This is a genomic window from Neobacillus sp. SRL179 (assembly GCF_984799095.1).
This window is the reverse complement of the sequence record NZ_OZ481792.1, coordinates 2,656,563-3,117,935: the sequence shown is the minus strand read 5'-3', so window position 1 is coordinate 3,117,935 and position 461,373 is coordinate 2,656,563. Positions and strand designations below refer to the sequence as shown.

Sequence of the window (461,373 nt, the reverse complement as noted above, 5' to 3'; positions counted from 1 at the left end):
AAGTAGAAGTATTACTTTCACAAGATGAAAACCTTCAGGAAGATGTGTTTCGGCTATTTACTCAGGATGAGGAAGAATATGAAGTGGTGAATTCCAAAGGGGAAACCAGCAAGAAGACCATAGAAAACCCCGAAAGGCGAGTTGAATCGCCAATCGTGATGGAGCATGCTAAAAATTTAAATCAACAAGCAGGTACTCACCTAAAAATGATTACGGAAAAACTAAAATCAGCTTCGTGGCAAATTAAAGACTTACCTGGTTTTCAAAAATTGTCGATCGAGTTAATGGAGAAAGCTGATCGATTAAACAATAAAGGCTTTACAGTTGCATTATTTGGAGCATTTAGTGCCGGTAAATCCTCATTTGCAAATGCACTAATGGGCGAAAAGGTCTTACCCGTCTCACCAAACCCAACGACTGCAGCGATTAATAAAATCAAGCCAGTAACCGCCCAACACCCCCATGGAACGGTCTTAGTAAAGTTTAAAGAGGGAACCACCATGCTGGAGGATGTAAATCGCTCTTTAAAGTTTTTCGATTTACATGCTCATGATTTTGAAGAGGCTGCAAAATTAATTAATCAGATTTTGCTTGAAAAAGGGCAGGATGGTGTATTAGAGAAAACACATTATGCCTTTTTACAAGCATTTAAAAAGGGCTATACCTCTTTGCTCCCATTACTAAGCACTGTTCTAGAAACCGATATAACAGACTTTCATGAATTTGTCGCAAAGGAAGAAAAATCCTGCTATGTCGAATGGATTGAGCTTTACTATGATTGTGATTTAACTCGGAAGGGCATTACGCTTGTGGATACACCTGGAGCAGATTCCATTAATGCCCGCCATACCGGTGTAGCCTTTGATTACATTAAAAATTCAGATGCGATACTGTTTGTCACCTATTACAATCATGCCTTTTCAAAGGCGGACCGTGAATTTTTAATCCAGCTGGGGCGTGTGAAGGAATCGTTCCAAATGGATAAAATGTTCTTCATTATTAATGCCATCGATCTAGCAGAAGATGAAGAAGAAAAAAATTCAGTTGCTCAATATGTGGGGGAGCAGCTAATAAAGTATGGAATCAGAAAACCACATCTTTATTCCTTATCAAGCCTCCTTGCTTTAAAAGAAAAAACAAATCATGAAGGGGAACTTGCTTCTGGGATGGGCAGGTTTGAACAGGCATTTTATCAGTTTATTGACAATGATTTAACAGAGATGGCCATTTCTTCAGCTGAAAAGGAATTGTCTCGTGTTCATGAATTGTTGAAAACCCTGATAGACAATTCAAGAGCGGACAGCAATGTAAAAGAGCAAAAACGACTTGCACTTGAAAAGCAAAAGGCATTAATCAATACCTTATTTGATAAGCAAACAGCAGATCCCTTGAATAACCGTTTGTTCCAAGAAGCGGAAGAATTAGTTTATTACATTAAACAAAGGGTCTTCTTGCGCTTTAATGATTTCTTTAAAGAAGCATTTAACCCATCAGCCTTAAGGGATGACGGCCGAAACTTGAAAAAGGCACTTCAAACGGCGCTTGATGAATTACTAGACAGTATTGGCTATGATTTTGCACAGGAAATGCGGGCTACCACGATAAGATTAGACCGATTTATTGAAAAACTGTTGACTGATTATCAATCAGCACTTACACGAAATTTGCTCGATATCAATCGGGAGCTGTCTTTTTCAGCATTTGAAAAAGTAGAAAGTCCAGAAATTGACTTTCCAATCGCGTTTCGTGATGTGAATCAGAAAGTCTTTACTAAGGCTATGTCCTTTTTTAAGAATCCGAAGTCCTTTTTTGAAAAAAATGAAAAGAAATTTATGAGTGATGAACTGTATCAAAATTTACATTCCCTTGCAGATTCCTATTTAAAGCATGAAACAGCACGTTTAAATGATCATTATACAATGTTATTAACAGATGAATTCAAGCGGTTAAACATGCAAATGAAGGAACAGGCAGAGGATCTTTATGTAAGCCTGCTAACGGCCTTAGATGGAGGAGTGTCGATTGAGCGTTTAGTCGAGATAGAATTAGCACTAAAAGAAGCGAGGTCTAAATAAGAGAGGTTTGCCTGAAGCATACACTTTCTTTGGTACTATCGTATTCATACTTTATTGGGAAAATAAAGTGACTAATTTTAAAGGTCAGCTTATGTTATAATGGAAGACGTGCTGTTTTTTATAAAACGACAATAGGGGGACCTTAGAAATTGGAAAATCAAAAACCTTCACTTATGCTTGTTGATGGAATGGCACTGTTATTCCGTGCTTTTTATGCCACGGCTGTATCAGGCCAATTTATGATAAATTCAAAAGGGATTCCGACTAATGGAATCCATGGTTTCATTAAACATTTATTCACTGCTGTATCTTCTTTTAAACCAACCCACCTTGCAGTTTGTTGGGATATGGGCAGTAAGACATTTCGAACGGAGTTATTTGCCGATTATAAAGGAAATCGTGGGGAAGCCCCGATTGAGTTGATTCCCCAATTTGATTTAGTAAAAGAAGTAGTAGAATCCTTTGATATTCCTAATATAGGATTACTTGGTTATGAAGCGGATGATTGTATTGGGACAATTGCTCAGCAAATGAAGGATTCTGCCCATGTGTCCATCTTAACAGGTGACCAAGATATCCTGCAGCTGCTGGATGAAAGTATTTCTGTTATTTTATTGAAAAAAGGCTATGGAAATTACCTTGTTCATACCCCACAAACATTTTTTGCGGAAAAAGGGATTACGCCGCGTCAGATGATTGATCTAAAAGCATTAATGGGTGACCCTAGTGATAATTACCCAGGTGTTAAGGGAATCGGTGAAAAAACAGCCTTAAAGCTGTTACAGGAATTTGAACATGTTGAAGGCATTATTTCAAATCTTGATCGCTTATCAAAATCCAATAAAACGAAAATCGAGCAGGACTTGGAGATGCTTCATTTGTCAAGACTGCTTGCCGAGATCAAATGTGATGTTCCCGTTAGCTGTGACCTTGAACTAGCAGGGCTTCGTATTCCAAAAGAAAAAGCCTTAAATAAATTACAGGAAATAGAGCTTCGCGGTATTCAGAGGCTGCTTCCTTTTGATGAAGCGGTTATTTCCTAACAATGCACAAGGGTGTTCCAAACATTTTGGGACACCCTTTTCATATTTAGATTTTAGTATTACTTTTCTTGGCTCTGTTTTCCAATTTGCTTTTTGGTTCTTCCGCCAACTCAGCATCTTGTCCATATCCCTGTGGATTAACGCCGGGAGCTTTTACCCCACGACTTGCATTTCCTTTTTTAGTCATTCAAGACTCACCTCCCACTTTTTGTAGTATTTCCACTAGGAATAATAAAACACCACTTTCTTAACAATAATGGTAGAGGTGATAGGATGAACAAAGGTGTTTATTTAGCGCTTTTTAGTATTGGGTTAGCCCAAGGTGTGAAAATTCCCATTCATTATTTAAAAAAGAAAGAATGGAGACCGGAATTGTTTTTTGGTACAGGAGGCATGCCAAGTTCCCATTCAGCTGGTGTGTCGACCCTCACTACTTATATTGCCTTACAAAGGGGATTACCGACTTTTGACTTTGCTCTTTCCCTCGTTTATGGGTTAATTGTCATGTACGATGCTCAAGGGGTTCGCCGCCAAACAGGTGAACTTACTCTAAAAGTAAACTCAATGAATGATTTAATTGAAAAAATCCATAAAGATGAAAGTGTTGAATTTAAACAAGAAGCACCTAAACTTAAGGAAATGTTAGGCCATCAGCCAGAGGAAGTGGTAGGTGGGGCTGTGTTAGGTGTATTGGTTGGTGTGATTGGTCATCTCTGTACAAAAAAAGATAGAAAATTGTCGAAATTTAAGTTAAGATTTTAAAGGAATGGTAAGACTTTGGGAGAGGGTTGGACAAGAAGTGGGGACAATTGAGGATTATATAAACTTCTTAGAAGCAAAAGGTTTTCAATTTCAAGATGATGCAGTAGGCTTTATTTATTTCGGAAAACACTCGACGAATGCTGCGGATGAATTAATTAATACGGCAATCGAACTGACATTAAAAGCACAAAAGAAATTCGATGGCAGTTTTTATGTATCATTACTAGAAACTTTCATGGAAAATAAAATTCAGACAAGAAAAGATGCCATAAAACTTGCAAAAGATAAAGAGTTACTTGTGATTTAGATGTTAATAAAAGCTCCCTTCTCGACGAAGGGAGCTTTTTAAACCTTCATTATTATCGTCTCAGAATGTTGTATTAGGTTCCTCATTTTTGATTTTTTTGAATCGCCAATCTTGCCAGTTCATCTGCCACTTTGTTTTCAGCACTAGGAATCCATTTCATAAAAAATAACTCAATTTCTTTCGCTAGTATTAAGGCCTCTTCAAGAAGTGGAGCATAGAGCTTATTTTTTACGAACTCCTTTTCCATCGCCTTATTCACTAATTCTGAATCTGTTCGAAAAGAAACAATTGAAAGCTGATATCCATTATCTATACATATTTTCAATGCTTGAATAAATGCATGGAATTCCGCTTCGTGGTTTGACATGTTTCCTAATGGTATTGAATATTTTTCGGTAGATCCGTTAGCTTTAATAAAGATTCCAGCGCCGCTTGGTCCAGGGTTTCCAGCACTCGCCCCATCAATATACACTTCAATCAAGCTAATTCCTCCATGTATTTAATAAAGAAAGTTTAGCATATTTTAGTGCGGGAATGCAGGAAATATATTTACCACTGTCCAAATAGGTATAATAAAATATAGATTAATTTTTTCCTAAATGAATAAGCTAGTTGGTAAGACGAGAAAATCATTATTGAGAGGCTGAAAATAATGAAATATAGGCTTGAATGGATGTATAAGATAAAAAGTAATGAAAAGGTTCAGTGCACATCTGAATGGGTTTCTGGTGAATTTGCCGTTCAATTCGCCGAAGAGCTTGAAAATACAGGGAAAGTAACTGATTTGTATTTTTATGACGAACAAGGGACATCATGGATTTTAAAGGAAATGAAAAAGCTGTTAGCGGAAGTTGAGGAAGACCCTCACGAAATTACGGTCTTTTTTGATGGAGGATTTCAGAAGGAAACCAATCAGGCTGGCCTTGGAGCAGTGATTTTTTTTAAGCAAGGTAAAAAGAAATACCGCATACGTGCCAATGAACGTTTTGATGAAATGGAATCCAACAATGAAGCAGAATATGCTGCATTTTATTTTGCTCTCAATATTTTAGAGGATTTGGGAGTCCATCATTTGACCTGTGAATTTAAGGGCGATTCCCAGGGGGTCTTAAAACAGCTCGAAGGTGAATGGCCATGCTATGAAGAAACACTTAACAGATGGCTGGATCGAATTGAAGAAAAAATGAAAACTCTAGGAATGCAGCCTAAATTTACGGTAATTCCTAGGAAGGAAAACAAAGAAGCAGATAAATTAGCTACCCAAGCGCTAGAAGGTAAAGATATTTTCGCCAAAACATTAATTCTTTAGGAAGAGGGGGTTAAAAAGGATGAAGCCTCCGGTCAGAAAAGAATTGTTAAGCCAAGTAGAGGGCTTGATGAACCAGTATTGTGATGGATGCTTTTTACATGATCATTTGAAAAAAGAAGGCGGCAGGAGAGCTGCACACCGTTTTTGTATTTCACAGTGTACTGTGGGAGAAAAGCTGCAGGAATATGGAAAAAAACTAATATAATAATCTAAAGTAAGCGCACTGGAGCAGGACATTTCTAAAAGAAAAAATTTATCCTATTTATTCACATAAAAAAGGCTGACAATAAATGTCAGCCTTTGATTGGTTATAATGTTTAAGGATTATAGCTTTACTACGTTAGCTGCTTGTGGTCCGCGGTTTCCTTCAACGATTTCGAAAGAAACTTCTTGGCCTTCTTCTAATGATTTGAAACCTTCTCCTTGAATTGCGCTGAAATGAACGAATACATCGTCTCCGCCTTCAACTTCAATAAAACCAAAACCTTTTTCGTTGTTAAACCATTTTACTTTACCGTTTTGCATGTACTTCTTCCTCCTAAACCTTTCATGACACCAACTCTTGGTACCAAAAATATAAATATTATCATGTAGCAAAATGTATGTTATTCGGTTACATGATGTCTTAAATATACAATAATGAAAAAAGACAGTCAAGGAATGGGAAGCGTTTTTTTTACTGATTATATACGATTTTAATATAGTTATGAAAATTATAATTTGATATTTTTCATAAACATAAATATAGCTTTTTTTCATATGTTAACTAATAAAATACCTTTTAAAGGTGGGACTGCTGTATGTACCGTTTTTCAATTAAAGGAGAAGAATGGATTTTAAGATTCTCACCAAAAGTATTCATTGAGGCAGATGAAAAACAGGCCATTCTGATGTCCCTTCTTCATATCGGGGAGGACTTAGCTGACTTTTCACATGGAACTGCCTTTATAATGTTTGCGAAAAATATTGGAGCAATTGTTTTTGATGTCGAGCGAATCCCATCATTGATTTTAACTGTATCAAATATTGTTCCTAAGGAAAATTGGTATATCCAGGAGTCAGACAGTATTAAGAAAAAGGGATAGCAGTTTACAGCATTTATTAAAGATTTATATTTTTATATTTTTGTCATCATAGAGGGTCGCTTTATTCAACTATAAGACTTTGGGGAGACTCATTATTCAAATGGGTCTTTTTGTCATTTTTGTGAAATGATGAGTGGAACTATTGATTGCTGGCTAATATTGAGGCTTTACGAATTGGATTTGAAGTGGGAAAATGAATCCGGGATGCATTAAAAAGGAGTAAAAAATATGAAATTAATTATTGCTGAAAAACCCGATCAAGGTTCAACTTTAGCTTCTGTTTTTAAACATAAAAAACAAAATGGTTTTATTGAAATTTTTCCAAACGAAACCTTTCCAAGCGGTGCTTACGTTACTTGGGCAATTGGGCATCTATGCCAGCTCGTGGCGCCAGAAAAGTATGAATCAAGTTGGAAAAAATGGTCATTGGACAATTTACCTATTATACCTGATCAATTTAAATATGAAGTAACCAAGGATAAAGCAAAGCAGTTTACCATTATACAAAAACTTGCCTCCAATCCGGCTGTTACCGAAATTATCCATGCAGGTGACGCCGGACGTGAAGGTGAATTAATTATCCGAAATATCTTAAGATTATCCAATTGTAAAAAACCGATGAAACGATTGTGGATCTCCTCATTAACGCCAAATTCGATTCGTGAAGGATTTAATAAACTATTAGATGAGAAAGAAACCAAAAGTTTATACTTTGAGGCCTATACTCGTGCTTGTGCCGATTGGATAGTGGGTATGAATGGTTCAAGACTCTATAGTTTACTGCTGCAAAAAAAAGGATTCTCTGATGTGTTTTCGGTTGGAAGGGTCCAAACACCAACGTTAGCCCTTATTGTTAAGAGAGAAAAAGAAATTGAGAGTTTTAAGTCCGAGCCATTTTGGGAGGTTATCGGCCATTTTAATATCAATGGAAAAAAATATAGCGGAAAGTGGCAGAACGATGGGGAAACTCGCGTTAAGACGAAGGAGCTGGCAGATAAAGTGGCGGCCTTCTGTCGAGAAAAGCCTGCTGATGTAGCGGAGGTAATCTCTGAAAGGAAAGAATTTTTACCGCCGCTTCTTTATAACCTTTCGGCATTACAAGCAGAGGCGAATAAGCGTTTTAAATTATCACCGAAAAGCACACTAGATATTATGCAAAAGCTCTATCAAAAAGGCTATGTATCTTATCCCCGCTCCGATTCGCGCTATGTGACAAAAGAAGAAGCCAATTCTTTTCCTGATATTCTTACAAAATTAAGCAAGGTGAACAACTATGCCAGTTATTTCCCCTTACCAATAGACTCAATAGCTGATAACAAACGATATGTAAATGAAAAAAAGGTTACCGATCACTATGCGATCATTCCAACTGAACAAATCCCCAATGTGGATCGGCTAAGTGCTGACGAGCGGAAAATCTATGATTTAATTGTGACTAGTTTAATTGCAGCGCATTATAATAAATCTGTTGCCGAATATACGACTGTTACAACTTTAGTGGAGGGACGGGCTTCCTTTATTTCAAAAGGAAAGGTCCAACTTGAAGAAGGCTGGCGAAAAGTTCTCAACCATAAGGAACGTGAGGATGAACCTGAACTCCCATCACTGACAAAAGGAGAGCAGGGAAAGACAGTCAAAGTGGATGTAAAGGAAAGTCAGACACAGCCGCCTAAGCGTTATACCGAAGGACAACTTATAACATTAATGAAAACGGCTGGTAAACATATAGATGATAAAGAGCTTGAGAAAATATTAAGCAGAACCGAAGGGCTGGGAACAGAAGCAACCAGAGCGGGAATCATCACCATGTTAAAAGACCGCTTATATATTGAAGTGAAAAAGAACTTAGTATATGCCACAGCAAAGGCAAAAATTTTAATTGAGGCAATTGGTCATGATATTCTCGCCTCACCGGAAATGACAGCAAAATGGGAGCAAAGGTTAAAAGAAATATCAGAAGGAACGGCAGTCCCCAGTCACTTTATGGAACAAACTAAAAAGATGGTAGTCCATTTAATTTCCTCGAGTATAGATCAATCGGCAAATTGGACATTTTCAGATGACCTAACCAATAACTTCACACCTGGGAAACAAAAGTCTTACCGAAGATCGGCTGCAAAACTAGGACCCTGTAAAAAGTGCGATGGAAATATAATTGATAAAGGCAGCTTCTATGGCTGCAGTAATTATAAAAATAATCAATGCAACTTTACAATTTCGAAAAAAATTCTTGGTAAAAATATTACCCAAAAAAATATTAAGTTGCTTCTTACTGAAGGAAAAACTGACCTGATTGAAGGATTTACGAATAAGGATAAGTCCTTTAACGCAAGGCTTTTTCTTGATGAAAAAGAAAAGAAAGTGAAATTTTTATTTGAAGAAACGGTCTCAAAATAAATCATTTCATGATAATGAACCTTGTCACTCTTTTTTTTCTATAGTAAACTTTTAATGGAGTAATTTTTTGGAGGTCAAGGGATGCCAACACCTAGTATGGAAGATTATATCGAACAAATATATATATTGATTCATGATAAAGGATACGCTCGGGTTTCGGATATTGCTGAAGCGTTGTCTGTACATCCCTCCTCAGTTACGAAAATGGTGCAAAAACTTGATAAAGATGAATATTTGGTTTATGAAAAATATCGTGGCCTCAGTTTAACCCCGAAAGGGAATAAAATTGGCAAACGACTTGTATTCAGGCATGAATTACTAGAGCAATTCCTCAAAATCATCGGGGTTAAAGATGAAAATATTTATCACGATGTGGAGGGCATTGAGCATCATTTAAGTTGGGATTCAATCGACCGAATCGGTGATCTGGTTCAGTTTTTTGAAGATGACCCGAACAGAGTCGATACATTAAAAGAAATTCAAAAACAAAATGAACAAGAATAATAAATACCAAAAAGCACCTAGCGAGTATATGCTAGGTGCTTTAAAATTAAAAGCTGATGTATTTTTATGCCCATGTATAAGGAGTTTCCTGATATACACAGTAATTCAGCCAATTTGAAAAGAATAAATGCCCATGTGAACGCCAGCGATTGATGGGTGGCTGGGTTGGATCATTGTTTGGAAAATAATTCTCAGGCATATGAATTTCTAATCCCTTTTTTAAGTCCCTTTCGTATTCTTGGGCTAAAGAATCCGACTCATATTCCAAATGCCCCGTAATCATAACGTGTTTACGATTTTTGGAAGCAATCAGTAATGGTCCGGCGTCTTCGGAAGCAGCAAGTAAATTCAATTCTGAATGACGTAAAATGGCCTCAAGGGAAACATCTGTGTAACGGGAATGGGGCGCATAAAAAAGATCGTCGAACCCTCGTAATAAAATATCATTTTGTTCAATTATACGGTGAGCATATATTCCTGAACATTTTCGCTGCAATTCAAATTTACCTATTCCATAATGATAATAAAGCGCAGCCTGTGCACCCCAACAAATATGTAAGGTTGAAGTGACATTTTGATCGGCCCAATCCATAATCTCTGTTAATTCGTCCCAATATTTAACTTGGTCAAAATCTAACAATTCTACAGGGGCACCGGTGATAATCATCCCGTCAAATTTCAGGTTTTTGATCTGCGAGAATGTAGTGTAAAACTGTTCCAAATGCTGCTTACTCGTATGAGTGGATTCATAGGAATTAGTTTTTAAAAAATTTACATTGATTTGCAAGGGTGTGTTTCCTAATAATCGTAAAATCTGTGTTTCGGCTTTTTCCTTCTCAGGCATCAGGTTTAATATCAAAATATTTAATGGCCTAATATCCTGGCTGACAGCCCGTTCTGTCTCCATAATAAAAATATTTTCCTGCTCAAGCACCTCACGTGCAGGTAAAAGTTTTGGTATGTTAATTGGCAAGAGACCATCCCCCTATCTAGTCTTAAATATACATAGCTTAAATTAAAATCCTACACCGGCTCACCCTAAATGTTCATGAATATTAAAAAAATTCGATAGTTTCATTATAAACATTAAAATATAATCAGAAAAGAAAATATTAATAGATAATAATTTATCGGAATGAAATTAATTGGTACAATGATGGAGTAGGTTAACTTAAAATGCTGAATGTGGGGGATTAATGTGACTATGAAAACATCTGTGAAGTCAGACATCGAAATTGCACAAGCATCTACAATGAAGCCAATTGTCGAAATTGCCGAAAAGATTGGACTAGGTGAGGAGGATCTAGAACTTTACGGTAAATTTAAGGCAAAAATATCAAATGAAGCATTACATAAGTTAAAGACTAAAAAGAGCGGAAAGATTATTCTTGTTACATCGATTAATCCAACCCCTGCTGGTGAAGGGAAATCAACGGTAACAGTAGGACTAGGTGATGCCTTCAATCGGATCGGGAAACAAGCTATGATTGCCATGCGTGAACCTTCGTTAGGTCCAACAATGGGAATTAAAGGAGGAGCTACTGGCGGCGGTTATTCCCAAGTTTTACCGATGGAGGATATCAATCTCCATTTTACTGGTGACATTCACGCGATTACAACGGCAAATAATGCACTTGCAGCATTACTTGATAATCACCTCCAGCAAGGGAATGAATTAAATATTGATTCTCGCAGGATTGTCTGGAAACGAACTGTAGATTTAAATGACCGCGCCTTACGTAAGGTAATCATTGGTCTTGGCGGACCACTTCAAGGTGTTCCAAGGGAAGACGGTTTCGATATTACGGTGGCATCAGAAATTATGGCGGTTTTATGTTTAGCATCAGACTTAAAGGATTTAAAATTACGTCTATCCCGAATGGTAGTTGCCTATAATGTAAATAAAGAACCTGTCACGGTTGGTGATTTAGGTGTGGAAGGGGCCTTAACGTTATTGTTAAAAGAGGCGGTAAAGCCCAACCTTGTTCAAACGATTGAACATACCCCTGCACTCATTCACGGCGGGCCGTTTGCTAATATTGCCCATGGCTGCAATAGTGTCATTGCAACGAATGCAGCATTAAAGCTAGCTGATTACGTCATCACTGAAGGCGGTTTTGGAGCTGATTTGGGAGCAGAAAAGTTTTTACATATTAAAGCGAGAAGTGCAGGGATTAAACCGGAGGCTGTCGTTGTCGTAGCAACAATTCGGGCATTGAAGATGCATGGTGGCGTGGACAAACAGGAGCTGGCAAAAGAAAACATCTCAGCACTAACCCTTGGTTTTGAAAATCTACAAAAACATATCGAAACCATCAAAAGCTTTGGTTTACCTGTGGTGGTTGCACTTAATAAATTTATCACTGATACAGATCTAGAAGTTCAAACACTTCTAGAGTGGTGTGAAAGAGAAAATGTACCTGTTGCCTTAACGGAAGTGTGGGAAAAAGGCGGGGCTGGCGGCGTTAAACTTGCCGAAAAACTGTTAGAGGTAATCGAAAAGGAAGAAAATAACTTCCATCCATTATATGAACTATCTGATTCAATTGAAAAAAAGATATCCACTATTGTTCAAAAGGTTTATGGCGGTAAAAATGTTGAATTTTCACCTAAAGCGAAAAAGCAATTGGCAGATTATGAGAAGTTTGGCTGGTCAGATTTACCTGTCTGTATGGCAAAGTCTCAATATTCTTTGTCAGATGATCCTACAAAACTGGGGAGACCAACAAATTTCACTGTCACAATTAGAGAATTCAAACCATCGATTGGGGCAGGATTTATTGTAGCCCTTACTGGTGAAGTTATGACCATGCCAGGTCTTCCTAAAAAACCAGCTGCTTTAAACATGGATGTAGATGATTTTGGCAATGCGATAGGTCTTTTTTAATCATCAGGCAGTGGTTTTAGTAAAAGGAGTCGAAAATTAATGTTTGATCCGACAGCCTTTGATAATATGAAGGTGGTAATGGAAGGGGCCTTATATGATAAAGATATCGGTGGAGAAATTATCATAAAAGATCGAAATGATCGGATTAATTTAGCCAAGATGTCCCGTCAATTTGATATATCCTTCCATTTACCTGCAAGCGTTGTTATCGCAAAATTTGAAATGGAATCAAGGTTAATGAATTTAGCGGCAGAACTTTTACCCAGTCTATCTACCGATCATTTTGCGGGGTGCCATGTAAGATTGCAATTTCTTCTAGAACATGATGGGGTAATTGATTATGAAGCGTTTAAGCAGCGGCTCACCAATATATGGGGGGCAGACAGAAAGGTTGCGCTATCGACCAGTTTTAATCCGCTTGAAAAAGAAACGAAGTGGTCTACGATTTTCACAGTGGATTTTGATCGTTTAGTTACGGAAGATCAAATGGATGATTTGGTTTATATGGCCGATTATTTGATGACAACGTTAGAGAAGCTAACTGAATAAGATTGTATTACAATAAAACCAGCTGTAGTTGAAAGCTGGTTTTATTTATTTGTTACATATTTACATAAATCAAAATAAGGGGTACGATAATAGTAACTAGATATTATGACCTCGTACCAAAAAATAAAGGGGAGATGACGTTGGTTAAGACGGCTTGGGTTACCGATAGTACTGCCTTTTTAGATGATGAATTAAAAAACAATCCAGATTTATATACCATTCCCTTAACTGTCCTATTAGATGGTGAGGAATTTTCTGATGGAGTGGAATTAACAGCTATGGAGCTGTTCACGAGATTAAAGCAATTAAAAAATCCTCCTATGACCTCACAACCATCTGTTGGAGCTTTTCAATCTTTATACGAGCAGCTTTCGAAGGAATATGATCAAATAGTAACAATTCTTATTTCTGAAAAACTAAGTGGAACAGTATCCTCAAGTAAGCAAGCTGCTACACTAGTCAATATTCCTGTAACAACGATTGATTCAAAAATTCTCACTGCTCCCATGTCGGCCTTGTTAAAAAGAGGAATGGAATTAATAACAGCTGGTCACAGCGTTGAATCCATGATCGAACAATTAGAGCGAATAAGGGATACGAATGAAACGTATGTGTTGGTTGGCAGCTTAGAGCAGCTGCATCGTAGTGGAAGAATGTCCGGAGTGCAATTTTTCCTGGGAAGCATGCTCAGTGTCAAGCCTATTATATCAATCGAAAATGGGGCACTTAACGTAAAAGAAAAAGTAAGAGGAGAGAAAAAGGCTAAAGAGAAAATACTTGATTACTTCCGTCTTGCTTATGAAAAACATCAATTTAAAGAAGTGTATATATTATATGGATTACATGAAGAACAAACCGATGAATGGGTCCATCAATTGAAAGAGAATTACCCGTTCGTTCGGATCATTTGTTGCCCACTAGGGGCTGTAATTGGGGTCCATGCAGGAGAAAATACACTTGGTATTAGTTGGTTTAATGATTTGAAATAACATGCGCTCATTCCGTGCATACTAAAGTGGCTATCCATTTTAGATGAAAGAGGTTAACAACATGAGCAAACAAGGAAGACAAAATTCTAATCAAACCAGAGAACGAATTGAAAAGCAGGATCACCGTAATGATGTGGAATTAGGTAATGACTTTCAAATTGGTAATAGTCAATCGCAAAGCCAGAAAAAAAGCGGCCGCCAAGCAAACAAAAAATAACCTCGAGCATCGGGGTTATTTTTTGTTTGCTATTCATGTTAAAATAGCAAGGGTGAAGGCAGGTGCTTTTTATAATGAATGACAAATTAATTAAAGAAGCGGAAATATTTGTTCGTAATGAATTAGGTGAAGATGCCACGGGCCATGATTGGTTCCATGTGGACCGTGTCCGGCGCAATGCCTTACATATTTGCAATGTAGAAATGACTGGAAACCCATTTATCATTGAAATGGCCGCACTTTTACATGATATTCCAGATGAGAAGCTAAATGAATCTGCTGCAAAAGGCAGTGAAAAACTTAATTCCTTCTATAACAAAATTGAACTGTCTGAAAAAGACAGAGATCACATTACACAAATCATTGAATCGATTTCATATAAAGGTGGAAAAGGGACAAAGCTCGAAACAATTGAGGCAAAAATTGTCCAAGACGCTGACCGATTGGATGCAATTGGAGCTATTGGGATTGCAAGGGCCTTTGCCTATGGCGGCAAAAAGGGTCAACTTATCTATGACCCCGCCATATCGGTAAGGGAAGATATGAGCGTAGAAGAATACAGAAAAGGAAAATCAACAAGCATTCATCATTTTTATGAAAAACTATTAAAACTTAAAGATTTACTCAATACTGATGCTGCCAGAAAATTGGCTGAGAGCAGGCAGCAAATGATTGTCGAGTTTTTAGAACAATTTTATCGGGAATGGGATGGACAAGATTTATGAAAATGCTCACAGTAGAAAATGTTTCCAAAACATACGGAGAGAAACAACTCTTTAAAAATATATCGATCACGATCAGTGAGAAAGAGCGGGTCGGTCTAATCGGGATAAACGGGACAGGGAAATCGTCACTATTAAAAGTTATTGCTGGACTTGATTCACCTGATGAGGGTAAAATCATCACCGCAAAAGACTATACGATTTCGTTTCTAGATCAACAGCCCGAATTAGATGCTGATAAAACGGTTTTGGAACAAGTTTTTCATGGCGAAGCGCCCATTTTAAAACTGATGCGTGAATATGAAAAAACACTATTGAATTTGAATATCTCACCAAATGATATGAAAGTTCAAGAAGACCTGTTTCAATTACAAAAGCAAATGGATGCATTAAATGCTTGGGATGCCAGCACCAATGCCAAGTCAATCTTAATGAAATTGGGAATAGAAGACTTTACTAAGAGAATTGGTGAATTATCTGGCGGCCAGAAAAAACGGGTTGCCTTAGCACAGGTATTAATTGCTGAGCCAGATTTATTAATCCTTGATGAACCAACCAACCACCTTGATTTTGATTCGGTAAAATGGTTAGAGGACTATTTAAGCAGATATTCCGGATCCATTTTACTAGTTACACATGATCGTTACTTTTTAGACCGTGTGGCAAATCGTATGTTTGAATTGGACGGCGGTAATCTTTACGCTTATAAAGGGAATTATGCAGCCTTTTTGGAAGCAAAGGCGATTCGTGAGGAAAATGAAGCAGCCACCTATGAAAAAAATAAAAACCTTTTTCGAAGAGAGCTAGAGTGGATTAGACGTGGGGCAAAGGCCAGATCCACCAAGCAAAAGGCCAGAATCGACCGCTTTGAAGAGTTGGATAATAAGCTCACCAGCGGAAAGCAGTCAGGTGAAAAACTGGATATTTCTTTAAATGGCAGCCGGCTAGGTAAACAGGTTTTTGAATTGAAGGATGCCACTAAACGCTACGAAGAAAAAGTCATTATGAATCATTTTGATTTATTGGTCAAGCCAGGAGACAGAATTGGGGTCATCGGCAAGAACGGTGCAGGGAAATCCACATTATTAAATATTTTAGCCAAAAAGATTCCGCTTGATGAAGGGGAATTCATCATGGGGCAAACGGTTAAGTTCGCCTATTACACGCAAGAAAGCGAAGATATGGATGAAAATAAGCGGATGATTGAATATATAAAAGAGACAGCAGAGATAGTCGAAACCTCAGATGGAAAAACGATTTCAGCTGCGCAAATGTTAGAGCGTTTCTTATTTCCGCCATTTTCCCATGGAACACCAATACGCAAACTATCTGGCGGTGAAAAGCGTCGACTGTATCTCTTAAAACTGTTAATGACGGCACCAAACGTGTTATTACTGGATGAACCCACCAATGATCTGGATACACAAACACTAACGGTGCTGGAAGATTATTTGGAAGAGTTTCCGGGCGTTGTCATTACCGTTTCCCATGATCGTTATTTCCTTGATAAAGTAGCAGAACAGCTGTTAGTGGTTCGCGGTAATGGGAAAGTTGATTCCTTCTATGGGAATTATAGCGAATACCTTGAGAAAGAAACCGCCATTGAGGTCCAAAAGACGGCCATGACAAAGTCAAATTCATCTTTTAAAGCTCCAGAAAAGGAAAAGAAGAAAAAGCTGACCTTTAAAGAGCAAAAGGAATGGGAAGAAATTGACGAGGTGATTGCCAAGACTGAAGCTAGTCTTGAAGAAGTAGCTGAAGAACTGGCTAAGGTGGGCAGTGACTTTACTAAAGCACAGGAATTAATGAATCAAGAAAATGCTTTAAACGAAAAACTCGAATATTTAATTGAGCGCTGGAGTTATCTGGCGGAAATTGCCGATAATTAAACAAAAGAAAAAAATAGAATAAGGTGATTGTGTTGAAAATAAAAGCGATTGAACCAACGCCAAGTCCAAATACAATGAAAATCAATTTAGATCAAGAACTCCCAATGGGAAAGAGTCATAATTATAAAAGAGACACAGCAGCGGATGCCCCTCCTATCATTCAAGCCATTTTACAAATTGATGGCATCAAAGGGGTGTACCATGTTGCCGATTTTCTGGCAGTGGAACGGAATGCGAAATATGATTGGAAAAATTTATTACCCCAAGTCCGCCTGGCATTCGGAGAAAAAGCAGATGAAACGGTTAAGGTGGAAAACGTAAATGAACATTTTGGTGAAATAAAAGTAGAAGTCCAAATGTTTAAGGACATCCCACTCCAAGTGAAATTGACCGATAGTGAAACTGAACGCAGGTTTGGGATGCCAGATTATTTTTTAAAAGCAAGAGAGCGGGCACAACTTCCTGAAGATAATTACATCCTCTTACGTAAATGGCACAATCAAGGTGTTCGTTATGGTGAGTTTGATCAAATCGGTCAGGAGGTTATTTCTGAATTAATCGCCGCCTACCCAGAAGATCGCCTCGAGGAACTAGTTAAAAAAGCGCAAACACCCGAATCACCATCGGTATCAAAATCAAAGCAGACTCGTAAAAAAATAACTATCCAGGATTTAGCAAACCCTGAATGGCAGGTTCGCTACCAGCTTCTTGAGCAAATGGATGATCCCGAATTAGAAGATTTACCAGTACTTGAAAAAGCCTTAGCAGATGAGAAGCCTTCCATCCGCCGACTTGCAACCGTTTATCTGGGTATGATTAAGGATAAAAAGGTTTTACCGCTATTATATCGTGCCTTAAAGGATAAAACAGTAACAGTGAGAAGGACGGCCGGCGATTGCTTATCGGATTTAGGGTTTCCAGAGGCAGCTGATGAAATGGCAAGCGCCTTACAAGATTCAAGTAAGTTAGTGCGCTGGCGGGCCGCCATGTTCCTCTATGAAGTAGGAGATGAAAAGTCGCTGAAAGCCTTAAAGGCGGCAGAAAACGATCCGGAATTTGAAGTAAGCATGCAAATCAAAATGGCCATAGAAAGAATTGAAGGCGGTGAGGAAGCCAAAGGTTCTGTATGGAAACAAATGACAGAAGCTAGAAAAATGGAACAGTAGTTTTGTAAAAGAGTGGACTATATAGTATCCTAGTAAGGAAGAAATGGAGTGATTAATGATGTCAAATGCTTATGAAGAATATATGAAACAAATGGTCTTGCCAATGCGTGAAGAACTTACGAGAGCAGGTTTCGAAGAATTAAAGACACCTGAAGAAGTGAAGGACTTTATGGAAAAAACAGCGGGAACCTCACTTGTAGTGGTAAATTCCGTATGTGGTTGTGCTGCTGGGTTAGCACGTCCTGCTGCCACTCAAGCAGTCTTAAATAGTGAGAAAAAGCCAGAACACCTTGTAACTGTTTTTGCCGGTCAAGATAAAGAAGCCACTGCAAAAATGCGCGAGTATTTTGAGGGAATAGAACCATCCTCACCATCTATGGCATTAATAAAAGATAAAAAAGTTGTTCATTTTATTCCAAGACATGATATTGAAGGCATGCCAATGGAATCCGTAATGGAAAATTTAATGAATGCATTGGAAACTCATTGCTAAATGGACGTCATTAGACGTCTATTTTTTTTATATAAAACATTTAGTTGAAAAAGTATAATCTCATTTTTCCATTTTTTCAAAAAAAGAAGTATAATAAGATCATACAAATTCAGAAATCTCTACGTATAAAGGTGTGAAAAGAATGAATAAGTGGCTCCGTAAATCTCTTTTTGTGATGGTTTCTATACTAACATTCGGGCTGGTTACGCCAACACAATTAATCAATCATGTTAATGCTGAAACGATCTCTGACCGTGATGTATTCGAAACATCTGCTGCTGAAAACAGTATTAATCAGCCCAATAGTATTAAAGAAGAATCAGAGTTTAATAGAGAAGCCTTTATGGAAGAACTAATAAAGCAGGCAGAAGTCCAATCCTACCAAAAATTCGGAACGAAAATTAAACCAGTGATTGAAAATGAATTTCGTGAGGTCATACTACCAAACATTGAAAAAGCAGTAGAAGAAACAGCTCTTCAATTTCCCGAAGAGGATTTAAAAAACCTTACAATTACCGAACAGCCTGGTCCAGGAGTCTCTGAGAAAATTTTTAATATAAAAAATAGTGTTTCTGGGAAAGATATTTTACGTTTTCATGTGAGAAGGGATAATCCGCCACAATCCGGTTATTGGTTTAATTTTCATTACCACACCTATCATGATCAATTTCAAAACCACCATGAATTGGGATCTATTTTTTGGGATAAAAATACGCCGCCGAAATGGATGAGTTAACAATTTTACAACAAAAGAAGGAAATGAAAAATTTTTTTATAATAATTGAAACCTTTTTAAGAGAAACTCGTAAATAGACTATTACCTTAATTGGAGGAATGAAAAAATGGCAGTAAGCTTATCAAAAGGTCAAAAAGTTGATTTAACAAAAACAAATCCAGGTCTAACAAATGTTGTAGTTGGCCTTGGCTGGGACACGAATAAATATGATGGCGGGAAAGATTTTGACCTTGATTCATCTGTCTTTCTTTTGGGCGAAAATGGAAAAGTAACCAATGAAACTGACTTTGTTTTTTACAATAATCCACAAGGTGCAGGTGGTGCTGTTGTACATACGGGCGATAATCGTACAGGTGCTGGTGATGGTGATGATGAGCAAGTAAAAATCAATCTCACTACAGTCCCTGCAAATGTTCAGCGGATTGCTTTTACAATTACCATTCATGAGGCCGATAGTAGAAATCAGAATTTCGGTCAAGTATCTAATTCCTATGCACGAATCTTTAATGAAGCTACTGGTGAAGAGTTAATTCGTTATGATTTAGGTGAAGATTTTTCCATAGAGACAGCTATTGTTGTTGGCGAATTGTATCGTCACAATGGTGAATGGAAATTTAGTGCCATTGGCAGTGGGTACCAAGGTGGTTTAGCAGCATTAGCAACAGATTTTGGTTTATCAATAGGCTAAGAAAATAGAAACTAAAGGGACCTAGCAATAGGTCTTTTTATAAAATATGGTCGGGTTTTAGGAGGAATTTTTTTAATGACGGTTTTACAACATATTTTGGATACTTATTCTCAGTTCTTTAATTGGGAAATGTGGGGGGAAGTTTTAACAAACCCAGTCAGCTGGGGATTAATTGGTACACTAGTTATTCTAGAAGGATTACTTTCGGCTGATAATGCGTTAGTATTGGCAGTAATGGTAAAACATTTGCCACCTGAAAAACGAAAAAAGGCCCTTTTTTATGGCTTATTAGGAGCGTATGCGTTCCGCTTTATCGCCATTGGAATTGGTGTGTTCCTAATCAAACTGTGGTGGGTCAAAATATTAGGTGCAGGCTATCTGGCTTGGTTGTCGATTAAGTACTTCCTTGATAAACGAAAAGAATCTGGAGAGGAGGAACATGAAGAAGGAGGATTAAATCAATCTGGTCTGTTAATTCGTTTATTTGGAAACTTCTGGGGAACAGTAGCAGCAGTTGAATTAATGGATATTGCTTTTTCAGTTGATAGCGTCCTAGCGGCATTTGGTGTTAGTGAAGAGGTTTGGGTTTTATTAATTGGTGGTATGCTGGGTGTGTTAATGATGCGCGGGGTCGCAGGTGTGTTCTTAACCTTAATCGACCGTGTGCCCGAGCTGGAAACAACAGCTTATATTTTAATTCTTATTATTGCAGCTAAAATGCTCCTTGCCGTCGGTGGAATTGACATGGGCCACGTAACGTTCTTCATCATTTTACTAGTTACTTTTGGAGCCACTTTCATTGTTCACAATATTAATAAGAAAAAAGAAACCAGCAAGGAAAACAATCTATAAGCTAAGCTTTAAAAAAATGTGGGGAGCTGACGAGAGTCCGTCTCCTCTATTTTTTATTTTTAAAAAGGGAGAAAGAGTTTATGGAGTTTTTTACATATTTTTACGAGGATGAAATTAGACGGTATTTCTTTCGTAAGCCAGAGAAGTTTACTAAATACACAAACCGTGAACTTCTGTCGTATGGGTTAGGTGCCACACTTTATATGCCAGCTACCCGTCCAAATATCCACCAAGAAATTCTTTCAAAGAAGCATGAAGGGTTAACATCATTAGTTATCGATCTAGAAGATGCTGTAGGTGATGCAGAAGTAACAAGAGCAGAAGGGATGCTTGTTGGGGAAGTAGTAAAGTTAAATGAGGAAGTAAAAAAAGGGTTTTTAAGTTTCGAAGATTTACCGCTTATGTTTATTCGGATTCGAAACCTTGAACAATTCAAACGGGTTACAGAACAATTGGGGACGGCAACAAATCTATTAACCGGGGTAGTCCTGCCTAAGTTTAGTGCGGAGAATGGCGAAAAATTATTAGAAGTGGTGCGCCAAATTCATTCAGAATCGCATCCTTTTTATGCAATGCCTATTTTAGAATCAGCCAGGGTCATCCAAAAAGAAACTAGAATAGAAGAATTGATGAACATTAAGCATCTTCTCGATCGCTATAGCGATTATGTTTTGAATGTTCGGATAGGAGCAACGGACTTTAGTGGATTGTATGGGATTCGCCGGAGCGTGGACACTACCGTATATGATATTGCCGTACTAAGGGATTGTATCGCTGATATTATCAATGTCTTTCAACGGTTTGATCGCCCATATGTGGTATCGGGTCCAGTCTGGGAATATTTTTCTTCTCATAATAGGATGCTGAAACCTCAACTCCGCCAAACCCCATTTCGTGAACGATATGGGGATGAAGGGCTAAAGTGGAGAGCCAAATTAATAGATGAAAATATGGATGGTTTAATTCGTGAGGTTCTTATGGATATTAGTAATGGTATTACAGGAAAGACCATTATACATCCCTCACATATAAAAGTCGTACAGGCGCTTAATGTGGTTTCCTACGAAGAATATTGTGATGCTAGAAATATTATCAAAGCAGGCAATGGGAATATAGGGGTTATGAAAAGTGACTTCGCAAATAAAATGAACGAAATTAAACCACATTTTTATTGGGCTAGTAAAATACTTTTAAAATCACAGCTTTACGGGGTGTTACATGAAGAATATACAAACATTGACCTTATCAAAAAAGAAGTATACGTTTAGCATCTTAGACTCTATTGATGTGGAGCTAGAGGTAAATGAAAGTCCCTATCAGATTCCGATGGATGAATTATTTACGATGGCGGCCCGAATTAATAAGAAGCGCTCCTTTTTGTTTGTTAGTAAAGTACTAGGGAAGCATTTGCCGATCGACCCTAATAAGGGCTTATTGATTGGTGCTCTTCTAGCGGCTAGATATGTTGAAATGGTTAAGGGATTAGAATGTTCGGAAAAAGATAAAATATTATCGTTATTTCTTGCGGGTGATTCTTTTACAAGTCAAGCGTTTATTCCAACAAGCATTAATCCTGTTGTCATTGGTTTTGCCGAAACAGCCACTGCTCTGGGACATGCCTTTTTTGAAAACTTCAAAGCGGCTGATTTCTTTCATACCACTAGAGAAGACATTAGGGGACTGCATCCCGAAATAACCTTTGAAGAGGAGCATTCACATGCGACCTCCCATCGCTGTTATATCCCTTTAGACATGATTGATCATCATCGAGAAATTATCCTGGTTGATGATGAAATCACTACTGGTAAAACAGCAATAAATATTATTCAATCCATTCAAGCGAAATACCCAAGACAAGAATACACCGTTGTCAGTATTTTAGATTGGCGCTCTAAGGAAAATAAGCAGAAGTTTTCTTTACTTGAAAAGAAACTAGGTATCAAAATTAATGTAGTCAGCCTTTTATCTGGTCATGTACAAGTGAACCAACGCCGTGAAATAGAGGAACGGACTATTCATGAAAGGATGAACGAACCTGGAGATTCCCAAATAGACATACTTAAGCTTGGCGCCTTTTTTACAGCTACCAATTATACTTCTAGGCAGGTAAAGGCACCATTTATATCAGAGACTGGCCGCTTTGGTATGTCGAGCCTTGAAAACAGTTCTATTCAGGGAAGTATTTCTGCTGCTGCCAAGTACTTAAGACAACAAAGGACAGGTCAAAAGACCCTTTGCCTTGGTACTGGTGAATTTATGTATTTGCCGATGAAATTAGCGGCTGAAATGGGTAATGGCATCTATTTTCAATCTACTACACGAAGCCCAATCTTCATTGAAAATAAGGAAGGGTATGGGGCAAGATATGGGCTGGATTTTTTCAACCCTGAGGACCAAGACGTTCCTTATTTTGTTTACAATATTCCACCGGGACATTATGATGAATTATTTATCTTTTTCGAACGGGAAATAGATCACGAGCAGCTGATGCCAATGCTAAGCGAACTAGGAAAGACTGCGATTAAAACTATTAAAATCGTCTTTTTTTCGATAGACAGAGGTGAAGTATATGCAAAAAATCAACAAACCAGCTAAAATAGGAACCTATCATGAGGATGATGTTCTATTCTTATTAAAGGATTTAAGTGAAATTAAGCTGGAAGACTCAGCTGTTAATCGGGAGTCGAGAATCCAATCTGGAGGGCATTATAGTGAATCCTTGCCGATTGAATATCAGCCGCCAAAGGAGTATGTGGATTTATTTTGGGAAACTCTGCATGTCTATAAACAAAAAATGGCCTTGTGTGTAGGGATAGTGGCAGAACAAATCTATCGGATCAAGGGGAAGCAAACTGTTCTCGTTTCACTTGCAAGGGCAGGTACTCCCGTTGGAATTTTAATTAAAAGATATATTAAAATGCGTTACGGCGTTTCCCTTCCCCATTATAGTATATCGATTATACGCGATCGAGGAATCGATGAAAATGCGCTCCAATATATTATTAATGAACATCCGGAAGGTAGGATTCAATTTGTAGATGGCTGGACCGGCAAAGGAGCCATATCGATTGAATTAACGAAGGCTTGTCAACAATACGAACAGAAATGGGGAATTAGACTTGACGATACACTCGCCGTCCTTGCCGATCCCGGCTACTGCACTACCCTTTTTGGAACAAGGGAGGATTTTTTAATCCCGAGTGCTTGTCTAAACTCGACCGTCTCAGGGCTTGTAAGCAGGACTGTCCTAAATAAGCAGTACATCAGTAAGAATGATTTCCACGGCGCTAAGTTTTACCAGGAGTTACGTGATGCGGATGTTTCAAATGATTTTATCGACTTGATTACCTATCAATTTTCAGTTATTTCGAAGGAAGCCTTTGCCATTGCCTCTGAACAGGGCAAGGAGAAGATCGAAGCAGAGTTTTTAGGGATGGAGGATGTGAAAAATATTCAAGGTGAATTTGCCATAGAAAACACTCATTTTATAAAGCCGGGTGTAGGGGAAACAACCCGAGTCCTTCTTCGCCGTGTACCTTGGAGAATATTATTACGTGATCCCTCTAGTCCATATGTTCAACACATCTTGATGCTTGCAAAAGAAAGAGGAGTCGAAGTAGTGGCATATCCCAATATGAAATACTTATGCTGTGGGTTAATTAAATCCGTTAAGGGGATGCAAGCATGATTTTTGCTTCTGACCTTGACCGGACATTAATGTATTCGAGACGGGCCCTGGAGGATCTTGGAGGATTTGAGGGGATCAACCTCAAACACGTTGAACAAAAAGACGGCAAATGGATTGGATACATGACAGAAAGCTCCTTTACTTTATTAAAAGAGCTCTCCTGTCTTAGCTTATTTATTCCAGTAACCACAAGGACAACAGAACAATTTAACCGATTCGTTATTTTTTCAAGAGAGATTCCCATTAAATATGCCATAACATCTAATGGTGCAACCATCCTTGTACAGGGAAAACCCCTGGTCGAATGGTCTAAACATATAGAGAAAAGTTTACATTCAGAGTCTGTTTCACAACCAGAATTGCTTTCTATTATCAATAGGGAAGAAATACACCTGGATGGGGAAAAGAAGCAGGCCGAAAGCTTATTTTTCTATTACATATTAAATTGTCTCCCAACTGCAGCTGAGCTTCAGGTGATTCAAGAGGTTGCAGCCATCCATGGCTGGAGGATTTCCTTGCAAGGGAGAAAGCTCTACTTCATTCCTAAGGCTATCAGTAAAGGAAGTGCGCTAGATTATATTTGCCAGCTTGAAGGGATGGGAGCGTTTGCAGGTGCAGGTGATTCAATCCTTGATTGGGACTTTCTGCAGAACTGCCAATACCGTTTTGTGCCAAACCACGGAGAGCTCGCCAGCTTGCTAACAAAGGTGTCAGGCACCAATAACTATTTTCTTACTGAGAATATAGGAGTAAAATCGGGGGAAGAAATTCTCCAGCAGTTTCATAATTTATTAATTCATGCTTAACCTTTTTTTACTTTTCGATTAACGATAAAATGGTAAAAACAGGAAAATAAACTGTAGCTTGCTAAAAAGAATAGGATGGACATGGATAGTGAATGGAAGACTGGAGTTAAAAGCAGGGTAAAGACCATGCTGAACACGAATAAATCTAAATAGATAAATACGTCTGAAACCATCACTTCCATCAGTAAATTTAATTCTTCTTGAACATCTTCGATTCTTGGACGTTTATATAAAAATCTCATTCAGGTCACCTACTTAACTGTCGTATTCAAATAGTATGTAAGGACAGGGTAAAGGGTGAAAAAAGCAAGGTGAATAGAAAATAATGAAACATTTTTTTAGGACATACGTATAAACAAATGAACCAATTAATTAACTGTGATATGATGATAAGGAAACCTTACATAATTTGCTAGTAGAAAAGGAGAGCTTCCATTAGCGCGACAATGCATACCGTTATTCGTGCGAAGGAGTGAACAAATCTTCGGTTTGATTCTTTTTTTCTAAATAAAGCTTTCGCTTATAGAGGGAAGGGATTATGAATGTATCCAACATTAAATCAGTTAAACGTCCGTCCTGTATCCCTTTCATTTGAAAATTGGCAGGGCATGCTGAAGAAATCACTGCCTGAACGGCCAAATTATTCAGTGGAAAATGGAACTATACAAATTGGGCAAGTGGTAGGAAAGTTTTTAGGAACTCCGATTGATACGGATGACTATTATAACCAGCTGTTTGATTATGTTCACAATAAGGAATGGAACTTGAATCTACTCAGCGAAGAGTCGCTTGATAAAACAATTAATAATATTCACTTTCAGGCCATTCAAAAAGTCATCAATATTAATAATGAACAAAAGCTGTCCATTAATCGCTTTACGGCCTTTCTGGATGGGGAGCAGCTAATATTAAAATCAAAGGTGCCAGTCATTCATCGGAAACTTAGAGAAGCGATGATTGCTACACTCGAACTATATGCAATGGAGGAACCGACAGGGCTAAAGAATCATGAGCTAAGACGTGTTCTAGTGGACATAGTCAAGTGGTCAATCAACCATTTACAATCACAATTAGAGCAGGCTGATCCGCAAAAAGTAATGCCGAAGTTTTTGTGGTACGGGGACTTCAAAAAGAGTCATCAATATTTTTTATACTATTTAATCAAGCTTGGCTGTGACATTGTTATTTTTCATCCAGAAGGTAAAGATATTTTATCAGGAGTAATGGATGAGCAAATTTTCACCCATCAATATCCCAATCAACAGCCTGCTGAACCGTTCCCAAGGCAAAAACGCAGTCGGAAAACGACAGTTGCCTACCGAGCCTCAAAAGAGATTGAGACGATTCTAAATCAAGAGGGATCGGGTCTTTACAAGCCTTGGCAGCTAAGGGACTACACTCCATCGTCGATTACGTTGAAAACGACCTATGATGAGTTATTTATTTTGAGTAAAGAAATTGCGATGGTTCGCCCCGATTTCTTTGTAGGGAATGGACAAGTTAAAATACCGTCTGTTTTTGCAAAAGTACAAGGAGTTAGTAAAAACCGTAAAGAATATTGGGACAGACTTCAATCGCTCAGTCAATTGGAACATAGTTTATTAATCAGGAGATTGCCCTATACCATTCCAAACACGAGTGATTTCCGGTTCCATTATCGGAATGCACTTGGAAAGGATGGACTAGTGGTCCCAGAAAAAATGATGCAAGCACATTACTGGCCCTATTCCTTCTTAGCAAACGGTTTACAAAAAGGCATTGCCAGTGCTGTCAGGAGAATTTGTGAAAAACCTGGTTTAAAGCCTTTACCGACGGAAAGTCCTGAGGAAGTGAAAATGTACTTATTCACTCAGGCCATGTTTATGCCAAAAAATATTATTCAATTGATGGAAAGATTTGATTATTCCCAGCATGTTCCGAAATTAATTATTTACAACAACGAAGCAACCGGACCTTTATCAAGGTCGGATGCGGCACTGCTGCTGCTTCTTAATCAATTTGGAATAGATATCATCTTGTACAATCCACCAGGGCATAACGATATCGAAAATTATCTTGATGACCGTTTGTTTGATAAACACTGGCTTGATGATGTTGTATTTGATTTAGAATTTAAAGAGCCTTCACTCTTCAAAAAAGGGCTTTTACAAGGAATCTTAAAAAATTTAAGGGGAGATTAAACAGTGAATTTATCACCTAATCCATCCAACGGTTTAACGCCTGCAGGCACAGGGGATGTCCTGACAGAAGCAAAAGTATCAGATATTAAACTGGCGCTTCGTAAAGAACCAGAAATTCAAAATTTAGCCCGCAGTATTGATGAGCGCGACCAAATTCAAATATTGGAATTTGGAAAAGAGCCAGCGGTACAAATCTCTCGTTTTTCAGATCAAATCTTAAGTAATATGCGGACAACCAAGGTAGAAGATTCAGGTGAACTCTTGAAACAGCTTGGCCGCATTATGGATAAATTTGATGCTAAGGATTTCCAAAAGACATCAGGAGGGATTTTCGGCAAGCTTTTTAAAAAGGGCGAAAAAATGGTTGAAAAGCTTTTTGGAAAATATCAGACTATGGGTTCCGAAATTGATAAGGTATATATTGAAATTTCGAAATATCAGCATGAGATGGTTGATTCTACCACCATGCTGGAGCAAATGTACGAGCAAAACTACCAATATTATTTAACATTAGAAAAATATATTGTTGCTGGTGAATTAAAGGTGGAGGATTTGAAAAATAATCAACTTCCCCAGCTGGAAGCACGTGTTGCTTCAGGAGATCAGCTGGCTTCTATGCAGTTGGATTCCATGAAGAATGCGATTGAACTATTAGAACAGCGGATTTACGATTTAGAAATGGCGAAAATGGTTTCGTTACAGACAGCACCGCAAATTCGTTTATTACAAAGAGGAAATACGAAGCTGATTGGAAAAATTAATTCGGCTTTTGTAACAACGATACCTATCTTTAAAAATGGGTTAATTCAAGCGGTAGCGGCTAAAAGACAAAAGCTAGTGGCCGAATCCATGAGTGAACTCGATCGCCGGACGAATGAAATGCTCCTTAAAAATGCCCAGAACATCTCCCAGCAAAGTACCGATATTGCAAGACTTGCCGGTGGTCCAAGTATTAAAATTGAGACGATTGAAGAATCTTGGAATGTTATCATCAAAGGAATGCAGGAAACACGAGCGATAGAAGAAGAGAACAAACGCGCTCGAATTGAAGGGACAAAACGTCTAGAACAATTGCAGGAAAACTTCAAGAAAATAAAACAATCATAATAACTAGTTTGTTGATGATCTACTAAAAATCATATGAGGTGAATGAAAATGGCGATTAATTTACAAAAAGGTCAACGTGTTGATTTAACAAAAGGGAACCCAGGACTTTCAAAAATTTTGGTAGGATTAGGCTGGGATCCCGTTCAAAGTGGAAAGGGCGGCGGTTTGTTAGGCGGGTTATTCGGCGGCGGCGGAGGTGCCAATGTGGACTGTGATGCTTCCGTGATTATGCTTGGTGCTAATGACAGACTTCAAAACAATAAAGATGTGATTTATTTTGGGAACTTAAAAAGCAATGATGGCAGCGTCCAGCACTCAGGCGATAACCTGACGGGTGATGGAGATGGCGATGACGAGCAAATCGTGGTCGATTTGAGCAGAGTACCGTCACATATTCAAAAGCTTGTATTTGTGGTCAATATTTATGATTGTGTTAAAAGAAAACAGCATTTTGGGATGATTCAAAATGCGTTTATTAGAATTGTGAATCCTAGCAATAATCAAGAATTAATCCATTATAATCTTTCGGATAATTATAGCGGGCTGACATGCCTGGTAACTGGGGAAATTTATCGCCACGGAAATGACTGGAAATTTGCAGCAATTGGCAGCGGTACAAATGCTGCCAGCCTAAGTGAAGTCGTTCGTTCGTATAGTTAAATAAGAAAAGCGTAAGCGCCCTGGTCAGCGGCGTATGGCCTGGAGCGCTCCAACTGAGATAAGGTGAAACTTCAATCAGCGAATGTTTTTCTCGCTGATTGTTAGTTGAACCGATCGGGTTCTTACGGGCAGTTGAGAATCTACTGCCCGTTAAACGCGATAAAGGAAACACGAAGAGCCGGAGGCGCATTCGTGCTTGACTTATCGTAGGGCGGAGAGCGAAGGACACTAGCCGCTAGGGCGCTGGAGCTGGACAATCCTCAAAGTTGAAAATTTCGCATAATTAGCTCAGTACGAGGTGATCTAAATGGGTATTAACTTAGCAAAAGGGCAAAGAATTGACTTAACAAAAACGAATCCTGGTTTAACAAAGGTCATTGTTGGTCTAGGCTGGGATACTAATCGTTACCATGGCGGGCATGACTTTGACTTGGATGCTTCTGCATTTTTAACAGATGCCAATAGTAGAGCGCTTCAGGACTCTGACTTTATTTTTTATAATAATCTAGTCCATCCGTCAGGAGCAGTCGAACATACAGGTGATAACCGGACAGGTGAAGGGGACGGGGACGATGAGCAAATTATAATTGACTTTAGTAAAGTTCCTTCCCATGTCCACCGAATTGCGATTACCGTGACCATTCATGATGCCGATGTAAGGAATCAAAATTTTGGTCAAGTTTCTAATGCCTTTGCACGGGTGGTTGATGAAGAAACCGGACGAGAGATTTTACGGTTCGACCTTGGTGAAGATTTCTCAGTAGAGACAGCAGTCGTGATTTGTGAACTGTACCGTCACAATGGTGATTGGAAATTTAACGCTGTTGGCAGTGGCTTTGCCGGCGGATTGGCCGCACTTTGCCGAAACTTTGGTTTAGAGGTTTAACGTTTATTGGGAGAAGCTGCAAACTTAGCAGCTTCTTTTTCAATATAATCCCCCCGCATTCCTGTTCTTTGTATCAATTTAATTAAATGCAAATCTAGGTTTGTGATAAAATAAAAAGAACGTAAAGATAGGAGTGTCGAACTTGAAACAATATTTAGAGCTATGTGAGCATGTATTAAAAAATGGTAACGTAAAGGGTGACCGGACAGGTACGGGAACGATTAGCACTTTTGGTTATCAAATGAGATTTAACTTAGAGGAAGGTTTCCCGCTTTTAACAACGAAAAAGTTACACTTAAAATCGATCATTCACGAATTATTGTGGTTTTTAAAAGGAGATACGAATGTTCAGTACCTTCAGGAAAATGGGGTGCGGATCTGGAATGAATGGGCTGATGAGAATGGTGAGTTGGGGCCAGTTTATGGACACCAATGGCGTTCTTGGACAGGGGCTACTGGAAAAACCGTTGATCAAATCAGCGAATTAATAGAGCAAATTAAGACAAATCCAAATTCACGCCGGTTGCTTGTTAATGCTTGGAATGTGGCGGAAATCGATGATATGGCCCTGCCGCCATGCCACTGCTTGTTTCAATTTTATGTAGCAGATGGGAAACTGTCATGTCAGTTATATCAACGATCTGCAGACGTTTTCCTTGGCGTCCCGTTTAATATTGCATCCTATGCGCTGTTAACGTTAATGATCGCACAAGTATGTGATTTAAAACCAGGTGAATTTATTCATACATTTGGAGATGTCCATATTTACCAAAATCATCTTGAGCAGATAAAACTTCAAATGGGACGGGAACCACGAAAATTACCAATTTTAAGAATTAATCCAAACGTACAAGATATCTATTCTTTTGAGTATGAAGATTTTACATTAGAAGGATATGACCCACATCCACACATTAAAGGAGTAGTGAGTGTATGATCTCCTTTATCGTAGCTATGGATAAAAATCGGGTAATAGGGAAAGAAAATCAACTTCCATGGCATTTGCCCGAGGATTTGAAGTTCTTTAAAAGAGTAACCATGGGCCACCCTATCGCCATGGGGAGAAAAACCCATGAATCGATTGGGCGTGTTCTGCCCGGAAGGGAAAATATTGTGATAACCCGCCAGTCTGACTATAGATGTGAAGATTGTACCATTTTTAATTCAGTTGACGAGTTTGTAAAGGAAAGTCGGGAGCGAAATGATGAAATCTTTGTGATTGGCGGCGCAGAAATTTTTCGAGAGACTTTTCCATATGTAGATCGATTATACATTACATACATAAATGAAACCTTTGACGGGGATACCTTTTTTCCAGAATTTAATTCTAATCAGTGGGCCTGTATCTCTACTGAAAAAGGGATAAAAAATGAAAAAAACCCTTATGATTATGAGTTTAGGATTTATGAACGGAAGACTCAGTAAGGGAGTCAAGGGATGGTAAACCTAAAATGAGCACCAGTAGATGTCCAACTGGTGCTCATTTACTATTCCCAAATTAGTTTCACAAATATGTTCCGTTACTTTCATACTCTGCCATTTTTTTTAGCATACCTCTGAATTCTTGTGGATGGCAAAACTCTTCCTCATGGAAATGAGATTTCACCCAAGCAATTAATTCATTGGGACTATTGAAGTATTCTCCACTTCGGTCACTTTTACGAATGGTATATCTTCCATTGTCATCATCAATTGTTACCTCAACTGGCATGGCACTATCATAACTGCTTAGTGAAAATTCCATCATCATCACATCCAATTCATTGGTTTTAATTTTCATTAGTATATGTCTCTATTGTTCAAATTATATGCAATAAAAATTCTGTTGTCAAAATATTTTAAAAATTTAATTAACAATTCAAACATTGACTTAATCCATTGTAATTGATAAATTGTCTATAGTACTAGTGGGAATGAAAATGCTAAAAGTCACATATAAGTAATTTTTATGTGATTATGTGAAATTACTATGAATTATTGCTAAAAATTAACGCAAAAGGATTTATCAATACTATAATCATAGTAGTAATATACAACAATTGAAGGGGATGTAAATCCATGTTCTCAAATATTGGAATACCCGGATTAATCTTAATATTAACACTTGCTCTAATTATTTTTGGACCAAAGAAACTTCCGGAAATCGGTAAAGCTTTCGGTCAGACGTTAAAAGAATTCAAGAAATCAACCCGTGAACTTACGGATGATGTGATGGAAGATATTAACGAAGAAAAGAAAAAATTGACTAAATAAGGTGTAAGATTTTATGTCTTGCACCTTTTTCTCTCGAAGTTTATAACTATAATGATGCGTGAAACATGGTAATCTCACTTTGTTAGTAGCTTACATTTCCATTACTGACTGTGAGTATGATTCGCGTTCTTTTTTTCAACCTTTGAAATTGGCAGGGGAAGTACATGGAAGATAAAGAATTAAATTTAGTTGATCATTTAGAGGAATTACGAAAACGAATCATTATTTCTGCTCTGGCATTTGTGGTCTTTTTTATCGTGGGTTTTATTTATGTTGACGATATTTATAAATGGTTTGTCGGCGATACGAAGCTGCTCGTTCTCGGACCTAGTGATATTATGTGGATTTATTTCATGCTTGCTGGTATTGTAGCTATTGCAGGCACCATTCCTGTCTTAGCATTGCAAATATGGATATTCGTTAAGCCAGCATTAAGGCCTGTTGAAAGAAAAGTCACTCTTTCCTATGTTCCTGCTTTATTCCTCTTATTTATTTGCGGTCTAGCATTTGGGTATTTTGCAATATTTCCAATGGTACTAGACTTTTTGGTGAATATGGGACAGGATATGTTTGTCACCAATTTCACAGCAGAACGATATTTTAGTTTTATCTTAAATATGACCCTTCCATTCGGGGTATTGTTCGAACTTCCAGTAGTTGTCATGTTTTTAACTTCACTGGGTATTATAAATCCGTTTGTCTTGGCAAAAATCCGTAAGTACGCTTATTTTGTTCTCATCATCATTGCGGTTGTCATTACACCACCGGACTTTATGTCTGACTTTGTCGTAACTTTGCCACTCTTGCTTCTATATGAAGTAAGTATTAATTTATCGAAGTTCGTTTATCGAAAACGATTAAAGAAGCAGCAAGCAGAAGAACAAGAAGAAGAAAAAGAAGAAGTAGTCGAAGCATAAATGAAGTCCCAAAAGACCTTAAGAAACTTAGTTTCTTAAGGTCTTTTTTATGGGAACAAATCCGTCGTAAAAAGCATTATACTTTAGCAGCATCTGGCTACCAAAATGAAGCTACCATGAAATAAGTATTAAAATACTATAAAGGGGAATACGTGATGGCTGATGAAGAAAGTATCCCTGAAGCTGATGCATTTCTAACTGTTGGAGGGAATTCCCTGAGGGCAAGGATGCAGTCGAGATCGGAAGCATTATTGGCAAAGGAAAAGGACAATTGCTTTTAGAAACTCCGCTAGGTTCCAAACGGCTATTAACGAGATTATCTGGAACGATGTTTCCAAGGATTTGTTAAGAAAAGGCCCTCATTCGGCAGAAATGGAATGGGGGCTATGCTGTTTTATTTATTTTGGTCATTCATCCATGCTTGGAATTTTAAGAAATTTATATATTCCATAAAATCTTCTTTTCCAATTCCCTCCTCCATCGCTTTCTTGATTAATCCCCTCCACTCATCATCCAAATCACAAACACTCTCCCCTTTTAACAAGTACTCAATGCTAGTGTTTAAAGGGATGGCAATTTTACTTAAAAAGTTTAGCGAAGGGTTCTTCTGTAATCCCCGTTCAATCTGGCTTAAATACGATTTTGATACATGAGCTAGCTTAGCCAGTTCTGATATTGTAAAGCCTTTTTTCTTCCTCAACTCCTTAATTTTTTGGTCAATCATAGCCTCTTCTCCTTTGGCTTCGAATCACAATCTTTCTCGATGCACAATTACATTATAGGGCACTATTTTTTCTTAATAAAGAACAAAATATTATGTAATATTTTTGAAATAAAATTTTTAGTGTGAGCGGTAAGGGAAGATATTAGTTAGCGATATTAACACTATTATTATATTGATAAATAAAATGTTACTGAAATCCTGACAAACTAGGTTGTCTGCTTTAATTAGCTTTAACATCTAATAAATGTTGATATTATAAGGAAAATTAAGAATTAAGAATAAAGTTTCTCCTATATCGATGTTATTTTTTTATAAAAAAAAAGCTATCGTGAGGAAACTCAAGAGAATATTAGTATAATACCTAAAAACAATACTTTTTGACCAAAAATGGCTAAAATTGGAATTATATTATTCGAAATAAATCGAATATACTATTGCCATAAAGTTCGTTAAATAGAACAAAATGAATTGGAATATAGAAAGTTATTGGTCCCTACCAGTAAATTTCATTCAAATTTACTGGAGGTTTTGAATGTCAATTCCCTTAATAAAAAGGATGGTAATAAAATGACAAAAACTAAAAAGTGGGTAAGTGGATTTGTTACTTTTCTTATTTATGGAGTGCTGGTTTGTGTTGTATTTATGGTGTTTTCTTCCAAGCTTTCAGGAGGAAGTCCAAAGATTTTGCGACATGAAATTTTGACGGTCTTATCTGGGTCAATGGAGCCCGGAATTAAAACGGGTTCGATTATCTCTGTAACACCCGTTAAGAATCCCACAAAGCTTAAGAAAGGGGACATTATTACCTTTAAGACTAAGGATGACCCTAATCAACTGATTACTCACAGAATTATCGAGGTCCAAATCGTGAATTCTTCAATCCAGTATATGACAAAAGGCGATCATAACGATGGAAATGATCCTTCCCCTGTTCCTATTTCAAATGTTGTTGCAAAATACGATCACTTTACCATTCCTTTTGTTGGGTACGTACTATCTCTTGTGAAATCTAATCTAGGCGCTATTTTGTTACTGATTGTTCCAGGGGTTTTAATGATTATTCGGTCGATTCTCTCGATTTGGAAATCTATTAAATCAATGGATTCTAAGAATGAAAGTCCTCAACCATAAGGATGGTTGGAATTGATTGATGTCACTAAGTTCTTCGGGACTTATGCGATTCAATATAGAGGATTTGAAACCTAAAAAAGAAAAAAGGGAAAAGGAGGAATTTTGTGTGAGTATTAAAAAGAAATTTGGCGGAGCAATTTTTACAACAGTCTTGGGGGCGGCCTTAATCAGCGGAGGAACATTTGCATTGTTCAACTCGACGACTACTAATTTAGGAAACACCTTTACGGCAGGAACGGTTGTTGTAACTGACATTACTGAGGGATCACTAGCATCACAAGAAGTTAACTTTGACAATCTCGCACCAGGGGATTCAAACACATTAACGATGAAGGTGAAAAATGATGGGACACTGGATGAATGGGTAAAGATTGATACGGCGGCATCAGATGCTTCTAAAAATGGCAGTATTTTTGAAGGTACTACACCGCTTACTTTAACATACTCTCCTGATGTAATTAAATTAGCACCTGGAGAAACGTATGATTTTTCAATAGACTATGAATTTCCAATTAATGCAGATAACAGCTACCAAGAAACAACTGGAAAATTCAATGTGGTAGTGGCTGCCGTTCAAGCTCGAAATAATACGGAATACAACGGAAGTAATGAGGAAGTTGGACCAATTACCTGGGATTAAATCCAAGTTCTAAAGAAGGCGTAGAGATTGGCGACCTTTTATGACCTACTAAAGGAGGATCACGGAATGAATAAAAGAAGAAAACTGATGGCATTGTCGTTAACAGGTTTGTTGGGAATAGGGTTGGCTGTCGGCGGGGCAACATTTGCCTTATTTTCAAGCACGGCAACGAATGCTAACAACCAATTTACAGCAGCTAAATTTCATATTTCATCTAATCGAGATGATGTACCTACGAATGGACCGATGTTTTACACCAATAATAATGCAGATACTCCAGGAATTAATCCTACAGGAGTTTGGGCTCCAGGGGATAAACAAACCCGTGGCTTATTCTTGAAAAACGACGGCAACTTAGAAGCAAAATTGAAGTCAATTTCTGTGGCTGATGCAGCTGGAAGCAATCATGCAGATAATCAAAAATTTGCCCAACAGGCAAAGGTAATTATTTGGCAAGTGAAATGGTTTAACTCAGTTGGTTTAAATGGTAATGTATCAAATTTGAATGCCACACAAATGGATAAAATTATGAATTATTTAAATGATGGTTATAAGGCTTGGGCAGCACAAAATCCAGATGGAGACCCAACACATGACCCTAATACCAAAAGACAACTTTTACAAGCAGAAAATGTCTTTTTAATGCAATATATGAATGATATCATGGCGGTTCCTGGTGCGCAAATTAATGATGGTATCGTAAAGGTTACCAACCTTTACAGCACAAATTTGGCGGATTTGAATAATTCCGCCGATGTAAACAGTTTTGGAATTACAACGGCCCCTGGGAAGGCACAATTATTGGCTTTTACAGTAGAACTACCTTTAGAAACAGATAATTCTGCTCAAGGTATATCAACAAAACTAGATTTTAAAACGTATTGGGAGCAAGCCCGTAACAATTAGTGGGTGGCAGTGATGAATCTGACATCTTTACAATCGGGAATAAAGAGCGATGTTTGGTTCATGAAAAGATATAAAAATATATTAGGGAGAGATGCTGATGTGCTATGGTTAGGTTTAAAAAGGCGAAAGTAGCGGGACGGAAACTTAAACTAGGGCTGCTGGCAGGTTTGTTAGCAGTGGGGGTAACTCCATTTGGGGGGAGCTCTTCGATGGTATCTAGAGCTTTAGCGGCAACGGGTGTTCCAGGCGGGACTCCAGATTATTGGACAACGCCAAACTATGCAAATAGCCAGCTACCGGAATTTGATTCAAACGGCAATCACATTGCTGGAACAGGTATTAGGAAATTTGTGGATACATTACCCGGATTAGGTGAAGCAAATAAAAATAATCTTGGACAGTATCTCCCGGTTGCTGTTCCGGATACCACAACCTATCCTGGTTCAGACTATTATGAAATTTCTTTAGTAGAGTATGAAGAACAAATGCATAGTGACTTACAACCCACCAAGCTTAGAGGCTATAGGCAAACAAATACAACAGATGCTTCTATTAAAAAACCAAATTATCTTGGTCCCGTCATTGTTGCGAAAAAGGATCGGCCAGTTCGAATTAAATTTACGAATGATTTACCAACCGGGAGTGGAGGAGATTTATTCTTGCCTGTAGATGAAAGTCTTATGGGGGCAGGGATGGGGCCGGATGGAGTCAATATGTATACCCAAAACCGTGCTACGCTTCATTTACATGGTGGAATAACTCCATGGATTAGTGATGGTACTCCACACCAGTGGATTACACCGGCTGGAGAAGATACCCCATATCCAAAAGGGGTCAGTGTTCGGAATGTACCAGATATGCCCGATCCAGGTGACGGATCGCAGACATTCTTTTATACTAACCAGCAAAGTGCAAGGTTAATGTTTTTTCATGATCATAGTTATGGGCTCACTCGGTTAAATGTCTATGGCGGTGAGGCCGCAGGTTATCTCATTAGAGATCAGGTCGAACAAGATTTAATCGACCGAGGAGTGATCCCTAGTGGAAATAGTGAAATCCCATTAATCATTGAAGACAAAACGTTTGTTCCTTCTGATACCCAGCTGAAAGCAACCGATCCAACTTGGGATACTAATAAATGGGGGGGACAGGGTAATTTATGGTTCCCGCATGTTTACATGCCAAACCAAAATCCTTATACCTTATCCGGTGCAAACCCAATGGGCAGGTGGGATTATGGTCCATGGTTCTGGCCGCCAAATACAGGTTTGAAGAACGGTCCAATCACAAATCCGTTAGATGGCGAAGTTGGGCAAGCACCAATGAATCCAGGGACACCAAATGTATCGACCTCTCCTGAAGCTTTCATGGATACCCCTGTCATAAACGGTACCGCCTATCCAACCTTAACAGTGGATCCAAAAACCTACCGTTTTCGTATCCTGAATGCTGCAAATGATAGAATGTGGAATCTTCAATTCTATAAAGCTAAGTCCAATGGCGAGATGTGGAATGCTGATGGCACATTAAACGACGGTGATGCTGGTGAAGTTAGTATGGTGGATGCAGTTCATAAAACAGGTTACCCATCGACTTGGCCAAGTGATGGCCGCGATGGCGGAGTCCCAGACCCATCGACTGTTGGCCCAGAAATGATTCAAATCGGAAATGACAGCGGCTTCTTACCAAATCCGGCCATACTTAAAAATCAACCTGTCAACTATGAATATGGCAGAAGAAGTATTACGGTTTTAAACGTATCCGAAAAAACCTTATTACTAGGACCTGCTGAAAGAGCTGATGTCGTGGTCGACTTCAGTAAGTATGCCGGTCAGACACTTATTCTTTATAATGATGCACCGGCACCTGTTCCAGCTTTTGATCCACGGTATGATTATTACACAGGGGATCAGGATCAGTCGGCGACGGGTGAAAATACGGGTGGTGCTCCTACAACACAACCTGGGTTCGGACCTAATACTAGGACAGTCATGCAGATTAAGGTGGCGGCAGATCCAAATGCAACAGACACTACTCAAGCAACTATTGATAAATTAAAAGCGGAAATGCCAAAGGCTTTTGCTGGAGGTCAAAAAGAGCTAATTTTTCCTAATTCTCCTGATGATCCAAATCGTAAATGGGTTAATATTCAAGATAACACTTCAACCTTTACACCGCCTGGAACTTCCACTTCGATTACGAAAGAACTAAAGCCGAAGGCGATTGCAGAGGAGTTTGAACAAAATTATGGGCGGATGAATTCAACCCTTGGGGTGGAAATGCCTAATACTAACTTCCAAAATCAAACGACCATTATGCTTGGGTATGTAGACCCAGTAACGGAGGACCTGACAGATTCCATGAATCCAATAGGTTCACCAACCGGTGACGGTACACAACTTTGGAAGATTACTCACAATGGGGTTGATACACATGCCATGCACTTCCACTTGTTTGATGTGCAAGTTGTAAACCGTGTGGGCTGGGATGGTTCGATTCGATTCCCGGATGAAAACGAATTAGGCTGGAAAGATACGGTCAGAATGAATCCGTTGGAGGATGCAATTGTCGCTCTAAGGCCGATTTCACCTAAATTACCATTCGGTGTCCCTGATAGCATCCGGCCATTAGATCCAACCATGCCGCTAGGCTCAACTGGACAATTTATGAATGTCGATCCACTGACTGGAAACCCGGTAACTGTAACCAATAAAATGACAAACTTTGCATGGGAATATATTTGGCACTGTCATTTATTAGGACATGAGGAAAATGACATGATGCGGACCATGAAATTTAACTTTATCAACACAAAGCCAAGCGCATCTACCTTAAGTTTAACAAGGACTAACGGAGGACAAGTCGATTTAACCTGGACCGATCCAACGCCAGTACCTCTTACGAATGACAACTATGATTTGACCAAATTGGGTAATTCCTCTAACGAGATCGGCTTCAATATCATGCGTGCACAGGTTGTAAACGGTAAAGTTGGAACGTATACAAAAATAGGATCGGTATTAACAAATAATACAAAATACACTGATACAACCGCACAAGCAACTACAACTTATTCGTATAGAGTTGATGCTTTTAATGCCGCAACAGCAGCCGATAAGCTTGATCCAATTTCCTACCTTACTGGAGGAACTCCTTCTAATGCAGTTACCACACCAGGTCTCCCGGCAGCACCAAGTAATTTAACGGCTGCACAGTCAGGGGCAAGTGTGAACTTAACCTGGAAAAATAATGCAACAAATGTAACCGGATATATTGTTGAACGTTCAACGGATGGTCAGAACTTTACCGTAATAGGAAAGCCGACAGGTACCCAGTTAACAGACACTAATCTCAAAGCAGGGACGACATACACCTATCGTGTAAAAGCAGTCAATGGAACAGTTGAATCTATTTATTCAAACACATCAAGTGTGACCATTTCGGATATCTCACCTACAGCTCCTAGCAATCTAACAGCTAGTGTGGTATTTGGGCCGGGTGTTAAGCTGACGTGGATAGACCAATCGTTGAATGAGACGGCATTTACAATTGAACGTTCAACAGATGGGATAAATTTCACTGCAATCGCTTCACGGGGCTTGAAAACTGGCAGTGCAACAACGGTTTCGTACACAGACACTACTGTAGAAGCTGGAACTAGCTACTTTTATCGAGTGAATGCAGTAAATGGTAGTGTAGCTTCGGATTATACCAATGTAGTTCAAGCGGCGATAACGATTGTGCCTGCTGCGCCAACGGGAGCGGGCGCAACTGTAACCAGCGGTACTACAAGTGATACCATTAGGGTCACTTGGACAGCTCCTGAAGGTACAGTTAGCAGCTATGATGTTCAATTTTCGACTGATTCAACATTTGCTACAAATGTATCAACCTATAATACTGGCAGTACTGGGACGCTATACTCGAGGTCAGGGTTTACTAAGAAGAAAACATACTATATTAGAGTGCGTGCTGTAAATCAAATTGGAAACTCCACATGGTCAAATGTAATAAGTGTCCTAACACCTTAAGGAAGAATTGAGTTAGGTGACAGAGGCTTGGCTGCGAATATACAAAAGTAGTCGATTCGCAGCTGACCACTAAGGATGAACCTGCCATTAAGGTAAGAGATCTGTTTTAAGGAGGTTTATGAATGAAAAACAAAAAATTGATTGTCTCAGTTTTTATAGCCTTACTGCTAATTCTGGGGACAGTTGCAACAGCTTGGCATAATAATAATACTGCCTTTGCTAAGGGTAAAAACAAGCCACCTTCAGTCAATGCAAAAGCCATAATGAGCCAATATTCCCCACCCAAGTCAAAGAATAAGACAGGATCAACCGGAAATACCATTCGCAGGAGCCGCCTATCGCAAATGAATGTGGTAAGTGAAGCAGCACAAGTATTTAATGTTTTACCTATTAAAATAATAGAAGAAATGAACAAAGGGAAAACATTAGTGCAAATTGCGAAGGATAAGGGAATGACGAAAGCCGAATTCTTACAAAAGCTAAAGGATGTTGAAAATAAACTCGTTGATGACGCAGTCAAAGCCGGAACCATTACCCAAGAGCATGCAGATGCTATAAAAGCAGGCCAAAAGGATCGTTTAACAAAGAGTCTTACCCTTAAGTCTGTAGATGTTAAGGACCATCAGTCAATGGATATGGGAAACTAAAAAAGAATTAAGCAAATAACCCGACGAAGGAAGTCTTATCATATCCTTTTTCGGGTTTTTACATAATCGATTTGTACCTATTTTACTTGTAGTTTTGTTTCTTCATCCAGGCTTGAAACTTTATGTAATTTAAGTATTCCTGGAAATCTTCTTTTTTTAGGCCATCTTTTAAGGCTTGCTGAATCAATGTCTTCCACTCATCATCCAGACTTTTCTCAAACTGGTTTTGTGACTTTAGATCCTCTAACAGATCGTCAATACTAGTATCTAAGGGAATAGCAACCTTTTGTAAAAACTGAAGAGAAGGATTGGTTTGCAATCCCCTTTCAAGCTGACTTATATACGACTTTGACACATCTGCCAGCTTTGCCAGCTCACTGATTGAAAAACCTTTTTCCTGCCTCATCTCCTTAATCTTTTTCCCAATCATATGGACCATACCCCTTTAAATTTAATTCACTTTATGTCTAGTTGGATAAATACATTATAAAGAACAATTAATTCTTTATAAAATACAAAATAGTAAGAAAATGGGAGGAAACAGAAAGAATTATGGTCAAAATGTTCTTTATTAAGAAAATTTGAAGGAATTTGAGGTTTTCCAAGTTCGTTATTTTGTCATATACTCAATTTGTAAGTTCGTTAATAAGAACGAATCTTATATCTAAATAAAGGGATTAAGAGGAGGAAAAGAAAATGAGTATTAAAAAGAAATTAGGTTTGGGCGTAGCATCAGCAGCACTAGGATTGTCACTCATCGGTGGAGGTACATATGCGTACTTTAATGATGTTGAAACAAATGTTAGTAACTTTGCTAATGGTACGTTAGATATTAACGTACAAGGAAATGATAAAGCTAATGCAATAATTGACGTTTCCAATTTAAAACCTGGAGATACAATGCTCCGAACATTTAAATTAAATAACACTGGATCATTAGATGTATCCAAGGTTTTATTAACTTCTGGATATGTTGTAACAGACAACGGATTACCTAATGCTGGTAAGGATTTAGGTAAGGACATCAAAGTGAAATTCCTAGTTAATAAAGATAAGAGAACTGAAGTTGTTCATGAAACTACATTATATGCCTTAAGTCAAACAGACGTTGTGGAAAGAGATTTGCTCGGTTGGATTTTAGGTGGAGAGCCTGATGGTCTTAAATCAAAAACAAGTGATGAATTCTCCGTTTTGTTCGAATTTGTTAATAATGGTGATCAAAATGTTTTCCAAGGAGATTCTCTAAAACTTACTTGGAATTTCGATGCTAAACAAACAGCCGGTACATCTAGATAATTAAAAGAAAAAAGAAGGGTGGGGTAAACCCATCCTTCTTTTAAAAAATATACTACTTTATTCTTTACGATTTAAATAAAATTTACCCTTATTTTTATTCAAATCGTAAAGAATAAATAAATATCTATACATAATAAATATATTTTTAAAGCAAATTGAGGAGATGAGGGGTGTGATTAAGATTAGAAATACTCGATTAAAAAAGTTTAGTAAAAAAAATAAAAAGATTAGTCTTTTATCCCAAGTCATCGCAATTTGGTATGTACTGATGTTTACAATGGGATATTTATCCTCTGATACCAGTGCATATTTCAATTCTACTTCGGAAATTAGTGGGACCATTACTGCAGGAACCTGGCAAGAACAATGGGATAAGAGTTCGCTAGAATTTACGAATAAAAAAGATCAACTTATTACTGCTTGTGATGCAGTTGAAATTTCAGTAGCAATTAAAAATAGTGGCAGTGATATGGAAGGTCAGTCTCAATTTGAAGTATTTTACGAAGAAAGTCAAAATCCAAAGGATGGTCAAAAGATAGGGGATGGGATTGTTGAACCACTTAAATCTGGTGAGACAAGTGCACTAAAATTTACGATCAACAAACCTGGAAACTATAAATTTAAGGCACTTCAACGCCCAGGGCACGCGAATAAGTATGACACAAGACAGGAACTATGGAGTGAAACCATTACGGTGAACTGCCAAACTCCAACTCCCAAGAAAAATGAAGAAATACAGAATACTCAATCTTCAAAAGGGGAAGTAACTATTCCTGAAAATAATCAAAATCAATCAGCCGAAGGATTAAAGGGAAATGTTCAACCACCATCAATTGAGGGGTCAATAGAAAATACACAACCACCAGCAGATGAACAAAGTCAATCAAACCAAAATGGGGCTTCAGAAAACCAAAGCAACAGTGATTCTTTGTACAGAATCAACTAGAGAAACTATTAGACCATAAAATCGTTCCAAAAAGTAATTTGCAGATTGATAACGGAATAGAAAGGTAGTGCAAAATGAAAGTAAAAACTGTGAAAAAAATTCTTAATAACTTAATAACTGTAATCTTGCTAATCGTCTTTGTATTTATGTTATTTGTTGTTATTTCTTCAAAGGCCGCAGGAGGAGAACCTCAAGCTTTGGGTTACCAATTAAAGACGGTCCTGTCAGGATCAATGGAACCGGGTATCAAGACAGGATCAATAATAGCGGTAAAACCAGTCGACGATACGAAAAAATTCAAAAAGAATGATGTCATCACCTTTAAGGCGGACGAAAACAAATTAGTTACACACAGGGTAATAGAAGTAGTAAAGAACGGTGATACCGTAATGTATCGAACCAAAGGTGACAATAATAAAACTGAAGATATGAACCCCGTTCTCTCTGAAAATGTTGTGGCAGAATATACTGGTCTGAAGATTCCATACTTGGGCTATTTTGTTGAATTTTCCAAGTCAAAACAGGGTAGCGCCCTGTTATTAATTCTCCCTGGTTTACTGCTATTACTTTATTCGGGATTTACTATCTGGCAAACCATTTCCAAGCTAGAAAAGGATACAAAACAAAGTTCCGAAAAATCTATTAGCTAGCCATTTATAAGTAGGATTTAAATTTATTGAGAAAAAAGCCTTAAAGGAGGATACCATGAATGAAAAAAAAATAATCACTTTCTTGGTTTGTTATTTCTTAATGCTAGCAATGTGTATCCTAGCTCCATTTAGTCAAATTACCTATGCAGCTGAAGTTCAAGAAATAGACATTGCAACTTCACCAGAGAAGGTGTTATTCGATTTAACTAATCTCAAGCCAGGTGATTGGTCGGAGCGGACGTTAAATATTCAGAACAAGGGCAAGCAGGATTTTAAGTATCTATTCTCTAGTAAACTTAAAGAGGGCTCGGAAAAATTTTATAATGAACTGCTACTAAAGGTATCCGACAAGAAAAGTGTATTATTTGAAGGGAAAATGCAAGATTTCGCTAAACTAGATTCTAGATTTATAGCTAAAAATGGCTCAGAACAACTATATTTTAAGGTCGAGGTTCCAGAAGAATTAGATAATGAATTTCAAGGTCTAGCATGTAAGGTTGAGTTTAAGTTTTACGTTGAAGGTACATTGGGTGGAGTTTTACCGGTCGATGGACCTAAATTACCTGAAACAGGAACAAATATGTTCAATATCTTGGTAGCTGGAGCTGTATTAATATTATCAGGGTCAATTTTACAGCTTGTGTTCACATGGCGAAAAAAAATGGCAAAACAAGTTTAATAAAGCTTTTTCTAGAGAATTACTCTCAAGGCTATTGATTCTATTAGATGGAATGATTCATATAATGTATAGACTGTATTAAAAATTGGAGTGGAAACTGTGTATAAAAAAACCTGCCCCAACTGCCACAAACCTTCTTACAATAGCTGCGACTTCGGAACGTGGATTTGCCCTAATTGTCATCATAATCTATTTAATATTAAAATGTATGATGCCGAAACAGGAAAACATTATAAACCGCAATTATTTCTAATCAAAAAAAGTGATCTTCAGCAAAACAAAAAAGTGAAGGCCCAGATAAAGCCTTACATATTCAAATTATTCGATTAGTCGAACAGGCCATAATAATGTCCTGTTTTTTTGTATAAAAAAACATCACTGCCTATTTTTCATGAATTGGTCCGTAAATATGCAATTGATTAGATAGGGGATTAGAAATTACACATAATTCAATCCGCAAATGTACTTCTTAAATTTAAAATAATCCAATCAAGATGTATTTTGTTTTCTTCAAATCCTAAAACCTGTATAATACAAAGCATTAATGTATTTGTTGGGAAGTGAATTTATGATGAGCAAAATTAAAATTGTAACCGATTCAACTTTGGATATATCCAATGAAATGATTGAAGAACTTGGGGTTGTTATGGTTCCTTTGACTGTATCAATCAATGGAGAAACCTATTTGGATCGGATTGAAATTGATAATGTTGAATTTATTAAAAATATGAGTCACTCAAAAGAGTTGCCGAAAAGCTCCCAGCCGGCTGCGGGTGCCTTTCTTGAAGTGTACGATCGTCTTGGACAAGAAGGCTATGAAGTATTATCCATACATATGACCGGAAAAATGAGCGGGACCGTGCGCTCGGCAGAAAGTGCTGCTCAGATGACCGAGACAAAAGTAACGGTGGTCGATTCAGAATTTATTTCGAAAGCTCTAGGTTTCCAAGTGAAAGAAGCGGCCGTAATGGCGAAGCAGGGGAAGAGCATGGAGGAAATTCTCAAGCGTTTAGAATCAGTCCGGGAACATACGAAATTGTATATTATGGTCGACACATTAGAGAACCTTGTAAAGGGTGGGCGAATCGGCAAAGGAAAGGCTTTTATTGGTTCATTGTTAAATATTAAACCAATTGCCTCATTAGAAGGAGCCGAATATAATCCTGTCACAAAGGTTCGCAGCTATTCACAGGTCGTTAAATTTATGGCCAATCAATTCGCAGAAGATGTAAAAGGCAAAACCATTCGGGGTGTTGGCATTGCCCACGCTGAGGCCTACGAACTATCAACAAAAATAAAGGAAAAGATTATAGAATTAACCGGATACCAGGATATCGCCATTGATTATACAGGTCCGATTGTTAGTACACATACAGGACCAGGTGCACTTGCCTTAATGTATTATACAGATGAAGAATAACAAAAATGGATGGGTGAAATATCTCCATCCATTTTTATTTTGCCTTCACTAGTTCTCCATCTTTTTCCTTCACGGTCAGACCTAGGCGGGTTAAATGCTTACGGATCCCGCTCCGTTCCCATGTTTTGAGAATCGTATTTTCCAAGCTCTTCTTCGGATAAAAGATGCCCACACTAGTGAGTTCCTCAAAGTTCATCCCTTGCTGAACGTATTGAGTGATTCTTTCATCTCTGCGGTCAATGATGGCAAGAAATTTAGCCATGGCTTCTGTAAATTCCTGTTTGGAGAAAATCCCTTTTTGATGCCCGGTAATATAGGTGTCAGCATCAAGTGTCAGCAGGCGATTCCCCGAAGCAATAAAGTCCTCAATATTTCCGTCAGTCCCGTTATACCAGGGTCCAAACGAGGTCATATCATAATCACCGCTAAACACCACACCTAAGTCTGGAAAATAGGGACAGGCGAGACCACCCGTGTGGCCTGGGGTGTGTAAAAACTGGACTTTTACTTCACCGAATTTGTATTCTGTTTCATATTCATATGCCCCCGAAATTTCTCCAAGGTTCATAACCCACTCCTGCGGGACAGTTTCTTTCCACTTTTCAACACCTTTAGCTCCCCATTCCTGATAAACTCCATTTACACTTGCCACCCCTTCAATCGTAAGAGAGGTTTCAAATTCAATCGGATTGATCAGTTTGGTTGTCTTTGGAAATAGATGGTTATGAAGGGTATGATCAGGGTGGTAATGTGTATTTATGATTAGCTGAACCCCATAATCTTGATCAATTTCTTTTAGTGCCTTTGGTTCTGCCCCCGTATCAATCAGCACCTTTTCAGAACAATCAATAAACAGACTCCGAGAATAGGGAACTTTACTTGATTTTGCTCCTTCTACAATGATAATTGGGCCGATTCGATCCATTTGTCTTCACCTCTTATGGTCAATTAATTTATAAAAATATGATATGTTGACTGAATGCTCATTCATAATATCATAATTTTCAAATATATAAAAGAGTGTTTGACCCAGTCCAAATTATCATTACCCTGCTCGATACATGAGTAATCATGTAAGTTTTTTGGCTATAAATAGATTTATTGGTAAAAATAAAAAAAATGTCTGAACAAAGGTGAAACACATGTTCAAATGGATCACAGGGAAAAAACCTTCAGAGGAAAAAAAAACGCACAGCCAGCAAATTGATGAATTGAAGGAACAAATCAAAGGTCAGCTCCATGTAGGTGAAAATCTAATTTTCAGGTCCCTAAAACGAGATGGACAGAAAATGCTATTTTGTTATATGGACAGCCAAATCGATAATATGAGTCTTGATCAATTAATTATTTTTCCGATTCAAAAACATACCCAAACGGAGTGGACTTGTGAAGCTATTGCACAAATCCTGCCTATTGCTAACTTAACTGCTCAAAATCAACTGCAAGAAGTGGTTGAGGGAATAAATGATGGATACGTCTACATTTATGTGGAGGGCCAGCCCTATGGAATACTCGCGGATATCAGTAAAACGGTAGAACGCAGTATCGAAAAGGCGGAAACGGAATCACTTGTTTATGGTCCTAAAATTGCCTTTACGGAGTCACTGGACAGTAATATCAATATATTAAGGCAAAACATTAGAGACTTAAATCTATGTATGGAAGACCTAACACTTGGAACCAGGGCGAAGACAAAACTAAAACTTGTTTATATTAAAGACATTGCTGATGAAGCACATGTCAACACTTTTCGAAAAAAAATCACTGAGTTAAAGGCTGATTTTGTAGCTGGGAGTACCGTTCTTGGCCAATTAGTTGAAAATAACACCTGGACTGTTTTCCCACAATTGGTCACAACTGAACTCCCCGATCGTGTCTCAATTGCCTTAATGCGAGGCAAGGTGGTGATCTTAATGGATAGAAGTCCAGATGCCCTATATGGACCGGCACCGTTCTTTTCCTTTTTTGAATCAACGGAAGATGTCTATATGCGTTGGAACATGGGACTTTCGCTGCGGATATTGCGATTGCTGGCAGCGTTTTTATCAGTTTTGCTTACGCCTGCATATGTAGCCGTTTTAACTTATCATTATGAAGTAATTCCATCCCCCTTACTCGTTTCTTTAGGGCAATCAAGGTCAAATGTTCCATTTCCCCCGGTATTTGAAGCACTCTTACTTGAATTCTTTATTGAACTCCTACGGGAGGCGGGGGCGAGACTGCCAACAAAAGTAGGTCAGACGATGGGTATTGTTGGCGGTATTGTTATTGGGCAAGCAGCTGTGGACGCCGGATTTACAAGCAATATTTTAATTATCATCATTGCTTTAAGTGCCTTGGGCTCGTTTACGACCCCTAGTTACTTGATGGGCACTTCGATTCGAATGATTCGTTTTCCGATTATATTAATGGCCGGTCTTTGGGGTGGGATTGGAATCATGGTGTCATTTTGTTTTCTTCTCATTCATCTGATTAAATTGGATACAATGGGCGGGCCCTATCTCTCCCCAATCTATCCCTTTAGATGGAAAGATTTACGATATAGTTTTTTAAAATTACCTTCTCAATATCTAGTTAAAAGACCATTAACTAACCATGTAGATAACGAAATTCGATTTTCTGGAAAAAAGGCAAAGAAAAAGGATGTAGATGAATAGGAGCGGACAATATGAAGGTGAATTTACATCCGAAAGAAGGGTTACTATTTAATGCAGTTTTACTTATTTTTGTCATTCACGGTTTCCAAACAGGGGTTGGATTAATTGGCTTACCTAGAGTGGTCTTTTTAGAAGCCAAACATGACGCCTGGATGGCTGTTTTCTTAGGCGGAATTACAGCCGCGATTGTTTTAGCTGCTATGGTTTTGATGCTTAGACAATATGATAGTGCTGATTTATATGGAATACATGTCGATCTATTTGGTAAATGGATCGGAAACACCATGAATATCATCTACATGATCTATTTAATCCTTTGTTTCTTCATCATTATCATGAATTATATTGAAATCATTCAAGTTTGGATTTTTCCTGATTTACGGACGTGGCAAATTTCTTTAATTTTGATTCTGTTATCAGCTTATGCCGTGAATGGTGGAGTTCGAGTGATTGTTGGAGTTACTTTTCTCTCGGTCATAGGAACTGGCTGGTTAATCTTTATTCTATTTGTCCCGGTACATTATTCAGATCCTAAACATCTTTTACCCATATTAAATGTAGAATTGATTCAAATGATGAAAGGAATTTTTAAGACCTCCCTGTCAATAATAGGCTTTGAATTATTGTTTTTCTTTTATCCATATATAAAAGACAAACAGCGGGTATTTCTGTTTTCGCAGCTTGGTAATTTGTATACAACCATTACTTTTTCACTTGTAACGTTGGTATCAATTACTTTCTTTGCGGAAAATAGTTTAGCACGGACAATTTGGCCTGTATTATCGATGTTCAAAATTGTTAGGCTGCCTAATTTAGAAAGGTTTGAATTTATTGCCGTCTCATTTTGGATGTTAATTATCCTACCCAATTTGTGTGGCTATTTATGGGCTGCATCTAAGGGGTTTAGCAGGGTCATCCCTTGGAAACAAAGAAAGGGAATATGGGTTATTGCTCTTTTAGTTTGGGGTGGCTCCTTTTTTATCAAAGCAAGATATCAAATGAATGAAGTAACAGATTTAGTTGCAAAACTTGGTTTTGCTTTAGCTTTTTGTTACCCCGTACTCCTTTCGATGATAGTCATGATTAAAAAGAAGTTCTTAAGGAGGAAGAAAACTAGTGCGGAAGCTTCCTAATTATAAAATGATCTTCATTCCTATGCTTTGTATCATAATAGTTATGAGTACAAGCTGTGTGCAGCAAAAACCTCTCGAAAAACAAGGGTTGATTACCATCTCTGGGTATGACTTGGTTGGAAAAAACAACATTAAGGGAACGGTAGTTGTTCAAAAATTTGATCCTATGAGCAAAACGGAATCAAGAGTAATCACGGTTACGGCAAAAACGAGCAAAGGATTAAGGCAGCAAGAAAATTTGCAATCCAATCAAAGGTTAGTTTCGGGGCAGCTGCGTACAGTTATATACAGCAGAGAACTTGCCAAAAGAGGGATTACCCAACTGGTCGACACCTTGAATCGAGACGCAGCAATCGGAAATATGGTCTATATAACAATCGCAGATAAGACAGCAGCTGAGGTATTAATTAAAGGTCAAAATAAACCAAATATTAATCTTGGCACCTACGTGTATAATTTAATTAAACAAAATGTTGAGGGAGAGCAAATTATTTCGCCAACCTTACACGAATTTAACCATAATTTATATGAAGTTGGAAAAGATCCAATACTCCCAATTCTAAAAGTTAAGAATAAAAATGTGGTGATATCAAGTGTTGGATTGTTTAAAAATGATCGCTTAGTTGATGAAATAAAGGGTGGAAAACTGTTCTATTTAAAAATACTGATTCAATCCTACCGAGCCGGATCACACGAAATGGGAATTGAAAAAAAACAATTAAAAAACTTGCTCTTAAAAAATCAAACTTTTTCGGATACATCAATTTATAATAAGATTTACTTAACGATTGATAACATCCGCAGTAAAACAAAAGTAAAGTTAGTGGATAAAAAAAAGCTTCGTTTTAAAGTGACGGTTAAGTTAAATTCAAGATTATTGGAAATGACAGAAGCTTTAGATTTGTCCTCACCAAAAGCCATAAAGGAACTTGAAAAAACCCTTGATAAATTAATGAAAAAGCAAGTGAGTGATTTAATCCTTTATTTCCAGGATTCAGGAATTGATCCCATTGGCTTTGGAAACGAATATGAAGCCCATGTACGTGGGAAGCCGGAAAAAATGAGTCAGTGGAGAGAAAAATATAAACATGCTACTTTTGATATTGAAGTGAAAAATACGATTGAACGTACAGGGGTCATTGATTAGAGTAAGCTATTTCCTTTCATCTGCCGGCTAACTTTGTTAAACTATTCCCGAATAGAAATAGTAAAGGTTGTAGGTGAGAGAATGAAGGTTCGCTTTCTGTTATTATTCTTAGTCATTTGTTCCCTGATGTTGTCAGCCTGTGGAAAAAATGAAATTAAAAATGCCGTCAATTGGCCCGTTCAAGATTTTACGGCGACAACGCAAGACAACCAGTCAATCGGTTTAAAAGACTTAAAGGGAAAGATTTGGATTTCCGATTTTATTTTTACTAGTTGTGCTGATGTTTGCCCGCCCATGACAGCCAATATGACCAAATTACAGAAAAAGGTCAACGAAGAAGGCTTGAAAAATGTGGAATTTGTTTCCTTTAGTGTCGATCCCACTGTCGATAAACCTGAAATATTAAGCAAGTATGCTAGTCAATTTGGGGTCGATTTTAAAAATTGGACCTTCCTAACTGGTTATTCACAAGAGTTCATTGAAAGTTACGCAGCGAAGACCTTCAAGACGATTGTCAAGAAGCCGGCAGAAGGGAGCCAGGTCATCCATCAAACGTTCCTTTATTTAGTGGATAAGGATGGGAATATAAAAAAATCATACAGTGGCTATGAAAATGTTCCATATGATGAAATAATTAATGACATTAAGACATTACAATAGACCATTTCATGGGTCTATTTTTTTTCCATGAATAGGATAAAGTACAAACTGTTTTGAATGATTCTAGCCATGGTATAATAGAAATAGTTTAGAAGGCAGGTGAATAAAACGATGAAAAGGATTTTCCCCCTTCTACTTTCAGCATTGTTATTAAGTTCGTGCAGTCCATCCAATCCTCTCGAACTACATCAAGAAAAGAAAGTCTCTGCCCAAGTGTTTGAACCAATCCCCGCTGATTTTTTTCCACGGAAATTGAACGTATTATCAGCTGGTGATTCCTTGACACAGGGCGTCGGTGATAGTACCAACCAAGGCGGCTACCTACCCTATTTAAAAACGATGCTCGAAAAAGAAAAAGGTATACAAGAAGTGGATTTTATTAATTATGGAGTCAAAGGGAATCGGACGACCCAATTATTAAAAAGACTCAAATCACCAGAAATGGAACCCGTACTACAAAAGGCAGATTTGGTCATTTTAACGATTGGCGGCAATGATATTATGAAAATTGTTCGGGATAATATTTCAGATCTGCAGGTATCTGATTTCATACAGGAAAAAGAATCTTACCGAAAACATTTGACTCAAATTATGGAAGCTATTGTCCAAGAAAATCCCCATGCGAAGATTGTGTTGGTGGGCTTGTATAATCCGTTTTCGAAATGGTTTTCGAATATTAAGGAAATGGACCAAATTGTTGCCGATTGGAATCAGGCAGGCCAAAGTGTAATCGCTCAATACCCTAATGCCTATTTTGTACAGATAGAGGACGTATTCTTGGATGCGGATGAGAATCTATTGTATACTGATAATTTCCATCCCAATGACAAGGGGTATAAACTAATTGCCCAAAGGCTGAATGAAACAATGGAGGAACGGGTATTACCTGATATAGAGAAAGAACCTTATATAGTAAATGCTGAGGAGAATTAGATGAAAAACAAATGGAAAATAGGCTTTTTAGTCTTATTAGGAATCAATCTTTTAATTGCTATTATTCTTTTTTCACTGGTACTTGCACCAACCACAGATAAGGAATTAAGTAAGGTAAAAAATTTGGACAATAGTGACGATGTATCCTTTCATGTTCAATCCAACAAGTATGATTTAAATAGGTTGATCAATCATTATTTGAAAGAAGAAGCAGCTGATTCACCGATTGATTACCGGGTCCTATTAGGTGAGGAAGTAGAACTATACGGAACCTTACCGATTTTTAGTCAAGAACTAAATTTAAAATTAACCTTTGAACCAGAAGCGCAGGAAAATGGGGATTTGGTTTTAAAACAAAAATCTATGTCGGTGGGAAAGTTGCATCTTCCCATTTCCTTCGTATTAAATTTAATTAGTGAAAACTATAAGCTGCCAAAAGGAGTAGAGATTAGACCGAATGACCAACTTGTCTATGTCCATATGCAGCAATTAAAATTAAAAAGTGATCTGAAAATCAAAGCTGAAAAATTTGATTTAAAAAAGGATGACATTGCGTTTACTATTTTAGTACCAGTAAAATAGGTGCCACTCAATTGGGCACCTATTTTTTTAATCTTTTATGCTGATGAATTGGAATTCTGGATTCCCTTTGGATAAACCGAGAAAGACAATCGTGTAGCTTTCATTCGGCATAAATTGTGACTGTGGCATTGGTAAAAGAACCTCTCTACTTCCTGCCCCTCTTGCCTCTAAGTCTACCGTCATTGGTGTTAAACCCAGATAATCCGTTGCTTGCTTATAGGAAACACTCGGAAAAATGACATCTCGATCCTTTACGGCAATATCGAGAGGCGGAGAATCTTGTGATAAATGGATAAAGCGGACTTTGGCTTCATTTACTGGAACCTTGGGCTGATTCAGAAACACAAGCAAACGCATTTTTTGGACTGGATCAATGGTCGTGAGGGTGTACGTTTTTCCAGCTTCTACTGTTATTTTTTTATTTAAGACACTATCCACCATGTTTCCAGCTGGATAAATATCAATATGGTATTTTCCTGCCTTGAGGGTAAGATCCTTACTTACTTGTTTAAAGGAGAGGTCTCTTATCATTCTATTTCCATTAATATAAACATCAACATTGGGAGAATCATGTGAAGTATGAAGGAGGCGGACTTTGGCTTCCCCCTGGAATGATTGGGCAGTTGTGCGCATGAGGTTCATCGCTTTATTCATATATTTAAAATGTTTTAAATAAAAATGCATGTGTAAGTTTGGGTTTGTGTATTTATAGGATTGAGCTAACAAATCATACATCGCTGCTTTTTGGAGATAATCAGCTTGGTTTCTTTTCTCGGACATGTTATCAACTCCTTACAGTAGGTTACACCATAATTTATTCAACTGGATATGGGTAGGTGTCTACCTTTCTATAGTAAAAATGGAATTTTCTGTTTACATTTAACTCGATTTTGCATATAATAACTTTAACTATTAGGAAAGCGGGTGACGTGCAATGGCAATGTTAATTGAATTGATCCGTAAGTTGAATATTGTTTGCACAGCCCCAACTTGGTCCCTTTAAGGGAAAGTATTCTTTTTTATTCCATAAAGCGAATAAAACCATGGGCTGTGTGTGCCTATGGTTTTTTAATTTTATCCATAAACTTTCGTTGGAGGAATACGAATGAATTTAGGTACTTTAGGTTTAACAGTAGATGTAAATGATTATTTTAATATAGTGAAAACAAGTGATGATCAAATTATTGGCAGAGTGGCCCTCGAGCATAAGCATCTGTATCGAGTTTGGACGGAACAGGGAGAATTATTAGCTGAGGTTTCGGGTAAGTTCAACTATCAGGCCCATTCAAGAGAGGATTTCCCCGCTGTAGGTGATTGGGTATGCGTTACACCTCGGTTTGATGAAGGAAAAGGAACCATCACTTCTGTTTTGCCGCGGAAAAGTAAGTTTTCTAGAAAATCGGCTGGTACTACAGCCGAGGAACAAATTGTGGCGGTCAACGTTGATACCGTTTTCCTCGTTAATTCTTTAAATGAAGATTTAAATTTACGAAGAATAGAGCGCTATCTGTTGTTAGCTTGGGAAAGTGGAGCAAACCCTGTGATTGTGTTAAGCAAAGCTGACTTATGTCAAAATATCACGGAAAAGTTGGCTGCCGTTGAAACAGTAACAATGGGGGGTGTCCCGGTAATTCCAATTAGTTCGGAAACGAGGAGCGGACTAGAAGAGTTAGCCCCATTTCTGCAGCCAGGCAAAACGGTTGCCCTGCTTGGTTCCTCGGGGGTCGGAAAGTCGACCTTAACAAATCGTTTATTAGGAGAAGAAAAACAAGCCGTTCAAGAAATTCGTCTGGACGATGACAAAGGCAGACATACTACGACCCATAGAGAGCTCATCTTATTGCCAAATGGCAGCATCTTAATTGACACGCCTGGAATGAGGGAACTGCAACTTTGGGAAAGTTCAGAAGGTTTAACCGAAACGTTTTCTGATATTGAGGAACTTGCTTCAATGTGCCGTTTTAGGGATTGCCAGCACGATGATGAGCCAGGCTGTGCAGTGGTAAAAGCAATTGAAGAAGGATTGCTAGCTGTAGAACGGCTTGCGAGCTTCAACAAGCTGCAAAAAGAGTTAGCGTATATTGAAAGAAAAGCTGATAAACGTGCCCAAGCAGAAGTTAGAAAGCAATGGAAATCAATTAATAAACAAATAAAACAGCGAAAAAGCCGTTAAGATCGTTTGCCGAACCTCATAGATGGTTCGGCATTTTCTTTTTAGTTCAGAGATTTTATTTTTCATAAAATCTTCGGTATACTTTATTTAAACAAAAGAAGGGGTGGGAATGTGGAAAATAATCAACAGTTAGCGACATTTGCCGGCGGCTGTTTTTGGTGTATGGTGAAGCCGTTCGATGAACAGCCGGGTATTATCAGCGTTTTATCAGGGTACACCGGTGGTACAGTAGAAAACCCTACATATCAGCAGGTGTGCTCAGATACAACAGGTCATTATGAAGCGGTACAAATAACCTTTGATCCTAACGTGTTCCCTTATGAGAAATTGTTGGAATTATTCTGGCAGCAAATTGATCCAACCGACGCCGGAGGACAGTTCTATGACCGCGGACAATCATATCAAACAGCGATATTTTATCATAATGACACACAAAAAAGACTAGCAGAAGAATCAAGGCAAGCCTTGCAAGAGAGCGGCCGGTTTTCGAAGCCCATAGTGACACCAATCCTGCCTGCGCAAACCTTTTATCCTGCTGAAGACTACCATCAGCACTATTATAAGAAAAATCGTGCTCATTACGAGTCCTATCATGTGGGGTCTGGCAGGGCTGGATTTATTGAAAGACATTGGGGGAATGAACATGGAAAATAAAGATTTAAAAAAGGAACTAACACCTATTCAATATGAAGTAACACAAAATAACGGGACAGAGCCGCCTTTTCGAAATGAATATTGGAATGAAACACGGGACGGCATCTATGTGGATATTATCTCTGGAAAGCCGTTATTCAGTTCGCTTGATAAATTCGATGCTGGCTGCGGCTGGCCAAGCTTTACAAAACCACTGGAAGAAGAAGAAGTGATGGAGAAAGTGGATACAAGTCATTTTATGGTGCGGACAGAAGTAAGAAGTAAATCGGCCAATTCCCATTTGGGTCATGTCTTTGATGATGGTCCGAACCCTACTGGACTGCGCTATTGCATTAACTCCGCTGCTCTTCGATTTATTCCGAAAGATCAACTTGAAAAAGAGGGCTACGGAGAATTTGCCCATTTGTTTGAAGCAAAATAAACAAGGCGTCCATTTTTGGACGCCTGTTTTTGTTTTATCAGCGAATTTTGGTGAGATATCAGCGGATCGAGTCTGTTTATCGGCGAATTTCAGCTTTTATCAGCGAATTGAAAATCCCCTAGGTCTTGAAGAACAAAAACAACTTATGACTCTTTCACAGTCTTCTTAGGGGAAGAGGTCATCCCGCCAGATAATACAAATTTCATTGCATCTTCCACTTTAACGTCAATAATCTCGACTTGTTCCTTTGGAATAAGGAAGGTAAAGCCGGCGACTTGAAAGGTTTGGGGGATATAAACGGCAACATGATCCTTTAAAGGACTATAAAAATCCTCTAATTGCTCTGATGTGATAAAGCCAATGCTTCTCATTTCAGTTCCAGGAATGACCACTAATGCCACCTTCGAAAAAGATTTCTTATCGCCAAGGAAGGATTGAACCGTATCCTTAATGACCGAATAAATCGTCTTAACCACCGGGATTTTTTCTAATAGATAATCGATTAATTTTATGATTTTTCCGGTGAAATACTTTGTCGACATCCATCCTAAGAGGGTAATTAATATAATCGTCGTCAACAGACCAAAACCGGGAATGTAATCGTCTTTGAGAAAGGGTCTTAAGGAGTTGCCTAACAAACCGTCTAAAAATAAAAAGGTTTTATAGATCACATAAACCACAAGGATGATGGGAACGATTGTTAAAATACCGTTAATAAAATTCTTTAATACAGATTTCATCTAATCACCTACAAATTTATCATTGTCTTTCATAATATAGGCGAATGCACATACAGGTCAAGCACCTAGTTCATAAAGTATCCATGAATAGATATAAAAATTCGAGGAGTGAATGTTATGTATCATGGATACGGATTTGATGGTGGATGCGGCTATCCTATGGGAGGCTGTGGGTATCCTGCCTATCCAGTAGGCGGATGCGGTTTTGGAATTGGTGGATTTGCGTTAATTGTTGTGCTGTTTATTTTGTTAATTATTATCGGCGCTAGCTGGAACTACTGCTAATAAGAAAAAGGCTGACCCAAACCCGGTCGGCCTTTTTTGTTGAATTTTTTTCCTTTACCCAATCGTCACTTTTTCTTTCGGATAATTGAAAGTCTCTTTGCTCTTTTTGCCTCGTAAGATGAGTAAACACGTGACAATCCCCAATCTCCCGATGATCATTAAAATAATGATTAAGATTTCGCCAAATGTCGATAACCTCGGTGTTAACCCCAACGATAAACCGTTCGTTCCAAACGCGGAAGTGACCTCAAAAATAACTTCCATAAGTGTACCTTGTTCCGTTATCGATAAAATCAAGATCGAATTTAAACACAAAAAAGCCGCAGTCGTGAGCACAATAAACGATTTAATAATATCTTCGTTATGTAATTCTCGTCTGAATATTTTTATTGTACCTTTTCCTTGTGCATAGAAGACAATCGTTAAAATAACGATGGCAAAGGTGGTTGTTCGAATTCCGCCGCTGGCACTGCTCGGGGAGCCGCCGATGAACATTAAAAGGGACAGGAAAAGCTGATTGCTGGGGGTGAAATCATTGATATCCATGGTGGCAAGTCCAGCACTTTTGGTCGTAGCCGAATTAAAAAAGGAGTAAAAAAAAGATTCATGCCATGGCTTGTCAGCAAAAAAATTCTGACTATCCAGGAGATAAATGAACAATGTCCCAATAACAGTAAGTAATAGAAAGGTAATCGTAGTTAATTTTGTAAACAGGGTAAAATGAAATTTCTTCTTAACACGCAGGCTTAAAAAGTACTCATAAATTTCAACCATTACTGGAAATCCTATTGCCCCAACAATCATTAAGAAAATAATCACGGATTGTACTAAGTAATCGTGGCTAAAAGGATAGAGCGACTCTCCTGTAATATCAAACCCCGCATTAGTCGTTGCACTTATGGAAGCAAAAAATCCATGTTTAAAAGCGGAAATCGGACTATCGAAATAATTCAAAAAACAAAACCCTAAGATTATCCCGCCAATCAATTCAAAGGATATAAAAATAATCAAAATCCGTTTAGCAAGCTGCACTAATCCTGCCAGTTTCGATTGATTTTGGTCAATCATAATAAGCTGTCGTTCTCTCAGCCCCACTTTTTTACCCAACATAATCCAAAGAAAAGTACTTAAGGACATAACTCCGAGTCCGCCAATTTGTAATATAAGGCATAACAGGAAGATTCCAAAATCACTGAAAGTATCTTTTATCGAGATCACACTTAGGCCTGTCACACTGATGGCACTGGCAGAAGTGAACAATGCATCGATAAAACTTAAGGAAACCCCTTTACGATGGGCAACTGGAATTTTTAATAAGAGCGTTGAAATAATTAATGCGGATAAATAAAAAATGACAATTAATTGGATGGTGGATAGTTCTTTCTTTTTAAATGGAACGCTTTTTAGTGTATTCATAGAGCCCTTTCCTTTAATAATCTAAATGTAATTTTATAATAACGGCCGAAAAAAGTAAAAGACAGGGATTTGGATTATGCAGATATTTCCTTTACAAACCCCTTTAAATGAGATGATAGAATCGAAAATTCACTCATACAATGGAATATAACTACCTAATTTGATAAGAAAAGTGGTGTGTTTGTGGGTGAGTCCTTTTTAATAAAACCAATGCTGGATGAAATATACCCGGTCATCAATTATGGCAAAGGGGTTTATTTATTTGATATGGAAGGAAACAAATACCTTGATGCGGCATCTGGTGCGGTAACAGCAAATATTGGCCATGGTGTACCTGAAATTATTGAAGCTATGCAGGAACAGGCAAAGAAAGTCTCCTTTGTCTATCGTTCGCAGTTTACAAGTGAACCAGCCGAAAAGTTAGCAGCGAAAATTGCTGAATTGATACCTGGAGAGCTTAATTGGAGTTTTTTTGTTAATAGTGGTTCAGAAGCAACGGAAACGGCAATGAAGATGGCGATTCAATATTGGCAGGAACGAGGGATTTACACAAAGACGAAGATTGTTTCAAGATGGGTTAGTTATCATGGGATTACCATGGGGGCGCTTTCAATGTCCGGTCATCCTGGCAGACGAGAAAGGTTTGTTCCCATTTTAGAGGATTTTCCGGTGATTAACCCTCCATATTGCTATCGCTGCCCTTATAAACTTGAGGCACCTTCCTGCGGCTATATGTGTGCGAATGAATTGGAAACGGCCATTAAACGGATTGGTGCAAACCAAATTGCAGCCTTTATTGCAGAACCTGTCATTGGGGCGGCCGGTGGAGCCATTGCACCACCAAAGGATTACTTTAAAGTGATTAAAAAAATATGCAACGAGAATGACATCCTCTTTATCGCCGACGAAGTGATGACTGGTTTTGGCCGGACCGGCACCATGCTTGCCTGTGAACAATGGGATGTAGAACCGGATATTGTGGCGTTTGGAAAAGGCATGGGTGCAGGTTATGCGCCCATTGCAGCCGCGGTTGCAAGTGAAAAGGTAATGGCACCGATTTTAGCGGGGACGAAATCGGTCATGAGCGGCCATACCTTAAGTGCTAATCCGCAATCATGCGCTGTCTCCTTAGCTGTTCTAGAATACTTAGAAAAAAATGAGATTTTAAAAGAAGTAGACTGCAAAGCTGTTTATTTACGAAACTTGCTTGAAAAACTGAAGGGACTATTTTCTTTTATCGGGGATGTCCGCGGTAAAGGATTGTTAGTCGGAATTGAATTTGTAGAAGAGGGCAGCACGAAAACCCCATTTGCAAGAAAGGAATCCATAACACAAAAAATAGTGACGCTTGCCAAGGAAAAAGGACTTTTGGTTTATCCAGCGGGGGCTGGGATAGATGGAGTGAATGGAGATGCCATTATTATTGCCCCGCCATTAACGATATCTAAACGGGAGATAGAAGAGCTTGTCTCTCTCTTAAAAGATACCTTAACAGAGTTTGCAACCCAAATGAAAGCAGGAACGGATGGTGAGGACTAAATGGAAAATCCATTCGGAAAAATTACAACGATAGATGATGTCATGAAATTCTTTCATGATGGAATGACTTTAATGTTTGGAGGGTTTGGCGGAGTAGGTTCCCCGCCGACCTTAATTGATGGCATTCTTCAAAAAGACGTACATGGCCTAACGCTAATCGGCAACGACACAGGTTTTCCGCATATTGGAATTGGAAAATTAGTCAGTCAAGGAAAAGCTAGTAAAGTGATTGCCTCGCATATTGGTTCCAATCCTGTTGCAGGGGCGCTTATGCATGAAGGAAAGCTGGAGGTAGAATTTTCTCCGCAAGGGATTCTAGCGGAAAGAATTCGTGCCGGTGGTGTAGGCATTAAAGCATTTTTATCCGATATTGGTATGGATAATGACATGGTCTCAAGAAATAAACCGCTGTTTATGATAGAAGGAAAGAATTATCTCGTGGAAACGGCTTTAACAGCAGAGGTTTCCATCGTCTATGCTAAAAAAGCTGATGCATATGGCAATTTAATTTATGACAAAAGTGCTCGCAACACCAATCCACTTGTAGCCATGGCGGGTGATATTACCATTGCGGAAGTAGAGGAAATTGTCCCAATCGGCCATCTTGATCCAGATGAAATTATGACGCCGGGAGTTTTTGTTGATTATGTAGTTGCTTCCGAGGGGGTGAATTGGAAATGGGCATGGGAGTAAATATTCGCACCCAAATGGCGAAAAGGGCGGCAGAGGAAATCAAAACAGGAATGGTAGTGAACCTTGGGATTGGAATCCCTTCACTTGTTCCTAACCACATATCAAGAGAGACCAAGGTGATGTTTCATGCGGAAAATGGGATTACCGGGATGGGACCAAGTCCCGTCAAAGGGGAAGAGGATGAGAATTTATGCAATGCAGGAGGATTTCCAGTTACTCTAAACAGTGGCGGGTCATATTGTGACAGTGCTGTTGCTTTTGGCATGATTCGCAAAGGCAGGGTGGATATGACTATTTTAGGTTCACTGCAGGTAAGTCAATATGGAGACCTTGCCAATTGGATTGTCCCTGGAAAAAAGGTTCCTGGTATGGGGGGAGCGATGGAACTTGCTCAAAAAGCCAAAAAGGTGATTGTTGTCATGAATCATAATGATAAACATGGCAGCCCTAAGATTGTTCCCTCTTGCTCATTACCATTAACATCTTCCCGTTGTGTTAACCTCATTATCACTGAACTTGCAGTCTTTAAGGTAACCAATCAAGGATTGTTGTTAACAGAACTATTTACACCATATAATGTCGAAAGTGTTGTCAATCGAACGGGCTGTGACTTTAATATTAGTGAAACGATCCGCAAGATTCCATATTAAGTTTGCTTGAAAGGGTGAACCAATTGACAAATTACGAGGAACGAATTAAGCAATGGCTAAAAGATAATCGAGCTCGTGGCGCTAGGCTTTTACAATTACTTGTTCGTGAAAATAGCACGAGGGGTAATGAAAGTAGTACACAAGCAATCGTCATTGAAAAATGCCGCCAATTAGGTCTTATACTGGATATTTGGGAAATTGGCGGTGACGGTCTAAGAAACCATCCAGCCTATTGTTGTGACAGGATAAGTTTTGATGGAAATCCCAACTTGGTTGCAGTCTTAAAAGGAGAGGGAGGGGGAAAATCCGTTATTTTAAACGGGCATATCGATGTTGTACCTGTTGGTGATGAGTCCAATTGGAACCATGATCCATTTAGCGGGAAGATTGAGTGCGGTAAGTTATTTGGAAGAGGGGCAACTGATATGAAGGGCGGAAACGTCGCTCTTTTAATGGCGATGGAGTCGATTATCGCCAGTGGAATCAAGTTAAAAGGTGATGTTATTTTTCAAAGTGTGATTGAAGAAGAAAGCGGTGGTGCAGGGACATTGGCCGCTGTGTTAAGAGGGTATCAAGCAGATGGGGCCATTATTCCAGAGCCGACCAATATGAAAATATTCCCTAAGCAGCAAGGTTCCATGTGGTTTAGGATTACCGTGACCGGCAAAGCAGCACATGGTGGAACGAGGTACGAAGGTGTCAGTGCGATTGAAAAGTCACTGCTTGTCATTCAAAGATTACAACAATTAGAGAAAGATAGAAATGCCAAAATTACCGACCCTCTCTTTCAAAATATTCCTATTCCTATTCCCATTAATGTTGGAAAAGTTACAAGCGGAGAGTGGCCATCATCGGTGCCTGACACTGCTGTTATTGAGGGAAGAATGGGTGTATCCCCTGAAGAAACCATCCAATCAGCACAGCTAGAAATGGAAAATAGTTTACGCGAATTGCAGCAGCAAGATGCTTGGCTGCAGGAACATCCCTTAAAGCTTGAATGGTTCGGCGGCAGATGGCAGCCGGGAAGTCTTGAAAGTGATCATCCATTAATTAGTGAACTTAGCAGAAGTTTTGTTGACGTAATGGGCGAACCTCCTGTTATTGAAGCAAGTCCATGGGGGACGGATGGAGGGATTCTTTCAACAGTTGGAAATACTCCAGTGGTTGTATTCGGCCCAGGAATTACGGCAACCGCTCATGACGCTAATGAGCACATCATTCTTGAGGATCTTTTTGCTGCAAGTGAAATCATTGCTTTAACATTATTGAAATGGTGTGGGATAGCTGAAAAGTAATAGATTGCTATAATAAAGGTATACGAACATTAGGGAGGATAGAAACTTGAAACAGGCACTCTGGATCGGTGGTGAACACCGCACAGCCAAAACATATAAGGAACTAAAAAACCCCTATAATTTGGAGATTATCGCCCATGTCGCGATTGCTGAACAAGATGATGTTTTATCTGCTATTACTGCGGCACAGCAGGCCGCCTCAGTAATGAAAGAAATGGCTGCCTACCAAAGAGCTGAAATTTTAGAAAAAGTAGCAGGATATCTTAGGGAAGAAAGAGAAGAATGTGCTAATCTGATTTCAAGAGAAGCGGCAAAGCCCTTGAAAGCTGCCCGAGCGGAAGTGGACAGAACCATTATGACTTACACCTTTGCGGCTCAGGAGGCACGGAAAATTCATGGGGAAACGGTGCCAATGGATGCAGCACCCGGTGGTGAGGGCAGACTTGCTTTTACCGTTAGAGAACCGTTAGGGGTAATCGCAGCGATCACCCCATTTAATTTTCCTATGAATCTTGTTGCTCATAAAGTAGGCCCCGCTATTGCTGCAGGAAATTCAGTGGTTCTAAAACCAGCTAGTCAAACTCCATTGTCTGCATACAAAATTGCTGAATTCTTTAGAAAAGCAGGCTTACCTGCAGGTGCTTTAAATGTTATCACGGGCAGTGGCAGTGTTGTTGGGGACGTGTTAATGAAAGATGAAAGGATAAAAATGATTACGTTTACCGGCAGCCCTGAGGTGGGTCAATACATCCGCGAAAATTCCGGTTTAAAGCGAGTGACACTGGAATTGGGTTCTAATTCCGCCGTGATCGTGGACCAAGGTGTGAACCTAGAAAAAGTGATTCCCAGAATGGTGACAGGAGCCTATTCCTATCAAGGTCAAGTCTGCATAAGTATCCAACGCGTATTTGTCCACGAAACCATCATGGAAACTTTTGTAGAACAGTTTGTCGCGGAGGCAAAAAAGTTAAAAGCAGGTAATCCCTTAGATGAGGAAACGGATATTTCGGCATTAATTACAAGAGATGATGTAAATCGAACACAAGCGTGGGTAGATGATGCTGTTAAGGCAGGAGCGCTGCTGCCGTTAGGTGGAAGCTTTTCAGATGGTGTTTTTCAGCCAACGGTCTTAGTGAATGTCCCAATCTCTGAAAAAGTTTCCTGTGAGGAGATATTTGCCCCAGTTGTTCATATTAATAGTTTCACAACGTTTGAGGAGGCAATTCATCTCGTCAATGATTCAAAATACGGTCTCCAGGCAGGTATTTTTACGAATGATATCAATCGTGGACTTTTGGCAGCGAAAAAACTGGAGGTTGGCGGCGTCATGATTAATGATATTCCGACCTTCCGCGTGGATCAAATGCCTTATGGCGGTGTAAAAAAGAGCGGCATGGGCCGTGAAGGAATTATGTACGCTGTTGAGGAAATGACGGAATTGAAGTTAATCAGCTTTAAGATGGACTAAAAAAGTCTGGCTTATTCTTAGCCAGACTTTTTCAAAAGAGTTATTTGGTTAAATTAAAGGATTCTTCGTGAAAGATTGAGTATAACATGGGAATAAACGATAAAGATACCTTAAATTCAATGGATTTAATCCGCGTAGAAAGAGTATAAACAACCGAAAAACTCAAAAAGGAAAGGCCACAGTCGGATAGAGGGGGGTCTAATCGACCGAAGAGATCAAAAAGGAAAAGTTTCAGTCGGATAGAGGTGGTCTAAGCGACCGGAGCATCAAAAAAAGAAAGCTCACAGTCGGATAGAAGGGGTCTAAGCGACCGAAAAGCTCAAAAAGGAAAGGTTTTAGTCGGATAGAGGTGGTCTAAGCGACCGAAGAGATCAAAAAGGAAAGGTTTCAGTCGGATAGAGGTGGTCTAAGCGACCGAAGAGATCAAAAAGGAAAGATTTCAGTCGGATAGAGGTGGTCTAAGCGACCGAGAAATTCAAAAAAGAATGGTTTCAGTCGGATAGAGGGGGTCTAAGCGACCGAAAAGCTCAAAAAGGAAAGGTTTCAGTCGGATAGAGGGAGTCTAAGCGACCGAAAAACTCAAAAGGAAAAGGTCCCGGTCGGATAAAAGGGGTCTAATCGACCGAAGCAACCAATTCTCATCCCAAACTCTAGGATACATACTTAATAAAAAGGAAGTGACCAATATGAACCAAACTGCATCTACACTTTATTTTAATGAAAGCAATTATTACCTCGAAGTATATGTAGATCCATATAATAAAAGAATTCGAGTGGATGATTATCGCGGCAATTCGGACTTGATGTTAGATAAAGCAGAGGAGCTTGTGAAACAGCATGGAGCGGAAAAATTAATTATTAAGGGACGCAGCGAAGATTTTTTAAGATTTATGGAAGGCGGTCTTCAGCCTGAAGCAATGGTTGATCATTACTTTCTTGGCTCTACAGCCCATTTTTTTTCTAAATTTTACACACCTGACCGCAAGAAGAATGACCATTGGATTACTGAAGATGATATCATTCATAGTATTTATCAATTGGATGCTTCCATGGATAAAATATTGCCGCCGAATGAATATGAATTAAAAAAGGCGGACGAGAGTTGTGCTGCTGCCCTTTCTGCTTTGTACAAACAAGTCTTTCCAATTTATCCTACTCCCTTGCATGATTCGGAATATGTAAAAAAGACAATGAGGGAAGGGACAATCTATTATGTCTTTTTCTATCAAGGGAAAATTGTCAGTGCGGCCTCAGCTGAAATTAATTCTTTTTATAAAAATGCGGAATTAACCGATTGTGCTACATTACCGGAACATCGAAAATATGGGCTGATGAAAATTCTCCTGCTGGAGCTGGAAAAGAACCTAAGACAAAACGGGATCTTTTGTGCGTATTCTATTGCAAGGGCGTTATCTTTTGGCATGAATGCTGTGTTATTTCAGTTAGGCTATTCTTACCGGGGCAGGTTGATGAATAATTGCTATATTTATGACAAGCTGGAAAATATGAATATGTGGGTAAAAAATTTGGCAAACTGCTAAAGTTTCGGCGCAGCACTGCCAATTTTCCGGCACTTTAACTATTGAAGAAGGGAGGTGATGTTGTGGTTCAATTAACAGCTTTAACAAAAGAGGTACTGACAGCAATTCTAAAGAGCATCGATGAAGGAATCCATGTGGTCAATATGGAAGGGAAAACAATCTTTTATAATGAAGTAGCAGCCAAGCATGATGCCATGGATGTAAGGGAAGTCCTAGGAAAGCATTTACTTGACGCCTTTCCTTCCCTGACAGAAGAATCGAGTACCTTGTTAAAGGTGATTAAAACGGGTAAACCCATATACAATCAAACTCAGGTGTATGTTAATATGCATGGAGCAAGAATTGATACCATCAATACAACCTTACCCATATATTTAGGGGAAATAATTATTGGTGCGGTTGAAATTGCCAAAGATTATTCTCGAATGAAGCTGCTCGCCGAAAGGCTATTAGATTTACAAAAAGGCTTTCATAAAAGTACTAACAAAAAAGTTTCTAAACAAGTAAACTATACACTAAGTGATTTAAGGACGGTAAATCCCTCTTTTCAGAGTACAAAGGAGGAGGCAAGGAAACTAGCAAAATCGGACTCACCGATTCTCGTCTATGGGGAATCAGGTACAGGGAAAGAATTATTCGTCCAAGGAATTCATCATGAGTCACACCGGTCATCGCGTGCTTTTATTGCTCAAAACTGTGCTGCGATTCCTGAAACCTTGCTCGAAAGTATCTTGTTTGGAACAGCCAAAGGAAGTTATACCGGGGCAGTGGACCGGAAAGGACTTTTTGAATTAGCTGATGGCGGCACCCTTTTTCTGGATGAATTACATACGATGCCCATTGAACTGCAGGCAAAGCTGTTAAGAGTGTTAGAGGACGGAATGGTACGCAGGGTCGGCAGCTCACAAAATATTTCCGTTAATGTCCGTGTCATCGCAGCGATGAATGTGAACCCAACTATAGCCCTTCAAGAACAAAAGCTTCGGAATGATTTATATTATCGGTTAAATGTTTTTACCTTTTCCCTTCTGCCATTAAGGGAACGGAAAGAAGACATATTATTTTTATCCGATTATTTTATGAAAGAGTTTAATATCGAACTAAAGAAGGGCATCCGTGGTTTGGAAACAACACTCCAACGTTTCTTTATGGACTATCAGTGGCCCGGAAATGTTAGGGAACTTAAACATACGATTGAATATATGATGAATGTTTGTGAGGAAGAGCGGCTAAAAATCAATGATTTACCGATTATGTTGAGGCAGCATATTTCCCATTCCCAAGATAAGCAGTCTCCTATTGAAAGTTTATCATTAAGAAAAAATCTTGATACACTTGAAAAACAACTTATCTTGACTGCCCTTGAACAATGTAAGGGGAATATAAATCAAGCAGCAAAGCTTCTAGAGATTCCTAGGCAGACCTTGCAATATAAGCTTAAAAAGGTCACCGATTAAAGCGCCGATTTTTCGGCGCTTTTAGTATGTATTTTGCCTTTAAAATAAGAATATTTTAATTAACCAATTGTCTCCAAGCCGTTTTGTGGAGTCGGCACGATTCTTGCATATGATTTAGTAAAGCAAGATAGGGGGAACATACAATGAAATCATTTTTATATAAACCGAAACGCCATTGGAAGGAAATAGAGCTTTGGAAAGATGTGACCGATGAGCAGTGGAATGATTGGATCTGGCAATTAACGAATACCATTCGTACCTTAGAAGATTTAAAAAAGGTCATCCATTTAACACCAGATGAAGAAGAGGGGGTAAGAATTTCTACAAAAACCATTCCGTTAAATATTACTCCATATTATGCTTCTTTAATGAACTCTGATGATCCACGCTGTCCAATCCGAATGCAATCCGTACCGATCTCTAAAGAAATTTATAAAACAAAATATGATCTTGAAGATCCATTGTACGAGGATGAAGATTCCCCAGTCCCAGGCTTAACCCACCGTTATCCTGATCGGGTTCTCTTCCTAGTAACTAATCAATGCTCCATGTACTGCCGTTATTGTACACGAAGACGATTCTCAGGGCAGATTGGCATGGGTGTCCCAAAAAAACAACTTGATGCCGCCATTTCATACATTCGGCAAACGCCTGAGGTGCGGGATGTATTAATTTCCGGCGGGGATGGTCTGTTAATTAATGACACAATTTTGGAGTATATCTTGAAAAACCTTCGTGAAATTGATCATGTGGAAATTATTCGGATTGGAACACGGGCTCCGGTGGTATTTCCGCAGCGGATTACCGAAAATCTCTGTAACATATTAAAAAAATATCATCCAATTTGGCTAAATACTCATTTTAATACATCAATTGAAATTACGGAGGATTCCAAAAGAGCGTGTGAAATGCTTGCCAATGCCGGAGTGCCGGTAGGCAATCAATCTGTTATTCTAGCAGGTATTAACGATAGTGTTCCAATCATGAAGCGACTCATGCACGACCTCGTCAAAATTCGCGTCCGTCCGTATTATATTTATCAATGTGATCTTTCTGAGGGGATCGGCCATTTTCGGGCACCAGTTTCCAAAGGGCTTGAGATTATTGAAGGGCTGCGCGGACATACGAGCGGTTACGCGGTACCAACTTTCGTCGTCGATGCTCCCGGCGGGGGAGGAAAGATAGCCTTACAGCCGAACTATTTAATTTCTCAAAGTGCTGAGAAGGTGGTGCTCCGTAACTTTGAAGGGGTTATTACGTCCTATCCAGAACCAGAAAATTATGTTCCAGGCCGAGCAGAGGGATATTTTCAAGAAGTTTATCCTGATATGGATACGAAAAAGTCGCTTGCAGGTATTGCAGGAATTATGAATGACCAACATTTTAACCTGGTCCCAGAGGGGTTAACAAGGCTCCATCGGCGAAAGGAATACAACCAAGATCCTGCACATACCTCTTTAAAAGATAAGCGGGGCAAACGTGATGAACTGAAGGAAAAGAAATTTAAAGCCTTGACAGAGAAAGATACGGGAAAGCAGGATACAAAAAATATTGACCAACCACTAGAAAAGACCAAGGAATAGGGGGAAATCATAGTGACGTTAGCATGTGAATGGTGCAATAATACCCATGTAGAGTTAACTTCTGCCTCCGTTTTTTGGGAATTACCAGACGGGACACGAGCCATCGAAATTACAGAAACCCCCACCCACCACTGCTTGGATTGTAACATGACCTATCAGCGTGAAGAAATTGTTAAAGAAATAGAAAATCAGTTGTTTTTAGTTGATTGTAAACAAATTGGGAAGGTCATTACTTTCGAGGAATTAATGAAACTACCTAGACTTTTAAAAAAGAATTATTTTGATTTTTCGTCCTAACAAAAGGCAGCCGATTTAATTTGGCTGCTTTTCTATTGGCAATGATTATACTGGACGATAAGAAGACAATCCGTTATAGTGTTTCTAAGAAAAAGACAGAAAAGAATATCGATCAGAAAGATAGGCGTATAGTCATGAGAAAAACATTTTATCATTTTTTAATGAAATATAGACACCCTGCCCCAAAAGATGCGATTAGTTCCTTCGCGAATAATGCTTTTTTAGATCATGGGTTTCCGAAGACCTCTTACGATTACCATGAAATTAGTTCATATTTGGAACTAAATGGACAGTATTTAGAGTCGATGTCAATATTCGATGATGCCTGGCAGGAGTATATCATTTCTGAAAGTTAACAATTATCCAGAGAAATCGCCTTAGAAGTAGAGGCGATTTTTTTCAATTATAAAAGACGTGCCCGTTCCCTGTTCTCCTGCATATACTATTGTAATCAAAATTCAGAACTAATCCAATTGAGGGGATGGGAGGACATGGTAAAAAGAAAAAAACCAAAATATAAGATCGATGATACGGTCGTCATTACAATGTATGGAACAGTAGGAAAAATAACAGATGTGAAATGGCTCGACGGTAACTATGTATACGAAGTCAATAAAAGTGACGGTCTTTTTATTGAAGAAGCCTTACAATTACTCTCAGAATATGAGGGCACTGTTATGGAGCAAGAACAAATTGATATTGAATATAAATTTTTCTTCGGCGATTTAGTGCAAGTGAGTGGATATGGTGCTGATTTATTTAAAGTTGTCGGTTTCCGGACAGAAATTTGGCGCTATAAAGAAGACGCCTGGGAAGATGTGATTTATGAACTATCACGTGTTAGCGATGGTGAGTGGCTTGAAGCGGGGGAAGAGGAATTGACCCTCGTTGCCGATGCAGAAAATGCAGATACCTTCATACAAAAACTAGGTCTTCTCTATTTAGTCAATAAACAAGAAAAGATAAAAAAACTTCCTAAACTACAAAATACAGGTAGAAAGGCAGAAGTAGAGGAAATAGAACGTAAGAAAGAGAAAAAAGAACTCATTGATCATTTATTAGATATCTTTAATGATTACCGGATTCTTTATGACATGTTTCATGACCCAGAATACTACAAGGTAATGCGAGTCATTCTTAGAAAATTAGAAAGCCTAGTAAATAATGATGGCAAGAGTCATGTCTAGCTTACCAACTGGAGATAAGCACAAATAAATATAAAACAAACGGAAGGCCGGCCCATTTAATCAGAAAGAATAATGTGTTTAAGATCTTTTCAAAAGCTTGGATGGTGAGACTATCTTCACGGTTTACATCTTCTATAAATGCCTCAAACTTCAATTGGAAATTTTCCATACAATCACCTCATAAAGACTTTTTTTACATCCTATGCTTGTCCTGCCTAAATAAGACATAAATTTCTTCATGGATTAAAGGAAATCGATCTAAATTCAGGAGTATTTTAAGTAATTTGCATGAAAAAGCCATGTACATCATACATTCACTAAAAAGGGGGCGATGCTATGAGAGAAATTGAAGTCTTTATTGATACAGAAGAAATTGCTGAATTTTTCTTTCATGAGCTTGTGAAAAGGGGATACGTTCCTAGTGAGGAAGAATTAGAAGAACTAGCTGACATAACCTTCGAATATCTAATTGAAAAAAGTATTATTGATGAAGAAGTACAGGATGAATAACGTAGTAAATGAGGAAGAGAGCCAATCTCTTCTGTTTAATAGAGTATCATGAAAGACGAGCATACCTTCAATGCTCGCTTTTTGTTTTGTCGCAGCTTTGACTTGCAGTTGAGATGTTGTGTCGAATGTTTCATATTTTTGAAACTTTTCATTATTTAATCCGTATTAGAATTTACGAACCTAAGGAGGGATAGTAGATGTTTAAAAAAATTCTTAAATCTATTATCAAAGGTAAACTTACTCAGCATCATAAGTATGGATCTTCAAGCGATGCATGGAAGAAAATGAATCACCATAAGCACAGCCATTACGGTCATCATCATTATAAAAAGAAGCATAAAAGCGGAAGTTTTATGTCTAGTTTCTTTAGCAGCTAAGTTGGGTAAAACATGCTGAAAAAAGGTATTTTATTTTTTGCTAATTTATTTGAAAAACCTTTTTCACCAGTTGAGGTAATAGATGACCGTTACCAGATAATCAATCATTTGGGCATGGGGAGCTATGGACATAGTTATATCGTCCGGGACCTTTTAGATCACAAGGTAAAGGTGTTAAAAGCATTAAGGATTCATAAGCGAATTACCCGCCAAGGCAGACGTGGGTTTGAACTTGAGAAAAAACTATTAGCTGCAATCAATCATCCAGGATTTCCAAAATATTTTGAAGAGGGCACCCATAAAAACATCCCTTATTATACGATGGAACTAATAGATGGGAGGAACTTTGAACAGCTTATTTTTACTGAAGGGTGGAAGATATCAGAACGCGACGCTTTTCAGATAGTCGTGGAGTTACTAGGCAACATTGAATATTTACATGATCATAACATCGTTCATAGAGATATTCGAATTCCAAATGTTATTTTTGATGGTACTAGGATTAAGCTAATTGACTTAGGTTTAGGAACATATGTTAACAAAGAAGAGGCAAGTAGAAAGGTCTTTAAGAAATAAACTATCAAGCAGATTTTTATGGTCTCGGCCATTTTCTATTGTTTTTACTCTATTCTAACTTTACATTTGATAAAAATGACAAGGAAAAAAGCTGGGAAGAAGAATTAAATATCTCAAAGGAAGCTAAACAAATTATTAGAAGACTTTTGCAAATTGAACAGCGATATGAACATTGTTCCGAAATAAAATCAGATATAAAAAATCTGCAAGGAATCTAGGAGGAAAACACATGTCACTTTTTAATAAAATATTTGCTAGTGTAGGTATTGGAGCAGCGGCAGTTGATACGAAACTTGAAAAGGATACGTATATGCCGGGTGAAACCGTCAAGGGGGTCGTGGATATTAAAGGTGGTTCGGTGGAACAGCAGATTGACGATATCTATCTTGCCTTAAATACAACTTATTTAAGGGAGTCTGATGATCGAAAATATACGATGACAGCTGTCATTGACCGGTTTCGCTTAACGTCACCTTTTACCATTCGTCCGAATGAAAAAAAGGAAATTCCTTTTACATTCCAACTTCCTTTTGATACACCGCTGTCAATTGGAAGATCGAAAGTTTGGGTAACCACTGGCCTCGATATTAAGGGTGGTGTGGACCCAACAGATAAGGACTTTTTAAAAGTGGTTCCCAATTCATTAATGAATGCTGTTTTTTTCGCTGTGGAAAACCTGGGTTTTAGAATTCGTGAAGCGGATTGTGAAGAGGCACCAAGGAGATTACGCGGTCGATTACCATTTGTTCAAGAATTTGAATTTGTGCCAGCATCCGGTCCATTTAGAGGCAGATTAGATGAGTTAGAAATTGTCTTCTTCCCATCTGCAAATGGAACACTTGAAATGATGTTTCAGGTAGATCGACGTGCAAGAGGATTATCAGGCCTATTTTCGGAGGCTTTAGGGACGGATGAAACAAATGTAAGATTATCCGTAACAACCAGTGATATCCCTTATTTACAACAAAAAATCCAAAGTACAATTCAAAGATTTTCTTAATTTGACAGGCAGTAGGGCACATCAGTCCTATTGCTTTTTTTTCGCTAAATTCCCACAAGAATCTGCCTATCATACTAAAAATATGATAATCGACAAAATTAGTGAGGTTTTTATGAAGGATTCGACAAGGACTATCGCTAATTATTAGAATAGATTAAAAATTCTTATCATTGGGGGGATATGATGATCAAAATGTTAACAAAAAAAGCCTGTATTCAATTTGATGTGACGATCTTTCAAACTCCAAAGTACCGAGAACATAAGGGCTATAAAGAGGTGTACCGAACCACAATTCCAGCCACTAATCGTGATCATTGTTTGCAAGAAACGTTTAGTCGCTTTAATGTGACAGACAGAATACCGGCTAACTATAAAGGAAGATTTCTATCAACGGGGGATATTATTTTAATTGATGAAGGCCGAGGTGGCCAGTTTTATTTTCAATTAAAGCCAGGCGGTTGGCTTCCGATTAATCGAATTGTTATTCGCTGAATCGAATTGTTATTCGCTGAATTTAACTAAAAAAACCTAAGGATAAATGAACCTTAGGTTTATTTTTGTCATTTCTATTTTGGTTGTTTATTTAGTTTTTTCTTCCACCCGCAGCGCTGTTTTCCTTTGCATGTGCTTCGTGTTCAGCTACAATCGCTTCAGCAGGGATGTGATTGTTCTTCTTTTTACCATGGATTCGAGCTCTGTGCTTTTTTCCCATCAATACCCCTCCTTTTACATCTACAAATAGCTTCCCACAAATTTAAAAAATCATGTTCAATTGGAGAAAGGTTTTTCAATAAAAAATCGTTTATGTTATAGTGACTATGGTACAACATAATACTGTACTGACTTTTGATGGGAGGCTTAACAATGAGTGTACATATTGGTGCAAAAGAAAATGAAATTGAGGAGACAGTATTGCTTCCAGGAGATCCACTTCGAGCAAAATATATTGCAGAAACATTCCTAGAGGATGCAAAATGTTACAATGAAGTTCGAAATATGTTTGGATTCACCGGAACATACAAAGGGAAAAGAATTTCTGTACAAGGGACAGGAATGGGTGTTCCTTCTATTTCAATATATGTAAATGAGTTAATGCAAAGCTATAATGTCCAAAACCTTATTCGTGTTGGAACTTGTGGTGCAATCCAGAAAGATGTAAAGGTCCGTGATGTTATTTTAGCCATGACAAGTTCAACCGACTCCAATATCAACAGACTTACATTTGGACACGTTGATTTCGCCCCTGCAGCAAACTTCGATTTACTGAGAAAAGCTTATGATGCAGGAGTAGCCAAAGGTCTTAATCTAAAAGTAGGGAATATTTTTACGGCGGATTCATTTTATAATGATAATGCCGACCTCGAAAAGTGGGCTAAATATCAAATACTTGCAATCGAAATGGAAACAACCGCTCTTTATACCCTAGCTGCTAAATTTAATCGGAATGCTCTTTCAGTTTTAACCGTCAGTGATCATATCTTAACTGGTGAGGAAACTACAGCAGAAGAACGGCAATTAACTTTTAACGATATGATTGAAGTAGCGTTAGAAGCTGCCATTAAAGAATAAAATCGTTACAATTTCATTAAGAATGAGCGGCACCTACTGAATGTGTAGGTGCCATTGTTAATTATTAGTGTATTTGGTGCATTTCATAATATTTTCACTACATTTCTTTGTTAATTTTAATAAAAAAATGTTATTCTAATCACTAAGGGTTTACTTTTTAAAGAATGGATAAATTGTTTCCCAGGATGTGAAAGTTCTGGCGTTTTTTACAGCTTGGACATTTCATAATTTTTATGGTGAATGAAAGTGGTGAAGGCTTTGGATGAAAAGAATGATGAACAAAAGGTTGAAGAAATAAAGGCCGAACAACAAGAGCAAATAACTGAGAATAAATCAGGATATATCCGCTTGAAAAAGTTCCACTTTATTATGCTGTTATTTCTTCTTGTTTTCTTATCTGCTGGAATAACTACCTTTGCGTTAGCATTTGGTAAAGAAAAAGTAGTAACCGTTACCCCAGAACGGACAGAATTCGATAAGCTTTATGAAGCCTTTGATACATTGAAGGATGGGTATTACAAAGAAGTAAATGAGAAAAAACTCGTAAATGGTGCGATTGACGGAATGGTCAAATCGCTTGACGATCCATACTCAGATTATATGAGTAATGAGGAAGCAGCTAGCTTTCACAGCAGTATTTCTTCTTCTTTCGAAGGAATTGGGGCTGAAATACAGGAAAAAGATGGGCACATTATTATAGTCTCCCCCATTAAAGGATCCCCGGCAGAAAAAGCTGGTTTAAAACCAAATGATATGGTGGTCTCAGTGGATGGGAAAAGTTTGCAGGGAATGAATTCAACTGAAGCTGTAACCCTAATTAGAGGGAAAAAGGGGACAAAGGTCGAATTAACCATTCAACGGCCTGGTATGGATGCACCAATGACAGTACCAATCGTTCGAGATACCATCCCAATTGAAACGGTTTATGGTGAAATGGTGGATGATTCAATTGCCAAAGTTCAAATCACAAGTTTTTCAACTAATACCTCCAAAGAATTAGTTGAAACCTTGAACGATTTACAGAAAAAAGGCATGAAAGGTCTCGTTTTAGACCTTCGTCAAAATCCAGGCGGGTTACTAGATCAAGCTGTAAGTATTACGAGCATGTTTGTACCTAAAGGCAAGATCATTGTAAAAGAAGAAGATAGAAATGGAAAAATAAAAGAAATTGCTTCGCAAAATGAGGGAAATCCAAACCTTCCTTTAGTAGTTTTGATTGATAAGGGCAGTGCAAGTGCATCCGAAATTTTTGCTGCTGCGGTAAAAGAATCCGCGGGTATACCACTTATTGGTGAAAAGTCTTTTGGTAAAGGTACAGTTCAAACTGCCGAGGATTTCAAGGACGGTTCAAACCTTAAATATACGATTGCTAAATGGTTAACACCTAACGGGAATTGGATTCATAAAAAAGGAATTGTTCCTGATGTAGAGGTAGCACTTCCTGAATATGCAACATTACCGATTATTGATCCTGATAAAGAATTATCTTTATCTACTTCTTCGACAGAAGTTCAAACAGCGCAGAAGATGTTGAAAGCAGTAGGATTTGATCCAGGGCGTGTTGATGGCTTTTTCGATGAAAAGACTAAACAAGCTGTTATCAGTTTCCAAACGGCACAAAGTCTGCCGGCTGATGGTGTATTAAAAGGTGATACGACCTTAAAACTAATGGACACATTACGTGAAAAAATAAAAACAAGTGATACTCAATTACAAAAAGCAGTTGAGGTTTTAAAAGGCAGAATGAAATAGTCAATCAACCCGATTCCAACTGGAGTCGGGTTCAACTTTTTGTATATGCTTTATACAAAAGGCTGTGTTAAAGACTAATGATGATTTTTTTGCACGTTGATTGGAGAGCGGAAGGTGCGAAGACTCCTGCGGGAGTACGGGGCTGGGGAGACCCCACAGGCGCTTTAGCGCCGAGGAGGCTCCCCGGCACGCCCGCGGAAAGCGAAGCACCTGGAGCGTAAATCAACAATTAAGATTAACAGAGCCATACAAAAAAGAAAATAAATGGACCAAGAAGGGAAAAATCATGAAAAAAACAGAAGTTTTCATTTTATCGGGTTTTTTAGGTAGTGGAAAAACAACATTATTAAAACGATTATTAGAGGATGAACACCGTCTGGGGAGAAAAGTTGCCGTAATGATGAATGAACTTGGTCAGGTTTCGATAGATTCTGATGCCGTTGACGAAGATGTTTCATTAAGAGAGCTTCTAGGAGGATGCATTTGCTGTTCCATTCAGGATGAGCTTGAAGCACAGCTTCAAGGTTTATTAATGGAAGTCAAACCAGATGTCATCTATATTGAGTCAACTGGAGCAGCCCATCCGGTTGAAGTATTGGACACCGTGCTTTCACCGCTATTTGCCGATCAACTATTAATTAAAGGAATTATCACGACCGTAGATGGGACGAGATGGAAGGATCGGAAATTATTAAGCCCGCAGCTGCAACAGTTAGTATTAGAACAAGTTAGGCATGCGGACTTTATCATTATTAATAAATTGGATGAAATTCTAGAAATGGATCAAGCCATGATCAGTTATGAGATTCAATCCTTAAATCCAAAAGCACAGTGTTTGTTTACAAATTTTTCTCAAGTGTCCATTTCTCAATTGAAAAATTTATCCGTCTCTTTTGAAAAAGAATCCAAGCACATTCATCTAAATTTAACTACATTTGTGTATCAGTTTAAGAATGTTATTAGCCAAACAAGGTTTGAAGATTTTTTGAAAGAATTGCCAGATACCATTTACCGGATTAAAGGATATATTAAGTTTGATTATTCTAAACAGCCCTTTTTATTTCAATACTCTTATGGGATGCCTCTATATATGAAGGAAGAGATGAATATGCCGTTAAACCTCGTTTTTATTGGTGAAAATATTGATTGGACTGTCATACAGAACCAACTGTCCCTTTTAGAAAAATAACAGGTAAAATGAATGATAACGACCCCTTCAGGTAACTCTTTTAATGTAGCAAAAATTCCATTAAAGGGGGAAGGGGGACTATAATGAAGAAGGTAGTTTGTCTTTTCGTTTTGATGCACATCCTCCTAAATGGGCAAGAGACATTCGCCGAGACTCAGCTTAGTTATAAAATTGAAATGCTGGATTGGAAAGAGGTCAACCAGATCCTACCCAAGTATACGAAATTCACCGTCTTAGATGTAGAGACTGGGAAAAAGTTCAGAGTTCAACGAAGAGCGGGCAGTCGCCATGCAGATGTTCAGCCACTGACCTCAAAAGATACAAAAATAATGAAAAAGATTTATGGGGGTAAGTGGAGCTGGAAACGGAGAGCAATCCTAGTGATTCACAAGAAACAAACGATTGCCGCCTCTATGCACGGGATGCCGCATGGTGCAGGAGCACTGCAGAATAATTTTCCTGGGCATTTTTGTATCCACTTTTATGGAAGTACAACCCATCGAACCAATTCTATGGATTTATCTCATATGCTGATGATTATGAAAGCATCAGGAAAATTAGATGAATATGTAGGAAAAGCAGATCCATATCAGGTCATCAACGCCTATATAGCGGGAATTAAGCAGCAGGATGCTCGGATCACTGCTAAGGTCTCTTTGCAAAAACTTAAATGGTCGTCTTTTTTAACAAAGGTTGAAAATGTGAGGATTTCTCGGATAGAGCAGTTGCCGCCTGAGGATTTAACAGATGAAATCAGTTTGGACGTCCCAATTGTGATTGATTGGTACATAGTGGACAAGGGGAGGCAAACGTTTAGAGGAGACATCCATTTAGTTAGGTTTTCTCCTATGGATGCATGGAAGGTAGATTCAAAGAAATTTATTAAAGAAAATCAATTTCACTAATAAAAAAACACCTTTATGATTGAGCCTTCTGAATCGGCTCACATAAAGGTGTTTTTATTAGCACTATGGTTGTTCGCCAAACTTGATAAAAGTTCGTTCATCCTCAATTAAACCGCATGAACCACATTGTATCCGATAGTCCGGTCCATTATAGGGAAAATGAAACGGTTCTAAATCATTTTCGGCATACTCTCTGATGACTTCTCCAGTTTGTGGGTCAAGTTTTACAGATTGTGAAACTTGTTGAATGATATTAAACCGGCTCCGATTCGTTTTACAATTCGGGCATTTGTATGGGGTAGACATAGATATCTCCTTTCTATATGTTGTTAAAATTTATTTTTTGCAATAGTATTGGTAAATATGTAACAATGCTAGTGAAGGATAAGGGAGGGATTTGTTTGAAGAAAAATGAAATAATTAATGATGTTGATAAAATAAATAAAGGAGAAAAGTTATGAAAAAGGTATTATTAATGATCGTTACCGTTCTCCTCCTTGGCATTGCGGTATCTTGTAGTAAACAAAAAGAAGATGCAGGGGAATTGCCTAAAATGGTTGAAGTGAATTTATCGATTAAACCGGAAACCGGGGAAGTTGGTAAACCGATTTTATTTGAAGCAAAGGTAACGCAAGGAACTGAAGAGATAAATGATGCGAAAGTAGTGTTTGAGGTGTGGCGGGCAAAGGATACAACACATGAGAAGATCACTATTAAAAAACCAAAAAATGGCGTTTATCGGCTTGAAAAGGCCTTTCAACAAGAAGGAACTTATTATATTATTTCACATGTAACGGCGAGAGATATGCATAATATGCCCAAGAAGGAATTTATTGTGGGTACCGCAAGCGAACCAGAAGATTCAAAAGCATCGGAATCAATGGAAGATATGAATATGGATGATGCAACTGATAAGTAAATATTCCCCCTTGAAAAGGACAGCCGCTGCGGCTGTCCTTTTCATAGTAAAATAAGGATAGTACTACTTTGAGAATGTCCAGTTCCAGCACCTGCTGACAAGGGCCCTTGGGAATTTCTTGTTAAGGCTCCTTTTTAGCTCTAAAATTAACCTTTGCTTCATGATTAATTTTATCTTTAATAATCTGATTTATTTTTTCCGAGTCACCCTCAAAGGTAGAACCGATATTTAATTTTCCCGATAATTCTTTAATCCCTAATTGGCCAAAATTATTAGCGTAATCTAAGTGTTCAATCACAATTTTATCAACCTGCAAGTGGTCAATTTGAATAGTTGTAGAAGTGCTATTCTCCTTTTTATCCGAAGAAACTGGAAGTGCTTTAATGGCGGTCTTAACGGCCGTATTAACCTCAGCCTTAACGGCAGCATTGATCGCCGTAATTACCTCATCCTTAACTCCTTCTTTGACCTCGTCCATTTTGGTATCTAATAAAGTAAGCTTGCTTTCCAATTCCGATATTTTCATCTTAACTATCTTATGAGAAGTAAACAAGCGTAAGAAGAAATGCATAATTACCCTCTATTCAGAATTGGTTTGACCATTCATTTGATCTTGTAACTTCTTATTTTTATCTTATTTATGATAATGAAAAACATGCAAAAAAAAAGACCTTTATAAAATTTCGGTCACATCAATTTGTGAAAACTGCATATCTACATTTTTCGGTATTTTTACTTCTAGCATGCTATCTTTAAAGTTTGCCGTTGCCCCTTTCTTTTTTACAATAGCCGGAAGGGTAATCGTGTGTTTATCTTCATCGGTGGGGATCCCTTCTACAAGGAGTTGATTCGTTGTATGATAAATACGAATCTGTTTAATCCATTCTTCTTTTTTAATCGGTATTCGTACATAAACATAATCATGTGTTTCAAATGCGTTAGAATTCAAAGGGCCTGTTACAGGCGGCTGCTGGGAAACTGACGTTTGGAACCCGCCAAACATATCTTGTGGGTTCATTCCTCTCATGTTTGGCATGACTTTACCCATTAAATCTTGAACATATTTATCTATTTCTTCTGGCTTCATCTTTTTCAACGAATCTTTTATATCTTTATTAAAAGGGAATATATTCCAGGGAAACATTACAGTTCATCCTTTCGATCGACTAAAATTGATTCGAAATCGGTATAGCTGGGTTGGCAATTTGATCTTGATCACTAATATCAGTATCAGCAAAACCATTAATAGAACCTGAAGTGGTGGGGGACAAATCTCCAAACGCCATATTGGTTCCTATCCATTTTGTATTAGCTGTATGACTGTTTTGTATATTTGTTCCAAAATCAATATTGGCATTATTATTTAAGGCGTTCGTTTTTATATTAAAAACATTTATTTGAAAAGGCATCTATCCATTCATTCCTTTATGATGGGATTGGTTAAGACATTGGATGGGTTTGCAATATCACCCATATCATTAAGATCTGGATCAATAAAAACATTTTCCATAGCTGCCGTTGGAGGGGCAAAATCACCATATGAGGAATTTTGACCTTGTGATTTAGAATTCGCCGTATGGGCGTTATGAAGGGCTTCACCGATGTTGACAGACCCGTTGTTTGATACACTGTTAATTTTAAGGCTAAAGATATTAATTACAGTCTGCATCCTGTCACATCCTTTTCGCATTCTTATTACACACATACTATGCAAATGAATGCCCATCCGTTATTAAAACCTATTTTTTGTCTAATTTCCTACTAGCAAAGGTATTCTACAGAATGCTGGACAAAGAAATAATTTTTTATTTTATTTAATTTTTTGAACAATTTGATTTTCCTGGATGAAATGTGTTTTTCTTGCAGATAATAGAAAAAACTTTATCTAAGGAAGGAGCAATGAAGTTGAGTTTTAATATGAATAGAATTAATCCAAATCAAACCCAAGTTTTTTTTCATGATGGCCGTTATGAAACATTAACGAACGAGGAATTAGAAGAATTATTGCTCCATATGGGTCAAAGTGAAAATAATATGGAGCAAACTTTAACGGAGTAATGATTCATTTTTATTTGAAAAAAATAAAAGCAAACGGCAGGGTGCCGATTGCTTTTTATGCTTCCAACAAATGGGAAGAATCTGGTGAAAGTGATTCATTCCGTAAAAGATGGAAGGTATATAAGTCTTTTGGAATTTCATATAAATCATATACTTCTTCAATAGCGTTTAGCTGCTGATAAAGTGAACTTCTACTTTGATTGGCCTTTACAACATAGGGAAGCTTTTCGGCCGCCTTGATGGAACGAATGTTTACTTTTCGAATCCGCATAAAGATTGTTTCAATACCTGCTTCGAAAAAAAGTTCTTGAAAGAAGGCATCCTTGGCGGGACTATTATATCCCTTACCATGATAAGGCTTTCCAAGCCATGTCCCTAAAAAGCCAGCATTATCTTGAATATCAAACAAATTAATTGTACCGATGGGCGCTCCCCATTCATCTAGAATAGTTCGGGAAATTAACTCACCGCGCTCTTCGGCTTCAAGGGTTTGTTTTGTGATAAATAGAAATTCTTCATAGGAAGCCGCTTTTTGACGTACAAAAGGGAAGACATCTGGGTGTGTCATTAATTCGTACAACGTGTGGCTGTCATGAAGATCACGTTTCTTAAGCATGATAATCCCTCCAATAGGGCATTCCGATCCCATGTCAAAAGAAGCGGTCCACCCTCGAAATTTTTTAGCCGGTAGGAAATCGTAACTCCCTATCAGGCAAAAGTGCAACTACACTACTGTAATACCCCGATTAGATTCCAGTCAGCGAGTTTGCTTTATAAAATTGCTAAAAAATTTCGGGGTGGGAATCGAACCCACTAGAACCAGTAAACTGGTGGCGCACCATTTGCCTTCCCTATTTCATTTTTTGTAACCGTTTATGCTGGTAAACCCCCAATGGTTTCAGTTCCAAAACTGTTTCACTTAGAGTATGATACAAGAAAAAAGGAAAAAAAGAAATAGGTTTTTTGTGTATAATTCGATAATATTTTTTACCAATTTTCAACAAAATTCTATCCTTCTTGATAAACAATTTCTCCGCTTATCATCGTCCACTTTGGTTTAGCTAAATAATGAAAGGGATGATGACTCCATAGGACTAAATCAGCTTCTTTTCCTTCTTCTATACTTCCGACGCGATGGTTAATTTTTAAATTTTTAGCAGGAAGAATGGTAATCCCCTCAATTGCCTTTTGTTCAGATAATCCTTCACGGGCTGCAAGACTTGCACAAATATTTAAATATTGTATTGGAGTATAAGGGTGATCCGTCGTAATCGACACTTCCACGCCATGATTGGTCAATTCCTGATATGTTTTCCATGTCTTATTTTTTAGTTCGACCTTGGATCTTCTAGTTAAAGTAGGACCAACGGAGACCTTTAAATCCTGATCAGCTAGTTCACTGGCAATTAAATGTCCTTCCGTACAGTGCTCAATTCGTAAATCCAAATTAAACTCCTCTGCAAATCTTAGAGCAGTAATAATATCATCAGCACGGTGGGCGTGAATTCTAACGGGAATTTCCCTCTTTAATGCCTTTACGATTGGTGCAATTCTAAGTTGATCAGGATTATCGGCATGAATCGCACTGTAAAATGCTTCTCTGAGCATACCCATAATCCCCATTCTAGTAATCGCATTACTATTCCCGCTGCTGTGAATTCTCTTTGGGTTTTCACCTAAGGCAATTTTTAATCCGGCTACTTCCTGGACGAGCATCTTTTTTATATTTTTTCCAGTGGTTTTTATCACGGAGGTGGTACCACCGATGACATTTGCACTTCCTGGCATAATATGAGCTGTCGTAATTCCGCATTTTACAGCATCAGTGAAGGCGGGGTCCAATGGGTAAACACCATCAATCGCGCGTATATGGGGGGTAAGTGCTTCAGCCGTTTCATTTGCGTCATTACCTGCCCAGCCAGTACCTTCATCATATAATCCTAAATGGGTATGAACATCGATAAAACCTGGTAATAAATACGACTCAGCACAATCAATAATAGTAACGTTTAAATCCGCTATAATATTTCTGCCTATTTTACTAATTTTCCTATCTTTTATTAGAATGTCCATGTGCTTCATTGGTGTGGAGGTAACTGGAAAAACATAAGCGTTTTTTAAAAGTATTTTAGTCATAATAAAACCTTTCTTTGTGTGATTTATATATTTTATCTATGTTAAATACAACATATGCCCCTTAAGAAAAGGTGATATTCTGCATGTATTAAATATTTAGCGGAATTTTTAATGATCAATGAAACCTTTGAAGGTAAGCAGCGTAAATAGTAAAGTAAGGAAAAAATTTTCCATTGGGGGAAAAGAATATGAAAAGTGATGAAAGGTTATTGTCTGCAGGTATTTATGTGCTGAGTTTATTTTTTCCAGTGATTGCTCCTCTAATCATTTGGTTATTAAAGAAGGATGAGTCTCCATTCATTGATTATCATGGAAGAGAATATTTTAACTTTTTAATTTCTTATACGGTTTACTTCTTTATTAGTGGACTCTTAACTATTATACTTATTGGCTTTGTAGCATTGGCGGTATTAGGAGTTATGCTGTTTGTATTCACCATTATCGCAGCTGTGAAGGCATATGAAGGTGAAGAATATCAATTTCCATTAATTTTTAGACTGATTAAATAAATCGCTTATGACTAAACCCGGCATAAAAATTTTGTCGGGTTTTTGAAGGTTTTAAAATATCAAATAGAGAATATTGTAGAATGTGTGGAAAAAATTTCAAGGAGGTATAACAATGGAAACACTTACTGAATATTTACCTATTTTAGCACCAATCCTCATTATCCAATTAATTTTACTTATTGTGGCCATCATTGACCTTGTCAAAATAGAGAAAACCAATGGACCCAAGTGGTTATGGGCAATAATCATTTTATTTATCAATATCATTGGACCTATACTTTACTTTGTCATTGGAAGGAGAAATAACTGATGTCCCTGGTACAAATAAAGAATTTAAAAAAGAGTTTCCAAGGGATTGTAGTCATTAAGGGGATTAATTTTACATTGGAGAAAGGGAAGTGTGTCGGTTTATTAGGGCCAAATGGTGCAGGGAAGACAACAACCTTAAGAATGCTATCAGGTCTAATGAATCCCACGGAAGGAGAAATCATCTTTACAGAAGCCAAAAAAGGGGAAGATATTCGCAATTTTATTGGTTATCTGCCGCAATTTCCTGTTTTTTACGAGTGGATGTCCGGGATGGAGTTTTTAGTTTATGTTGGTAAATTAGCTGGCTTAACAGGCCAGCAGGCAAAAGAGAGATCACTAGAATTGCTGGAACTAGTGGGGATCCTAGAAGCAAAAAATAGAAGGGTTGCAAAATATTCTGGTGGAATGAAACAAAGGTTAGGAATTGCCCAAGCCCTCATTCATCGTCCACAACTGATTATGCTTGATGAACCAGTTTCAGCCTTAGATCCAATTGGCAGAAGGGAAGTGCTGGATTTACTTGAAGGTTTAAAGAAGGAAACAACGATTCTTTTTTCTACACATATATTAAGTGACGCGGAAGAAGTTTGTGACGAAATTCTGTTCTTACATAATGGAGAAATAGTTGAATCAGGGACGATGGCAGAGCTTCGTGACCGGTACCAACAAACGAAAATTGACTTGTACTTTAGAGGGAAAGCGGATAATTATGTTGGCCTTTTTAGGGACCACGAATTAACGAATTCTATCGTGAAGGAAGAAAATCAGGTTAGTATTTTTGTTAAGGATATTGATTTGGCTAGGCAGAACTTCCTTCAGTTAATTTCAGACCAAAACTTGCCATTAGAGAAATTTGAAATTAGTAGTATGACACTTGAAGATGTGTTTATGAAAGTGGTGGGAAAATGAATCAGTGGTGGACATTGCTGCAAAAAGAGCTGTTAGAAATGTGGAGAAATTTCAAATGGATTTGGGTGCCCATTACCTTTATTTTAATTGGTGTTAAAGAGCCTATCTCAAGTTATTATTTGCCGCAAATTATTGATTCACTCGGCGGATTACCTGAAGGGGCTGTTATTGAAATTCCCAAGCCAACAGCTGGTGAGGTATTAATTTCAGGTCTTGGTCAGTATACAACGCTTGGTGTCTTGATTATCGTCCTAACAACAATGGGAATTATTGCTGGAGAACGAAAGAGTGGAGTCGCCGCTATTGTTTTAGTTAAGCCAGTCTCTTATTTCTCCTATGTAACGGCTAAATGGGCAGGCGGCCTCTTATTACTTTGGAGTTCCTTCTTAATCGGCTATTTGGCCACTTGGTATTACACGGGAATATTATTCGAATGGATTCCAATAGAGGACTTTTTTCAATCCTACTTTTTTTACGGTTTATGGCTTACTGTTATTTTAACGATTACGTTGTTTTTTAGTGCTGCCCTATTATCAGCAGGGGTGGCGGGCTTTTGTTCATTAGCAGTTGTCATACTAATAAGTCTGGTTAGCAGTGCGCTGTCCAATAGATTAGAGTGGAGTCCATCTCAATTAACTAATTATGCAAACGAAATGCTAGTTGGCAATGGAATACCAGATGCTCTCTTACCATCTAGTATTTTAGCATTGGTAATATTGGCTGTTTTGTTAGGTTTAAGTATATTTATTTTTAGAAAAAAAGAGCTGGCTTCATAGATACAGTGGACCAGTTGTGAGAGTTTGTAAATTCACAGATTTATTTTTTACAGAGTCCTTTGTTTTTGCAAATAATTACAGAAACTTTTATAATGGCAAGTGGAAAAATTTTTAAATGGTTAAGGAAGTGGCAGTATGTTAAGTCAAGTCGGTTTAGTATTAGAAGGCGGCGGGATGCGCGGTGTTTATACTGCTGGAATCCTTGAATATTTCTTAGAACAAGAATTATTTTTCCCCTATGTGATTGGTGTTTCAGCTGGGGCATGCAATGCTGCATCTTATTTATCGAAGCAAAAGGGAAGAAATAAAACAGTCACAATTGAATATGCTTCAGATCCAAGATATATCTCATGGAGAAATTATTTTAAGAATCGGCAATTTTTTGGTATGGATTTCATTTTTGACGAAATCCCGAACCAACATGTTCCCTATCATTATGAAACGTTTTATAATAGCCCTTCAGAATTTGTTGTCGGGACAACAGATTGTGTGACTGGTAAATCTGTTTATTTTAATAAGAAGGATTATGGTAATGATCTTTTAACAGTATTACGTGCGTCGAGTTCTCTGCCATTTATTGCACCAGAAATACGCTTTCAGGATAAAATTTTACTTGATGGCGGGATTAGTGATCCGATTCCAATTAAAAAAGCACAAAAGGATGGTTTTAAGAAAAATATTGTTATTTTAACTAGGAATCAAGGATATATGAAAAAACCGTCAAAATTTCATTTCCTAGTTGATCGCAAATATCCTAATTACAAGGGCTTGCAGCAGTCTTTAAGAAAAAGATATGAGATATACAATGAAACGGTTGCCTATCTCGAGGATCAAGAAAAGGAAGGTAAGGTTCTTATTATCCGTCCAACCCAGCCGTTGAAGGTTGGCAGGATGGAAAGAAATCCACAAAGGTTGGAAGAGCTTTATAATCAAGGCTATCAAGATGCGAAAATTTCGATGTCGGGCATTCAAAATTATATTCAAAATTAAGAGAAGAGTCTTTTTGGCTCTTCTTTTTTCTTGTCAGAAGAAATTCTATCATTTTTTTGGAAGCTATTAAATAAACTGATAGTAGAGGAATTGATAAGGAGTTTTCTACATGAAAATAAACGAATATTACCGGGATACAGCTAATTTGAACTTAAATGGTAGTATCGCAGCACTCGTTCCAACTATCATGATTGTTTTTGGAAATCTTTCTTTTATTAAGCAAAGGGAAATCATGTTATTAGTGATACCATTTTTGCTTTATAGCCTTATCTGTTTTCATGCCTATCTATATAGGATGCGCCAATCCATTGCCATCAAAAAAAATATTAGAGCTGCTAGAGGCAGCTGGCGATCACTCTTTGATGCCAGGCAACTATTAGTATTTTATATGAATGCCCCGTCCCCTCATTTACTTTTCTACTATCCAAACGGTTATTTGGCAGGGAAGATAAAAAGATACCGTGGAAAAGGATTGAAACGGTATAGACCTTCTAAGATCTATGTGCTGTCAAATGAAGAGGATTTAGTACTTGGTTACTTCAAGATAAGAGGCAGAGGAATAATAAGGCTGGATGTATTTGATCGGCATAAACATTTTTTAGGAAGCTTTGAAAAAAAGCAATTGGGCTGGAAAAGAAGCAAAAAGGAATTAACGGACAGCATGGGAAGAAATATTGGCACAATAACGGGGTCAAAGGCTTTTATGGATGAACAAGTGTTAGATCAAGGTGATCAACAGATTGGCAGACTCCGCAGGGGATGGATGCCAATGGAATGGAGTCAGATATTTCCTGAACCCAATACACCTGTCCTAACATTTTGGCAGGATCTATCTGAAGCGGACAAGCTCCTAAGGATGTCATTTTTAATTAACGAATACTTTATTGAAAGATAAAATCCAGACAGTTTCCCTCAAAGATAATGTTTGATATGATATATAATAACGATTTTACTCATTTCTGGGGGTTTTATAGTGCAAATCGAATTAATTAAAGGCCATGGTTCGGGGAATGATTTTCTTCTCATTGATGAAATTTCTAATGACTATTCATTTTCGGAAAAAGAAAGGGCCGAGCTTGCAAAAATTTTATGTAAACGGGAGACCGAGCTAGGAGCTGACGGGATCCTTTTTGTAATGAAAAGTGATAAAGCAGATGGCAGAATGCGAGTTTTTAATGCAGACGGGTCTGAAGCTTCGATGTGTGGGAATGGTCTTCGCCTTGTAGCTAGATATATATGTGAGCAAAAAGGGGTAAGGAATGCCGTTATTGAAACGATGAAAGCAAATTTGCAGGTTAGCAAACAAGCAGATTTACTACCTGATATTCATACTTATCAAGTAGAAATCTCCCCAGTTTTATTTGAATTAAACTCACTTCCATTAAATTTGAACAAGCCAACACTATTTAATGAGAAAATTGTAGAACTATCCGAGGAGTTAAGGTTTACAGCAGTTGCTGTGCCAAACCCACACTTAATTGCAATTGTCGAAACAAACCAGCTGGAAATTGACATTCAAAAGCAACTGAGTGAAAAAGTAAATGGACCGAATCAGTTATTTCCTGATGGGGTGAATGTTAGTTTTGTAAAATCACTCGAGCCAGGCTCTATATACGTGAGAACCTTTGAGCGGGGTGTAGGGTTTACAAATGCCTGTGGTACAGCAATGTCAGCATCGTCACTTGTGACTTGTTTAACGGGATTAAATGATTATGAAAAAGTGATCAATGTCTATAATAATGGCGGCAAAGTACAATGCGTCGTTCATAAATCGGAAGGAACATACAAGATTGATTTAATTGGAAATGCAACATACCTTTATCATGCGTCTGTCAACCTAGACCTTGAAAACCCTACCGTTGCCCTTTCCACTAAAAGAGATTTTTCAGAACAAGCTATATACGAGAATCTGCAAATAGCTGCCCAACAATTTATTAAAGAAGCACTGTAAGGATAAGGTAGTCCCTTATCCTTTTTTTCCTGCACTTTTTAAAAATTCAAGGACGGGGGCAAACGGTTGAATCTGCTTGGTTTGAAAGAATTCTTTAAAGGGATCCCCCTGATTACGAATTCGCTTGAGTGCATTTTCCATATTAAATGTATCCAGTTCAAGGTTTTCATTCACTTCCTCCCAGATAAGCGGAGTGGCAACACCGGCGTGCTCAGTTCCCCTCAGTGAATAAGGTGCAATAATCGTTTTTCCTTCTCCGTGCTGTACATAATCCACATATAATCGATTTCCGCGCTTTTTTTTCATTCGCTCAATGGTAAATAAATCAGGATCCTTAGAAATCAAATATTCGGCAATAAAACATGTAAAAAGTCTTGTATCTTCATATGTGTACGTATTTTCGGGTAATGGAAGATAAATTTGCAGGCCTTTTCTTCCTGAAGTTTTTATGAATCCAATTAAATTTAATTGGTCAAGAACTTCTTTTATATAAAGGGCTGCTTTAATGGCTAACTGAAATGCATCCTTGGAAGGCGGGTCTAAATCAAACACTATTTCACTAGGACCCTTACTGTGAATGGTGTGAAAGGGTACATGAAACTCAATCGAAAGCTGATTACCAAGCCATACGAGTGTTTTTAAATTATTGCATAGTATATAGTTAATTCCATCCGCTTCCTGTGTTTGAACAAAGTCTGGTGCGTAATCCGGACAATTCTTCTGATAGAAGGCTTCGCCGAACATTCCATGTGGATATCGAATGACTGTTAATAAACGGTTTTTTAAAAAAGGCAGCATATAGGGAGAAATTTCCCTCAAATACTGGATATAGTCTGCTTTCTGAATGGTGAGTTTTTCCCACAAGGGTTTATCTGGATGGGTGATTTCTAGGTCCGCTGGAAGGTTGTTTTTTGCAAAAACAAACCGGTCATACGTACAGTCTGCAGGCTTTAAATCGAAACGAAACCGGTCAAAATGAGGCTCACGTAATTGATTTTCATAGAGCTCTAAATATTTCACCTCTAGACAGATGGCGGGGTGGACATAGATAAACTGTTTATCCTCACTCACCATATTTTGTTTAATGGTTTGTTTTAGAGCATCTTTTTCTTCTGGCTTAAAGCCAAATAAAACTTGACCAATCGGGATGATCGTCTCTGCTTTATAGACACCCAGATAAAAATAGCCATTTGTTTTCTCAAAGGCTGTGACAAAGGAGCTGACATATTTCCAATTTTTATATTTCAACCACTGTAATGTTCGCTTACCTTCTTCCCAAAGGCCATTAATAGCTTTTGCAATAATTCCTTCCCCATCATATAAAACCACTTTATCCCATAGAATCTGAAAATCTTCATAGGCCGTTACATGCTGAATCAATTGGCCACTATAGGGATCGGCATCTAATTCAAAACAAAGAGCCATAAATAACTTCTTGAGTTCTGCTTTTCGTTTTTGATAAGCAAGCGAATAGAGAGGGTTCCCATTTAACATTAGTAAATCAAATACCATTAAACGGCAGGGTGAGTGAGCAGCCTGTTCTTTTATTTTCTTTTCTGATTTTAGTCGGCCGCGGACTTGAATGGCAGAGAAATTAGCTTTGTAGGTATTTTCAAGATAAACAAGTTCTCCGTCCAATTGGAGTGGTAAAAAGGGTTGAAATAGGTTTTTATTATCGAGTAAAAACTTTTTAATTTCAGGAAATTGTGGGAAAAGATCTTTTCCGTTTCTACTCGTCAATTTGATTCCTTGCGAATCCCAATCTAGCATGGCTCTAAAGCCATCATACTTTACCTCGTACTTCCAATTAGGTCGTACTGGAGAATCGAAGGTTAAACTTGGCAGCATCGGTTTCATTTGCAGTGATGGTCCTTCCTTTTTTCTTTATTTTGCTTAATTACTTGCAACTTCATCCTTTTCCAATTGTTTTTAGGAATGGAATGGTGTTTGCGCTGCAAAATAAAAATAAAAAGAATGGAGATATCCTTATGCATACGATGTGGAAAGGAAGTATAAGTTTTGGATTAGTTAATATTCCCATCAAACTTCATACTGCTACAGAAGATAAAGATATTAAGCTTCGCACCTTGCATAACAAATGCCATGCGCCGATCAAGTATGAAAAAATATGTACCGTCTGTGAAGAAGAAGTAAAACCTGAAGAAATTGTAAAGGCATACGAGTATACAAAAGGAAAATTTGTTGTTCTTGATAATGAAGATTTAGAAAAACTACGCAAGGAAAACGAAGAAAAAGCAGTAGAAATTATTGATTTTGTTAAAATAGAGGAAATTGACCCCATTTATTTTGATCGCACTTACTATATGTCACCAAATGAGGGTGGATCTAAGGCGTATTCTCTGCTACGGAAGGCGTTACAGGAGTCACAAAAAGTTGGATTAGCCAAAATTATCATTCGTTCAAAGGAGCAAATGGCTGTTATCCGGGTGTATGAAAATACATTGGTAATGGAAACCATTCATTTTCCTGACGAGGTTCGTAAAGCTGGTGATGTGCCCAATGTTCCAGCAGAAGACAAGGTGACACAGAGAGAATTAGATACGGCAATTTTACTGATTGATCAATTAACAACCGTCTTTGAACCTGAAAAATATACGGATGAATATAGAACAGCTTTACTAGATTTAATTGAATCAAAACGGACTGGAAAAGAAACTGTTACAGCTGCGACAAAAGAAGTTGCTTCAAATGTTACCGATTTAATGGCAGCCTTGCAGGCATCCATTGATCGGACTAAGCCAACGAAAACAACTACAGCTAAAAAAGCAGCATCACCTCGGAAAAAGACAGCAACTAAAGTGAAAAAGGAAGCCTAAGGGAAGTTGAGATTTATCGACCAAAAAATCGATATCTCAAAATATGGAAACAATGGTCATATAGACAGAAGTTCTATATGGCCTGTTTTTTCTGATGTTCTTTCAGTTAAACGTCAAGCATATCTTATTATGTAATAAATAATAAAGGGGCGAAATTATGGCTTATAATGTACTGTTATTTTCAGACCCCGGTATCGATGACTCGTTTGCCATTATGTATGCATTACTTAATCCTCAAATAAACGTTGTGGGAATTGTTAGTGGTTATGGAAATACACCGAAAGAGAAATCGGTAACCAATACAGCTTATTTGGTTACTTTAGCGGGCAGAGAAGATATTCCTATTATAGCTGGAGCTGCAGGTCCCTTGTCAGGTGAAAGAGTTCAATTTTATCCTGAAATTCATGGTAAAGAAGGATTAGGTCCTATCCAACCACCCAATACGATGAAAAAGTTTATGGTTTATGATATCAACAAAATACTTGAAATAGTTACACAATATAAAAATAATATTATTATCGTTTGTGTTGGCAGATTAACTGAGTTAGCCTTAATGTTTATCTTATATGGGGACAATGCCTTAAAAGATGTCACAGCCTTTTACATTATGGGTGGCGCTTTTTTAGTCCCTGGAAATATTTCCGCAGAGGCAGAGGCCAATTTTTATGTAGACTCTATTGCAGCAAATACTGTCATGGAAAAAGCTCATAATATTTATTTATTCCCGCTGAATATAACGAACAAAGCGATTATTACAGAGGATATCATAAATTTCCTTGGAGATCACAGTCCGACCCCATTTAAGCCCTTACTTAAACCAGCTTTTGATTATTACTACAAAGCCTATCAAAAAAATGTTCCAGGGATTCAGGGGGCACCACTTCATGATGTTGTGCCATTAATGGCCTTAACTCAACACGATATAGTTAAATATATTCCAAGACGTGTTCGGGTCCAGGAATTTGGTGATGCTAAAGGGAAAAGCATTGCGGATTTTCGTCCAAAACCTGATAAAGAACCACCAGAGACTCTTGATAACATTGGTATGGAAGCAGATATTCAAAAGTTTATTATCAACTTTATGGAAGTATTTATGCAGGGCAGCACTCGCAAATAGAGTAGAGTAAATCGAAAATACGTTTCATGATTTCCTAGGTTCGAATAGTAGATTGACTAAAGGAATTGATTGTGATAAAATAGAGATACGCTTTAATGTTCGTTAATATTTATTGGTTTAAGTAGTCGTAACTGCACGAAGATGTGGGTGATGTCTGCCCAGCCGTGTTGGGTTACGTCTTTTTTATGATTTTTTAAATGTACGAGAAATTTAAAGTGAACAAAATGTTGGGGGTAATACCATGCAAAACGGTAAAGTAAAATGGTTTAATGCAGAAAAAGGTTTCGGATTTATTGAATCTGAAGGCGGTCAAGATGTATTCGTTCACTTTTCAGCTATCCAATCAGAAGGCTTCAAGACTTTAGAAGAAGGTCAATCAGTATCTTTTGAAATCGTTGAAGGCGCTCGTGGACCACAAGCTGCTAACGTACAAACAGTTTAATTCTTTTAAAATAAAAAGGTGATGCACCAAGTGAAAGCATCACCTTTTTATCTATATTTTTTACTAGAATGGTAGCTTTGTCAGCTATCAGACAAAGTGTTCAAAAACAGTCATAACTAATTTAAAGGAGTGATCGTTTTGGCGTTTGGAAGAAAAAATGAAGAAGAAATTAAATTAGAAGAAACAAAAATTTGGGTTTGCAGCTCAGAAACGTGCAAGTGCTGGGTTCGTGATAACTTTAAAAGTAGTGAAACACCTCTTTGTCCAATTTGCAAAAGTGAAATGAAACAAACTACAAAAGAACTACAAGTGATTCATAACCATAGCAAAAATTTTATGTAATTAAGTGAGTAACAGGGAGAAAATTCTCCCTGTTATTTTTTTACTCTTTACAATGTTGCTTACAATATGTAAGAACTAATTCTTCCTCTTCTTCTTCCAGGGCAAAGTCAAGGACTTGTTCACTGCCTTGTTCATAAAAGTAATAGTTGGTAATCTTGTCTTCACTTGCATCACGAACAAAAATGACTTTTAACCCCACACCTTTTTCAGAGTAAAGTTCGTCCTCTTCCTCAACATCTAGTTTAAGAAAAAATTCGTAACGGTCACCTGTCAGTAATCCAAATGGATCTTCTAATTTTTCAACTTCATGGTCAATAATATTCAAGGGTATCATCCTTTTCTGATTTGTAGACCTTCTTATTATACACATTTTCCTTCAAAACTGAAAAAATGACCAACGTTAGTCAAAGGATTTTGAACTTAATGTGAATTATTGCACAAATCAGTTTCACAAAAAGATGTGTAAGGTATGATAAAACTGTAAATCCATACTTTAGCAGATTGGAAAAGCGGGTGAAATATAGAGGGAATATGTGAGTATATCAAAACGAGGAGCGAGGAAATGAAAACTTCAACAGACTCAATACATACTAAATTACATCTATATTTATTATCGAGAAAAAATTTTTACCAGTTTTTATATACCTTATTTTCAGAACCAATAAATGAGGAGATCTTGTTGGAATTAGCCTCCCAAGGTGATTTTACAGAATTAAAGGAAATAAATGAAGGAGGGGAACTTCTCGCTGCCTTTTTTGAACAATTTACGAAAGAGCAAATTGGTTATGTAAAAGAAGAGTACGATCGTCTGTTTGTGGGGCCCGGTTCTATCATCGCTCCTCCATGGGAGTCTTATTATCGAAGTAAAGAACATTTGTTATTTGAGGAATGGACTTTGCAAATTAGACAGCAATATCATCAATTTGGGCTGAAATATATTAAAGAAAATAACGAACCAGAAGATCACTTATTGTTAGAATTAGAGTTTCTGATTTTTCTAATTGATTTAAGTTTACAAGAAACAAATTTAAAAAAAGTAGGGGCAATAGTTTCTAGCCAAGTTAGATTTCTGGAGGACCATTTAAATGTTTGGGTTCCAGATTTTTGTAAGAGGATTATCAATAACAGTAATAGTCAATTATATCTAGGTGCTGCAATGCTGCTTGAGGATTTTTTAAACTTGGATCTAAGAACTTTATTGGAAGTAAGGGGGGCATTATCGAATGTCTGAAAATAGCCATTTAAAGAATTTATTAACAAATAAAATGCAGAGGCGCACCTTTTTGAAATGGTCTGGTGCCATAGGAGTTCCGGTTATAGCTGGTGGTATTGGAACGAAAATGCTTGTTGACCGCAAGGAAGAAGAAAAGCCAGTAAGTGCAAAGACTGAGGAAAAAATTATCTCAACTTGTAGTATTAACAATTGTGGGGGTCGTTGTGTTATTAAAGCCCATGTACAGGATGGGGTAGTTGTCAGAGTTAGTACTGATACACAACAAGGCGGAGACCTATCTACACCACCACTAAGGGCGTGTGTTCGAGGACGGAACTATCGGCCAATGCTTTACCATCCCGATCGTCTAAAATATCCGATGAAACGAGTAGGCAAACGTGGTGAAGGGAAATTTGAAAGAATTTCATGGGACGAGGCAATAGAAACCATCGCTTCGCAGGTCAAACGGATTGGTGATAAATATGGACCTGAATCCAGATACGTAAACTATGGATCTGGACAAAGTTGGGGTTTGCATGGTGGACCAAGAGCAGCCAAAAAGTTATTAGCCCTTACAGGTGGTTACCTGAATTCCCGTAATGATTATAGTTCAGGCGCTGGAAATGTTGCGACTCCCTATACGTATGGTACGAACGACACAGGAAATAGTTTCGATTCACTTTTACATTCAAAATATATAATCCTATGGGGCCAAAACCCTTCTGAAATGATCTTTTCTACACCATATCGTGAATATTTAATGCAAGCAAAGAAAAATGGCGCCAAAATAATTGTCATAGATCCTAGATATACGGATACTGCAATAGCTTTTGCTGATGAATGGATCCCTATTCGTCCTACAACAGACACTGCCATGATGGACGCTATGGGGTATGTAATCATTACTGAAAAACTACAGGATCAAGCCTTCCTTGATAAGTTCTGTATTGGTTTTGACGGTGATCATATGCCGGAGGGAATAGCCAAGGAAGAGTCATTAAAAAGTTACCTGCTAGGTGAAAAGGATGGTGTACCTAAAACACCTGAATGGGCTGAGAAAATTTGTGGTGTACCTGCAAGTAAAATACGCGAAGTAGCACGTGAATATGCAAAGACGAAGCCGGCTGCACTTATTCAAGGCTGGGCGGCACAACGCCAAGCCTACGGTGAACAATTCATGCGCGGAGGTGCACAGCTCGCATGCCTTACAGGTAATGTAGGAAAATTAGGCGGCTGGGCAGCTGGAACTGGTTATTGGAGTCGTTCTGGAATTGTTTATCCATTTTCATATGAGAATCCGGTTAAGGCATCCATTCCGTGTTTCCTATGGACAACTGCAGTTGAAAAAGGGACTGAAATGACCGAAAAAGATGGATTAGCAGGAACAGATAGATTAACAACAAATATTAAATGTATTTTTAACATGGCTGGTAATATGTTAATCAATCAACATGCAGATATTAATAAAACCCGCAAGCTGCTTGAAGACGAAAGTAAAGTGGAGTTTATTGTTGTCAGTGATCTGTTTATGACTCCAAGTGCAAAGTTTGCTGACATATTATTGCCAGGAACCACGTTCTTTGAACGTTATGATATTGGCACACCTTGGTGCTTTGGTGACTATGTTGTTTTTGGCGATAAAACGATTGATCCTTTATATGAATGTCGGGATGAGTATGATGTCTTTGCGGAAATAGCCGGCAAATTAGGACTGAAGGAAAAATTCACAGAAGGTAAAACAATACTGGACATAGTAAAGGAAAGTGTGGAACGAACCAAAAAAGAGCTCGACCCTACATTCCCGTCTTTTGAGGAATTTAGAAAGCAAGGAGTACATCATTTTAAGTTTAATGAACCACTAATAGCATTTAAAAAGCAAATAGAAGATCTTGAGAAACATCCGTTTGAGACCCCTTCGGGTAAAATTGAATTGTTCTCAAAGGCTTTATGGGACATGAACCAGCATGAGGAAATTCCTGCGATTGCAAAATATATCTCTTCTTGGGAGGGACCTGAGGACCCATTGATTGAAAAATACCCACTCCAGTTAATAAGCTGGCATTATAAGCGTAGATGTCACTCTACCTATGATAATCAGGAATGGCTAGAAGAGGCAGCCAAGCAAGAAATGTGGTTGAATCCAGAGGATGCTGAAAAACGAGGAATTAAGGATGGTGACCGTGTTCAGGTTTTTAATGACCGGGGTTCATTAGTTATTGATGTAAGGGTGACATCTCGTATCACTCCAGGAATTGCTGGAATACCTCAAGGTGCGTGGTATACGCCTGATAAAAATGGGCTTGACCAGCGTGGTGCAGTTAACGTGCTAACATCACAACGACCTACAGCACTTGCAAAGGCAAACCCGCAACTAACAAACCTTGTTGAAGTAAAAAAAGCGTAGGGAGTGAGATCGTTGGCACAATTAGGATTTTATATTAATCAAAGTCTCTGTACAGGCTGTAAGGCTTGTACAGTAGCGTGTAAGGATAAAAATAATCTTAATGTTGGTATCAATTTTCGCAGGGTGTACTCCTTTGAGGAAGGAAACTTTATCCAACAGCCGAATGGTGGGATTATTCAAAACATTAAATCATTTTATTTTTCCATTGCTTGTAATCATTGTAACCAACCCGCCTGTATTCCAAGTTGCCCCGTTGGAGCAATAGAGAAAAATAAAAAAAATGGTGTGGTAACAATTGATCAAGAGGTTTGCGTGGGAAGTCAATTGTGTGTCAAGGCATGTCCTTACGGAGCACCACAATATAATGCCAAAGTATTTAAATCAAATAAATGTGATTTCTGTATCGACTTACAAGAAAAAGGGGAAGAACCTGTTTGCGTGTCCACTTGCCCAATGCGGGCAATTGAATTTGGTCCAGTTGAAGAACTTCGTAAGAAATATGGTAGTGTCAGTCAAATTAAAGGCATGCCAAGTAATACGATTACACATCCCAACATTGTGATAACACCGCATAAGGATGCGAAATTATCGAGCAGCTAACCTAATTTGTAGGTGATTATATGTCTATATTGATGAATTGGCTTGAAAGTTTGCATGTGGATGCAAAAATAACGAACACCTGCTCAAGAAAGAAACACTTACGGTCGACTTGTACAGCTTGTTTAGAGGTGTGTAAAGATGAAGCCATTTCCATTACAAATAATTCGATTGAACTTAACTTAGAACGATGCACTTCCTGTGGTGAATGTATGATTGTCTGCCCACTTTCAGCAATTGCTGGGATTGCTGGTACAAGAGAGTTTGATAAAAGCAGCTTAATTTTTAATGATCATTACACACCTTCCGTTAAGGAATTACTGATTTATAAATCAAGAGGGTTAACCTCGATTATAATGGGGTCTGGAGATTTCAATCAAAGTTGGGAAATGGTCCTTAAAGAAACGAATCAAACCTTACAACTACTTGATCAACAGCCCATTGAATTCGTTCGTATAAGGAATCAAGAGGGAATTTCGAGGAGAGTGTTTTTTGCTTCACTGCAAAAAGAGGGAAAGCAGTTAGTGAAAAACATGGCACCAGCAATCTGGAAACAGGTTGAAAATGAATGGAATTTAGCATCCTACTACCCTGATTATCAATTTCATCAAGTTGAAATTAATCATGAAAAATGTACTTTGTGTCAAATGTGTCAAACCTTCTGTTCACAAAACGTCATAACGAAAAAGGAAGGCTTTTTACTAGTGGAAAATGAAAAGTGCGTAAATTGTTCGGATTGTACAGACATTTGTACAGAGCATGCTATCCAAATTAAACATGGAATCCAAAGGAAAAAACATTCCAAGCATCATTATTATACAAAAAAATGCCAGGAGTGCGGACAACTGTTTAACACTTTTCAACCAGAAAAAATAAAGTGCAGTGTATGTAACAATAGGGATCCCAATTGGTTAAGTCCCTATGATTAAAGAAAAGAATCTTTCAGAAGGGATTAAAAATCCACTGAAAGATTCTTTTAATTTAAGAAGAAAAAATAAAAAACACTATTCAGAGTGTTTTGGAAGAAAAATATGTATGGAGGAGAAGATGAGATTCGAACTCACGCAACGGTTACCCGTCCTAACGCATTTCGAGTGCGCCCCCTTATAACCACTTGGGTACTTCTCCATAATGGAGCGGGTGAGGGGAATCGAACCCCCGCCGTCAGCTTGGGAAGCTGAAATTCTACCATTAAACCACACCCGCGTAGCTGAATCAGAACACTATATATTATAGCATAATAATTCCATTGTGGGTATATAAAATTAATAAAATGAATAAAAGTGTTGAGGATTGATCCTCAACACTTTTATTATGCCTCTGCTTTTGGTTTTATTGCAATCATCGCTACTATTGCAGCAATGACACTGAGACCGCTTAGTGAAATAAAAATCCAATGACTGGCATATTTCATTAATACGGCAATAAGGGGTGGACCTAGTGCAACTCCAATAAACCTCATAGAACTGTAAATGGATGATATCGTTCCGCGTTCTTTTTTCTCAATTCCTTCCGTAATTAACGCATCTAAACATGGCAGGCTTAAGCCAATCCCCACACCGGTAATTAGGAACATGGTAAGCATGTACCAAAGTTTAATGGAGAACCATAGTGCCCCAATAGAAATTGCTGTTGCAATAATACTGATTAAGGTAATCCATTTCATTAAAACTTTGTTTTTCTTAATAATTTTTCCGCTAATAAAGGAGGATAAGCAAAGTGCCCCAAGTGGTAATGCTAAAAAGAAGCCCTTTTTGACATCTTTTATCCCATATTCCTTTTCAAAAATTTCTGAGAGGTAAAATAAAATTCCAAATAATACAAGCATGAGAATACCGCCAATAAAAAAGATGGCATAGAGCCAACGTCCCTTTTCAGTAAAAGTCTTTTTAACATTTGTAAAAAATTGTTTGAAGGGTATTGGTTTTTCCTGAGTTTTTGGACACTTGACAAGAAAAATCATTAAAAGAACGGAAAGAGCACAAAAAACTGGAAATGAAAAAAAAGGTAAAAACCAGAAAAAACCAGCTAAAAAAGAGCCTAATATGGGACTTAGAACTTTTCCAAACGTATTAGACGTTTCAATAAGTCCTAAGCAACTACTAACATCATCCTCGCTTTTAAACATGTCCCCCACTAAGGGCAGGACAATCGGCATTGCACCGGCAGCACCAACACCTTGAAGTGCGCGGCCTAGTAATATGAGCCAGTAGGCATCATTTAGCTTCCAAGCAGCCCATCCTGAAATAAATCCGCCAACACCTGCAATGATGAGACTTGGAATAATGACTTTTTTTCTACCGATGTGGTCGGAAATATAGCCTGCCACTGGTATTAAAAAGATGGCAACGATTGAATAAACAGTGATAATCATGCTTGTTTGGAAGGAGGAGATTGATAATTCTTTCTCCATTGATGGTAACACAGGAATCAACATTGAATTTCCTAAAGTCATGACTAAAGGAATCGAAGACAGCGAGATAATTGCCCACTTTTGTTTGGATACCTCACTGGTTTTCTTTTGCCCAGCTGCTGAGTGTTTCTTATTTCCTGCCTTTTGCTTTTGGCCTAATTGTTCAATATGTTCCATGGATCCTCTATCCCGCCTTCATTTATACTCTCGAACGTAGTCTCAAACATGCGTGTCCCTCTTACATTGAGTTCTAATCTTAATATTGGCTATTACCATTAAAAATAACAGTGTTTAAAGTATCCTTTAAATGGAAGTGGATATGTTAATTAAAAAGCGAGAAACCGTAAGTTACACGCCATAAATTTTTATCATTTTGAATTTTTTAATAATAACATCTTGACATAGATGGTGAAGTTAGATAGGATAATAATCAATAAAGAAAATCATAAGGCTTTGACGAAGAGTAGTAACTTTTACGGATTGTTTAGAGAGCTGATGGTTGGTGCAAATCAGTGAAGACGTACAAGTGAATGGACTTCTGAGCTCCAAACCGAACTTCCTTTAGTGATCAGTAGGCTTTGGCGAAAATCTCATCGTTACAAGAGACAGATATTCAAGTAAAACTTCGATATCGGTTGAGTGAGCTAGCTATTAGCTAATGAAGGTGGCACCACGGGTCTTCCGTCCTTTTTGGATGGAGGGCCCTTTTTGTTTTTAAAACTAAATACAATCATAAAACGTTGAGCAAGAGGAGTAAGCCAATTAAATTTCTTTCCAGAGAGTCGGATAAGGTGGAAGCCGATAAGAATGAATGGGTTGAATGGACTTGTGAGTGGTGTCTTGAACTAAAGTAGAGATGCACGGAGTTCCACCGTTAAAAGGATAGGTTATCGAAACTATTATTGTTTCTGTATCCGAAAGAGGAAGCAGCATTACAGCTGCTTCAAACGGAGGTGGCACCACGGTTTAAAATCGTCCTCTATATACGTAAGGTTTATTGCGTATATAGAGGACGATTTTTTTTATTTTTGAAAGGAGTTGTAAAAATGAAAACATCAACCGGATATTTTATAGAAGAACTTAAAGGAGATACATTAACCCCCATTTCGATCCTGCAAAAGATTAGCGGATCCAAGAAATTTTTATTAGAAAGTTCACATAAATACAATGACTCAGGCCGATATTCTTTTATTAGTGCAGACCCGGCTTTTGAACTCATTTCCAGAGGCAATAAAAATGAAATTATTGACCGGGACGGCAAAAAGAGGCTGGTGGAAGGAAACCCATTAGAAATTTTAAAGCAGCTGTTGCCAACAGAAGTAATGGATAAGGAAGCATTTCCTTTTGTAGGAGGAGCAGTTGGTTATGTTGGTTATGACATTATTAGGAAGTTTGAAGAAATTGGTGAGGAATTTCCAAATGAGTTAGATATGCCGGATGTCCATTTAATGTTTTATGAAGAAGTGATTGTATTTGACCACCTGAAAGATAAAGTATTCATTTTCGGGCTCCCACTATCCGCAATGAGCGATCTGGAAGAAATAGCAGATCGAGTCATAAAAAGGAAAGCGGAGCTCAAGCAGCCAGATTATTATCGCGAAGAAGAACCATTTCATTTCACAGGCTTTGAATCAGGAACAACAAAAGAAGCGTTTATTAAAAATATTGAAATTGCAAAAGAACATATTCTTGAGGGTGATATTTTTCAAGTCGTACTGTCAAGAAGAATGAAGTCGGCGTTTCATGGTACACCATTGTCCCTTTATCGGAAGCACAGAAGTAATAATCCGACCCCATATATGTTTTATATCGATTTTGAAGGATATACCGTAATAGGTTCTTCCCCAGAAAGTTTAATAAAAACGAGGGGGAAGACGGTGATTGCTAATCCCATAGCCGGAACAAAGCGAAGAGGAATGACAATGGACGAGGACCAGATGATTGAAAAAGAACTTTTAAATGATGAAAAAGAACTAGCTGAACACCGAATGCTTGTAGACCTTGGAAGGAATGACCTAGGTAAAGTATGTGAGTTTGGATCCGTTCAAGTTGATAAGTATATGACCGTTGAGAAATTCAGTCATGTCATGCATTTAGTCTCTGAAATTAGTGGACAATTAAATCCGGATCAAACAGGATTAGACGCTCTAGCAGCATGCTTACCAGCTGGAACTGTTTCAGGTGCTCCAAAGGTGCGGGCAATGGAAATCATTAATTCTTTGGAGAAGTCAAAACGAGGGCTATACTCAGGAGCGGTTGGTTATGTCTCAGCAAGCGGCAATATGGATTTTGCTCTGGCCATTCGAACTATGATTATTAAAGATAAAACAGCCCATATTCAAGCAGGTGCAGGAATTGTTTTCGATTCAAACCCTGAATCTGAATATGAAGAAACGCTTAACAAGTTAAAATCCTTTTTGGAGGGTGGACAATGATCTTACTAATTGATAATTTTGACTCGTTTACCTTTAATTTGTATCAGTATTTAGGGGAATTAGGCGAGGAGGTTAGGGTCTATCGTAATAATCACCTCAATATGGAGCAAATCAAAGAAATGAACCTGAAAGCTATCATCTTATCTCCCGGACCTGGGAGACCAGAGGATGCAGGTATTTGTATCGAATTAGTCCAAACCTTTTATCGAACCGTCCCAATTTTAGGTATTTGCCTCGGGCACCAGGCTATTGGAGCAGCTTTTGGCAGTGAAATTAAAAGGGCCCATGTAATTAAACATGGTAAGACATCATTGATTAACCACCAAAGCAATGGAATATTTTCTAACTTACAATCACCATTAGAGGTAATGAGATATCATTCATTAGTTGTTGAGAAAAGCACTCTGTCTCCTCAGTTAGAGTGCATTGCCTATTCTACTGATGATCAAGAAATAATGGCCTTCAAACATCAAGGATATCTAGTTTATGGTCTGCAATTTCACCCTGAATCGATTGGAACGCCATTTGGAAAACAAGTATTAAATAACTTTTTAAATGAAATAGAAAGGAAGAGACTAAATGAAAAATTATCTACTCCAGTTAGCTGAAAAACGATCCTTTACTGAAAATCAAATGAAAGACGCATTCGAACTTATACTTGCTGAAGATATATCCGAATCAGAAATAGCTGCTTTTATAATGGGCTTAAAGTCCAAGGGTGAAACCGTCGAAGAAATAGCCGGAATTGTAAGAGCATTGAAGGAAAATACGATGGCTTTCAGACGGAAATTTCCGAATGTTCTGGATAATTGCGGAACTGGAGGTGACGGTTCATCCAGTTTTAATATTAGTTCGACTTCTGCCTTTGTCATTGCAGCTGCAGGTATCCCTGTTGCTAAGCATGGCAATAGAAGCATTTCGAGTAAAACAGGAAGTGCAGATGTGCTTGAGTATTTGGGAGTTAATTTAAATTTATCTGCCGAACGGTTAGAAGAAATTCTTCACGAAATTGGAATAGCCTTTTTATTTGCACCGAACGTGCATCCAAAATTGAAGAAGATCACAGCAGTACGCAAACACTTAAAAATTCCTACTGTTTTTAATTATATTGGTCCTTTAACAAATCCAATCGACTTGGATTTTCAATTACTAGGCGTTAATAGAAGGGATTTATTGAATGTTTTCGCAGAAGTGCTAAAAAGGCTTGGCCGAAAACGTGCCGTGATTATTAATGGTGCGGGGTATATGGATGAAGCGTCCTTACAAGGAGAAAATCATTATACCCTTTTAGAAGAGGGAAAGATTACAAATTATACCTTCCAACCCGAAGAAGTAAACCTCCCGCAATACGATAACAGCAGTATAAAGGGAGGAGATGCAAAAGATAACGGAGAAATACTAATAAAAGTATTAAAAGGGGAAAAAGGTGCGCATCGCGATACCGTGGCTCTCAATGCTGGAATAGGAATCTTTACTGCAGGCAGAGTAAACTCTATGCAACAAGGAGTAGAATTGGCAAAAGAAATAATTGATTCAGGTGCGGCATATGAAAAACTAACGGCACTCATTGAAAAATCTCGTGTCGGACAGAGAGAGGCGATTTAAATGGAAACAATTCTCGATCGAATTATTGAGCAGAAGAAAAAAGAGGTGCAACTTGTTAAACAAGAAAAACAACTTATTAAAGTAAAAAACACTCAAAAGAGATCATTAATAAAAAGACTAAAAGAAGCTAGCGAGCTATTAATTATAGCTGAATTTAAACGTGCTTCTCCGTCAAAGGGTTTAATCAATGATACGCTAACACCAGCACAACAAGCGGTCATTTATGAAGCATCTGGTGCTTCAGCAATTTCTGTTTTAACGGATTCAACCTTCTTTAGGGGATCCTTTTCAGATTTAGAAGCTGTTCGAGAAGCCGTAAATCTACCCATCCTATGTAAGGATTTTATCATTGATGAAGTACAAATTAATTTAGCTGCTTCTCATGGAGCTGATTTAATTTTATTGATTGCCGCAGCATTGGAAGAAAATCGTTTATGTGAACTATTTCAGTATGCCAAAACAAAAGGCTTAGAGGTGTTAGTAGAAGTCCATAATCTATCGGAATTAGAGAAAGCTCTTAAAACCGGTGCAAAGTTGATTGGCGTTAACAATCGTGACTTAAGAACTTTTAATGTTTCACTTGAGGTAACTGAAAAATTAGCATCTACAGTAAAACAAACTGGGGCGTTTCTCATAAGTGAAAGCGGGATTCATAATCAATTGGATGCAAAAAGAGTAAGAAACGCTGGTGCAAATGGAATTTTAGTGGGCGAGGCTTTAATGGTCAGTCAAAATGTAGGCAAATCTTTTTTAGATCTTCGTCTGCCACTTCAAGAGGGTGCAAATAGATGAAAGTGAAAATTTGCGGAATAACAGATGTTACGACCGCTCAAGCAGCAGTCAAGTACGGTGCTGATGCCATTGGTCTTGTGTTTGCACCAAGTAAGCGGAAAATCTCTGTTACAAAGGCATATGAAATCGTTTCATCGTTACCTTTAGATGTCCTGAAAATTGGTGTCTTTGTGAATGAATCAAGAGATGAGATAGAGAGAATAGCTTCAAAAGTTGGTTTAACTCATATTCAATTACATGGTGAGGAATCAGCTGCATTTGTGGCATCCCTTTCGTTACCATCCATAAAAGCAATTAGTGTCCAAGGTCAAGAAGATTTATTAGCAGTAAATCAATTTCCTAGTGACTATATTTTGCTGGATGGGCCAAAAGGAAAATTTCACGGAGGAAATGGTACACCCTTTACTTGGAGTATGGTGGATACATCTTGCGTGAACGAGAAGAAGTTAATCCTTGCAGGTGGATTGCATGTGGAAAATGTGGAAGAGGCTATTGCCATTATGAAGCCAGATATGGTGGATGTCAGTTCTGGAGTTGAAACAAACGGCATTAAAGATGTTGAAAAAATCAAAGCATTTATTAAAAAGGTGAAAACTTTACCTGTTGGAGGGGAACAAAATGAACAGCTATACATTACCGAATGAAACAGGACATTTTGGCATTTTTGGAGGGAGATTTGTACCGGAAACGCTAATGAAGGCAGTTATTGAATTGAATGATGCATATGAAGAAGCAAAGGTCGATCCTGTTTTTCAAGCAGAGATTGCAAGATTATTAGAGGAATATGTTGGTAGAGAGACGCCATTATATTTTGCTGAAAACCTGACAAAACATGCTGGGGGAGCAAACATTTATCTTAAAAGAGAAGATCTAAATCATACAGGTGCTCATAAGATTAACAACGCTATTGGTCAGGCTTTGCTTGCAGTTAGAATGGGAAAGAGAAGGATTGTGGCTGAAACAGGAGCAGGACAGCATGGTGTCGCGACAGCAACAGTATGTGCGCTTTTAAATCTAGACTGCATTATCTTTATGGGGGAAGAAGACATTAAACGGCAAGCATTAAATGTTTTTCGTATGGAATTACTAGGTGCTAAGGTTGTCAGTGTGACTTCCGGAAGTGCAACGTTAAAGGATGCTGTAAATGAAGCATTAAGATACTGGGTAGCCAATGTTGATGATACTCATTATCTATTAGGATCTGTAATGGGACCACATCCCTTCCCGGTAATGGTCAGAGATTTCCAAAGTGTGATTGGAAAAGAAACGAAGGAACAATTTTTCGCAAAAAACAGCAGGCTTCCTGATGCTGTTGTTGCCTGTATCGGCGGTGGTAGTAATTCTATGGGAATGTTCTATCCCTTTATTGAAAATGAGGAAGTTCGTTTATATGGGGTGGAGGCTGCTGGTGCCGGTGTGGAAACAGACTTTCATGCAGCATCACTTACAAAAGGGAGACCAGGAGTATTACATGGTGCTCTCATGTATGTGTTACAAACAGAAGATGGGCAAATCCAAGAAGCTCATTCCATTTCTGCAGGGCTTGATTATCCTGGTGTAGGACCAGAACATAGTTATTTGAAGGATAATGGCCGTGTGAATTATTTCTCAATTACCGATCAAGAGGCCCTAGATGCATTTTTGCTACTATCCAAACTTGAAGGGATTATCCCAGCACTTGAAAGTGCCCATGCAGTCGCATATGCTATTAAACTGGCAAGTAAAATGGACGATACAAAAAATATTGTTGTATGTTTATCTGGCCGCGGTGATAAGGATGTAGATACGGTAAAAGCAAGACTGGAGGGGAGGAATTAACATGAATCGCTTAGAGAGAACCTTTACTTTATTGCAAGAAAATAACAAGAAAGCCTTTGTTCCATACATAATGGCAGGGGATGGGGGATTGGATTGTCTGATTGATCGACTCTTATTACTTCAACAATATGGTGCAACGGCGATTGAGGTGGGGGTTCCTTTTTCAGATCCTGTAGCGGATGGCCCAACAATTCAACGGGCTGGAATTAGGGCTCTAAAAAATGGTACCACTCTACAGGGGATTATCGCGGAAATAAAAAAGGCACGCCAGGTAGTAACGATTCCGATTATCCTAATGACCTATCTAAATCCAATTTATTCTTATGAGATTAATAGATTTGTCGATGATATCCAAAAAGCTGGAGTGGATGGCTGTATCATTCCTGACCTGCCAATTGAAGAAGAAAGTATTATTGCGTCTCAACTCGAGGAGGCAAATGTAGAATTAATCCGTCTCGTTACACTAACAACACCACTTGAACGAGTCAAAACAATTTCAAACAAAGGTAAAGGATTTTTATATACTGTTACCGTTAAAGGGATTACTGGGGTAAGAAATGAATATGATAACGATCTAAGTCAATTTTTACAAGCGGTTAAGGAGGTTAGTTCCATCCCTGTCATGGCTGGTTTTGGTATTTCTACTAAAGACCAGATTACGGAAATAACAAAGTATTGTGATGGTGTTATTGTAGGCAGTAGAATTGTTGATTTATTTGAACAAGAGCAATTAAGTGATATGGAAGAATTAATGTCCATTTTTAAACAAGAATCAAAAATGATTTAATCCTAAAGGTTTACATTACGTATGTGGTGTAGACCTTTACTTCTCAAAAACCCTCATGTCTTGATACCTACGGAAATCTTCTTTATAATAGATATACACACAAATTTCGAGTGAAACTTCCAGTAATGGAAGTTTTGTTGTTTTTTATAGATATTTTTAGTGCGGAATAATTATTTATTTTAGGAGCGTTATTTAAATGAAGGAAATAACTGTTGAAGAACTTTTTAACTTAGAAAAATCAGTCATTATAGATATCCGGTCTCCGATTGAGTTCAATGATGGCTCAATACCGGGAGCGATTAATGTTCCTCTATTTTCTAATGAGGTACGTGAAGTAGTGGGGACTATTTATAAACAAGAAGGACCGGCAGCTGCCAAGTGGAAATCGATGGAATTAATTTCTCCAAAAATTCCTGAGCTTTTGCATACTATAAAATCCTATCAATCAGAGGGTGAGTTAGTCATCCATTGCTGGCGTGGTGGGAGCCGCAGCAAGGCAGTTGTAACCTTTTTGGAGTTTGCAGGTATTTATGCATGGCGTTTACTTGGAGGTTATAAAGCCTACCGTCATTATATCTTGGAGGAAACCTCTTCCTATATTCCTAATAAGGCAGTTGTTCTTCACGGCATGACAGGTGTGGGTAAAACTGTGGTGTTGAAAATTCTAGAGAAAAATGGTTATCCTATTTTGGATCTTGAAGAAATGGCAGGACATCGTGGATCCATTTTTGGAACGATTGGTCTTGGGGATGGACATAACCAAAAAACCTTTGATTCGCTTTTATTCAAAGGACTGCAGAACATTAAAGGCTCCGATTATTTTCTCGTCGAAGCAGAGAGCAAACGAATTGGTAAAGCAGTTCAGCCAGAAAAATTAATGGATGTAAAGTTTAAAGGATTGAATATTTATATTCATACACCAATCGAACAAAGGGTAGATCTTCTTGTTTCCGAATATGTCCTGCCATACCAGCAGGAGCCGTGGTATCACGAAAAGATTTCATTAGGTATTGACAGGGTAATAAAACGTGTAAAAGACGTGGAAATGAGAAAGACGCTTCTTCAATTACTGAATGAAAAGAATTATCGAGAAATGATTCAAATTTTGCTAGTGCACTATTATGACCCTCGGTATGATTATGCAAGGCATGATTATGTAGGAGAATTTATTGACATTTATGCTGATAACCCACAAGATGCAGCGGTGAAAATTACAGCTAAGCTCAATGACTTATCCTTTTCACCAATATTAGCAGCTCAAAACAACAGATAGTCTCCGCAAGCATCTATTATATGAGTGCACATTTTAGGGTATACGTTTTATCAGTAAACAACCGCTGATCCTAAATCAACGGTTGTTTGTTCCTAATTTTCTAGTTTCGTTTCTTAAATGGCTTTAATCCACGGCGTTGAATTTCATCTTTTAATATTTTAATCCATTCTTTTTCTTTTTCCTCTCCGGACTTTAATGCATCCCGATATGAAACAACCAATTGTTCGTTACTCATAATTTTCAATTTGAGAATGACCTCCTTGGAAAATGGATTTAATATTCAGTTTTTATTATTGTAATGGTGGAGTAATGTTTTGAGAACAAATATTTACCAAAAGTTAAAAAAGTTCACAAAAAACATAAATTGCATATAATATAAAATTGATAACTGAGAAGTTGCACATCACTAGCCGTATTGATTATACTAGTACATGGGACAATGATCGAAAGGAACGGTGGCAGCATTGATTCATTTAACATGGAGAGATCGTGAAACAGTAAAAAAAGTGAAATGTGTTCATACGGATGCAAAAAAATTTCTTGTCAATAATGCTTTGACAGTGGGAAATATCTATGATGTGAAAAATGAAACAGAAGAGTTTTATTACATTATTGATAATACCGGTAAAGTGGGCGGATTTTACAAGGAATATTTTCAAGATGCATAGAACCAATTGACTGTGAGGCCAAGCCTCCAGTCTCTTTTTATGGGGAAACGGTAAAAAAGAAGCATTGCGAAAATGCTTCTTTTTTTTACTTTATTTTTGTTTAACGGGAGTACCTGCAGGCTTTGCTGCTTGATACAATTTCCGGCTTATCAGTGTTTGAATAGTTAAAAATAATCCACCAACAACCCAATATAAGGGAAGTGCAGCTGGGGCGCTAAAGGAAAACATGACAATCATTAGCGGTGACATTAATCCCATCATTTTCATTTGTTTTTGTTGCTCGGTTGGCATGCTCGTTTGAGATACTTTAAATTGGAAGTAGTAAACCAGTCCTGCAATAATGGTGATAATGATATCAGGATGTCCTAAGTTAAACCATAAAAATTTATGTGCCGCAATTTCCTTCGAACCACGAATGGCATAATAAAAGGCAGTTAAAATCGGCATCTGGATAAGAATTGGCAAACAGCCCATATTCAATGGATTAACACCATGTTTTTGATAAAGACCCATCATTTCTGCTTGCAGTTCCTGCTTCTTCTTAGGGTCCTTTTCAGCCTTTATTTTTTTTTGAATAACATCCATTTCAGGCTTTAAACCATCCATTTTTTCTTTCATAGCCATTTGATTTTTATATTGCCTTAACATTAAAGGCATCAAAATAAGCCTGATAATCAAAGTGACGATAATAATTGCTAAACCATAGTTTCCATTAAATAGTTCAGCGGTTGCATGGATAAGGGTTGAAAAAGGATGAACAAAATAAGTTTGAAAAAACCCAGTATTATTCCCATTTTGTGTTTGCGATGAACATGCTGATAATAATAATGTTGGTAAAATTAAAAATGCTGCTAGTAATAGTGAAGATCGTTTGGTTTTCATATTTCCTCCTAAAATGTCTTTTAATGTGAGTAGGTAAAAAGGAAGGAAATTGGTTCCTCGGAGTCTTCCTGTGAACATCTTTTTCTACGAATATATTTAACAATTCTTTTTAGAATAAAACTTCCGTTTAAACTGCTTCTTTTTCGGTAAAAAGCTAACGGCTGAATAATTTTTGTATTTGCAGAATCAGAATTAGAGCCAATAAAAGAATATTCTACACCCCATGCCCATAAATACTTTATTGTGATTCCTAAGCAAATACTAACATAAAGGGCATTTAAAGCGTCTATATCTGAAATGTAAATTAGCAATTGAAACAAAAATTATCACCTCACTTAAATATCAATGATATGAGTATAAAGGAGAATTCAAAAAGAATCAATTTTATCTCAATAAAAATGCTATTGTTTGAATATATGTTAAAAATTCAGATACAAATATTTCTATTTCGAGCTTATGAAACGTGCAGTTAGAAAAAACACTGATTCTAACATGAATCAGTGTTTAAAAGGTGCTTTCCGGTGTGCTGTTAACATTTGATAGGCAAATGCTACGCTTGTTTCGGTAGGCGGTTCGACATGATTTAATTGATATTCATGTCCAAGTGCTTCCCACTTATAAACGCCAAGTTTATGATAAGGGAGGATTTCAATTTTGTCGACATTTTCTAGTGTTCCAATGAACTCGCCAAGCTTTTGCAGGTCTTCGGGATCGTCTGTCACAGTTGGGACAAGGACATGGCGTACCCAAATGGGTACCTTTCGATCAGATAAAAATCGAGCAAACTCTAAAATATGATCATTCGCCATCCCTGTTAATTGAATATGTTTTTTGCGATTGATATGTTTTAAATCAAGCAGCACCAGATCAGTATACTGTAATAATTCCTCAAGTTGTTCAATGAAAAGCTTAGAATGAGAGAAACAACCTCCTGATGAATCAATGGTAGTATGAATTCCCCGTTTTTTACACTCTTTAAATACCTCAAGCAGAAAGGGGACTTGTAACAGTGGTTCTCCCCCAGAGACGGTAATTCCTCCTCCAGACGCTTCAATAAAAGGAAGATAAGATACTAAATCATCTATGATTTCGGAAACAGTCATTTCTTTACCGGTACCGATTTCCCAAGTATCTGCGTTATGGCAAAACTGACAGCGCAGGAGGCAGCCTTGGGTAAAAATGACATAACGGATTCCCGGTCCGTCAACAGTACCCAGTGTTTCGATTGAATGAATATTTCCGTTCATAATGATATACCCCTTTCGTTTTAAGCAGGAGCCCTAGTTAGAAATAGGGCTCCCAAACCATTTTTAAAGTGATTCATGGAATGTGCGGTTAATTACATCCAGTTGTTGCTCTTTCGTTAATTTAATGAAGTTTACAGCATATCCAGATACGCGAATAGTTAATTGTGGATATAATTCTGGGTGTTCCATTGCGTCTAATAATGTTTCTCTATTAAATACGTTAACATTTAGATGATGACCTTCTTTGACAGCATAACCGTCTAAGATGGATACTAAGTTACGAATTTGGCTGTCTTCTTCTTTACCTAGTGCTTTTGGAACAATTGAGAAAGTATTCGAAATACCGTCCATTGCAGATGCATATGGAAGCTTCGCAACGGATGAAAGTGATGCTAATGTACCTTTTGTATCACGGCCATGCATTGGGTTTGCACCTGGTGCAAATGGTTCCCCAGCACGACGGCCATCAGGTGTATTTCCTGTCTTCTTACCGTAAACAACATTGGATGTGATTGTAAGTACAGACAATGTGTGTACAGAATCACGATAAGTAACATGTTTACGAAGTTTTTTCATAAAGGTTTCTACCAGTTCAACTGCGATACTATCGACACGATCATCATTGTTGCCGTATTTAGGGAAGTCACCTGTTGTTTCAAAATCTATTGCAAGACCATTTTCATCGCGTATTACTTTTACTTCACCATATTTTATGGCACTTAATGAGTCAGCGGCAACACTCAATCCTGCAATTCCTGTTGCCATAGTTCTTAAGATTTTTGTATCATGTAGTGCCATTTCAATCCGTTCGTAGCTATATTTATCATGCATGTAATGAATAATATTTAAAGTATTAATGTAAAGACCAGCAAGCCAATCCATCATTAAATCATATTTTTCCATTACCTCATCATAATTTAACACATCTGATGTAATGGGACGATATTGTGGTCCGACTTGAATTTTTAATCTCTCATCGACACCGCCATTAATTGCATAAAGTAAGGCTTTAGCAAGGTTAGCACGTGCACCGAAGAATTGCATTTGTTTGCCGATTTCCATTGCAGATACACAGCAGGCGATACCATAATCATCACCGTATTCAGGGCGCATAATATCATCGTTTTCATATTGAATAGCACTCGTTTTGATTGATACCTTTGCACAAAATTGTCTGAAGTTTTCAGGCAACCGAGGAGACCATAATACTGTTAAGTTTGGTTCCGGCGCAGGGCCTAGATTATCCAACGTATGAAGGAAACGGAATGAGTTTTTTGTAACATATGAACGGCCATCGCTGCCCATACCGCCAATAGACTCCGTTACCCAAGTTGGGTCACCACTAAATAAGTCGTTATAATCAGGTGTCCGGGCAAATTTAACAAGACGAAGTTTCATAATAAAATGATCGACAATTTCTTGTACTTCCACTTCTGTTAAAATACCATTCTGTAAGTCTCTTTCAATATAAATATCTAAGAATGTGGAAACACGTCCAAGGCTCATCGCTGCACCGTTTTGTTCTTTAACAGCTGCTAAATAACCGAAGTATACCCATTGGAAAGCTTCTTGAGCATTTTTAGCAGGTTTAGAAAGATCAAACCCATAACTTTTTCCAAGTTCTTTTAATTCTTTTAATGCGCGATATTGCTCAGAAAGTTCTTCGCGTAAACGAATCGTATCTTCTGTCATCACACTGCTTGTATTAGCAAAGTCTTTTTGTTTTTCCTTCATTAAGAAATCTACACCATACAAGGCAACACGGCGATAGTCGCCAATTATTCTGCCACGTCCATAAGCATCAGGTAGTCCAGTGATAATTGCTGCCTTACGAGCTAATTTCATTTCATCTGTATAGGCATCGAAAACACCTTGGTTATGTGTTTTACGGTAATCAGTAAAGATTCTTTCCACTTCAGGACTTAATTCGTAACCATATGATTCACAAGCTTGTTGCGCCATACGAATACCGCCGAAAGGTTGAAGAGAACGATTAAATGGCTTGTCAGTTTGAACACCGACCACCTTTTCAAGATCCTCATTTAAGTATCCAGGACCATGGGATGTAATGGTTGAAATGGTTTCAGTATCCATATCAAGGACGCCGCCTTTTTCACGTTCTTGCGCTGTTAATTCCATTACTTGATCCCATAGTTTTTTTGTTGCGTCAGTTGCACCAGTTAGGAAGGAATCATTTCCTTCATATTCAGCGTAGTTTTTCACAATGAAATTGCGAACATTAACTTCTTGTGTCCATTTACCTTTGTTAAATCCTTGCCATTGTTCCATTATTTTCACCTCTAAATTTTTTAGGAAAGTATATAACAGATTAGTTATTTGATTCATGAGTAAAGTATAACAGGTAAAATAAAATAAAAACGCAGTAATTGTTAACATATTGTGAAGACTTATTAAATGTGGATTTTAGGGGGGCGTTTTTGAATAATTTATGAACGCAGCATAAAACTGTAATATAAAAAAATACGAATAAAGGAAAACTGTTATATAAGAAGAATCCAACAATACCAACGTATCAAAAGTGGAAACTTATGAAACAGGCAAAGGAAACAATTAAAAAAGCAGGAAACAATTCCTGCTTTAATTGACTACTATATAGGCAATCATTGGACCATTATGAGTACGGTCAGAATGGGTCTCACAAATTAATTGATAGGTTCCTTCTTTGTTAAATTGAAGTGGAACAACGGTTTCTTCACCTTTGGTTACGGTTCCTTTTATATCAGTTCCCTCTATATAAAATGGATGCTTTTCGCCGTTTATACCGCTAATATACAATTTTACTTTTTCTCCCTTTTTGACAATGACGGTACCAGGATCCCAACGGTATGATTCGATGTTTTTCCCATTTTTCGTGGTGGTTTTGAATTCTGCTGTCACCATATGGATTTCTCTAACCTCTGTAGCTGACTGCTGATTAAAAACAGTTACGTCGCCTGCCCTTAACATGAACCAAGCTGAAATGCTTGCCAATACAACTCCGACCGCTAAAAAGAAGATCAAGGTTTCTTTTTTTAAGACTAATAATTTCATGGATAAACCTCCTTAATAATCTAACCTTAGGAAGTCTTCCTTCCTTAGGTTGATGTAAGTAACTAGCCTTTGTCAGCACGGATTATGTGTAACCAATCGTCTAGTTAATTAACTTTGTCCTATCCTATATTTATGCTCGGAGGGTATGAAAACTTGTCTCCTTTTTAAAAATAATTTTTTGCCAGCAAAAGCAAGAAAGAATGGAGGTTTTCTCATACTTGATGGTTGAACATATAGAGTTCTGTCAACAATACTATTAGGCTAGACGGAATAATTGGAATATATTTCTTTGTTTTTCGCTGTGAACAGTTTATAGTAAAAACAGGATGAAAAAATTAGGTGGTTATCTTGTTGGGGATTCGAAAAGAAAAAGTATTAAAAGTTGCAAAAGTTATCTTTCCTTTGTTTTTGCTGTTTTTTGTCATTTTAGAAATAAAAAAGTTTACGGGTAAGATAAATGTTCAATTGCTAGTAAATGAAATAAACCAATTGAATATATGGCTCTTATTATTGATTTTTGTGGTTACCTTTTTAGCCGTATTACCAATGATTTTATATGACGTGATTTTAGTTCGAATATTAAAGTTAAAAGTTTCTAAAAGAGATCTTGCAGAACAATCCTTCATAGCTAACTCATTTTCAAATTTAATTGGCTTTGGCGGATTAATAGGGGCAATGCTTAGAACCTATTTTTTTCATAAGTTTGAACAAGATAAACGGAAACTTCTTGGGGTTATTGCCTCTGTTTCTCTTTTTTATTTAACTGGTATTTCTTTGCTATCATGGTTTGTAACCATCTGCTTTCGACACTTTCCACTTTTTGGTGATACTAAATGGCTATATTTTGCTGTTTTAGGGGTTGGGTTGTATTTACCTGCTTTTTTAATAATCCATATCATTAAATCAAAAAAAGATGATAAGTCACTGATTACCACTAATATCAGTTTTAAGCTAGTGATTGTATCTGTAGTTGAATGGCTGGCCGTGTTTGTCGCTATTTATGTTTTATGTAAAATCTTAGGGATTTCTATTTCTCTTGCAAATCTATTTCCAGTGTATATAGTCGCAGCGTGCGCAGGAATTATTAGTTTGATTCCAGGTGGTCTTGGTTCATTTGATTTAGTTTTTATTTGGGGGATGCAAGAATTACATATACCTGAAGAAAAAGTCCTTGTCCTATTATTGTTTTACCGGATTGGCTACTATTTCATACCGTTTTTGTTGAGTTTAGTTTTCTTTGTCAGACTTTATTGGGAAAGATGGAACAAATCTTGGAATTACCTGCCAAAGGCAATTATTCAAGGACTAAGCCATGTTATATTAACCATGCTTGTTTTTTTATCAGGATTAATCCTGCTGCTGTCCGCAAGTGTTCCGGGAATCATGTCAAGGTTGAAGATTGCCCAGGAACTATTATCTCTTCCTATTATTAATGTTTCACATCAACTTTCGGTAGCAGCTGGTTTTTTATTGCTTGGTTTATCGCGAGGGATTGAATATAGTGTAAAAAGAACTTATGAATTAACGATGTTCGCACTAATCCTAGCATCCGTTTTTTCCATATTCAAAGGGATCGATTATGAAGAGGCGATTTTTTTAATTATTGTCGCCTTATTATTAAGAATATCAAAAGGCCAATTTTATCGAGAAAGTTATGTTCTGACATGGGGAAAAACCATTTTCGATGTGACTTTAATTATATTAATTACATCCATGTATATTTTGATTGGTTATATAAATTTACCCACTTCTAAACTAAGTATTCCAGAAAGACTTCTGCCATATGTCATTATCGACTATCGTGATTTATTTTCAAGTGCAGGGATTGGTTTGGTCATTGCTTTAACCATTCTCTTTGTAGGATACGTCATTAGTTTACCGAAAAAATGGAAATTAGAGAAATCGATTGATTATGAACAGGAGATCATTAGGCATCTAACTGACTATCAAGGTAAGGTGTTATCGCATTTAATATTTTTGCATGATAAATATATTTTTTGGAATAGAAAAAAAACTGTTTTAATTTCATTTCAAAAATATGCTGATAAATTAGTCATCTTAGGTGACCCTGTAGGGGAAAAACAGGATTTATCGAATGCAATAGAGGAGTTTCAGGAAATTGCAGATTTATATGGATATACTCCTGTTTTTTACCAAGTAAGTGATGAAATGCTTTCTTATTTACATGGACATGGCTTTGCCTTCTTTAAGCTGGGGGAGGAAGCTTTTGTGGATCTAAGTAACTTTTCATTAGATGGTAACAAAATGAAGGAATTAAAGGGATTAAAAGATAAATTTGAACTTGAAAAATTTAGCTTCGAATTAGTTAAGCCCCCATTTTCAGAAGCTTTCTTGGCAGAATTAAGAGAGATTTCAGATGAGTGGCTCCAAGGAAGAAAAGAAAAAGGTTTTTCACTGGGGTTCTTTGATGAAAAATATTTAAATAAGGCACCAATTGCCATTGTAAGAGATGCAAATAATAAAATCCAAGGCTTCGTCAGTATCATGTATGTATATGATCATCATCAAACGATTTCAGTAGATCTAATGAGAGTATCATCAACGTCAACTACAGGTACTATTGATTTTCTATTTTTGTCCTTATTTGAATGGGCAAGGGGACAAGGTTATCATCGCTTTAATATGGGCATGGCACCTCTCGCCAATGTGGGTCTATCAAGGTTTTCCTTTTTAGGGGAGAAAATTGCAGCGCAAATTTTTCTGCATGGACACTTTTTTTATCACTTTCAAGGCTTAAGAAAGTTTAAAGAAAAGTACACAAATATTTGGGAACCTAAATATTTGGCCTATCGAAGGAAATCTTCATTGGCTATCATCATGGCACAGATTACATTGCTCATTTCAAAAAAAAGAACTTAATTTTATAAAGTCCAAAAGAGTCTTACCTTCTCACAAACTCCAATCTCCGCTGATTTTATCAAAAACCAGCCATTTATTGTGTGTGAGGGTAGGACTCTTTGCTATTGAACAACTGATTCGAGTTTAATGGAAAATATTAATTCATGACGTCTTTAAGAAAACTATTTATTTTTTAAATAAATCTGATAAAATTCGAATAGGGATTAAATGTAAGGGTAAGGGTGTTTTCTATTGAAAAAGTTTATGTTTATCATTATGATCGTGCTTCTCCTATTTTCCAGCCACATCACTGCCTTTGCTGCAGAAACAGGAGAACTGCAATTGAAAAGTGAGAGTGCCGTCCTGTTAGATTCTGACACAGGTGCCATTCTTTATGCAAAAGACGGTAATAAAAAAGAATACCCCGCAAGTCTAACCAAAATTGCAACAGCAATATATGCGATTGATAAGGGCGATTTAGATAGTCTTGCAACCGTAAGTGAGAATGCGGTTCGTCAAGATGGAACCCGTGTTTATTTAACAGCAGGCGAGCAATTACCATTAAAACAGTTGGTACAAGGAATGCTTATTAATTCGGGTAATGATGCAGCAGTTGCCATTGCCGAGCATCTCGATGGCACTGTGGAGAACTTTGCTGAAAATTTAAATGTGTATTTAAAAACAAAAATTGGTGTTTATAATACCCACTTTACCAATCCGAATGGTTTATTCGATGAAAATCATTATACAACAGCTATGGATTTAGCGTTAATAACCAATTATGCTATTAAGAATCCAGTCTTTGCTGAAATCTTCGGAACAAAGGTATTGGATTGGAAGGGTCAGTCATGGGAGTCAAAACTTGTAACACATCATCGCATGTTAAAAGGTGAACTGCCATATCCAGGAGTTACAGGTGGAAAAACAGGCTATACAAGTCAAACTAAACAAACCTTGGCAACAACAGGAGACAATGGAAAAATCAGGTTGACTGCTGTAGTGTTAAAGTCTGACCTAAAAAATGATAAATATAATGATACTGCTGTTTTATTTGATTATGGTTTTAAGACCTATCAGCATGCAACTATTAAACAGGGGGAAATATTTACACAAGACCATAAAGAATTTTATCCGGAATCTGACACCCAGATTACTGAATGTATTACGGGATGTGTAAAAAAGCTCAATAATAATGGAATTCTATCGATAGAAGATCAAAGCGGTCAAGTTTTACAAACTGTCCAGCTAAAATATAAGGAACCGCCTCAACCGAAGGTTGATAAGAAAAAGAAAACACAAAAAACAAATGAAGATGACGACATGCTAATTCAAATTAATGTTGTTATTGGACTGCTAATCATGGCCCTTCTAGGTGCAATTATTGCAGTTCGCAGCAACTCGAGTAGGAATGCCTAAAATATTTTCTGTATCAACAATAAAATGAGGACATCCCGACAGGATCCACTTGGTCCTTTACCGGGATATCCTCTTTATTTTTTTGATATATTAGTTAGCAACAGCATCAGAAATGAAATAATCACCATAGAGAGAACTAATAGCCAGGCTAACTGCATATTACCAGATTCCATCGCAATATAAATGGCAGTAGGAGCTGTTTGGGTTTTGCCAGGTATATTGCCAGCAAACATGAGTGTAGCGCCAAATTCCCCAAGTGCTCGAGCAAAGCTAAGAATTACACCCGTAATAATAGATTTAACTGACAATGGCAGAGTTACGAGCAGGAATACATTTAGTTCATTCGCGCCATCAACCCTTGCTGCTTCTTCAATATCTTTATTGACTGATTCAAAGCCTATTTTCACGGTTTGATACATCAATGGGAAGGCCACTATTGTAGATGCAATCACAGCAGACATGGGTGTAAACATAATGGTTTGGTGAAATAAAATTTCTATAAACACTCCAACAGGACTATTTTTACTAAAAAAGAAAATTAATAAAAATCCAATCACAGTGGGAGGCAGCACAATAGGGAGCAATAGGAATGTTTCAACAAGCATTTTTCCCTTAAAGTTTTTCTTTGCTAAAAGTCTGGCTAAGAAAATACCTGCTAGGAATACTATTATGACCGAAATCGATGCTACTTTTAATGATAATAGTAAAGGGGACCAAAATTCATTTTGTATCAATGTCATCAATCCAATACTTTAAATCCATATTTTTTAAAAATGGCTTTAGCTTTTTTACTTTTTAAATAGTCATAGAAACGTTCTGCCTCTTTTTTGTGAGTGGTTGCCTTAATCATACCTGCTGAATATATAATTGGGTCATGGGAATCCTCGTCTGCCACTACTGCAACTTCAACTTTATCAGAAATATCTACATCTGTAATATAGACCATTCCAGCATCAACGCTTCCTGTTTCCACATAGGTCAAAACTTGCCGAACATCTTTCGTTTGAATAAGTTTGGGCTGTACTTCCTCCCACAGCTTAAAATGCTTCAGTGTTTGTTTTGCGTACATACCAGCTGGAACTGTTTCGGGTACACCAATCGCAACTTTTTCAATTTCTTTCTTTGAGAGATCTTGGATATTCTCTAAATGGGCTGGGTTTGCCTTATTAGTAATTAAAACAAGTTGGTTTCCTAGTAAATTTGACTGATTCTCTTTATCTATTAAACCCTTTTGTTTTAGCTCTTCAAATTGATCCTTAGCCGCAGAAATGAATATGTCTGTTGGGGCCCCTTGAATGATCTGTTGTTTTAACGCTCCAGAACCACCTAGGTTATACAAAATTGTAATGTGATTATTTGTATCCTCAAAGTTAGATTTTATTTCCTCCAATACATTTTTAAGACTAGCTGCTGCGGAAACAGTTACCTCAACATTTTCAGTCGAATTTAATTTTTTATTTGAGTGATCCTGCGAACAGGCCGTAACAACTCCTATTAAGAGAATCATGATCAGGTGTAAAATTTTCATTTTCATTCGTTATTTCCCCTCGGAAATTCTATTCTATTTCATTATTATAACGAAAGGAAACAGTTCAGTAAAAGAATTATTGGATTAAATATCGATAGAGATTCGTAATATGAAATAAGCAGCTCTAATAAATTAATTAGATAATGTGAGGGAAGAGGGGGGAGTACCAATGGACATGGAAAAATTAAAGCAATGGCTGGATTTGACTAAAAATATGCATGGAGGGGACTTTTGGAATAATATTTTTGAACAAGATTTTGCGAAGCAATTTACGAATGAAGAACAGTCTCACCAGGATCAACGTTCCCACAAAGAAAGGACCACCAAGTCTTACCCTGCATTTGAACTGTTAGAGGGTGAACAAGATGTTATGATCATATTAGACCTTTCGGGAGTATTGAAGGAAAATATAGAATTGGGTATAAACGGAAATGTACTAACCATTAAAGGGAGAGTTCTTCCAATTTATCCACAATTAAAAGTAACCTATTCAGAAAGATTCCTTGGCGAGTTCCAGAGGCAAATACCTTTACCTGATACAGTAAACCCGAAACAATTAACGGCAAAATTTTGGCATGGCTTATTGTTAATAAGTTATCAACGTACTATTGAACAAGGAGAAAGAATCCCCATTGATTAAAGTTCATTTCAACTTAATAAAAAAAGACTAAAGTAAAATCTCTTTAGTCTTTTAATCATCATTATTGCAGCCTGCTCTCAACCTGCTGGCATACTTCATCAGCAGACATTCCATTAGCATCAATAACAGAGCCTTTTGTGAAGGTATCCTGCATACCCATCACGTTTGAATCAAGGCCAGTTACAACACAGCAATCGCAATTTTGAGCATCTGATTCCTGCTTAAGTTCTACCACGTCATACCCTTTTTGCCTTAATGCTTGTTGAATATTTGTAAGAGATTGTTCTACTCCAACTTTTGCCATACAAAACACCTCCTCCTGTAGATTATCTTGCCTAAGTTTTAGGTAAATATTCGGTATAAATAGTGATTATTTACCAAAAGATAAGTGTGGGAGGTGTAGCATATGGGAAAACGCAGCAAACGAAAAGCTGACCCGTCCACCATTGGTCTGAACTCACCACAAGTTGAGGGACAAGGAACCACCAACATAGAAACAGGTTCGATCGAGGAGCCTTCTTCTCGAAAAAAACAAAAAAGAAGTTAAGAAAAGAGTCTGTCCAAAGAGGATGTTCCCTCCCAAGACAGACTCTAAATTTTATTTATACATTTCAGCTAATTGTTTTTGGACCTCTTCGTTATCTAAATATTCATCATAAGACATTTGCCTATCAACAAGACCCTTTGGTGTAAATTCAAAAATTCGGTTGGCAATGGTTTGAATAAATTGATGGTCATGTGATGAAAACAGCATTGATCCCTTGAAATTGATTAACCCGTTATTTAGAGCAGTGATAGACTCTAAATCTAAATGGTTAGTTGGTTCATCAAGAAGCAATACGTTAGCGCCGTTTAACATCATTCTTGATAGCATACAGCGAACTTTTTCTCCTCCGGATAGAACACTTGCTTTCTTTAAAACTTCCTCACCAGAAAATAGCATTCTTCCCAGAAACCCTCTCAAGAAACTTTCACTATCATCTTTTGGTGAAAACTGACGGAGCCAATCCACAAGATTTAAATCGCTGTTTTCGAAATACTCCGAGTTATCCTTTGGAAAATACGCCTGTGAAGTAGTGATGCCCCACTTATATGTTCCACTGTCTGCTTCCATTTCACCCATTAGGATCTTAAATAGAGTAGTTTTTGCCACCTCATTTGTACCAACAAGGGCAATTTTATCCCCTTTATTCATAAAAAAGCTTACGTTATCCAGTACCTTTATTCCATCAATGGTTTTTGTAAGACCTTCCACGCGTAATAAGTCGTTGCCTATTTCCCGTTCTGGTGTAAAGCCTACAAATGGGTAACGACGAGATGATGGTCTGATATCGTCAAGAGTAATCTTATCTAACAGTTTTTTACGAGAGGTTGCCTGTTTGGATTTAGAAGCATTTGCACTAAATCGGGCGATAAAGGCTTGCAGTTCCTTTATTTTTTCTTCCTTCTTCTTGTTTGCATCTGAAGTTAATTTAGATGCTAATTGGCTTGATTCGTACCAGAAATCGTAATTTCCAACATAGATTTGAATCTTGCTAAAATCCAAATCAGCAATGTGTGTACAAACTTTATTTAAAAAGTGACGATCATGGGATACAACTATAACGGTATTTTCAAAGTTAATTAAGAAGTCCTCGAGCCATTGAATAGCTTTGATATCCAAGTGGTTAGTCGGCTCGTCCAAAAGTAATACATCAGGTCTGCCAAATAAAGCTTGTGCTAGTAAGACTTTTACTTTTTCTGAACCTGTTAGTTCTGCCATTGTTTTATAATGTAGGTCCTCACCGATTCCAAGACCCTTTAATAGGATGGCTGCTTCTGGCTCAGCTTCCCATCCATTTAATTCAGCAAATTCCCCTTCAAGTTCGGCTGCTTTCATACCGTCTTCATCAGTGAAATTTTCTTTCATATAAATTGCATCTTTTTCTTGCATGACCTCATAAAGTCTTGCGTGACCCATAATAACCGTTTTTAATACTTCAAATTCCTCATACTCAAAATGGTTCTGTTTTAATACAGCCATTCGTTCATTTGGTCCAAGTTGAACTGTTCCTGTTTGTGCTTCAATTTCACCAGATAATATTTTTAAAAATGTAGATTTTCCAGCTCCATTTGCACCGATTAGACCATAGCAATTACCAGGTGTGAACTTAATATTTACATCCTCAAATAACTTGCGGTCACCATATCTTAAACTTACGTTACTAACAGTAATCATATTAAAATCCTCCAGAACACAAAATATCTATTAATTATACCATCAATGAGGCAGAAGAGCGAATCCCATTTACAAAAATGATTATTTTAACAGATAACAAGAAATTTTTTCTAAAAAATTTTTTCCATATTCACACTTTATTCATATTTTTGTTGTAAAATTGGATTAAGATGTATTAAAGAGGGTGAAAAGTATGGCAAAAAAACAGCTTACTGAACTCGTAAACAAATTAAAGAGTGCCGGAATAAAAGCGAGTCTAACTAAACCAAAGTCTAATTACCTTTTATCTTTGCAGCAAATTAAAAAATATCCTTCATCCGTGAATTAAAATTAAGAGTGTACATTAAAAAGCGATTAATCCTTTCGATTAACCGCTTTTTTTATTAGTTTATTTTATCAATAATTTTTTTGTAAACTTCTTGTTTATTAAAATAATTACCCATCGGAAATTTAGCAATAAATTTGTTGTTTTCATCAACCAAATAGGTAAAGGTTGTATGGATAAACTGACCGTCACCCGGGTCTTTGTATTGGAATTGCAGTGCATTTGTAATTTTCCGAAGCTCTTTTTGAGCTGCTTTTACATTTTGTTTTTCTCCTGTTAAGAATAACCAGTTGTTGTCATTAGCTAACCCAAATCCCTGCTTATACTCTTGTAAGATCTCAGGGGTGTCCCGATAGGGGTCAATCGTAATGGTGACAAACTCAATGTCTTTTCCATACACTCCTTTTTTCATTAAGTCCTTTTTCAATCCGACCATCTTTTGTGTTGTGGTTGGACAAATATCAGGACAATGGGTGTAAATAAATTCGATTAACTTTAATTGGGTTTTATCTTTTCCAAAAATATATGTATCACCATTTTGGTTAATCAAAGTGACATCTGCTGGAATGGACGCATTTGCATCGCGGATAAGAAAAAAAGAAATACCTCCGGCAATTCCAAGGAAAACAGCAAGACAGCAGATAAGATAGATTTTTTTCATTACGATCCCTCCTAACAATAAGATAAATAAGTTTTATTAAAAAAGATATGGATATTATGTGAACAAAAGTTGATGTTTCATATTCGTTATTCCTTTATAATGTATAGTATGACGTAAATTGATAGCTGATTTTATTGTTTGGGAAGATAGGTGGTAAGAGTATGGCGAAAAGAGTTTGGAAATTTACTGTGCAATTGTTTATTCTAATCATAATCTATCAGGCTGGAAACATCATTGCCCAATTTCTACGACTGCAAATCCCAGGTAATGTTATTGGAATTGTGCTTCTTTTTGTTTTGCTTTGGGCAGGTGTCATAAAGGTAGAACAAATTGAATTTGCCGCAGGTTGGTTAATAAAGCATCTTGGATTCTTTTTTATTCCCATATCTGTTGGTCTTATGACACTTGGCGATATAATCAGAATAAATGGATTGTCCCTCTTAATCATACTTATTGTCAGTGCTTTTATTGGAATTGTGACTGCAGGTAAAATGACACAAACAGTTATATTATTTAGTAAAAAGGAAAAAGTGGAATACCATGATCACGCTCTATAGTATCTTAATCACAGTTGTCGTCTACCTAGGTGTCCGTTTTTTATCAACTAAATATGCAACGCCATTAACTAGTCCAGTTTTCTTAAGTACAGTTGTGATTATTACATTATTACTTGTTTCAAATATTTCATATGAAGAGTATACGCCTGGGAAAAATATCATGACCTATCTACTTGGTCCGGCTACTGTTGCACTGGCTGTTCCAATCTATAAGAATAGGAACTTATTTGCAAGATATTTAGGAGCGGCTATAATTGGGCTGTTAATTGGCAGTATTACCACTATTACAGTTGCTATTTTACTAGCAAAGGGGATGCAGCTTTCAAAAATGTTCCTTCTGGGTTTAACCGTTAAATCTGTTACTGTTCCAGTGGCTACAGAAATAGGCAGAATCATTCACGGCAATATTTCTTTGATTGCTTTATATGTGATCGTGACAGGTATGATTGGGGCAATGTTTGGGTCAAAGCTTTTGAACTTGTTTCATATAGACCATCCTTTTGCGCGCGGACTTGCCATTGGTACTATAGCCCATGGGATAGGAACGGCTGAGGCCGTAAAAGAAGGAGAGATACAAGGTGCTGTATCAGGGGCTGCGATGGGGATTGCGGCTGTGATAACCTCGTTTATCATTCCATTTATTATTAAATTTATTATTTAAGTTGAATGATAGTTGACAAAAATGGATCATTCACGTATTCTTTAGAAGAATTTAATTTTTCTAATAAAGGGGTATGTTTTATGTTAGGTGTCGTTCTTAACTAATCCAATCAATTGGATAGGTTCTTTCCATATCTCCACATTCAACTTTAGTTAAATGAGGGCTTATTTAGTTATGGAATGAAGTTAAGAACAATGGGCAAACATAAGCATGCATCTTTTTCCAATGTAGCTGTGTACACTCGTGTAGACAGTTTTTATTTTGGGTGAATTTAGCGTGAATAATGGGTGGAGTTCCACTCATTGAGGCCGCAATGACATTGTTCATTGCGGCCTATTTTCATTTTAGGAGGCTAAAAATAGTGAACAAACATACTTTTAAAACACTAGATTTCCAACAAATTACGGACACCATTTCTACTTTTGCTCTTACGAGGGAGGGAAAGGAAAAGATTGACTCCATTGCCCCTTCATCTAATATAAAACAAATTGAAGCGTGGCTGGATGAAGTGTCCGAGGCCGTTGAAATTTTGAAAAAAAGTGCTAGTGTTCCGGTCCATGGCTTAGAAGGAATGTCTTCAATTTTAAATAATTTGAATAAAGGTTCGGCACTAAGAGTTGACCAACTAGCAAAATTATACGATTTTCTTGATTGCTGTGGAAAAATGCGTAGATATATGAGGGACAAAGCATTTTATGCACCAAGGGTTTCTGCCTATGTTGAGGTGATTGATGAATTACCTGAACTTGCAGCAGAAATTAATCGCTGTATTCGAAATGGTCGTGTAGATGACTATGCAAGTAAGGAATTATTAAAAATAAGAAAGCAAATCGCCATTCATGAGGAGCGTTTTAAGGAAAAGACGATGCAGCTAATTCGTTCCAATAAATATAAAAGCTTTTTACAAGAGCATGTGATTAGTCAAAGGAACGGCAGATATGTCATTCCAATAAAAAAAGAATACCGTAATAAAATAAAAGGAACGGTCCTTGATACGTCGTCATCAGGATCCACTCTTTTCATTGAGCCAGAAGAATGGACAGTTTATCAAGATCAATTAACATGGCTTTTAAACGATGAAGAAGCAGAGATGGAGAAGGTTTTGAATTATCTAACAGGACTGGTTGAGGGAAGGGAACAGCAATTACAATTAGCAGTTGAAACCATGGTTCATTATGATTTTTTATTTGCAAAAGCCAAGTATTGCCGTTCAATTAGCGGCGCAAGAGTGGGGATTAATGAAAATGATGAATTAAAGCTAATTCAAGCAAGGCATCCCCTCCTAGGAGAAAAGGCAGTCCCATTATCATTTGGATTAGGTAAAGAGGAACATGCCCTAGTTATTACTGGACCGAATACTGGCGGGAAAACAGTGACAATAAAAACTGTCGGTTTGTTATCCTTAATGGTTCAATGTGGGCTTCTTATCCCTGCAGCCAAAGAGAGTAATCTAAAAATTTTTGATCGGATTTTAGTCGATATTGGCGATGGACAAAGTATTGCAGAAAATTTAAGTACCTTTAGTTCAAGAATTGTCAATATAATCGATATTTTGAAAGAAACCAATGATCGCACATTAACTCTTTTAGATGAATTGGGCTCTGGAACTGATCCTGGAGAAGGTATGGGACTCGCAACAGCTATCTTACAAACATTGTATGACAAGGGAGCAACCATATTAGCAACCACACATTATAGCGAGATAAAAGACTTAGCCGAAACCCATGAGGGATTTATTAATGGCTCAATGGAATTTGATCTCCGTTCACTGGCCCCTACCTATCGCTTAATAATAGGCAGTGGGGGAGAGAGTCAAGCGTTTGCGATCGCTTTAAAACTTGGTATGCATCAAAAATCATTGAGAGAGCACATTCCATTACTTACAAGGAAGAAAAAAAATATGTGTCTGATGAATTGGATTCCAGGAAACTGAAGGAATTAGAAAAACAAGTGATAATAAATAAATATCAACATTTAATCAAGAAATCGAAATCAGATATCAGTGTTCCAGTTTACCATCAAGGTGATAATGTGAAGATTTCACCAAACAATGAATTTGGTATCGTATTTTCGGGACCAGATCAATTTGGTCATTATATCGTCCAAGTAAAGGGAGAAAAGATTTCAGTCAACCATAAAAGAATCCAATTATATATTGCAGCTTCGGAACTTTATCCTGATGATTATGATTTCGATATTATTTTTCAATCAAAAGAAAATCGCAAAAAAAATAAACTTCTTTCAAAAGGACATGATGACTCGATTACAATTCATTATAATGACAACAATCATTTACGGTAACAAAATGAGATGAATTCATATTTACCGAATTCTAAAAAAACAAAGATCACTCATTAGGTTGGAACCCTTTGAGCGATCCTTTTTTTATTCCACCTTAACTGATGGTTTACTTGTTTTTATTAGTTAAATATTGAGTAGCAAGAATAGACTTTACCTCATTATAACTTAATCCAGATTGGCTGTTTAATCGTTTTACTTCATCTATGTCGGTTCCAACCTTTGTAAATTGTTTATGTTTAGAAGTCATGTTTTTCTAATCCTCCGTAACTTAGATGATTTTACAGAAATGAAATGGCACTTTTTTGTGCATACTAGTAAAAAAAGGAGGCGGTTCCCATTTTTTACGGTAAAAGGGCTAAAGAAGAAGAAATTGAAACGATTCTTGTGGACACTGAAATTTACTCCTGCATGGATGATGCCTGTATCGGGTGGATGAGGAAGGATTTTGTGGCGGAAGACTTGCTCTGTCCAATGTGTGGCAATCAAATGTTACAGGAAATAAGAGAGCTTCCAAAGATTTAAATAGAACTAGGGATGTCCCAAACAAAATGTCAGACCCCTCATTCATATGTAATGAGCGGTCAGACGATTTGGGGGTCCCTTTTTTATTCTTCTCCAAAATCAAGAAAATGGTCGTCGTATGCTTTTTGCGCTGCTTCTGAAGTAGAAAACAATGCATCATCGTCTTCAATCACATGAAAGGTTTCATTTAGAAACAATGCAAGAGCATTTGGGTCTTTTGGATGTTCAACTATTTCAGCTGCTTTAATATTTGCTACAGAGGGTACATGCGGATTTCGATAAATGACAAATACTTCATCACCGGGTTGAGCATTAGTGATATCAATTAGGCTCAATTATAAACCCTCCTTTATAAATTTTCATTTTGTTGGCGGATTTCATCACCGCTAATTATGGTGTTAGCTTCTTCAAGAAACTTATGCTCATCTACGGAATCTCCTGGGACACTTTTTTTATTTGGGAAAGTTGCCCCATTATTGATTGTCATTTGCTGATTTTTAGCTGATGGTGTTATATAATCTTCATTAGTTGCTCTAGCCATAAAAAAATCAACTCCTTATTTAAGGTTTTACATAGTGATGTGAGATTATCCCTGCCTAAATATCTCCAAAACGGAAATATAATGCATTTTGCAAGCAAAAAAAGCTCTCCATTTCTGGAGAGCTTTTTAGTTTATTCTTCTCTTTTAGCTAAACAACGATCGCATTCCATTAAGTAACTTTCAGCTTGTTCCTCCATATGATGGCCACACTCTGGACATTCCTTTTTAGGTAACGTACGAAAAAATTCAACTGGACTCATTAACATATTAAATCTCCTCCTTTATTAGTACAATTCACTTTGATATCAATTGTTGTAGTACAGTATGAACAAAAAAGAAAATTTCTGGAGAGCTTTTAGTTTTATTCTTCTCTTTTAGCTAAACAACGATCGCATTCCATTAAGTAACTTTCAGCTTGTTCCTCAATATGCTGGCCACACTCTGGACATTCTTTCTTAGGTAACGTTCGGAAAAATTCAACTGGACTCATTAACATAAATAAAACTCCTCCTTTATTAATACAGTTTATTTTTAATCGACTTGTTATAGTACAGTATAAACAAAAAAAGATAAATTGTGTAGACTTATTTTAAAAAAAATTGCAATTTTTTTAAAATAAGTCTTTTGTCACACGATGCTTTATTACCCTAATTTCATATTAATAATTAATATTGGATGAAAAAGGATTAAATAAAGGGTGGAATAAAAATAATTGCTTCCAAAAGGATCTTATTTACATTACAATCATAGTAGAAAAACATTGTTAAATCGGGGGAATGCTGTTTAATGAATACAATGTTAGGAACTTTTCATCCCTATTTTATAATTGTCGCTATTGGTTTAACCATTATGGCATCCTATACAGCATTAGATATGTTTACCTTAATTAGGTCATCCAACCAAAATAAAAGGATTTTATTTCTCGGTGGAACGTTCTCCATGGGAATTGGAATATGGGTAATGAATTTTATGGCCTTTATTTCTTCTGATGCTAATCGCTTTGCAAATTACCATATTCCACTCACGATTCTGTCTATATTTATTGGTATAGCTTTTACTGGCATGGCTTTTCTGTGGTTTTTTGGAAGGACGATTACATTCTATCACCTGCTATGTGGGAGTTTATTTTTAACATTTGCTGTTATTGCCATCCAAATAATTGGTTTTTATGCATTATATGAAAACATTTCGTACAATTTAGGGATATTAATAGTTTCAGGATTATTAATCTTTGGCTCCTTTTTGTTTTCTTTGTGGATTCTTTTTTCTTCAAGCTATTCACATAGTAACCAAGTGTGGCTTAAACCTATTAGTGCACTGATTATTTCTGCTGCTATAGCAGAAGGGCATTTCTTATTTAAAAGAGCAGTCATAACAACAACGGCTGCTGTAAAAGAGACTAATGCAGATAGTCAATTCTTTATATTCCTGGTCTTATTTGTATCCGTTCTAATCATTGGAGGACTGATTATATCGAGTACACTCATTAGTAAACAATTAGCAACTACTGATACAAATCTTAAGGATATAAAAGCGGCTCTAGATGCTTCTACCATCGTTGCTATTACGGATGCAAATGGAATTATTACTTATGTTAATGATAAATTTGAAGAGATATCAAAATATACGGAAGAAGAAATTTTAGGAAAAAACCATCGAATACTTAATTCTGGTTATCATTCAAAAGAATTCTTTCAAGATTTATGGAGTACAATTAAAGCAGGGAAAATATGGCGGGGAGAAATTAGAAATAAAGCCAAAGATGGCTCGTTTTATTGGGTAGACACAACGATCGTTCCTTTTCTGAATAAAAAGGGAAAACCAATTCAATATATTGCCATTCGATCAGATATTTCCAATAGGAAACATGCGGAAGAGCATCTTAAAGAGATGATTAAAGAGAATATTGATATTAAATTTGCCCTAGATCAATCCACGATTGTGGCATTTACTGATGCTAAGGGCAAAATCACTAGTGTGAACGATAAGTTCTGTGAAATTTCCAAGTATAGTCGGGAGGAAATACTTGGGCAAGATCACAGAATTCTTAATTCAGGCTACCATTCTAAGGAATTCTTCAAGGAACTTTGGAAAACCATCGGAACCGGAGTAGTGTGGAAAGGTGAATTACGGAATAAAGCAAAGGACGGGACCTATTATTGGGTGGACACCACCATTGTCCCTTTTTTAAATGAACAAGGTAAACCCTATCAATACCTTGCCATTCGTAATGACATAACGGAACGGAAGAAGACTGAGGAGGTCCTTCACCGCCAAGATAAACTTGCTGCTGTAGGACAGCTTGCTGCAGGAGTGGCACATGAGATTCGAAATCCACTGACTTCCATGAAAGGATATGCAGAGTTTTTACAGTTGGACGAAAAAGATCCAGAACGCCAAGAATTTTTGAATATTATCCTTGATGAAATAGAACGTGTTAATACAATTGTTGAGGATTTTATGGTATTAGCCAAACCTAAAGCTGTCGAGTTAGAAGAAAAAAATGTCGTTCCAGTAATCAGAAACGTTGTCTCCCTGCTGGAATTTGAAGCAAGGAAAAAGAATGTTCGTTTGACCTTTAATTGTAATCAAGAAATCATTCAAATTGAATGTGATGAGAATCGTTTAAAGCAGGTATTTTTAAACTTCATTAAAAATGGAATAGAAGCTATGCCAAACGGCGGTGATTTACACGTTAATACCATCATTCAGGATCATAATGTACAAATTTCTATTCAAGATTCAGGTGTTGGCATTTCTCAAGAAAAATTAAAAAAGCTTGGGGAACCTTTTTTCACAACAAAGAAGAATGGAAATGGGTTAGGGCTAATGGTTAGTTTCAAAATCATTGAGAGCCATAATGGCAAGGTGTTTGTTGAAAGTGAGCCTAATAAAGGAACAACCTTTAATATATTATTACCGGCAAGGACGGCATAAAAAACGGGAGATTCTCCCGTTTTTTATTTTTTAAATTAATTAAAATATTTTTAAAAAATCACTCTACAATCAATATAAATAGATTAATATAGTTATATAGGTAGAAAAGTTGTAATGGGAGGGAAAGTAGTGGGAGAACCTAATTTTGTAAAGACGATTTGTGGATATTGTGGAACTGGTTGTGGTTTAGTGCTCGAAGTCCAGGATAACAAAATTACGAAAATCCGTGGAGACAAAGAAGCACCAGTAAATAAAGGGCAAACTTGTGTTAAGGGTGCATTTGCTTATGAATATGTACATGCAAAAAACCGATTAACATCGCCGCTCATTCGTAAAGCAGGGCAGCTAGTTGAGTCAACATGGGAAGAAGCCTATCAATTAATTGCCAGTAAGTTATCAGCTATTAAAACAACTTATGGTCCCAATGCGATTAGTATGTTTGCTTGTGCTCGAAGTACAAATGAATCAAATTTCATTACACAAAAGTTTATGAGGACTGTTATTCAAAGTAATAATATTGATGGCTGTAACCGAACGTGACACGCTCCTAGCGTTGCCGGTCTGGCAACTGTTTTTGGAAGCGGTTTCCCTACAAATACACTTGAAGATTTTGATAAGGCGGAAGTTTTACTATTAATGGGTTCAAACACAACAGAGGCACATCCTATTATTGCAAACAGAATGAAAAAGGCAGCAAAATCAGGGCTGAAAATTATTATCATTGACCCGAGAAAAATCGATATGGTGAAAGTTGCACATCGACATTTACAAATCAATGTTGGGTCAGATATTGCCTTAATTAATGCGTTTATCCATATCATTCTAAAGGAAGGTTTATATAATCCTGAATTTATTGAACAATTTACAATTGATTTTGATCGTCTAGCAAAACAAGTTGAACCCTACACTCCTGAGTATGCCTCAATGATAACAGGCGTTAAAGCAGACGATATTATCGCCACTGCAAGAGAGTATGCTGCATCTAGTGGCTCAATGATTGCCTATACCCTTGGGATTACTGAGCATCATTGCGGGGTCAATAATGTCTTTGACATTGCTAATTTAGCTTTATTAACTGGAAATATAGGAAAACCAGGTTCCGGGATTATGCCATTAAGAGGGCAAAATAATGTTCAAGGTGCCGGGGATATGGGCTGCTTACCTAATCAATTAGCAGGTGCAATGAGTTTGGCAAATGATGAGTTTAGAGCACGTTATGAAAAGGAATGGAAGGTCCAATTAAATCCGCAAGCCGGAGATACTCAAACACGTACCTTTGATCGTTTGGAAATGGGAGAATTAAAGGCTCTTTACTGTATCGGAGAAAATCCGCTTCTTGCTGATGTTCATATGAATCATACAAAGACATTATTTGAAAAGCTTGACTTTCTAATTGTCCAAGACATTTTCTTAACGGATACAGCTAAAATAGCAGATGTCGTTTTGCCAGCCCGCTCCTGGGGAGAAGTGGATGGAACCTACACAAATACAGATCGACGAGTTCAACGGGTTAGAAAAGCAGTTGCTGGCCACCTTAATACAAAGGAAGACTGGGAAATTCTTTGTGAACTCTCAACACTTATGGGCTATCCAATGCATTATAATAATAGTCAGGAAATTTGGGATGAGGTTAGAAGACTTGCCTGGGAGATGTATGGGGGTATTTCCTATGAACGACTTGATAAGGAGTACAGTATCCATTATCCTTGTCCAGATGAGAACCATCCGGGAACCTTGATTATGCATGAACGGTTCCATAATCAAGACCCAGTTGTGAAAAAGTCACCATTTGTACCAGTGGACTATACCGAACCATTAGAATTACCTGATGAAGATTTTCCGTTTACGTTAACAACCGGGCGGCGTTACGAGTCCTATAATACACATATGCAAACTCGTCATTATGCAACAGGTGTTAAAATAAAACAAACAGAGGAAACAGTTGATATTCATCCCGAAGATGCACAGGCTCTAGGAATAACCGATGGTGAAATGGTCCAGGTCAGATCCCGAAGAGGGGAGCTGGAAGTGAAGGTAAAAGTTACAGAACAAGTGGTACCTGGACTCGTTTTTATGAGTTTCCATTGGAGTGAAACACCTACGAATGTTTTAACGCTGAATGAGTATGACCCAATATCAGGTACAGCTGAATATAAAGCTTGTGCGGTTGCAATTTCAAAGGTTAATTAATTAAATAGTTATGTTAGAATAGTGCGGAAGTAATCTGCGCTATTCTTTTTTGGTTAAATTTATACTGAAAGTTAAAAATACCCAGTTATATGGATTAGAATAGAATTTCCAATTATTTAGAAATACTATTGTAATATAATTGCCATCCTTGTAAACGAATTAACATACCCCTGTTCTTTGTATCAAAAAAAACCATGTTATGATGAGTACAGTTAGCAGCGAAAGAACATGGGAGGTAAAGAAATGCTCAAAAAACTAAAAACATTATTAGCAGTTGCTGTACTCTCAGGGACTGTAGGCTCTAATGTACAAGCGGCAGAATTAACAGTCCAAAAAGGTGACAATCTTTGGGATCTGTCAAAAATCCATCATACATCTGTTGAGAATATCCAAAAATGGAACCATCTTTCTACGGACCTTATCCATCCAGGAGATGTATTAAAAGTAGCAACAGAAAAACAATACACAGTTCAGCAAGACGATACTTTGTGGGATGTAGCTGTAAACTACCAAGTTTCAGTTAATCAGATAAAGGAATGGAATAAATTAACAACAGATCTTATTCATCCAGGACTAAATCTTATCATTTATGATGCATTACCTGAAAAAGTGAAAAATGTTGATTCGGCAACAGAATCACCAGAGAATGATAAGTTGACAAACAATGACTCAGCTCCTATTGAACCTGTAACACAACCACAGGTAACAAAAAGTGAAACAGTAAATGAAACTTCACAAGCAAATGAAGCTCCTGACACACCCGAAATAACTGAAAAAAGTAATGAAGACAATACGAAAGAAATAACGGTTAAGGCTACTGCCTATACCGCTTCATGTGAAGGATGCTCCGGCACGACAGCTACAGGCGTTGATTTAAATGCTAACCCCGATGCCAAGGTGATTGCTGTTGACCCATCTGTCATACCGCTTGGAAGTAAAGTATATGTAGAGGGATACGGCGAGGCAACAGCCGCTGATACCGGCGGAGCCATTAAAGGAAATCGAATTGATGTCTTTATCCCAACTGAACAAGATGCTCTTAATTGGGGTAATAAACAAGTAAATGTCACAATCATAAACAATTGATAAAAAAACTGCCTAAAGATCTAGGCAGTTTTTTTGTATCTAATTAACTTGCTTGCTTTACTAATACTTCAGATACAACAGCTTTTCTTTGATAGAAGTACCAGTTGAGTACAAAAGAAATGATATAAAAACCAATGAAGAAATAAAAGGCAGTTACATAAGAACCTGTAGATTTAATCGACCAACCGAAAAGTTTTGGGATAAAATATGATCCATATGCTGCAAAGGCAGCTGAAAAGCCGATAACAGGTGCAGCTTCTTTTGGTATAAACAGACTAGGAATCATTTGGAAAGTGGATCCAGAACCTATTCCTGAAGCAAGAAAAAGAATTAAGAAAGACACTAAGAATCCCGTGAATTGTTTACCATTTAAAAAATAGATAACTCCGGCGGCACCAATTCCCATGATGACCAAGACATAAGCAGTAACTTTTGCTCCACCTAGCTTATCAGCCAGCCATCCACCCACTGGTCTTGAAGCAGCAGCCACTAATGCACCAAGGAAGGCTAGTGATATATGTTCTGGAAATTGTGATTTCAGTAACAGCGGGAATGCTGCTGAGTAACCAATAAATGATCCAAAGGTTGCTACATATAAAGCGGTCATAATCCATGTATGCTTCCGTTTTACTATTACAAATTGTTCTGCAACTGATTGCTTAGCACCAGGAACGTTATCCATTTTAAATAAGGCCAGAACGGTCATGATGACGATCGGAATGACCCAAATAAATGCCGCATTTTGCAAATAAACTGCTTGACCGTTTGCTAAAACTTGTTTGTCACCAACTAAAGCGAAGGTTCCTGTGGTAATGATTAAAGGTGTGACAAATTGGACTACAGAAACACCCATGTTTCCTAGACCACCGTTAATACCAAGTGCTGTCCCTTTTTCCTTTTTAGGAAAGAAAAAGCTAATATTGGCTGAAGAAGATGAAAAATTTCCACCTCCAAGGCCACATAGAGCAGCTAATAACAGCATAATGGAAAATGGGGTATCTGGATTTTGAACTGCAAACCCTATACCGATGGCAGGAATTGCTAAGATGGCAGTGGAGATGACAGTCCAATTTTTACCCCCAATCGCACCGACGGCAAAAGTATAAATAAAGCGTAGTGTAGCTCCGACAAGACCTGGAATAGCTGCTAATGTAAATAATTGTTCATCAGTAAAATGAAAGCCAATATCGTTAAGTCTGACTGCAACTACTGACCAAATTTGCCAAACAATAAATGCAAGCATAAGCGATGGTACAGAAATCCATAAATTTCTACGTGCGTGTTTCTTTCCTTCAGCATTCCAGAATTTCTCGTCTTCTGGATTCCAATAGTTAATATGGGCCATGTCTAGTTCCCCCTAAATTAATTTCAAGATTTTATGTTGTTGGTTTGTTTATATTGTTACTATAAATCACTTGATAATATAAAATTTGTGAGGTACGTCACAAAAATCGTGAAGGAACTGTGAACTCAATTGTATCGACATAAAATTGTAAAATTTACACTGATAAGAGGATATTTTACCCGAAAAGAAAAGACCTTCAATTATGAAGATCTTTTGCCTGGATTGCACTTTTATTTGGTTTTTGCTTTTCTTCGTAAAACATTCCTACATAGTTTTTTATTTCAGAAGAGTCGTCCTTAATCGCAGTTATCGTTAACCATTCTTTATAAATTTCATTGTTTTTCCGTTTATTCCATATGTAACCTTCCCAGAAACCATTTGTTATTAAACTATTCCACATCTCTTTATAAAATCCATTGTCATGTTCACCTGATTGGAGGACACTCGGTGTTTTTCCGATTACTTCAGCTTGACTATATCCTGTTATTTTTGTAAAGGCAGGGTTAACACTCAGGATAATCCCATTAACATCCGTTACACAAATACCATCTAAAGCATTGTTTACGATTTTTGCTGAAATATCAAGTTTATCTTGATAGTAAAGCCAAACAACAATGACAAGACTTGCAAGTGAGAATTCGGATAAGGCCATAAAACCAATTGCATAATGTCCTGTCCAATTAAATAGTATGGTTAATATGAGCGGTGGAAAAAAGCCGCCAAGACCACCCATTGCTGCTACTATTCCATTAACAATACCTGCTTGCTTTGAAAAATATAATGGGACTAACTTAAAAATGGCACCGTTCCCGATTCCTGCAAAGGAGGCTACTAACAGACAACCGAAAGAATAAATTGGAAGTGAGGGTGTAAAGGACAATAGAAATCCTGCAAAAGTTAAACTTAAAAAAACAGCCATTAATATCAGAAATGGATTTATTTTATCCCCAACCCAACCACCTAATGGTCTAAAAAGAGTAGCCAAAGCAATAAAACCAGCGGTGCGCAAGCCTGCGTCTACCTTATCCAATTCAAAATGATTCACTAGAAATGAAGGTAGATAAATAGTAAAAGCCACAAAAGAACCAAATGTAATAAAATAAAACAAGCTTAAGAACCAAAGTTTTGGATTTTTATACACATCTTTAATTTGATCTACTAACGGGTTGTTTACTTTTCGTTCCTTCTTGTCTCCAAAGAAGAAATTTAATGCAGCAAAAAGGAGCACCATTACTAGAAAAAGTTTAACTGTGTTTCTCCATCCAAATGCATTTGCTAGTACAGGAGATGCAAAGGAGGTAATCGCTGTTCCAATATTTCCTGCTCCATATATACCATTAATAAATCCATGTTTTCCCTTTTCATAATATTTTGGTAAGGACGTGACACCAATTGAAAAAACAGCTCCCCCAATACCAAGTAAAAGGCCACTCAGAATTAACATAAATAAGGTATTTGCATAACTTAGGACAGCAATCGGTAAAAGCAGAATAATAAAACTAATGAAGAATAAAATTCTTGCTCCATATCGATTAGTCCAATATCCAAGTGGAACTCTAAGAAGTGATCCAAGGATGACAGGTACAGCAGTTGACCAAGCAATTTCTGTCGATGTTAATGGTATATCTGCCTTGATAAAAGGCATAAGCGAAGAAATGAGTACCCAAACCATAAATCCTGCTATGAGACTTCCTGTTTGAATAGTAAGTTGTTTTGGCCCTTGCTTCATTTTCATCCCCCTTAAATCCCTTATCACGTATTATTTCCATGAAGATTAGGTATCAATCGAATCCCAAAAAAGACTATTGTATGTAAAATTTCCTCAATATTATAGAACACTTTCATTAATAGAACAGTGAGTTATGACACATTATCACTATATTCAATTAAGTTTATTTACATATTTTATTTCTAGTAGTATATTTTTCCTTATAGAATCTGCCTATATCATAAACAATTATAAAAAAATATATAATCTGGAAATCTTGATTAGGTGATAGGAGTGAAATATAATTGAATTTTCATGAGATTGCTACTATCGACGAACGGTTGGAGTTTATGAAGAAACTTTCAAAACAGTTTTTATTAAGAGCGCATCAAGTGGATATCGAGGGAAGTTTTCCATACCAAAATATTCAAGATTTAAAAAATACAGGTTACACTTCATTAACCATACCTAAAAAATACGGGGGCCAGCAAATTTCTCTTTATGAATTCGTTCGCCTTCAAGAAAGAATGGCAGAGGGGGATGGTGCAACTGCTCTTTCAATTGGGTGGCATATGGGGATTATCAAGAATCTTCATGAGAAGAACTCATGGAACGAGTCTATTTACGGAATGTTATGTGAGCAAGTTAAAAAAGGCTCATTAATTAATAGTGCACAAACTGAACCTAAAACGGGGAGCCCTACACGTGGAGGGAAGCCGGAAACAAGTGCAAAGAAAAATGGTCAATTCTGGCTAATTAATGGAAGGAAAACATTTACTACAATGGCACCAGTCCTTGATTATTTTATTATAAATGCCACAATAGACGGTCAAAATGAAACAGCCAACTTTTTAATACCCAGGGAAATCGAGGGAGTAAAAATAGCAGAAACTTGGGATAGCATTGCTTTACGAGGAACAGGGAGTCACGATCTAATCCTTGAAAATGTTATGGTGCCTAATGAGTATCTAGTGGAAAGGGCTCAATCAACCCGCAACAAGGCAAACGGTTGGCTGCTGCACATACCGGCGTGCTACCTTGGTATCGCAAAAGCAGCGCAAAGACTGGCCATACAATTTGCAAAGGAATATTCCCCCAATAGTATTGAAGGAACCATTATTGATTTACCAAATGTAAGACAAAAACTTGGGGAGATCGAATTGAAATTAATGCAAGCAGAATACTTTTTGTATGGGGTAGCGAAACAATGGGATAGCGGGGCTGAGGCTGATCAAGAAAAAATGGTTTCTGCGCTTGGTGCCGTTAAGTTAACCGTTACTAATACAGCTATTTCAGTAGTTGACTTAGCAATGAGAATTGTAGGTGCTAGAAGTCTTTCTATTCAAAACCCATTACAACGTTATTATCGAGATGTGAGAGCAGGACTCCATAATCCTCCAATGGATGATATGACAATAGAATTGTTGGCAAAGCAAAGTATTTTGAATCATAGCACGTATTAAAGAAATTAGGCAACCTCTTTAATCTTTACAGTACAAAGTAAGAAAATTTACTTGGTGCAAAGGCCTTATTTTGGGTACCTTAAGGTAAAGGAGTGAGGAAATTATGCCAAGAGGGAAAGAATTAAAACAGCTTCCAATGGCAAATATCGCGCCAGGAGCCGGTAAAGATGCTGGAACTAATAATCGGGAAGTTCTCGGGAGCATAGTTCAACAAGATCAACCACAACCTGCCAATATTCGAAAGCAATAGTGACTCGATGAAAATGCCACCTTATGAGAAATAAGGTGGCATTTTATGATTAGTCTTCACTTAGTTCGTGAATTTCAACAATAGTTCGTTCTTCCAGTGGCCCCCGTAAATGGACAGTTGCGGTCCTTTCATCATCATTTAATTGATCAATCCAAACAGAAGTGCCATTGTATTTAACTTCAATATCTGCTGAGGATGATAATATTTGCTTTATACGCTTGGGATTCATTGAAATAGCTCCTTCAAAATAATTTTTTAATTATTATTATTACTCAAAAGTGTATTGTAACCGTTTTCATCTATTTAATATTAACGGTCTTGATACAAACTAATCTACTCATTAATGTTTCCCCATGATTTTCTATAATATTCCGTCTCTAATCCGAAAAAGATAAGTCTATATGCATATTGCATCCTTATGGGTTGAAGTTTATGATATGTTAAATGACGATGCCCTTTGTGTGAGGCCCCAAATTAAAGGCAGTTTCCTCATTAAAAGGGATTTAATATTGTTCGGTGAAACTAAATGTTACGCTAACACGTCTTATATTACTGAAGATAAAAAACAGTCATGTCCCATAAGTTTAAAACATAATATAAAAGGGTATTTGAGCATGGACAGAATAGAACGGGTGAAATATGGCGAATCCTTATGAAATATGACAAAAATTATTCTTTTGTATTATACATAAAATGGCATATTTTATGTTTTAATTTTTAAAGAAAATGTGATATAGTAGTTGAGGTTCGTTTACCGAAGTAATGGTAAGTGAGAGGAGAAGTTAGAAATGAATAGAATGAAATTTTCTAAAAAATTAACCAGCAGTCATATTACGTTTTTTGTAATAGCTGTGGTATTATTCTGGATTAAAACTTATGCAGCCTATCAAATTGAATTTAATCTTGGTATTGATAATAATCTACAGAAATTCTTGCTTTTAATTAACCCGCTTAGTTCAGCACTTTTCTTTTTTGGATTAGCGTTGCTCTTTAAGAAACGTACAAAGCTTGTAATGATTATTATCAATTTTTTGTTATCATTCCTATTGTACGCCAATATCGCATATTACCGCTTTTTTAATGACTTTATTACGGTACCTGTGTTGATGCAAACAAAAACAAATGCTGGACAGCTCGGAGATAGTGCACTTTCATTAATGTCTCCATTGGATATTTTTTACTTTTTGGATATGTTTATTTTAATTGCACTAGCACGTACTGTTTACAAAAAAGTTACGATTACCAATCGGAAAGCATACAAGATTGTTCTTCTATTTTCAATTACATCTTTTCTTTTCAATCTTGGATTAGCGGAAAAAGATCGTCCCCAATTACTGACACGTTCTTTTGACCGGAATTATTTAGTTAAATATCTTGGTGCATATAACTTTACTATATATGACGTCATTCAAAATATTAAGTCATCCAGTCAGCGTGCATTGGCAGACTCCAGTGATATCACTGACGTAGAAAACTATAGGAAGGCCAACTATGCAGCACCTAATTCAGATTTCTTTGGGAAAGCAAAAGGAATGAATGTTATCTATATTTCAATGGAATCATTCCAAAGCTTTATGATTGATTATAAAATGCCAGACGGTCAAGAAGTAACACCATTTTTAAATTCTTTAGCCCATGACGGTCAAACATTTTACTTTGATAACTTTTTTCATCAAACAGGTCAAGGGAAAACCTCTGATGCTGAATTCTTGATGGAGAACTCATTATATCCAATGGCTCAAGGAGCGGTATTTGTCAACAAAGCACAAAACACTTATCAAGCCATGCCAGCAATATTAAAAGGGCAGGGTTATAGTTCAGCTGTATTACATGGAAACTATAAAACGTTTTGGAATAGAAATGTGATTTACAAAGCGTTTGGTTACGATCAGTTTTTTGATGCTGAATACTATAATATGACAGATGAGAATACGAAAAACTATGGTATGAAGGATAAACCATTCTTCAAAGAATCCATTCCATTACTTGAAGGCTTAAAACAGCCTTTCTATACTAAATTTATTTCATTGTCTAATCATTTTCCATTTGAAATGGATCCGGAAGATACTGATTTTCCTGCTGGTGATTTTGGTGATACTGTGGTTAATCAATACTTCCAATCAGCACATTATATGGACCAGGCTTTTGAACAATTCTTTAATGACTTAAAAGCAAACGGAATGTATGATAACACTGTAATCGTTATGTACGGAGATCACTACGGCATTTCTGAGAACCATAATGATGCGATGGCTAAAGTTATGGGTGTCGATGAAATTACACCTGCCATCAATGCAAAATTACAACGTGTTCCACTATATATTCATGTACCTGGTGTTAAAGGCGGCGTACAACATCAAATTGGCGGAGAAGTAGACGTTCGCCCAACTGTTCTTCACTTATTAGGTGTTGATACGAAGGACTATATGGAATTTGGTTCGGATTTACTTTCTAAGGATCACCGCAACTGGGCTTTATTTAGAAATGGTGATTTTGTTTCATCTGATGCTATTCAAATTAATGAAAAATGTTACTCCTATGAAACAGCAGAATTGCTAGAAGATAATACCGTTTGTAAGAATGTTGATGAGAAAGTAAAAACGGAATTACAAATGTCTGATGAAATTGTTTATAAAGACTTATTACGGTTCTATAAACCTGAGGGCTATACCCCAATAAATCCAAATGATTATGAGTATTTGGGACCCAAAGACAAAGGAACAAAACTAACTGAAAATAATTAACTGAGAGAGAAGATTTTTCTTCTCTCTTTTTTTAGTTGCGGACTGCTTTTCAAAAAATTATTAGATTAGCCATTCGGGACAGGTTAGCATATAATAAGTGAATATATTAATGTGAATAAGATTGGAGAGGGATCGCATGAGAGACGTTACATTATTAAATATATTTGAACATCGTATTGCCCAAAAGTATTTGAACCGTTCTGGACTTGCCCATGCGATTGCGGTTGCGTACCATGCTTTTCATTTAGCTAAAGAACATCAATTGGATGTAGATATTGCTGCAAAAGCAGGGCTGCTTCATGATATGGGTCATTACACATGGTATAAGAATGGTAAATGGGATTATGACTTATATAAAAAAAACGATATCCATGCAATTAAAGGAGCCGAGCGGGCTCACAAACTTTTAATTAGACTAGGGGAAAACCCAATAAAAGCTAAAACAATTGCCCTTGCTATTTTGTTTCATACAGACTCCTTTTTGCCAACGAATGATATTGTTAGAACCCCCTTACAACAAATTGTAAAATGGGCCGATGAAAAAGATGAAGAAGAGGGTGGGATGCACCACTATCGGCGAATTGAGTTTGAACGGGCTAAACGAAGCATTATTCGATTAGATGAGATGATAGAGAATGTAGAAGTTTAAAAAAAGGCTGTCTCAATTTTTGAGACAGCCTTTTCCTTTATTTTCGATGGAAGCCTTCTTCTCTCAAAAAAGCTTCTGCCTCTCCATATGTGTTAAAACTTTCATCTAGATTTAATCCGAAATATATATTCCATGCCTCATTTTCATTCACCAAAATCAGTAAATTTCCTTCGGAATCCTCCCAGCGCTCTTCATCTGAGTCACCGATAATCGCTTCCTCAAAAGGCACTTTCTCTATAGGAGATAATGCTTGAATGGACTCCTGTAACAATTTTCTTAATTGTTCCGCAGAAAAATCCCGGATATTAACCAGTCCTTTTTCGTCCGTTTGATAATTAGATAAGTGACCTGCATAGACAAATCCATTTCCATTAGGATGTAAATGATACACGATATTTTTCTTTTCTGAGATACTATCAGGATATTGAAAATTTATCCTCCCGAGTGAAACATTTTTTCTTTCTAATTCAGGAAACGATTCAATAATTCCTAATTTTTCATTAAAAGTAAGCATAATATTCCTCCGTTGTTTATGTACACATAATAGTTTAGCACGTGAAGAATGATGACTCTTCACCTCATTCATTGTAACTTACATTCCTCGGTGTTGGAAAAAGTAGTTGTTGAGTATTCTTAATCATACAGAACTTTTACAGAAAGGTAAAATTGATTATATATTTGTTCAAAGCAAACTATTGAAAAAACTAATTTTTAGTGTAAAATTACACTAAAGAAGAAATTTTTAAAGACATGACATTGATAAATAAGCTAATACCGAGAAGTGTTTAAATATGGAGGGAAATGATGGAACCGCAAATTAGAGAAGAAAGAAGAAGAATTTTTAGGCAGGAGCTATTCAATTTAAGAGAAAAAGGGTACCTATCCGATGAGATCGTTCAGACTGTTGGGAGGGCACATCATCAATATCAACTGGATTTATTAGAAGAAGAAACACAGCAGACTCAAGTTCTTATTAATAAAATAGAATCAAAACCCACTTCTGTTCCGCCAAAACCAATTAAAGTAAAGAAAATTCGCACACCTGAAGAGATTCGTGAACGCAATATTTCTTGGTTATTAAATATTGGGGTGATTTTTTTATTAATTGGCGGTTTATTCGTTGCCACAAGTAATTGGGAATCGATGACAAGTTTTATGAAAAGCAGCTCCATTGGGATTGTGTCACTGCTATTTTATGGGATAGCCCTGCTAACGAGAAAAGTTCTGCATATTGATAAAACTGCATTTGCTTTTACAGTACTCGGAAGTTTGTTTTTACCCATTTTCATTCTCTCATTAGGCTGGTTTGGTTTATTAGGATCATATTTATCCATATATGGAGATGGCCGCTATCTGCTTGGGATGCTGGGAAGCTTTCTTCCGATTGTCGTTTATATTCTTTTTGCCAGGAAATTGAGTTCTAGACTTTTCGTTTGGTTTACATATGTGTCTTTATCTGCCGGTGTTGCCTTTTTATTGGCAGGAATTAAGTTAAACATTGATTTCTTTTATTTGGGTATGGTGGTTTTTAATGCAAGCTTAATTTTGGTGTATCAACGGGTAAAAAGAAATGACACGTATCAATTGTTTACAAAAGAATTTGTTTCATATATTCAAGTTAATCTGATTTTATCTACACTCTTTATGCTGTTTATTTATGATAATGAGCTTTTGTACGGTGTCAACCTCCTATTGACGGCTGTTGTTTATTTAGCGATGATATATGTCAGCGGTAGAAAAGAGTATCATTTTATCTTTACCTTAATGCTGGTTTATGGTGCCTACCAGCTGATCGAGCATAGCTTCCTCGACTACTTTTCAGAGATTGCATACGCATTACTGGCCTTTGGTTTTGTATTTGTCCCAAAGGCATTGAATAATCGTTTTTCCTTAAATAAAGTATTTCATTATACAAGTGCCGTGATATCAGGGTTTGCGTTCATCTATATAAGTCTAGAGGGTATGTTGTTGCGTGCCGGAGATCCATCTGTGGTGTTAATGATGGCTTATTTTATCATAGCAGGCAATTTTCTTTACTTATCCTATTATAGTCCAAGGTGGTTATTTCCTTATTTAAGCTCACTGTTTGTCGCCTCAGGAGTTTATGAAGCCCTTGCTTTACTAACAAAACCATTTGATGTCTTTAATTTGTCACTTTCTGTTTCAATAACAGGTTTTGTCTTATTAACTGTTTTTGGATTTGCACATCTAGTAATGGTTCTTAAGATCATTCAAATGCCTTCTAGGGATTTAGGTTTAGCAATGATCGGGATTTCTATCTTATCTGCGATGGTGTTTACTCAGTGGTGGGAATTAGGGGTCATGTTGTTACTGCTAGTCGTGGCGACTTACTTAATATACAAGCATGATAAAAGGAATGTATTAAAAGATGCAGCATTATGGATTTTACCTCCTGCACTTGGTCTTTCAATCGTAGCATTTGGTGAAGAACTAAATATTAATTCCCTTTTATATTATAGAGAGTTTGGCGATACGATTAATTTTGCCTCTGGGGCAGTACTTGTATTAGGTTCTAGTTTTGTCTGGAGAAAGGTCAAAGAAAAAGAATTAACCAGAATTTCACTGTACGCCTCACAAGCCCTTTATACCCTTGCCATTGTTTATGCATGGCTAAGCCCGACCAATCAAATATGGGTACAGCCACTGGTATTAGCATTCGGTATTGGAATGTATTATTATTTTTATAAAAAAATCAATTCAAATTGGGTTCCGTTTTTCATCAGTGGCACGACGCTTCTTACCTATTTTTCAATTATGCATTCCGTCTCGTTAGAAGTAACCTTCAACCATTTAGTTAATTCATTCATTATTTCTATGTCTGCAGTGTTTTTGTTAATGATTGGCTTTATCTGCAGAAAAAAGAATAAGACAATTGCAAATGCGTATGCATGGATAGGGCACATTTTTTATCCAATCACGCTCTTATTTACTTTGTTCGTCTACTATAGTGATGCTATTTATAGCTTTATCCCTGCACTGATTGTGTATGCACTAAGCGCTAGAACAGTAGAGAAGGAATGGAAAATTAAAGTATTTCTCTATGGGTCTTTTACTTCACTCTTTTTTCTGGTATTAACAGGCATAGATACAAGCAACTATGATAGCGGATACTATGAATTTCCCATCACTAGTGCATGTATTCTTATTTTCGCACTAATAGCCAAAAGTGAATTTAAAAGACGGACAGCATATTATTTAATGCCATTTTCAATTTTTGGATTGGGCTGCGTGCTGTTAACCTATCCGTATGGTCTGCTTCCATACCTTGTCGCTGGTATCTATTCAATTGGGATTCTGTTTTATTTGCATAAAATCAACTGGGATGTATTTGGTATCATTCCATTATTTTTAGGATTTATCGCAACTATTGAATATTTATATATAAGTGAAATGGAAGAGATTTATAAACTACTTCTTATTGCTGGACTAGGTATGCTCTTGGCATATGTTGGTAAAAGTGTTTACAAGCTCCTGTATACAAGGAGTAAAAAATTTCAAAAAACGAAAATTGATGGGTATACAATCGTTTCTTTTCTGTATTTTGGGTTCATGTACTTTATTGAGAGTGAGTTGTTATGGACACATGCGCTGCCAGGTATACTGATAGCAGTATCCATATGTATGCAAGTAAAGAGGGTACCGGGTAAACTCTCCATCTTTCTGCCAATAGTGGGGGGAGCTTATTTATTACAACCATACTACGCTGTTATCAATGAATTAACTATCAATCCTTTATGGGAACAGGAAGTACGAGTCTTGCCATTTATTCTTTTGATCGTGTTTATTCGAAAAAGTTTAAAAGGCCGGTTTGAAGATATGACAAAAGCTATTCAGTGGGGAACTTTGGTAGTGGTGTCATTAATCTTAATTCAGGATGGTTTAGCAAGCCATACTATTTATGATGCAATTATTCTTGGGTCACTCTCCTTATTATCTATGTTATCGGGCATGTTCTTGCAAATTAAATCTTATTTTTTCGTGGGTGCAGGAGTTTTACTATTAAATGTATTTCTGCAAACGAGACCATATTGGGGAAATATGCCATGGTGGGTTTATTTATTGATCGCGGGGTTAATTCTAATCGCTGTTGCAAGCTTTAATGAATGGAATAAACAAAAAACTCAAAAGGGTGAAAAAACGTTTATTTTTAACTTAAAGGAAAAAGTAATGGAAAAAATGAAAAAATGGGATTGAAGAGATAAATATATTATTATTATTATATAAATAGGTAAAAATCCAGCCAGTTTGAGGTTGGATTTTTTGTTATGCTGAAGATTAAGAGTTTTAAATTTGTTTTGAAACTAACATGTTTTAACCCATTTATAAAAAATTAATTATCACTTTTTTAGTAGATTGAAAAGTGACCCCCAAGATTTGAGAAGTTTGGTCGAATTATTTTGTAACAAATAAATTATTAACTATTTATGGAGGTTAGAGATGGGAAACGTACTAATTGATATTGACAAATTACTAGAAGCCACTACTGATCTAACATCTGAGAAAAACAATTATAAAGTGAAAAAAGTAGAAATTGACAAATTACTAGAGAATACGCGTAATTGGTAAAACATATTGAGGAACTTACTTATAATTTCAAAACATGATTGAATGCCCTTCTATTAGAAATAGAGGGCATTTTTTTCGTTTATTTGAGGATGTGTCACTTTAAAGCAAAAAAATATTTTTAGATTATCTATTGCTTTTAAGCAAAAAAGATACTAGAATAATTTTTAATTATACAAATTATTTGAAAATTTTTATTAAAAGGAAATTAAGGGGGATATTATGAGTATGAAGAGGAAGGTACAAGCTCTATCAATTGCATTAGCAGGGATGTTGCTTCTCGCAGGTTGTGGCAGTAAAGAATCTGCAGGAGGTTCGGAAAAGGGTGAAGCAAATAAGGAATTTAAGGTAGGTATTACCCAGTTTGCGCCGCATCCATCCTTAGATGCAGCTACTGAAGGCTTTAAAAAGGCATTAAAGGACAAAGGGATTAAGGTTTCATATGATGAACAAAATGCACAAGCAGATATGAATAACACGCAAACCATTGCCAAAAATTTTGTCGGTGATAAAGTAGATTTGATTTTTGCTAATGCCACTCCAAGTGCGACTGCTGCATTGAATGCTACAAAGGAAATTCCCATTGTCTTTACATCGGTAACCGATCCAATTGGAGCAGGGTTTGTGGAGGCATTTGATAAACCAGGGAAAAATATCACTGGAACAACCGATAATCATCCTGATGCAACTAAAAAAACAATTAGCTTTATCACGGATGAAGTGAAAGCGAAAAATATTGGCGTCATCTATAATTCTGGTGAACAAAATTCTGTTGTACAAGTTAAAGATGTTAAAAAAATCGCAGAAGAGAAGGGTGCAAAGCTAGTTGAGGTATCAGTATCCACTACAGCGGAAGTTAAACAAGCTGCAGAATCATTGGTGGGTCGTGTTGATGCCATTTACATTCCAACTGACAATACGGTGGTTACAGCTCTTGATTCTGTAATTTCTGTTGCCAACAGCAAAAAAATTCCTCTTTTCGTTGGAGAATTGGATTCAATGAAAAAAGGTGCGGTTGCAGCAAGCGGCTTCAGTTATTATGACTTAGGTTACCAATCTGGTTTAATGGCAGCCGATATTTTAAGCGGAAAGAAGAAAACCTCTGAAATACCGGTTGAACTTCCCAATAGTTTAAAGCTTGTCATTAATAAAAAGGCGGCAGAAGCTCAGGGATTAAAGGTAAATGAGGACTGGAAAAACCTCGGCGAGTTTTATGATGGAAAATAAGTAGTATTCATTTCGAGGAGTAAATCCTGATCAAGGGTTAACTCCTTGAATCTTTACATAAGTTTAATAATGGACTATGGAAATAGTTTAAAAGACATAAAGGAAGGATGATCTTCATGTTTACAGCCATATTTGGGTCATTTGAAGCAGGTATCATCTATGCGATTATGGCACTGGGCGTTTATCTCTCCTTTCGTATTCTGGATTTCCCAGATTTAACCGTGGACGGGTCGTTTGTCACAGGAGCCGCTATTTCGGCGGTTATGATTGCGAACGGAGTAAACCCCTTCTTAGCAACGATTGTAGCGTTATTTGCTGGTTTCGCGGCAGGATGTATGACAGGTCTTCTCCATACATTTGGAAAAATAAATAACTTACTCTCTGGAATTTTAATGATGATTGCGCTCTATTCTATTAACCTGCGAATAATGGGACGATCAAACATTCCCTTATTAAATACAGATACGGCCTTTACAAAAATCAGTGGGATCTTTGAAAAGAGTGGTATCGATTCTTTTTTCAATAACATTCTTTCGATGATTGGGCTAGGCGACAGTCTGCCGGAAACATGGGGAATTCTGATCTTTATGATTTTCGTTACATTCGTGATTAAATTCCTTACCGATTTGTTTCTACAAACCGAAATTGGTCTAGCGGTTAGAGCCACAGGTGACAATAAAAGAATGATTCGCAGCTTATCGGCTAATACCAACCTTCTTGTCGTTCTTGGACTTGGTTTATCAAACGCTTTGGTCGCATTCTCAGGTGCCCTCATTGCTCAACAGGGAGGATTTGCTGATGTGGGGATGGGAATTGGTATGATTGTAATCGGCTTAGCCTCTGTCATAATTGGTGAAGCTCTGTTTGGCACTAAGACAATTGCAAGAACAACACTTGCGGTTATTGGCGGATCAATCATTTATAGGATTGTTGTCACGCTAGCACTTCGAGTAAAATTCTTAGATCCAGGTGACATGAAGTTAATTACAGCTATTATTGTTATTACAGCACTCACAGCACCAAAGATTATAGAGGGAACTAGGGAAAGTAAACGGAAAGCACGCAGAAGAGCCGAGAGAATAAACATGTTACAGGCATCTGCCCAAGGGAAGGGGGATAATCATGCTGCACTTAAATCAGATTCATAAGATATTTAATGAAGGAACACCTGATGAAAAAATTGCTATTGATCATGTTAACCTATCCCTAAAACCTGGAGATTTTGTAACAGTTATTGGCAGTAATGGGGCGGGAAAATCTACATTAATGAATATTATTTCAGGGGTATTAATACCAGATGTAGGAGAAGTTAACATTGGGGGAAAAGAAGTAACAAATATGTCTGAGTTTAACCGTTCAAAAATGATTGGACGTGTTTTTCAAGATCCAATGGCAGGTACAGCCCCAAGTATGACGATAGAGGAAAATCTCGCGATGGCCTATTCAAGGAATAAGACGAGAACGCTGCGAAGGGGTGTAACAAAAAAAAGACGTGAATATTTCCGTGCGGTATTAGAAACATTGCATTTAGGCTTGGAAAATCGGCTTAGTGCAAAGGTCGGATTATTATCGGGCGGGGAGAGACAGGCGCTCTCATTATTAATGGCTACTTTTACAGAGCCATCAATCCTTCTTCTCGATGAACATACAGCAGCCCTGGATCCATCGAGGGCCGAGTTAATTACGGATTTAACGAAGGAAATAGTCCGCAAATATAACTTAACAACCTTAATGGTTACCCATAATATGCAACAAGCTATTGACCTCGGGAATCGCTTAATTATGATGGACAAGGGTCAAGTCATTTTAGAAGTGAATGAGCAAGATAAGCAAAAGCTGACCATTGAAGGATTATTGAGTGAATTTAAAAGAATTCGTGGTGTTCAAATGGCGAATGACAGGGCTATTCTGTCATAATCGAAAAAATTTTTTTACAATTTTAGACATGAATTAGTTAGGTTATAAAGATATAGATTTTTTAAATCTTAGAAACATACCATATCCTAGGTGTGTTTCTATTTTTTTATGGGGAAATATGCGTTTGGAAGCTTGATTCTTTACTACCTAAATGCGGTATTACATTACTCTCTGTTCTTGAGAGAAGCTCAACCCTTCAATTAAAATGGATTCAGAATATTATTACTTTTCTAACTGGAGGTTTTAAAATGGCAGAAAAAAAGGCTAGAGAGGATCAAAACATAGAAGATTTTTTCCCCGTCAGAGATATAGACTATATTGAGATTTATACGGGGAATGCCAGACAAGCCTGTCACTTTTTTTGCACCGCTTTTGGCTTTCAGCCTGTAGCTTATTCTGGTCTAGAAACAGGAAATCGTGAAACCGTTTCCTATTGTGTAAAGCAACGGAATTTACGAATTGTTCTTACGGGTGCATATACTGAGGATAGCAGCGTTACCCAGTTTGTCAAAAGACATGGTGATGGTGTCAAGGATGTAGCATTATTGGTGAATGATGTGGAAAAAGCATATGAGGAAGCAGTAAACAGGGGCGCAATTGCTTATGTTGCACCGTTTGAAATGAAGGATCACTTGGGGGTGGTAAAAAAAGCCGTTCTCGGTACATATGGAGATACAATCCATACGTTAATAGAGCGAAGAAATTATCAAGGGGTGTTTTTACCAGGATATGAACCATACACCGCTGGATTACCGATCATTGATGCTGGCTTAATTGGCATTGACCATGTTGTCGGCAATGTAGTGAGCATGGAGGAATGGGTTGAATATTATTCAAAAGTAATGGGCTTTAAAGAGATGAAACATTTCTCAGATAAGGATATTACAACTGAATACTCTGCCCTTATGTCCAAGGTCATGCATAATGGCGGCCGGATTAAATTTCCAATCAATGAACCAGCGGTTGGAAAGAGGAAATCACAAATTCAAGAATTTCTGGAATTCTATAATGGTCCGGGTGTACAACATTTGGCTATTTTAACAGAAGACATTGTTTCTACTGTAACTACATTGAAACAAAACGGGGTGGAATTCCTAAAGACACCCGTAACATATTATGACTCATTAGCAGAGAGAATCGGTAAGATTGATGAAGAAATGGAAAAGCTACGTGAACTAAATATTTTAGTAGACCGTGACGACGAGGGCTATTTACTGCAAATTTTCACAAAACCGATTGTAGATCGGCCAACATTATTTGTAGAAATCATTCAACGTAAAGGAGCACGGGGGTTTGGCGAGGGTAACTTTAAGGCTCTTTTTGAATCGATTGAACGGGAACAGGAAAGACGCGGCAATCTTTAAATAGAGTTCATTAATAAAGGGTGGGGCATATGAGATTTATAACCTTTGAAAAAAAGGATGGGGCAGTCAGTGCTGGCTTCTTGTTAGATGAAGAACGTGTCTTAGATATGTACGAAGTCTCAGAAGGGAAGCTGCCTAATAATCTATTAGACTTCCTTGATAAAAGTGAGGACAATCTGAAACTAGCGACTAGTCTTTTACACCTTCCATCATATCAAAAAGGAGTTTATCAATTAAGTGAAATTCGATTAAAAGCGCCACTCCCAGTCCCTAGAAGCTTTCGTGATTTTTATGCGTTTGAGCAGCATGTAAAAACAGCAAGAGAAAACCGTGGGCTAGAGATGATACCTGAATGGTATAAAATGCCAGTTTTTTATTTTTCCAATCATCTTTCTATAAAAGGGCCTAATGATGAAATAACCAGGCCGCACGCATGTAAGAGGTTAGATTATGAGCTTGAAATTGCCTGTATTATTGGAAAAGAGGGTAAAGATATCGCCAAGGATGCGGCCGACGACTATATATTTGGTTATTGCATTTTAAACGATTGGAGTGCAAGAGATTTCCAAGTGGAGGAGATGAAAGTTGGGCTGGGACCGGCAAAGGGAAAGGACTTTTCAACAACAATTGGTCCCTGGATTGTCACGAGGGATGAATTAGAACCTTTAAAACAGGATAAGGGCTTTAATCTTCAAATGAAAGCCCGTGTGAATGAGATTCTTCTTTCTGAAGGGAATATGAGGGATATACATTTTTCTTTCGGGGAAATGGTTGAGCGTGCTTCACGAGGTGTCACTCTTTACCCGGGTGAAATAATTGGGTCTGGGACGGTCGGAACAGGCTGTATCCTTGAACTGGGCCAAGAGGTACATCGATTTCTTGAACCTGGTGATAAGGTAGAATTGGAAATTGATTGTCTAGGTGTACTCCAAAATAAGATTATTGATTAAGGAGGGATGCAATGTACTACCGTCAATTGGGGAGGGTTCCACATAAACGCCATACGATATTTAAAAAAGATGATGGAAGTCTTTACCGGGAGCAGGTGGTGGGTACACGTGGTTTTTCAGGAACGCAATCCATCTTGTATCATCATTATATGCCGACAGAAGTGGTTAGCTCAGGGAAGGCTTACCATTACATTCCGGATTATGAAGAGCAGCAATCACTCAAGCACCGCCATTTTTTCACCAGCATGGTGGATTTGAGGGGAGATGCGCTTAAGGCAAGGAATTATCTAGTAGGAAACCAGGACTTATTAATTGGAACAGCTTGCGTGACGGAGCCAATGCCTTATTATTATCGAAATAGCGATGGGGATGAGATGCTTTTTATTCATAACGGATGTGGTAAGCTTGAGACTATGTTCGGAATGTTGTCCTACCAACCTGGTGATTACCTGATCATCCCCATTGGGACTATTTTTCGAGTGATTCCGGATAAAAACGAACCGACGAACATGTTGTTTGTTGAATCATTTAGTCAAATCACTACCCCAAAAAGGTATCGGAATGAATATGGTCAGCTGTTGGAGCATAGTCCTTTTTGCGAGCGAGATCTTCGAGGTCCAGAAGAACTGATAACATTTATTGAAAAAGGGGAGTTTGAGGTATTAACGAAGTCTAGAGGTTTCATCTCTTCACATACACTTGGCCATCACCCGCTTGATGTGGTTGGCTGGGATGGATATTTATATCCTTGGGCATTTAATATTGAGGATTTTGAACCGATTACTGGAAGGGTACATCAACCACCACCAGTTCATCAAACCTTTGAAGGTAATAATTTTGTAGTATGCTCCTTTGTACCACGACTGTACGATTATCATCCCCAATCAATACCAGCACCGTATTATCATAGCAATGTAAATAGTGATGAACTCCTTTATTATGTTAAAGGGAATTTTATGAGTCGTAAAGGGATCAAGGAGGGATCCATCACCCTCCATCCTGGTGGAATTCCGCATGGGCCACATCCGGGGAAAACGGAAGCAAGCATTGGGAAAAAAGAAACTCTTGAAACTGCGGTTATGATTGACACTTTTCACCCTTTGAAAATTGTAAAGTCGGCCCAAAATTTTGAGGATTTACATTATATGTATTCTTGGCAGGAGAATTAAGGAAAAATATCCTACGAACAATCCAATTTGATTAAAATTGGATTGTTTTTTTTATAAGAACTATAAAAAGTGGTATGGTAGTAATAAGCAAATATTAACGAATAGAGTGAGGTGAAATCATGGAAAAAGAAAAAGTTTTAAGAAGATTAAAAAACCATATTCCAAAAATACTTGGGAGTGAAGGCTTTTCAAAATATGCCATCCTTCTTCCGCTCATACAAAAGGATGATGGTGTCCACGTATTATTTGAAGTCCGTTCGTTTGAATTAAGGAGGCAGCCAGGGGAAATTTGCTTTCCAGGAGGCAAGATTGACTCAGAGGATTTAGATGAAAAGGGTGCGGCGGTTCGCGAGACGATTGAAGAATTAGGGATATCTAAAGAACATATTACAGAAGTATATCCTTTAGATTATATGATTTCACCATTTGGCATGATTCTTTATCCTTTTGTGGGCCATATTAATCGTCATGAAATGATTGACCCTAATCCGGCAGAAGTTGGGGAGATTTTTACGGTACCATTATCTTTTTTTCTCGAAAATGAGCCAGAAATCTACCGTGTGAAGTTTAAAGCCGAACCCGAGGTGAACTTTCCAATTAATTTACTACCTGGTGGTGAAAATTACAATTGGCAGACCAGAGAATTAGAAGAGTATTTTTACAGGTTTGAGGGGAAGGTAATTTGGGGACTAACGGCAAGGATTCTTTCACATTTTATTGAGATTATTCGCTGAAGGTTATTGGAAAAGGTTATATGCTTTGATTTTTTATATTTAAAACCAGTGGATTTATCATAAAACTCACTGGTTTTTTTAGTAAATTAATTTTTTGTCCTCTTAATAAAGACAAATGTACATATATGGCGGAAAAAACACTTGAATATTTTTGGAATTATAATAAAATTAGGATTATATTTTTTATAGATTAGGGGATGTATCCATGAAGGTTGTAAAGTTTGGCGGATCCTCATTAGCAACCGGAAAACAGCTTGAGAAGGTTTTCCAAATTGTTGTATCCGATCCGGATCGTAAGGTTGTCGTAGTATCAGCGCCAGGTAAGAGGTATGCCGAAGATACAAAGGTAACAGACTTGTTAATTGAATGTGCAGAACTCTGTTTACAGGATAAAAATCCTCAGGAAAAGCTAGAGGCTGTTATGGAAAGATATTCAGAGATAGTCGGGGAATTAACTATTTCAGAGGGAGTTTTGGAAGAAATTTATCATGATTTAATTAAAAGATTTGCTAGTGACAAAAGTAAACCTGACCGGTTTATTGATTTAATAAAGGCAAGCGGTGAGGATAATAACGCAAAATTAGTTGCAGCATATTTCCGTGAACAAGGAATCGAGGCAAATTATGTCAATCCTAAAGAGGCAGGTCTTTTAGTTAGTGATGAGCCCGGCAATGCTCAAGCGTTACCGGAGGCGTATGATCGGTTATTTTCACTGCGTGAATACCCAGGTATCTTAATTTTCCCTGGATTCTTTGGCTATAGTGTGAAGGGCGAGGTTTATACTTTTTCCCGCAGTGGATCCGATATTACAGGCTCCATTCTTGCTAATGCGCTAAAGGCTGACCTGTATGAGAATTTTACTGATGTGGATGCAGTTTACTCCGTTAATCCGAACATAGTGAAAAGTCCAAAGGAAATAAAGGAGTTAACCTATCGGGAAATGCGAGAGTTATCTTATGCGGGATTCACGGTATTACACGATGAAGCCCTTGTTCCTGCCTTTAAAGCAGGAATTCCTGTCCATATCAAGAACACAAACAACCCTGCTGCAAGAGGGACAAGAATTGTGAATGAACGGGACAACACGAACGGACCTGTAATTGGGATTGCCAGTGATCAAGGGTTCTGTAGTATTTATGTGAGTAAATACCTAATGAATAGGGAAATTGGTTTTGGTCGAAAACTACTAGGAATATTAGAGGATTTTGGCTTTTCCTATGAACATACTCCATCAGGGATTGACGATGTGTCCGTAATCTTAAGAGAAAACCAGTTTGATGAAGAGATAACAGCAAAAGTGGTAGAGCGGATTAAGAATGAATTGCATGCAGATGAAGTAAAAATTGAACACAGCCTTGCACTAATAATGGTTGTGGGGGAAGGCATGCGGCATAATGTAGGGACAATGGCTAGAGCCTCAAAAGCCTTGGCCAGGGCTTGTGTTAATATTGAAATGATTAATCAAGGCTCGTCAGAGGTTAGTATGATGTTTGGAGTAAAAGAGATTGACGAAAAAAGAGCGGTTCAGGCACTCTATGAAGAGTTTTTTGCGGCCGTTCTCGTATAAAAGGAGACTTAAGGTACACCTAGTTGGGTGTACCCTTTTATTGACTTCTAGTTAATTTTTTCTTGGTACGAATTCCAGTCCAGATTGCAATGACCAGTCCCCCCAAAGTATCAGCAATTAAATCGGTCATCGTGTCTTTGTTTCCTCCACCTTGCAAAGTCATATTAATAAATTGATCACAGCTAAATTCATATACCTCCCAGAGAACGCCTCCAAAAGCTGCAAATGAAAGAGTAAACAAGAAAACAAACCATGCTGATATGGAATCTCCTGCTTGTCTGTGGATTAATCTTTCATATAAAGCAATCCCGGAAAATGCAAGGATGGCTCCACTGACAAAATGCATAAAAGTATCCCACCAACCAAGGCCATACCATCCTAAAATCGAGCCAAAATATTGTGAACCAATTAAGAAAATTAAATAAGAAATAACGATGGGCAAATTAAATTGCAGTTTAGTAAATAAGGCTAATAGAAGGGGAATAGCTCCACAAGCTATTCCACCTACTGCTACAATGGATTTAAAGGATTCCCCATTTTGATGGTAGTAAAAGGCTAAAAGGGCCATGAAAATGATATACATTGCACTAAATATGATAACTAGTTTCCGGTTCATAAGTAACACCTCAACTAAACCTTCTTTTTTCTTAACAGGGAATATATAGCAATTAGGAGACCACCTGCAAGACCACACAGTAAATCATACATAGTATCCTTATTTCCTCCCCGTTGCATTGTGTGTGTTAATGTTAAATCACCTACAAATTCATAAATTTCCCATAAAACACTAGCGAAGACAGCCAGTGAGAGAACGAAAAGAAAAACTATCCATGCTGAAACATCGATTCGTACTTTCTTTGGTATCATATATTTATAAAGGCTTATTCCGATAAACCCAATATAAATCCCTTTATAAAAATGAAGGGTAGAGTCCCACCATTTATGATGTAGATAATAACTTGCGATAGAGCCTAAAAATAACGAACAAAATAAAAAAAGATAATACCCTAAAATAATCGGTATATTAAAGGGAATACGTTTCATTCGTAATAAGCCAAGTGGAAGGGCACTAGCAAAAATACCTCCAAGTGCTACCTGCCATCTCGATGAATCGCCTTTAATAATATAAAAAATAAATAATCCAATCATAAAAAGGATAAATAAAATGCTTAATAAAATCATTATTTTCCGTTTCAGTCTTCATCACCTCAAGTACAAATGCTTTCCTATAATTATGTCCAAATGTGGATAATTCTAAAGATGATTGCCAAAGCTCTCGCAAATAGATTGTAAAAACGGTATAGTGAAAGAGATTAGACATCCATTTTATTTGAACCTTGATGGAGGTTTTCGCATGCAGAAAGCACAAATCCCTACCTATGAGCGGATTGCAATCGATCTCGCAAATAGAATATATGACGGAAAGTTTAAAGTTGGAGAAAAGATTCATGGCAGGTCTACTTTGGCAAGTGAATATAAAGTTTCTCCTGAAACTGTTCGCAGAGCCATTAAGATATTAGAAGACGTAGAGATTGTTCATTCCACTAAAGGGAGTGGTATTGTCATCTCGTCTCGGGAAAATGCCTATAAGTATATCCACCGTTTTTCCAATCTAGCGAGTATTAAAGATCTAGAGAAACAAATGAATGCACTCATCTCGGAAAGAGACAAGCTTGATGAAGAACTTTTTACTACACTCAGAAAAATCATGGATTACTCGGGGAAACTTCGTCATACGAATCCACTGGCACCGATTGAAATAGAAATATTTTCTGGTTGTATACATATTGGAAAAACAATATCAGAAGTGAAGTTTTGGCAAAATACGGGGGGAACCGTGATTGGTATGAAGCGGAACGGTGAATTAATTATTTCTCCAGGACCATATGCAGTAATACAAGATGGGGATGTCCTACTTGTTATTGGGGACGATAAAACCTATGACAGGGTAATTCATTTTTTAAACGATTAGTAAAAGAAGCCGGTCAGTTTAAACTGACCGGCTTCCTATTAGTATTATTTTACAATTAATCCAATAATCCTTCTTGTTTCAAAAACTCCTTGGCAACCTTTGCAGGTGATTGTTTAAGGCTGTCAACTTTATAGTTCAATTCACGCATTTTATCATCCGAGAGCTTACCTGCTAAGGAATTAAGTACATTTTTTAATTCGGGATGTTCCTTTAATGTTTCCTCTTTTATTATTGGAACTGCATAATAGGGTGGGAAGAAGTTTTGATCATCTTTTAATACCTTTAGTCCAAACTCCTCAATTAATCCATCAGTTAAAAAGGCATCAATAACATCACTCTTGTGATTGTCTAACGCAGTATAGCGGAGGCCGCCATCGATGGATTTTACAGCTTTAAATTTCATATTATAGGTTTTTTCTAATCCTTCTATTCCATCTTTCCGGTTTGAGAATTCAATCGTTGGACCCATGATTAAATTGCCACTAACCTTAGCTAAATCGGAAATCGTCTCCAATCCATATTCTTGTGCTGTATCAGGTCGAACCGCCAAAGTATAGGTGTTGTTAAATCCTAGTGGTTTTAATAATTCAATGCCATATTTCTGCTTGAACTCTTTTTGAACGTAAGTATAGACTTTATCAGTATCGTTTTCTGGAGATTGTTTTAAAATATTTACTAATCCAGTTCCTGTATACTCTACGTATGCATCAATATCGCCGCTTTTAACGGCATTAAAAGCAACTTGGGTACCACCTAAATTTAGTTTTCTTTCTACTTGGATATCAGTCTTATTTTCGATTAAATCTGCAAGCATATTCCCAAGTATGATAGATTCACTAAAATTCTTTGAACCAATAACAATTTTATCTTCTGCATTTGCTGTTGAATAAACCTTAAAGCAGCCTGCAGCAATGATGACGATTGTGGTGACGGCGACAATCCATCTCTTAGCTGTTTTTCCTTTCTTTGCTCCTCTTTTAGCTCCTGTTTGCTTACTCGTATATGAAAGATTTGATTCAAGTTTTCCTACAACAAAGTCGATGAAGAGGGCTAATATACAAGCTGGGATAGCTCCTGCTAAAATCATATAATTATCAACGGTCTGTACACCTGAGAAGACAAGGTAACCGAGACCGCCGGCACCAACAAAAGCAGCAATTGTCATTAAACCAACAGCAGTTACCGCTGAAATTCTGATCCCTGCCATAATCATCGGGAAGGCCAGTGGTAACTGAACCTTTTTCATTGTTTGACTTTTGGTCAGACCGATGCCTTTGGCTGCTTCCAGAATATCACCATCAATATTTGTCAAACCCGTATAAGTGTTCTTGACAATTGGTAAAAGGGAATAAAGAACAACCATAACAATTGCGGGTGATGAGCCAATACCGATAAACGGAATAAGGAAACCTAGTAACGCTAAACTAGGAATTGCTTGTATGACGTTTGTGGTTCCAATGATTGGTTTTGAAAGTTTTGGTTCATTCGAAATCAATATTCCTAGCGGTATCCCAATAATAATAGCAATAAGTACAGACACGATGCTTAAATAAATATGCTCGCCTAATAAGCTTAAAACTTGTTGGTAATTAACTGATAAATAATTCCAAAATTCTCCCATTAAAATGCCACCTCTAAGTCAATTAATTGGCTGCTTAGTGCAGATAAAATACTACTTCTTGTGATTAAACCAGTTAATTGTTTTGCACTGTTTACAACAGGAAGATAACCAATTTTATGTTCATTCATGATTGCTAGCACGGAGATTAAATTAGCATCCTGTGAAACGGACCGGACATTTTGCTCCATAACCATTTCAATTGGGGTATTTCGATTGAGTAACTGGATGCTTTTTAATGTGACAAGTCCGATGAGGACATTTTGTTTTCCTGTAACCATTAGACTATCAACCTTATTGTCCTTCATGATTTCAATAGCCTGCAGGACATTACGCATAGCTGTTATCTTTACAGGATTTGGAATCATAATATCTTTAGCTAATAGTAATTCAGGATTGTTCCATACTCTTCTTTTACCAATAAAGCCTTCAACAAAGTCATTGGCAGGATTTTTAAGAATATTTTCGGGGGTGTCATATTGAAGAATGTCTCCGCCTTTTAAAATACAAATCTTGTCTGCTATTTTAATAGCTTCGTCCATGTCATGAGTGACAAAGATAATCGTTTTATTTAATTCTTTTTGCATTTGAAATAATTCATCTTGCAGGGAACTTCTTGTAACAGGATCTAATGCACTGAAAGGTTCATCCATTAAAATGATATCTGAGTTAGTAGAAAAGGCTCTGGCCACACCTATTCGTTGCTGTTGTCCACCGCTCAACTCTCTTGGATAACGGTGTAAAAATTCTTTAGAGTCTAAACCAACTAAAGTCAACAAATCTTCGGTCTTTTTCTCAATGGAAGCGGGGTTTTCACCTTTGAGTTTGGGGATCAATTCTAAATTCTCTTTAATAGTCATATGTGGAAAAAGGCCTGTATTTTGTATGACATAACCAATATTTCTCCGTAATTCTATGGGATTCATGGTGGAGATATCTGTCCCATTCACAAAAATTTTACCCGACGATGGTTGAACTAACCTGTTTATCATTTTGAGCAAGGTGGTTTTTCCGCATCCACTTGGTCCGATAAAAACAACTAATTGACCATCATCAATTTTTAATGAAAATGGATTAATAATAGTTTTTGTTCGATATTTTTTAACAATGTTCTTAAATTCTATCAAAGTCATTCCTCCTCAACTAAGTTAATACCCGTTTTAGTAACAACTTAATCATAACATATAAGTTGTTAGTTTGTCGAACCCCCTTTAAATAAGTAGTTATGGTACCTAAAACTTACTAAAAGAAATTTAGATTACAAAATTTCTATTCATGAAACAAAAAATGGTAAAATAAAATAAAAATATATTTAAAAAGAGGAGAATATATGTTTAGTTTTGTACGTGATAAATTCAGTGCGAAGTTTTTCCTTTTCCTCGTTTTAGCATTTATGCTTATTCATGTGCCTTTCTTTGGAAATTACATTAGAATCATTAATACAGTATTCCATGAAACTGGCCACGCCATCATTGCCCTTTTAGGTGGGAATGTAGAAACCATTTCATTATTCATGAATTCAGAAGGAGCAACAATTAGCAGTCAATCAACCTGGGTGGGTAGTTTCTTTACCAGTTTGGCAGGTTATACCTTTGCCTCTTTTATGGCCTTTCTCTCATTTTTACTAATAGGGAGGAAAAGGGAAGCGCTTTTGATTGATATTTTACTTGGTTTTATTTTTTTGAATCTGATTTTTTGGGTACGAAATCCATATGGAATCTTTTGGCTTTGTTCATTTGCAGTTACCTTTCTTTTTCTTCTCATAAAGGGAAGTCAGAACTTAAGAAATCATTTATTATTATTAATTTCCTCGATTTTACTTGTGGACTCTGTCCAAAGTGCCTATGAAATACTCCGTATTAGTGTTATTCAGCCAAATGCTGCAGGGGATGCAGCAAATTTAGCTCAATTAACCGGGGTCATTCCAGCACCATTCTGGGGACTTTTATTCTTCCTTCAAGCACTGGGGTTTTGTTATTATGGGTTAAAAAGAGGTTATTATAAAGTAGGTGGAATAAATTAAGAAGAATCATATTTATGATAATGTTGAATGTTAAGGGGGAGATTCTGTGAATATCATGGATGTACTATATTCGAGACGAACTATAAAGAAATTTAAGTCAGAACCTGTTAAAGAAGAATTAATTATCACATGGTTACAGGCTGCGGCAATGGCACCTAATCATCGCATGACTGAACCGTGGGAGATTTTTTTTATTGGTAAGGAAACAAGAGAGAAGTTAAATCATAAAACTAATTTTGGTAATGCCCCATTCTTAATGGCTATTCTTTCTAGGCGGGGTGCTACTGAAGTTGAAACAGAGGAAAATGCACTAGCCACAGCATGCTTTATTCAAAATTTTAACTTAGCTGCTTGGGCTAATGGTGTAGGGACGTTTTGGTCATCGATTGGCATAACAGGTAAGAACCGGGAAATTATTGGGGTTCCTGAAGGCTATGAAATTATTGGGGTGCTGGGCGTGGGGTATCCAGAAGTAATTCCAGATGCAAAGCCACGTACTTCGATTACCAATAAAATCAAAAGATTACAATAGGGGGAAAGCCAACCATCAGGTTGGCTTTTCTTTTGCTATACATGTGAAAAGGATGAAAGATTGCCCACATTGACTGCGCGAATATATTCAGCCGATAAATTATCGATTATCGTTCTTACTGGAAGAATCTCATTAATCTCAGCCACTCTTGCTCCTGCAAAAACAAGTCCATTCTCGACATCCCCATTTACAGAGGTAATTAAAGAATCAAGTGTGCAGAAACGATAGGAACAATTCTTTAAGCAATCATGACATTTTGCTATTTTTAATTTATTTGATCCGCTTACCGAATTCGTAAAGTTATTCTTGATCGCTCTTCCTTGTAATCCGACAGTTGTTTTAAGTAAAACTAGATCTTCTTGTTTAGCATTAACATATTTTTGTTTAAAGGCAAGGGGAGCATCGCATTCTTCACTGGCTACAAATTTTGTTCCCATTTGTACCCCTGAAGCCCCCATAGCAAGGGCTTTAGCAATATCCGCACCAGTCATTATTCCTCCTGCTGCAATGACTGGAATAGAGACAGTTTCAATAACCTCTGGAAGAATATCGAACATGGGTCGATCCGTTCCCAAATGTCCTCCCGCTTCGAAGCCTTCAACGACAACAGCTGAAGCACCGAGCCGTTCGCAAATCCTTGCTAACTTTGCAGAAGAGACAATGGAGATAACTGGAATTCCTGCTTGTTTGCCCCAACTATACATATCTCTTGAGATACCCGCACCAGAAATAATAAAATCAACCCGTTCTTCTAAGGCAGCTTTCATTTTTTCTGCAAAGTCATTCATAGCAAATAAAACATTTACGCCAATATAACCTGCACCCTGGATTAGTTCTCTTGCATGTCTTATATGTGAACGCATTTCCTCAACCGGAATCCCAGTTCCTGAAATTATTCCAATTCCGCCGGCATTTGCTACTGCTGAGGCAAGTTTGCTAAGTGAAATACCAACTCCCATTCCGCCTTGTAGAATGGGAACCTTTGGTGTCATATGCCCTATTTTAAGTTGTGGAAAGATCAATTTATAACCCCATTTCAGTTGATATTATAATGATATCTTTATAGCATCATACCACCTAAGGATCGTTAGGTATGTGATAATTGTTACCTGATACTAAAAGTAAGTATTGTGTCCTAGTATAATGTAATTGAAATCTTAGATATCGATTTAATCCCTGTTTTAGTATATATTTAGCAAAGAGACCTTAAGAAATGACTAACAGCAGGTTACAGTTAAGTCTGTATAAGAATAGTTTCTCAAAACCAAACTATACGTTATGGAAATAAGATTGGATGGTGTCAAATATGGTAAAAATTTTTACGGATATAGACTTAGATGGTCTAGGATGTGGATTGATTGCAAAAATGGCCTTTGGAGAGAAGGCAAATGTGTTTTATAGCTCATATCGTAACTTAAATCAAAGAGTGGAAGCTTTCATCACGCATCCAGGTAATAATCAAGAAGAAATTTATATTACCGATTTAGCAGTTAATGAATTAGTCGAGAAAAAACTTGAAGAGCGGTATAGACAAGGAAAACATATTCAAATGATTGATCATCACGTGACAGCTCTTCATTTTAATAAATATGACTGGGGAAGGGTAATCCCAGAGTATGAAACAGGTAAAAAGACCTGTGCAACCTCTTTATTTTATGATTATCTAATAGAGCATGGAATGATGGAAAGAAATGCTGCTCTTGAGGAATTTATTGACTTAGTTCGTCAGTACGACACGTGGGAATGGGATGAAACGAATAACGTTACAGCTAAGAGGTTAAATGATCTATTTTATATAATGAATAGGGAAAAGTTTGAAGAGGAAATGCACAAGAGATTAATGGAAAATAAAGAGTCATTTATGTTAACAGACACGGAAAATATGATTCTTGATATTGAAGAACAAAAAATCCACCGGTACATCCATTCAAAAAGCATGCAGATCGTTCAAACCTTTGTGGGTGATTATTGTGTCGGTATTGTTCATGCTGAACAATATTTGTCGGAGCTGGGGAACGCCTTAAATAATATTTATCCCCACTTGGATATGATTATTTTATTAAATGTAAGTGGGAAGAAAATGGGATTCCGAACGATTCATGATGAAGTAAATGTGGCCGAGTTTGCCAAAAAATATGGTGGAGGCGGTCATCCCAAGGCATCCGGCTCTGAATTGACAAGGGAAGCATTTGATACATTTGTGGTGAATGTGTTCGATTTAAACCCGCTAAAACCGGATACAGATCGGAATGAATATAATGTAAAGGGTTCTCCCTTTGGAACAAGTTATCAGAACCAGCTGGGCGAAATTTCTTATATCGTACCAAACGGAGATGGAACTTTTTATATTTTACATAAAGGTGAAAGTGCAGACCCTGTATTTCCGAATTTCGAGGATGCAGAACGATTTATTAAAAGAAATTATTCCTCATGGCTTAGACAGGATCAAGAGTTTCTTAAACGGCTTTCAGCGTTTCTTCATATTCCACTTGAAGAATTAAAGGAAAACTTTGATGAGATTATCAGTAACAACTTTGTTGATATTGTGAATGTATAAAAGTGAGCTTGGGGAAATCCCAAGCTTTTTTTATTTTTCTTAACATCTTAAGGATTCATTAAGAATTGAGTGGTAAATTATTCGTGGGTATATAGTATTGCTATTTTAGAATTGTAATTTTAATGCAACACTAAGTAAATTCAAAAACATATTGCTGTAATGTATGTAGAGTATTATTGAATATAAGGAGTTTTATCTAACTTAAAGAGGGTAAACACTAACTAAATTAAATCTTAATTATCTGTATTAATAATACTAATATACCTTTTTATGAGATTTAAGAGAAAATTTAACGGGGTGATTGAATGGCAGCTACTTCAAAAAGGAGTAAATATTTTGATAATGCCAAATTTATATTGATATTTCTTGTCGTTTTTGGTCATCTCATAAGTCCTTTAAAAGAACAAGATGGATTACTTTATACTTTATATACAGTCATTTTTTTATTTCATATGCCTGCATTTATTTTAATCTCGGGATACTTTGCAAAAGGTTTCAAAAAGAAAGGGTACTTAATAAAATCTGTCAAGAAAATATTAATCCCTTATTTTATCTTTCAAGTTATCTACTCGGTTTATTATTATTTGATTGGGAAAGAAGAGAGTTTTGTGGTTGATTTTTTACATCCACATTGGACATTGTGGTTTTTGTTAAGTTTATTCTTTTGGAATTTACTCTTATATGCGTTTGCAAGGATGAGATGGTTTGGATTTGCCATTGCAATAGTAATGGGAATTGCTATTGGATATGTGGAAGATGTGGGTAGTTTTTTAAGCCTTTCAAGAACATTTGTATTTTTTCCGTATTTTTTATTTGGATTTTTATTAAGTGGGAATCAATTAAGACGACTAATACGGGCAAAATATTCACTTCCTGTTGGGATCGGCATTATTCTAGTTACCTTGTTGTTCTTTGGAACAGGATTCCCAAAAGATGCTGTACCATGGCTATTAGGTGACACCTCATATGCAAATATGGGGGGGATGGAATGGTCGGATGGACTTTTTCGGGCACTGCAATATGGGTTGACGTTAATTGTTGTATTTGGATTTTTAGCGTTAATTCCTTCGACACAATCCAAGTTAACCAAAATTGGTGAAAGAACACTTTATGTCTATTTGTTCCATGGTTTTATCATAAAGTCGCTTCAAGCCATGTTACCTAAGGAGAGTTTATCGCTCTTTTCGGATAACTATCTCTTACTGCTGATCCTATCCTTTGCCATTTGTGTAACTCTTGGAAGCTTTTTCATAAAAAAATATACTCAGCCACTTGTTGAACTTAAAGTGTAGATATGGTATTGGATAGTTATATGAAAACAGCCGAACGTTATCGTTCGGCTGTTTTCATATAACTATATAGTTAAAACCCAAAGATAGAACTTACGAAATTTTTTTTCTTTTTTCTTTTGGCCTTATTTTGATCCAATATAAGCGGTTTTTCCATTTTTGAGGGTAACAGTTGGTTAAGCTGGTCTTGAAGAGTTTTAACTAACTGGGTTAGTTCTTTTACATTATTTTGCAAGTCCTCTATTTCTCGGCGATGTTGCAGGAGTTGATAAGACGCAACTGAATCTGCCTTTGCATCCAAACTGGCTTCTAATTTGTTCACCTTCATCAACAGTTTTTCAATAGCTTGATCATTTTCTACCGCCTTCACCGCTCCCTTCCGCGGATTCTTTTTCTCATTTATCGGTGTTATCTCATGGAGTAAAGTACCATTTTGAAGTTGTTCATGAATCTCTTTTAAGAGTTTTATATCTTCGTTAGAAAAATGATAATGTCCACGATCATTTTTCACCATTGGGAGTCCAAGCTGCTTTACCCAGCGTTGAATTGTACTTTGAGACACTCCTAGTAATTTTGCCACTTCACTTGTATTCATGTCGAATCCTCCTAAGGATAGATTTGCCCAAACTCTGAGTAACGAATAATAAAAGCAACTATCACAACAATCAAAGGAGCTTTTGATTACTTATCATTTCATAAATTAGCTTGTGATTATGTCCATAATTTCCACCATTTCTTATCTTTTGTCGCAGCTACATCACGAAAGCTTGTTAACATTTGCTGGAATGCTAATTCACGTTGGGTGACTTCGTTCCTGTATTGATTACGTTCTTCAAGGAGAAATTCACGATCCTTTGTAATTGTCTCGGATAAACTGGAGAGTTCATTATTTGTAATATCAACATAATGAGACAGCTCTTCCGTTGTCTCTGCTAATTGTTTTGAAAGTGAATAAATCTCTTCGGAGGTCTCTAGTGACACATTAGTTATATTCTTGGCAAGGTACTTTAGAGAGTCTGCTGTAACCTCTGTTGTTTTTTCTAATGTTTCCGAAAATTCTTTTATTTCAGCCTGCGTATTTGCAGATGATTTGTAAATGGAGTCTGAAATGGATTTAACTGTTGTTAATGATCCACTTTTTATTTCTTTCTTTACTTCCTCTAAAACCTCTTTCCGAACAACACTACGTATTTCTTCCTTTACCTCATGTAAAAAGGTTTTCTTATAGGTTTCCATTACTTCAAAAAAAAGCTCTGTATTTTTCATGGCTAAATCTTCAACTGGCAAAGTAGTAATAGCATCTTCTTCTGTGATGATTTCTAAGGCTATTTCTGAAACAGGGTTGGTTTCCATTATAGCCGGCTCCTGTTTGGTGTGAATGGATTGTCTAATCATCTCCTTACTTACCTTTTGGTCCGCTAGTTGTTTTATTTCAAACAATTGATCAATTACTAAGTCAGTGAAAAGCCTAGCACCTTGTTTAGAGCGAGGGATATCAAGAATATCTACAAACTCTTTTTCCCACTGGCGGACAATCCCTGGTGTTACATTTATTTTTTTTGCCACTTCTTTTAATGTATAAGTCTTCAAACATCATCATTCCTTTCTATGTCTCTCGGAAATAATTCTTCTTTTTTACATATTCACCATTAGGTAGGTGAATTTCCTGCTGTCTGACAAAAGCTATCAAAACAAGACTGAAATCACGAAATAACAACATATTTTTTAAAAAACATTATTGTAGGCAAAATGAAAGAGTGCAGAAAATTAAACTCCCGCACTCTTTTAAAATATATATTTAATTACCTTCAACTATTCGACTAATTGCAGCATTTTCAATCCATTATATATGCCGGAATTAGTGACTTCTGTTGTTTTATGCTGTGCATATTGAAAAATGTCTGGATGTCCATTTCCCATAGCAAAACCTTGTCCCACTAATTGCAGCATTTCCTTATCGTTCATACCATCACCAAAGGCAATGGAGCTATCCCTAGGTATACCTAGATGATTCAAAACCATTTGAACCCCATAGCCTTTATTTACTTTATCCCGGATGACATCATAGCAATCCATCATGCCCTCAACATTAACCTGAGATAAATGAATATTACCTTGCTGATTGTAAAGATCCACATCATCAACATTTAAATTAACTAGTGTAATCCCGAGAATCTCCTTATCTAATGCAGGTGTATATGGTTCATTTTTATGTAGGTGGAAAACTTTCCTGAAACTTTGCATTTTGGGGTCATCTATATGCGTAAAGACGTTACTATTATTTGTGTATAGTACGGCTTCATGGTGATGATTTGCCGCAGTTTCCAAGAAATGCTTCACAATGGAACTGTCAATCGGTTCCTGAAATATGTCTTTTCCTTGATACTTTGCATAGGCGCCGTTGTAGCCTATAAATGAGCGAATGTTCAGTTCGCGTGCAAGGTCATCTATTTCATGCAACGGTCTTCCAGTTGCTAAAAATACCTCCACTCCCTTTGCTTGAACCTGGGTAATGGCATCCTTTGTTGATTGTTGAATAGTGGCTTCTGGTGTTAATATGGTTCCGTCAACATCTAGAAATAAAACTTTGTAATGGGTCATTATGTATCTCCTTCTTATTAGATAAGAATAGTGTAACACTTTTACAATCATGATTTCATCTAGCATGCCGTATGAATTAAACATTAATAGTATGTAAAAATCCATTTTAACCTATAATTCAATACAATGCGGAATGAAGACTTTTAATGAACGATGTTATTTAGAGGAATACTAGGGGAACTAGACAATCAAATAAAAAAGTGAGGAATTATATGAGTAAGATTTTATTGTTATTTATTTGTTTATTCCTTTGTGGTATTCCCGAAAAAGCATCAGCAAGGCTAAAAGTACCTATCTTAATTTATCACTCCATCGAAGAATTTAACGGGATTGGATCAAAGGAGTTATATGTTACACCCAATAATTTTGAGAAACAAATGACCTATTTAAGAGATCACGGTTATACGTTGTTAACTTTTGAGCGCTGGCAAGATATTAAAAAAGTTCAACGTCCGATCTTTATCACTTTTGATGATGGCTACAAGAATAACTTGAATGCTGTGGCCATATTTAAAAAAATCAGAACAGAACAATTTGACCCTGTAGGTACCTTTTTTGTTATTTCTGATTTCGTAGGGCGTTCAAACCGCTTATCAACAATGGATATAAAGAAGCTATCAGATTCAGGAATCATCTCCATTCAGTCCCACACTGCAAAGCACCCAGATTTAACCAAAGTTGAAAATATAAGCTATGAACTGAAAAACTCAAAAGAGAAAATAGAAAAACTTACAGGCAAAGCTGTTATTGCACTGGCATATCCATATGGAAACACAAACAACCAAGTTATTGCAGAAGCAAAAAAGTATTATCTATTTGGACTTACCACTACGCCGGGTTCTTACAGTCCAAGTGGAACAAAAAACGAGTTATATTACCTTCCTCGATCATATGTTAAATATTCAACATCTATAGAGGATTTTGCAAAAATAGTGGAGGGGGAATAAAAGCGTCTTGTATAATAATCCATCGTGGGTTAATACAAAAAAACTGTGCAGCCTCAAAGGGCTTTGCACAGTTACATATCATAATATAAAATATACTGCTGCTTAATTGATTAGGGCCTGGAGTGGGGCAGGAATTCTTCCGCCACGATCAATTAACTTTTGGGAACTATAAGGATTAACGCCCATAATCGGTGCTCTACCTAGCAGTCCGCCGAATTCAACTATCTCTCCTTCTTTTTTACCTGGAACCGGAATAACCCGGACAGCAGTTGTTTTTTTATTGATCATTCCGATTGCGGCTTCGTCCGCAATCATCGCGGAAAGGGTAGCAGGAGACACATCACCTGTTATCGCAATCATGTCAAGTCCGACAGAACACACACAAGTCATCGCCTCTAGCTTAGATAACGTAAGGGCACCGTCTATAATTCCCTTAATCATTCCATTGTCTTCACTTACAGGAATAAAAGCTCCACTTAAGCCTCCTACATAAGAGCTGGCCATGGCGCCTCCTTTTTTTACGGCATCATTCATCAAGGCTAGTGCTGCAATGGTTCCGTGTGTACCCACCCGTTCAAGGCCAATTTCCTCAAGGATCTCGGCAACGCTATCGTTTAAAGCATTTGTAGGAGCAAGCGAGAGATCCATAATACCAAAGGGAATGCTGAGGCGTTTTGCCACTACTCGGCCAATCAGCTCTCCTGCACGTGTAATCTTAAAGGCAGTTTTTTTAATAATATCTGATACTTCTCCTAGGTCGGCATGTGGATGACGTTTTAAAGCATTTAAGACAACACCTGGTCCACTAACGCCAACATTAAGGACTACTTCACCTTCACCAGTTCCATGAAAGGCTCCAGCCATAAAAGGATTGTCCTCAACAGGATTACAAAAAACAACTAGTTTAGCACAGGCAATCCCGTTTTGCTCTTTTGTCCTTTCAGCAGCTTCTTTTAAAATATATCCTATCTGACGTACCGCATCCATATTAATTCCACTGCGAGTGGTTGCAACGGAAACAGAAGAACAAACCCGTTCTGTTACGCTAAGTGCCTCAGGCAATGCTTTAAGAAGCACTTCATCGCCTTTTGTCGAACCTTTATGAACAAGAGCAGAGAACCCGCCAATAAAATCAATTCCTAGTTGTTTTGCAGCCTTATCAAGCGTTCTCGCCAGATCTACAGTTTGTTCTACTGTTGCATTTCCGAGGATTTCAGCAATGGGTGTGATGGAAATACGTTTATTGATAATGGGTACTCCAAATTCTTTTTCGGTTTCCTCCGCCACACTTTTTAAGTTCTTTGCATATTTAGTGATTTTCGTAAAGACACATTCCTTCATTTTATCAAAATCTGAATCTGCACAATCTTGCAAGCTTATCCCCATTGTTACCGTACGAATATCCAAATTTTCCATTTGTACCATTCGAATCGTTTGTAGTATTTCATCCATTGCAATTGATATATGTATCGCCCCTAAGATTATATTCTGTGCATGGCTTGAAAAATTTCTTCTAGCTGAAGATTGATTTGGACATCCATTTCATTGCCAACCTTGTCCAAAGCTGTGCGCACTTTATTTAAATTTTCATTTTCAGTCACATCAATTATCATCATCATGGTAAAAAATTCTTGCAAAATCGTCTGACTGATATCGAGAATATTCATGTTGTTCTCTGCTAATACAGTTGTCACTTTAGAAATAATGCCAACCTTGTCTTTTCCAATGACACTTACTACTGCACGTCTACTTTCCATTGTTCCACCTCATTTATAAAATAAAAAAAAGATTGGTTGCTCCAATCTCACGGTTAAGAAAAGTGTGCAGTTTTGCACAACATTCTCCTGTCCTTTTGCCTGAGATTGTGAATCCTTCGGCGCCACTTTTTTAAGCGGTCTCTCCAGAAGCTGCTCCAGTTGTAGTTTACCCACAACCATCATTGCCGGCTATTATGAATTAACCAAATAATATCAATCTTTAATTATTCAGTCAATTATTAAATGAATGAAAAAACATTGTAAACGAGTGGAAACCTTAATGTAATCAAATCTTGATATAATGGTACAAATAGGATAGAGAATAGTAGGGTGGGTGTTTTTATGGAAGAAACCATTGCAAAATCATATTTACAGAAATCACTTGATGAGTGGAAAGACGATATTGCATTAGTATTAGCCGAAATTGCAAATGAATATGATGAAGTGGCACAAGAATTAAAAGTGTATTCTTATAAATATGGTATTACTAAGCAAGTAATCCAATCAACTGTAAACGAGGAAATTATCGAGAAAATTCGAGAGATGTATCATAAGCCATTTGAGGAGAGCTATAACCAACTAAAAGAATACATAAAGGATTTAGAAGAGAAAAGAAGAGTGTTTCAAATGTTTATTCAAAAAATCGATGAAGTGACGAAAAAAGAATCTGCTAAGATTACAACCTATTAATAAAAAATCCGAAGCATAAGATCCCAATCCCTAGTGATTGGGATCTTTCTTTTTGTTTCATATTTTGTTAAAAGGAGACGCGATTACTGATTTTGCATATATTGATTAACAAAAACAATTTTGTGAGGTGTGAAACATGATCACGGCAAAGATTGGATCCAATACCTTTCGTATCCCGGATAACCTTGCGGAATATTTTCAAACGTTTCGCTCACAAGTGATTGGTATAAATCAAGAATTCATCTCTCCCTATGGAAAAAGGAAAATTATTTATGCGGATTGGACGGCAAGCGGGCGTTTATATAGACCTATCGAACAAAAAATTTCCGAGACATTTGGCCCATTTATGGCCAATACACATACCGAATCAAACATTACAAGTTTAATGATGACAGGAATCTATAATCAATCAAAAAAAATTATTAAAGACCATGTGAATGCTGATCCAACTGACGTGCTCATTTTGGATGGATTTGGGATGACGTCAGTTATTAATAAGTTCCAACGTTTGCTGGGGCTCAGAGTCCCCGGGCAGTTTAAAAATAGCATAATCCTATCTGAAGATGAAAGACCAATTGTCTTCATTACACATATGGAGCACCATTCAAATCATACATCATGGCTAGAAACATTGGCAGACGTGGAGATAATTGCTCCTGATCCTTATGGCCGTGTAGATATAAATCAATTAGAGAAATTACTACAAATATATAAGGACCGACCTTTAAAAATAGGTTCATTTACAGCTTGTTCCAATGTAACAGGAATTCAGACACCCTATTACCAACTAGCAAAAAAGATGCATCAACATGGTGGTTTCTGTTTCGTTGATTTTTCTGCAGCAGCTCCCTATATAACAATTAATATGCATCCAGACGATCCGCTCGAAAAATTAGATGCCATTTTTTTTTCGCCTCATAAATTTTTAGGAGGCCCTGGATCTAGTGGTGTTTTAGTGTTTGATTCGCGATTATATAAAAACCAGGTACCTGATCATCCTGGTGGAGGAACCGTTACATGGACTAATCCTTGGGGAGAGCACCAATATTATCAAAACATTGAGTTGCGTGAAGATGGAGGGACGCCAGGAATCTTACAAGCCATTCGTACAGCATTATGTTTGAATTTGAAAGATCAAATGGGTGTTAAAAATATTTTAAACAGAGAAAAAGAACAGTTGAAGTTGTTATATCCGCTTTTGAAAGCAATACCTGGTCTTCATATCTTAGATGGTCAAATCAACACTCGACTTGGAATTGTTTCATTTTTTATTGAGAATATTCATTACAATTTAATTGTCCGCTTATTAAATGATCGATACGGTATTCAAGTGAGAGGTGGGTGTTCATGCGCGGGAACATATGGTCATTATCTATATCAAATAGATAAAAACACCTCTAAACAAATAATGAACAAGATTAATCAAGGCAATCTATCATCAAAACCAGGATGGGTAAGGTTTTCCCTTCATCCAGTGATGAATGATGAGGAAATAATTATATTTGCAAATGCCTTGAAGGAGATCACCGAGAACATTGAGGAATGGAAAAAAGATTATAAATACGATTCCGCAAGTAATGATTATTTTTATATAAATTATAAAAGAGAAGATATGTCATCACTATTTCGTCTTGAATAAACTCTGAAAAAGGTCATTTTTTGAAAGGCGGGATCACATGATTCATATTGTTAAGCCTGGTGAAACACTAAATATACTTTCTGCTAACTATCGCGTAAGTTTGCAGCATCTATACGCGGCAAATCCTGGTGTCGGACAATTACATGTCGGACAACAGATTCATATTCCAGGTCTTCTAGATCCAAGTACTATCCCGTATACCATTCAGGTGTCGGTAGGAAAAAGGCGGCTTTCTTTGTACCATTCTGGAAAATTAGTGAAAATCTTTCCGATAGCAGTTGGGAAAATGCTGACTAATACACCGATGGGAGAATTCGTCATTGTTAATAGACAATATAATCCCGGTGGTCCATTTGGCGTTTTGTGGCTATCTTTATCAAAACAGGGCTATGGGATACACGGGACCAATAATCCAAGTTCAATTGGAAAAGCCGTCTCACATGGCTGCATAAGAATGTACAATCGGGATGTACTCCATCTTGCTGAAATGGTTCCTAATGGAACGAGAGTGAATATAATTCCTTAAACAAAGTAATTCTTTATTATAATTTAATTAGTTGAAATGAAAATTTAGCGATGTGCAGAAAGCTTTCCGAATAAGGAGAGCTTTTCATTATTTATAATCTGCACGGTCATTAATAATTATTTTACGGATTTTTTCTAATACTAATTAAATAAGGAATAATAGAGGAGGGATAACCTTATGAGAATGAAAAAAGTAAAAAGAAATAGTCTTCCTTTTTTAATCTTATTATTCATTCATTTATTTCTTATTATGTTAGCCTTCAAAAAGAGTAAAAATAGAAAAAACTTATTAATCCTGTTAGGCTCCAATATGGGGTTTGCCTACTTATTTGAATATATTGTTCTAAATATATTTAAGGCATATAAATATAAGCCGAATATATTAAAAAACAGATCATTAGACAATATTTTTGGTGCTGCATTATCTCAAGCAGTATTTATTCCTTTTACGGCCGTGTTATTAACGTCATTTAAGTCTGGTTGGCCTGTTAAGATTCTATTCAGTATTTATTTTTCTATAATAGAATTGCTTTTCCTGTGGTTAGGGATATATAAACACAATTGGTGGAAAACGGTATATACCTTATTACTTATACCTTTTTACTTTAAGTGGAGTGATATATGGTATAGTCTCATCGATAAAAAAAATGAAGTAGTGCGAATGATTTCCTTATTTTTGCTAATTATGGTCACAGAAACAAATTTATTTTTAGTTTTAGCCATTTTGCGAAAAGTTCGTTTTGGTTGGGGAAAGTACTTTGCGTGGACGGAACATTTTGTTATATCTCCGTTGTATTCAATTACATCTTCCTTTTTTGCAGTTTATTCCTTAAAAGGAAATTTTAAAGAAGGAAAAAAGGCAGGTTTAATTATATTTCCAATTTGTTTAGCTCAGTTCTTTGTGGGAATAAAACTTTTAAAGAATAATGTTAAGTTTAGTGAATTTTTTTTAATACGAATTGTTATGATGTTTTCTTATGGAAAATTTAATGAGTGGGTGTACGGTATCAAAAGTAAATAATGTTCGAAAAAAGAAAAAACGCCTCCATGGCGTTTATTATTTCGCTTGAAAATATAATAGGAGCATGATAGAATTAGGTTTACTGCTGATACCATGATATTAACAAATTAAAAATATCCTATTTTAACATTAACACAAAATAATTCTATTGTCAAGTTATTGATTCTAAATTTGTCTGGAGTGTGGCCAATGAGCAAGATACAAAGAAATGTGTGGCAATCTGAACAAGAAAGAGTTAACTCAGTTGTAGATCTAATAAATAAAAAGACAGATAACCTTTTGAAAAATGCAGGAAAAGTAAGGACAGATGTTCTTGAGATTCGAAAGTCTTTTTGGGATGATGTAACCGTCAATTTGGATGAACCTGACGATTATATCGAAACAGCAGCGAGTATTAAGCAGCAAGCTGAACTTTTGTCTGAACGAGAACGGTCGCATAAAAACTTGGATAAACAGCTAAAAACATTAGATCGTTTAAGGTATTCCCCTTATTTTGGAAGGATTGATTTTCATGAAGAGGGGGAACCATCCTCAGATCAGGTATATTTGGGCATAGCTTCTTTGATGGATGAGAATGATGAACAATTTTTAGTCTACGACTGGCGTGCCCCAATTTCTAGTCTCTATTATGATTTCGCACCAGGACCTGCACAATATAACACCCCTGAAGGAATTATTCATGGAGAAATGGAGCTTAAACGACAATTTATTATTAGATCATCAGAGATTAAAGGAATGTTTGATACTGGTGTAACGATCGGGGATGAAATGCTTCAAGAGGTGCTTGGTATTAATGCCAGTCCGCAAATGAAAAGTATTGTGGCAACTATTCAGCGGGAACAAAATGAAATTATTCGAAATGAACGTAGTAAAATATTAGTCGTTCAAGGAGCTGCCGGAAGCGGCAAAACATCTGCAGCATTACAGAGGGTTGCCTATTTGCTATACCGGTATAGGGGAACAATAAATGCAGAGAACATCATGCTTTTTTCGCCCAATCCGCTTTTTAACAGCTATGTTTCCACTGTATTACCTGAGTTAGGCGAAGATAATATGCAACAATCCACCTTCCAGGAATACTTAAATCATAGATTAGGAAAAGGGTATTACGTCGAAGATCCTTTTTCACAAATGGAGTTTTTGCTAAGTGTAAAAGGTGAAAGAGATTATCAAACAAGGGTGGATGGAATTCGCTTTAAGGCAACTCTTGAATTTAAAGCAATGATTGATCAGTATACTTCTAAACTATCCAGTCAAGGATTACTGTTTAAAGATATAACGTTTAAAGGGGATGTTATCCTTTCCAAAAAAGAGATACACGATTACTTTTATTCGTTGGACGAAAGCTATTCAATACCCAACAGAGTACAGCTTGTGAAGGAATGGTTGTTAAAAGAATTAAGGAGGGCTATGAAGAGAGAACGTTCTAGGAGCTGGGTTGAAGAAGAAATTCAATTTCTTGAAAAAGAAGACTATATGGAGGCATTTAAGAAGCTTCAGGAAAAAAATCGATTCACAGACAATACATTTGATGATTTTGAGCGTGAACAAAAGCTCCTTGGAGAAATGGTTGTAAAGGAAAAGTTTAAACCCTTATTTACAAGAGTGAAAAATCTAAAGTTTATTGATATGAGGGAAATATATTTGCAACTATTTAAACAATGCGAACACATAGATGAAAGTCTTCCACTATACTGGGGATTGATTTGTAAGCAGACGGTTGAGAATTTTAAAAATAGAATCATCCCTTACGAAGATGCAACACCTTATGTTTATCTGCAAGATTTAATCGAGGGGCGAAAATCAAATACAGCCATTCGCCATATCTTTATTGATGAAGCACAAGATTATTCACCTTTTCAATTTGCATTTATTCAACAGTTGTTTCCCTACAGTAAAATGACGTTGCTTGGAGACTTTAATCAAGCGATATTTTCTGGTGCAACGAGTTCAGAAACAGTCCTTAGTGATAGTAGTATAAAAGATGAAAAAGATGTTGAGCTGTTTGTTTTAACAAAAACTTATCGGTCTACAAAGGAAATTGTTGAATTTACGAGTGGATTAATTGAGGATGGCGAAAAAATAGAACCATTTAATCGTAGGGGAAGTAAGCCTGTAATTGAAGTAGTAGCCAAAACTAATCTACATTTTGCAATACTTGAAAAAATGAAAGAATTTAAGAACACTGGATATCAAACCGTAGCGGTAATATGTAGAACCGCAGCAGAAAGTATAGCCGTATATGAAAAACTTAAAAATGAGATTCCTCTCCACTTAATTGAAAAGGGGACCGTTTCTTATGAAAAAGGCAATATTGTGATTCCCTCTTATCTTGCAAAAGGAATCGAATTTGATGCAGTCATTCTTTACGATAGTTCTCAATATAAAAATGAACGAGAACGAAAATTATTCTATACGGTTTGTACAAGGGCCATGCATGAGTTGCATATGTTTTCGACAGAGGGGATAAGTCCGCTAATGAAGTCCGTTTCCAAGGAAACCTATATTATCGCATAAAAATAGCTGCAGGATTCGTTAGTTGAATCCTGCAGCTTTTAAATGGGTAATGTTAATTATTTTTTCCATTGTTTTTGGACTTGTTCATAAGCCAGACGAAATATTTCATCTTGAGATGTTTCCCGATTAGTAATGACGTTTGTTAAATAACTTTTTCCTTTAAGTCTTATTGTTACTTCTACTTGTACCATAAAAAATCACCTTTCTTTAAAAAATATATATTGAAGTAAATTGCGCCTAGTAAATGACACAACTCTTTAGAATACGTATTAATTATCATAATAATAACAAAAAATTTTCGACAATGGATTCAACAAAAATATGAAGTCGGCGGCGTGCAACTATATGCACTTTTGAATATGGGTATGCGTAGGCGAGGCTTGGACAAAATCGAATCGGTGTGTTGAGATAAAATACAAAGCTCAACAATTTTGGGAAACATTAGGATTAGAATATTATATAATAAAGAATACAAAAAAAGGAAGTGGAAACTTTTGTAATCAAGAATTAATTGGCTAAAGGTATATTTGTGAAGATTAAACCTCGACTGCCAAAAATTCCTCAGCAAACAGCTGTACTTGTTTCTTATCTATTTTATTCTTCTTTAGTAAGGATTCTGCAATTACTAAGTATGCCTGAACCACAGTGTTTCTTTTTAAATCGCGTAGGGATACATCTCCATTCAGTAATTCAATAGCTTTATCTTTGATGTCTTGACTCTTAGAAGAATTGTAAAGTAGATACGCAATACAGGTAATCTTGTCCATTAGGGTTCCTCCAATCAAGAATCTGAATCTATCTACAAATTCGACTTCATTCTAAATACTTCCTGCTAATTTCCAGAATATTTTTACTAAATAATTAACCTGGGCATATCCAAAAATATGGCAAGCATCATTATGTATCCCTTTATCTTTTAAAAATAGGATAATTTGTTGAATATTGCTTAATTGATATGATTTTTATATAATATTGAAGGGATAAAAGAACAAAGATGATCGTCAGAGGATTTTTACCTTTCGTCCCATTGGGAGGAAAGGTTTTTTATTATTAGAATCCAAATGACAATTCGCAAAAACTTATACATATGATTTAGGAGGAAAATTGATGAAACAGACCTTAATTAAGGATCTATACAGAAATACCGGTAGTTATATAGATCAAAAAGTCCAATTGTCTGGTTGGATTCGTACAATACGTGATTCCAAAACTTTTGGATTCATTGAATTAAACGACGGCAGCTTTTTTAAAGGGGTACAAATTGTATTTGATGAGCAGTTGGTTAATTTTAAGGAAATTGCAAAGCTTCCAATTAGTTCATCTATTAGGGTAGTGGGGGATTTTATCCATACGCCAAATGCAAAGCAGCCATTTGAAATTAAAGCAACTGACATTGTCATTGAAGGTACATCAAATGTTGATTATCCATTACAAAAGAAAAAGCACTCCTTTGAATATTTAAGAACGATTTCACATTTACGTCCAAGAACAAATACGTTCTCTGCTGTGTTCCGTGTGAGATCACTAGCATCATATGCAATCCATAAATTTTTCCAAGATAAAGGATTTGTTTATGTCCATTCCCCAATTATTACTGGCAGTGATACGGAAGGGGCAGGAGAGATGTTCCGAGTAACAACTCTCGATATGGACAATCTTCCGAAAAATGAAGAAGGTAAAACAGATGTAACAAAAGACTTCTTTAATAAAGAAACGAATCTAACGGTTAGTGGTCAGCTTTCTGCTGAAGCTTTTGCGCTAGCATTTCGAAATGTTTATACCTTTGGGCCAACATTTAGAGCTGAGAACTCTAATACTGCAAGACATGCTGCAGAATTTTGGATGATTGAACCAGAACTTGCTTTTGCTGAACTTCCAGACATTATGGATTTAGCTGAAGAAATGGTTAAATATGTGATTGGTTATGTTTTGGAACAAGCTCCTGAGGAAATGAATTTCTTTAATAGTTTTATCGAGAAGGGTTTATTAGAGCGATTAAATAATGCACATGATGCAAATTTCGGTCGTGTAACCTATACGGAAGCAATACGATTATTGCAAGAATCAGGTGAAACCTTTGCCTATCCGGTTGAATGGGGGCTTGACTTGCAAACAGAACATGAACGATATTTATGCGAAAAGGTTTTTAAACGTCCAGTTTTTGTTACGGATTATCCAAAAGAAATTAAAGCATTCTATATGCGTTTAAATGAAGACAATAAAACGGTTGCGGCTACTGATTTACTTGTACCTGGAATAGGGGAATTGATTGGTGGAAGTCAGCGTGAAGAGCGAGAAGAAGTACTTGCTGGAAAGATTAAAGACCTTGGCATGAATGAGGAAGACTATTGGTGGTATCTTGAATTAAGAAAATACGGTGGTACGAAACATTCTGGCTACGGTCTAGGTTTTGAACGGTTAATTATGTACTTGACTGGAATGACAAACATTAGAGATGTGATTCCATTTCCAAGAACAACCGGTAATGCCGAATTTTAAAAGCAAAAAAGATCCATTCAAGCGAATGGGTCTTTTTGATGTTTCTACCTTTTAATTTAAGAATCTTGAAGTTCCTCTTCGAAAAAAAATGTACCAGGGTGTTCTTTTACGATATATGAATATCTTTTCATATTTTTTACATATTGCCATTTTAAAATGGTGACAACTTCACCTGTTTCAATGATGTTTACTGTTTGACCACTATTATACCGATTATTTGAGTTTTTCAATTTTAACACCCCTTTTACTATTCCCTTTTAAGTATAACACAAATTTTATTCTTTAATCGTGCGCAAGATTGTAAAGACAGAATACCGCCTTTCGGCTTTCCATTATAATGTACCTATGGTATACTTTACAAAAGCGAGGTGTCATTTTGACAAATTATAAAGCAAAAAGAAGTAACCTCAAAGATCTCTTATTAAAAGAAGGTATGAATTTGGATAGCTTGGAAAGGAATACAAATATTCCAAGGGAACAACTTGATGAATATTTATCCAAAAAGGTGATGAGCCTAAATACGGCGATGACCATTTCCAAGGAATTAAACTGTAAGATTGAAGATTTATATGTGTGGACAACGAAGGAAGCCTAAAGTATACCTGTTAAAAAAAAAAAAATAGACCCAGCAGGGTCTGTTTTTTTTGTTTATATAAAAATCTAAGATTGGTCGAGGAAAATTAAACGGTTAAGTCACATTTATCTAGAGGGATTACCTTTGTCTTTCTCGTGAATTTATACCCAAGCCATAAAATAAGAAATAATGGCAAACCAATATAGGAAACTAATACACTATTCCAATCAATATGGTTACCCATAAAGGCAGAGTAATTTTGTCCTAGAATAACAAACCCACAAACAAGAAAGGCAAAAACTGGTCCAAGGGGGAAGAATTTTGATTTATATGGTAGTAAATTTAAATCCTTACCTTGTGCAACATAAGCTCTTCGGAAACGATAGTGACAAATGGCAATTCCAAGCCATGCGATAAAGCCTGACATACCCGAAGCATTTAAAAGCCATACATAAACGACACCATCTCCAAAGAAAGATGCTAAAAATGCTAGGGTTCCAACTAAGGTTGTCGCGATTAACGCATTGACTGGGACACCATTTTTATTTAGTTTACCAAGAAATTTTGGAGCCTTGCCTTGTCGGGCTAGATCCCAAAGCATTCGTGTAGAAGCATACATCCCTGAGTTTCCTGCCGATAATACAGCTGTTAAAATAACAGCATTCATGACAGATGCAGCGAATGCAATTCCTGCTTTTTGAAAAACGAGTGTGAATGGGCTGACGGAAACATCGCCATTGGCCAAGTTCTCGTTTGTATAAGGAATGAGAAGTCCGATTACTAAAATGGCTAAAACATAAAATAAAAGAATTCGCCAAAATACTGATTTTACTGCACGGGGAATAGATTTTCCTGGGTCGTCTGTTTCGCCGGCCGCAACGCCTAATAGCTCGGTCCCTTGGAATGAGAAACCTGCAGCCATAAAGATTCCTAGCATAGCCATAAAACCACCATGGAACGGAGCGTCACCAACTGTAAAGTTAGAGAATCCGATGGTGTGGTCTCCCATAATTCCAAAAATCATTAAAGTACCGGTAACAATAAAAATAACAACTGTTACTACTTTAATAAGAGAAAACCAATATTCAGCTTCGCCAAATCCTTTTACAGATAGATAATTTAATAAGAACATGATAACCAAAAAGATACTGCTCCATACTAATGAAGGGGTATCAGGAAACCAAAACTTCATAATCATGGTTACAGCTGCTAATTCCGCAGCAATTGTAATTGCCCAGTTATACCAGTAGTTCCAGCCAAGAGCGAAACCCAGGGCAGGATCGACAAACTTTGTAGCATACGTACTAAAGCTACCGGCGACTGGCATGTAGGCTCCCATTTCTGCTAAACTTTGCATTAAAAAGTAAACCATTATCCCAATGACGAGATAAGAAAGAATGGCACCGCCAGGTCCCGCGGAATGAATCGCTCCGCCGCTAGCAAGGAAAAGTCCAGTTCCTATTGTCCCGCCAAGAGAAATCATTGTTAGGTGCCGTGATTTTAGACTACGTTTTAATTCGGTATTTTCTTTATTAGGTGTTTGCCCATCTGTATATTCAAGGGGTCTTGCTGATTGTGATTGCATTAAGATTACTCCTTTTTCTTTTGAAGTGCTGCCCTAGTTGATGACAGAAGAAAGCTAATGTTTTCTAATTCGAGAAGGAGTGTTGGAATAAAAAATACCATCGAAGTAGAATCGATGGCATTGGTAATACCCCGCATCATACCTTCCGAAAGATAGCTCAACACGCTGGACTGGTAAGGTCAAACGTGACAGTTCTGTTCCTATTCGAATACAGACCCAGCGTACTCTTATAGAGAAAAAAGTACGCTTCGGCAGTTTTTCCTTTCATACGGAGTCTGGGATGTCTCTTCATCTCATCCGTATTACTAATAAAAACCGCGACCTCTACCTCATCGGTTTGATGAGGATTTAAACTATAAATTTATTATAGTACTAAAATATAATAATGACCGCTCAGTTGTCAATGGAATATTTACCAAAGGAATTAAAAATAGATTAGTCTGATAATTTATTCTATTGGCAAAAAACTATTAAGTTTACTTTAATTTAATGAATTTAGTATGATTTTAAAATAGTAAAGTGCAGGTAAGGAGGATTTTTACCATGCAATTAATCGGTGTTTTTTTAGGATCTCTAATCGTTGTAGGAGCATTTAATTTTTTCTTGATCCCTCATGAGGTGTTAAGCAGTGGATTAAGTGGTATTTCCATTTTGCTAGGGATGATTACTCCTCTTAATACAGGGTTAGCTAACCTCCTATTGAATTTACCTTTAATTATTCTTGGTTATAAGATGTTGGGGAAAAAGTTCATCATGAATACCATATTTTCTGTGTTGATCATTTCTGTAGGTCTTTATGTGGTGCCAATCATACCATTAGCCAATGATACCATTCTTTCATCAATTTTTGGGGGAGCCCTAACTGGTCTTGGGGTTGGACTTGTCTTTCGTTCATCAGGTTCGACAGGTGGTTTTGATATTATTGGCATGATTGTTTCCAGGAAAAAGGATTTTCCTATCGGAGTATTACTTTCTGGAATGAATGCTTTAGTCATTATTATTAGTGGTTTCCTTTTTAATTGGGATGCGGCACTAAATACTTTAGTTTCGATTTATGTAACCGGTAAGGTAGTGGATACGATCTATACAGACCACGCCAAATTAACGTTAATGATTATTACGGATAAAGGGGAAGAAATGCGGGCCCATTTGCTGAATAATCTGTATCGTGGGCTTACAATTATGGATGGAGTGGGCGGGTATTCCAATGACAAACGCAGCGTATTAGTTACGGTCATCTCACGATACGAATTAAATGAGGTGAAAAACCTTATCGGAGACGTAGATGCTTGTGCTTTTGTTAATATTACAGAAACAATTGAAGTAATGGGGCTGTTTCACAGGCCAAGCCCATAATAATACCAAGAGGCGTTCACTTTTTAAGTGGACGCCATTTATTATTATTTATACGGTCTTTTTATAAAATTTTAACAAATTCAATTTGCTTGACTGTACGAATCTACAATAGTAAGATAATCAAACTAACTTACTTTTTGTAAGTATTTTTAATCAAGGAGGATCATTCATGCATTCAGTGTTAAATAAAAGCTTATCTGATGTAATAAAAGAACGTCACTCTGTTAGAAAATATGATTCAACCTATATTATCTCAAAAGAAGAGATTGAAAATATAATAAAAGAGGCGACATCCGCTCCGTCTTCAAGTAACCTTCAACCATGGCGCTTTATGGTGTTTCAAGACGAACAAACAAAAAAAGAGCTTAGAGCGATTGCTTTCAATCAAGAACAGGTTGAAACAGCATCCGCAGTAATTGCCGTATTAGGCGATAAAGAAATGTATAATAGTATTGAGAAGGTTTACCACAGTGCACACGAAGCTGGTTTTATGGATGAAGCAAATATGGAGCGATTAATCGCTAGTGCACAAAATACGTATCCTAAAGCCCCTGAAGAGATGCGAAAAAACATTGCTGCTTTTGATGCGGGTCTTGTTTCAATGCAGTTAATGCTATTAGCTAAGGATAGAGGTTATGATACAGTCCCAATGGGAGGATTTGATAAAAAACAATTTATTGAAAAATTTAATGTGTCAGAGAGATTTTTCCCAATTGTTTTAATTCCCCTAGGCAAAGCTGCTGCACCTGCATTTGGCTCAACACGGTTGCCAATTGAAGATGTAATAATTGAATATAAATAATAAAACGAACCCAAAGCTTCTAGTAAATCTCTAGCTTTGGGTTCGTTTATTTTTAATTGTTAATGTATTTTTCAAAAACAAAACCAAAATCCTTCACACAATATTGTTTTTTGCTATCTTCTAACCATTGGAACGCAGCTTGATTAAGCATTTTGAATTGAACCACTAAATTACTGTCAGAACTTGTTACACGCCCAAGTGTTGTTGAGGCTAATTCAAGGCTTTGTTTGGAGAACTGAAGACTAATTTCATTTTCATGGGAGATCTCAGAAATTTTTATAAGTGCTTTATATAAATCCTTTATTTCCTCAATATGTTTTTTGTGAACATCGATTGAAAAGGGTTCAGAGCCAATTTTAAATTTTATTTCGACATCAAGATCGACCGTACCCGCAGTTTCCAATTTCACTTCTGAAATTTGATTCGTTGCATAGCTATAACGGTGCAGCATCCTTTTTTTACTTGTTGCACTAGTTCCATCTAAATGAATGAGGGCATTATTGGTAAAACAATATTCATCAGACTTTGATTTTATTAAAAAATATATTTTTTCATTGTCTTCATGCATGACATAATCGTCTGCATCAACCTTATCATAATCTTGCGGCTTAATAACTGCACCTACATCGCTTAATCCTAAAATATCTGCTGCAACTTTTCCAAACATTGTACCAACCTCACTTATCATATTTTTAATCATCCAATGTACGAATAATGGATTATAAAGTTTCAAACTAACCTGCATTTAGAAGAACAAAATATTTTATGCTAACAAAAATTTTGTATTCGCATTTTTAAGATTAACATACAATTCAGAAATCTGATATACTAAAAAGAAAATGAATTAGCAAGTTCAGGAGGATGTCCGATGTAAATAAACCCTTACTTTTATATGAAAATTTAATAAAAAAGTGAGGGTACATGATGTCTATTTTATTCGGAAAACGAGGTTCTTTTCGGTTTCTTTGGTTTGGGCAAATGTTAGCTAATTTAGGTGATATTTTATATATAGTTTGTTTAATAAAAATAATTTTTGATGCAACTGGCTCTGTAACCTATATGTCACTAGTTCCGTTCTTTAATACAACTTCAGCATTGTTCAGTGGGTTATTAGCACCCCTCATAATTAGCAAATACAAACTTAGAGCCGTATTAGTTTATTCACAAAGTGGCAAAACATTGTTGTTATTTGTGTTGTGCCTATACTTAAACGATTTAACAGATAATTTGCTGTATTTTATTTATTTATTAATTAGTGTTATTTCTTTTTTAGATGGGTGGGCATCTCCACCACGAAATGCTTTAATTCCCAGTCTTGTGGACGAAAGAAACCTTATGAAAACTAATAGTTTACTTTCTATTTCAGATCAAATCGTTCAGCTAATTGCCTGGCCAATCGGAGGTATTTTATTAGTCGCACAAGGGGCAGATGAAATCCTTTGGATTACATTTGGTCTTTACCTTTTCTCTACTACTTTTATGAGTTGTATTGTTCATGTCGGGACCCAACCGGATCAGGGTAACATGTCACGTAAAGATACATTAAAAGAGGGTTGGGGGTTGATTTGGAATTCACGGCAGCTTCGAACAATTAGTATGATGAATATCCTTGAAACCTTTGCCAACGGAGTTTGGATTGCGGCGATTCTATTTATTTACGTTTCCGATGCTTTAAACAAAGGGGAGAGCTGGTGGGGGTTTATTAATGGCTCCTTTTTTGCGGGTATGCTTTTTGGCGGGATATTGATTTACCGTTTTTCGCAGGTCTTAGAAAGAAATTTAGGAAAGACCATTCTTTGGTCAACCTGTAGTTTAATGGCTATTACTTTGTTGTTTGGAACCACCTCCATTCCGTGGTTTGCCCTTCTTTGCTCATTTTTATTTGGGCTTCCACAAATGGCAAGGGATGTAGCAGAGACCACCATTATTCAGTATAGTGCTCGTGAACAACTACTCGCTAAGGTTTACTCAGCACGAGGAACAATGATTTTGGGGGCATTTGGAATATCCTCTTTAGTGATGGGATGGATTACTGAAGAATGGGGAGTAAGAGCAACATTTATAATTGCCTCTATTTTGTTCCTTTGTTCGCTTTCACTTGCATTTATGAGCAGAAAGTACTTATTTAAGAGTTTGTATAAAGAAAGCAGCTAATTTCAAAAATAACTTAAAGGAAATCACTTGATGGTTTCCTTTTTTTAATGGAAAATACACTATATACATAAGAAGGATGGTGATTATTTTGATAATTAAATTCACAAAGCAGCAAAAAGATCATATGATTTCAGAGATACAACGTTTTTTTTATGAAGAACGGAATGAAGAAATTGGCTTGATTGCTGCTGAAAATGCCTTTGATTTCATTAAAAATGGGCTTGGTCCATACTTTTACAATGCAGCAGTCAACGACGCCCGTAAATTAGTTGAACAAAAAATGATGACTCTTGAAGAAGATATGTTTTCATTAGAGAAGAAACTGTAAAAAAGGAGAATGGAACATGCGGCCCATCATAATTGGTATATTTGCTGCTTTCTTTTTTGCCTTTACCTTTATTTTAAATAGATCGATGGATTTGGCAGGGGGGAGCTGGATATGGAGTGCCTCCTTAAGGTATTTCTTTATGGTTCCCTTTTTATTTTTGATTGTTATTGGCAGGAAAAATTTAAAACCATTACTCATCGAAATGAAACAGCGGCCTGTTGCATGGTTATCATGGAGTACGATTGGTTTTGGGTTATTTTATGGCCCTATTTGTTTTTCGGCTGCATTTGCTCCAGGCTGGTTAATTGCAGCTACCTGGCAAATTACAATTATTTCAGGCTCTTTACTGGCACCACTTTTTTATGAGAATGTTAATACAGACAAAGGAATCATCCAATTGAAGGGTAAAATTCCTTTCAAAGGATTGGGTATGTCTTTCATTATTTTACTGGGCATTATTTTAATGCAAGTAGAACAAGCTAATCATTTATCCATTTTAGCTATAGCGTTAGGTGTTTTACCAGTGGTAGTAGCTTCGTTTGCCTACCCTTTAGGGAATCGAAAAATGATGGAGGTATGTGGTGGCCGCCTTGATGTTTTCCAACGGGTATTGGGAATGACATTAGCAAGTCTGCCCTTTTGGCTAATTTTATCGATCTATGAATTAGTCAACCATGGAATCCCAAGTTTAGGTCAAACTGTTCAATCGGGTCTTGTTGCCATATCTTCAGGGGTAATAGCTACGGTTCTATTTTTTCATGCAACAGATCTTGTAAGGGGAAACATGCAAAAACTCGCTGCTGTTGAGGCGACACAATCTATGGAAGTTTTATTTGCTGTTGTAGGAGAATTGTTCCTCTTACATTCGGTAATGCCTTCCGTACTTTCATGGGCCGGAATGGCATTGGTAATGGTTGGAATGGTTCTGCATAGCTATTTATCAAACAAAATAGTAAAGTCTAATATCCAAAATGTTGGTGCATAAGATCTTTCAATCCGATAAAATAATGAATCCTTATCAATTGATAAGGATTTTTATACATTTACTATTTGAGATATGGAGATAGTTTTTCAATTGATTTCTCGAGTAGTGCAGCATTTTTCTTATACATCACTTTTGATTTTTCAGAATTTGTTTCAAGAGAAAAAATCTCTAAATCGGCCTGTACTTTTTTTAAAGTAGCTAATAATAAGGGACGCTGAGAATGTACTGGAACCTGAATTTTATCATCATATAAATCAACTGTAAGCTCACCATATGAATCAACTTGACCCAGAAAAACATTATCGAGAGTTACCCCTAGCTTTTCTAATTCGGAGTTTAGCCAGCCTCTGCCTTTTCCAGCACATCGCAAGGGGTCATCAAGGATATTCCCATCCATAATGACTGTTTGTGGTTCTTTCTCATTAGGCACTTTCATTTGTAAATCTTTCGGAGTTAACGGCCGATTTTCCCTTTTTAATAAGGTACTTAAGTTCCCCCTAGGTTCCAATACCGCAAATTCAACATCAGCGATCCTAAAAATATCCTTTTGACGGAGCAATGCTGAAAGTTCATCGATTGTATACTTTTCCTTTTTTAAATTATCTTCTAAAATTTTCCCACTCTGAATCACGACAGTGCCTTTTCCCTCAGCAAAATCACTGAATTTTTTACTTTTAATGGATAAAAAGTTTACCAAAAAGGTAACAAACCCAAATACACAGATAGCGATAGCTCCGTGAGCCATGTTTGCCTCGAGTCCCGTAACCACTTCGCCAGCAATACTTCCGATGGTAATTCCCGCAACGTATTCAAAAAATGAAAGTTCGGAAATTTGTTTCTTGCCGAGTATTTTTGTAGTAATAAATAAGAGCAGCAAGAAAATTATTGAACGACTGATAATAAAAGTCCAACCTGGCATATGTTCCTCACCTCAAAATTTTATGATTCTTTATATTGTGGTTCATCTCGTTCAAGTTCTAAAACCCGATATTGTAGATCTTTTTTTACACCACCCATTATTAAACTGGTTTCATGAAAAACAGCTTTGGCTTCCTCATCAAGTGAATTTAATGCTAATGAAGACAGCTGTGCTTCAATTCCTTTTATTGCAGCAAGACATTGCTTGACATTTGCAGCAATGGTCATCAACAAAACTTCCTCTCATAGGGAATTTGAAAATGAAAAAGGGGCTGGCAGATTTGCCAACCGATCCTTCTTTTTATTGATTGTATTGTGGTTCTTCTGACAATATTTCTTGGAGCCGGGGTTCAAGGCTATCAAGAACAGATTGTGTTTGTTGAGCTGCCTGTTGATAAAGTTGTTTGGCATTTTTGTTTTCTGTTGCTAGTGCGAAAGTTTCAAAACTTGCTTGTGCACTTTTTAAACTGGCTAATGCTTGTTTAACTTGTACTCCTACGGTCATCTATAATCCTTCTTCCAACTAAGTAGTAAATTACAAAGGTAGTATGTGGAGAAATGGATTGCTTATGTAAGGGGATAACGAATTTTAAAATTATTTACCTACTTTCGAGTATGCTTGTATGTTTTAACATAATAATCCTATTGATTGGGTTTTTTTATTGGGAATGAAACTTTTTTTGGAAAATTTCGTCAAACTATACAATAGATAAATATTATTCAGTGAACTAGTAATTAGTAAAGAAAACTTTATAGAGAATGAAGCATTATTACATATTAAGTTGCACTTTCACTGTTTGTTAAGGGGGATGTCATGCTATTAATAAGAAGAAAAGAAGTGGACGAGGAGTATCATGTAAAGCTGGTTGCTTATACGATTATTTTGTTTATTAGCAGTTTTTTTGCCCCATTTGTCATTGTTTCATCTTATCAGAGTATAGTTTATTTTTCACGCTCCTATTGGTTTTTTTCAACACCGTTTTCGGCCTATATCACTTTCATGGCTGCAATGATATATATTGCTGTCATTTTGTCGGTCTATCTCATCTTTAGGCATAGATGGGAGGGAAGGAGATTGAAAGGAAGTATTGCTCTATTACTAATTTTCAGTATACCAATATTTATAGTAAGCTTAACTAATTATTATTATTTGGACGATAAAGGGGTTCATTATAATAGTTTAATATCCATCAATGAAAAAGAATTTAAATGGAATGATATGGCAAAGGTGCATATTATTTATAGGAACCATCAGGGCACAACGGGTTTTTATCAATATAAATTTGAGATGGCAGACGGTAGTACTGTTACGATTCCATTTAATGATAAATTTTCTGAACATAAATACCAGGTTGAGGAGAAAATCAAAGAATATAAAATTCCAGTTAAAGACAATTTTAATAATCCAATTATTAATTAGATAAAAAGGAAGTATTATGAAAATCTCAAAAGTTTACAATTAATCCCAAAAGTTCACGTATTCGTCACAACCTTTTGATTAATTAGAAAAGTTACGTGATATACTATAAATGTAAAAGGAAATAGAAAGTTAACATCTTAGGAGGCTCAACCATACGTGTTCGTTCCGTTAGTGAACGAGTAATAGTAAGGTTATTCCGAATTAACTTTTTGGTAGGTGGAGCGATACAATATCTAATGAAAAGGCATAAATTCAAAATAGAAACTTTTTATAACTGATATCTATGAAAATTATAGAGATCATATCAAAGGTAGAAATTTAGAATTTATAGGTTAGTACATCTTATTAAAGAACTTTATTAAGATGTATCAATAGCTGAAACCTAATCTTAAAGTTGTATTGCCAAGAGAACCATAATCCAAAAAAGGAATAATGAGTCTTAAACCATGTCAATCAGGTAAATTGTTTCTTTTAGGAATTTGAATTCCATTAAATCACATGTGAATTAATTCCTTCTACGGAACAAACACACATCGGCTGTGATTTCAAAGTTTCCGTTTAGCTTGAACCATAACTAAATGGAAATGATACTTGAAATAAACGGTTGATGTCCATGGTTGGGTCCCCTAAGGTGTTAATAATCATTAAGGAGTTACTTCAAAAATGAAGTAGCTTCTTTTTCATTTTAATCAAAGCTAATTGTTACTTTGTTTAAATAGGTATAATAACTAAAAACTTTGGGAAAATAATCCCCTGAAGGAGTTGACTAACATGTTAAAGAAAAAAGAACCAACCATTGCTCCAGGGATGGATGATCAGGAAGAATTAGATCAAAGCGCAACCCAAAATGAGATTAACGAAGGAGAATATACAAGTGTAACAACTGTTTCTCTTGATGAGGTTGACCCCAGTTAGGAAATTAAGCTGCCTGAAAAAGGCAGTTTTTTATATGGAAAAGGTTTTGTTTCTGAAAATCAATGTAAGGAAATTAAGCATATCAATATAAATAGAACAAAAAATTCGTTATACTAAAACAAAGAAGTATACTTCGAAAGGGGCCAGATAATGACAGGAATTCAAGAACTTAGTTTACATGAACAGCAAGAAGCCATTATGACAAAGGTTCAGCACAGGGGTTTGACGAAAGGTAAGATTTTTAAACGAATATTATTAATAACACTTGGTGCTATCCTAATGTCTGTGGGACTTGAAATTTTTCTCGTTCCTAACAATGTCATTGATGGTGGAATCACGGGAATTTCCATCATGTTATCCTATCTAACAGGATGGAAATTAGGGGTTTTTATTTTCCTCCTTAATATGCCTTTTTTCTTTCTAGGTTACAAACAAATTGGAAAAACCTTCGCTTTATCTACTCTTTATGGAATAATAATACTTTCAATTGGAACCACTTTACTCCATCCTGTACCAGCATTTACACAAGACATCCTGTTAGCGACTGTTTTTGGAGGGATTGTACTGGGCATAGGGGTAGGTTTAGTTATTCGGTACGGGGGTTCATTGGATGGTACCGAAATTCTTGCAATACTCTTCAATAACAAACTTCCGTTTTCGGTTGGGGAAATTATTATGTTCTTTAATCTTTTCATACTGGGCAGTGCTGGATTTGTTTTTTCATGGGATCGTGCAATGTATTCGTTAATAGCTTATTTTGTGGCGTACAAAACAATAGATATTACTATTACAGGTCTAGACGAATCAAAATCTGTGTGGATTATAAGTGACCATTCCCGGCAAATTGGCGATGCGATTATGAACCGCTTGGGTCGTGGTGTTACTTACATCAATGGAGAAGGAGCCTATTCAGGTGATGATAAAAAAGTGATTTTTTGTGTTATTAATCGACTTGAAGAGGCAAAGCTAAAAGAAATTGTTACCGAGAATGATGATAGTGCCTTTCTAGCAGTTGCTGATATCGCAGAAGTGCGTGGGGGAAGATTCAAGAAAAAAGATATCCATTAGCCATCCCACTCAGGATAAGGTGTTATGTCGATATTAGTTGGTCTTCCGAATATTCATAATTAATTATTGTAAAATTCACACAATTTTTGTCGTAATGTAGTGAAATATGTCCGCGTCTTAAAGTAAGTTTTGTCGTACTTTGCGCTTACCTAGGAAATAGTTTGCGAAAAATGAAATATTTCCAAAAAAGATGGCAGAATTTCCTGCCATCTTTTTTAGCTTAAAATAGTAGCTCATATACTTCGTTTAGCTGATAGGCTCTTTTTTCATCTTTTTCGGCTTTAGCGTAATTTATTTCCTCGGGTAGTATATTGTTTAAAAAGTTGATTTCTTTTTGGTTTAAATTTCGCACAAAGGATCCTTCTGAAGTAAAGTCACCTTCTGTCAATTTCTTGTAAATATGCTTTCCCTCAGTATGGTCGTCAGTATAATTTGATATTATTTCTTTTAAATATCCCAATGTTTGATCCATTAATACCCCACCTTTCACCCCTTTATTTTTCAACCATTAGAAAAAAATATACGTTTATTATTAGAATAGTGAAAAGGGGGGCGACTAAAAATTCTTTATTTAGTTGCAGTAATGATCCTGTAGCTTAAAATATCTTGATACTTTATCATCATATTTCCATGTTCATTTAAGATATAAAAAAGCTCAGGTTCAAAATCGTTAGAAAAGTTAAATTCAGGTGTTTGGTTACCATGACTAAGGGATTGTTTTGGTTTTTTTAATTTAAGGTTATCAAAACCAGTCCCTTGAATTATGTTGGACCAGTCTTCTTCCAATAATAAACTGTCCACTGAGTAAAAATCCATTATTTCCTTTTCTTCATGAGGGCTAAGCCGCATATTCATCGTCATTTCATTTGCAATTAAACGGCCGCCTTTTTTTAACACTCGGTAAAATTCTTTTAAAGCTTTAGGTTTGTTGACAAAGGCTAAAACCGATTCGGATAGAATAAAATCAAACGTACCATCCTCAAAAGGAATTTCTTCTATTGATCCTTGATGGATTTGAACAGGGAGTTGTAGTGTGTGAAGGCGACTTTTTGCTTTTTCAACCATGATCGGATTGATTTCTAAACCAACCACGTTTGCTTGATATTGTTGATACAAATAGGCAGCGGTTTGTCCCGTACCGCAACCTGCATCTAAAACAGTTGAGTGATTTGAAATATTTTCCTTGGAGAGAATATTTTGTGTTAAAAGGAATCCACCAGGATGAGCTCCTCCCACGCCAAACTTTGCCAAAAAATCGAAATATGTTAAGCCTCCCATAGATACCACCTAATTATCTTTTTTTTGCATTGTATGATAAGGGATGATAAGAGGTTCTTTCCGTGTTCAAATAAATAAAAGAATAGGATTAGTCATTTATTAACAGAGCTTGCACTGTTTTCTAAACATATTCCCAATCAAAATGCACAAATTAAACAAGTGAAGGGGATCTTATCCTTCTATAGCTTTGCAAAAGGAGTGCTGTAGATGAAAAGTATTAAAAGGCAACCGTTCTTTAAAATGTTTGCACCTAAACGAAAAAGCAGAGGGACAATGTGGGCATCCATATTAGGAATTGGGATAAGTGCTGCTTTTTTGGGTGTAACAAGAGGGAAGTCGAGAGATATTACCCGCCCGTTACAAAATGTAATTAAGAACTTTTCATCAAAAACAAATCTTAATTTGATGGACAATGCAGCAATGACAGAGTTTTCCGAGGAATTGTTAGAAAGTGCTTTAAGAAATAAACGAAGTGAATAAAGTTTCGTTACAATAAAAAGGTCCGCATTTGTGCGGACCTTTTTTAATAGGGTGCATTGGGAATTTTTCGAGGTTTATACTCAATCCCCTCTGATGAATATAATTTAATGATGAGCATATTTCCAAATGTTTTAGCTTGGATTAACACTGGTTGATTATAATTGTTTTTAAATTCAAAATCAGGTCCATACCAGCTTACGGTGGCATCTCTACCTGGTGGAATATAGGGAACTTTTCTAGAATGAGAAAAACGCTGAACAATCTTAAGCCCCGCACTATCAACAGCATTAAAAAGGGTAGACGATACTTGACAGATCCCCCCGCCAATGTCCTCGGAAAATTCCCCTCTTATGATTACCGGTGCACGCATATAGCCCTTTGTTGTTGTGCGTTTTCCAACTACTTTATTAAAAGAAAACGTTTCCCCAGGAAAGATTACATGGTTATTGATTGCCTTTGAAGCTAATTCAATATTCTTGGTTCTTGTTTTATTTTGTGCATTAAAAGAGGTAAAATAGCGGCCAATTCGCATACTTCGAATATCTGCAAGTAATTCACTGTCAACTTTAGGATAAACGGACAGCATGGGAATTTCCATTTTTCCTGATTTATGTGAAAACAGAAAAGCATAAAATTGCTCTGTAAAAACTTGACGATGAATTCGTGTTCCAATTTGTTCTTTTAATATGTTTCCACCTGAATCCAAACTTGCATTTTTAGGTTCAGTGGAAAGTTGCTTGTCCAATTGATCTAAAAAATCATTATATTTGGTTGAGTCAATAAGTGGTAAGTCCGTATAAGGATAGGAAAAATCTAATCGATTAATGGTTATGATATTTTGCCCATCTTTAGTAATCGCTATATGATCTGGAGAATTTATTGGTTGAGCTGCCAGTATAATGCCAAGTATCCACGGAAAAATCATTAATTGCACGCCTCCTGATGTTAATATTAGTAAAACAACACTATTTCATGTACCAAGGCCGTCAAAAAATAATCTATAAATTCCCAACTAATTTTTTAATATTTATAAAAAGTCAGTCTATTTAGTGAAGAGGGATAATCAAGGCATCCATCAGTATCATTTTTTATGAAAAAAATGTAGAATTATGGTATAATAGCACTTAATAACAATTAAATAGATAATTGCTAGCAAAATGCTAAAGCTAGTACAGGAGTGTTATATTATGAATGAGAACGAAAGAATTCAATTAAACGTAAGGATCACGAAAGAAACTTCTTCGAAACTTGATGAAATTGTTGAATATTATCAACAGGGAATTAAGCTTGGCAGAATTTATAAAGGTGATGTCTTAACGGATATAATTGAAAAATCATATGAAGTGATGAACAAACAAAAGAAATCGTTTAAGAGATATTAAAACTGTAGTGCCGAGAAAGGATAAATTTCTCGGTCTTTATATTTATAAATAATTATAAATTTAGAACAAGACGACCCTAATTATTATTGGGTATTAATTAGAATATTTAGAAAAGTATTTGAATATTTAAAATTTGTAGGTATAATTATAGGTAACATACTAACTGGTTAGTATAGGCTGATTTACATCAAAATGTAGATAACCAGGAAGAAGGGCTGGGTATTATGAAATTAGATGGTAAAACTGCGATTATTACAGGAGATGGCAGCGGGATTGGTCGAGCCCTTTGCAAAAGAAGTTGCACAAGTGACAGTTGCCGACATTGACTCCAATGCTGGTGAGGAAACAGTCAGCCAGATTGTGGAAACTGGGGGTTCGGCAATTTTTGTTAGGACAGATGTCGCAGAAGCAGAGCAGGTAAAAGAACTCATCTCTGTCACAGTTAGTAAATATAAAAGCTTACACATTATGTTTAACAATGCCGGTATTGGTAATTCCGAAGTGCGAAGTGTGGATTTGTCGGAAGGAGAATGGGATCGAGTAATCGATATTAACTTAAAAGGAGTATTTCTCGGCATTAAATACGCTGTCCCTGAATTAATCCAATCTGGCGGCGGAGCGATTATCAACACATCGAGTTTATTAGGATTAAAGGGGCAAAAATTTGTATCCGCTTACAATGCTTCTAAGGCAGGTGTTATTGTCCTGACCAAAAATGCTGCACTCGAATATGGGAAGTACAATGTTCGAGTGAATGCCATTGCACCAGGAGTAATGGATACAAAAATTATTGATAATTGGAAACAGAATGAGCGTAAATGGCCGATTATATCAAAGGCAAATGCTCTTGGAAGAATTGGGACTTCCGAGGAAGTGGCAAATGCCGTATTATTTTTAGCATCTGATGAAGCTTCCTTTATTACTGGGGTAACTCTTTCAGTGGACGGGGGCGGACTTACTTTTTAATCAAAATAGATTGTTTAGAAGAATAATACCTATTGGAGGGAAACACGTGAGTGAAAATAATACTTGGTTGAATCTATATCCTGAAAGTATTGAAAAACAGATCACCATACCTAATAAAACATTGGGAGACATCCTTCAAAAAACAGCAGCAAAATTCCCTTCCAATAACGCCTTATCTTTTTACGGAAGAAAAATTACTTATGGACAACTATATGATTTGGCACAGAGTTTGACTTCTGCATTGCAACAAAATCAAGTTCAAAAAGGTGACAGAGTGGCTGTCATGCTGCCTAATTGCCCGCAATATGTTATTTCTTATTACGGAATTTTGGCTGCGGGAGCAATAGTTACCCAAGTAAATCCGATGTCGGTTGAAAGGGAGCTTGAATATATCTTAAAGGACTCTGGCGCTGAAACGATTGTTGTCCTTGATGCATTTTATTCAAGGGTAAAAAGCATTCAAGATCAAACGAATGTAAAAAATATTATTGTAGTCAGCTTACAGTCAGCAGGTTCAGATTTTACTCCGGACCGAAGCTTTGAGCAATTCTTAAGTGAAGGAAACGGGAAGGTAAATGCAATTGAATTCGAGCCTGAGCATGATGTTGCTGTACTTCAGTATACAGGTGGTACAACAGGACGTTCCAAGGGCGCCATGCTGACTCATCGGAATGTATTGGCAAATGTTATTCAGTGTTATGAATTTTTTAAACATGAAATGGAATTTGGAAAAGAGAAATGTTTAACCGTTATTCCACTTTTCCATGTTTTCGGTATGAGTTCGTGTATGAATCTTTCTATTTATACTGCAGCCGAATCAATTATGCTTCCTCGTTTTGATTTAGATGAGGTACTAAACACAATAAAAAATGAACAGCCTACCACATTTCCTGGCGTTCCAACCATGTACGTTGCCATTAACAGCCACCCTCGGGCAGAGGAATTTGGAATAAATAGTATTCGAACCTGTAATAGTGGCAGTGCTCCAATGCCGGTCGAACTGCTTCGCAGTTTTGAAGAAAAAACAGGTTCTAAAATTCTTGAGGGTTATGGTTTGTCAGAAGCATCACCTACTACACATTGTAACCCGCCATTTGCAGAACGAAAGCCTGGCAGTGTTGGCATAGGAATGCCTTCAACAGAATATAAGATTGTAGATGTTGCAACAGGGACAAGAGAAGTTCCTGTAGGTGAACTGGGTGAAGTAATTATTAAAGGACCGCAGATAATGAAGGGATACTGGAACATGCCAGAAGAGACGGCTAATACTTTGCGTGATGGCTGGTTATTTACTGGTGACATTGCGAGGGTTGATGAAGAGGGTTATTTATACATTGTTGATCGAAAAAAGGATCTTATTATTGCTAGTGGTTACAATATTTATCCACGTGATATTGAAGAAGTATTATATGAACATCCTGCAGTTCAGGAGGCTGTTTGTATCGGTGTTCCAGACCCTTACAGGGGAGAAGATGTCAAAGCTGTAATTGTGCTTAAGGCTGGAAAAACGGTTACTGAGCAAGAAATTATTCAGTATTGCAAACAAAGTATGGCAGCCTACAAAGTTCCACACATTGTTGAAATTCGTGATTCTTTGCCAAAGACAGGAGTTGGAAAAATCCTTCGACGTGCTTTGAGAGACGAAGTATTAAAAAATTAGAAATCCTTTGCATGAAAGGATAAGAAAATTCATAAAGTTTTTATCGCTAGATATAAAGGAGAGATATAGTGTATGGTATAATTTTTTAATAGACATTTAACAGATTGTGAGGACAGAAAGGTGAAAGAAAAAATAACGGGACAAAGCATCCGCTTATTTGAGAAAAAAGGCTTTAGTGAAACATCGATCCAAGATATTGTTGATTCTCTCGGGGTTACCAAAGGTACATTTTACTATTACTTTTCGAGTAAAGAAGAATTGTTAATGGATATACACCTAGGCTATATCGAAGAATTATTGGTTCAACAAGAGCGAATATTTGGAGATCCATCAAAGTCGTGTAAGGAAAAATTATTTGACATTGTTTTTATGCTCCTTTCGGATATTAAAACGCGTGGATCTGCAGCAAAGATATTCTTTAGAGAATTAAAAAATTTAAGTCCAGAACGGGTAGCCTTCATCATACCTAAACGTGACCAATTCCGTCTAAATATTGAGGCATTGATTAAGCTAGGTATGGAAAATGGTGAATTTCGCCCTGATTTACATGCCTCGATTATTACTTTCGGAATACTGGGAATAACAAATTGGAGCTACAATTGGTTTAATCCAAGTGGGGCATACTCTGATCGTGAAGTAGCAGAGATTTTTGTCGAAATGATCTTAAAGGGAATTGAAGTTGTTTAATAAAAAAATGGAAGAGGGGACGTTTTCGGTAAATTACCCCTTCTTTTTTGAGGGAAGGATACTAACCGGTTAGTATATAGTAATAAACTAAATTATGGGGAGATTTGTTTATGCATGAAATACGAGTAACCGTACGTTTTGGTGAAACAGATGCACTCGGTCATATTAACAATACTAGTTATTTTATATATATGGAGGAAGCACGCATTCGCTTTATTAAAGCTTTAGGGTATGAAATGGACGTTGAAAACTGGAATTTTATCCTTGCCTCAACCAAATGTGATTTTATCAAACAAGGTTATTTTGATCAGGAATTAACTATTAAAACCTATGTTTCAAAAATAGGAACAAAAAGCTTTCAACTTGAGCACGACATTGTTGCGACCTTAACAAATGAACTAATCGCAAAAGGGAATGCAATTATGGTTTCGTTCAATTTTGATAATCAACAAAGTATACCAATATCTGAATTGTTACGAGAAGAATTAAAAAATTATATTGTCCATACTTAAATGCTTATCTCTGCATTGAAGAGTCGGAATATTCAAAAATAGGAGGGGAAATGATGCCACAACAAATGAATAATGACACAATCCCAGTTCGAAAAGGTGAAGAATTAGATTTAGTCGTATTGGAAAAATTTTTACGAGAAAATTTGAATTCAATCCCGGGAGGACAATTGGAAATATTACAATTTTCCGCAGGTCATTCTAATTTAACCTATCAGCTAAGACTGGGGGATTGGGAGGCTGTTTTAAGGCGGCCTCCACTTGGCCCAGTGGCACCTAAAGCACATGATATGAAGCGGGAATTTAAAATCCTTACTGAATTAAATCCTGTTTTTTCTGTCGCTCCAAAACCTCTCCTTTTTTCAGAAGATCCCACCATAGTCGGCAGTCCCTTTTTCCTTATGGAAAGAAAAAATGGTCATGTTGTCGATACATCCTTTCCTAATGGGGTGCAAGTCACCAAGGGTCTCTGTATGCATCTATCAGAGATTATGGTTGAAAAATTGGTGCAATTACACTCAATTGATTATAAACAGACAGGACTAGCTGAAATTAGCAAACCAGAAGGTTTTATGGAAAGGCAGGTTCATGGCTGGATAGGCCGATATGAAAGGGCAAAGACAGATGAAATTGCTGTGGTGGAGTCGCTCAAAAAATGGCTCATTAGCCATATACCTAAACAATCAGATGCCGCTATTATTCATTATGATTATAAATTTAACAATGCAATGTTTAATGAGGGATTAACAGAAATGGTTGGATTATTTGATTGGGAAATGACTACCGTCGGCGACCCGCTTGCGGATTTGGGTGTAGCGATGAGTTATTGGAATCAGAGAGATGATTCTGAACTTTTAATTAAAGGATTAGGCAAGGAACCAGTAACGGCAGTGCATGAAGGATTTTTAACTAGAGAGCAATTTATTGAAAGCTATGCTAAGAAAAGCGGTCGTGATATTACTAATTTTAACTTCTATTTAACCTTTGCCTATTTTAAGCTCGCTGTTATTGGTCAACAAATTTATTATCGTTTTAAAAAAGGCCAAACCAATGATTCTCGGTTTGCGAATTTTAACCATTTTGTTAAGAATTTAATTCTTCATGCGGCTAGTGTTGCTGATGAAAAGCTATAAAGAGGAGCGGGATAGGCATGACTAGGATTCACCTTCTTATGAAGAAAGAAGACATAAAAGAAGAGAAAATCGCAGAGGGAACCAAGGTGGCAGTTGTTTTAGATGTTCTTCTGGCGACAACAACGATTGTGTCAGCCTTGAAGGATGGTGCAAAGGAAGTAATTCCTGTTTTAGATCAATATGAAGCTAAGGAACGTTCAAAAGCATATCAAGCGGGTGAATACTTACTGGCAGGTGAACTTGATGCTAAACCCATTTGCGGTTTTGTTTACCCAAGTCCAACGTTGATTAGGGAGTCTATTACAGGGAAAACGTTAATTTTATCGACAACCAATGGGACTGTCGCTTTACGAAACTCTTCTCTGGCAAAGAATGTCTATATTGCATCTCTGCTCAACAATCCTGCTGTAGCTCATACCCTTCAGACCATTACAGAAGATCATACAATTCTCGTTATTTGTTCAGGAAATTCCGGCGAAACAAGTTTAGAAGATTTTTTTGGTGCAGGGCATCTAATTGATTGCCTGTTAAATCTGAGTGACTATGAATTAACCGATGCGGCTAAAGCAGCATTGTATTTTTACCGTGGTCAGCCTCATTCCTATGAAATCTTACTAGATTCTTATGTTGGTAAGCTTTTAGACAAACATAATCACCATGAAGACTTAAAGGTAGCTGCATCGGTAGGGATTACCTCGATCGTACCGACATTAAAGGATGGGAAGGTGATTGTAGAATTATTAAATAACACGCTCAATTAATATAATCATTTGGATGTATGTTTTATGGTCATTAATTTTAATAAAGAGGTGGAAAATAAATGCGATTTTCGCAATCAATTGCTGTAGTTACCGGTGCTGGAAGCGGAATTGGCAGAGCTTCTGCACTCCGGTTAGCGAGTGAAGGGGCAAAAGTGATACTAGTCGGAAGAACAAGACAGAGACTTGAAGAAACGGCGGATGCTATTAATCAAAAAAGTAAGATTCCATTAGCAGAGATATTTACGGCTGATTGTACTGATGCGGAGGATGTCTTAGAACTAGCAGAATACGTCTTACAGCATTATGGCGACCTACATGTACTTGTAAACAATGCTGGGGGTTCACGTCATTCCAGAATCATGGAGACAACTGAACAAGACTGGGACTATGTTCAAAATGTTAATTTGAAAAGTGTATTTTTAGTATCAAAAGCGCTTGCGAAAATTATGGCTGAGGGGACTGAGAGGGAAGACCGCCACCGCGCGATTGTTAATGTGGCATCATTATCAGGTCATCAGGCTGGAGCAGAAATCCCACATTACAGTGCAGCAAAAGCTGGAGTGATTAATTTCACTCGGTCTCTTGCCTTAGAACTAGCACCCTATGGAATTCGAGTAAACTCTGTATCACCAGGCTTTGTTGAGACCCCTTTAACTGAACCCGGCCTGCAAAACGAACGTTTTGTTAAAGCAATCGAAAGAAACACTGCCTTGAAGCGGATCGGCAGTGCAGATGAGATTGCCAATGTGATTGTCTTTGCTGCCTCACATGAAGCCTCTTATATGACCGGAACAGATTTACTTGTGGATGGAGGCTGGCTGATTAAATAGGTTGATAGTGTTACTTACTAATATTGGTGGTGCCCTGCTAACCTGTTACAAGGCACAAATTTATATAAAATAGTGAACGAGAAAGGGAGTAGCATATGACAAAAACAGATTTAGTGGTTGAAAAATTAGGTCCAATATTGTCGCTTACCTTAAATCGGCCAGAGAGCTTAAATGCCTTTAGCCCAGAGATGATTTTAGGATTAAAAGACGCTGTTCAAAAAGCTCAGATCGAAGAAGATGTTCAAGTCATTGTTTTGTCAGGGTCAGGACGTTCTTTTAGTGCTGGCGGTGATGTTAAAACAATGGGTCAAGCAAATGGGGTCCAAGTATATGATCACATTGGCAAACTAAATGAACTTATTTTATTAATGAAGGATACGGAAAAGCCGATCATTGCTGCCGTTCACGGCTTTGCTGCAGGGGCTGGTTTTAATTTAGCACTTGCATGTGACTTAATCATTGGTGCAGAGAATAGTCAATATGCTCTAAGTTTTTCACAAGTTGGACTAATTTCGGACGGAGGCGGGTCCTATTCACTATCTAGGCTTATTGGACCGCACTTGGCTAAACAATTCTTTTTTACAGCAGAAGCGATACCTGCAGAGCGCCTCCATCAACTGGGAGTAATTAATTATCTGGTACCAGTGGAGAATCTTCAAGAGGAAACGATGAAACTTGCCTTGAAATTAGCGCATGGACCTGGCAGGGCATTTGGAAAACAGAAGAAATTAATTGATCAATCGTTTACATCGACGCTAGAAGAAATCCTTGAGCAAGAACGTTTAATCCAGACATTAATGGTTGAAACCGAGGACCATCAAGAAGGTATTACAGCATTTAGAGAAAAAAGAAAGCCCGTTTTTAAAGGAAAATAGGAGATGAATTTAATGAAAGTTGTACAACTAAAGGAATTTGGCGGACCAGAGGTCTTGCAAGTATTGGATTTGGAAAAACCAGTTCCGACTGGTCATGAAGTGTTAATTGAAATCAAAGCGATTGGTGTCAACTATGCTGATACGGCTCGAAGAGAAGGTCAATATGTTATTAAAACACCACTTCCGTTCATTCCAGGTGCGGAAATTGCCGGAGTGGTTGTAGAAGTGGGTGATCAAGTTACAAAAATAAAGCCTGGGACAAGAATCGTAACGTTAATCCAATCAGGAGGATACGCAGAATTTGCACTTGCGGATGAGCGTTCAGTCATACCTCTTCCTGAACAATTAGATTATCACACCGCTGTGGCCCTGCCCCTTCAGGGCTTAAGTGCCTATCATATTTTAAAAACAATGGGTCGATTGGAAAAAGGTGAAAGTGTACTTGTACACGCTGCGGCTGGGGGTGTAGGAACTATCGCAGTCCAGCTGGCAAAATTGTTTGGTGCTGGTAAAATAATTGCAACCGCTAGTTCGGAGGAAAAATTAGCGCTAGCCCATGAAATGGGAGCGGATGTTTTGATAAATTATTCTGAGTCCGACTGGGAACAGCAGGTATTGGCAGCGACTGGAGGAAAGGGAGTAAACCTTGCATTAGAAATGGTAGGCGGTGATGTTTTCAATAAAACAATAAAGTGTCTAGCCACATTTGGCCGCCTAGTTATATTTGGAGCGGCAAGTGGGGAACAAAGCCGTTTTTATCCATCCTCGTTAATGGCTAGAAATCAATCCGTTATCGGTTTTTTTCTCCCGCAAATCATGAGAAAACCAGAGTTAATGCAGCCTAGTTTAGTAGAATTGTTTACTTATCTGGGGGAAGGAAAACTTAAGTTAACGATTGGCGGTGTATTTCCACTTGAGGAAGCAGCGAAAGTTCATACCTTACTGCAATCACGGAAGACGCAAGGAAAATTGGTTTTAGTGCCATAACTAAATACAACTTGTGTAACATAATGGGGCCGTTACGCTAAGATCTTATATTGGAGAAATGCGAAAGGGTGAATCAATCCATGAAAACAGTTGAAACAGTTACAGGTCCGATTTCCGTAATGGGGCTAGGAAAAACATTAATTCACGAGCACTTTATTTTTGGGTACCCAGGTTTTCAAGGCGATATTACACTTGGAGCATTTAAGGAAGATGAGGCTTTAGAGGCTGCCATTGGTGTGGCCAGACTTATGCAAAGATACGGTGTTCAAACTGTTGTGGATCCTACCCCAAATGAATGTGGCCGAAATCCCCTATTTTTAAAAAAGATTTCGGAAGCAACGGGATTGCAAATTATTTGTGCGACTGGCTATTACTATGAAGGGGAAGGAGCACCACCATACTTCAAGTTTCGGCAAGGGTTAGGAACAGCCGAAGATGATATTTATGAGATGTTTAAAACTGAAATTACTGAAGGGATTGCAGGAACGGGGATTAAGCCAGGAATTATCAAACTAGCTTCAAGTAAAAATGAAATCACCGAATATGAAAAAATGTTCTTCCGTGCCGCAGCCAGGGTTCAAAGAGAAACAGGTATTGTCATATTGACACATACCCAAGAAGGGACAATGGGGCCGGAACAGGCTAGAATGTTAATAGAACTGGGGGCAGAGCCTAGTAAAATCATAATTGGCCATATGTGCGGCAATACGAACCCTGAATATCATAAGGAAGTCATGGATCAAGGGGTGCGGATAGGGTTTGACCGTTTTGGCATTCAATTATTAGTTGGTGCACCGCTTGACCAAGAAAGAGTAGCAACCTTATTGTCCTTATTAAATGACGGCTATGAAGACCAGATTTTATTAGCCCATGACTCAGTGAACATTTGGCTTGGCCGCCCGCCTGTTATGAACGAACAAGTTACAAAAATAATGGAGAATTGGCATCCAAGTCATATTTTTGACAACATCCTGCCAAGTTTACGGGATCATGGGATTACCGAACAACAAATTGATAAGTTGCTGGGCGGAAATGCCCTATCATTATTTGCCGGGACACCTACAAAGGTTTTATAAACGTATCATGAAAAGAGGTCTTGAGTTATTCAAGCCTCTTTTTCTATGGAAGTTGGGCAGGCGAAAATATTAATAAACTATGAACAAAGTATTAATTACCTGGGAAGATTGAGGTTGAAAGTTGATATAAGCAAAATTTCGTTTAAACTAAAGGAAGGTATAGTTTTTGCTAGGAGATGACCGATTTTGAAATTATTAGTGATAGAAGATAATAAAAGTGTTTGTTCTATGATTGAAATGTTTTTTGCAAAAGAAGGTATAGAGGGTGTATTTGTAAACGATGGGTTAGAAGGATATAACCGTTTTAAAAGTGGTACATGGGATGCGTTAATAATTGACTGGATGCTTCCTGGAATGGATGGTGTATCGATTTGCCGGAAGATTAGAGAAGAGAAGTTCACCGTTCCTATTATTATGTTAACTGCAAAAGATAGTGAATCCGATCAGGTGCTTGGACTTGAAATGGGGGCTGATGATTATGTCACCAAACCGTTCAGTCCTCTTACACTAATGGCTAGAATTAAAGCGGTAACCCGAAGAGTACAGTCGCAGGTTCATAAAGAAGATGATAATTTACTAAAAACAGAACATTTTAAAATCAATAAAATTACACGAGAAGTGTTTGTTGATGAAACACAGATTACAAACCTCACACCAAAAGAGTTTGATTTGCTTTTTTACATGGCAGAGCATCCCCGCCAAGTATTTTCTAGAGAACAATTGCTAGAAAGGGTTTGGGGTTATCAGTTTTACGGTGACGAACGGACTGTTGATGTTCATATTAAGCGGCTGAGGAAAAAAGTTGAAACTGAAGGGCATCCATTCTTCCATACTGTGTGGGGAGTAGGTTATAAGTTTGACGACTCAAACAAAACAGATGAAGTTTAAGTACTTTTACCAACAGTTTTTTAGTCACATAAGTATAATTATTGTCGCATTTTTATTGTTAAGCATTCTTTTTACACACTATGTGGAAAATTTGATTTATGAAAATAAAGCAGACGAATTGATCTCCTATGGAAGAGCGATTTTAGCTGATTTAAAAGAGACTCCAATTGCATCAGATGCGATATTAAATCAATATAGCAATGTATTGGCTGCGAGAAATACAAGCTTTAGTTTGTTTGATCAGGACGGTGTTTACCTGATTAATAAACGTGGATTAACTATAAAAAATTTACCTGAAAAACAATGGAATTTAGTCAAAAAAGGGCAAACCATCATTGTCAAAAGTGACTATAAAAGTTTTGGACAAGGGGGAGTTACATTTGTCGTTCTTCCTTATATAGATAGTGGTAAATTTATTGGAGGAGTGCTCTTAACTTCGCCAATAAGCGGCTCTAGTAATATGATTCAACAAATAAATAAATTTTTACTGTATACCATTCTGATAGCTTTTGGTGTTTCGTTTTTACAAAGCTGGTTTTTATCAAGAATTCACGTTCACCGAATTAAACGGCTTCGTAAAGCAGCATCCCTTGTCTCGGAAGGGAATTATCATGTGAAGGTAAATTCTTCTAATTTTGATGAAATCGGTGAATTAGCCAATGATTTTAACCATATGGTTGATAAAATCAATACATCGATGCTTGAAATTGAAAGCCTGGAAAATAGACGGCGGCAATTTATGGCTGATGTGTCTCATGAAATGCGGACACCGTTAACGACCATTAGTGGTGTGATTGAAGGATTGAAAAATGATATGATTCCTGAGGAAGATAAAGAGCGGGGGATCCATTTAGTAAGTCAAGAAGCAAAAAGATTGATTCGACTGGTCAATGAAAATCTAGACTATGAAAAAATCCGTTCGAATCAGATTACCTTATTTAAAGAAGATATTCAGCTTTTAGAGGTACTAGAAATTATTCAAGAGCAATTAAGCATGCAGGCGGAAGAGAAAAATAATCGGATTGTAGTTGAGGCCGCTCCAGAGCTAGTGGTAAATGCTGATTATGACCGATTAGTCCAAATTTTAATTAATATTACCAAAAATAGTATTCAGTTTACAACCAATGGAACGATTTGGCTGCGAGGAAGAAAAGAGAATAACATGGCGGTTATCGAGGTGGAAGACACGGGGATTGGCATAGATGCAAAGGAAATCGAAAATATTTGGCGTCGTTTTTATAAGGCAGATCTTTCTAGAACGACTAACCCTTATGGTGAATTTGGACTAGGTTTGTCGATTGTTAAACAATTAGTGCTTCTTCATAATGGAGAAATTAATGTATATAGTGATAAAGGAAAAGGAACCAAGTTTGTAATTCGACTTAAACATGAATCATGATGAAAAGCTGCAGGGATACCCTGCAGTTTTTTTCAATATCAACATAATTTCTTAAACTCGTTAAGGTTTGTTAATAATTTGTTAAGATTTGTGAGGTAAAGTAAAGACAAGATAAGAAACAAACCTAAAGGAGATCGATTGAAATGGATTTCAAAAATGAAAATGAATTTGAGAACAACCAACCAACTTCACCAGAGATATCTGAACATAAAAGTCCAGAAGAAAATTCTCTTGATAAAATCAATGTTAGTCATTCAGAGGAAAGCGATCATGCAGTTGATGCTACTTATACGGTGGATTCTCACGACGTTGTTGAAACCCAGGATCGCCTGAAAACAGCAGGAATTGAAGAAATAGAAATACCTTCGGAAGAAAAACAAACTCGTACAAACCAACAGCCTAAACCTAAAAACCGGGTGGTTCGAGGATTGGCATCGACCGTTGCAGCGGGTGTAATTGGATCGTTATTAACCCTAACTGTTCTTCCTCATACGGATTACTTAAAAAACTATTATTCCGGCACAGGAAATCAAGTATCTAGTAATACTGCATCTACCGCTAAGCCGGTATCAGCTCAGCCAACTATGGCTTCCACAAATTCTATTGCAGATATGGTGGAGAATATTTCAAAAGCCATTGTTGGGGTTGTCAATTATCAACAGCAGCAAAACAATGATTTTTGGGGAAATTCAAATGGGAATTCAAATTCCTCGCAAAGTGTGGAGAGTGGGTCAGGCTCTGGTGTGATTTTTCAGAAGAATAATGACACAGCCTATATTGTGACCAATAATCACGTTGTTGAAGGTGCTGCAAAATTGGAGATCTCCTTATATGATGGACAAAAGACAACAGCCGAAGTGGTTGGTACGGATGCCTTAACAGACTTGGCTGTATTAAAAATAGATGCTAAATATGTTACGGCAACAGCTAATTTTGGGGATTCTTCAAAACTAAGACCTGGAGACCAGGTGTATGCGATTGGGAATCCACTCGGACTTAATTTATCAAGAACTGTTACACAAGGGATCGTTAGTGCAATTGATCGAAGCATTTCCGTTTCAACTTCTGCAGGAAATTGGGATACCAATGTTATCCAAACCGATGCAGCAATTAATCCAGGAAATAGCGGCGGGGCATTAATCAATCCTCAGGGCCAAGTAATTGGCATCAATAGCTTGAAGATAGCTGAAAGTGGTGTGGAAGGTTTAGGTTTTGCTATTCCAAGTAATGACTTGATACCAATCGTGAACCAATTAATTAAGAGTGGAAAAGTGGACCGTCCGTATCTTGGGGTCGGACTTGCTGATTTAGATGAAGTTCCACAAATGTACTGGCAAAACCTTCCTGAGAACGTCAAAAAAGGTGTCTTGGTTATGAATATTGACCCTAATTCTGCAGCTTCACGGGCTGGATTCCAACCGAAGGACGTAATCGTCTCGATGAATGGAACGGAGATTGCTAATTCATCGGAATTACGAAAGTTTTTATATTCAAAAGTAAAGACAGGTGACTCCATCAAATTCGAGGTTTACCGTGATGGAAAGCAGATTACATTAAATGCGAAGTTAACGGAATAGTTGGGAGAAAATAAAAGAATGGCATTTATATAACAAAATAAAAAAGTAGAATGGGTACCATATTATTAAAATGATGGCTAAAAAAGTAGCCGAAGCAAACTATAATAAGAGTTAGGTCGAAATTAAAGAGACTCTGTTTGATCAAAAAAATCGATTCTGAATATGCGACTTGGCTTGACAAGAAGAAAAAGGATAATGATATCAAATATTCACTAGCAGATGTATAACGAAATTAGATGATTAAGAGGTGGACAAAGAGTGAATCGGGTAGGGAAACATGCAGCCAGTAGTGCAGGTGACGATCTTGAATTAATGAAAATGGTTTTTGAGTTAACTGAAAAGGATAAAATGATTATGTGGTCAGAAGGCTATATTGATTCGGTTATTGATAAACTACCTGTTTTCGCTCGTGAAATTTTGGGAAACCGCAAGAAAAAGTGGGAAGATACTAAAGCTTATTATGAGGGACAGCTGAATGAAATCATCGGTCAGGAAGAATTTAAGAAGAAATTGAAGGGCAAACGCAAGGAGTTTGCTCTTTTTGTTATGGAGAAATATCCGGAGTTCCAGTCATTATTATTTTTAATTTTTGATGGCAATTTAACAGATGATGACCTTAGAAGATTTGTCTACCGAAGAAGGTTGTCATCAAGAAAAAGGTATCTTTTTTCATGAATAGACGTACTGTGAAGAATGTCCAAATGTTTATAAAACTTTTAATTGTAATGGAGCTGCCATTTATTGCGGCTTTTTTTTGCACCTTTTTTGAGGCTTTTCAAAATACAAAAATTTTTTTATAATGGATAAAGTTGTAAAGGTGGGATGTCATGATTGCAGCGTTTTCCTTAATACAAGTCTTTTTTCTTCTTTTTATTACAATAGTAGGGGTAATCTGTTCCGTTATTTTCCAACAGCCACTGGTAATAGGTTTCTTACCTGGCTATATCGTTCTATATGTTCTCTCTTTAAAGAAACATATTTCAGCAAAGCAGATATTAAAAATTAGTTTACAAGGTGTACATAAAGCGAGAATTGTTATTATCATTTTATTCTTGGTTAGTTTTTTACTTCCATCTTGGTATTTATCTGGAACAATTGAACAATTGGTTCGGGTGGCTCTTTATTTTATAGCCCCACATCATTTCTTTGTTCTTTCTTTTCTTATTGCCATGCTATTTTCAATGCTTCTTGGTACCACAATCGGGACATTAAGTTCAATTGGAGTTCCAATCTTAGGCACGGCATTGCTTCTCCATCTGCCAATTGCCATAGTAGCGGGAGCGTTGGTCTCAGGTGCTTTTGTTGGAGACCGGACATCCCCGTTTTCAAGTGCACATCAATTACTATCGCACACTATTGAAGTACCAGTGAAACAGCAGTGGAAAGCGATGCTAATAACAACAATAGCTGCAATCGTGATTTGCATTATTTTTTATGGTGTAATGGATTGGCGTATCTCAAACCAAGTGGCTACAATAAATCCAAGTCATTTAACTTGGCGTGAGATTTCTATGACTAGGTTTATTCCACCGATGGTTTTAATTATCATGGTCATTTGTCGTTTGAGTATCATTTATGCGTTTCTTTCTAGTATTCTATCAGCTGCTGCGATTGCTGTACTAAACGATGTCTCTTTATCGAAGTTGACTGCGGCGTTATGGTACGGTATTGATGGTCTTGGCGGGGGATTCACTCATATGTATGAATTACTGCTATTTTTAGCGATAGCTGGTGCGTATAACGGTTTAATAGAAGAATTGAATGTGATTCAGCCTTATTTGGATAAATGGTTGAAATCATCCAGGTCGTTAAGTGGTGATACATTGAAAGCACTCATAGCAACGCTTCTTATCACGCTGATTGCAGCTAACCAAACATTACCCATCATATTAACGGGGAGGTCTTTTCTTCCACACTGGGCAAATAAATATGGGAAAGAAGAGTTAGCTAGAGTGATGGGGGATACGACACTGCTTTTTCCGGGTGTGGTCCCGTGGAGTGTCCTAGCAATTATGTGTAGTACCATTGTTGGAATTCCCTTACTTGAGTATTTACCCTATGCACTATTCTTATGGATATTACCTTTTTTAACAATGTTTGTTTCCTTGGCAAAACAAATACGACATAAAGAAAACCATGCCGCTACCGTTTGAAAACAGAGTCTTTGATGGCTCTGTTTTTTTGATTGTCATAACCGTTTTTTGAACCCGTTGAATGAAATATCTATTTTAATCATATTAGTAGTATTAAAGAACATGGACAAGGAATGATGGGATGCTGAAAAAATTAGCAATTATCGGATTTGGAAGCACGATGATTAGCATTGGAATTAATGGTTTTATCCTCCCGTTTCACTTAATTAATGGGGGATTTTTTGGCATAAGTCTCTTGTTAAAATATGTATTGGGGATAAAGGCAGGGTTGGCCTTTATTCTACTAAATATACCAGTTTACCTATTTGCCTTTAAATCAGATCGCCACCTTTTTTATAATGGATTAACTGGAGTATGTTTTTCAGGTATAATGGTCGAATTGCTTCTTCCATTAAGTGGTACGGTGCAGTTGCCGTTAATAAGCAGTGTGATTTTGGGTGCGATCATTATTGGGGTTGGCGTAGGTGTCATGCTTAGAAACCATATCAGCCCAGGCGGGATGGACTTGCTTGCCCTTTTAATTGCAAAATGGACAAAGGTAAATGTAGGGGTGATTATGGTAGCAATGGATGCTGTAGTTATTCTGATTGGATTGTTGCTCCTTAAAGATCCTAGGCTATTATTCTCGTTGTTAATTATTTCGATTATTGGCCTCCTTGCAACGTTTATTACTTCATGGAGACAAGTGCAGACGGAATGATTGTTGGTTATCTTGGCAGTAGTTATGTTCACGTTTTTTTCATTTCTTCCTTAGAAAATGTTGCTATTACAAAAAGAATATCATCGTGTCGATTGGGTGATAAACGGAAAGGAAGCATACGAGAGTGCCAGAATCTCTCCATATGATTTTACCATTTTGGATTGAATGCTATACCGGGAGAAAATGGTCTTTCAGGTTATAAAAGACTGCGTGAAAAAGGAAGCCAATGCGGTATTTTATTTGTAACGGCAAAAGATTCTATTGAGGATATCATTACTGGATTAGACTCAGGTGCGGATGACTACATAGTAAAGCCATTCGAATTTAATGAATTATTAGAAGTGATACGGGCGATTAGCCGTAGAAAAGAAAAAACGCTAGAGGATATAATCACGATAGATATTTTATCTTCAACCTCAACACGCATGAGTTAAAACGTGAAGATTTCCTAATTGAATTAATAAAAAAGGAATACCAGTTTCTTGAAATATTAATGCGGAATCATAATCAAGTCGTGACAAGAGATGTGTTATTTGAACGCTTATGGGGGTATGATAGCGATGTTTCTGAAAATGCCTTTGACGCATTAGTAAAATTAGTACGAAAGAAGATTCGTTAATACAAAATGTCTTCGGAATTTAGGCTCTCAGGACCAAATGTTCCAAAATTCTGTAGGTTGACATGGAGCATCCTGATTTTGCTGTGTTTCCCAATTGTTATCACGATCCTCATCGTACTCATCATCGTCATCATGATCATTATTTTCTTGATAATACTCATGTTTTTCTCCATCATCATCGTCGCCATGTTCTTGCCCATCATCAGCAATAACACTTGTTCCAATCGAAAAAAGGGTTATTATAGTTACTAGTAACATCAACAGCTTTTTAAACTTACTTTGCACTTTATTAAACCTCCTCAATTCTTTTGATTGCAGTATAATTCAGGACACTGAAAAAAATCTGAAAACTATATGGTAAAATTAAAATTATGACGGTTTAAATTAGGAGAATAAAAAAATGAATGTGAATCCCATAATTGATCACGTAAAAGCTGATTTAAAGATTTTATTTGTTGGTTTTAATCCAAGTATTCGCTCAGGTGAAGTTGGACACCATTATGCCAATCCAAATAATCGTTTTTGGAGAATTTTATATGAAGCAGGGTTAACAGCGCGGAAATATGAAGCAGTAGAAGATGCTCAGTTACTAGACATAGGATTTGGTTTTACAAATATTGTTGCAAGACCAACGAAGGCAGCGGATGAAATTACAAAGGAAGAGTACATAGAAGGAAGAGAGATTTTAAGGAGAAAAATCGAACAATTTAAGCCCAAAGTAGTTTGTTTTGTAGGGAAGGGTGTCTACCAGCAATACAGTGGTCGGAAATTAGCTCCATGGGGCAAGCAGACCGAATCGATTGTTCCGGGGGTTATTGATTTTGTTGCTCCGTCATCAAGCGGGTTGGTAAGAATGAAAATGATTCACATTGTTGAAATCTATACAAAGCTTCGCGAATACATCTCTACCTAAAAACATCGACGGATGGGTAATCTATCCGCCGATGTTTTTCATTATGAGGGGAACTTTTTTTGATAGTTTGCTAATGTCATTAGCGGAAATATAAAGCGATAGCTATGGTAATGAATATAGAATCCACCAGCCATTCCTTGTCCTTTTGGATAGTCAGTTGTCCAATCTTCTTTTTCAATTGATTCTAGCAAAAAGGCGATTCCTTTTTGAATTGATACTGTCGGTCTTTCTGAAACAGAAATCAGGGCATCAAGTGCCCAGCTAGTATGGGTCAATGTACTTGCTTGTAAGGGAACATACACTTTTTTACTATCACTATGGCAGGATTCTCCCCAACCGCCATCCTTGTTTTGGATTCCAGTTAACCAACTAACTGATGTTTGGATAGAAGAATGGGTGGGCGGTACCCCAACTGCTTTAAGGCCTGTTATGGCGGCCCAGGTTCCATACAAATAACAAATTCCCCACCGGCCATACCAAGAGCCATCCTTTTCTTGATTTCGGAGAAGCCAATGACCCCCTTTTTTAATCGCAGTATGATCCGTTGATAAATTTGTATAGTTTCCTAGGAATTCAAGCGTCCGGCCCGTAAGATCGGCGCAAGAAGGGTCCGCCAAGATAAATTCTCCTTTTTCTATGGGGAGAAACTGTAACAAGTTGGAGTTTGTGTTCTTTTCAAAGGCTGGCCAGCCGCCGTCATCATTTTGCATTGAGAGCAGCCATGTGATTCCGCTTTTCCAGGGTTGCAGCTTGGTAGAAACACCCCGTGAAATAGAGCGTAATACGGCTGTCGTATCATCTACATCGGGAACCATGGTATTTATATGAGAAAACCCCCAGCCTCCAGGTAGGTTGTTTGGGTTATGAATGACCCAATCTCCAAATTTATGATGTTGCCTCTCTAGTAGGTATTGATTTGCTTTTGTAACCATCGGGTCCTCCGGCTGGACTCCGGCTGCTTGTAAGCTAAAACTAATCAAAGACGTGTTCCACACATTGGCGGTAGTATATTGCATGTGTGGAAGGCTGTCGATCTCGCATTTCATTGATTTAATTCCATCCACCGCTTTAGTAATGATAGGGTCAGTTTTTTTGTAGCCAAGTGATAAAAGGGCGAAAATCATTAAAAAAGTACAACTATAGTAACTATAAAAGGTGCCATCCTCCTCAATTCGGTCGAGCATATATTTTTTTGCAATTTCCATTGCTAAATTGTGTAGCCGTTCAGGTAAGCCTAGTAAATTTTCTACCCCCTCTTTTAGATAGGAAAACAAGGAACGATATTCAGGAGAACGAGTCCAGGGATGTTCCTGGTTTCGAGCTAAATGGAGATGAGACAATTCTGGACTTTTCGATGTTTTTATTGTAAATTTCCTATCTGCTACTATCATGAGGGGTGTAAGATTTGCCCGGCCAAAAACAGAAAACGAATAAAAGTTAATGGGAAAATTTAGTGGAAGGAGAATAATCTCGATTGGCAGCGGGGAAGTTTCTGGCCAAGGATATTGCCCAGTTAATGAAAGCATTACTTTTGTAAACATACTTGCTTCTTCTAAGCCGCCATTGGCTAAAATAAATTTTTCAGCTGCTCGTAACCGTTGATTTTCTCTCTTGTAGTAACCTGAATACAACAAGGCATAATACGCTTCAACTGTTGCAGTTAAATTTCCATCGCCTTCATCATAAAAAAGTTTCCAGGCTCCATTTTTCTCCTGTTTATTAATGATCCTTTTTGCTAAACCCTGAATCAATTCTTCATCATTTAATTCTAATGAGCGTAATAAAATAATCATATATGCATCTGTTGAAACACCCGTTTCAAAGGGATAAGCCCATGAGCCATCGGGAGATTGGTCTTTTCGCAGCCTTTCAATTATCCAATCAATGCCTTTTTGTGTATCTGCCATTCTACTTTCACATTCCTCTCCCAAAAAATATTCTCATCTATACATATTCTCATGAGGGCAGGAGAATTCGTAAGGGAGGAGATGTCCCATTATTTTTAGAAAAAATCGTGAGAAAACGCCACTTCAAATTATTTCGGAAGTATTAAAAAATAAAAGTACAAAAGCGGCAGCTAATCACCCGCTAACCCCAAAGGAAAAAAATCTGCTGAACAGAATTAAACGGACAACACAGGAATATAATCTCAACAATGTTACAAGGACAAAGGCCTATCTTGACTTTTATCTTCGCCATCCGGAAATACACTGGGCCTTTTTGGGACACATGGTTTCTAGAAATGGCGGATGGAACATGACGGATTTAAAGGGTGAATTTTTAACTAGGCTGATGACAAAAAAAGATCGGAATTTATTCTTTGATTTTTTAGAGCGAGGCAATTGGTTAATTTTTCAAGACGTATACCCGCAATTTTTACTTTATGAAGAAAGCCTAGTGCAAAAGAAACCGTTGTTTCAGTTATTGAATCAATTGAATATTTCTATATTTATGGAAACAGTTTGGAATCAGTTTTGGAGAACCCGAGACAAATATTTCCTTGCCATCGCTTTGGTTATTAATGAGCAAAGCTATCTCGAAAAAAGGGTGGTTCAAAATCCACAATATCAAAAAGATGTATTAAACAAATTCGAATTTATGCTGCAAGATTGGTTCTCGTTTAACCATATACTCTTTCCGTATGGAAAACAGAATTTAGTCGGACAAACACTTCATCAGTTTGAATCTGTTCATGAACGAATCTTACTTGGAAAAAGGTTATATTCTCTCCTATTTAATAATAAGGAAATTCACAGCCAGATAGTTGATTGGGCCCAAAAACATCCGCATACCGGTTCGAGAAAGGATTTTTGGCCGCATTTGTTTAATAGTGTCAATGAAGGCACGCCGGGATTTCCTTATCAACTTCGCTTAAAAACCTGTCAGCTAAGACCCGGAGCAAGAAAACTTTATAGTCCCACACTAGAAAATGCTTGGAAAAATGTCAACCACAATCGAGCGGAAAGAGGAGATTGGTTCAGTGACATTAGTGTAGTTAATTATTTAATAGAAGATCATGAAATGATTGATGGGGAGATTAAAGATGAATACTGTAAAACACTTGAACGACTCGAACTCGCTACCCTTGCAAAAAAAGCGATTACCTTTTAAAGGTAAATATTATTTTGGAAGTATGATACTTGCCAGCCTATTGGGAACGTATTTAGACCTATATCTTGTAGGAAAACAATTTTATCAGTTTACTATTAGGCCCTTTCCGGAAATATTCTCGATTAATATTGCCTTTACCTTAATCGGTTTGCCAATATTTGTGTTTCTTTTCTTGCATAGCATCATTCCCCTAAACAAATGGGGAAAAGCCGGAGTCATTCTGTTTTTAAGTTTATTAATGCCAGTGTTTGAGAGATTAGCGGAATTATTAGGTTTTTTCAGCCATTCTGATGGATGGATGCATATCTACACTGGCTTTGGTTATTTGGTCTTCTTAACAATTCTTGTAATGTTTCATGATTGGTTAGCAAACCCAAATCGGTAATGCAAAAAGCCGAGACCATGGTCTCGGCTTTCGTGATGCCAACTAATTAGCACCAGCCCCTTCCGTCCGTACAGTGGTTAAGTGTCCCGCAACAAGCGAATGTTCGGAAGGGGTATTACTATAATACCACAAAGTAGTGAAAATATGATGAGGTGTTGAAAATTATTAAGTGGCTAAACTTTCCTTTCTGTTGTGAAAAGTGTATGATAAAAATGATTTTTACATAAAGGAGTGTTTTCAAATGGCTAAAAAAGGATACATAGTAATGGAAAACGGAGAGAAAATTGAATTTGATCTATTTCCAAACGAAGCACCAGGTACAGTAGCTAACTTTGAAAAATTAGCAAATGAAGGCTTTTATGATGGTGTTATTTTCCACCGCGTTATTCCTGGCTTTGTAAGTCAAGGCGGAGATCCAACTGGTACTGGGATGGGTGGACCTGGTTACACAATTAAATGTGAAACAGCAGGGAATCCACATAAACATGTACCTGGATCTTTATCAATGGCACATGCAGGTAAAGACACTGGCGGAAGCCAATTCTTTATTGTTCACGAATCGCAGCCACATTTAAATGGAGTTCATACTGTTTTTGGTCAGGTGACTTCAGGCCTGGAAACAGCAAAATCCATGCGTAATGGTGATAAAATGGTCGAAGTAAAGGTTTTTGATGTAGAATAAATAGTATGAGAGAGCTGAATTAATTTTAGCTCTCTTTTTTTATACTCTCGCTTGCACTGTTATACGTAATAAGGGGTTCTTATTTAATGGATGATGAAAAATTCTTATTACTGCAAAAGATTGCAATGTAGAATGATAAATTATTCATAGGGTAAATTAACAGTAAAAATGCACTTTGGAGGTAACGATGAAAAAGCTGGCTGCTCTAATCCAATTGTTATTTTTAACCATACCCTATTCAGCATTCGCCGAAGATCAACCTTCGAAACAACTGAAGGCAGCTATTATTATTGATGATTTTGGAGGTGGAAACGGAGGTGTTCAAGATTTTTTAGAAGGTGACATTCCAATTACTGCTGCTGTAATGCCTTTTTCAGAAAAATCGAAAGAACACGCAGAATGGGCTCATCAAAATGGTTTTGAAGTCATGATTCATTTGCCTATGGAACCCAAAAAAGGAAAAAGATCGTGGCTTGGTCCGAAGCCGATTACGGTAGACCTCACTCCAGTAGAAGTCAGAAACCGTGTAAAGGAAGCAATTAAAAGTGTCCCTTATGCGGTGGGATTAAATAACCACATGGGTTCATTAGCCGTAGAAAATGAAGAAATTGTTCGAGCTATCGTAGAAGTAGCCAAGGAAAAGAAGCTATATATTATCGACAGTGGAACAAGCAGTGGATCGAAATTCCCGGAAGTTGCAAAAGAATTGGGTGTCCCACTCTTAAAACGAGATGTATTCCTTGACGACATTTCATCTTCAACATATGTTCACAAACAAATGATTAGATTGGCAAAAGTTACTGAAATTAAAGGTTCAGGTATTGCAATTGGTCATGTGGGCATCACAGGAAAGATTTGTTCCATTGGAGTGTTTCAATCCATAGAAGAATTTAAAAAAAGAAATATAAAAATTGTCCCTGCGTCTGAGCTTTTTTCAAAACGACTACTCGATAAGAATTTTCCTCCTTTTTAAAAGGCAAGAAAAAAGTCAGAACAGTCATATTCTGGCTTTTTTTCTTGCCTTTCTTCAACGGTTCAGACAAAATGAAAAAATAAAATGTAAACGCGCAGCAAGGGAGAAGGAATTAAAAATGAAATTAGTATCATGGAATGTTAACGGCCTCAGGGCTTGTGTAAAAAAAGGATTTTTGGATTATTTTCACGAAGTGGATGCTGATATTTTCTGTGTACAGGAAACAAAACTGCAAGAGGGGCAAATAACACTCGAGTTAGACGGTTACTTTCAATATTGGAATTATGCTATTAAAAAAGGCTATTCAGGTACGGCTGTGTTTACTAAATACAAACCCCTTTCCGTTAAATATGGGGTTGGAACCGATGAGAGTGAAGGAGAAGGCCGCATTCTTACCTTGGAGTTTGATAGATTTTTCCTCGTCAATGTTTATACACCTAATTCCCAAAGAGATTTAGCGAGAATCGATTATCGGTTAAATTGGGAAGACCGTATCTTACAGCACTTAAAAGAATTAGATAAAATAAAACCTGTTATTTTCTGTGGAGACTTAAATGTTGCACACCAGGAGATCGATCTTCGTAATCCAAAAACAAATATTGGGAACTCGGGTTTTACAAATGAGGAACGGGGGAAAATGACCTCGCTCCTTGAAGCAGGATTTATTGACAGTTATAGACATTTTTACCCGGATCGAAAAGAAGCTTATACATGGTGGTCGTACATGAACAAAGTACGCGAAAGGAATATTGGCTGGCGTATTGATTACTTTATCGTATCAGAAAGTTTAAGCAGCCGCCTTAAGAATGTTGATATTCATTGTAATGTAATGGGAAGTGACCATTGTCCAGTGGTTCTGGAACTCATGGACTAAATTCTAATATTAATAAGAATATCTTATTGTTCTTGATAAATTACCCGTAATTTTCTTTATGGTATTACCGTTTTATAGTTTATCTATAAAGAAGTATTGGGGGATGGAATAAATGGATATGAAAAAAGATGTTCAACAGCAATTCGGAAAAAGTGCAGATGCCTATGTGAGTAGTACCATTCATAAGGGTGGCAAGGACTTGCAAAAATTAGTTGAAATGGTATTGGTTACCGGTAACGAAAAGTTACTCGATGTTGCGACAGGTGGCGGTCATACGGCAAATGCATTTGCTCCATTGGTTAAAGAAGTAACCGCCCTTGATTTGACAACTGAAATGTTACGAGCTGCTGAAAAGTTCATAAAAGGAAACGGCTTTCAAAATGTTGAATTTAAAACAGGTGATGCTGAAAATTTGCCTCTCTCAGATGAGATATATGATATTGTGACTTGTAGGATTGCGCCACACCACTTTCCAAATGTAAAGAAGTTTCTTCAGGAAGCGTACCGTGTACTTAAACCGGAGGGATATTTTTTACTTGATGATAATGTGGTTCCCGAAGATGATGAGTTTGATCACTTTTATAATAGGATAGAAAAAACGCGGGATTACAGTCATTTTCGAGCATGGAAGAAAAGTGAATGGCTTCATATGATTGAAATGGTTGGTTTTGCCATTCATGAATGGCATCGGTTTGAAAAGACTTTTCATTTTGAATCTTGGTGTAACCGAATGAACTTACCTAAAAACGAAAAGGAGAAGTTGTCCCAAAGTTTCCTAGAGTCATCACAAAGGATAAAGGATAAGTTTAAAGTTATTATTGAAAACGGAAAAGTCATTTCATTTAAAGGAGAAGCCATTGTTTTGAAGGCAGTTAAATAGTAAAAAATCCCCCTTGTTTAATGAGAAAAACCCCTTTTGCAAGGGGTTTTTTATGGCTTGTAGGTATTAAGGACAGTTAATTACATCTTTAAAATGCAAATTACTAGTTGACTTACGATATAAAGGAGAGTATTATAAGAAAGTCGCTTCCACGATATGAGTTAAATTCTGACTCTAAATATAAAAATTATATTGAAGGAAGTTGACACCGTGAAGACATTATGTTAGAATAACAAATGTCGCTAATCGGTAGATTAGTAGATTGTTCTTTGAAAACTAAACAAACAAAAACGTCAACAAACAATAATATTAGTTTCATATGAAACTAAGCCAACGTAACATTTATGAGCTAATCAACTCAACTTCATTGGAGAGTTTGATCCTGGCTCAGGACGAACGCTGGCGGCGTGCCTAATACATGCAAGTCGAGCGAATCTTTAGGAGCTTGCTCCTGAAGATTAGCGGCGGACGGGTGAGTAACACGTGGGCAACCTGCCTGTAAGACTGGGATAACATCGGGAAACCGATGCTAATACCGGATAACCCTTTTCCTCTCATGAGGAAAAGCTGAAAGTCGGTTTACGCTGACACTTACAGATGGGCCCGCGGCGCATTAGCTAGTTGGTGAGGTAACGGCTCACCAAGGCGACGATGCGTAGCCGACCTGAGAGGGTGATCGGCCACACTGGGACTGAGACACGGCCCAGACTCCTACGGGAGGCAGCAGTAGGGAATCTTCCACAATGGACGAAAGTCTGATGGAGCAACGCCGCGTGAGCGATGAAGGCCTTCGGGTCGTAAAGCTCTGTTGTTAGGGAAGAACAAGTACCGGAGTAACTGCCGGTACCTTGACGGTACCTAACCAGAAAGCCACGGCTAACTACGTGCCAGCAGCCGCGGTAATACGTAGGTGGCAAGCGTTGTCCGGAATTATTGGGCGTAAAGCGCGCGCAGGCGGTCCTTTAAGTCTGATGTGAAAGCCCACGGCTCAACCGTGGAGGGTCATTGGAAACTGGGGGACTTGAGTGCAGAAGAGGAAAGCGGAATTCCACGTGTAGCGGTGAAATGCGTAGAGATGTGGAGGAACACCAGTGGCGAAGGCGGCTTTCTGGTCTGTAACTGACGCTGAGGCGCGAAAGCGTGGGGAGCAAACAGGATTAGATACCCTGGTAGTCCACGCCGTAAACGATGAGTGCTAAGTGTTAGGGGGTTTCCGCCCCTTAGTGCTGCAGCTAACGCATTAAGCACTCCGCCTGGGGAGTACGGCCGCAAGGCTGAAACTCAAAGGAATTGACGGGGGCCCGCACAAGCGGTGGAGCATGTGGTTTAATTCGAAGCAACGCGAAGAACCTTACCAGGTCTTGACATCCTCTGACACTCCTAGAGATAGGACGTTCCCCTTCGGGGGACAGAGTGACAGGTGGTGCATGGTTGTCGTCAGCTCGTGTCGTGAGATGTTGGGTTAAGTCCCGCAACGAGCGCAACCCTTGTTCTTAGTTGCCAGCATTCAGTTGGGCACTCTAAGGAGACTGCCGGTGACAAACCGGAGGAAGGTGGGGATGACGTCAAATCATCATGCCCCTTATGACCTGGGCTACACACGTGCTACAATGGATGGTACAAAGGGCAGCAAAGCCGCGAGGCCTAGCCAATCCCATAAAACCATTCTCAGTTCGGATTGTAGGCTGCAACTCGCCTACATGAAGCCGGAATCGCTAGTAATCGCGGATCAGCATGCCGCGGTGAATACGTTCCCGGGCCTTGTACACACCGCCCGTCACACCACGAGAGTTTGTAACACCCGAAGTCGGTGGGGTAACCGCAAGGAGCCAGCCGCCTAAGGTGGGACAGATGATTGGGGTGAAGTCGTAACAAGGTAGCCGTATCGGAAGGTGCGGCTGGATCACCTCCTTTCTAAGGAATATGCAGTCCTTGTGGACTGATAAAGTTGACCGCTTTTTGTTTGTTTAGTTTTGAGGGAGCAATTCTCTCAATGCATAACATTCGTTCTTTGAAAACTAGATAATCGTAAGAAGAAGCAAGAAAACATCGAGTAATCGCCATTTTAGTTTTCTCTCTTAATTTAGTTAAGAGAAATAACCTTTTAGGTTAAGTTAGAAAGGGCGCACGGTGAATGCCTTGGCACTAGGAGCCGATGAAGGACGGGACTAACACCGATATGCTTCGGGGAGCTGTAAGTAAGCTTTGATCCGGAGATTTCCGAATGGGGAAACCCACTGCTCGTAATGGAGCAGTATCTTTACCTGAATACATAGGGTATTGATGGCATACCCGGGGAACTGAAACATCTAAGTACCCGGAGGAAGAGAAAGCAAACGCGATTCCCTGAGTAGCGGCGAGCGAAACGGGACATAGCCCAAACCAAGAGGCTTGCCTCTTGGGGTTGTAGGACACTCAACATGGAGTTACAAAGGAACGGGGTAAATGAAGCGATCTGGAAAGGTCCGTCATAGAAGGTAAAAACCCTGTAGTTGAAACTTCGTTCCCTCCTGAGTGGATCCTGAGTACGGCCGGACACGAGAAATCCGGTCGGAAGCAGGGAGGACCATCTCCCAAGGCTAAATACTCCCTAGTGACCGATAGTGAACCAGTACCGTGAGGGAAAGGTGAAAAGCACCCCGGAAGGGGAGTGAAATAGTTCCTGAAACCGTGTGCCTACAAGTAGTCAGAGCCCGTTCATGGGTGATGGCGTGCCTTTTGTAGAATGAACCGGCGAGTTACGATCCCATGCAAGGTTAAGTTGAAGAGACGGAGCCGCAGCGAAAGCGAGTCTGAATAGGGCGAATTGAGTATGTGGTCGTAGACCCGAAACCAGGTGATCTACCCATGTCCAGGGTGAAGTCCAGGTAACACTGGATGGAGGCCCGAACCCACGCACGTTGAAAAGTGCGGGGATGAGGTGTGGGTAGCGGAGAAATTCCAATCGAACTTGGAGATAGCTGGTTCTCTCCGAAATAGCTTTAGGGCTAGCCTCACGTAGTAAGAGTCTTGGAGGTAGAGCACTGTTTGGACTAGGGGCCCTCATCGGGTTACCGAATTCAGACAAACTCCGAATGCCAAAGACTTATCCGTGGGAGTCAGACTGCGAGTGATAAGATCCGTAGTCAAAAGGGAAACAGCCCAGACCACCAGCTAAGGTCCCAAAGTATACGTTAAGTGGAAAAGGATGTGGAGTTGCTTAGACAACCAGGATGTTGGCTTAGAAGCAGCCACCATTTAAAGAGTGCGTAATAGCTCACTGGTCGAGTGACTCTGCGCCGAAAATGTACCGGGGCTAAACGTATCACCGAAGCTGTGGATTGACACCATCAGGTGTCAGTGGTAGGAGAGCGTTCTAAGGGCGTTGAAGCTAGACCGTAAGGACTGGTGGAGCGCTTAGAAGTGAGAATGCCGGTATGAGTAGCGAAAGATGAGTGAGAATCTCATCCACCGAATGCCTAAGGTTTCCTGAGGAAGGCTCGTCCGCTCAGGGTTAGTCGGGACCTAAGCCGAGGCCGAAAGGCGTAGGCGATGGACAACAGGTTGATATTCCTGTACCACCTCTTTATCGTTTGAGTGATGGGGGGACGCAGGAGGATAGGGTAAGCGCGGCGTTGGAATGCCGCGTCTAAGCAGTTAGGCTGGTGAATAGGAAAATCCGTTCACTGTGAAGGCTGAGCTGTGACAGCGAGGGAAATTTAGTACCGAAGTTCCTGATTCCACACTGCCAAGAAAAGCCTCTAGCGAGATAAAAGGTGCCCGTACCGCAAACCGACACAGGTAGGCGAGGAGAGAATCCTAAGGTGAGCGAGAGAACTCTCGTTAAGGAACTCGGCAAAATGACCCCGTAACTTCGGGAGAAGGGGTGCTCTTTGAGGTTCATAGCCTCGAAGAGCCGCAGTGAATAGGCCCAGGCGACTGTTTAGCAAAAACACAGGTCTCTGCGAAGCCGCAAGGCGAAGTATAGGGGCTGACGCCTGCCCGGTGCTGGAAGGTTAAGAGGAGGGGTTAGCGCAAGCGAAGCTCTGAATCGAAGCCCCAGTAAACGGCGGCCGTAACTATAACGGTCCTAAGGTAGCGAAATTCCTTGTCGGGTAAGTTCCGACCCGCACGAAAGGCGTAACGATCTGGGCACTGTCTCAACGAGAGACTCGGTGAAATTATAGTACCTGTGAAGATGCAGGTTACCCGCGACAGGACGGAAAGACCCCGTGGAGCTTTACTGTAGCCTGATATTGAATTTTGGTACAGCTTGTACAGGATAGGTAGGAGCCTGAGAAGCCGGAGCGCTAGCTTCGGTGGAGGCGTCGGTGGGATACTACCCTGGCTGTATTGAAATTCTAACCCGCACCCCTTATCGGGGTGGGAGACAGTGTCAGGTGGGCAGTTTGACTGGGGCGGTCGCCTCCTAAAGAGTAACGGAGGCGCCCAAAGGTTCCCTCAGAATGGTTGGAAATCATTCGTAGAGTGTAAAGGCACAAGGGAGCTTGACTGCGAGACCTACAAGTCGAGCAGGGACGAAAGTCGGGCTTAGTGATCCGGTGGTTCCGCATGGAAGGGCCATCGCTCAACGGATAAAAGCTACCCCGGGGATAACAGGCTTATCTCCCCCAAGAGTCCACATCGACGGGGAGGTTTGGCACCTCGATGTCGGCTCATCGCATCCTGGGGCTGTAGTCGGTCCCAAGGGTTGGGCTGTTCGCCCATTAAAGCGGTACGCGAGCTGGGTTCAGAACGTCGTGAGACAGTTCGGTCCCTATCCGTCGTGGGCGCAGGAAATTTGAGAGGAGCTGTCCTTAGTACGAGAGGACCGGGATGGACGCACCGCTGGTGTACCAGTTGTCTTGCCAAAGGCATCGCTGGGTAGCTATGTGCGGACGGGATAAGTGCTGAAAGCATCTAAGCATGAAGCCCCCCTCAAGATGAGATTTCCCATAGCGTCAAGCTAGTAAGAACCCTGAAAGATGATCAGGTTGATAGGTCAGAGGTGGAAGCATGGCGACATGTGGAGCTGACTGATACTAATCGTTCGAGGACTTAACCATTTGTATTTAGGTGAACTCATGTTTAAAAACTTCTTCTGTATTATCTAGTTTTGAGGGAATGAACCTCTAATTAAATAGTCTGGTAATTAAGGCGAGAAGGTCACACCCGTTCCCATACCGAACACGGAAGTTAAGCTTCTCAGCGCCGATGGTAGTTGGGACACGCGTCCCTGTGAGAGTAGGACGTTGCCAGGCTGTTTATTTACATGGAGGATTAGCTCAGCTGGGAGAGCATCTGCCTTACAAGCAGAGGGTCGGCGGTTCGATCCCGTCATCCTCCACCATATATTTTCCAAACTATTATTTGCCGGGGTAGCTCAATTGGTAGAGCAACTGACTTGTAATCAGTAGGTTGGGGGTTCAAGTCCTCTCGCCGGCACTTTTTTTATTTTTCTGTCTTAGAAAAATTTCTATGCGGGTGTGGCGGAACTGGCAGACGCGCCAGAATCAGGATCTGGTGCCGAAAGGCGTGGGGGTTCAAGTCCCTTCATCCGTATCAAGTTATATAAATGCGGAAGTAGTTCAGTGGTAGAACATCACCTTGCCAAGGTGGGGGTCGCGGGTTCGAATCCCGTCTTCCGCTCTCTTATTTTCTTAGAGTGGCGGAGATAGCACCGCAAGTATTTTAATTATTATCATGGCGGTGTAGCTCAGCTGGCTAGAGCGTACGGTTCATACCCGTAAGGTCGGGGGTTCGATCCCCTCCGCCGCTACCACTAATTTTATATCTTTAAAATGGAGGAATACCCAAGTCTGGCTGAAGGGATCGGTCTTGAAAACCGACAGGCGGGTAACACCGCGCGGGGGTTCGAATCCCTCTTCCTCCTCCAGTTTTTTACTTTCCTTTATGTGGAGGGGTAGCGAAGTGGCTAAACGCGGCGGACTGTAAATCCGCTCCCTCCGGGTTCGGCGGTTCGAATCCGTCCCCCTCCACCATTTAGGGGCATAGTTTAAAGGTAGAACTAAGGTCTCCAAAACCTTCAGTGTGGGTTCGATTCCTACTGCCCCTGTTATATTCTATTAAATGATGTATTTGCCGATGTGGCGGAATTGGCAGACGCGCACGACTCAAAATCGTGTTCCGTGAGGAGTGTCGGTTCGACCCCGACCATCGGTATAAACTGTAAAGAGTAATATGAAAGCTTCTATCCTATGGGTAGAGGCTTTTTTTTTGTTGGAAAAGGCTTTGCAGAAGGGATTAAGTACAAGTATAGGTGAAATATAAAATTGTTTTAACTTTAATTTAAGGTGGGATAGATATTTAACTTCTTTTTTTTCTGTGCTTTTTGTATTCTTAAGGAAAGTGTTTAGAAAAAAGTAAGCGTTTTTTTATTGTAAAAACTTGAACACTTAAGGAGAGGTATGAAATGACAGCTGTATCCGAGTTTACTTTTCAATCAAGTGATGGAGTTGAAATTTTTGCGAAAAAATGGATCAAGGAAGATGTGAGCAAGCCAAAAGCTATCGTTCAAATCTCCCATGGCATGGCGGAACATATCTCACGTTATGATTCCTTTGCTAAGACACTGGTTTCTGAAAATGTGTTTGTTTTTGGAAATGATCATCGCGGTCATGGGGAGACTGGAAAAAAGACTAATAGTATTGGTTACTTTGCTGAGGATCGTGGCTTTGAAAAAGTGGTTGAAGACATGTGTCAACTGACTGCCATCCTTGAAAAAGATTATCCGGATGTTCCTATCTTTTTGTTTGGCCATAGTATGGGTTCTTTTTTATCAAGACGGTATATCCAATTGTTTGGTGACAGACTGTCTGGCGTAATTCTGTGTGGTACCGGCGGAGATCCTGGTATTATGGGGAGGATTGGCAAAATGGTTGCCGCACGAGAAAGCAAAAAGAAAGGCCGAATGTCCCCAAGTCAATTGCTAAATAATTTAACCTTTGGAAACTACAATAAAGCTTTTCTCCCAAACAGGACTGAGTTTGATTGGCTAACCAGGGATGATAAAGAAGTTGATAAATATATTGCTGATCCTTTATGTGGGGGTATTTTTTCGGCTGGCTTTTTCTATGATTTTCTCGAGGGACTTGGAAACATAAATATTCCAGAGAACATTAGCCTGGTTCCGTTAGAGCTTCCTATTTTGCTTATTTCGGGGGAAAAGGACCCCGTAGGTGGAAAAGGTGGAAAAGGTGTCATAAAAACTACACAGCAATTTAAACAGGCTGGAGTACAGGATGTAAGTATGAAATTATATGAGGATGCCCGCCATGAATTATTGAATGAACTAAATAAACATCAGGTTCAAAAAGACATTATCCACTGGATTAAAACCCGTATTGAATAATGGAAAAGCAGTGTGAATTTTCATGGAGACACACTGCTTAACATGTTTTCGTTTATATGCTTTTACCCCAAAAAAGAGGATATATTAATCGGACCATCTATCGTTAAGAATTCAGCGTCATGGCTGCTTTTTCCCATCTAATCCGATCTTCGCGGGTTGGATCGTTTACAACTGCACTCTCAATATTAAAGACCAAAGTGGATCGATTATTTTTCTCATACTTTGGCCAGTCGGGAAGGGCTTCCGTATTGGGATTACCATTACGTGCAAAGTTGATCCAGGCTTGATGCATTTGACTCGCTAAAAGTTGCCTATCTGGGGAAGTACCAGTGAAGTTTTCAGTATTACCCTTTTCAAGTGTATTCCACACAAAAGGAATCTCTAACGCATGTGTGGCTTTAAGGGCACCGCCAAAAACCGGTGTTTCCCAATCAAATTCATACATCCAAACAGGAGCATCTTGATTATCCTGCAGTTCTGCTAGTTTTTGGGCAGGATATCTAAATATATGAATAGTTAGTAGTTTATTAAATAGTGTTTGATTTAACGCCTCGGAGAACTGTTCTGAAATAGCAGGTAATAGATGTCCAAATGTTTTTTCAAATATCGCTTTGGTCTTTGTTTCATTGGCATCCTTCCACTCAGGTTCAAATACACTAAAAATATTGTATTCATCTTTGTTTGTCCCTATTAAGATTGTGACGTCTTTCGCAGAACCTTCTGCAATAGCCTCTTCTGGATGTTTTGGAAGTGATATTCCATCTATAACCGGTCCTAAGCTCATTGCTGGTACGAGGTCAGATACTTGTATTAATTGTTCAACAGGCAATTCTTCTAGTTTGGAAAGATTCGTTGGCTCTACTTGTAATTCAGCTAATAAACGGCCCGCCACTTTTGTTGCTCTTGCAGTAGAATGGACATTTGCTGCAGCACCACTTTGTAAAATTGCTTTATGAAATAGACCTTGTGCGGAAGGAAATCCAAGCAATACACCAATGCTCATGGCACCTGCAGATTCACCAAATACCGTTATATTGTTCGGATCACCGCCGAACGCAGCTATATTATCTTGCACCCATTGTAATGCGGCGACCTGATCTAGAATACCGCAATTTCCAGAGAACGCATATTCCTCTCCACCAATTTCTGCAAGGTGAAGGAAACCTAATATTCCCAACCGATAATTTATCGTAACGACAACCACATCACCTTGAGTTGCAAACGAAGTCCCGTCATACCAGTTGCTAGAGCCTGAGCCAGAAACGAAAGCCCCACCGTGAATCCAAACCATTACAGGGCGTTTTTTATCATCTGCTCCCTTTGACCATACATTTAAATAAAGACAATCCTCATTCATATTTGAAATATCATTTCCAAAGAAGTTCATTATTTCTCTTTGTGACTGTGGGGCTACAGGTGCAAACGAAGTGGCATCGCGCACACCTTCCCAAGAATCTGGCTGCTCTGGAGCTCGAAATCGAAGAGGGCCGACAGGAGGTTTTGCATAAGGTATTCCTTTCCATACATACAGACCATTAATTTGTTCCCCTTGAAGTGTACCGTAAACGCTTTCAACAATAGTGCTAGACATTGATTTACTCCTCTCAAAAGAAAAACTTTATTTTCTGCAGAACAATGTTTGTACAAATTAATTCTATTCGTTATTAAGGAAACATTTTCCTGTTATTCTTGAAGAAATAATCGAATACTTGTAAATACTTGATGGAATCCATTAGAGTGATAGAAATCTGAAAATGAAAACAACCAATATAATTCTTAAGTTATTAAACTGAGACTTTTGTTGTATTTAATTATCTTGCTAAAAAAGTTATTATATTGCGGTGCAATATTTTGAGAAACAGGTAATGTTGGGTCCGAATTTCATCAATATTTCACTCAAAAATGATTTAATAAAGTATCGATATAGAGGGAAGGTTTAATAGAAATGGTTTTTGATTCATTAGTAATGGCTTTTTCAGCTGCGGAAGTTGATTATAACATGTTAAAAAATTTAGGAATCTCTATAGGGATTTTGCTTTTATTTATTCTTTTTAGAAATATTTTTACGAAATATGTATTTCAGTTGATTTTAAAATTGTCTAGAAAAACACCCACTGACTTTTTTACACAAGTATGTTTAAGTTTTGAACGGCCTTTAGGATGGTTCTTTATAATTTTAGGATTGTATCTTGCTATGGATTATTTTCCTTTTATTGAACAACACAATGCCTTATTTTTAAAATTTTTACGTTCCATGGTCATTGTATTAATTACTTGGGGATTGTTTAATTTGTCATCACCAACCTCGGGGATATTAATGAGTGTTAATCAAAAAATCAACAATAAGATAGATTTAATTTTGATTCCATTTATATCAAGAATCATTCGTGTCATCATAATTGCCATCAGTATTAGTATCATTGGTCAGGAATTTGATTATGACGTAAATGGATTGGTGGCAGGACTGGGGCTAGGGGGTCTGGCATTTGCCTTAGCAGCGAAAGAAGCAGTAGGCAATCTAATTGGAGGAGTTGTGATTGTAACGGAAAAACCTTTTTCCATTGGAGATTGGATCCTAACTCCCAGCGTTGAGGGGACGGTAGAGGACATTAATTTCAGAAGCACTAAAGTTCGAACATTTAGTCAAGCTCTCGTTACAGTTCCAAATGCAACACTTGCAAACGAAGCTATTACTAATTGGAGTCGGATGGGGAAAAGACGAATTACGTTTCACTTAGGACTTAACTATCAAACTACAAAAGACGAAATTCAAAGAGTCGTTAAACGAATTGAACATTTGTTGAAGACACATGACGACATTCATCCGGATACAATTATGGTTGCCTTCGATCATTACAATGAGAGTAGTCTGGATATTCTTATCTATTTTTTTACGAATTCTACTGTCTGGGCAGAACATATTAAAATTAAACATGAAGTCAATTTGGAAATCATGGGAATCCTAGAGGAAGAAGGAGTAGAAGTAGCTTTTCCAAGCCGAACCCTTTATGTATCTCCTCAAACAAATGAATTGCTTCAAACAATGGGTTCTTTGGATTAATATATAATCATGTATTTATTTTTGCTGCATTGATTATTGGCGTTGCTTCTATTTATTTTTATTCCTATAGAATATTTAAACATAATCTTTAATTAGGAACCGAACAAATTTTGTTCGGTTTTTTTGTGTTATTTGGTCGAATTTTTTGAAATAGGGGAATCCTAATGAAAACTTTCTTTAAAGGAAGGGGTTTTTCCATGCCAGAACTGCCAGAAATGGAAAACTATAAAATCCTCCTAAATGAAAAATTAACCGGTCAATTGATATCAGATATTCAAGTAAATCGTGAAAAATCAATTAATATTAATCCTGAACATTTTATACAAACAGTTCTTCACCAGAAAATCATAAACATAAATCGGCGCGGAAAACATTTGCTGTTTCAATTGCAAAATGGACAGGTCCTGTTATTGCATTTAATGTTAGGCGGATGGATATTTTACGGAACAGAAGGAGAAAAACCAAAACGAACTATACAAATCCGGCTTTCATTTGGGCAGCAGCATCTTTATTTTATTGGTCTTCGTTTAGGATATCTCCACCTATATAGTCAAAATGATGTTGAGCAAGAACTTTCAAATTTAGGTCCGGAACCCTTGAATCAGACATTTACTTTAAATGAGTTTTTAAAATTACTCGGCTCCAAACATGGGCGGCTTAAATCAACGTTAATTGATCAGGGATTTATGGCGGGGATTGGGAATTGTTATTCAGTAGAAATTTGTTTTCATGCTGGAATCCTTCCAACTAAGGATATTGATGACATCAGTAATGTGGAGCGGACTCAATTATTCCAATCAATGAAATTTATTTTAGAAAATGCGATAAAGCATGGAGGGTATATGGAGAACCCACTATTCCATGGAGACCATCTAACAGGGGGATACACTGAGAAATTCCAAGTATATGATCGTGAAGGATTAACCTGTAACCGATGTGGTGCGATTATTGTGAAGAAAATGATTTCTTCAAGAAAAACATATTATTGTCCTAATTGCCAAAAGTAAGTCAAAATCTCGTCCTAATAGACGGGATTTTTTTATTTTAATTTTACTTGATTTGTGAAAATATTGTTTCGATTTTTGTTTAAATGTAATATACTATATACAAATAAGTATAGCACATTTATAATAATGTCATAGAATATAACATATTTATTGTAAAAAAGGGGGTGGTAAGAATTAAACTGACAAAACGCCAGGATGAAATCCTGCAGATTGTTAAACAAAATGGACCCATCACTGGAAAAGATATCGCTGAAAGGCTTTCGTTAACAAGGGCTGCTTTAAGACCGGATCTTGCAATCTTAACCATGTCGGGAAATTTAGATGCTAGACCCCGTGTTGGTTATTTTTTCAACGAAAAAGTTCAAGTTAAACGCCTAGCAGAAAGATTTTTGCATCAATATGTAAATGATTATAAGGCCCTCCCAATTGTTGTTGGAAAATCGACTTCCGTTTATGATGCAATCGTCCAATTATTTTTAGAAGACGTTGGGACTCTTTATGCAGTTGATGAAAAAGGAAGTTTAGCGGGTGTTATCTCTAGAAAAGATTTGCTCAGAGCATCACTTGGTAAACAAAACTTAAACGAATTACCAGTCAGCGTTATTATGACAAGAATGCCAAATATTATCACCATCCACCCAGAGGAAACCTTATTAGAAGCAGCAAAAAAAATGATTCACAATCACATTGACTCATTACCAGTTGTAAAGGAAGTGGAGAGTCAACCGCATACATACCTGCTAGTGGGTCGAATTACGAAAACAACGATTACACGCGCATATTTAGAAATTATGGCAGAAAAATCAGACTAAGAGGAGTGGCTGATATTTTGGGAGAGAAAGAAGTTGTCTATGTGGTATCCGATTCAGTTGGAGAAACAGCTGAGTTTGTTGTAAAAGCAGTGGCAACACAATTTAATGGCGGCCAGGTTGATATTCGCCGCAATTCATATGTGGATGACCTTGAAGATATTGAAGATGTCATTCTTTTAGCGAAAAATGACAGATCCATCATCGCGTATACAATTGTCATTCCTACTTTGAAAGAGTATTTAGACAACCGTGCAAGGGAAGAGGGGATTTTGGCAGTGGATTTACTTAGTCCACTAATGGACGCATTTGTTTCAAAATTTAATAAGGAACCCCATCACCAGCCAGGACTGATGAGAAAATTGGATGAAGAATACTTTCGGAAAATTGAAGCGATAGAATTTGCTGTTAAATATGATGATGGACGTGACCCAAGAGGAATAACAAAGGCCGATATTGTGTTAATTGGTGTATCGCGGACATCGAAAACACCACTTTCTATGTATTTAGCCCATAAGCGATTTAAAGTGGCTAATGTTCCATTAGTCCCTGAGGTCCAACCACCTGATGAATTATATCAGATTCCTAGAAAGAATTGCATTGGGCTTATCATTTCTCCAGATAAATTAAATGAAATACGTAAGGAGCGTTTGAAGGCCTTAGGTCTAGCTTCACAGGCCAATTATGCAAGCTATGATCGAATTTTAAGAGAATTAGATCATGCAGAAAAAATTATGAAACGTGTAGGTTGTCCTGTCATTGATGTCTCTAACAAGGCAATAGAAGAGACAGCAGGCTTAATATTAGATGTTTTAAAAAAAGAGAGGAGCTTTTGATAATGGACAAATTTGTTTACTTATTTCATGAGGGGAATGGAGATATGAAAGAGTTGCTAGGGGGAAAAGGGGCAAACTTAGCAGAAATGACTCGAATTGGTCTGCCAGTCCCTTTTGGCTTTACCATTACTACCCAGGCATGTAATGCTTACTATGAAGCTAGTAAAACTATTCCTACATTAGTTGAAAAACAAACATTAGAAGCTCTTACGCAATTAGAAGAGAAAATGGGCAAAAAGCTCGGTGATCCGCTAAATCCCTTACTAGTTTCCGTTCGTTCGGGCTCAGTATTTTCCATGCCTGGGATGATGGATACTATTTTAAATCTGGGAATGAATGATGACACAGTTGTAGGACTAGCTAATTTAACAAAAAATCCTCGTTTTTCATATGATTCCTACCGCCGTTTCATTCAAATGTTTAGTAATGTTGTTCTTGAAATTGATACTTATTATTTCGAACAATTTTTAGAAGAAACCCGTGAACAAAAAGGCTATTCTTCCGATCCAGAAATGACAGCGGAGGATTGGCAGGGAGTAATAGCAGGCTATAAGGCAATTGTTAAAAAACACACCCGAAAAGACTTTCCTCAAGATCCAAAGGAACAACTGTTCCTTGCTATCAATGCCGTCTTTAACTCTTGGAACAATCAACGGGCTATTGTATATCGCCGTTTGAATAAAATCCCAGATCATTTAGGAACCGCTGTTAACATTCAAAGTATGGTGTTTGGAAATATGGGAAATGATTCGGGTACAGGAGTTGCCTTTACCCGAAATCCATCTACTGGTGAGCACGTCCTTTATGGAGAATATTTAATTAATGCCCAAGGGGAAGATGTAGTGGCAGGTATTCGGACGCCACAACCTATTGCAACTTTAAAGGAGGAAATGCCTGGGGTATACAAACAATTCTCTGATACTTGCAAAAGACTAGAAAAGCACTACAAAGAAATGCAGGATATAGAATTTACAGTGGAACGAGGGCAGCTTTTTATCCTGCAAACACGGAATGGGAAACGGACTGCAGCAGCTGCGATTCGCATTGCTGTTGAAATGGTGGAAGAAGGAATTATTGATAAAAGAACAGCCTTATTGCGAGTCGATCCCGATCAATTGAATCAACTGCTGCACCGACGGATTGATGACAAATTTGAAAAGAAAATTTTAGCAAAAGGCTTACCAGCATCACCAGGAGCAGCTACTGGCCAGGTTGTTTTTGATGCAGATGAAGCGGAAAGTCTCAGCAATGATGGTAAAAAAGTAATCCTTGTAAGACCTGAAACAACTCCTGATGATATTCACGGTATCGTCGCTTCACAAGCTATTTTAACCAGCCGAGGAGGTATGACCAGCCACGCAGCTGTGGTTGCCCGAGGCATGGGAAAAGCATGTATTTGTGGCTGTGAGGCTTTAAAAATTGACTTAAAAGCTAAACAATTTACCGTTGGTGACACTCTTGTAAACTATGGTGATATTATTACGATTGATGGGTCGACTGGTGAAATTATGCTTGGGGAGATTCCAATGATTGACCCTGAACTTTCTGATGACTTCCAGTTGTTGCTTGCGTGGGCCGACAAGGAGCGGAAAATTGGTGTTCGTGCTAATGCCGATAACCCTGAAGATGCAAGGAAATCATTTGAGTTTGGGGCAGGTGGAATTGGCTTATGCCGGACAGAACATATGTTTATGGACCAAAAGAGGATTCCCATTGTCCAAAAAATGATTTTAGCTGAAAATTTAGGAGAGAGAATGGAAGCACTTAGTCAGCTATTACCGATGCAACAAGGTGATTTCGAGGGGATTTTTGAAGCAATGCAGGGATTCCCTGTAACAATCCGCTTATTAGACCCTCCCCTTCATGAATTTTTACCTGATAAAGAAGATCTATTAGTAGAAATAACCAAACTTCAATTAACTGATCCTCAATCGAGTGAATTGAAGAAAAAAGAACAATTGCTTAAAAAAGTGCGCCATTTAGATGAGTTTAACCCAATGCTTGGTCATCGTGGCTGCCGTCTAGGGATCATTTATCCAGAAATTTATGAAATGCAAGCGAAAGCCATTTTCTATGCGGCTGCAACACTTGCTGAAAAAGGCATGGTGGTTCAGCCTGAAATCATGATTCCATTGGTGGGGCATGTAAATGAGTTAAAATTAATGCGTCAGTTAGTTATCGATGCGGCTATTAAGATTCAGGAGGAAACAGGAAAGACTATTGATTATACAATTGGTACCATGATTGAAATTCCACGTGCAGCATTGACGGCTGATCAAATTGCTGAAGAAGCTGATTTCTTCTCCTTCGGAACGAATGATTTAACGCAAACAACCTTTGGTTACAGCCGTGATGATGCGGAAGGTAAGTTCCTGCAAGCCTATATTGAAAATAAAGTACTTCCAGAAAATCCATTTGCAGTCCTTGATCAGGAAGGCGTTGGTAAATTAGTTGAAACAGGCGTAAAGCTCGGCCGTGCAACTAAGCCTTTATTAAAAACAGGTATTTGTGGTGAACATGGCGGTGAGAAAAGCTCAATTGATTTCTGCTATAGAACTGGTTTAGATTATGTCAGCTGTTCCCCATACCGGGTCCCGCTTGCACGGTTAGCAGCCGCCCAAGCAACCATTCGTCATGAGTTAAATAAAGAAGAAGTACTTACAACAGCTTAATTTTTTGGAGGATAGCTCTCTTTTTTGGAGCTATCCTCTTTTTCATCCTAAAGGTTTAGCCTGTAAGTTTCTGCTAATACTATAAAAAATTATGAAAAGGGGGACTTATTTTGGGTGCCATTGAACGCAGCGGTTATCGTTTTGTACCTGAATTTAGTGTTATTAAACAAAATGGTGCTATTCATGTATATAATCGAGAGAGTTTTATTGAAGAAATTCAATTTCAATTTTCAGGGAAATTTCCAGAAATGGATCAAATTGAAGAACTGGTCGATCAATATTGTACGAAACACAACATATAAAGAACACTTGTTCGATAATATGTTTAATGCTATAATAAACATGCAATAGAATAAGTTTTCTCAAGGGTGGCCGGCACATCTCCTACCAGAAAGGGGGTGATGCTCTTGACAGTTTTTCAGGCATTGATGTTTAGCTTATCGTTTGCTAGTCTCATTGTCACAGTTCTGTCTTTCCACAAAAAAAAATAATCCACCCTTGAGCCGGCAAGCAGAAGTGGTGGATTATTCTCTATACGCCGATCCCCTTTAAGGGAACCAACTATTGCCTGACCGAGTGGATTGTCGTCAAGCTCGGTCTTTTTTACTATATGATCATCTATATTCATATTATACATAACTTTATTGAAAAAGGAAAATCAAAATTGAAAGAGAGGGGCTATTATGAATAAATTACCAGCCATTTACCCTCAAGCAATCGAGCATACCAAAATGAAAGTATTTGAAGACATTGATCGGTATTTAGAAACCAAAGAATCGCTGCCTTTGTTTAATCAATACTTAGCGGAACGTGTTCATTATCTTGAACAAATTTGGGTGAACGTTTGGTTGAATAAATCAACCAATGATGTTCCTAAAAATGAAAAAAAGCAATTTTTAAGCGAAAAGGGATTTGAGGTTCAGGGGATTGACCGAAAACTCATTAATAAACTATTTCGCGATGAAATGAGATTATATCAGCCCTTTGATGTAATAGGATGGGTACAAGAAATATTCGAAGGTAACAGAGATTTATGGGCCGCACGCTACTTGGAGGCAAAAGAAAATTTTATAAAACGAGAAGAACAAAAAAAACTAGAAGAACAGAAACAATTCATTCGAACTAAATTAGAAGATATGGCAGTCGGAATACTAGAAGAACAATATGAACTATTCTATTTATATGTGCGCCATTTCGTAGCGAAACAGTTATCGGCAGACCTCGAAAATAATGTGAAGTTTCAATCTGTCGATACCTTTGCTCTTGAAGAGAAATTAGTAGATCAAGGTGCATTTAATCCGTCTGCCTATACAACGGTGGCGACATTTTTTAATGAATTGACAGGTGATATTCATAAAACAATCCATTGGGGGAGGAGTTATTATGAATATCAAACCTATTTCTTTGTTTATGAGGGATTAATTTCTGATTTTGTCTCCGAATTTATTCCACAAAGCGTGCTAAAGCAGCTTCCTGAACAAGTTAAAACTGACTTTCAAGAAACCTTTCATGAGCCATTATCAGCTTCATTTGTAAAGGGCAGTATTGCCCAGCCATTATATGATATAGAAAGTTTTTTTATTGAAGATATCGAGGAAGAATACCTAACAGATCTTCTAAAGTTATCCGAAGTTCCTTTTGAACTTAAGGTGCATATGGATATTTTAAAACAGGACATCCAAGCTCGAGAGCAAAAGCAGAAAGAAGAGCAAGAAGAAATTCAGCGAAAAAAAGAAGCGGAAGAACGGATGATGCAGGACATTTTTGGAGCAGAATACGCCCCCTCCTTCAAACGCCAAGTCCGCTATGTGCTGCATATTGGTGATACCAATACAGGGAAAACACACCATGCTCTTGAAAAGATGAAGGAAGCTAGCAGTGGATTGTATTTGGCACCGCTGCGTCTATTAGCCCTTGAGGTCTTTGATAAATTGAATGCTGAAGGAACTCCGTGTTCCTTAAAAACAGGTGAAGAAGAAAAAATAGTCCATGATGCCAACCATATATCTTGTACGGTGGAAATGTTTCATGAGAAAGATTATTACGAGATTGTTGTTATTGATGAGGCACAGATGATTACCGATAAAGACCGTGGTTTTTCCTGGTACAAAGCAATTACAAAAGCCAATGCTGAAGAGGTCCACATTATCGGAAGCAGGAATGCAAAACCAATGTTGCTGCAATTATTAGGAACCTCAAATGTCATAATCCAAGAATACAGTCGTGATACCCCGCTTGAAGTTGAAACAAAAGAGTTTAGCATCAAACATGTTAAAAAAGGTGATGCTCTTATTTGTTTTTCAAGGAGGCGGGTTTTGGAAACCGCTTCACGCTTGCAAAATGATGGGCATTCGGTAAGCATGATTTATGGCAGTATGCCTCCGGAAACAAGAAAAAAGCAGATTGAGCAATTTAATAAAGGGAAAACAAAAGTGATTGTTGCGACAGATGCCATAGGCATGGGCTTAAATTTGCCGATTCGCAGGATTGTATTTTTGGAAAATGAAAAATTTGATGGTACTAGAAGGAGGCTGTTAACTTCTCAAGAGGTAAAGCAAATAGCCGGTCGTGCTGGTCGTAAGGGGATATATGATGTCGGAAAAGTTGCTTTTACAGCCGATATTAAAAAAATGAGGAATTTACTGATGCAGGAGGATGAACCAGTTCATACGTTTGCAATTGCACCAACCAACTCTGTTTTTGAACGCTTCCAACGCTATTACCATGATTTAGACAAGTTTTTTGAACTGTGGGGAAAATTTGAAAGTCCTAACGGAACAAAAAAGGCCTCGCTGGCAGAGGAGAAGTCACTTTATCAATTAATTGCCGGAACAGAAATTGAGGCTCGGCTTCCATTAATGGACTTGTATGGATTTCTGCATCTGCCTTTTTCAAAGAATGAACCTGTGTTGACGAAACAGTGGGAAGAAACCATGTATGCTCTAATCCAAGGCAGGGAGATTCCTGAGCCAATTATAAAGGAGCGTAGCTTAGAAGAATTAGAACTCAGTTATAAATCCATCGGTCTCCACCTGTTGTTTTTGTATCGGTTGGGTGAGCGAACGGAAGCTCTCTATTGGGAGCGGCTGCGAGAAGAAGTTAGTGAGAGAGTCCAAGATCGTTTAAAAACCGACATTAGAAAGTTTGTTAAGAAATGCAAGAAGTGCGGTAAACAGCTGCCATGGGACCATGCTTTTCCAACATGTGACGCTTGTTATGCCACAAGATATCGGAAATACCGATATGGTGAGGACTATCAAAAATAACGGATGATAAGAAGGACCTGAAAAGGTCTTTTTTACTTTTAATTTATGTAAAAAGGCCTCTTAAATAAAAATAACAGGAAATAACACCTACGTTTCGTTACCCTAAATAATAGGTAAATAGATACTTCTTGTATATTGATTATTCTGATAAATTAGAATTCTAATATTTATAAAGGGGTGTTGAACTTGTTAAAGGTTCTATCAAAATCAGCTATTGCACTTGCTTTAGCTGGGGGTGTTGCTTTTACTGGTTTTCAATCCAGTGATTCTTCTACAAAAGCAGCCTCGCCTAAAAGTACATATGATTTAAGTCTTGCGCATTATGTTGGGGCTTCTCCAGAATTAGAGACAAAAGCGAAAGAATTAGGAAAAGATCTCTCTAAAGTGGATCCCGCAGAAAAAGTTGTAAAACAGCTAGGTACAAAATTTCAACAGGCTGGAAATAATCATGTAAACTATCAAACAGCAAATGGTGAGGTACCGGTATTAGTGATTCTTGCTAAGTTTAAAGAGGGGGATGAACCCAAAGGGGATGTACCTGGTCAAGTTCCGCCAAAGTATATCGAGGATTTGATTTTTGGGGATTCCTATAATCCATATGAATTGGATGAATTTAAACAGTATGCAGAATTTAATGGTCAAAAAGCCCCGACTGATAGTACGATGCAAAATATTTATAAAGAATCCAGTTATGGAAAAGTGAAACTTGTAAAAAAGGACAATACGGATCTCGTTTGGGTTGAATTACCTAAGGGTGCTTCCTATTACTTAGATCAGGACGGTAAGTATGCTGAAGGTGGCAAGTATATCAACGGAAATGTAAATGGAGATGCGCATAATGGCGAGTTGGTTACGGATCTATTTAAAGCAGCTGATAGTGTAGTAGATTACTCTAAATATGCAGTTAATGGCCAAGTTCCAAACGTCTTTATCGTTCATGAAGGAACTGGAGCGGAATTTAGTGGTGATCCAGCGCAAATTTGGTCGCATAAATGGAATGCCCTAAGCGCGTTATATTATGGAAAATACTATGAAACAGGAAAGCCTTCAGCAGATTTAGACCAAGACGGTATTGAAACAGATAATGAGTGGAATGCTTGGTATGGCCAATTTATTAAGGATCACACTCTTGATGGAGTTCTAGTAAATAACTACAATATTCAACCTGAAATTGGCGGTAACGTAGCAGGATATAATGAAGCTACAGGTGGATATGATGAAGCTTCGAAAACCGGTCCATTCCCTGGTCAAGCGGGTGTATTTGCCCATGAATTTGGTCATGCTCTGGGTTTACCTGATTTTTATGATACTGTTTATACCTCTGAAGGTGCAGGTAACTATTCAATGATGGCTGGCGGTTCTTGGATGAGATATCCGGATGCAGCCGCGTACTCTGGTAACTCACCAACACATTTTGACCCTTACTCGAAGATCTTTTTGGGATGGGCGACACCGAAAGTAGTTACCCCAGCCGATGGTGTAAAAACGATAACTTTGCCACCTGTAAATGCGGCTGACGCAACAAATGGCATTGTTAAAATGGAAGTACCTGGTTCGAATGGCACTGAATATTTCTTATTTGAAAATGTCCAGCAGAAGGGTTTCAATAAAGGGTTAATTCGTCAGGGTGCAGATGCTCATGGCTTAGTCGCTTGGCATGTAGATGAAAATGTTTTATCACTCTATTCATCTGGCTTCCGTCCGAACAATGTTGAAAACTGGATGAATAAACGCTTCCAATTCAATCAATCTCAAACAGCCAGCAACGGTACAGTAGTTACCCATTATGGCTTATCCGTTTTGCAAGCTGATGGTAAATATGACTTGGAAAAGAATGTAAACCGTGGTGATGCAGCCGATTTCTTTAAAACAGGCAGTAAATTAACACCAGTATCTGGAAATGTTCATACTGGTTCGTATTACTTCTGGAAGGGTTACAGCTCTACGCCAGCTGATTCCGGTATCCATATAACTGATATTACGGAAAATAAAGACGGCTCTATTACAGCAAAATTCTACTATAACTTTAATGAAGCAAAGTAGAAATAATGAACCCGGGTTCTTAGAGAATTCGGGTTTTTTGTATTTCATTGTATTATCCTTCCACGGATGTCAGGGCTAAGCTTTAATAGAAATTGTCCTCGCCATAAGGTTTGTTCTTTTACCTCACTTTCCGAGTTATAATACCCTCCAAAACCCATATGATGGATATAAAGGAGTGTGATAGTATGGCGGTTCATGTTGTAAAGACGGGGGAAAACCTATGGTCTATATCTAATATGTATGGAGTTCCCATCCAAACGATTGTAGAATTAAATGGATTACCCTCCGCGAGTAGTGTCGTCCCGGGGCTTGCGCTTTATCTTCCAGACAACCTCCCTTCAATCCGTTCCTATCAAATAAAAGCCGGTGACCACATTTGGCAATTAGCACAACAATTTAATACTGACATTCCTTCCATATTAACAGCAAATCCTGGAATTGACCCGAAACACCTTACCGTGGGCCAAATCATTCAGATTCCAACCACTATTAAATTATCAATAAACACGCTCGGCTTTTTGGTCCCTTCATCTCAAAGTGCGAACCTTACTACTTTAAATGAACTAGCAGGACAACTAACCTATTTAGCTGTGGTTGCCTATCAGTTTACGGATGAAGGGTTTGCATACAATGTGATTGATGATACCGCTCTCATAGCACGCTGCAAAGAATTGAACGTTACGCCCTTATTAATGATACGAAATTATACCGGAAGTGAATTTAGTGCAGAATTGGCAGGAGTAGTACTTAAAAATCCAACCTATCGTGGGAATTTAATTGCAAGCATTGTGAATCTTGTCCGACAAAGAGGTTTTGGCGGGGTCAGTATCGATCTTGAATTTATCCCTCCAGCACAGCGGAACGAATTTATTACTTTCTTAAGGGATTTGAAAATTGCTTTAGCCGGGCTAACTTTACATGTAAACGTTCACGCAAAAACAGCAGATATACCCACAAATCGAATTATTGGTGCATATGATTATGCAGCAATTGGCAATGCTGCGGACCTGGTCGCGGTAATGACAATCGATTATGGCTATCCTGGTGGGCCGCCCGACCCGATTGCTCCAATTTTTTGGATGAGGCAAGTGATTCAGTACTCGATTACCCAAATCAATCCTCAAAAACTGCAAATTGCTATGCCTCTTTATGGGTATGACAAAGTTGTAAAGACAAATGCTACACATGCGCTGTCCGTTTTAGCAGCCCAAAATCAAGCGATTTCGACGGGCTCGCCTATTGAGTTTGACAAAAATGCTCAATCGCCCTTGTATCGTTATTGGCCAGGTTCAGTAGAGCATATCGTTTGGTTTGAGGATATTCGTAGTTATATGGAAAAGTATCGTTTAATGGATTTATATCAGTTGGCCGGCACGACCTTTTGGCAAATTAGCCTTGCTGCGCCGCAGAATTGGGCATACTTAAAGAACCATCTCGTAGTGGTGAAATAATTATTAGATATTAAACCCATTAATCTAATTAACATACAAATTTAGTCATTTGGACAAACTTTTAGAAAAAAGGGAAGGCTGGATTATATTTGAATAAAAAGCTTTACTATTATCTGTTATTAGTATTCACGGTGCTGACTTTTTGCCTGCCTGAGAAACACATTTATGCAATCAATAGTCAAGGAGACATGGCTCAGCAGATTAATCAATTATTAATGAAAGAGCAGTCTCTTCAGGGGGCCATCGCTGGTATTAGTATAAGGTCTGCCGCGAACGGGACGATTATATACGACTACCAAGGTAATGTACGATTACGTCCTGCTTCAAACATGAAACTTTTAACAGCTGCTGCTGCCCTTAATGTTCTTGGTGAGAATTATACCTTTAAAACCGAAATACTAACTGATGCTCCATTGAAAAATAAAATACTGAAAGGTAATCTCTATCTTAAAGGATATGGCGACCCAACCCTTCTTACGTCTGACTTTGATCAAATGGCAATAGAACTAAAGAAGCAGGGTATTACAAAGATTAAGGGAAACCTAATTGGAGATGATTCCCGCTATGATAATGTACGTTACTCGCTTGATTTACCATGGAGTGATGAAACAACCTATTATGGTGCACAAATCTCTGCCCTAACCGCTTCACCAACGAAAGATTATGATGCTGGGTCTATTAAGATTATGGTGAAACCAGGTACAAAAACTGGTGACAAGGTTGAAGTCATTATGACCCCGAAAACTAGTTATGTAAAAATCATTAATCATGCAGTTACGGTTAAGGGGGAAGGTAATAAGGACATTTCTATTGAACGAGAACATGCAAAGAATATTGTCACAATTAAAGGTACCTTGCCGTTAAACGCACAGGAAACAAAAGAATGGGTTGGAGTGTGGAATCCTACTAGTTATGCAACGACCCTTTTTAAACAGTCTTTATCAAAACATGGTATAACGGTGTCCGGAAAAGTTATTTCCGGCTCGGTGCCTGACACCGCAAGAATTCTTGCGAATCATCAATCGATGCCATTATCGGAGTTACTTATCCCGTTTATGAAGTTGAGTAATAATGTTCATGCGGAAATGTTAATTAAGGAAATGGGCAAGGTAGCGAGAGGGGAAGGAAGTTGGGAAAAAGGTTTAGCGGTGTTAAAGGCCGAAGTGGCTAAGTTTGGAGTTGATCCCCAAACGATGGTGATTAGGGATGGCTCAGGCATTTCCCATGTAGATCTCATTCCAGCTAATCAACTTACACAACTTTTAGTGGCTGTTCAGAGGGAAAAATGGTATCCTGCTTATAATAATTCTCTCCCTGTAGCAGGTGTAAGGGACAAAATGGTCGGCGGTTCATTAAGGAATCGCCTAAAGAATCAAAGTACCCTTGGAAAAGTGAAAGCGAAAACGGGTACTATTTCAACGGTCAGCGCTTTATCGGGCTATGTGACGTCGAAAAGTGGACAAACCTTCATTTTTTCCATCTTGTTGAACAATTTATTGGAAGATACAAAGGGCAAGAAGATTGAGGATGACATAGTGACAATATTAGCAAATCAGTGATGCGTTAGCAGCTTGGTGAATAGTAATGGAGTACATAACAAATGCTATCCGTAAAAAAACGGATGTGGTACAGAATGATATTCGGCAGTCATGTTAGTATTAGAAAAGGATATTTAAGTGCAGCAAAAAAAGCGGTTGCTAATGAGGCATCCGCTTTTCAGTATTTCCCCAAAAACCCTCGTAGTCTTTCCATCAAGGCCTTTAATCAAAACGATGCGAAAAGCTGTAAAGACTTTTGTTTTGAGAATCAATTGTATTCGGTTGCTCATACTCCCTATGCCACTAGTTTAACTCCATCCAAGGACAAACAAGAACTAACAATCGCCTCCTTGCTAAATGACTTAGATATCGCCAATTCCTGTGGCTCGATTGGCGTAGTTGTTCATTATGGCAGTCAAATTAGTAAAACCGATCCACTAGCCAGTTACCAGCTCATGTTAGAAATGTTAAATAAGGTCTTAAGTCAATGGAATGGAGAATGTCAAATCCTCATAGAAAACAATGCAGGAACGAAGGGTGCTTTAGGAACGACATTTGAAGAATTAGTACAAATCAGAAACCTGTGTGAATATCCAGAAAAAATAGGTTTTTGCCTGGATACTTGCCATGCGTTTGGCAGTGGTCTTTGGACAGGGGGAAATGTCAAAGAGCTAATGGAAAAGGGTGAGAGTTTGGGTTATTTTGACCAGTTAAAAGTCATCCATTTAAACAACTCTAAATATCCTGCTGGGTCAAAGAAAGACCGCCATGCCAATATTTTTAGCAGTAATGGGTATATCCTTGAAGATCAGTTTAAAGGCCTGGTAGAATCACGACTATTAAGGGACATTCCTTTAATCTTAGAAACACCGGAGGATGAAGGAATTAGTCATAAAGAGGAAATCAAAATGCTCAAACAAAAATGGGATAAGTAAGTAATTTCTTGAAAAATATAAGTATTGATTTTACTATTAAAATAATGAATAAATAAAAAAGAATCTTGGTAAATGGGAGAGCGTAAAATGAATATGAATAAAAAGCAGGGGCCATTGCTGTCCGAGCGCTTTGAAGTGGCTTTTAACCAAGTTCATGACGCGTTAAGAGACATCGTTCAGATTAATGATGAGAGATTTGTAGTATTAGTGAAAATCGGGGCGAAGAAATATCAAATCATTGAAACTTTTAAGAAAGATTTGGAACAATATGCCAAACTGAGAAATGCGATTGTCCACGAAAAGATGGAGGTTGGCTTCTATATTGCTGAACCCAATGCCAAGGTAGTTAACCATATTGAAAAAATTGCCAATTTGTTAAACCGTCCCAATTTCGCTCTTTCGATTGCCTCCAAAAATGTGGTTTATTTTGATGTTCAGGATAGCATTTTAAAAGTGACTTCTGCTATTAAAGAGTATGGATATTCAAAATTTCCAATCTATAAAAATAAAAAATGTATTGGTCTTTTAACTGCAGGTTCGATTATGAAATGGATGGCACAGCAGATGAATAGTGGTGTGGTTAATCTATCCGAAATACATGTAGAGGATATTATGTTAGTCGAAAAAGAACGCCCCATTGAAATAGTAGCTAAAAATATTAATATTTTCGAAGTAGAAAATATTTTTGAAAAGGCCCATAAAAAGAAACGGAAAATAGAGGGCATTGTCATTACTGAAAATGGAAAAAGTGATGAGGCGCCACTTGGTATGATTACAGCCTGGGACCTGATTGAAATTGATTATACGGTGGAGTGATGTGGAAGTAGACCTCAAGTTGGTTGGGATAAAGGGAAAGACGCATGGACTGCACCATGCGTCTTTCCCTTTTAAGTATATAAACTCAAGGCATGTCGTCAAAATTAAATTCACTTAATTGATCCATATGGCTTGCAATCATAGCGATAATGGTGGACGCTTCCTCTTTACTAAAAATAAAATGGGATTCATCCTTGATTAACTCATCGTCGGTTGTCCTAATCCGGTTAATACGTTTCAAGACACCGTCCCCTGTGGCTTGAACAACCCCAAACTGATAAGTTACTTCCACTTCATCTTCATGCATAAAGGCTGTTACTTCAGGGGTAGACCAGTCCACATCAATTTCCTCAAATATATCGTCACTATTGACTTGGTCTGCTTCAAGATAATCTTCCTTATCGTCCACAGGTTCACAATCATCTTCATCAAATGCATTGTCTGTTTGCAAGTAAACACCATCATCTGTATAGTGGTCTTCGCCATTGATGTAGTCATGAAGGCTCGCGTGTACTTCCTCGACAATTTCCTCAATGTCTGAAAGAATGATTTTCGCTGTGTGTCCGCTATCAACATCGAAAGAATCGATGTAAAATTCTTCATTTTGCGGGTCAAAAAATAGTGAACAGAAATAGTCGCGATCTGTTTCTTCCGTATCCACATCGGCTGTGTCAACGAAAAACTCTATTCTTGGATGTTTGGCAGCTCTTTCAATAGTCATTTGACCCACTTGATCATATTCTTCACAAATAGACTCTAGGTGATCCTGTAGTTCCGCACATACTCTGTCAAACCATTCTAACGACATCAAACATCCCATCCTCTCAAGGTTATCAGGGTTATTATTTCCTGACTTTGAATTTAATATGTTATTCAAAGGGGTTTACTTCCAAAAGTTTGTTAAAAATAATTATTTATAGAAAAAACCGGAAGGTAATAATATCAAATATATAGAAGTAAATGGGTTAAAGGGCCATAAAATGTGTCTGATAATTAATAATAGATTAGTCTGGATAATGATTGGAGTGAAACCATGTACTTTCTTGTAGATGAACTTAGTAAAATCTGTAACAAGTTTCCCCTAAACGAAAAAATCGTAATCGTTGATTCCCATGCTATTGGGGAACAAATCAATCAAACCTTTGTAATGAAAGGCCACCGAGCAATAAATATTAAGTATAAAACTGTCTTTGATCTTGCTCAAAAATTTGTGGAACTACATAGCGGAGAACTATTTCAAATGTTGGACCAAACGGTTGGAGTCCAATTTACCTACACATTGCTTAATGAATTGAAAGAACAGGGAAGACTCGTTTATTTTGCAGGAATGGAGATAACGCCATCATTCAGCCATGCGATTTATACAACGATTCAAACATTGAGATTAGCTGGTTATACAAAAGACAATTTGAATGCAGACGTCTTTATTTCGGTTGAAAAAGCAGCAGACCTGTCCGAAATCTTAACTGAATATGAAATGATACTTAGTCGATATCAATTAATGGACAAGGCTGGCCTTTTTTCTAAAGCAATAAAGCTAGCATACAAAGAGGAAGAGGTTATTTATATATTACAATCAAACCTAAGAATCTCACACTTAGAGGAGCAATTGCTGGAAAGGATCTTGTCCGAATCTGTGGATAAACTGCCATTAGCGCCTGTATATGGAGTAACAATTCCGGAGAGGTCAAGTATTAGTTCTATTCGTATTGGAGAGGAGACACCACTTAGCACCCTTTATCAACATGAAAAAGACAGTGGTGAACTGAATTTAGGTGTATTCACTGCAAAAACAGAGGAATTGGAAATTAAGCAAATTTTTGAAACAATAAAAAGGAATAATACCCGTCTTGATGAAAGTGTAGTCTATTATACGAATGCTGATACATACATAACCCTTATATATCATCTATCACAAAAACTAGAAATCCCTGTGACATTTGGAGAGGGGCTCCAAGTTACTTTTAGTCGTCCAGGAAGGCTGGTGTCAGGCTTATTAAGCTGGATTAAGTCCAACTATAGCGTTCAAACTTTTCTAGATTTATTGAATGAAGGTTTAATGGAGATCGGTAAAAACGTTTCTAAAATTAAAACGGGTTTGGTTGATTCCGATCATAGGATTGTATCCAAGTCTAGAATTTCCAAAGTGCTCCGTGATCTTAAAATAGGATGGTCACAAGAACGCTACTTAACCCTGCTTGAACAAGAATACGAACGTCAAACGATGAAGTTTAGCGAAGAAAACAACACTCTATATGAAACCCGTGCGAAAGAGGCACAATGGATTTTAAAGAGCGTAGAGGAGATTTTCAAAAAGTTACCCCCTTTAACAGAAACTATGAATTACAAACAATGTTTAATTGGAATCGCCCATATCTTAAATAATAATAGTCAAACGAGTTCCGTTTTCGACGAGATTGCGAAATCAACATTATTGGAGGAAATCGATAAAATCCTCCCTTTTGCAGACGAATCGTTACTTAGTTATGATGTGTTTGAAAAAGTGCAAGACCTTCTCCTTACACTAAGGATTAATTCATCACCACCAACCCCCGGTCATCTGCATGTTTCATCATACAAAAATGGGGTGTACAATAGTCGAGCCAATGTTTTTATTGTTGGTTTAGATAACAAAAAATTCCCAGGTAATTCGAGTGAGGATCCACTTTTACTCGATACAGAGCGAGTTCAGTTAGAGAAAAGTCTCCCCTTATTACAAGAAAAAGGAACTGAAAATTTGTATACCCTGTTACAAGTACTTGCAAATTCAACCGGCAAGGTATCCGTTAGTTACTGTAATTTTGACATTAATGATAATCGCGTTGTGAATCCTGCCTTTGTTGTATTGCAGTGCTATCGATTAGTCAGTGGTAATAAGGATGCAGAATTTAAAGATTTAGTCGCGAAGCCTGCTTCAACCACTACTAATTATTTTTTTGAAGATAAGGATTACTGGGTGGAGTCATTCATGAATGGAAATTTGTATCAGCTTAATATGGATTTGCTTAATCAATTCCCCAATATTAAACAAGGTTTGGCTGCTGAAAAAAAACGTAATTCGGAAGGCTTTTCGGAATATGATGGTCTAGTGCAAATTGATGTGGAGCAATATGATCCTCGTTTTAATCCTGACAAGACGATGACGGCGGGTAAACTCGAAACACTTGCTAAGTGTCCCTACTCTTATTTTTTAAAAGAAGTATTAAAAATAAGGCCGATAGAGGACCTTTCGTTTGATGCAAATACATGGCTGGATGCAGCTACTAGAGGAAGCTTGCTTCATAGTATTTTTGAAAACTTTTACAAAAAGTTAATAGAAGCTCATGTAAAGCCATCTTATACCCAACATTTGGATGTAATCCTGTCAGTTGCAACAGACCTGATTGAAAAGGAAAAGGAAATTGTTCCGATTCCAAATGAAAGAGTCTACCACCGTGAAGTAGCCGACATCCTAGAGTGCTGCAAAATCTTCCTAAAAGAAGAAGAACTTTATAGTGAAAATTACGAGCCACTCCATTTTGAATATAGATTCGGGATTGGTGAAAATGATCCAGCTATAATTACTTTACCTTCAGGAGATGTGAAAATATCAGGTATTATTGACCGGGTTGATCAATCCAGCGATGGTAAGTATCATATCATCGATTATAAAACTGGTAGTACATACGGGTACACAAATAATGGCATTTTTAAAGGCGGTAGGCAGCTGCAGCATATGATTTATGCGATGGCGATTGAACAACACCTGCAACTCGGTGAGGGAGCCGTGGAAGAGAGCTCTTATTATTTCCCGACTCCAAAGGGATTAGCACAACGATTTGCGAGGAAACAAGACAATACGCTTAGAACAAATGGTTTAAATATTCTAGAAAAATTAATTGATGTGATTAAAACAGGCCATTTTGAAATGACTGATGATGTGAATGATTGTAAATTCTGTGATCTTAAATTGGTGTGCCGACGCCACTTTTATGATAAAGAAGCCCTACAAATAAAGCAATCGGATCAGAAGTTAAAAGGGGTGAGGGCATATGACTAAAGAAATTCTTGATCAAGCAGCTCGGAACAAAATAAAACTTGAGTTAGGGACCAATTTTCTAGTGGAAGCTGGTGCAGGTTCAGGTAAAACGACAAGTTTAGTTGAGAGAATGGTTCACCTAATCTATACAGAAAAAGCTAAAATTCAAGAAATTGTCGCGATCACTTTCACGAGGAAAGCAGCAGATGAACTGAAGGTTCGCTTTCAGGCTAAGCTGGAGGATGCTTGGAAAAAGGAAGCAGACCTTGATCGCAAATTTCTTCTCAGTGAGGCACTGCAGAATATGGAGCGCTGTTTTCTTGGGACTGTTCATTCTTTCTGTGCGAGGTTGTTGAGAGAGCGGCCAATTGAAGCAAATTTAGATTTAACATTTAAAGAACTAGAAGAAACTCATGATTTGGATATTTTAGAGGAGGCTTGGCAGCAACATTTACATTACTTAATGAATGAAGAACCCGAACACCTCGAAACCATGGAACAAATAGGTATTTCAGTTGACCATCTCTTCCCATGGCTTAAGATGTTAAAGAATTATTCGGATGTCAAGTGGATGACAGATACTGTTCCTAAACCGGAGTTGCTAACAGGATATAACTCATTTATGGTTTTAATTAAGGAAGCGAAGAAATGTGTTCCAGAGAAGGAGCCAGAAAAAGGTTACGATGTGTTACAAAAGGCCATTTTAACAGCATGTCAAATAGAAAAGTTTATCAATTCGGTTAAAGAGAAGGATATTATTAGTATTTTTGAATTATTTGATAAAAATCTAAAGCCTACATTTAACCGTTGGTGTTCAAAAGATGATGCAAAGTTTTATGAGGAAAAAATCACAGCAACGTTTGAGGTATCAATTAGACCGCTGATTCAAGCATGGAAAAATATTGTCATCCTAAAATTGTAAGCTTCATTAAGGACACGGTTAAAGCATACAAGCAATTAAAAAGAGAGAGATCCCTGCTAAATTTTCAAGATTTAATGATGCATACATCAATACTGTTAAAAGATAATCCAGAGGTTCGAAATTACTTTCAAAACAAATATCGCTATTTACTCGTCGATGAGTTCCAAGATACCGATCCAATTCAAGCGGAAATCATGTTCTTTTTAACAAGTGAGGATTGTACAGAAAGGATTTGGACAAGTTGCCGTCCAAAACCAGGTACTCTTTTTGTTGTGGGGGATCCGAAGCAGGCTATTTATCGATTCCGTCGTGCTGATATTGATACATACAATCGTGTCAAACAGTTAATTGAGGAACATGGGGGAGAAGTGTTACAGCTAACAACAAACTTTCGAACTCTCGATTCCGTGACAACTAAATTAAATACAGTTTTTGAAAAACACTTGCCTGAATTTGAATCGAATTATCAAGCTGCCTATCGGCCATTGATCGCTCATCATGAAGATGTGGGAAATGTATTTTCAGGGGTCAAGCGACTAACTATTCCCGCTGATGTGAAAAAGAAAGAAGATGTCATCTTGAAGGATGCCGAAAACATCGCCTTAACTATTCAACATTTGATGAAACAGGGAAGAAGAGCCAAGGATTTTATGGTATTAACCCGCTACACTGAGGGTGTTGCAATTTACGCGAAAATAATTGAGGATATGGGAATTCCGGTAAGTATTAGTGGGGAAGTCATTCTCGGAGAAACAAAGGAATTCCAGGATTTATGGATTTTGTTGAAATTACTCCAAGATCCTACTGATGAAGTTAGTTTTGTGGCTGTTCTGCGAGGCATCTTCTTTGGTATCAGTGATCAAGAATTATATTTATGGAAACAGCTTGGCGGCCGATTTACGATTTATACAGATATACCGGCAAATTTAGTCAATTCGACAAAAGAGAAATTTCGATACGCATTAGAAACATTAAAGCAATGTCAGAAGCTGATTCGAACCCTTGCCCCGACGGCAGCCATTGAAAAAATAATCGAAGTGATTGGCTTCTATCCATTACTTTTAGAAAATGATCGGAACAAACGGACGTACAAAAGCCTGTTACAAATGATGGAAGCACTTCGTAAGCAGGAAGCAGAAGGAAATACAACTTATAAACAAGCGGTTGAAGTCTTAACCGAAATGATTTTTGAAAAAACGGTGGTTGCAAATCTGGAAGAAGAGGCCGACGCAGTTCGAATCATGAATGTTCATAAAGCAAAAGGACTTGAGGCACCGATTGTTTTTTTAGCCCATCCAGCAAAACTGGTTAATCCAGATTCATTCTTATCTCAACATATTAAACGGGAAGACCAAGCATCTAAAGGGTACTTTAGATTTACCGTGAAAAACGGCTTTTCAGATAAGGAAATAGCCATACCACTTGAGTGGCAAACACACAAGACAGAAGAATTAAAGTACCTAACAGAGGAAGAAGTCCGGATTGTTTATGTTGCCGCGACTCGAGCTGAGAAAGCATTAATTATCAGTTCAAACGGCAGTAATAAGAAAAATCCCTGGAACAGTCTATTTGAAATGGAGGATATCGAGGAGCTGGAGGTTCCGGAAATTGTTGCATTTGCCTCCTCAACCAACCCACAGGAAGTCACTTGGACAGATTACAAGGAAAAGACGGTTAGTATAACGTCTTGGCTAGACCTAAGTAAAGAAAAAACGTATGACTCATGGACGCCAACTAAGGATAAGGATTATTCAGAATTGATGGGGATTGAGCGGGAAGCAGGCGGTGGAAAAGACTGGGGAACACTGATTCATGAGGTATTTGAAAAAACCGTTCAGGGGTATGATTTGACACATTATCTTAAAGCAGCTTTAACCAAATATAACTTTTCCTTAGAGAGAGAAGCGGAGGTAAAGACTTACCTTCAAAACTTCCAACGATCTGCGCTTTGGGAAGAATTAATGACAGCAGATGAATTCCATACAGAAGTTCCGTTTACGTTGAAAGTTGAAAAGGGACAATTGCTTTATCCATTGATTACAAAAAATCTTGAAGGTACACATCCTTTTTTTGTTAAGGGAACGATTGATTTGATCTACAAAAAGAATGGGGTATGGACAATCGTTGACTATAAAACGGACCGGGCTAAACAGGATAAGGACTATGAAAAGCTGCGAGCCTTTTATAGCAGCCAACTAACCTTTTATAAACACGCGTGGGAAGAGTTAACGGGAGAAAAGGTGGCAGGAGTATACCTCTATTTCTTAGAAACAAATTGGCTTATTACGTGTTGAAGGTTAAATATTGATGATATAAAGATAGAAAATACCTTCGATAAGCACATTGCATTGGATTCCAAAAGCTTTATGGTACTATGGTTACTAATGATAGAAAACCGAGGTGTTAATATGAAAATTGAAGTTTGGTCAGATTATGTATGTCCGTTTTGTTATATTGGAAAACGCCGGTTGGAAATGGCGTTGAACCAGTTTCCACAAAAGGATCAAGTTGAGGTTGAATTTAAAAGTTTTGAACTTGATCCAAATTCACCGAAAAATACCGGTGAAAATATTCATGAAGTGTTAGCGAAGAAATATGGAATGAGTGTAGAGCAAGCTAAACAAGCGAATCAAGGTGTCGGCCAGCAGGCATCCACAGTTGGGTTGACTTTCAATTTTGATGAAATGAAACCAACCAATACATTTGATGCCCATCGCTTGGCAAAATTTGCAAAAACACAGGGGAAAGAACCTGTGCTTTCTGAGAAAATTCTCCACGCTTATTTCACTGACTCAAAGAATATTGGTGATTTTGATACGTTGGCAGACCTTGCTGAAGCCGCAGGTCTAAATCGGCAGGAAGTATTAAATGTGCTTAATGATAAAACTGCATATGCAAATGAAGTCCGTGCTGACGAAGGAATTGCCCAACAATATCAAATTAGCGGTGTTCCGTTTTTTGTTATCAATTCAAAATATGCAATCTCTGGGGCACAGCCACTAGAAACATTTAAGGGTGCTTTACAAAAAGTGTGGGAGGAAGAATCTCCAGCCCCTGTTTTGCAGGATCTCTCCACTGATGAAGATGTAAGTTGTGCTGATGGAAGCTGTATAATTCCGGAAAAGTAATCTACCTATAGGAAAAAAAGGGAAAGGATTCAGTTGAATCCTTTCCCTTTTTACATTCTGTTTCACTTGCGCCTTCTGATGCAAAATTCCCACATATTCCCATTATCCCAACAAATTTTCGTTTGGGTATTGCCATGTGGTGTGTTACGCCAGCCAGTTTGACCCTCGCACCTTTTTGGATGGTGGACGTGGTTGTTATGTGACGTCACACGGCTACTACTTGAGGTTAATCGTCTTGAGGTGATTCTTCTTGTCGTCATGCGACTTGAACTTGATGTGGTAGTTTGCTGGATTCCAGGGTCTCTAAACATAAAATCACCAAAACCGCCTCGTCTTACTTCATCTGCTGCTCTCTGGATATCTTCCGCTGAAAATTCACTCATGTTTGCACCTCCTAACAATCTAGAAAAGGGAGTATGAAAAAATATTTTGACTTTTATTGCCTACACTCCTCACTCTTCTTTTACTAATTTACGTCTTTTAGGCTGTCCGTGTTTGGGACGAACGCCTAAAATTAGAAAAATACTAACTGTCCGGAACCACGAGCCTAGTCCATTCATACCAATAATGGAGGAGGAATGTAAATGGACAAGGGTAAAGACATACCAGATTATAAACTGTTTATAACACCTAGTAATCTTAAGGAACTTAGACGGGATATTTGGATAGACGCTCCCATTCCTGCCTTGTTAAAAATAGGGGGTAAAAGACTAGAAATTGATTTGAACTATCGTGGATCCCATATTCGAAAGTTGCTTAAAAAATCCTATCAGCTTTCCTTTTATAAGCCTAAAACCTATCAAGGTTCTAAACAAATACACTTAAACGCAGAGTACAATGATCCATCTATGGTCCGAAATAAATGCTCATTTGATTTTTTTTCCGAGATAGGTGTTTTATCGCCCAGATCTCGTCATATCTTTTTAACAAATAATAGCAGGGCTGAAGGAGTATATTTAGAAATAGAATCGGTTGATGAAAACTTTTTATTAAAAAGAAATCTGCCTAAGGGAAATATTTATTATGCGATAGATGGAGATGCAAACTTTTCGCTAATGAGTTATTTGGATAAAGGGGTAAAAAAATCACTTGCATTAGGCTATGAAAAAAAGTGTGGGGTGGAAGATGATGATTATTATTTGAAGGAGTTCATTTTTAACATCAATACCCTTTCACTACAAAATTTTGAGCGGGAAATTCATCAATTTCTTGATGTGGACCAGTATCTGCGCTGGATGGCGGGAATAATCTTCACCTCTAATTATGATGGCTTTGTTCATAATTATGCCCTTTATCGAAATGGAGAAACGGGGCTATTTGAGGTCATTCCCTGGGATTATGATGCCACATGGGGAAGGGACGTGAATGGCAAGATCATGCCGGCAGATTATGTACCGATTGATGGGTTTAACACTTTGACGGCCAGGATTCTAAATGTTAAACATTTTCGAGAGCAGTATCGTAGATTACTGCAACAAATTATGAACCATCAATTTAGCAGAGAACATATGATTCCAAAACTAGAAAAACTACTCCAGCTAATTCGTCCCTATGTATTACTAGATCCATATAAACAAGATAAAATAAACGAATTTGATAACGAACTAGAAGTAATCACCAAGTATATCGAGGAAAGAAAAAACTTCCTTCAAAAGGAATTAAAAACCTTTTAATATAGTAAAAAAGGTGTCAGGCGTAGAAATAGTGCCTGACACCAAACATGATTTAGCTAATATTTCTATGAAAGGTGAAATTAGCAGTAGTTTTTGTTGATGGAGTAACTTCCCCGCTAGTTAGTTCCTTCTTGAATTTCCTTTTTTTGAAGTTAAATTCTAATGAGTTAAGGTCCATGTTTGCTTCAAGTTCTTTCTTGATTATATTTATAATGAGAATTATGACAAAGTAGCAAATAAGCGGGAAAAGGACCAAGTAGGGAGCTCGGAAGAACTCGTAGATGTTTTGTCCGATTAAGCCTGCCCATTCTTTTGAGTTTGAGTAGGGGATATCCAGACCGCGGATCCCAAATTTTGAGGCACCACCAATATATATCTGAAAAGCTCCTAAATACATAATTAGAATAAAAGTGTTTAATAATTGTTGGAAAAACATTAGTAACCCATAAGATTTTAGGAATGGCTTCAATTGTGTTTTAAAGACATGTAAATGATCCCCGCCCATTAAATAAGAACACATAATAAATGACTTACCTTTAAGTTCTTCTATGATATCTGAGGTCATTAAAAGGACTGAAGGAATACCGATGATAACAAGTACAATCATTTGATAAAACATTATCGAGAAAATAGCATCCTCAATATACATAGTAACCCGAGACATGAGGACTAAGGTAATGATAATAGGTGGAACTAAATTAAACACCAATAAAAAGTCCTTTGCGATTGGAAGTAATTTTTTAAACCATAAAGAAAAGAGAACTCCCAAAAAGCCGCCAATCAAGACACGAAGGATGGTCACCCCAAATGCGATTAATAATGTAAATTTAGCTCCATAAAGAATCATATAAAGCATGTCTGCCCCATTTCGGTCAGACCCGAGTGGGTAATAGGAGGAAGGTGGAATGGGTGGTACACCAACTAATTCGCCCTTATTATCATATAAAAAAAACACCGAGTTAAAGTCTTTTGGTCCATATAATGGATATAATAAACTGACTATTAATAACACAAATAATAAGGAGAAACCAAGAATCGTCTTTTTATATCTAAATAATTTCATATACTCATCTGCTCCTTTCTTTGTCTTGTCTTGCTGATTATGTATGCAATTACATTGCTAACGATAATGGGAGCTGCAAACAACAGGAGTCCCAAGGTGAAAATAACAGCTTGCGTTCCATACAGCTTTATTAAAACTGCGCTATATCCATGGATGTTGAACAAATATTCGACTACATATAAATTGGATAACATAAACCAAATAATTGTTTTTAAATGAATCAGCATTAAAGGAATAATATTCCTGATAATATGTTTGAAATATATCATCCTTAATGGAAGACCCTTTGCACGGGCATATAAAACATATTCTTGTTGCTCTTCATTAGTGAACTCTTTTAATAAAAACTGTATTAAGAATATGGTTGGTAAAAATGTGATAATAAAAACGGGCATAAAGTAGGGCTCCGATACATTTCCCCCATAAAGTTGAAAAAGCTTTACATGGAAATTCCGATACAAATAAATGACCAAATACTGAAGCAAAAAGACGACCAACAAATCTGGAGCAGTGGTGGTAAAATCAATCACATTTTTAAATCTTTTCCGAAATTTTTGGGGAAGCATCATCAAGCCAGTAGCAATAATTATGCCGAGTATCATAACAATTAGTAAAGAAATAGATAATATTGACATTGTATAGAAGTACTTGTGAAGGCCATCACCTTGAAAATAACTGAGTATGTATGGATATCTGTCTATATCAGTAAATCCAATAAAGGTATCTTTAATATAACCCCAATAGTCTCCCCATTTAAGCTCAACCGACTTTTTAATAGGATTGAAAGTTAAAAGAATTGGTATATTAATTAAAAAAATAAAGCCTGCTAAAACAATAAGTCCTCTCACAGGAAGAAGTAATATTCTTTTTTGCATAATTTTTTCATCCCTTCTATTTCTATGTAATAGACATGTTAGTCTCTAAAAGCCCAAAGTTACTACATAAGCCCTACAACATTCTGACGTAAAAGCAGTAAAAAGGTTTCTTAATTATGCTTAAGATTGAAAATAATTGAATTAAAATTCCAAGTAATCACCTAAATAATCTGAAACCTTAACGAATAAAGGAACGTCTATTGATTATCGAATGTAGTAACTTAATAGTAAATATGAGTAAAATTATCCTTTTTGTGAGGTGTACTAATGACTTTGCTGCGTTTCATAAAGAAATTGGCATTCTTAATTTTACAATGTGCCGTTGGGGTAGAAATTCTGATTCTAATTGCAGTTTTCCCCGTATTATTTGAAAATTTATCCTTTAATGTAAGTGAATATCTTCATGCCATTTCAGAATTAAATGTCAGATTAGTTACATTAGGACAATTTTTAACAGCAGATGGCAGGAATTCATTATTTCCCATTATTTTATATAAGTATACGGATTCCATGAAGATGCTGGGCTTAGGAGTATTAGTTGCTTGTTTTATTGCTTTTGCTGTTTCCTATACAGCTCTCATTTTTTTCAAAAATAAAATAAACCTTCTTAAAAATATTATAGAGGTGGGGGAGGCTATTCCGGATTTAATGATGATCCTTCTACTACAATTAGTAGTCATCATAATCTATAAGAAAACAGGAATTAAACTTGCACAGGTTGTAAGCGTGAGGAATGAGGCGATATTGCTCCCAGTTATCAGTCTAAGTGTGCCAATTAGTTTATATATTACAAAAGTGCTCATTCTCTACATCGAAGAGGAATTGGAAAAGCCATATGTCATGTTAGCAAAGGCAAAGGGCTTTACGTTTACGTATATCTTAAATATTCATGTGCTCAGAAATATTGCCGATGGTATGTTTGGGACTTCAAAAACGATTTTCTGGACGATGCTCTCTACCCTATTAGTGATAGATTACTTATTTAATATGAATGGATTGCTGCGTATCATGTTAACAGGCAGAGATCCATTTATGATTGGATGTCTCTTAATATTTGTTCCCTTTTTCTTATTATTCAGGCTCTATGAATGGGTAAGCTTTGAGGGCAGAAAGGAAATATAATAATATGGTGGTATTCTTACTAAAAAGGAAAAGATTCATCATTAGCGTAGTCTTTTTAATCACTTTATTTACACTAAGTATTTTAAATACCATATTAAATGATGGGGAAATTAGTCAGGTGAAATTTCATAGTGATAAAAAAGGGAATATCACTGATACCCCGCCATATCGGCCATTTACTGAATTTTTGTTTGGGAGCGACATATACGGATATAATTTAGGGCATACGATGGTGGAAGGGGCAAAGTGGACAATTGGAATTGTTTTAATTGTAGTTATTTTTAGAATGCTATTTTCCATTATTTTGAGTTCACTGATCTTTTCATTAAATCAACGTATGTATAACAGTATTAAGACCATATTTGAGCCGTTTTCTGTTGTTCCTCAAACCATTATTGCTTATTTTATTTTACACAGTGTTTTATGGATGACAATTGATGGATTTAAAAATCCATTTTGGGAGCGGGCTTTATTTGAAACTTTTATTCTAGTTATCATTGCTATACCGAACTTAACCATCCATCTTGCTTCTGAGATGAGGCTTGTTAACAATGAAACTTTCATCGAGTCTTCACGAATTCTTGGTTCGAGTAAACCATATATCTTTTTTAAACATATAATTCCCCATGTTTATGAAAAATGGATCCTATTATTTGGACAGCAATTTATTCAATCATTACAGTTGCTCGCTCATCTTGGTTTTATGGAACTTTTCTTCGGCGGTACATATGTCCCATATGGAGCAGTAATTGATGAACCCCCTCATTCCGTTTCCTATGAATGGTCTGGAGTAATTGGCGGGAATATAAGCTACCTATATGGCTACTCATGGATCATTTTAGTACCAATTGGATTCTTTATTGTTACAGCGATTAGTGTTGCATTAATTAATCAATCCATTAAAGCCTACTACCAAAGCAGGACAATGGTTCAAATCAAGAAGACCAATTAGGGATTAACAATAAAGTGTTATAGAAACCATACAACAGGGCAAAGGAAAACTTTGCCCTGTTGTATGGTAGTGTTTTTGTTTAGTTTGATAGTTTGCCAACCCGTTTTAGGACCTTTGTTTCAAAATCCGGTTGATTAATATCCAACCCCATGATCTCATTTCTAAATGACTTAAACCGTCCGTTTTCCACCTCTAATGTAAAATAGCCCCTTTCACTCAACAGGTTAATGTCTCCGATGATATTTTTTCGCTGAACAGGATCGAACAAATTTATTAGTTTAGGATTACTTGGGTGTGGTTTGAATCGGCAGCCATGTTCCACACAAACTCTAACAATATTTTGCACTTTTGGGTGAGTGATACTGTCTATTTTCTTACTGACTTCCATACCAACCATAAAGATCATTCTCCTTTCCCATCTAAAAACAATATGCAGATGATGAATGAACATTCTAAAAATTATTTTTTAAAAAGTTAAATATTTAAAGGATTATACAAAACAATGGTGAAATTATTATATGAATTTCCAAAAAATGACTAGGAGTTGGTAAGGATGTTTTCCCCATTAACGCCACTTGACTGGAAAAGGAGAGCAGTAAAATATTATCCGCATAAAACAGCAGTAATCGATGGTGAGAAGGAATTTACATATCAAGAGTTCGGGCATCGAGTTGACCAGCTTTCAGCTGCACTGCACCAAGCTGGAATAGGGGAAGGTGACCACGTAGCGGTAATGCTCCCTAATACTCATTATATGCTGGAGTGTTTTTATGGTATTTGTCAGCTTGGGGCGGTCATGGTCCCATTGAATTACCGATTATCGGCAGATGATTTAGCTTACATTATTAAGCATAGTGATGCAAAAATATTAATTGTAGATGAAGAATTTTGCAAACCAATTGAAGAAATCGTCGACCAACTTTCATTAGAGCAAATAATTATTGTTAATGTTCCAGGACAGGACACCTCATTACATGGCGTAAAATATGAAGATTTTCTATTACATGTTCCGAAAGATATTTTTTTACCAAATGTAGATATAGATGAAAATCAACTCCTTACGTTAAATTACACAAGTGGTACCACATCAAAGCCAAAAGGTGTGATGCTTACGCATCGTGGTAACTACCTAAATGCGGCTAATTTCATGTATCATTTGGGTGTAAACCATGACGATGTGTATCTTCATACCTTGCCAATGTTTCATGCCAATGGCTGGGGTGGTGTATGGGCCCTTACAGCTGCAGGAGGCACCCATGTTTGTTTACGAAAGGTGGATCCGCCTTTTATTCTCGAGTTGTTTGAGAGTAAAAATATTACCTTGCTTTGTGGAGCACCAACTGTAGTGAATATGCTGGTAAATGAGCCAAAAGCAAAGGAAATCAAAATCAAGACACACCCACGCATGGCGACGGCTGGTGCACCTCCTGCGGCAGCCTTAATTCAGAAAGCGCAAGATATTCTAGGGCTTAATATGATCCATGTCTATGGCCTGACGGAAACCTCGCCATTCATTTTGTATTGTGAGTGGAAAAAGGAATTTGATTTAAAATCGGCTGATGAACAAGCAATAATTAAGGCACGTCAAGGCATTGAGCTTGCTTTTAATGGGGAAACTAAAGTTGTGCATCAAGACGGAGAAGAAGTGGCCTGGAATGGAAGAGAACTGGGGGAAATTGTCACTCGTGGCAATGTAGTAATGGCGGGGTATTACAAGGATCCCCAAACCACAGCAGCAGCTTTTAGGGACGGTTGGTTCCATACGGGTGATTTGGCGGTTACACACCCAGATGGTTTTATCGAAATACAGGACCGTGCCAAGGATTTGATTATTTCTGGAGGAGAAAACATTTCATCTACCGAAGTGGAAGGTGTTCTCTATAAGCATCCTGCAGTATTAGAAACGGCTGTTATTGCTATTCCTGATGAAAAATGGGGCGAGGTTCCTAAGGCGATTATTGTCCTGCAAAAGGGAGCAGAGGTAACAGAAGAAGAGATTATTCACTTCTGCAGAGAAAATATGGCCCATTTTAAAGCACCGAAAGCAGTAGAGTTTGTAGAGGCATTACCAAAAACCGCTACAGGTAAACTACAAAAATATCGATTACGCGAAATGTACTGGAGTGGGCCAAAAAAGGTAAATTAGCATTTCAACGTTTATACGAAGGGCTAAATGTAAGTATCTTATAACGGTGACTTTAGTTAAGAGAAGTTCTGAAATTCTATTTCATAGAAAAATTTGTTCTTTTTTTTACTATAGTTTAAACATAAAAGAGTAAGCAGTGATCGAAAGCGGTCACTGCTTACTCGTTTTTTTATTTTTCATATACTAACTATATTTTGACAAATTCCTTCGTACTTCCATCGTTGAGGTTCGAACGAATAAATATCTACTTATAATAGTCAATTTTCGAACAAAAAGCTAATGATTAGCACGGTCTTCCAGTAAAGGAAAAGCGATTATGAACATTTTGTGACATCTTTCACATTTACTGTTCATTTTTTAAAATTGGTAATAGAATAGTTTTACCCGAGTGTGATTTACATCACTACATAACCAATTTTTCATTCAATTCGGTTAGGCTAAAAATAGAAAGGGGCACCACAATGAAAATTAAATGGGCATTATTAACACTGGTTTTTACTGTTTTCACAGTGCTTACAGGGTGCGAGCCGTTATTAGTTTTAGATCCTAAAGGGCCTCAAGCAAAAACGCTTGCTACTGACATTAAGTTAACTATGGCAATAATGGCATTTATTGTTATTGCAGTTTTTGCTATTTTAGTTTTTATGTTAGTAAAATATCGTGCTTCAAAACAAAGTAAAGATTATCAGCCACCACACATTGAAGGTAATCCAATTGTGGAAGCGATTTGTGTTGGGATTCCGGTAATCATTGTCGCAGTCCTTTCCTTTATGTCTGTTCAATCAAACTATAAAGTGGAGGCGACACCAAAAGGGTATGAAGACCAAAAGCCACTAGTTATCTATGCTTCATCTTCTAACTGGAAATGGCATTTTAGCTATCCAGAAGAAAATATTGAAACAGTAAACTATCTCTATATACCTACTAATCGTCCAATTGAATTTAAACTATATTCATATGGACCGATTACTAGTTTTTGGATTCCACAACTTGGCGGACAAAAATACGCCATGTCAGACATGGTGAATACTTTACATTTAGTAGCAGATTCTCCAGGAGAACTGATGGGAAGAAATGCAAACTTTAGTGGTAAAGGCACGGCTGAAAATACTTTCCAAGTCGAGGCCATGTCGGAAGATAAATTTGATGATTGGGTGAAAGAAGTAAAAGAAAATGCCAACCCGCTTACTCAAGAAAAATTTGAAGAATTACTAAAACCGGGACACCTTGGCAAGTCCACTTATACCGGAACACATTTGGAATTTTCACCGCCTCCTGAGGGTCATGAAAATATGAAAAATATGGATCACATGGAAATGGAAGACATGAACCACGAGAAATAGTAATCAAGTAAATTAGGGAACTATTTTTCTATTTTGATTGAATGAAAGGAGTCACCAAGCATGGATTTCTTTGATAGATTTGCAATACCTAATCCAAGCCCTGCTATTTATGCCTCAATGGTTGCCATCGGTCTTACTGTTATTGCCATTATAGCTGGGTTGACATATTTTAAAAAATGGGGCTATCTTTGGCGTGAATGGTTAACAACAGTTGACCATAAACGGATCGGTATCATGTATTTGGTTTCGGCACTATTGATGTTATTCCGTGGCGGCGCAGATGCTATTATGTTGCGTGCTCAGCTTGCCGTTCCTGATAATAAGTTGTTAAATGCACAGCATTATAACGAAATTTTTTCGACACATGGAGTCGTAATGATTATGTTTATGGCGATGCCATTTATTATGGCCCTTATGAACTTTGTGGTTCCATTACAAATTGGAGCTCGAGATGTTGCCTTTCCACGACTCAACGCCATTAGCTTTTGGTTATTTTTTGCTGGCGCAATGTTATTTAATATTTCCTTTGTTATAGGAGGATCACCTGATGCGGGTTGGACTTCTTATTTTCCGCTAGCAGGTAATGATTTTAGCGAATCGGTTGGTACCAATTACTATATGATTGCCCTCCAAATTGCAGGTCTTGGGACCTTGATGACTGGGATTAACTTTATTACTACAATTCTTAGAATGAGGGCACCAGGATTAACATTAATGAAGATGCCAATGTTCACTTGGTCTGCACTCGTTTCGAATGTCATAATTGTATTCGCATTCCCAGTGTTAACTGTTGCACTTGCAATGGGTACAATGGACCGGCTTTTTGGAACAAACTTCTTCACAACAACAAATGGCGGGATGGATATGCTTTGGGCTAATCTTTTCTGGGTCTGGGGCCATCCTGAAGTGTATATCCTTATAATGCCTGCATTCGGTATTTATAGTGAGGTTATTTCCACCTTTGCGAAACGTAATTTATATGGCTATAAATCAATGGTTGCATCAATGGTAATGATTTCTCTTCTTTCTTTCTTAGTATGGGTCCACCATTTCTTTACGATGGGGCAGGGAGCATTAACCAATAGTATTTTCTCAATTACAACAATGGCCATTGCTGTTCCAACTGGGGTTAAAATTTTCAACTGGCTATTCACTCTTTGGAGAGGGAAAATTGAAATTACTACTCCGATGTTATACTCCTTACTTTTCATCCCGCTTTTTACGATTGGCGGAGTAACAGGAGTTATGCTAGCAATGTCAGCGGCAGACTATCAATATCATAATACGATGTTCTTAGTTGCCCATTTTCATAATGTTATTATACCTGGCGTAGTTTTCGCCATGCTTGCTGGATTAACTTATTATTGGCCAAAAATGTTTGGCTTTATGTTAAATGAAAAGATTGGTAAATGGACAGCCTGGTTATTGTCAATCGGTTTTGTGTTAGCTTTCTTCCCTATGTATATTACTGGGTTAGATGGCCAGGCGCGTCGTATGTACACCTATTCAGCATCCACAGGTTTTGGACCATTAAATATGGTGTCGTTTGTTGGTGCTGCGATTATGGCAATTGGCTTTGTGTTAATCGTTTATAACATTTATTATAGTGTGCGTTATGCTTCCAGAAATATTAGTGCTGACCCATGGGATGCACGTTCACTTGAATGGGCGACACATAGTCCTGTACCAGAATATAATTTTGCGATTACACCGCAAGTTCAATCTTCTGAAGCGTTTTGGGATTCTAAGAATAATGGACATGAATTATTCAAAGGTAACTATGAAAAAATTCATATGCCAAATAATAGCGGGTTACCAGTTATTCTTGGCGGTATTTTCTTCGTTTGGGGCTTTGCATTTGTATTTGCGATTTGGCCGTTATTAATCCTAGCAACTCTAGGAATCTTTGGATGTATGGCCTATCGTTCATTTGAAAATGATCATGGTCGATATATCTCTGTTGAAGAAATTGAAAAAACTGAAACAATATTGCGAGGTGCGAAATAATGAAAATAGATCACTCGCTGCCACTTGAGTATAGTACGGAACAAAATAAAACAAATATTTTAGGATTCTGGATTTTCCTTGGAGCGGAAATCTTACTTTTTGCCACACTATTTTCATCCTTTTTCACATTGGTGAACCGGACTGGAAATGGTCCTGCAGGAGCAGAACTGTTTGAAATTACTCCAGTTATTATTGAAACCATTTTGCTTTTAACAAGTAGTTTTACAATTGGTCTGGGGATTCATGCCATGCGAATTGGCAACAAAAAAGCAACAATGGCCTTCTTTGCCGTTACACTTTTATTAGGTCTAGGATTCTTAGGGTTTGAGATCTTTGAATTTGTTACCTATGTTCACGAAGGGGCAGGGTTACAAACAAGTGCCTTTACAGCTATTCTTTTAACAACATTAGGAACACACGGTGCCCACGTTACATTTGGATTTTTCTGGGGATTATTCATCCTAATTCAGGTGAAAAAACGGGGATTAACGCCTGAGACAGCTAATAAATCATTTATCTTCTCACTTTATTGGCATTTCTTGGATGTGGTTTGGATATTTATCTTCAGCTTCATCTACCTGAAAGGAATGATGTAAGATGAAAGAATTATTCCCTATGAAACAGGTTTTGGGGTTTGTCGGATCATTGCTGCTTACCGTGGTTGCTTTGGCTGTTTACTTTTTAGATATGTCATTCACAGCAGGAATGACAATTCTGCTGCTAACAGCTTTTATCCAAGCAGCTGTCCAGCTTGTTGTTTTTATGCACGCTGGAGAATCGAAAGATAAGGGAGCAATTTACGCAACCCTATACTATGCAATTATCATTGCACTCGTAACAGTCTTTGGTACTTTGTTAACAATGGTATGGAATATTTAGTTTGAGAAGGAAGGATCTTGTTTAATGCCAACGTTAAAGCAGGTTGGATAGAGGATTCTCCTCGGCGGATAATAAAAAAGGAGCGCTTATAATGGCGCTCCTTTTTTATGCTTTATTTGAGATATGGCAATCCCCTTAAATGATTTTTCCGTCATTTCTTCCGTTATTACAAAAAATACACCCATGATAAAGATAAAAACAGCTCCAATAGCCGCACCAATTCCAATACCAATTAATGGAGTGGAACCGTTTACGAAGCCAATTAAAAAGGAAATGATTCCGATCGTTAAAAATGTTCCCCCAATATACCTGACAGCATTCAGTACTTTTAATTTTGCTTCCATACTATTAAGCCTCCTTTTATATATATTATTCACTTTGTTCACAAAATTGTCAAAAACAATTTTTGAACTATGTTTACATTGTTTACCCTATCTGTCTAGAAAGCGAATCTTAAAAACTGAAATTACGACAATAATGGGCAAATTTAATTCTTTTCAGCTTTTTAGTGTCGATAAAATCCTAAGTTCATTTCACAAAGCTGTAACAGTTGATCTGAAAAAATGGAAAAAATCGGTGATAATAAGATTAAAAGGGAGTCGATGTTTTACAGAGGGATAGCAATAAAATCTAAAAAAATAAGGAGGAGGAAGATGAAAAAAGTAAATTGGATTGCTCTAATGTTGGCAGGCGGTAAAGGGAAAAGATTAAATCTACTAACAAAAACGGTAGTTAAGCCGGCCATGCCATTCGGTGGGAAATATCGAATCATTGATTTTGCTTTAAGTAATTGTAAAAATTCAGGTATAGAAACGGTTGGAATTTTAACGCAATATCGGCCATATTTGTTGCATGACCATCTTGGTCATTGTCATTATTGGAATGATTATCATCGCTATGGTGGACTTACCATTCTCCCCCCTTATCAGCGGAATGACTCTGGTGTAGAGTGGTATGAAGGGACATCTCATGCAGTGTTTCAAAATATTGAGTTTATCGAACAATATAACCCAGAATATGTTTTGATTCTGTCGGCTGACCAAATTTACAAAATGGATTATTCCTTAATGCTTGAGCAGCATATTAACACAATGGCGGATTGTACGATTGCTGTAGTGGAGGTTCCCTGGGAGGATGCCAGCCGTTTTGGTCTTATTAAGATGGATCCTACTTCCAATAAAATCATTGCTTTTGAAGAAAAACCAAAAAGTCCAACAACCAATCTAGCCTCTATGGGAATTTATATTTTCAAGTGGTCCGTTTTAAAAGAGTACTTGTACAAAGAAGAACAAAAGGAATTTACCAGTAGGGATTTTGGACACGATATAATTCCATCGATGATGAAGGATGGGCTACAGTTGTATGCCTATTATTTTGATAAGTATTGGCGAGATGTAGGGACTGTACACAGTTATTGGGAAGCTAATCTAGATTTATTAAACGGCGAGAAAAATATTTTTTTACAAGACCCCGATTGGAAAATTCATACCGCAGAATATAATGAGCCGCCCGTATTTTTTGATGAAGGTGCGAGGATGTCTCAAAGTATCGTAAGTGAAGGCTGTGAAATATACGGAGCCATCGAAAACTCTGTACTATTTAGTGGTGTTAAGATCGGAAAGGGAGCAAGACTTAAAAATGCTGTCATCTTACCGAAGACCATTGTGGAAGAAAATACTTGGATAGAAAATGCAGTAGTGGGGAGCCAATCCGTAATCAAGGATGGGGTGATCATTGTCTCAAAGAATCCAGAAGCACATTTAATGGTAGTCGGAAATAATGTAACGGTTGATCCTGCTTTTCAAGATTATTCTGCAAAAAATAATGTGATATCGGTTCTGTCTTAGTTAGGCAGCTGTATGATACTATATTGGGAAAAGTGTGTGAGTCGTCCATTCACACACTTTTTTGCTTACACGATATTGGGTAAAAATATTTAATTGTGAAAAATTTTGTGTTTTCAAATAATAAAATGGTAAACTATTAAAAATATATGTTGATAGAGGAGATAGGCAAAATGATTAAAGCCATTTTTTTTGACTTAGATGATACACTGCTTTGGGATCAAAAGAGTGTGAAGGAAGCCTTTGCTCTTACTTGTAAAATTGCAGAAAATCGCTATAATATTGACGCTGTTCAACTTGAAGAGGCTGTTCGAGCTGCGGCAGGAAATTTATATAGATCCTATGATTTTTACCCTTTTACACAAATGATAGGAATTAATCCGTTTGAAGGTTTATGGGGGGATTTTTCCGATGAAAATCATGAGGAATTTAAAAAAATGAAAGTAACAGTTCCTTCTTACCGAAAGGAAGCCTGGACAGCCGGTTTGAAGACACTGGGTATTGATGACCCTGATTTTGGCTATGAGCTAGCAGAACGATTTCCACAGGAGCGAAGAAAAGTGCCTTTTGTTTATGATGAAACTTTTAATATACTGAATAGGTTAAAAGACAATTTTCAGCTACTGTTATTGACAAATGGATCAACAGAACTACAAAAAACGAAACTGGAGATTACGCCAGAGCTGGTACCATATTTTGATCAAATAGTGATTTCCGGTGATTTTGGAAGAGGAAAGCCGGATCCTGCCATTTTTGAACATGCCTTGTCATTGCTGTCATTAGAAAAAGAGGAAGTTTTTATGGTTGGCGATAACTTAATGACAGATATACTAGGTGCCAACCGTGCCGGTATTAAAACCGTTTGGATCAACCGTCACAATAAAGAGAAAAATGAGGTTAATCCTACATACGAAATACAACATTTGGACCAATTATTTCAGATTTTATCAACTTTAAATCATTAGGGTTAACATCCATTTACTAGTTAAATTTTTCTTATATAAAAAAAGTAATAAGATACCTTATAAGAAGGTATAAAAAAGCCTATGTCAAAATTATTGACAAGGCCTTTTCTATTTAAATGGATGGTCAATATTCTTAACCTGAAATTAAGTTACCATAATAATATTATGTTAAGTAAATAAAAAATATAGAGGTGTTTGTTTTGGAATTAAGACAATTAAATTTATTTATGGAAGTAGCAAAGCTTAAAAGTATTACACGGGCTGCTGAGCACATGCATTTATCTCAGCCTGCTTTAAGCAAAGCCATTATGGCATTAGAAGAAGAACTAGGTATGACCCTAATTATTCGTACCAATAAGACGAGTGACTTAACAGATGCAGGAAAGGTTGTGCTCGAATATGCTCAAAAGATGAATGGTCTGTTGGATGAGCTGAAGACAACCTTAAATGACATGACAAATTTAACGAGGGGACAGATTAATATTGGACTTCCTCCATTTATTGGAAGTTTATTTTTTCCAAGAGTTATGGCGAAGTTTCATCATACCTTTCCTAACATAGAATTGAACATTACCGAGTATGGAGGTGCAAGGGTTGTCAAAAGTGTGGAGGAGGGTGAATTCGAACTAGGTGTTGCAGTACTGCCTATTGATGAACAGCTGTTTGATATCTACCCCATTGTGGAAGAAGAAATGAAGCTGTTAGTGTATAAACATCATCATTTAGCTGCAAGAAAAGAGGTAGATGTTGTGGAATTAAGAGATGAGGAGTTTATTTTCTACCATGAAGAATTCGCCCTTAATCAAATTATGAGGAATCATTTCATTACTGCTGGTTTTGAGCCCAAAATCTTATTTAAAAGCTCACAATGGGATCTTATGGCTGAAATGGTGGCGGCAAATTTGGGTATTACCATACTGCCTCAATCTATTTGTAATCGACTCTTTAACATGGATATAAGGGTTATTGATCTTAAGCAGGATATTCTGTGGAGGCTGGCTGTCCTAACAAAGAAAAATCGGTACATTTCCAATGCAGGGAGAACCTTTATTGATTTTATTTTAAAAGAACCATTATAACTTTAAGTTATGAAATTCATTCTGAATATGTATTTTACGAATATCAAAAATAAGCGTACGATTACTCTATAGTAAATTAGCGAATCCAAAAGGAGTATAGCAGCTCCTTTTTTGCATAAAGAGAGGATTTTCACAATGAAACTTGGAGTAATTGTGTTACAGGTATTATTTTTACATGTATTTCTATTTCTAGGTGCGGCACTTAAAGAGATTATCCCACTGCCGATTCCTGCCTCTATGTTCGGGTTATTCGTGCTTTTTTTAGCACTTTATTTTAAAATCGTTAAGCTGGATTGGGTGGAAAAAGGAGCGAATTGGCTATTAGCAGAATTGCTGCTTTTCTTTATACCTTCGGCAGTGGGAATTGTGAATTATGATGAAATTCTAAGTGTTCAGGGAGTGGAAATCGTTGTTTTAATTGGGCTTAGCACCATCATAGTAATGGGTATGACAGCATTGATTGCCGATAAAATAACAGGTTTGAAAAGGGGGGAACAACATTGATGATGATTCTTTTTACAATTGCAACGTATCTCATTTACCGTTTTTCCAAAATTGTCTATGTTAAAAAAAGTAATCCGTTATTTCATCCCTTATTACTCGCACCGATCTTATTAATTTTCCTTATTTTAGCCACGAATGTCTCAGCGAATCAATATCTGATTGATACCAAATGGCTAACCCATTTACTTGGACCAGCGACAGTGGCATTTGCAGTACCTATCTATAAAAACTTAGGAATGATTAAAAAATATATAGCTACCATCATGATCAGTATCACCTCTGGGACGCTTGTTGCCATATTTTCAACGTTTGGATTGTCCAAATTGCTTCACTTAAAGTATGATTTTATCATTTCCATCCTGCCTAGATCGATTACCACTCCAATTGCGATTGAAGTTTCGAAGGAAATCGGTGGGCTGCCCACATTAACAACTGTTTTTGTCATTATAACCGGTGTCATTGGGGGAATTGTTGGACCATTTGTGATGAAATGGCTCTCCATCAAAACGCCCATCGCTAAAGGCCTCGCGCTCGGTATGGGAGCCCATGGAGTTGGGACTAATAAAGCACTTGAATATGGAAAGCAGGAGGCTACCTTTTCATCATTGGCAATGATCTTTGCCGCTTTAATTACGTTAATTTGGGGGGCAATTCTAATTCCGTCATTAATGAATATGAACCTCCACCATATCTTTTAGGAGAATGATTATCACATTGATAATCATTTTTTCTTTGTCTATTTAGACGTTTTTTCCAATATAATTTCGTTATGGAAGGAATAGTAGCCGGGAAATGGAGGGACCGTTATAATAAATTTATTGATTATTAAAAAAATAAATGGGGTTTAATAGCAGAGTGAATTTGCCATTGGAACTCCATTTAGGAGGGGGAATACGATGCTCCGGAACGTAATTGTCGTTACTGACGATGAAGCAAGTGTCAAAAAGGCAATTAGAGAAGTGTTGAGATCCAAACATAGGGGGCACGAGGTGGCTCTGGATTTAACAAGAATAATAAATAAGGATCGAAAAAGAGAAATTATGAAGCTATTAACTAAATATTAAATGGAGGATGATTTAAAAAAATTTTTTATAAAAAAAGGAAAACAAGCCCCAAATTTTTCAGGATGCTCATTTTCCATCTGAACCATTTTAAATTAAATGTAAAAGATTTCGTACAGCATAGGCAAAACCATCTTCATCGTTGCTCTTTGTTACGATATCCGCTTTTTGTTGAATGTGGAGCGGGGCGTTGCCCATCGCGATGGAAGTAGTCGCTACTTCAAATTGAGCAAGGTCGTTTCCTCCGTCACCAAAAGCAATAATCTCATCAAAATGAAGATTCATGATGTCCTGATACCGTAGTATAGCCTTCCCTTTATGTGCATCGCTTGAAGTAATCTCCACATTATTTGGAAAGGAAGATGCCGTTGAGATAGCAAAATTACCTGCTAAAGCTGCGTTTACCTCTTCTATTTTTTCTAGTTGGTCAAGATGGACCAATGCGATCAGTTTATAGATTTTTAAATTTTTTTGTTCAAGAATTTCATCATAATTAAAAGTTTGGAAGAGTTCATCTAGTTCTTGTTTGCTTTTTCCGTGTAGTGGGGGCAAAGTGGAAGGAAAGCCTCCTTGATTTGTGTAAACAAGAATACCTACGTCTAATCCTTTTAAAATTGAGAAAATTTCTTTATAGGTCGAAGTGGATAACGTCGCTTCAAATAATAGTTCTTTTAATCCAGAGTATAAAACCGACCCATTAATACAAAAAATAGGAATCTCAAAATTTTGAATAGCTTTTAACTTTATTACATCTGCATACGCTCTGCCAGTATTCAGGATGAGAAAGTAGCCTTGTTCATTTAATTCCTGTAATACTTTAGCATTTTCGTCGGATATTTCATGGTGTGAGTTTAATAGTGTTCCGTCTAAATCTATTGAAATACATTTCATTATTTATTTTAAATCCTTTCCATTTGTTCATATAGAATACGATAGCAAAATTATACGGTTATATGGTTTGTCAAATTTATGAGGAAAAAGGAATCCGAATCCGAAAGAAGAAATAAAAAAAGTTTTTCATCTTCATGATGAAAAACTTACTTCATTTTACACAGTAGACAACGTGTAATCATACTTAATGGTGTCAGGCACCATTTTTAAGGCAAGCATGTTGTTAAACAAGCTTGCCTGTATTTTATGAAGATATATATATCCGCAATTAATTATCCGCGTCTTCCGCCTCGGCCGCCACGTTTTGTTTCGGTGTTGCGCTTAAGGCTAGATAAGTTCTCTTCACTTGACTTTAAGAACTTAGCCATCTTATCTTCAAAACTTTCCTTTGGTTTGAAATTTCCTTTTGAACGGAAGTCTTTGGAACGGTTATCCGTTCTTCCTTGCCTTGGGCGTTGTGAATATGAAGAAGCTTGTCCTTCAGGTTTATCAATTGCTTTTTTGATGGATAGGGCAGTTTTTCCGTCTTTCTCACTAATTACTTTCACTTCAATTACATCACCTATTTTTAGATGATCATTAACATCTTTTACATAGCTATCCGCTACCTCACTAATGTGCACTAGACCAGTTGTGCCACCGGGTAATTCCACGAATGCTCCAAAATTAGTGATTCCTGTTACTTTACCTTGTACTTTACTGCCTACTTCAACTGACATAAAAATATAGTTCCCCCTCAATAATGTTAAAGACACTTTATTATAACAAATATTTATGAAAAATAATATCTCCACATTTTCACCTGTTTTTACCATGGACTTTTGGTCCAATGAAACAAATGATTGGAAAAATATTAAACTTGACGTTTGATAAAGAATTGAAGTCTACCTTTCAAGATAATTGCAGCCATACCTGATTCTTCCTATAATCATAAACATACAAATTAAGTTTTACAGGTAATATCTACGATATAACATTCATATAATTTCCATACTCATTAATATAAGGGGAGTGAATAAATTGATAAGAAGCAAAAGTGAAGCTTCTGACTTTCTTTCCAAATTTGAAACATATGCAAAGTGGAATGGAGAAAAATTTTACCTCACTATACAAACAATTAATCCTGTCGGTACCCTTACGATATTAAAGACGGAAAGTGGAGAATTTTATTATCATAGGAAAAATGAACTTTATTGGGATCTTAAAGAAATTATGGTCGAACTAGGTATATTGACTGATATTGTATGGGTGTTTAGAACAGCAATTAATCATTCAGTAAAAAATGTTTGTGCTATTCCGTAACTCGTCTTATCAGTAAAGTATAAATTCTTTCACCCGTTAAACCTTTCCTCTAAAACTCTATATCCCCTAAAAGTCCAGTATCAAAAAGGCTGCACATAATACTCCAGATTAAATAGAATAGTTTCATTTGCAATATTATATTTCACAAGACTGTAACAAGTAAAGTCCAAAACTTGAAAAAATGTGGAAATAATAAAAATGTAATAAAAAAGCCAATAAACAGGGAGGTGAAATCGAATATTTATCATTCTTTCTCGACTAGAAAGGGGGTCAAGATTGGGCAAACAAATGATCAAAACATTTATTAAGTGAGGCAGTCACAATAGGCTGCTTCATTTTTTTAATAATACAATTTGAGTCTAAGTAAAAAAATTATGTGAGTAATGAGAAATCACATCATTGGTATAAAAATTTATGAGTCAAAGGCTAAAAGTAATCAAAGAATGAACAATTTATTGTAGTCCATAATAATAGCTAAAAGGAGGCATGCTATTTGGAACAAAAATATAATACAAACAAAGATATAAGTGCTGAGTTGAAAAAGGCCCTAAGTAAAAGTCCACCGCTCAATAATCCAAATATGAGCGAAGCAGAATATAAACTGAAATATAAAGGAAAACAGAGTTAGTTAGAAACTGCGGAAAGTCTGTTAAAGTTGGAGGTGAAAAAATGGCAGAGAAAAATCCGATAGAGTATACCGGAAAGGTTCTTGATCAAAGAAACGACTTAACGGGTCCTAATGACGGGAAGGGTACCTATCCAGAGAGGCCAAAACATGTACAGATCCAAGAACCAAACAATAATAAGCTAAAATAGTTTTAATGGTGGACTGCCGAAGAGGCAGTCCGTTTTTATCATTATAATCCTACATTCACTTTATACATATATATTGAATTTAACTGAAATGAAACTCTAAAGAGAGGCATGTCAAGCATATTTTTTTGTTTCTGCTTTACCAATTGTTACTATAGTGATACATCTTCTAACGAAAGGAAATATATTATGCCAACTACACAGATACCTGTTTCTGTCCTAAATCTGGCCCCAATCCGGGAAGGACAAGATTCTAAAGAAGCAATTGAAGCAATGGTCGAACTTGCGCAAGCAGTAGAGAAATTGGGATATCAACGATATTGGATTGCAGAGCATCATAACACACCCACGCTTGTCAGTTCAGCTACCTCCATATTAATTAAACATACATTAGAACATACCAATCATATCCATGTTGGATCTGGTGGGATTATGCTGCCCAACCATTCACCATTAGTGGTTGCTGAACAATTTGGGACTATGGCCGCCATCTATCCAAATCGGGTTGATCTTGGTCTTGGTCGTGCTCCTGGAACTGACATGATGACTGCTAATGCTTTAAGACGGTCGAAAAATGATTCTGTTTATACTTTTCCTAATGATGTTCAAGCCTTATTGACATATTTTGGTACAGAAGAACACCAGGGATATGTGAAGGCATATCCAGGGGTAGGAACAAATGTTCCAATATATATTCTTGGATCTTCAACAGATTCAGCTTATTTAGCAGCAAGTTTGGGTCTGCCTTACGTATTTGCATCCCACTTTGCACCACGGTACATGGAAGAAGCGATTTCAATTTATCGTGATCGCTTTCAACCATCAGCCTACTTGGATAAACCTTATATGATGGTTTGTTTAAATGTAATAGCAGCTGAAACCGATGAGGAAGCAGAATGGTTATCGACAACCATGCAACAATTTTTCCTAAATGTTGTTAGGGGTTCGCAAAATAAATTAAAACCGCCGGTTGAAAACATTAATGAACTTTGGAATGCAATGGAAAAGGAAATGGCATCTTCCATGTCGAGTGTGACATTTATGGGCAGTAAAGAAACCATTCGCAATCAATTTAATGCTTTTCAAGAACGCTACAATGTGGATGAAATTATGGCTGTTTCGTATATTTATGATCCTGAAAAACAAAAACAATCTTATGAAATTTTAAAAGAGGTTGTTGATGGGAAATAATAATAAAGGTCTAATTCTGAAAAGAACAGTCGTTAAAAAACTTACAGGAATTCATGTACAGTAAACGGAAAGCTACTACTATTATATAAAATGAAAATCACCCTCTTAGTTGAGGGTGATTTTCATTTTAGCTATTTTTTGACTGGAATTGTACCATGAAATCACTGAATGCCTGGCATGCCTCAAGCGGGACAGCATTGTATGCTGAAACACGGCACCCGCCAATGGATCGATGCCCATTCACTCCTACAAAACCTTCTTGTTTTGCCTGTTCTAGAAATTTCTTTTCTAATTCTTCCGTTTTTAAATTAAAGGTAATGTTCATAAGCGAACGGCTGTTTTGTTCTGCATGACCAATGTAAAAATCATTACTTGTATCGATGGCTTCATAAATTAAGGCTGCTTTTTGGTCATTCAGTTTTGAAATATTATCTAATCCACCTAGTTCACGAGCCCAGTTCAGAACTTCTCCCAACATATAAATGCCAAAAGTTGGCGGTGTGTTATATAATGAATTATTTTTCACATGGGTGCTGTACTTTAACATAGTTGGAATATTTGTATTCGCTTGATCAAGTAAATCCTTCCGTATGATGACCACTGTTACACCTGATGGACCAAGATTTTTCTGAGCACCAGCATAAATAAGGGCAAATTTGCTGACATCAATTGGCTTTGACAAAATATCACTCGACATGTCTGCAATTAACGGAACTTCTCCAGTGTCTGGATAGTCTTTCCACTGTGTGCCATAAATAGTATTGTTAGAGGTAATATGTAAATAAGTATCCGTTGGATTGTACTGTAATTGTTCAACCCTTGGAATACTGCGATAATTACCTTCTTTTGTAGAAGCAGCATGATATACATCACCGAACAGCTTTGCCTCGGAAAATGCCTTCTCTGACCAAGAGCCAGTCATAACATATCCAGACTTTTTCCCTTTTTGTAAAAAGTTCATCGGAATCATTGAAAATTGAAGACTAGCCCCGCCCTGCAAAAATAGAACTTCATAATTGTCAGGTATCGACAATAATTCCTTTAGACTACAAATAGCTTGATTATGTACCTCTTCATAGGCTTTACTGCGATGGCTTAGCTCCATAATCGACATACCCGTACCTCTAAAGTCAATCAATTCTTGTTGCGCTTTCTCTAAAACTGGATAGGGTAAAGCAGATGGACCAGCATTAAAATTATAGGTACGGTCTACTTGCAGTTTCATAATTTATCACTCCAATTTTTCTTTTCTTGACTATATCATATTTTTTAAATATTGAGATAATAAATTTGATTTTTGATTTATATAAAATTTAAGAGGACATGAAGTTATGTTTAAAATTAAGAAAAAATTACCCTGCTTATTTATAGTTAAAAGTGGAAATTATACAGAAGAAAGATATGAACATTAATATAGTTGGAAGGAGGAAAAGATGGGTATGTTATTGAAAATTGGAGATTTGACTCCCGATTTTACTTTACCATCTACAACAAAGGAAACTCTCACGTTGTCTGAATATCGCGGCAAGAAAAACATAGTCGTTGCCTTTTATGGAATGGATTTTACTTCAGGCTGAATTAAGGAAATCGCCTCTTGGAAAGAGGACTACAAACGCTTTGAACAATTAGATGCAGAAGTAATAGCGATTAGTGTGGATCATATTCACTCGCACAGAGTCTTTGAAGCAAGTATGGGAACACTTCCATACCCTTTAGTGTCTGATTGGCATAAACAAACGACCAAAAATTACGGAGTGTTTAACGAAAAAGGGGAGACAGCGATTCGGTCTGTCTTTGTGATTGATAAAGAGGGCAGCTTAACTTACCTAAACACTGAATTTATAGCTGATAAAAAGGAGGCCTATGAAGCGGTATTTATAGAACTTGAACGGTTAATGAACAATGTTCCTTCATAGCTATATCGGTTGATTAATTGCATTAATAGTCTAAAGGCCATTCTAATCTAAATGGTCTTTTTGGCTGTCAATTTATTTTATGAAAACCTGCCCCTTCATTTATCGTTTAGATTCCATTCAAACAAAGGAAATTATTTTACGAATGTAAAAGTAGTGCGAAAAAACGAAACTATAATTTTATTATGTAAACCCTATAAATTTAACTTTAATAGTTGAACAGGTCTTTTATAATGGGGAAAAGGATATAAGTAAACTAAAATACGAGAGAATTTATATTGGAGAAAATGGATCAAATTCAATGTTGCATAATATAGAAGTAAAAAAACTTGAAATAATTACAGATTGTTTGACGGCAATCCTGATGGTATGATGGTAAAGTTGCTTTTGAAAATTTAACTAGGATTTAAAAGAGTATAAATAGCATTTGACACACTGAATTTATTATGCTAGAATAATATATGTTGCTAAAAGATGATTAGTAGATTGTTCTTTGAAAACTAAACAAACAAAAACGTCAACAAACAATAATATTAGTTTCGTATGAAACTAAGCCAACGTAACAAAATGAGCTAAATCAACTTTCTCGGAGAGTTTGATCCTGGCTCAGGACGAACGCTGGCGGCGTGCCTAATACATGCAAGTCGAGCGGACTTTTAAAGGCTTGCTTTTAAAAGTTAGCGGCGGACGGGTGAGTAACACGTGGGCAACCTGCCTGTAAGACTGGGATAACATCGGGAAACCGATGCTAATACCGGATAATTCTTTTCCTCTCATGAGGAAAAGCTGAAAGTCGGTTTACGCTGACACTTACAGATGGGCCCGCGGCGCATTAGCTAGTTGGTGAGGTAACGGCTCACCAAGGCGACGATGCGTAGCCGACCTGAGAGGGTGATCGGCCACACTGGGACTGAGACACGGCCCAGACTCCTACGGGAGGCAGCAGTAGGGAATCTTCCACAATGGACGAAAGTCTGATGGAGCAACGCCGCGTGAGCGATGAAGGCCTTCGGGTCGTAAAGCTCTGTTGTTAGGGAAGAACAAGTACCGGAGTAACTGCCGGTACCTTGACGGTACCTAACCAGAAAGCCACGGCTAACTACGTGCCAGCAGCCGCGGTAATACGTAGGTGGCAAGCGTTGTCCGGAATTATTGGGCGTAAAGCGCGCGCAGGCGGTCCTTTAAGTCTGATGTGAAAGCCCACGGCTCAACCGTGGAGGGTCATTGGAAACTGGGGGACTTGAGTGCAGAAGAGGAAAGCGGAATTCCACGTGTAGCGGTGAAATGCGTAGAGATGTGGAGGAACACCAGTGGCGAAGGCGGCTTTCTGGTCTGTAACTGACGCTGAGGCGCGAAAGCGTGGGGAGCAAACAGGATTAGATACCCTGGTAGTCCACGCCGTAAACGATGAGTGCTAAGTGTTAGGGGGTTTCCGCCCCTTAGTGCTGCAGCTAACGCATTAAGCACTCCGCCTGGGGAGTACGGCCGCAAGGCTGAAACTCAAAGGAATTGACGGGGGCCCGCACAAGCGGTGGAGCATGTGGTTTAATTCGAAGCAACGCGAAGAACCTTACCAGGTCTTGACATCCTCTGACACTCCTAGAGATAGGACGTTCCCCTTCGGGGGACAGAGTGACAGGTGGTGCATGGTTGTCGTCAGCTCGTGTCGTGAGATGTTGGGTTAAGTCCCGCAACGAGCGCAACCCTTGTTCTTAGTTGCCAGCATTCAGTTGGGCACTCTAAGGAGACTGCCGGTGACAAACCGGAGGAAGGTGGGGATGACGTCAAATCATCATGCCCCTTATGACCTGGGCTACACACGTGCTACAATGGATGGTACAAAGGGCAGCAAAGCCGCGAGGCCTAGCCAATCCCATAAAACCATTCTCAGTTCGGATTGTAGGCTGCAACTCGCCTACATGAAGCCGGAATCGCTAGTAATCGCGGATCAGCATGCCGCGGTGAATACGTTCCCGGGCCTTGTACACACCGCCCGTCACACCACGAGAGTTTGTAACACCCGAAGTCGGTGGGGTAACCGCAAGGAGCCAGCCGCCTAAGGTGGGACAGATGATTGGGGTGAAGTCGTAACAAGGTAGCCGTATCGGAAGGTGCGGCTGGATCACCTCCTTTCTAAGGAATATGCAGTCCTTGTGGACTGATAAAAGTTGACCGCTATTTGTTTGTTTAGTTTTGAGAGTACAATCTCTCAATGCATTTGCTCCTGCGCCGCAGTAGCTCGAGGAAGTAATCCCTCAGCTCGTCGCAAGGCAGCATGAAGTAACGCTCTGAAGTTCATTCACGATGTGATTGAAGTCAGTAGCCTCGTTCCTTGAAAACTAGATAATCGTAAGAAGAAGCAAGAAAACATCGAGTAATCGCCATTTTAGTTTTCTCTCTTAAGTAATTAAGAGAAATAACCTTTTAGGTTAAGTTAGAAAGGGCGCACGGTGAATGCCTTGGCACTAGGAGCCGATGAAGGACGGGACTAACACCGATATGCTTCGGGGAGCTGTAAGTAAGCTTTGATCCGGAGATTTCCGAATGGGGGAACCCACTGCTCGTAATGGAGCAGTATCTTTACCTGAATACATAGGGTATTGATGGCATACCCGGGGAACTGAAACATCTAAGTACCCGGAGGAAGAGAAAGCAAACGCGATTCCCTGAGTAGCGGCGAGCGAAACGGGACATAGCCCAAACCAAGAGGCTTGCCTCTTGGGGTTGTAGGACACTCAACATGGAGTTACAAAGGAACGGGGTAAATGAAGCGATCTGGAAAGGTCCGTCATAGAAGGTAAAAACCCTGTAGTTGAAACTTCGTTCCCTCCTGAGTGGATCCTGAGTACGGCCGGACACGAGAAATCCGGTCGGAAGCAGGGAGGACCATCTCCCAAGGCTAAATACTCCCTAGTGACCGATAGTGAACCAGTACCGTGAGGGAAAGGTGAAAAGCACCCCGGAAGGGGAGTGAAATAGTTCCTGAAACCGTGTGCCTACAAGTAGTCAGAGCCCGTTCATGGGTGATGGCGTGCCTTTTGTAGAATGAACCGGCGAGTTACGATCCCATGCAAGGTTAAGTTGAAAAGACGGAGCCGCAGCGAAAGCGAGTCTGAATAGGGCGAATTGAGTATGTGGTCGTAGACCCGAAACCAGGTGATCTACCCATGTCCAGGGTGAAGTCCAGGTAACACTGGATGGAGGCCCGAACCCACGCACGTTGAAAAGTGCGGGGATGAGGTGTGGGTAGCGGAGAAATTCCAATCGAACTTGGAGATAGCTGGTTCTCTCCGAAATAGCTTTAGGGCTAGCCTCACGTAGTAAGAGTCTTGGAGGTAGAGCACTGTTTGGACTAGGGGCCCTCATCGGGTTACCGAATTCAGACAAACTCCGAATGCCAAAGACTTATCCGTGGGAGTCAGACTGCGAGTGATAAGATCCGTAGTCAAAAGGGAAACAGCCCAGACCACCAGCTAAGGTCCCAAAGTATACGTTAAGTGGAAAAGGATGTGGAGTTGCTTAGACAACCAGGATGTTGGCTTAGAAGCAGCCACCATTTAAAGAGTGCGTAATAGCTCACTGGTCGAGTGACTCTGCGCCGAAAATGTACCGGGGCTAAACGTATCACCGAAGCTGTGGATTGACACCATCAGGTGTCAGTGGTAGGAGAGCGTTCTAAGGGCGTTGAAGCTAGACCGTAAGGACTGGTGGAGCGCTTAGAAGTGAGAATGCCGGTATGAGTAGCGAAAGATGAGTGAGAATCTCATCCACCGAATGCCTAAGGTTTCCTGAGGAAGGCTCGTCCGCTCAGGGTTAGTCGGGACCTAAGCCGAGGCCGAAAGGCGTAGGCGATGGACAACAGGTTGATATTCCTGTACCACCTCTTTATCGTTTGAGTGATGGGGGGACGCAGGAGGATAGGGTAAGCGCGGCGTTGGAATGCCGCGTCTAAGCAGTTAGGCTGGTGAATAGGAAAATCCGTTCACCGTGAAGGCTGAGCTGTGACAGCGAGGGAAATTTAGTACCGAAGTTCCTGATTCCACACTGCCAAGAAAAGCCTCTAGCGAGATAAAAGGTGCCCGTACCGCAAACCGACACAGGTAGGCGAGGAGAGAATCCTAAGGTGAGCGAGAGAACTCTCGTTAAGGAACTCGGCAAAATGACCCCGTAACTTCGGGAGAAGGGGTGCTCTTTGAGGTTCATAGCCTCGAAGAGCCGCAGTGAATAGGCCCAGGCGACTGTTTAGCAAAAACACAGGTCTCTGCGAAGCCGCAAGGCGAAGTATAGGGGCTGACGCCTGCCCGGTGCTGGAAGGTTAAGAGGAGGGGTTAGCGCAAGCGAAGCTCTGAATCGAAGCCCCAGTAAACGGCGGCCGTAACTATAACGGTCCTAAGGTAGCGAAATTCCTTGTCGGGTAAGTTCCGACCCGCACGAAAGGCGTAACGATCTGGGCACTGTCTCAACGAGAGACTCGGTGAAATTATAGTACCTGTGAAGATGCAGGTTACCCGCGACAGGACGGAAAGACCCCGTGGAGCTTTACTGTAGCCTGATATTGAATTTTGGTACAGCTTGTACAGGATAGGTAGGAGCCTGAGAAGCCGGAGCGCTAGCTTCGGTGGAGGCGTCGGTGGGATACTACCCTGGCTGTATTGAAATTCTAACCCGCACCCCTTATCGGGGTGGGAGACAGTGTCAGGTGGGCAGTTTGACTGGGGCGGTCGCCTCCTAAAGAGTAACGGAGGCGCCCAAAGGTTCCCTCAGAATGGTTGGAAATCATTCGTAGAGTGTAAAGGCACAAGGGAGCTTGACTGCGAGACCTACAAGTCGAGCAGGGACGAAAGTCGGGCTTAGTGATCCGGTGGTTCCGCATGGAAGGGCCATCGCTCAACGGATAAAAGCTACCCCGGGGATAACAGGCTTATCTCCCCCAAGAGTCCACATCGACGGGGAGGTTTGGCACCTCGATGTCGGCTCATCGCATCCTGGGGCTGTAGTCGGTCCCAAGGGTTGGGCTGTTCGCCCATTAAAGCGGTACGCGAGCTGGGTTCAGAACGTCGTGAGACAGTTCGGTCCCTATCCGTCGTGGGCGCAGGAAATTTGAGAGGAGCTGTCCTTAGTACGAGAGGACCGGGATGGACGCACCGCTGGTGTACCAGTTGTCTTGCCAAAGGCATCGCTGGGTAGCTATGTGCGGACGGGATAAGTGCTGAAAGCATCTAAGCATGAAGCCCCCCTCAAGATGAGATTTCCCATAGCGTCAAGCTAGTAAGAACCCTGAAAGATGATCAGGTTGATAGGTCAGAGGTGGAAGCGTGGCGACATGTGGAGCTGACTGATACTAATTGTTCGAGGACTTAACCAAGAAAAGCGGAAGCGTCCGCTTAGCAACGTATGGCCTGGAGGGCTTTGACTGAGATAAAGGAAACACGAAGAGCGATAGCGATTCGATGTTGACTTATCGTAGGGAAAAGACCGAAGGACACTAGTTGCTGGACGCTGGAGCTGGACAATGATTACTCGTTTTACAAACTTCTTCTGCATTATCTAGTTTTGAGGGAATGAACCTCTAAATAAATAGTCTGGTAATTAAGGCGAGAAGGTCACACCCGTTCCCATACCGAACACGGAAGTTAAGCTTCTCAGCGCCGATGGTAGTTGGGACACGCGTCCCTGTGAGAGTAGGACGTTGCCAGGCACAAAAAGGACAACCTGTATTAGGTTGTCTTTTTTACATTGAAAAATGAAAAAAATACATCATTAAGTTTTATGGTAATGGGATGCTGGAAAATTAAAACGTTCTTGGAAATATGAATGGAGATTGCGATATAATGATGATTAATGGAAATAAAACTATATTAAATATTAAAAAGTTGAGCGGGCAAGTTTAAAACTCTAAACTCACCCTCTTTTAAATTGGGATAATCGATAGATTCCCACAATAGTTTGGAGTTGATTAGTGTGAGCGGAGTTTTTGCTAAAGGATATGATTTTTTTATGAGTCCTTTAGAAAAAGAGCAGTTTAAAAGGATTCGAAAGGAGCTTTTGACCAAGGCAACAGGACAAGTTCTTGAAATAGGGTCTGGAACAGGGATTAATTTTCCTTTATATAATGATGTTGATAAAGTTGTTGCTACAGAGCCTAGTCTTGATATGATTGAACGTTCCCAATTAAAATATCAACAATCAGTTGTACCAATAGAAATTGTTCAGGCAAGTGCAGAGGCACTTCCATTTGTCGAAGATTCATTTGATTCCGTTGTTGCAACACTTGTTTTTTGTACGATTCCAAATCCTGAAAAGGCAGTTCAAGAATTAATTAGAGTGTGCAAACCGGGAGGAAAGATTCTCCTTTTTGAGCATGTGAAATTGGAAAACCGACTTTTGGGGTGGTTACAGGAATTTCTAACACCAACTTGGAAAAAAATTTGTGACGGCTGCTGTTTAAATAGGGATACATTGACACTTTTAAAAGGAAGTAAACTAACCATTAATGAGGTCAAAAGTTATTATAATGGTTTATTTATATATATCGAGGCATTCAATAATAAATAATTAATCATTAAATCTACCCTTTTAGCTTGGGTAATCATATTCACAAAAAATAAACCAAATCAAATTGATTTGGTTTATTTTAATGTAAACCCTTAATGATAATTTTGAAAAATACCATCTACATCGTTATGATAGAGACATAAAAATGTAAAGGTACTTTTAAAAAGGAGGTAGAGCGATGAGTAAGCAAATTGGTTTTATTGGTCTGGGTAAAATGGGACAACCTATGGTATTAAATTTAATTAAGGCTGGATTTCAGGTAAAGGTGTATAATCGGACGCCAGCAAAAGCAAATGAAGTAGTTGCGGCAGGCGCCCAACTAGTTGATAAACCATGTGATACTGCCGCTCCAGGCAATATTGTAATAACCATGGTGGCAAACGATCAAGCACTTGAAGAAATAGTATTTGGTCCTGAGGGATTTGGTGACCGGTTGGGGAAAGCTGGCATTCACTTATCAATGAGCACTGTGGCCCCGGACACATCACGAAAGTTGGCCAAATACCATCAAGAGAAAGGAAGTCACTATGTCGCCTCTCCGGTATTTGGCAGGCCAGATGCTGCAGCAGCACAAATGCTAAATATCCTTTCTTCAGGACCCAGTGAAGCCAAAGAACGTGTCAAACCAATACAAGAGTCTCTTGGACAACGTGTATTTGATCTTGGGGAAGAACCAGGTAATGCCAATGTAATAAAGCTGGGCGGGAATTTTATGATTTTGGCTGCGATGGAAGCCATGGGAGAAGCCTTTAATTTGGCAGAAAAAAGTGGGATAAACAGGGAGTTAGCAGCGGAAGTGTATGCGTCAACATTATTTAATTGTACAGTATATCAAGGTTACGGTAAGATGATAGCCAACAAGAAATTTGAACCAGCAGGTTTTAAATTATCGCTGGGACTTAAAGATTGCAACTTAGTTTTAGACGAGGCAAACGCTACAAAAACACCGATGCCTTTGGCCAATTTAGTACATAATCGTCTGTTGGCATCAGCAGCAAAAGGTCGCGAGAATCAAGACTGGTCAGCCCTAGCCCTAATTGCATTAGAAGAAGCAGGGCTTGATTATAATTGAATTTTCTAAGAACGTTATCCCTTATGAACAAAATGAGTGAATAACCAAACATAAAAAGTTTACGCTATATATTATAAAGTGTGAGAAAAGGAGTAATAAACTTGAACCAATATGAAATTACAAACATGATAATCGATGATAATTTTGCGGTTGAAGAATACGCTACAGTAGAGATTATTCACGGTTATAAAAATTATAGTGTTACTTTTAGGAAGGCAGATTTAGAAATTATTAATACCTGGTTATTTGAGGATGGAACCTCAATTCCCGCAAAATTACCAAATGAAATTATTGAATCAATTAGAGAAGACGTAAAGAAAAGAGTCTTGCTATAGACAGTTTTTTGAGTAATTAAAAAGACAGGAAATGAGCTAAAAATGACCTACAAATTGTATAGTAATTTGTAGGCTTATTTTTGTTGATATAGAGGGATTTTGATAATTATTATGGGGGAATTTGTAGTCCACATTGTATATTAAAGACTGAAAGGGTTTGCAAACCTCGTAATATGCAATCCTAAGATAGCAATAGGAACCCTTTAGAAAAAAATCGATTTATTGTTAATTAAATGTAAAATATCCCAAAATTTAGTTTACTTTGTATATTTAAACAGTTATAATTCATTTTGGTTTAGGTGATACTTTTGTACTATTTGGAAATAGCACAACCTTTTTACTACTCTTCTTTTATACTCCATTGTACTTCTTCATACTATCTAATCTACCTATCCAGATTTATGTTTACTAAAAAAATTTATGATTTATTAGGGAGGAACAAGTAATGACTTGGTTTACAAAGTGGTCTTTTCGGAATAAGGCTGCCGTATCACTTACGACTGTCCTAATCTTAGTGATGGGGATCGTCAGCTATTTTACCTTGCCAATGGAATTCTTACCAACAGCTGATAATCCTCAGGTTACGGTGGTTGTGCTTGGTCAAGGTACTGATGTTGAAACAATGACTGATACGGTGACTTCACCTATAGAGAAAGCGGTGTCCTCGGTAAAAGGGAAACGGGAAATATTTTCCACCACGGGAGATGGATTTTCCAAAGTAGATATCTTCTTTGAAGCAGAAACAGATATGAAGCAAGCTGCTGATGATGTACAAAAAACGATTGATGGTATAAAACTTCCTGACGGCACAAATAAACCAATCGTGGTACAACTGAATACAGACATGATTCCCATTGCTGACATTTCAGTAACGTTTGAGGAAGGGATCACGAAAGAAAATGTTACTCTAGCAGATGAAAAGATATTTCCTGCCTTAAAAAGTATAAAAGGCGTCGGTAGTGTAGCCATGTACGGGCGGGGAGTAAATGAAGTTTCGATTGAATTAGACCAAGAAAAGCTTCAGCAATTAAATTTACCGGCACAGGCCATACTTGGGGCATTACAAGGGCAAAACATGGCAGCTGCCGTTGGTCAGAAAACTATTGATGGAAAAACAAGTAATATTAAAGTGGTAGGAAATCTGGAAAGCCTTGACGACCTTAGGAAGTTACCAGTTTTACCTGGAGTTAAACTTGGAGACGTTGCCGAAATTCAAAAAGCACATAACGAAGGCAATATAACACATGTCGATGGAAAAGATGCATTACTTGCAATTGTCACAAAAGACAGCAATTCTAGTGCAGTGTCAATCGTGAAAGAAGTAAGAAAGACTGCTGATGAACTTTCTGAAAAATATGATAATGTCAATGTTAGTGTTTTCTATTCTACCGCTGATATGGTTGTCACTTCCGTAACTAGCATGGTAAAAGAAGTATTATTAGGTGCTTTATTTGCAACTATTGTCATTATGCTTTTTTTACGGAATATTCGTTCAACCTTTATAACTATTGTATCAATTCCACTATCATTATGCTTAACACTATTCTTATTGTCACGGTCAGGTATTACGTTAAATATTTTAACTATTGGTGGTGTGGCAGTTGCAGTTGGACGTTTAGTTGATGATAGTATCGTTGTCATTGAAAATATTTTCCGAAAAATGCAAGATGAAAAATTCTCAATTCAACTCGTGATTGATGCAACGAAAGAAGTGGCTTCAGCGATCACATCGTCCACATTGACAACAGTTGCAGTTTTCTTACCGCTGGGATTGGCGGGGGCAGGATTAAAGGATTTCTTAATGCCATTTGCGTTAACTGTTACGTATTCTTTATTATCATCACTCCTTGTAGCTTTAACTGTTGTCCCATTAATGAGTGCTGGTTTACTGAAAAACGCTAAACTACCGAAACATCATACACCAAAACGTTATGTTTCTATGTTGAAATGGTCATTGAATCATAAATGGGTCATTTTACTTACATGTGGACTGCTGTTCTTTGGATCAATTGGAGCCTATTTTGTTATGCCGAAAGGTGCTTTAGATAACTCGGATGCGGAAATGGTAATGGTTACATTGGATTATCCAAATGAAACACCAATGGAAAAAGTTCGTAAAGAGACGATGAAATTAGAAGAATTTTTATTGGCTCAAGATGGACCAAAATCAATTTATACACAATTAGGAAATAGCCCTGATGCCGCTCAATATGGAGATGTAAAATCTCCAACTACGGCTACCTATACGATTATCATGAAAAAAGATGCAAATGCTGACCATTTTATCAATAAAGTAAATGAACAGAAGAATCAGTATCCTGGTGCTGAATTACAAGCTGGTGCCGGATCGTTGACCGGTGGAAGTTCTACTTTGATTACCATTGATGTGGTAGGCGAACAAATTAAAGATATTGAGTCTGCAGCCTCCTCGATTGAAAAGGAAATGAAGGACATTATAGGTGTTGAAAAGGTAGAGACCAATCAAGAAGAGAAGAAACCGGTTTATACTTTTGAAGTAAATTCACTAGTGGCTAAACCAAGTGAAGTAACCCAACAGCTTGGTATGCTCTTAAATCGTATGCCAGTTGGAAGTGTAAAACTAGATGGTACCAATACGCCTGTTTATTTAGAACCTGTCTTGAATCCTAGTTCAACCAAAGATTTGGAAGGAATCATGATCACATCACAGCAAAAATCGGTCCCTATTACATCTGTTGCAAAACTCAATATTGAAAATAAATCAACACAAAATCTCCATAAAAATGGGGTAACTTATTTACGAGTCACTGCAACGGTTAATCCAGAGCAGCTTTCCATTGTCTCAAAAGAAATTAATAACAAAATCCATGGTACCAAGCCTGGCGAAGGATTAGATTTACCGGATAATGTGGATCTGTTTGTTGGTGGTGCATCTGTACAACAAGCAGATGATTTTACAGACCTGTTTATGACAATGGCCGTATCGATTGGAATAGTATATTTAATTATGGTCATTACATTTAAAACATTACGTGCACCGCTAGCCATTTTGTTCTCCTTACCACTTGCTGCCATTGGAGCAATCGCAGGATTATTAGTTAGCCAAATTCCAGTTGAAATAACAGCTCTTCTCGGTGCATTGATGCTAATTGGCATAGTTGTAACCAATGCTATTGTATTAATTGATCGTGTTAAGCAAAATGAAGAAAAGATGATTATGCGTGATGCTATTTTAGATGCAGCGGGTACAAGACTTCGCCCTATCCTTATGACTGCAATTGCTACCATCTGTGCCATGCTTCCATTATTATTTAAGAAAGCGGAAATGGGAAGTCTCGTCTCTCAAAGCTTAGCGATTGTTGTAATTGGTGGTTTAGCCGTGTCAACATTACTAACTTTGGTGGTAGTTCCCGTTATCTATGAATTGTTCCACTTTAAAAAATCTAAAAAACAACGGATAGCTAAAAGTAGGAACTTATTAGGGGGATCTGAAATATCAGGTTGATCATTAATAAAAAATCGTTAATGATTTAGCTAATATGAATATTGGAGAGGGGAGTTCATGTATTCAAAAATATGAGCTTCCTTTTTTTTATAAGTATAAAACCTTAAAGAACAGTTACATACCACTAGGATGGATTGCTATTTTAATATACTTCAAATTAAAGTGTATTTGAATAATCGGAATTATCGGATATAATAAAGCTATTCACACTAATGTCTTTATATAGTTGAGGGTATATGGGCGCCGCCTTGATTTACTTATTGAATTAGTAAACTATTTAACCTTAAAGTAGATAAAATATTGATTTGGAGGGCTTTTTCATGAAATTTAGCTATGTTTCCCATCTTGAGTGTCCAAAATGTCATGAAGCATATTCAGTCGATGTGGTTAATCAATTATGTCGATGCGGGTCACCGCTATTAGTTAGATATAATTTAAATGAGGTCAAAACAAATTTACAAAAAAAGGATCTCATCACTCGTAAAAATAACTTATGGAAATATCATGAGCTTCTTCCTGTGAAAGACAAGGATAATATTGTTTCACTAGACGAAGGAATGACTCCCCTAGTACATATGAAAGAATTAGGCAAGAAAGTAAACCTCCGTCAACTGTATATAAAAGATGAAGGGATCATTCCAACAGGCTCCTTTAAAACTAGGGGGGCAAGTGTTGGTATTTCTAAAGCAAAGGAACTCGGTGTGGAGCAATTGGCAATGCCGACAAATGGGAATGCTGGATCAGCATGGGCTCTATATTCAGCAAAGGCCGGCATTAAAGCCACAATAGTTATGCCTTTGGATGCACCAAACATCACTAGAAAAGAAGTGATTATTTCAGGAGCTAATTTATATTTAGTGAATGGACTAATCAGTGATGCTGGAAAAATTGTTGGAAAGTTAGTTGAGGAACAGGGTTTTTATGATGCTTCCACCTTAAAGGAACCTTATCGTATTGAAGGAAAGAAAACGATGGGCTATGAAATTATGGAGCAATTTAATTGGAAAGTACCTGATGTGATATTATATCCAACTGGCGGTGGTGTCGGGATCATCGGTATTTATAAAGCTTTGCTGGAATTAAAGGAGTTAGGCTGGATCTCTTCTGAAAAGTTTCCTAGACTTGTAGCAGTTCAAGCTGAGGGCTGTGCTCCGATTGTGAAGGCATGGGAGGAAGGTAAAAAGGAATCCGTTTTTTGGGAGAATTCCAAGACAAGCGCATTTGGAATTAATGTACCAAAAGCGCTTGGAGATTTTCTTGTTTTAGAAGCAATCTATGAAACTAATGGATGCGCTATTGCCATTTCAGAATCGGATATTTTACAAGCGCAAAAACAGGTTGCTGAATTGGAAGGGAATTTCATTTGTCCTGAGGGTGCTGCAACATTTGCCGCCGCACGCATTTTGCGTGAAAAAAACTGGATCAAAGGAGAGGAAACGGTAGTTTGCTTAAATACAGGTCAGGGCATAAAATACCCTGAGACAGTTGAGAGTGAAAATGTGCCATTGTTACAACCGAATGATGTTATTTAAATACCGTATATAACCTTATTATGCTGCTGGAAAATGGGGTCTTATGGTCTATCACACCTATCTGAATCGCTACATAGGATGAAAGCGGAGGTGATGGTGTGAAGAAATGGTTAAAAGCAGTAATACTGTCTTACCTTTCATTTTTATTTTTCGGCAGTTTCATAGCCATTGGGATGTTGTGGACGGGTGCCTTAGAGGATTCGCTGCCGTTCTTAGCAGAAATTAAAATGTTTTTGTATTATTTCTTTGCTGGTGCTATCGGCGGTTCACTTAGGCATCTTTATTTGTTTTGTTCTCATTATATGGAAGGTGAATTAAACGATTATCGAAAGTGGATTATGTACATTTTTTATCCGATTTTTGCAACTGGTACCGCTGTTGTAACTGTAACCCTGATTCAAAGTGGATTATTATTGGTTGAGTTTACTGATTATGAGGATACTCCTTATGCACCAATAAGTATTGCTTTTTTTGTAGGGTTTGGTTTTAATCGCTTTGTTAATTTACTTAACTCACTTTCCAAAAACCTATTTCAAACGGACAAAAAAAATAATGACAAGTCTGCTAAAAGCGAGGACAACAATTTTACCGACCAAACCATAATTGGCCCTGGGAGTATCGAACCAATCCACCACGGTCCAGGAAGCAACGGAGCAATTAATAATGATGCAGGGAGTAATGGTCCTGGAAGTATCGAACCAATCCACAATGGCCCAGGAAGCAACAGACCAGTTAATTATGATTTAGTAAGTAATGGTCCTGGAAGTATCGAACCAATCAACAATAATCGCGAAAGTATTGAACCTATGAATCATGATCCCCTAAACATTGAACCCCAAGATACAGGATTAGGAAGAATTGATCCCGAACCAACCAATATTGGTCCAGAACACATGAAACCAACTAGAAATAGTTCGGAATCCGATTCATAAGGCTTATTATGGTACTTGAAATCATTTTTCCTTGGAAAGCCAAGTGGCAGTTCACATATGTGAACTGCCATTTTTCTTTAAAAGGATAGTATTAGTAATAATTTACAAAAAGTGAATTTCGACCCTATGTATTACAACTATTACTATATAATAATCATTATAATTGACTCGTTTTAAAAAAAGGTCTATAACGAAAAGGAAAGGGGAGAGATAACACCATGAATCAATTTATCGAAGTAACCAATCAATTTATTAATGGGGAGTGGAAAAAGGGGTCTGCCAATAAGCAAGCAGAAATTCTAAACCCATACAATAATGAAGTGTTAAAAGAAGTAACAATTGCCTCAAAAGCAGATATTAATGATGCCTACATCGTTGCACAAAATGCCCAAAAAGAATGGGCAAATGTATCAGCAGAGGAAAAATCAAACGTATTATTAAAAGCAGCCAAATATATGCAAGATCATGAAGATGAAATAGTCGAAGTGCTAGTAAAAGAATCAGGAAGTTCCGTTTATAAATCCAAATTTGAAATTTTTGCTAGTATTGAAGCGTTGAAGGAAGCAGCCGGGTATCCAAACCAGTTTGAAACTGTTACTAGTCCTTCCGGAATGCCGGGAAAAGTCAATCATGTTGTGAGAAAACCTATCGGAGTAGTAGGTTCCATCAGCCCATTTAATTTTCCGTTGTTCTTGTCAATCAGAACGATTGCTCCAGCCATCGCAACAGGTAATGCTGTAGTCCATAAACCAGATTTACAAACTGCTATTTCCGGTGGTGTCGTGTTCGCGAAGATGTTCGAGGAAGCAGGCTTAATGGCAGGCGTATTTAATATGATTGTGACAGATATTAAAGAAATAGGTGATTATTTTGTTGAACACCCTATTCCAAAATTAATTTCATTTACTGGTTCAACTGCTGTCGGCAGACATATCGGTGCGGTAGCGGGAGGAAGCTTGAAAAAAGTAGCTCTAGAATTAGGCGGTAACAGCCCATTCCTAGTTCTTGAAGATGCTGATGTAGACCAAGCCGTAGATGCAGCCCTATTTGGTAAGTTCCTTCACCAAGGTCAAATTTGTATGATGATTAATCGAATATTGGTTCATCGTTCCGTGTATGATGAATTCATTGAAAAGTTTGTTGAACGCGCTTCTAAAATTAAATATGGCAATCCAGAAGATCCAACGATTCTGTTTGGACCAATGATAAATGAACGACAAATTGAAAAAGTATTGAACTTCGCAAAAATGGCTGAAGAAGAAGGTGCCAAAGTAGCATTAAGAGGCGAACGTATCGGCAATGTCATTACACCATTTGTTTTCACTGAGGTAAAAAATGACAGCCGGATTGCACAGGCTGAAGTGTTTGGTCCGATTGCTACAATTATTCCATTTGAAACAGAAGAAGAAGGAATCCGTTTAGCCAACGAAACAGATTATGGTTTAAGTGCAGGTATCTTCACAAAAGATTTAAAGAGAGGACTTCAAGTGGCTCAACGAATTGAAAGTGGCATGGCACATGTCAATGATCAATCAGTAAATGTGGAAGCAGGAATGCCATTTGGCGGCGAAAAAGGCTCCGGCTTGGGTCGTTTTGGAGGACAATGGGCATTTGAAGAATTTACCACAGTACAATGGGTTACAGTACAGGAGACACCTAGAGAGTTTCCTTTTTAGAAAAACACTAGGAATCTACTAAACTTATTAAAATAGCATCAGTTTGACTGATGCTATTTTTTAATAAGTTTTTCGGAAGATATTCTTTCTTTATTTATATTTAAAATTTGATAAAGTTCGTCGAGTTTTTGAATTTGATAAGTTGGTATAATGGAAGTATTGTTTTCCTTCAATCCAGGATTAAACCAACATGTGTCCATTCCGACCAATTGTCCGCCTTTGACATCAGAACTTAAAGAGTCTCCAATAATTAAGCTATGATCGACAGAGAAATTTGGAATACGTGTAAAAATATAATCAAAAAATCCCTTCATCGGCTTTTGAAAGCCGGTGTCTTCTGAAACGAAAATGCCCTTAAATAAAGGAAATAGTCCTGAATCACGCAAACGTTTATCTTGCGTTTTTGAAACACCATTTGTAACTATATATAAGTCATAATGATGTTGCAGGTAATATATTAATTCCATTGCCCCGTCTATAAGCTGATGCCCCTCTTCTAAAAAGCTGCGATATTTTCTTTCTAATAATGTCCCGTCCACCAGAAGACCGTATTCTTTAAATAAAAGTGAAAAGCGGGTATTAACCACTTCATCACGATTTAAATTACCTTCTTCAAAGGATTTCCAAAGATGCTCGTTAATATTTTTATAGTTTTCTTCGATTTCTGCTGTGAGAGGATAATTTTGATCATTAAACAACATTTGCAAAGCTAACTTTTCTGCCGCTTTGAAATCTAATAATGTATCATCAACATCAAATAATAAAGTTTGATAGATTTTCAACATGATTCCTCCGATGTCTAGTTGTTTTGTTTATGTATGTACTTTTATTTTACAGGAGAAACTAGTTATCTTCCATTTAAAAAATTGGAATGGGATGGGTCATTAAATCAGGAGAATCAACTATACTATTTTTTAAACACATGATGACCGATTGCAAGTGTAGTTTTCCTTGAATCAAGCCAACGACTAGTAGCAATGGTTGGATTATAAAAAAATAAAGAATCAGCAACCAAATTTCTATTTTCCTTCAATGCTTCGTGAACTGCCTGGATTGAGTCTTCATCTGCCGGTTTATTGATTTGCCCATTTCGAATGGGTTGAAATTGCCCTTTTTGATAGATAACCCCTTTAATTGTGTTAGGAAATTTTGAACTTTCTACTCTATTTAGGACAACACAGGCAACGGCCACTTTCCCTTGATAGGGTTCGCTTTCAGCTTCAGCTCTAACTAATCTGGCTAGAAGGTCTATTTCATATTCTGAATATCCTACTTTTATTTCCATTTCAGCTGACTCAACCTCTGGTTTACTTTGATTCTCCTCAGGAATGGTTATATTCAGCCCTTTCTGATCAGTAATAACTGTTTGTCCTATATATATCAAATCAAGATTTTGAATTTGCGGGTTTAACTTTGATAAATCTTGTAAAGAAAGATTGCTTTCTTTGGCAATCCTTGTCATTGTGTCACCACTTTTTACTGTATAAGCAAAGGCAGGAGATGTAAGTAATAAGGAAACTACTAATGTTATGAATGTAATTAGTTTTTTCATCTTTTTTTCCTCCTAAATGGTTTTAAATGTCTCTCTTATTTATGTCTATTACTATGAATACGAATAAAAGATTAGTATTACAGTTTCATTAAATAGAAAATCAGTTTTGTAATAAATTTTAAATAATTATGAAACAAAAAAAAAAAAGGGAATTCATTCTGAATTGTTACGAATGAATTCCCTTTTTCATATTACTTTTATTCAATGTCTATTGCCGAACTTAACTTATCTAAATATAAATCAATAAAAAAGTAGCCATTCGTAGAAATTACTGCATATTGAACGTCCTTTACTTCAAGACTTCTGCTATTTAATTGATCTAGGAGCCAAGCATTAGAATATTGGTTATTAAAGTTTTTTTCAATAATTTTTCCATTCATGATTAGTTCTTTCGGAACTTTTATTTCTTGATTTGTAATAGTTGGATTTATATCTTGTTTCGTAACATTTTGATATTTTGTTTTCTTTAAAACAGATAACTTTCCACTCACTTCTAACATGGCAAACTCGACTTCAATGAGATTAAAAATTCCCAATTCTCTAAGTTGTTGATTTAAATCATCGAGCGTATACCTAATTTTTTCCATATTAGTATCTAGGATTTTTCCTTTTTCGATGATTACAGTTGGCCGACCTGATACCCATTGGCGAATACCTCGTTTTTTTGAAGAAAGCAAGGAAAAGCTAAAGTAAATCAAAATTAAAGACATAAAAGCAGAGAACATAGGTAAAAAGTTTAATTTGATATCAAATGCCATGTTCGCAATAAAGGAACCAATCATAACGGATATTGCAAAATTGTACAAATTAATATGTGCATTAATTTGTTTTCCAAACCAAAAAGTGCACACCATAAAGATAATAAAAGAAACGAATGTACGGAGTACTGAATAAATAATTTCTTCCATTTTCTCATCCTCAATATTTTAGTCAAAAAGATTTTTCTCAAACATAATGATCAGAAGGTTTTTAATATATAACCTTTCTTACTTTTTAGTTTGTTTATTTCTATAAGAAATCAAGTTTGTTTTCAACGAGGCATATGTACCGATAGCGGCATACCCATAAAACCAGCCCATAAATAAACCTGCTATGATGCTGTGTTTGTGACTAATAAAAAGGGAGATTCCCAAACCAAAAAGGAGTGCGATACTTGGAACGAACCATTTGGGGATTTTGAAATAAACCTTAATAAATTGAGTTAACAAAATAATAATAGGTATGGCGAAAATTGCATCCCAAAAATTCATATGAATGGTAGGGAAATCCATAGATAACACACCTTTTTATTCTATTATGTGCCGATTTCATAAAATTTATTAAATGAAAGCTAAGCGGCATCAACAATTTATTTCATGCTTACTTAGATTTGAAATTTTTAGAACATCCTTTTCGATTAAATATTTACACTTTGATAGAATAGTATGTAGTATTTATAAATGCGACATGAAAAATAATATACTCTCGAAAGGTACATACTGACTCAATAGTTAGAACTAAGTGAAGATTAAATAAGGGGGTAAATTCAATGGAGATTGGTGTAACAACATTTGTGGAAACAACACCTGATGTTTATACTGGCCATGTGGTCAGTCATGCACAGCGTTTGCGTGAAGTTGTGGAGGAGATAGTCCTTGCAGATCAAGTAGGCTTGGATATTTTTGGTGTCGGGGAGCATCATCGTAAAGATTATGCAGCTTCTTCCCCTACAGTTCTACTTGCTGCAACAGCATCACAGACGAAAAGAATACGGCTGACAAGTGCAGTTACCGTATTGTCATCCGCTGATCCTGTTCGGGTATTTGAAGAATTTGCTACACTAGACGGCATTTCAAACGGAAGGGCTGAAATCATGGCAGGCAGAGGTTCATTTATCGAATCCTTTCCATTGTTTGGTTATGATTTAAGCGATTATGATGAGCTGTTTGATGAGAAGCTTGAATTGTTGTTGAAATTACGTGAGTCAGAGAAAGTTACATGGAGCGGTAAGCATCGACCATCAATACATAATTTAGGTGTATATCCAAGACCGGTTCAGAATCCTTTGCCAGTGTGGATTGGCAGTGGGGGTACACCAAAATCTGCTGTTCGTGCCGGTGTGCTCGGATTGCCGCTTGTCCTAGCCATTATTGGAGGACGTCCTTTGCAGTTCGAACCAATAGTACAGCTTTATAAGAGAGCGGCAGCTCAAGCTGGTCATGACATATCCAAGTTAGCAGTTGCATCACATTCTCATGGTTTTGTGGCGGAGGATTCTCAGATCGCTGCGGACAAATTTTTCCCATCAACTCAGCAAGCCATGAACGTGCTCGGAAGGGAACGAGGATGGGGATATTATGATAGATCCAGCTTTGATGCAGCCAGAAGCTTTGAAGGAGCATTATATGTTGGTGATCCTGAAACAGTTGCACAAAAAATTATTCATCTTAGAAAAAACGTTGGTATTACACGCTTTATGTTACACGTACCCGTTGGAAGTATGCCACATGCAGATGTATTGAAGTCAATTGAATTGTTGGGAACAGAAGTAGCACCCCGTGTTCGGGCAGAGGTTTCCAAATGGGAAGCAATGCAGTAATTCTAATATTTATTGGTATTAAATAATAATCAAGAAAATAAGTAAAAAAGCTTGGAGAATCCTCTCCAAGCTTTTTTTTGAAAAATATTCTCCTACTTTCATCCTATTTTGACAAAATTCATGTTTATTGGACAACATATTGGGTATATCATTTTTAGGTTTAAGATGTACTTCTTATTTTATTCTTAATATTTATAAATCATTTTAGGAGGCAGTGCAAGATGAAAAGAATAGTTGGTAGTTTGTCATTAGCTGTAATACTATTTTTAGCTACAGTACTTACTGGATGCTCAAGCAAGAGTGTTGAGGCTGATGCAAAAGGGAAGGTAGTGGTCAATTTTTGGACATTCTGGGGATCCGAAACCAGACGACCAGTAATTGAGAAAATAGTTGATGACTTTAATAAGTCACAGGACAAAATTGTTGTCAAACATACATTTATCCCTTGGGGAGATATTTGGACGAAAAACCTTGCTGCTGTGGCAGCTGGAAATCCAGCTGATGTTGTCATTAATGATATTAATAGTGTTTCACACAGAGCAGAAAACAATCAGGCAGAGGATTTATCTAAATACATAAAAGCAAATTCTTTTAAAAATCAGTTTTACCCAAATTTATGGGATACAGTCTTATATAAGGGTAAACCATACGCTATCCCATTTACAACCGATACTAGATTATTATTCTATAATAAAGACGCATTTAAAGAAGTAGGTCTTGATCCGAACCAACCACCAACCACCTGGAAAGAGCTTGAAGAAACTGCGAAGAAGCTGGACGTTAAGCAAGGTGAAAAATATACGAGAATTGGATATTTTCCACTGTTTGGCGGTTTTGGTGCACCAAGTTGGTTAAAGAACGCTGATAATGGTCAAGGTTATGTGGAAAATGAAAAGCTGAATATTGACACACCTAATAAAGAAAAGGCATTACAATGGCTAGCTGATTGGCAAAAGTATTACGGTGATAAAACAATCCAATCCTACCAAGCAGAATTCAGTAATGGACAAGCAAATCCATTTATTGCAGGGAAAGTAGCCATGTATACTGATGTAGCAACATTTTATACACAAATTCGTGATTCAGGTACAAAGATGAATTTCGGTGTAACCACCATTCCAAAGTTTGATGAAAATAGTAAACCATGGAGCGATGGCGGTGGCTTTGTAGCTGAGGTTCCAAAAGGAGCCGAGCATCCAAAAGAAGCAATGACTTTTATAAAATATTTAACGGGTGAAAAAGCGCAAAAATACTGGGCTGAAAAAAATTACGATAACGTTGCTAATAAAAAAGCAGCAGAAAGCGTCTTAAAGGAGTTGACAGGTGATTCAAAAATGGTTTACGAAGAAGCTGTTAATGCCTTGAAATATACGACATTATCCCCAGTTCCGAATAATTATCCCGACTATCAAAATCGAATCAATCCTTTAGTTGAAGCGGCTATTAAAGGAAAAATGTCTCCAAAAGCAGCCTTAGCTAAGGCCGAAAAAGACGTAGAAAAGGTAAAGAAATAATGGAAGAGGAAGAGAAGCCAATTATGCTTCTCTTCCTCTAGTAGAAAGGAATGAACGATATGGAAAAAGTGACAGTGAATCGAATTGATTCAACGATTTCCCGTCTTCCAGCAAAGAGAACAGAAACGAATGTTTCTGTTCCATCTATGTCACTATTAAAACGGAAAAGAAACATAACGGGATACATATTCATTTTACCTTGGTTGGTCGGTTTTATTGGGTTGACCGCAGGCCCTCTTGTTTTTTCCTTATTTGCCAGTTTCACTGATTATAACATTACATCGAAGATGAATTTTATTGGCCTGGATAACTATAAGAAAATGTTTACCATTGATGATATGTTTTGGACATCACTTTGGAATACACTTTATTATGTGATATTTTCCGTTCCATTAACAACAGTAGGAGCCATTTTTATTGCTGTTTTACTTAATCAAAAAGTAAAAGGAATGAGAATATTTCGGACTATTTTTTACCTTCCAGCTATCCTGTCAGGGGTCGCCGTTTACTTTTTATGGATGCAGTTATTAAGTCCATCTACTGGGTTAGTCAATCAATTTTTACATATCTTCGGAATAGAAGGTCCATCCTGGCTGTTTGATCCAAATTGGACAAAGCCCGCACTCATTTTAATGAAAATGTGGAGTGTCGGTGGTGGTATGCTTTTATACCTCGGCAGAATGCAGGGAATTTCACCATCATTATACGAAGCGGCTTCATTAGATGGCGCTAATAGTGTTCAAAAATTTGTTCATATTACACTTCCGATGATTACACCGATTGTTTTCTTTGATGTAATCACAAGCACCATAGGATCCTTTCAAATTTTCCAAGAAGCCTATGTAATGACCCAAAATGGAGAAGGGGGACCATCGAATTCACTGCTTTTTTATAATCTCCATATGTGGAACAATGCCTTTAAATCATTTGATATGGGATATGCATCGGCAATGGCGTGGTTCTTATTTATTATTATTATGGTGTTAACCTTTATAAATTTAAAGGTAGGAAAGAAATGGGTCTACTATGAAGGCGGGGATGGTAAATGAGAACTGGAGAAGAACTTCAGCAAAAGAAGCCAGTTAAGTTTGAGACCAAGAATTTCGTTGTATTTGTCATTCTTCTAATAGGAAGTATTATATTATTAACACCGCTATGGTGGATGATTTCGACTTCATTAAAATCCCCACAAGAAATTTTGCAATATCCACCGTCGTTTATACCAAAGGAATTTCATTTTTCTAATTACATTGAAGCGTGGAAAACTGGGGCTTTTACAAGATGGAGTCTAAATACTTTATTTATTGCAGTTGTTAGTACGATTGGTAATGTCCTTGTCAACTCATTTATCGCCTATGGATTTGCCAAGGTTCCGTTTAGAGGGCGAAATGCACTGTTTGTATTGGTCCTCTCGACCATGCTATTACCTGGTTTTGTCACGATGGTACCACAGTACGTACTTTTTTCTAAATTAGGATGGGTGAATACGTATTTACCACTCATCGTCCCGGCCTTCTTGGGCAGCGCTTTTAATATTTTTCTCATTAGGCAATTTATGATGAGTATTCCTAATGAAATAATTGAAGCGGCTATTATGGATGGTGCGAGCCATTACCGTATTTGGTGGTCAATCACCTTGCCGCTAATCAAACCAGCCCTTGTAACGGTTGCTATTTTCTCCTTTACTGGAGCGTGGAATGATTTATTAGGACCATTATTATATTTAAGTGATGAAAATCTATACACACTTCAACTGGGCCTTCAAACCTTTAAAGGCAGCGTCCAGACACAATGGAATTATCTGATGGCCATGTCTGTTATGGTTTTAATTCCAACGGTGTTGATTTTCTTCTTGTTTCAACGGTATTTTATCAAAGGTTCCAATATTTCTGCTGGAATGAAAGGTTAAATCTTCAAAGTCAGAAGAATTTCTTCAGTTTTTTTGGGACAATATAAGTCCGAGGTGATGGAATGGCTACTGTAAAAATTGGTGATGTAATAACGTTTAAACGTGAGGGAGAAGAATTTGAAGGTATTGTTTCCGGGATTAGGGAAAATTCCGTTATAGTCCAATATGGTTACTCAAAGACGAAAGATGAACCCCTTACAACAGTTGTTAATCATAAAAATTATAAAATTACTAATTCAAAAAGTTGAACGAATGCCTGTCCACTATTACTTTAATTTTCAATGTAATGGGGGACAGGCATTGTTTATGTAATATAATAATTCGGTGAATAGACTGTCAATGATGACAGTCTATTCTTTCTTTTGTTACACAGTGTAGATTGGGACATTGCTTGTGCATAAAAAAAGCAATGGAACTCAAGTGGGAAAACTGGTAATATTTAAAGGCATGACTTTGCGATATAAATTACATCTATGCAGTGAATAGGGAATGGAGGTTGATGAATGCATGACAAATTCAAGTGTAAAGCAGACTACAATCGTGGCACTACTGCTTGCAGGGGCGTTCATTGCGATATTGAATCAAACACTAATGATTACAGCAATACCTCCAATTATGGATGAAATGAATATCACCGCCAATAGTGCACAATGGTTAACGACTGTGTTTATGTTGGTGAATGGAATCATGATCCCGATAAGTGCCTTTTTATTAGAACGTTTTACAACGAGACAGCTGTTTATTTCGGCTATGAGTATTTTTGCAGCAGGAACCCTACTGGGTGGGCTGTCTCCTAATTTTGAGTTTTTATTAGCAGCAAGGGTCATTCAGTCTTGTGGAGCGGGAGTTATGCTGCCCTTAATGACTACCGTATTTTTGCTGGTTTTTCCAGTTCATAAACGCGGTGCAGCAATGGGGTTGGTCGGTCTCGTCATCTCTTTTGCGCCGGCAATAGGTCCTGCATTGTCGGGGTGGATAACGGCGAATTTTTCTTGGAGAGTTTTGTTTTTTATCATTTTGCCTATCGCGCTAATCGATATTCTTGTTGCGTTCATTGCTCTAAAAAATGTAACAGAGGTTTCCAAGCCCAAGGTGGATGTTATTTCCATCCTTTTTTCTTCGCTAGGTTTTGGAGGCCTCCTTTATGGATTTACAAGTGCCGGGAATTTCGGTTGGACCAATTCTAAGACCTTACTAACCTTAGGAATTGGCGGTATAACACTTGCCTTATTCATTTATAGACAGATACGTTTGAAACATCCAATGCTTGAATTTAGCGTTTTTTCATATTCAATTTTTCCTTTTGCCATTGCAATCGGAATGATTGGCTTTATGGGATTAATTGGTGCAGAAACGATTATCCCTTTGTTTATGCAGAATATGCGAGAATTTACGGCATTTGAGGCTGGTTTAGCTCTTTTACCGGGGGCGCTCATTAGTGGACTGATGGCACCTATCATTGGGAGAGTGTTTGATCAAATTGGAGCAAAATGGCTGGTACTGATTGGCTTAATCATTTTGACTGTCTCCTCCTTCGCATTTACCAATTTAGGCCCGTCTACTTCGATGACCTATCTTACGGTCTTATATAGTATTAGAATGTTTGGCCTTTCAATGGTCATGATGCCAGTTGCAACAGCAGCCTTGAACCAGTTACCAAAAAGATTAATTCCTCATGGTGCGGCCATGGATAATACCATGAAAATGATTGCAGCATCAGTTGGTACAGCAATTCTTGTTACTGTTATGACTACCACGGCGGAGACAGCTAAGCAGCGACCGGACATTCCGTATCCAGATATGTATGGAGCCAATGTTGCTTTCATGGTGATATCGTCTCTTACATTAGTAGGCCTTATCCTTTCTTTCTTTATTAAAAATGAACGAAAGATCGAAACTGAAAGGGATGTAAAACAGCAAAGAAAGGTTAGCATCAAAATGCAGAAATAGAAGCATAACATTATATCTACACCTACCCATCAACAAGAAGTTGATGGTTTTTTCCATTACTTAGGATCATTTTGAAAAAACTTTAATGATATTTAATGGGACTGGCATGGTGAAAATGGTAAAATAATAGAACTAGAGGAAAAAAGGAGTTAACCGGATATGACCAAAATTGAGATCATTGCTCGGAGAATACAGGTTGGAAATTAAATAGATGGGATCGCTGGTACGATTTTGAAAACAGTAATTTTATTTCAGTATCTGATTTTCAACCTGAACAAAACCTTAATCATGCCATGCTTATCGTCGAACGGTTAAAAGTACTAGGATTTAGCTATACAACAAACGGAAACTCGGAGGTATGTTTTAATGACGTATGCGAATCCGGCGATACGTTAGCACAAGCCATCACAAATGCAGCTTATACAGTAGCAGATAATAGTTCCATCGATGAGGGATGGCTGTAAATGAATATTGTTTTAGAAAGGGTTGAATACATAAATGGAACGAATCTATCTGGATTATAATGCCAGCACCCCGATTGCCCCTGAAGTAGTTGAGGCAATGAATCCTCTTCTTCATGATTTTTATGGTAATCCTTCAGCTCTACACTGGTCAGGGAAGCCAGTTAAAGCATTATTACAGAAGGCAAGAGAACAAGTTGCGGAGTTAATTGGCTGCTCTCCAAGAGAACTAATCTTTACAAGTGGAGGAAGTGAAGCGAATAACCTCGCTTTAAAAGGTTATTATTTTAAAAATCGCCATAATGGCAACCACATTATTACGTCTAGAATTGAACACCCTGCAATCATGAATCCTTGTAAATTCTTGGAACAACTTGGTGCAAAGGTAACATACATAGGTGTTGATCGCTTTGGAAGAGTGTCTCCACAAGATATTGAAAGGGCGATTACAAAGGAAACGATTTTGATTTCAGTCATGCACTCAAATAATGAGGTAGGTACTTTACAACCTATCAAAGAAATTGGCAAACTAGCGGAAAGTCATGGTATTGCCTTCCACACTGATGCATCTCAATCTACTGGCAAAGTACCAATCAATGTGTATGATTCAAAAGTAGATATGCTTACGATAGCTGGTCATAAACTATATGCTCCAAAAGGAATCGGGGCACTGTTTGTAAGAGAAGGTATTCAACTAGAACCACTTATTCACGGAGCAGGTCATGAATTGGGTCTTCGAGCAGGGACGGAAAATACATTATTAGCTGTTGGCTTAGGAAAAGCATGTGAAATTGCTCATCTGCAGTTGGAGAATCATGACATAAAGGAGTTGCGTGATTATTTTTGGGAACAATTAAAGAATGAATTTGGAGACCGAGTAGTATTAAATGGACATCCTGAGGAGAGGTTGCCAAACACTTTGAATGTATGTTTTGTAAGGAAAATTGGTCAAGATGTGCTGTCAGCTATTCCTCATTTGGCTGCTTCAACTGGTTCTGCATGTCATGCTGGCAGCATTGAATTATCTCCGGTGCTAAAGGAAATGAACGTTTCTGAAGAGGTTGGAATGGGAGCGATTCGCTTTAGTTTAGGGAGGAATACGTCAAAGAGTGAAATCGATCAAGTGATGATGTGCTTAAATGATATATTACGAGACGAATAATAAATTAGCGGATTACATATTGATGAGATGAAAAAAGAAAGGAATAGAGTACCAAACAAATAAGCTTGGTACTCTATTTTCACTAATTTTTATCTCAAAGTTTTTAATGCTCCACTCCATGCGAGTACTTGATCAAGCATCGCATTTACATTATTAAGATGTAATTCAGCTGGTTTGAAATCGGCTCCGTTGTTTTCAAAATCAGTAAATAAAGATAATGTCGGGTGGATTCTTACATCCGCAATTTGTAATTCTCCGCAAATTCCACGTAAGTGTTCTGCAGCACGAGCACCACCTGTAGAACCATAGCTGACAATACCGGCTGCTTTATTATTCCATTCATCTCGTGCTGTATCCAATGCATTCTTTAATGCACCTGTGATACTGTGATTATATTCTTGCACAATAAAGACAAAACCATCTAAACTAGTGAGCTTTTCTGACCAAGCTTTTATTCCAGGCTCTTCCCCAGCTGTAGTAAAAACAAAGGGTAAATTAAAATTAGCAATATCAACAATTTCGTAATCAGCATCTCCACGTTTATTAGCAATTCCCTTTACCCAATCGCCAACCTGTGGACTAACGCGACCTTGCCTTGTACTTCCTAAAATAATACCTATTTTCAGTTTTTCATTTGTCATTCTGTCTTCCTCCTTAGTTTTTCTTCCGAATAATTTATCGAAAAATCCCATTTTTTTGAACCACCTTTTGCCCTATTAAGATTTAGGTATAGAGCGTCTCCTTCCACTTTCATTTTTTAGTCCTTTAGGTATTAATATCAGTAAGTAGATCGTTTCTCATACCTGATAAAATAAAAATATTCATATGGATAAGTAAATACATTCCAATACCTAGGTTTGTTTAAACAAGCGAATTTTAAATATAAGGATAAAATACTTGAAAATCTATGCGGTTTACCCCAAGATTATATTGTTAGGGATTGATATAAAAACACTGGAAATAGGAGAAATTAAAATGAAAAAATTACTTTTATTATTAATGGGAATCTTTGTGATGCTTCCCACGATTGCAAGTGCACATACCGAACTAACATCATCGAACCCAGGAGCCGGTCAAGTTGTTAAAGAGGACCTTAATGAAATTGTACTTACCTTTGAGGGCAAGATCGAATCATTGAGTACAATGAAATTAATGAAGGATGGGAAAGAAATCTCATTTGTAAGTGTCGAGCCCCAAGATAATCAGTTGGTTGGGACCTTTTCACAGCCTTTAGAAAACGGGGCCTATAAAATTAATTGGAGTATTGCTGGTGAAGATGGGCATCCATTATCAGGTGAAATTCCATTCTCCGTACAGAAAGAGATTAAATTGGACCAACAGACTGAAGATAAAGAGAAAGTGACAAAAGAGCCAAAAGAAAAAGAAGCAGTAACAAAAGAAAAAACAAAAAAACAGAATGCAGAACCAGTTAAAACTGAAAATCAAACCTCGGATTCTTCTTTTAACACTACCATTGTTACTTTGGTAGTATTAATAGTGATTGTTTTCGGTTTATTTATGTTAATTAGAAGGAATCGGAAATAATGAACTATATTATCCCCATCGCAGAATTCGGAAATTATTTTTTGTTTTCTATTTTAGTGGGACATGTTGTCCTTCAATTTGTTCCGGAAGCAAATAAGCCCCAAATTAATATTCCAAAGCCGTTTTTACTGCTATCAACACTGGGGATTCTTATTTTTTCTATAGGACCCTTAATTGAACCCATCCTTTATTTTAAGGAGGGTTTCGGTCTTAGCATGGCAGTAAGCTCCGTGTTATTCGATTTTCAGGTTGGAAAAGCTTGGTTGTTTACTGGATTTATGGCGGCTTTCTTATGGCTGGCAATCATACTAAGGATTTCAAAGTACGTCCAAGCACTGCTGCTAATTTTGATGATTGGTGCAGTTGGATATGCAGGTCATGTGGCATCACTGTCTTTCTGGGCAGGATTTATTTCTCATAGTCTTCATTTCTTAATGGTCACCATATGGGTAGGTGTTTTGCTCCATCTTGCATGGTTTACAAAAGAACTTCCGAATTGGTCAAGAATACTTCGGTGGTTTACTCCAATGGCCTTGGCCTGTTTCATAGTCACTATACTAAGTGGCTTCATTCTTATGTATTATGTAGTAGATATAAAAAGTTACGCAAAGGCATGGGTGCTGCCTTATGGACAAATGCTGCTTATAAAGCATATAAGTATTATTCCTGTTTTAATATTTGCCTTTATAAATGGGATTTTAGTTAGAAAATCGATAGCTCTTTCAAATTTTAATCCTCGACCATGGTTAAGAGGAGAGAGCATTTTCCTGTTCGTTATTTTTTATGTAACAGGTGTATTAGGGACCTTAGCACCTCCACATAGCGATGTAGACTTTACGGTAAACTTTGAGGGTCCATCTAAATGGGTCGAATGGTTGCTGAATAAAAAAATCCTTACAACGGAACAAACTCATTTCTTACCATCCATAACATCTGGATTATTAATTCTCCTTTCCATTATTTTTTTACTAATGATCTTGGTCAGTTTTAAAAGGATCAGACCTATGTTATCCGTGGTATTTGGTATTTGTTTCATTGTTGTACTTTATTTGGGATTGATGTTTTCGTTAATTATTTAAAATGCTGGTATAAATTGAGGGTGCCTTTTTTATGCTAATATGCACAAAAAAGGCACTTTCTTATTTCTTTATGGGTGGATTATTGATGTCAACATGAAAGGGATTTGACTGGTTTTCTGACTGATTTCCATAAAATTGTTCCTGAATTTGGTGATTCGCAGTTTCTGCTTCAGAATCTCCTGATGTACTTCGCGATCCTGGTTCATTAAATACATCATCCATCTTTTGATTTGCCTCAACAGCTTCATTTTTGTTATTTTTCATCTTTTTACACCTCCACATCTACTTTGCTTTTATTTTTCCCAAACTTCAGAAATGACAATAATAAACTTTCATATCTCGGTGTTTTTCTTTAATGAAAGCGCATACATTGATAAAGAGAATTGGAGGTGTTGTTATTGTTTTATCCTTACGGTAACGATTATATCAAGTTTTTAAATGATGAAGGTTCTAATCGGAGAACATTTGAACAATGGAGAAATAAACTCCATAAAAAAGGAACTAATAAGTACATCAATAGTGGTAATGTAAAGGGCTCCACTCAAATTTATCCAAAGTGAAATTTTTATGTATACGCTAGTTAAAATATTTCAAAACAGCAAAAAAGGTTGTAGGATTGAGTGAAATCTAATCTAACAACCTTTTTATTTTAGTTTATTGATCAATTTATTTTAAAAGTGCTTCTGATACTCTTTGCAATAATACTTCTTTCTCTTCTTCTGAAAGCATCCGTTCAGCCATAGGATACAAAACTTGTTCTTCTTTTGAGAAATGATTTAAGAGTGTTTGATATGCATTTTTAATAAGCATTGAATTTTGAATCCATTTATCAGTTGTTAAATTTGTTTCACTTTCAATATTTTTGATGAATGCCTCGATAAAACCTTTTGCTTGCTCATGTTCATATTCCATAACTGCAATAGGACCTCCGCTTTTACCAATGTATACTTCCATCATTTGAAATAATATATTTTCTTCGCGACTAGAATGCCATTCTAATTTTGTGGAAAAATCCTTTACCTCTTGAATTAATTCTTCATAAGAAGCACTATTACCGTCCTCAACCTGATTACATAAAGAAAATAAGGTTTCTAAATTAGTTCGTAAGGGGGTATGTTCACTTACTAATTTGTTTAAGCCTTCTGAAAGCGCTGCGGGTCCATTACCTACTAAATCGCTATGACATCCTTGCATGAAAATTTCTCCTTTCGAATTTAACTATCATTAGTATAAAAGAAGCTAAAAGCTTTTATAGTGATAAATATCACTACCTTACTCCTATAAAAAGACCGCTAATCTCCATAAAAATTAGTCAAAATAAAACTGGTAATTTATCTAATAACTGTTATATAATTACTCTTAATAAAATAAGTTGTTATATAACAACTAAAAGGAGAGATAATTATAATGAAAATCGACTCAATTGCACGGAGAATACTAGGTTGGAAATTAAATAGATGGGATCGCTGGTATGATTTTGAAAAGAGGACTTTTATCCATGATTCTGAATTTCAGCCCGAACAAAATCTAGATCATGCAATGCGTATTGTAAATAGATTAGAAGAGTTAGGGTTTACCTATACCATAAAAGGGGCATCCAGGGTGTGCTTTAATGAAATTTGTGCAACGGGTGATACGTTGGCACAAGCCATAACGAATGCCGCTTATGCAATCATCGAACGAAATTCTATTGCTGATAGTACAAGAATGTGGCAGAAAATGTGTTAAAGTCTTAGTCGTACTGAGATTGCAACAAAAAAATTAACATCAGTTTATCCAGCTTTCTGAGAAAAAGGAAATAATAATAAAGAAACAAACGTGGAGCTTTGTAGACAATTCAGACAAGGCTGCACGTTTGTTGATGTGTTGATGGATATTTCTTTTAGTCTCAAAAAATAAATAAAGCACTAACTAGATACAAAACAATAGCAACAGCTGCACCAATTACAGAAATCTTTAATTTATAGCGTGCATAATCAACAAGTGACATATCTAAAATGGAAGCTGTTGTGATGGTGGTATCCCCCAGCGGCGAAGTTAATGCCCCAAAAGCCCCGCTAGCGAATACTGCTCCTACCGTTAACGGGATAGACGCTCCAGTTGAAACCGCTAATGACATGCCCAGGGGCATAAATAATCCCCAAGTTCCCCAGGAAGAACCTATAAAGTAGCCAATCAAGGAACCAAGCACAAAGATGGTGACCGGAGTTAAAAAAGCGGGTAAGAATGATCCTAATGTCGAGCTTATAAACTTTGAAAAACCAAGCTTTTCTGCCGCAAGTGTCAATGACCAGATGAGGACTAGTAAACTTATCGCCTCCATCATTTGATTTCCGCCATCATAAAAATGGTACATAATTTCATGCAATGCTTGCCGCCTTATAATATAAAAGATGAAGGATAGGATGAGGGTAATGAAAACAGCTAATAGCATGACAAAGGTGGCATCCGCGATGGTAAAAGCTTCAAATATCGATTTCGCTCCTTTAGTTGTACCGTCACGCCATAAGAGAAATAAGGATAGTCCAAGGAGTAAGAAAACCGGGAAAATTAAATGCCAAGGCTGCGCTTTGACTAATGACAATTCCTTTTTAATTCCGATTCGATGAAATTCATTTTCTTCCTCATCTAACTCATTTTGGACAGGTTTTTGGCTGGGGTTGTTTTTTTTAGCAGCAGGATTCCAGAATGTAAGGAAGACTCCAATCATCAACATGACTATTGCAAAAAAATCATACAAAATACTAAGTAAGAATACATGATAGGCAGACATATCTATTTGCAACTTTCGGATGCTGCCCTCTACTAAAGAAACCATGAATCCTACGAACGCAGTTGCAACCGGTAAAAGGACAATGACCGATTCAGTTGATATATCCATCATAAATCCAACCCTTTGCTTTGGTACATTTATTTTTTTTATCAATGATTTCACCACAGGACCTATCATCATGATTCGAAACATTGGCATCATAAAAGTAAAAGGGAGGGTAAACCAGATTAGACCAAACAGCCCTCGTTCTGTCTTAATCTTGGTTCCAATCCATTCCGAAAATCCTTTTATACCTCCGGAAATGTTCATCATCCCAACTAGTCCGCCAAATAAATAAAGAAAACCGATGATTTTAATATTCCCTCCATCCGATAATGTGGTAACTATATACAGGACGGATTGATAAGTTCCTTCTAATAAATCCCTTTTAACAATAATTGAACCCACAAGTAACCCAACCACAAGACCAGGCAGGATGTTTTTAAGCCAGATTGACATAGAGATTACAATAAAAAAGGGTAATAAAGATAACCATGTATGTTGCAAAGTTTTTCCCCCAAACCATCTGAAATCATTACTCTGGTATTAGTTATTTGTTTATTTTGCCAAATAATAGTGACATTATTATCGAAAAGAAGGGAATGGTTTTAACGCATCTACCATAATTTAATTCTCCATTAACAAACTCATAATAGGTTATAATAGAAAAATAAAAAGTAACCATTAGGAAACTTTCCAACTAAATCATCTTAGAATAGTGTAGGAAAATTCAGTGGACCAGAATGTTTATTGGTTTTACTACCCGTGTTGATGTGACAAGGAGAAAATTTATATGAAAGAAAAACAAAGTAAAATACCCTCATTATCGTCCAATTCTGTTTATCTGGGTATATTGCTTGCTGTTGTCGGAGGTTTTTTAGATGCATATACATTCATCAGCAGAGACGGAGTGTTTGCCAATGCTCAAACGGGAAACATGGTATTGTTTGCTGTAAAGGCAGCAAACAGGGAATGGGAAGGTGCTTTGCTTTATATACCGCCGATTATCGCATTTATACTGGGTGTCTTGGTTTCAGAAATTGTTAAGACTCCACAATTAAGAGAAATATTGTATAGCTCGAGAAGATCTATTCTTATAATAGAATGTATTGTATTAATTATGGTTGGCCATATGCCCAAAAGTGTGCCTAACATAATTGTAACCGTATGTATAGCGTTTGTATCATCCTTACAAATCTCTACTTTCAATAAGTTGGACAAGTGGGCATACAACTCCACGATGACAACAGGAAATCTTCGAACAGCTACGCAAGCAGCCTATTTAGCAATTAAAGAACAAAATCAGGAAGCAAAAAAACAATTTAAAGAGTTTTTTGTTATTATTCTTTCTTTCTTATTTGGTGCATTAATAGGGACGTTTTCTACCACTTATATAGGCAATACATCGATATGGATCGCGGCTGGGATATTAGTAATTGCACTTATCTTGTACCATAGAGATAGAGGATATTTGAGAAAAACCGTGAATTCTAAATAATAGGAGTTTTTTGTTAGAAACTAATTTATTCCAATAAAGAATGAAAGGATCTACCACATGTCTTTCTTAGAAAAAATCAAACCCCATTTAATCAGTGATGATGTTTTAATTCAAGAAATGGTTCTGCATTCACTGCATGATTATCCAGAAGTACCGGAAGAATGGACCATAGAGTTACTGAAGGAAGCCTTCCAAAATAATGAAAAACTATCCTCTATTCTTATTTATATTGAAAATCAGACATTCAATGAAGAGGCTGTCAAGCTACTAATTGAGAAGATTCCTATGATGGATAAGACAAAAATTCATTTAGCGCTGAAATTATTAGACCATATTGAACCAGAAATTGCTTTGAAATACCGAGAGCCATTGGATGGATTTATTCGTGATGAGATGTGGTCGTTATATACGTTATTAATGAATGGGACAGAAGAAGAAATCTATACAGAGTATGGCAGCGTATTATATACACTAGATCATTCAGATTCTTTCCAGCATAATTTATTCATAAAAGCGAAAAAATTGGCAAAATGTATCGTTCAAAAAGGTTGGGTTACAGAAAATGAAATAGATCAAGTAATGATAGACCAATTACAAGGAGAATGGTTTTCATTTAATGGAATTTTGTCGGTCTACATGATTGGATTATTAAAACTTAATAAGTATATCCCAATGCTAGCGGGGTTATTGGACCGTGATGATGATATTTTGTTAGAAGAAGTCTCGGTTGCATTAATAGGTTTTCAATCCGATGAAGTGGTAAAAGTGGTAGATCCTTATCTGAGAAGAGAGGATTCTATTATCTATGCAGCTTCAATCGTTGAGAATATAAAAACAGAACTAGCGACCCAAGTTTTGCGTTCGGCATACAGAGCTGCAGATGAATTGTCAGATCAAGATTTATTGATTGAAGCACTTTGTCATCAGTTTTCTATTAAGGCACTTCCTGAGATCTCAGACCACATGAAAAAAGAGTATACTTCAACCTTAGTAGATATTGAACAGGTGGTTTATAGTTATTATTCCATTTTAGGCTTGAATCACCTTGAATTAGAGGATTGGAAATTAACAGCATTGGAAAGAGAAATGGACTTTAGAAAGGAGAATTCACAGCAAAGCGCCCCGCTTGTTAAGGAAATAAAAGTTGGTAGAAATGATCCCTGTCCATGTGGAAGCGGCAAAAAATATAAAAAATGCTGCGGAAAGTAGAATTTTATTCAACTACTATGAAAAAATAGGACTAACCATAACGGTTAGTCCTAATTTTTCATTATCTTAATATACTGTTTGGAACTTGAAGCATGTAATAAGTAGGTCAGTCTGTACTATAGTTCCAGCAAAATTTTTTGCTAGTAAAAAGAGGATGAATACATAAATTGGAATTCTTGAATAACCCTCAAAAAAACTCATTTTCCTTCTTCGTCGTCTCGTACATGCTGATCTAATCGCTGTCTGCCTTCACTTTCAAGTTTATCATTTAGAGCTTGCCATGATCTTCTATTTCTCTCTCATCTTCTATCTTTGAATAAACAAAATCAAATAGAATAGTAACCACCAAACTTCCAAAAAATGCCCAAATGAGTGCCATGTTGTCTTTTTCTCCTTGTAAACAAAAACTAATAGTTTTTTTAATTCAATTAGATAAATATAACACATTATGAAGAAGATGATTACTATTTTAGTAAAATTGTTTGGATTACAATAAATATAAAAAAAAGTGTCAAGCCCTAGGAGGATGCCTGACACCTATTGTGATTAATTAGCTTTTGCTTTTAATGATTTAGGTGAAAATTGGTTAATAGCCTACCTCAACTGATGCGACAACTATGTACATCAAATCATTCTTATCTCCTTTTTCCTCGAGAATAATTCCACTTGTTGTTTTCATTCCACCGTCCATTACCTCGACGGTAACTTTCCCATATGGCAAGGCCTCTTTTACTGCAGCAATATCGAGGTTTTCTTTATCACATGGGACGGCGAGTTTCACATTTACTCTCATATTATCTAAACTGTTTTCAGGCAATACAGTTCGTATACCGGGCATTGAATTAAAGTGAATAGCATTTTTTACAGCTCGAACTGCTGCAGAAGTTATATTTTGACCATGAACATCAATCCCCATCCCAGTTTCAATAAACATTAATTGATCCATAAATACCATCTTCCCTTCCATTTTTAAATACCCATATATTTTACCCCTTTTAATCAAACTATGTTAAACACAAGGTTACTTTAAAAGAAAAAGATAAAAAAAGCCTCTTAATAAGAGACTGTCAAAGTTTATTAAAAATAGAATTTCATATGGGTTTACCTGATTACTTACATAAATGCCAGGCCTTTTTAAATAAACATAACCCAAAGAGTAGAAGAGCAAGGAAGCCAATAATCGCTATGATAGTATTTAAAATGCCGCCAAGCACTCCTAAACCAATTGTTCCGAAAAATGTAAGCAGGTGTCCCGATAAAGATAATAGGAACCATATTACCCCTGTTAAAAATCCGAGAAAAATTCCAAAAATACCCCAGGAAGAATGGTTGTGACTCATAGAAATTCACCTCCTGTCTGTGGCTGTTCATAGATATTGTATGCGCATACACATGGACTTGTTTATAAAAACATAAAACCAGGGCTCAAAATGGGCGTTTATGAAATTATTATGGGTTGAAAAATAAGAAAGGTTTTTTAAGTAAATGAATTGGAGTTTTCTAAAATACGGATATTTAATTATTAACCTAATTTATCGTTCGTGTTTTTAATTGAAAAACGGCTTGAAATGAGAGAAATTATAGGTTAATATAGTCAAATAACAAACAATCCAAAAGGAGGCGAATGTTTACTTATTAAAGAAATGAACTTGATTGCAAAATTTGAAAACTGAATTGGGAGAGATGACAAATGAAAAATCGGTGGCTCATAGCACTTTCAGGGGTGGGCATACATATTTCGATTGGCTCGGTCTATGCTTGGAGTGTTTTTACAAATCCATTACAAAGGGAAATGGGTTGGGGATTAAAGCAAATTTCTTTTACGTTTAGTTTAGCAATTTTGTTTCTTGGATTATCCGCAGCTTTTTTAGGCCAGTTTGTGGAGAAGTATGGACCAAGAGTATCAGGCACGCTTAGTTCTTTCTTTTTTGGAATAGGTGTGGCAGGTGCAGGGCTAGCTGTACATTTAGAATCATTACTATTACTCTATTTATTTTATGGTGTTATTGCGGGTATTGGCTTAGGGGTAGGCTATATTACACCTGTTTCAACATTGGTAAAATGGTTCCCAGATCGAAGAGGTTTGGCAACAGGACTTGCTATTATGGGCTTCGGATTCGCAGCCATGATTAGTAGTCCCATTATGAATCATTTAATCGAATTATATGGAATATCCAACACATTTTATATTCTCGGTGGTACATATTTTATTGTCATCTTTTGTTCAGCTCAATATTTAGCTCCTCCCAAAACGGGTTGGTTACCAAAAGGCTTCGATAAAATGGCTATTGCTTCGGGAAATAAAAAGATAAAACAAGACCTAAGACAATTAACAGCAAACGAGGCCGTCAAAACAAGACAATTTTGGGCACTCTGGATCATGCTCTTTATCAACATTACCTGTGGGATTGCCATTCTCTCTGTTGCTTCCCCAATGGCACAAGAACTTGTAGGAATGTCAGCCGTATCTGCTGCAACGATGGTTGGAATAATGGGTTTATTTAATGGCTCCGGACGGTTAGTATGGGCGACCATATCAGATTATATTGGAAGGCCAAATGTTTATACACTATTTTTTGCTTTCCAAATCGTTGCCTTTTTTGTTTTGCCCAACATGACGGTGGGAATTTTGTTTTCTATTATCGTTTATATGATTATGACCTGTTATGGGGGAGGATTCTCCTCAATACCTGCCTATATTGGCGACCTGTTTGGGACAAAACAGCTAGGGGCCATACATGGCTACATTTTAACAGCTTGGGCAGCTGCAGGTATTGTCGGACCAATCTTTGTATCGTGGATACGGGAAACAACGGGCAGCTACCAAGGTACACTACTAGTCTTTTCCGGGATGTTTATTGTAGCATTAACAATCTCTCTATTAATTCGAGTCGATATTAAAAAATTACGGGCTTTAAATGAAACAAAAAGTGTTTTATAAAAGCAATCATTTAATAAGCAGTTAATAAAGTTAATTAGTTTTATAAAACGGTTCATTTCTATGATGTAGAATTGGATCGTTTTTTTTGTCGTCACTAATAACGATTTACAAAATGAATCATTCTTTCTTGTTTAAATTTACTTCTCCCCCTAACCTCCTACTACTAACCTTTCAACTATTCAAAACAGGAAAACATTCCTATTGTATTAGTACTATGCAAAAGGAAAATTATAATAGAAAATAGGAATACGTGGATAAGACTAACTAACATTTTATTGATTTTTTATTATTAATATAGACTTATATTAAAAAAAGGGCCATTATACGACTTCTCGGGGGAAACTATGAACAAACAACTAACACAAGATTTGATTATAAGTGATCAATTTATTCATCTCTTTGCTAAATTAACAGACTGTATAATGGTGGTTAATACTTTTGGTACCATTATTTATGTAAATCCAGCTGCAGAAAACATGTTTAGGGTTCAAAGTAATTATATGAAAGGCCGTTCCATTCATAAAGTAATACCCAATTTTAAAATAGAGAAGATGAGAGCGCCACTAAAGCCAACGATCGTCATCGGTGTGAGGGATTATCTACACCACTTCCCACTACAAATTCAGTCTCACTCTTTTTCGGTGGAAAACGAGTATTTCGAAGTCATTCTTCTAAAGGATTTACATGAAGATAAGCGGACATTAGAACAATTACAAACTATTGGGAAAGAATTAGCTGATATTAAATTGGCACTCGATGAGTCTACTATCATTGCTATAACCAACGCTAAAGGAATCATCACATTAGTGAATCAGAAGTTTTGTGAGTTATCTAAGTACACAAAAGAAGAACTGATTGGACAAAATCACCGGATTTTGAATTCGGGTTATCATTCAAAAGAATTCTTTCGTAAATTGTGGAGAACCATTAGCTCTGGTCAAATATGGAAGGGTGAGATTCAAAATAAAGCCAAGGATGGAAGTTTGTACTGGGTTGATACAACGATTGTTCCGTTTATCGGCCAAAACGGAAAACCTTATCAATATGTTAGTATTAGGACGGATATTACAAAACGAGTAAACATGGAAAATGATTTACATGAATCAATGAAAGTTGATTTGATTGAAACGATGAGAAACCTTCAGAATGGTATCTATAAAATGAAAAGAGATGAAGATGGACGGTTTATTTATACCATGGCAGAAGGGAAACTTTTAGAAGAAATAGGAGCGAATTCAAAAGCGCTCACTAATTACACACCTTTTGATGTTTTCCCAAAAGAAATTGCTGAACTTAAACAGTTCCATTATGAAAAAGCGTTTCAAGGCCACCGTGTGAATTATGAGATTGAATTGGGCGGAAAGCTTTTATTTGCCGATGTCACCCCCATCAAACATGGTGATAGGGTGACTGAAATTGTTGGGACAGTTCATGATATCTCAGAATTAAGGTTAACCCAGCGCAAGCTTCAAGTAAATCAACAGCATTATCAATCTCTCTTTGAACATAGTCAAGATTATGTTATTACCTATGACACAAATGCGCACATCGTTGATATGAATCCAAGGGCGATGGAGTTTTTTGGATTTGGAACCGAAGTATTACAAAATTTAACTATGAAAGATCTGAATCTAGAAGAGTATGAGGAAATAAGATACAACTACTTCGAAAAAGCTCTTCATGGTCATCCACAGAATTTTGAAATTAACTTTGTTAATCGGCTTGGTCAAAAGATGTTTTTTACTATCATGTTATTCCCAATTATTATAGACAAGCATATTAAAGGCGTGTATTCTATCGGAAAAGATATTTCCGAACAAAAGAAGATTCAAGAGACCAATGCCTATTTAGCCCATCATGATGAATTAACTACTCTTCCAAATAGAAGGTGGATCGAACAGAAGCTTAACGATTCGTTACTTTTTGCAAAAAAGAATAACAAACAGTTAGCTGTATTGTTTATTGATTTAGATCGGTTCAAATATATTAATGACACCCTTGGACATATCATTGGCGACCGACTTCTACAACTTATTTCAGAACGATTGCTTCAAAGTATCGATAAAGATATGCAGTTTGCAGCCCGGATGGGTGGAGACGAATTCATGATTCTCTGTCCAATAATAAATCACGCTGAGGACGCAATTAAAATTGCAAAGAATCTTTTAGAAAATTTAACTATACCATTTTATATAGAAGATTATGAACTGTTTGTCTCAACCAGTATTGGAATCTGTATTTATCCTTCAGGGGGAAATGGTGCAGTCGATTTAATGAAGAAAGCGGATATTGCTTTATACAGGGCAAAAGAGCAAGGACGTAATATGTATCAAATTTATGTGAACAACATGGATGCGCGAAATTATCAATCTTTTCTATTGGAACGAGATCTAAGAAAAGCATTGATAAATAATGAATTTATCGTTCATTTTCAACCTCGTACTGACGCCTTAACAGGGATGACGATTGGCGCGGAGGCATTAATTCGGTGGAGGCATCCAGAGATTGGCCTTATTTCACCAGGAGAATTTATTCCTCTTGCTGAAGAGACAGGTCTGATCATTCTATTAGGTAAGTGGATGAAGAGAAAAGTATGTGAACAACTAGTAAAATGGAGGGAAGCGGGGATTCCACTTATACCGATAAGTGTAAATATAAGTTCTCAACGATTTCTACAAAAGGATTTTGCAAAAGAGGTTAGAGCGTTGCTTAATGAATATCAGTTGGAGGGAAAGTGGCTTGAATTCGAAATCACTGAAAATTCATTAATGAAAAATGAGGAATATATCCTTCAAACCTTACAAGAATTAAAAAATATGGGGATTAAAATCTATATTGATGATTTCGGTACTGGTTATTCATCATTTAATTATTTAAAAACGTTTAAACTAGATGGAATTAAGATTGATCGTTCTTTTATTCAAAATATATCGTGTGAATCAGAGAACGCTGGTATTACTGCAGCTATGATAGAAATGGCTCAGCATCTAAAAATGGATGTCGTCGCTGAAGGTGTTGAAACAGAATCTGAGTTAGCCTTTTTGCTAAAACAAAACTGCCACCATGTGCAAGGGTTTCTTTTCGGTAAGCCTTGTGCTATTCATGAATTCGAGTTGAGTTTTATGAATTTCCGGAACCCATGAATAGAAGGACCAAAAAGTGATAAATTTACTGGGGTCAGTCCCTCGTTGCGTTAAACTCAACGGGGGGCTGACCCTATTTTTGAGGTACAGTTACTCCCACATATCTTCCATTAATTTATTTATTTTTTTCTGCGTGCTTGGGTTTCGGTCTTATCAACTTGGTGAATTTTTACCAGGAAAATGCATTCAAAACCAGTTTTTGTTCTACTAATTTTAACATGAATAAGGTCATTTAGATAAAAGGATAGACTAATAGTTAAAATAACTATTCCCCAACTTGTCCACCCTCTTATGTTAAAATAAACTATCATGGGTATTTAAGCCTTTACCTACTTCATAATTAACATAATGATTTAAGTATGGTTGAAAGTACTTCAATGTTGCCAGAATTAAAAAAGATACTCTCTAAGTAGACATGCAAGGGTTGTGAAAAGAAATGAAAGTATATACAGGTGGATTTACTGCCGAACATTTATATAGAAATGAATTGAAAATAGTGGCTGCCTTACATTTACAGGGATTGTCCAAACAGGAAATAAAGGACAAAATTCTTGAAGAAAATCTTTTTCATTGCAGGAGCGAAGCGGCAATGAAGGATCTTTTTCCTCGTGTATATAAACGAAACGATAAATTGAACAATTCTTTAAGGGCTATCCTGGGGAACGGTTCGCGTTCAGATACTAATGCACTATTATTGTATGCTTTCTTAAAAAGTTTCCGATTTCCTCATGACTTTGTTTTAGAAGTGATCCACTATAATTACAAGAAATATAAAAAAACGATAACGGAAGGGAATATATTCACTTTTTTCGAGGAAAAAGCTCAACAATATGAAGAAGTAAGGAATTGGACAGAACAGACAAAATATAAGTTAAAGCAAGTAACCTTGAAAATATTAGTAGATGCTGAGTTATTAGTGAAAAATAATAAAGAATACCAAATAAAGCAGATCCCGCTGAGTAAAGAACTAAGAACCATTGTAGCAAATAATCCACAATATTATGATTTGATCATGTTAACATTAAACGACTAAGGTGATAATGATGGAAAAGATTCAAAAGAAATTGAATCAATTTTTTGATGAAATTCAAAGAGATGATTTCTTAAAAATGCGAGGGCTTGGAAACGAAGTACCTTATTTTGTTTTTGATTATAATCCCGCGAATGAATTAATCGTAAGGAACTCGATTAAGTACCATAAAGATAAATTACCTATAAAACTAAGCGTGTTAAACCTATTTGAATTGATTATTAATCTATTTGAGGACATTGGTGGTTTAGAGGGGTTAAAGCAATTTGAAGAGGAACAAGGAACGGAGGAATTATTTGATGCGATTCGCCCTTCGATAGAGGAAGAACAGTTGGTTGAACGGATTGCCGAAGAAGCTGCAGAAGCTCAAATATTATTTATTACAGGAGTAGGCAGTGTATTTACGTTAGTCAGTACTCATGAATTGTTAAATCAGTTACATGCACGTATAACGAATACTCCTATTATTATTTTTTATCCAGGGGAGTACTCCGGCCAAGGACTAAGCTTATTCAATCGATTTGAATCAAATGGCTACTATCGGGCATTTTCAATATAGAGGGGGGAATTAGAATGTTACAGGATTCTTTAACGATAAGAGAGTTATTTAAAAAAAATATTGATCGTGAGATTCAAGGGGTGGTCCAAGCTGGGCAACGTGATGAAAGGGTCATAGAAGATGAATTAGAAGAGTATGTCATGACAAAAGAAATAAGTGAAAATATGGCTTATTTCTTTAATAATTATGCCTATAGTTTTGAGCATTCTACCACCAAAATGGGTGTATGGATTTCTGGCTTCTTTGGTTCGGGTAAATCACATTTTTTAAAAATATTGTCCTATCTTTTAAATAACGAAACCGTATATGGGAAAAGAGCGGTTGACTTTTTCAAAGGGAAAACAAATGACCAAGAGCTATTAGATATTCTTTATCGATCCGCATCTTATAATAGCCATGCGATCTTATTTAATGTGGACTCCAAATCTGCTGGCGGCAAAAAAGAAAAAGCCACCATTGTCGAAGTTTTTTTAAAGGTATATAACGAATACCTGGGCTTTTCATCTACTCCATGGATCGCCAATTTGGAAAGACAATTAACGGAAGAAGGCATTTATAGCCAATTTGTTGAACGTTTCGAAGAAATTGATGGTTCGAAATGGGCTGACAGCCGTGCACGTGTCTTATTTAAGAGAAAGTCATTTGTCGAGGCTTTATCTCAATTAGGGTATACAAAGGATACTGCAGAAACAGTATTAGCAGCTTCCAATAAAAACTATCAAATTAGTTCGGATGAATTCGCTCAACTAGTAGCGCAACATGTAAAAAGTCAAGGTGAAGATTACCGTCTTACTTTTTTAGTGGACGAAATTGGACAGTACATTGGTGATGATTCAGATTTAATGTTAAATCTTCAAACCATTACAGAGGATTTAGGAAATCATTGTCAAGGTAAGGTGTGGGTGGTCGTCACCTCTCAAGAACAAATTGATGCGGTAACTAAATTTAAAGGGTCCGAAAACTTTTCAAAAATCCAAGGCAGGTTTGCTACAAAAATTCATCTGACAAGTTCGAATACGGATGAGGTTATTAAACGACGTTTGTTAGAAAAAACCCCTGCAACAGCCGATCGTCTTAAAATTGATTTCGATCAGGTTGGTCAAAGCTTAAATAATACCTTAACGTTTGAAAAGGATAAATCCGTTCTGCAAAATGGATTTAAAAATGGAGCTGATTATGCAGCCATCTATCCTTTTGTTCCGTATCAGGTGGAGCTATTACAACGTGTCTTTAATAAAGTCCGTCTTCAGGGTGAAGCTGGTGCACACCTTTCTCAAGGTGAACGTTCCTTATTAAATGCCTTTCAGGAAGTGGCTATTCAGCTAATGCATGAGGATACCAATCAACTTGCTCGGTTTTCACAATTTTATGAAACCGTCAAACGCTTCTTAAGTACAGCCGTGTCTTCTACTATAAGCGAAGCAAGAAAACGCGAGGGAATCACAGACTTTGATGTAGAAGTACTGAAAGTGTTATTTATGATAAAGGGAATTGATGAAGTAAAAGCGACAGTTGAAAATATAACAACATTATTAGTGGACAGTGTGGATTGCATTAAAAACGAACTTGAAAAGCAAGTGACAAAATCACTGATACATCTTCGTCAGAAATTACTAATTGCGGAAAATGCAGACAGGACGTTTGTTTTTTTAAGCGATGATGAGCAAGAAATTAATCGAGAAATTCAAAATGAACCTGTAAACGAGGCTAATGTGATCGATGCACTTGGAAGGTTGTTCTTTGAAGAAGTCGTCCAAATTCGCACCTATCGCTATCAAAAAACACATGATTTTGAATTTAATAAGGCTTTCGATTCATATAACAGGGGGGGTAAAACACATTCCCTTACCTTGCAAGTTTACACAAGGGATGTGTCGGAGGAACATGCACGAGCCAATGCCAACTCTGGAACAATGATTATGTATATAACAGAAGAGGCAGCGGTTAAATTTTTTGATCCTATGCAATATGCACAGAAAATCCAGTCATATGCAAACAAAAAGATCTCAACAAGTCTAACTGATAAACAAAAGAAAATTTTGGAAGAAAAGCGCCAGCAAATAAGTGAGTTTGAAAAGAAAGCAAGAGAAGCATTAGAAGAGGCAGCGGTTAATGCAATGTATTTTATCCAAGGACAGGATTATGGATTTAAGGGTTCACTAGAAACTCAACTCCAGAGTGCTTTTGAAATCCTAATTCGAAATACTTACAACTATTTAGGATATATTGATGAGCCTGTTCCGGTGAAAAATGCTAATGTTGTCATTCTTGATTGGGCAACAAAAGGGCTTCCAGGCAGACTAGATGGATCATTTGCTAATTATTTAGCATATGACACACTTATTCGTTATTTGGAAGAAAGCCGGAATAGACAGATTGTAACATTGAAAACATTAATAGACAGATATAAAGAAGTACCATATGGTTGGAGCGAAAATGACATAGCTGGCATTGTGGCAGCCGCTATCTATAATAAAAAAGTGAAACTCTCTTATCTAAATGAACATTTTGACACCACTCATCCCCAATTCATTGGACGATTGACAAAGTCATCTGAAAGGGAGAAGGTTGTTCTGGATGTGAAAACCGGACTGCCGCTTCCAGTTCGTAAAGCCGTTATAGAAGTAATGCGTGAACTTTTCAATACCTATGAAATAGGGGAAACTTATGATGAAGTAGTTAAAGTTATACGAGAGCAGCTTCATAAACATTTTGTCACACCAATTGAGGAAATGCAGCGTACCAAGTTACGCGAAGATCAACAGTTTCCATATCCTGGTGGAATTCAGTTAACAAAAATTAAAAACAGTATTTTAGACTTGTTATCCATTACAAAACAAGAAAATTTTGTGGATGAGTGGATTGAACTTGACGAGGATTTGGAGGAATGGTTAGAAGAAGTGCAGCATTTAAATGCTTTCTTCAATGGAAATGCCATTCGTCATTTTGACGAAAGTGTCCGATTGTTGAAAGAACGACAGGATGATTTAGATGTGGCTCAACATGATAGTGAGGTACAAAAGACTAAGAATAGCATAATTTCAATTCTTACTAACGACAACCCATTTAAGCAGATCCCCAATTTACCTGTCCTCAATGATCAACTTAAGACAGGGCTTTCGGAATTCGTAAAACGCGAGATAGGCAGCCAGCTTGAACAAATGGAAATCATTAAACGAGATATGGAAGGACTTCAATTACAATATAGTGCAATTGATGAAATAATAAATCTTGTCCACACCAACTTGGACGAACTGCAGGCACGTGTTGAACAAATGCGAGACCTTGAGAGTATCTCACGAGTGTATACGTATACTCAGATGGCAAGTAATGACTACCGCCGATTAGAGGACAAGGCTCGAGAAATGTATGAAAAATACATTGGGAATACAATTGAAAGAATAGAAGTAACAGCTTCCCAATTAATTTCTGCGGCCTTACCATCAGGACAATTTGAAGTAAAAAATGAATTGGATCTTAAATTATGGCTTAACAAGCTGGAGTCAGAAATAAAAACCAAATTAGGTGCTGGACAAACAGTTGTTATTAAGAAATAAGGGAGACAATATGCGATGAACAAAAAGGCATTAAAAGATTTTGCTATTTATGCTCGTAATGAACTTCGTAGTCAAATCGCATTACGTTCACAAGCCTTTGGAATTACTTCCAAAGGCTCTCCTGCGCTTGTTTCAGGTACTGATTATGTCGAAATAAATCATAAGAAATTTCCTCTTACATATAGAAAAAGTATTCAAAACCTATTAAAAGAAATTGAAACAAAAGGCTACGACAATGTGATTGAAGAGGCAGCCTATACATGGTTTAACCGGCTCATCGCCATCCGTTATATGGAGGTTCATCATTATTTGCCCTCTAAGGTTCGAGTTCTTTCTAGTGAAACAAGAGGGAAAGTCGACCCTGACATCATAACGGAGTACCAATATACAAATTTAGAGGTCAATAAACAAGAAATTACCTCCCTTTTAGAAAATGGTAATCGGGAAGAAGCTTATCGCAAACTTCTAATTGCCCAATGTAATGAATTAAGTGATATTATGCCGTTTTTGTTTGAAAAAATAGAAGATTTTATAGAATTATTGTTGCCAGAAAATTTATTGCATGCAGACTCCGTTCTTAACAAACTGGGAATAGACTTACTTGATGAAAATTTTCTAGAAGTAGAAGTAATTGGATGGTTATATCAATATTATATTTCTGAAAAGAAAGATGAGGTTTTTGAAGGATTACGAAAAAATAAAAAGATTACCAAGGAAAATATCCCAGCTGCAACCCAATTGTTCACACCACATTGGATAGTACGATATATGGTGGAAAATTCAGTTGGACAAATGTGGTTAGAATCTTATCCTAATTCTATATTAAAAAATGAGATGAAATATTATGTTGAGCCAGCTGAACAAGATATTGATGTAAGGACAATTCTTGAGAAATTGCGAAATCCAAACTTATCGCCGGAGGAAATAAAAATTCTTGACCCAGCATGCGGATCAGGACATATTTTAGTTTATGCCTTTGATTTACTATATAAGATTTATGAGGAACGAGGGTATCCAGCAAAAGAAATTCCTACAGTAATACTAGAAAAAAACTTGTACGGAATCGATATAGATGACCGAGCCGTTCAATTAACCCGATTTGCATTAATGATTAAAGCTCGTGAAAAAACGAAGCATATTTTTCGAAACCGCCCTAACATGAATATATTATCTGTTAAAGAAACGAATAGCATTGATATTGCTAAAGCGGTAGATTTACTTTCCGAGAATAGTACAGAAATGGGAGAAATTAAAAATCTGCTTAGTAGCTTTAGTGATGCAAAAAATTATGGTTCCATTATTCAGCCGGGGAACATGGATTATTCTAAATACATTAGAAAATTAAAAGATCTTAAAGAATCAGGGATGTACACTCTTGAAAGCTTCGAGTTATTTGAGCAATTCGATATACTTGAAGAAATTATTGAACAGGCCGAAATCCTTTCTAAGCAATACGACGTAGTCATAACTAACCCTCCATATTTGGGTGGTAAAGGTATGAATATGAAATTAAGTGATTATGTTAAAGAAAATTACCGTGATGCAAAAACTGATCTTTTCGCCGTATTTATGGAAAGATGTAATTCTTTTACTAAACAAAATGGATTTCATGCAGAAATTAATCAACAATCATGGATGTTTTTAAGTAGTTACGAAAACCTACGTAAAAAATTATTACAAAATCAAACGATTACTTCAATGTTGCATTTAGGTCCAAAAACGTTTGAAGAAATAGGTGGGGAAGTTGTACAGAGCACTAGTTTTGTTCTTCGTAAAGTCAATATAAAGGATTACATTGCTAGGTATTGGAGATTAAGCCAATTAACAAAAGCATTAGAGAAGGAGCGGGCATTTCTTGATAAAGAAAATGAGTTTCTATCTGCCCAGAATACTTTCGCTGCCATTACAGGTAATCCAATTGCTTATTGGGTTTCTAACCGTTTAAAGCGGATTTTTATGGAATATCCGGAATTAAACGAAATTTCACAACCTAAACAAGGACTTGCAACAGGTGATGATAAAAGGTTTTTGAGACTTTGGCACGAAGTTAATTATTTACAATTAGGTCGAGGATATAAAGATATAAATAAAGCACTCAATAGTAATAAAAAGTGGTTTCCCTTTATTAAGGGTGGTCCCTACCGAAAATGGTATGGTAACCAGGAGTATGTTATTTGGTTTGATAAACAGGGATTTGAACTATTAAGTAACAGCGGAAATAAATTACCATCTAGAAACTATTATTTTAAACCGGGGATTACATGGGGACTAATTTCAACTGGAAAACCTTCATTTAGGTTTACACCTCCAGGTTTTATACCGGGGCACAAAGGTCCTACCATTTTCTTTGACGGTCAATCCACGAATTCTTATTTTATTCTTGGATTATTAAATTCTAATGTTGTTGTACAGTTTTTAGAAGTTTTAGCCCCTGGAATAGGATTTGAAGTAGGGCATATAAAGAAGCTGCCAGTATGCACAACCATTACTCCTGATATGAATGAAAGGGTCAATAAATTAGTTAGTGATAACATAAACATTGCAAAATTAGAATGGGATTCCTTTGAAACCTCCTGGGAATTCAATAAGCACCCTTTTATAAAGTATAGGAAGAAAACAAAGCTAGTGGAACAATGCTATTCATTGTGGAAGGACTATTCTGAGAGTAGTTTTCGACAATTACAATTAAATGAAGAAGAATTAAATAAAACATTCATCCAGCTATACGGACTCCAAAACGAGACAAAGCCAGAAGTACCAATTAATGAAATTACCCTCAGAACTTCTTTGCCTTCTCGTGATGCTAAGTCATTCTTATCCTATTGCGTTGGTCTCATGATGGGCCGCTATTCTTTAGATGAGGAAGGATTAGTATTTGCAGGGGGAGACTGGGATAATCGTAAGTATTCCACCTTCCAGCCTGATTCAAGTGGGATAATACCCTTAACGGAAACGGACTATTTTGAAAATGATGTTATGACACGTCTTCAAGAGTTATTAAAAAACTTATTTGGACCGGATACACTGCCGGAAAATCTCCGTTGGCTGGCGGAGTCACTGACAATGAAAGCGAATGAAACACCTACTGAGCGTCTTCGTCGCTATTTTTTTGATGAGTTTTATGGAGATCACTGTAAAACTTATCAAAAACGACCTATCTACTGGTTGATTGAATCTGGAGTGAAGAAAGGTTTTCGTGCTTTATTTTACTTACATCGCTATACACCAGAAACGTTAGCCACGATACGTTTTTCTTATGTTCAAAACCTACAGGAAAAACTTCACCAGGAGCAAAAAAGACTAGAACAAGATATCATACATCCAGAGTTGTCTGCTGCAATGAAAAAAAGATATGAGAAACAGCTGGCATTATTGAAAGCTCAGTTGGAGGAACTCATTTCTTTCGATAAGAAATTAGCAGAACTTGTAAATCGGCGAATTGTTCTAGATTTAGATGATGGTGTTGTTGCTAATTATGATAAGTTAAAGAATATCTTGGCCAAAATAAAATAGTAAGATAATGATCATTAGTTTAAGTTGGAATTCTAACTCGAAAAGGTGATGAAATGAACAAAAAGGCATTAAAAGAATTTGCCATCTTTGCTCGAAAGGAACTTCAAAATCAAATCGAATTACGAGCAAAAGCCTTTGGGATTACTCCTAAAGGCTCTCTAATTTTAGTATCAGGTGCAGATTATGTGGAAATAAATCATAACAAATATCCAATTTCATATAAAAAGGGCTTTCAGAAATTAGCATATGAAATAGAAACTAAAGGTCTTGAAAATGTTATAGAAGAAGCTGCATATACTTGGTTTAACCGTTTGGTGGCCATCAGATATATGGAAATACATAATTTTTTGCCTTCTAAAATCCGCATTTTATCTAGTGAAATAAAAGGGAAAGTGGACCCTGATATATTAACGGATTATCAATATTCTAATTTACCAATCAATAAACAAGAAGTGGCTCACCTTTTAGAACAAGGCCACAGAGATGCTGCATTCCGCAAACTGCTCATTGCACAATGCCACGAATTAAGTGATATCATGCCGTTTTTATTTAAGAAGATAGAAGATTACATAGAGTTATTATTACCGGAGTCATTACTCCATGCCGATTCGATCCTAAATAAATTGGGGAAAGAACTTGAAGATGAAAACTTTGAAAATGTTGAAGTGATCGGTTGGCTCTACCAGTATTATATTTCTGAGAAAAAAGATGAAGTATTTGCGGGATTAAAGAAAAACAAAAAAATTACCAAAGAAAATATTCCCGCAGCTACTCAATTATTCACGCCTAGTTGGATCGTTCAGTATATGGTAGATAACTCACTTGGTCACATGTGGCAGGAGTCTCATCCTGAGTCAAAATTAATAGATGATCTGTTGTATTATATGGAACCAGCTGAACAAGAACCAGACGTTCAAGCAAAACTTGAATCGTTACGTAAGCCAAATTTGTTACCTGAAGAGATAACACTGCTTGATCCTGCTTGCGGGTCGGGGCATATTTTAGTATATGCATTCGATTTATTTTATAAGATTTATGAAGAAAGAGGATATCCAAAAAAGGATATACCGGCACTGATTTTAGAAAAAAACTTGTATGGAGTTGATATCGATGATCGTGCAGCCCAATTGGCTTCCTTTTCTTTATTAATGAAAGCTAGAGAAAAGACAAAACGGATCTTCAGTGATGTCCCAAAGCTTAATATTATTTCTATACAGGAAAGTAACCAAATTTTTATCAATGAAGCGGCTGAGCTAATAGGTGAATCAGATAATGAAAAGGCGGACATTAACAGGCTTTTACATACATTTATTGATGCTAAAATCTTTGGTTCCATTTTAAAAATGGAGAAAGTTACTATCAATAAGATAATCAACAAAGCCATGAAACTAAAGGAGACAGGAGAAGCTACATTAGAAAACTATAATGTGTATGAGCAGTTAGATGACATTCTGAATATTTTTATTCAATCCAAAATCCTAATGGAACAATATGATATTGTCATTACCAACCCTCCTTACATGGGCTTAAAAGGAATGAATTCAAAGCTAAGCGATTATGTTAAGAAGCATTACCCTGACTCCAAGTCTGATTTATTTGCTATTTTCATGGACAAGCTAACTACTTTAACAAAAAAGAATGGATTTCACGCTGAAATAAACCAGCATGGTTGGATGTTTTTAAGTAGTTTTGAAAAGCTAAGAAATAAAATCGTCGATAATCAGGTCATATATGGAATGATCCATCTAGGACCGCGAACTTTTGAGGAGTTAGGTGGAGAGGTCGTCCAAAGCACAAGTTTCATTCTAAGGAACTTTTCAGAAGAAAATTATTTGGCTAAGTACAGCCGATTGGTTGAATATCCCTCCTCATCTCTGAAGCAAGAGGCATTTTTAAGGCAGGAACATTTGTATTTAATTAAACAAAAAAGATTTCATAGTATTTCTGGTGTTCCAATCGCGTATTGGGTATCTCAGCAAATCTTTGATATTTTTAATAAATTTATTAACCTAGGAATACTGGCTGAGCCAAGGCAAGGAATGGCAACAGGGAATAATAATAAGCATCTTAAATATTGGTTTGAACCTGAAATAACCAATATTGGGTTCGGATTGGAAAATGCCGTTGCGGCACGTGAAAGCAAGGCAAAATGGTTTCCTTATAATAAAGGCGGAAGCTTTAGAAAATGGTATGGAAATCAAGAATTTGTTGTCGATTGGAAAAATAATGGTGAAAATATAAAAAAAGAAGAAGGATCTGTTATTAGAAATGAAGGCTACTATTTTAAAGAAGGCCTGACTTGGTCATCGATTTCCTCCACAATCGGATTAAGACTTTCACCGAAGGGCTTTTTATTTGACTCTAAAGGTCCAGTTTGCTTTCCAAGGGATTCATCAGAATTATACTATATTCTTGGGGTACTAAATTCAAAACAAACAGCTGAGTTTTTAAAAATATTATCACCTACACTTGATTTTACTCAAGGTCCTTTAAGTAAGGTTCCGTTTATTCCATATATACAACCGGAATTAAAGAAAAAGATTGAGGAATTGACAAAACAAAATATAGACATTTCAAAGCAAGATTGGGACTCATTTGAGACCTCATGGGAGTTTAAGAGGCATCCTTTTTTATATAATAAACATTCCAACAAAATTGAGGATTGTTTTAATCTCTGGAAAGAAAATACCGAAAATCATTTTAGAGAACTTCAATGTAATGAAGAGGAATTAAACAGGATCTTAATTGGGTTGTATGATCTTGAAAATGAATTAACACCAGAAGTCTCAGAGAAAGAAGTAACTGTGCGACGTGCTGATCGAGTTAGAGAAGTTAAATCCTTCCTTTCCTATTGCATTGGACTGATGATGGGACGATATTCGTTGGATGTTGAAGGGATCGCTTTTGCTGGAGGGCAATGGAATTCTGAACTTTATCATACATTTAGTCCAGATGAGGATGGAATTATTCCATTAACCGAAACTGAATACTTTGAAGATGATGTGGTCAGTCGACTTCAAAAGTTGTTCATTATTTTATTTGGACAAGAAACACTTGCTGAAAATCTTCGTTGGCTGGCAGAAACACTTTCGTTGAAAGCAAATGAAACACCTACGGAGCGTCTTCGTCGTTATTTCTTTGATGAATTTTATGTTGATCATTGCAAAATGTATCAAAAAAGGCCTATCTATTGGCTTGCCGAGTCGGGCCCTAAGAAAGGGTTCCGTGCATTGTTTTATTTACATCGTTATACTCCAGAAACTTTAGCCACTTTGCGTTTTTCCTATGTACAAAACTTGCAGGAAAAATTTCGCCAGGAACAAAACCGTCTTGAGCAGGACATTATTAACCACGATTTATCAGTTTCGATGAAAAAACGATATGAAAAACAGCTAACGACTATAATGGCTCAACAGGGTGAACTCATTGATTTCGATAAGAAGATTGCAGAACTTGCGAATCAGCGTATTGACCTCGATTTAGATGAAGGTGTCGTGTTGAATTACGGAAAATTTAAAAATATCTTGGCAAGAATTAAATAATAAAAGGTCAAAGACTACTCCTTGGTATTCTTAACTAGAATAAGGTGATGAATTGGACAGAAGGCTGTTAAAAGAATTTGCTGTATTTGCTCGAAACGAGCTGCGTAGTCAAATAGCACTGCGTGCACAATCATTTGGAATTACTTCTAAAGAGATCCCAACTCTCGTTTTGGGAACTGACTACATTGAAGCTAATAATAAAAAAATGCCAATAACTCTGAAAAAGGGACTAGAAAAGTTATTATTTGAGATCGATATAAAAGGCTATGACCATGTCATCGAAGAGGCAGCCTATACATGGTTTAATCGATTAATGGCTATTCGCTACATGGAAGTGCATAATTACCTGCCATCAAAAATCCGTGTCCTTTCTAGTGAAACCATCGGAAAAGTAGATCCAGACATATTAACGGAATATCAGTATACGAATTTGCCAGTTAATAAAGAAGAGATTGAAATGTTATTAACTAAAGGAAATAGGGAAGAAGCCTATCGAAAACTTCTAGTGGCACAATGTTTTGAATTAAGTGAGATTATGCCGTTCCTATTTGAGAAAATAGAAGATTATACGGAGCTTTTATTACCAGAATCTCTTCTTCATGCAGATTCATTAATAAAAAAGTTAGGTAATGAGTTAGACGATGAAAACTTTCAACCCGTGGAAGTGATTGGGTGGCTGTATCAATACTATATTTCTGAGAAGAAGGATGAAGTATTTGCTGGACTAAAGAAAAACAAAAAAATCAGTAAAGAGAATATACCTGCTGCCACTCAATTATTTACACCACATTGGATCGTCCAATATATGGTGGACAATTCACTCGGACACATGTGGCAAGAATCTCATCCGGAATCCGATTTGAAGAATAGTATGATCTATTATTTGGAACCAGGAGAGCAAGAAAAGGATGTACAAGAAATACTCGATAAAATTCGCAGAACCAATATCTCTCCTGAAGATATTACGATCCTTGATCCAGCTTGTGGGTCAGGACATATTTTAGTGTATGCATTTAGCTTGTTGTATAAGATCTATGAGGAAAGAGGCTATCCTTTAAAAGAAATCCCTAAACTAATTCTCGAAAAAAATTTATACGGTATCGAATTGGATGAACGTGCTGCTCAATTGGCCTCTTTTGCATTATTGATGAAGGCCAGAGAAAAAACAAAACAAATTTTTCGTTCAGTCCCCAAAATAAATATCATATCAATTCAAGAATCAAATGATATTCATATTGATCTAGCGGCAGAGCTGCTAGGGAAGAATGAAAAAGAACAGGAAGAGATTCGAGGGTTATTAGTTCATTTTATTGATGCGAAAAACTTTGGTTCTATCTTAAATCCCGTAAAATTAGACTTTCAGCATTATTTAAATAAGATTACACAACTTCAAGCTACAGGTACTCAAACACTTGAAACATTTGAGGTTTATAATCAGCTGGAAAAAATAGCCGAACTTCTTCAGCAAGCGATTTATTTAACCTCTACCTATGATATCGTGATTACCAACCCCCCATACATGGGATCCAAAGGGATGAACAGCCAGCTTAGTGACTTTTTAAAGGCCAATTATCGAAATACCAAATCTGATCTATTTGCCGTATTTATGGAGCGCATGGAGACATTTACGAAACCCCAAGGGTACCATGTTTCAGTCACGATGCAATCTTGGATGTTTTTATCTTCTTTTGAAAATTATCGGAAGCATCTAATTGAAAACTATTCGATATTAAATATGGTTCATATGGATAATATGGTAATGGGAATAGCTTTTGGAACATGTGCGACCGTTATTAGAAAGGTTTCAAGCAATTTTAAAGGGACTTTCCAATATATTAAGCTAGAGAATATCAAAGAAAATATTCCTGAGTCATTTCCTGTAACCAAAAATCGGTTTAACATAACTAATAGTAAAAAATTCACTATAATCCCTGGTTCTCCATTTCTTTATTGGATTAGTGAGCATGCTCGTAATTTATTCGGGCAATACAAAAATCTATATGAATATACCGTTTCGGCAAGTCAAAATGTAACAGGCAATAACAAAAAATATTTACGTTTTTTTTGGGAAATCAGTGCAAAGGATTATATGTCAGAAGGTGGAAAGTGGCGTTTTTACGCTAAAGGCGGCGGCTTTAGGAAGTGGTTCGGTAATTTATTGGAACTAATTGATTGGTCTCCACAGGCAAGAGATACATATCGTACGGGACACGCATCTCAAATCATTCCCGAAGAATATTGGTATAAAAAAGGAATTACCTGGGGCCTAGTTACAAACGGAAAACCAAGTTTTAGGGTTTTACCTGAATATGCCACCTTTGATAAGGGGGGTTCTTCTATTTTCGTTTATAACGAAGTCCACTATGAATATATACTTGCTATTTTGAATTCAAAAGTGGGTTTATACTTTTTAGAAAATTTAGCTCCAACACTTAATTTTCAAGTTCGGGATATCCGTAATATACCTTTTGTTGAGGTATCAGAAAACAAGTTGAAAATTATTACTGAGAAAGTCAACGATTGCATAAAAAGGACAGAAGAAGACTGGAATTCCTTCGAAACATCATGGGATTTTAGGAAACATCCATTACTCACTTTCAGGCAGGGTTCGAAAATAATCGAAGAATGCTTTAGTAACTGGGAAAGATATTCAGTAAAGCAGTTCCACAAACTTCGGAAAAACGAAGAAGAATTAAATAAAGAATTGATGGAATTGTATGGACTCCAAAATGAGCTGAGTGCAGAAGTTCGTGATGAAGAAGTATCTTATCGTGTTGCAGATCGATATCGAGATGTAAAATCATTTTTATCCTATTGTATTGGCATAATGATGGGAAGGTTTTCATTAGATGAAGAAGGTGTTGTATTTGCAGGTGAAGAATGGGAAACAAGGAATTATAAAACGTTTCAGCCTGATTTAGATGGAATTATTCCACTTACAGATACAGAGTACTTCGAGGACGATGTTGTTACCCGCCTCCAAGAATTATTAATAATTATGTTTGGAAACGAAACACTTGCAAATAATCTTCGTTGGCTGGCAGAATCGCTCACAATGAAGGCTAATGAAACACCAATGGAACGTCTTCGACGCTATTTCTTTGATGAATTTTTTGAAGACCATTGTAAAATTTATCATAAACGCCCAATCTATTGGCTGGCAGAATCAGGTTCAAAGAAAGGCTTCCGTGCTTTATGTTACTTACATCGTTATACACCAGAAACGTTGGCTATCATGCGTTTTTCCTATGTTCAAAACTTACAGGAGAAACTGTTTCAAGAACAAAAACGGATTGAACAAGCTATACTAAACCCAGAACTATTGCCTGCAACGAAAAAACGTTATGATAAACAGCTGCTTACTATTAAAGCTCAGCAAGAAGAACTAATTGATTTTGATAAAAGATTAGCTGAACTTGCGAATCAGCGGATAACTCTTGATTTAGATGATGGGGTGGTCGAAAATTATACAAAACTTCAAAAGGTGTTTGCGAAGATTAAGTAATCTTTGAAGGGGTAGAGTTTTCACTCTATCCTTTTTCAATAACGTAAGGTTTACAATTTAAGTATTCTTTCTTATTCTAGTAGAAGAAAACATTTAGTTTTATGAGAGTTGGTGAACAAAATGAATATCACAGAAGAACTATTGCGGCTTTTCCATCAACAGCAGGGAGAAAATACAGCTGCAAATCGTTCACTGGTGTTTTGGTATGACCCGCAAAGTGAAACACGTAATTTTACTGAAATAAATGAGGTATTAAGGCAAGAAAATATTAAAGTACATTATTTAGATGAAAACAATTCATTTCGAACAAAGGTTTTATTAGAAATCGAAGATACAAATACTTCCTATTTAATTTATGCTCCGTTTGCCAAGCCTGAGGACAGAGAAAACTTCTTATTGGATATTTTATTATATTCTGGCAAGTACGGTGAATTTCAAGCCGATGAGATTGCCATTCGAATGAAAGAATTACGCTTAGATCATCTGGCCATACGTGATTTTTTGGAGAAGCATGCTAAGTTTTTTGAAAACAAGCAGCGTGTGGTGAAATTTCAAAAGTTATTACCAAATAAGCCTACAATGGAGCAAGTGCAGCAAACCATGCTTGCTGTTCTTTCCAATGCTAAAAGTATTCATCCTCAAGATATCCTAAAAAGTGTGTTAACTAGAGGGGATTTTTCAGATAAGAATGAGGAATTGGAGATGTTTGCTAAATATCTGGACAAGGAAGCATTTTATACCTACATAGAAGACTACTTCGGTATAACTAAGACTAATGAAAATCGTTTAGCTAATATCATAGAATCCATTGTTTTTCAGCATTATGCAGCAAATTTGGATGATAAGATTTTATCGATGCAATACGGGTCGATGGTACCGAATATTTGTAAAGTATTTGTAGAAGAATGGTTAAAATCTGAAGAGCGGATTATTTTAGAGAATATCCTTGATTCGCTTGAACAAACATGGAATGTTGGGCAAACGGTAGGAGAATATACCTATCAATCTTTTTTGCGCTGCGATACATTTGCGGTGATTGAGCGGAAAATTCTCGATACGTTACATGAACTTCTATTAAATGAAACAATTGATGTGACTGAGTGGATGAGTATCATCTCAGAGCGCAGAAAGAGCTATTGGTACAAAACAAGATTTAAGAATGAGTATGAATTATTAGAATTAGGCCTGCAATTTTATCATTGGTTTAGGGAATTTGAACAGGATAATGAGCCAGCAACTGGACAAGAGTTATATAGTTTTTACACTGAGAAGTATTTCATTATTGATCAAACTTACCGGCAATTACAATTCCTCTACAATAGTAGACAAGGTTTAGAATTGTATCAAGAATTATTAAATAAGTTAACGTTCATATACGAAAATCGCTACTTATTAGAATTAAGCAGGTTCACAGACCATATCGTTGAAACGGAGCTTAAAGATGAGTGGCCGCTTAAAGATTTTTTACAGCAAAAGAACTTTTATCGAACCATGATTCATCCATTAGTCCAAGGCTCAAGGGAACGAATATATGTCATTATTTCTGATGCCTTAAGATACGAAATAGGGAATGAATTAATGAATCATTTTAGCAAGCGGTTAAATACGGAAGTTAAGCTAATCCCCATGCAGGCAACACTACCAACCTATACCCAAATAGGAATGGCCTCCTTACTTCCAGGAAAGATCTCTGATATTTCAAAGGACGGAACCGTGTTAGTTGATGGAATATCCACGAGAGGACTTTTAAATCGAAATAAAATTCTACAATTACATGAGTCTGATTCTGTTGCCCTAAAGATGGATGATTTTATTCAACTTAGCAAGGAAGATGGATTGGGACAGGTGAAAGGAAAGAGGGTTGTCTATTTATATCATGACAACATTGATGCTATTGGCGATTCCAGTAAGACGGAAAAATTTACATTTGAAGCGGTTGAGAAGGCAATGGACCGTGTGAAAGCGGCTGTTAAAAAACTGACAGGAACGTATGAAGCTGTTCGGATTTTTATCACCAGTGATCATGGCTTTTTATTTCAATCTTCCCAGGTGGAAAAGTATCAAAAGACTGAAAGTATGAAGGGTGATGTAATAGATGGTAATCGTCGCTTCGCAATCGGGAAAAACCTTGGGTCGCCAGAAGGGACGGTAAAGATCTCACTAGATTATATAGGCCTTGATAAGGAAGCAGTTATTGCCAAAGGGTTAAACCGTTTTACTGGTGGGGGCGGCTTGCGATTTGTTCATGGTGCTGCCATGCCACAGGAATGTATGGTTCCTTTAATTGAATATCGGCAGGTGAAAGGAAAAGCACGCAAGTCTGAAGAAGAACGTGTAAATGTCCGAGTCTCATCGATTCAAAAAGTGATTACCAGTTATCAATTTGTGGTTCCATTCTTCCAAGAAGAGAAAGTTTCAAACCTTGTATATCCAAGGACTTTACGTGCAGCATTTTATCGGAATAATGAGCGGATTTCGAATGAGTTAACGATTACCTTTGATTCAACCGGTGAGGCATCAGAGAGGCAAATAGATATTGTTTTTCATCTTTTAGAAGACCGCTATCGAACTGGAGATATTTGCGTGCTCCGTTTAGAGGATGTTTCTGGACGAACTAACGAATTGTATGTTGAAGAAGAATATGAATTAAAATTATATAGTATTTAATTCGTGTATTCCTACCACTGGTTTGTCGAATGTAGTAAAATAAGATGAATGTGCACGGGTATGAGGCTTTACATGTTGAAATTAAATTAGTATGGGGGATATAAGGTGACCTATCAACAAAATAATAGATTTAAAATGTTCGCATTAAATTCAAATCAAAAGTTAGCCAAAGAAATGGCAAATCTTTTGGGTTGTGAATTAGGCAAATGCTCCATTACGGAATTTAGTGATGGAGAGCTTCAGATTCATATCGAAGAAAGTGTACGCGGCAGTGAGGTTTATATCGTTCAATCAACTTCCTTTCCTGTAAATAAAAATATTATGGAGCTCCTTATCATGATCGATGCCTTGAAAAGAGCTTCGGCCAAAACAATTAATGTTGTCATCCCTTATTTAGGGTATGCCAGACAAGACCGAAAAGCACGTTCTAGGGAGCCGATTACAGCTAAGCTTATTGCTAACCTTTTAGAAAAGTCTGGAGCCACCAGAGTTCTTACTATGGACCTTCATACTTCCCAAATACAAGGATTCTTTGATATACCTGTTGAGCATTTATTTGGTGTTCCAATCCTTACAAAGTATTTTGAGGACAAAGGATTAGAAGATATCGTAGTGGTAGCACCACATAATGGCAGCATAGGAAGAGCTAGAAAAATGGCCAACTTATTGCATGTTCCAATTGCACTTATCGACAAAAGAAGATTTGAAGAACATACGGATGAAACCTTCAGTGTTGTGGGGAACGTAGAAGGGAAAAATGCTATTATTATTGATGATTTAATTGATACGGGCACGACCATTACATTAGCAGCAAAGGCTTTAGCTGAGAACGGGGCTAAATCGATCTTTGCAGGCTGCACTCATCCAGTATTTACTGGAAAATCTATTGAAATGATTGAATCTTCACCGATTAAAGAATTAGTGGTTACTAATACCATTGTATTACCAGAAGAGAAAGCAACTAAGAAAATTAAAGTAATATCCGTTGCCCCATTGCTTGTAGAAGCAATTGATCGAATTCATAATGAGAAGGCAGTGAGTCCTTTATTTGAATAGGGAAATGTTAAGAGGCAGAAATAAATAGTTAAGTAATTAACTACTTGTTTCTGCTCTTCTTTTTATTTGTTCATCAACGCATGATTTGGAGGCAAAATGATCCTTTTCGATGAGAAAGGACACCAAAAGACTACCAACAATGGACCAAAGGGGTGCACCAATGTTCAGAAAATTCACACCAGACATACCAATAATTAAGGCGAAAAATGCCCCCATCTGGAATTTAGAATCTGAAAAGGCAATCTTCAGCGAACCTAGGAGAACGCCAATCATTGCAAGACCAGCGATTGAATTAACAATTACACCAGGCATAGCTTTTACAAAAGGAACAACAATTCCAGCAAGTACTCCAAAACACAAAAATAAGAAGCCGTTCAATGCAGACGCTGTATATCTGCTATCTTTTTCTCCTGATTCTTCAGAGGCACATATCGCTGTCATAGGACCAGCGGTATTAATGGCATGACCACCGAAGAACGATGCGATAATACCAGCTAATGCACCATAAATCGACATGGACTTGATTGGCGGGGTGTACTTTTTTGCTATTAAGATTCCTGTGGTTTGGGCATTTTCGGTACAGATGATCAGAATGGTTAAAGGTATTGAAATAGAAACAATTGCATCGAAATTAAAGGATGGAAGTTCAAACTGTGGAAATATAAAAGAACTTTGTACATTCGTAACATGGAATTCCTTTGTAATAAGTGCAAATATTACGGATACGATTAATGCAGATAAGACAGGTGGAAATCTTTTTATATAGCGTGAAGAAAATAGATAAACAAAAACTGCAGAACCTGCAATTATTGGAGAAAGTTTAATAGAAGTGATCATTTCTGTAGCAAAACGAATCATAACTCCCACAATCATCCCCATTACTATCGGAACGGGTATCCAATTCATGACTTTCCCAATTAATCCAGTTGCTCCTAGAATCCCAACTATGACATTAGCAATTAAATAGGCTCCTATGGCATCATTTAATGAAAAATTTGTTAAAGCGCCTGAAACTAACACTGCTCCTGCAATGGAATAGGCACCGGATATAGGCTGACGAAACTTTAAAGAAAGAATAAGCCCCAGTAATCCTCCAAAAAAGTAAACAGCGAAAAGCCAACTAATGGTCTGAGCATGTGTTAAACCGCCACTTGCAGCCCCTCCTATGATAATCAATGCTGGACCAGTACAGCCAAAAATGGTAGCAACTGTTCCTGAACTAATGGCATTTAAATTTAGATCTTGTATAAATCTCCAATTAGCTGTATCTCTCTTGTTTTCTTGCATTTTAACCTCCAAAATTATAAATTTCCGATTAGGGTATTACTAAGGATTCACAAAATCACAACATATTTACTGCTCAATTAATAGTTTTATTAATTATAATGATTATATAAAAGAGAGCGGTTTCAATTATCTTTAAATTAATTTGATGGCTTGGTTGAATATTTCAATTTCTACACAATAGAAAGGGGTTCTTTACAATGAACCACCAGGAACTGAAGAGTGTTTTAGAGAGAATGAAACTTGAATTAGTTAAAAAAATTGAAAATCCGGATTTATCAAAAGAAGAGAAAGAAGTCATTCAAAAATCCATTTGTAACTTTGAGTATATTATTGAATTAGCGGATATTGGTCATTTTGAACGTGGATTATCCGTCCTTTAAAAGAAGCGAATCCATTCGCTTCTTTTTTACTTTGATAGGACTTTTACTTTAGTCGTTTGAAGAAGAAAGATAAGGATGTCTTAATTCTACCACCTTTTTACATTTTATTGTATATCAAATATTCAGATATATGTAAAAATTGCAATCAGAAGCGTGCTTGAAATTTTCCTTAAAGGAAGCAGAGATTTGGCAAAAGACCTTATAATATGTTAGTTTTAAAAAAACAGCAGGAGTTTTTTTCATTCTGTTATATGGAGGTTTTTATATAATGTTGGAATCGTTTGGGAGTCTTCCCGCTGTCAGCCAAGCAGGATTAGGCACATTATTTACTTGGGGAATGACTGCTCTAGGTGCAGCATTAGTTTTTACGACTAAAAAGGTAAATCAAAAATTTCTAGATTGTATGCTTGGATTTGCAGGTGGAGTCATGATTGCAGCAAGCTTTTGGTCATTACTATTACCTGCACTTGAAATGGCGGAGGGCAGTTCCCTGCCAAAATGGCTGCCTGCAGCTATAGGTTTTCTTTTAGGAGGTTCTTTCCTGTTAGTGGTTGATAAGATTCTTCCACATTTACATCCATCTCAATCAATAGAAAAAGCTGAAGGAATTCATCCTAATAATAAGAAGAGAAGCACTCTCCTTGTATTAGCAATAACGATTCATAATATTCCTGAAGGCTTGGCGGTAGGGGTTGCTTTTGGGGCTGTTGCTGCAGGCTTTCAATCTGCTTCCTTAACTGGTGCTGTGGCACTAGCCATCGGAATTGGGATTCAAAACTTTCCAGAGGGTGTAGCAGTGGCAATGCCTTTAAGACGAGACGGAATGTCTCGGACAAGAAGCTTTATGTATGGTCAATTTTCAGGATTAGTGGAACCTATTGCAGCAATAATAGGGGCTTTATCAGTAGTATTTATTGAACCCCTTCTTCCATACGCACTTAGCTTCGCTGCTGGTGCGATGATTTTTGTTGTCGCAGAAGAGGTTATTCCAGGATCACAAGAAAATGGTAACACCGATCTAGCCTCGATAAGTTTGATGATTGGATTTGTGATTATGATGATTCTAGATGTTGCTTTGGGCTAATTCTTTGTAAATTTAGAGGGGTCAGCTATTATCTAGCTGCCCCTTTTTATGTGTGTGCTTTAAATAGGAGTACCTCCTATTTTGCTGGAAAGCCAAGGGATGGTACTTCTATAAGACATCAAACCAAACTGGCGTCTCATCATCCGGTTCACCATTGTAATTTATCCGAATTTCTTCACCGTTTTTTATGTTTGTAAGGGCAAAAAAGTCGATGGTTTTGTTTTTTAAATTGAGTATAAATTCAGCATTAGGTGTGTAAGAGTGGTTAAAAAGTGAACCATACCCCAATGCTAAAGCACATTCATTTAAATCTTTGCCCCACCAAAAGACATATTCCATCAGTATCGTCTTTTTCAGATATTTGTACTCATCTTTAGGTGATACAATAACCGGAGCTTCATGTATAAGTTCTCCCTTCTGAATATCCCGGGTAGCAAATAATCCTCTGCCGAAATTAACGTCCTTTACTTCAAACATTTCACACCACCCATTCCAAAATCTTATATTATGCATGAAAAAAATAAATTCTTTTACCAATCTATGCAATACCGGTTTATTTTGCTTGAGTCGTTTACCAAATTTACAGAACTTAGGTGCTGAGCATTAGTTATGTACTAAATTAAAATGGGTCTTTTACGTTGGTTCCTTATGAAGAACCTCTTTTCATATCACAAACAGTGAAATTGGTGATATTATCATATGTAAAGGAACAACAAATGGGGGAACGGAAGATGGTAGTAGTAAAAGAAGTGAGAATAGATGGTGAAAGTATACATATTTTTAAAAGCGCCATTTATATTTTTGAAACAGGCTCTGGATGTACATTAGAATTGGATGTGATTGTAAGCGAGGTTGTTGTCAATAAATATAAAAAGCTGGAAAACCTGATTATGGAAATAGAATTAGAAGATGGCAGAGTTATTAATTCAATAATGAATGTAAAAATTTTTCAAGGCGGGCTTCCGCAACTTAATTTATTTTGTGAATTGGATGATTTTGAGGACTACGAGGATTTTGACCGGGTCACCGAAAATGATTCTTGTTTTCCGAATATAGAAGAAGGTATTACGCTTGCAGAAATAAGAAAAGTAGAAATGCCAATTGAAGATATTAGGTTGAAATTTAAACTGCCCATTGATCAAGTTGAATGGTTAAAAACCCAAAAAAAGTCGGAAGTAAATGAACTGTTTAAAGAATGGATTTACGATTATTGGAAAAAACAAGAGGAGAAAGACTCTTAAAAAGAAAAGGTCTAGAGGTAACGGTGGCTATTTGCATAGTCATTATGGTTTACTGGACGAATTTATTTTCTCATTAGAATTCCTCAAACCTGTTTGCAAGGGAGTAGTAACATGGACTATCAAACTAAATGGAATAGAAAACATAAAGAACGCATCAACCTGTTAAACGAACCGACCCCAAATCCAAGATTATCTAATCTTTCCTCCTATCTTACCGGAGGCACCGCACTTGATCTTGCCTGCGGACTAGGGGGAAACAGTTTATTCCTTGCTAAAAGGAACTATGAGGTACAAGCTTTGGATATTTCAGATGTGGCTATTCACTTCATCAAAGAAAAGTCAGTCCAAATGCGGCTTACTATCCATCCACAGGTATACGATATCGATCAATCAAATCTACTTAATTATCAAAACCATTCTTTTCATTTAGTCGTGATGACTTATTATCTTAATCGCTCACTTTTTCCGAATGTGAAGAACATGGTACAAAAGGGTGGGTATTTTTTCATGGAGACCTATTTTCAGTCATCAGATAGTAAGAATCAGGGTGTTTCTAACCAATATAAACTGCACCCACAAGAGTTGCTTACAGTATTTAAAGATTGGACTATTCTCTTTTATGAAGAAAATGAACAAGAGGGAAGGCAAACCATTTTTTGTAAGAATAATGGTTAGAAAATAAGATTGTTCACAAAGTAACACCTTAAATAGGTTTGCTATTTTTTATGTGCTAACCAATTAGCTACCAACTTTGCCTCTTCGGCAGAGATAACACCAGCTGGCATTCCATTTTTCCCATGATTAATAATATTTTCTATTTCACTTTGAGAATATTTTGAACCAATTTTAGTCAGATTTGGACCTGCTCCACCTTGTAAGTTTTTCCCGTGGCAGCTTGTACAATTATTTCCGACAATTTTTTCTGGATCACCTGCTGAAGTGGTTTCAGTGGTTTTCTTCCCATCTGCCGCTTTTTCTGTATGCTGAGGTCCATTATAAAAAAATAATAAAAAGACAAGACACCCTGCTAATATTAAATTAATGGCCATCGTACCCCATACTTTTTTCATCAAAAAACCTCCATAAGCTGCAATAAGAAAACTTTTCCTAAATTACTAACAAAACTTAAAACGACTTGAAAAGAGAAGCACCATTAAATATAAGGGACCAAACAATGTCGTTTACTATTAAACCAATGATAAACACGGTCCATTTATATTTCTTTCGTTCCCAGCACGCAACCATAAGGGCAAGTCCAAGCGGGATTCCTAAAAAGGATACCCAAGGAAAACTATCAAAGGATTTAAAAAAGTAAATACCGATTGAAGCAGTTAATAATATGGACAGTAATAGTTCACTTAATAATGATAATTCAGATTTCAGATGATTGGTCATTCAGATCCTCCTAGAGAAGGTTTATAAACAATTTTTATTACATATGCCTTTATTCAGTAAAGCGGGTCAATTACAACTTCTATGGTATTCATAAAAGGTGTCTTCTTTTTTTTATTATGTGCTTTATGCAAAACATTAGTCTTGAAAGACAAATGTAAATTTTGTTAATCCGCCAATTGAATATATCCTAATGAATTAATTTACACACTTTTTTAAACAAAAAATCTTAAAATACGGAATAGCATGCCAAGAGGCATAGTTTAAATGTCCAAGTACATCCTAAAATATGAAATAAGGGATGTTGGAGGTAGTAAAATGGTTACTCTTAATGATGTATTCCTTGCTCATGAAAAAATGAGGGGAACTGTACACACCACACCGCTGGACTTTTCCCAAACATTTAGTACCATCTCCGCTAATAACAAGGTGTTTTTAAAGCTTGAAAACTTGCAGAAAACAGGCTCCTTTAAAGTTAGAGGCTCCTATAATAAGTTGAATTCATTGTCAGAACCAGAGCTTCAGAAAGGCGTTATCGCGGCTTCGGCGGGAAATCACGCCCAAGGGGTAGCATATTCCAGTCAGATGCTTGGAATCCCTTGCACTATTGTGATGCCAAAAGGGGCTCCATTAAGTAAAGTATCTGCAACAAGGCAATATGGAGCAGAAGTGCGAATGCAAGGGGAAACGTTTGATGATGCGCTCGCTTATGCACTAGAACTAAAGGAACAAATGGGAGCAACCTTTGTACATGCTTTTGATGATGAGGCAATCATTGCCGGTCAGGGGACAGTCGGTTTAGAAATTTTAGATCAACTGCCAGATGTTGAGGCTATTTTGTGTCCTATTGGTGGAGGCGGTCTTATTGGTGGTCTTGCCTTAGCCGTAAAGGAAAAAAATCCAAATATTCATGTTTATGGTGTCCAAGCTCTGGCATGTCCAAGTATGAAACAGTCATTACTAGAAAATAAACCAATTATGGTTGATTCTACGCCGACAATGGCAGATGGCATAGCTGTTAAGAAACCAGGAGAGCATACATTTAAGTTGGTTCAAAAATATGTGGATGATATTTTTTGTGTTGATGAAATGGAGATAGCAAGGACGATGTTGTTGCTGTTGGAACGAAATAAACTACTAGTGGAAGGGTCAGGTGCTGTTTCTTTAGCAGCATTACTTTATCAAAAGGTTAATTTTAAAGAAAAGAACGTAGTAGCGATAATAAGCGGTGGAAACGTGGATGTGAGTTTTATTTCACGAATTATTGAACGCGGCATGGTAGAGTCCGGAAGATATGCAAATTTATCAATGATTGTAAAAGACAAGCCAGGAGAATTGGAAAGAGTGCTAAGTTTTATTTCAGAATTAGATGCCAATATTCAATCTGTAAATCTTCAGCATGCAGGTAAAGACATATATCCAGGATTTGCGCAGTTAGAATTATCATTGGAGACAAAAAATCTTGATCATATTGTTGCAATAAAAAAAGTATTAAAGAATAAAGGATATGAAGTTTGTGACAATTGACCCTCTAAGCTAAATATCTAACTAAATTTAAGTGTATGAATTATGTTTGTTTTTTTCAAAAGACCACATTGTGAAATAGAACATTGTGGTCTTTTGGTGATTAATTAAATGTTTAAAAGCTGTTGAACCGCATAAGCAAACCCATTTTCATCATTTGTTTTGGTAGTGATATCGGCCTCTTGCTGAATAATAAAAGGAGCATTTCCCATTGCAACAGAGGTTGTGGCCACTTTAAATTGATCAAGGTCATTTCCTCCATCGCCAAACGCAAAAATTTCATCAAACTGGAGATTCATTATATGTTGGTACCTTATGAGTGCAGCCCCCTTATTAGCTTCAATGGAGGTAAACTCGACATTGTTGGGGTGTGATGAAGCCATTGACAATTCTAATTTACCTTCAATCGCTTGCTTAACTTGATTTATTTTTTCCAGTTGATCTCGGCGTGACACAGCCATGATTTTATAGATTTTGAGACCTTCTATTTCAAGAATATGATCATAATCATAATTTTGAAATATCGGTTCAATCTCATCATCACTTTTATCTTGGATTTCTGGATTTCGGCAAGGGAATCCGCCTTGATTCGTATAGACCATAATCCATACTCCCATTTTCTTAAGAATAGGCTGTAACTCTTTATAGATAGTAACTGGAACTGAGGCTTCAAATAAAACCTCTCTAGCTGGTGAATATATAACCGTCCCATTAATACTTATAATTGGTGTTGACAGCTTGTGAATAGGATCAAATTTAATGACATCTTCAATAGCTCGTCCCGTGTTAAAGATGATATGATGTCCTTGATTATGTAAGTATTGAAGAATCATTAAATTTTCAACGGAAATTTCATGATTTGTATTCAATAATGTGCCGTCTAAATCAATTGAAAAACATTTCATTCTTTTTTAATTCCTTCCTTTTAACTGATCATCATTACTATATCAAAAGAAACTCATGAATAAAAATAAATGCTAATATCTGATAATTTAAACTAATACGTAGAATTAATAATAAGGCTTTCATCAATTTATTTACATTGACTGAATTTTAATACCATATTAAAATTAATATTTGTCAGAAATTACATAAAGTTTAATTAATAATACTAACTTTACTATTGTCAACATAACTAGAAGCAGCAATAATTGCTGCGAAGGGGGATATGTGTGAGTTTTATACCAACTAATCAAATTGTACGCGAATTTACCTATGTGCAATTATTTAAAAAATCAAATTATTTCACAGCCTTACTCTTCGGTCAAATTTTTTCTTTATTAGGAAGTTCAATCACAAATGTTATTCTCCCTATTGTTGTACTCCAAATTACTAATTCTACAGCTATGATGGGAACGGTCATGGCAATCTATATGGCTCCATTCGTCATCCTTCTGCCTTTTTCAGGGGTCTTGGTGGATAAGCTGAACAAAGTCAACATTATGTTTTTTGTGGATTTCGTTCGTTTTGTGTTGATGCTAATCTTATCGATTGTTGCATTTATGGACCATCTTAATATGACATTTTTATTTGTATTTATGTTTTTCATGGGAACAATGGATAGTTTTTTTCAGCCGGCTTATTCAGCGGTTAGGGCAAAAATTTTCACACCAGATATCCGTAATGCCGCTAATTCTATTAGTCAGATTAGTGTCCAAGGAATAAGAATTTTTGGACCGATCATCGGAGGTATAATCGTTTCTACTATTTCAGCTGCATGGGGATTTGGTATCAATGCTGCTACGTATATAATCTCATTAATTTTCATTTTTGGTTTACGAACACTTACTTTTCAAAAATATAAAATAGACCCTAATGGAAAATCATCAATCAGACAAGACTTTATGGAAGGAGTGAATGTACTTAAGGGACAGTCCTGGCTGTGGATAACTATTCTTGTATTTTCATTGATGAATATTTTTTCAAGCGGGATTATACGTATTATTATTCCATGGTTAATTAATAATTATTATGATTATGAACCTGTCGTTTATGGTCTAGTGCTAGGTGCATCCGGCGCAGGCGCTATTGTTTGTGGCATTATCTTTGGTTTGCGGCCGGAGTGGAAAAAGAGAGGCTTACTTGCATACGGGGGAATCACTTTGAGTGGTATTGCACTTCTGCTAATGGCTTTTATCTCGAATGTGCAGTTATTAATGCTTTGTATGTTTATAGAGGGAGCGGGGAGCATGCTATTTGGGCTGATATGGGAAACCAGTTTGCAAGAATTAGTCCCAGAAGAGAAATTCGGCAGGGTTGTCAGTTTAGATATGCTTGGCTCATTTGCCTTGCTTCCGGTTGGCTATTTACTTACAGGCTGGGTGGCTGAAGGGATTGGAGAAATTTTCACCTTAATCCTTTTCAGTATAGTGGTTGTTTTGATTTCTGGATTGGCAATGATGAGCAAGGGAATTAGAAATTTTAATTAAGGTTACATTTAGTGATAAGATAAAAAGGACTACATGATAATAGTAGTCTAATGTAAAAAATAAAAGAAAAGGTGTCCTATGCAGAAAGTTATAGTAATTGGAGCGGGTATTTTGGGAGCTTCCACTGCGTATCACTTAGCTAAATTAGGTGTTGAAGTCACGCTTATTGATCGTTATGATCAAGGCCAAGCGACAGATGCTGCGGCAGGTATTGTCTGTCCATGGCTTTCGAAGCGAAGAAACAAGGCCTGGTATCAGTTAGCTAAAGGAGGGGCGGCGTATTATCCAAGTTTAATTGCTCAATTGGAAGCAGATGGTGAAAAAGAAACAGGATATAAACGAGTGGGAGCAATCAGTCTTCATACAGATCCTGCTAAGCTTGAACAGATGGCAGAACATGCCGAAAAGCGAAGAGAGGATGCACCGGAAATCGGTGAAATTACGATTTTAACCCCATCTGAAACAAAGGCTTTATTCCCACCATTGGCGGAGGAATTTGGATCCGTTCATATTAGTGGAGGAGCCCGGGTAAATGGGAGAGCGATTCGCGACGCGCTAATTAACGGCGCACAAAAATATGGAACAACTTTTATGAGAGGTAATGCTTCGATTGTCCATAAAAATAACCAAATAATCGGAGTTAAATTAGAAGAGACTACTTTATTTGCAGATCAGGTCATTGTAACAGCAGGTGCTTGGTCAAACCAACTCCTGCAGCCATTAGGAATGGAATTCTTAGTAAAACCACAAAAAGCACAAATTGTTCATCTTGAAATTCCCAGCATTGAAACGAATGCATGGCCGGTTGTGATGCCTCTCCATAACCAGTATATCCTCACCTTTGAAAATGGTAGAGTAGTTGTTGGTTCAACGCATGAAAATGAGGCTGGTTTTGATAAAAGAGTAACGGCTGGAGGGATTCATGAAATTTTAGAAAAGGCCTTAGCGGTAGCACCTGGACTAGCAAATAGTAGTTTTGTTGAAACAAGGGTAGGATTTCGACCTTTTACACCAGGATTTTTACCAGTGGTAGGAAAACTGCCAGGCTTTGAAGGAATTTATGTCGCCAATGGACTGGGCGCATCCGGGCTAACCAGCGGGCCGTATATTGGAGCGGAATTAGCAAAGTATATTGCCGGTGTTCAAACAGAAATTGATTTTAGTTTGTATGATGTTGCAGGAAGCTGTTTGTTCTAAGATTGAGGAACAAGTAGTTTTGTTTTTAAAAATCAATCAAGAATCTCCTGCATTGAGTCTTTTTAATTATCTGATTTAGAATAATAGATAAATTTTAATTATTAGTTCCAGTGTTCAAAGTCTGTTATAGTATGATTTGAAATCTCTATAAGCAAAGGATGATATTCATGAAATATAACTTTGATGAAATTGTTAATCGCCGAGGGACTTATTCAATCAAATGGGACGGTGGGAAGTTTATAAAAGCAATGGGTCTTACCGATAGATATGATGAAGACACCATTCCATTATTCACTGCGGATATGGATTTACCAGTGCCCCAGCCCTTAATAGATGCTTTACATAAAACAGTCGATCATCGTATTTTCGGCTATTCTATTTTTCCAGATGAATATTTTGAAGCCATTCAACATTGGTTCAAAAAGAGACATGATTGGGACATTCTCAAGGAGGAAATTATCTACAGTCCAGGAACAGTTCATGCTTTAAATATTGCTGTAAGAGCTTTTACAAATCCCGGTGATGGAATTATCATCCAACGCCCGGTTTACCCTCCTTTTACTGCGTCCATAGAAGCGAATGGCAGAAACCTCCTGAATAATGCGCTTATTTGTGATGATGAGGGGTATTACCATATTGACTTTACGGATTTTGCAGAGAAGGCTAGAGATGAAGAGACCAAAATGTTTATTTTGTGTAATCCACACAATCCAACTGGAAGAATTTTCAACAAAGAGGAACTAAGGAAAATGGCCGATATTTGTGCTGAAAATAATGTATTAATAGTAGCAGATGAAATTCATGGTGACTTAATTCGACGCAACCAAACCTTTATTCCGATTGCAAAAGTTACAAAGCAACCAGACCAATTGATTACATTTACTGCCATCAATAAAACGTTTAATTTAGCAGGCCTGCATTGTACCAATGTGATTATTTCGAATCCAGATCTTCGGAAAGCATTTAGCAGCGTGATGGGTGGCCACTTACCGTCCCCATTTACGGTTTCAGCACTTATTGCGGTTTACAAGGATGGAGAAGACTGGTTAGAACAATTGAAAGAATATATCGATGGCACCATGGATTGGGTAATTCAGTTTTTAGCCGAAAAGATGCCAAGAGTAAAAGTAAAGATTCCTGAAGGAACCTATATCATGTGGATGGATTTCAGTGCCTATGGTTTGTCTCCTGACGAGGTTCATGATCGAATTTATAACAAAGCTAATGTCATTTTAGAAGATGGAAAAATGTTTGGGGAAGAAGGCATTTCATACCAAAGGATTTGTATTCCCTCACCACGACCAATGATTAAAGAAGCATTTGAGAGAATTGCAATGGAATTTGAAAATTTAGGATAAGATAAATCCAACACACGTTACAAAGTACATTAGAAGTCCCTCAGTTTACTCTGTGGGACTGATCCCATTTCTCCAGTAAAAGAATGGTATCATTGTATATAGCAAGGGCATATTGATGTTTTTTAATTTCTTCTGGGATTGTAATCTTTACTACATTTGCAGAATCTCCTAATCCAATTGGCGCTTCTATTGTTTGGTATAATTGAGCTAAAGCTTTGAATTGATCGGCCCATGATACTTTATCCAAAGATGTAATGGTACCGTTTTCAGCCCATGCCAATAACGTTTTTACAGTAGTATGTAAATAAGAGAAGCCTGCAGATAAATCATGAAATCTTTGTTCACATTCATGTAAATTATTTTTGCTTTTCTTGGAAAATGGGTTATATTTTAGACTGTCTCTTACGTCACTAATCATAACTTTCAACTGGTAAAGTTCATCTTCACGTTTCACTAGTTCGGTTTGAATCTGTTCTCCATAAGCTTTTTCTAACCCCTTCTGCAGCCATTCTGAAACATTGTTAAAGGAACTAGCAAGGTGGTTTGAGTATTCAGTGGACTTTTGAATAGCCTGTTTTGTGTAGTTAGGCGGATGGATTACCATTTGAATGAGAACGGCAATTATGGCTCCAATTAAGGTATCTCGAAAACGATCAATAGGATAGTTACCGGATTTATGCCCCATTACAAAGACGAGTAATATCGTTAAGGCAGCTTGATGAATTGCTGATTCATCGCGTTTTAACCATTTTGCAATGAAACTCCCTAAAATGATTAAACCACCCAGTGTCCAGCCTGTTACTGTTAAATATGGCTCCATTAAAACAACCACCACTATTCCAATAACAGTCCCTACCATCCTGTGATAGGAAAAACGAATGGAGCGGTTAATGGTGGTTTGTAAACAGAGAATGACGGAAATAGGGGCCAAATAAGGGTGGTCTGATCCTGCTAATTTTGCAATTTCCCATGATAGAGCTGAAGCAATCCCCATTTTCCAAATTAATACTGTTTTATTTTCCATTTGTTTTTTTAACTGATTCTTTTTTTTCATCCGAATATACCTCCTGAAATGGAGTGACAATACACGGAATAGTGTCACCTAGCATGAAGGAGTTATTCAGTTGAAACTAACTTTCAGCTTCTAGTACTTTGTTTTTTACAAGATTGGCGCTAAGAGCCTGGATATGGCTTCTTTAAATTTAATAAAAATGGACCGGCCATTATACTTTTCCAACGTTAGTTCAGTGCTTACTAGGATATCTTGAAGGAACAAATAGGTAAGCTCTTGAGCAGTGGTTTCATCATACACAATCGCATTCACTTCGAAATTTAAACGAAAGCTCCGTGTATCAATATTAGCGGTTCCCACTGATGCAACTTCCTGATCAACGACAATCGTTTTTGCGTGCAAGAATCCTTTATCGTAGAAGTATATTCTAGCACCATACCTTAATAGTTCTCCGGCGTAAACACCAGAAGCCCATTTTACAAAAGGATGATCACGCTTGTTGGGTAACATAATCCTAACATCCACACCTGATAATAAAGCAATCTTACATGCATCCATAAAACTGGAATCCGGAACAAAATAAGGTGTTTGAATGTAAACGATTTTTTTGGCAGACAGGATAAGTTTGATATACATATTTTTTAGGTGTTCCGTTTCGGAATTAGGTCCGCTCGCAATTATTTGAATAGGATTTTTACCAGTATGTTTTTCGCCCTTTAAATTATAATCTTCTAGATTTAGTTTATGTTTTGCAGCGTAATTCCAATCTAAAATAAATCTCCCTTGAATGTGAGTAACTGCCTCACCTTTTACCCTAAGATGTGTGTCACGCCAATAGCCGAACTTTCTATTGAGCCCCAAGTACTCATTGCCAACATTAAAGCCGCCAATATAAGCTATTTTCTCGTCAATGATACAAAGCTTGCGGTGATTACGGGTATTAATGCGAAAATTGATCATTTTAAAAAAAGAAGGGAAAAATACTTCTACCTCTCCACCATTTGCCACCATTTCCTTAAAGAATGAAGGAGAGATCTGTTTTGATCCAATTTCATCATAAAGTACTCGGACTTTTACTCCTTCCTTTGCTTTTTTGGTAAGTTCATCTCTCAGTTTTTTTCCAAGAGTATCACGTTGAATAATATAATATTGGATATGAATTTCATGTTTAGCCTTTTGAATGTCTTCAAATAAAGACTTAAACTTTTCATGCCCATCAGTAAAAATGACCAATTCATTGCCCATAGTGATCAATGCATTAGAAGATTTTAAGTTCATCTTCACTAAGTCAGAGTGTTTTTTTAGCAATTCGTTGTGGCCCCATTCACTTAACTTAAGTTGCTTTAGCTGTTCATCTACAGCTGACTGTAAATAGCTTCTTTCTGCTGAAGACAAATGGTAAAAATTGGTTTGTTTTAATTGCCGTCCAAAAAATAGATACACGATAAAACCCAGTATCGGAATAAAATAGAGGATTAATAACCATGCCCAAGTTGAACCAATATCTCTTCTCTCAATAAAGATAACAACCCCAGCAAGAATAATATTAATGGTTAAGATGACCCATACGATAAGTGTGGTTATATTACTAACATCCATACAGAAATTCCCTTCCTAAAACTACGATATAGTAGAGTTTACCTTATAATTTGCAAACTATAAAATAAATAGTACTTTCGATAAGGACAACGATTTTATTATGTATGACCAAGCGTCATCTTTTTAATTGACAGATGACACCTTGTCATTTATTATCTAACTATGATGACATGGTGTCATGTTATAAAAGAGGAGGAGTTGCCGGTGCCAAAGATTACCTTTTTTAATCTGCCAGAGGAGAAAAAACAAACATTAGTAAACGCACTCAAAAAAGAGTTTTCACGGGTGCCCCTATATAATGCTTCCATTTCAAATATCGTTAAAACAGCACAAATCCCGCGTGGCAGCTTTTATCAATACTTTGAAGATAAAGAGGACGCATTTTTCTATTTATTAAATGAAATGGTTAGCAGCATCAAGTACAATTTTGGATTTCTTTTAAAAAAACATAACGGTGATTTATTTGATTCACTGATTGAATTTTTTCAATTAATGATTGAGGAAGAAGCTGATGTAAACTTCTTGAAGAATGCATTCTTAAACATGACGTATAAAATAGAAGATACTTTTTCGACAATTTTTCGCGGTCGTGAAAGTAACGACAAATACAAACTAAAAACTATTATTAATAATGAACGATTAAATATCTCAAATGACTTGGAATTCGTTCATCTTTTACAAATCCTGTCTACCATTACCATTCGTAATGTCGTTGAAAAATTTGCAAAAGATTTGTCGAATCAGGAAGCATTGGGGAATTATATTATAGAAATTAACCTTTTAAAAAATGGACTAGCTCGTAATAAACTGGATGCAAGCCATTAATATTACTTGGAGGAACTAAAATGAAACATATAAAGCCACCAAAGAAACCACTTATATTTTATTATGGGGTAACAATTGTCATCATTCTATTGCTAAATTCTTTTATTTTCCCTGCCATTTTTAATCATTCCGTAAAAGAAGTGGATTATGGAACATTTTTATCCATGGTGGAAGAGGGGAAAGTAAAAGAGGTTGAAATTGAAAATAACACCATTATGTTTAAACCAGTTGACACAAGTAAAGTTAAGTTGTATAAGACGGGCACAATTGACGATCCGAAATTAGTGGACCGATTACATGAAGCGAATGTTAAATTTGCAAAAGTAATTCCGAAAGAAACATCACCGCTGTTAAATTTTATCTTAACTTGGATTCTTCCGTTCCTTATTTTTATTGTTATTGGCCAATGGTTAATGAAGAAAATGCAAAATAAGATGATGGGCGGCGGTGGTGCCCTATCTTTTGGGAAAAGTAATGCCAAAGTGTACGTAGAAGCGCAAACAGGCATAACGTTTAAAGACGTAGCCGGTCAGGATGAAGCCAAGGAGGCCTTGCAGGAAATTGTTGATTTCCTTCATAATCCAAAAAAATATAGAGAAATTGGGGCTAATATTCCAAAAGGTGCATTATTAGTTGGCCCTCCAGGAACAGGGAAAACCCTGCTAGCCAAAGCGGTTGCTGGGGAATCCAAGGTACCATTCTTCTCAATGTCAGGGTCAGAATTTGTTGAAATGTTTGTTGGAATGGGTGCAGCAAGGGTAAGAGATTTATTTAAGCAAGCACAAGAAAAGGCACCATGTATTGTGTTTATTGATGAAATCGATGCAATCGGTAAGAGTCGTAATTCCGGTATGGCAGGTGGTAATGATGAACGGGAACAAACTTTAAATCAACTCTTAACTGAAATGGATGGTTTTGATGCTGATAAAGGGGTCGTCATTCTTGCCGCAACGAATAGACCTGAAACTCTTGATAAAGCACTTCTAAGACCGGGTAGATTTGATCGCCGAGTACCGGTGGAATTGCCTGATTTAGCAGGTCGTGAATCCATTTTAAAGGTTCATGCGAAAGATGTAAAACTTGCGGATGATATTGATTTTAATGTTATTGCCAGAGCAACATCCGGAGCATCAGGTGCTGATTTAGCCAATATCATTAATGAAGCTGCACTGAGAGCCGTTAGATTGGGGCGTAACAAAGTAATCCAAAGTGACTTGGAAGAGTCTGTTGAAGTGGTAATTGCCGGGTATCAACGGAAAAATGCAGTGATTTCAATGAAGGATAAGTTAACCATTTCTTATCATGAAATTGGTCACGCATTGGTAGCAGCAAAACAAACACATTCCGCACCAGTTCATAAAATAACCATTATTCCAAGGACTTCTGGTGCTCTAGGGTATACCATGCAAGTGGACGAGCAAGAAATAGTCCTTATGTCAAAGGAACAGGCATTGGATAAAATTACAACCTATATGGGTGGACGTGCAGCAGAAGAAGTTATTTTTAATACCATCACATCAGGTGCGTCTAATGATATTGAACAAGCCACAAAGATTGCCAGAGCAATGGTCACTAGGTATGGGATGAGTGATGAGTTTGATATGATGGCACTCGAAACAGTCAATAATCCGTATTTAGGCGGAGATACTTCTTTAATGGTGTCAGCAGAAACAGCAGCTAAGGTTGATACTGAAATTCTTAAAATTATTAAATCTTGTCACATAAAAGCTAAAGAAATCCTTGAAGAAAATAAAGATAAGTTACATGAATTAACCAAGTATCTGTTGGAGAAGGAAACAATTACTGGTAATGAATTTATGTCTATTTTAACTAAACAGGCATAGGGAAAACTTCCATTACTTCTCACAAACAGCCAGGATGACTCCCTCATCCTGGCTGTTCCCTTAGTTCCAATAAACCGCATCATAGTAATCTTCCAATATACACTTTCGGAGAGGGAAGGTGTTGAGTCAGCTTTGTAAAGTAACTTCTATTAAGGTTATCCCATCTGGGGCTTGTAGGTGTTTTTGCAGTATACGTTCAAATTCAGATAATTGGCTGACCCGAAAACCATTGATTCCAAAACTTTCCGCTAGTTGAACAAAATCAGGGTTCTGGAAGGTTGCACCGAAGTTTTCGCCAAACTTTTTGTTCATTTGCTGTACCTCAAGTTTTAACATCGAATCATTTATCACGATGATGATGAAGGAGAGGCCTAAACGTTTAGCCGTCTCAACTTCAGCAAAATTCATAAGAGCCCCACCGTCGCCCGTAATACAAATAACGGGGTCTTCCGGACAAGCAAGACTGGCACCAATGGCACCTGGAAGCGCAATACCCATTGAGGCAAGCCCGTTAGAAATGATTAACCTGTTTGGCATTTTGGGCTGATAAGTTTTTGCAATTGAGACTTTATGAGAACCGACATCAGAAATCATGATGGTATTCTCTGTAGTAAATTTTTCAATAGAATGGAGAAGATTCTCAATTGTAAAGGGTATGGTACTAGTACTAGTTTGATTATCGTTTATTTGATACGTCTGGGAAATTTGTTCGCGCAGATCCCCTGAAGGTTCCCATGATTTTACAGAAAGCTCAGATTGATTCAACAATTGAAGAGTTTTTTTGATGTTGCCGACGAGTTCACACTCAACAGGGTAATACTCATTTATTTCCGCTGGCAGGGTGTCTATATGTAAAATCGGCAGTTTTTGTTTATTCCAATCCTTTGGAAGCTGTTCAACAAAGTCAAATCCTATCACGATTAATAAGTCAGCTTCTTTAATACCTGCTACTACCTCATCGTTGTCCTTAAATCCAAAAGTAAAATAATTAAAAGGGTGTTCTTTTGGTAACACGCCCTTTGCCATAAAGCTGTGAGTCACAGGAGATTGGAGCTGATTAATAAAAATCTGAAGTTCTGTAACCGCATCCTGTCTGAGAACTCCATTTCCAATAATAATAAATGGTTTTAAATGATTATGGATTAACGATTTTGCTCCTTGTATCGATGCTTGATCAGGGACACCTTGGGGTAATGGTGTAACAGGCAATGGCTTATTTGGGATCATTTGAGTAGAAAAATTAACCGGTAAGGTGATGGCGACAGATCCCGGTTTCTCCAATTTTGCCAATCGAAAAGCTTTTCGTATAATGGCAGGTACAGTCGTGGAATCCTGAATTTGAGTGCACCATTTTGTTACAGGTTCGAATAATTTTACAATATTGATATATTGATGAGACTCTTTATGATGCCGTTCTATGCCAGCTTGTCCAATTAACGCCACCACAGGTGAGTGATCAAGCTGAGAGCTTGCCATTCCCGTAAGAAGATTTGTCGCCCCAGGACCTAATGTTGATAAACAAACGCCTGCCTTTTGGGATAGTCTTCCATATACATCTGCCATAAAAGCAGCTCCTTGTTCATGTCTGACATTTACATATTTAATTTGATTTGATTTTGATAATGATTCTGCGAGGTCGAGTGTTTCAGTGCCCACAATTCCAAAAATATACTCTACACCTTCATTTTCTAAACATTGAACGATTAGATCTGTAACTTTCATATAGGTCCTCCGTTGAAAAAATATATTTCTACAAAAAACTATCATACCCTAATTTTTCCAAACCATTCTTCCCTCTTTAAGTGCAGACGATTATTTTTTATAGTGGTAAAATAGTTTAAATAAATGGAATTTAATAGAAATAGGTGATTTGTAATGATTGAGGAAAAACAATATGTTTGGTATGTAAGCTATGGATCCAATATAAATACTGAACGATTTTTATGTTACATAAAAGGAGGGCAGCCAGAAGGATCCTCCCAGGTTGAGATTGGCTGTAAGGATTCATCTCTTCCAGTTGATGAGTCGACATATACCATAAAGTTTCCCCTTTATTTTGCGAAAGAAGCAAAAAAATGGGATTCCCAGGGTGTAGCCTTTCTAGGTTTACAGCAAGAAATTAACAACGTTACTTTTTGTAGAAAATATTTAATCACCACTGAACAATTCTTGGATGTAGTGAAGCAGGAAAACAATGGGATAGATTTGGACATTGAGATAAATGAGGTAATAAAGGAAGGATCCAAAATAATTCGTCCTAATGCTTGGTATGGAAATATACTGTATTTAGGAGAGGAAAAAGGCTTCCCTATTTTTACTTTTACTGCACCATGGAACATTAATGAAGTAGACTGGAAAAAGCCATCGTACTCATACTTGTCAACTATTATTAATGGTTTAAAAAAGGACTATTCAAATCAAGAAATATACGATTACTTCCATAATAAACCAGGGATAAACGGCACATATTCAAATGAAGAATTAGCTGCTATTATTAGTAAAAATTAATAGTAAACGATGTTCAACTAATAACTGGATAAAACTTTTCCTGTTTCCCCGAAATTTGTAAAATTCCCGCGACTAATTGCGTGTTTTTTAGTAAAAAAGACAAAAATTTATCGATTGGTTGTATAATAAGAACTTGCCAACAATAGAAGGAGGTAATAGTTCTTATGGAATGGACTTTAATCGGATTGTTTGTGATATCCGTTGTATTATTGATTTTTTCTATTTTGAAATCTACTCATGCAGCAAAACTGGAACAAAAACAAGTTGACCAAATTCATATTGGTACGATGAAAGAAATTAATGCTCTTAAAGAGGCAATTCGGAATATTGAACTGGACATAGAAGTTGTGATGAAGGAAGCAGGAATTCAACTCTCCTCTGAGGAAAAACTCCACATTCGTGAAGTACTAGATTTATATAAACGGAATTATTCGCTTGCAAGTATTGCCGAGTTGAAGCAAGTTAAAGAATCGGAGATAGAAAAAATCCTTGCTTCATACCATCTTGTAAAGGACGGAGGGAAAGTTGCAAATGAGAATTAACTTATTAAGCAGCTTTGCAGCCGGAATTCTTATAACAACAACGATTTGTGGGATTGTTTATTTTACTGATAAAACTGATGTCGTAAAGACAACAGAAAAAACCAAAACAGTAAATGTTGAACCATCAGAAAAGACGATGAAAGAACAGCTTGTAACCAGTGGATATATTGTTCAAACGAAAGCCGAGTATGACAATAATATAAAAGCTGCAAAAGCGACAGGGCAAAAACAAACCACAACGGATGATAACAAAACTACTAAACCTGTAACACGAGTAATTATTAATGTATCAGACGGAATGACCAGTATAGATGTTGGAAAGATGCTGCAACAAGCAGCCATCGTTCCGAATGCATTCAACTTCTCTAAAGATATAGAGCAAAAAGGGCTTGAAAACAAACTACGCCCTGGCGTATATGCAGTGGATAGTAGTATGACCTACGACCAGGTCGTCTCCACTATTTTTAAATAATCAACTTAGAATATATAATTTAAGCCGCTTTTTTTAAGAGATAGCGGCTTTTTTTATTTGGTGCTTTGTGATAATGACTATATCACTATATTTTTCAAAAGTAAGGCATAAAGTTTGAAAATTCAAGTTTCTATTTCTATAATCTAAATTGTATTGAAATAGAACTATAGGCAAAGGTGTGAACAGAATAATGAAGTTAGTAGCGATTGTAGGGAGTTTGCGAAAAGGGTCGTATAACAGACAGCTTGCAAACACCATTCAGGAAAGATTTGTTAATACATTTGATTTGGAAATACTGGATCTTGGTCAACTTCCCCATTATGACCAAGATACAGAAAATAATCCTGCCGAAGCAGTAAAGGAATTTAAAAGGAAAGTTAAAGAAGCAGACGGTGTGCTTATCCTTACACCGGAATATAACTGGTCCATTCCAGGTGTCTTGAAAAATGCACTTGATTGGTTATCGCGTGTTGATAAGGTATTAATTGGTAAACCTGTAATGACGGCAGGCGCAGCAACAGGTATAATGGGTACGATTCGTGCTCAGCTCCACTTGCGTCAAATTCTAACAGCATTACAAGTAAAACTTTTACCACCAGCAGGCAATGAAATTCTTATTAGTCAGGCAATGAATAAATTTGATGATGAAACTGGAAGTTTAGTGGACGAAGCCACGCTTAAATTTATTGATGAGGTTATCGAGAGGTTTGTCGATTTTGTAAAAGAATAAAAATGTAATGCCTGTCCCAATCTGTGCAAAAGCTATAGCCAGATTGGGATAGGCTTTTATTTTTTTCCTAAAAGAAATGTTATTAAGTCTTATTTGGTATATTAGCATTTCATTTTAATTAATATTATAATTAGTCATTGTTCATGAAATTTATATTGGAAAGTTGCGATCAGCATGGAAGAGAATAAAACGAACAAATCTAAATCTGTCACATATAATACCCCTACACTATTACAACAAGCCCTATCTGTTAATCAAAAGCCGTTTCCCTGGTTAAAGGCATTTTGTGCAGGATTAGCTGCCGCTCTTCCGGTTATCATCGGATTATTATTTGGCCATCTAGATTATGGATTATTAGCTGGAATGGGTGGCTTTACCTATCTTTACGTATTTGATATTCCCTATGCACTACTGGCAAAAAAATTAGTGGCAGTCATCCTTGGTATGACTCTGGTCACGGTACTGGGTACTCTCGCAGCTCCATACCCTCTTGCTATTGCTATATTGATGGGGATTATAGGTGCTGTAGTTCTGTTTATTTTTGGGGCATTACGTATTACTGGTCCATCTGCAATCTTTTTCGTTTTAGTTTTCTTGATGACATCAGGAATGCCCGTACATCCGGAGCTCGCTCTATTACGTGGCAGCCTTGTGTTTTTAGGAGGAATCTTGTCATTTATCATTGCAATGACTGGTCGGTTCTTTAAACCTCATGGTCCAGAAACAGGGATAATTATACGGGTATATCGTGAATTAGCTGCGTTTCTTGATTCAGTTGGTACCGGTAATTTTAATAAAGTTAGACATCGGGTCATGTCCGTTTTAAATGAGGCCGACGAAACACTGGCTGCGGGGTATATCCCTTGGCGAACCACTGATTTATTTAATCGCCTATATGTATTAAAGGAACATGCCAATCAGATTTTTCTGTACATACTTAATAATTTTTCAGAGCGAGAATCAAAAATACCACCAGCACTAGGCCAGACCGTTCGTGAAATGGCTGATTCATTTGAACAAAAGAAAAAGAATGATTATACTTCTCTAAAAATCCTCCAGCCAGACGAAATGGATGAAACGATTAGTAAATTATTTTCTAAAGTATATAATGCTGACGCCATCATGAATGAACCAACCACTAAGATTAATCAAGTGATTCAAATTTCTAAACCATCATTTAAGAGTATTTTTATGGGTGCCTTGGATAAAAATTCGATGGTTTTTATTACGGCATTACGTTTTGGTTTGGTTACCATGATTGCGGCTATTATCGCCTATCAATTTGAATTTGTTCGGTCTTATTGGGTGCCGTTATCCTGTGTTGCTGTTATGTCAGGCTCGACTATTGTTGCAACCCATCACCGGGCCATCCAGCGGGGAGTAGGTACTATTTTAGGGATTTTGATTGCTAGTTTGATTTTATCTACACATCCAGATGGATATATGATTACATTGTTTATTCTCTTTTTGACGTTTATTACAGAGTTATTTATTGTAAAAAATTATGGTTTAGCGGCCTTGTTTTTTACCCCCAACGCATTACTTATGGCTGAAAGTACTAGTCAAGGTCACTTTAGTTTTGCCTACTTTGCTTCTGCTAGAATCATCGATGTTCTCATCGGGAGCGTGATAGGACTTGTTGGTGTATGGCTCATTGGGAGGCGATCTGCATCAAGTCGTCTTTCGCATTTGCTAACTAAAACGATTAGAAGTCAGGCACAATTTTTATTCACCCTTTTTTCAAATCAAGGAGTCGGCTTTAATGCGAGAGAAAGTAGAGAACTAAGAAAAATGCAAACGAATTTAATTAATTTTAAAATAATTTATAATACAGCAGCGGGTGAGATACCTGTTAATCAACAAGTGCTTGATTTTTATTGGCCCGTTTTGTTTTCAATTGAGCATTTAGGATATTTACTTGAAAATTGTGCTAAAACAGCAAATCGCCCTAATCTTTCGGATGAATCTCTTGCTCAATTGCTTTATGTGTGTGAAACGATGGCAAATGCTACCGATCGGAAACATTCGCCTCCAATTAAACCTGTTCCTAAAATAGAAGCATTTCCAAGTATACAGAATGAACTTAATAACTTGCAGAAGTTGCTTCATGGCAATAAAAGTGTGATTGTTTAAAAATGTATCAAAAAGAAGTTGTCTCAATGAGGCAGCTTCTTTTTAATTCATATATTTACGGAGTGAACATATATTTAACAGGAGAAGATGAAACGTTGCAATTCAATATGGAAGTTAAGTTATTTAGGACAAGCATATTGGATAGAGAAGGAGACATTAGTCTGGATGGAGTTTCTACAAGAAATCATAAATAGTTATAGTACAATATTTTCACTAGAGGCATTTAAAGAAGTTTTCCTTAATCCTGCCAGTTGGGGGGTTATTGGTACACTGATTATTCTTGAAGGATTGTTATCTGCTGATAATGCATTGGTATTGGCCATGATGGTAAAGCACCTTCCAAAAGAGCAACGAAAGAAAGCATTATTTTATGGAATCTTTGGTGCCTATTTTTTTCGTGTGGTTGCGATTGGTATAGGTGTAACATTAACTACAATTCCGTGGATTAAGATTGTTGGTGGTCACTATCTGCTTTGGATTGTTCTTCAAAATTTTATAAAGAAAAATGATGGGGAAGACGGCATAACAGATAAAAGCAGAGGCTTCTGGAGAACAGTCATAACGGTCGAACTTATGGATATTGCCTTTAGTTTTGATAGTGTCATTGCAGCCTTTGGTGTTTCTAACCAGGAGTGGATACTACTTTTAGGCGGTATATTGGGCATTTTAATGATGCGGGGAGTTGCTCACATATTCCTTGCTCTAATTGAAAAGGTACCAGAGTTCGAAGTGGCTGCGTTTGTCCTTGTCGCAATTATCGGCCTGAAGATGATTGCTTCTGCCTTTGGAATCCAAATGGATGAAATTTTCTTTTTTAGCTTACTTACGACTGTCTTCTTTGGAACATTTATTGTGCATATAGTTCGAAAAAATGAAACAACCCTGTAAATATGATTTAAAGGGAAGGCTGCTTATGGCCTTCCTATTTGCTTGGGGAAAACGAATTTTAATTAGATTTTAAGGAAGAAATTGAACAATACCATCATCCGTAATTTCGACGGTTTTGTAACTATTGAAGACCTCCATATTGGTGATTTCATGCTTCTCCTCATGCGAAAAGCTCTCCATGTAGGGTTGATATACATCAGGATTTTTTACAAGATGATACATATTCACTCTTTTTCCATTTCTCATCTCGCTCATCCTCAGTAAAAACCGATCTCCATAAAGATCTTTAAACCAAGCTCTAGCATCTCCATGATTTTGAAATTTTGGTATTTGTTCATAATCAATTGAAAAGTCTTGATTCATTTTTTATACCCCGCTTTTATAAAATTTAAGTATTTACCACTATTATTCCCTAGAGAAAAAAATAATGGCAGTAAATATAATTTAAATCCATTAGAACTATACAAATAAATGGTTCTCGCATAAAAAAGTAGTAAGTAAAGAAAGATGGTTTTTAAAAAGTAAGTATTCTGGACAAGATTAAAAAGAAGAGCATCATGAAAGGAAGGTGACGTAACTATGAACATACCTTTCGAGTATCCTGAAATTTTCTATAATGAGGTTATCCATTATTTAGAAACAAAATGGGAGCGTCGACTATCTGACCATGAACGGCATGTGTTAATTGAAGGATATCGATTTGGCAGGATGATTGAGTCTGAAAGTGAACTTAAAATTTTGTTTGCTAATTAAGAAATTCGGAAGCGCCATGGTCAGCGGCGTATGGCCTGGAGCTGGATATTTCTCCACGCTGAAGTTTGAAAATTCTTATGTAATTAAAGGGTGCCCATTTGGACACCCCTTTGCATGAAATCAAAAGTTATTGACCTTGTTGATTTCGTAACGATTGTTCAGCATAAGCAACCAGACGTTTCGTCATTTCACCGCCAACTGAACCGTTTGCTCGCGCGGTCGTATCAGCACCAAGTTGAACTCCAAACTCGTTGGCGATTTCTTCCTTCATTTGATCAAGCGCGTTGCCCGAACCAGGAACCAAAAGTTTGTTTCTTGCCATGATACATCACTCCCGACGAAGTTTTTTTGAGCAATCATTAATTTGCTCGTCTATAATTTATCCAATTAAGCTTTATAAATTCCTATCCTTCATTTATCAAACACTTCAATGTTGTGTTTAGAACCATAATTATAATAAAAATTCACTTCAAAAAAGTTTTATAATAGTAATAGGTGTATAAAAAGGAGAGAGTAGATATGTTTGTGGCAGGTCAAAAAGAAATGCAGCAAATGGATCAATATACGATGGAAGAGATCGGTTTACCTGGGGTCGTATTAATGGAGAACGCAGGTGCAAAAGTAGTCGAAGACATGATCGTTAGCAGTCCGTTTGAAAAACCCTGTGTACTTGTGCTAGCAGGAGGCGGTAATAATGGCGGGGATGGTTTTGTCATCGCGCGCAGGCTGTATGATTTAAAATTTGACGTCCTCCTATTTTTATTAGTTCCTCCTGAGAAAATTAAGGGAGATGCAAGAGTTCATTTTGATGTATATATCAAGCGAGAGCTGCCCATTTGTTATTTACAAGAAAGTGGCTTTGATACACTTCGGAATAAAATCCACGGGGCCGATATTCTTGTCGACGCCATACTAGGAACGGGTGTCCATGGTCTAGTTAGAGAACCCTTTTCAACCGTAATTTCAATGATAAATGAGGTTGAGAAAAAGAAGTCGATTATTTCTGTCGATATTCCCTCGGGATTAAGCAGTGACAACGGAAAAGTTGGTGGAATTGCAGTCAAAGCAACAAAGACAATTACATTTGTTTTTCCGAAAAAAGGGTTCTTTTTACATAATGGTCCCAGCTATATCGGCGAGTGGAAGGCGGTTGATATCTCTGTTCCACCTTCCATTGTCGAAGTTCTTGGCCTTGTATTACCCAAACTCATTACTGAAGACCTTGTAAAAACTTCTATTCCAGCCCGGCCTAGAAACGGTCATAAAGGAACATTTGGGCATGTGCTAATAATTGGTGGATCTCGATCCTATGTTGGCGCTCCCATTTTTTCCGCAAAGACGGCCTTATATAGTGGGTCCGGATTAGTAACGTTAGCTGTTCCGGAAAATATCTATCCAATTGCGGCAGCCCAAAATCCAGAATCCTTATTTCAGCCATTATCAGAAGAAGATGGTCACTTTTCCGTTAAATCAATTGCTGAAATCGCCCCCTTATTGCATCAATTTGATAGTATAGCGATTGGTCCAGGGATAGGGAGATTTCAGGGTGGAGAAGAGTGGATGCGTTCATTTATGGAATTACTCACAGGACAGCCGATTGTTGTCGATGCCGATGCCTTATTTTTACTTCGAAATAATTTAGATATTGTTCGAAATTATAAGGGAGCTGTCATCTTTACCCCGCATCCAGGGGAAATGGCTAAATTAATGAATAAAACTGTACAAGAGGTAGAAGAGGATCGAATTGAAATTGCCAAGGCTTTTGCAAGTGACACTGGTGTTTATTTGTTATTAAAAGGGCATCGTTCCCTGATTGCAACACCTGATGGAGAGGTCTTTATTAATCCACACGGTCATGACGCACTTGGAAAGGGAGGGAGTGGGGATGTGCTGACAGGGTTGGCTGCCTCATTTATAGCCCAAGGAGCATCCCCTGTCCATGCCCTAATAGCTGGAAGCTGCTTACATGCCAAGGCAGGAGAGGAAAAAGCAAAGTCATTATCTCATTATGGTGTGATGCCGCTAGATATAATTGATGGGATAAGGGAACAAATTAATCACTATACAGATTGATTAAAAACCTTAAATAGACGGCCAGCTTTACTCCATTGATAACAAAAGACAATGATTAAAACCAAATCAGTTGCATCCCCTCCATAATACATTAGCATTGCGGCCGTTTCAGCCTGGTCAATTGGGACACCCATTGGTGGATGAGCAAAAATAAACTTCGATAAAATACCGTGTCCTGCTAATGCTGCCACTAACACAATCGCGCGAAAGACAAACGTTTTCCGGTGTGGAGTAGGATCTATATAGATTATGGATGCAGTAAACAGATAGCCCGCCATAAAAATATGAAAGTGGATTAACAGATTTAGAAGAACGTGGTCGTGCATTTTCATGTAAAGGCTGCTTGTATAGAGAATCCAAAGACCTCCAACATTTATAAATGACGCGGGAATTGGGTTACAAATAAAACGAATAAGTCCACTTCTTAACAGAAAGGATAGACGTCGAGCATGAAATACATTTAGAGTTCGTAAGAATAGAGTCATTGGTGCAGCTAAGACCATCAAAAGTGGTGCAAGCATACCAAGGAATAGGTGACCAACCATATGTTTCGTGAAATCGTTATGAGCACTATCTGCGACCGGTCCAGTAATGGCGAAGAGAGCACTAAAAATGCCTAAAATCCATAAAATCAATCGACTTAACGGCCATTGTATTTGTTGGCTCTTAGATCTAACAAAGGCTAGTAGATAAACAATTAAAGCTATAATAAACGGCATTAATAAAAAAAATTCTGGAATGATGTGTGGCTCAAAGCTTGCAGCTACATGTTCAACGTGATAAATTTTAGGCATTTTTCAAAGCAGCTCCCGTTTCTTTCGATATACGAATTAACAGGATGATTCCTATTAACAGCATAAATACTGCTGTTATGTGCCAAACCAAGTCATAAGGCATGATATCGACATGATAGCGGATTTGGTGGAGTCTCATCAGTTTGTGTTGAATTGTACCATCGTATAATTGAAAACCACCTGCTCCAATAAGTATGCAAGCCAGCCATTTCTTTGCCTGCCACGCATGATATCGTCGAAGAGAGGTAACCATAAACAACGCTAAAACACTTGAAAACCAGATAAACGCGTGGAAAAGTCCATCAGATACCAATCCAATTGCGGTGGTGGATTTATCATAGAAATGATGCCAATGTAGCAGTTGATGAAAAACAGCTTCATCAATAAAGGCGACCAACCCTATTCCAAATAGAATGCCAGACCAAATATTTAGCTTATTCTGATAAGCGTTTGTAGTGTTTGAATTATTTTTTTGATGGGAAGTACTAGTCAAATTGCTTCACCTTCGTATCTAGGATATTCTTCACCTTTCCCATTTTTGAAGAGGAGTAATCATATACAGTAGTAAACATTCGAATTTGAATGTTTGGTCTCGATAAAAACAAAAACTGCCCTTTTTTTACCTAGGGCAGTTTCTGTTTTTATTAAAAATTAAAATTATCTGGATCGGCACCAAATCGTTTATTTTCATTTAGAGAGTTAATTTTTTGAATTTCATCAGCCGTTAACTCAAAATCAAAGATATTTGCATTTTCTATAATCCGGCTTTCTTTAACAGATTTCGGAATCGTGACAATTTCATTTTGCAGATCCCATCGTAAAATAACTTGGGCTGTTGTTTTATTGTAACGCTCTCCGATTTCTATTAGAGCTGGGTGCGCTAACAGTCTTCCTTGACCTAAAGGAGCCCATGCTTCCATTTGGATTTGCTGTTTCTTGCAATACTCTCGAAGCTCAGTTTGAGCCAATAATGGATGTAATTCTACTTGATTGACCATTGGTTTAATTTCTGCACTAGACAATAAGTCTTCTAAATGATGAATTTGGAAATTGCTGACGCCTATCGCACGAACACGACCTTCTTTATATAGGTTTTCGAGAATTTTCCAAGCTTGTTTATACTTTCCTTCAACAGGCCAGTGAATTAAGTATAAGTCAATATACTCAAGTCCGAGTTTCTTTAAGCTTGTTTCGAATGCTTCTAAGACTTTATCTTCACGTTGATCAGAATTCCAAACTTTTGTTGTAATAAATAGCTCTTCACGAGGAACTCCAGATTCCTTGATTGCTTGACCGACACTTTCTTCGTTTTGATAAAGGGCAGCGGTATCAATAGCTTTATAACCTGCTTTAATTGCTGATTTTACGGAGAGAAGTGCTTCATCACCTTCTTGCACTTTATATACACCTAGGCCAAACCAAGGCATTTTGACGCCATTATGTAGGGTTGTTGAAGATTGTAAGTTATTCATTCCCATCTCCTCCTTATTGATTCATACAAAGTAAGTATAGCCCCTTCATTGAGGTGGGTGCAATTGATTTGATTGTATTTATTTTCTAAATATTTTCCAAACATTGTTAATGTCTCAGTTTTTTTTCTATCACTGATTCAATCATTTTCCATGGCAAAGTATTTTTTAGAAAAAGGCTGGTTTTTACACCCTTTCCGATTGGGTAGCGGAGGTCGGGGGATGCAGATTGTGAAGCAACATGTGCTGCGAGTCGCGCTACATCTTTAGGATCACCATGTGCTGCTTTTCCCTCTTCCACTTCTTTAAGTAAACTTTTCATATATGGAAGGTACGGGGAATCAGCATTTATTTCCATTTGGTCAACAGTGGCCCAGATATTCGTTTGATAGGAACCAGGTTCGATTAAGGAAACATCAATTCCAAATGGTTTAACCTCGAGCCTTAAGCTTTCGCTATATCCTTCCAGTGCATGCTTTGACGCCGTATAGGCAGATAATCCGGGAAATCCAATTCTTCCACTTATACTGCTGATATTGATAATTCGACCATGTCCCTGTGTTCTCATATATGGAAGGACTGCGTTTGTCACAGCAATAATCCCGAAAAAGTTAGTTTCAAATTGATATCGATAGTCACCAATAGAAAGCTCTTCACTAAAACCTCCCAGCGCAAAACCAGCATTATTAATAAGCACATCAATCGAAGAATAAGCAGAGAACCTAGTTTTTATGGAATCAATGGATTCGGATGAAGTAACGTCTAGTGGTAAGACCTGAATCCGCTCCTCCACTTTTTTCTCTTTTGCATAAGTAAGCAATGAGTTGGCTTTTTTAGTGTCCCTCATTGTGGCAATAACCGTAAATCCTTTCAAAGCAAGTTCAATGACACATAATAATCCAAAGCCACTGGAAGAACCGGTTACAATCGCTGTTTTCCTGCTCATTTATTTCTCCTTTTATTTTTTTTCTCTTTGTAAAAGTCTTCATTCACTTTAAGCAAGCATCATAAAAAAGGCTGCCCAAACCCATTCCTTTCTGGGAAAGACAGCTTTTTTGAATTATAGGATTGTTGCGCTTTTGCTAGCAGGCAGAAGCTTTTGCAGGACTAACTTTTCTTCTTCATTTAAAGGTACCAATGGTAAGCGGACACCACCAACGTGAATCCCAGACATGTTTAAGGCTTCTTTAACTGGAGTTGGGTTAGGTGCAGCAAATAAGCCTTTCATAAGTGGGAGAAGACGGCGATGCGCAATTGCAGCTTCCTGTATTTGACCATTTTTAAAGTTCGTAATCATTGCCTGCATTTCGTTTCCGATAATATGGGATGCAACCGAAATGACACCAGTGCCGCCAATAGCTAAAACAGGTAATGTTAATCCATCATCACCGCTATACAAGGTGAAATTGTCTGGAGTTTGGCTAATGATTTGGGCCATAGCATCTAAGTTACCACTTGCTTCTTTTATTGAGACAATATTTGGAACTTGTGAAAGACAAACTACGGTTTCCACGGATAAATCGACCACACACCGTCCGGGAATATTATAGAGAATGACCGGTAAGGTAGTTGATTCCGCTATTGCTTTAAAATGTTGATATAATCCTTCTTGAGATGGTTTGTTATAATATGGGACTACAAGCAAGATGCCGTCCACACCAGCCTCTTCGGCAAGACGAGTTAACTTGATGGAAGCTCTTGTATTATTGGAGCCAGTGCCAGCGATGACTGGAACTCGGCCAGCTACTTCCTCTACAACAAATTTAAATAATGCAACTTTTTCTTCTATTGATAGGGCAGGGGATTCCCCAGTTGTTCCAGATACCACCAATCCATCAGATCCATTGGCAATTAAATAATTGACAAGTGTTTTTGTTGCGCTAAAATCCATCTCACCATTTTGATCAAATGGTGTAACCATTGCTGTTAAAAGTTGGCCAAAATTCATTATTATCACCCTTAAAATTATTTTTACAAAATAAGTGGGAAAGGCCAATGTAGAATCAACGCAAAAAAGCAGCAACGAGGGTTCGCTGCTGCTGTAGAAACAAAAATAAAAAGTTCCTATGCGTGAGATAGCCCTCCATATAGTTTCCTATATGACAATTCTGTGCTTATTCAACAACAGAACCAGCTTCAAGTCCAATGAGATTCTTAAAGCTTCGGCAAATTCCCCTTTCGACAATTATCATAGGAACTCATTTTCCTCAAATTGTGTACTAATGGTTTTTGCGCCTCTATCCTCACTTCAAAAGGTATTGAAGTAAGAGATTATGTAATTGTTAGTTAATATAACAGAAAATTCACGTGGATTCAAGTGAAATGCAATATGTTTTAGTTGAGTAAAATAAGTTTAAGGAATTACAAGGAAGGGAATCGTGAAGTGAAAGTTGAATATTAATTAAAATAATATTTACATTTCCGAAAAAAATAAGAGGGTGGGAAATAAAATGAATTCTATTCCTAGGCCAGCATCCACAGTTGTTTTAATGGATCATTTATCCAAAGTTTATATGACAAAAAGACCTGACACAATGAAATTTATGGGTGGATATTATGTTTTCCCGGGGGGAGCGGTAGATTCTACTGATGACATTCAAGCTAACAACAAATTTATTACTGGAAAAAGAAATGACTCTTTTACAATTGGGCATTATGTCGCTGCTGCAAGAGAACTATTTGAAGAAGTGGGTGTTTTAATTTGTAAGAAAAAAGACGGCACACCCGTTCATTTGGATGAAAAAGTAGAAATGGAATACCGCCGTCTCCTAATCAATCGGGAGATTTCATTTTTACAGCTATTACAAAAGGAAGAACTCCAATTTCCTCTTGAAAGCTTAGCTTATATTGGACAAATCGTCACACCGGATATTAGTCGAATAAGATTTGATACCCGTTTTTTTCTCTCGTATCTTCCAAAAGGGCAAACACCCAAACCAGATCCAAATGAAATCAGTGAAGCATGTTGGATGGACCCTGCTGATGCCTTGAATGCTTATAAGCAAGGCGACATATCACTGGCTCCGCCAACCATTCATACATTGAAAACGATTATTAACTATCAAAAGGGCGGTCAGTTGAATATGCCCGAGTTTATTTTTGCTGATTATATTAAAGATCTGAGAGAGTAATAGGAATCCTGCTTTGATACAATTCCGTCTTTTATTAATTTGATTAAGTGTGCCTCAGTTGTCCGTTTAGCAACTTCAAAAACATTGGGGTGGGGGAGATTGTCATAAATGATGTTTGTTAAATCGGAAACAGTTATCTTTTCATGCTCGCTTAACAACGATTTGATTTGGTTTTCACGGAAATATCTTCTATTTAAAACAAAATCAATGTGTTCATAAGGATTATCTACCCATTCGCCATGCCCAGGACCTATTTTACTTAAATTTAATTGTTTTAACCTTTGTAACGTGGCAATATAGTCTGACATATCGCCATCTGGGGGTCCTATCCATGATGTCCCTTCAGCAACGATATTATCCCCTGCAAGGAGAATCCGTTTGGTCGGAATATACAGGTTTAATTGACCTGCAGTATGACCTGGTGCGTGAATGAGGATAATTTCTTCTCCAGCAATGCGAATCACGTCGCCATCATTTAAGAATGCTAAACGGTTCCATGGCCCAATGGCCGCCACTATACCCGGCTTTTCAAGCGGATGTCCATAAACGATAGGATTCCAATCTACTAATTGAAGAACTCCTGGGGCATGGTCTGGGTGTGAATGGGTTAAGATTATTGACTTAGGTAAAGCGAGACCGGTCTGCTTAATCACATTCTGTAATTCTATTTTAGTATCAGGCTGATCATACCCAGCATCGACTAATATACTTTCTTTGTTGTTACCAATTAAATAACAATTTGTAGTAGTGTGTGGCAGTAAAGTCGGGGTTGTAATAGGCACCCGAATAATTTGGAACTCCTTAACATTTTCCATGGTTTACTTCCTCTCATTAATTCATAAATGCAGCTGTCTTAATCTATAAATTACGTATTCACCATGAAAACGTTATATTCCTGCTGATAAGAACATATCTTTCTGAGTTTTTCTAACAGAAGCTAAAATAAAAATTTATATACTATCGTCCTATTTTTAAACAATTCTGCTAACCGGTTACTTGGCATAAAAATTTTCTGTATAGTATGGCTGTGATTCTTTATTAAAAGCCACACCAATCCCTAAATATTCATAACCATTTTTCAAGATATTTTCACGATGTCCGAGGGAGTTCATTAAACCTTCATGAGCAAAGATACTGCTTAGTTGTCCATAAGCCAGGTTTTCTCCTGCTAAATGAAAGATTATATCATCTTCCTTCATTCGATCAAATGGGGATTGTCCTTTAAGATTGGTATGATCAAAATACTGATTTACTGCCATGTCGGAGCTATGATTACGAGCGGTTTTTCGTACATGCTCATCCCATGTGAGAATTGGGAGTTGATGCTGGACTCGTGCTGCATTGGTCAAATCAAATAACTGGTACTCAAACCCTTCTTTTAAGGCTGGATTAGCTTTGGTATAGAAATCCATTCTATTATCTTCTAAGTCTTTTTTGATTAATTGCATGGCAGTGACTGTATTACCCTCGTGTTTATCATAAAAAATAGTTACATAAACATCACCTTGCAAAAACATATCATATTCGTCATTGTCTTGTAATTGATAGAAGACCAATCCTTTTTGAATTTTTGTTAAGGGGCTGCCTAGTAAGGAACGGACACTTTCTTGTGTACTCCCAAGTTTGATTCCATTTTTGGAGGAAATTAAATCTTGATTTGTATATAATCCAGCAACCTTATTGTTTACATCATACATGACCATAAAAAAATTCCGGTAATGATCATGATAACTATACCAATCGGTACCATATTCATTAAGTGAAGAACGGATTGCAGTTCCAAATTTTTTTTCAATATCTTCCTTGGATTCTCCAAGTTCAATGTTAAATATTGAATACATTTGCGAAGTGGGTGTACTTAACGCAACTTTATCTTCGTCTGTCTGCTGATTATTTTGTTGACCTTGTGGGAGATTTTCTAATTGTGAACTAAGCTGTTTGACTAATAGCTGAAATTTTTCAATTATAGTATTTAATGCTGTCTTTACTTCTGGGCTGCCCTTCATCACCTTAATTTCTGATTGAATTGAATCAATACTTATAGTTTGATCTGATTGATTTAATTTTTGTTCAACTAGAGGCCAGGAAGTATATACTAAAAATAGAATGATGATCATCATAATAAAACGCACGATTGGTTACCTCCATTTCTATTAGAATTGTAACCAACCTAGTTCAAATATATAAGTAATATGCTTGGTTTAATTATTTTCAAGCTATGTTTGAATGGTACAAAGTAGTTACGGTAAAAAAATGCTATATTGGTAATTTAGAAACAACATAAACAAGAAGAACTCAACCCTTACTAGTGGTTGAGTTCTTCTTGTCCGATTCAAAAGAAAGATTTGACAATGTCTTCTTGGTTTTTACATTCCAAACATGTATAAGCGATCTCTAATGCATCTTCTCTGACCATGTGCTCCGTTTCCTTTTTACAATGATTACAATAGAGTTTTCTTGGTATTTCTATCATACAAAATCACCACACCTTCTTTTATAGAAGATTTCTATCATATAATATTCCAGAATAATGGTTAATCATTCATAAACTTTATAAGGTATTTTTTAAAACCACAACTCAGCGTAAGTATTTTTAAATATTTATCCAAATTTCCTTATTAAAAATGTCGGTTTCGTAGATTGGACATTTATAATTAAATTGAAAAAAGCTTACCTTAATTTAGTACATCCGGGTTTACTAAGTTTCTTGGTCGTTTACCGGTTAATCCTTCCAGTAAATTCTCTACTGCAAGTTTAGCCATTTTAAGCTCGGTTTCAAAGGTGGAGGAACCAATATGTGGTGTCGTGACAACATTATTGAACCGAAGAAGAGGATTATCCTCTTTTACAGGTTCTATTTGATAGACATCTACTGCTGCACCATGGATCTCCTTATTACTTAATGCTTCTATTAGTGCTGATTCATCAACGGTTTTTCCGCGTGAGCCATTCACAAAAATAGAGGAGGGCTTCATGATTTTAAATTCTCGTCTTCCAATCATATTTTCGGTCTCATTTGTTAGCGGAGTCATTAAACAAACAAAATCAGACTCCATTAATAAGGTATCAAGGTTACAGTAGGCTGCGCTATAACGTTCCTCAGCCTCAAGGTTTCGCGTTCGGTTGTGGTATAAAATCTTCATATCAAATCCACAATGAGCCCTTTTCGCAATGGCTGAGCCGATTTTCCCCATCCCGATAATACCTAAGGTTTTATGATGAACATCAAGGGCATATTGTTCAGTGGTTAAGTGACCATTCCAATTTCCTGATTTAACAAAGTGATCCAACTCTGCAATTCGCCGGGCCGCCGCAAGGAGAATCCCGAAAATGGCGTCTGCGGTTGTATCCTCTAAAACCCCTGGAGTATTGGTTCCCAATACGCCTCGCTTCGTCATCTCTTCAATGGAAAAATTATTATATCCCGTGGAGTTATTTGATACGATTTTTAAATTAGGTGCACGATCCAATAATTCTTGATCGACCGGAAGAGCTAGGCCAATAATGCCTTCCGCTTCCTTTAAGGCCTCTAAAAATGAAGGGTCTGTTTTAGGATTAATTCCATCAAATACTAGTACATCAAAAGTGTCTTTTAATTTTTCAAGAGTTTCTATTAATTCGAAATTATAGGCTATAATTTTTCGTTTCAACAAGTAGGCCCTCTCCTCTAGAAATCTATAGTGATCATTACATTATTAAATTGACATAAAGTTATAGAAGAGTCAATAATTCAAACAAAGAGTTCGGATGCGTGTATTCATAGCAAAATTTTAGCAATTTGCTTTAAATTTGCTAGCAATTAACTATCGTTCTTCTCGCCATAGCTAGCAATAGTTTTTCAACTTAAACATTAAGATGGATTGTTAGCGTTTTTCCCGATTAATAGGCATACTCTCATTTACCGCTACTTTTGGAATTCTCTCGATTAGTACAGGAGTAATTTAATGGGTTCGGTAAAAACTTTAACTGTAATACCAGAAAATAGGTTTATTTACTATTAAAATATCAATTCTCTTGTTAAAATAAATAGTAATATCAAAATTTTCAAATAGGTATCTTAAAACTTTTTCTAGTTTTAATACATACAAATATAGGGCATCACGAAGTAATTTATTCCTAAATAAAGAGTGACTAGCGTACTATATAAACTCAACTATTATTTTGCTAAAATATTAGGGAGAATATCTTTTCTACTTATACAAACAAATAGTATCATTAACATTTATTTTAGAATAATCACGCAATGTTAGGTTGCTAGGGTGGGAGGAACATATTATGTGGGATTTTGACATGGATATAGATCAAGTAGCAAGAATTAAAGTAATTGGAGTTGGCGGTGGAGGAAACAACGCTGTCAATCGAATGATTGAAGATGGAATCCAGGGTGTTGAGTTTATTGCTGTGAATACAGATGCACAAGCGTTAAACCTGTCTAAAGCCGAGATAAAAATGCAAATCGGTGCCTCCTTAACTAGAGGACTAGGCGCAGGTGCTAACCCAGAGGTCGGAAGAAAAGCAGTAGAAGAAAGCAAAAAGCAGCTGCAAGAGGTGCTGGAAGGTGCTGATATGGTTTTTGTAACAGCCGGAATGGGTGGTGGTACAGGAACCGGGGCAGCTCCTGCGATAGCACAAATTGCCCATGACCTTGGGGCATTAACGATTGGTGTCGTGACACGTCCATTTGGTTTTGAAGGGCGAAAACGGGCGGTAAATGCTGCAACTGGAATCGAGTTAATGAGGGAAGCAGTAGATACCTTAATTATTATACCGAATGATCGCCTATTACAGATTGTGGATAAAAAGACACCGATGCTCGAAGCTTTCCGTGAGGCGGACAATGTCCTTCGCCAAGGGGTACAAGGGATATCTGATTTAATTGCTGTACCTGGGCTAATTAACCTTGATTTTGCTGATGTAAAGGCAATTATGACTAATCAAGGGACAGCTCTTATGGGAATTGGCGTAGCAAAAGGAAAGGACCGTGCAATTGAGGCTGCCAAAAAGGCTATTTCTAGTCCGTTACTGGAAACATCTATTGATGGTGCTCAAGGGGTCTTGATGAATATTACTGGTGGTAGTAATTTGAGCCTTTTTGAGGTACAGGAAGCTGCGAATCTTGTTGCTTCCGCATCAGATCATGAATTAAACATGATATTTGGTTCTATCATTAATGATAACTTAAAAGATGAAATTATGATTACTGTCATTGCAACTGGTTTCGTTGATAAAGAAGTAAGGACACCTGCTAACGTGCCTTCCAATGCAACACCTGGAGTAAACCTCCAATTAAAACGTGAACAAAATACACATGTTGATCGCTCGTTTGGAGAAGTTCAACAAATGGAGGAGCCGGAAGAACTGAATAATAATGATATGCGGCAGACTCATGTGCAAGACGATTCGCTTGAGGTTCCAACCTTTTTACGTAATCGAAATAAAAGGTTACGTTAACCTTTATTTAAGCAAAAACAAAAGCCCCCTCAATCATTATAGGATTGCGGGGGCTTCTGTTTCTGTTTTTTGACCGAAAAATCTTGCAACCAATTGCTCAAGAATATCCGTCTCAATACCATCTTGATTCCTCTTTAATGAAGAAAGAGCACTTTCAACTAAATACTTACGCGGGTGCTTGGTTTGTAATAATTCGTCTTGAATAAATACAAGCAACTCCATGTATTTTTGCTTTTCCTCAATATGGATAAGGGCTTTTTTCATCGTGCTGATAATATGATTTACGTTTAGCTGTAATTCATGGGTGCCTTTCTTACAGTCAGGAATCCAGTGGTCTAAAACATCAGGTGATATCAATTGTTCATCTGCATCTGTTACTTCCTCTATCATCTTCACGATACGATCCATACTATAGCTGACTATTTTTTTAATGCTCGTATTTGTTTTATAAGCTAAACCATAAAATTTTAGGTTATGGAATAAAATACCTAAAAACATTATGGAACAATCTAACAAATAGGGCCTTTTATCCTCGCCAAAGATATCAACAAAACGATTGAATGTCCATCGGAGTAACTGTAATTGTGCTTCTTGGATAAATTTCTTAATCTCTTCGTCTTTAGAAACAATGACTTCTTCAAAAAGAAGTAATAATTTATTTGTCCTATTCATTTTTAATTGTAATTCAACTTGTTTGATAAAGACTTCAATGTCAGAGGGATCTTCGCCAATAAGTAGTTTATTCCGTTCATGATTATGTTTTTTATATAACATTTTAAATAAAGCGATTAATAATTCACTCTTAGATGAAAAATAGTTATAAAATGTTCCTTTTGATATTCCACTATAATTTAGGATATCTTGAATGGAAGTGGCTTGAAAACCTTTATCAATAAATAATTGATGGGCTGAATCAATTACATGCTGTTTCCTGTCATTCATTGGATCACCCTTACTAATAAAATAGACAACCTGTATAAAAACAATAGTACCTTATTTTTTTAATGGAGACAAACCCATTAAATCACAGTATTTTTTCATTGCAATCTTTGAACCATTGGTATAAGATATTGTCTATGTGTAATTTGAGTACAAGAAAATGAACAAAGCGTCTAAGGGGGAAACATTAATGGATCAATCCATAAAAAAGACCAATCGTCCACCATACGGAATAATTGCAGTGTTGATGATTGGAGCATTTATTTCATTTTTAAACAATACGTTATTAAACATTGCTTTGCCTTCTATCATGAGGGACTTAAATATTGAAGCATCAACAGTTCAGTGGTTGACGACTGGATTTATGCTAGTAAACGGGGTATTAATTCCGATTAGTGCTTATTTAATCCAAAAATTTTCTGTCCGGCACATTTTTTTAGCGGCCATGACATTATTTACTGCAGGTACGATCCTTGCGGGTTTTGCCCATGTATTTCCGCTTCTTTTGGGCGGACGGATGTTACAAGCATCAGGCTCAGCTATATTAATGCCACTGTTAATGAATGTTATGTTAGTCAGCTTTCCAATTGAAAAAAGAGGAGCAGCAATGGGGGTATTTGGATTAATCTTAATGTTTGCTCCAGCCATTGGTCCAACATTATCAGGATGGATTATTGAGCATTATGACTGGAGAATGCTGTTCCACTTTATCACACCAATTGCTATTATCGTTATTTTACTAGGTGTATTCATGATAAAAGATAAGAAAGAAAAGGTCATTGTTCACCTTGATTTCTTATCGCTTATCCTTTCAAGTATCGGTTTTGGCGGGATTCTTTATGGGTTTAGTTCTGCAGGAAGTAAGGGATGGGACAGCCCTCAAGTTTATGGAACCATTATTATTGGTGTCATTTCGTTGGTTATTTTTATATTGCGTCAGTTAAAACAACAATTACCTTTGTTAAATTTTAGAATCTATAGATATCCAATGTTTGCCTTATCATCGGTTATTACTATGGTAGTAAATATGGCTTTGTTTTCCGGAATGCTGCTATTACCTATTTATGTGCAAAACATCCGTGGTATTTCGCCAATGGACGCCGGTCTATTGCTTATGCCAGGGGCCATTTTGATGGCATTCATGTCACCTGTTACGGGTAAATTATTCGATAAAATTGGTGGCCGAATCCTTGCTGTTATTGGGTTAGCGATTGTCACCATAACCACATATGGTTTTAGTCAATTAACTCTCACGACAAGCTATACACATTTAATCATTTTGTATTCGGTTCGGTCGTTAGGGATGGCCATGTGTATGATGCCTGTTTCGACTAATGGTTTAAATCAATTACCTAAACGTTTTTATCCACATGGTACGGCGATGAATAATACATTAAACCAAGTGGCTGGTGCAATTGGAACTGCGCTCATGGTAACCATTATGTCAAACCGTGCTGAATCGCATGCAAAAGAACTAGGCGCAGCTGCAATGAAAAAATTAACTGAGCAGCCAACACAAGAAGCTCTTGCACAAATGAAACAACAAATTATGATGCAAGCTACATTAGAAGGAATTAATTACTCCTTCTTAATTGCTACGTTTATTGCTGCTGTTGCCCTAGTATTGGCATTCTTTATCAAACGTGTGAAACAACCGGGAGATGAGTCAAAAGGGGAAATTAAGTCAAAATCTTCCAAGGTTGCAACCAAAGTAGCAGAAAATTAATTTGTGGTGCCTGACACCGTTTCTACCATATGCATGGTATTTAAAAGCCCATTTCTAATAGAAATGGGCTTTTTTATGTACAAATTTAGTTAGTTTGTAAATATACAAAGTAATATATTTTGGAAAATTCGCAAAACAAATTTTATTGAAAGCGTATGCTATAATGATGATATAACCATCAATCAGCAAGGAGTTATCGCCATGTTAAAAGATCTATTTATGGGATTATCCCAAAATCAATTTCTAAATACAACTGCTAAAAAGTATGGCTTAAAAATGGGCGCCCAAAGCGTTGTTGCAGGTACAAATATACCTGAAGTGATTAAAAGTATTAAGGAGCTAAATTCTCACGGGATTTCTTGTACAGTTGATAATTTAGGCGAGTTCGTTTTTAAAGAAGAAGAGGCAACGGCTGCCAAAGAACAAATACTCGAGGTTATCGAAGCGATTCATGAGAATAAGGTGGATGCACATATCTCAATCAAACCGACACAATTAGGGTTAGATATTGATTATTCATTTTGTTTAAATAACTTAAGAGAGATTGTCGCCAAAGCAAGTCAATTTGATATGTTTGTCAATATTGATATGGAGACGTTTAAACATTTAGAGCTTACCTTTGATTTATTGGACGATCTGTCGATCGAATTTGAAAACGTGGGTACGGTCATCCAAGCATATTACCACAATGCATTAGAACACGTTGAAAAATATAAGAATTATCGTATTCGGTTGGTAAAAGGTGCTTATAAGGAATCCGAAGAAATCGCTTACCAGGATAAAAAAGATATTGATGCAAATTATATAAAATTGATTGAATGGCATCTTTTAAATGGAAAGTTTACGTCAATTGCTACCCATGATCACAAAATCATTAACCATGTAATTGATTTTGTAAAGCAGAACCATATTCCGAATGATCAATTTGAATTCCAAATGTTGTATGGATTTAGAAGGGAGCTGCAGCTTAAATTGGCGAGCGAAGGCTATAACTTCTGTACGTATGTTCCTTTCGGAAATGACTGGTATGGGTATTTTATGAGACGACTTGCTGAAAGACCGCAAAATTTAAATCTGGTTGCTAAACAAGTATTTAACAAAAAAACAAATACCCTTATCGGTGTTGCCGCCGGGGCATTTATACTAGGAAGAATGACAACGTCAAATAAGAAAAAAAGGAAATAAACTTCGTTTTAACAGCTTAACATTAATTAGTATGACCAATCGCCAGGAATTCTTCCATTTATGAAGGATTCCTGGCATTTTTATTTTTATATAGAAATGAATGGCGTTTAATTATTTGATATAAATAGTCAATTGGGTTTAAGATAGCAAAGGATATTATTCGTGATGCGAAATATTTTGAAGGTTGTTCCTAGACGTGTGGAATCCATAATCAATTCTTTGAAGTCGATTATTTTTTTACGATAAAATCCGATTTAAACGATAGGTATTATCTGATTTTCTTATGTGTTTATTTTTGGTAAATGTACAAATAATAATTCCTAGAGGTGCTGAATAATGATTGATAAATTATTTTATAAAACGTTTCTTAAAAAGACATTTTCTATACCTGTAGAGATTACTTTTTGGGATGGTGAAAAAGTGCAATATGGAGAGGGCGAGCCGCAATTTAAACTCATCTTTCGAGATATTATTCCAAAGGCCGAAATACTGGCAAACCCATCAGTCGCCTTCGGAGAAGCATATATGGATGGGATTATCGAAGTTGAAGGCGATCTACGAGAGATCGTGACCTCTATGTATCGAAGTCAGGAAAGTTTTTTAGGTAATAGTAATTTTACTACTCAGCTGCTGAAAAAAATATCCAATACAACGAAACGAAGTAAAGAAAACATTGCTTTCCATTATGATATTGGTAATGACTTTTACAAGCTATGGCTGGATGAAACGATGACCTATTCTTGTGCTTACTTTAAGGAACCTACAGATTCTCTGAAAACGGCTCAACAAAATAAAGTGGCCCATATACTTAAAAAGTTGAGCCTGACTGAGGGACAAAGCCTTTTAGACATTGGATGTGGTTGGGGAGAATTAATTATAACTGCTGCTAAACGCTATGGCGTAAAAGCTATCGGGATTACCTTATCAGAGGAACAATTTGCTCGAGTAAAGGAACGGATTAAGTTGGAGCAATTGGAGTCATCCGTTGAGGTCCATTTAATGGATTATCGCGATTTGAAAAAGCAAAGCTTTGATCGGATAGTCAGTGTGGGGATGCTTGAGCATGTTGGCCAAGATCACCTGCCAGAGTATTTCCAAAAAGTAAATGATTTACTTGTGGAGGGTGGTCTATCTGTTCTGCACACCATCACTTCCCCAAAAGAAGGTGCCACAAATGCTTGGATTGATAAATATATTTTCCCAGGAGGCTACATCCCATCCGTAAACGAGTTAGTCAATTATATTACTGAGTATAATTTCTATTTAACCGATTTTGAAAGTTTGCGGAGGCATTATGCAAAAACGCTAGAAAAATGGGCAGAAAACTTTGAAAATGTACTTGATGAAGTTAGAAAAACCAAGGATGAACGCTTTATTCGTATGTGGCGTTTATACCTAAATGCATGCTCTGCTTCTTTCCTAACAGGGAATATAGACCTCAGTCAATTTATCTTTACAAAGGGTACCAATAACTTTATTCCATGGACCCGTGACTATTTATATAAATAAGTTAATAATAGGGTCTAAGGCAATAATGGTGCCTGACACCCTTTTTTGCATTTACAAGATGTATAACTATTTTTTCTCTGTAATGGTTGTGGTTAAGGTGAATTAGGCACACAAGAATTACTATAGAAAAGAAAAAAGGCACCTAGCCTTTGAATAGTTCATCAAAGGTGTTAGGCACCATGAGTTACAGCATTGTAGGAGAATTTTGCATCATCCCATTGATAAATACCTTCTTGGAGCTTTATGACGGAGTCAAAAGGTCGATCGATGGTAACTTCTTCTTCTAATTGAACCTCATTATTTAAATCTTTATGTTGTTTCTCAATTAAATAGTTCTTTAACCGCAGCAAATCTGTTTTTGAAGCAACACGAAGTACCTTATCTAAAGTAATTTTCTTTTCACTTATTCCATAACTATTACAAATACTTGTTTGAAAACTTTTATTATACTGTAGCATCATGTTTAAATCATTGATACAGGCTACACCAAATACCTCTTTGATAATATCCTCGTACCGAAGCTGTGTGCCAGTAGCAAATTTAATAATATTCTTTTCAGGATTCTCTAAGAAATAAACGGTTTCGATTGAATTTCCCATGTTATACCACCTTTTCTTCCATAAATTTCTATAGCAAAATCTTTAAGAGCAATAAAAATAAGTAGATTTATTTAAAGATTATAGTTAATTTAGCCTAATAAATCAGTGCATCATATATATTATAACACACTTTTCATTAATTTTCGGGACACCTTTTGAAATTTGTCTAGTTTTGTCGAAAAATTACTATAGTAATCAGCTAAAGAACTTCCTTAGTGTAAAATGGAAGTTCTTTTACCCTAACAGATCAATTCCCTTTTTGGGATATTGCCACAAACCCTTTTGCTGCCTTATATGAAGGTAGTTGAAAGCGCTTTAAAATAGTTAAAGAAATATTCACATGTTTCTAGAAGAAATTACTATAAAATAAGGTTATGTTTAATATTTCACAAATCAATCAAGAAAACAATTAATTAAAAGGAGTATATCAAATGGGATACAACAAACCCGATAAAATTATGGAAATCACCGTAGAAAATGGTGTTACAAAGACAAAATATTCTCCAGTTCAGACATTAATCTTAGGTTTCGAAGCAGGGGCATTTATTGCTTTAGGCTATTTACTATTCATTCGTGTTACAGCACCTTTGTCTGGTAATCTAGAAGGATTAAGTAACTTAATTGGAGCATCCGTATTTCCGATTGGGCTAATCCTCACCTTAATTGCCGGTGGTGAGCTCTTAACAGGGAATATGATGGCCGTACCACTTGCAAGGATTGCGAAAAGGGTCAGTACAAGACAGGTTATATATAATTGGTTTCTTGTAACGGTTAGTAACTTTATTGGAGCTATATTTGTTGCCTACTTTTTCGGGCATGTGGTTGGATTAACAGAATCGGCACCATATTTGGAAAAGACCGTTAGTATTGCCGAACATAAGCTGGAAGCTTCCCTTATCCAAGCTTTTATTTCGGGTATTGGTTGTAATTGGCTTGTTGCCTCAGCTGTATGGCTTTCATATGGGGCAAATGATATGGTTGGGAAAATTGCCGGTATTTGGTTTCCAACGATGGCTTTTGTCGCAATTGGATTTCAACACGTAGTCGCAAATATGTTTGTTATACCGGCCGCCATTTTTGCAGGACATTTTTCATGGCTTGAATATCTTCATAATTTTATTCCTGTTTTTTTAGGGAATGCGGTGGGCGGAACGGTATTTATTGCGATGGCTTATTGGTATACTTATAAGAAAAATACACCTGAGTATGCTGAGCCAAAAGTGGTTCAACCAATGGTGAAAAGTGGAGTTAGCTAAAACTTTATCTACCTTAAAAGCAGCCCTAAACGAGAGTTTAGGGCTGCTTTTTTACGCCTTTATAACATTAATCATGGTTAACCTCCTTCTTAGTAATATGGACATACTGCATAGAATAAAATGGGTGAATGGGAGTATTTCCTAACGGTAAACCAGTAGTACTGGCAGGAGTCATTTAAGAAACTAGATAAGAGGAGAAGTTGAGGAAATGGTAAAGCGTATTAGGGCAGTCACATGGATGATAATAGGTAGTTTAATAGGTTTGGCTGGTTGTACAGAAGATAGGGCACACGAAAAGCCTCAAAAAGAAATGGTTACGGAGACGCAGCAAAAACCTGCCCAAAAGCCAGCAGTTGAACCCGAAAAAATAAAAGAACAAAAACCAGTTGAAGTAAATGTAATTGATCCAAAGTCGAAAAAAATTATTAAAACTTTTTTACCAGAAGAGGTAGGTTACCATACAGATCAGCAATTATATAAGAAGGAAATAGAAAAGTGGTCTAAAGAGCTAGCGCGAGGGACGGAAACAATGGAAGGCTATGACCAACGTATGGTGCTTGACAAAATTGATGAGAATAGCCAGATTATCAAGGGAAAACCACAAATTATCTTAGATGAAGCTATTTTAGTAGATAGAATAATGATTGCCTCTATCAGCGGGGGAGACGTAGAGCTGCCTATTACGGTGACAGAAAGCGGCTATAAGCCTGAAGATGTTCCACATTTGAACGAGGTAGTTATAGGTTCCTTTACAACCTATTTTAACAGTGGAGTGGTTGGCCGTTCTAAAAATATAGAGCTTTCAGCAAAAGCTATTGATAATATCATTGTTGGTGCCCAGGATATTTTTTCTTATAATACAACTGTCGGTCCAAGTGACGTTGAACATGGGTACCAACCTGCAAAAGAGATAGTCAACAAGCAATTGGTTGATGGAATTGGCGGCGGAATCTGTCAGACGTCTTCGACATTATTTAATGCCATCGACCAAGTGGGAGTTAGTTATGTTGAACGGCATCACCATTCCTTATCGGTTGGATATGTGCCTGCAGGGAGAGATGCGACTGTGTCTTATGGCGGACCAGATTTTCGTTTTCAAAATACTACGGGTGTTCCATTACTGATTAAAACCATTTATGGAAAAGGAAAATTAACCGTTGAAGTGAGAACATCTGCTGCCTATCAAAGTCTTATTTCAAACAGGCAATAGTCATAAAAAATCTATTAAGATGATAATAAAAAGGCCGATTCGATTAGGAATTCGGCCTTTAGTAGTTATAACCCTTCGATTACAATCTCTTGAGATGGTAAGAAATCTTCCCCTGTATCTAAATAGTGAAGCGTTACTTTATCGCCTTCTTTTAGATAGATGGCCAATGGTGCTTTTTCAGATGAAATAACATAATTTGTATGATTGTCTAAAAGAATGGAAACAACAGTAAAATCTCCAGACTTTTCCTTGTAGACCCGAAGGACTGTTCCAGATATAATCTTTTTCTCCGCTTTTGAACTTCCGTCAACCGAACCTTTTCCTTTTTGGAGTGAGATTTTATATAGTTTTAAAGCTTCATTTGCTGTGTTACCATAAACGGATATTTCCGGATTGGCTGCGGAGACGATAAAATAATTTTGAAGAAACCCATTTGAATCCATAACAGGAGTTAACCAGCTTGCTTCACCATAGAAGTTGTAAAGGATAGGCATTTGCCCATGCCATTTCTTTTCAATAAATTTCTTCTCAATAATCTGTAATGCCCCCTGTGAATCCATATAGGATTGTTCGGGGTTTCCTGTATAGTAGATGGCTTTACCAGTCCTTGAGTTGGTCAATGAATAACCAAGCATTGAATCAACGCCTTCTTTTGGACTCGTAAAATCAGTGAAATAATACATGACCCCATTTTCATCAAAAATGGGACTAACATTTGCCTCTGTTCCCTCGTCTGACGGAAGTTTCACATCTGATTTTCCAAATTTGCTGTTCCAGTATCCATGGATTAAGTTTCCAAAATAACTATTTTGCAAACTAACAACTTCCGGAGAAAGAGCCCCGTCAATAAACTCAGGAATATCTGCCAATGAATATTCTTTTGTTTCACCACTTTTCGAATCTACTACTATAATTCCTTTAACATCGAAGCCATTACGGGCAGAAACAAAGTTGCCGTATGAACGAATATAAAAAGGTTTACCGTTTTCATCCACTTCTAATTGAACATCACCATAAAAAATCTTTTTCGGATTCATCATTCGAATATGACGCTCGATATTTTTATTAAAATAAGCTGAAGGGGTATAGACCATTTCGGATTGTATAAATTTAGGGTTTGCCGATGAATCGGTTGCACTTAAAGTAAAGTAACCAGGAGTCTGATTCCCTTTCCACCATTTAAAAAACCCGGAAAATTCAACAGGCGCAATATAGACATACTTGCCCTTCACCTTTTGTATTTGTAAGTTTCCAAGCTCGTAATAACTTGTATTTGGAACTTGACCAAATGCCTTTTTCATTTTGTTCCGGGCAAATTGTGGAGGAACACTTGCTGGTGTTTCTTTTTCATCAAAAGATTGAATTTCAACTTTTTGGTCCATTTTTGCAATTTCGTACTTCTCATCCGCATTAAAAAGAAAGGCTGTAAGGAAGTAAGTGCCGGCAACTAGACTTGCTAAAAATAGAAGCCCTTTTATCTTTCTTTCCATACCTTTGGCAAGAAGTGTCCCTCCTAAAGTAAGGAGGATCGCCAATGGCCATAAAGAAGAGAAGTTTCGATCTAAGTTACTAAAATAATAGAAGATAAAGACTGACGCTATCAATAGAGTGGAAATTAAAAGAATGAATCGTAAAAATTGTTTCCGTCCCTGTTCATTCGGCAAATCCCTCTTATGAATGGGTAATAAAATAATGACAGAGGCGATGCTAATAATCAGAGTAAATAAAAATATATTTCCCATATGGTTCTCCTTTTGAACATCATTTTTCAATACTGTTTATTCCATTTACGGATTAGCCTACGAAAAGTTTCAAGGAGAGGAGAATCAAGGTGAGTGATAAGACACAATAAACAACTAAAGACCTTTATTATCCCTAGACACAAAAAAACGAGCTTTAGAGAATTTTCTAAAGCTCGTGGTGTCAGGCACCATTACTCATTTATTCATTGTAGGAACGTTCTAATTCATCAATGAGGGAACCGACATAGGCGACGGCTTTTTTAATTGGATCCGTAGATGACATGTCCACTCCTGCATGTTTCAATAACTCAAGCGGTTTCATGGTTCCACCTGCACGAAGCACCTCGAGCCAACGGTATACTGCAGGCTGACCCTCTTCTTGGATTTTTTGAGCAACAAGGGTCGATGCGGTTAAACCTGCGGAGTAGGTGTATGGATATAAGCCCATATAATAGTGGGGCTGACGCATCCATGTAAGACTTGCTCCTTCATCGATTTCAACAGTGTCACCCCAGAATTCGGAAAGAACAGCACCTGTGACTTCTGTTAATGTTTTGGCTGTTAGAGCCTTGCCTGCTTCAGCAAGTGCATATACTCTACGCTGATACTCAGCCTCAAGCAAATGAGTGACAAAGTTATGATAGTACGTTCCCAAAAGCTGTATAACAACCCAACGTCGCATTTGCTTATCATCAAACTTTGCAAGTAAATGCTGACCTAATAACATTTCATTCATGGTAGAAGGAGCTTCGATAAAGTACATGGACGGGCGTACATTCATGATTCGCTGATTTTTATTAGCTAAATAAAAATGCCCTGCATGGCCGAATTCATGGGCCAATGTGAAGGCTCCGCGCATATTATCCTGCCAGGTGATGAGAATGTATGGATGTGCACCATATGGACTTGAGCAAAAAGCACCAGTTGACTTCCCTACATTATCTGCAAGGTCAACCCATCTTTCTTCGAACCCTTTTTGGATCATCCCCTGGTATTCAGGTCCCATAATCTTAAGAGATTCTAAAATGATTTGACTTGCTTCTTCATAAGTTGTTTCAGGATTAAAATCCGGATCCAATGGTGCTTTTAAGTCACAAAAAAGCATTTGCTCAAGACCTAGCACCCGCTTCTTTAATAAGGCAAATCTGCGCATATGTGGAGCCAATTCTTTAAAAATAGTATCAATTTGATTATTATACATTTCTAGTGTTACCTGCTGCGGTTCGAGAAGCATGTGTGTGACGGACTCATAATTGCGTAAGCGAGCAAGGGCAAGTTGTTTCTTTACTTCTGTTGCGTAGGAACCGGCAACGGTGTTTTTATATTTTTTTAACGTTTGCACAAAAGAGTGATATGCCTTTCTGCGAATATCTGTATCGGCTGTAAATTCATAGCGGTTTTCAAATAATGCAAATGAAATGAGAAGTTCGTTACCCTCCGTATCTTGAATTGGAGCAAATTCCATATCAGCTAACTTGGTCATTTGATAGATTTGATAGGGAGCCCCTTGGAGTTCACCGAGTGCTGCAAGTGCTTCTTCTGTTTCCGGCGTGAGCCTATGCTTTTTCGTTTCAAGAAGCTGTTGTAAATTCTTACGGAAAGCCTCAAGATTGGGCTCTTCTTGAAGAAACTGTTCAATGGACCCCTCATCAAGTGTAAGTATTTCAGAATTAATAAAGGATAAAGCTGCCACACTTTTTGTATGTAAGGAAGAAAACTTGGCTGAATTAGCTTGATTAACGGGATCAGTTCCATCGGCGGATTGTTTTAAACTAGCATAGGTCGCTGCCTTAACAATTCGCATTGAAAGTTGTTCCTGTGCACACAAGCAATCCAAAAAAGTTTTTGAACTGGTATGTAATGAACCTTTAAATTTATCAAATTGTATAATTTCTTTATCAATAACGGCTAATTCCGCCTCCCAAGCCTCATCAGATTCAAATAAATCTTTTAGATTCCAGGTTTGGTTTTCTGATACCTCTGAACGGATAAGCCGTTTTTCAACTGTTTTATTCATCTTTTTCCCTCCTAAAAATAGTTCGTAAGTCTAAATTTAATTTTATATTATTTGAAAATTAAGTCAATAAATAAAAAGGTTAAACCACATCGAGGACAGGAGAGTGGATATTTTTTAAATTGTAATTTAAATGAAATATGTTGTTTTGAAACCATCAACCATCCACAGTCGTCATATAAAGAGTAAAGCTATTTAAGGGGGTAAAAGGGTGGGGGGACTAAAAAGATTATTCATTACCGTAATTCTTGTTTCCACATTAGTTTTTAGTGTGATTATTGGTGTATTTGGATCAGCCTTATTTCAGGAGGGAAACCCTCTGCCCTTGATGGTATCTATCTTGAAATTGAAATTTACCGATAAAGATCACGTCGAGTTTGCAAAAACAGAAAAACAAAGCCGGTACATATCAATCAATAAAGGAAATAATCACTATAAAATCGTAAAGGACTTTATGAAGTCCAATGGTTGGCTCTTTAAAGAACAAATGGGTTCCGGGCTAATTTTTATTAAAGAAGAGAAAGAAGCAATAGTCCTGACAAGGCAGTACTCACGTCATTTTGTTATTTGGGATATTTCGAAAAGCATGGTTTATATTGATACTGAGACATCACAATATACAGACATGCAAAAATCCCCTAATTTTACAAATTAGGGGATTCTAAATTAATGGGTATCCTTTAATAATTTATAGTAATCAACAATAAACTGTTCAAGCTGCTGTAGTTCTCTATTCCAAATAGTCTCTTCTTTCAATGAGGAAATGGTACTTTCAATCAAAAATCTTCTTGGCGTATTAGAATGAAGAATTTCTTCCTGGATAAAGTCTAATAATTCGATCCATTTCTCTTGGGTATCTTCTTCATGGTTAGATTTTGAAATTTTTTTCCTCAACTCTCCAGTTAAATCTAGAAGCTGGGCTTTTAAGTCTTGTCTGTTGCTCGAACAGGCTGGCAGCCATTTTTTCAAAAGTACAGGATCAAGCAGCTGAACTTCTGCTTCAGATACATCTTCTACCATTTTAACTAACCGTCCAACACTATATCGGACAACCTGTCTAACTTTTTCACCAGTTTCATAGGCCATTCGGTTATACTGTAAATTATGTTGAATAATCCCCTGAAACATAATCGCACAATCCAGCATATAGGGTTTTTTATCCTCACCGAAGAGATCGATAAACCGACTATAAAACCAGAAAAGTGAATTTAACCGAGTTTCCTGGATGAATTGTTTGAGGTCAGAATCATTAGAAGACATTACCTCTTCATAAATAGTGATTAGTTTGTTTTTTCTATTTGTAATCATTTGTAATTCGAGTTGATTAATAAATATATCAATGTTTGAAGGATCTTGGCCTATTAATAAATCATTTCGATCTTTTTCCAGTTGTTTATTAATGGTTTTATAAATCCCAATCAATAATTCATTTTTTGAAGAAAAATAATTATAAAATGTCCCTTTCGAAATACCGCTGTAGTCTAAAATATCCTGAATAGAAGTGGAATGAAAGCCTTTGTCAATAAACAGCTGATGTGCAGCCTTAATGACATTTTGTTTTCGCGTGTACATTTAATCACCTATAGTTGGATTTATACTGCTTGTATAAAATAATACTACCTCATTTAATCCATCATTACAAACCCATTAATTGAGCTTTTTTTTTATTGCAATAATTGAAATGACAGTATATTATATTATTGATGTGGAATAAGGGTATAAAAAAATAAACGATTAGTTCAATAAGGGGGAAAATGGATGGATTTATCCAAGCAAGTGAATAATCGTCCACCATATGGTATTATTGCAGTCTTGATGATTGGTGCTTTTATAGCATTCTTAAATAATACCTTATTAAATATTGCACTGCCTTCAATTATGAAGGACTTAAAAATTGAGCCGTCAACTGTGCAGTGGCTCACAACAGGTTTTATGTTAGTAAACGGAATTTTAATTCCACTTTCGGCATTTTTAATCCAAAAATTTTCGGTTCGGCAATTATTTTTAGCGGCTATGGGATTATTTACTATCGGAACTTTAGTAGCAGGTTTTGCTCACGCTTTTCCTTTATTATTAACTGGCCGGATGACACAAGCAGCAGGATCTGCTATTATGATGCCGCTTCTAATGAATGTCATGTTAACAAGTTTTCCAGTTGAAAAACGTGGAGCAGCAATGGGGGTTTTTGGTTTAGTATTAATGTTTGCTCCAGCTATCGGTCCTACTTTATCAGGGTGGATTATTGAACACTATGACTGGAGAATGTTGTTTCATTTTGTAACTCCCATCGCTTTAATCGTTCTATTAATTGGCTTTTTTATGCTTAAAGATAAAAAGGGAAAAGTGGATATCCGACTCGATTTCTTATCCGTATTGTTATCTAGTATTGGGTTTGGAGGAATACTTTATGGATTTAGTTCAGCGGGTAAAGAAGGCTGGGATAGTCCCCAAGTCTACGGTACGCTTACGATTGGTGTTATTTCTTTAGTAACTTTTATATTACGTCAACTAAAGCTAGAGCGTCCATTGCTCAATTTTAGAATTTATAAATACCCAATGTTTGCCTTATCCTCTGCTATTTCAATGGTGGTCACAATGGCCATGTTTTCAGGAATGCTTTTACTTCCTATTTATGTTCAAACCATTCGAGGAATCTCCCCAATTGATGCCGGTTTAATGCTTCTTCCAGGTGCAATCGTAATGGCCATTATGATGCCTATTACAGGTAAATTGTTTGATAGGTTTGGCGGGAGGTTATTGGCCATTATTGGGCTAACGATCACTGTAGTTACTAGTTATTTATTTAGTAAATTAACTTTGGATATCACCTATAGTCATTTAATTGTTTTATATACTCTCCGTATGTTTGGGATGTCGATGGTAAATATGCCGGTTACTACAAATGGTTTAAATCAGTTACCAGCGCGTTTTTATCCGCATGGTACGGCCATGAATAATACAATGTCACAGGTCTCGGGAGCGATTGGTACAGCTTTACTTGTAACAGTTATGTCGACACGTGCCAAAACACATGCAACCGAAATTGGTGCGGCAGCGATGAAGAAACTGACCGCACCACCATCAACGGAAGTACTTGCACAAATGAAGCAGCAAATCGCTATGAAAGCAATGCTAGAAGGAATCAATGATGCCTTTTTCATCAGTGTCTTTATCGCGGGACTCGCACTAGTTCTTGCTCTCTTCATCAAGCGGGCTAAACAAGCAGAAGATCCAGGTGAATCAGTACCTGCACGCCCACAATTTGGAACAAAAGTAATGGAAAATTAAATGAAAGGAAAGGTGTCAGGCACCATTAATTTGCCTGACACCTTTTTTTGCTTTTTTACCATACTAAATTTGCTTTTTTGTTAAAATAAATTCAATATGATAGTAGATAATATTGATTGGAGGATTTTTATGTTAAAGGAACAATTAAAACAATATATAGCAGAACAGCAAGAAGGTATAAACAATGATGGTATAGTAATTTTTCCTGAAGAAAAAGAGTATATAGAGAAGAATAAGCTTGAATACAATGGGCCATTAATTGAGAATGAGGGGGCACGCTTTACGGATGCTTATATTGAACGTTGTGATAAAGAAACGGAAAATATGATCCGGAATGAATCCTCTGCTTTCTTATCCGAACCACTAGAATATCTAAAAAAGAAAAAAAATGAGTTTATTTACTTAGAATCAAAATGGTTTGATGTCATTAGTGTAGATGCCATTTCGCTGGAAGCAGATGATGTCTTCGGTACATATGATGTTATGTTAGGTTTAAAGCTCCAAAAGAAATTTGAGCAAGTAATTAAGGAACAGCTCAATGCACATTTGCATGGCGAGGAAGCAAAATTTGATTTAATGTTCAGCCATGAAGATGGTCTTTGGAATTTGAACTTTGCTTTGAACTATGTTGAGGGATTTCATGAGGATATATCAATTGGCGAGGCCTTTCAGTTAATCTATCATTTCTTATTTAAATTGGTGGAAACAGTTGAACAACATAAAAACAATTAAAATCATAGGAGACATAAAAAACCTAACCAATATTTTACTGGTTAGGTTTTTTTAATGGGATTGTTACTGTCTTGATCCATGACTGTGTACTGAATTCTCTTGCCATGATTTCTACCTTATTTTGAAAAACATTTACTACACACCCTTGTGAGAGGATGTAGTTTGGTCCACCCTCTGGTGTATAGGTATAAGCAACTGAACTTGTATTTACCATTGTAATTCCGTCAGTATAAATACTTTTTGGATTATTCAATGGGTAATGAGAGTGTCCTGTGAATAGAATTACTTGAGGGTATTTCTTTAGTAATGCTAAGATTTTTTGGTCCTCAAGCCCCGCGCCCCATTCGCTTCCATAAACAGTATTAGTAATGGGCTGATGGAAAAATACAAAAATTGGTTTTTGATCTTCTGCTTTTTCTGCCAGTGTCCTTTCCAGCCACTCATATTGTTCATTAGAGACATAGGCAGCATCTTGCTCCGCCGTCCCATAGGCAGCTTTCATCGTTGCAGCTGATTTTTCCCCTGCAATTGTAATAAAATGATAGCCTTTAATCCATTTATCATAATAAATTCCTGGAACATTTATTTCGTTCATAAATCTATTCTTCAATTCCTCATCCGTTACCTTACTTTTAGGAAGTGCTCGTTTTTCAAGCCATTCGTGGTTACCTATTACCATAAATTCATCAGCACCGGTAAGAATGTTTTTTTTCAAAATGGATTTAAATAATTCGTATTCTTCTACCAATCCATGATTCGTCATATCTCCATTAACTGCTAACACATCATATTCAGGTGCGATATTCTTTAAATCTAGCAATGCAGGTTCTAATTTGTTATTACCATTTGGTACTTCTTTAGAATCTATATGTGTATCACTGATCACCCCAACCTGAAAGATTGGTTTATTATTCTCGTGTTCCAATGTTGATGAAGAATCAGATTGTTGTAAATCTGATGCAACATCATTAGAGGTTTGTTTGATGTCAGATCCGGTATCATTAGTGGAGGTATCTGTGTGAGCGTTTAATGTGTTTTGTGCCTTGACAATTTTCGATTGTAGAATACTTTCCACCTGGTTCCATTTGAATATGGAAAGGCAAAAGACCCCGGCGAGTATAAATATAATAAAAGTATTTTTTTTCATGACTAAACCTCGCTAGATCATTTATTAGTACGTCATGATCATAGAACAGTAAACTTAATTTTTTATTAACTTGCCTTTTAAAAAGCTTAAGTATGTTATTTCCGTTCCCTCTATAAAAAATTTTACACATTTTAAAGTATGTCCAAGTTGTTAACATACAAGTGACTTGGTGAAAAAGGAATATTTTTGAATAATTGGGTTAAAGTATAAGAACTAATCAAACATACATGTATTTGCAGGCAGGTAAATAAGAAAATTTATACATAGCGGAGTTTTCGATGCGAAAATTTAAAAAAATGTTAAATGGTCATCCTCGTAAATTAGATAGTGAAAAAATCAATCAAGAAATTTTAACCGATTTATCAAAGAACACACAAATTTTAAAAGAGCATTTTAAGGACTGCTCTGACATAGTCTTCCGCCCGTTTTGTGCAGGTGGAGTCATGTCCATATTGGTATTTGTAGATGGATTAGTCGATACTGCGAGTATTCAATTCCATGGAATAAACCAAATAATTAATGAAATGGACAAAGGGAATGTTTCTGCTGATTTTTTGATAAAAAAAATTCTTTCGGTGAGTTCTGTGAAAGAAATTTCGTTGATGGATGATGCTGTGTTAAATGTTTTAAAAGGTAATACAGTTTTATTAATTGATCAAGTGGATAAAGGGATTGTCATTGATGCAAAGGGCGGTCAAAGAAGAAGTGTAAGTGAACCTGAGACTGAATCCGTTGTCCGTGGACCTCGCGAAGGGATGACTGAGAGTCTTAGAGTTAACACGGCGCTTGTTCGACATAAGATTCGATCCAATCGACTAAAAATTATTTCGAAAGATATCGGGGAAGAAACCAAAACAGGCATTGCCATCATGTACGTAGATGGATTGGCGGCACCTGAACTCATTAAAGAGGTGCAGGCGCGGTTGGATCGAATTAAAATTGACGGAATCTTAGAAAGTGGATATATAGAGGAACTGATAGAGGATAATCCTTGGAGTTTGTTCCCACAAATCCAAAACTCAGAACGGCCGGATACAATTGCTGCAAATTTGCTAGAAGGAAGAGTAGCCATTATCGTCGATGGAACTCCATTAGCATTAATTATGCCAACTACTTTTTGGCAATTCCTGCAGGCTAGCGAGGATTACTATCATCGCTTCCATATTTCCATTTTTCTCAGAATTCTCCGTATTATATTTGTGTTTATTGCTCTGACTCTGCCTGCTTTATATGTGGCAACTACAACGTACCATCAGGAAATGATTCCAACAAATTTGTTATTTAGTATTGCTTCAAGCAGAGAGGCAATCCCTTTTCCAGCTTTTGTCGAGGCTTTAATTATGGAAATTGCCTTTGAAGCATTAAGAGAAGCGGGTGTAAGACTGCCGAAAATAGTTGGTCAGGCTGTTAGTATTCTAGGGGCACTTGTAATTGGTCAAGCTGCGGTAGAGGCTGGAATCGTTTCAGCTCCGATGGTTATCGTTGTTTCACTTACGGGGATTGCCTCGTTCACGATCCCAAGATTTAATATGGCTATTTCGATTCGGCTTCTACGGTTTCCCTTTATTGCTCTAGCAGGTGTGTTTGGGTTATTTGGGATTCTACTGGGACTCTTAGTTCTCTTAACACATTTATGCAAATTAAGGTCGTTTGGCATACCTTACTTTTCACCACTAGCCCCTTTATCGTTTAAAGGACTTAAAGATGTGTTCATTCGGGTTCCATGGTGGGCTATGAACAAAAGGCCAAGTCAAACAGTTAAATTCGATATTACTAGACAAGCTGGAAATATGAAGCCATCACCTGGGAAAGGGAATGAAGAGGGGGAATCATCATGAGATCAGCCCGGCTATTAATCATGATTATATGCTCTGTCATTGTACTAACTGGCTGTTGGGATCGGTCTGAAATTAACGATATCGCCTTTATTGTTGCTACAGGTGTAGATAAAGGCAAGGACAACAAATACCTTTATTCTGTTCAAGTTCCCTTGCCGAGCTCCATGGGTGGGGCTGGATCAAGCGGCGGGGGCGGCGGCACTAGTGGTGAAGGCCCCTTCCTTATTGCTCAAGGTTTGGGAGGTAACCAAAGACAAGGATTAGAAGATATCCAGATGAAGTTATCGAGGCGACTTTATTTGGGCCATAGAAGAGTCCATATAATAGGAGAAGACCTTGCTAAAGAGGGAATTTCTAAATCATTAAATGCAGCTTTCGTACAACCCCGTTCCCGTATCTCTACATTTCTGTTAATTTCAAAAGGGGAAGCAGTGAACGTATTAAAGGCACAGCCACGAATGGAACAATATTCAGGAGAAGGTATGCGGGAGATGTCTAAAAACAGTATCAATATGACGGTCAGAGATGCCCTTCAAGATTTAAATCGGCCTGGAAAAGATATGGTTATTCCCAGGGTTGAAAATGCGGGTACAATTAAAGGCGATAAGAAAAAGAATGAAGTCCAACTCGAAAGCTTTGCTGTTTTCAAGGATGACAAGCTTGCGTTTTCAACCACTAAACAAGAAGGAATTGGAATATTATGGTTGTTTGAAAGAATGCAAAAAAAATCCCTTTCCTTTCCAGTGTCTAAGGACATGGAAATGTCAGTGCAAATTTTTGAAAATCATGTTCAACCTCATTTAAAGTTTGAGAAAGGTGTCCCTGCCTTTGTTCTTAAAGTAAAAGCTGCGGGTGTTTTATTTGAAAATGAACCTAATTTAAGAATTGAAGATCCCAAAACCTATCAATTTATTATTAGAAAAATGGAGAGTGAAATTAGAAATGATATTCAATCCATTTTGGGGCATGCCCACAAATCTGGTGTGGATGTATATGGATTTGGTTGGTATCTCTATAAAAATCACAACCAAAAATGGGAGAAAAATTGGAAAGAACACTGGCGAACTATGCTGCCAAAGTTAAAGGTCACAGTTCAAGTTGATGCGGATATCCAACGATCGACTAATTTAGGAATCATAGAAAAGGAATGACAACATGAAAACAGGAATGATCGTTGTTTTTATATGTTTGTTAAGTTATCTCATATATATTATTAAAGCAAAAGTTGTGAGCAAAAAAGAGCGTAAATGGGTCTACATTTGTGTTGGATTAACACTACTAATTTCTCTTCTAGATATGTTCAATCTCTCATTAAGTGGTTTTACAACATTTTTAAATGTAACCTTTGAAGGGATTGCTAAAATGGTGGTAAAATTATGAAGCAGAAAATATCAAATCTACAGTTGATTTTATTGGTTGCCAATTTAATTTTCACAGCACCTGTTATCAGTCTGCCCCAGATTATTTTACAACAAGGTGACCAAAATGCCTGGGCAGTCCCTATCATTATTTATCCCATTTTAATCTTGTTTATTTTCCTTATTTTTGGCAAAAAGAACAATGTTGAGAGACTACAACACTTATTTTTAATCGGAGAAAAGAGTAAGTGGAAAGAAAAGGGATTTGTTCTTCTTTTTCTTCTATTTGTCTTTTTTACCTTGGTTAGAGATGTAAGATCAATGATTGACTTTGTTGCGACAGTGTTGCTGCCCACAACACCCAATGATATCCTTATGGTCTTGTCTATGTTAGCCATTGTCTATATTTCCATATCAGGAATTGAAGTTATTTCTCGGGTGACCGCCATCCATTTTGGATTATTATTTATTGTCGTCGCCTTGCTTCCTTTTTTCCTAATGAATGAGTGGGATTTTGGGAATTTGCAGCCGCTGTTCGGCTGGAAATCGATTCCCGCTCTATTAAGATCGGTATTCGTTACTTTTTCTTGGATGGGAGAAATGATTTTCTTTTTAATTATCATTTCCGCTATCAATCCTGTTAAGGAAGCGAGAAGAGCCGTTATTATTGGGACTGGGCTGGGGCTTTTCCTCTTTTTTATTGTCATGGTCTCCGCACTAGCCGTCTTAGGGGAACAAATTGTCAAACAGTCAACGTATCCCAGTTTAATGATGATTCAACAAATAAATATTACCGATTTTCTAGATCGGCTTGATTTAATTATTACGGCTGCCTGGCTGCCGACTATGTTTTCGAAATCTGCATTCCTTCTTTATGCAATCAATTACAGTTTAAGTTTTCTATTTAAACGAAATATGAATATTTATTTACTGCCTATTAGCTTGATCGTAGGTTATTTCTCAATTCTAATGTTTAAGAACACCATGGACCTTTTACGTTTCTCGTTTTACACTTGGAATTTAATTAGTCTGATAGTTGAGATCCTTCTGATTTTTATGTTCCTTATTGTAAGAAGAAATGGGAAAATAAAAGTGGAAACGAAAGAGGCAGAAACATAGGATTGGTCAAAGTGATGGAAAGGGGGAACTTGTGTGAGTTTTACTAAAAAGACGGCACTAGTCATGGGTGCAAGCGGGCTGGTTGGCAATGAATTAGTAAAGGTTCTTATTCAGAAGCATCAGTACGAAAAAATCCATTTGATGGTAAGAAGACCGATTCAAATTACGGATTCGGTATGTGAATATCACCTAGTTGATTTTGATCATTTGGAAGATTTCTCGGAATGGTTTCACGTAACCGATGTCTATTGTTGCTTAGGGACAACGATTAAAAAGGCGAAAAGTCAAGAAGCTTTTCGGAAGGTAGATTACACCTACCCACTCGAGGCGGGTAAATTAGCAGCTAAGGCCGGCGTCGAAAATTTTCTAATGATCTCTGCAATGGGGGCAAATGCCAAATCGAAAATATTTTATAATCATGTTAAAGGAGAGATAGAAGAATCTCTAACAAAAATGGGCTTGAATTCCTTACATATTTTCCGCCCTTCCTTGTTGTTGGGTGAGAGGGAAGAATTTCGCTTAGGTGAACGCATAGCTTCCAAAGCTAGCGGTTTTTTAAATACTATTATGATTGGCCCACTTCGTCCTTATAAAGCCATCTCTGCAAAAAATGTGGCCATTGCTATGGCAGAAGTAGCTGCCTCTGGAAAAAAAGGAGTCCATATTTATCCCTCCCATGAAATCGAACAATGGGCAAGTGGAAAACTAGATAGAAAGATTTAGTAAAAATTCAATATGTGAGGTTAAGGCAATGGAAAAGGGTCTAACTGGAAAACGAGTGATGGTAGGCGGTTCACGTAAAATTGAAGAAATTAGTAAGTTAATAGAAAAACAAGGTGGCGTTCCACTTGTCCGTCCCCTTCAAGGAACGGTATTTTTAGCTGAACAAGAATTGGAACCTGATATACTTGAGTTTATCCAAAAGGGGGCTGATTGGGTTATATTCACAACTGGTACTGGTATTGAGACATTGGTACAAGTGGCTGAAAAACTCGGCTTAGCTGAAAGATTTATAGAAAGTGTTGGAAAGGCAAAGGTAGCTGTGCGCGGATATAAAACACTGGCTGCACTTAAAAAAATTGGGATTAAACCAATAGCGGTTGATGAGGATGGGACAACCAATGGGTTGGTTCGTAGACTAGAAGGATTTGACTTCTCTAAAAAAAGAATAATGGTTCAGTTACATGGTGAAACAGCCTCTAAACTAACTCGGTTTTTAGAAGATCGGGGTGCAGCAATCCAAAAAATTCTTCCGTACCAGCATATTGCCCCTGCTGCTGAAACCGTTGAATTAGTATGTAAAGAACTGATCACGCACCAGTGTGACGCAGTCTGTTTTACAACAGCTGCTCAAGTACGGTCACTTTTTGAGTATGCGCGGGATCATCAACTAGAAAAAGAGATTAAAGCTTGTTTTAACCATCATGTACTAGCTGTTGCGATTGGTAAAGTAACATTTGAAGCTCTTTGCGAGGAAGAGATTGAGCGTGTCCTTGTACCTGAGATCGAAAGAATGGGTGCAATGATTGTTGCTCTTGCTAAATATTATCAACAGTAACAAAATTCTGCGTACCTTCTAGGAAGGTACTTTTTTTTGGTCAGTTTTTCCAGCTATAATTTCTATTGTTATAAAATGTCGATAAATTTTTTTAAGCACAGTTTATATCGATACTTGAGTCTGAGAAGGTTTACCGAGAAACTGGTGAGCTTAACTTACTAAAAAAACAATGGAAGATAATTTGACAGTTCGATTTGTTTTTACAATTTTTTTGCTATGCTTATGTTAAATTGATAAAGTATTCAGAAAAGTACAAGAAGTATTCCTATCTGCCAACCCAACAATCCAGTCTAATTCTACTTTACAATTCATCTTAAGCTAATTCCTCCATGTAAATGACCCAATTTCTTTTTACATAGTGGTTAATTAAAGGTTTGCATCATTTTACAGATTGTTAGCTGAAATGACTATGTTAGGTCTGTAGAATGAAAATAAGATGCAGAATTTTCTGCGAACAATAAAATCTTCTCAAAAAGGGGGTCGGTTTTATCGATATAAAAAATAAATAAAGCGCTTACATTTTAAAAAAAGGGAGGGTTTCTTTTGGCAAATGAAAAGGTACTGCGGCTATCCTTAACCAATCTTGAACAGAATTTTCTAGAGGTGGAACAAGGTTTAACAAACCAAGAAGCGATGGAAGAATCGAATCGATGTCTATATTGCTATGACGCTCCATGCATTAAAGCCTGCCCTACAGGTATCGATATTCCCACTTTTATTAAAAAAATTGCCTCAGGAAACTTACTAGGATCTGCAAAAACAATTATGTCCTCTAATCCAGTGGGAGCCAGCTGTGCAAGGGTTTGTCCTACAGAAGAACTCTGTGAGGGTGCATGTGTCCTCAATCATTCCACAAAACCAATCATGATTGGGAATCTGCAGCGTTATGCCACTGATTGGGCCATTCATAATAAAAAACAACTTTTTCAGCCCGGTATCCCAAATGGTAAGACCGTAGCCGTAATTGGCGGCGGACCTGCAGGTTTATCAGCGGCTAGGGAACTTGCAAGACTAGGGTTCCAAGTAACCATCTTTGAAGCTGCCGATAAAGCCGGGGGCTTAAATACGTATGGAATCGTATCGTTTCGGTTACCTCAAAGGATTTCTTTCTGGGAAGTGGAACAGGTTGAGAAATTACAAGTAAAAATTAGGACCAACACCGTGGTAGGCAAGGATATTTCAGTTGAAGAAATAACAAAAAATTATGATCATGTGGTTTTAGCAGTTGGAATGGCACACGTTCCAAACCTCGGGGTGGAAGGCGAAACCTTAGAGGGTGTCTACGATGCCATAGAATTTGTAAAGGAAACAAAAAGCGGGCAGTTATCGGCTGGGTTTGTTGGTAAACGAGTCGTCGTCGTGGGTGCTGGAAATACAGCAATTGATGGTGCAACTTGTTCAATTCGTTTAGGTGCCGAGAATGTAAAAATTTTATACCGAAGAACGGAAGAAGAAATGACAGCTTATGATTTTGAATATGAATTTGCTAAACAAGATGGAGTAGAATTTCGTTGGTTAACCGCTCCAAAACGAATCATTGGCAATGAAAACGGCCGTGTAATCGGAATTGAATGTGTCAAAATGAAGCTCGATGCGAAAGAACAGGATGGTCGGCGACGCCCTATTGTGATCGAAGGTTCAGAGTTTGTGATTCCTGTCGATGCAGTCATAAAAGCAATCGGTCAAACAAGGCACTTGGAATTAATCGAGGCGTTTGATCTTGAACATGCAGGCGGTGTTGTCAAAGTCAATCAGGACACAATGCAAACGTCCAATCCGAAAATTTTTGCTTGCGGGGATGTGGTATTTGGAAAAGGGAACGGTGATGCCATGGTTGTAACCGCCGCAGAGCAAGGGAAAAATGTTGCCTATGCGATTCAAAAGCAATACGCGGCTGTAGGTTCTGTATAAACAAAGGGGGAGAAGAGATGGCTGATTTACGTACGAATCTTGCAGGGATCATGTCGCCTAATCCATTCTGGCTTGCGTCCGCACCACCGACCAACTCCGGATATCAGGTGCAAAGAGCCTTTGAAGCAGGCTGGGGCGGTGCGGTATGGAAAACATTAGGGGATCCAATCTTAAACGTTTCATCGAGATTTGCTGCCAATCATTTTAATGGGAAAAGAGTAGCAGGATTTAATAATATTGAGCTCATTACCGATCGGCCATTAGACATAAATTTAAAAGAAATCTATGAAACGAAAAAAAGATTCCCTAACCATGCCATCATCGCTTCATTAATGGTTGAGCCTCAGCAGGAAAAATGGCATGAAATTGTGAAGCGTGTCGAAGATGTAGGTGTGGATGGACTCGAGCTGAATTTTGGCTGCCCGCATGGAATGGCTGAGCGCGGCATGGGTTCTGCCTCCGGGCAGGTACCGGCACTGGTTGAACGTCAAACCTACTGGGTAAAAGAAGTAGCGAAAACACCAGTAATCGTTAAATTAACTCCCAATATAACGGATATTACCGCAACAGCTGAGGCTGCCTGTGAAGGTGGTGCTGATGCGATCAGTATGATTAACACGATTAACAGTTTAATGGGCGTGGACCTCGATACCTGGAATACGATTCCTCATGTAGCTGGGAAAGGCGCTCACGGCGGCTATTGTGGACCTGCTGTTAAGCCCATCGCCTTAAATATGGTGGCAGAATGTGCTAGGCATCCACAAATCAATGTACCGATCTCAGGCATTGGCGGGATCTCTACTTGGCAGGATGCAGTTGAATTTATGCTCATGGGTGCAAGCGGTGTTCAAGTATGTACGGCTGCCATGCATCACGGCTTTAGAATCGTCGAGGATATGATTGATGGATTAAGCAATTACTTAGATGGGAAGGGAATCTCTTCTGTTTCAGAAATTGTTGGAAAGTCTGTACCAAGATATTCAGATTGGGGAAACTTGGACTTAAACTACAATATTGTAGCTAAAATCAATCCAGATGTTTGTATCAACTGCAATAAATGTCATATCGCTTGTGAAGATACATCCCATCAGTGTATTGATATGTTGACGGATGCTTCGGGGAAAAGCTATCTCAAGGTTCGTGAAGAGGATTGTGTGGGCTGTAACCTTTGCTCAATCGTTTGTCCCGTTGATGGCGCGATTGATATGGTTGAGGCTGCGAGAGAGCTGCCGCCTATGACATGGAATGAGCGGCAGTCAGCTTTAAATGCCGCTGTTGAGTGCAAAGCTGATATAACAAAATAATAGTTTAGGAGGAATGATTGATGAAAAGGATTATTAAGAATGGCACGATTGTCACTGCTTCCGACACCTATCAAGCAGAAATTTTAATTGAAGATGGAAAAATAACGCAAATCGGCTCTAATCTATCTGCAATTGGAGCGGAAATCATCGATGCGAAAGGATGCTTAGTTTTTCCTGGCGGCATCGATCCCCATACCCACTTAGATATGCCTTTTGGCGGGACTGTTACCAAGGATGATTTTGAAACAGGAACCATTGGAGCTGCTTTTGGCGGTACCACAACGGTCATTGACTTTTGCTTAACAAATAAAGGTGAACCGTTAAAAAATGCAATTCAAACCTGGCATGCTAAATCTAGGGATAAAGCAGTGATTGACTATAGCTTTCATTTGATGATTTCAGAAATTAATGAGGACGTTTTAAATGAACTTCCACAGGTCATTAACGAAGAGGGCATTACATCGTTTAAGGTGTTTATGGCCTACAAAAATGTCTTTCAGGCTGATGATGCCACCCTTTTCCGCACACTTCTATTAGCCAAAGAGCATGGAGCATTAGTCATGGTCCATGCTGAAAATGGTGATGTAATTGATCACCTAACCACCAAGGCACTTCAAGATGGAAATACAGACCCCATTTATCATGCTTTAACAAGACCGCAGGAACTAGAAGGAGAGGCCACGGGCAGAGCGGCCAACTTTACCGGTTTAGCAAATTCGCAGCTTTACGTTGTTCACGTATCCTGCGCTGATGCAGTCGAACAAATTACGAAAGCTAGGAGTAAGGGGATAAATGTCTGGGGAGAAACCTGTCCACAATATTTAGTCCTTGATCAAAGTTACTTAGAAAAGCCTAATTTTGAAGGGGCAAAATATGTTTGGTCACCGCCCTTACGCGAAAAGTGGAACCAAGAGGTTTTGTGGAATGCCTTAAAGAGCGGGCAATTGCAAACACTTGGCTCCGACCAATGTTCATTTGACTTTAAAGGACAAAAAGATTTAGGCAGAGATGACTTTACCAAAATCCCGAATGGCGGGCCGATTATCGAGGATCGAATATCAATTTTATTCTCAGAGGGGGTGAAAAAAGGGCGGATTAGTCTAAATCAGTTTGTGGATCTTACCTCCACGCGAGCTGCTAAGCTGTTTGGCCTATTCCCTAAAAAAGGGACGATTTCAATTGGTGCTGACGCGGATCTTGTCATTTTTGATCCGACTGTAGAACGTGTTCTTTCAGCTGAAACCCATCATATGGCAGTTGATTACAATGCCTTTGAGGGAATGAAGGTCACAGGTGAGCCTGTTTCTGTGTTAGTGCGTGGGGAATATGTGGTCCGCGACAAGCAGTTTGTTGGCAAACCTGGTTCTGGCCAATATTTGAAACGGGAAAAATATAGTGTCAATACCCCGTTAAGTCATGATCAAACCATAACCGCAAAATAGCTCAAATCCAATAATAAATGCACTCCTGTAATTGCTCAAGGCACTTCCCTGAGCAATTACCCTTTCCATTTTAATCTGACCTGTCGTCTTTTAATCTTGGGTTATTAAAATATTATTGAAAACGAGGAGTGTTTATATGAAAAAAAGCCACTTGAAATCACCAGATTTATTCCCCATCCATCATAAAGACAGGAAAATTACCAAATTAGGTTTTTCATTTATGTGGGTAGGAATGGTGGTCGTTCTTGCCACCTTTGCAATCGGCGGGGCAGGGGTTATGAGCCTTTCATTACCATGGGTCATTCTGGCTACAGTAATTGGCAGTTTGGCGATTGGCTTTTTCATCTCTTTAATAGCCGATATTGGAATTGAACATGGAATATCATTTCCAGTGTATATGCGGGCACCATTTGGAACCATTGGTACCCATATTCCTTCGATTACCCGCGGAATAACGGCCTCTATGTGGTTTGGTGTTAATACTTATTTTGGTTCTACAGCGATGAATGGAATTTTAAATATTTTATTTGGCTTTGATAATTGGTTTGTCTGCTTCCTGATTTTTGCGGTTGTTCAATTAGTCAATACCGCACTTGGTATTAAATCGATTGAACGGTTTGCTGATTTAGCTGCACCGATTATTCTAATCATCTCCTTATGGATGTATGTTTCATTATCCGATCAAGCTGCTGCAGCGGGAAGAAGTGTTTGGAGCTGGGTAGAATCCCCAGTAACAGGCGGTGCTGCTTTTTCTGCCTTTTTAGTTGTTATATTTAGTAATATGGGCTTTTGGGCCACATTAAGTGCAGATATTCCCTCCATTTCTCGGTATATGAAAGCACCGATGAACGAAAAAAATTGGTTTAAGCGAAATAAGGCTTCGTTAATTGGAAATCTTGTGGCAATGCCTTTAACTCAAACGTTTATGATCATCATAGGAGCTGTTTCCTATATAGCTGTGTTAAATGCGGACCCAGTTGTGGCGCTTCAAAAGGCAGCTAGCGGTTTTATCCTTGCTATATTGCTGCTGATGATTGTCTTAGCCCAGTGGTCAACTAATACAGCAGCAAATGTAGTACCAGCCGCAACGATTTTCTCAAATGTTGGCGGTCCTAGGTTTCCATTTTGGGCGGGTGTTATCACGGCTGGTATTGTCGGAACAGTGGTTCAGCCATGGCAATTGTTTGACATCATCATTCAAGTGCTGCTCTTTGTCGGTGGTATTTTAGCTGCTATTGTGGGCATCTTGTTTGCCGATTATTATTTGCTCCGAAAAAGACGAGTGAATGTCCCTGATTTATATGAAGATCAAGGACAGTATCGGTATGCGGGCGGTGTAAACTTAGCCGGTTTCATTGCCTGGATTATCGGGGCAGGCGTTTCCTATTTTACGCCCGATTATGGGTTTCTAGTAGGGTTTATTATTGGGGCAGGAATCTACTATATTCTTGCGAAAAATTGGTGGTTTAAAAAGTATAAGCAAGCAGAAATAGAAGATCCAAGTGATGAAAAATATTTGGGAATATCAGTTGGGCGTGATTGGGTTATTGAGGAGAAAGCCTATGAAACTGTCGAAGACGAGATCCCAAATAATGTGGATTTATATTAAATGGATGGATATTCCAGATCGTTTAAAGAAAAAAGGGAGGTCTATATGTCAGATTATCAACAATACTTAAATGAGCGGGATAAAATTGATTTTTTACTCCAAAAGGGTTGCCTTATAAGTGGTGTAAGAGAACATTTAAATGGGGCCACTGTTGATTTTTTACACCACAATGGAAATGTAACTGAAACACTTATAATAGGGACAGCAAATGGACGGAAATATTTTTCCAGTCTATTAATTAATCAAAATCAGGCAAAAATCTAAACTGGTTATATGGTGGAATAAGTAGAAAAGGATTGGTTGACATGCCAATCCTTTTCCACTAATTTTAAAGTTTTAATTTCAAGGGGATATGCCTATGAAAGAACATATTCAATTTACAGTAGCTGATATTTTAAAACGGAAGCATTTTGAACAGGCAGGGGTGATCGCTGGAAATAGGGGCATTCAACGAATAGTCAAATGGGTGCATGTGGTTGAAGTCACCAAGATTGGCAAACTTTTAAATGGACATGAGCTTATTTTATCAACTGGTGTTGCCTCGAAGGATGATGTGAACTTGTTTGTTTCCATGGTACGGGAGTTGATTGATAACAAGGCAGCTGGGTTATGTATAGAAATGGGAACCTACATGTCTGAAATTCCTGCTGATGTGATAGAGATTGCCAATGAACATAACTTTCCAATCATTATTTTTCAAAAAGAAGTCCCGTTTGTGGAAATTACACAAGATATTCACTCAGTCATCATAAACCAGCAATATCAAAAAATATCTGATTTGGAAAATTATTCACAGAGTTTAAATAAGCGCTTATTGACGATTGAAACCTATGAAGATATCCTCCAATTTATTTTCTCGGCCCTGGATCTACAAATCATCTTTCGTCTAAAAAATCAGGAATACTTATTTGTTCCTGAAATAAGTCCCAAGGAACAAAATACGATTATTGATCAGTTGGAAGGCGCCACTTCAAAGGTCAATGATTATTTTGCCTCCTCTCCGATTTCCTTATTTGGGCAGGAGTACGCTGATTTATCCATTTATTCATCGGACATTCCCATCAATGAATACGATTTATTAATTTTAGACCGAACGGCAACGGCTATGGCTCAGCATTTATTAAGAGAATTGTATGTGGAGGAAAAAAAGCGTGTAGAGGAGTTTGAATGGCTCCACGGCTGGCTCGAGGGCGAACATTCACTCGAAGATATACAGGAATATTTAATCGAGAATGGTGTTAAAGCTAAAACAAATGATGTGGCAGTGGTCATTACGAAGCATTTCCCTGTTAAGGAAAAAACCAGTCAAGATGTTACCTATATGAAACTATTATTTCGTTCCGTTTTTGAACAGAATGGCTTTGCTGTATTTTTCGTAGAAAAGCGCAATGAAATTACTTTTATTCTCTTAAATATTCGAACGAAAAGTAATTTAAAAGAACGGATTAAAAGAGCAATTGAATCGATTCAAGAGTCAGAATTTATCCGCAAGCAAAGTTCTTCAAAGTTGATCATTGCAGCAGGAAAGTTTATTTTTTCACTCAGTGAAGTACATAAGAGTTATCAAACAGCGAAAGAAACCCTTCGAATTCAACAAAAGATGAAAAACAATCAAATCTATCAATTTTATGAGGATTTGCATTTATATCGGCTAATTTCACAAATGAGTAAACATACGGATTTGCGGGAACTGGCATCAGAATATCTTCAGCCGGTCATGTTATATGATCAAAAATATAATGGCAAGCTCCTTGAAACGTTAAAAGCCTATTTGGAGTGTAACGGCTCTAAGCAAGAAACGTCCAATAAACTTTTTATTGTACGACAAACTTTATATCATCGATTGCAAAAGCTTGAAAACCTGTTAGGTGAAGATTTTATGGAACATGAGAAAAGGGTTGCTATTGAATTTATGCTTCTTGTTCACGATTACTTAGAGTCTTCGCAACAAAATAGCATGAACCAAGCATTGTAGCCGAGAATCGCTCCTAACCTAAATGTTAAATGAATGTTCAATTTGTTGCAGAAAATCTATCAGTCATTTTACAGAATGTCTAATGAAAGCCTTTTATAGATGCGAGATAATAAGTTTATAAGTCTTCGATGTCGTAAGGTTTTCAAAATATGATTAGAAAAATAAGGAGGAAAAGACATGAATGTGACCCAAAATGAGACAGTGGTTTTGAAAAATTTTATTAATGGCGAATGGGTGGCCTCGATAAGTGAACAAACACTTGATGTTCCCAATCCAGCTACTAATCAAGTGTTAACAAAGGTCCCTGTCTCTTCAAAAGAGGATGTTAATCTTGCTGTTACGGCCGCAAAGGAAGCATTTAAACAATGGAAAAGTGTACCAGTCCCAAAAAGAGCAAGAATTCTCTTTAAATACCACTACTTGTTAACAGAAAATCATGAAGAATTAGCAAGATTGATTGTTCTTGAGAATGGCAAGGCATATAAGGAAGCTTACGGTGAAGTGCAAAGAGGCATTGAGTGTGTCGAATTTGCATCAGGTGCGCCAACTTTAATGATGGGTGAAACGTTATCGGGGATTGCAGAAGACATCGATTCGGAAATGTTCCGCTATCCTTTAGGCGTCGTTGCCGGAATAACTCCGTTCAATTTTCCAATGATGGTGCCATTATGGATGTTTCCTCTAGCAGTAGCCTGTGGAAATACGTTTGTGTTAAAACCGTCTGAACGGACGCCGATGTTAGCAAACCGATTAGCAGAATTGTTCACGGAGGCAGGTGCACCTAAGGGGATCCTCAATGTTGTCCATGGTGCCCATGATGTTGTTAATGGTTTACTCGAGCATCAAGATATCGCAGCCATCTCCTTTGTCGGTTCACAACCAGTAGCCAAATATGTATACGAACGGGCGGCAGCTGAGGGAAAGAGAGTTCAAGCTCTGTCTGGTGCGAAGAATCATCATATTGTTATGCCCGATGCTAACATAGATAAAGCTGTTCAAAATATCATAAGTTCTACGTTTGGAAGCGCTGGTCAACGCTGCATGGCTTGCAGTGCGGTTGTAGTGGTCGGTGAGAATCAGCCGTTTGTGACAGCATTGAAGAAGAGTGCGGATGAGTTAACGATCGGGAACGGAATGGATGATGAGGTGTTGTTAACGCCTGTTATTCGTAAGGAGCACCGTGACAAAGCTATTGGCTATATCGAAAAGGGGATATCAGAAGGCGCTGAGTTAATTCGAGATGGACGCAGGGAAATGGATGATCTCCCTGAAGGGAATTTCTTAGGCCCAACCATTTTTGATCATGTGACCCCAGAGATGACCATTGCTAGAGAAGAAATCTTTGCACCGGTATTAAGTTTATTGCGTGCTAAAGACCTTGATGAAGGATTAGACTATATCCGTAAATCTAGGTTTGGAAATGGCGCCACAATCTATACAAATAATGCAAAAGCAGTCCGTCAATTCCGGGAAGAAGCCGAAGCGGGTATGCTTGGAATTAATGTTGGTGTTCCAGCCACAATGGCATTCTTCCCATTCTCGGGCTGGAAAGATTCCTTCTATGGGGACCTCCATGTAAATGGAAAAGACGGTTTAAACTTCTATACACGGAAAAAAATGATCACATCTAGATTTGACGCATAGAATAAGTGCAAAAGTGAGTAATGGTGTCAGGCACCAATAATGGAGGGATGGGAATGGTTCAAACAAGCGGGTCACATGAGACGTTATTGGCTCAGGATGATCAATATGTGTGGCATTCGATGAAGCCTTACAATCCGAAAGCAACTCTTGTTGCGACGAAGGCTGAGGGGTCGTGGGTAACGGATGCAGATGGGAAACGCTATTTGGATGCAATGGCAGGATTATGGTGTGTGAATGTTGGTTATGGGCGGACAGAACTGGCGGAAGCAGCTTATGAGCAATTAAAAGAGATGGCTTATTTTCCACTATCCCAAAGTCATGTCCCTGCTATTAAACTAGCGGAAAAGCTCAATGAAATACTTGGAGATGACTATGTCATCTTTTTCTCAAACAGCGGCTCAGAGGCAAATGAAACCGCCTTTAAAATTGTGAGGCAGTACCACCAGCAAAAAGGTGAACATAACCGTTATAAAATCGTTTCCCGCTACCGTGGTTACCATGGTAATTCGATGGGGGCATTAGCGGCAACAGGGCAGGCGCAAAGAAAATATAAGTATGAACCGCTCGCACCTGGGTTCATCCATGTTTCACCTCCTGATTCCTACCGTGATGATACCAATGTTGCGGATCCAAGTGAACTATCATCAGTAAAAGAAATTGACCGAACGATGACATGGGAATTGAGTGAAACGATTGCGGCGATGATCATGGAACCAATCATAACGGGCGGCGGCATTCTCGTTCCACCGGATGGGTATATGAAAGCAACCAAAGAAGTCTGTGAAAAACACGGGGCCCTGCTCATTGTCGATGAAGTTATTTGCGGCTTTGGCCGGACAGGGAAACCCTTTGGTTTTATGAATTATGATGTGAAACCGGACATTATTACCATGGCAAAAGGGATTACCAGTGCGTATTTACCACTTTCCGCGACAGCTGTTCGAAAAGATATTTACGAAGCATTTAAGGGTACGGAGGAATATGATTACTTCCGCCACGTCAATACATTTGGCGGGAATCCCGCTGCATGTGCATTAGCATTAAAAAACCTAGAGATAATGGAAAAAGAAAAATTGTTTGATCGATCAAGAGATTTAGGTGCCCAGCTCTTGAATGATTTAACCAATCTGCTTCAGGATCATCCTTATGTTGGTAATGTTAGAGGGAAGGGCTTATTAATAGGAATTGAGCTCGTAAAGGATAAAAGTACAAAGGAACCATTAGATGCTGATCTTGTATCTCAAGTTATCACAAGTTGTAAACAGGCCGGGGTTATTATCGGAAAAAATGGAGCAACGGTTGCTGGATATAATAATGTGTTAACCCTGGCGCCACCGTTAAACATTGAACAAATCGATTTACAATTTCTTGTCAAAACCCTGACAGAATCACTAAATAATATCCGCTAACGTTTATTAAGAACCACTAGTATGCTTACTTGATTGTCAGATACTAGTGGTCTTTTTATGTAAGTTTTTATTGCAGTGGATACATTTTTTGCAAAGATTGGTCTATAATGAATAAACATGCGATAGTAATTTCATCAAAAAAGGAGTTCAATCTTCAATAGGTTGAACTTTTTTCATTTAAAAGGAAGAGATGTAATGATTAGTACGGTTTCATATATTAAAGAGTGGCAGCAGGCGCTCCAGAATGAAATAACCTATTTAAAAAGATATGGCAGTAACAAAGTTCTTGTTTTAAATGGCAGACTGTTATCTAATGATGGTACTTTTACCTATTATTTTGATACCTCTGCATCTGTTCGTATTCCTGTAGGTTCCTCGATTAGACTTGAATGGGGAGGAATGAAACAGAAGGGGCGCGTGTTATCATCAGAAGGTAAAGTGATCATCCTTTCCGTCGAACGATCATTTGGTGACTTGATTTCAGAAGCAACCCTTTTTCATGATCCATGGGAACTGCTTGAACAGCTCATTCAGCGCCTTGATGAAATAAAAAAAAGTAAGCAAAAACGGCTTCGAGTCAAAAAATTAATGGATCCATCCATGCCAGCACAGCATCCAATCGATAAAATAAAAAGCAATGTTCACGAATTAGTGTTACGGTCAAAATATAATCCGGTTACTTTCGTTTGGGGACCGCCGGGTACTGGAAAAACCTACACATTAGCCAGAACGGCTGCCAATAAATACTTTCAAGAAAAGCGTGTGTTGATCTTATCACACAGTAATCAAGCGGTAGATGTCCTGATCAATGAAATCGCTAATTTTATTAAAAAGAAAGACCGTTATCGTGAGGGAGATGTTCTTCGCTATGGTTTCAACTCGGGTGATTTGCTTGTTAATCACGAAGACATTACAACTAGTCAGTTAATCGAGAAGCAAGATCCCTATCTTGCTGAGGATAAAAATAAATTAATGGAAGAAAAACGGAATCTTAAGCAGGACTTAGCACAATCTTTTAGCAAACGGGACACTGATCATTTATTAGAACTGGAGACCAAGATTGTTCGAATACAAGAAAAGATTCGCCAAAAAGAAATTCAGTTTGTGAAAGATGCCTATATAGTGGGGACAACACTAGCAAAAGCTGCGAGCGACCCTGCCATCTATGAAACAGAGTACGATGTCATCATCCTTGATGAGGCGAGTATGGCTTATGTTCCACAGGCTGCGTTTGCAGCTTCACTTGGCAAACGGATCATTATTTGCGGTGATTTCAAACAATTGCCGCCAATTGCTGCTTCAAGGGACCCTCTTGTGACCACCTGGTTGAAAGAAGATATTTTTCACCGCGCTGGAGTCGTAGATTGGGTGAATGATGGAAACGTCCATCCGCATCTGTTTTTATTGAAAGAACAACGCCGAATGCACCCGGATATATCAGCCTTCACCAATCAATATATCTACCATTCGCTAGTCGGTGATCATGAAAGTGTGTGGAAAAGCAGAAATGAAATCGTCGATAAAGCTCCGTTTCCCAATCGAGCTTCAGTACTGGTTGATACAAGTTTTACTGGGGCTCACTGTATGACAGAGCGCACTTCGTATTCAAGATTGAACCTTTGGCAGGCGTGTGTTTCCTTTCAATTAATTCATGAATCCTATTTGAGCGGCTTAAGGTCGATTGGTTATGTGACACCATACCGCGCCCAAGCCAGCCTAATGGAAATAATCCTAGAGGATTTATACGAAAAAGAAAGGGTAACAGCAGATATTATTGCCGCCACTGTTCACAAGTTTCAAGGCAGTGAGCGGGATGTCATGGTCTTTGACACAGTTGACAGTGAGCCGCAAACTCGTGCAGGCATGCTTTTAACTGGAAAAGATAGTGAACGGCTGATAAATGTAGCGATTACGAGGACAAAAGGGAAGTTTATTCATGTTAGCAATCAATCGTTTATTCGGAAATCTGTGTATACTCGAAAAACGATAAGACAGCTTGTGGAATACCAACAGAAACATCGGCAAACGGTTGGAACCGTGGATATAGGAACGTGGATTAGACATCAGCACCCAAAATTACAATGGGTGCATGCTCGTAATGTAGAAAAGGTTTTTCAAGATATTGAATTGGGCTGCCAGTCTATTGTGATTTCGTTACCGAAACTAACCACCCTGACACAGGAATGGAAACAGAAATTAATTAATCGTAATCAGCATGTAAAATTAACGATTATTTCGGATGAAAAGTGGCTTGATCTTCGACCAGACAAAATAGTGGAGGAAGGACTTTCGTTTTCATTTATAATCATCGATTATAAAGTTTTGTGGCTAGGTTTACCGTTCGTTACGGGAAATGTTGTTCGTCCGCCTTATATTTCTGTTAGACTTGATTCGGAAAAGGTTTCAGATTATTTTTTGAGTCAGTTTTTAGTAAAAGAGTAGGAATTGGCTATTTTTCCAATTCCTACTCTTTATCGTTTTACATGGCAGATTTTTTCTCTAGTTGGGATGGATTTCAATTTCATCAAATTTCACTTGACTAATCGATCAATTTTGAAATTAATCTGTTTGAATGTCCGCCAAAGCCTTGCCTTGTATTGAATTTTTAACTTTAAAAGTTAAAACTAGTCCTATGACTAAGCAAAGAGACATAAATAGAAAGGCGCTTTTGAAACCTCCCCCATCTTCAATCAGCCAACCAGCTATTGTAGGACCAAGAAATTGCCCGATGGCAAAATAAAAGGTCACATAACTAAATGCTATAGGCATATCAGCTGTCCTTACGTAATCCATGCTTAATGCCTGTGTTAACGTAAACAAACCAGTGGTAGTACAGCTTAAAATAATGAGATGACAGGTAAATCCAAGGATTGTGGGGGAAAAAATAGGCAGGGCCATAGAAAATAAGGTAAGTCCCATCGTGAGTATTAATGAGGTCCTACGGCCAATTTTATCCGAAATAGATCCCCAAACAGGTCCGCTAAAAATTGATAGGATACCGTTTAACGCCATTAATTGGCCAGCGTATTTCGTATTGATTCCTGAATCTATCATATAGCTCATAATAAATATGGTTTGGACGATATAGGTGATTCCGATAATACCATAGATAAGCCCAACATTTATTACTTTAGGGTTTTTATAGACTTCTTTTAGGGAAGATGCTGGTTTGCTGTCCATTGCCATTTCCATTGGTGGATTTTTCACAAAGAATAGTGTGAGGAGGATTACAATGATACCAATGAGAAAAAATATCCCCCAAGACCATCTCCAGCCGTTTTCTGGATTAACGCTGCTAAGATATGGAACGATTATGCCTGAAAATAGGATACCGAGGCCTGCACCGCTGGTAGTTAGCCCGATGATGGTCCCCTTTTTTTGGGGAAACCAAGCAACGAGTAGAGAGATGAAGGGTGTATAGGTGAATGACGTTCCAATTCCTAATAAGATCATAAAAAGAAAGGTGATCCAATAAGAAGTCGTAAAGGCAAGCCCCAATAATCCTAATGTTACAAGTGATATCCCAAGTAAAATGGTACGTTTACTGCCCCATTTAGAGGCAAGAACTCCTGCGAAAATAATGGTACTTAAATAGCCGAGTGAAGTGGTTGTTCCAAGATAACCCGCTTCTTTATATGTAAGGTGGAGCCCATCCCGCATAAATGGCAGGATAATGCCATAAGAAAGTCTTGCGAAAGCAAGTACGACGACGGTTGTTAACATACCGATCAACCCATACACCCACAAGCGTTTATTTTCCATTTAGGAATCTCCCTTTTATGATCGATTACGAACCTGCTATGTCACTTAACATTCTATTCTATTTGTTTAATTTAAATGTTAAATAGTATGGTAAACTTTTAATCGGTAAGCGATTTCTTTAAATTTTCAAAAAATTATATTGACAATTTCCTAATTTCTATGGATAATCAAAGGAAATTATCATAAGGAAAATGTATGGGACTAGTAAATCATTGGAATGTGATAGAGAGTGAAACCCAAAGGCTGAAAGGTTTCTCATAAAAAGATGATTGAACCTGCCCTCCGAATGCTGCTTATGCTAACATAAGTCGTACCCCACGTTACGGGTTCAAGAGGATGCTTGCATCAATGAAGGTGGTACCGCGGAAACGATTATATTCCGTCCTTTTTTAAGGACAGAATATGGTCGTTTTTTATTTTTTGAAGAAGGGTCGAGCTTAAAATGAAGAAACAGCTAGTGGTCGTAAAAATTGGGAGCAGTTCACTTACGAATGCTTCCGGAACCATTTCTGAAGAGAAAATACGTGATCACGTCGAGTCACTTGCATTTTTAAAAGCCCAAGGACATGAGGTCATTTTGATTTCATCGGGTGCAATTGCGGCGGGATTTGGCTCACTTGGCTATCCATCGCGGCCTAATAGTACGGCTGGGAAACAAGCAGCTGCTGCGGTTGGTCAAGGGTTATTAATGCAGCATTATATTCAATTATTTAATGAGTTTCATATGGTACCAGCGCAAATCTTATTAACTCGTGAAGATTTTTACAGCAAGATCCGCTTTCAAAACCTTTTTTCCACCATTCATGAATTGCTTCAAAGAGGTGTCTTGCCAATCATAAATGAAAACGATTCGGTATCGATTGAGGAATTGACCTTCGGTGACAACGATTTGCTGTCAGCGCTAGTAAGCGGATTTTTACATGCCAATGCGCTGATTATTTTAACGGATATTAATGGGCTTTATGATGGAAATCCAAGGGTTTCAAAAGAAGCAAAAAAATATAATTTTATCCCTGAAGTTTCTGAAAAACTTTTAAGTGTTGCCGGGGACAGCGGTTCTTCGGTTGGAACTGGCGGGATGAAATCAAAGTTATTAGCAGCTAAGAAAGCTTTATCACTAGGTGTCAGCGTCTTTGTTGGAACTGGAACAGGTAAGGAAAAATTGGCTGATATTTTGGCAGGAAAAGGGGATGGAACCTATATTGGCGGTTCATTTCAAACGCAAATGCATATGCGAAAACAATGGATTGCTTTTCATTCGCAGGTTAGCGGCGGAATTGAAATAGATGAAGGTGCTGAGAAAGCCATTCTGTTTCATGGTAAAAGTCTTCTGCCAGTTGGAGTTACAAACGTATTAGGTGACTTTAATGCTCTAGATGTTGTCGAAGTAAGAAATCAAAAAGGAAAAATGGTTGGAAAAGGACAGATTTATTATTCTTCAAAGGATTTATTAATGGTAAAAGGGTTACCGAGTGACCAATCAAAAGGATATTCCATTAACAAAAAAGCAGAAGTGATTCATCGGGATAATTGGGTCACATTGCCGAAGGAGTGAATGAGAGAATGAGTGAATTAATAGAAAAAGCTAGTAAATTAAAAAAAGCAGCTAAGCGATTGGGAATGCTGACATCGGATGAAAAAAACGAGGCACTTTTGAAGATAGCAGATTATTTATTAACGGAAAAAGAATGGATAATGAGTGAAAATGCGAAGGATATTGAGGCCGGCAAAGAAAAAAAACTATCGCCATCCCTTTTGGACCGATTGCTTTTAACAGAAGAAAGGATTGATCAGATTGTTGATGGAGTTCGCCAATTAATCACTCTTACTGATCCTATTGGGGAAACAATTGAGGCATGGGATCGGCCGAATGGATTACAAATTAAAACCATTCGGGTACCGCTTGGGGTCATTGGCATGGTATATGAAGCCCGTCCAAATGTGACCGTGGATGCGGGCGGTCTTTGTTTAAAAGCAGGGAATGCCGTTCTCTTACGAGGAAGTTCTTCTGCTATTCATTCCAATAAAGCTCTCGTCCATGTTATGCATCAGGCCCTAGAGAACACAGCATTTCCTGCTGACGCAGTACAACTTTTAGAAGATACTTCACGTGAAACCGCAGGAGAAATGTTTAAATTAAATCAATATTTAGATGTACTGATTCCTCGGGGGGGAGCTAGCTTAATTCAATCGGTCATTCAAAATGCAACGGTGCCTGTTTTAGAAACGGGAGTCGGAAATTGTCATGTCTTTATTGACGAGACGGCAAAAAAAGATATGGCGATTGAAATTGCTATTAATGCCAAATTACACAGACCGTCGGTTTGTAATGCCGCTGAAACAGTACTTATTCATGAAAACTGGCCCTATCAATCGGAATTACTGAACAGATTATATGAAAAAGGTGTCGAACTGCGAGGTGATGAAAAACTGGCCGCTGCTTATTCGTTCATTAATCAAGCAACTGAAGAAGATTGGTACACGGAATTTCTAGCCCCAATTTTAGCAGTTAAACTTGTGAGTGATGTAACGGAAGCAATCGAACATATTGATGTATATGGCACAAAACACTCAGAAGCCATTATTAGTGAAAATCATGAAAATGTCCAATTATTTTTCCAAGCAATTGATGCAGCAGTTTTATACCATAATGCTTCCACTCGTTTTACCGATGGAGAACAGTTTGGTTATGGCGCAGAAATTGGGATCAGTACGCAGAAATTGCATGCCCGCGGGCCAATGGGATTAAAGGCTCTAACGACAACAAAGGCGATTGTGCAAGGAACCGGACAAATCCGCTCCTAATAACCATGAATATCCGGCGCAAATGTGCGCCTTTTTTTTTGCTTTCTGATATACTAAAAATACAAACATACATTCTAGTATAGTGAGCTGATGAACACGTGACAGATGCCATTCAAATATCGGTAAGAACGCTGGTTGAACATGTTTATCGGGGCGGAAGTATTGATTCCCGTTTTCGCTCCCAATCCACTCTGACCGATGGGACAAGGATTCATCAAAAAATCCAGAAAACATATCAAGACGAAGATCAAAAGGAAGTATATTTGCGTGCGGAAATTCCCTTTGATGGTCTTACTTTTTGCATTGATGGTCGATGTGATGGGCTATTGTTTCGTAACGACGAAGTTATAGTCGACGAAATCAAATCTTTCTCCCAGCCCCTCGAACAGCTTGAAGGGGAAGGATATCCAGTCCACTGGGCTCAGGCTAAGATGTATGCCTATATGATTGCACATGATCATAATTTAGAAGAAATTTTTGTCCAGTTAACCTATGTCCACGTTGAAAGTGAGGAAACAAAATATTTTAAGCAAAAGTATACTCGATCTGAACTGAATAACTTTGTTTTAGAGGTCATCAACAGCTATGCTCCTTTCGCAAAATTACAAAACACGCATCGAGCAAAACGAAATGAAAGCTGTAAAGAGCTAGCCTTCCCATTTGATACCTATCGTAGTGGCCAACGAAAACTAGCTGGAGCGGTTTATAAGACCATACTTGATAGAAAAACTCTCTTTGCTCAAGCACCCACAGGGATTGGAAAGACGATTTCAACGATATTTCCAGCTGTTAAGGCAATGGGCGAGGGAGAGCTTAATCGGTTGTTTTATCTAACTGCAAAAACGATAACCCGAACAACAGCAGAAGAGGCGTTTACGCGGATGCGCTCATGCGGACTTTGTTTGAATAGTGTTACTATTACAGCTAAAGACAAAGTTTGTTTCAAAGAGGAAACAAATTGCCAAAAGGAATACTGTGAATTCGCCAATGGTTATTATGACCGCATCAATGATGCCATTCTTGATATATTAAGCAATGAAAATAGTATGACCCGTGAGGTAATTGAAGCCTATGCCCGAAAGCATACGGTCTGCCCGTTTGAATATTCACTAGATTTGGCATATGCAGTCGATGCGATTATTTGTGACTATAACTATATCTTTGACCCAAAGGTGTCATTAAAACGCTTGTTCGAAGAGCAAAAGAAGTCTACGGCCTTACTCGTGGATGAGGCCCATAATCTTGTGGACCGCGGCCGGGAAATGTTTTCAGCTTCCCTTAACAAAGAAATGTTTCTTCAATTGAAGAAAGACTTTAAAGGTGTAAATAAAACAATTTATGAAGAGGCTAGTCAATTAAATGCTGCGTTTATTTCCATAAAAAAGCAAAATGAGGGTCAAAAAGAATTTGTTTTAAAGGGACTGGATGATTCATTTATGGAACATCTTGGTCGATTTATAATCGATGCGGAGCAAGCGCTGAAAATAGAGCCATTACCAGTTTTACTTGAGACTTATTTCAAGGTAAATCAATTCCTAAAAGTAGTCGAGTATATCGATGAACAGCACTATGTCATCTATGCGGAAAAAATTAAAAATGATCTAGTAGTGAAATTGTTTTGCTTTGATCCTTCCCAACTTCTTCGGCAAATGGGGAAAGGTTATCGCTCAAAGGTGTACTTTTCCGCAACGCTTTCGCCATTATCCTATTATCTGGATATGCTGGGCGGAACTGCTGAAGATTATGTTATTTCGATCCCATCACCATTTTCAGAAGAGCAGGTTGATGTGTTAATTAAGCCCGTATCCACACGGTACCGTGATCGAGAACGGACGAAGAGTGCTATTGTTTCGGTAATACAATCGTTAGTGCAAAAACGACCAGGGAATCATTTGATTTTTTTCCCATCCTATCAATATTTATTGTCTGTTTATGATCAATTCAAGCTTGAAGATGACCACACCAAAACGTTAGTTCAAGCTACAGGAATGTCAGAAGCAGAAAGAGAAGCATTTTTAGAGGAATTTAAGCCGGATCAGAAGGAAACATTACTCGGTTTTGCAGTAATGGGCGGTATCTTTTCAGAAGGAATTGATTTGATTGGAGATCGTTTAAATGGAGTGGTTGTGGTAGGTGTTGGGTTACCACAGCTTTGTTTTGAGCGGAATCTTATTAAGGATCATTTTTATCAAAAGGGCAAAAATGGGTATGACTATGCTTATTTATATCCGGGGATGAACAAGGTGTTACAAGCAGGAGGACGATTGATTCGCTCCGAATATGATCAGGGGACAATTGTGCTGATTGATGACCGATTTCTACAAAATCAGTATCAAATGCTCTTACCTGAGGAGTGGAGTAAGTATACAATCATTTAATATATAGTCCACTTATACTAGAGGGTCGAATTTGATTCTAGTTTGACTATTTAATCTAACTTTATTAAAATTAGATTAAATAATCTAATTAGGGTGAGGAAACCGTGGAAAACCCCATTTCAATTTTTATTTGTGATGTAAGTAACTCTTCGGCGGAGAACATCGGAGATGAACTAACCGTCTATCTAGATGATATCGTTAACCTAATCACTACATGGACTAATGATATTGTTCCTGTAAAAGTGAAACATCGGGCAGGGGATGAAATAATTTTCGTGGGCTCTGGTTATTCTACCGCCTACCTCATTGCATTTTACGTAAGCAGAATTTGGAAATATCAAGACCATAAACCTTATTTTGGTTTATCAGTTGGTGATAGTAATAAAGAGGTAGCGGAGGTGGATCTTGAGAAATGGATCCATCCTTTAGTTAAGCAGGCAAGATATGCAAACGATTTATTAAAACAAGAACAAAATAGACCACTCTTTAAATTTGAACTTGACCAATTTTATCACGAAAATCCAAGTAATTCTTTTGTATACGATCAGTTTAGAAGTGAATTCGAATCTTTATTCAATACATTACTTCAGTTGCAGTACACACTCGTTAAGGAACAAACCAAGATTCAGGAGCTTGTGTGCACTTCCTATCTGATCTTGCAGCAGCAAAAAGCAGTTGGAATCCTGCTTGGTAAAACGGCACCGACGATCTCAAGTCATTATAAGAAGGGGAAAAGTGAAGAAATCCTGAATACCTTTCATCGATTAATTAACAACTTGGATTCCTTGGAAAATAAGGCTTATGGAGATTCTGGAAATAATCAGCGTAAACGAAGTGAACTATTATCCACCTCCATCAAAAAACACCTAAGAAATAATATTGAAACTATAGTCAAACCATAAAACTCGAGTAAATAGAGAGGAGAAACCATGCTTATTTTATGTTTAATTCTTGCTCATCTCCTTGCAGACTTTTATTTGCAAACCGATGAAATGGTGAAGGAAAAGCATAAAAATATCTGGAAACATTTGGCCCATCATTTTTTAATCACTGGAATGGTGCTATGCGGCTCCTTGATATATCACTTTACACCAGTAAACATTCTAACTTATTTCATCTATCCATTAGTTTTTATTGTTTTTTCTCATTATCTTATCGACCTATTAAAAATTAAACTACTTGATACGATAAAAATAACAAATGAGGAGAACTTAAAGCGGCTGAGTTTTTTTCTTATCGACCAATTGCTTCATCTTGTGATGATTATTCTGGCCTGTCATTTTTTCATTGGTATCAAGTTCACAAATCTTCTGGGAGTTTTCCAAGAGGGGCATAAGCTAAGTACAGTAAATGCAAGCTTATTTATTATCATTATTGTGATTCTAACGACAAGCGTAAGCGGACATTTGATCAGGATTCTTTTAGGGACCATACCAAACCAGCTTTTAAGTTTTGAAGGAAGGTATGCTTTTAAAACAGATAGACAAGAAGAACATTTTATCAATCATAAAATGGGAAAAAACGGTTTAACGGAGGAATACCATTACACGATCTTTTCAAAGCATGACCTTTCTCGCGGTAAATTAATTGGCTATATTGAGAGATTGTTAGTATTAGTCTTAACATTTTACAGTGCCTATCCTGCCATTGGATTTATTGTTGCAGCAAAATCAATTGCGCGATTCAAGCAGATGGATGACAGGGATTGGGCAGAGTACTTCCTGCTCGGCACACTCACCTCGATGTTCATTGGGATCTCACTTGGAATCGTATTACGTGAGGTTTTAACTTAAAATGAGATTCGTTAGCTGCCATTATAATTGGCAGCTATTTTTTTGAAAAATGTGGCAAAATCAGGAACTATTTCATATACTTATAAAAAAGTTGCACGAGGTAAAAACTTTGAAAAAGGGGAAAGAGAGATGGATAAACCTAATATTATTAAATTGGTGAATGGCGAAAAAGGAAATTTAATAAAGATTACTAACTTAAATTTAGATGGTGTGATGAGAAGAAGATTGTTAGATTTGGGTTTTGTAACAGGTGCCCATGTTGAGGTTGTCAGAAAAAGTCCACTGGGAGATCCAATTGCGTACCGAGTAAGCCAGACAACGATTGCCCTGCGAAAAGAAGAGAGTTCACGAATAGAGGGGGAGCTGTTATCCAATGGGGAATGAGTACCGAATTGCCTTAGCCGGAAACCCGAATACAGGAAAAAGCACCTTATTTAATGCGTTAACCGGCCTTAGACAACATACGGGAAATTGGGCAGGGAAAACCGTTTCCCTAGCAAAAGGCAGTGTTCCATTTAAAGATAAGACCTTTCATTTAATTGACCTCCCTGGTACGTATTCGCTTTTTTCCAATTCAACAGATGAAGAAGTAGCAAGAAATTATATTGTATTTGAAAAACCGGAGGTCACACTGGTTGTCTTGGACGCAACCTCATTAGAACGTAATTTCAATTTAGCGCTGCAGGTTTTAGAGATGACGAAAAATGTGGTGATTTGTATAAATTTAATTGATGTCGCTGAACAACAAGGGATCCATATAAATGAACGCCTGCTGACAAATCGGTTAGGAGTCCCAGTTATAAAAATTTCGGCGAGAAATAAGAAGGGGTTCCCTATGCTGCTTGATACCATTGACCGCATTGTTACAGGTGTCATTGAATGCCAGCCTGCACAGCTGATATATCCCCATGAAATTGAGGAAAAAATTAAAAAAATTGAACCAAAAGTTCAAGAAATAGTCGGGAATCAAATCTCTTCTCGCTGGGTTTCTTTACGGCTGCTAGATGGGGATGAGAGCTTGCTCAATGAAATAAGCAAACGGCTTGTATCGAAAGGGGTGGAGTAAATGAGTATTCAAGATCTATATACTGAAGCTCAGGGCTTATCGACCTCTAAGCTTCGAGATGACATTGTTCAACATCTTTACGAGCGCAGTCATAAGTTATGCGGGGAAGGGATTTCCTATACAAAGTCAAAGCGGGACACAAGAACGGAAAAACTCGATGCCATCTTTACTTCACCTATTTTTGGTTTTCCGATCATGATTGCGATGTTAGGGGTGTTGTTTTACTTAACGATTGCTGGGGCAAATATTCCATCCTCGATGCTGGCTGAGTTTTTTGGTTGGGTTGAGAAATATATTACTTCTTTCTTTACTCTGCTTCATTCACCTGAGTGGCTGAATGGTGTGCTTGTTCTCGGTCTTTATCGGGGAACGACGTGGGTTATTAGTGTGATGCTGCCGCCAATGGCCATTTTTTTTCCAACCTTTGCCCTGTTAGAGAATTATGGTTACTTGCCACGCGTTGCCTTTAACATGGATCGACTTTTTAAAAGGGTTGGTGCCCATGGTAAGCAATCCTTAACAATGGCAATGGGTTTTGGCTGTAACGCCGCAGCCGTCATTTCAACCAGGATTATTGAATCACCGCGAGAAAGAATGCTTGCCATTCTAACTAACAACTTTGTTCCATGTAATGGCCGCTGGGGAACGTTAATTGTATTAGCCTCTTTATTTATGGCGGCCAATTTTACAGGAGGTTTAAAATCACTTGTTACCACCGGAGTTATTGTAGGAATAGTCTTATTCGGAATTATCGTCACTTTCTTTGTCTCCTGGGTCCTATCAAAAACCGCACTTAAAGGAATCCCCACCCATTATACCTTAGAACTGCCACCCTACCGTAAACCTAAAATTTTCGATACAGTTATCCGTTCATCGCTCACAAAATCTTGGTCCGTGTTAGTTCGGGCTGTAAAAGTAGCCGCTCCAGCCGCCATTTTAACTTGGGTGTTTGCCAACATTTATATTGGGGATACAAGTATTCTCATGTATGCCGTTGAATTTTTAGAGCCGTTTGGAAAAATGCTTGGTCTTGATGGATACATCATGATGGCGTTTATTCTTGGATTACCAGCTAATGAAATTGTCCTGCCAATTCTGTTGATGGGTTATTTATCGACTGGCTCCTTAACGGAAGTTGATAACCTCGTTGATTTAAAACAAATCTTTCTTGACCATGGCTGGACATGGCTCACTGCCCTTAATATGATGTTATTTTCGCTGCTTCATTACCCATGTGGAACAACATTACTCAATATCTACAAGGAAACGAAAAGTAAAAAGTGGACCTTCTTAGCTTTCCTGATTCCAACTGTCCTGGCGATTTTAGTTCCCCTCATCATAACGCAAACGGTGAGATTGCTAGGATTAATTTAAGTGGTGTTACTACTTAATAGTTATCACTCGATAGGATAGGAGAAGAAAATGAAAAACTGCCCTTCCGAAAAAAAGGGCAGTTTTGTTATTTCATTTTACTGATTTCTTCAGTTACAACAAATGCAAGATCGTCATTTCCAAACAGTGATAGAACGCCTAGCAATGTTTCATGCGCAATTTCTCCGGCCTCTTTTTTAGGAACGGTTAAATCTATTGCTTCTTTTAGAGCAGGGTTAGCGGACTGGGCTGGATAAGCCTTTACATATATTTCTTCTGGATTAAGGTCGTGATTCACACACCACTGGGCAAAGACAAGGATCATCATTTTTTCTTCCCCTTGATAGTGTTGAATAATTTTTTCTTCTAACTCTTTTGAAACCATAACAAAACTCCTTTTTTCGTTTATAGGTTCATTATAAGGTATAATTCTAGAATAGAAAGCATGAAAAGTTTCAAACTACATAGGTGGAATTTGGATTGGACATGCATTTATGAGATACTGTTGGAAGGAAATCTTTATATGACAAGGAGTGTTTTCAATGAGCAAAATTGAAGTAGGCGAAATTTTTACCATTAGCGATGAGGGTACAGAAGAACAAGAGGTTGAAGTGTTAGGGGTTATGACAATTGACGGGGCAGACTATGTGGCTGTCGCATTTGCTGAAGACGTTAAACAGGAAACCGATGAGGATATTGATATTTTCTTTTTAAAGGTTGATGAAGATGGTGATTTTTCCGCAATTGAGAGCGATGAAGAATTCGATAAAGTTTCCACAGCGTTTGATGAAATGATGGATGAGGAAGAAGAAGAGTAATCATCAAAGGAGGGGTAAACCCTCCTTTTGTTCTTAATTGGAAAATTTATGTATGTATAATTTTGTTTTAGGAATACTAACATGGAGAATACCTACAAAGGAGATTACCATGTTAATTGAAGAAGGACTTAAGTATCAAATTTCGCAATCGATAAAAGGTTTTTTTAATTCTGCTGAAACGATGACGGTGAAAAGCTACAATGGAGTGACAGTTCAATTTACGCTTGGGGACAGCAAAGGTCATGGTTCGATGCCAGTAGAACATTTACAGTATTTATTGAAAAAGTCGAATTTAACACTAATTCCTAATAAAAGGTCTTTGTTAACTACCGATATGAATGAAGAACAAATTGGATAATAACCAAATTGCATTGCTTCGATAAGAGGTGATGCATTTTTATTACAAATGATTTAATCTTTTTATATAGGGTAGTTATTAAGTGAGGAGTGATGAAGGTATGGAAACGAATAATGTTGAACTAGCAAATGCTTCCATTGCATATGTTGATAAGGGAAAAGGCAAAACAATTGTCCTTCTCCACGGATTTTGTGGCAGTTCGAAATATTGGGAGGAAGTGATTCCCGCTTTGGCTGAACAATACCGAGTGATTGCCCCAGACCTCCCAGGCCACGGGGAATCCTCAACGATTAGGGAGCATTTTTCTATCACGGATATGGCTGACATAATGAAAGAACTTTTAGATGTATTAAAGATTGATAAAGCAACGATGTTCGGTCACTCTTTAGGCGGCTATATTACATTAGCCTTTGCGCAAAAATATCCTGACATGCTAGATGGGTTCTCACTTGTTCATTCCACGGCCTTTCCAGATTCAGATGAGGCAAAACAGGGTAGAAGTGCAAATATCGAAAAAATAAAGAAGGATGGGATTAAACCGTTCATTGAGGGATTAGTGCCAAAGCTTTTCTCCCCGGCACACCTGGAGAAAGACTATGTTAAAACAGCAATAGAGATTGGATATTTGACCCCGCCCGAAGGTGCGATGGGTACACTGGCTGCGATGAGAGATCGTCCAGATACGAATAGTGTTCTAGAAAACACTACGTTGCCTGTTCTTTTAATAGCAGGGGAAAATGATCAAATCATTCCGCCAGAAAAAACGTTTTCAGTTAGCAAAACTAATATTGAGCATGCTTTGGTTAAAGATGCTGGGCATATGAGTTTGGTTGAAAATGTTCCAGAACTTATTTCAGTGATGAAAAAATATCTTGGCCAAAAATAGATAGAAACTGTATTGACGATGAGAAAATAAGTGTTTTTTTATTTTTATATTAAAATAAAATTCCCAGCCGTTTATTGGATGGGAATTTTGTTTAATTTTATTACATTGGGTTATGACCCATGTATTGACCATTAATAAAAACGGCCATTTCTACAGTACCATCTTGGTTATAATATGGTACACCGATCATAATTGCGTCACCATAAGTATGATTGACGATTACTTCGATATTATTGACACCCTTCCAGCTGTATCCTTCATTCGTGACTAAAAGCTTGGATGCTTTAAATTCTGGACTACTAATCAAATTAGCGATGATTTTATTTTTTTCAGCACCTAAAACCGGTGAAGTGACACAGCCACAATCTGCTGCTTTGACCGTATTTCCTGTTGTCACAAATAGAGACAAAGCCACCAATACTCCACATAATAATGTTAAAATTTTCTTCATTCATTTCTCCTCCTTTTTTATGTCTCTTTGTTTCTTTCGCTCTTTTTCGACATTCTCCTTCAAAATGCTTGGAAAAATATTCGACAAATGGCAAAATTTATTACAAAATGGTGACAAACTGCCTATCTGTGTCCAATTAGTTGTCATTTTTTCATGAATAAAGTCTAATTAAGGTAAATCTTTTATAAAAGCTGCGGGGGTTTATACTGTGTGGTTCGTGATTGGGGTTATCTTATTATATAATTTGCTTTTATTTTACATCGGCTGGAATGGTTGGAAATGGATGAAAAGTATGTGGAATCCGAAACGAACCATTCAACTGTTTTATTGGCTTTTTCTGTTATTTTTTGCTTATTCGTTTATGCTGGGAAGACTTTTTGATGAAGATGTCATCATTACATGGGTTGGGGCGATTTGGTTAGGCTTCTTTTATTTCTTACTATTTTTGCTTCCAGTGAGTAATTTGGTTGTTTTTTTATCTAGATTTACACACCACGAAAAAAAAACTGTCATTAAATGGACCGGCTGGACGACAATCTGTATCATCCTATTACTGTTCGGTTACGGTGTCTTTAATGCCTATAGCCCTGTCATTAAAAATTATCAAATCACTATTCCAAAGCAAGTGGAGGGTAAACAAACCCTTACGATTGTCATGGCTTCAGATATGCATTTTGGTGTACTGTCTGGTGCAAAGCATGCCAAAAATCTTGTCGATCACATAAATGATCTCAAACCAGATTTGGTTCTGTTACCTGGAGATATCATTGATGACGATGTAGCACCTTTTCTTCAAAAAGGAATACCGAACATCTTAAAAGAAATCAAGGCTCCTGTTTATGGTTCGCTGGGGAATCATGATCGTGACGAACATGCTGATTTGTTAAAAACCTTTAACAATAGCGGCATGCGGTTATTAGCGGATGAGTCGATTGTGTTAGATAATGGGATCACCATAATTGGTAGAAAAGATCGAGGCTATCAAGATGTAGTTCGCGCTGAACTTCCAGACTTAATGAAGCAAGTCAATTTAGCAAAACCAGTTATACTGTTGGAACACCAGCCATATGACCTTGACATAGCTAAACAGAACGGTGTTGATTTAATGGTATCAGGTCATACGCACCGCGGCCAAATCGCTCCGATGAATTTCATTACCGCGAAAATTTATGAAAATGATTGGGGTTTTCTTAAAAAAGGGAACCTTCATTCCATTGTTTCATCAGGATATGGATTTTGGGGGACGCCGATTCGAATCGGAACCCGGTCAGAAATTGTGCAAATAAGAGTAACCTTCCAAAAATAAGATATCTCCGATGCAAGTACTCCTATCAACTTGAATCGGGGATTTTTTAATTTATACCTGAGTATCGGTGATTTGCTTGAGTTATTTTCGAGTGCTATGATTCTTGTATGTAAGATTGAAGGAGACGATATTTTGGTAACTGAAATTAGTTTAAACAATACTGCTATTAAAGTAGATCACTATGTAGAAGAAAAGGTTCACGAATTAAATAAAATCGCCATTAATTTCAAGGTAACAAGTGAAGATTACCATGATATCACTACATTACTTTATCAAGGTACTTTCGATGTAAAAGTTCCAGAAAGAGATCTAACCTTTAGGGGTACAATTCAAGAATATTCTACATCGATTACCAATTTATACGAAAAAAATCAGGTTGGGAACTTTAGAATCAGTTTCCTCGAGATAAAGAAATAAGAAAGCAGGTGGTTGTGTGAAATTAAGCATTTTAGACCAATCCCCGATTTCTGCAAATCAAACAGCGCAAGAGGCCTTAATGGCATCCATGAAGTTAGCACAAATAGGAGAATCCTTAGGATACAGTCGGTATTGGATTGCAGAACACCATGACTTGCCAGGTCTTGCTTGTCCAGCACCAGAGATTATGTTGAGTTATATCGGGGCAAATACCTCAAAAATTCGCATTGGCTCGGGTGCAGTTTTATTACCACATTATAAACCCTATAAAGTCGCAGAAGTCTATAATATGCTGGCAACCTTATTCCCCGGTCGGATCGATTTAGGGATTGGCCGTGCCCCAGGCGGTTCAGCTGAGGCGACAAATGCCTTATCCGAAAACTTTTTACAACAAGTGTGGAACATGCCTGCGTCTGTTACGGAACTACTTCATTTTTTAGAAAATGATTTTCCTACCGGCAATGAATTTGCAAACCTGACTGCATCACCACTTCCACCAGTTCCACCAGTGCCGTGGCTGCTTGGGACCAGTAAAAAAAGTGCTATACTGGCAGCAGAAAATGGGATTCCCTATGCGTTTGGCCAGTTTATGAGCGGAAATGACGGGGCAGAAATTATCCAACAGTATGTAAATGCATTTAAACCGAGAAAACCAAACCAGCACCCTGAAGTGATCGTCACTGTTTCTGTCATTTGTGCCGAAACGGATGAAAAGGCTGAAGAGTTGGCGTTAAGTACATTGATTTGGGCTTTGCAGCGAGCAAAAGGAGAAGGGAAAGGTGTTCCTTCTGTAGCAGAAGCAAAAAAATATAGTCCAAATGATAAAGAAGTGGATACACTAGAAAAAATGAAGCAAAATATGATTATTGGGAATCCCCAAAAGGTGATCCAAAAACTTAACGAAGTAAAAACAAAGTATCATGCAGACGAAATCATGATGGTGACCATTACCTACTCCCCAGAGGACAAAATCCAATCCTATCGGCTAATCGCCCAACAATTTTTTAAATAAAAAATCACAAGGCAATGCTCCCTTCAAGAGCGAACTGCCTTGTGATTTAATTTTTTTTTGCTGTATAGTATTTGACTGGAGAGTTATTCGATTCCTCCAACGTCTGAAAGATAGAACTTGTCAGGCTAAGTGGTCCTTGGGCATCCAAGCCGACTTCCCAAATCATCATCCCGCCAAAGTTGTGATCTAGTGCCAGTGTTGTTTTCTTTTTCATCGTATCAGCGCCATTATAATAGTAAGTTGTCCCATTCATGCTGACAATGTCTTTCGACGCATTCGCCGGGTTATTATTGATAATCGCTCCGTATGATACCTGCTTAATTTTTGGATCCTCCGGCTGGGCATAAAATGGAACACCTAATACTAGTTTATCTTTTGATAAATTATTTTTCTCAAATAAGCTTGTCCAATAGTTTACAATCTTTTCCGTAAAGGGATAAGGCGACAAGTTAGATGCATGATAACCGTCATCCCATTGACCATCATAGGCCATAATATTAACATGGTCGACATCCTGAAACATTGAGGGTTCATAGACAACAAAGCCAATTTCAGTTAAGGTAACGGCATGAATTTTGGAATAAACCGCTATAGATAATTCCTTCTTTTTAGGATGAAGCTGTCCACTTAATTCTTTCGCAAATGCGGCTAGATTTTCAGCATCTGCTTTTGAATGTGGATGTTCAAAGTCAATGTCAATTCCATCCAAGTGTTCTCTATCTGCGATACTAGTAAGCTCATGAACTAGCTTTGTTCTAGAAGTTGGATTAGATATAGCCGTCTTAAAATATTCATAGGATTCACCGCCATTTATGTGAAACCATCCTCCAACAGCTAACATCACTTTCGTATCATGTTCTTTTGCTTTCGCGACAGTGGTCCGTAAGTTCTTCAGAGCAGAATCACCGTTAAGTAAAATTCCTCCGTCCTTTGTCGGATGGGCAAATGAAAAGATCACATGGGTTAGTTTATCATAGTCAACCACATTCGGATCGCGGAAATCCTGTACATAACCAATGAGGACTTTTGATGAACCTTTTTCCACGTGTGGTATTTTCTTAGCTTGCGGTTTAAGAGCCGACTCGGGTGCTGGCTTTATTTGAATACGTTCTTTTTGTTGATGGTTAGTGGAGTATTCAACCCCTGTATATATTCCTCCAATGAAGATTAGGACCATTATCAGTCCAAAGAGGAGATTACGTTTTTTCATGGATGTGGTTCCTCCTAATTTTCTTCACTAGTAAAAATTGTAACAGAAATAACGAGGGAGAACGCATGGTAATATCAACCTGAGCAGCCTATATAAGCCTAAAACGGAGATTTATTTGAAAAGTATTGGTTATTTTTGATATAATCATAAGGTTAATGTTAAAAACAAGTATATTTTTAAAAAGTTTAAGGTGGTTAATGATGAATCAAGAATATAGAGTGTTACTGTATTATAAATATGTTCAAATAGAAAATCCGGAAGAATGTGCAAATGAACATCGTCAATTCTGTACCGATTTAGGTTTGAAAGGACGGATTATCATTGCCGCTGAGGGAATTAACGGTACAGTGTCAGGCACCATTGAACAAACTGATGCGTATATGAACTACATGAACGAGCATCCATTGTTTGCCGGTACCATTTTTAAAATAGATGAAGCCTCAGAACATGCTTTCAAAAAAATGAAGGTACGTTATAGAACAGAATTAGTAACGTTACGTTTGGAAGATGATATTGATCCAAATGTAGTTACAGGAAAACATTTAAAACCAAAGGAATTTTTTGCGGAAATGCAAAAAGAAGATACCGTGGTTATTGATGCTCGAAATGACTATGAATATGATCTAGGACATTTCAGAGGTGCAGTTCGCCCAGATATATTGAATTTCCGGGACTTGCCACAATGGATTAGAGATAATAAGCAGGAGTTTGAAGGTAAGAAGATTCTTACTTACTGTACAGGCGGAATCCGCTGTGAAAAATTCTCGGGCTGGCTATTACAAGAAGGCTTTGAAGATGTATCACAGCTGGATGGCGGAATTGTCACTTATGGTAAGGATCCTGAAGTTCAAGGGGATTTATGGGATGGACAGCTTTATGTATTTGATGAGCGGATTAGTGTCCCTGTGAATCATAAAGAACATGTTGTCGTTGGAAAAGATTACTTTACGGGTGAACCTTGTGAGCGCTATGTTAACTGTGCTAATCCTGAATGTAATAAAAAGATTCTTTGTTCTGAGGAAAATGAACACAAACATATGCGGAGCTGTTCGCATGAGTGTAGAGTTCATCCTAGGAACCGCTATATTGCAGAACATGGATTAAGTGAAGAAGAAGTAAAGGAAAGACTAGCTGCACTTGAAAATGAAGTCATTAAATAATTAGGATGAAGACAGATCAAAATATTGATCTGTCTTTTTTATGATTGGGAAGTTCTTAGGGGTTGTGGATAGGATTTTTTGAATATATTGATTATGATAGGAATAGCGAGTTACTTTCAAATACATAAAGATGAGAGGGGTTAATACATGACATCCTACACAAGCCGAACTGAAGTTCCAACTCAAGAAAAATGGAATTTAGCGGATATCTATTCTGAAATAAGTAAATGGGAAGAAGATTATCAGTTAATCGAAAAAATGGCAAAAAACCTGAGCGAGTTTGACGGTAAAATAGAAGATGGTAAAAGCTTGTATCAATATCTTCATCAAAGAGAGGAATTGTCATTTCACTTCAACAAAGTTTACGCCTATGCGATGTTAAAAGTTGATGAAAATACGAGGGAACCAGAGTCCCAATCATTTTTAGACCGCGCTAAACAGCTTAGTGTAAAAGTAAGTGCGGCGACCTCCTTTTTTATGCCTTATCTATTAGGGCTAGATGAAGATACATTAAAAGGATATATTACTGCAGAAAAAAAACTTGAGTACTTTGCTGAAGATTTATGGGATTCGTTCCGATACAAAACCCACGTCCTAAAGAAAGAGCAAGAAGAACTCTTATCCCAATTAGGGGAAGCACTTTCTGCCCCAGGACATACTTTTGGGATGATGAATAACGCAGATATTAAGTTTGGAGAGGTTACGGGGGAAAACGGTGAAAGTGTGGAGTTAACCAGAGGCATGTATTCCAAACTAATTGAACATGAAGACCGAGAAATTCGGCGAGAGGCCTATAAAGCCTATTATCAACCATATCTCCATTTGAAAAATTCAATCGCTTCGACTCTTGCAGCTGCAATCAAAAATAATGTAACACTTGCAAAAATTCGTCAGTATCCTTCAGCACTGGAAAAAGGATTATTCGGCGATCGGGTGCCGCGGGAGGTTTATGAGAATCTAATCAAAACAACAAAAGACCATATTGAACCACTCCACCGTTATACTCAGATTCGCAAGGAGAAATTAAAACTAGATGAAATTCGTCAGTATGATATGAGCGTCCCGCTCGTCAGCGGTGTTAAACAGGAAATACCTTTCGAGGAAGCTTATGTGACCATGCTTAAGGCGTTAGCACCTTTAGGAAAGGATTACATCGATATCCTTAAAGAATTTAAAGAGGCCCGTTATATTGATGTGCGGGAAACTCCGGGGAAGCGTTCTGGAGCTTATAATCTTGGCGTTTATGGTGTCCATCCTTTTATTCTTCTCAATCACCAAGATGATTTAGATAGTTTATTTACATTGGTTCATGAATGCGGCCACGGTGTTCACAGCAAGTTAAGTTCACAATACCAGCCGCAAATTACAGCTGGTTACAGTATCTTTGTTGCCGAGGTAGCTTCCACTGTTAATGAGGTACTGCTTATTAACTATTTATTAAACAATGAAAAAGATACTCAGGTACGAAATCACTTACTCAACCATTTTATCGATCAGTTCAAAGGAACTTTTTTCACGCAAGTCATGTTTGCTGAATTTGAGATGAAGACCCATGAAATGGCGGAAAAAGGTGTGCCATTAAATGTTGAGGTATTTAATCAAACCTATGAGAATTTATTCAGGGAATACAATGGTGATTTAGTCGTTTTTGATGAAGAGGTAAAATATGGATGGTCGCGAATTCCCCATTTTTATCGTCCTTTTTATGTATATAAGTATGCAACAGGGTTTGCTTCTGCCATCCATTTGGCAACAAGGATTTTAGAAGGAGACCAGGAAACATTACAGGCTTATTTGGAATTCTTAAAAAGCGGCAGTTCTGACTATCCACTCGAATTGTTAAAAAAGACCGGTGTCGATTTAACGACTCCCCTCCCTATTGAAAACTCTCTTAAACGATTTGCTGAGCTCGTAGAAGAGTTTTCAAAAATATAAGCATGTCTAAATAAAGTCAAATTTCTCAAACATAGGAATTTGGCTTTATTTTTTACATTTTTTTTACAAGATTCCGCCCCAAATATATCAGAATAATGTTAAAATTAGCGGTAATAATAACCATTTTTCACATTTTAGGGGGACTGTTCATTGGACACAAAGTTTAACAAGCCAAAAGGATTTGGAGAAATACTAGATCATACATTTAGTTTGAGTAAAAATCGGTTTAAGGAATTATTTATGATATTGATTATTTTTATGGGCCCAGTCTATTTAATTCAAGCGATAATCCAATTAGCGACAGGGACTAGCTTTTTAAGACAGGGCGGAAGCGGCGGTGCATGGTATGAGCAAATGCTCTCCGGCTTAGAGGAAAGCGGGACAATAGATACCGGTAATATGGGGGCAGACATTAGCATCATCGTGATTAGTTTAATTGGTGGTCTTTTATTTCCAGTGGCCGAAGCAGCCATTCTTTTTATGTTGAATCACTTACGTAATGATGAAGAATTTACAGTTAGCTCGGTCATTAAGCAAGCATTTTCCCGTTTTTGGCCAATCCTTGGCAGCAACATATTATTTGGACTAATTTGCCTAGGCATCTTTTTAGTGCCACTTGGGATTGCCATTGGTTTAGGTATAGGTGTCAGCATGTCTATTCATCCAGTAGTAGGCGTTTTGTTAGGGATCTTGGTGTTTCTTGCTTTTGCGCTTGGATTAGGACTATTAATTACGCGCTGGAGTTTTTATTTTGGCTCAGTCGTTTTAGACAAACAATCACCTGGATTTACAAGAAGCTGGAGACTTTCAAAAAAACGGACGTGGGTCTTGTTTGGTCTATATATCGTCTTTTATTTAATCATTTCTAGTATAAGCTTTGCCATACAATTAACTTTTGGGGCACTTCTAGGAAACAGTGTTTTGTTAACCTTGATTTCTAATATGGTTTCACTGTTTACCACCATGATTTTCTCAGTCGGCTACGGAGTTATGTATCTCGATTTAAAAACAAGACATGATGCCGAGGATCTAAAAGATATGATAGAAGATTATAAAACTATTTAATAAATACCCTAGTAGTTAGGTGATGATTATGGTTGATGCAAACAAGGCACGAGAGAAAGTAGAAAATATTTTAAATTCACCAGATTACCAAGTGTATCGCAACCAATCAAAGGGGCTAATTCAAACTTGGTGGGATAAAGCCAAAGAATGGCTCGCTTCTCAGTTGGAAAAATTGTTTCCAACGTTTGGATCAGCAAAAGGGACCTCTGAAGTCATTTTAATAGCGATCATTGTCATTGTTGTTATTCTCTTATTATTATCTGCTTTCTTCCTAATCCGAAAGTTGAAACGTAATGCTGTCCTAAGGAAGAAAAAACCGCTGCAATCATTGAAAGAACGTAATTGGTCATTTCAAAGACATCTTGAGGAGGCGAAGAAACTGGAATTGGCTGAAGACTATTCAGCTGCAACCCGACACCTTTTCTTAGCTTTACTCCTTTCCTTCCATGAAAGAGGCTGGCTGGAGGCTAAAATATGGAAGACAAATTGGGAGTATTATGACGAACTAAAGACTGTGAACAAACAATGTGCAGTGGAATTTTATGATTTTGCTTCGTTTTTTGATGCGGTGACATATGGAGAGACTATCGTACAGAAAGAAGATTACTTTCAGTTTCAAATTGGTGTAATCAAATGGCTCGAAGAAGCGGATCAATTATTAGAACGTAATGGAGGGATAGTCGGAACATGAAATTATTTAAAACATGGGCAGGACTAGTCCTCCTGTTATTCTTTTTTATAGCTGTTAGTTACTTCAGTTTTTCACCAACACCGAAAGCCTATCCAAGTTATGTGACGGGGTCTCCTGCACCTACTGGGATTAAAGCTATTTATACATATTTATATAAAGAAATGAGTGCTACCGTTTGGTCAAGGTCGCCTGAATTGCTTCCTGCAGGAGGAGAGAAAAAACTCCTGATCATGGTTGAGCCCTCCATAAAAATGAGTAGGGAGGAAATGCATAAGTATGTCTCCTTTATGGAAAAAGGAAACACGATTTTATTACTAAAAGACAACCCCAAAGGGATGTTTGCGATAAAAACAGAATCAACTAAGAACTTTACCTCCACCAATATCTATGATCAAGATTTTAAAGCGATAAAGTCTCTCGTTAGCAGTCATTATCGATTAAAGTCGACGAAACAGGACAAAATCCTTCTCCATGATCATTTAGGTGCCATCGCACTAACGCGTTCTTTTGGCAGTGGACAATTGATTGTATCGGTCACGCCTGAATGGATGACGAATGAACAAATTCTAAAGTTGGATCATTTACCACAAATTCTTCATTTTATAAACGAAGGAAAAACAAATTCAATTATGTTTGATGAATATATACACGGTGAACAAAGTACTTCCTTGTTTATCATTTATCCAAAATGGTTTTTACTGCTATTGTTACAAGGGATTCTCTTAACCATATTTTGGCTTTGGTTTAAGGGAAAGCGGTTTGGGCCTATCTACACCCTGAGGGAAGAATCAGTTCGCTTTAGTGATGAGGGCATACATGCGCTTGCTGCATGGTATTTAAGGGGTAAACGGTATCATGATTCACTAATAATCCAAGCAGATTATGTCAAGCTGTTACTCCAAGAACGCTGGCAGATTCCCTACAACAAAGAATGGAAGGAGCTTGCTAGTTATTTAGAAAGAAAATCCGTACGAATACCTGCTCGTGAGATTCCTCCATTTCTAAGTGGCTTAGTTTCTATTCTAGAAAAAGAAAACATCAATAAACAAGAATATTTATTATGGTCAAGAAAACTTGACGAATTACGAAAAGAGGCTGAATGATGAAAACAGAATTAACATCGTTTTTAGAAAAATATGAGGAGCGTATTTTAGGACAAAGCCAAAATCTACGACTCTTATTATCTGCCATTTTAGCAGGGGGACATGTCTTGCTTGAAGGTGTCCCAGGCACTGGAAAAACGCAGATGGTCCGGACGCTTGCTGGTCTCCTTGGCGGCACGTTTAACCGCATTCAATTTACTCCAGACTTATTGCCAAGTGATATTACAGGAAGCACGATTTACAATATGAAAGAGAGTACGTTTCAAACATTAAAGGGTCCCATTTTTACTAATATTCTTTTAGCAGATGAAATTAACCGAACACCTGCCAAAACACAAGCTGCACTATTAGAGGCGATGGAAGAAAAGCAAGTCACGATACAAGGAGAAACCTTTCCATTACCAGAGGTGTTTTTTGTGGTGGCTACACAAAATCCTATTGAATTTGAAGGAACCTATCCACTGCCAGAAGCACAGCAAGATCGCTTTTTATTTAAGCTAACTATTGACTTCCCTTCGTTTGAGGAAGAAAAAAATGTTTTAAAATTAGTGATCGAGAATAGTTTTGAAGAAAATCCACTCTCAGCTATTTTAGAAATAGAATCTTTTTTAAGGATTAGAAAAGAAATTGAAAAAGTGACTGTAAGCGAGAATATTTTGGATTACATCCTGCAAATTGCCAGGAAAACTCGTGATACGGAAGCGATTCGCTTTGGTGCCAGTACCCGTGCAGGGATTTCAATTGGAAAGGCAGCACAGGCATGGGCCTACCTTGCTGGGAGAGATTACGTAACGCCAGACGATATTAAAATCGTCGCCAAACCTGCATTAAGACACCGTATTCAGTTATCCCCGCATATAGAATTGGAGGGAGCAACCGTTGACCAAATCATTGAAGAACTTGTGGGGTCGGTTCCTGTTCCAAGATAGAGGAGTCTTACCAACCAAACGATTTTTGTTACTTTTTAGTATCTTTTCATTGGTTTTATTGATTGGAACATTCTATGGTATTAATTGGGCTAATCTTATTACTATAAACATTTTCGTATTTTTTATAAGTTTAATAGATTTACTTTTTTCACCGAAGAAGCGACAGATGACCTTTCAACGGACAATTGCCGAAGAATTCGAACGGGGCATTTCCTATCCAGTTCAGATTGAAGTGGAAAATACCTCGCCCTATGCTTTTTCCTATCGGATCATGGATGGGTTACCTCAGACATTCGACAGGCCGTTTCCACTGATTGGGAAAGCCCCTAAAAAGTCAACTATTGAAATTACCTATGATACGACTGCACATGAAAGAGGAAAGTATGATATTGAAAAACTATATGTTCGCTATTCCAGTCTTTTTGGTTTATGGGAGAAGCAAACAACCATAAACATAAAAGCAGCGGTAAAAGTGATTCCTGATTTAACTGAAACCAAGCAGTACTTGGAAAATGCGCAGCAATTTTTACAATATGAGGGCTTAAAGATACGAAAGCAGCGGAGCGGTGTTGGCGAGTTTTCAAAGATACGGAGTTATGTGGTTGGCGATGATCCGCGAAAAATCAACTGGCGGCAAACAGCAAAACTGCAGGAAGTAATGACCAATGAATACGAACCAGAGCATGGAAAATATATCACCATTTTAATAGATTGCGGCAGGATGATGGGAGCAGAATTGAAAAAAGGGAATCGTTTAGAACGGTCATTAGAAGCGGCCCTCACGGTGACTGCAGCAGCTCTCCAGAAAGGTGATTATGTTTCGGTTCTCGCTTTTTCAAGGGATATTAAAGTATTTGTTCCTCCCGCTAAAGGAATGGCGCATTTACAAATAATCCTGCACGCTATCTATAATATGAAAGTGGATAGTGCCGAATCCAATTATGCAGCAGTCCTGCAATACCTTGAATCAGTCCAAAAGAAGCGGAGCTTACTCCTGTTGTTTAGTGACGTACGAACCTTTCTACATGAGGGAACGGCTTTAGCCTACTTAAAAAGGCTTCGTAAGCGTCATTTGTTTTTCATGATAGGGGTAGAGGATCAGACGCTTTCAAATCGAATAGTCATGGCCCCAGAAACTGTACAAGCAGCGATGGTGAAAAGTATTGCTCAGCAGCAGATCCTGATTAAGAAGCGTGAAAAAATCAAATGGGAAAAACAAGGCCTCCCCATGATAGAGGCCAGTGAGGAGAAACTAGCAGTAACCGCAATCTCACATTATATCGCTATTATGAATCAAAACCTTTTATAGTAGATGCTTTAGTTAATTTAAGTTTTCCAACTATAACATAAAGGATTAAACCAATCACGGTTAAAAGAGCAACGATGTATTTAGATTCTAAAGAAATTTTTGCAGGGGTGATAAAGCCTTCAATGATACCTGCAATGACAAACAATGGAATGGTTCCAAGCAGGAGCTGGACGGAACGCTTCGCTTGCTGCTTTAATTGAAATCCCCTGCTATATTGTCCTGGGACAAAGAGCTTATAGCCCATTAACAGACCCGCACCACCAGCAATAAAAATGGCTGTTAGCTCAATCATTCCATGTGGGACGATAAAAGCCCAAAAGTCGTAGGATCTGCCATAATTCCAGAAATGTGCGGCTAAGGCGCCAATGATGATTCCGTTGTACACTAGCAAATAAACTGTCACAAGCCCAAATGTAATTCCTCCGGCAAAGGCAAAGATAGCCACCTTAATATTGTTGGTCATAATACTCGCTGACATGAGGGAGGAATCCACTGCACCAGCCCCTTGGCCTAATTTGTTTGGATCAACCACACCACGGGCAATTTCAGCTGGGAGAATAGAATAAAGATGCAGGGGGTTATGGGCGACCGAGATAAAGCTCCCAATTGCACCAATCATAAAGAGAAGCATCGCAAATGCAACAAACTTCCATTGCTCGATTAATAAGCCAACAAATTTCGTACTAATGAAATAGCGAATTTGTTTGAAACTTGACACTTGATCTTTATATAAAAGATTATGAGATTTAGAAACAAGTCCATTTAAGTATTGGGTAACTTCATCAGTTGGGAAGTAGGTTTGACTGTAAGAGAGATTCTGTGCAGCCTTTTGATAGAGATGATGGTATTGAGTTATTTTTTCACCAGTAATCCTATTGCTTCGTTTGTTCAATGTGGTGACTAATTGTTCGAGTTGTTTCCACTCTTCACGATTGTTTTTGATGAATTGCTTTACATTCATTTTGACACCTTCTTTAAGGAGAGTATGTATAGATGTACTTTATTCTCCTAATTATAGTAATTTTGTAGAAAAATAGAAACAACAATAGAAAAAATCAACAAGATAATGGGGGAAAGCTCATGTATGATGACCAATTGGATATTAAAACACCCGAGTACGTTTCCATTCAGTTTCAGATTGCTGGTCTAGGAAGTAGAGCTGCCGCGTTTTTAATCGACCAGTTACTGCTCTGGACCGTAAATATTCTCACCATAATCGTGCTCTTGTTCCTATACAATGGTATGGATTCATTACCCATCTTTTTAATGGATAGTTCCATTCCGTTAGCTGTTACGATTATTCTTCTGTTTATTATTAATTGGGGTTATTTCTTTGTGTTTGAATTTTTTTCGGGAGGACGGACCATTGGTAAGAAGGCCGTGGGGATTCGGGTCATTCAGGAAAATGGTCATAGCATTACATTACTTGCTAGCTTCATCCGCAATCTGATCCGTCTGATTGATTCTTTACCAACTGTCTATTTAGTCGGTATGCTGATGATCTTTTTCCATTCCAAACACAAACGGTTAGGTGACCTTGTTGCCGGTACGATCGTGGTCCACGAGCGGAAAGCCAAACGAAAAAAGAAACTTACTCCAATTGAAAAAGAAATAAACAATCGAGGGCTATCTAAAGTTGACCTTACTATTGATGAATGGACATTAAAATCATTTGGCGTGAAGGATTGGAAAATTATCAGTACATATGCCAGCCGTTTTCATCAATTACCGCTAGATGAACGAAACCAACTAACCAAACAGATTGCGAATCTATTGCTAATTAAATTAGGGTTGACAGTGGAAGGCGAAAACGAAATGGATTTAGAAAATAAACTGCTTGTCCTTTACTTAATCTTACGGGAGGACTGGGAGTTTGAACTTTAAAGGGTTTTCTCTTTCATGCAGAAAAAATCGGTGATAAAAAAAGGTTAACCAGCTGGTTAACCTTTTTTCGTTGCCTTACTTCATAAACAGTTTAATTTTTTGCAGACCATTCTTAACATTTGGATAGCGAAACGGTATATCAAATAGGGTGGTTTGTTTAAGAACACTTTTACTATGTGAAAAAGTATCAAAATTCCCTTTCCCATGATAGGCACCGATCCCACTATTTCCGACTCCTCCAAAGGGAAGGTAGGGGGAGACAAAGTGATAAACGGTATCATTTACGCAGCCGCCGCCAAAAGATATGCTATTTAAAACTTCCTGTTGAATGGAAGTATTTTCTGTAAAAATATAAAGAGCAAGCGGCTTTGGATGACGATGAATGCCTTCAATCACTTCTGGTATATTTTCATATTCAAGGACAGGAAGGATTGGTCCAAAGATTTCATCCTGCATGATCGGATCTTCCCAGTTGATATCGGTGAGAACTGTCGGCTCAATCATTAGTTTATCTCTACTTATATTCCCGCCCATAAAACGTACCCCATTATCTAAAAAGGAGGTTAGGCGATCGAAATGTCTTTCACTAACGATTCGTGTATAGTTTGGATTGCTTAACGGCTGCTGCCGGTATAATTCGCTTGTTGTTTCCTTAAATTGCTGGAGGAATTGGTCCTTAATACTGGCATGAAGATACAAATAGTCCGGAGCAATACAGGTTTGTCCTGCATTAGTAAATTTCCCCCAGGCAATCCGTTTGGCTGCCAGTTTGATATTCGCGTCTTTATGGACGATACAAGGGCTTTTTCCTCCCAATTCTAACGTAACTGGGGTGAGATTTTTAGCTGCTGCTTCCATAATGATTTTTCCAACTGGAACACTCCCCGTAAAGAAGATATAATCAAATTTTTCATGGAGCAATGCTTGACTCGTATCTACACCACCTTGAACAACGGAAATATACTCTTCAGGAAATAGTTCACTGATGAGTTCCCCTAATAGGTCTGATGTAATCGGTGTTAACTCAGAAGGCTTGATGACTGCACAATTTCCTGCTGCAATTGCTCCGATTAAGGGAGCAACTGCTAATTGAAACGGATAATTCCACGGAGCAATAATTAAGGTTACACCATATGGTTCCGAATAAATATAGCTTTTTGAACCAATATGGGTAACCGGTGTTTTCACCTTTTTCGGTTTAACCCATGAACGTAAATGTTTAATGGTAAAGCGTAATTCTTCAAGGACAAAGCCAATTTCGGATGTATAGGCATCAAATTCTGATTTATTTAAGTCAGCCTTTAGGGCATCCATTAATCTTTTTTCATTCGTTTTAATGGCTGACCGAAGCTTTTGGAGTGCCTCAAGACGGTAATCAATATCTTTCGTTATGTCTGTTCGGAAAAATGTTTTTTGTTTGGTCAAGAGGGAATGGTAAGATTCCATTTGATCAGCCACCTTTTATATGAATGATTAGGCATATTCTTCTTCTTTTATTTGTCGATATAGATGGAATATGTCCTCTTTAAAGAGAATTCTCGGAACGGGATAGAGGGGATTTGCTTCCTGCAATGCACGTTCGACCATTACCGGAATGTCACTTTCATTTATTCCACTTACCTTTTTGGGAATGTCCATTTTCTCATTGAGGATTTTAATCGCATCTATAAATTTGACTGCCTTTTGTTCAATTGTATCAGATTGCACGCCAATTCCTACTAAATCAGCGAGTTCTGCTAAGGGCTGATGGACTGAATCGCCATAATACTCCAGGACATACGGTAAAATGATCGCATTTGCCAGTCCATGGGGTACTGAATAAAATCCTCCTAAGGTATGGGCAATCGCATGAACATAACCTACATATGCCCGAGTAAATGCCATTCCAGCTAAGTAAGCCGCCTTTTGCATATTCGAACGGGCCGTCAGGTTTGTTGGATTTGAATAGGCTTCATAAAGATTTTCAAAAATTAATCTTACTGCATCTAAGCTATATTTTTTGGTATCTTTTGTATTACTTCGGCCAATATAGGCTTCTACGGCATGTGTCAAAGCGTCAATGCCAGTGGCCGCCGTAATATGTGGAGGGAGTTTTACGGTAAGTAAAGGATCTAGAACGGCAAAATGTGGAATGAGTGATGTATCCATGATTGCATATTTTTCATGTGTGCTGCTATTAGAGACAACTGCTGCAAGTGTTGCTTCACTACCTGTTCCTGCTGTTGTAGGGATGGCAAACATGGGAGGAAGCTTCTTCAACACCTTCAATACACCTTTCATCTGAGCCAAGCTTTTGTTTGGGCGTGCCACGCGTGCACCGACGCCTTTCGCACAATCCATAGGGGAGCCGCCGCCAAAAGCCACAATTCCCTGACACTTGTTAGTGGAATACATGTCTAAGGCCTCTTCAATATTATCAATAGTTGGATTAGGAACGGTTTTGTCGTATAAACAATAGTTAATTCCTTCCGCTCGCAAGTCTTCGAGAAATTCATCCATTAAACCCACAGAAACAATTCCTTGGTCCGTTACGATTAAAACGCTTTCAATTTCTTGCTTTTTAATAAGTTTAGCTAGTTCTCTTAAACTATTTTCACCCTCAAGTAACTGTGGTTCTCTCCAGGGCATAAGATAGGAGGCAGTCCTCATGACTCCTTGAAAAGACCTGCAATACATTTTATACATACCATTACCTCGCTCCATAAAATTTTACTTTACCTTTCATAGTAGTCTACGAAGTAAACATTTCACTTTCTTTATACCCAAAAGACCCAAAAAGGGGGGAGGGATACCCAAAAAACCAAAAAAATAAAAAGGTATACAACTTTTATAACGTATTTAATAAAAAAATGTCAAGTGATTCTTTTGAATATAATTAAAATTCTGAAAACTAGTTTTATATTTTTTAGCTTTTTTTAATAAACGAAATTAATAGTTGCAATTCCTCTGAGTTAAGTTGATTAGCATTATTAAAGAATTGTTGGACCAATTTGACCATTTCAGGACTTAATTCATTTCCAACAGACTGAATAATCATTCCTACCACAGCACCGACAAATACAGTAAGCTGCACGTTATACTCCTGTGAAGCGTTCAACAAATTGATCGTTAGGTCCTTCACGGGTTTTCCATTACTATTTAGGTATAAAAGGAGAATGCAAAGGAAGTAGGCACAAAATTCCAGCTTAACATCAACCATTTTCATTATGTTTAATACTTCATTTATTGCATCAATTAAAGGGAGGTTTTGTTGATTTTCAAGCACCTTGGTTACTTCAGTTAAAATAATATCCCATTCCTGAAAATCGACGATTTGTCGCCTTTCTTTTTTAAACACATCATCTGCCAATTCTGTAGGGGAGAACACGACCATAGAACGCCCTGTTTCATTTTCATTTGTCGAATAGGTTCTTTTTAATAGCCCTTGACTTTCTAATGTCTTCAACACATCATATGCCGTCCATTTACTAACACCAATCGCCTCAGCAACTTCCGAATAATGAACGGGGAGGTTTGTAGATTGATATTGACGATATAGTTGATCCAAAAATTCACGTCTTCGGTTGGTTAAGGTCATGCTAAAGGTCACCTCACATGGTTTTGAAGTAGTCATTATGGCATATAAATCATTTTTATGTTTTTAATACTACCATATTGAATAAATAATTAATATTCATACAAATAAATTGGGTGAGGGGGGAGGTAAAAAAGAAATGCCTAGCTTTGCAACTAGGCATAATCTTTAATAAGGAAATTGAGAAGAATAGTTGTTAAATTGCTGATAGGCTTGATCGATTTTTTGTTGTTCTTCAGCTTCAAGTTTATACCAACCATGTTGAAACATTAAATTATATAACTCACGGCAGCTTTGGTGGGTTTCATTTAAAATTTGGACTAAGTCAATATGCAGCTTGTCGTGACTTGCTTCACGAACTGCGATATTTAGACTGTCGGTTAGATATTTGCAGGTACTAAGACCATCGTTAACGTAGTCACGGTCATTCATCTCCGGACCTTTAACCTTTGGTAATTCACCCGTTTGTGGATTGGCAATTTGATTCTTATTTTGTCCTTGTGATTGTTGATTTGGCATAACGTAACCTCCGAATCTATTGTTGTGATTGCTGTGATTGAGTATTAGGCAGGCTCGCTAATGCAGCATTATTATCTACCTGCAGGTGTGTCAGCAGTCTTTGAAAATGATTTTGATGCATTTGCCCAGCTTTATCGAGTGCTTGTTTAAATTCAGGATTATTTACCTGCTGCGCCATAGAGTGAAATTTCTTAAATGCTAAAAGTTCCCATGATAAGGCATCTTTAATATACATGATATCCTTTGTAGTAATAGCCCGTGGCGGGAAGGGAATAGGTGCTTGATTATTTGGCATAAAAAATCTCCTTTACCTTATATGTTTACAATTATAGAATTAACCATTGGGATTTTTTTATGCTATGTAACCCATTGTGATAATAAAAATATAAACTGCGTAAAATATAAATTTGACGCAGTTTATGCTATGAAGTAAAATATAGACGGAGGTGTTAATATGGTCAATCAGGCAAAAAATGCCAATTTCAAAAAACTTCAAGCCTTGCTTCGGGAATTGCCCTGGTATGTTGAAGAATACATAAACCATAAATTACGAAATCTTTCGACCGCATCCCTGTTTAATTACTGCCATGATTACAAAATCTTTTTTAATTGGATGCTTAGTGAAGGCTTATGTGAAGGAAAAATTGAGGATATTCCGTTAGATCGACTGGAACAACTGACTGTTATGGAAATTGACGGATTTCTTAACTTTCTGCACTACCAATTAAATAATAAAGAATTGACCGTAAATCGTAAATTATCGGCATTAAAATCCTTGTTCAACTATCTTCAAAATATTGCTGAGACATCGGATTTAAAACCTTATATTAATCGGAATATCATGGCGAAAATTGATTTTAATGAGGTTAAAGATAATATGGAAACGAAAGCTACGAAAATGGAAGGAAAGATTCTGCTGGGTGATGAATACGAGAAATTCCGCTTATTTATTGCCAATGATTACGGCGAATTGGTCAAGGAAAACAAGAGATTATCCCACTTTTACCAATTAAATAAAGAGCGTGACACTGCCATTGTGTCGTTGATACTAGGGTCTGGACTTCGCCTTTCAGAGCTAGTCGGAATTGATTTGGATGATATTGATTATAGCAAGTATTGTGTACGAGTGATCCGCAAAGGAAATAAAGAACAATTCGTTTATTTTAGTCAAGTGGCTATGGCTGACCTCCAAGAGTATTTAGCAGTCAGAACTGCCAAATACAGCGTGGATAAAAATGAAAAGGCATTATTTGTTAGTGGACCAACGGGTCCGAAAGTTAAATCACGAAGATTAAAAGGTAGAGCTGTTGAAAATTTGATTGAAAAATATGCAACGGCATTTGGTAAACCAGCGTTATCGGTACATAAGCTGCGGCATTCCTTTGCTACAAGATACCATGCCGAAATCAATGATGTACCTAAATTAAGAAGGCAATTGGGTCATTCTTCGATTCAAACAACAATGATTTATACGCACATCAAGAATGATGATTTGAAGATTGCTGTTGATCGAATGGATATGCCAAAGGAACAAATGGAATAATTATAAAGGCTGCCACTTTTGTGGCTGCTTTCTTTTTTAATTATTTAGTTTACATAATATTAATTATGTTAACATAAATTCAAAATATCTCAATATCCAAGTATACTTAAGATAATGAGACAAAATAAAAAATTAAAGTTTTATTTCTATTCTTGGATTTATTTTTTGTAATTCATGACAAAATTTTTCCTCATTTTTCGGTGAAATTAATATGAATCCCCATCTGTCATATCGTACTTCTAATCGTTTTAGTGACAGTGCCGGGCTTGATAACGGATTTCGGGATGTGTGGATACTTTGTATGGTCATAATCTCAAACTTCCAGCGGAACGGTCCACCGACGATTCTTAATTGATTCCCAGTAATTTCATAGTAAGTACCAAACCAAAGCCATACGATAAGAGCAATAGTCAACACTTCAATGATCACTGCCGTAAGCATCTCCCCCTTCCCTTCTGGCCCGCCAGGAAAAAAATGAAACGCTCCGATTAAGAATACAACCGTTCCCCATATGAGTACACCGGTGATGAGCCCTTTTTTGGAATAAAATCGCACTCTATCCTCTCCTCCCCATAATTATGGTTAATTTATATACGTACATACACATTTATGGTTCCAAAAAAGCCTGGAAAGTTATGAACTTTTCCAGGCGCTAGTATATTATCCAACATTTTTTCGTGTGAACTGACTATTGTATAAATCAGCATAAAAACCGCCGTTTTCTAATAGTTCCTCGTGTGTTCCTTTTTCAATCACCTTACCATTATTCATAACAAGGATTAAATCTGCATTACGAATGGTAGATAATCTATGGGCAATAACAAAGCTCGTACGCCCTTCCATCAAATGATCCATCGCCTTTTGTATTTGTACTTCTGTACGGGTATCTACACTGCTGGTTGCTTCATCAAGGATCAGAATGGCTGGGTCGGCAAGTATGGCTCTGGCAATGGTTAAAAGCTGTTTTTGCCCCTGTGATATATTGGAAGCTTCCTCATTTAGTACGGTATCATAGCCATCAGGTAGTGTTCGAATAAAGTGGTCCGCATTTGCCGATTTCGCTGCAGCTACAATTTCCACCTCGGTGGCCCCTTCCCTTCCGTAAGCAATGTTATCACGAATCGTACTATTAAAGAGCCATGTATCTTGGAGCACCATACCAAATAAATTCCTTAAACTTTCTCTCTTTAAGTCCCTTGTATCAATTCCATCAATTAAAATTTTCCCGGAATTGATCTCATAGAATCGCATCAAGAGATTGATCAAGGTTGTTTTACCTGCACCTGTAGGTCCAACAATCGCAACCTTTTGACCTGATTTTACATCGATATTCATATCACTAATTAATAGTTCATTTTCCTCATAACCGAAGGACACATGTTCAAATTTAACATCACCCTGTGGTTTAGAGATTATTATTGGCTCTACCGCTTCTGGAACCTCTTCAGTTTCGTCCAAGATTTCAAACACACGTTCGGCACTGGCAATCGTCGATTGAATGACATTCGCAATTTGAGCCGTTTGCGCAATTGGCTGCGCAAATTGACGTGCATATTGGATAAAGGCTTGAATATCACCGATCTCAATGGCTTTTTTCGTCACTAATAAGCCGCCTGCTACGGATACTAGTACATAGCCAATATTATTGATAAACGACATTATTGGCATAATCATCCCGGAAATGAATTGAGCTTTCCAGCCGGATTGATAGAGCGTTTCATTAATTTTCTCAAATTCTTCAATGGATTTTTTTTCATGTCCAAAAACCTTTACGACTTTATGACCCGTATACATTTCTTCAACATGGCCGTTAAGCTGGCCCAGTGATTTTTGCTGTCCCTTAAAATATAACTGCGACTTTTTAGCAATATTAGCAGTTGCGATAATACTCAACGGAAGCGTAATGATCACGATTAGTGTCATCAATGGACTGATTGATAGCATCATGATAATAACCCCAATGATCGTAACAACCGAAGTAATAAGCTGTGTTAAGCTTTGTTGTAAAGTTGTACTAATATTATCAATATCATTGACAGCTCTGCTTAGTATTTCCCCATGTGTCCGTGAATCAAAGTATTTTAACGGCATCCGGTTCAGCTTTTCTACTACCTCTGTTCTAAGGTTATAGACCGTCTTTTGTGCAACACCAGCCATGATATACTGTTGAAGATAAGCAAATATAGCACTTAATATATAAAGCCCAATTAAAAGAATAATAATTTGTCCGATATAATCAAAATCGATTTCAGCCCCTGGAACACCTTTAAGTTTCATCATTAACCCTTCAAAAAGTTTCGTGGTCGCTTTCCCCATTATTTTTGGGCTGACAATTGCAAACACTGTACTAATCATGGCGGTAATTAATACGGATATTAGCTGTAATTTATAGGGTTTCAAATAGTTTACAAGTCTTTTTAGTGTTCCTTTAAAGTTTTTTGCTTTTTCAACAGGCATCCCCATTCCCATCGGACCACGGTTTCGCCCGCCAGGCCCATGTTCAGGTTTATGATTTTTGGAATCTTGGCTCATGCGATTTCCTCCTCTGACAGCTGTGACATGACAATTTCACGATAAACTGAACTTTTATCCATCAATTCCTTATGTGTACCAATTCCAGCAATCATACCGTTGTCTAAAACAATAATTTGGTCGGCATCCATGATCGTACTAACGCGTTGGGCTACGATTAATAAAGTAGAATCGGCTGTTTCTGTTTTTAATGCTGCACGCAGGTTGCTGTCTGTTTTAAAATCTAAGGCAGAGAAGCTATCATCAAAAATATAAATCTCTGGTTTTCGAACCAATGCACGGGCAATCGAAATGCGTTGTTTTTGTCCGCCGGAAACATTTGTTCCCCCTTGGGCAATAACCGCATCGAATCCTTCCGGCATAGTTGAAATAAACTCGGATGCCTGCGCAATTTCAGCCGCATGCTGTACTTCTTCGTCCGTAGCATCTTCCTTACCATAACGAATGTTTTCAGCAATTGTACCGGTAAATAGGACAGATTGTTGTGGAACAAAGCCGATTTTTTCCCGGAGTTGTTCCTGGGTCATCTCACGAACATCTACACCATCAACTAATACTCTCCCGCTTTCCACATCATAAAAGCGTGGAATTAAATTGATTAAAGTGGATTTTCCCGATCCAGTTCCTCCAATTATGGCAGTTACTTCACCAGGTTTCATAGAAAAAGAAATATTGGAAATAGCGGGCATCTCTGCACCATGATAACTGAAACTAACATTTTGAAATTCAACATGACCTTTTGAGACGGTTTTAGGGGCTGGTACTGCTGCATCTACAATATCTGCGTCCATTTCTAATACTTCATTTATTCTGACAGCTGAAACTGATGCTCTTGGAATCATCACAAACATCATTGACAACATAATAAAAGAGAACATAATTTGCATAGCATATTGAATAAATGCCATCATGTCACCGACTTCCATGTGCCCATTGCTGATCCGAATACCGCCAAACCAAACAATAGCTACGGTTGTAAGATTTAGTATGATCATCATAATCGGCATCATGGCAGCCATAATTTTATTCACTTTTATGGCTGTTTGAGTTAAATCCCAGTTTGCTTCATCAAACCGCTTTTTCTCAAAGTCAATTCGGTTAAAAGAACGAATGACACGGATCCCGGTTAAATTTTCTCTTAACACTCGATTGAGTTTATCTAGCTTTACTTGCATGGCTTTAAATAACGGCAGCCCTTTTCTAGCAATAATGACAATTGCAATCACAAGTATGGGTAATGCAACTGCCAGTACCAAGGTGAGCTTGGCATCTTTTGAATAGGCCATGATAATACCGCCGATACACATCATAGGTGCCATTGCCATCATCCGCAGCATCATAACCAATACCTGCTGAATTTGCGTAATATCGTTGGTGGTTCTTGTAATAAGCGATGCCGTTCCAAGTTGATCAAACTCTTGAAGTGAAAAGTTTCCTACATGAGCAAATACTTTGCTTCGCAATAATCTTCCAAACCCGGATGCTGCTTTTGCAGAATAAAAGCTTGCTAAAATGGAACAAATCATCCCTCCCGCAGCCACAACCAGCATGTAAGTGCCAATTTTCCAAATATAGTGTGTGTCTCCTGTTACGACACCTTTGTCTACAATATCCGACATTAACGTCGGTAAATATAGCTCTGATAATGATTGCAGGAGGACAAGTGCTAGAACAAAGTATATGGGAATTTGAAATGGTTTAAGATACTTGCCTAATTTTATCAATTTGCTCCAACTCCGTTTTATATTGTTTTTGTTAAATCTGACCCTTTACTGACTAAATTGATTAAAATAGTTATTCACTTTAGTGAGTAATTCCGCCAGGTGCTCACTCTCTTTTTCTCCTAAATAATCAATTAAGCCCAAAAAGGTGTCAGTAAAGGCCCTTCTTGCTTGCTGCGCTGCTTCAAGTCCTGAGTCAGTTAGCTTGATATTCACTACTCTCCTATCGTCTGGATCTATTGATCGTTCAATTAAGCCATCTTTATCAAGGAGATTGATAATTTGCGTAACAGTCGGCGGAGTCACTTTCAATTGTTGACTAATCTCAGAAACCTTCATTTCGGTATTTTTCTGATTTGCTCCTCGTTCAATTGCTGCCAAAACTCTGAATTCGCTTGGGTTAAAACCAGCTATTTTCTTATTTTGCCAACCAGTTTTTCGGAATTGCATAAAAGACTGCAGAAGCTTTTGGGAAGTCTCGCTTTTAATATCGGCCATAATCATCACCTCATTTTTTTCTTATTTCACCCAAATAGTTAGGTAACTTAAATATTCATAGACCTAAGTATATTCCCCACCATTGTTAACGTCAAATATTTTATAAATAGAAAAAAACACAGAAATAACTCCCTGTGTTTTTTGCAGGTTATTGTAAAATTTTTAAAACAATAAACCCACGATTATTAGATTATTGATTGTTCAATTGCTTTACTTCTGTACTAGACAGCGTCCATTGGCCATGATCGAAATACCATATGGATTTGACTAATGCAATGGTGTCAGCGTTTGCCACACCCGTCACTTTTTGAATACCTTTTAATCCTATTTGTTTATTTTTCATTTTTATTGGTTTTAGGCTGCTATATGTGTTCACCGATAACTCTGTTGGCTCATTCAACTTTCCTTTATAATAAAACCCAAGTTTTTTATAATATTTCTTCCGATTTGCTAAATCAAACCTATACGTTTTCCCTGTTTGTTTTAATGTGATTTCAGCTTGATATCCATTAGCAAATTTTGCGTCCATTTCTAGCGGTTCAGGGACGGAAAGGACCGTTCGGTCAAAATCCTTTAAAGTATAGGAGAAACTGATGACACTTCCGTCGCTTCCCTCCATTAATACACTTGCAAATAAATCTTTCAGACCATCATGGTTTAGATCGACAAGATTAAGTGCTGCTTTGCTGCCGCCTTCTAATGGAAAGGTATAGGTTTTATCGTTTGATGCCTGTACCTCTATATAAATCTCTTTTAAATACGAATTTTCATCTTGATAGGGAACCCCCTTTAAAAAGATCACCTCTTTTTGACCGTCCCCTGTAATGTCCATTTCTTCTTTTGAAATAGTAATGACCTTATGATTTTCTTCAAATGCATAGACACCCGTTATTGCACTAAGCGAAATGAGAAAAAATGAAACGATCACTAAAAGTATTTCCTTTTTCATCCCTATCCCCCCATACTATTCTTTTCATTAGTATGTCCATTATTGGAAAAAAGATGAAAAGGACTTCCTAATTTTTAGGAAGTCCTCTAAATTTATTCACTTGCACTCTCTGTTACGGGTGTTTTGACTTTCCAAATGGTTGCTACTTTACCATTTTCATCCACATCAATGATGAACGAACCATTCGAATAACGATCACTAAAATGAATGTCTTTGACTGTGAAGGATTCAATATAACCTTTTTCGGTTTGAATAAAAATCACGTCTTGGTCATTTGCCAAAGTAAAGCCCATGACCCGATGTGGATTGGATTTAAGTTCCCTAAGAATTACGACACCACGCTTCGCACGGGTTGCCTTTTCAAATTCCTTTAATTTCATCCGTTTTAATGATCCACGTTGTGTGGCAATCACGATGGTTTCTTTACTGTCTGGCGAAAGTAATTTACCACCGACAACAAAATCATCATCTTTTAAATTAATTCCTTTTACACCTGCAGCACGCTGCCCCACGATACTGATTTCTTCCTCATGGAACCACAAGGCATATCCATAGTGTGTAATAAGGAACATTTCTTTAGATCCATCGGTTAAATGAACATCAACCACTTGGTCGTCACCCTTTAGATTGACGGCAACAAGAGGTTTTGAGTAGCGCTGTGCTTTATAAGCATGTAACTCGGTCTTTTTCACCATTCCATGCTTCGTTACAAACACTAAATAGGCTTCAACATCAAAATCCTTAATGGAGATGGCTTTAATAATTTCTTCATCCCGTTCAATTGGAATAATATTGGCCACATGTTGGCCCATATCCTTCCACCGAATGTCAGGGAGTTCATGAACAGGACAGAATAGGTAGTTTCCCTTATTAGTGAAGAGGAGTAATACATCTTTTGTATTCATATCCAGCTGTGCTAAGAGACGATCCGATTCCTTCATCGCAAGGTCTTGACCACCGGAGGCTGCATGGGACCGCTGGCTTGTTCGTTTTACATACCCTTGTTTGGTTACGGTTACGATGACATCCTCACTAGGAACTAAAACATCAAGATTAATTTTGATTTCTTCAATCTCTGCTTGAATCTTGGAACGGCGCGCATCAGCAAAACGTTTTTTCACGTCTTTTAATTCTTTTTTGATAACGGAGAGAAGCTTTTTCTCACTAGACAAAATGCTAGTCCATTCTTCAATTTTCTTTGCTAATTCTTCCGCTTCTTGTCTTAAGGCTGTGATATCAGTGTTTGTTAAGCGATAAAGCTGTAAGGAAACAATCGCTTCAGCCTGAGGTTCTGTAAAGGCAAATTTAGCGATGAGATTGTCCTTCGCATCGCGTTTGTCCTTTGATGCTCGAATAGTCGCAATTACTTCATCAAGGATCGACAATGCCTTCATTAATCCCTCGACAATATGCTGACGTTCCTTTGCTTTGTTCAGGTCATATTGCGTACTTTTTGTAACAACTTCTTTTTGATGTCCGATATAAGCATCAAGTAATTCGCGCAGGCCCATCTGTTTAGGTGTTTTATTATAGATAGCGACCATATTAAAATTATAGGTTACTTGCAGATCACTATTTTTATATAAATAATTCAGGACACCTTCAGCATCAATATCCTTTTTTAACTCAATGACAATTCTAAGCCCAGTCCGGTCAGTTTCATCCCGAACCTCTGACATTCCTTCAACTTTACGGTCGAGGCGGAATTCATCCATCTTTTTAACGAGGTTGGCTTTATTGACCTCATATGGGATTTCCGTTATGACAATTTGCTGTTTACCACCGCGAGTCTCTTCGATTTCTGTTTTGCTGCGGATAATAATTTTGCCTTTACCAGTTTCATAGGCTTTCTTGATTCCTTCAATTCCTTGGATAATTCCACCAGTAGGGAAGTCCGGTCCTTTAATAACCGTCATTAACTCATCAATAGAGACATTAGGATTGTCCATTCTCATAATAACGCCATCAATGACTTCTGCAAGATTATGTGGGGGAATATCAGTTGCGTAACCTGCAGAGATCCCTGTCGAACCGTTTACAAGTAAATTTGGGAACTTCGCTGGTAACACAGTAGGTTCCTTCGAAGTATCATCAAAGTTAGGAATAAATTCAACAGTGTTTTTTTCAATATCCCGCATAAGTTCAGCTGCAATCGCCGAAAGCCTTGCTTCTGTATAACGCATCGCTGCAGGCGGGTCTCCATCCATACTACCGTTGTTTCCGTGCATTTGCACAAGAACATTTCTAACCTTCCAATCCTGACTCATCCGTACCATTGCCTCGTAAACGGAGGAATCACCATGCGGGTGATAATTACCGATAACGTTACCAACGGTTTTAGCTGATTTACGAAAGCCTTTATCAAAGGTATTCCCTTCTACATGCATGGCAAATAAAATTCTTCGTTGTACCGGCTTTAATCCGTCCCTTGCATCAGGCAGGGCACGATCTTGAATAATGTACTTACTATATCTGCCAAAACGATCACCAATAACCTCTTCTAGAGGTAAGTCCCGAAATATTTCTGTGGCACTCATTCTTCAGAACCCTCCTCTGAAACTGTAATATTTTCGTTTTCTAAAATCGTGTCATCCTCTTCTAAGCCAAATTTCACATGGCTTTCAATCCATTTGCGGCGCGGTTCAACTTTATCACCCATCAGGGTGGTTACACGGCGTTCCGCTTTGGCAATATCATCTATTTTTACACGAATTAATGTGCGTGTTTCTGGATCCATTGTTGTTTCCCAAAGCTGGTCAGCGTTCATTTCACCAAGTCCCTTATAACGCTGAAGAATATAGCCTCTGCCCACTTTTTTAATGGCATCTTGGAGATCATCGTCACTCCAAGCGTATTCAATAATTTCTTTCTTTCCTGTCCCCTTACTAACCTTATACAAAGGGGGAAGAGCAATAAACACTTTACCTGCTTCAATCAGCGGTTTCATATACCGATAAAAGAATGTCAGTAATAGGACTTGGATATGAGCCCCGTCAGTATCAGCATCAGTCATAATGACAATTTTATCGTAGTTGATGTCCTCAATAGTGAAGTCAGCTCCAACTCCGCCGCCGATTGCATAAATCATCGTATTGATTTCTTCATTTTTAAAAATGTCAGCAAGCTTTGCCTTTTCCGTATTAATGACTTTACCTCGGAGTGGCAGCACTGCCTGAAAGCGTCGGTCACGGCCTTGTTTAGCAGAACCTCCAGCAGAATCACCCTCCACTAGGTAAAGTTCGTTCTTTTTCGGATTTCGGGATTGAGCAGGAGTAAGCTTGCCTGAAAGAATCGTTTCAGATCGTTTTTTCTTTTTACCGCTTCTAGCATCTTCACGGGCTTTTCGAGCAGCCTCGCGAGCTTGAAAGGCTTTGATCGATTTTTTAACTAGAAGTGAGCTAATATCAGGGTTTTCTTCAAGGAAGTAGGAAAGATGTTCTGATACAACGGAATCAACAGCAGATCTTGCTTCGCTAGTGCCTAATTTCCCCTTCGTTTGACCTTCAAATTGGAGTAGATCTTCTGGAATTCTAACAGAAATAATGGCAGATAATCCTTCGCGAATATCATTACCTTCAAGGTTTTTGTCTTTTTCTTTTAAGAGGGCCACCTTACGAGCATAATCGTTAAATCCCCGAGTCAAAGCTGTTCTTGCCCCGGCCTCATGTGTCCCGCCATCCCTTGTTCTCACATTGTTAACAAAGGATAAGACATTTTCGGAATATCCATCATTAAATTGAAATGAAAATTCTACTTCAATTCCATTTTGCGTTCCTTCAAAGCTGACAACCGGATGGAGAGTTTCTTTGTCTTCGTTTAAGTATTCAACAAAAGCCTCAATCCCATTTTCATAATGAAATACCTCATGTAAATCATTACGGTCATCATGAATCTCAATTTTTAATCCTTTTAGTAAGAAGGCAGACTCTCTTAACCTCTCACATAAGGTTTCAAAGTTATAAGTGGTGGTCGAAAAAATGGTCGAATCTGGTTTAAAGTGGATCGTGGTACCTGTTTGATTGGTTTTACCGATTTTTTCAAGTGTAGTGACCGGTTTACCACCATTTTCAAACCGCTGTTCATAAACAAATCCGTCCCTTTTAATGGTAACAACTAACCATTCTGATAAAGCATTAACAACGGAAGCACCTACACCGTGTAAACCGCCACTGGTCTTATAACCGCCTTGGCCAAATTTCCCGCCTGCATGGAGTATAGTTAAAATTACTTCAGGAGTAGGTTTTCCCATTTTATGCATACCGGTTGGCATCCCGCGTCCTTTATCTAAAACGCTGATTGAATTATCTTTGTGTATTCTTACAATGATTTGATCACCAAATCCACCAAGTGCTTCATCGACGGAATTGTCAACAATTTCATAGACGAGATGGTGAAGACCCCGTGCATCCGTGCTGCCAATGTACATACCTGGACGTTTTCTAACCGCCTCAAGACCTTCTAGTACCTGGATGGCATCATCATTATAATCAAAAGTTTGCTGAGTCCTTGCCACTAAAATACCCCTTTCATACCAAAAAAACATAAAATGCGTTTAACGCATTTTGGAAAATCATTCGTTAAAACGAGTCATGTATCCTTTTAAATAATGATTATAGAACGAATGTTTGCTAATGTTTGCCACTTTTATTTTAACACATGTTCTCATGGCGTCTATGCTTAATTGTAGCGATTTATTTCGTTTTGGCAAATACCAAATGTAAAACAATCTATTTTTGTCACATAATTTTAGCGCGTATTTGGAATAAAAATGAAAAAAAACTGCTATTTATTAGCAGTTTTTTTCAAGGAATTTATTATTTTGTTAACGCATGTTCCACTTTAATGCAACGATTCATGATAACAGTATAACCCTTTTCTTTTAAGAACTGATAGGCTTCTTCATTTTCAAGCCCCAGCTGCGCCCAAAAGACATCCGCATCTATTTCATCAAATTCTTTAGCTACATCAAATAATTGTTCAGAACGACGAAAAACGTTAACAATATCTACATGTCCTTCAATATCCTTTAAGGATGCCACCGCTTTTACCCCTAATACTTGATCCACAGTTGGATTCACTGGGATAATATCATAGCCTGCTTTTTGCATGACAGCAGTCACTTGGTAGGAAGTTCGCTCAGGATTATTACTTAGACCTACAACAGCAATTCGTTTGGCTTTTTTTAAAATTGCGCCAATCTCTTCCCGGCTTGGGTTTTCAATTGTCATATAAATCACTCCAATATTGTGTTTACTTTATTTTACTCTTTTCCTAAATAAACACATAATGAAACGCTTACAAATTTATCTGCGGATAGCAGCAGCCACTTTTGTAAAAATAAAAAAGCCCCCTATAAATGGAAGCTTAAGATTGATTTATTTAGCAAGTTCGAGTGGTTCTACGACAGAAACCTTGGGTACCGATAGACAAAAACTCGCTCCGTGTTCAGTGTTCGTAACTTTAATTTGACCATTCATATTTTCAATGATCATTTTTGTCATATAAAGACCTAAACCAGTTCCATTTGGTTTAGTTGTAAAAAACGGATCGAAGATTTTATTCAGTACATCATCATCCATTCCACCAGCATTATCAATAAGTTCTGCAGACACAAATTCCTCTGTTTCATCAAGGTGAATCCATATTTTCGGATTTCTAATAGCCTTTTGGACAAATGTATCTCTTGCATTGGTTAAAATATTTAGGACAACTTGACTAAACTCGTTTGGATATCCATAGGCTGACTTTTGTCCTCCATACTCAAATTCTACATCAATCCCATAAAAGGTAAGACTGGGTGAAAAAATAAACAAGGCATTTTCAATAGAGTTTCCGATTAAAAATGGCGATTTTTCATTACTTGGTGTATAGAATTTTCGAAAATCATGGATGGTTCGAGACATATGGTTAATTTGAACCATACTTTCTTTAATAAATCTGTCAATATATTGTTCATCAATCACACCAAACGCAAATTCTTCGCGGACATCTTGGACGAGGAGAGACAAATTATTTAATGGCTGACTCGATTGGCGGCCCATACTTGCAACCATTTCCCCCATGGAGGCTAATCTAGAATGCTGAATTAAAAAATGGTCCTTCTGTCGATTAGCTGCTATTTCTTCTTGTATTCGCAATTCTAAATTTCGATTGTTGACCTCATGAGCTTCTACTAACTCTCGAAAGCTATTTTCTTTTTCCCTAAGCTGCTTCAATAACTCACGATTCTTATAGATATTTTTACATTGTAAGATCAATAATAAAACCATGACTAAAGATATAAAAATATAAAAATAAAGCATGGAAACTCCCCTCTATCATTCTTTGCTGTACAAGGTTACACAGTTTCTACCTTTCATCTTTGATTGGGTAAGGGACTGTTCTGCCGCTAATAACAATTCATTTTTTGATTCCCCTGCACAATATTCTGTTACACCAAAGCTGCAGGTTACTTGCCCAATATGAATAAATTTAAATTCTTCAATAATAGTGCGGATTGATTCTGCCAGTTCTACTGCGTTAGGACCATTTGTTTCAGGGACAAGAAGGATAAATTCCTCACCGCCCCAGCGTGCAAACATATCACACTCCCGTATCCTTTGTTGGACTATGGTAGAAATGGTCATTAAGACTTTATCTCCTGCTGATTGACCAAATCGATCATTAATCGTCTTAAAAAAATCTATATCCATCATGATAAGTGAAAATGGATGTCCAAAGCGTTCAGAACGTCTCATTTCAGCTGCTAATAGATCTTTAAATTTCACGCGATTAAAACTATTTGTCAGTGGATCCATCATTGAAAGCTGTTCTCTTTTTCTGCTTTCTTTTTCTAAATTCGTTATATCCGTACAAATAAATAATAATTGCTTTGTTTCAGGGATGAAGCCTGCCTTCATCACATAGTTATAATCCATTCCATCCGTTCCTTTTAATCTAACCTTTGCCATATTTCTCCCATTTGCAAGAAACTCATCTATCCATTTCCCTTTATCTTTAGGGTAGAAATAGTGTGGATCCTCAACAAAGAAGCTTGCAAGGAACTTACTTTTAAAAACACTTGGACTGACCTGATTCATTCCTGTTAAATTGGTCAAAGCCTGATTCCATTCCACAATTTCATCGTTTTCAATGATGAAGATAAGATCATCCTGAAAATCAAGGAGGGACCTTGTTAATTTTTTTTGCTTATCAAGTTCTTTTTCCAATTGTATTTGGTAAACTGACTTTTGAACGGCTTGTAGAAATAAATCTAAATCTATCGGTTTTAAAATAAATTGGTTGACATTAGTTTCGATTGATTGAGCAAAAAAGTCATGATCATCATGGGTGGTTGTCACTATCACTTGTACTTTTTCATCTATTTCACGAATTCTTTTGATCATTTCTAATCCGCTCATTTGGTTCATTTTAATATCGGTAATTATTAAATCAGGTTGATATTTTTGATAAAGCTGGAATCCTTCTTCCCCGTCAATTGCAATGTGAATTTTAGCAAATCGACGCTTTAAAACACGTAAAAGTTTTTCACGGGAGAACTTTTCTTCCTCCACATACAAGACACTTATTTCCGGGTATTGATAATTAAGATATTGCAGGATATTTCTTGCCATACGATGATCACCTCTTTCAAATAATATGTAAGAAAACCGACCAATCTTGATCCTGACTTGGTCGGTTTAAGTTCTTGTTTATTTATTTTATCTGAAATAGTAGGTATCTGATACGGCTGTCATTGAATTAACACAAATGGTTTGAAAATTCTCCATATTTTCGTAATAAAATTGTCTAGAATTTTCTTGTAAGACTAGTATTTAAGTCTATTTTTGGGTTACTGTCTGGTCTGGATTTAAATTTATGGCAGACCAAGCTGTCTGATCACCAAATGTTCTAGACCATGTTCCGATGCCTGCTAGTTGATATTTAGTGACTAAATCCACCCTTTTCTTTAAGGAGAATTCGTCCTCTATCCAAATTTTATAGGTGGCCTTTTCATCTGCAGCCACGTATTCTGCATAGTTTTGGCCGCTTTCTTCATCAAATCTTGTCTGCAAATCCTTTTCAGCCAGCCATGCCTTTACTTTATCCATAGAAAGAGCTTGTGCTGTAATCTCAGTCGAACCATCAGGATTTGTTTGTTCCTTCCAGAGTCTTGCATATAATGGAACTCCAAGGACTAATTTTTCATTCGGTACCTCTGTTAAAAGGTTATTTAGGTTTCTTTCCACCCAAGGCAAACTTGCTACACTTCCGGCACCAGAAGCAGCACTTGTATGTTCATCATACGCCATAACAATCAGATAATCAGCGATTTGAGCAAGCTTCTCTCGTTCATAAAAAGAAGACCAATTATTGTTTTCTCCTGCTGAGAACGTAATGTCCATTGATACCACTAAACCAGCTTCATGAAGGTAGGGTGCGGCTTCCCGCATCAATTGAGTGACAAGCGGCCCATCCTCAGGATTCACGTTTTCAATATCGAAGTTCATTCCTTGTAACTGATACATCTGGCTGAAATGGAGCAGCTGCCGAATGATATTGGCACGGGTTTCAAAGTTCTTTAGT

At 37.4% G+C, this 461,373-nt stretch carries 432 protein-coding genes, 11 tRNA genes, 6 rRNA genes, 2 pseudogenes, 3 riboswitches and 2 other annotated features (2 of these 456 running past the window's edge); of the genes and pseudogenes, 318 read left to right on the top strand and 133 right to left on the bottom strand.

All coding sequences use genetic code 11. The features are described 5' to 3' along the window. Both AC4E8C_RS15350 and AC4E8C_RS15345 read left to right on the top strand, forming a co-directional pair. Positions 1-2,075 carry the 3' portion of a dynamin family protein gene (locus AC4E8C_RS15350; protein WP_490207528.1) on the top strand. 1,591 nt of this gene lie to the left of the window's left edge, so only the last 2,075 of its 3,666 coding nucleotides appear in the window; the start codon falls outside the window, past its left edge; the stop codon is at positions 2,073-2,075. 149 nt (positions 2,076-2,224) lie between these two features. Further along, complete coding sequence (locus tag AC4E8C_RS15345; RefSeq protein ID WP_490207527.1) at positions 2,225-3,118, top strand: 5'-3' exonuclease; 894 nt, start codon at positions 2,225-2,227, stop codon at positions 3,116-3,118. Between the two features lie 46 nt (positions 3,119-3,164). On the opposite strand, the gene sspL is transcribed toward AC4E8C_RS15345, so the two are convergent. After that, the gene (gene sspL, locus AC4E8C_RS15340) at positions 3,165-3,305 is read right to left on the bottom strand and encodes a small, acid-soluble spore protein L (RefSeq protein WP_490207526.1); all 141 of its coding nucleotides are present in this window, start codon (positions 3,303-3,305) and stop codon (positions 3,165-3,167) included. Positions 3,306-3,391: 86 nt separating this feature from the next. Between sspL and AC4E8C_RS15335 the strand changes: the two genes are divergently transcribed. Both AC4E8C_RS15335 and AC4E8C_RS15330 read left to right on the top strand, forming a co-directional pair. Continuing rightward, on the top strand, positions 3,392-3,880 hold the full coding sequence (locus AC4E8C_RS15335) for a divergent PAP2 family protein (protein WP_490207525.1): 489 nt from the start codon (positions 3,392-3,394) through the stop codon (positions 3,878-3,880). Positions 3,881-3,884: 4 nt separating this feature from the next. After that, positions 3,885-4,187: a DUF6123 family protein gene (locus AC4E8C_RS15330; protein WP_490207524.1), complete on the top strand. Its 303-nt coding sequence runs from the start codon at positions 3,885-3,887 to the stop codon at positions 4,185-4,187. Between the two features lie 82 nt (positions 4,188-4,269). Here the strand turns inward: AC4E8C_RS15330 and AC4E8C_RS15325 are convergent, their stop codons facing one another. Next, the gene (locus AC4E8C_RS15325) at positions 4,270-4,668 is read right to left on the bottom strand and encodes a reverse transcriptase-like protein (protein WP_490207523.1); all 399 of its coding nucleotides are present in this window, start codon (positions 4,666-4,668) and stop codon (positions 4,270-4,272) included. Between the two features lie 171 nt (positions 4,669-4,839). Here AC4E8C_RS15325 and AC4E8C_RS15320 point away from each other — a divergent pair, with 171 nt between their 5' ends. Next, positions 4,840-5,496 carry a ribonuclease H family protein gene (locus AC4E8C_RS15320; RefSeq protein WP_490207522.1) on the top strand — a complete coding sequence of 219 codons (657 nt, stop codon included), beginning with the start codon at positions 4,840-4,842 and terminating at the stop codon, positions 5,494-5,496. Between the two features lie 19 nt (positions 5,497-5,515). Next, the gene (locus AC4E8C_RS15315; protein WP_490207521.1) at positions 5,516-5,701 is read left to right on the top strand and encodes a zinc-finger domain-containing protein; all 186 of its coding nucleotides are present in this window, start codon (positions 5,516-5,518) and stop codon (positions 5,699-5,701) included. Between the two features lie 119 nt (positions 5,702-5,820). Here AC4E8C_RS15315 and cspD (AC4E8C_RS15310) read toward each other — a convergent pair whose 3' ends face one another. After that, the gene (gene cspD, locus AC4E8C_RS15310; protein WP_007084796.1) at positions 5,821-6,021 is read right to left on the bottom strand and encodes a cold-shock protein CspD; all 201 of its coding nucleotides are present in this window, start codon (positions 6,019-6,021) and stop codon (positions 5,821-5,823) included. A 275-nt stretch (positions 6,022-6,296) separates the two neighbouring features. Here cspD (AC4E8C_RS15310) and AC4E8C_RS15305 point away from each other — a divergent pair, with 275 nt between their 5' ends. From AC4E8C_RS15305 to mntR, 3 genes are all read left to right on the top strand, one after another. Then, positions 6,297-6,581, top strand: a complete 285-nt coding sequence (locus AC4E8C_RS15305; RefSeq protein WP_490207520.1) for a hypothetical protein — start codon at positions 6,297-6,299, stop codon at positions 6,579-6,581. Between the two features lie 228 nt (positions 6,582-6,809). Next, entirely contained in the window at positions 6,810-8,978 is a 2,169-nt protein-coding gene (locus AC4E8C_RS15300) for a DNA topoisomerase III (protein WP_490207519.1), read from the top strand. A gap of 81 nt (positions 8,979-9,059) precedes the next feature. Further along, complete coding sequence (mntR, locus tag AC4E8C_RS15295) at positions 9,060-9,482, top strand: transcriptional regulator MntR (protein WP_490207518.1); 423 nt, start codon at positions 9,060-9,062, stop codon at positions 9,480-9,482. 64 nt (positions 9,483-9,546) lie between these two features. Here mntR and metA read toward each other — a convergent pair whose 3' ends face one another. Then, entirely contained in the window at positions 9,547-10,455 is a 909-nt protein-coding gene (metA, locus tag AC4E8C_RS15290; RefSeq protein WP_490207517.1) for a homoserine O-acetyltransferase MetA, read from the bottom strand. Positions 10,456-10,686: 231 nt separating this feature from the next. On the opposite strand from metA, the gene AC4E8C_RS15285 reads away from it, so the two are divergent. The 15 genes from AC4E8C_RS15285 to AC4E8C_RS15215 all read left to right on the top strand — a co-directional run bounded on the left by AC4E8C_RS15285 (position 10,687) and on the right by AC4E8C_RS15215 (position 25,164). Then, positions 10,687-12,369: a formate--tetrahydrofolate ligase gene (locus AC4E8C_RS15285; protein WP_490212581.1), complete on the top strand. Its 1,683-nt coding sequence runs from the start codon at positions 10,687-10,689 to the stop codon at positions 12,367-12,369. Positions 12,370-12,408: 39 nt separating this feature from the next. Continuing rightward, entirely contained in the window at positions 12,409-12,918 is a 510-nt protein-coding gene (locus tag AC4E8C_RS15280; RefSeq protein ID WP_490207516.1) for a hypothetical protein, read from the top strand. Positions 12,919-13,058: 140 nt separating this feature from the next. After that, positions 13,059-13,907: a DegV family protein gene (locus AC4E8C_RS15275; protein ID WP_490207515.1), complete on the top strand. Its 849-nt coding sequence runs from the start codon at positions 13,059-13,061 to the stop codon at positions 13,905-13,907. 61 nt (positions 13,908-13,968) lie between these two features. Further along, the gene (locus tag AC4E8C_RS15270; RefSeq protein ID WP_490207514.1) at positions 13,969-14,124 is read left to right on the top strand and encodes a hypothetical protein; all 156 of its coding nucleotides are present in this window, start codon (positions 13,969-13,971) and stop codon (positions 14,122-14,124) included. Positions 14,125-14,198: 74 nt separating this feature from the next. Further along, positions 14,199-14,849: an HD domain-containing protein gene (locus AC4E8C_RS15265; protein ID WP_490207513.1), complete on the top strand. Its 651-nt coding sequence runs from the start codon at positions 14,199-14,201 to the stop codon at positions 14,847-14,849. Then, complete coding sequence (locus AC4E8C_RS15260) at positions 14,846-16,735, top strand: ABC-F family ATP-binding cassette domain-containing protein (RefSeq protein WP_490207512.1); 1,890 nt, start codon at positions 14,846-14,848, stop codon at positions 16,733-16,735. The genes AC4E8C_RS15265 and AC4E8C_RS15260 overlap by 4 nt, the downstream gene beginning before the upstream one ends. Before the next feature lie 32 nt (positions 16,736-16,767). Next, entirely contained in the window at positions 16,768-17,901 is a 1,134-nt protein-coding gene (locus AC4E8C_RS15255) for a conserved virulence factor C family protein (protein WP_490207511.1), read from the top strand. Positions 17,902-17,959: 58 nt separating this feature from the next. Continuing rightward, positions 17,960-18,394, top strand: coding sequence for a BrxA/BrxB family bacilliredoxin (locus tag AC4E8C_RS15250; RefSeq protein WP_490212580.1), 435 nt, complete (start codon positions 17,960-17,962; stop codon positions 18,392-18,394). 142 nt (positions 18,395-18,536) lie between these two features. After that, the gene (locus AC4E8C_RS15245; RefSeq protein WP_490207510.1) at positions 18,537-19,130 is read left to right on the top strand and encodes a YpjP family protein; all 594 of its coding nucleotides are present in this window, start codon (positions 18,537-18,539) and stop codon (positions 19,128-19,130) included. Between the two features lie 106 nt (positions 19,131-19,236). After that, positions 19,237-19,818: a TerD family protein gene (locus AC4E8C_RS15240; RefSeq protein ID WP_490207509.1), complete on the top strand. Its 582-nt coding sequence runs from the start codon at positions 19,237-19,239 to the stop codon at positions 19,816-19,818. Between the two features lie 75 nt (positions 19,819-19,893). Further along, positions 19,894-20,670: a TerC family protein gene (locus tag AC4E8C_RS15235; RefSeq protein WP_490207508.1), complete on the top strand. Its 777-nt coding sequence runs from the start codon at positions 19,894-19,896 to the stop codon at positions 20,668-20,670. A gap of 80 nt (positions 20,671-20,750) precedes the next feature. Then, positions 20,751-21,938: an HpcH/HpaI aldolase/citrate lyase family protein gene (locus AC4E8C_RS15230; RefSeq protein ID WP_490207507.1), complete on the top strand. Its 1,188-nt coding sequence runs from the start codon at positions 20,751-20,753 to the stop codon at positions 21,936-21,938. Then, positions 21,889-23,265 carry a phosphoribosyltransferase family protein gene (locus AC4E8C_RS15225; RefSeq protein ID WP_490207506.1) on the top strand — a complete coding sequence of 459 codons (1,377 nt, stop codon included), beginning with the start codon at positions 21,889-21,891 and terminating at the stop codon, positions 23,263-23,265. Before AC4E8C_RS15230 ends, AC4E8C_RS15225 begins: the two co-directional genes overlap by 50 nt. Then, on the top strand, positions 23,240-24,358 hold the full coding sequence (locus AC4E8C_RS15220; protein WP_490207505.1) for a cysteine protease StiP family protein: 1,119 nt from the start codon (positions 23,240-23,242) through the stop codon (positions 24,356-24,358). Before AC4E8C_RS15225 ends, AC4E8C_RS15220 begins: the two co-directional genes overlap by 26 nt. Then, complete coding sequence (locus tag AC4E8C_RS15215; protein ID WP_490207504.1) at positions 24,355-25,164, top strand: HAD family hydrolase; 810 nt, start codon at positions 24,355-24,357, stop codon at positions 25,162-25,164. Before AC4E8C_RS15220 ends, AC4E8C_RS15215 begins: the two co-directional genes overlap by 4 nt. On the opposite strand, the gene AC4E8C_RS15210 is transcribed toward AC4E8C_RS15215, so the two are convergent. After that, positions 25,161-25,406, bottom strand: a complete 246-nt coding sequence (locus AC4E8C_RS15210; RefSeq protein WP_490207503.1) for a hypothetical protein — start codon at positions 25,404-25,406, stop codon at positions 25,161-25,163. The two genes, AC4E8C_RS15215 and AC4E8C_RS15210, sit on opposite strands and share 4 nt — an antisense overlap. Positions 25,407-25,706: 300 nt before the next feature. On the opposite strand from AC4E8C_RS15210, the gene AC4E8C_RS15205 reads away from it, so the two are divergent. From AC4E8C_RS15205 to AC4E8C_RS15180, 6 genes are all read left to right on the top strand, one after another. Beyond that, positions 25,707-27,344 carry a YceG family protein gene (locus tag AC4E8C_RS15205; RefSeq protein WP_490207502.1) on the top strand — a complete coding sequence of 546 codons (1,638 nt, stop codon included), beginning with the start codon at positions 25,707-25,709 and terminating at the stop codon, positions 27,342-27,344. Between the two features lie 3 nt (positions 27,345-27,347). After that, entirely contained in the window at positions 27,348-28,451 is a 1,104-nt protein-coding gene (locus AC4E8C_RS15200; RefSeq protein ID WP_490207501.1) for a toxic anion resistance protein, read from the top strand. A 48-nt stretch (positions 28,452-28,499) separates the two neighbouring features. Continuing rightward, positions 28,500-29,111 (top strand): TerD family protein, encoded by a 612-nt coding sequence (locus AC4E8C_RS15195; protein ID WP_490207500.1) that lies wholly within the window; start codon positions 28,500-28,502, stop codon positions 29,109-29,111. A gap of 307 nt (positions 29,112-29,418) precedes the next feature. Further along, positions 29,419-29,997 carry a TerD family protein gene (locus AC4E8C_RS15190; RefSeq protein ID WP_490207499.1) on the top strand — a complete coding sequence of 193 codons (579 nt, stop codon included), beginning with the start codon at positions 29,419-29,421 and terminating at the stop codon, positions 29,995-29,997. A gap of 142 nt (positions 29,998-30,139) precedes the next feature. Next, on the top strand, positions 30,140-30,934 hold the full coding sequence (locus AC4E8C_RS15185) for a thymidylate synthase (protein ID WP_490207498.1): 795 nt from the start codon (positions 30,140-30,142) through the stop codon (positions 30,932-30,934). Continuing rightward, positions 30,931-31,422, top strand: a complete 492-nt coding sequence (locus AC4E8C_RS15180) for a dihydrofolate reductase (RefSeq protein WP_490207497.1) — start codon at positions 30,931-30,933, stop codon at positions 31,420-31,422. Before AC4E8C_RS15185 ends, AC4E8C_RS15180 begins: the two co-directional genes overlap by 4 nt. Before the next feature lie 79 nt (positions 31,423-31,501). On the opposite strand, the gene AC4E8C_RS15175 is transcribed toward AC4E8C_RS15180, so the two are convergent. Next, positions 31,502-31,777, bottom strand: coding sequence for a hypothetical protein (locus AC4E8C_RS15175; protein WP_490207496.1), 276 nt, complete (start codon positions 31,775-31,777; stop codon positions 31,502-31,504). A gap of 278 nt (positions 31,778-32,055) precedes the next feature. On the opposite strand from AC4E8C_RS15175, the gene tatA reads away from it, so the two are divergent. The 3 genes from tatA to AC4E8C_RS15160 all read left to right on the top strand — a co-directional run bounded on the left by tatA (position 32,056) and on the right by AC4E8C_RS15160 (position 33,448). Next, positions 32,056-32,250 carry a twin-arginine translocase TatA/TatE family subunit gene (tatA, locus tag AC4E8C_RS15170; RefSeq protein WP_490207495.1) on the top strand — a complete coding sequence of 65 codons (195 nt, stop codon included), beginning with the start codon at positions 32,056-32,058 and terminating at the stop codon, positions 32,248-32,250. Between the two features lie 164 nt (positions 32,251-32,414). Then, a complete protein-coding gene (gene tatC, locus AC4E8C_RS15165; RefSeq protein WP_490207494.1) occupies positions 32,415-33,167 on the top strand; it encodes a twin-arginine translocase subunit TatC in 753 nt (250 codons plus the stop codon). Between the two features lie 155 nt (positions 33,168-33,322). Further along, positions 33,323-33,448 (top strand): hypothetical protein, encoded by a 126-nt coding sequence (locus AC4E8C_RS15160; protein WP_490207493.1) that lies wholly within the window; start codon positions 33,323-33,325, stop codon positions 33,446-33,448. 113 nt (positions 33,449-33,561) lie between these two features. Here the strand turns inward: AC4E8C_RS15160 and AC4E8C_RS15155 are convergent, their stop codons facing one another. Next, positions 33,562-33,891, bottom strand: coding sequence for a helix-turn-helix domain-containing protein (locus AC4E8C_RS15155; RefSeq protein ID WP_490207492.1), 330 nt, complete (start codon positions 33,889-33,891; stop codon positions 33,562-33,564). A 567-nt stretch (positions 33,892-34,458) separates the two neighbouring features. Here AC4E8C_RS15155 and sipW (AC4E8C_RS15150) point away from each other — a divergent pair. From sipW (AC4E8C_RS15150) to AC4E8C_RS15130, 5 genes are all read left to right on the top strand, one after another. Then, the gene (gene sipW / locus AC4E8C_RS15150; RefSeq protein WP_490207491.1) at positions 34,459-35,022 is read left to right on the top strand and encodes a signal peptidase I SipW; all 564 of its coding nucleotides are present in this window, start codon (positions 34,459-34,461) and stop codon (positions 35,020-35,022) included. A 106-nt stretch (positions 35,023-35,128) separates the two neighbouring features. Continuing rightward, positions 35,129-35,662, top strand: coding sequence for a TasA family protein (locus tag AC4E8C_RS15145; RefSeq protein ID WP_490207490.1), 534 nt, complete (start codon positions 35,129-35,131; stop codon positions 35,660-35,662). 66 nt (positions 35,663-35,728) lie between these two features. Then, entirely contained in the window at positions 35,729-36,568 is an 840-nt protein-coding gene (locus tag AC4E8C_RS15140) for a hypothetical protein (protein ID WP_490207489.1), read from the top strand. Positions 36,569-36,672: 104 nt separating this feature from the next. Continuing rightward, on the top strand, positions 36,673-40,599 hold the full coding sequence (locus AC4E8C_RS15135; protein WP_490207488.1) for a fibronectin type III domain-containing protein: 3,927 nt from the start codon (positions 36,673-36,675) through the stop codon (positions 40,597-40,599). 122 nt (positions 40,600-40,721) lie between these two features. Next, the gene (locus AC4E8C_RS15130; protein ID WP_490207487.1) at positions 40,722-41,246 is read left to right on the top strand and encodes a hypothetical protein; all 525 of its coding nucleotides are present in this window, start codon (positions 40,722-40,724) and stop codon (positions 41,244-41,246) included. Between the two features lie 82 nt (positions 41,247-41,328). Here the strand turns inward: AC4E8C_RS15130 and AC4E8C_RS15125 are convergent, their stop codons facing one another. Next, positions 41,329-41,676, bottom strand: a complete 348-nt coding sequence (locus AC4E8C_RS15125) for a helix-turn-helix domain-containing protein (RefSeq protein ID WP_490207486.1) — start codon at positions 41,674-41,676, stop codon at positions 41,329-41,331. Positions 41,677-41,942: 266 nt separating this feature from the next. On the opposite strand from AC4E8C_RS15125, the gene AC4E8C_RS15120 reads away from it, so the two are divergent. The 5 genes from AC4E8C_RS15120 to AC4E8C_RS15100 all read left to right on the top strand — a co-directional run bounded on the left by AC4E8C_RS15120 (position 41,943) and on the right by AC4E8C_RS15100 (position 46,237). After that, the gene (locus tag AC4E8C_RS15120; protein WP_490207485.1) at positions 41,943-42,542 is read left to right on the top strand and encodes a TasA family protein; all 600 of its coding nucleotides are present in this window, start codon (positions 41,943-41,945) and stop codon (positions 42,540-42,542) included. 172 nt (positions 42,543-42,714) lie between these two features. After that, positions 42,715-43,488 (top strand): amyloid fiber anchoring/assembly protein TapA, encoded by a 774-nt coding sequence (gene tapA / locus AC4E8C_RS15115; RefSeq protein WP_490207484.1) that lies wholly within the window; start codon positions 42,715-42,717, stop codon positions 43,486-43,488. A 74-nt stretch (positions 43,489-43,562) separates the two neighbouring features. Beyond that, the gene (sipW, locus tag AC4E8C_RS15110; RefSeq protein WP_490207483.1) at positions 43,563-44,138 is read left to right on the top strand and encodes a signal peptidase I SipW; all 576 of its coding nucleotides are present in this window, start codon (positions 43,563-43,565) and stop codon (positions 44,136-44,138) included. Positions 44,139-44,193: 55 nt separating this feature from the next. Next, positions 44,194-44,817, top strand: coding sequence for an LPXTG cell wall anchor domain-containing protein (locus AC4E8C_RS15105; protein ID WP_490207482.1), 624 nt, complete (start codon positions 44,194-44,196; stop codon positions 44,815-44,817). A gap of 571 nt (positions 44,818-45,388) precedes the next feature. After that, positions 45,389-46,237: a DegV family protein gene (locus AC4E8C_RS15100; protein WP_490212579.1), complete on the top strand. Its 849-nt coding sequence runs from the start codon at positions 45,389-45,391 to the stop codon at positions 46,235-46,237. A gap of 34 nt (positions 46,238-46,271) precedes the next feature. On the opposite strand, the gene AC4E8C_RS15095 is transcribed toward AC4E8C_RS15100, so the two are convergent. Continuing rightward, positions 46,272-47,162 carry an MBL fold metallo-hydrolase gene (locus AC4E8C_RS15095; protein WP_490207481.1) on the bottom strand — a complete coding sequence of 297 codons (891 nt, stop codon included), beginning with the start codon at positions 47,160-47,162 and terminating at the stop codon, positions 46,272-46,274. A 217-nt stretch (positions 47,163-47,379) separates the two neighbouring features. Between AC4E8C_RS15095 and AC4E8C_RS15090 the strand changes: the two genes are divergently transcribed. From AC4E8C_RS15090 to AC4E8C_RS15065, 6 genes are all read left to right on the top strand, one after another. Further along, on the top strand, positions 47,380-48,894 hold the full coding sequence (locus AC4E8C_RS15090; RefSeq protein WP_490207480.1) for a spore germination protein: 1,515 nt from the start codon (positions 47,380-47,382) through the stop codon (positions 48,892-48,894). 11 nt (positions 48,895-48,905) lie between these two features. Continuing rightward, complete coding sequence (locus AC4E8C_RS15085) at positions 48,906-50,027, top strand: GerAB/ArcD/ProY family transporter (protein ID WP_490207479.1); 1,122 nt, start codon at positions 48,906-48,908, stop codon at positions 50,025-50,027. Beyond that, on the top strand, positions 50,011-51,174 hold the full coding sequence (locus tag AC4E8C_RS15080) for a Ger(x)C family spore germination protein (protein ID WP_490207478.1): 1,164 nt from the start codon (positions 50,011-50,013) through the stop codon (positions 51,172-51,174). The genes AC4E8C_RS15085 and AC4E8C_RS15080 overlap by 17 nt, the downstream gene beginning before the upstream one ends. 81 nt (positions 51,175-51,255) lie before the next feature. Continuing rightward, positions 51,256-51,834 (top strand): SCO family protein, encoded by a 579-nt coding sequence (locus tag AC4E8C_RS15075; protein ID WP_490207477.1) that lies wholly within the window; start codon positions 51,256-51,258, stop codon positions 51,832-51,834. Positions 51,835-51,945: 111 nt separating this feature from the next. Then, positions 51,946-52,767 carry an SGNH/GDSL hydrolase family protein gene (locus tag AC4E8C_RS15070; RefSeq protein WP_490207476.1) on the top strand — a complete coding sequence of 274 codons (822 nt, stop codon included), beginning with the start codon at positions 51,946-51,948 and terminating at the stop codon, positions 52,765-52,767. After that, the gene (locus AC4E8C_RS15065; RefSeq protein ID WP_490207475.1) at positions 52,768-53,349 is read left to right on the top strand and encodes a YpmS family protein; all 582 of its coding nucleotides are present in this window, start codon (positions 52,768-52,770) and stop codon (positions 53,347-53,349) included. It abuts the gene before it with no gap. 27 nt (positions 53,350-53,376) lie between these two features. On the opposite strand, the gene AC4E8C_RS15060 is transcribed toward AC4E8C_RS15065, so the two are convergent. After that, positions 53,377-54,129 (bottom strand): DUF4397 domain-containing protein, encoded by a 753-nt coding sequence (locus tag AC4E8C_RS15060; RefSeq protein ID WP_490207474.1) that lies wholly within the window; start codon positions 54,127-54,129, stop codon positions 53,377-53,379. A 325-nt stretch (positions 54,130-54,454) separates the two neighbouring features. Here AC4E8C_RS15060 and rsgA point away from each other — a divergent pair, with 325 nt between their 5' ends. The 3 genes from rsgA (at position 54,455) to msrB (ending at position 56,597) form a co-directional block, all read left to right on the top strand. After that, complete coding sequence (gene rsgA / locus AC4E8C_RS15055) at positions 54,455-55,522, top strand: ribosome small subunit-dependent GTPase A (protein WP_490207473.1); 1,068 nt, start codon at positions 54,455-54,457, stop codon at positions 55,520-55,522. 162 nt (positions 55,523-55,684) lie between these two features. Then, positions 55,685-56,176 (top strand): peptide-methionine (S)-S-oxide reductase MsrA, encoded by a 492-nt coding sequence (msrA, locus tag AC4E8C_RS15050; protein ID WP_490212578.1) that lies wholly within the window; start codon positions 55,685-55,687, stop codon positions 56,174-56,176. Beyond that, complete coding sequence (msrB, locus tag AC4E8C_RS15045; RefSeq protein WP_490207472.1) at positions 56,166-56,597, top strand: peptide-methionine (R)-S-oxide reductase MsrB; 432 nt, start codon at positions 56,166-56,168, stop codon at positions 56,595-56,597. The genes msrA and msrB overlap by 11 nt, the downstream gene beginning before the upstream one ends. Positions 56,598-56,740: 143 nt before the next feature. On the opposite strand, the gene AC4E8C_RS15040 is transcribed toward msrB, so the two are convergent. After that, on the bottom strand, positions 56,741-57,337 hold the full coding sequence (locus AC4E8C_RS15040) for a DUF502 domain-containing protein (protein ID WP_490207471.1): 597 nt from the start codon (positions 57,335-57,337) through the stop codon (positions 56,741-56,743). 117 nt (positions 57,338-57,454) lie between these two features. On the opposite strand from AC4E8C_RS15040, the gene AC4E8C_RS15035 reads away from it, so the two are divergent. Beyond that, complete coding sequence (locus AC4E8C_RS15035) at positions 57,455-57,622, top strand: YjcZ family sporulation protein (protein WP_490207470.1); 168 nt, start codon at positions 57,455-57,457, stop codon at positions 57,620-57,622. Positions 57,623-57,676: 54 nt separating this feature from the next. Here AC4E8C_RS15035 and AC4E8C_RS15030 read toward each other — a convergent pair whose 3' ends face one another. Next, the gene (locus AC4E8C_RS15030) at positions 57,677-59,038 is read right to left on the bottom strand and encodes a TrkH family potassium uptake protein (protein WP_490207469.1); all 1,362 of its coding nucleotides are present in this window, start codon (positions 59,036-59,038) and stop codon (positions 57,677-57,679) included. A gap of 183 nt (positions 59,039-59,221) precedes the next feature. Between AC4E8C_RS15030 and AC4E8C_RS15025 the strand changes: the two genes are divergently transcribed. From AC4E8C_RS15025 to AC4E8C_RS14975, 11 genes are all read left to right on the top strand, one after another. After that, positions 59,222-60,577 (top strand): aspartate aminotransferase family protein, encoded by a 1,356-nt coding sequence (locus AC4E8C_RS15025; RefSeq protein ID WP_490207468.1) that lies wholly within the window; start codon positions 59,222-59,224, stop codon positions 60,575-60,577. Next, entirely contained in the window at positions 60,578-61,270 is a 693-nt protein-coding gene (locus AC4E8C_RS15020) for a CoA transferase subunit A (RefSeq protein WP_490207467.1), read from the top strand. Beyond that, a complete protein-coding gene (locus tag AC4E8C_RS15015) occupies positions 61,255-61,920 on the top strand; it encodes a 3-oxoacid CoA-transferase subunit B (RefSeq protein WP_490207466.1) in 666 nt (221 codons plus the stop codon). Before AC4E8C_RS15020 ends, AC4E8C_RS15015 begins: the two co-directional genes overlap by 16 nt. A gap of 23 nt (positions 61,921-61,943) precedes the next feature. Further along, positions 61,944-63,215 (top strand): peptidase, encoded by a 1,272-nt coding sequence (locus AC4E8C_RS15010; protein ID WP_490207465.1) that lies wholly within the window; start codon positions 61,944-61,946, stop codon positions 63,213-63,215. Between the two features lie 46 nt (positions 63,216-63,261). Beyond that, the gene (locus AC4E8C_RS15005; protein WP_490207464.1) at positions 63,262-64,683 is read left to right on the top strand and encodes an aldehyde dehydrogenase family protein; all 1,422 of its coding nucleotides are present in this window, start codon (positions 63,262-63,264) and stop codon (positions 64,681-64,683) included. 686 nt (positions 64,684-65,369) lie between these two features. Further along, positions 65,370-66,224 (top strand): putative beta-lysine N-acetyltransferase, encoded by an 855-nt coding sequence (gene ablB / locus AC4E8C_RS15000; protein WP_490207463.1) that lies wholly within the window; start codon positions 65,370-65,372, stop codon positions 66,222-66,224. A gap of 62 nt (positions 66,225-66,286) precedes the next feature. After that, positions 66,287-67,681, top strand: a complete 1,395-nt coding sequence (locus tag AC4E8C_RS14995) for a sigma-54 interaction domain-containing protein (RefSeq protein ID WP_490207462.1) — start codon at positions 66,287-66,289, stop codon at positions 67,679-67,681. Between the two features lie 143 nt (positions 67,682-67,824). Then, the gene (kamA, locus tag AC4E8C_RS14990) at positions 67,825-69,264 is read left to right on the top strand and encodes a lysine 2,3-aminomutase (RefSeq protein ID WP_490207461.1); all 1,440 of its coding nucleotides are present in this window, start codon (positions 67,825-67,827) and stop codon (positions 69,262-69,264) included. A gap of 12 nt (positions 69,265-69,276) precedes the next feature. Next, positions 69,277-69,561: a YokU family protein gene (locus AC4E8C_RS14985; protein WP_490207460.1), complete on the top strand. Its 285-nt coding sequence runs from the start codon at positions 69,277-69,279 to the stop codon at positions 69,559-69,561. 134 nt (positions 69,562-69,695) lie between these two features. Continuing rightward, positions 69,696-69,917: a YozE family protein gene (locus tag AC4E8C_RS14980; protein ID WP_490207459.1), complete on the top strand. Its 222-nt coding sequence runs from the start codon at positions 69,696-69,698 to the stop codon at positions 69,915-69,917. 135 nt (positions 69,918-70,052) lie between these two features. Further along, positions 70,053-70,748 (top strand): hypothetical protein, encoded by a 696-nt coding sequence (locus tag AC4E8C_RS14975; RefSeq protein ID WP_490207458.1) that lies wholly within the window; start codon positions 70,053-70,055, stop codon positions 70,746-70,748. A 1-nt stretch (position 70,749) separates the two neighbouring features. Here the strand turns inward: AC4E8C_RS14975 and AC4E8C_RS14970 are convergent, their stop codons facing one another. Next, positions 70,750-70,917, bottom strand: coding sequence for a hypothetical protein (locus AC4E8C_RS14970; RefSeq protein ID WP_490207457.1), 168 nt, complete (start codon positions 70,915-70,917; stop codon positions 70,750-70,752). A gap of 167 nt (positions 70,918-71,084) precedes the next feature. Between AC4E8C_RS14970 and AC4E8C_RS14965 the strand changes: the two genes are divergently transcribed. From AC4E8C_RS14965 to AC4E8C_RS14945, 5 genes are all read left to right on the top strand, one after another. Continuing rightward, positions 71,085-71,258: a YozD family protein gene (locus AC4E8C_RS14965; RefSeq protein ID WP_223593216.1), complete on the top strand. Its 174-nt coding sequence runs from the start codon at positions 71,085-71,087 to the stop codon at positions 71,256-71,258. Positions 71,259-71,455: 197 nt separating this feature from the next. Continuing rightward, a complete protein-coding gene (locus AC4E8C_RS14960) occupies positions 71,456-71,635 on the top strand; it encodes a hypothetical protein (RefSeq protein ID WP_490207456.1) in 180 nt (59 codons plus the stop codon). 12 nt (positions 71,636-71,647) lie between these two features. Continuing rightward, entirely contained in the window at positions 71,648-72,211 is a 564-nt protein-coding gene (locus tag AC4E8C_RS14955; RefSeq protein ID WP_490207455.1) for a serine/threonine protein kinase, read from the top strand. A gap of 229 nt (positions 72,212-72,440) precedes the next feature. Continuing rightward, a complete protein-coding gene (locus AC4E8C_RS14950; RefSeq protein WP_490207454.1) occupies positions 72,441-73,211 on the top strand; it encodes a sporulation protein in 771 nt (256 codons plus the stop codon). A gap of 180 nt (positions 73,212-73,391) precedes the next feature. Beyond that, a complete protein-coding gene (locus AC4E8C_RS14945) occupies positions 73,392-73,703 on the top strand; it encodes a YodL domain-containing protein (protein ID WP_490207453.1) in 312 nt (103 codons plus the stop codon). A 91-nt stretch (positions 73,704-73,794) separates the two neighbouring features. On the opposite strand, the gene AC4E8C_RS14940 is transcribed toward AC4E8C_RS14945, so the two are convergent. After that, positions 73,795-73,923: a hypothetical protein gene (locus tag AC4E8C_RS14940; protein ID WP_490207452.1), complete on the bottom strand. Its 129-nt coding sequence runs from the start codon at positions 73,921-73,923 to the stop codon at positions 73,795-73,797. Between the two features lie 152 nt (positions 73,924-74,075). Between AC4E8C_RS14940 and deoD the strand changes: the two genes are divergently transcribed. The 4 genes from deoD to AC4E8C_RS14920 all read left to right on the top strand — a co-directional run bounded on the left by deoD (position 74,076) and on the right by AC4E8C_RS14920 (position 78,626). Further along, positions 74,076-74,780, top strand: a complete 705-nt coding sequence (deoD, locus tag AC4E8C_RS14935) for a purine-nucleoside phosphorylase (protein ID WP_490207451.1) — start codon at positions 74,076-74,078, stop codon at positions 74,778-74,780. A 249-nt stretch (positions 74,781-75,029) separates the two neighbouring features. Then, positions 75,030-76,532 carry a lmo1851 family serine protease gene (locus AC4E8C_RS14930; protein WP_490212577.1) on the top strand — a complete coding sequence of 501 codons (1,503 nt, stop codon included), beginning with the start codon at positions 75,030-75,032 and terminating at the stop codon, positions 76,530-76,532. 286 nt (positions 76,533-76,818) lie between these two features. Beyond that, on the top strand, positions 76,819-77,721 hold the full coding sequence (locus tag AC4E8C_RS14925; protein ID WP_490207450.1) for a CobW family GTP-binding protein: 903 nt from the start codon (positions 76,819-76,821) through the stop codon (positions 77,719-77,721). An 83-nt stretch (positions 77,722-77,804) separates the two neighbouring features. After that, complete coding sequence (locus tag AC4E8C_RS14920) at positions 77,805-78,626, top strand: hypothetical protein (RefSeq protein WP_490207449.1); 822 nt, start codon at positions 77,805-77,807, stop codon at positions 78,624-78,626. A 63-nt stretch (positions 78,627-78,689) separates the two neighbouring features. On the opposite strand, the gene AC4E8C_RS14915 is transcribed toward AC4E8C_RS14920, so the two are convergent. Next, positions 78,690-78,932: a DNA alkylation repair protein gene (locus tag AC4E8C_RS14915; protein WP_490207448.1), complete on the bottom strand. Its 243-nt coding sequence runs from the start codon at positions 78,930-78,932 to the stop codon at positions 78,690-78,692. Between the two features lie 151 nt (positions 78,933-79,083). Here AC4E8C_RS14915 and AC4E8C_RS14910 point away from each other — a divergent pair, with 151 nt between their 5' ends. Beyond that, entirely contained in the window at positions 79,084-79,545 is a 462-nt protein-coding gene (locus tag AC4E8C_RS14910) for a FixH family protein (RefSeq protein ID WP_490207447.1), read from the top strand. A gap of 121 nt (positions 79,546-79,666) precedes the next feature. Here the strand turns inward: AC4E8C_RS14910 and AC4E8C_RS14905 are convergent, their stop codons facing one another. From AC4E8C_RS14905 to AC4E8C_RS14890, 4 genes are all read right to left on the bottom strand, one after another. Next, positions 79,667-80,116: a hypothetical protein gene (locus AC4E8C_RS14905; protein WP_490207446.1), complete on the bottom strand. Its 450-nt coding sequence runs from the start codon at positions 80,114-80,116 to the stop codon at positions 79,667-79,669. Positions 80,117-80,218: 102 nt separating this feature from the next. After that, the gene (locus tag AC4E8C_RS14900) at positions 80,219-80,689 is read right to left on the bottom strand and encodes an Hsp20/alpha crystallin family protein (protein ID WP_490207445.1); all 471 of its coding nucleotides are present in this window, start codon (positions 80,687-80,689) and stop codon (positions 80,219-80,221) included. Positions 80,690-80,711: 22 nt separating this feature from the next. Next, positions 80,712-80,954: a spore germination protein gene (locus AC4E8C_RS14895; protein ID WP_490207444.1), complete on the bottom strand. Its 243-nt coding sequence runs from the start codon at positions 80,952-80,954 to the stop codon at positions 80,712-80,714. Between the two features lie 8 nt (positions 80,955-80,962). Further along, complete coding sequence (locus AC4E8C_RS14890) at positions 80,963-81,214, bottom strand: spore germination protein (RefSeq protein WP_490207443.1); 252 nt, start codon at positions 81,212-81,214, stop codon at positions 80,963-80,965. A 236-nt stretch (positions 81,215-81,450) separates the two neighbouring features. Here AC4E8C_RS14890 and AC4E8C_RS14885 point away from each other — a divergent pair, with 236 nt between their 5' ends. Further along, entirely contained in the window at positions 81,451-81,603 is a 153-nt protein-coding gene (locus AC4E8C_RS14885; RefSeq protein ID WP_490207442.1) for a hypothetical protein, read from the top strand. Positions 81,604-81,658: 55 nt separating this feature from the next. On the opposite strand, the gene AC4E8C_RS14880 is transcribed toward AC4E8C_RS14885, so the two are convergent. Together AC4E8C_RS14880 and AC4E8C_RS14875 are read right to left on the bottom strand one after the other, a co-directional pair. Beyond that, positions 81,659-82,219 (bottom strand): GNAT family N-acetyltransferase, encoded by a 561-nt coding sequence (locus AC4E8C_RS14880; RefSeq protein ID WP_490207441.1) that lies wholly within the window; start codon positions 82,217-82,219, stop codon positions 81,659-81,661. Positions 82,220-82,611: 392 nt separating this feature from the next. Further along, positions 82,612-83,739 (bottom strand): amidohydrolase, encoded by a 1,128-nt coding sequence (locus AC4E8C_RS14875; protein WP_490207440.1) that lies wholly within the window; start codon positions 83,737-83,739, stop codon positions 82,612-82,614. Positions 83,740-83,927: 188 nt separating this feature from the next. Here AC4E8C_RS14875 and AC4E8C_RS14870 point away from each other — a divergent pair, with 188 nt between their 5' ends. From AC4E8C_RS14870 to dapF, 7 genes are all read left to right on the top strand, one after another. Continuing rightward, positions 83,928-84,248, top strand: coding sequence for a DUF4870 domain-containing protein (locus AC4E8C_RS14870; protein ID WP_490207439.1), 321 nt, complete (start codon positions 83,928-83,930; stop codon positions 84,246-84,248). Positions 84,249-84,360: 112 nt separating this feature from the next. Continuing rightward, positions 84,361-84,558 carry a PLDc N-terminal domain-containing protein gene (locus AC4E8C_RS14865; RefSeq protein ID WP_490207438.1) on the top strand — a complete coding sequence of 66 codons (198 nt, stop codon included), beginning with the start codon at positions 84,361-84,363 and terminating at the stop codon, positions 84,556-84,558. Further along, positions 84,558-85,466 carry an ABC transporter ATP-binding protein gene (locus AC4E8C_RS14860; RefSeq protein WP_490207437.1) on the top strand — a complete coding sequence of 303 codons (909 nt, stop codon included), beginning with the start codon at positions 84,558-84,560 and terminating at the stop codon, positions 85,464-85,466. Before AC4E8C_RS14865 ends, AC4E8C_RS14860 begins: the two co-directional genes overlap by 1 nt. Next, positions 85,463-86,242 carry an ABC transporter permease gene (locus AC4E8C_RS14855; protein ID WP_490207436.1) on the top strand — a complete coding sequence of 260 codons (780 nt, stop codon included), beginning with the start codon at positions 85,463-85,465 and terminating at the stop codon, positions 86,240-86,242. The genes AC4E8C_RS14860 and AC4E8C_RS14855 overlap by 4 nt, the downstream gene beginning before the upstream one ends. A gap of 135 nt (positions 86,243-86,377) precedes the next feature. Then, positions 86,378-87,232, top strand: coding sequence for a patatin-like phospholipase family protein (locus AC4E8C_RS14850; RefSeq protein WP_490207435.1), 855 nt, complete (start codon positions 86,378-86,380; stop codon positions 87,230-87,232). A 109-nt stretch (positions 87,233-87,341) separates the two neighbouring features. After that, entirely contained in the window at positions 87,342-88,127 is a 786-nt protein-coding gene (locus AC4E8C_RS14845) for a hypothetical protein (RefSeq protein WP_490207434.1), read from the top strand. A 78-nt stretch (positions 88,128-88,205) separates the two neighbouring features. After that, positions 88,206-89,183 carry a diaminopimelate epimerase gene (gene dapF, locus AC4E8C_RS14840; RefSeq protein WP_490207433.1) on the top strand — a complete coding sequence of 326 codons (978 nt, stop codon included), beginning with the start codon at positions 88,206-88,208 and terminating at the stop codon, positions 89,181-89,183. A 15-nt stretch (positions 89,184-89,198) separates the two neighbouring features. On the opposite strand, the gene AC4E8C_RS14835 is transcribed toward dapF, so the two are convergent. Next, a complete protein-coding gene (locus tag AC4E8C_RS14835) occupies positions 89,199-91,040 on the bottom strand; it encodes a DNA ligase D (protein ID WP_490207432.1) in 1,842 nt (613 codons plus the stop codon). A 131-nt stretch (positions 91,041-91,171) separates the two neighbouring features. Between AC4E8C_RS14835 and ku the strand changes: the two genes are divergently transcribed. The 4 genes from ku to AC4E8C_RS14815 all read left to right on the top strand — a co-directional run bounded on the left by ku (position 91,172) and on the right by AC4E8C_RS14815 (position 93,921). Continuing rightward, positions 91,172-92,020 (top strand): non-homologous end joining protein Ku, encoded by an 849-nt coding sequence (gene ku / locus AC4E8C_RS14830; RefSeq protein WP_490207431.1) that lies wholly within the window; start codon positions 91,172-91,174, stop codon positions 92,018-92,020. 157 nt (positions 92,021-92,177) lie between these two features. Beyond that, positions 92,178-93,137 (top strand): nucleoside hydrolase, encoded by a 960-nt coding sequence (locus AC4E8C_RS14825; RefSeq protein ID WP_490207430.1) that lies wholly within the window; start codon positions 92,178-92,180, stop codon positions 93,135-93,137. Between the two features lie 241 nt (positions 93,138-93,378). After that, entirely contained in the window at positions 93,379-93,579 is a 201-nt protein-coding gene (gene cspD, locus AC4E8C_RS14820; protein WP_490207429.1) for a cold-shock protein CspD, read from the top strand. A 138-nt stretch (positions 93,580-93,717) separates the two neighbouring features. Beyond that, positions 93,718-93,921 (top strand): cold-shock protein, encoded by a 204-nt coding sequence (locus AC4E8C_RS14815; protein WP_490207428.1) that lies wholly within the window; start codon positions 93,718-93,720, stop codon positions 93,919-93,921. Between the two features lie 40 nt (positions 93,922-93,961). Here AC4E8C_RS14815 and AC4E8C_RS14810 read toward each other — a convergent pair whose 3' ends face one another. Further along, positions 93,962-94,255 (bottom strand): DUF6509 family protein, encoded by a 294-nt coding sequence (locus tag AC4E8C_RS14810; RefSeq protein WP_490207427.1) that lies wholly within the window; start codon positions 94,253-94,255, stop codon positions 93,962-93,964. A 345-nt stretch (positions 94,256-94,600) separates the two neighbouring features. Here AC4E8C_RS14810 and AC4E8C_RS14805 point away from each other — a divergent pair, with 345 nt between their 5' ends. Genes AC4E8C_RS14805 through AC4E8C_RS14790 form a run of 4 tightly spaced genes read left to right on the top strand, consistent with a single transcriptional unit; the run spans position 94,601 to position 99,064 of the window. Beyond that, a complete protein-coding gene (locus AC4E8C_RS14805) occupies positions 94,601-95,152 on the top strand; it encodes a TorD/DmsD family molecular chaperone (protein ID WP_490207426.1) in 552 nt (183 codons plus the stop codon). Then, positions 95,145-97,538: a DMSO/selenate family reductase complex A subunit gene (locus tag AC4E8C_RS14800; RefSeq protein ID WP_490207425.1), complete on the top strand. Its 2,394-nt coding sequence runs from the start codon at positions 95,145-95,147 to the stop codon at positions 97,536-97,538. Before AC4E8C_RS14805 ends, AC4E8C_RS14800 begins: the two co-directional genes overlap by 8 nt. A gap of 12 nt (positions 97,539-97,550) precedes the next feature. Continuing rightward, complete coding sequence (locus tag AC4E8C_RS14795) at positions 97,551-98,138, top strand: DMSO/selenate family reductase complex B subunit (protein WP_490207423.1); 588 nt, start codon at positions 97,551-97,553, stop codon at positions 98,136-98,138. A 20-nt stretch (positions 98,139-98,158) separates the two neighbouring features. Beyond that, positions 98,159-99,064 (top strand): 4Fe-4S dicluster domain-containing protein, encoded by a 906-nt coding sequence (locus AC4E8C_RS14790; RefSeq protein WP_490207422.1) that lies wholly within the window; start codon positions 98,159-98,161, stop codon positions 99,062-99,064. A gap of 107 nt (positions 99,065-99,171) precedes the next feature. Here the strand turns inward: AC4E8C_RS14790 and AC4E8C_RS14785 are convergent. The 3 genes from AC4E8C_RS14785 to bcbE all read right to left on the bottom strand — a co-directional run bounded on the left by AC4E8C_RS14785 (position 99,172) and on the right by bcbE (position 100,725). Continuing rightward, positions 99,172-99,263 (bottom strand) — tRNA-Ser (locus tag AC4E8C_RS14785). 4 nt (positions 99,264-99,267) lie between these two features. Beyond that, positions 99,268-99,341, bottom strand: a tRNA-Gly gene (locus AC4E8C_RS14780). A gap of 106 nt (positions 99,342-99,447) precedes the next feature. Then, entirely contained in the window at positions 99,448-100,725 is a 1,278-nt protein-coding gene (gene bcbE, locus AC4E8C_RS14775; RefSeq protein ID WP_490207421.1) for a bacillibactin exporter BcbE, read from the bottom strand. A 267-nt stretch (positions 100,726-100,992) separates the two neighbouring features. Next, positions 100,993-101,240 (top strand) — a binding site (T-box leader). A gap of 39 nt (positions 101,241-101,279) precedes the next feature. Beyond that, positions 101,280-101,531: a binding site (T-box leader), on the top strand. A 63-nt stretch (positions 101,532-101,594) separates the two neighbouring features. On the opposite strand from bcbE, the gene trpE reads away from it, so the two are divergent. The 8 genes from trpE to mnmH all read left to right on the top strand — a co-directional run bounded on the left by trpE (position 101,595) and on the right by mnmH (position 109,258). Further along, the gene (gene trpE / locus AC4E8C_RS14770; RefSeq protein WP_490207420.1) at positions 101,595-102,983 is read left to right on the top strand and encodes an anthranilate synthase component I; all 1,389 of its coding nucleotides are present in this window, start codon (positions 101,595-101,597) and stop codon (positions 102,981-102,983) included. Then, on the top strand, positions 102,980-103,591 hold the full coding sequence (locus AC4E8C_RS14765; protein ID WP_490207419.1) for an anthranilate synthase component II: 612 nt from the start codon (positions 102,980-102,982) through the stop codon (positions 103,589-103,591). Before trpE ends, AC4E8C_RS14765 begins: the two co-directional genes overlap by 4 nt. Continuing rightward, entirely contained in the window at positions 103,563-104,588 is a 1,026-nt protein-coding gene (trpD, locus tag AC4E8C_RS14760; protein ID WP_490207418.1) for an anthranilate phosphoribosyltransferase, read from the top strand. Before AC4E8C_RS14765 ends, trpD begins: the two co-directional genes overlap by 29 nt. Beyond that, positions 104,589-105,380: an indole-3-glycerol phosphate synthase TrpC gene (gene trpC / locus AC4E8C_RS14755; protein ID WP_490207417.1), complete on the top strand. Its 792-nt coding sequence runs from the start codon at positions 104,589-104,591 to the stop codon at positions 105,378-105,380. Then, the gene (locus tag AC4E8C_RS14750; RefSeq protein ID WP_490207416.1) at positions 105,377-106,024 is read left to right on the top strand and encodes a phosphoribosylanthranilate isomerase; all 648 of its coding nucleotides are present in this window, start codon (positions 105,377-105,379) and stop codon (positions 106,022-106,024) included. Before trpC ends, AC4E8C_RS14750 begins: the two co-directional genes overlap by 4 nt. Next, the gene (gene trpB / locus AC4E8C_RS14745) at positions 105,999-107,198 is read left to right on the top strand and encodes a tryptophan synthase subunit beta (protein ID WP_490207415.1); all 1,200 of its coding nucleotides are present in this window, start codon (positions 105,999-106,001) and stop codon (positions 107,196-107,198) included. The genes AC4E8C_RS14750 and trpB overlap by 26 nt, the downstream gene beginning before the upstream one ends. 1 nt (position 107,199) lies before the next feature. Continuing rightward, complete coding sequence (gene trpA, locus AC4E8C_RS14740) at positions 107,200-107,985, top strand: tryptophan synthase subunit alpha (RefSeq protein ID WP_490207414.1); 786 nt, start codon at positions 107,200-107,202, stop codon at positions 107,983-107,985. A gap of 196 nt (positions 107,986-108,181) precedes the next feature. Then, a complete protein-coding gene (gene mnmH / locus AC4E8C_RS14735) occupies positions 108,182-109,258 on the top strand; it encodes a tRNA 2-selenouridine(34) synthase MnmH (protein WP_490207413.1) in 1,077 nt (358 codons plus the stop codon). 100 nt (positions 109,259-109,358) lie between these two features. On the opposite strand, the gene sda is transcribed toward mnmH, so the two are convergent. Continuing rightward, positions 109,359-109,502: a sporulation histidine kinase inhibitor Sda gene (gene sda / locus AC4E8C_RS14730; RefSeq protein WP_490207412.1), complete on the bottom strand. Its 144-nt coding sequence runs from the start codon at positions 109,500-109,502 to the stop codon at positions 109,359-109,361. A 220-nt stretch (positions 109,503-109,722) separates the two neighbouring features. Between sda and AC4E8C_RS14725 the strand changes: the two genes are divergently transcribed. Further along, positions 109,723-109,926 carry a DUF6501 family protein gene (locus AC4E8C_RS14725; protein ID WP_490207411.1) on the top strand — a complete coding sequence of 68 codons (204 nt, stop codon included), beginning with the start codon at positions 109,723-109,725 and terminating at the stop codon, positions 109,924-109,926. A gap of 90 nt (positions 109,927-110,016) precedes the next feature. Here AC4E8C_RS14725 and yidC read toward each other — a convergent pair whose 3' ends face one another. The 4 genes from yidC to AC4E8C_RS14705 form a co-directional block, all read right to left on the bottom strand. Beyond that, positions 110,017-110,808 carry a membrane protein insertase YidC gene (yidC, locus tag AC4E8C_RS14720; protein ID WP_490207410.1) on the bottom strand — a complete coding sequence of 264 codons (792 nt, stop codon included), beginning with the start codon at positions 110,806-110,808 and terminating at the stop codon, positions 110,017-110,019. A gap of 497 nt (positions 110,809-111,305) precedes the next feature. Then, positions 111,306-112,055: a pyruvate formate-lyase-activating protein gene (gene pflA, locus AC4E8C_RS14715; RefSeq protein ID WP_490207409.1), complete on the bottom strand. Its 750-nt coding sequence runs from the start codon at positions 112,053-112,055 to the stop codon at positions 111,306-111,308. A gap of 63 nt (positions 112,056-112,118) precedes the next feature. Beyond that, complete coding sequence (gene pflB / locus AC4E8C_RS14710) at positions 112,119-114,344, bottom strand: formate C-acetyltransferase (RefSeq protein WP_490207408.1); 2,226 nt, start codon at positions 114,342-114,344, stop codon at positions 112,119-112,121. 309 nt (positions 114,345-114,653) lie between these two features. Beyond that, positions 114,654-115,106, bottom strand: coding sequence for a cupredoxin domain-containing protein (locus tag AC4E8C_RS14705; RefSeq protein ID WP_490207407.1), 453 nt, complete (start codon positions 115,104-115,106; stop codon positions 114,654-114,656). Positions 115,107-115,457: 351 nt separating this feature from the next. Between AC4E8C_RS14705 and mprF the strand changes: the two genes are divergently transcribed. Next, the gene (gene mprF / locus AC4E8C_RS14700; RefSeq protein WP_490207406.1) at positions 115,458-117,986 is read left to right on the top strand and encodes a bifunctional lysylphosphatidylglycerol flippase/synthetase MprF; all 2,529 of its coding nucleotides are present in this window, start codon (positions 115,458-115,460) and stop codon (positions 117,984-117,986) included. A gap of 231 nt (positions 117,987-118,217) precedes the next feature. Further along, positions 118,218-119,381, top strand: a complete 1,164-nt coding sequence (locus AC4E8C_RS14695; RefSeq protein WP_490207405.1) for a D-alanyl-D-alanine carboxypeptidase family protein — start codon at positions 118,218-118,220, stop codon at positions 119,379-119,381. Between the two features lie 74 nt (positions 119,382-119,455). Here AC4E8C_RS14695 and modB read toward each other — a convergent pair whose 3' ends face one another. Beyond that, entirely contained in the window at positions 119,456-120,112 is a 657-nt protein-coding gene (gene modB / locus AC4E8C_RS14690) for a molybdate ABC transporter permease subunit (RefSeq protein ID WP_490212576.1), read from the bottom strand. Positions 120,113-120,120: 8 nt separating this feature from the next. Beyond that, entirely contained in the window at positions 120,121-120,915 is a 795-nt protein-coding gene (gene modA / locus AC4E8C_RS14685; protein ID WP_490207404.1) for a molybdate ABC transporter substrate-binding protein, read from the bottom strand. Between the two features lie 163 nt (positions 120,916-121,078). Here modA and AC4E8C_RS14680 point away from each other — a divergent pair, with 163 nt between their 5' ends. Then, the gene (locus AC4E8C_RS14680; RefSeq protein WP_490207403.1) at positions 121,079-121,549 is read left to right on the top strand and encodes an Hsp20/alpha crystallin family protein; all 471 of its coding nucleotides are present in this window, start codon (positions 121,079-121,081) and stop codon (positions 121,547-121,549) included. A gap of 61 nt (positions 121,550-121,610) precedes the next feature. On the opposite strand, the gene AC4E8C_RS14675 is transcribed toward AC4E8C_RS14680, so the two are convergent. Continuing rightward, a complete protein-coding gene (locus tag AC4E8C_RS14675; protein ID WP_490207402.1) occupies positions 121,611-121,853 on the bottom strand; it encodes a YkuS family protein in 243 nt (80 codons plus the stop codon). 102 nt (positions 121,854-121,955) lie between these two features. Here AC4E8C_RS14675 and AC4E8C_RS14670 point away from each other — a divergent pair, with 102 nt between their 5' ends. Next, positions 121,956-122,096, top strand: coding sequence for a YuzL family protein (locus AC4E8C_RS14670; protein WP_490207401.1), 141 nt, complete (start codon positions 121,956-121,958; stop codon positions 122,094-122,096). A gap of 51 nt (positions 122,097-122,147) precedes the next feature. On the opposite strand, the gene AC4E8C_RS14665 is transcribed toward AC4E8C_RS14670, so the two are convergent. Together AC4E8C_RS14665 and AC4E8C_RS14660 are read right to left on the bottom strand one after the other, a co-directional pair. Next, positions 122,148-123,767 carry an ABC-F family ATP-binding cassette domain-containing protein gene (locus AC4E8C_RS14665; RefSeq protein ID WP_490207400.1) on the bottom strand — a complete coding sequence of 540 codons (1,620 nt, stop codon included), beginning with the start codon at positions 123,765-123,767 and terminating at the stop codon, positions 122,148-122,150. A gap of 383 nt (positions 123,768-124,150) precedes the next feature. Then, positions 124,151-124,753, bottom strand: coding sequence for an SCO family protein (locus AC4E8C_RS14660; RefSeq protein ID WP_490207399.1), 603 nt, complete (start codon positions 124,751-124,753; stop codon positions 124,151-124,153). Positions 124,754-124,914: 161 nt separating this feature from the next. On the opposite strand from AC4E8C_RS14660, the gene AC4E8C_RS14655 reads away from it, so the two are divergent. The 3 genes and pseudogenes from AC4E8C_RS14655 to AC4E8C_RS14645 all read left to right on the top strand — a co-directional run bounded on the left by AC4E8C_RS14655 (position 124,915) and on the right by AC4E8C_RS14645 (position 128,272). Next, entirely contained in the window at positions 124,915-125,310 is a 396-nt protein-coding gene (locus AC4E8C_RS14655) for a CidA/LrgA family protein (RefSeq protein ID WP_490207398.1), read from the top strand. Next, a complete protein-coding gene (locus AC4E8C_RS14650; RefSeq protein ID WP_490207397.1) occupies positions 125,294-125,971 on the top strand; it encodes an LrgB family protein in 678 nt (225 codons plus the stop codon). The genes AC4E8C_RS14655 and AC4E8C_RS14650 overlap by 17 nt, the downstream gene beginning before the upstream one ends. A gap of 361 nt (positions 125,972-126,332) precedes the next feature. After that, positions 126,333-128,272 (top strand): annotated as a pseudogene (locus AC4E8C_RS14645) (endonuclease MutS2). A gap of 106 nt (positions 128,273-128,378) precedes the next feature. On the opposite strand, the gene AC4E8C_RS14640 reads toward AC4E8C_RS14645, so the two are convergent. Next, positions 128,379-128,519 carry a hypothetical protein gene (locus AC4E8C_RS14640; protein ID WP_490207396.1) on the bottom strand — a complete coding sequence of 47 codons (141 nt, stop codon included), beginning with the start codon at positions 128,517-128,519 and terminating at the stop codon, positions 128,379-128,381. A gap of 89 nt (positions 128,520-128,608) precedes the next feature. Between AC4E8C_RS14640 and AC4E8C_RS14635 the strand changes: the two genes are divergently transcribed. Then, positions 128,609-128,794, top strand: coding sequence for a cold-inducible protein YdjO-related protein (locus AC4E8C_RS14635; RefSeq protein ID WP_490212575.1), 186 nt, complete (start codon positions 128,609-128,611; stop codon positions 128,792-128,794). A gap of 83 nt (positions 128,795-128,877) precedes the next feature. Here AC4E8C_RS14635 and AC4E8C_RS14630 read toward each other — a convergent pair whose 3' ends face one another. The 4 genes from AC4E8C_RS14630 to yhfH (AC4E8C_RS14615) form a co-directional block, all read right to left on the bottom strand. Then, complete coding sequence (locus AC4E8C_RS14630; protein ID WP_490212574.1) at positions 128,878-129,120, bottom strand: transcriptional regulator SplA domain-containing protein; 243 nt, start codon at positions 129,118-129,120, stop codon at positions 128,878-128,880. Positions 129,121-129,143: 23 nt separating this feature from the next. Then, entirely contained in the window at positions 129,144-129,335 is a 192-nt protein-coding gene (locus AC4E8C_RS14625; RefSeq protein ID WP_490207395.1) for a hypothetical protein, read from the bottom strand. 131 nt (positions 129,336-129,466) lie between these two features. After that, positions 129,467-129,601, bottom strand: coding sequence for a protein YhfH (gene yhfH, locus AC4E8C_RS14620; RefSeq protein ID WP_490207394.1), 135 nt, complete (start codon positions 129,599-129,601; stop codon positions 129,467-129,469). Positions 129,602-129,696: 95 nt separating this feature from the next. Further along, positions 129,697-129,831 carry a protein YhfH gene (gene yhfH, locus AC4E8C_RS14615; protein ID WP_490207393.1) on the bottom strand — a complete coding sequence of 45 codons (135 nt, stop codon included), beginning with the start codon at positions 129,829-129,831 and terminating at the stop codon, positions 129,697-129,699. Positions 129,832-130,121: 290 nt separating this feature from the next. Between yhfH (AC4E8C_RS14615) and AC4E8C_RS14610 the strand changes: the two genes are divergently transcribed. The 3 genes from AC4E8C_RS14610 to AC4E8C_RS14600 all read left to right on the top strand — a co-directional run bounded on the left by AC4E8C_RS14610 (position 130,122) and on the right by AC4E8C_RS14600 (position 135,548). After that, positions 130,122-132,272, top strand: a complete 2,151-nt coding sequence (locus AC4E8C_RS14610; protein WP_490207392.1) for a PAS domain S-box protein — start codon at positions 130,122-130,124, stop codon at positions 132,270-132,272. A gap of 114 nt (positions 132,273-132,386) precedes the next feature. Then, positions 132,387-134,462: a formate dehydrogenase subunit alpha gene (fdhF, locus tag AC4E8C_RS14605; RefSeq protein WP_490207391.1), complete on the top strand. Its 2,076-nt coding sequence runs from the start codon at positions 132,387-132,389 to the stop codon at positions 134,460-134,462. A 243-nt stretch (positions 134,463-134,705) separates the two neighbouring features. Beyond that, a complete protein-coding gene (locus AC4E8C_RS14600) occupies positions 134,706-135,548 on the top strand; it encodes a 3D domain-containing protein (protein ID WP_490207390.1) in 843 nt (280 codons plus the stop codon). A 43-nt stretch (positions 135,549-135,591) separates the two neighbouring features. On the opposite strand, the gene AC4E8C_RS14595 is transcribed toward AC4E8C_RS14600, so the two are convergent. Together AC4E8C_RS14595 and AC4E8C_RS14590 are read right to left on the bottom strand one after the other, a co-directional pair. Continuing rightward, complete coding sequence (locus AC4E8C_RS14595) at positions 135,592-136,893, bottom strand: NarK family nitrate/nitrite MFS transporter (RefSeq protein WP_490207389.1); 1,302 nt, start codon at positions 136,891-136,893, stop codon at positions 135,592-135,594. Between the two features lie 196 nt (positions 136,894-137,089). Continuing rightward, positions 137,090-138,622: an MFS transporter gene (locus tag AC4E8C_RS14590; protein ID WP_490207388.1), complete on the bottom strand. Its 1,533-nt coding sequence runs from the start codon at positions 138,620-138,622 to the stop codon at positions 137,090-137,092. A 284-nt stretch (positions 138,623-138,906) separates the two neighbouring features. On the opposite strand from AC4E8C_RS14590, the gene AC4E8C_RS14585 reads away from it, so the two are divergent. Both AC4E8C_RS14585 and AC4E8C_RS14580 read left to right on the top strand, forming a co-directional pair. Next, complete coding sequence (locus tag AC4E8C_RS14585) at positions 138,907-140,064, top strand: acyl-CoA dehydrogenase family protein (protein ID WP_490207387.1); 1,158 nt, start codon at positions 138,907-138,909, stop codon at positions 140,062-140,064. Between the two features lie 103 nt (positions 140,065-140,167). Continuing rightward, positions 140,168-140,314, top strand: a complete 147-nt coding sequence (locus AC4E8C_RS14580; RefSeq protein WP_490207386.1) for a hypothetical protein — start codon at positions 140,168-140,170, stop codon at positions 140,312-140,314. 49 nt (positions 140,315-140,363) lie between these two features. On the opposite strand, the gene AC4E8C_RS14575 is transcribed toward AC4E8C_RS14580, so the two are convergent. Next, complete coding sequence (locus tag AC4E8C_RS14575) at positions 140,364-140,543, bottom strand: small, acid-soluble spore protein, H family (protein WP_490207385.1); 180 nt, start codon at positions 140,541-140,543, stop codon at positions 140,364-140,366. 568 nt (positions 140,544-141,111) lie between these two features. Here AC4E8C_RS14575 and ltaS point away from each other — a divergent pair. Beyond that, positions 141,112-143,058 carry a lipoteichoic acid synthase gene (ltaS, locus tag AC4E8C_RS14570; protein ID WP_490212573.1) on the top strand — a complete coding sequence of 649 codons (1,947 nt, stop codon included), beginning with the start codon at positions 141,112-141,114 and terminating at the stop codon, positions 143,056-143,058. Positions 143,059-143,194: 136 nt separating this feature from the next. Further along, positions 143,195-143,707, top strand: coding sequence for an HD domain-containing protein (locus tag AC4E8C_RS14565; protein ID WP_490207384.1), 513 nt, complete (start codon positions 143,195-143,197; stop codon positions 143,705-143,707). 37 nt (positions 143,708-143,744) lie between these two features. On the opposite strand, the gene AC4E8C_RS14560 is transcribed toward AC4E8C_RS14565, so the two are convergent. Next, a complete protein-coding gene (locus tag AC4E8C_RS14560; protein WP_490207383.1) occupies positions 143,745-144,221 on the bottom strand; it encodes a hypothetical protein in 477 nt (158 codons plus the stop codon). Between the two features lie 287 nt (positions 144,222-144,508). Here AC4E8C_RS14560 and AC4E8C_RS14555 point away from each other — a divergent pair, with 287 nt between their 5' ends. The 10 genes from AC4E8C_RS14555 (at position 144,509) to AC4E8C_RS14510 (ending at position 157,219) form a co-directional block, all read left to right on the top strand. Then, positions 144,509-147,922, top strand: a complete 3,414-nt coding sequence (locus AC4E8C_RS14555; protein WP_490207382.1) for a hypothetical protein — start codon at positions 144,509-144,511, stop codon at positions 147,920-147,922. Positions 147,923-148,165: 243 nt separating this feature from the next. Next, entirely contained in the window at positions 148,166-148,294 is a 129-nt protein-coding gene (locus AC4E8C_RS14550; protein ID WP_490207381.1) for a hypothetical protein, read from the top strand. 225 nt (positions 148,295-148,519) lie between these two features. Then, a complete protein-coding gene (locus tag AC4E8C_RS14545) occupies positions 148,520-149,518 on the top strand; it encodes an ABC transporter substrate-binding protein (RefSeq protein WP_490212572.1) in 999 nt (332 codons plus the stop codon). Between the two features lie 116 nt (positions 149,519-149,634). Next, on the top strand, positions 149,635-150,666 hold the full coding sequence (locus AC4E8C_RS14540) for an ABC transporter permease (protein WP_490207380.1): 1,032 nt from the start codon (positions 149,635-149,637) through the stop codon (positions 150,664-150,666). Further along, positions 150,641-151,435, top strand: a complete 795-nt coding sequence (locus tag AC4E8C_RS14535; protein WP_490207379.1) for an ABC transporter ATP-binding protein — start codon at positions 150,641-150,643, stop codon at positions 151,433-151,435. Before AC4E8C_RS14540 ends, AC4E8C_RS14535 begins: the two co-directional genes overlap by 26 nt. A 248-nt stretch (positions 151,436-151,683) precedes the next feature. Beyond that, complete coding sequence (gene hppD, locus AC4E8C_RS14530) at positions 151,684-152,799, top strand: 4-hydroxyphenylpyruvate dioxygenase (protein WP_490207378.1); 1,116 nt, start codon at positions 151,684-151,686, stop codon at positions 152,797-152,799. Between the two features lie 29 nt (positions 152,800-152,828). Next, on the top strand, positions 152,829-153,749 hold the full coding sequence (locus AC4E8C_RS14525; RefSeq protein WP_490207377.1) for a fumarylacetoacetate hydrolase family protein: 921 nt from the start codon (positions 152,829-152,831) through the stop codon (positions 153,747-153,749). A gap of 11 nt (positions 153,750-153,760) precedes the next feature. Further along, positions 153,761-154,918: a homogentisate 1,2-dioxygenase gene (locus AC4E8C_RS14520; protein ID WP_490207376.1), complete on the top strand. Its 1,158-nt coding sequence runs from the start codon at positions 153,761-153,763 to the stop codon at positions 154,916-154,918. A 119-nt stretch (positions 154,919-155,037) separates the two neighbouring features. Next, positions 155,038-155,652, top strand: a complete 615-nt coding sequence (locus AC4E8C_RS14515; protein ID WP_490207375.1) for an NUDIX hydrolase — start codon at positions 155,038-155,040, stop codon at positions 155,650-155,652. A gap of 205 nt (positions 155,653-155,857) precedes the next feature. Then, positions 155,858-157,219, top strand: a complete 1,362-nt coding sequence (locus AC4E8C_RS14510) for an aspartate kinase (protein ID WP_490207374.1) — start codon at positions 155,858-155,860, stop codon at positions 157,217-157,219. Positions 157,220-157,256: 37 nt separating this feature from the next. Here the strand turns inward: AC4E8C_RS14510 and AC4E8C_RS14505 are convergent, their stop codons facing one another. Together AC4E8C_RS14505 and AC4E8C_RS14500 are read right to left on the bottom strand one after the other, a co-directional pair. Next, positions 157,257-157,835, bottom strand: coding sequence for a DUF2238 domain-containing protein (locus AC4E8C_RS14505; protein WP_490207373.1), 579 nt, complete (start codon positions 157,833-157,835; stop codon positions 157,257-157,259). Positions 157,836-157,849: 14 nt separating this feature from the next. Continuing rightward, entirely contained in the window at positions 157,850-158,401 is a 552-nt protein-coding gene (locus AC4E8C_RS14500) for a DUF2238 domain-containing protein (RefSeq protein ID WP_490207372.1), read from the bottom strand. 172 nt (positions 158,402-158,573) lie between these two features. Between AC4E8C_RS14500 and AC4E8C_RS14495 the strand changes: the two genes are divergently transcribed. Then, positions 158,574-159,191, top strand: a complete 618-nt coding sequence (locus AC4E8C_RS14495; RefSeq protein ID WP_490207371.1) for a GntR family transcriptional regulator — start codon at positions 158,574-158,576, stop codon at positions 159,189-159,191. 55 nt (positions 159,192-159,246) lie between these two features. Here the strand turns inward: AC4E8C_RS14495 and AC4E8C_RS14490 are convergent, their stop codons facing one another. Next, entirely contained in the window at positions 159,247-160,812 is a 1,566-nt protein-coding gene (locus AC4E8C_RS14490; RefSeq protein WP_490207370.1) for an ABC transporter permease/substrate-binding protein, read from the bottom strand. Then, positions 160,812-161,942 carry an ABC transporter ATP-binding protein gene (locus AC4E8C_RS14485; protein ID WP_490207369.1) on the bottom strand — a complete coding sequence of 377 codons (1,131 nt, stop codon included), beginning with the start codon at positions 161,940-161,942 and terminating at the stop codon, positions 160,812-160,814. The genes AC4E8C_RS14490 and AC4E8C_RS14485 overlap by 1 nt, the downstream gene beginning before the upstream one ends. Positions 161,943-162,139: 197 nt before the next feature. Between AC4E8C_RS14485 and AC4E8C_RS14480 the strand changes: the two genes are divergently transcribed. Further along, the gene (locus tag AC4E8C_RS14480; protein WP_490207368.1) at positions 162,140-162,832 is read left to right on the top strand and encodes a M50 family metallopeptidase; all 693 of its coding nucleotides are present in this window, start codon (positions 162,140-162,142) and stop codon (positions 162,830-162,832) included. A gap of 55 nt (positions 162,833-162,887) precedes the next feature. Further along, positions 162,888-163,364, top strand: coding sequence for a nitroreductase family protein (locus AC4E8C_RS14475; protein WP_490212571.1), 477 nt, complete (start codon positions 162,888-162,890; stop codon positions 163,362-163,364). 35 nt (positions 163,365-163,399) lie between these two features. Here the strand turns inward: AC4E8C_RS14475 and AC4E8C_RS14470 are convergent, their stop codons facing one another. Then, positions 163,400-164,404 carry an NAD(P)H-dependent flavin oxidoreductase gene (locus AC4E8C_RS14470; protein ID WP_490212570.1) on the bottom strand — a complete coding sequence of 335 codons (1,005 nt, stop codon included), beginning with the start codon at positions 164,402-164,404 and terminating at the stop codon, positions 163,400-163,402. 266 nt (positions 164,405-164,670) lie between these two features. Between AC4E8C_RS14470 and AC4E8C_RS14465 the strand changes: the two genes are divergently transcribed. After that, entirely contained in the window at positions 164,671-165,921 is a 1,251-nt protein-coding gene (locus AC4E8C_RS14465; RefSeq protein ID WP_490207367.1) for a DHH family phosphoesterase, read from the top strand. Positions 165,922-166,226: 305 nt separating this feature from the next. Continuing rightward, positions 166,227-167,213 (top strand): acyltransferase family protein, encoded by a 987-nt coding sequence (locus AC4E8C_RS14460; RefSeq protein ID WP_490207366.1) that lies wholly within the window; start codon positions 166,227-166,229, stop codon positions 167,211-167,213. Positions 167,214-167,283: 70 nt separating this feature from the next. Here AC4E8C_RS14460 and AC4E8C_RS14455 read toward each other — a convergent pair whose 3' ends face one another. From AC4E8C_RS14455 to AC4E8C_RS14445, 3 genes are all read right to left on the bottom strand, one after another. Continuing rightward, positions 167,284-167,805 (bottom strand): MerR family transcriptional regulator, encoded by a 522-nt coding sequence (locus tag AC4E8C_RS14455; RefSeq protein ID WP_490207365.1) that lies wholly within the window; start codon positions 167,803-167,805, stop codon positions 167,284-167,286. Positions 167,806-167,921: 116 nt separating this feature from the next. Then, positions 167,922-168,800 carry a MerR family transcriptional regulator gene (locus AC4E8C_RS14450; protein WP_490207364.1) on the bottom strand — a complete coding sequence of 293 codons (879 nt, stop codon included), beginning with the start codon at positions 168,798-168,800 and terminating at the stop codon, positions 167,922-167,924. A 222-nt stretch (positions 168,801-169,022) separates the two neighbouring features. Next, positions 169,023-169,811: an HAD family hydrolase gene (locus AC4E8C_RS14445; RefSeq protein ID WP_490207363.1), complete on the bottom strand. Its 789-nt coding sequence runs from the start codon at positions 169,809-169,811 to the stop codon at positions 169,023-169,025. 212 nt (positions 169,812-170,023) lie between these two features. Between AC4E8C_RS14445 and AC4E8C_RS14440 the strand changes: the two genes are divergently transcribed. Further along, positions 170,024-170,758, top strand: a complete 735-nt coding sequence (locus AC4E8C_RS14440; RefSeq protein WP_490207362.1) for a polysaccharide deacetylase family protein — start codon at positions 170,024-170,026, stop codon at positions 170,756-170,758. Between the two features lie 102 nt (positions 170,759-170,860). Here the strand turns inward: AC4E8C_RS14440 and AC4E8C_RS14435 are convergent, their stop codons facing one another. Continuing rightward, positions 170,861-172,222, bottom strand: coding sequence for a PFL family protein (locus AC4E8C_RS14435; protein WP_490212569.1), 1,362 nt, complete (start codon positions 172,220-172,222; stop codon positions 170,861-170,863). Between the two features lie 17 nt (positions 172,223-172,239). Beyond that, a complete protein-coding gene (locus AC4E8C_RS14430; RefSeq protein ID WP_490207361.1) occupies positions 172,240-172,515 on the bottom strand; it encodes an ACT domain-containing protein in 276 nt (91 codons plus the stop codon). 77 nt (positions 172,516-172,592) lie between these two features. Beyond that, positions 172,593-172,672: riboswitch (glycine riboswitch) on the bottom strand. A 185-nt stretch (positions 172,673-172,857) separates the two neighbouring features. Between AC4E8C_RS14430 and AC4E8C_RS14425 the strand changes: the two genes are divergently transcribed. The 5 genes from AC4E8C_RS14425 to helD all read left to right on the top strand — a co-directional run bounded on the left by AC4E8C_RS14425 (position 172,858) and on the right by helD (position 178,907). Next, entirely contained in the window at positions 172,858-173,205 is a 348-nt protein-coding gene (locus AC4E8C_RS14425; RefSeq protein WP_490207360.1) for a hypothetical protein, read from the top strand. Positions 173,206-173,341: 136 nt separating this feature from the next. Beyond that, the gene (locus AC4E8C_RS14420) at positions 173,342-174,844 is read left to right on the top strand and encodes an aminotransferase class V-fold PLP-dependent enzyme (protein WP_490207359.1); all 1,503 of its coding nucleotides are present in this window, start codon (positions 173,342-173,344) and stop codon (positions 174,842-174,844) included. A gap of 37 nt (positions 174,845-174,881) precedes the next feature. Then, positions 174,882-175,370, top strand: a complete 489-nt coding sequence (locus tag AC4E8C_RS14415) for a L,D-transpeptidase family protein (protein ID WP_490207358.1) — start codon at positions 174,882-174,884, stop codon at positions 175,368-175,370. A 177-nt stretch (positions 175,371-175,547) separates the two neighbouring features. Further along, positions 175,548-176,390 (top strand): hypothetical protein, encoded by an 843-nt coding sequence (locus AC4E8C_RS14410; protein WP_490207357.1) that lies wholly within the window; start codon positions 175,548-175,550, stop codon positions 176,388-176,390. Positions 176,391-176,579: 189 nt separating this feature from the next. Then, on the top strand, positions 176,580-178,907 hold the full coding sequence (gene helD, locus AC4E8C_RS14405; RefSeq protein ID WP_490207356.1) for an RNA polymerase recycling motor HelD: 2,328 nt from the start codon (positions 176,580-176,582) through the stop codon (positions 178,905-178,907). Between the two features lie 56 nt (positions 178,908-178,963). On the opposite strand, the gene AC4E8C_RS14400 is transcribed toward helD, so the two are convergent. Beyond that, the gene (locus AC4E8C_RS14400) at positions 178,964-179,098 is read right to left on the bottom strand and encodes a BA3454 family stress response protein (protein WP_490207355.1); all 135 of its coding nucleotides are present in this window, start codon (positions 179,096-179,098) and stop codon (positions 178,964-178,966) included. 345 nt (positions 179,099-179,443) lie between these two features. Continuing rightward, positions 179,444-179,674 carry a hypothetical protein gene (locus AC4E8C_RS14395; protein WP_490207354.1) on the bottom strand — a complete coding sequence of 77 codons (231 nt, stop codon included), beginning with the start codon at positions 179,672-179,674 and terminating at the stop codon, positions 179,444-179,446. Between the two features lie 340 nt (positions 179,675-180,014). Here AC4E8C_RS14395 and asnS point away from each other — a divergent pair, with 340 nt between their 5' ends. After that, positions 180,015-181,406, top strand: a complete 1,392-nt coding sequence (gene asnS / locus AC4E8C_RS14390; RefSeq protein WP_490207353.1) for an asparagine--tRNA ligase — start codon at positions 180,015-180,017, stop codon at positions 181,404-181,406. 56 nt (positions 181,407-181,462) lie between these two features. Here the strand turns inward: asnS and AC4E8C_RS14385 are convergent, their stop codons facing one another. Beyond that, the gene (locus AC4E8C_RS14385) at positions 181,463-181,636 is read right to left on the bottom strand and encodes a hypothetical protein (protein WP_490207352.1); all 174 of its coding nucleotides are present in this window, start codon (positions 181,634-181,636) and stop codon (positions 181,463-181,465) included. A gap of 146 nt (positions 181,637-181,782) precedes the next feature. On the opposite strand from AC4E8C_RS14385, the gene AC4E8C_RS14380 reads away from it, so the two are divergent. Beyond that, positions 181,783-182,001: a helix-turn-helix domain-containing protein gene (locus AC4E8C_RS14380; protein WP_490207351.1), complete on the top strand. Its 219-nt coding sequence runs from the start codon at positions 181,783-181,785 to the stop codon at positions 181,999-182,001. An 85-nt stretch (positions 182,002-182,086) separates the two neighbouring features. Here AC4E8C_RS14380 and AC4E8C_RS14375 read toward each other — a convergent pair whose 3' ends face one another. Next, positions 182,087-183,565: an amino acid permease gene (locus AC4E8C_RS14375; protein WP_490207350.1), complete on the bottom strand. Its 1,479-nt coding sequence runs from the start codon at positions 183,563-183,565 to the stop codon at positions 182,087-182,089. A 145-nt stretch (positions 183,566-183,710) separates the two neighbouring features. Beyond that, a riboswitch (Lysine riboswitch) is annotated at positions 183,711-183,900 on the bottom strand. Positions 183,901-184,108: 208 nt separating this feature from the next. Between AC4E8C_RS14375 and AC4E8C_RS14370 the strand changes: the two genes are divergently transcribed. After that, a complete protein-coding gene (locus tag AC4E8C_RS14370; protein WP_490207349.1) occupies positions 184,109-184,921 on the top strand; it encodes a YitT family protein in 813 nt (270 codons plus the stop codon). Positions 184,922-185,090: 169 nt separating this feature from the next. Then, positions 185,091-185,723: a nitroreductase family protein gene (locus AC4E8C_RS14365; protein ID WP_490207348.1), complete on the top strand. Its 633-nt coding sequence runs from the start codon at positions 185,091-185,093 to the stop codon at positions 185,721-185,723. 52 nt (positions 185,724-185,775) lie between these two features. On the opposite strand, the gene AC4E8C_RS14360 is transcribed toward AC4E8C_RS14365, so the two are convergent. Then, a complete protein-coding gene (locus AC4E8C_RS14360) occupies positions 185,776-186,390 on the bottom strand; it encodes a PH domain-containing protein (protein WP_490207347.1) in 615 nt (204 codons plus the stop codon). A 254-nt stretch (positions 186,391-186,644) separates the two neighbouring features. On the opposite strand from AC4E8C_RS14360, the gene AC4E8C_RS14355 reads away from it, so the two are divergent. The 3 genes from AC4E8C_RS14355 to AC4E8C_RS14345 all read left to right on the top strand — a co-directional run bounded on the left by AC4E8C_RS14355 (position 186,645) and on the right by AC4E8C_RS14345 (position 189,190). Further along, positions 186,645-187,877 (top strand): MFS transporter, encoded by a 1,233-nt coding sequence (locus tag AC4E8C_RS14355; protein WP_490207346.1) that lies wholly within the window; start codon positions 186,645-186,647, stop codon positions 187,875-187,877. 88 nt (positions 187,878-187,965) lie between these two features. Then, the gene (locus AC4E8C_RS14350) at positions 187,966-188,205 is read left to right on the top strand and encodes a DUF2164 domain-containing protein (RefSeq protein ID WP_490207345.1); all 240 of its coding nucleotides are present in this window, start codon (positions 187,966-187,968) and stop codon (positions 188,203-188,205) included. 16 nt (positions 188,206-188,221) lie between these two features. Continuing rightward, positions 188,222-189,190, top strand: coding sequence for a DMT family transporter (locus AC4E8C_RS14345; protein WP_490207344.1), 969 nt, complete (start codon positions 188,222-188,224; stop codon positions 189,188-189,190). Positions 189,191-189,251: 61 nt separating this feature from the next. Here AC4E8C_RS14345 and AC4E8C_RS14340 read toward each other — a convergent pair whose 3' ends face one another. The 3 genes from AC4E8C_RS14340 to AC4E8C_RS14330 form a co-directional block, all read right to left on the bottom strand. Next, a complete protein-coding gene (locus AC4E8C_RS14340; RefSeq protein ID WP_490207343.1) occupies positions 189,252-190,109 on the bottom strand; it encodes a DUF421 domain-containing protein in 858 nt (285 codons plus the stop codon). A 20-nt stretch (positions 190,110-190,129) separates the two neighbouring features. Further along, a complete protein-coding gene (locus tag AC4E8C_RS14335) occupies positions 190,130-190,336 on the bottom strand; it encodes a DUF1657 domain-containing protein (RefSeq protein WP_490207342.1) in 207 nt (68 codons plus the stop codon). 73 nt (positions 190,337-190,409) lie between these two features. Then, positions 190,410-190,613 carry a DUF1657 domain-containing protein gene (locus AC4E8C_RS14330; RefSeq protein ID WP_490207341.1) on the bottom strand — a complete coding sequence of 68 codons (204 nt, stop codon included), beginning with the start codon at positions 190,611-190,613 and terminating at the stop codon, positions 190,410-190,412. A 309-nt stretch (positions 190,614-190,922) separates the two neighbouring features. On the opposite strand from AC4E8C_RS14330, the gene AC4E8C_RS14325 reads away from it, so the two are divergent. From AC4E8C_RS14325 to AC4E8C_RS14315, 3 genes are all read left to right on the top strand, one after another. After that, a complete protein-coding gene (locus tag AC4E8C_RS14325; protein WP_490207340.1) occupies positions 190,923-191,528 on the top strand; it encodes a hypothetical protein in 606 nt (201 codons plus the stop codon). Positions 191,529-192,299: 771 nt separating this feature from the next. Further along, positions 192,300-192,443 (top strand): hypothetical protein, encoded by a 144-nt coding sequence (locus tag AC4E8C_RS14320; RefSeq protein ID WP_490207339.1) that lies wholly within the window; start codon positions 192,300-192,302, stop codon positions 192,441-192,443. Positions 192,444-192,641: 198 nt separating this feature from the next. Beyond that, positions 192,642-193,511 (top strand): YitT family protein, encoded by an 870-nt coding sequence (locus AC4E8C_RS14315; RefSeq protein WP_490212568.1) that lies wholly within the window; start codon positions 192,642-192,644, stop codon positions 193,509-193,511. Between the two features lie 220 nt (positions 193,512-193,731). Here the strand turns inward: AC4E8C_RS14315 and AC4E8C_RS14310 are convergent, their stop codons facing one another. Together AC4E8C_RS14310 and AC4E8C_RS14305 are read right to left on the bottom strand one after the other, a co-directional pair. Next, entirely contained in the window at positions 193,732-193,983 is a 252-nt protein-coding gene (locus tag AC4E8C_RS14310; protein ID WP_490207338.1) for a sigma-G-dependent sporulation-specific acid-soluble spore protein CsgA, read from the bottom strand. A gap of 95 nt (positions 193,984-194,078) precedes the next feature. Further along, a complete protein-coding gene (locus AC4E8C_RS14305) occupies positions 194,079-194,789 on the bottom strand; it encodes a class I SAM-dependent methyltransferase (protein WP_490207337.1) in 711 nt (236 codons plus the stop codon). A 207-nt stretch (positions 194,790-194,996) separates the two neighbouring features. Here AC4E8C_RS14305 and AC4E8C_RS14300 point away from each other — a divergent pair, with 207 nt between their 5' ends. Next, positions 194,997-195,269, top strand: coding sequence for a hypothetical protein (locus AC4E8C_RS14300; protein WP_490207336.1), 273 nt, complete (start codon positions 194,997-194,999; stop codon positions 195,267-195,269). A gap of 43 nt (positions 195,270-195,312) precedes the next feature. Here AC4E8C_RS14300 and AC4E8C_RS14295 read toward each other — a convergent pair whose 3' ends face one another. Next, on the bottom strand, positions 195,313-196,194 hold the full coding sequence (locus AC4E8C_RS14295; RefSeq protein ID WP_490207335.1) for a VanW family protein: 882 nt from the start codon (positions 196,192-196,194) through the stop codon (positions 195,313-195,315). A 262-nt stretch (positions 196,195-196,456) separates the two neighbouring features. On the opposite strand from AC4E8C_RS14295, the gene AC4E8C_RS14290 reads away from it, so the two are divergent. From AC4E8C_RS14290 to AC4E8C_RS14200, 19 genes and pseudogenes are all read left to right on the top strand, one after another. Next, positions 196,457-196,651 carry a hypothetical protein gene (locus AC4E8C_RS14290; protein ID WP_490207334.1) on the top strand — a complete coding sequence of 65 codons (195 nt, stop codon included), beginning with the start codon at positions 196,457-196,459 and terminating at the stop codon, positions 196,649-196,651. Between the two features lie 224 nt (positions 196,652-196,875). Continuing rightward, a pseudogene (locus AC4E8C_RS14285) lies at positions 196,876-197,617 on the top strand (SDR family NAD(P)-dependent oxidoreductase). 46 nt (positions 197,618-197,663) lie between these two features. Next, the gene (locus tag AC4E8C_RS14280) at positions 197,664-199,277 is read left to right on the top strand and encodes a long-chain-fatty-acid--CoA ligase (protein WP_490207333.1); all 1,614 of its coding nucleotides are present in this window, start codon (positions 197,664-197,666) and stop codon (positions 199,275-199,277) included. A 120-nt stretch (positions 199,278-199,397) separates the two neighbouring features. Next, complete coding sequence (locus tag AC4E8C_RS14275) at positions 199,398-199,964, top strand: TetR/AcrR family transcriptional regulator (protein WP_490207332.1); 567 nt, start codon at positions 199,398-199,400, stop codon at positions 199,962-199,964. 110 nt (positions 199,965-200,074) lie between these two features. After that, on the top strand, positions 200,075-200,476 hold the full coding sequence (locus AC4E8C_RS14270) for an acyl-CoA thioesterase (protein ID WP_490207331.1): 402 nt from the start codon (positions 200,075-200,077) through the stop codon (positions 200,474-200,476). 53 nt (positions 200,477-200,529) lie between these two features. Continuing rightward, positions 200,530-201,606, top strand: coding sequence for a phosphotransferase family protein (locus tag AC4E8C_RS14265; RefSeq protein WP_490212567.1), 1,077 nt, complete (start codon positions 200,530-200,532; stop codon positions 201,604-201,606). A gap of 17 nt (positions 201,607-201,623) precedes the next feature. Next, on the top strand, positions 201,624-202,367 hold the full coding sequence (locus AC4E8C_RS14260) for a 2-phosphosulfolactate phosphatase (RefSeq protein ID WP_490207330.1): 744 nt from the start codon (positions 201,624-201,626) through the stop codon (positions 202,365-202,367). A gap of 59 nt (positions 202,368-202,426) precedes the next feature. Next, positions 202,427-203,197, top strand: coding sequence for an SDR family NAD(P)-dependent oxidoreductase (locus AC4E8C_RS14255; RefSeq protein ID WP_490207329.1), 771 nt, complete (start codon positions 202,427-202,429; stop codon positions 203,195-203,197). A gap of 95 nt (positions 203,198-203,292) precedes the next feature. Beyond that, positions 203,293-204,072 (top strand): enoyl-CoA hydratase/isomerase family protein, encoded by a 780-nt coding sequence (locus tag AC4E8C_RS14250; RefSeq protein ID WP_490207328.1) that lies wholly within the window; start codon positions 203,293-203,295, stop codon positions 204,070-204,072. 12 nt (positions 204,073-204,084) lie between these two features. Beyond that, positions 204,085-205,059, top strand: a complete 975-nt coding sequence (locus AC4E8C_RS14245; RefSeq protein WP_490207327.1) for a quinone oxidoreductase family protein — start codon at positions 204,085-204,087, stop codon at positions 205,057-205,059. A gap of 80 nt (positions 205,060-205,139) precedes the next feature. Continuing rightward, the gene (locus tag AC4E8C_RS14240; RefSeq protein ID WP_490207326.1) at positions 205,140-206,135 is read left to right on the top strand and encodes a phosphotriesterase family protein; all 996 of its coding nucleotides are present in this window, start codon (positions 205,140-205,142) and stop codon (positions 206,133-206,135) included. A gap of 186 nt (positions 206,136-206,321) precedes the next feature. Then, positions 206,322-207,023, top strand: a complete 702-nt coding sequence (locus AC4E8C_RS14235) for a winged helix-turn-helix domain-containing protein (protein WP_490207325.1) — start codon at positions 206,322-206,324, stop codon at positions 207,021-207,023. After that, positions 207,013-208,422, top strand: coding sequence for an ATP-binding protein (locus tag AC4E8C_RS14230; protein WP_490212566.1), 1,410 nt, complete (start codon positions 207,013-207,015; stop codon positions 208,420-208,422). The genes AC4E8C_RS14235 and AC4E8C_RS14230 overlap by 11 nt, the downstream gene beginning before the upstream one ends. A gap of 143 nt (positions 208,423-208,565) precedes the next feature. Next, entirely contained in the window at positions 208,566-209,999 is a 1,434-nt protein-coding gene (locus AC4E8C_RS14225) for a S1C family serine protease (RefSeq protein WP_490207324.1), read from the top strand. Between the two features lie 258 nt (positions 210,000-210,257). Further along, positions 210,258-210,674: a hypothetical protein gene (locus tag AC4E8C_RS14220; RefSeq protein WP_490207323.1), complete on the top strand. Its 417-nt coding sequence runs from the start codon at positions 210,258-210,260 to the stop codon at positions 210,672-210,674. A 152-nt stretch (positions 210,675-210,826) separates the two neighbouring features. Next, complete coding sequence (locus tag AC4E8C_RS14215; RefSeq protein WP_490207322.1) at positions 210,827-212,152, top strand: Na+/H+ antiporter NhaC family protein; 1,326 nt, start codon at positions 210,827-210,829, stop codon at positions 212,150-212,152. A gap of 121 nt (positions 212,153-212,273) precedes the next feature. Then, a complete protein-coding gene (locus AC4E8C_RS14210; RefSeq protein ID WP_490207321.1) occupies positions 212,274-212,852 on the top strand; it encodes a YitT family protein in 579 nt (192 codons plus the stop codon). Between the two features lie 161 nt (positions 212,853-213,013). Next, positions 213,014-213,286, top strand: coding sequence for a response regulator transcription factor (locus AC4E8C_RS14205; RefSeq protein WP_490207320.1), 273 nt, complete (start codon positions 213,014-213,016; stop codon positions 213,284-213,286). Then, positions 213,259-213,471, top strand: coding sequence for a winged helix-turn-helix domain-containing protein (locus tag AC4E8C_RS14200; RefSeq protein ID WP_490212565.1), 213 nt, complete (start codon positions 213,259-213,261; stop codon positions 213,469-213,471). The genes AC4E8C_RS14205 and AC4E8C_RS14200 overlap by 28 nt, the downstream gene beginning before the upstream one ends. Positions 213,472-213,498: 27 nt before the next feature. On the opposite strand, the gene AC4E8C_RS14195 is transcribed toward AC4E8C_RS14200, so the two are convergent. Then, positions 213,499-213,756, bottom strand: a complete 258-nt coding sequence (locus tag AC4E8C_RS14195) for a hypothetical protein (protein WP_490207319.1) — start codon at positions 213,754-213,756, stop codon at positions 213,499-213,501. Between the two features lie 121 nt (positions 213,757-213,877). Between AC4E8C_RS14195 and AC4E8C_RS14190 the strand changes: the two genes are divergently transcribed. After that, positions 213,878-214,384, top strand: a complete 507-nt coding sequence (locus AC4E8C_RS14190; RefSeq protein ID WP_490212564.1) for a mismatch-specific DNA-glycosylase — start codon at positions 213,878-213,880, stop codon at positions 214,382-214,384. Positions 214,385-214,425: 41 nt separating this feature from the next. Here the strand turns inward: AC4E8C_RS14190 and shc are convergent, their stop codons facing one another. Further along, the gene (shc, locus tag AC4E8C_RS14185; RefSeq protein ID WP_490207318.1) at positions 214,426-216,291 is read right to left on the bottom strand and encodes a squalene--hopene cyclase; all 1,866 of its coding nucleotides are present in this window, start codon (positions 216,289-216,291) and stop codon (positions 214,426-214,428) included. A gap of 88 nt (positions 216,292-216,379) precedes the next feature. Between shc and AC4E8C_RS14180 the strand changes: the two genes are divergently transcribed. The 19 genes from AC4E8C_RS14180 (at position 216,380) to AC4E8C_RS14090 (ending at position 228,640) form a co-directional block, all read left to right on the top strand. Continuing rightward, positions 216,380-217,495: a DUF2515 domain-containing protein gene (locus AC4E8C_RS14180; RefSeq protein WP_490212563.1), complete on the top strand. Its 1,116-nt coding sequence runs from the start codon at positions 216,380-216,382 to the stop codon at positions 217,493-217,495. Further along, positions 217,428-217,880, top strand: coding sequence for a CBO0543 family protein (locus AC4E8C_RS14175; protein WP_490207317.1), 453 nt, complete (start codon positions 217,428-217,430; stop codon positions 217,878-217,880). Before AC4E8C_RS14180 ends, AC4E8C_RS14175 begins: the two co-directional genes overlap by 68 nt. Before the next feature lie 241 nt (positions 217,881-218,121). Further along, positions 218,122-218,562: a peptidylprolyl isomerase gene (locus AC4E8C_RS14170; protein ID WP_490207316.1), complete on the top strand. Its 441-nt coding sequence runs from the start codon at positions 218,122-218,124 to the stop codon at positions 218,560-218,562. A 187-nt stretch (positions 218,563-218,749) separates the two neighbouring features. Continuing rightward, on the top strand, positions 218,750-219,535 hold the full coding sequence (locus tag AC4E8C_RS14165) for a divergent polysaccharide deacetylase family protein (protein ID WP_490207315.1): 786 nt from the start codon (positions 218,750-218,752) through the stop codon (positions 219,533-219,535). 118 nt (positions 219,536-219,653) lie between these two features. Further along, positions 219,654-220,409 (top strand): exodeoxyribonuclease III, encoded by a 756-nt coding sequence (locus AC4E8C_RS14160; protein WP_490207314.1) that lies wholly within the window; start codon positions 219,654-219,656, stop codon positions 220,407-220,409. Positions 220,410-220,521: 112 nt separating this feature from the next. Next, positions 220,522-221,289, top strand: a complete 768-nt coding sequence (locus AC4E8C_RS14155) for a class I SAM-dependent methyltransferase (RefSeq protein WP_490207313.1) — start codon at positions 220,522-220,524, stop codon at positions 221,287-221,289. Positions 221,290-221,653: 364 nt separating this feature from the next. Beyond that, positions 221,654-223,203: ribosomal RNA gene (locus tag AC4E8C_RS14150) — 16S ribosomal RNA — on the top strand. A 193-nt stretch (positions 223,204-223,396) separates the two neighbouring features. Then, a 23S ribosomal RNA gene (locus AC4E8C_RS14145) occupies positions 223,397-226,334 on the top strand. Between the two features lie 78 nt (positions 226,335-226,412). After that, positions 226,413-226,529, top strand: a 5S ribosomal RNA gene (rrf, locus tag AC4E8C_RS14140). Together the 16S, 23S and 5S rRNA genes with 9 tRNA genes alongside form the textbook arrangement of a ribosomal RNA operon. A gap of 13 nt (positions 226,530-226,542) precedes the next feature. Next, a tRNA-Val gene (locus AC4E8C_RS14135) sits at positions 226,543-226,618 on the top strand. A gap of 22 nt (positions 226,619-226,640) precedes the next feature. Further along, positions 226,641-226,713 (top strand) — tRNA-Thr (locus AC4E8C_RS14130). A gap of 35 nt (positions 226,714-226,748) precedes the next feature. Continuing rightward, a tRNA-Leu gene (locus tag AC4E8C_RS14125) sits at positions 226,749-226,830 on the top strand. 15 nt (positions 226,831-226,845) lie between these two features. Then, a tRNA-Gly gene (locus AC4E8C_RS14120) sits at positions 226,846-226,917 on the top strand. A gap of 56 nt (positions 226,918-226,973) precedes the next feature. Next, positions 226,974-227,050, top strand: a tRNA-Met gene (locus AC4E8C_RS14115). Positions 227,051-227,071: 21 nt separating this feature from the next. Next, positions 227,072-227,164, top strand: a tRNA-Ser gene (locus tag AC4E8C_RS14110). 21 nt (positions 227,165-227,185) lie between these two features. Then, positions 227,186-227,270 (top strand) — tRNA-Tyr (locus AC4E8C_RS14105). 3 nt (positions 227,271-227,273) lie between these two features. Continuing rightward, a tRNA-Trp gene (locus AC4E8C_RS14100) sits at positions 227,274-227,344 on the top strand. A gap of 25 nt (positions 227,345-227,369) precedes the next feature. Then, positions 227,370-227,451, top strand: a tRNA-Leu gene (locus AC4E8C_RS14095). Positions 227,452-227,701: 250 nt separating this feature from the next. Then, entirely contained in the window at positions 227,702-228,640 is a 939-nt protein-coding gene (locus tag AC4E8C_RS14090; RefSeq protein WP_490207312.1) for an alpha/beta hydrolase, read from the top strand. A 103-nt stretch (positions 228,641-228,743) separates the two neighbouring features. Here the strand turns inward: AC4E8C_RS14090 and AC4E8C_RS14085 are convergent, their stop codons facing one another. Further along, positions 228,744-230,231: a carboxylesterase/lipase family protein gene (locus AC4E8C_RS14085; protein ID WP_490207311.1), complete on the bottom strand. Its 1,488-nt coding sequence runs from the start codon at positions 230,229-230,231 to the stop codon at positions 228,744-228,746. Positions 230,232-230,585: 354 nt separating this feature from the next. On the opposite strand from AC4E8C_RS14085, the gene AC4E8C_RS14080 reads away from it, so the two are divergent. The 12 genes from AC4E8C_RS14080 to AC4E8C_RS14025 all read left to right on the top strand — a co-directional run bounded on the left by AC4E8C_RS14080 (position 230,586) and on the right by AC4E8C_RS14025 (position 247,074). After that, a complete protein-coding gene (locus AC4E8C_RS14080; RefSeq protein WP_490207310.1) occupies positions 230,586-231,701 on the top strand; it encodes a mechanosensitive ion channel family protein in 1,116 nt (371 codons plus the stop codon). Positions 231,702-231,898: 197 nt separating this feature from the next. Next, entirely contained in the window at positions 231,899-232,708 is an 810-nt protein-coding gene (locus tag AC4E8C_RS14075; RefSeq protein ID WP_490212562.1) for an Fpg/Nei family DNA glycosylase, read from the top strand. Between the two features lie 164 nt (positions 232,709-232,872). Continuing rightward, on the top strand, positions 232,873-233,520 hold the full coding sequence (gene ccpN, locus AC4E8C_RS14070) for a transcriptional regulator CcpN (protein ID WP_490207309.1): 648 nt from the start codon (positions 232,873-232,875) through the stop codon (positions 233,518-233,520). 17 nt (positions 233,521-233,537) lie between these two features. Then, complete coding sequence (locus tag AC4E8C_RS14065; protein WP_490207308.1) at positions 233,538-234,353, top strand: pyruvate, water dikinase regulatory protein; 816 nt, start codon at positions 233,538-233,540, stop codon at positions 234,351-234,353. Positions 234,354-234,355: 2 nt separating this feature from the next. After that, the gene (gene ppdK / locus AC4E8C_RS14060; RefSeq protein WP_490207307.1) at positions 234,356-237,025 is read left to right on the top strand and encodes a pyruvate, phosphate dikinase; all 2,670 of its coding nucleotides are present in this window, start codon (positions 234,356-234,358) and stop codon (positions 237,023-237,025) included. A gap of 110 nt (positions 237,026-237,135) precedes the next feature. After that, positions 237,136-237,327 carry a YbxH family protein gene (locus AC4E8C_RS14055; protein WP_490207306.1) on the top strand — a complete coding sequence of 64 codons (192 nt, stop codon included), beginning with the start codon at positions 237,136-237,138 and terminating at the stop codon, positions 237,325-237,327. Positions 237,328-237,708: 381 nt separating this feature from the next. Continuing rightward, on the top strand, positions 237,709-240,291 hold the full coding sequence (locus AC4E8C_RS14050; RefSeq protein ID WP_490207305.1) for a DEAD/DEAH box helicase: 2,583 nt from the start codon (positions 237,709-237,711) through the stop codon (positions 240,289-240,291). Between the two features lie 186 nt (positions 240,292-240,477). Then, positions 240,478-242,334 (top strand): M6 family metalloprotease domain-containing protein, encoded by a 1,857-nt coding sequence (locus AC4E8C_RS14045; protein WP_490207304.1) that lies wholly within the window; start codon positions 240,478-240,480, stop codon positions 242,332-242,334. A gap of 185 nt (positions 242,335-242,519) precedes the next feature. Next, a complete protein-coding gene (locus AC4E8C_RS14040; RefSeq protein ID WP_490207303.1) occupies positions 242,520-243,785 on the top strand; it encodes a glycosyl hydrolase family 18 protein in 1,266 nt (421 codons plus the stop codon). A gap of 89 nt (positions 243,786-243,874) precedes the next feature. Then, complete coding sequence (dacB, locus tag AC4E8C_RS14035; protein WP_490207302.1) at positions 243,875-245,344, top strand: D-alanyl-D-alanine carboxypeptidase/D-alanyl-D-alanine endopeptidase; 1,470 nt, start codon at positions 243,875-243,877, stop codon at positions 245,342-245,344. Between the two features lie 41 nt (positions 245,345-245,385). Continuing rightward, entirely contained in the window at positions 245,386-246,258 is an 873-nt protein-coding gene (locus AC4E8C_RS14030; protein ID WP_490207301.1) for a deoxyribonuclease IV, read from the top strand. A gap of 87 nt (positions 246,259-246,345) precedes the next feature. Then, positions 246,346-247,074: a CBS domain-containing protein gene (locus AC4E8C_RS14025; protein ID WP_490207300.1), complete on the top strand. Its 729-nt coding sequence runs from the start codon at positions 246,346-246,348 to the stop codon at positions 247,072-247,074. Between the two features lie 85 nt (positions 247,075-247,159). On the opposite strand, the gene AC4E8C_RS14020 is transcribed toward AC4E8C_RS14025, so the two are convergent. Then, a complete protein-coding gene (locus AC4E8C_RS14020) occupies positions 247,160-247,882 on the bottom strand; it encodes a hypothetical protein (protein ID WP_490207299.1) in 723 nt (240 codons plus the stop codon). Positions 247,883-248,107: 225 nt separating this feature from the next. On the opposite strand from AC4E8C_RS14020, the gene AC4E8C_RS14015 reads away from it, so the two are divergent. From AC4E8C_RS14015 to AC4E8C_RS14000, 4 genes are all read left to right on the top strand, one after another. Next, on the top strand, positions 248,108-251,113 hold the full coding sequence (locus tag AC4E8C_RS14015) for a PD-(D/E)XK nuclease family protein (protein WP_490207298.1): 3,006 nt from the start codon (positions 248,108-248,110) through the stop codon (positions 251,111-251,113). Continuing rightward, on the top strand, positions 251,106-252,014 hold the full coding sequence (locus AC4E8C_RS14010; protein WP_490207297.1) for a UvrD-helicase domain-containing protein: 909 nt from the start codon (positions 251,106-251,108) through the stop codon (positions 252,012-252,014). Before AC4E8C_RS14015 ends, AC4E8C_RS14010 begins: the two co-directional genes overlap by 8 nt. Continuing rightward, a complete protein-coding gene (locus tag AC4E8C_RS14005; protein WP_490207296.1) occupies positions 251,984-254,308 on the top strand; it encodes a UvrD-helicase domain-containing protein in 2,325 nt (774 codons plus the stop codon). The genes AC4E8C_RS14010 and AC4E8C_RS14005 overlap by 31 nt, the downstream gene beginning before the upstream one ends. Before the next feature lie 114 nt (positions 254,309-254,422). Next, on the top strand, positions 254,423-255,142 hold the full coding sequence (locus AC4E8C_RS14000; RefSeq protein ID WP_490207295.1) for a DsbA family oxidoreductase: 720 nt from the start codon (positions 254,423-254,425) through the stop codon (positions 255,140-255,142). A gap of 62 nt (positions 255,143-255,204) precedes the next feature. Here AC4E8C_RS14000 and AC4E8C_RS13995 read toward each other — a convergent pair whose 3' ends face one another. Beyond that, a complete protein-coding gene (locus AC4E8C_RS13995) occupies positions 255,205-255,525 on the bottom strand; it encodes a CotG/ExsB N-terminal domain-containing protein (protein WP_490207294.1) in 321 nt (106 codons plus the stop codon). A gap of 201 nt (positions 255,526-255,726) precedes the next feature. On the opposite strand from AC4E8C_RS13995, the gene AC4E8C_RS13990 reads away from it, so the two are divergent. Then, positions 255,727-256,815, top strand: coding sequence for a CotH kinase family protein (locus AC4E8C_RS13990; protein ID WP_490207293.1), 1,089 nt, complete (start codon positions 255,727-255,729; stop codon positions 256,813-256,815). Between the two features lie 52 nt (positions 256,816-256,867). Here the strand turns inward: AC4E8C_RS13990 and AC4E8C_RS13985 are convergent, their stop codons facing one another. Together AC4E8C_RS13985 and AC4E8C_RS13980 are read right to left on the bottom strand one after the other, a co-directional pair. Continuing rightward, positions 256,868-257,878: a hypothetical protein gene (locus AC4E8C_RS13985; protein WP_490207292.1), complete on the bottom strand. Its 1,011-nt coding sequence runs from the start codon at positions 257,876-257,878 to the stop codon at positions 256,868-256,870. After that, complete coding sequence (locus AC4E8C_RS13980; protein ID WP_490207291.1) at positions 257,875-258,753, bottom strand: ABC transporter permease subunit; 879 nt, start codon at positions 258,751-258,753, stop codon at positions 257,875-257,877. The genes AC4E8C_RS13985 and AC4E8C_RS13980 overlap by 4 nt, the downstream gene beginning before the upstream one ends. A 267-nt stretch (positions 258,754-259,020) precedes the next feature. Between AC4E8C_RS13980 and AC4E8C_RS13975 the strand changes: the two genes are divergently transcribed. Together AC4E8C_RS13975 and AC4E8C_RS13970 are read left to right on the top strand one after the other, a co-directional pair. After that, positions 259,021-259,875 (top strand): ABC transporter permease family protein, encoded by an 855-nt coding sequence (locus AC4E8C_RS13975; RefSeq protein WP_490207290.1) that lies wholly within the window; start codon positions 259,021-259,023, stop codon positions 259,873-259,875. 4 nt (positions 259,876-259,879) lie between these two features. Beyond that, on the top strand, positions 259,880-260,827 hold the full coding sequence (locus AC4E8C_RS13970) for a peptide ABC transporter permease (protein ID WP_490207289.1): 948 nt from the start codon (positions 259,880-259,882) through the stop codon (positions 260,825-260,827). Between the two features lie 79 nt (positions 260,828-260,906). Here the strand turns inward: AC4E8C_RS13970 and AC4E8C_RS13965 are convergent, their stop codons facing one another. Next, a complete protein-coding gene (locus tag AC4E8C_RS13965) occupies positions 260,907-261,224 on the bottom strand; it encodes a hypothetical protein (RefSeq protein ID WP_490207288.1) in 318 nt (105 codons plus the stop codon). Positions 261,225-261,380: 156 nt separating this feature from the next. Here AC4E8C_RS13965 and AC4E8C_RS13960 point away from each other — a divergent pair, with 156 nt between their 5' ends. The 5 genes from AC4E8C_RS13960 (at position 261,381) to qoxD (ending at position 267,202) form a co-directional block, all read left to right on the top strand. Further along, on the top strand, positions 261,381-262,973 hold the full coding sequence (locus AC4E8C_RS13960; RefSeq protein ID WP_490207287.1) for a long-chain-fatty-acid--CoA ligase: 1,593 nt from the start codon (positions 261,381-261,383) through the stop codon (positions 262,971-262,973). 461 nt (positions 262,974-263,434) lie between these two features. Continuing rightward, the gene (qoxA, locus tag AC4E8C_RS13955; protein WP_490207286.1) at positions 263,435-264,316 is read left to right on the top strand and encodes a cytochrome aa3 quinol oxidase subunit II; all 882 of its coding nucleotides are present in this window, start codon (positions 263,435-263,437) and stop codon (positions 264,314-264,316) included. Positions 264,317-264,376: 60 nt separating this feature from the next. Then, on the top strand, positions 264,377-266,323 hold the full coding sequence (qoxB, locus tag AC4E8C_RS13950) for a cytochrome aa3 quinol oxidase subunit I (protein ID WP_490207285.1): 1,947 nt from the start codon (positions 264,377-264,379) through the stop codon (positions 266,321-266,323). Next, positions 266,323-266,919, top strand: coding sequence for a cytochrome aa3 quinol oxidase subunit III (qoxC, locus tag AC4E8C_RS13945; RefSeq protein WP_490207284.1), 597 nt, complete (start codon positions 266,323-266,325; stop codon positions 266,917-266,919). Before qoxB ends, qoxC begins: the two co-directional genes overlap by 1 nt. A 1-nt stretch (position 266,920) precedes the next feature. Continuing rightward, the gene (gene qoxD / locus AC4E8C_RS13940; RefSeq protein ID WP_490207283.1) at positions 266,921-267,202 is read left to right on the top strand and encodes a cytochrome aa3 quinol oxidase subunit IV; all 282 of its coding nucleotides are present in this window, start codon (positions 266,921-266,923) and stop codon (positions 267,200-267,202) included. 86 nt (positions 267,203-267,288) lie between these two features. Here qoxD and AC4E8C_RS13935 read toward each other — a convergent pair whose 3' ends face one another. Next, positions 267,289-267,546: a hypothetical protein gene (locus AC4E8C_RS13935; RefSeq protein WP_490207282.1), complete on the bottom strand. Its 258-nt coding sequence runs from the start codon at positions 267,544-267,546 to the stop codon at positions 267,289-267,291. A gap of 309 nt (positions 267,547-267,855) precedes the next feature. Between AC4E8C_RS13935 and AC4E8C_RS13930 the strand changes: the two genes are divergently transcribed. The 6 genes from AC4E8C_RS13930 (at position 267,856) to AC4E8C_RS13905 (ending at position 272,658) form a co-directional block, all read left to right on the top strand. Next, complete coding sequence (locus AC4E8C_RS13930) at positions 267,856-269,049, top strand: glucose-1-phosphate adenylyltransferase (protein ID WP_490207281.1); 1,194 nt, start codon at positions 267,856-267,858, stop codon at positions 269,047-269,049. A 170-nt stretch (positions 269,050-269,219) separates the two neighbouring features. After that, a complete protein-coding gene (locus AC4E8C_RS13925) occupies positions 269,220-270,011 on the top strand; it encodes an HAD family hydrolase (protein WP_490207280.1) in 792 nt (263 codons plus the stop codon). 200 nt (positions 270,012-270,211) lie between these two features. Then, positions 270,212-271,090, top strand: a complete 879-nt coding sequence (locus tag AC4E8C_RS13920) for a LysR family transcriptional regulator (protein ID WP_490207279.1) — start codon at positions 270,212-270,214, stop codon at positions 271,088-271,090. 135 nt (positions 271,091-271,225) lie between these two features. After that, complete coding sequence (locus AC4E8C_RS13915) at positions 271,226-271,594, top strand: CidA/LrgA family protein (protein ID WP_490207278.1); 369 nt, start codon at positions 271,226-271,228, stop codon at positions 271,592-271,594. After that, entirely contained in the window at positions 271,594-272,292 is a 699-nt protein-coding gene (locus tag AC4E8C_RS13910) for an LrgB family protein (protein ID WP_490212561.1), read from the top strand. Before AC4E8C_RS13915 ends, AC4E8C_RS13910 begins: the two co-directional genes overlap by 1 nt. Before the next feature lie 198 nt (positions 272,293-272,490). Further along, a complete protein-coding gene (locus AC4E8C_RS13905) occupies positions 272,491-272,658 on the top strand; it encodes a hypothetical protein (protein WP_490207277.1) in 168 nt (55 codons plus the stop codon). A gap of 87 nt (positions 272,659-272,745) precedes the next feature. On the opposite strand, the gene AC4E8C_RS13900 is transcribed toward AC4E8C_RS13905, so the two are convergent. Together AC4E8C_RS13900 and AC4E8C_RS13895 are read right to left on the bottom strand one after the other, a co-directional pair. Next, entirely contained in the window at positions 272,746-273,546 is an 801-nt protein-coding gene (locus tag AC4E8C_RS13900) for an HAD family hydrolase (protein ID WP_490207276.1), read from the bottom strand. 272 nt (positions 273,547-273,818) lie between these two features. Further along, positions 273,819-274,265 (bottom strand): S1 domain-containing RNA-binding protein, encoded by a 447-nt coding sequence (locus tag AC4E8C_RS13895; protein ID WP_490207275.1) that lies wholly within the window; start codon positions 274,263-274,265, stop codon positions 273,819-273,821. Positions 274,266-274,566: 301 nt separating this feature from the next. Between AC4E8C_RS13895 and AC4E8C_RS13890 the strand changes: the two genes are divergently transcribed. From AC4E8C_RS13890 to AC4E8C_RS13875, 4 genes are all read left to right on the top strand, one after another. Next, positions 274,567-274,848: a hypothetical protein gene (locus AC4E8C_RS13890; RefSeq protein WP_490207274.1), complete on the top strand. Its 282-nt coding sequence runs from the start codon at positions 274,567-274,569 to the stop codon at positions 274,846-274,848. A 493-nt stretch (positions 274,849-275,341) separates the two neighbouring features. Then, complete coding sequence (locus AC4E8C_RS13885; RefSeq protein ID WP_490207273.1) at positions 275,342-275,476, top strand: hypothetical protein; 135 nt, start codon at positions 275,342-275,344, stop codon at positions 275,474-275,476. Between the two features lie 41 nt (positions 275,477-275,517). Continuing rightward, positions 275,518-275,664, top strand: coding sequence for a hypothetical protein (locus AC4E8C_RS13880; RefSeq protein ID WP_490207272.1), 147 nt, complete (start codon positions 275,518-275,520; stop codon positions 275,662-275,664). 186 nt (positions 275,665-275,850) lie between these two features. Next, positions 275,851-276,852, top strand: a complete 1,002-nt coding sequence (locus tag AC4E8C_RS13875; protein WP_490207271.1) for an LLM class flavin-dependent oxidoreductase — start codon at positions 275,851-275,853, stop codon at positions 276,850-276,852. 127 nt (positions 276,853-276,979) lie between these two features. Here AC4E8C_RS13875 and serC read toward each other — a convergent pair whose 3' ends face one another. Continuing rightward, positions 276,980-278,077: a 3-phosphoserine/phosphohydroxythreonine transaminase gene (serC, locus tag AC4E8C_RS13870; RefSeq protein WP_490207270.1), complete on the bottom strand. Its 1,098-nt coding sequence runs from the start codon at positions 278,075-278,077 to the stop codon at positions 276,980-276,982. A 208-nt stretch (positions 278,078-278,285) separates the two neighbouring features. Here serC and AC4E8C_RS13865 point away from each other — a divergent pair, with 208 nt between their 5' ends. The 11 genes from AC4E8C_RS13865 (at position 278,286) to AC4E8C_RS13815 (ending at position 294,351) form a co-directional block, all read left to right on the top strand. Continuing rightward, complete coding sequence (locus tag AC4E8C_RS13865) at positions 278,286-278,768, top strand: redoxin domain-containing protein (RefSeq protein WP_490207269.1); 483 nt, start codon at positions 278,286-278,288, stop codon at positions 278,766-278,768. Between the two features lie 580 nt (positions 278,769-279,348). Continuing rightward, positions 279,349-280,898, top strand: a 16S ribosomal RNA gene (locus AC4E8C_RS13860). A 294-nt stretch (positions 280,899-281,192) separates the two neighbouring features. Then, positions 281,193-284,130: ribosomal RNA gene (locus AC4E8C_RS13855) — 23S ribosomal RNA — on the top strand. 216 nt (positions 284,131-284,346) lie between these two features. Continuing rightward, positions 284,347-284,463 (top strand): 5S ribosomal RNA (gene rrf / locus AC4E8C_RS13850). 263 nt (positions 284,464-284,726) lie between these two features. Continuing rightward, a complete protein-coding gene (locus AC4E8C_RS13845) occupies positions 284,727-285,320 on the top strand; it encodes a class I SAM-dependent methyltransferase (protein ID WP_490207268.1) in 594 nt (197 codons plus the stop codon). A 178-nt stretch (positions 285,321-285,498) separates the two neighbouring features. Further along, entirely contained in the window at positions 285,499-286,392 is an 894-nt protein-coding gene (locus tag AC4E8C_RS13840) for an NAD(P)-dependent oxidoreductase (RefSeq protein WP_490207267.1), read from the top strand. A 101-nt stretch (positions 286,393-286,493) separates the two neighbouring features. After that, positions 286,494-286,727, top strand: coding sequence for a hypothetical protein (locus AC4E8C_RS13835; RefSeq protein WP_490207266.1), 234 nt, complete (start codon positions 286,494-286,496; stop codon positions 286,725-286,727). Between the two features lie 445 nt (positions 286,728-287,172). Next, positions 287,173-290,211: an efflux RND transporter permease subunit gene (locus AC4E8C_RS13830; protein ID WP_490207265.1), complete on the top strand. Its 3,039-nt coding sequence runs from the start codon at positions 287,173-287,175 to the stop codon at positions 290,209-290,211. A gap of 320 nt (positions 290,212-290,531) precedes the next feature. Further along, positions 290,532-291,743 carry a threonine synthase gene (locus AC4E8C_RS13825; RefSeq protein ID WP_490207264.1) on the top strand — a complete coding sequence of 404 codons (1,212 nt, stop codon included), beginning with the start codon at positions 290,532-290,534 and terminating at the stop codon, positions 291,741-291,743. A 98-nt stretch (positions 291,744-291,841) separates the two neighbouring features. Next, positions 291,842-292,675 (top strand): hypothetical protein, encoded by an 834-nt coding sequence (locus AC4E8C_RS13820; RefSeq protein ID WP_490207263.1) that lies wholly within the window; start codon positions 291,842-291,844, stop codon positions 292,673-292,675. Between the two features lie 218 nt (positions 292,676-292,893). Further along, positions 292,894-294,351: an aldehyde dehydrogenase family protein gene (locus AC4E8C_RS13815; protein WP_490207262.1), complete on the top strand. Its 1,458-nt coding sequence runs from the start codon at positions 292,894-292,896 to the stop codon at positions 294,349-294,351. Positions 294,352-294,404: 53 nt separating this feature from the next. Here the strand turns inward: AC4E8C_RS13815 and AC4E8C_RS13810 are convergent, their stop codons facing one another. The 4 genes from AC4E8C_RS13810 to AC4E8C_RS13795 all read right to left on the bottom strand — a co-directional run bounded on the left by AC4E8C_RS13810 (position 294,405) and on the right by AC4E8C_RS13795 (position 297,174). Further along, positions 294,405-295,133: a YjjG family noncanonical pyrimidine nucleotidase gene (locus AC4E8C_RS13810; protein WP_490212560.1), complete on the bottom strand. Its 729-nt coding sequence runs from the start codon at positions 295,131-295,133 to the stop codon at positions 294,405-294,407. A gap of 125 nt (positions 295,134-295,258) precedes the next feature. Next, the gene (locus tag AC4E8C_RS13805; RefSeq protein WP_490207261.1) at positions 295,259-295,903 is read right to left on the bottom strand and encodes a cell wall hydrolase; all 645 of its coding nucleotides are present in this window, start codon (positions 295,901-295,903) and stop codon (positions 295,259-295,261) included. A gap of 197 nt (positions 295,904-296,100) precedes the next feature. After that, positions 296,101-296,811, bottom strand: coding sequence for a DUF421 domain-containing protein (locus tag AC4E8C_RS13800; RefSeq protein ID WP_490207260.1), 711 nt, complete (start codon positions 296,809-296,811; stop codon positions 296,101-296,103). Positions 296,812-296,889: 78 nt separating this feature from the next. Next, positions 296,890-297,174 carry a hypothetical protein gene (locus AC4E8C_RS13795; RefSeq protein WP_490207259.1) on the bottom strand — a complete coding sequence of 95 codons (285 nt, stop codon included), beginning with the start codon at positions 297,172-297,174 and terminating at the stop codon, positions 296,890-296,892. Between the two features lie 257 nt (positions 297,175-297,431). Here AC4E8C_RS13795 and AC4E8C_RS13790 point away from each other — a divergent pair, with 257 nt between their 5' ends. From AC4E8C_RS13790 to AC4E8C_RS13755, 8 genes are all read left to right on the top strand, one after another. Then, positions 297,432-298,481, top strand: coding sequence for an LLM class flavin-dependent oxidoreductase (locus AC4E8C_RS13790; protein WP_490207258.1), 1,050 nt, complete (start codon positions 297,432-297,434; stop codon positions 298,479-298,481). A gap of 221 nt (positions 298,482-298,702) precedes the next feature. Then, complete coding sequence (locus AC4E8C_RS13785) at positions 298,703-299,995, top strand: ABC transporter substrate-binding protein (RefSeq protein ID WP_490207257.1); 1,293 nt, start codon at positions 298,703-298,705, stop codon at positions 299,993-299,995. 146 nt (positions 299,996-300,141) lie between these two features. Further along, entirely contained in the window at positions 300,142-301,044 is a 903-nt protein-coding gene (locus AC4E8C_RS13780; protein ID WP_490212559.1) for a carbohydrate ABC transporter permease, read from the top strand. Beyond that, the gene (locus AC4E8C_RS13775; RefSeq protein WP_490207256.1) at positions 301,041-301,904 is read left to right on the top strand and encodes a carbohydrate ABC transporter permease; all 864 of its coding nucleotides are present in this window, start codon (positions 301,041-301,043) and stop codon (positions 301,902-301,904) included. The genes AC4E8C_RS13780 and AC4E8C_RS13775 overlap by 4 nt, the downstream gene beginning before the upstream one ends. A gap of 62 nt (positions 301,905-301,966) precedes the next feature. Then, on the top strand, positions 301,967-302,152 hold the full coding sequence (locus AC4E8C_RS13770) for a DUF2187 family protein (protein WP_490207255.1): 186 nt from the start codon (positions 301,967-301,969) through the stop codon (positions 302,150-302,152). Positions 302,153-302,411: 259 nt separating this feature from the next. Next, positions 302,412-303,854, top strand: coding sequence for a DHA2 family efflux MFS transporter permease subunit (locus tag AC4E8C_RS13765; RefSeq protein ID WP_490207254.1), 1,443 nt, complete (start codon positions 302,412-302,414; stop codon positions 303,852-303,854). A gap of 248 nt (positions 303,855-304,102) precedes the next feature. Then, positions 304,103-304,318, top strand: coding sequence for a BC1872 family protein (locus tag AC4E8C_RS13760; protein WP_490212558.1), 216 nt, complete (start codon positions 304,103-304,105; stop codon positions 304,316-304,318). Positions 304,319-304,352: 34 nt separating this feature from the next. Then, positions 304,353-305,477 (top strand): cysteine desulfurase family protein, encoded by a 1,125-nt coding sequence (locus AC4E8C_RS13755; RefSeq protein WP_490207253.1) that lies wholly within the window; start codon positions 304,353-304,355, stop codon positions 305,475-305,477. 89 nt (positions 305,478-305,566) lie between these two features. On the opposite strand, the gene AC4E8C_RS13750 is transcribed toward AC4E8C_RS13755, so the two are convergent. Next, positions 305,567-306,169, bottom strand: coding sequence for an NADPH-dependent FMN reductase (locus AC4E8C_RS13750; protein ID WP_490207252.1), 603 nt, complete (start codon positions 306,167-306,169; stop codon positions 305,567-305,569). Positions 306,170-306,452: 283 nt separating this feature from the next. Here AC4E8C_RS13750 and AC4E8C_RS13745 point away from each other — a divergent pair, with 283 nt between their 5' ends. Together AC4E8C_RS13745 and AC4E8C_RS13740 are read left to right on the top strand one after the other, a co-directional pair. Next, positions 306,453-307,022: a copper resistance CopC family protein gene (locus tag AC4E8C_RS13745; protein WP_490207251.1), complete on the top strand. Its 570-nt coding sequence runs from the start codon at positions 306,453-306,455 to the stop codon at positions 307,020-307,022. After that, on the top strand, positions 307,022-308,101 hold the full coding sequence (locus AC4E8C_RS13740; protein WP_490207250.1) for a copper resistance D family protein: 1,080 nt from the start codon (positions 307,022-307,024) through the stop codon (positions 308,099-308,101). Before AC4E8C_RS13745 ends, AC4E8C_RS13740 begins: the two co-directional genes overlap by 1 nt. A gap of 60 nt (positions 308,102-308,161) precedes the next feature. Here the strand turns inward: AC4E8C_RS13740 and AC4E8C_RS13735 are convergent, their stop codons facing one another. Beyond that, positions 308,162-308,365: a hypothetical protein gene (locus AC4E8C_RS13735; protein WP_490207249.1), complete on the bottom strand. Its 204-nt coding sequence runs from the start codon at positions 308,363-308,365 to the stop codon at positions 308,162-308,164. A gap of 402 nt (positions 308,366-308,767) precedes the next feature. Beyond that, entirely contained in the window at positions 308,768-309,295 is a 528-nt protein-coding gene (locus tag AC4E8C_RS13730; RefSeq protein WP_490207248.1) for a hemerythrin domain-containing protein, read from the bottom strand. A gap of 213 nt (positions 309,296-309,508) precedes the next feature. Here AC4E8C_RS13730 and AC4E8C_RS13725 point away from each other — a divergent pair, with 213 nt between their 5' ends. After that, positions 309,509-309,829: a BC1872 family protein gene (locus AC4E8C_RS13725; protein WP_490207247.1), complete on the top strand. Its 321-nt coding sequence runs from the start codon at positions 309,509-309,511 to the stop codon at positions 309,827-309,829. A gap of 160 nt (positions 309,830-309,989) precedes the next feature. Here AC4E8C_RS13725 and AC4E8C_RS13720 read toward each other — a convergent pair whose 3' ends face one another. Then, a complete protein-coding gene (locus AC4E8C_RS13720) occupies positions 309,990-311,420 on the bottom strand; it encodes a Na+/H+ antiporter NhaC family protein (RefSeq protein ID WP_490207246.1) in 1,431 nt (476 codons plus the stop codon). A gap of 286 nt (positions 311,421-311,706) precedes the next feature. On the opposite strand from AC4E8C_RS13720, the gene AC4E8C_RS13715 reads away from it, so the two are divergent. Both AC4E8C_RS13715 and AC4E8C_RS13710 read left to right on the top strand, forming a co-directional pair. Beyond that, positions 311,707-312,411 carry a YoaK family protein gene (locus AC4E8C_RS13715; protein WP_490207245.1) on the top strand — a complete coding sequence of 235 codons (705 nt, stop codon included), beginning with the start codon at positions 311,707-311,709 and terminating at the stop codon, positions 312,409-312,411. 57 nt (positions 312,412-312,468) lie between these two features. Then, entirely contained in the window at positions 312,469-313,620 is a 1,152-nt protein-coding gene (locus AC4E8C_RS13710) for a YecA family protein (RefSeq protein ID WP_490207244.1), read from the top strand. Positions 313,621-314,206: 586 nt separating this feature from the next. On the opposite strand, the gene AC4E8C_RS13705 is transcribed toward AC4E8C_RS13710, so the two are convergent. Both AC4E8C_RS13705 and AC4E8C_RS13700 read right to left on the bottom strand, forming a co-directional pair. After that, positions 314,207-314,566, bottom strand: coding sequence for a Lin0512 family protein (locus AC4E8C_RS13705; protein ID WP_490207243.1), 360 nt, complete (start codon positions 314,564-314,566; stop codon positions 314,207-314,209). Between the two features lie 163 nt (positions 314,567-314,729). Continuing rightward, complete coding sequence (locus tag AC4E8C_RS13700) at positions 314,730-314,960, bottom strand: ABC transporter (RefSeq protein ID WP_490207242.1); 231 nt, start codon at positions 314,958-314,960, stop codon at positions 314,730-314,732. A 350-nt stretch (positions 314,961-315,310) separates the two neighbouring features. Here AC4E8C_RS13700 and AC4E8C_RS13695 point away from each other — a divergent pair, with 350 nt between their 5' ends. The 10 genes from AC4E8C_RS13695 to AC4E8C_RS13650 all read left to right on the top strand — a co-directional run bounded on the left by AC4E8C_RS13695 (position 315,311) and on the right by AC4E8C_RS13650 (position 339,133). Then, complete coding sequence (locus AC4E8C_RS13695) at positions 315,311-316,561, top strand: L-lactate MFS transporter (RefSeq protein ID WP_490207241.1); 1,251 nt, start codon at positions 315,311-315,313, stop codon at positions 316,559-316,561. 344 nt (positions 316,562-316,905) lie between these two features. Continuing rightward, positions 316,906-319,704, top strand: coding sequence for a sensor domain-containing protein (locus tag AC4E8C_RS13690; RefSeq protein ID WP_490207240.1), 2,799 nt, complete (start codon positions 316,906-316,908; stop codon positions 319,702-319,704). 436 nt (positions 319,705-320,140) lie between these two features. Then, on the top strand, positions 320,141-320,737 hold the full coding sequence (locus AC4E8C_RS13685) for a DUF1819 family protein (protein WP_490207239.1): 597 nt from the start codon (positions 320,141-320,143) through the stop codon (positions 320,735-320,737). A gap of 7 nt (positions 320,738-320,744) precedes the next feature. Next, complete coding sequence (locus AC4E8C_RS13680; RefSeq protein ID WP_490207238.1) at positions 320,745-321,293, top strand: DUF1788 domain-containing protein; 549 nt, start codon at positions 320,745-320,747, stop codon at positions 321,291-321,293. Between the two features lie 14 nt (positions 321,294-321,307). After that, positions 321,308-324,850 (top strand): BREX system P-loop protein BrxC, encoded by a 3,543-nt coding sequence (gene brxC, locus AC4E8C_RS13675; RefSeq protein ID WP_490207237.1) that lies wholly within the window; start codon positions 321,308-321,310, stop codon positions 324,848-324,850. Between the two features lie 15 nt (positions 324,851-324,865). Further along, positions 324,866-328,363 carry a BREX-1 system adenine-specific DNA-methyltransferase PglX gene (gene pglX, locus AC4E8C_RS13670; RefSeq protein ID WP_490207236.1) on the top strand — a complete coding sequence of 1,166 codons (3,498 nt, stop codon included), beginning with the start codon at positions 324,866-324,868 and terminating at the stop codon, positions 328,361-328,363. Positions 328,364-328,416: 53 nt separating this feature from the next. After that, positions 328,417-331,905 (top strand): BREX-1 system adenine-specific DNA-methyltransferase PglX, encoded by a 3,489-nt coding sequence (gene pglX, locus AC4E8C_RS13665; RefSeq protein ID WP_490207235.1) that lies wholly within the window; start codon positions 328,417-328,419, stop codon positions 331,903-331,905. A 52-nt stretch (positions 331,906-331,957) separates the two neighbouring features. Next, positions 331,958-335,410 (top strand): BREX-1 system adenine-specific DNA-methyltransferase PglX, encoded by a 3,453-nt coding sequence (gene pglX / locus AC4E8C_RS13660; RefSeq protein ID WP_490207234.1) that lies wholly within the window; start codon positions 331,958-331,960, stop codon positions 335,408-335,410. 120 nt (positions 335,411-335,530) lie between these two features. Continuing rightward, positions 335,531-338,077: a BREX-1 system phosphatase PglZ type A gene (pglZ, locus tag AC4E8C_RS13655; protein WP_490207233.1), complete on the top strand. Its 2,547-nt coding sequence runs from the start codon at positions 335,531-335,533 to the stop codon at positions 338,075-338,077. A gap of 105 nt (positions 338,078-338,182) precedes the next feature. Next, entirely contained in the window at positions 338,183-339,133 is a 951-nt protein-coding gene (locus AC4E8C_RS13650; RefSeq protein ID WP_490207232.1) for a ribose-phosphate diphosphokinase, read from the top strand. A 36-nt stretch (positions 339,134-339,169) separates the two neighbouring features. On the opposite strand, the gene AC4E8C_RS13645 is transcribed toward AC4E8C_RS13650, so the two are convergent. Beyond that, positions 339,170-340,420, bottom strand: coding sequence for a benzoate/H(+) symporter BenE family transporter (locus AC4E8C_RS13645; RefSeq protein ID WP_490207231.1), 1,251 nt, complete (start codon positions 340,418-340,420; stop codon positions 339,170-339,172). A 197-nt stretch (positions 340,421-340,617) separates the two neighbouring features. On the opposite strand from AC4E8C_RS13645, the gene AC4E8C_RS13640 reads away from it, so the two are divergent. Together AC4E8C_RS13640 and AC4E8C_RS13635 are read left to right on the top strand one after the other, a co-directional pair. Beyond that, the gene (locus tag AC4E8C_RS13640) at positions 340,618-340,800 is read left to right on the top strand and encodes a DUF3896 family protein (RefSeq protein ID WP_490207230.1); all 183 of its coding nucleotides are present in this window, start codon (positions 340,618-340,620) and stop codon (positions 340,798-340,800) included. A gap of 268 nt (positions 340,801-341,068) precedes the next feature. Then, positions 341,069-341,884: a ZIP family metal transporter gene (locus tag AC4E8C_RS13635; protein ID WP_490207229.1), complete on the top strand. Its 816-nt coding sequence runs from the start codon at positions 341,069-341,071 to the stop codon at positions 341,882-341,884. Positions 341,885-341,992: 108 nt separating this feature from the next. Here AC4E8C_RS13635 and AC4E8C_RS13630 read toward each other — a convergent pair whose 3' ends face one another. After that, complete coding sequence (locus AC4E8C_RS13630) at positions 341,993-342,361, bottom strand: SET domain-containing protein (protein WP_490207228.1); 369 nt, start codon at positions 342,359-342,361, stop codon at positions 341,993-341,995. 254 nt (positions 342,362-342,615) lie between these two features. Here AC4E8C_RS13630 and AC4E8C_RS13625 point away from each other — a divergent pair, with 254 nt between their 5' ends. After that, positions 342,616-343,125: a hypothetical protein gene (locus tag AC4E8C_RS13625; protein WP_490207227.1), complete on the top strand. Its 510-nt coding sequence runs from the start codon at positions 342,616-342,618 to the stop codon at positions 343,123-343,125. Positions 343,126-343,236: 111 nt separating this feature from the next. Continuing rightward, positions 343,237-343,800: a methyltransferase domain-containing protein gene (locus AC4E8C_RS13620; protein WP_490207226.1), complete on the top strand. Its 564-nt coding sequence runs from the start codon at positions 343,237-343,239 to the stop codon at positions 343,798-343,800. Between the two features lie 41 nt (positions 343,801-343,841). Here AC4E8C_RS13620 and AC4E8C_RS13615 read toward each other — a convergent pair whose 3' ends face one another. Next, entirely contained in the window at positions 343,842-344,195 is a 354-nt protein-coding gene (locus tag AC4E8C_RS13615) for a c-type cytochrome (RefSeq protein ID WP_490212557.1), read from the bottom strand. A gap of 55 nt (positions 344,196-344,250) precedes the next feature. Further along, on the bottom strand, positions 344,251-344,520 hold the full coding sequence (locus tag AC4E8C_RS13610) for a hypothetical protein (RefSeq protein ID WP_490207225.1): 270 nt from the start codon (positions 344,518-344,520) through the stop codon (positions 344,251-344,253). Positions 344,521-344,835: 315 nt separating this feature from the next. Here AC4E8C_RS13610 and ilvA point away from each other — a divergent pair, with 315 nt between their 5' ends. After that, positions 344,836-346,044, top strand: coding sequence for a threonine ammonia-lyase (ilvA, locus tag AC4E8C_RS13605; protein WP_490207224.1), 1,209 nt, complete (start codon positions 344,836-344,838; stop codon positions 346,042-346,044). A 104-nt stretch (positions 346,045-346,148) separates the two neighbouring features. On the opposite strand, the gene AC4E8C_RS13600 is transcribed toward ilvA, so the two are convergent. Beyond that, positions 346,149-346,946 (bottom strand): Cof-type HAD-IIB family hydrolase, encoded by a 798-nt coding sequence (locus AC4E8C_RS13600; RefSeq protein ID WP_490207223.1) that lies wholly within the window; start codon positions 346,944-346,946, stop codon positions 346,149-346,151. 267 nt (positions 346,947-347,213) lie between these two features. Here AC4E8C_RS13600 and AC4E8C_RS13595 point away from each other — a divergent pair, with 267 nt between their 5' ends. The 3 genes from AC4E8C_RS13595 (at position 347,214) to AC4E8C_RS13585 (ending at position 351,025) form a co-directional block, all read left to right on the top strand. Beyond that, a complete protein-coding gene (locus AC4E8C_RS13595) occupies positions 347,214-348,470 on the top strand; it encodes an MFS transporter (protein ID WP_490207222.1) in 1,257 nt (418 codons plus the stop codon). Positions 348,471-348,548: 78 nt separating this feature from the next. After that, positions 348,549-349,667, top strand: coding sequence for an NAD(P)/FAD-dependent oxidoreductase (locus AC4E8C_RS13590; RefSeq protein ID WP_490207221.1), 1,119 nt, complete (start codon positions 348,549-348,551; stop codon positions 349,665-349,667). A gap of 167 nt (positions 349,668-349,834) precedes the next feature. Continuing rightward, positions 349,835-351,025: a MalY/PatB family protein gene (locus tag AC4E8C_RS13585; RefSeq protein WP_490207220.1), complete on the top strand. Its 1,191-nt coding sequence runs from the start codon at positions 349,835-349,837 to the stop codon at positions 351,023-351,025. 40 nt (positions 351,026-351,065) lie between these two features. On the opposite strand, the gene AC4E8C_RS13580 is transcribed toward AC4E8C_RS13585, so the two are convergent. Together AC4E8C_RS13580 and cls are read right to left on the bottom strand one after the other, a co-directional pair. After that, a complete protein-coding gene (locus AC4E8C_RS13580) occupies positions 351,066-352,079 on the bottom strand; it encodes an FUSC family protein (protein WP_490207219.1) in 1,014 nt (337 codons plus the stop codon). A gap of 105 nt (positions 352,080-352,184) precedes the next feature. Next, on the bottom strand, positions 352,185-353,636 hold the full coding sequence (gene cls, locus AC4E8C_RS13575; RefSeq protein WP_490207218.1) for a cardiolipin synthase: 1,452 nt from the start codon (positions 353,634-353,636) through the stop codon (positions 352,185-352,187). 204 nt (positions 353,637-353,840) lie between these two features. On the opposite strand from cls, the gene AC4E8C_RS13570 reads away from it, so the two are divergent. Together AC4E8C_RS13570 and ftsH are read left to right on the top strand one after the other, a co-directional pair. Beyond that, a complete protein-coding gene (locus AC4E8C_RS13570; RefSeq protein WP_490207217.1) occupies positions 353,841-354,461 on the top strand; it encodes a TetR/AcrR family transcriptional regulator in 621 nt (206 codons plus the stop codon). A 20-nt stretch (positions 354,462-354,481) separates the two neighbouring features. Next, positions 354,482-356,305, top strand: a complete 1,824-nt coding sequence (gene ftsH / locus AC4E8C_RS13565) for an ATP-dependent zinc metalloprotease FtsH (protein WP_490207216.1) — start codon at positions 354,482-354,484, stop codon at positions 356,303-356,305. Between the two features lie 126 nt (positions 356,306-356,431). On the opposite strand, the gene AC4E8C_RS13560 is transcribed toward ftsH, so the two are convergent. Further along, positions 356,432-358,027, bottom strand: a complete 1,596-nt coding sequence (locus AC4E8C_RS13560; protein WP_490207215.1) for an acetolactate synthase large subunit — start codon at positions 358,025-358,027, stop codon at positions 356,432-356,434. A gap of 153 nt (positions 358,028-358,180) precedes the next feature. On the opposite strand from AC4E8C_RS13560, the gene AC4E8C_RS13555 reads away from it, so the two are divergent. The 6 genes from AC4E8C_RS13555 to AC4E8C_RS13530 all read left to right on the top strand — a co-directional run bounded on the left by AC4E8C_RS13555 (position 358,181) and on the right by AC4E8C_RS13530 (position 363,578). After that, the gene (locus tag AC4E8C_RS13555) at positions 358,181-358,813 is read left to right on the top strand and encodes a hypothetical protein (protein ID WP_490207214.1); all 633 of its coding nucleotides are present in this window, start codon (positions 358,181-358,183) and stop codon (positions 358,811-358,813) included. A 164-nt stretch (positions 358,814-358,977) separates the two neighbouring features. Next, a complete protein-coding gene (locus tag AC4E8C_RS13550; RefSeq protein WP_490207213.1) occupies positions 358,978-359,355 on the top strand; it encodes a hypothetical protein in 378 nt (125 codons plus the stop codon). Next, on the top strand, positions 359,345-359,827 hold the full coding sequence (locus tag AC4E8C_RS13545; protein WP_490207212.1) for an aminodeoxychorismate lyase: 483 nt from the start codon (positions 359,345-359,347) through the stop codon (positions 359,825-359,827). Before AC4E8C_RS13550 ends, AC4E8C_RS13545 begins: the two co-directional genes overlap by 11 nt. Positions 359,828-360,017: 190 nt before the next feature. Then, on the top strand, positions 360,018-360,557 hold the full coding sequence (locus AC4E8C_RS13540) for an NADPH-dependent FMN reductase (protein WP_490207211.1): 540 nt from the start codon (positions 360,018-360,020) through the stop codon (positions 360,555-360,557). A gap of 174 nt (positions 360,558-360,731) precedes the next feature. Next, on the top strand, positions 360,732-362,690 hold the full coding sequence (locus AC4E8C_RS13535; RefSeq protein WP_490207210.1) for an FUSC family protein: 1,959 nt from the start codon (positions 360,732-360,734) through the stop codon (positions 362,688-362,690). A gap of 165 nt (positions 362,691-362,855) precedes the next feature. Then, positions 362,856-363,578: a TerC family protein gene (locus AC4E8C_RS13530; RefSeq protein WP_490207209.1), complete on the top strand. Its 723-nt coding sequence runs from the start codon at positions 362,856-362,858 to the stop codon at positions 363,576-363,578. Positions 363,579-363,647: 69 nt separating this feature from the next. Here AC4E8C_RS13530 and AC4E8C_RS13525 read toward each other — a convergent pair whose 3' ends face one another. Next, positions 363,648-363,941, bottom strand: a complete 294-nt coding sequence (locus AC4E8C_RS13525; protein WP_490207208.1) for a hypothetical protein — start codon at positions 363,939-363,941, stop codon at positions 363,648-363,650. Positions 363,942-364,157: 216 nt separating this feature from the next. On the opposite strand from AC4E8C_RS13525, the gene AC4E8C_RS13520 reads away from it, so the two are divergent. Beyond that, on the top strand, positions 364,158-364,331 hold the full coding sequence (locus AC4E8C_RS13520; RefSeq protein WP_490207207.1) for a hypothetical protein: 174 nt from the start codon (positions 364,158-364,160) through the stop codon (positions 364,329-364,331). Between the two features lie 127 nt (positions 364,332-364,458). Here the strand turns inward: AC4E8C_RS13520 and AC4E8C_RS13515 are convergent, their stop codons facing one another. Continuing rightward, positions 364,459-364,653, bottom strand: coding sequence for an alpha/beta-type small acid-soluble spore protein (locus AC4E8C_RS13515; RefSeq protein ID WP_040208869.1), 195 nt, complete (start codon positions 364,651-364,653; stop codon positions 364,459-364,461). Between the two features lie 197 nt (positions 364,654-364,850). Between AC4E8C_RS13515 and AC4E8C_RS13510 the strand changes: the two genes are divergently transcribed. Next, on the top strand, positions 364,851-366,404 hold the full coding sequence (locus tag AC4E8C_RS13510; protein WP_490207206.1) for an NAD(P)H-hydrate dehydratase: 1,554 nt from the start codon (positions 364,851-364,853) through the stop codon (positions 366,402-366,404). Here AC4E8C_RS13510 and AC4E8C_RS13505 read toward each other — a convergent pair. The 5 genes from AC4E8C_RS13505 to dapA all read right to left on the bottom strand — a co-directional run bounded on the left by AC4E8C_RS13505 (position 366,392) and on the right by dapA (position 370,615). Beyond that, positions 366,392-367,198: a cytochrome c oxidase assembly protein gene (locus AC4E8C_RS13505; protein ID WP_490207205.1), complete on the bottom strand. Its 807-nt coding sequence runs from the start codon at positions 367,196-367,198 to the stop codon at positions 366,392-366,394. The two genes, AC4E8C_RS13510 and AC4E8C_RS13505, sit on opposite strands and share 13 nt — an antisense overlap. Next, complete coding sequence (locus AC4E8C_RS13500; protein ID WP_490207204.1) at positions 367,191-367,691, bottom strand: DUF2243 domain-containing protein; 501 nt, start codon at positions 367,689-367,691, stop codon at positions 367,191-367,193. Before AC4E8C_RS13500 ends, AC4E8C_RS13505 begins: the two co-directional genes overlap by 8 nt. Before the next feature lie 151 nt (positions 367,692-367,842). Next, positions 367,843-368,670, bottom strand: a complete 828-nt coding sequence (locus tag AC4E8C_RS13495) for an aldo/keto reductase (RefSeq protein ID WP_490207203.1) — start codon at positions 368,668-368,670, stop codon at positions 367,843-367,845. 106 nt (positions 368,671-368,776) lie between these two features. Further along, on the bottom strand, positions 368,777-369,613 hold the full coding sequence (locus AC4E8C_RS13490; RefSeq protein ID WP_490207202.1) for an SDR family oxidoreductase: 837 nt from the start codon (positions 369,611-369,613) through the stop codon (positions 368,777-368,779). 114 nt (positions 369,614-369,727) lie between these two features. Continuing rightward, positions 369,728-370,615, bottom strand: a complete 888-nt coding sequence (gene dapA, locus AC4E8C_RS13485) for a 4-hydroxy-tetrahydrodipicolinate synthase (RefSeq protein ID WP_490207201.1) — start codon at positions 370,613-370,615, stop codon at positions 369,728-369,730. A 120-nt stretch (positions 370,616-370,735) separates the two neighbouring features. Further along, positions 370,736-370,915: riboswitch (Lysine riboswitch) on the bottom strand. 202 nt (positions 370,916-371,117) lie between these two features. On the opposite strand from dapA, the gene AC4E8C_RS13480 reads away from it, so the two are divergent. After that, entirely contained in the window at positions 371,118-371,798 is a 681-nt protein-coding gene (locus AC4E8C_RS13480) for an NUDIX hydrolase (RefSeq protein WP_490207200.1), read from the top strand. On the opposite strand, the gene AC4E8C_RS13475 is transcribed toward AC4E8C_RS13480, so the two are convergent. From AC4E8C_RS13475 to AC4E8C_RS13465, 3 genes are all read right to left on the bottom strand, one after another. Then, entirely contained in the window at positions 371,774-372,613 is an 840-nt protein-coding gene (locus AC4E8C_RS13475; protein WP_490207199.1) for an MBL fold metallo-hydrolase, read from the bottom strand. The two genes, AC4E8C_RS13480 and AC4E8C_RS13475, sit on opposite strands and share 25 nt — an antisense overlap. 177 nt (positions 372,614-372,790) lie before the next feature. Then, positions 372,791-373,930 carry a CAP domain-containing protein gene (locus AC4E8C_RS13470; RefSeq protein WP_490207198.1) on the bottom strand — a complete coding sequence of 380 codons (1,140 nt, stop codon included), beginning with the start codon at positions 373,928-373,930 and terminating at the stop codon, positions 372,791-372,793. Between the two features lie 543 nt (positions 373,931-374,473). After that, on the bottom strand, positions 374,474-375,448 hold the full coding sequence (locus AC4E8C_RS13465; protein ID WP_490212556.1) for a 2-hydroxyacid dehydrogenase: 975 nt from the start codon (positions 375,446-375,448) through the stop codon (positions 374,474-374,476). Positions 375,449-376,073: 625 nt separating this feature from the next. Between AC4E8C_RS13465 and ftsZ the strand changes: the two genes are divergently transcribed. Next, on the top strand, positions 376,074-377,249 hold the full coding sequence (gene ftsZ / locus AC4E8C_RS13460) for a cell division protein FtsZ (protein ID WP_490207197.1): 1,176 nt from the start codon (positions 376,074-376,076) through the stop codon (positions 377,247-377,249). Between the two features lie 36 nt (positions 377,250-377,285). Here the strand turns inward: ftsZ and AC4E8C_RS13455 are convergent, their stop codons facing one another. Further along, complete coding sequence (locus tag AC4E8C_RS13455; RefSeq protein ID WP_490207196.1) at positions 377,286-378,191, bottom strand: TetR/AcrR family transcriptional regulator; 906 nt, start codon at positions 378,189-378,191, stop codon at positions 377,286-377,288. 187 nt (positions 378,192-378,378) lie between these two features. Here AC4E8C_RS13455 and AC4E8C_RS13450 point away from each other — a divergent pair, with 187 nt between their 5' ends. The 3 genes from AC4E8C_RS13450 (at position 378,379) to AC4E8C_RS13440 (ending at position 382,608) form a co-directional block, all read left to right on the top strand. Beyond that, positions 378,379-379,914, top strand: coding sequence for a DHA2 family efflux MFS transporter permease subunit (locus AC4E8C_RS13450; RefSeq protein WP_490207195.1), 1,536 nt, complete (start codon positions 378,379-378,381; stop codon positions 379,912-379,914). Between the two features lie 201 nt (positions 379,915-380,115). Then, the gene (locus AC4E8C_RS13445) at positions 380,116-381,099 is read left to right on the top strand and encodes a proline dehydrogenase family protein (protein WP_490207194.1); all 984 of its coding nucleotides are present in this window, start codon (positions 380,116-380,118) and stop codon (positions 381,097-381,099) included. Between the two features lie 336 nt (positions 381,100-381,435). Beyond that, positions 381,436-382,608, top strand: a complete 1,173-nt coding sequence (locus AC4E8C_RS13440) for a class I SAM-dependent methyltransferase (protein ID WP_490207193.1) — start codon at positions 381,436-381,438, stop codon at positions 382,606-382,608. A gap of 170 nt (positions 382,609-382,778) precedes the next feature. On the opposite strand, the gene AC4E8C_RS13435 is transcribed toward AC4E8C_RS13440, so the two are convergent. Beyond that, a complete protein-coding gene (locus tag AC4E8C_RS13435) occupies positions 382,779-383,207 on the bottom strand; it encodes a hypothetical protein (protein WP_490207192.1) in 429 nt (142 codons plus the stop codon). A gap of 431 nt (positions 383,208-383,638) precedes the next feature. On the opposite strand from AC4E8C_RS13435, the gene AC4E8C_RS13430 reads away from it, so the two are divergent. Both AC4E8C_RS13430 and AC4E8C_RS13425 read left to right on the top strand, forming a co-directional pair. Continuing rightward, entirely contained in the window at positions 383,639-384,463 is an 825-nt protein-coding gene (locus AC4E8C_RS13430) for a formate/nitrite transporter family protein (RefSeq protein ID WP_490207191.1), read from the top strand. A gap of 208 nt (positions 384,464-384,671) precedes the next feature. After that, positions 384,672-385,673, top strand: coding sequence for a VanW family protein (locus AC4E8C_RS13425; protein ID WP_490207190.1), 1,002 nt, complete (start codon positions 384,672-384,674; stop codon positions 385,671-385,673). A 65-nt stretch (positions 385,674-385,738) separates the two neighbouring features. On the opposite strand, the gene AC4E8C_RS13420 is transcribed toward AC4E8C_RS13425, so the two are convergent. Further along, positions 385,739-387,415, bottom strand: coding sequence for a hypothetical protein (locus AC4E8C_RS13420; RefSeq protein WP_490207189.1), 1,677 nt, complete (start codon positions 387,413-387,415; stop codon positions 385,739-385,741). A 199-nt stretch (positions 387,416-387,614) separates the two neighbouring features. Continuing rightward, the gene (pepF, locus tag AC4E8C_RS13415) at positions 387,615-389,432 is read right to left on the bottom strand and encodes an oligoendopeptidase F (protein ID WP_490207188.1); all 1,818 of its coding nucleotides are present in this window, start codon (positions 389,430-389,432) and stop codon (positions 387,615-387,617) included. A 208-nt stretch (positions 389,433-389,640) separates the two neighbouring features. Here pepF (AC4E8C_RS13415) and AC4E8C_RS13410 point away from each other — a divergent pair, with 208 nt between their 5' ends. Then, positions 389,641-390,084 carry a hypothetical protein gene (locus tag AC4E8C_RS13410; RefSeq protein ID WP_490207187.1) on the top strand — a complete coding sequence of 148 codons (444 nt, stop codon included), beginning with the start codon at positions 389,641-389,643 and terminating at the stop codon, positions 390,082-390,084. A gap of 11 nt (positions 390,085-390,095) precedes the next feature. Here the strand turns inward: AC4E8C_RS13410 and AC4E8C_RS13405 are convergent, their stop codons facing one another. Then, positions 390,096-391,001: a TetR/AcrR family transcriptional regulator gene (locus AC4E8C_RS13405; RefSeq protein WP_490207186.1), complete on the bottom strand. Its 906-nt coding sequence runs from the start codon at positions 390,999-391,001 to the stop codon at positions 390,096-390,098. Between the two features lie 186 nt (positions 391,002-391,187). Between AC4E8C_RS13405 and AC4E8C_RS13400 the strand changes: the two genes are divergently transcribed. Then, the gene (locus AC4E8C_RS13400; RefSeq protein ID WP_490207185.1) at positions 391,188-392,717 is read left to right on the top strand and encodes a DHA2 family efflux MFS transporter permease subunit; all 1,530 of its coding nucleotides are present in this window, start codon (positions 391,188-391,190) and stop codon (positions 392,715-392,717) included. Positions 392,718-392,846: 129 nt separating this feature from the next. Further along, on the top strand, positions 392,847-393,449 hold the full coding sequence (locus tag AC4E8C_RS13395) for a branched-chain amino acid aminotransferase (RefSeq protein ID WP_490207184.1): 603 nt from the start codon (positions 392,847-392,849) through the stop codon (positions 393,447-393,449). Positions 393,450-393,483: 34 nt separating this feature from the next. On the opposite strand, the gene AC4E8C_RS13390 is transcribed toward AC4E8C_RS13395, so the two are convergent. Then, a complete protein-coding gene (locus AC4E8C_RS13390; protein WP_490207183.1) occupies positions 393,484-394,596 on the bottom strand; it encodes a metallophosphoesterase family protein in 1,113 nt (370 codons plus the stop codon). Positions 394,597-394,874: 278 nt separating this feature from the next. On the opposite strand from AC4E8C_RS13390, the gene AC4E8C_RS13385 reads away from it, so the two are divergent. The 14 genes from AC4E8C_RS13385 to AC4E8C_RS13320 all read left to right on the top strand — a co-directional run bounded on the left by AC4E8C_RS13385 (position 394,875) and on the right by AC4E8C_RS13320 (position 414,205). Continuing rightward, complete coding sequence (locus AC4E8C_RS13385) at positions 394,875-396,434, top strand: spore germination protein (protein ID WP_490207182.1); 1,560 nt, start codon at positions 394,875-394,877, stop codon at positions 396,432-396,434. Continuing rightward, a complete protein-coding gene (locus tag AC4E8C_RS13380) occupies positions 396,431-397,585 on the top strand; it encodes a Ger(x)C family spore germination protein (protein WP_490207181.1) in 1,155 nt (384 codons plus the stop codon). The genes AC4E8C_RS13385 and AC4E8C_RS13380 overlap by 4 nt, the downstream gene beginning before the upstream one ends. Before the next feature lie 225 nt (positions 397,586-397,810). Further along, the gene (locus AC4E8C_RS13375) at positions 397,811-398,911 is read left to right on the top strand and encodes a GerAB/ArcD/ProY family transporter (protein WP_490207180.1); all 1,101 of its coding nucleotides are present in this window, start codon (positions 397,811-397,813) and stop codon (positions 398,909-398,911) included. A gap of 63 nt (positions 398,912-398,974) precedes the next feature. Continuing rightward, positions 398,975-399,634: an NAD(P)H-binding protein gene (locus AC4E8C_RS13370; RefSeq protein WP_490212555.1), complete on the top strand. Its 660-nt coding sequence runs from the start codon at positions 398,975-398,977 to the stop codon at positions 399,632-399,634. A 28-nt stretch (positions 399,635-399,662) separates the two neighbouring features. Continuing rightward, positions 399,663-400,469: a uroporphyrinogen-III synthase gene (locus tag AC4E8C_RS13365; RefSeq protein WP_490207179.1), complete on the top strand. Its 807-nt coding sequence runs from the start codon at positions 399,663-399,665 to the stop codon at positions 400,467-400,469. Positions 400,470-401,012: 543 nt separating this feature from the next. Continuing rightward, positions 401,013-402,380 (top strand): NAD(P)-dependent oxidoreductase, encoded by a 1,368-nt coding sequence (locus tag AC4E8C_RS13360; protein ID WP_490207178.1) that lies wholly within the window; start codon positions 401,013-401,015, stop codon positions 402,378-402,380. A gap of 17 nt (positions 402,381-402,397) precedes the next feature. Beyond that, positions 402,398-403,684: an NAD-dependent dihydropyrimidine dehydrogenase subunit PreA gene (gene preA / locus AC4E8C_RS13355; protein WP_490207177.1), complete on the top strand. Its 1,287-nt coding sequence runs from the start codon at positions 402,398-402,400 to the stop codon at positions 403,682-403,684. Positions 403,685-403,704: 20 nt separating this feature from the next. Beyond that, positions 403,705-405,126: a dihydropyrimidinase gene (gene hydA, locus AC4E8C_RS13350; protein ID WP_490207176.1), complete on the top strand. Its 1,422-nt coding sequence runs from the start codon at positions 403,705-403,707 to the stop codon at positions 405,124-405,126. A 136-nt stretch (positions 405,127-405,262) separates the two neighbouring features. Next, complete coding sequence (locus AC4E8C_RS13345; protein ID WP_490207175.1) at positions 405,263-406,735, top strand: NCS1 family transporter; 1,473 nt, start codon at positions 405,263-405,265, stop codon at positions 406,733-406,735. Positions 406,736-406,780: 45 nt separating this feature from the next. Next, positions 406,781-406,999, top strand: a complete 219-nt coding sequence (locus AC4E8C_RS13340) for a hypothetical protein (protein WP_490207174.1) — start codon at positions 406,781-406,783, stop codon at positions 406,997-406,999. A 94-nt stretch (positions 407,000-407,093) separates the two neighbouring features. After that, positions 407,094-408,710, top strand: a complete 1,617-nt coding sequence (locus AC4E8C_RS13335; RefSeq protein WP_490207173.1) for a PucR family transcriptional regulator — start codon at positions 407,094-407,096, stop codon at positions 408,708-408,710. Between the two features lie 177 nt (positions 408,711-408,887). Continuing rightward, positions 408,888-410,354 (top strand): CoA-acylating methylmalonate-semialdehyde dehydrogenase, encoded by a 1,467-nt coding sequence (locus AC4E8C_RS13330; protein WP_490207172.1) that lies wholly within the window; start codon positions 408,888-408,890, stop codon positions 410,352-410,354. A 53-nt stretch (positions 410,355-410,407) separates the two neighbouring features. Beyond that, on the top strand, positions 410,408-411,763 hold the full coding sequence (locus tag AC4E8C_RS13325; protein WP_490207171.1) for an aspartate aminotransferase family protein: 1,356 nt from the start codon (positions 410,408-410,410) through the stop codon (positions 411,761-411,763). 195 nt (positions 411,764-411,958) lie between these two features. Beyond that, positions 411,959-414,205, top strand: a complete 2,247-nt coding sequence (locus AC4E8C_RS13320; protein ID WP_490207170.1) for an AAA domain-containing protein — start codon at positions 411,959-411,961, stop codon at positions 414,203-414,205. A 117-nt stretch (positions 414,206-414,322) separates the two neighbouring features. Here the strand turns inward: AC4E8C_RS13320 and AC4E8C_RS13315 are convergent, their stop codons facing one another. Further along, positions 414,323-415,525: an MFS transporter gene (locus AC4E8C_RS13315; protein WP_490207169.1), complete on the bottom strand. Its 1,203-nt coding sequence runs from the start codon at positions 415,523-415,525 to the stop codon at positions 414,323-414,325. Between the two features lie 442 nt (positions 415,526-415,967). Between AC4E8C_RS13315 and proB the strand changes: the two genes are divergently transcribed. The 8 genes from proB (at position 415,968) to AC4E8C_RS13275 (ending at position 424,941) form a co-directional block, all read left to right on the top strand. Next, positions 415,968-417,080: a glutamate 5-kinase gene (proB, locus tag AC4E8C_RS13310; protein WP_490207168.1), complete on the top strand. Its 1,113-nt coding sequence runs from the start codon at positions 415,968-415,970 to the stop codon at positions 417,078-417,080. A gap of 8 nt (positions 417,081-417,088) precedes the next feature. Then, positions 417,089-418,330, top strand: a complete 1,242-nt coding sequence (locus AC4E8C_RS13305) for a glutamate-5-semialdehyde dehydrogenase (RefSeq protein ID WP_490207167.1) — start codon at positions 417,089-417,091, stop codon at positions 418,328-418,330. A gap of 98 nt (positions 418,331-418,428) precedes the next feature. Further along, on the top strand, positions 418,429-420,708 hold the full coding sequence (locus tag AC4E8C_RS13300; protein WP_490207166.1) for an ATP-dependent DNA helicase: 2,280 nt from the start codon (positions 418,429-418,431) through the stop codon (positions 420,706-420,708). A 104-nt stretch (positions 420,709-420,812) separates the two neighbouring features. After that, complete coding sequence (locus AC4E8C_RS13295; RefSeq protein ID WP_490207165.1) at positions 420,813-421,610, top strand: hypothetical protein; 798 nt, start codon at positions 420,813-420,815, stop codon at positions 421,608-421,610. A gap of 27 nt (positions 421,611-421,637) precedes the next feature. Continuing rightward, positions 421,638-422,501: a DUF3307 domain-containing protein gene (locus AC4E8C_RS13290; protein WP_490207164.1), complete on the top strand. Its 864-nt coding sequence runs from the start codon at positions 421,638-421,640 to the stop codon at positions 422,499-422,501. A gap of 129 nt (positions 422,502-422,630) precedes the next feature. Continuing rightward, positions 422,631-422,885 carry a FeoA family protein gene (locus AC4E8C_RS13285; RefSeq protein WP_490207163.1) on the top strand — a complete coding sequence of 85 codons (255 nt, stop codon included), beginning with the start codon at positions 422,631-422,633 and terminating at the stop codon, positions 422,883-422,885. Beyond that, a complete protein-coding gene (locus AC4E8C_RS13280) occupies positions 422,875-423,567 on the top strand; it encodes a FeoB small GTPase domain-containing protein (protein WP_490207162.1) in 693 nt (230 codons plus the stop codon). The genes AC4E8C_RS13285 and AC4E8C_RS13280 overlap by 11 nt, the downstream gene beginning before the upstream one ends. Further along, entirely contained in the window at positions 423,568-424,941 is a 1,374-nt protein-coding gene (locus AC4E8C_RS13275) for a nucleoside recognition domain-containing protein (protein ID WP_490207161.1), read from the top strand. Positions 424,942-425,026: 85 nt separating this feature from the next. On the opposite strand, the gene AC4E8C_RS13270 is transcribed toward AC4E8C_RS13275, so the two are convergent. Further along, positions 425,027-425,323, bottom strand: coding sequence for a hypothetical protein (locus tag AC4E8C_RS13270; protein ID WP_490207160.1), 297 nt, complete (start codon positions 425,321-425,323; stop codon positions 425,027-425,029). A gap of 157 nt (positions 425,324-425,480) precedes the next feature. Between AC4E8C_RS13270 and AC4E8C_RS13265 the strand changes: the two genes are divergently transcribed. The 3 genes from AC4E8C_RS13265 (at position 425,481) to AC4E8C_RS13255 (ending at position 427,000) form a co-directional block, all read left to right on the top strand. Next, positions 425,481-425,756 (top strand): DUF1292 domain-containing protein, encoded by a 276-nt coding sequence (locus tag AC4E8C_RS13265; RefSeq protein ID WP_490207159.1) that lies wholly within the window; start codon positions 425,481-425,483, stop codon positions 425,754-425,756. A 109-nt stretch (positions 425,757-425,865) separates the two neighbouring features. After that, positions 425,866-426,114, top strand: a complete 249-nt coding sequence (locus AC4E8C_RS13260; RefSeq protein WP_490207158.1) for a hypothetical protein — start codon at positions 425,866-425,868, stop codon at positions 426,112-426,114. 100 nt (positions 426,115-426,214) lie between these two features. After that, the gene (locus AC4E8C_RS13255; RefSeq protein ID WP_490207157.1) at positions 426,215-427,000 is read left to right on the top strand and encodes an alpha/beta fold hydrolase; all 786 of its coding nucleotides are present in this window, start codon (positions 426,215-426,217) and stop codon (positions 426,998-427,000) included. 100 nt (positions 427,001-427,100) lie between these two features. Here the strand turns inward: AC4E8C_RS13255 and AC4E8C_RS13250 are convergent, their stop codons facing one another. Further along, a complete protein-coding gene (locus AC4E8C_RS13250; protein WP_490207156.1) occupies positions 427,101-427,451 on the bottom strand; it encodes a hypothetical protein in 351 nt (116 codons plus the stop codon). 208 nt (positions 427,452-427,659) lie between these two features. Between AC4E8C_RS13250 and AC4E8C_RS13245 the strand changes: the two genes are divergently transcribed. The 3 genes from AC4E8C_RS13245 (at position 427,660) to AC4E8C_RS13235 (ending at position 430,186) form a co-directional block, all read left to right on the top strand. Further along, on the top strand, positions 427,660-428,757 hold the full coding sequence (locus AC4E8C_RS13245; protein ID WP_490207155.1) for a metallophosphoesterase: 1,098 nt from the start codon (positions 427,660-427,662) through the stop codon (positions 428,755-428,757). 132 nt (positions 428,758-428,889) lie between these two features. Then, on the top strand, positions 428,890-429,174 hold the full coding sequence (locus AC4E8C_RS13240) for a DUF3219 family protein (RefSeq protein ID WP_490207154.1): 285 nt from the start codon (positions 428,890-428,892) through the stop codon (positions 429,172-429,174). Between the two features lie 16 nt (positions 429,175-429,190). Beyond that, positions 429,191-430,186 carry an LLM class flavin-dependent oxidoreductase gene (locus tag AC4E8C_RS13235; protein ID WP_490207153.1) on the top strand — a complete coding sequence of 332 codons (996 nt, stop codon included), beginning with the start codon at positions 429,191-429,193 and terminating at the stop codon, positions 430,184-430,186. A gap of 46 nt (positions 430,187-430,232) precedes the next feature. On the opposite strand, the gene AC4E8C_RS13230 is transcribed toward AC4E8C_RS13235, so the two are convergent. Further along, a complete protein-coding gene (locus AC4E8C_RS13230) occupies positions 430,233-431,396 on the bottom strand; it encodes a glycosyl hydrolase family 18 protein (RefSeq protein ID WP_490207152.1) in 1,164 nt (387 codons plus the stop codon). A 200-nt stretch (positions 431,397-431,596) separates the two neighbouring features. On the opposite strand from AC4E8C_RS13230, the gene trhO reads away from it, so the two are divergent. The 7 genes from trhO to AC4E8C_RS13195 all read left to right on the top strand — a co-directional run bounded on the left by trhO (position 431,597) and on the right by AC4E8C_RS13195 (position 439,588). Continuing rightward, positions 431,597-432,556 (top strand): oxygen-dependent tRNA uridine(34) hydroxylase TrhO, encoded by a 960-nt coding sequence (gene trhO / locus AC4E8C_RS13225; protein WP_490212554.1) that lies wholly within the window; start codon positions 431,597-431,599, stop codon positions 432,554-432,556. Positions 432,557-432,703: 147 nt separating this feature from the next. Continuing rightward, entirely contained in the window at positions 432,704-434,491 is a 1,788-nt protein-coding gene (gene pepF / locus AC4E8C_RS13220; RefSeq protein WP_490207151.1) for an oligoendopeptidase F, read from the top strand. Between the two features lie 150 nt (positions 434,492-434,641). After that, a complete protein-coding gene (locus AC4E8C_RS13215) occupies positions 434,642-435,556 on the top strand; it encodes a hypothetical protein (protein WP_490207150.1) in 915 nt (304 codons plus the stop codon). 28 nt (positions 435,557-435,584) lie between these two features. Continuing rightward, entirely contained in the window at positions 435,585-436,247 is a 663-nt protein-coding gene (locus tag AC4E8C_RS13210) for a DUF4129 domain-containing protein (protein WP_490207149.1), read from the top strand. After that, on the top strand, positions 436,244-437,350 hold the full coding sequence (locus AC4E8C_RS13205) for a DUF4350 domain-containing protein (RefSeq protein ID WP_490207148.1): 1,107 nt from the start codon (positions 436,244-436,246) through the stop codon (positions 437,348-437,350). Before AC4E8C_RS13210 ends, AC4E8C_RS13205 begins: the two co-directional genes overlap by 4 nt. Beyond that, on the top strand, positions 437,350-438,279 hold the full coding sequence (locus AC4E8C_RS13200) for an AAA family ATPase (protein WP_490212553.1): 930 nt from the start codon (positions 437,350-437,352) through the stop codon (positions 438,277-438,279). The genes AC4E8C_RS13205 and AC4E8C_RS13200 overlap by 1 nt, the downstream gene beginning before the upstream one ends. Positions 438,280-438,445: 166 nt before the next feature. Then, positions 438,446-439,588: a DUF58 domain-containing protein gene (locus AC4E8C_RS13195; protein WP_490207147.1), complete on the top strand. Its 1,143-nt coding sequence runs from the start codon at positions 438,446-438,448 to the stop codon at positions 439,586-439,588. Here the strand turns inward: AC4E8C_RS13195 and AC4E8C_RS13190 are convergent. Continuing rightward, entirely contained in the window at positions 439,566-440,549 is a 984-nt protein-coding gene (locus AC4E8C_RS13190) for a stage II sporulation protein M (RefSeq protein ID WP_490207146.1), read from the bottom strand. The two genes, AC4E8C_RS13195 and AC4E8C_RS13190, sit on opposite strands and share 23 nt — an antisense overlap. A 119-nt stretch (positions 440,550-440,668) precedes the next feature. Between AC4E8C_RS13190 and AC4E8C_RS13185 the strand changes: the two genes are divergently transcribed. Further along, complete coding sequence (locus tag AC4E8C_RS13185) at positions 440,669-441,472, top strand: RDD family protein (RefSeq protein ID WP_490207145.1); 804 nt, start codon at positions 440,669-440,671, stop codon at positions 441,470-441,472. Positions 441,473-441,547: 75 nt separating this feature from the next. Here AC4E8C_RS13185 and AC4E8C_RS13180 read toward each other — a convergent pair whose 3' ends face one another. The 5 genes from AC4E8C_RS13180 to AC4E8C_RS13160 form a co-directional block, all read right to left on the bottom strand. Continuing rightward, the gene (locus AC4E8C_RS13180) at positions 441,548-442,918 is read right to left on the bottom strand and encodes an aldehyde dehydrogenase (RefSeq protein WP_490207144.1); all 1,371 of its coding nucleotides are present in this window, start codon (positions 442,916-442,918) and stop codon (positions 441,548-441,550) included. A 27-nt stretch (positions 442,919-442,945) separates the two neighbouring features. Next, a complete protein-coding gene (locus AC4E8C_RS13175) occupies positions 442,946-444,157 on the bottom strand; it encodes an iron-containing alcohol dehydrogenase (protein WP_490207143.1) in 1,212 nt (403 codons plus the stop codon). A gap of 220 nt (positions 444,158-444,377) precedes the next feature. Next, positions 444,378-445,049: an Lrp/AsnC family transcriptional regulator gene (locus AC4E8C_RS13170; RefSeq protein WP_490207142.1), complete on the bottom strand. Its 672-nt coding sequence runs from the start codon at positions 445,047-445,049 to the stop codon at positions 444,378-444,380. A 165-nt stretch (positions 445,050-445,214) separates the two neighbouring features. Then, positions 445,215-445,565, bottom strand: coding sequence for a spore coat protein (locus tag AC4E8C_RS13165; RefSeq protein WP_490207141.1), 351 nt, complete (start codon positions 445,563-445,565; stop codon positions 445,215-445,217). A 16-nt stretch (positions 445,566-445,581) separates the two neighbouring features. Further along, entirely contained in the window at positions 445,582-445,860 is a 279-nt protein-coding gene (locus AC4E8C_RS13160; RefSeq protein WP_490207140.1) for a ferritin-like domain-containing protein, read from the bottom strand. Positions 445,861-446,019: 159 nt separating this feature from the next. Between AC4E8C_RS13160 and xerS the strand changes: the two genes are divergently transcribed. After that, positions 446,020-447,108, top strand: coding sequence for a tyrosine recombinase XerS (xerS, locus tag AC4E8C_RS13155; RefSeq protein ID WP_490207139.1), 1,089 nt, complete (start codon positions 446,020-446,022; stop codon positions 447,106-447,108). A gap of 132 nt (positions 447,109-447,240) precedes the next feature. On the opposite strand, the gene AC4E8C_RS13150 is transcribed toward xerS, so the two are convergent. The 11 genes from AC4E8C_RS13150 to AC4E8C_RS13100 all read right to left on the bottom strand — a co-directional run. Continuing rightward, positions 447,241-447,663: a PH domain-containing protein gene (locus AC4E8C_RS13150; RefSeq protein WP_490207138.1), complete on the bottom strand. Its 423-nt coding sequence runs from the start codon at positions 447,661-447,663 to the stop codon at positions 447,241-447,243. A gap of 105 nt (positions 447,664-447,768) precedes the next feature. Beyond that, a complete protein-coding gene (locus AC4E8C_RS13145) occupies positions 447,769-449,640 on the bottom strand; it encodes an ABC transporter ATP-binding protein (RefSeq protein ID WP_490207137.1) in 1,872 nt (623 codons plus the stop codon). After that, positions 449,637-451,364: an ABC transporter ATP-binding protein gene (locus tag AC4E8C_RS13140; protein ID WP_490207136.1), complete on the bottom strand. Its 1,728-nt coding sequence runs from the start codon at positions 451,362-451,364 to the stop codon at positions 449,637-449,639. The genes AC4E8C_RS13145 and AC4E8C_RS13140 overlap by 4 nt, the downstream gene beginning before the upstream one ends. Positions 451,365-451,409: 45 nt before the next feature. Then, on the bottom strand, positions 451,410-451,859 hold the full coding sequence (locus tag AC4E8C_RS13135; RefSeq protein ID WP_490207135.1) for a MarR family winged helix-turn-helix transcriptional regulator: 450 nt from the start codon (positions 451,857-451,859) through the stop codon (positions 451,410-451,412). 190 nt (positions 451,860-452,049) lie between these two features. Next, complete coding sequence (locus AC4E8C_RS13130; protein WP_490207134.1) at positions 452,050-452,808, bottom strand: hypothetical protein; 759 nt, start codon at positions 452,806-452,808, stop codon at positions 452,050-452,052. 92 nt (positions 452,809-452,900) lie between these two features. Further along, positions 452,901-455,345 (bottom strand): DNA topoisomerase IV subunit A, encoded by a 2,445-nt coding sequence (parC, locus tag AC4E8C_RS13125; RefSeq protein WP_490207133.1) that lies wholly within the window; start codon positions 455,343-455,345, stop codon positions 452,901-452,903. After that, entirely contained in the window at positions 455,342-457,321 is a 1,980-nt protein-coding gene (parE, locus tag AC4E8C_RS13120) for a DNA topoisomerase IV subunit B (RefSeq protein ID WP_490207132.1), read from the bottom strand. The genes parC and parE overlap by 4 nt, the downstream gene beginning before the upstream one ends. 301 nt (positions 457,322-457,622) lie before the next feature. Continuing rightward, positions 457,623-458,036 (bottom strand): CoA-binding protein, encoded by a 414-nt coding sequence (locus AC4E8C_RS13115; protein ID WP_490207131.1) that lies wholly within the window; start codon positions 458,034-458,036, stop codon positions 457,623-457,625. Positions 458,037-458,183: 147 nt separating this feature from the next. Continuing rightward, positions 458,184-459,110: a sensor histidine kinase gene (locus tag AC4E8C_RS13110; protein ID WP_490207130.1), complete on the bottom strand. Its 927-nt coding sequence runs from the start codon at positions 459,108-459,110 to the stop codon at positions 458,184-458,186. Positions 459,111-459,125: 15 nt separating this feature from the next. Then, entirely contained in the window at positions 459,126-460,421 is a 1,296-nt protein-coding gene (locus AC4E8C_RS13105; RefSeq protein ID WP_490207129.1) for a GGDEF domain-containing response regulator, read from the bottom strand. A gap of 207 nt (positions 460,422-460,628) precedes the next feature. Continuing rightward, on the bottom strand, positions 460,629-461,373 hold the 3' portion of the coding sequence (locus AC4E8C_RS13100) for a glycosyl hydrolase family 18 protein (RefSeq protein ID WP_490207128.1). The gene runs 995 nt beyond the window's last position; the window shows 745 of its 1,740 coding nt (coding positions 996-1,740); its start codon lies off the right edge, out of view; it ends in the stop codon at positions 460,629-460,631.

Excerpts from the sequence above, each read along its gene's own strand:
- sspL (WP_490207526.1), bottom strand. The coding sequence starts at position 3,305 with ATGACTAAAAAAGGAAATGCAAGTCGTGGGGTAAAAGCTCCCGGCGTT.
- AC4E8C_RS15335 (WP_490207525.1), top strand. The coding sequence starts at position 3,392 with ATGAACAAAGGTGTTTATTTAGCGCTTTTTAGTATTGGGTTAGCCCAA.
- AC4E8C_RS15330 (WP_490207524.1), top strand. The coding sequence starts at position 3,885 with ATGGTAAGACTTTGGGAGAGGGTTGGACAAGAAGTGGGGACAATTGAG.
- AC4E8C_RS15320 (WP_490207522.1), top strand. The coding sequence starts at position 4,840 with ATGAAATATAGGCTTGAATGGATGTATAAGATAAAAAGTAATGAAAAG.
- AC4E8C_RS15315 (WP_490207521.1), top strand. The coding sequence starts at position 5,516 with ATGAAGCCTCCGGTCAGAAAAGAATTGTTAAGCCAAGTAGAGGGCTTG.
- cspD (WP_007084796.1), bottom strand. The coding sequence starts at position 6,021 with ATGCAAAACGGTAAAGTAAAATGGTTTAACAACGAAAAAGGTTTTGGT.
- AC4E8C_RS15305 (WP_490207520.1), top strand. The coding sequence starts at position 6,297 with ATGTACCGTTTTTCAATTAAAGGAGAAGAATGGATTTTAAGATTCTCA.
- AC4E8C_RS15300 (WP_490207519.1), top strand. The coding sequence starts at position 6,810 with ATGAAATTAATTATTGCTGAAAAACCCGATCAAGGTTCAACTTTAGCT.
- mntR (WP_490207518.1), top strand. The coding sequence starts at position 9,060 with ATGCCAACACCTAGTATGGAAGATTATATCGAACAAATATATATATTG.
- AC4E8C_RS15285 (WP_490212581.1), top strand. The coding sequence starts at position 10,687 with ATGAAAACATCTGTGAAGTCAGACATCGAAATTGCACAAGCATCTACA.
- AC4E8C_RS15280 (WP_490207516.1), top strand. The coding sequence starts at position 12,409 with ATGTTTGATCCGACAGCCTTTGATAATATGAAGGTGGTAATGGAAGGG.
- AC4E8C_RS15270 (WP_490207514.1), top strand. The coding sequence starts at position 13,969 with ATGAGCAAACAAGGAAGACAAAATTCTAATCAAACCAGAGAACGAATT.
- AC4E8C_RS15265 (WP_490207513.1), top strand. The coding sequence starts at position 14,199 with ATGAATGACAAATTAATTAAAGAAGCGGAAATATTTGTTCGTAATGAA.
- AC4E8C_RS15260 (WP_490207512.1), top strand. The coding sequence starts at position 14,846 with ATGAAAATGCTCACAGTAGAAAATGTTTCCAAAACATACGGAGAGAAA.
- AC4E8C_RS15250 (WP_490212580.1), top strand. The coding sequence starts at position 17,960 with ATGTCAAATGCTTATGAAGAATATATGAAACAAATGGTCTTGCCAATG.
- AC4E8C_RS15245 (WP_490207510.1), top strand. The coding sequence starts at position 18,537 with ATGAATAAGTGGCTCCGTAAATCTCTTTTTGTGATGGTTTCTATACTA.
- AC4E8C_RS15240 (WP_490207509.1), top strand. The coding sequence starts at position 19,237 with ATGGCAGTAAGCTTATCAAAAGGTCAAAAAGTTGATTTAACAAAAACA.
- AC4E8C_RS15235 (WP_490207508.1), top strand. The coding sequence starts at position 19,894 with ATGACGGTTTTACAACATATTTTGGATACTTATTCTCAGTTCTTTAAT.
- AC4E8C_RS15230 (WP_490207507.1), top strand. The coding sequence starts at position 20,751 with ATGGAGTTTTTTACATATTTTTACGAGGATGAAATTAGACGGTATTTC.
- AC4E8C_RS15225 (WP_490207506.1), top strand. The coding sequence starts at position 21,889 with ATGAAGAATATACAAACATTGACCTTATCAAAAAAGAAGTATACGTTT.
- AC4E8C_RS15220 (WP_490207505.1), top strand. The coding sequence starts at position 23,240 with ATGCAAAAAATCAACAAACCAGCTAAAATAGGAACCTATCATGAGGAT.
- AC4E8C_RS15215 (WP_490207504.1), top strand. The coding sequence starts at position 24,355 with ATGATTTTTGCTTCTGACCTTGACCGGACATTAATGTATTCGAGACGG.
- AC4E8C_RS15210 (WP_490207503.1), bottom strand. The coding sequence starts at position 25,406 with ATGAGATTTTTATATAAACGTCCAAGAATCGAAGATGTTCAAGAAGAA.
- AC4E8C_RS15205 (WP_490207502.1), top strand. The coding sequence starts at position 25,707 with ATGTATCCAACATTAAATCAGTTAAACGTCCGTCCTGTATCCCTTTCA.
- AC4E8C_RS15195 (WP_490207500.1), top strand. The coding sequence starts at position 28,500 with ATGGCGATTAATTTACAAAAAGGTCAACGTGTTGATTTAACAAAAGGG.
- AC4E8C_RS15190 (WP_490207499.1), top strand. The coding sequence starts at position 29,419 with ATGGGTATTAACTTAGCAAAAGGGCAAAGAATTGACTTAACAAAAACG.
- AC4E8C_RS15180 (WP_490207497.1), top strand. The coding sequence starts at position 30,931 with ATGATCTCCTTTATCGTAGCTATGGATAAAAATCGGGTAATAGGGAAA.
- AC4E8C_RS15175 (WP_490207496.1), bottom strand. The coding sequence starts at position 31,777 with ATGAAAATTAAAACCAATGAATTGGATGTGATGATGATGGAATTTTCA.
- tatA (WP_490207495.1), top strand. The coding sequence starts at position 32,056 with ATGTTCTCAAATATTGGAATACCCGGATTAATCTTAATATTAACACTT.
- tatC (WP_490207494.1), top strand. The coding sequence starts at position 32,415 with ATGGAAGATAAAGAATTAAATTTAGTTGATCATTTAGAGGAATTACGA.
- AC4E8C_RS15160 (WP_490207493.1), top strand. The coding sequence starts at position 33,323 with ATGGCTGATGAAGAAAGTATCCCTGAAGCTGATGCATTTCTAACTGTT.
- AC4E8C_RS15155 (WP_490207492.1), bottom strand. The coding sequence starts at position 33,891 with ATGATTGACCAAAAAATTAAGGAGTTGAGGAAGAAAAAAGGCTTTACA.
- sipW (WP_490207491.1), top strand. The coding sequence starts at position 34,459 with ATGACAAAAACTAAAAAGTGGGTAAGTGGATTTGTTACTTTTCTTATT.
- AC4E8C_RS15140 (WP_490207489.1), top strand. The coding sequence starts at position 35,729 with ATGAATAAAAGAAGAAAACTGATGGCATTGTCGTTAACAGGTTTGTTG.
- AC4E8C_RS15135 (WP_490207488.1), top strand. The coding sequence starts at position 36,673 with ATGGTTAGGTTTAAAAAGGCGAAAGTAGCGGGACGGAAACTTAAACTA.
- AC4E8C_RS15130 (WP_490207487.1), top strand. The coding sequence starts at position 40,722 with ATGAAAAACAAAAAATTGATTGTCTCAGTTTTTATAGCCTTACTGCTA.
- AC4E8C_RS15125 (WP_490207486.1), bottom strand. The coding sequence starts at position 41,676 with ATGATTGGGAAAAAGATTAAGGAGATGAGGCAGGAAAAAGGTTTTTCA.
- AC4E8C_RS15120 (WP_490207485.1), top strand. The coding sequence starts at position 41,943 with ATGAGTATTAAAAAGAAATTAGGTTTGGGCGTAGCATCAGCAGCACTA.
- sipW (WP_490207483.1), top strand. The coding sequence starts at position 43,563 with ATGAAAGTAAAAACTGTGAAAAAAATTCTTAATAACTTAATAACTGTA.
- AC4E8C_RS15105 (WP_490207482.1), top strand. The coding sequence starts at position 44,194 with ATGAATGAAAAAAAAATAATCACTTTCTTGGTTTGTTATTTCTTAATG.
- AC4E8C_RS15100 (WP_490212579.1), top strand. The coding sequence starts at position 45,389 with ATGAGCAAAATTAAAATTGTAACCGATTCAACTTTGGATATATCCAAT.
- AC4E8C_RS15095 (WP_490207481.1), bottom strand. The coding sequence starts at position 47,162 with ATGGATCGAATCGGCCCAATTATCATTGTAGAAGGAGCAAAATCAAGT.
- AC4E8C_RS15090 (WP_490207480.1), top strand. The coding sequence starts at position 47,380 with ATGTTCAAATGGATCACAGGGAAAAAACCTTCAGAGGAAAAAAAAACG.
- AC4E8C_RS15085 (WP_490207479.1), top strand. The coding sequence starts at position 48,906 with ATGAAGGTGAATTTACATCCGAAAGAAGGGTTACTATTTAATGCAGTT.
- AC4E8C_RS15075 (WP_490207477.1), top strand. The coding sequence starts at position 51,256 with ATGAAGGTTCGCTTTCTGTTATTATTCTTAGTCATTTGTTCCCTGATG.
- AC4E8C_RS15070 (WP_490207476.1), top strand. The coding sequence starts at position 51,946 with ATGAAAAGGATTTTCCCCCTTCTACTTTCAGCATTGTTATTAAGTTCG.
- AC4E8C_RS15065 (WP_490207475.1), top strand. The coding sequence starts at position 52,768 with ATGAAAAACAAATGGAAAATAGGCTTTTTAGTCTTATTAGGAATCAAT.
- AC4E8C_RS15060 (WP_490207474.1), bottom strand. The coding sequence starts at position 54,129 with ATGTCCGAGAAAAGAAACCAAGCTGATTATCTCCAAAAAGCAGCGATG.
- rsgA (WP_490207473.1), top strand. The coding sequence starts at position 54,455 with ATGAATTTAGGTACTTTAGGTTTAACAGTAGATGTAAATGATTATTTT.
- msrA (WP_490212578.1), top strand. The coding sequence starts at position 55,685 with ATGGTGAAGCCGTTCGATGAACAGCCGGGTATTATCAGCGTTTTATCA.
- msrB (WP_490207472.1), top strand. The coding sequence starts at position 56,166 with ATGGAAAATAAAGATTTAAAAAAGGAACTAACACCTATTCAATATGAA.
- AC4E8C_RS15040 (WP_490207471.1), bottom strand. The coding sequence starts at position 57,337 with ATGAAATCTGTATTAAAGAATTTTATTAACGGTATTTTAACAATCGTT.
- AC4E8C_RS15035 (WP_490207470.1), top strand. The coding sequence starts at position 57,455 with ATGTATCATGGATACGGATTTGATGGTGGATGCGGCTATCCTATGGGA.
- AC4E8C_RS15030 (WP_490207469.1), bottom strand. The coding sequence starts at position 59,038 with ATGAATACACTAAAAAGCGTTCCATTTAAAAAGAAAGAACTATCCACC.
- AC4E8C_RS15020 (WP_490207467.1), top strand. The coding sequence starts at position 60,578 with ATGGAAAATCCATTCGGAAAAATTACAACGATAGATGATGTCATGAAA.
- AC4E8C_RS15015 (WP_490207466.1), top strand. The coding sequence starts at position 61,255 with ATGGGCATGGGAGTAAATATTCGCACCCAAATGGCGAAAAGGGCGGCA.
- ablB (WP_490207463.1), top strand. The coding sequence starts at position 65,370 with ATGAACCAAACTGCATCTACACTTTATTTTAATGAAAGCAATTATTAC.
- kamA (WP_490207461.1), top strand. The coding sequence starts at position 67,825 with ATGAAATCATTTTTATATAAACCGAAACGCCATTGGAAGGAAATAGAG.
- AC4E8C_RS14980 (WP_490207459.1), top strand. The coding sequence starts at position 69,696 with ATGAGAAAAACATTTTATCATTTTTTAATGAAATATAGACACCCTGCC.
- AC4E8C_RS14975 (WP_490207458.1), top strand. The coding sequence starts at position 70,053 with ATGGTAAAAAGAAAAAAACCAAAATATAAGATCGATGATACGGTCGTC.
- AC4E8C_RS14970 (WP_490207457.1), bottom strand. The coding sequence starts at position 70,917 with ATGGAAAATTTCCAATTGAAGTTTGAGGCATTTATAGAAGATGTAAAC.
- AC4E8C_RS14965 (WP_223593216.1), top strand. The coding sequence starts at position 71,085 with ATGAGAGAAATTGAAGTCTTTATTGATACAGAAGAAATTGCTGAATTT.
- AC4E8C_RS14960 (WP_490207456.1), top strand. The coding sequence starts at position 71,456 with ATGTTTAAAAAAATTCTTAAATCTATTATCAAAGGTAAACTTACTCAG.
- AC4E8C_RS14955 (WP_490207455.1), top strand. The coding sequence starts at position 71,648 with ATGCTGAAAAAAGGTATTTTATTTTTTGCTAATTTATTTGAAAAACCT.
- AC4E8C_RS14950 (WP_490207454.1), top strand. The coding sequence starts at position 72,441 with ATGTCACTTTTTAATAAAATATTTGCTAGTGTAGGTATTGGAGCAGCG.
- AC4E8C_RS14945 (WP_490207453.1), top strand. The coding sequence starts at position 73,392 with ATGATGATCAAAATGTTAACAAAAAAAGCCTGTATTCAATTTGATGTG.
- AC4E8C_RS14940 (WP_490207452.1), bottom strand. The coding sequence starts at position 73,923 with ATGGGAAAAAAGCACAGAGCTCGAATCCATGGTAAAAAGAAGAACAAT.
- deoD (WP_490207451.1), top strand. The coding sequence starts at position 74,076 with ATGAGTGTACATATTGGTGCAAAAGAAAATGAAATTGAGGAGACAGTA.
- AC4E8C_RS14925 (WP_490207450.1), top strand. The coding sequence starts at position 76,819 with ATGAAAAAAACAGAAGTTTTCATTTTATCGGGTTTTTTAGGTAGTGGA.
- AC4E8C_RS14920 (WP_490207449.1), top strand. The coding sequence starts at position 77,805 with ATGAAGAAGGTAGTTTGTCTTTTCGTTTTGATGCACATCCTCCTAAAT.
- AC4E8C_RS14915 (WP_490207448.1), bottom strand. The coding sequence starts at position 78,932 with ATGTCTACCCCATACAAATGCCCGAATTGTAAAACGAATCGGAGCCGG.
- AC4E8C_RS14910 (WP_490207447.1), top strand. The coding sequence starts at position 79,084 with ATGAAAAAGGTATTATTAATGATCGTTACCGTTCTCCTCCTTGGCATT.
- AC4E8C_RS14905 (WP_490207446.1), bottom strand. The coding sequence starts at position 80,116 with ATGCATTTCTTCTTACGCTTGTTTACTTCTCATAAGATAGTTAAGATG.
- AC4E8C_RS14900 (WP_490207445.1), bottom strand. The coding sequence starts at position 80,689 with ATGTTTCCCTGGAATATATTCCCTTTTAATAAAGATATAAAAGATTCG.
- AC4E8C_RS14895 (WP_490207444.1), bottom strand. The coding sequence starts at position 80,954 with ATGCCTTTTCAAATAAATGTTTTTAATATAAAAACGAACGCCTTAAAT.
- AC4E8C_RS14890 (WP_490207443.1), bottom strand. The coding sequence starts at position 81,214 with ATGCAGACTGTAATTAATATCTTTAGCCTTAAAATTAACAGTGTATCA.
- AC4E8C_RS14880 (WP_490207441.1), bottom strand. The coding sequence starts at position 82,219 with ATGCTTAAGAAACGTGATCTTCATGACAGCCACACGTTGTACGAATTA.
- AC4E8C_RS14875 (WP_490207440.1), bottom strand. The coding sequence starts at position 83,739 with ATGACTAAAATACTTTTAAAAAACGCTTATGTTTTTCCAGTTACCTCC.
- AC4E8C_RS14870 (WP_490207439.1), top strand. The coding sequence starts at position 83,928 with ATGAAAAGTGATGAAAGGTTATTGTCTGCAGGTATTTATGTGCTGAGT.
- AC4E8C_RS14865 (WP_490207438.1), top strand. The coding sequence starts at position 84,361 with ATGGAAACACTTACTGAATATTTACCTATTTTAGCACCAATCCTCATT.
- AC4E8C_RS14860 (WP_490207437.1), top strand. The coding sequence starts at position 84,558 with ATGTCCCTGGTACAAATAAAGAATTTAAAAAAGAGTTTCCAAGGGATT.
- AC4E8C_RS14855 (WP_490207436.1), top strand. The coding sequence starts at position 85,463 with ATGAATCAGTGGTGGACATTGCTGCAAAAAGAGCTGTTAGAAATGTGG.
- AC4E8C_RS14850 (WP_490207435.1), top strand. The coding sequence starts at position 86,378 with ATGTTAAGTCAAGTCGGTTTAGTATTAGAAGGCGGCGGGATGCGCGGT.
- AC4E8C_RS14845 (WP_490207434.1), top strand. The coding sequence starts at position 87,342 with ATGAAAATAAACGAATATTACCGGGATACAGCTAATTTGAACTTAAAT.
- AC4E8C_RS14835 (WP_490207432.1), bottom strand. The coding sequence starts at position 91,040 with ATGAAACCGATGCTGCCAAGTTTAACCTTCGATTCTCCAGTACGACCT.
- ku (WP_490207431.1), top strand. The coding sequence starts at position 91,172 with ATGCATACGATGTGGAAAGGAAGTATAAGTTTTGGATTAGTTAATATT.
- AC4E8C_RS14825 (WP_490207430.1), top strand. The coding sequence starts at position 92,178 with ATGGCTTATAATGTACTGTTATTTTCAGACCCCGGTATCGATGACTCG.
- cspD (WP_490207429.1), top strand. The coding sequence starts at position 93,379 with ATGCAAAACGGTAAAGTAAAATGGTTTAATGCAGAAAAAGGTTTCGGA.
- AC4E8C_RS14810 (WP_490207427.1), bottom strand. The coding sequence starts at position 94,255 with ATGATACCCTTGAATATTATTGACCATGAAGTTGAAAAATTAGAAGAT.
- AC4E8C_RS14800 (WP_490207425.1), top strand. The coding sequence starts at position 95,145 with ATGTCTGAAAATAGCCATTTAAAGAATTTATTAACAAATAAAATGCAG.
- AC4E8C_RS14790 (WP_490207422.1), top strand. The coding sequence starts at position 98,159 with ATGTCTATATTGATGAATTGGCTTGAAAGTTTGCATGTGGATGCAAAA.
- bcbE (WP_490207421.1), bottom strand. The coding sequence starts at position 100,725 with ATGGAACATATTGAACAATTAGGCCAAAAGCAAAAGGCAGGAAATAAG.
- trpE (WP_490207420.1), top strand. The coding sequence starts at position 101,595 with ATGAAAACATCAACCGGATATTTTATAGAAGAACTTAAAGGAGATACA.
- AC4E8C_RS14765 (WP_490207419.1), top strand. The coding sequence starts at position 102,980 with ATGATCTTACTAATTGATAATTTTGACTCGTTTACCTTTAATTTGTAT.
- trpD (WP_490207418.1), top strand. The coding sequence starts at position 103,563 with ATGAAAAATTATCTACTCCAGTTAGCTGAAAAACGATCCTTTACTGAA.
- trpC (WP_490207417.1), top strand. The coding sequence starts at position 104,589 with ATGGAAACAATTCTCGATCGAATTATTGAGCAGAAGAAAAAAGAGGTG.
- AC4E8C_RS14750 (WP_490207416.1), top strand. The coding sequence starts at position 105,377 with ATGAAAGTGAAAATTTGCGGAATAACAGATGTTACGACCGCTCAAGCA.
- trpB (WP_490207415.1), top strand. The coding sequence starts at position 105,999 with ATGAACAGCTATACATTACCGAATGAAACAGGACATTTTGGCATTTTT.
- trpA (WP_490207414.1), top strand. The coding sequence starts at position 107,200 with ATGAATCGCTTAGAGAGAACCTTTACTTTATTGCAAGAAAATAACAAG.
- mnmH (WP_490207413.1), top strand. The coding sequence starts at position 108,182 with ATGAAGGAAATAACTGTTGAAGAACTTTTTAACTTAGAAAAATCAGTC.
- yidC (WP_490207410.1), bottom strand. The coding sequence starts at position 110,808 with ATGAAAACCAAACGATCTTCACTATTACTAGCAGCATTTTTAATTTTA.
- pflA (WP_490207409.1), bottom strand. The coding sequence starts at position 112,055 with ATGAACGGAAATATTCATTCAATCGAAACACTGGGTACTGTTGACGGA.
- pflB (WP_490207408.1), bottom strand. The coding sequence starts at position 114,344 with ATGGAACAATGGCAAGGATTTAACAAAGGTAAATGGACACAAGAAGTT.
- AC4E8C_RS14705 (WP_490207407.1), bottom strand. The coding sequence starts at position 115,106 with ATGAAATTATTAGTCTTAAAAAAAGAAACCTTGATCTTCTTTTTAGCG.
- modA (WP_490207404.1), bottom strand. The coding sequence starts at position 120,915 with ATGAAAATGAAAATTTTACACCTGATCATGATTCTCTTAATAGGAGTT.
- AC4E8C_RS14680 (WP_490207403.1), top strand. The coding sequence starts at position 121,079 with ATGGACATGGAAAAATTAAAGCAATGGCTGGATTTGACTAAAAATATG.
- AC4E8C_RS14675 (WP_490207402.1), bottom strand. The coding sequence starts at position 121,853 with ATGGCAAAAGTTGGAGTAGAACAATCTCTTACAAATATTCAACAAGCA.
- AC4E8C_RS14670 (WP_490207401.1), top strand. The coding sequence starts at position 121,956 with ATGGGAAAACGCAGCAAACGAAAAGCTGACCCGTCCACCATTGGTCTG.
- AC4E8C_RS14665 (WP_490207400.1), bottom strand. The coding sequence starts at position 123,767 with ATGATTACTGTTAGTAACGTAAGTTTAAGATATGGTGACCGCAAGTTA.
- AC4E8C_RS14660 (WP_490207399.1), bottom strand. The coding sequence starts at position 124,753 with ATGAAAAAAATCTATCTTATCTGCTGTCTTGCTGTTTTCCTTGGAATT.
- AC4E8C_RS14655 (WP_490207398.1), top strand. The coding sequence starts at position 124,915 with ATGGCGAAAAGAGTTTGGAAATTTACTGTGCAATTGTTTATTCTAATC.
- AC4E8C_RS14650 (WP_490207397.1), top strand. The coding sequence starts at position 125,294 with ATGATCACGCTCTATAGTATCTTAATCACAGTTGTCGTCTACCTAGGT.
- AC4E8C_RS14640 (WP_490207396.1), bottom strand. The coding sequence starts at position 128,519 with ATGACTTCTAAACATAAACAATTTACAAAGGTTGGAACCGACATAGAT.
- AC4E8C_RS14625 (WP_490207395.1), bottom strand. The coding sequence starts at position 129,335 with ATGGCTAGAGCAACTAATGAAGATTATATAACACCATCAGCTAAAAAT.
- yhfH (WP_490207394.1), bottom strand. The coding sequence starts at position 129,601 with ATGTTAATGAGTCCAGTTGAATTTTTTCGTACGTTACCTAAAAAGGAA.
- yhfH (WP_490207393.1), bottom strand. The coding sequence starts at position 129,831 with ATGTTAATGAGTCCAGTTGAATTTTTCCGAACGTTACCTAAGAAAGAA.
- AC4E8C_RS14610 (WP_490207392.1), top strand. The coding sequence starts at position 130,122 with ATGAATACAATGTTAGGAACTTTTCATCCCTATTTTATAATTGTCGCT.
- AC4E8C_RS14600 (WP_490207390.1), top strand. The coding sequence starts at position 134,706 with ATGCTCAAAAAACTAAAAACATTATTAGCAGTTGCTGTACTCTCAGGG.
- AC4E8C_RS14595 (WP_490207389.1), bottom strand. The coding sequence starts at position 136,893 with ATGGCCCATATTAACTATTGGAATCCAGAAGACGAGAAATTCTGGAAT.
- AC4E8C_RS14590 (WP_490207388.1), bottom strand. The coding sequence starts at position 138,622 with ATGAAGCAAGGGCCAAAACAACTTACTATTCAAACAGGAAGTCTCATA.
- AC4E8C_RS14580 (WP_490207386.1), top strand. The coding sequence starts at position 140,168 with ATGCCAAGAGGGAAAGAATTAAAACAGCTTCCAATGGCAAATATCGCG.
- AC4E8C_RS14575 (WP_490207385.1), bottom strand. The coding sequence starts at position 140,543 with ATGAATCCCAAGCGTATAAAGCAAATATTATCATCCTCAGCAGATATT.
- ltaS (WP_490212573.1), top strand. The coding sequence starts at position 141,112 with ATGAAATTTTCTAAAAAATTAACCAGCAGTCATATTACGTTTTTTGTA.
- AC4E8C_RS14565 (WP_490207384.1), top strand. The coding sequence starts at position 143,195 with ATGAGAGACGTTACATTATTAAATATATTTGAACATCGTATTGCCCAA.
- AC4E8C_RS14560 (WP_490207383.1), bottom strand. The coding sequence starts at position 144,221 with ATGCTTACTTTTAATGAAAAATTAGGAATTATTGAATCGTTTCCTGAA.
- AC4E8C_RS14555 (WP_490207382.1), top strand. The coding sequence starts at position 144,509 with ATGATGGAACCGCAAATTAGAGAAGAAAGAAGAAGAATTTTTAGGCAG.
- AC4E8C_RS14550 (WP_490207381.1), top strand. The coding sequence starts at position 148,166 with ATGGGAAACGTACTAATTGATATTGACAAATTACTAGAAGCCACTACT.
- AC4E8C_RS14545 (WP_490212572.1), top strand. The coding sequence starts at position 148,520 with ATGAAGAGGAAGGTACAAGCTCTATCAATTGCATTAGCAGGGATGTTG.
- AC4E8C_RS14540 (WP_490207380.1), top strand. The coding sequence starts at position 149,635 with ATGTTTACAGCCATATTTGGGTCATTTGAAGCAGGTATCATCTATGCG.
- AC4E8C_RS14535 (WP_490207379.1), top strand. The coding sequence starts at position 150,641 with ATGCTGCACTTAAATCAGATTCATAAGATATTTAATGAAGGAACACCT.
- hppD (WP_490207378.1), top strand. The coding sequence starts at position 151,684 with ATGGCAGAAAAAAAGGCTAGAGAGGATCAAAACATAGAAGATTTTTTC.
- AC4E8C_RS14525 (WP_490207377.1), top strand. The coding sequence starts at position 152,829 with ATGAGATTTATAACCTTTGAAAAAAAGGATGGGGCAGTCAGTGCTGGC.
- AC4E8C_RS14520 (WP_490207376.1), top strand. The coding sequence starts at position 153,761 with ATGTACTACCGTCAATTGGGGAGGGTTCCACATAAACGCCATACGATA.
- AC4E8C_RS14515 (WP_490207375.1), top strand. The coding sequence starts at position 155,038 with ATGGAAAAAGAAAAAGTTTTAAGAAGATTAAAAAACCATATTCCAAAA.
- AC4E8C_RS14510 (WP_490207374.1), top strand. The coding sequence starts at position 155,858 with ATGAAGGTTGTAAAGTTTGGCGGATCCTCATTAGCAACCGGAAAACAG.
- AC4E8C_RS14505 (WP_490207373.1), bottom strand. The coding sequence starts at position 157,835 with ATGAACCGGAAACTAGTTATCATATTTAGTGCAATGTATATCATTTTC.
- AC4E8C_RS14500 (WP_490207372.1), bottom strand. The coding sequence starts at position 158,401 with ATGATTTTATTAAGCATTTTATTTATCCTTTTTATGATTGGATTATTT.
- AC4E8C_RS14495 (WP_490207371.1), top strand. The coding sequence starts at position 158,574 with ATGCAGAAAGCACAAATCCCTACCTATGAGCGGATTGCAATCGATCTC.
- AC4E8C_RS14490 (WP_490207370.1), bottom strand. The coding sequence starts at position 160,812 with ATGGGAGAATTTTGGAATTATTTATCAGTTAATTACCAACAAGTTTTA.
- AC4E8C_RS14485 (WP_490207369.1), bottom strand. The coding sequence starts at position 161,942 with ATGACTTTGATAGAATTTAAGAACATTGTTAAAAAATATCGAACAAAA.
- AC4E8C_RS14480 (WP_490207368.1), top strand. The coding sequence starts at position 162,140 with ATGTTTAGTTTTGTACGTGATAAATTCAGTGCGAAGTTTTTCCTTTTC.
- AC4E8C_RS14475 (WP_490212571.1), top strand. The coding sequence starts at position 162,888 with ATGGATGTACTATATTCGAGACGAACTATAAAGAAATTTAAGTCAGAA.
- AC4E8C_RS14465 (WP_490207367.1), top strand. The coding sequence starts at position 164,671 with ATGGTAAAAATTTTTACGGATATAGACTTAGATGGTCTAGGATGTGGA.
- AC4E8C_RS14460 (WP_490207366.1), top strand. The coding sequence starts at position 166,227 with ATGGCAGCTACTTCAAAAAGGAGTAAATATTTTGATAATGCCAAATTT.
- AC4E8C_RS14455 (WP_490207365.1), bottom strand. The coding sequence starts at position 167,805 with ATGAATACAAGTGAAGTGGCAAAATTACTAGGAGTGTCTCAAAGTACA.
- AC4E8C_RS14445 (WP_490207363.1), bottom strand. The coding sequence starts at position 169,811 with ATGACCCATTACAAAGTTTTATTTCTAGATGTTGACGGAACCATATTA.
- AC4E8C_RS14440 (WP_490207362.1), top strand. The coding sequence starts at position 170,024 with ATGAGTAAGATTTTATTGTTATTTATTTGTTTATTCCTTTGTGGTATT.
- AC4E8C_RS14430 (WP_490207361.1), bottom strand. The coding sequence starts at position 172,515 with ATGGAAAGTAGACGTGCAGTAGTAAGTGTCATTGGAAAAGACAAGGTT.
- AC4E8C_RS14425 (WP_490207360.1), top strand. The coding sequence starts at position 172,858 with ATGGAAGAAACCATTGCAAAATCATATTTACAGAAATCACTTGATGAG.
- AC4E8C_RS14420 (WP_490207359.1), top strand. The coding sequence starts at position 173,342 with ATGATCACGGCAAAGATTGGATCCAATACCTTTCGTATCCCGGATAAC.
- AC4E8C_RS14415 (WP_490207358.1), top strand. The coding sequence starts at position 174,882 with ATGATTCATATTGTTAAGCCTGGTGAAACACTAAATATACTTTCTGCT.
- AC4E8C_RS14410 (WP_490207357.1), top strand. The coding sequence starts at position 175,548 with ATGAGAATGAAAAAAGTAAAAAGAAATAGTCTTCCTTTTTTAATCTTA.
- helD (WP_490207356.1), top strand. The coding sequence starts at position 176,580 with ATGAGCAAGATACAAAGAAATGTGTGGCAATCTGAACAAGAAAGAGTT.
- AC4E8C_RS14400 (WP_490207355.1), bottom strand. The coding sequence starts at position 179,098 with ATGGTACAAGTAGAAGTAACAATAAGACTTAAAGGAAAAAGTTATTTA.
- AC4E8C_RS14395 (WP_490207354.1), bottom strand. The coding sequence starts at position 179,674 with ATGGACAAGATTACCTGTATTGCGTATCTACTTTACAATTCTTCTAAG.
- asnS (WP_490207353.1), top strand. The coding sequence starts at position 180,015 with ATGAAACAGACCTTAATTAAGGATCTATACAGAAATACCGGTAGTTAT.
- AC4E8C_RS14375 (WP_490207350.1), bottom strand. The coding sequence starts at position 183,565 with ATGCAATCACAATCAGCAAGACCCCTTGAATATACAGATGGGCAAACA.
- AC4E8C_RS14370 (WP_490207349.1), top strand. The coding sequence starts at position 184,109 with ATGCAATTAATCGGTGTTTTTTTAGGATCTCTAATCGTTGTAGGAGCA.
- AC4E8C_RS14365 (WP_490207348.1), top strand. The coding sequence starts at position 185,091 with ATGCATTCAGTGTTAAATAAAAGCTTATCTGATGTAATAAAAGAACGT.
- AC4E8C_RS14360 (WP_490207347.1), bottom strand. The coding sequence starts at position 186,390 with ATGTTTGGAAAAGTTGCAGCAGATATTTTAGGATTAAGCGATGTAGGT.
- AC4E8C_RS14355 (WP_490207346.1), top strand. The coding sequence starts at position 186,645 with ATGATGTCTATTTTATTCGGAAAACGAGGTTCTTTTCGGTTTCTTTGG.
- AC4E8C_RS14345 (WP_490207344.1), top strand. The coding sequence starts at position 188,222 with ATGCGGCCCATCATAATTGGTATATTTGCTGCTTTCTTTTTTGCCTTT.
- AC4E8C_RS14340 (WP_490207343.1), bottom strand. The coding sequence starts at position 190,109 with ATGCCAGGTTGGACTTTTATTATCAGTCGTTCAATAATTTTCTTGCTG.
- AC4E8C_RS14335 (WP_490207342.1), bottom strand. The coding sequence starts at position 190,336 with ATGACCATTGCTGCAAATGTCAAGCAATGTCTTGCTGCAATAAAAGGA.
- AC4E8C_RS14330 (WP_490207341.1), bottom strand. The coding sequence starts at position 190,613 with ATGACCGTAGGAGTACAAGTTAAACAAGCATTAGCCAGTTTAAAAAGT.
- AC4E8C_RS14325 (WP_490207340.1), top strand. The coding sequence starts at position 190,923 with ATGCTATTAATAAGAAGAAAAGAAGTGGACGAGGAGTATCATGTAAAG.
- AC4E8C_RS14320 (WP_490207339.1), top strand. The coding sequence starts at position 192,300 with ATGTTAAAGAAAAAAGAACCAACCATTGCTCCAGGGATGGATGATCAG.
- AC4E8C_RS14315 (WP_490212568.1), top strand. The coding sequence starts at position 192,642 with ATGACAAAGGTTCAGCACAGGGGTTTGACGAAAGGTAAGATTTTTAAA.
- AC4E8C_RS14310 (WP_490207338.1), bottom strand. The coding sequence starts at position 193,983 with ATGGATCAAACATTGGGATATTTAAAAGAAATAATATCAAATTATACT.
- AC4E8C_RS14305 (WP_490207337.1), bottom strand. The coding sequence starts at position 194,789 with ATGGGAGGCTTAACATATTTCGATTTTTTGGCAAAGTTTGGCGTGGGA.
- AC4E8C_RS14300 (WP_490207336.1), top strand. The coding sequence starts at position 194,997 with ATGAAAAGTATTAAAAGGCAACCGTTCTTTAAAATGTTTGCACCTAAA.
- AC4E8C_RS14295 (WP_490207335.1), bottom strand. The coding sequence starts at position 196,194 with ATGATTTTTCCGTGGATACTTGGCATTATACTGGCAGCTCAACCAATA.
- AC4E8C_RS14290 (WP_490207334.1), top strand. The coding sequence starts at position 196,457 with ATGAATGAGAACGAAAGAATTCAATTAAACGTAAGGATCACGAAAGAA.
- AC4E8C_RS14270 (WP_490207331.1), top strand. The coding sequence starts at position 200,075 with ATGCATGAAATACGAGTAACCGTACGTTTTGGTGAAACAGATGCACTC.
- AC4E8C_RS14265 (WP_490212567.1), top strand. The coding sequence starts at position 200,530 with ATGCCACAACAAATGAATAATGACACAATCCCAGTTCGAAAAGGTGAA.
- AC4E8C_RS14260 (WP_490207330.1), top strand. The coding sequence starts at position 201,624 with ATGACTAGGATTCACCTTCTTATGAAGAAAGAAGACATAAAAGAAGAG.
- AC4E8C_RS14255 (WP_490207329.1), top strand. The coding sequence starts at position 202,427 with ATGCGATTTTCGCAATCAATTGCTGTAGTTACCGGTGCTGGAAGCGGA.
- AC4E8C_RS14250 (WP_490207328.1), top strand. The coding sequence starts at position 203,293 with ATGACAAAAACAGATTTAGTGGTTGAAAAATTAGGTCCAATATTGTCG.
- AC4E8C_RS14245 (WP_490207327.1), top strand. The coding sequence starts at position 204,085 with ATGAAAGTTGTACAACTAAAGGAATTTGGCGGACCAGAGGTCTTGCAA.
- AC4E8C_RS14240 (WP_490207326.1), top strand. The coding sequence starts at position 205,140 with ATGAAAACAGTTGAAACAGTTACAGGTCCGATTTCCGTAATGGGGCTA.
- AC4E8C_RS14230 (WP_490212566.1), top strand. The coding sequence starts at position 207,013 with ATGAAGTTTAAGTACTTTTACCAACAGTTTTTTAGTCACATAAGTATA.
- AC4E8C_RS14225 (WP_490207324.1), top strand. The coding sequence starts at position 208,566 with ATGGATTTCAAAAATGAAAATGAATTTGAGAACAACCAACCAACTTCA.
- AC4E8C_RS14215 (WP_490207322.1), top strand. The coding sequence starts at position 210,827 with ATGATTGCAGCGTTTTCCTTAATACAAGTCTTTTTTCTTCTTTTTATT.
- AC4E8C_RS14210 (WP_490207321.1), top strand. The coding sequence starts at position 212,274 with ATGCTGAAAAAATTAGCAATTATCGGATTTGGAAGCACGATGATTAGC.
- shc (WP_490207318.1), bottom strand. The coding sequence starts at position 216,291 with ATGGCAGATACACAAAAAGGCATTGATTGGATAATTGAAAGGCTGCGA.
- AC4E8C_RS14175 (WP_490207317.1), top strand. The coding sequence starts at position 217,428 with ATGAATACTGTAAAACACTTGAACGACTCGAACTCGCTACCCTTGCAA.
- AC4E8C_RS14170 (WP_490207316.1), top strand. The coding sequence starts at position 218,122 with ATGGCTAAAAAAGGATACATAGTAATGGAAAACGGAGAGAAAATTGAA.
- AC4E8C_RS14165 (WP_490207315.1), top strand. The coding sequence starts at position 218,750 with ATGAAAAAGCTGGCTGCTCTAATCCAATTGTTATTTTTAACCATACCC.
- AC4E8C_RS14160 (WP_490207314.1), top strand. The coding sequence starts at position 219,654 with ATGAAATTAGTATCATGGAATGTTAACGGCCTCAGGGCTTGTGTAAAA.
- AC4E8C_RS14155 (WP_490207313.1), top strand. The coding sequence starts at position 220,522 with ATGGATATGAAAAAAGATGTTCAACAGCAATTCGGAAAAAGTGCAGAT.
- AC4E8C_RS14090 (WP_490207312.1), top strand. The coding sequence starts at position 227,702 with ATGACAGCTGTATCCGAGTTTACTTTTCAATCAAGTGATGGAGTTGAA.
- AC4E8C_RS14085 (WP_490207311.1), bottom strand. The coding sequence starts at position 230,231 with ATGTCTAGCACTATTGTTGAAAGCGTTTACGGTACACTTCAAGGGGAA.
- AC4E8C_RS14080 (WP_490207310.1), top strand. The coding sequence starts at position 230,586 with ATGGTTTTTGATTCATTAGTAATGGCTTTTTCAGCTGCGGAAGTTGAT.
- AC4E8C_RS14075 (WP_490212562.1), top strand. The coding sequence starts at position 231,899 with ATGCCAGAACTGCCAGAAATGGAAAACTATAAAATCCTCCTAAATGAA.
- ppdK (WP_490207307.1), top strand. The coding sequence starts at position 234,356 with ATGGACAAATTTGTTTACTTATTTCATGAGGGGAATGGAGATATGAAA.
- AC4E8C_RS14050 (WP_490207305.1), top strand. The coding sequence starts at position 237,709 with ATGAATAAATTACCAGCCATTTACCCTCAAGCAATCGAGCATACCAAA.
- AC4E8C_RS14040 (WP_490207303.1), top strand. The coding sequence starts at position 242,520 with ATGGCGGTTCATGTTGTAAAGACGGGGGAAAACCTATGGTCTATATCT.
- AC4E8C_RS14030 (WP_490207301.1), top strand. The coding sequence starts at position 245,386 with ATGCTATCCGTAAAAAAACGGATGTGGTACAGAATGATATTCGGCAGT.
- AC4E8C_RS14025 (WP_490207300.1), top strand. The coding sequence starts at position 246,346 with ATGAATATGAATAAAAAGCAGGGGCCATTGCTGTCCGAGCGCTTTGAA.
- AC4E8C_RS14020 (WP_490207299.1), bottom strand. The coding sequence starts at position 247,882 with ATGTCGTTAGAATGGTTTGACAGAGTATGTGCGGAACTACAGGATCAC.
- AC4E8C_RS14015 (WP_490207298.1), top strand. The coding sequence starts at position 248,108 with ATGTACTTTCTTGTAGATGAACTTAGTAAAATCTGTAACAAGTTTCCC.
- AC4E8C_RS14010 (WP_490207297.1), top strand. The coding sequence starts at position 251,106 with ATGACTAAAGAAATTCTTGATCAAGCAGCTCGGAACAAAATAAAACTT.
- AC4E8C_RS14005 (WP_490207296.1), top strand. The coding sequence starts at position 251,984 with ATGGAAAAATATTGTCATCCTAAAATTGTAAGCTTCATTAAGGACACG.
- AC4E8C_RS14000 (WP_490207295.1), top strand. The coding sequence starts at position 254,423 with ATGAAAATTGAAGTTTGGTCAGATTATGTATGTCCGTTTTGTTATATT.
- AC4E8C_RS13995 (WP_490207294.1), bottom strand. The coding sequence starts at position 255,525 with ATGAGTGAATTTTCAGCGGAAGATATCCAGAGAGCAGCAGATGAAGTA.
- AC4E8C_RS13990 (WP_490207293.1), top strand. The coding sequence starts at position 255,727 with ATGGACAAGGGTAAAGACATACCAGATTATAAACTGTTTATAACACCT.
- AC4E8C_RS13985 (WP_490207292.1), bottom strand. The coding sequence starts at position 257,878 with ATGAAATTATTTAGATATAAAAAGACGATTCTTGGTTTCTCCTTATTA.
- AC4E8C_RS13980 (WP_490207291.1), bottom strand. The coding sequence starts at position 258,753 with ATGCAAAAAAGAATATTACTTCTTCCTGTGAGAGGACTTATTGTTTTA.
- AC4E8C_RS13975 (WP_490207290.1), top strand. The coding sequence starts at position 259,021 with ATGACTTTGCTGCGTTTCATAAAGAAATTGGCATTCTTAATTTTACAA.
- AC4E8C_RS13970 (WP_490207289.1), top strand. The coding sequence starts at position 259,880 with ATGGTGGTATTCTTACTAAAAAGGAAAAGATTCATCATTAGCGTAGTC.
- AC4E8C_RS13965 (WP_490207288.1), bottom strand. The coding sequence starts at position 261,224 with ATGGTTGGTATGGAAGTCAGTAAGAAAATAGACAGTATCACTCACCCA.
- AC4E8C_RS13960 (WP_490207287.1), top strand. The coding sequence starts at position 261,381 with ATGTTTTCCCCATTAACGCCACTTGACTGGAAAAGGAGAGCAGTAAAA.
- qoxA (WP_490207286.1), top strand. The coding sequence starts at position 263,435 with ATGAAAATTAAATGGGCATTATTAACACTGGTTTTTACTGTTTTCACA.
- qoxB (WP_490207285.1), top strand. The coding sequence starts at position 264,377 with ATGGATTTCTTTGATAGATTTGCAATACCTAATCCAAGCCCTGCTATT.
- qoxC (WP_490207284.1), top strand. The coding sequence starts at position 266,323 with ATGAAAATAGATCACTCGCTGCCACTTGAGTATAGTACGGAACAAAAT.
- qoxD (WP_490207283.1), top strand. The coding sequence starts at position 266,921 with ATGAAAGAATTATTCCCTATGAAACAGGTTTTGGGGTTTGTCGGATCA.
- AC4E8C_RS13935 (WP_490207282.1), bottom strand. The coding sequence starts at position 267,546 with ATGGAAGCAAAATTAAAAGTACTGAATGCTGTCAGGTATATTGGGGGA.
- AC4E8C_RS13930 (WP_490207281.1), top strand. The coding sequence starts at position 267,856 with ATGAAAAAAGTAAATTGGATTGCTCTAATGTTGGCAGGCGGTAAAGGG.
- AC4E8C_RS13925 (WP_490207280.1), top strand. The coding sequence starts at position 269,220 with ATGATTAAAGCCATTTTTTTTGACTTAGATGATACACTGCTTTGGGAT.
- AC4E8C_RS13915 (WP_490207278.1), top strand. The coding sequence starts at position 271,226 with ATGAAACTTGGAGTAATTGTGTTACAGGTATTATTTTTACATGTATTT.
- AC4E8C_RS13910 (WP_490212561.1), top strand. The coding sequence starts at position 271,594 with ATGATGATTCTTTTTACAATTGCAACGTATCTCATTTACCGTTTTTCC.
- AC4E8C_RS13905 (WP_490207277.1), top strand. The coding sequence starts at position 272,491 with ATGCTCCGGAACGTAATTGTCGTTACTGACGATGAAGCAAGTGTCAAA.
- AC4E8C_RS13900 (WP_490207276.1), bottom strand. The coding sequence starts at position 273,546 with ATGAAATGTATTTCAATAGATTTAGACGGAACACTATTAAACTCACAC.
- AC4E8C_RS13895 (WP_490207275.1), bottom strand. The coding sequence starts at position 274,265 with ATGTCAGTTGAAGTAGGCAGTAAAGTACAAGGTAAAGTAACAGGAATC.
- AC4E8C_RS13880 (WP_490207272.1), top strand. The coding sequence starts at position 275,518 with ATGGCAGAGAAAAATCCGATAGAGTATACCGGAAAGGTTCTTGATCAA.
- AC4E8C_RS13875 (WP_490207271.1), top strand. The coding sequence starts at position 275,851 with ATGCCAACTACACAGATACCTGTTTCTGTCCTAAATCTGGCCCCAATC.
- serC (WP_490207270.1), bottom strand. The coding sequence starts at position 278,077 with ATGAAACTGCAAGTAGACCGTACCTATAATTTTAATGCTGGTCCATCT.
- AC4E8C_RS13840 (WP_490207267.1), top strand. The coding sequence starts at position 285,499 with ATGAGTAAGCAAATTGGTTTTATTGGTCTGGGTAAAATGGGACAACCT.
- AC4E8C_RS13830 (WP_490207265.1), top strand. The coding sequence starts at position 287,173 with ATGACTTGGTTTACAAAGTGGTCTTTTCGGAATAAGGCTGCCGTATCA.
- AC4E8C_RS13825 (WP_490207264.1), top strand. The coding sequence starts at position 290,532 with ATGAAATTTAGCTATGTTTCCCATCTTGAGTGTCCAAAATGTCATGAA.
- AC4E8C_RS13815 (WP_490207262.1), top strand. The coding sequence starts at position 292,894 with ATGAATCAATTTATCGAAGTAACCAATCAATTTATTAATGGGGAGTGG.
- AC4E8C_RS13805 (WP_490207261.1), bottom strand. The coding sequence starts at position 295,903 with ATGAAAAAACTAATTACATTCATAACATTAGTAGTTTCCTTATTACTT.
- AC4E8C_RS13800 (WP_490207260.1), bottom strand. The coding sequence starts at position 296,811 with ATGGAAGAAATTATTTATTCAGTACTCCGTACATTCGTTTCTTTTATT.
- AC4E8C_RS13795 (WP_490207259.1), bottom strand. The coding sequence starts at position 297,174 with ATGGATTTCCCTACCATTCATATGAATTTTTGGGATGCAATTTTCGCC.
- AC4E8C_RS13790 (WP_490207258.1), top strand. The coding sequence starts at position 297,432 with ATGGAGATTGGTGTAACAACATTTGTGGAAACAACACCTGATGTTTAT.
- AC4E8C_RS13785 (WP_490207257.1), top strand. The coding sequence starts at position 298,703 with ATGAAAAGAATAGTTGGTAGTTTGTCATTAGCTGTAATACTATTTTTA.
- AC4E8C_RS13780 (WP_490212559.1), top strand. The coding sequence starts at position 300,142 with ATGTCACTATTAAAACGGAAAAGAAACATAACGGGATACATATTCATT.
- AC4E8C_RS13775 (WP_490207256.1), top strand. The coding sequence starts at position 301,041 with ATGAGAACTGGAGAAGAACTTCAGCAAAAGAAGCCAGTTAAGTTTGAG.
- AC4E8C_RS13770 (WP_490207255.1), top strand. The coding sequence starts at position 301,967 with ATGGCTACTGTAAAAATTGGTGATGTAATAACGTTTAAACGTGAGGGA.
- AC4E8C_RS13765 (WP_490207254.1), top strand. The coding sequence starts at position 302,412 with ATGACAAATTCAAGTGTAAAGCAGACTACAATCGTGGCACTACTGCTT.
- AC4E8C_RS13755 (WP_490207253.1), top strand. The coding sequence starts at position 304,353 with ATGGAACGAATCTATCTGGATTATAATGCCAGCACCCCGATTGCCCCT.
- AC4E8C_RS13750 (WP_490207252.1), bottom strand. The coding sequence starts at position 306,169 with ATGGGATTTTTCGATAAATTATTCGGAAGAAAAACTAAGGAGGAAGAC.
- AC4E8C_RS13745 (WP_490207251.1), top strand. The coding sequence starts at position 306,453 with ATGAAAAAATTACTTTTATTATTAATGGGAATCTTTGTGATGCTTCCC.
- AC4E8C_RS13740 (WP_490207250.1), top strand. The coding sequence starts at position 307,022 with ATGAACTATATTATCCCCATCGCAGAATTCGGAAATTATTTTTTGTTT.
- AC4E8C_RS13735 (WP_490207249.1), bottom strand. The coding sequence starts at position 308,365 with ATGAAAAATAACAAAAATGAAGCTGTTGAGGCAAATCAAAAGATGGAT.
- AC4E8C_RS13730 (WP_490207248.1), bottom strand. The coding sequence starts at position 309,295 with ATGCAAGGATGTCATAGCGATTTAGTAGGTAATGGACCCGCAGCGCTT.
- AC4E8C_RS13725 (WP_490207247.1), top strand. The coding sequence starts at position 309,509 with ATGAAAATCGACTCAATTGCACGGAGAATACTAGGTTGGAAATTAAAT.
- AC4E8C_RS13715 (WP_490207245.1), top strand. The coding sequence starts at position 311,707 with ATGAAAGAAAAACAAAGTAAAATACCCTCATTATCGTCCAATTCTGTT.
- AC4E8C_RS13710 (WP_490207244.1), top strand. The coding sequence starts at position 312,469 with ATGTCTTTCTTAGAAAAAATCAAACCCCATTTAATCAGTGATGATGTT.
- AC4E8C_RS13705 (WP_490207243.1), bottom strand. The coding sequence starts at position 314,566 with ATGGATCAATTAATGTTTATTGAAACTGGGATGGGGATTGATGTTCAT.
- AC4E8C_RS13700 (WP_490207242.1), bottom strand. The coding sequence starts at position 314,960 with ATGAGTCACAACCATTCTTCCTGGGGTATTTTTGGAATTTTTCTCGGA.
- AC4E8C_RS13695 (WP_490207241.1), top strand. The coding sequence starts at position 315,311 with ATGAAAAATCGGTGGCTCATAGCACTTTCAGGGGTGGGCATACATATT.
- AC4E8C_RS13690 (WP_490207240.1), top strand. The coding sequence starts at position 316,906 with ATGAACAAACAACTAACACAAGATTTGATTATAAGTGATCAATTTATT.
- AC4E8C_RS13685 (WP_490207239.1), top strand. The coding sequence starts at position 320,141 with ATGAAAGTATATACAGGTGGATTTACTGCCGAACATTTATATAGAAAT.
- AC4E8C_RS13680 (WP_490207238.1), top strand. The coding sequence starts at position 320,745 with ATGATGGAAAAGATTCAAAAGAAATTGAATCAATTTTTTGATGAAATT.
- brxC (WP_490207237.1), top strand. The coding sequence starts at position 321,308 with ATGTTACAGGATTCTTTAACGATAAGAGAGTTATTTAAAAAAAATATT.
- pglX (WP_490207236.1), top strand. The coding sequence starts at position 324,866 with ATGAACAAAAAGGCATTAAAAGATTTTGCTATTTATGCTCGTAATGAA.
- pglX (WP_490207235.1), top strand. The coding sequence starts at position 328,417 with ATGAACAAAAAGGCATTAAAAGAATTTGCCATCTTTGCTCGAAAGGAA.
- pglZ (WP_490207233.1), top strand. The coding sequence starts at position 335,531 with ATGAATATCACAGAAGAACTATTGCGGCTTTTCCATCAACAGCAGGGA.
- AC4E8C_RS13645 (WP_490207231.1), bottom strand. The coding sequence starts at position 340,420 with ATGCAAGAAAACAAGAGAGATACAGCTAATTGGAGATTTATACAAGAT.
- AC4E8C_RS13640 (WP_490207230.1), top strand. The coding sequence starts at position 340,618 with ATGAACCACCAGGAACTGAAGAGTGTTTTAGAGAGAATGAAACTTGAA.
- AC4E8C_RS13635 (WP_490207229.1), top strand. The coding sequence starts at position 341,069 with ATGTTGGAATCGTTTGGGAGTCTTCCCGCTGTCAGCCAAGCAGGATTA.
- AC4E8C_RS13630 (WP_490207228.1), bottom strand. The coding sequence starts at position 342,361 with ATGTTTGAAGTAAAGGACGTTAATTTCGGCAGAGGATTATTTGCTACC.
- AC4E8C_RS13625 (WP_490207227.1), top strand. The coding sequence starts at position 342,616 with ATGGTAGTAGTAAAAGAAGTGAGAATAGATGGTGAAAGTATACATATT.
- AC4E8C_RS13620 (WP_490207226.1), top strand. The coding sequence starts at position 343,237 with ATGGACTATCAAACTAAATGGAATAGAAAACATAAAGAACGCATCAAC.
- AC4E8C_RS13615 (WP_490212557.1), bottom strand. The coding sequence starts at position 344,195 with ATGAAAAAAGTATGGGGTACGATGGCCATTAATTTAATATTAGCAGGG.
- AC4E8C_RS13610 (WP_490207225.1), bottom strand. The coding sequence starts at position 344,520 with ATGACCAATCATCTGAAATCTGAATTATCATTATTAAGTGAACTATTA.
- ilvA (WP_490207224.1), top strand. The coding sequence starts at position 344,836 with ATGGTTACTCTTAATGATGTATTCCTTGCTCATGAAAAAATGAGGGGA.
- AC4E8C_RS13600 (WP_490207223.1), bottom strand. The coding sequence starts at position 346,946 with ATGAAATGTTTTTCAATTGATTTAGACGGCACATTATTGAATACAAAT.
- AC4E8C_RS13590 (WP_490207221.1), top strand. The coding sequence starts at position 348,549 with ATGCAGAAAGTTATAGTAATTGGAGCGGGTATTTTGGGAGCTTCCACT.
- AC4E8C_RS13585 (WP_490207220.1), top strand. The coding sequence starts at position 349,835 with ATGAAATATAACTTTGATGAAATTGTTAATCGCCGAGGGACTTATTCA.
- AC4E8C_RS13580 (WP_490207219.1), bottom strand. The coding sequence starts at position 352,079 with ATGAAAAAAAAGAATCAGTTAAAAAAACAAATGGAAAATAAAACAGTA.
- cls (WP_490207218.1), bottom strand. The coding sequence starts at position 353,636 with ATGGATGTTAGTAATATAACCACACTTATCGTATGGGTCATCTTAACC.
- ftsH (WP_490207216.1), top strand. The coding sequence starts at position 354,482 with ATGAAACATATAAAGCCACCAAAGAAACCACTTATATTTTATTATGGG.
- AC4E8C_RS13560 (WP_490207215.1), bottom strand. The coding sequence starts at position 358,027 with ATGAAAGTTACAGATCTAATCGTTCAATGTTTAGAAAATGAAGGTGTA.
- AC4E8C_RS13555 (WP_490207214.1), top strand. The coding sequence starts at position 358,181 with ATGATTGAGGAAAAACAATATGTTTGGTATGTAAGCTATGGATCCAAT.
- AC4E8C_RS13550 (WP_490207213.1), top strand. The coding sequence starts at position 358,978 with ATGGAATGGACTTTAATCGGATTGTTTGTGATATCCGTTGTATTATTG.
- AC4E8C_RS13545 (WP_490207212.1), top strand. The coding sequence starts at position 359,345 with ATGAGAATTAACTTATTAAGCAGCTTTGCAGCCGGAATTCTTATAACA.
- AC4E8C_RS13540 (WP_490207211.1), top strand. The coding sequence starts at position 360,018 with ATGAAGTTAGTAGCGATTGTAGGGAGTTTGCGAAAAGGGTCGTATAAC.
- AC4E8C_RS13535 (WP_490207210.1), top strand. The coding sequence starts at position 360,732 with ATGGAAGAGAATAAAACGAACAAATCTAAATCTGTCACATATAATACC.
- AC4E8C_RS13530 (WP_490207209.1), top strand. The coding sequence starts at position 362,856 with ATGGAGTTTCTACAAGAAATCATAAATAGTTATAGTACAATATTTTCA.
- AC4E8C_RS13525 (WP_490207208.1), bottom strand. The coding sequence starts at position 363,941 with ATGAATCAAGACTTTTCAATTGATTATGAACAAATACCAAAATTTCAA.
- AC4E8C_RS13520 (WP_490207207.1), top strand. The coding sequence starts at position 364,158 with ATGAACATACCTTTCGAGTATCCTGAAATTTTCTATAATGAGGTTATC.
- AC4E8C_RS13515 (WP_040208869.1), bottom strand. The coding sequence starts at position 364,653 with ATGGCAAGAAACAAACTTTTGGTTCCTGGTTCGGGCAACGCGCTTGAT.
- AC4E8C_RS13510 (WP_490207206.1), top strand. The coding sequence starts at position 364,851 with ATGTTTGTGGCAGGTCAAAAAGAAATGCAGCAAATGGATCAATATACG.
- AC4E8C_RS13505 (WP_490207205.1), bottom strand. The coding sequence starts at position 367,198 with ATGCCTAAAATTTATCACGTTGAACATGTAGCTGCAAGCTTTGAGCCA.
- AC4E8C_RS13495 (WP_490207203.1), bottom strand. The coding sequence starts at position 368,670 with ATGAATAACTTACAATCTTCAACAACCCTACATAATGGCGTCAAAATG.
- AC4E8C_RS13490 (WP_490207202.1), bottom strand. The coding sequence starts at position 369,613 with ATGAGCAGGAAAACAGCGATTGTAACCGGTTCTTCCAGTGGCTTTGGA.
- dapA (WP_490207201.1), bottom strand. The coding sequence starts at position 370,615 with ATGAATTTTGGCCAACTTTTAACAGCAATGGTTACACCATTTGATCAA.
- AC4E8C_RS13480 (WP_490207200.1), top strand. The coding sequence starts at position 371,118 with ATGAATTCTATTCCTAGGCCAGCATCCACAGTTGTTTTAATGGATCAT.
- AC4E8C_RS13475 (WP_490207199.1), bottom strand. The coding sequence starts at position 372,613 with ATGGAAAATGTTAAGGAGTTCCAAATTATTCGGGTGCCTATTACAACC.
- ftsZ (WP_490207197.1), top strand. The coding sequence starts at position 376,074 with ATGTGGGATTTTGACATGGATATAGATCAAGTAGCAAGAATTAAAGTA.
- AC4E8C_RS13455 (WP_490207196.1), bottom strand. The coding sequence starts at position 378,191 with ATGAATGACAGGAAACAGCATGTAATTGATTCAGCCCATCAATTATTT.
- AC4E8C_RS13450 (WP_490207195.1), top strand. The coding sequence starts at position 378,379 with ATGGATCAATCCATAAAAAAGACCAATCGTCCACCATACGGAATAATT.
- AC4E8C_RS13445 (WP_490207194.1), top strand. The coding sequence starts at position 380,116 with ATGTTAAAAGATCTATTTATGGGATTATCCCAAAATCAATTTCTAAAT.
- AC4E8C_RS13440 (WP_490207193.1), top strand. The coding sequence starts at position 381,436 with ATGATTGATAAATTATTTTATAAAACGTTTCTTAAAAAGACATTTTCT.
- AC4E8C_RS13435 (WP_490207192.1), bottom strand. The coding sequence starts at position 383,207 with ATGGGAAATTCAATCGAAACCGTTTATTTCTTAGAGAATCCTGAAAAG.
- AC4E8C_RS13430 (WP_490207191.1), top strand. The coding sequence starts at position 383,639 with ATGGGATACAACAAACCCGATAAAATTATGGAAATCACCGTAGAAAAT.
- AC4E8C_RS13425 (WP_490207190.1), top strand. The coding sequence starts at position 384,672 with ATGGTAAAGCGTATTAGGGCAGTCACATGGATGATAATAGGTAGTTTA.
- AC4E8C_RS13420 (WP_490207189.1), bottom strand. The coding sequence starts at position 387,415 with ATGGGAAATATATTTTTATTTACTCTGATTATTAGCATCGCCTCTGTC.
- pepF (WP_490207188.1), bottom strand. The coding sequence starts at position 389,432 with ATGAATAAAACAGTTGAAAAACGGCTTATCCGTTCAGAGGTATCAGAA.
- AC4E8C_RS13405 (WP_490207186.1), bottom strand. The coding sequence starts at position 391,001 with ATGTACACGCGAAAACAAAATGTCATTAAGGCTGCACATCAGCTGTTT.
- AC4E8C_RS13400 (WP_490207185.1), top strand. The coding sequence starts at position 391,188 with ATGGATTTATCCAAGCAAGTGAATAATCGTCCACCATATGGTATTATT.
- AC4E8C_RS13395 (WP_490207184.1), top strand. The coding sequence starts at position 392,847 with ATGTTAAAGGAACAATTAAAACAATATATAGCAGAACAGCAAGAAGGT.
- AC4E8C_RS13390 (WP_490207183.1), bottom strand. The coding sequence starts at position 394,596 with ATGAAAAAAAATACTTTTATTATATTTATACTCGCCGGGGTCTTTTGC.
- AC4E8C_RS13385 (WP_490207182.1), top strand. The coding sequence starts at position 394,875 with ATGCGAAAATTTAAAAAAATGTTAAATGGTCATCCTCGTAAATTAGAT.
- AC4E8C_RS13380 (WP_490207181.1), top strand. The coding sequence starts at position 396,431 with ATGAGATCAGCCCGGCTATTAATCATGATTATATGCTCTGTCATTGTA.
- AC4E8C_RS13375 (WP_490207180.1), top strand. The coding sequence starts at position 397,811 with ATGAAGCAGAAAATATCAAATCTACAGTTGATTTTATTGGTTGCCAAT.
- AC4E8C_RS13370 (WP_490212555.1), top strand. The coding sequence starts at position 398,975 with ATGGGTGCAAGCGGGCTGGTTGGCAATGAATTAGTAAAGGTTCTTATT.
- AC4E8C_RS13365 (WP_490207179.1), top strand. The coding sequence starts at position 399,663 with ATGGAAAAGGGTCTAACTGGAAAACGAGTGATGGTAGGCGGTTCACGT.
- preA (WP_490207177.1), top strand. The coding sequence starts at position 402,398 with ATGGCTGATTTACGTACGAATCTTGCAGGGATCATGTCGCCTAATCCA.
- hydA (WP_490207176.1), top strand. The coding sequence starts at position 403,705 with ATGAAAAGGATTATTAAGAATGGCACGATTGTCACTGCTTCCGACACC.
- AC4E8C_RS13345 (WP_490207175.1), top strand. The coding sequence starts at position 405,263 with ATGAAAAAAAGCCACTTGAAATCACCAGATTTATTCCCCATCCATCAT.
- AC4E8C_RS13340 (WP_490207174.1), top strand. The coding sequence starts at position 406,781 with ATGTCAGATTATCAACAATACTTAAATGAGCGGGATAAAATTGATTTT.
- AC4E8C_RS13335 (WP_490207173.1), top strand. The coding sequence starts at position 407,094 with ATGAAAGAACATATTCAATTTACAGTAGCTGATATTTTAAAACGGAAG.
- AC4E8C_RS13330 (WP_490207172.1), top strand. The coding sequence starts at position 408,888 with ATGAATGTGACCCAAAATGAGACAGTGGTTTTGAAAAATTTTATTAAT.
- AC4E8C_RS13325 (WP_490207171.1), top strand. The coding sequence starts at position 410,408 with ATGGTTCAAACAAGCGGGTCACATGAGACGTTATTGGCTCAGGATGAT.
- AC4E8C_RS13320 (WP_490207170.1), top strand. The coding sequence starts at position 411,959 with ATGATTAGTACGGTTTCATATATTAAAGAGTGGCAGCAGGCGCTCCAG.
- AC4E8C_RS13315 (WP_490207169.1), bottom strand. The coding sequence starts at position 415,525 with ATGGAAAATAAACGCTTGTGGGTGTATGGGTTGATCGGTATGTTAACA.
- proB (WP_490207168.1), top strand. The coding sequence starts at position 415,968 with ATGAAGAAACAGCTAGTGGTCGTAAAAATTGGGAGCAGTTCACTTACG.
- AC4E8C_RS13305 (WP_490207167.1), top strand. The coding sequence starts at position 417,089 with ATGAGTGAATTAATAGAAAAAGCTAGTAAATTAAAAAAAGCAGCTAAG.
- AC4E8C_RS13290 (WP_490207164.1), top strand. The coding sequence starts at position 421,638 with ATGCTTATTTTATGTTTAATTCTTGCTCATCTCCTTGCAGACTTTTAT.
- AC4E8C_RS13285 (WP_490207163.1), top strand. The coding sequence starts at position 422,631 with ATGGATAAACCTAATATTATTAAATTGGTGAATGGCGAAAAAGGAAAT.
- AC4E8C_RS13280 (WP_490207162.1), top strand. The coding sequence starts at position 422,875 with ATGGGGAATGAGTACCGAATTGCCTTAGCCGGAAACCCGAATACAGGA.
- AC4E8C_RS13275 (WP_490207161.1), top strand. The coding sequence starts at position 423,568 with ATGAGTATTCAAGATCTATATACTGAAGCTCAGGGCTTATCGACCTCT.
- AC4E8C_RS13270 (WP_490207160.1), bottom strand. The coding sequence starts at position 425,323 with ATGGTTTCAAAAGAGTTAGAAGAAAAAATTATTCAACACTATCAAGGG.
- AC4E8C_RS13265 (WP_490207159.1), top strand. The coding sequence starts at position 425,481 with ATGAGCAAAATTGAAGTAGGCGAAATTTTTACCATTAGCGATGAGGGT.
- AC4E8C_RS13260 (WP_490207158.1), top strand. The coding sequence starts at position 425,866 with ATGTTAATTGAAGAAGGACTTAAGTATCAAATTTCGCAATCGATAAAA.
- AC4E8C_RS13255 (WP_490207157.1), top strand. The coding sequence starts at position 426,215 with ATGGAAACGAATAATGTTGAACTAGCAAATGCTTCCATTGCATATGTT.
- AC4E8C_RS13250 (WP_490207156.1), bottom strand. The coding sequence starts at position 427,451 with ATGAAGAAAATTTTAACATTATTATGTGGAGTATTGGTGGCTTTGTCT.
- AC4E8C_RS13230 (WP_490207152.1), bottom strand. The coding sequence starts at position 431,396 with ATGAAAAAACGTAATCTCCTCTTTGGACTGATAATGGTCCTAATCTTC.
- trhO (WP_490212554.1), top strand. The coding sequence starts at position 431,597 with ATGAATCAAGAATATAGAGTGTTACTGTATTATAAATATGTTCAAATA.
- pepF (WP_490207151.1), top strand. The coding sequence starts at position 432,704 with ATGACATCCTACACAAGCCGAACTGAAGTTCCAACTCAAGAAAAATGG.
- AC4E8C_RS13210 (WP_490207149.1), top strand. The coding sequence starts at position 435,585 with ATGGTTGATGCAAACAAGGCACGAGAGAAAGTAGAAAATATTTTAAAT.
- AC4E8C_RS13205 (WP_490207148.1), top strand. The coding sequence starts at position 436,244 with ATGAAATTATTTAAAACATGGGCAGGACTAGTCCTCCTGTTATTCTTT.
- AC4E8C_RS13200 (WP_490212553.1), top strand. The coding sequence starts at position 437,350 with ATGAAAACAGAATTAACATCGTTTTTAGAAAAATATGAGGAGCGTATT.
- AC4E8C_RS13195 (WP_490207147.1), top strand. The coding sequence starts at position 438,446 with ATGACCTTTCAACGGACAATTGCCGAAGAATTCGAACGGGGCATTTCC.
- AC4E8C_RS13190 (WP_490207146.1), bottom strand. The coding sequence starts at position 440,549 with ATGAATGTAAAGCAATTCATCAAAAACAATCGTGAAGAGTGGAAACAA.
- AC4E8C_RS13185 (WP_490207145.1), top strand. The coding sequence starts at position 440,669 with ATGTATGATGACCAATTGGATATTAAAACACCCGAGTACGTTTCCATT.
- AC4E8C_RS13180 (WP_490207144.1), bottom strand. The coding sequence starts at position 442,918 with ATGGAATCTTACCATTCCCTCTTGACCAAACAAAAAACATTTTTCCGA.
- AC4E8C_RS13175 (WP_490207143.1), bottom strand. The coding sequence starts at position 444,157 with ATGTATAAAATGTATTGCAGGTCTTTTCAAGGAGTCATGAGGACTGCC.
- AC4E8C_RS13170 (WP_490207142.1), bottom strand. The coding sequence starts at position 445,049 with ATGACCTTAACCAACCGAAGACGTGAATTTTTGGATCAACTATATCGT.
- AC4E8C_RS13165 (WP_490207141.1), bottom strand. The coding sequence starts at position 445,565 with ATGCCAAATCAACAATCACAAGGACAAAATAAGAATCAAATTGCCAAT.
- AC4E8C_RS13160 (WP_490207140.1), bottom strand. The coding sequence starts at position 445,860 with ATGCCAAATAATCAAGCACCTATTCCCTTCCCGCCACGGGCTATTACT.
- xerS (WP_490207139.1), top strand. The coding sequence starts at position 446,020 with ATGGTCAATCAGGCAAAAAATGCCAATTTCAAAAAACTTCAAGCCTTG.
- AC4E8C_RS13145 (WP_490207137.1), bottom strand. The coding sequence starts at position 449,640 with ATGAGCCAAGATTCCAAAAATCATAAACCTGAACATGGGCCTGGCGGG.
- AC4E8C_RS13135 (WP_490207135.1), bottom strand. The coding sequence starts at position 451,859 with ATGGCCGATATTAAAAGCGAGACTTCCCAAAAGCTTCTGCAGTCTTTT.
- AC4E8C_RS13130 (WP_490207134.1), bottom strand. The coding sequence starts at position 452,808 with ATGAAAAAGGAAATACTTTTAGTGATCGTTTCATTTTTTCTCATTTCG.
- parC (WP_490207133.1), bottom strand. The coding sequence starts at position 455,345 with ATGAGTGCCACAGAAATATTTCGGGACTTACCTCTAGAAGAGGTTATT.
- AC4E8C_RS13115 (WP_490207131.1), bottom strand. The coding sequence starts at position 458,036 with ATGACAATTGAAAACCCAAGCCGGGAAGAGATTGGCGCAATTTTAAAA.
- AC4E8C_RS13110 (WP_490207130.1), bottom strand. The coding sequence starts at position 459,110 with ATGCTTTATTTTTATATTTTTATATCTTTAGTCATGGTTTTATTATTG.
- AC4E8C_RS13105 (WP_490207129.1), bottom strand. The coding sequence starts at position 460,421 with ATGGCAAGAAATATCCTGCAATATCTTAATTATCAATACCCGGAAATA.